Raw genomic sequence first — 461,373 nt, 5'->3', positions numbered from 1 at the left:
GGGAAAGTTGCTGGGTTTATGTGTCGGACATTTCCTTTAATGGTGGGTTAAGAATCTGCAAGGACCTGTCGGAAAGATCCTAGGGTCGTGGCTGAATGCATTTTTATCCCGTAAATCCGGCGCTCTGGCGCGTCCATGGCTTTGGGGGCTTCCCGACGGCATCGGTGTTGTTTTGTTGCGCGGTGCTAATGTCTAGTCATCGGCGCACAAGTCTGTGTGCAGTTTTCTTACACGCGTAATAGGTCGAGCAAGTACTGTCAGCAGTTGCTTGGAACGGATATTTAAACTCAGGTAGTAGAACGATGAGCACTATTCACGAACAGGCTATGAACTATGTTTACCAGCAAGTTCTGCAACGTTTGATTGGCTACTTTAATCGCGCAGAGCGAACGGCACTCCAGTTGCTGGTCCAACGAATCGTTGTGGCGGCGGGCGGTATGGAACAGGTCGGGGATTACAAGGTGCTGGTGGCCCATGGGGGAGGTGAAGCGAGCACCTACACCCTGGCGTTGTTGCGTGCCGCGCAACTGACCATCGCCGGCCGTGCCCCCCGCACCTTTCACTTGCGGGTCGCGACGCTGCGCCATGCCGGGATGACCGAAGGCCGGCTCGACAGCCTCAACCTGGGCTATGGCCGCTTGTTTCTCCACGATGATCCCAGGGTTGAGTTACTGATGGTGGAAAACCAGGAAGTATTGCCCTTCAACCACCTGCGTCCCGCCTCTGCCGTCGGGCGGGAGATCAGCCAGCGCAACATGCTGATGATCGGCCACGTGACTTCGGGTGATTGCCGCGCAACTTTGTGCAATGACACCTACTTGGCACTCGGCGATTTCTATCAGCGCGTTACCACCTGCAATGGTGGGGTGCATGCCGTGGTCAACGGCGACTCCTTGCGCAAGCAAAGTCAGTTTCTGGCGTGGCTGAAAAAAACCGCCCAAGGCGCGGGGCTTGCCATCCCACCCAATTGGCCGGTGTCGCTCACGGGCCTGTTTGCGCGCATGGAGGAATGGAGCGCTGGCTATTACCGCGATGTGTATGGCGAGCATCATGTTGCGAGTGACAACCCCAGCAGGGCCGGCCATCGTCACTTGGCCTACATCGGCATTGCCGATCTGCTGGCGGATGTCGACACACAGCAGTCGCCGATGCTCAACGAGTTCATGGCCTATGCGCCCGACCCATTGGGCTTTCATTTCAGCCATCCGAGCTACTCCAACCCACAGTTGATGGCGCACCTGCGAGGCTTGCAGGCTCAATGCTTGCGCGATCTTGACTATGAGGAAGGCGTGCGAGGTTTTGTCCATCAGGCTTCCCAACGCATGCGCAGCGTGCAGGTGCCCGAAGAGTTGCTCGCGCGGGCTCAGAGCAGTGAAGGGCGCATCCAATCCAGAACCTACGCGCAGCACTACTTTGGCCTGGATGAAACACAGCTGATCTGCCTGCTGTTTTCTCCGTTTATCCATCATGGTGAGCGGCTGGAAGGCTATCTGCGCCAATGCCACCCGGGCATGCTCGTGGCCCTGCCAGAACTGCACAAGGTCCTGCAGGGCAAGCCGTCCGCCGAGATGTTGCAGCAGTGGGTCATCGATACCAGCGGCTTGCCGATGCCGCTGGTGCAACACCTGTACCGCAAGCGGCCGCTGATCGCTGGGAGCGGCCAAACAACCCACAGTGCGGGGGCCATGACTCGCGGCAGCGCGCAGGCCTGTCAATTGTCCGGGCGATGACACTGCGCGGCGAACGGCAGGCGGACTTCGCGTACCAGGCGGTTTATCGCTACATGATCACGCTGATCAACGAAGTAAGCACCAATGCCCGGGTAAAGCTGCCCTCCCTGCGGCAGTTGGCGGGGCGCCTGAATGTGTCGATCTCGACGGTACAGTACGCATACTCACTGCTGGAAAAGGAGGGGCGGGTCTACTCGGTGGCCAAGTCGGGCTATTACGCCTGGCCGCTGTCTTCAAACCCACAGGCGTGGGCTGGTGGAGATCTGCTCGACCGGCTCTACGCCGCAGCGCGCAGGCCGGGCATGGTGGTGCTCAGTGGCGATGAACCCGCGTTGCTGGCTTCGCTGGACAGCAGCCTGTTGCGCCTCGAGCGAGAGTTGGTGCGCCAGTACCCACAGCATCTGCAACCCTGGTCCCAGCCTTGCGGTGTGTGGGAGCTGCGCGCGGTGCTGGCGGCACGTTATACCTCGTCGCCGACGCGTTGTTGGCATGCCGATGACGTGTACATCGGTGCCGACCTGCGCGGTGTGCTGCACATTCTCATCGATGTACTGGGCCTGAGGGGGACCACGGTGATTGTCGAATCACCCTGCGACTGGCTGGTCCTGCGCCTGCTCCAGGATGCGGGGGTGCGCATCATCGAATTGCCCTGGATGCCGGACGGTCGCCTGGACCTGGTCAGCCTTGACCGCGTGTTAGCCACCGAGCCGGTGCACCTGGTGCTGCTGTCATCAAAGGTCAGCCTGCCGGCAGGCAGTGTGATGCCGCACCACGACCGCCTGGCCGTTGCACAAATGCTGGATCACTACGGTTGCTGGCTGCTGGAGAACGACACCTTTGGCGAACTGGGATTCAATCATCAACAGCCAGCACTGCGGGAGCTGGTGAACCCTGAGCGGCTCATGGTGTTTTCTTCGTTCGAGAAGATCCTGGGTTCGGAAGCGCCTTTTGGTTATCTGCTGTCCCGGCGCATGAGCAGTGAATTACAGCGCCAGTTCCTGCTGCGCGCCTTTCGTTTGTCGTCGATCCGCCAGCGCGCGATTGCGCGCCTGTATCAAAGCGGGCGAATCGACCAGCACCTGCGTGCATTGCGCCGAGACTTACATGAGCAGGCGCAGGCGATGAGCCAACGGTTGGACCAGTATCTGGAGGGACAGGTGAGCTTCAGTGCACCCGCTGCCGGGGCGACGTTCTGGTTGCACTCAACGCACCCGGTGGACATGCGCCAGGTATTCCAGCGGCTGCTCGGCCAGCAGGTGGTGATTGCGCCCGGTGAACTGTTCAGCGTCAGCGGCCTGCATCAACAGGATTTTCGCCTGAGCCTGACCTTTCATGGGCAGCCGGACCTCGATGCTGCCTTGGCGGCCATCGGCGAGGCGCTGCATCAGGCCCGGATGGGATGATTGCGTGAAGTTTCTCTCACTGTTGTAGGATCGATACCGTCGCGCAGGAGTCCAACTCTCAGTAAACTGCCGTTTTTTTCCCGAATCCTTCTTTCCGAGGTTTATGCATGACAATCAGTCCTTTTGCGGGCAAGCCGGCGCCAGCCCAGTTGCTGGTGGATATCCCGCGACTGGTTACGGCCTACTACACCGGCCAGCCTGATGCAGCAATCTCCACCCAGCGCGTGGCGTTCGGTACCTCCGGTCACCGTGGCAGCTCGTTTGAACTGAGCTTCAACGAATGGCATGTACTCGCTATCAGCCAAGCTATCTGCCTGTATCGCGAAGCCCAGGGCATCAATGGCCCGCTGTTTGTCGGCCTGGATACCCACGCGTTGTCGACACCTGCCGGCGCCAGCGCCCTGGAAGTACTGGCCGCCAATGGCGTGCACGTGATGCTGGCGCAAGGCGATGAATACACGCCGACTCCGGCGATTTCCCACGCCATCATCTGCTACAACCGTGGCCGCACCAGCGGCCTGGCCGACGGCATTGTCATCACGCCGTCGCACAACCCGCCGCAGAGTGGCGGCTACAAGTACAACCCGCCCAATGGCGGCCCGGCCGACACCCACGTCACCAAGTGGATCGAAGCCAAGGCCAATGAGCTGCTGGCCAATAAACTGGCCGGGGTCAAGCGCGTCACCCACGCCCAGGCACTCAAGGCCGATACCACCCATCGCCATGACTACCTCAACAGCTATGTGGCTGATCTGGTCAATGTGATCGACATGGACGCCATCCGCAGTGCCGACCTGCGCCTGGGCGTAGACCCGCTGGGCGGAGCAGGGGTGCGCTACTGGTCGGCGATCGCCGAGCATTACCGCCTGAATCTGGACGTGGTGAACACCGAAGTCGACGCCACCTTCCGCTTCATGAGCGTCGACTGGGACGGCCAGATCCGCATGGACCCGTCCTCCAGCTACGCCATGCAGGGCCTGATCGGTCTCAAGGAACGCTTCGACGTGGCATTCGCCTGCGACCCGGACCACGACCGCCACGGCATCGTCACGCCGTCCGGTGGCCTGTTGGCACCGAACAACTACCTGGCCGTGTCCATCGACTATCTGTTCCAGAACCGTCCTGACTGGCGCGCCGATGCTGCCGTGGGCAAGACCGTGGTCAGCAGCGGCTTGATCGATCGCGTCGCGGCGCGCATTGGCCGTCGCCTGTACGAAGTGCCGGTCGGCTTCAAGTGGTTCGCCGACGGCCTCTTCGAAGGCTCGTTGGGCTTTGGCGGCGAAGAAAGCGCCGGCGCCTCGTTCCTGCGCAAGGATGGCACCGTCTGGAGCACGGACAAGGACGGCCTGATCCCGGCACTGCTGGCTGCAGAAATGACCTCGCGCAAAGGCCAGGACCCGAGCCAGATTTACCGTGGCCTGACTGACGCCCTGGGCGAACCGTTCGCGATTCGTGTCGACGCCAAGGCCACACCGGCGCAGAAAGCCTTGCTGGGCAAGCTGTCGCCGGATCAGGTGACGTCCACCGAGTTGGCCGGGGAAAGCATCCAGCAGATCCTCAGCCATGCGCCGGGTAACAACCAGGCAATCGGCGGGTTGAAGGTGATGACCGAAAACGGCTGGTTCGCTGCACGGCCATCGGGCACCGAGGATATCTACAAGATCTACGCCGAGAGCTTTATTGGCGAAGACCACCTCAAGCAATTGGTGGAAGAGGCGCAGGTGCTGGTAGACGGCGCTATCAGCCAGTAACCCATTGTAGGAGCCCGGCTTGCCGGCGGTGGCGTTCGTAAGATCGCTATCGCCGGCAAGCCGGGCTCCTACAAAGTTAAGCGAGGTCAACCAAGACAATCTCGCTGTCTTCAATCGCGGTTACCCGCAACACCTGTTCATCCTCTACGGCGACACCGTCTCGCGCTTGCGCACGCACGCCGTTGACTTCAATCACGCCCGTCGCCGGTACCAGGTACGCACGGCGTCCGCTGTCCAGGCGGTATTCAGCACTTTCCCCGGCTTTCAGGTTCGCGGCCACCAGGCGTGCATCCGCACGAATGCGCAGGCTTTCGCTGTCCCCGGCCTTGCCACTGGCCAGCGTCACAAATCCTTCGCGATCCCCCTTGGGAAACGGCTTGGCGCCCCACGAAGGCGGCAGACCGGCTTCATTCGGAATGATCCAGATCTGGAAGATCTTGGTTGGCGTCTCTTCCAGGTTGTACTCGCTGTGGGCGATCCCGGTGCCGGCGCTCATCACCTGCACGTCACCGGCTTCGGTGCGGCCTCTGTTGCCGAGGTTGTCGGCGTGGCTGATCGCCCCTTCGCGCACGTAGGTGATGATCTCCATATCGCGGTGCGGATGCTGTGGGAAGCCGGTGCCCGGCGCAATGATGTCGTCGTTCCATACCCGCAGGTTGCCCCAGTGCATGCGCTTGGGGTCGTGGTATTCAGCGAACGAAAAGTGGTGATGGGCATCAAGCCAGCCATGGTGGGCGCCACCCAGGGAATTGAAAGGTCGAAGTTCAAGCATGATCGTCTCCTGTGGATGGCGCCTATGATCCTGCAGCTCATGATCGATAAAAAGCCGGAAATATGCCTGATTCCTATCAGTCGATTAGATGAGTTGGTGGCGTTTTGACTTTCAGTTCATCGCCTAACTGCATGACAGCAAAGCAATTGGCTGGAACTCAACCTCGATTCCGGCGACCATGGCGCACTTGTCTGAACCCAGCTCATCGCAGGAGTCCGCGTGTCGCAACAAAAGCCTGATCTTCCTCCCGAACTGCGCCCCTTGGCCGAAATGCCGCTATTGAAACGCCTGGCCGCGCGCCTGTTTGGCCATGGCTTGACCCGTTTACGCGCTCAGCACCGGTTTTCCTGGTTGCACGGGCAGGCCGACGGTTTTCGCAGTGGGCATGAGGCAGGTGTGGAGTACGGCTACCGCGAGGGCAAGGCCGATGGCATCGAGGAAGGCCGGCAAGTCTTGCTGATTCGCGACTTCCGCCCGGATGAGCACCGAGCGCCGGGTGTGGATGACAGCCTCTTCGATGATTGGCGCCTGCCGCTGACGGCCGAGTTGAAGAAACGCATCAAGGCTGACGTTGCGCGGTTACTGCCGGCCCACGCGCAGCCAAGCGCTGCACAGTGGAAGATGATCTTCAGCGATACGCCTTCGACCTCAGTGATAGCCGGCGCCGGTGCGGGCAAATCCACCTCCCTGGTGCTGCGTATTTTGCTCCTTACCCATTACCTGGGCTTCGAGCTGAGCTCAATGACGGTGGTGACCTTTACCCGTGAGTCGCGCAAAGACTTCATCAACAAGCTCATGGAAATTCTCAGCCTGTGGGGCCAACCCCTTGGCATGAAAGAAGCGCAGGCCGTGGTGCGAACCTTTCACTCGCGCATCCTGCCGATGGTGCGCAGCCTGCCGGGCTTTGAGCGCCTGCAAGCGTTCGAAAACCTCAGTGCAGGCTTTGAGGACGTCGACAGCAACCCCTTTGACCTGCGCATCAACGACGCCCAACGCCAGCAGATGAACGCCTGTTACCACCGTCTGCACGGCCAGCATGCGCGCTTTCGCGAGCTGATAGCGCCGCTGGCACGCCAGGGCCTGCAGCTCAAGGAGCTGGAGCGCGAGCATCCCGATGTGCAAAAGCGCGTGGCCGTGACCGAACTGGCGGCCAAGCGCGATGAAGAACTGTGCGATCTGATCGAAGACCTGTGGTTCCGCGCGGGTGCGTGGCCGATCAAGGGTATCGAGCCCAATCGCCAGACCCTGGAGATCAACGGCGCGCAGTTTCACTGCCATGGCTATATACCGGAGCTGGACGCCTGGGTGGTGCTGGGCTTTGACTCAAGGGAAAACGCCCAGATCAGCCGGCCAAATTCGAAATTGTCCGTACGGGCAGAATGGGCGGTAAAGCGCACCCTGTTTCAAGCTTTCTGCCGTAAGCCACTGATATGGCTCGATAGTTATGAATCTTCAAAGCGGCTCTTAAGCAGTTTGGCCGGTGATGCCAGCGCCGGGCCAGGCTTTGATTACAAGGTTAAGGGCGAACTCGCCTCTGCGCCGTTGCTGGACAGCTTTGTGATGGCGGCCGGGTTTATCGAAAACCTGGGGCTGGACGTGCCCACTGCGGTTGGGCAGATGAGTTTTGCCAAGGACGACCCGGACCGGTTCTTCTTCGAAGCGCTGGGCATCTTCTGGAAGGCCCTGGAAGATCACCTGTTGGACCAGTCGCCACCGATCATGACCTACAACCGCATGTTTTCGCTGTTCGGCGAAAACACCCCGGAAAACCTCAAGCTGCTCAGTGATCCGCTGTTGCGGCCGCTGTCGCATTTGATGATCGACGAGTTCCAGGACGTCTCGCCGCAGATTGTCTCGTGGATCCGCGCCAGCCTGCGCGAGATCCGCAGTCGCGGCCCGGCCATGCACGTCGGGCGCGGTGCCCAGCGCTCGTCGCTGTTGTGCGTGGGGGATGACTGGCAGTCGATCTACGGCTGGCGCGGGAGTTCGCCCAAGTACTTCATGGCGTTCAACCAGGAATTCCCGTCACCCGCCACCACTCGCGTGATGCTTGGGGAGAACTACCGCAGCCATCAACACATCATCGACGCCGCCGAGCACATTGTGCGGGCGGCACCCGCCATCCCCGGCAAGAAGGCCAAGGCCAGCGGGGCGCCCAAGGATTTGGTGCCCGTCAAGGTGCTGGAGCGCGATGATGCCGCATTGGGGCGGCAGTTGCAGGCGCACTACCAGCGCGGCGAATCAGTGTTAATGCTTTATCGAAAAAGTAGCGATAAGTTACTGATTCAAGAGCATATTCAGTCTGTAGTTAATGTGGATTCTAGCTTGCCACCCCAGGCACGCAGGCTAAAGCAACTGACCTATCACAGTGCCAAGGGGCTGCAGGCGGACGCAGTATTTCTGCTTGGGGATTGCCAGCACGTGACCAGCTCACCGTACAAGAACCAGGTGTACCGCATGGCCGGCCTGGGCAAGGACGGTGACAGCGAGCCGTACGACACTGCGCAAAAGGACGAAGTGTTGCGCCTGGCCTACGTGGGCATTACTCGGGCGGTGAGCCATTGCTATTGGTACGTGGAAAAGCCCGAAGGCCAGGCGGTGAATGTGCCGAAAGCGTCAGAGCGGGTGGATGGCAGGAAAGCCTTCTTCGACGACCAACGAACCCCAGTGTAGGAGCCGACTTGCCGGCCATGAGGTCCTGGAAAGACGTGGTGCTCCTCCGAAGCCAGCGCCTACGGAGGTCGGCTCAGGCCCGCAGGGACTGCGGCGGCACAAACGACTCCAATTCATCCTCCACCGCCTCGATAATCCGCTCTACATCGGCGGCGTTCATCACGGTGGCGCAGGGGATGCCGGCGATGGCGATCAGGGTTTCACCGCTGGCACGGTCGAACAGGCGGACGATCATGCTGCCGGGCGCATCCATGCTGCCCTCGAAGCCCATCGGATGAAAATGCCAGCGCATCAGCTGGCAGGCGTTGGGGAACGTCACTTTGTTCATATTGCCCACCTTGTTCATTGAGCGCTTCCTTTAGCTCGCGGCAGGGGGCCATGACCTTCACTGGTCTTGGCATCGAAGGGCTTAAAAATAGCATCCGTGCGCAGCCGCAAGGTGAGTTTTTTGCCTCCGTTCGGCGGTTGTTTTCGATAAGTTTGATGTGGATCATGTCCTACTTGAAATTGGGCAAAAGGCCACTAATCAGAAGTTCCAATTGGCCATTGATGGCCTTGGCAAAATTCGGCAATCTCCACGGTTTACCCGCCATAGAGCCGCCCATGCCCGACATCGCCCTGGACGATGACTCCCAGCACTCCCACGCCACTCGCGAGCTGGTGCTGCGCCATCACCTGTGTTGGCGCCACCGGGACCTGGAGGGCGTGATGTCCTACTACCACCCGGATATCCAGTACCACGACTTCTTCCAGAACCGTGTCGTCGGTTTCGCCGACTTGCGCGACTACCTGCAAGCCAGCATGCCACGCGAGGCCGACGAGGCGATCGAGCACACCGATCGCATCCGCGCCGATGGCGACACTGCGTTCATCCAGTACCGCATTACCTTGCGCGGCGGGCAGGGCTTGGTGTCGTTCCGCACCAGCGAGGCCATCACGGTGCGCGACGGGTTGATCTGGCGGGTCAACGAGTACGCCTCCCTGGTGCATGAACAGCCGGCCCAGGCCGCGCGGCCCTCGGTCAGCCGCCTGGGGCTGTCGCCCCAGCAATTGGGGCACATGGCCAATGACCTGCAGCAGTATTTCGAATGCAAGCAACCCTACCTGGACCCAGAGCTGGACCTGCAGCGGGTTGCCAAGGAGTGTGGCTATAGCCGCAACCAGATTTCCTACCTGCTCAACCAAGTGCTGGGCCAAAGTTTCTATCGCTATGTCAACCAGGCAAGGCTCCAGCATCTGCTGGCCGCGCTGGACAAGGCCGTCCTCCCGATAAAAATCGACGACCTGGCGTTTGCCGCAGGCTTCAATTCGCTGTCGGCGTTCTACAGTGCGTTTCGCCAGCACACGGGCCAGTCGCCCAAGGCCTACGTCAAACAAATTTCCCTGCGTGCACGCGCGCAAGACAGCCCCTGACAGCCCGCTCTAGGATCGACCCTATCGAAACGAGGTGGGGGAACCTGGCATGCCGGCATGGCGCACGATCAGTTTATGGATGGACCAGCTGGACGACCCGCTGCAAGCGCGGCCGGCGCTGGCGCATGACTTGGATGTCAACGTGGCCATCATCGGCGCCGGTTACACCGGGCTGTGGACCGCGTATTACCTGAAACGCCAGGCCCCCGAGCTGAAAATCGCCATCATCGAGGCACAGACCGCCGGCTTCGGCGCCTCCGGTCGCAATGGCGGCTGGCTGATGGGCAACCTGCTGGGGGAGGACCGCTTGCTTGCCGGCCTGAACCCCGAACAACGCCGCGCCTCGTTTGACCTGTTGCACGCCATCCCTGACGAAGTGGCCCAGGTGCTGGCGCGTGAAGGCATCGACTGTGACTACCGCAAGGGCGGCGCCTTGTACTGCGCCGCACGCTATCCCGAGCAGGAAGGCAGCCTGCGCCGCTACCTCGACAAACTCTATGCCCAGGGCCTGACCGAAGCCGACTACCGCTGGCTCGGCCCGCAGCAACTGGCCGAGCAGATCCGCATTGCCAAGCCGTATGGCGGCATTTATGCACCCCACGTCGCGACCATCAACCCCGCCAAGCTGGTGCGAGGCCTGGCGCGAGTGGTGGAGAACATGGGTGTAACGATCTACGAGAACAGCCCGGTTACCCACTGGCAATCCGGCAGCCTGCGCACCGCCAAGGCCAGTGTGCGCGCAGCCTGGGTGGTGCCGGCGGTGGAGGGCTACGCGAACACGTTGCCACTGCTGGGCCGTTACCAATTGCCGGTGCAGAGCCTGATCGTCGCCACGGAGCCATTGCCGGCCAGTACCTGGGATGAGATCGGCCTCAGCCACGGCCAAGCCTTTGGCGAAAGCAGTCGCCAGGTCACCTACGGCCAGCGCACGGCGGACAACCGCCTGGTGTTCGGTGCCCGCGGTGGCTACCAGTTTGCCGGCAAGCTGCGCCACAACTTCGACTTGACCGACAGTGAGGTGGAGCTGCGTCGCTACCTGTTCGGTGAGCTGTTCCCGCAGCTCAAGCACGTAAGGATCAGCCATTCCTGGGGTGGCAACCTGGGCATGTCGCGCAATTTCCGCCCGCACATGCTCTGCGACCACAAGACCGGCATCGCGCTGTCTGGCGGGTATGGCGGGGAGGGCGTCGGTGCCACCAACCTGGGCGGCCGCACCCTGGCCGACCTGATCCTGGGCCACGACACCCCGCTGACCCACCAGCCCTGGGTCATCCGCGAGCGTGGCCTGGAGGTACTCAAGCCCTGGGAGCCCGAACCCTGCCGCTGGCTCGGCTACAACGCGATCATTCGCAGTTTTGTCCATGAAGACCAGGTGTTGGCCAACCCCAATACCGCCCCGTGGCGCCGCAAGCTGGCGACCGGCGTGGCCGGGTTCATGGAAGGTTTTATGCACTAAGTCGTTTCACTCACACGGGAATACCCATGAGCATCACTCAATTCAAAGACACGCTGAACGCCCACCTGCCGGACTCGTCGCCCGTCGCCGTGCCGCTGGGTGAGCCCATTGCCGTGGCCTCGACCCTGAGCGTCGAGCGCAACGACGGCGTCGAGACCGGCATCTGGGAGTGCACCCCCGGGCGCTGGCGTCGACAGATCAAATCCCAGGAGTTTTGCCACTTTGTCCAGGGCCGCTGCACCTTCACCCCGGACAACGGCGAAATCGTCCACATAGAAGCCGGCGACGCACTGATGTTGCCGGCCAACAGCACCGGTATCTGGGATATCCAGGAGACCGTGCGCAAGACCTACGTACTGATGCTGCAAGCTTCTAGCTGCAAGCCTGAAGACTAAGAACTTGCGGCTTGCAGCTGAAAACTTACAGCTGCCTTTTTGCTCTCCTGCCATAAAAACAGCCCTAAAACCGCCAGGAAATCGAACCATGAAAGCCATTGCCCTGTTGCCCTTGATGTTGGTGGCCTCTATCAGCCAGGCCGCCGAGACGGTGAAAATCTACAACTGGTCGGACTACATTGCGCCGGACACCACCAAGAACTTCCAGAAAGAAACCGGTATCGGTTTCACCTACGACGTGTACGACAGCAATGAAACCCTCGACGGCAAGTTGATGACCGGTAAATCCGGCTACGACGTGGTGTTTCCGTCCAACCATTTCATGGCTCGGCAAATCCAGGGCGGCGCTTTGAAGAAACTCGACAAGAGCCAGTTGCCCAACTGGAAAAACCTCAACCCGGTGCTGCTCAAGGCCCTGGAAAACAACGACCCCGGCAATGCCCATGGCTTTCCGTACCTGTGGGGCAGTACCGGCATCGGCTACAACATCGACAAGGTCAAGGCGGTACTGGGCGACAACGCGCCGGTCGATTCCTGGGACCTGATCTTCAAGCCCGAGAACATGGCCAAGCTGCAGAAATGCGGGGTGGCGATTCTGGATAATGGCCCGGAGTTGCTGCCGGCCGCGCTCAACTACCTGGGTTTGCCACATCACAGCAAGAAGCCCGAGGACTACAAAAAGGCTGAAGACCTGCTGATGAAAGTGCGACCTTATGTGGCGTACTTTCACTCCTCGAAATACACCGCGGACCTGGCCAACGGCGACATCTGCGTAGCGGTGGGCTTCTCTGGCGACATCCTGCAGGCGGAAAGCCGTGCCAAGGAAGCCAAGAACGGCGTGAACATCGGCTACAACATTCCCAAGGAAGGCGCTGCGATCTGGTTCGACATGGTCGCCATGCCCGCCGATGCACCCAACGAAAAAGCCGGCTACGCATTCATGAACTACCTGTTGCGCCCGGAAGTAATGGCCAGCATCACCAACTACGTGCACTACGCCAACGGCAACCAAGCCGCCGACAGCCTGGTGGACCCGGCCATCAAGTCTGACACCAAGGTCTATCCGAGCCCGGAAATGATGGGCAAATTGTTCGCGTTGGAAGCGATGCCGTTGAATATCGACCGGGTGCGTACGCGAGTGTGGAACACCATTCGCACCGGTAAGTAAGTGCGACGCCCGCCCCCCTGTGGGAGCGGGCTTGCCCGCGAATACGGAGTGTCGGTCAATAAATCTGGCGACTGGTGTACTGCATTCGCGGGCAAGCCCGCTCCCACATTTAAACCGAGTACAACCTCGGGCTCATGGGTTTTCCAGGTCATGCCCCAACGACTGGATAAACAACGAAAACAGCTCCGGCTGTGACGAGATATCCAGCTTCGCGTACAAATGCCGACGGTGCACCTTCACCGTGTCCGGCGAGATGTTCAGGCGTTCGGCCATGGCCTTGGAGGAGAACCCGCGCAGTACCAGGCGGGCGATTTCCAGTTCGCGGTCCGAGAGCACGCCGCAGCCGAACTGACTCAACGCATCCCTGATCTGACTGTCCATCGCCGGCGCACGCTGGGTGCTTTGCTGCCAGTGCTGTTGCATCAGCGGTAACACCCAGGCGGCCACGGTGGTCATCAGTCCGGTCTCTTCAAAGCTGAAGCGCCGCTGCATGCCCAATGACAGCGACAAGGTCCCCGCGCCCGGCAATTGCAGAATGAATTGCACCTCGTCTTCCAGCACGTTGTCATGGAAGTAATTGAGGAAGTATTCACTCTGGCGAAAATGATCCGGCGCCACTTCCTCCAGGCGGTACACGCCGCTGGCGTAGCCCTCGCGACAGGCCTGGAAAAACGGGTCGAGCAGATACAAACCATTGAGGTACACCAGCATCGACGCTGGTTTGCTGCTGGGTTGGGCGTCGTATTCTTCGAGGGCCTGGGGCGGGCCATCCACCGGGTAGTAGATCGCCAGGGCGTTATCAAAGGGCAGGCACTGATGCAGCAACAAGACAAGCTGTTTCCAGAAACGCTCGGTGCCGATGTGCGCGACGGTGCGGCCCAGGCCGGCGTGCATGCCAACCTCCCGAAACAGGCTCATATGACAGGCTCCCGCCAGCAAAAGATCGGCCAAGGGTTCGGCTTTTGCCGGGTGGCGTCAAGGGGAGTACGCCAATAGGGGAATTGGCTGACATAAACGTCGTGTTTATCGTCCTCATCATTCAGCGGGAAACATATCCCGCGATGATCAGATTTTTCGTTTCTGCCTCACACCAAGAACAACGACAGAGGATAACGATATGAGCACTTCCCCCACGCCCGACGGCGTGCTGAAACCCACCTTGAGTGTCTTCGATGTGGTCGCCATTACCGTGTCGGCGGTGACGCCGGCCAGTTCTGTATTCGTCATTGCGCCTTTCGCCATCCAGCAGGCCGGCAGCGGCGTGTTCCTCGCGTTTGTGATGGCCGGTTTGCTCGCGCTGATGTTTGCCTTTTGCTATGCCGAACTCGGCCGCGCCCACAACAGCGCCGGCGGTGAGTACGTGTACGCCAAGCGTGTGTTCGGTGGCATGGCCGGCTATGCGACGTTTCTCACCGTGCTGGTGATGTTGCTGTTTATCCCGCCGGTACTGGCCACGGGCGCGGCGACCTACCTGAATAATGCCCTCGGCACGACATTCGACTCCCAGACCGTCGCCCTGGTGATCGTGGTGTGCAGTTACGCCCTGGGCATCCTCAACATCAAGCTCAATGCCTGGATCACCGGCACCTGCCTGTTGCTGGAAGTGGCGGCCTTGCTGGTGATCGTGGTGATTGGTTTCGGCAACCCGGTGCAACCGGCCAGCGTGCTGTTCCAACCGCAGATCGTCGAAAACGGCGTGCTGCACCTGGCGCCCTGGGCCCTGGTGATCGGTGCCGTGGGCATCGGCCTGTTTTCCTACAACGGCTACGGCCCGGCGGTGTTGCTCGCCGAGGACATGAAATGCGGCGGCAAAGGCGTGCACAAGGCGGTGCTGTGGTCCCTTGGCCTGGTGGTGGTCATCGAACTGGTGCCAATCACCGCACTGTTGATCGGCGCGCCGTCCCTGAGCGAGATGATCAGCAGCCCGGACCCTATCGGCTACCTGTTGACCAGCCACGGCAATGAAACCTTGTCGCGCCTGGTCAGCGCCGGGATTTTCCTGTCGGTGTTCAATGCGATCGTCGCCATCGTGATCCAGATCGGCCGCGTGGTGTTCAGCAGCGGGCGCGATGCGCTGTGGACGCCGACCGTCAACAAGCTGTTCACGCGTATTCATCCGCGCTGGGATTCGCCGTGGTTGGCTACGCTGTTCCTGGCGATTCCTTCGGCGCTGCTGAGTTTCAGCTCCAACCTGGCCGACCTGACCTCGTTCAGCGTGCTGCTGATCATGCTGGTGTACCTGGTGGTGGCGTTGAGCGCGCTGATGAGCCGGGTGTTACTGCGTGATCGCGAGCATCCCTATCGCATGCCGCTGTGGCCGCTACCGGCATTGCTCGCAGTACTGGGCGCGGGGTACCTGTTGGTCACCCTGGTGGCCGCCGCGTCGGTGCGGGACATCATGATTATCATCGGCCTGCTGGCACTGTCGGTGATCCTGTATTGCATCAGTGGCCGGTTGAGTCCGGTCTTCCAGAAATTATAAGGAGTGGTTATGCGCGCACGTCATTTGGGCATTACGTTGGGCCTGGGCACGCCCGGTGAGTGGAACGCCATCACCGACGTGCCAGGTGTCCGGGTCGGGCACAGCACGATCAAGACGCTTATCGACGGCAAGCAGGTGCGTACTGGCGTCAGCGTGATCCAACCGCGTGCTGGCGAGGCACGCCAGCAACCGTGCTTTGCCGGCTATCACGTGCTCAATGGTAATGGCGACGCCACCGGCCTTGAGTGGATCAGCGAAGCGGGGCTGTTGACCACGCCGCTGGCCATCACCAACACCCACAGCATCGGCACGGTACGCGACAGCCTGATCGCCCTGGAGCGCGAGCGCCTAGCGGACCCGGCGGTGTACTGGTGCATGCCGGTGGTGATGGAAACCTATGACGGCCTGCTCAACGATATCTGGGGCCAGCACGTCGGCCCCGAGCACGTGCGTGAAGCGGTGCACAACGCCGATACGGGACCCGTGCAGGAAGGCGCGGTCGGTGGCGGCACCGGCATGATCTGCCATGAGTTCAAGGGCGGCATCGGCACGGCCTCGCGGCGCTTGCCGGCGGAGCAGGGCGGCTGGACCGTCGGCGTGCTGGTGCAAGCCAACCATGGCAAGCGCCAGGAACTGCGGGTGGATGGCTACCCGGTGGGGCGCCGGCTGATGGAGATTCCCTCGCCATTTGCCGAGCAAGGCACACCGGGCATGGGCTCGATCGTGGTGATCCTGGCCACCGATGCGCCGTTGTTGCCGCACCAATGCCAACGCCTGGCGCAACGCGCATCGATCGGCATCGCCCGGACCGGTGGCGGCACTGAGGACTCCAGCGGCGACCTGTTCCTGGCGTTTGCCACGGGCAACCAGAATTTGCCGCCGGCGGACTACGGGCGCAGGCAGCTGCCCTTCAGCACAGCGTTGCAGATGGTCAACAACGACCATATCTCGCCGTTGTTCAGCGCTGCGGCGGAGGTGGTGGAGGAAGCCATTATCAATGCAATCCTGGCCGGGGAGGACATGCTCACCGATCACGGCGTCCTAGTGCCTGGCCTCAAGGGTGACGCGTTACTGTCGGCACTTAGCAAGACGGGTTGGAGTGTGTCCCGGTAATAGGGGCCACTTGAAGTTATTAATACAAGTAGTGGCTGTTTAATGTTGCCAATGACACCCTGGCAATATAATGGATCCAATAACTAACAGCGCCGGTCAACTTGATCGGCGTTAGTGCTATTTAATATTTAAATAACTGGGCGTTGTTTTTTGTCGGACAAACGCCACGCTGCCCAACAAACACGGCCTGTAACTTCCCCTAGTTGTAGGTTCGGCGGTTTTTAGTGCTGGAAAAGATGTAGACGAAAGATTTCAAGTTGTGTCAGTTTTCTTACGCCTTCAAAAGAGGCGAGTGATAGGACGATCTCGCCCGCGGGGTTCCTATCGATCAAAGACTGATGCACTTGCAAACAAGGAAGTACGTTTATGTCAAAAGTAAAAGACAAGGCTATCGTGTCGGCGGCGCAAGCCAGCACCGCTTACTCGCAAATCGATAGCTTCAGCCATCTGTATGACCGTGGCGGCAACCTCACGATCAATGGCAAACCCTCCTATACCGTTGACCAGGCGGCCACCCAGCTGCTGCGTGACGGCGCCGCGTACCGGGACTTTGACGGCAACGGCAAGATCGACCTGACCTACACCTTCCTGACGTCGGCCTCTTCGAGCACCATGAACAAACATGGCATCGCAGGGTTCAGCCAGTTCAACGCACAGCAAAAAGCACAGGCCGTACTGGCCATGCAATCCTGGGCGGACGTGGCCAACGTCACCTTCACCGAGAAAGCCACCGGCGGTGACGGCCACATGACCTTTGGCAACTACAGCAGCGGCCAGGACGGCGCGGCCGCCTTCGCCTACCTGCCCGGCACCGGCGCAGGCTACGACGGCACGTCGTGGTACCTGACCAACAACAGCTACACGCCAAACAAGACCCCGGACCTGAACAACTACGGCCGGCAAACCCTGACCCACGAAATCGGCCACACCCTGGGCCTGGCCCACCCTGGCGACTACAACGCCGGGAATGGCAACCCGACCTACAACGACGCGACCTATGGACAGGACACGCGCGGCTACAGCCTGATGAGCTACTGGAGCGAGAGCAACACCAACCAGAACTTCAGCAAAGGCGGGGTCGAGGCTTACGCGTCCGGCCCGCTGATCGACGACATCGCGGCGATCCAGAAGCTCTACGGCGCCAACTACAACACCCGCGCCGGCGACACCACCTACGGCTTCAACTCCAACACAGGGCGTGATTTCCTCAGCGCCACCTCCAATGCCGACAAGCTGGTGTTCTCGGTGTGGGACGGTGGTGGCAACGACACCCTGGACTTCTCCGGCTTCACCCAGAACCAGAAGATCAACCTCAATGAAGCGTCGTTCTCCGACGTTGGCGGCCTGGTGGGCAACGTGTCCATTGCCAAGGGCGTGACCATCGAGAACGCCTTCGGCGGCGCGGGCAATGACTTGATCATTGGCAACAACGCGGCCAACGTCATCAAGGGTGGGGCCGGCAACGACCTGATCTACGGCGGCGGCGGGGCGGACCAACTGTGGGGCGGCGCGGGCAACGACACCTTTGTGTTCGGTGCCAGCTCCGATTCCAAGCCTGGTGCTGCGGACAAGATCTTTGACTTTACCTCGGGTTCGGACAAGATCGACCTGTCCGGTATCACCAAGGGTGCAGGCCTGACCTTCGTCAATGCCTTCACCGGGCATGCCGGCGATGCTGTGCTGACCTACGCCGCAGGTACCAACCTGGGCACCTTGGCAGTGGACTTCTCCGGTCACGGCGTGGCGGATTTCCTCGTCACTACCGTCGGCCAGGCAGCGGTCAGCGACATCGTGGCGTGATGCACGGGCGCGGCGCTTCGGCGCCGCGCTTTACGGCTGGAGCAGCAAGATGCAGCGTTTTTTCACTTTGATCATTTGCATCGTGCAGGTGATGTTCGTGTCGGCAGGAGCCCACGCAATGGCGAGCAGTCTCGTATTACCCACCACCGCCCAGTTGGCCGGGCATTGGCAGTTGCACCAGCAGGGCCAAGTGTGCGCGCTGGACCTGTTGGAGCAGGCCAATGCCTTGGGCGGTGATGTGGCGTGCGTCGCGCAATGGTTGGGCGACAAGCCCCAGACCTGGACCCCAACACCGGACGGGATCTGGTTGATGAACGCCGAAGGCAGTGGCATTACCCACCTCAACCGGCAGAAGGAAGGCGAATATAAAGGGCGCACGCCCACTGGCCTGGAAGTTGTATTGCAACGTACACCTTAGTTGCGGTTATAAGCCTATCACTTGATTTTATTAGTTGACCGCTCCGTGCATCGGGGCTGGGGCAACTATTGCGCGTAATTTGCTTCAGGGAAGATAAAAAGCCATGGCGAAGTCCCATGCCGTCGCGCCGTTATTCAAGGCGCTGGGTGAATACAAAGGTATTTTGATCAGTGTGGGCTGTTTCACTGCATTGATTAACCTGCTGATGCTGGTGCCGTCGATTTACATGCTGCAAGTGTACGACCGCGTGCTGTCCTCCCAGAATGAAACCACCCTGGTGATGTTGACGCTGATGGTCGTGGGCTTCTTTGCCTTTATCGGCCTGTTGGAAGTGATCCGCAGTTTTATCGTGATCCGTATTGGCAGCCAGTTGGAGCGGCGCTTCAACTTGCGCGTCTACAAAGCCGCGTTTGAACGCAACCTGCAACGCGGCCAGGGGCACGCCGGACAGTCCCTGGGCGACTTGACCCACATCCGCCAATTCATCACGGGGCCTGCGCTGTTCGCGTTTTTCGACGCGCCGTGGTTTCCCATCTACCTGTTTGTGATTTTCCTGTTCAACGTATGGCTGGGCGTGCTGGCCACGGCGGGTGCCGTGCTGCTGATCGGGCTGGCGTGCCTGAATGAATACCTGACCAAAAAGCCGTTGGGCGAAGCCAGCGGTTACTCCCAGCAATCCACGCAATTGGCCACCAGCCACTTGCACAACGCCGAAACCATCCAGGCCATGGGCATGCTCGGCGCGCTGCGCAGCCGCTGGTTTGCCGTGCACTCGCAGTTCCTCGGCCTGCAGAACGCGGCCAGCGATACCGGTTCGGTGATCACTTCCCTGAGCAAGTCCCTGCGCCTGTGCCTGCAGTCGTTGGTGCTGGGCCTGGGCGCACTGCTGGTGATCAGGGGCGACATGACTGCCGGGATGATGATCGCCGGCTCCATCCTGATGGGCCGGGTGTTGAGCCCCATCGACCAGTTGATTGCGGTGTGGAAGCAATGGAGTTCGGCCAAGCTGGCCTATCAACGCCTGGATGACTTGCTGCGTGAGTTTCCCCCGGAAGTCGAGCAGATGAAGCTGCCGGCGCCCAAGGGCCAGGTCAGTTTCGAGCAGGTCAGTGCCGGCCCGCCGGGGCGGCGTATGGCGACGTTGCACCAGGTCAGCTTCAACCTGGGTGCTGGTGAAGTACTGGGTGTGCTCGGCGCGTCGGGCTCCGGCAAATCGACCCTGGCCCGTGTGCTGGTGGGGGTATGGCCGACGCTGGCCGGCACCGTGCGCCTGGACGGTGCTGACATTCACCGCTGGGATCGCGACGACCTTGGCCCGCATATCGGCTACCTGCCCCAGGACATCGAGCTGTTCAGCGGCAGCATTGCCGACAATATCGCGCGCTTTCGCGATGCCGACCCCGAGCAGGTGGTGCGTGCCGCGCAGCAGGCCGGCGTGCATGAACTGATCCTGCGCCTGCCCCAGGGCTACGACACGGTGCTTGGCGACAACGGCGGCGGCCTGTCCGGCGGCCAGAAACAACGCGTAGCCCTGGCCCGCGCGCTGTATGGCGGGCCACGCCTGATCGTGCTGGATGAGCCCAATTCGAACCTCGACACCGTCGGCGAGGCCGCCCTGGCCAGTGCCATCGTGCAGATGAAAGCCCAGGGCAGCAGCGTGGTGCTGGTGACCCATCGCTCCTCGGCGCTGGCCCAGGCCGACAAGCTGCTGGTGCTCAGCGACGGGCATCTGCAGGCGTTCGGGCCCAGCCAGGAAGTGCTGCGGGCATTGTCCGGTCAGCAGGAGGCGCCGAAGGAAAAACCCGGCGTGAGTTTCAGTCGTCAGTACCAGGCCGGAAGGAATCCAGGCGCATGAGCAGCATCACTGTTGAACCACGCTTCAAAGAGCGCGACGCCCGGTTTTTTGCGCGCATGGGTTGGCTGCTGACGCTGGTCGGTGCCGGTGGGTTTTTCCTGTGGGCCAGCCTGGCGCCCTTGGACCAAGGCATTCCGGTCCAGGGCACGGTGGTGGTGTCGGGTAAGCGCAAGGCTGTGCAGACCTTGAGCCCTGGCGTGGTCAGCCGGATTCTGGTGAAGGAGGGCGAGCATGTGAAACAGGGCCAGCCGCTGTTTCGTCTCGACCAGACCCAGCACCAGGCCGACGTGCAGTCCCTGCAGGCCCAGTACCGCATGGCCTGGGCCAGCGTGGCACGCTGGCAAAGCGAACGGGACAACCACACCAGCATCCGCTTTCCCGCTGAACTGAGCGCCAATCCCGACCCGGCCCTGGCGTTGGTGCTTGAAGGCCAGCGCCAGTTGTTCAGCAGCCGTCGCGAAGCCTTTGCCCGCGAGCAGGCCGGCATCCGCGCGAGTATCGACGGCGCCACGGCGCAGCTGGGCGGCATGCGCCGTGCCCGCAGTGACCTCACCGCCCAGGCGCAATCCCTGCGCGACCAACTGAGCAACCTGCAGCCCTTGGCGGACAACGGCTACATCCCGCGTAACCGGCTGATGGAGTACCAGCGCCAGTTGTCCCAGGTGCAGCAGGACTTGGCGCAAAACACCGGGGAAAGTGGCCGTGTCGAGCAGGGCATTCTTGAATCGCGTCTGAAATTGCAACAGCACAGCGAGGAATACCAGAAGGAAGTGCGCAGCCAACTGGCCGACGCGCAACTGCGCAGCCTGACCCTGGAACAGCAACTCACCTCCGCCGGGTTTGACCTGCAACACAGCGAAATCAATGCCCCGGCAGACGGCATCGCGGTCAATCTCAGTGTGCACACCGAGGGCGCCGTGGTGCGCGCCGGTGAAACCTTGCTGGAAATCGTGCCCCAGGGCACACGCCTGGAGGTGGAAGGGCACTTGCCGGTGCACTTGGTGGACAAGGTTGGCACGCACCTGCCAGTCGACATCCTGTTCACCGCCTTCAACCAAAGCCGCACCCCTCGGGTACCGGGGGAGGTCAGCCTGATTTCCGCCGACCAGATGCTCGACGAAAAGACCGGCGCGCCCTATTACGTGCTGCGCACCACAGTCAGCGACGCCGCGCTGGAAAAACTCCACGGCCTGGTGATCAAGCCAGGCATGCCCGCCGAGATGTTCGTGCGCACCGGCGAGCGCTCGTTGCTCAACTATCTGTTCAAGCCGCTGCTCGACCGCGCCGGCTCCGCGTTGACCGAGGAATAGACATGAAACCTGTGTTTATCGCCTTGTTGTTGACCTGCTCCACTGCCCAGGCGGCCATGGGCCCGTTCGATGTGTACGAGCAGGCCTTGCGTAATGACCCGGTATTCCTCGGCGCCATCAAGGAGCGCGACGCCGGCCTGGAAAACCGCGCCATTGGCCGCGCCGGCCTGCTGCCCAAGCTGTCCTACAACTACAACAAGGGTCGCAATAACTCCCGGGCCACCCTGCCGGACGGGCGCGGAGGCACTTATCACGACGACCGCAACTACAACAGCTACGGTTCAACGTTCAGCCTGCAACAGCCGCTGTTCGACTACGAGGCTTACGCCAACTACCGCAAGGGCGTGGCCCAGGCGCTGTTTGCCGATGAGAGCTTTCGCGACAAGAGCCAGGCGCTGCTGGTGCGGGTGTTGAGCTATTACACCCAGGCGCTGTTTGCCCAGGACCAGATCGATATCGCTCGCGCCAAGAAAAAGGCGTTCGAGCAACAGTTCCAGCAGAACCGGCATTTGTTCCAGCAAGGCGAGGGGACCCGCACGGACATTCTCGAAGCCGAATCGCGCTACGAACTGGCCACCGCCGAAGAGATCCAGGCGCTGGATGAGCAGGATGCGTCTTTGCGCGAACTGGGCGCCTTGATCGGCGTGCAAAGCGTCAACATCGATGACCTGGCACCGCTGAACCAGGGTTTTGCCGCGTTCGCCCTGACCCCGGCCAACTACGACACCTGGCATGAACTGGCGATCAGCAACAACCCCACGCTGGCGTCCCAGCGCCAGGCCCTGGAGGTGGCGCGCTATGAAGTGGAGCGCAACCGCGCCGGGCACTTGCCCAAGGTCACCGCATATGCCAGCTCGCGTCAGCAGGAGTCTGACAGCGGCAACACCTACAACCAGCGCTATGACACCAACACCATCGGCGTCGAAGTCAGCCTGCCGCTGTATGCCGGGGGCGGCATCTCGGCGTCGACCCGCCAGGCCAGCCGTGCCATGGAGCAGGCCGAGTACGAGCTTGAAGGCAAGACCCGCGAAACCCTGATCGAGCTGCGTCGACAGTTCAGCGCGTGTCTGTCAGGGGTGAGCAAGCTGAGGGCGTATCAGAAGGCTCTGGTGTCGGCGGAGGCGCTGGTGGTGTCGACCAAGCAAAGCATCCTGGGCGGGGAGCGGGTCAACCTTGATGCACTGAACGCCGAGCAGCAGTTGTACAGCACTCGGCGTGATCTCGCGCAGGCGCGGTATGACTACTTGATGGCGTGGACCAAGTTGCATTACTACGCGGGCAACCTGCGCGATACCGATTTGGCCAAGGTGGATGAGGCGTTTGGGCGTTGATTGTGGGGTTTGACAACAATAAGAGAGGGATCGATATGGGTGTATTTGACTATAAAAACCTCGGCAGCGAGGGCTCTAAGGCCTTGTTTGCGGATGCGATGGCGATCACGTTGTACAGCTATCACAACCTGGATAACGGTTTTGCCGTGGGTTACCAGCACAATGGCCTGGGGCTGGGATTGCCGGCCACGTTGGTCGGGGCATTGCTGGGCAGCACGGATTCCCAGGGCGTGATCCCGGGCATCCCGTGGAACCCGGATTCGGAAAAAGCGGCATTGGACGCGGTGCAAAAGGCCGGCTGGACGCCGATCAGCGCCAGTACCCTGGGCTATGGCGGCAAGGTCGATGCGCGGGGTACGTTTTTCGGCGAGAAGGCGGGCTACACCACCGCCCAGGTCGAGGTGCTGGGCAAGTACGATGACGCTGGCAAATTGCTGGAAGTCGGCATCGGATTTCGCGGCACCTCCGGGCCTCGGGAGACCTTGATCAGCGACTCCATCGGCGACCTGGTCAGCGACTTGCTTGCGGCGCTAGGGCCCAAGGACTATGCGAAGAATTACGTGGGCGAGGCCTTTGGCGGCTTGCTCAAGAATGTGGCTGACTACGCCAGCGCCCATGGCTTGAGCGGCAAGGATGTGGTGGTCAGCGGCCATAGCCTGGGCGGCCTCGCGGTCAATAGCATGGCGGACCTGAGTACCGATAAGTGGGCCGGCTTCTACAAGGACGCCAACTACGTGGCCTACGCATCGCCCACCCAGAGCGCCGGCGACAAGGTGCTCAATATCGGCTACGAGAACGACCCGGTATTCCGTGCGCTGGATGGCTCATCGTTCAACCTGTCGTCACTGGGCGTGCACGACAAACCCCATGAGTCGACCACCGACAATATCGTCAGCTTCAACGACCACTACGCCTCGACGCTGTGGAATGTGCTGCCGTTTTCCATCGTCAACCTGCCGACCTGGATCTCGCACCTGCCCACCGGCTATGGCGATGGCATGACGCGCATTCTCGAATCGGGCTTTTATGAGCAGATGACCCGTGACTCCACGGTGATCGTCGCCAACCTGTCAGACCCGGCGCGGGCCAACACCTGGGTGCAGGACCTCAACCGCAACGCCGAGCCGCACAAAGGCAATACCTTCATCATTGGCAGTGACGGCAATGACTTGATCCAGGGCGGGAAGGGCGCGGACTTTATCGAAGGCGGCAAGGGCAATGACACGATCCGTGATAACAGCGGGCATAACACCTTTTTGTTCAGCGGGCACTTTGGCCAGGACCGAGTGATCGGGTACCAGTCGACGGACACGTTGGTGTTCAAAGGGGTGGAGGGGAGTGTGGATTACCGTGAGTACGGCGGGGATACGGTGATCAGTGTTGGGGGGGATACGGTGACGTTGGTGGGCGTGAGTGGAGGGTTGGGCGAGGTGGTGATCGGGTAGGACTGGAATGGGCGGGCTTTCTGCGGCGGTGGGGCGATTTTGATGGGGCTGCTTCGCAGCCCAGCGCGGGGCAAGCCCGCTCACCACAGCAGCCCGCTCACCACAGCAAGCCCGCTTCGGGGGGATCAGTTTTCCTGGCGCACGGTGGCCACGTCGTCGGCCTTGACCCGTACACGCTTGCCGGCGATGTCGGTGAATTCGTAAAAGCCGTCGGCGGTCTTGGTTTTTGGGGTGTCCTTGGTCAAATACTGCGTGCCGTTTTGCAGTGTCACTACGGTTTGCGTTGCGCAACCGGCCAATACCAGAAAAGTGAGTGCAACCAGTGGCAGCCCCAAATTCTTCATGTTCATAACCCTTACCTTAACCTTGAAAAGTCCCACGCCAGAGGCCGCGGGCAACAAATGTTACGCCATCAACTCCCCCATCTGATCACTTTTATGCAAAAAGTTGCAGGCGCCATTTATCTGTTACCGATTGCAACCTGGCATTAGCGACGGCACTCTGTATGCATAACCAGTATTTGATCGCTGCGCACCATGGCCAATCCCCTTGAAGAACCGCTCTATTACCTGCATAACTTCCGCCAGGTCCTGCAATGGCTGGGGCAGCGCTATGCAGACTTGCTCGATGCTGACGAAGCGCATTTCATTCAGCAATTTGACAGGTTGCCGCAAGCGTCACAGGCGTTGTTGGTGCGCATGGTGATGCGCAAAGGTGTGCATTTTCGTGCGGGCAAGCTCAATTACCTGGAGATCGGTTGCCCCCATGCGGCAGCTGAGCCACTGCTGGCCCTGGGCTGGGTGGATAACGAATGCCTGCTGGCCTTTGAAGAGCTGTTCGCCTTGCTGCAAAAAGGCGAGCTGCTCGCAGCGTTCAAACCCTGGATCGACCAGCCCAAGGGTAAGAAAGCCGATTGGCTGGCAGGGTTGTCGGCGCACTTCACCGACAGCCGCTGCTTTGCCAACTGGTGCCCTGATCTGGCCGACACGTTGTACAGCCTCACTGTGATGGAACTGTGCGATCGCCTGCGCTTGATGTTCTTTGGCAACCTGCATCAGGACTGGTCCGAATTCGTGCTGGCGGACCTGGGCATCTACACCTACGAAAAAGTCGAGTTCTGCGCCGAATCCCGGGGTTTGCGCAGCCGTGACGACGTGCTGGGCTTTCTGTTCCTGCACCAGTGCCAGCAGGCCTTTGAAACCGGTGACGCACTGGAGGCGGTATTGGCCCAGGTTGCAACGCTGCAAACTGATAACCCTTGGCTGGAAAAACGCCGGGCCAAGCTATTGTTCCAGGTGGGCCAATATTGCGAGCGCACGGCCGAATTGGCGCTGGCGGAACGCATCTATCGCACCTGTGCCTACCCCGGCGCCCGCTCACGGTTGATCCGCGTGCTGGAACGCCAGGAGGACTACGTGCAAGCCATGGCCCTGGCGAACACCGCCCAACAAGCCCCGGAAAGCGCCGCCGAACAGCAGCACCTGCTGCGCGTGATGCCACGCCTGCGGCGCAAACTGGGCGAGCCGGCCTTGCCCAAGGTCAAGCCCCGGCCCGTCACGCGCCTGGACCTGGACCTCGCGCTCCCGGAACCGTTGATGCCGGTGGAATACTGCGTGCAGGCGCACCTCAGCGAGCCCGATGGGCCGGTGCACTACGTTGAAAATGGGCTGATCAATTCGCTGTTCGGCCTGCTGTGCTGGGACGTGATCTTTGCCCCCTTACCGGGATCGTTTTTTCACCCGTTCCAACGCGGGCCGGCGGATTTGCACAGCGAAGACTTCCACCCGCGCCGCGCGCCACTGTTCGCCGCCTGTTTCGAGCAACTGCAGGACGAGCGCTACAAAGCCACCATCCGCCAGCGCTACAGCGAAAAGTGGGGGATCCAGTCGCCCTTCGTGTTCTGGAACTTGCTCAGCGAAGAACTGCTGGAACAGGCCCTGGCCTGTCTGCCCGCCGAACACCTGCGCTACTGGTTTGAACGGCTGCTGCTGGACATCCGCGCCAACCGCGCCGGCATGCCGGATTTGATCCAGTTCTGGCCGGCACAAAAGACCTACCGCATGATCGAGGTCAAGGGCCCCGGCGATCGCCTGCAAGACAACCAATTGCGCTGGCTGGAGTTCTGTGGCGAATACCAGATGCCGGTGACCGTCTGCTATGTGCGCTGGGCAGCGTCCGCTTGAGCTACAGCGTTGCCGTGCGTGCGCTGTGTGAATTCACGGCCAAGGTCGGTGACCTCGACCTGCGCTTCACGCCGTCGCCCAGCGCCCAGGAAGGCATTGTCGGCCATCGCACCGTCGCCTCACGGCGCAGCCAGCACTACCAGAATGAAGTGGCGCTCGAGGGTGTGTATCAGCAGTTGACGGTGCGGGGCAGGGCAGACGGCTACGACCCGGACGCCAACCGCCTGGAAGAAGTGAAGACCTATCGCGGCGACCTCGACGCCCAGCCCGCCAACCATCGGCAACTGCATTGGGCCCAGGTCAAAGTGTATGGCTGGTTGATGTGCCAGAAACTCGGTCTTTCCGAGATCGACCTGGCGCTGGTGTACTTCGATATCGTCGGCGAAGGCGAGACGCTGCTCAACCAACGCTTCCACGCCAGTGAACTGGAGCCGTTCTTCAATCAGCAATGCGCACTGTTCCTCGGTTGGGCCCAGCAGGAAATGGCGCACCGCGAAGCGCGCAACAGCGCCGCGCAGACCCTGGCATTCCCCCATGCCGGCTTCCGCCCTGGCCAGCGCTCGCTTGCCGAAACGGTGTACAAGGCCGTCAGCACCGGCCGCTGCCTGATGGCCCAGGCGCCTACCGGCATCGGCAAGACCATCGGCACGATTTTCCCCTTGCTCAAGGCCCTGGCGCCCCAGCAACTGGACAAGCTGTTCTTCCTCACCGCCAAGACCCCCGGCCGCAAACTCGCCCTTGATGCTGCCGACGTGCTGTATGCCAGCAGCCCCGACCTGCAACTGCGCGTGCTGGAGTTGGTGGCGCGGGACAAAGCCTGCGAACACCTCGACAAAGCCTGTCACGGTGACTCCTGCCCCTTGGCCAAGGGTTTCTATGACCGTTTGCCCGCCGCACGTATCGCCGCGTCCAAGGTGCGCCTGCTCGACCAGCGCAACCTGCGCGACGTCGCCCTGGCCCATGACGTCTGCCCCTATTACCTGAGCCAGGAAATGGCGCGATGGGCCGACCTGGTAGTCGCCGACTACAATTACTATTTCGACTTTGGCGCCATGCTGTTCGGCCTGGCCCAGCTCAATCAATGGCGGGCGGCGGTGCTGGTGGACGAGGCGCACAATCTGGTCGAACGGGCCCGCGCGATGTACAGCGCCAGTCTTGACCAGTACCACCTCAAGACCCTGCGCGACACCGCTCCCGAGCCGTTGAAGAAACCCTTGCAGCGCCTCAACCGTGAGTGGAATGCGCTGCACAAGGACCAGCTCGCGCCCTACCAGGCCTACGCCGCACGCCCGGAAAAACTGCTGCAGGCCTTGAGCCTGTGCGCCAGCAGCATGGGCGAATATTTCAATGACCATCCCGAGTCACTGAGTGGCGACCTGCAAGCCTTCTATTTCGACGTGCTGCAATTTGCCAAAGTCGCCGAGCTGTTCAATGAACACTTCATCTTCGATATCAGCAAGCGTCAGCTCAGTGGCAAGCGCAGCAGCTCGACCCTGTGCCTGCGCAACGTGGTGCCTGCCGAATTCATCCGCCCACGATTGACCGCTGCCCGCAGCAGCGTGCTGTTTTCCGCAACCCTGAGCCCGCGGCATTACTACGCCGACTTGCTGGGCTTGCCGGCCGACACGGCATGGGTCGATGTGGAGTCACCGTTCAAGGCCGAGCAATTGCAGGTGCGTATCGTCGATGAAATCTCCACGCGTTTCGTGCATCGCCATGCCTCCCTGGAACCCATCGTTGAGCTGATCGCCCGCCAGTACACCGGGCAGCCTGGCAACTACCTGGCGTTCTTCTCAAGCTTTGATTACCTGCAACAAGTGGCGCAGTTGCTGGCCGAGCGACATCCGCAGATCACACGGTGGCAGCAGTCACGCGGCATGGCCGAAGCCGAGCGCCAGGCGTTTCTCGACCAATTCACCGAACACAGCCAGGGCATTGGTTTTGCTGTGCTCGGCGGCGCCTTCGGCGAAGGCATCGACCTGCCCGGCGCCCGCTTGATCGGCGCCTTCATCGCCACCCTCGGTTTGCCCCAACTCAACCCGGTCAATGAGCAGATGAAACTGCGCATGGGCGCGATATTCGGTGCAGGCTACGACTACACCTACCTGTACCCAGGCATTCAGAAGGTGGTACAGGCCGCGGGCAGGGTGATCCGCAGCCAGCAGGACCGTGGCGTGGTGATGTTGATCGATGACCGCTTCGGCGAAGCGCGGGTACGCCAGTTGTTGCCACGCTGGTGGGCGGTTGCATGAGTTATTCCCGCCATCAATGATGCTGGTGGCCCTGTGAGCAATGCCGCACGCTGGGCAAAACCTTCGAAAAGGTTATGCCCATGAGCCCGCAATTAATCCTCGTCAACGGTATTGAGTTAAGCGTCCACATAGCGGGCCCCGAACACGGCTCGCCGATTTGGCTGCTGCACGGTTTTCCGGAGTGCTGGCATTCCTGGCGCGAGCAGATTCCTGCCCTGGCGGCGGCAGGCTATCGGGTGTTTGCCCCGGAAATGCGCGGCTACGGCCAGTCAAGTTCGCCGACAGAAGTTGCCGACTATGAGTTGCTGACGCTGTGTGGCGATATCCAGCAGGCCATGGACCATTTTGGCCATGCGCAGGTGGTGATGGTCGGCCACGACTGGGGCGCGGTCGTGGCCTGGCACCTGGCGTTGCTCGAACCTGAGCGGGTCACGCGCTTGATCACAATGTCGGTGCCTTTCGCCGGGCGCGCACGGCGGCCGGTGATTGAAATGATGCGCGAGCTGTACGCCGACCGCTTCAACTACATCCTGTATTTCCAGGAACCGGGCGTAGCCGAACAGGAATTGAACGCCGATGTCGAGCGTACCTTGCGCCTGTTCATGCAGGACCAGGATGTGTTCCTGCAAAGCAAACCGGCGAACGCCAGGCTGCTTGAAGGCGTCGCAGCCCCCGGCGCCTTGCCGCAGTGGTGTTCCCAGGCGGATTTGGATATCTACGTGCAAACCTTCGCCGAGCATGGGTTTCGCGGCCCGCTGAACTGGTACCGCAACTTCGAGCGCAACTGGCAACGCACCGAACGCCTGGCGGGCAGGCAGGTGCTGCAACCCACGCTGTTCCTGATCGGCGACCGCGACCCGGTGGGGGTCTTCGAAGCTCACACGCTCAAGCGCATGCCTGACTCAGTGCCCAAGCTTGAGCAGCACGTGCTGCCCAACTGCGGGCACTGGATCCAGAACGAGCAGGGGCAGCGGGTCAACGCGCTGATGCTCGGGTTTCTAGGGAAAACTTGAAGGTTGCCCCCCGACCCGGTTGATCCACCAGGCGAATGCTGCGCCCGTGCAGTTGCAGGATACGGTGCACGATGCGCAAGCCCAGGCCGCCGTCACGGCGGGCGCCGCCGATAGTGAACGCGCGCAGGAACAGGCCTTCGCGCAGTTCCGCGTCGATGCCCGGGCCGCTGTCGCTGACCGTGACGGCCACGGCGTTGGTTTCGGGCGACAGGATGACTTCGATTTCGCCGTTGACCGGCGTATGGCGCAGCGCATTATCCAGCAGGTTGGTGAGCACCCGCTCGATCAGGCCCAGGTCAGCGAACACGGTGGGCACCTGCGGTGGCAGGGTGGCGGTGAGCGCAATGGCACGTGCTTCGGCGGTCAGTTCGAATTTCTGGAAGATGTCTTGCACCAGGTCCGGCAATGAAAAGCCTTCGATCACCGGCTGTACAAAGCCATGCTCCAGGCGCACCAACTCCAGCAACGACTGGGCGAGGCCGCCGACTTTGCGGCTCTGGTCGAGAGCGATGCCGAGGTAGCGGCGACGTTCCTCTGGGCTCAGGCTCGCGTCCTTGAGTGACAGGGTTTCCAGGTAGCCATGCAACGAGGCCAACGGTGTGCGCAGGTCGTGGGAGATATTCGCGACCATTTCCCGACGTTCCTGATCCTGGTGGGTGATGGCGCGCCATTGCTCGCCCAGGCGGTTCTCCATTTGCACGAAGGCGTGGTCGAGTACGGCAATTTCATCGCCGCTGTTCAGTTCGGTCGCAATCGGCTCGGACGGTTTGGGCGCGCCGTTGATGTCGAACTGGCCGACTTTGTCGGTGAGCTGGCGCAACGGCCGGGTGATCCAGGCAAATGCGATCAGGCCGGCCATCAGGCAGAGCAGGGCGACCAGGCCGATGGACCAGAGTGCAATCTTCAACGCCATGCCGGTGGCATCCTTGGCGTCATACACGTCGTGGGCTTCACCGAGCAGCACCACATACAGAAAGCCGGCCTGCTGGCCGCCGACCTTGAGCGGTGCCGCGCTGAATACCTTACGCCCATCGACGCTGCGCGGGTCGTCACCGAGGATCGGTAGCATCGCGCCGCTGAGAAAGCGTCGAATCGGCGTCAGGTCCACCTGGTCACGCAGCATATGCCCCTTGGGTGCGGCGTTGCCGACCACACGGCCGTCGATGTCGAGCAGGTACACCTCGACGCTGGGGTTGACCAACATCAGCTGGCTGAACAGGTTGCGCACCGCGTCGGGCTTGAGGCCGTCGGCGTCCATCAGTTGGGTGTCGCGGGCAATATGCGCCGCCAGGTCGCGGGACAGGCCTTGCACCACTTCCAGTTCGTGCATGTGGTTGGAGCGCACTTGCAGCCAGGCCGAGGTGCCGCAGCAAATCAGCAGTAATACGGCGAACACCACCGACAGGCGCTGGGTCAGGCTGAGCTTCATGGCGGGCTCTCGGCAAACTTGTAGCCACGGCCCCACACCGTGAGGATGCGTGCCGGGTTGGCCGGGTCAATTTCAACCTTGGCGCGCAGGCGGTTGATGTGGGTGTTGACCGTGTGTTCATAACCTTCGTGGCTGTAGCCCCACACCGCGTTGAGCAGGTCCATGCGCGAAAACACTTTGCCCGGCTGCCGAGCGAAGAAGTACAGCAGGTCGAATTCCCGTGGGGTGAGGTCCAGGCGCTGGCCTTGCAGGGTGGCGTCGCGGGTCAGCGGGTTGATGAACAGCTGGCCGAGGTCGAGGCTGCCGGCGTCCATTTTCAGGTTGCGTGCCATGGCGTCCACGCGGCGCAACAGCGCCTTCACGCGGGCCACCAGTTCCGGCATGGAGAATGGCTTGGCCAGGTAATCATCCGCGCCCAGCTCCAGGCCGAGGATGCGGTGCAGTTCGCTGGAACGTGCGCTGGTGATGATGATCGGCGTGTAGCGCGTCATGGCGCGGGCGCGCCGGCAGATTTCCAGGCCATCGACGCCGGGCAGCATCAGGTCGAGGATCAGCGCATCCCAGCCGCCTTGCTCCAGCAGGCGCAGGCCTTCGTTGCCGTCGGCGCTGTGCACCACCTCGAACTGTTCATCACGCAAGTGCAGGCAGATGAGGTCGGCAATATGGGCATCGTCCTCGACCACCAGGACACGTTTGGGCTGATCCATGTAGATAAACCTTCGCTTGTAGTCCGCGCATTGTGCGGGTTTTGCCACCGTGTAGTTATCACGAATTGTTTAACTCTGCGTGAGGATTCCGCGACTGTCCTACGGGCATGATCGCCTCATTGGTAACGGTAAGCACCTCTCATGTGGTGAGCGAGCAAGCTCGCTCACCACAGGCGCTGCGCCAGTCATAAATTGGAGAACATCATGTACTCACGCCGACAACTATTACTGGCCAGTGGCGGCCTCGGCGTCGCCGTCCTGGCCGGCGGCCTGATCAAACAGCTCAATATGGTCACCGAAGCCGAAGCCGCCGAAACCTTCGACGTCACCCACACCGACGCCGAATGGCGCAGCCTGCTGACCGCCGAGCAATACAACATCCTGCGCGAAGCGGGCACCGAACGTCCTTACACCAGCGCCCTCAACGACGAACACCGCGCCGGCACCTTCGCCTGTGCCGGTTGCGCGCTGGCGCTGTTCTCCTCAACCACCAAGTTCGACAGCCATACCGGCTGGCCCAGCTTCTGGCAGCCACTGGACAACGCCGTGGCCAGCCATACCGACACCTCTTATGGCGTGGTGCGCAAGGAAATCCACTGCCGTCGCTGCGGCGGCCACCAGGGGCACGTGTTCGATGATGGACCGGCACCGACCGGGCTGCGTTACTGCATGAATGGCGCCGCCATGACGTTCACGGCGGCTTAGGCCAATGTTATTTCAATCGTATAAGGGACGATCCCATGTGGCTTCTGGTTCTCGCGTACCTGGGCGGCGTGCTGACAATCGTCAGCCCGTGCATCCTGCCAGTTCTGCCTTTTGTCTTCGCTCGCACCGGGCAGCCGTTTTTGCGCAGTGGCTTGCCGCTGTTAGCGGGGATGGCGGTGACATTCGCCCTGGTGGCCTCGCTGGCGGCAGTGGGCGGCGGCTGGGTGGTGCAGGTCAATCAATACGGGCGCTGGCTCGCGTTGCTGTGCGTTGCCCTGTTCGGACTAACACTGTTGCTGCCGCAACTGTCGGAGCGCCTGACGCGCCCCTTGGTAGCCGCCGGCAGTCGCTTGTCGGAAGCCGCCGGGGCCGATGCCAGGCCGCGCCCAGGAGCGTCGTTCCTGATCGGCGTGGCCACCGGGCTGTTGTGGGCACCCTGCGCCGGACCGATCCTGGGGCTGGTGCTCACCGGCGCCGCGCTGCAGGGCGCCAGCATCGGCACTACCTTGCTGTTGCTGGCCTACGCCGCCGGTGCTGCCACCTCCCTCGCGCTGGCATTGCTGGTCGGCGGTAAAGTCTTTGGCTTCATGAAGCAATCCCTCGGCGCCGGTGAGTGGCTGCGCCGTGGCCTGGGTGCGCTGATGCTGGCCGGTGTGGCCGCCATTGCGCTAGGCCTGGATACCGGCGTATTGGCGCGGGTGTCGACCGCATCCACCGGTGGCCTGGAACAAAGCCTGGTGGACAAGCTCAACGCCAAACCGGAACAAAAGGGCGGGGCGATGATGGCCGGGGGCACGATGATGGCCGCCGCCAACCACAGCGACACCCTGCCGATCGAAGGTGTGCTGCCGCCTCTGGAGGGCGCCGTGCAATGGCTCAACAGCGCGCCACTCACGGCTGAAGCACTCAAGGGCAAAGTGGTGCTGGTGGATTTCTGGACCTACTCCTGCATCAACTGCCTGCGCACCTTGCCGTACGTGAAGGCGTGGGCCGAGAAATACCGCGACCAGGGCCTGGTGGTGATCGGTGTGCACGCGCCGGAATTCGCCTTTGAACGCGATGTGAGCAATGTCACCAAGGCCATGAAGGACCTGGGTATCACTTACCCGGTGGCGATCGACAACAACTACAAGATCTGGCGCGCATTCAACAACCAGTACTGGCCGGCCCATTACTTTGCCGATGCCAAGGGCCAGATTCGCTACCACCACTTTGGCGAGGGCGACTATGCCGAGTCCGAGCGGGTGATCCAGCAGTTGCTGCGTGAAGCCGGGGCCAAGAACGTTGCGGGTGGTTTGATCGAGGCCGACGCCAAGGGCGTGCAAATGGCACCGGACACCCTCGAAGTGCAGTCGCCGGAAACCTACCTGAGCTTCCAGCGCGCCGAAAACTTCGTCACCACCGGCACCCTGGCCACTAACCAAGTGGCGAACTACCCGGCCGCCGGCAACCTGGCCCTGAACAACTGGACCCTGGAAGGCCAATGGAACGTCGGCGGCCAGCAAGCCACCCTTGGCCAGGCCGGTGGGCGCATCGTCTACCGCTTCCACGCCCGAGACCTGCACCTGGTGCTCGGCCCTGGCGCCGATGGCAAGCCGGTACGCTTCAACGTCACGGTCGATGGCCAAGCCCCAGGCGCCGCCCACGGCACCGACGTCGCGCCGGATGGCAGCGGCACCGTTACCGAGCAGCGCCTGTACCAACTGGTACGCCAGCCAGGCGCCGTCAAGGACCGAACCTTCACCATTGAATTCCTCGACCCGAACGTATCGGCCTACGCCTTCACCTTCGGCTGACCCGAAAACCGTCACCTCGGTGATATGAAAACCCACCCCCGTAGGAGCCGCTTGCCGGCTCCTACAGTGGACTGTGCTCAGGAGTGAACGCTATGAAGATCTTCAGCTACCTGCCGGTGCTTGCCTTTGCCGCTTTCATCGGGCAAACCCCAGCCTTGTCCTTCGGTGCCTCCGACGATGCCGTCGCCATTGCGCCACCCGCCCTCGACCTCCCCGCAGACAGCAGCAACCTGCAAACCGCCGTGTTCGCCGGCGGCTGTTTCTGGGGTGTACAAGGCGTGTTCCAGCATGTGCAAGGCGTAAAAAATGCCGTTTCCGGCTACGACGGCGGCGCCGCGAGCACTGCGCAATATGAGTCCGTCAGCGACGGCAACACTGGCCACGCCGAAGCGGTTTCCGTGACCTACGACCCGAGCAAAGTCAGCTACGGCAAGTTGCTGCAGATCTATTTCTCGGTAGCCCACAACCCCACCGAACTCAACCGCCAGGGTCCCGACACCGGCACCCAGTACCGCTCGGCGATCTTCGCGCAGAACGCCGAACAGCAAAAAATCGCCCAGGCCTACATCGCCCAACTGGACGCAGCCAAGTCCTTCGACAAACCCATCGTCACCCACATCGAGACGGGCAAGACGTTCTACCCGGCGGAGTCCTACCACCAGGACTTCCTCACCGAAAATCCGTCCTACCCCTATATCGTGATCAATGACCTGCCCAAAGTGGCGCAACTCAAAAAGCTGTTCCCCGACCAATACCGCGCCGAGCCGGTGCTGGTGAAAAACCAGTAATCAGCCCTTGGCCTTGGCCAGGTACGGCGCCAGGCGTCGGCCCATTTCTTCACCCAGGGCCTGCAGCCCACTCAACGGGCGGACCATCACTTCAAACTCGATGATCTGCCCTTGTTCATTGAAGCGGATCAGGTCAATGCCCTTGAGCTGCTTGTCACCGACGCGCGCACTGAACTCCAGCACGACACTGTGGCCGTCGCCACTGGCCAGTTCGCGGTGATAGGTGAAGTCTTCGAATACCTTGATGACGGTGTTGAGGATCATCGACACCACCGGCGCGCCAGGGTAGGGGGTGTGAGCCATGGGCGAGCGGAATACGGCGTCCGGCGCCAGCAGTTCGGGCAGTGCGTTGAGGTTACGATCCGCCAGCATGGCGTGCCAGCGTTGCAGGGTCTGGGCGGCGGCAGGGGTGAGGTTGAGTTCGGACATGCGCGGTACCTGTTCTTATGATGGGAAGGCAGTTCACCTGCCCAACATAAGAGCGGTACCAAAGCAGGGTCAATCACCCGAATTGACAGTTAAGTGATCGCAATGAACAGGGTCAGACCACTTCCAGGTACGAGCTATGAATCGCCCGCGCCAACTCGCGCACGGTGTCGATGAACTCGGTGAGCCGGCTATGCAACCCGTCCTCCAGAATCTCATCAATCCCGGTGTACCTTAGCCGCGCCTCGAACTCCGCCGCCAACCGTTGCGCCGTGCGCCCATAACTGCCGGGCAGGTCCGCGAGGATATGGCTCAATTCTTCAATGCACGCATGCAGCGAGCGCGGCACATCGCTGCGCAACAACAGCAGTTCCGACACCGACCGCGCATTCAGTGCGTTCGGGTACAGCTCGGTGTACGCCTCGAATGACGACAGCGCACGGAGCAGGGCGCTCCACTGGTAATAACCGCGCGCGGACAAGTCGCTGACTTCTTCCGATTCCTCGCCGAACATTTCATAACGCGCATCCAGCAAACGCAGGGTGTTGTCCGCGCGCTCGACAAAGGTGCCCAGGCGGATAAACCGATAGGCGTCATTGCGCATGATCGTCCCGGAGGTCGCCCCACGGAACAGGTGCGAACGCTGCTTGACCCAGTCACAGAAGTGGCTGATGCCATGCCGCGCCAGGCCGCCGGCGGCGATGCTGCGCATTTCCAGCCAGGTGGCGTTGAGGTTTTCCCACATGTCGGCGGTGATGCGCCCACGTACCGCGTGGGCATTGCCACGGGCGGCGCGCAGGCAGTTGTAGATGCTTGCCGGGTTTTCTTCGTCGAGGGCGAAGAAGTGCAGCATGCGCTCGGCGTCCAACTGTTTATGACGTTCAAGGTAACTGTCCAGTGTGCCGCTGCTGAGCAACGACATGGCCAGTTCGTCCAGGCCATCGCTGCGTCCGGCCTGGGGCATCAACGACAACGAGTAACTGACTTCCAGCATGCGCGCCAGGTTCTCGGCACGCTCCAGGTAACGGGACATCCAGTACAGATCTGCGGCGGTTCTACTCAACATACTCAGCCCTCCACCACCCAGGTGTCCTTGGTTCCGCCGCCCTGCGACGAGTTGACGATCAACGAGCCTTCCTTAAGCGCCACGCGGGTAAGGCCGCCGGGCACCAGGCGGGTTTCCTTGCCCGAGAGTACAAAGGGCCGCAGGTCGATATGCCGTGGAGCGATGCCGTTTTCTACAAAGGTGGGGCATGTGGACAGGCTCAAGGTCGGCTGGGCGATGTAGGCGTGGGGCCTGGCCTTGATGCGCTGGCGGAAGTCCTCGATCTCGGCGGCGCAAGAGGCCGGACCGACCAGCATGCCGTAGCCGCCGGAGCCCTGGGTTTCCTTGACCACCAGTTCCGGCAGGTTGGCCAGGACGTGGGACAGCTCATCGGGCTTGCGGCACTGGAAGGTCGGTACGTTTTGTAGCACCGGTTCTTCATCCAGGTAGAAGCGGATCATTTCCGGCACATAGGGGTAGATCGACTTGTCGTCGGCCACGCCGGTGCCGATGGCATTGGCCAGCACCACATTGCCAGCGCAATAGGCGGCGACCAGGCCGGGCACGCCGAGCATCGATTCGGGGTTGAAGGCCTTGGGGTCAAGGAAGGCGTCGTCGATGCGCCGGTAAATCACGTCCACCGGCTTGGGCCCATCGGTGGTGCGCATGAACACCTTGAGGTCGTGGACGAACAGGTCGGCACCCTCCACCAGTTCCACGCCCATTTCCCGGGCCAGGAACGCATGTTCGAAGAACGCGCTGTTGAAGCGGCCCGGCGTCAGCACCACCACATTGGGGTTGTCCAGGCGGCTGGAGCTCTTGAGGGTCTTGAGCAGCAGGTTGGGGTAGTGGTCCACCGGCGCGATGCGCTGCTTGGCGAACACCTCGGGAAACAGGCGCATCATCATCTTGCGGTCTTCGAGCATGTAGCTCACGCCGCTGGGGGTGCGCAGGTTGTCTTCGAGCACGTAGTAGGTGCCGTCGCCATCGCGCACCAGGTCCACGCCCGAAATATGCGAGTAGATGTCGCGGTGCAGGTCCAGGCCGACCATCGCCTTCTGGTAACCCTCGTTGCCCAGCACCTGGTCCGCCGGAATGATCCCGGCCTTGATGATGCGCTGGTCGTGGTAGATGTCGGCGAGGAACATGTTCAGTGCGTTGACGCGCTGGATACAGCCGCGTTCGATCACGCTCCATTCACTGGCGGGGATGCTGCGGGGGATGATGTCGAAGGGGATCAGGCGCTCGGTGTCTTGCTCGTCGCCATAGAGGGTGAAGGTGATTCCGGCGCGGTGGAACAGCAAATCGGCTTCACGGCGACGCTGGGCCAGCAGTTCCGGCGGCGTATTCGCCAGCCAGCGGGAGAAATCCTGATAATGCGCACGGCACACGCCATCTGCGTCATTCATTTCATCGAAGAAAGATCGAGCCATTCCAGTACCTTGTCAGTGCCGAGGGACGCTTGGGTGGCACTGCCGTTTCAAAAAACGCATTTTTATAAGGGCCGTGGCTAAGGGTGCCAACGGGCCTGGTCCTTACTTTCTTATGGGGTCGGCTCTGGGTCGGGGGGTAACGAATGCTCCTGTATCCGGGCAGATGAAAGGATAAAGCAATGCCTGTGCCGGAACCGTACATTCCTTGTATTGAGCGGGCTTGCCCCGCGCTGGGCTGCGCAGCGGCCCCAGAAAGCGAGGGAGCGCTGCGCACTCCAACGCGGGGCAAGCCCGCTCACCACAAGGGGGCAGCGCCTGGCAGGCGCCCCGACTTGGTGCATGAACAAACTTGAACTTCACCTACCCCCGATTCTTCTAACGGGACTCGAACCTGTGTGGAGCACTGTCGTGCCCAGAATCATCTCGCCCAACACGCCGGAGTCGGCCCTGACCGACCACAGCGAACACAACGCCAAGATCTTCGGCTCGCCCAAGGACCGCCTCGATTTCTACCGGCGTGAAATCCAGTACGAAACCACCATCCTCGCCAACCGCACTGACGCCTACCTCACGGCGCAATCATTCCTGGTGATCGCCTTTGTGTCCGGCATGGGCAACCTCAACCCGGAGTGGGGCAAGCTGTTCACCTTGGTGGTGCCGGTGTTCCTGGTCTCGCTGGGCATTCTCAGTTCCCTCAATGCCTGGCCGGGCATCCGGGCCGCGTATGAAATCATCGACCACTGGCACTACAAGCAGAGCGAACTGCTGCGCAGCGAGCCGGTGATGGGCATGGCCTACGATGAATCGCCGCTGTTCTCCGAAATGGAGTCGTCCCACAAGGGCTACCGCAAGTCGCTGCTGTTCTCCATGCGGGCACCGTGGCTGTTCATGGTGTTCTGGCTGGTGCTGGGGATCTACGCGTTCTATATCCAGGTCGACAATCCGATCCGGTGAGCAATCGGACGGAACTTCGCCGGTCAGCCCGGCGCCTTACCTTCAGGCCCTGCTGATTTCCCACCGGCCTAAATTGAGGTGACCCATGAGCACAAGCAAAGACCCCCAACTCGATAACCGTAACGATCCGGCCATCGACGGCGGCGAACCGGCCCCGGGTACCGCTGCAGAAGCGCCCAAGGACCCGGTTCCGGCCAAAGACCCCAAGGCCAAGGAAAACGACTACAGTCCAGACTTCAAGCCCGAGCGCGAGCCCAAGCCTGAAACCGATGCTGATATCGACACCCAAGGCGGCTAGAGGAGACGGTCATGTCCAAAGAACTCGACGACGAACTCAACGATCCGGGCAATGAAGACCCGGGTTCCCTGATGGATGATGCAGAAGTGCCGCTCAACGACCTGGATGAAGCGGCAGACGTTGGCAATACCGAGCGTCAAGACTGAGCGTTCGCCTTGGCTCGTCGTTCATACCACACCAGCATCGGCTGGGTACTCAGGCCATGAACGACGATGCTCAGGGCAATCACTGACAAGGTCAGGTTGACCGCCACCGCGCTGCTGGTGCCGATCAAACCGTGGTTGAGCGCGTAGAACAGGTAGTAAATGCTGCCGATCCCGCGAATACCAAACCACCCCATCAGCCCGCGCTGCCGCAGATCGATCAGGCGGCCCCAGGGCATTGCCAGCACGCCCAGCGGGCGGATGACGCAGAACAGCAACGCCGCCACCGGCAGTGCACGCCAATCCCAATGGCTCGCCAGCACGATCCCCAGCACCGTCACCAGAAACACCTCCATTGAACGCTCCACCAGGCTGCCGAACGAGAGCATGTCGCCCATCATCACGCCGGCGGCGATCTGTGTGTCTTTCAGTTCGCTGACATCGCCTTGCAGTGCGCGTTCTGGCTCGACCTCCAGGTGGCCCACCACCGGCAGCGCCAAATGCTCCGACGGTGTCTGCGAATTCCCGGTGGAGCGGAACTCCGCCTGGCGCAGGCCAAGCCCCGCCGCAAACACCGACAGGAAGCCATAACCGCCCACCGCCTCGGCGACGACGTAGGCCAACGCGATCAGCGCCAGCGTCAGGTAGTCATTGGGCGAGAGCGTGCTGTCACTGTTGGTGATGCGCATCCACAGTGTCACACGGCCAATGCCGCGGCCCATCCAGTAGCCGATCAGTAACCCGGCCGGCACAGCCCAAAGCAGATTCTTCAGCACCCAGCCGCCCAGCCAGTCCCCGTCGAAACCACCGTGCTGCATGAACAGCAGGGCAAAGATCACAAAGGGGAAGGCCGTGCCGTCGTTCAAACCGGCCTCACCGGACAGGCCAAAACGCAGCGCGTCATAGTCTTGGGCGTTATTGACCTGCACCAGGCCTGCCAGTACCGGATCAGTCGGCGCCAGGATTGCGCCCACCAGCAGCGACACGCCCCACGACAACGCAAACAGGTAATGCAGCGCCAGGCAGATACCGAGGATGGTCAGCAGCATCACCGGCCCGGCCATGCCAAATGCAATGCGCCAGGTCCGGTGCTTGAGCGGCAGGCGCAGTTTCAACCCGCTGACGAACAGCGAAAACAACACCGCGACTTCCGTCAGGTGTTCCATCCAGCGTGCGGAGTTCTTGATATCCAAGTGCAGCAGGTCGACACCCAGCGGGCCGATCCCCACACCCAGCAGCAGGCACACTGCCGAAGTGGTGACTGGCATCCAGCGCAGGTAGGAGGAGGTGAGGGCAAGGGTGAGCAATACGGCGCCCAGAACGGCCATCCATAGAATAAAAGTCATCGAGCGTGTACCGAGGCCGTGGTCTGTTCAGGTTGGAGGACCGTGGCCGGTCACGGGTTCAATGTGATTGGATCAACTGCGAACCGATGGTTTTCAGGCGAATCATGTCCATCAACTGCCGCAACCCCGGCTGCGACTGGCGCCGGCTCGGGTAGTACATGCACAGGGGTTCACCCAGGCAGGCCCAGTCGGGCAGCACTTCCACCAAGCGCCCATCCTTGAGTTCCCGCTCGACGCGGTTGGACAGGCAGTAGGCAATGCCCACGCCTTGCAGCGCAGCGTTGACGATGGTCTCGGTGTCGGCCGCGCTGAAGTGGCCGGGCACATCGATACGCTGCTGACGCGCGCCGTTACCCAGCTCCCACTTGAAGGTGGTCTTGTCGCCCAGGTACATGCGGATGCAGGCGTGTTGCAACAGGTCTTTGGGCACCTGGGGCATGCCACGGCGAGCCAGGTAAGCGGGGGAGGCGACCATGATCCAGCGCAACTCACCGGTCAGCGGCACCGCGACCATGTCCTGGGGCACGGTGGCGCCGTAGCGGATACCAGCGTCGTAGCCCTCGGCGATGATGTCGATCATCTGGTCTTGCACGATCAGGTCCAGGCGCAGTTGCGGGTAGGCGGCGCAGAAATCCCCGAGGATTGGCGCCAGCAGCAACACCGCCGCATCCCGTGGCACGTTGAGGCGCAGGCGCCCGATGGGGGCTTCGCGATACAGCTCCAAGGTGTCGAGGCCGTCCTTGATAGTGGCAAAACCCTGGGTGAGTTTTTCTGCCAGCAGCGAGCCGGCATCGGTGGGTTCCACGGCCCGGCTGGTGCGATACAGCAGCTTCACCCCCAGGCGGGTTTCCAGGTTGCGCATGGTGTGGCTCAACGCCGAAGTGGTCACGCCCAGTTCGTGGGCGGCATGGCGGAAGCTGCGGCGGCGGATGATGGCCATGAACACGTTGAGATCAGCCAGTTCGGAACGATTGAAGGCAGCCATTTCAAGTCTCTAATGCAGGAGTTCGGCTGCATGCGGCGTTGAGCCCGATTCAACCGTGGATGACTTAGAGTAATTGTTTTTCTAAGCATTATTGCCGCCCACAGGATTTTTTTATGCACGTTGAGACCATCAGAATTGCCGGCATTGACCAAGCGGTCTCGCGCATCGCCCTCGGCACTTGGTCCATGGGCGGGCACCTGTGGGGCGGGGCCGATAACGAGCAGGCCATCCGCACCCTGCGGCATGCGCTGGCCATCGGCATCAATTTGATCGACACCGCACCTGTCTACGGGTTTGGCCTCTCTGAGGAACTGATCGGCAAGGCCCTGCGCGGCGTGCGCCACAGTGCGGTGATCGCTACCAAGGCCGGCCTGCAATGGGACAGCGGCAGCGCCCGGCGCAACGCCACGGCCCAGCGCATTCGCAAAGAAGTCGAAGACTCCCTGAAGCGCCTGGAAACCGACTACATCGACCTGTACCAGATCCACTGGCCCGACCCCTTGGTCGCCCAGGAAGAAACCGCCGATGAACTGGAGCGCTTGCGCCGCGAAGGCAAGATTCTGGCCGTCGGTGTGAGCAACTATTCCTCTGCGCAAATGGACGATTTCAGCCAGCACACTGCGCTGGCCACGGTGCAGCCGCCCTACAACCTGTTCGAACGCGCCATCGACAGCGAGATTCTGCCGTACGCCAAGCAGCATGCCCTGGTGGTGCTTGCCTACGGCCCGCTGTGCCGGGGCTTGCTCACTGGCAGCATGCACTCGGCCACGCGCTTTGCCGGTGATGACGTGCGCAAGCTCGACCCCAAGTTCAAGGCGCCACGCTTCGACCAGTACCTGGCCGCTGTTGCCGCGCTGGACCTGTATGCCCGTGAGTGCCACGGCAAGTCGGTGCTCGCCCTGGCCCTGCGCTGGGTGCTCGACCAGGGCCCAACCATCGCGCTGTGGGGCGCCCGGCGGCCGGAGCAGTTAAAAGGCTACCAGGAGGCCTTCGGCTGGCACCTGACCCCTGAAGACCTGACGCATATCGACCGTATTCTGGCCAGCACGATAAAAGATCCGATCGGCCCGGAATTTATGGCCCCGCCCAAGCGTTAACGACCTCTTTGGACCATAAACGACACGGCCGCAAACTTACCCATTGAACGACTGTTCAGTTTGAACTATGTTGACCGCATCCGCCCGTTTGCCACTCGACGGGTTCGCGCTGTTTCTTCTTGAACAAGAGGCTCTGGCATGCGGTTTTCCCCCTTCGTCGATCGAATTGCAGGGCAGGGCGTCGCCGCCTGGGACATCCACCACGCGGCCTACCAGGCCGCCAGCCAGGGCGAAGACATCATCATCCTCAGCGTCGGCGACCCGGACTTCGCCACGCCAGGTTTCATAACCGAGGCCGCCGTAAGTGCCCTGCGCGAAGGCGACACCCACTACACCGAGATCCCTGGCCGCCCGGCACTGCGCGACGCCATTGCCGCGCGCTACAGCAAGACCCTGCAACGCCCATTGGATGCCGCCAACGTCATCACCGTCGCCGGTGCGCAGAATGCATTGTTCGTGACATCGCTGTGCCTGTTGCAGGCCGGTGACGAGGTGCTGGTGCTCGACCCGATGTACGTCACCTACGAGGCCACGCTCAAGGCCAGCGGCGCAACGCTGGTGCGTGTGCCGTGCTCGCCGGAGTCGGGCTTTCGTCTGGACGCGCAGTTGCTGGCTGCGGCAATCACACCCCGCACACGGGCGATTTTCTTCTCCAACCCGAACAACCCGACCGGCGTGGTGCTGAACCCGCAGGAGTTGCAAGCCATCGCCGACCTGGCCGTCGCCCACGACCTGTGGGTGGTGGTGGATGAGGTCTATGAAAGCCTGGTGTTCGACGGCGAATACCACAGCCTCGCCGCACTGCCGGGCATGGCCGAGCGCTGCGTGGTGATCGGCAGTTTGTCCAAGTCCCACGCCATGACCGGTTGGCGCATCGGCTGGATCATTGCTGCGCCGCAAATGGTCGCCCATGCTGAAACCCTGGTGTTGAGCATGCTCTACGGGCTGCCCGGCTTTGTAATGGAGGCTGCGACCGCTGCAGTGCTGGCCCATGACCAAGTGACCCAGGGCATGCGCGAGATTTATCGGCGCCGGCGCGACTTGGTGGTGACGGGGCTCAGTGCTTGCCCAGGCATCAAGGTGCAAGCGCCGCAAGCCGGGATGTTTGTGCTGGTGGATGTGCGTGATACCGGCCTGGGCTCGCTGGATTTCGCCTGGCGTTTGTTTCGCGAAGCTGGGGTGTCGGTGCTGGACGCCGCCGCGTTCGGCGAGCCCGCCCAGGGCTTCGTGCGGCTGTCGTTCACCCTCGGCGAAGCGCGTTTGGCCGAAGCCTGCCAGCGCATCGCGCAGTTCGTCGCCAAGCTGGCCGGTGAGCCGCGTATCGCCGCAGCACCCAGAATCGAGGTGGTGCAACCGGCGCAAGCAAAGAAGATGATCGAGGTCATCGACCTGCATAAACGCTTCGGCAATATCGAGGTGCTCAAGGGCATTTCGCTCACGGCCCACGAAGGCGATGTGATCTCGCTGATCGGCGCCAGTGGATCGGGCAAAAGTACCCTGCTGCGCTGCATCAACATGCTTGAAGTGCCGGACCAGGGCAGCATTCATGTGGACGGCGAGAGCATCAAGCTCAACTACGGCCGTCCTGGCGCGCCGCTGGTGGCGGACGCCAAGCAACTGGTGCGCATCCGTTCGACCCTGGGCATGGTGTTCCAGAACTTCAACCTGTGGCCACACCGCACCGTGCTGGAAAACCTTATCGAAGCCCCCACCCAGGTGCTGCGCGAAAGCCGCGCCGAAGCCATCGAACGCGCCGAAGCCATGCTCGACCGCGTCGGCCTGGCCGCCAAGCGCAATGAGTACCCGGCGTTCCTTTCCGGTGGCCAGCAACAGCGTGTGGCGATTGCCCGCGCGCTGGCCATGCGGCCCAAAGTCATGCTGTTCGACGAACCCACCTCGGCCCTCGACCCGGAACTGGTGGGCGAAGTACTGCGGGTGATCCGCTCCCTGGCCGAGGAAGGCCGCACCATGATCCTGGTCACCCATGAAATGGCGTTCGCCCGGGATGTGTCGTCGAAAGTGGCGTTCCTGCACCAAGGCATGATCGAAGAAACCGGCTCGCCGGATGCGGTGTTTATCGACCCACGCAGTGAGCGTTGCCGGCAGTTCGTCAACGCGCATCAAACTCGCTAACTCCAGAAAAAGACGGGGCAAAAATCATGAAATCCAAGCGTATGGCAACGTGGTTGAGCAGTGCAGTGTTGATGGTGGTCGCAGGTTTCACCTGGGCGGCAGACAAGCCCATCGTGTTTGCGGTGGCGGCCGAACCCTATCCGCCCTTTACGGTGAAGGGCGGCAATGGCCAGTGGTCCGGCTTTGAGGTGGACCTGATCCACAAGCTCTGCGAAGGCATGAAAGCCGAGTGTCAGATCAAGGAAGTGGCGTGGGACGGCATCATTCCCTCGCTGCTGGCGAAGAAGATCGACGTGATTTTCTCCTCGATGTCGGTGACCGATGAGCGCGAAAAACAGATCGCTTTCAGCCGTGCCTACTACGACTCCCTGCTGGGTGTCGCCGGGCCCAAGGGCAGCGAAGTCGAGATCTCCCCGGCGGGCCTCAAGGGCAAGTTGATCGGCGTGCAGATCTCCACCGTCAGTGCCAATTACCTGAAGAAGTACTACGAAAACATCGCCGACCTTAAGTACTACGACACCCAGGAATCGGCCAACGCCGACCTGATCGCCGGGCGTATCGACTACATGATGGCCGACGACACCGCCATCGCCATGATGGTCAAGACCCCCGAAGCCAGCGGCCTGGCGCACATTGCCAGCGTGCCCTACGACCCGATCATCGGGCGCGGTGTCGGCGCCGGTTTGCGCAAGGAAGACACCGCGCTCAAGGCCCGGCTGGACAAAGCCATCGGCGAGTTGCTGGTGAGCAAGGACTATGACGACCTGTCGCAGCACTATTTCGGCTTGTCGGTGAGCCCGTGCAAACGCAGCGATACTCCGGCGTTCGTGAGCAAGACCTGTGACAGCCCGTACCAACAAGTCGCCCAGAAGAGCGAATGATGTTCGACCTTCTCAGCTTTGGCGAACAAGGGTGGGGCAATGCGCTGCTCAAGGGGTTATGGATGACCCTGCAGATCTCCGCCGGCGCCTTCGCGGTCGGCTTGCTGATTGGCCTGGTGGTGGCGTGCGCCAAGCTCAGTGCGCCGCGCCCCATCGCGCTGCTGATGCGCGGCTACACCACAGTGTTTCGCGCGGTGCCGGAGTTGCTGCTGATCCTGCTGCTGTATTACGCAGGCTCCATGGGCCTCAACGCGTTGATGCTGTGGATGGGCTTCGAGCAAGTGAATATCAGCGGCCCGCTGGTGGCGATCCTGGTGCTGGGCCTGGTACAGGGCGCCTATGCCTCGGAGATTTTCCGCGCGGCGATCCTGGCGATTCCCCACGGCCAGATCGAAGCGGCGCGGGCCTTCGGCCTCAGCGGGCTGGGCCTGTTCCGGCGGGTGACGCTGCCGATCATGGCGCCGTTCGCCCTGGCGGGCATGTCCAACCTGTGGATCAACCTGATCAAGGACAGCGCCTTGATCAGCGTGGTCGGCACCAACGAATTGCTCTATACCGCCAAGCAGGCGGCCGGCTCCACGCGCCAGTACCTGCTGTTCTACCTCACGGCCGCCGCCTTGTATTACCTGGTGACGCTGGCTTCCAACTACCTGTCCGGGCGCCTGGAGCGACGTATCCGTCGCTGGATGCCGGTTGTCGAGTGAGCGGCCCATGCCTGAATGGATAAGTTATTACGCCGGCTTGATCGCCAAGGGGTTGCAGACCACCTTGTCGTTGCTGGTGGTGTCGGCGGTGCTCGGATTTGCTCTGGCGGTGCTGGTCGCGCTGGCGCGGTTGTCGCGGCGCAAGTGGCTGGCGCGCGGGGCGCTGGCCTACACCAGCGTGCTGCGCGGCACGCCGCTGCTGATCCAGATCTACATTTTCTACTACGGCCTGGGCAGCCTGTTCGCGCAGTTCCCGATGATTCGCGGCAGCTTCCTGTGGCCGTACCTGCGCGACGGTTACTGGTACATCGTGTTTGCCCTGGTGCTGTCGGTCGGCGCCTATGTGGGCGAGGTGATTCGCGGCGGCCTGCTGGCCGTGCCCAAGGGGGAAATGGAAGCCGCCTCGGCCTTCGGCATGACCCCACGCCAGGCGCTGCTACGGGTACGGCTGCCACGGGCGATGCGCCTGTTGCTACCGACCCTGGCCGGGGAAACGGTGATGCTGCTCAAGTCCACCGCGCTGGCCTCGACCATTGCCGTGGTCGACCTGCTGGGTGCGGCCAACGTGGTGCGCGCGCAGACCCTGCAGATCTACCAGCCATTGCTGCTGGTGGCGGGGGTCTACCTGTGCCTGACCTTCCTGATTGAAGCCGTCTATGCGATTGCCGAACGGCGCGGCACGCCACTGCGCAGGTCGGCCGGATGAAACAGGACGGCTCGCTGCAAGGGATTGCCCTGTGTTCCCTGGCCTACGCATTCCTGGCGCTGCAGGATGCGGTGATCAAATGGCTGGTGGCCGATTACTCGGTGTTCACCATTCTGTTCTGGCGCAGCCTGGTGGTGGTGTTCGCCTGCGTGATGGCGGGGCGCGTGGGGCTGTTGCGGCGCGCGTGGACGTCGGTCAGCCGCCGCTTGCTGATCATTCGCGGGCTGTTGTCGTTGCTGGCGTGGTTGCTGTACTACACCGCCGCCAAGGACCTGAGCCTGGCGGAAATGACCACGCTGTATTTCTCCGCGCCGATCATGGTCACGCTGCTGGCGGCGCTGATCCTCAAGGAGCGCGCCAGTCGCGGCCAGTGGATCGCGCTGATCATCGGCTTTGTCGGCGTGGTGATCGCCTGTCGCCCCAGCCATCTGCTCGATCCGGTGCCCATCGCGCTGACATTGGCCGCCGCCTTGTGCTGGGCGTTTACCTATATCCAGTTGCGCCAGGTCGACCCGAGCACCTCGGTATTGGAGCAGATGCTGATCACCAACGTGGTGTTTGTGCTGTGCATGGCGGTGACCTTGCCCTGGACCCATACGCCATCGCCCACGCCGGCGTGGCTCGGCATGCTGGCGGCGGGCCTGGTGGGCGGTATCGGCCAGTTCCTGTTGTTTGCGAGTTTTCGTCGTGCTACCGCGACGTTGCTGGCGCCGTTCGAATACACCGGGTTGATCTGGGCGTTCCTGCTCTCAAGCCTGGTGTGGGGCACGCTCATGGAAGGTTCGCTGATCGTCGGCGCGGTGTTGATCGCCATCAGCGGCACCCTGGCCATGCTCAGTGCGCGGCACCCGGTGTCACAGGATGTGGTCGGCGCCGAATGCGCCGTGACGCAACCCCTGTACCCAGCCGCGGCAGATGTGCAGGCCGTTGGCGGGGCTGAAGGTGCCGGGGTTGAGGCACCCCTCGAGCCAGAGTCCGTCGAGCATCGCCGATAGGCCAATGGCCGCCAGGTGGCTGTCGTGGATCACCAGGCGTTCGCTGCGGGCCAGGTCGTCCAGCAGTTGTTGGATCAATGCCAGGTAGGCGTGATAGCTGTTTTCGTGGGACTGGTTCACGTGGGGCGAGTGGCGGATCAGGCTCCAGAACACCACCCACACGCCGAGCAGGTCGGGGTCCATGACCCTGGGCGAAAACGAGGCAGTGAGGAAGGCGTCGAGCCGTGCGGCGGCGCCATCCGCCAGCTCGACCTGTTCCCACAGGGCGGTGGTCAGCTCGTTGGCGAGCTTTTGGTAGGTCTCGGCGATCAGCGCGTCGATGCTGCCGAAATGGTGGTTGAGCAACCCCACCGAAACCCCGGCTTCGGAGGCGATACGCCGCACGGAAATCCCGGCGTGCCCGTCACGGGCCAGGCAGGTGAGGGTGGCGGCAATCAGCAGGTCGCGGCGCTCGTCGGGGTCGGCACGGCGCAGTTTGGAAGGTTCGACAGTCATGGACAGGCCTTTGAAGAAACACCACAGCGCTCAGGTTAGTTGAACACGTGTTCAATCTCTACCGATTAATTGATGAGAGGAGGGCAAGGCATGGCAAAAGACCTTTCGTGGCAGGAAACCGGCGACGCCGGCAATGCGCTGCACGTCGGCGCCTGGCGTTTCGACGGTGACGGCAGCGGGCCCAGGGTGCACCTGCAAGCGGGTGTGCATGCGGATGAAATCGCCGGCATGTTGGTCCTGCATCAGTTGTTGCCGCGCTTGCAGGCGTGTCAGGACCAAGGTCGCCTGAAGGGCAGCGTCACGGTGGTGCCCCAGGCCAACCCATTTGGTATCGGCCAGTTCCGCCAGGGCCGTTTGCTTGGGCGTTTCCATGAAGCCACCGGGCAGAATTTCAACCGTGCCTTCGACCATTCCCTGGCCATGGAACGCCCAGCGAGCAACCTGGCGCAGTGGCAGAAACGCCTGGTGCAACTGGCCGCCGAGGCCGACCTGGTGCTGGACCTGCACACCGATGACGAGGCGTTGCCGTACCTCTACATCCATCGCAGCTTCTGGCCCGACCAAGGCCTGGCGCTGGCGGCGGCGTTGCAGGTGGACCTGGTGATTGTCTGGGACGAGGGCGGCGATGGCTCCTTTGAAGAAACCATCATCAACCACGCATCGCCGCAACTGGCGGCCACCCTTGAGCTGCGCGGGCAAGCAGACGTCAGCGACGCCCTGGCGCAACAGGACGCCGATGGCCTGTGGGCCTGGTTGTGCATCAATGGCGTGATCGATGAGGTGGCGAGCATCGCCGAATGGCCAGGCGACGTGGTCGACATGGGCTGCATGGAAACCCTTCTCGCGCCCTGTGCCGGGGTGCTGGTGTTCGAGAAAGGCTTGGGTGATTACGTCGAAGAAGGCCAGCGTTTTGCGCGCATCATTGGCCGCCCCGGTGACCCCGCTTCGGAAGTGACCCTGCACGCAGCCCAGGCCGGGCGCATGGTCACCGCCCACCGCGAACGCCTGGTAGCCCAGGGCGCGGTGGTTGCCAAGTTCACCGGCACGCGCTTATCCGACAGCTACAGCGGCGGCGTGCTCGACCCGTAGCGGCGCCTGCGAATGCAGCCATTCACGCGGGCTGGTGCCGATCTTGCGCCGAAACGCACGGGCCAGCGCCGAGGGGCTTTCGTAGCCGACTTCATCGGCAATCAGGGCGATGGGCCGACCTTCACGCAGGCGTTTCTGCGCCAGGCTCACGCGCCAGCTCAGTACATAGTCGGCTGGGGTCTGGCCGACTACCTTATGGAAATGCGCGGCAAAACTGGCGCGGGACATGTTCGATTCCGCTGCCATTTCCTGCACGGTCCACGGGCGTTCGGGATGGTTGTGCAGCAGGGTCATGGCCCGCGCCAGGCGCAGGTCCGCCAGGCCCGACATCATGCCGGTGGTCATGCTGTGATAGGCCATCATGTGGCGCAGGAACTGGATCACCATCAGCTCGAACAAGCGGTTCATCACCGCCTCGCGGCCACAGTGTTCGGCAAAGGCTTCACTGAACAGCCAGTCCAGCGTACCGGCGATCATCGGGATCTGCTTGAGCGGCATCACGATGGTGTCGGTCAGCGCTACGGACAACGGGTTATCCAACCCACCGTCAAAACGCAGGGACGCCGCCACCACCTGGGCACGGTCAGCCTTGGTCGCCAGCAGGCGATGGGGCAGGGGACGCGGCACCAGCACCAGGCTGGGCTCGGAAATACGCAGGGTGGCGTCGGGCATTTCCAGGCTGGCCTGGCCGTCCTTGAGCAGATAGACCCGGCCCCGCTGCTGCACGTCGCGGGTGTCGAGGGCGCCGTGCAGGGGCCCACTATGAAAGGTATCGGCACCGATGCCGAAGTGCTCCAGCAGTGTGGACAAACGATCCATGACTCACCTGAATTGAAAAAGCGACCTTGTTTAGACGATCTGCGCCATATCGTCGACTATTAGCCTCCATTTGTAAAACACGCTTCGGCATCATGGCCTCACGTTCAACGCCTTGAGCGCCAACCCCAACGGAGCAAACGTCCATGAAAACCTTCAAGTTCTCCCGCGTCGCCGCCGCCCTGATCACCGGTGCACTCGCCCTGGGTGCCAGCACCGCCAGCTTTGCCGCCCCGCAAAAAGCCACGGTGGTGCTGGTGCACGGCGCGTTCGCCGATGCATCCAGCTGGAACGGCGTGATCGCCGGTCTCAAGGCCGAGGGCTACCCGGTAGTCGCCGTGGCCAACCCGCTGCGCAGCGTCAAGACCGACTCGGACTATGTGGCCGACATCGTCGAACACACCCCGGGCCCGGTGATTCTGGTCGGCCACTCCTACGGTGGCTCGGTTATCACCAACGCCGTGCATGGCAGCAACAAGGTCAAGGCCCTGGTCTACGTGGCCGCCTTCGCCCCTGAAAAAGGCGAAACCGCGTTCGAACTGTCCGGCCGCTACCCCGGCGGCACCCTGGGCCCGACCCTGGACAAACCCGTGGTCTCCAAGGACGGCGTGACCGACCTGTACATCCAGCAAGACAAATTCAACAGCCAGTTCGCCGCCGACGTGGCAGCCAAGGACGCCCAACTGATGGCCGCCGGCCAACGCCCGATCACCGAGGCTGCCCTCAAGGAACCGTCCGGCGACCCGGCCTGGAAAACCGTACCGTCCTACTTCATATACGGTTCAGCCGACAAAAATATTCCCGAGGCCGCGCTTAAATTCATGGCCGACCGCGCGGGCTCCAAGGAAACCGTGGATGTGAAAGGTGCGTCGCACGTGGTGATGGTCTCGAACCCGGCGCGGGTGGTAGCGATCATTAACGACGCGGCCAAGGCTAACGCGCAATAACCCATCACTGTAGGCGCTGGCTTGCCGGTGATGCAGGCGACACGGTGCAACAGGCAGACCGAGTCGATGCCATCGCAGGCCAGCCAGCGCCTACATTTGAACCGAGAACGGCTTGCCATATCGGTTGCTGCCTAACGGATAGGTACCCAGGTCACTGATCAAACCGCGACCCCATCCCCCTCAACCGCCGCATGGCACTGTCCAAATGCGCCCGCGCACTCGCCGGATCACCCTCACGCATCTGCTCATACGCCACCTGCGCCACCGCCGGGTCAATCGGCTTGAGCGCCTGCCCACTGGCCATGGCCTTCAATTGCACTTCAGCCGCGCGCTCCAGGTAGTACAAATCATCCCAAGCCTCGGCAATATTCGGCGCAGCCACCATCACCCCATGATTCTTCAAGAACAGAATATCGGCATCGCCCAACGCCGCCGCAATGCGCTGGCCCTCGCGGTTATCCAGGGCCAAGCCGTTGTAGGCCTCATCCACTGCCGTGCGCCCATAAAACTTCAACGCTGTCTGCCCCAGCCACAGCAAGGGCGGCCCTTGCAGCAGGCACAGCGCGGTGGCGTTGGGCATATGGGTATGAAAGGCGGCCTTGATGCGCGGCTGGCATTGATGCAACGGGGCATGGATATAAAACGCCGTGGCTTCCGGCGTGCCATCGCCGTCGATCACATTGCCGGCAAAATCACACACCAACAGACGGGATGCCGTGATTTCCTCGAACGCATAGCCGAACGGGTTGACGAAAAACAAGTCGTCATGCCCCGGCACCGTCGCCGAAAAGTGATTGCAGATACCTTCTTCCATGCCATGCAGCGCCGCCAGTTGCAGGCACGCGGCAAGCTCCACCCGCGCGTCGATGGCGGCAGGCGTGTCGAGGTTGAAGCGCCCGGCACGCGGGCCCAGGGAGGAGGGCGTGAACGTATGGGCCATGGTTCACCACCCCAGAGACTTGAACAGTTCGGGCACGCCGTCGAGGGTCGGCAAGATGGCATCCGGGGTGTAATCGGCGAGCAGTTGCCGGCCGGTGCCCCGGTCGATCCACACGCAACGAAACCCCATGTCCCGCGCGGCGGCGTGGTCCAGGTGCGGGCTGGCGCAGATGTGCACCACCTGGTCGAGGGTCACGCCGAGCTGCCCATGGGCATGGTCGAACAGGCGACGGTCGGGCTTGTAGGCCCCCGCCTGCTGGGCGGTGATGACCCGGTCGATATGGCCACCCAATTGCGCCACATTGCCGGCGATCACGTCATCGTCGGTGTTGGAGACAATGCACAGCTTGTAGCCCAGCGCCTTGAGCTGCTTGAGGGTATCTACGACCTCTGGAAACGGAGGCATGGCACTGATGCTGTCGGTGAGGATCGCACCGTCCTGCGCGTTGGCCGGCAGGCCCAGTTCCTCCAAGGCCAACTGCAAACCCAGGCCGGCGAGGGTGCGGAAATTACGGTGCGGTGGGGTTTGCTCCAGGGCGTGTTCGTGGTGGTCGTAGACGCTGATCAGGGTTTCAGGGTCGACCTGATGCGCGCCTTTTTCATCGAGGATCCGGTCGACGGCGGCGCGCAGGCCTTCATCCCATTGGATCAGGGTGCCGTAGCAATCAAACGTCAGCCACAGCGGGCGAAGGGAGTGTTCGAGCGGCATGGGGCACCTCTAGCAAAAAGTGGGCGAGCGCTTGAGCATAGGAAACCTGGTGGTCAGTTGGAAATTAAATTAACCTCTGTATCACAGTTGAATTATCGATATGTAGGTCGCCGCCATGTTTGATCTCGAACTCCTGCACACCCTGGTCTGCGTGGTGGATGAAGGCAGTTTCACGCGTGCCGCCGAGCGCGTACACCGCACCCAATCCACCGTGAGCCAGCAGATTCGCAAGCTCGAAGAAAGCGTCGGGCAAGTGCTGTTGGTGCGCGACCGCTCCGGCCAGCAAGTCAGCGCCACCGAGCACGGCGAGTTGCTGACCCATTACGCGCGGCGCCTGTTGAACCTGTCCCGGGAAGCCCGCGACGCCCTGAACACCGAGGCCAGCGTGGTGCCGGTACGCCTGGGCGTGCCCGAGGATTTTGATGCGACGCGCATGGCGTCGGTGCTCTCGGGCTTTGTCCGCGCACGCCCCGAAGCGCGCCTGGAGACGGTCAGCGGCATGAGCACCGACCTGCGCCGGCAGCTGGACAGTGGTGAAATCGACATCGCCTTGGTCAAGCGCGAAGCCGGCAGCGGCGAATGCCATGCCAGTTGGCCGGAGCCGCTGGTGTGGGTGTGCGGCCAAAGCCAGGACCTGCAGGCCGAAACCTTGCCCCTGGCACTGTTCCCCCAAGGCTGCATCTACCGCCAGCGTGCCATCCGCACCCTCGACAAGGCCCGGCGCAGTTGGCGCGTGGCGTTTGGCAGCCATAGCCTCACCGGCATCCAGGCCGCGGTGACGTCCGGATTGGGGATCAGCATCCTGCCGAAAAGCGCCGTGCTGCCCAGCCACCGGATCTGCACGGAGCTGCCGCCGATATTGCCCTCGGAATTGGCGCTGGTCAGCGGTGCGGAGCGGTTGAGTGCGACCCACCGAGGGTTGATCGAGTGTTTGCGCGAAGACATTTCAAAGACTCTCTAAGCGCTCCAGCAACAGGCGCTCCAAGGTGTCCGCCGGCAACGGCCGACTGAACAGATACCCCTGGATCTGATCACAGCCGGCCTCTTTCAAGAACGCCAGTTGTGCCTGGGTTTCCACGCCTTCGGCCACCACCCGCAGGTTGAGACTGTGGGCCAGTTCTATGATGGTGCGGGTAATCGCCGCGTCCTGGGGGTTGCTGGTGACTTCGCGGATAAACGCGATGTCGATCTTCAACGTGTCGATGGGAAACCGCCGCAGGTACGCCAGGCTCGAATAGCCGGTGCCGAAGTCATCGATGGAGATCTTCACACCCATGGCGTGCAGGCGTTGCAGGCTGGCGATGGTGTGCTGGGTGTTTTCCATCAGCGAGCCTTCGGTCAGCTCCACTTCCAGCCAATGCGGCTCGACCCCGGTTTGCGCCAGGGTGTGGGCGATATCGGCAATCAGGTCGCCTTCGATCAATTGATGGCCGGAGACGTTCACCGAGACTTCCACCGCACCGATGGCGCCGCGTTGCCATTCGGCAATCTGCTGGCAGACCTGTTCGATCACCCAGCGCCCCACGGGCACGATCAAGCCGATGTTTTCCAGGATCGGCACAAACACCGCCGGGGACACCGCGCCGTAGTCCGGCCTTTCCCAGCGCAGCAGCGCCTCCAGCGCGCATATGCGGCCAGTGGCAACCTCGACCTTGGGCTGGTAATGCACGGTGAATTCCTCACGCTCGACCGCCAGGCGCAAGGCGTTTTCCAGGTCCTGGCGGGCCAGGTCATGCACGTTCATGCCGGTTTGCTGTGGCGTGAGTTCGCGTGAAGGGTCCGCGCGATCGCCGCGCGCCTTGAGCCGTAACAGGTTGCGCACCCGCAGCCACAACTCGACACGCTCCACCGGTTTGCTGATGAATTCCTCGGCACCGGCCTCCAGCCCGCTGACCCTGGCGCTCGGTTCACTGAGGGCCGACAGCATGATGATCGGTATGCCCGCCGTGGTTTCATCGCCTTTGAGCTGGCTGGCGACTTCGTAGCCGTCCATGCCCGGCATCATGATGTCCAGCAGGATCAGGTCGGGTGGCCGCTGCGCCACCAACTGCAGGGCCTCTTCACCACTGCCGGCGGTCAGGGTCTGGTAGCCCTCGTGTTGCAGCAGGGTTTCCAGCAGCTTGCGCACCTGGGGTTCATCATCAACGATCAACAGCGTTGCGGGTTGGCTGGCCATGGAGAGGACTCATAGGAGAGGGCGGATGGACTGTTGCAGCAAGGTATCGATCACCTGATACAGCTCTTTGTAGCGCAGTGGCTTGATGATGTACGCGTCGCAACCGGCGAGCCGGGTTTTTTCGCGGTCTTCTTTCATCGCCATGGCCGTCAGGGCGATGACCGGAATGTACGCGGTGAGTGGGTCGCGCTTGAGCAGGGCGGTGGCGGCCAGGCCGTCCATGCCCGGCAGCTGGATGTCCATCAGGATCAGCGCCGGTTGCTGTTCGCGGGCCAGGGTCAGGCCGGTCTCGGCATCGGGCGCCCACAGTACGCTGTGACCCGCATTCACCAGCAACAGGCGCGCCAAGCGCATGTTGGCTTCATTGTCTTCAACAATCAGGATGTTGGCCATTCGGCCTCCAGGGCGCGGTGCAGCGGCAGCCAGACCACAAACCGCGCGCCCTGGCCTTCGCGGCTGGCCACGGCGACGCTGCCGCCATGCAGGTCGGTCAGGCGCTTGACCATTGCCAGCCCCAGGCCCGTGCCTTCGAATTTGCGTGCCAGGCTGCTGTCGATTTGGCTGAACGCCTTGAACAGCTTGTCCATATCGTCTTCGGCAATGCCGATCCCGGTGTCGCTGACGCTCAGCTCAAGGAATTGTCGATGGGGGCCGGCGGGCAACTCAAAGGTGTACACCGGCCAGTCGCCGGGGATCTGCCCGACCTGTTCGCGGGTTACCTGGCGCACGGTCAGGGTCACTGAGCTGCCGTGCTCGCTGAACTTCACCGCGTTGGCCAGCAGGTTGTAGACGATCTGTTTGGTCTTGCGCAGGTCCAGCGCCAGGCAACCGAGGTCCTCGGGGCTTTCCAGCTTCAATTGGATGCGTTGCAGGGCTGCCTTTTCGCGCACGATCAGCAGGCTGTTGGCCAATAATCCCGCCAGTTCCACCGCTTCCAGCTCCAGCGCCATCATCCCGGCCTCGACCTTGGACAGGTCGAGGATGTCATTGATCAACGACAGCAGGTGCTGGCCACTGGTGAAGATGTCGCCGATGTATTCGCGCTGGGTCTCGCTCATGTCGCCAACCAGGCCGTCCTTGAGCGCCTCGGAAAAACCGATCACCGCATTCAAGGGGGTGCGCAGCTCGTGGGACATGGTCGCGAGGAACTCGGACTTCATGTGGCTGGCGTGCTCCAGCTCCAGGTTCTTATCTTCCAGCGCGCGCTCGAAGCCCTTGCGCTCGGCTTCCTCCTGCTTGCGCGCGGTATTGTCGGTGCCGATCAGCAAGTAGCCGATGATGGTGTCATGCCGGTTGCGCAGGGCGGTCACCGAGACCATCGCCGACAGGCGACTGCCGTCCTTGCGGATGTAGGTCAGCTCGTAGATGTCTTCAATGCCCCGGGAGGCCTTGAATACTAATGCCTCGAAACCCGGCGTGATCGGCGTGTCCAGCTCCAGGCTGAGGGCAGCGGCGCGGGTGATCAGTTCGACAGGGTCGGAGATGTCGGCAGGGGTGATGCGGTTGACCACATCGGCGGCGGCATAGCCGAGCATGCGTTCGGCGCCGACGTTGAAAATCTGGATCACGCCTTTCTCGTCGGTGGCGATGCTGGAGAAGTAGGCGCTGTTGAAAATCGCGTCTTGCAGGGCGCCGGTCTTGAGCAGGGTTTTCTGCCGTTTGAATTCGACGATTTTTTCAGCACGCGACTGCGGTTCGGGTAACGGTGTGTCCATCGCTTGGGCGTTCCGTGACGTTCAGGCCCGCCGTCGTCATGGGGCGAGGGCGCAGAGCATGCTCACAGAAGATCGCTTGGGGGCGATGAGGAGGAGATGAGGTGCTTGGACAATAGCAGAGATTGTGGCGTTTTGATGGCGGGGTGCGGGTTATTTCCCTCCGAACGGATATCTGCGTGCAAATAATCAGGGTTTTCGGAGTTACGCTGGATGAAACGTTTCATCTAGCGATAAATGGTCAACGCAAGCGCTTGCGTAATGAAATGTTTCTACATTAGAGTCGGGCCACGCAATGACAAAAATAATAAAACCAGGAGCTCATTCATGAGCCTTGAACCCTTGCTTGAGATGCAGGGCATCAGCAAAACCTTCAACGGTTTGCGCGTGCTCAAAACTGTCGGCCTGAAAGTCTACCCCGGCGAAATCCACGCCTTGATGGGGGAGAACGGCGCCGGCAAATCGACGTTGATGAAGATCCTCTCCGGCGCCTACCAAGCCGACCCCGGTGGTGAAATCCGCATTGCCGGCCAGCTCATCCCCACCTTCGACCCCGCCACCGCCAAAGCCCTCGGCATTGCCGTGATCTACCAGGAATTGAGCCTGTGCCCAAACCTGAGCGTGGCCGAGAACATCTACCTGGGCCGCGAACTGCGGCGCGGCTGGACCATCGACCGCAAGGGCATGGAAGCCGGTTGCGTCGAAGTGCTGCAGCGCCTGGGTGCGGAGTTCACCCCGGCAACGCGGGTCAGCAGCCTGTCGATCGCTGAGCGCCAACTGGTGGAAATCGCCCGCGCCTTGCATGCCCACGCCAAGATCCTGGTGATGGACGAACCCACCACGCCCTTGTCATCCCGCGAGACCGACCGTTTGTTCGCGTTGATCAAGCAGTTGCGCAGCCAGGGCCTGGCGATCATCTATATCAGCCATCGCATGGCCGAGATCTATGAGTTGTCCGACCGTGTGTCGGTGCTGCGTGACGGCCAATACATCGGCGAACTGACCCGCGAGGCGCTGTCGGCGGAAGTGCTGGTGAAAATGATGGTGGGCCGCGACCTGTCCGGTTTCTACAAGAAGGAACACGCCGCCTATAACCCCGGCAACGTGGTAATGCGCGTGCGCGACATGGCCGATGGCAAGCGCGTACGACACTGCAGTTTCGATTTGCATGCCGGTGAAGTGTTGGGCATTGCCGGGCTGGTCGGGGCAGGGCGCACCGAACTCGCGCGCCTGATCTTTGCCGCCGACCCGCGCACCTCGGGCAGCCTGGAAGTGGTCGGCAAGCACGTCACGCACTTGCGCACGCCGGCAGATGCGATTCGCGCCGGCGTCGTCTACCTCACCGAAGACCGCAAGGCCCAGGGCCTGTTCCTGGACATGAGCGTGGCGGACAACATCAATGTCTGCGCCTGTGTACCGGATGCTTATGCCGGCGGTGTGCTGGATCGCGGGCATGCCGCGCAGCGCGCCACCGACGCGATCAAGTCGCTGTCGATTCGGGTGGCCTCGGGCAAGGTCAATGTGGGTGCCTTGTCCGGTGGCAACCAGCAGAAGGTGCTGTTGGCCCGGCTGCTGGAGGTCAAGCCGCACGTGTTGATCCTCGACGAGCCCACACGCGGCGTCGACATCGGCTCCAAGTCCGAGATCTACCGCATCATCAATCAACTGGCCCAGGCCGGCGTCGGCATCGTGGTGATCTCCAGCGAGCTGCCGGAGATCATCGGCACCTGCGACCGCGTGCTGATCATGCGCGAAGGCCAGTTGGTGGCTGAAGTCGGCGGCGCGTCAGGCCAGGTTATTTCCCAGGAACGCATTATTGACCTCGCCACCGGTGGCGATCAGGTGGTTGCCCATGGCTGAGTTGACTATTGCAACAACAGGTAAGGCTGAACGCGCACGCGAGTTGATGCGCACGGTGGGCATGCTACCGGTGCTGATCCTGCTGCTGGTGGGCTTTGCCCTGGCCAGCGAGAACTTCCTGACGGTGCAAAACCTGTCGATCATCACCCAGCAGGCCTCGGTGAACGTGGTGCTGGCGGCCGGGATGACTTTTGTGATCCTCACGGCGGGTATCGACCTGTCGGTGGGCGCGATCCTCGCGGCCTCGGCCGTGGTCGCGCTGCAGGCCTCGATGTCGCCGCAGTTCGGCATGTTCGGGATTGCTGCCGGTATTGGCTTTGGCTTGCTGCTGGGCTTGGTTAATGGTGGGTTGATCGCTTTCATGCGCCTGCCGCCGTTTATTGTCACCCTCGGCGCGCTGACGGCCATGCGTGGTCTGGCGCGGCTATTGGCGGATGACAAAACCGTATTCAACCCGGACCTGCCGTTTGCCTTTATCGGCAATGACTCGGTACTCGGCGTGCCCTGGCTGGTGATCATTGCCGTGGCGGTGGTGGCGCTCTCGTGGTTCATCCTGCGGCGCACCGTGATGGGCGTGCAGATCTATTCGGTGGGCGGCAACCCGGAAGCGGCGCGACTGTCGGGGATCAAAGTGTGGAAGGTGCTGCTGTTTGTCTACGCCATGTCCGGCGCGCTGGCCGGGTTGGGCGCCGTGATGAGCGCGTCGCGGCTGTTTGCTGCCAATGGCCTGCAACTGGGGCAATCCTATGAGTTGGACGCGATTGCCGCGGTGATCCTTGGCGGCACCAGCTTTACCGGTGGTGTCGGCACCATCGGCGGCACGTTGATTGGTGCGCTGATCATCGCAGTGCTGACCAACGGCCTGGTGCTGTTGGGTGTGTCGGATATTTGGCAATACATCATCAAGGGCATCGTGATCATTGGCGCAGTGGCGCTGGATCGTTATCGCCAGTCCGGTGCGCGGACCTGAGTTCACTCCTACAACAATCACAAGAGAGACCCGCATGAACCTTAAACGCATGTTTCCCGTCATTGCCTTGGCTGCCTTGATGTCCCAAGCCGTCGAAGCCCGTGAGTTGAAGGCCCTCGGCATCAGCATGGGCTCGCTGGGCAACCCGTATTTCGTGACCCTGGCCGACGGCGCCACCGCCCGCGCCAAAGAGTTGAACCCCAGCGTCAAGGTCACCTCGGTGTCGGCCGACTATGACCTGAGCAAGCAGTTTTCGCAGATCGATAACTTCATCTCGTCCAAGGTCGACCTGATCCTGATCAACGCCGTCGACCCGTCTGCGATGGCCTCGGCGATCAAGAAAGCCCGTGACGCCGGCATCGTCGTGGTGGCCGTGGATGTGGACGCCAAGGGCGTGAACGCGACCGTGCAGACCGACAACGTCGAGGCCGGCAAGCTGGCGTGCCAGTACCTGGTAAACAAGCTTTCCGGCAAGGGCAATGTGATCATCCAGAACGGCCCGCAAGTCACCGCCGTGACCGACCGCGTCAAAGGCTGCAAGGCCGCGCTGGCCGCCGCGCCGGATATCAAGGTGCTGTCCGATGACCAGGACGGCAAAGGCTCCCGCGAAGGCGGACTGAACGTGATGCAGGGCTACCTCACGCGCTTCCCGAAAATCGACGGCCTGTTCGCGATCAACGACCCGCAAGCCATCGGCAGCGACCTGGCGGCCAAGCAGCTCAAGCGCAGCGGCATCATCATCACCTCGGTGGACGGCGCACCGGACATCGAGAACGCGCTGAAAACCGACTCGCAGATCCAGGCATCGTCCAGCCAGGACCCGTGGGCCATGGCGCAGACCGCAGTGAATGTGGGCAATGACATTCTCAACGACAAAGCCCCGGCCGAAGCGGTTACCCTGCTTACGCCAAAATTGATTACCCGTGACAACGTTGCGACGTACAGCGGTTGGTCGAGTAAACATTGATCTAGCCAGAGGAACAGCGTCGTGGTCACCATGGATGACGTGGCAAGCAGGGCGGGGGTGTCGACGTCGACGGTGTCCCACGTGTTGAATGGCACCCGCAAGGTCAGCCCGGCCACGGTGCAAGCGGTGCAGCAAGCGATCCAGGCATTGGGCTACATCCCCAACACCCTGGCGCGCTCGCTGGCCCGTTCGAGCACCAGCACGATTGGCGTGGCGATTTCGGCGCTGTCCAACCATTACTTCAGCGAGACGGTGCACGCGATTGAAACCGAGTGCGCCAAGCACGGCTACATGATGCTGTTTGTCGACACCCATGACGACCCGGTGCAGGAGCTGCGGGTGGTCACGGCGCTGCACCATCGGCGGGTGGACGGAATCTTGCTCGCACCGTCCACCGGCTCCAGCGCGCTGGAGTACCTGCGCGCCAACGAGGTGCCCACGGTGCTGGTGGACCGCATGATGAGCGAGCAATTCGATCAGGTCGGGGTGGAGAACACACAGTCCACCCAGGCACTGGTCACGCACCTGATTGAACACGGTCACCGGCGCATCGGCTTTATTGCCGGGCGAGCGGGGCTGGGGACTACCGATGAGCGCGTCGCCGGTTACCGTGCAGCATTAGCGGCGGCGGGCCTGGCGTTTGACCCGCAGTTGCTGGTCAACGGTGGCTCCAGCAGTGAGCCGGCACATGCGGCTACGCGGCAGTTGCTGGCCTTGACGGCGCCGCCCACGGCGATCATGGCGGGCAATAACCTGATGACGCTTGGCGCCATGCATGCCCTGCGCGATGCGCGGATAGACGTGCCGGCGCAGATGGCGCTGGTGGGGTTTGATGATTTTGACTGGGCGGACTTTTTCGTGCCGCGCCTGACCTTGATCGCGCAGCCGGTCCAGGCCCTTGGCGCCCAGGCCGTGAACCTGCTGTTGCAGCGCATGGCCTTGCCCGGCGCGCCGACCCACAGCGTGCGCCTGGCGCCGAGCCTGCAAGTGCGTAATTCATGTGGCTGTATTGGATTGGAATGACCCACGTATGAGCAACCCCGTATCCCTCGGCATCGACCTCGGCACCTCGGAACTCAAGGCCATCCTCATGGACCTCGACGGTACGGTGTTGGCCCATGCCGGCGTGCGCCTGAATGTATCGCGGCGCCACAGCGGCTGGTCCGAGCAGGCACCGCAAGACTGGTGGCAGGCGTGCGTGCAGGCGCTGGCCGAATTGCGCGGACACGAGGCGTTTACCCGCGTGGCCTGTATTGGCCTGTCCGGGCAGATGCACGGCGCAGTATTGTTGGACGCGGATAACCGCGTGTTATACCCGGCCATACTGTGGGACGACTCCCGTGCCATCGCCGAGGCCGAGCAGTTGGGCGCAGGCTTTGCCGACGTCACCGGCAGCCTGCCCATGGCCGGCCTGACCGCGCCGAAGCTGCTATGGCTGCAACAGCATGAGCCAGAGGTGTTCAAGGCCATCGATTGCGTGCTGTCGCCCAAGGACTACCTGCGGTTGTGCCTGAGTGGCGAGCGCATCAGTGAGATGTCCGATGCAGCCGGCACCTTGTGGCTGGATGTGGCCCGGCGTGAATGGTTCGCCCCCCTGTTGCGCGCCACGGGCCTCTCGCCCGCACAGATGCCCCGGCTGGTCGAAGGCGGCGCCGCAAGTGCCGTGCTGACGGCGCAGGGGTTAGGCTTGTCGCCCTCGGTGGTCATCGCTGGCGGCGGTGGCGATAACCCGGTGGCGGCGGTCGGTATCGGTGCGATCAATGCGGGGGATGGATTTATCACCCTTGGCACCAGCGCGGCCATTGTGGCCATCACCGACCACGCTGCCGGCAACCCGGCGAGCGCGGTGCACAGCTTCTGCCATGCCTTGCCTAACCGCTGGTACACCATGGGCGCCATGCTGGCCGGCGCCAGTTGCCTACGCTGGGTCACGCGGCTGACAGGCACCCTGGACGAGCAGACATTGCTGGACCAGGTGCAGACGCAATTACCGATCGAACAGACCGTGCCGCTCAGTACACCCTTGTTCCTACCGTACCTGGCCGGTGAACGCACACCCCATAACGACCCGCTGCTGCGCGGTGGCTTCATGGGCCTGGGCCACGACTGCACACCCGCGATGCTCGGTTATGCCGTCATGGAAGGCGTGGGGTTCGGCCTGCTGGACGCATTGCGCGCCGTGCAATCGGCCGGCGCCGACGTGGGCGCGTGCGCTCTCGTGGGCGGTGGTGCCCGCAGCGGGTATTGGGCGCAGTTGCTGGCGAATATCCTGCAACGCGAAATCTTCACCCTGCACGGCAGTGAACTGAGCGCCTGCATTGGCGCCGCGAAGCTCGGGTTTTTAGCGATTGACCAAGGAGAGGCGCTGGTGCAAACGGGTATGCCAGTGAAGGCGCGATACGTGCCGGACGCCAGGCAGCAAGCCGTGTTGGAAGCGCGCTACCGCAAATTCCAAGGGCTGCTGGCCGCGGCCAAGGCACTGCACGACTGAGCGCTGTAGCTGCCCGCAATAACCAAAGTTCTCCACAACGAAACCACGATGCGAAGCGAGCTGATCTTGATGTTGCTCTTGATCTTGATCTGCTTTTGATGTGCTTTTGATCTAAAGCGCCCCATCAAACACGCTGGCCGGAATCTGACAGGGATTTGGGGGGTAAACCGGCAGGGATGCCGGTTTAGCCGCCCCGCGCCATGGATGGCGCGTGGCGGCGGCCCCCCAAATACCTGTCGGATTACGGGCACACCGAGCCTAGGCGAGGTGCCGAGTGTGGGGCAAGAGCCTTTTGCTTACTTTTGGGCTTTTCAAAAGTGAGCCGCTGTAAGAGCGGAACCATAAGCAGCCGTTACCCAAATAACGGATATGTACACCGCACCACCGCCTTCGCAGGCAAGCCAGCTCCCACATTTTGGATTGCGGGGGTGACAGTTAGATTGTGGCGGCTGTCAGGCCGCTTTCGCAGGCAAGCCAGCTCCCACATTTTTGGATCGCGGGGGTGACAGTTAGATTGTGGCGCCTGTCAGGTCGCCAGCGGGCGTAAGTCCAACACCCTACCCAGAACTATGCAGACACCAGTCCACCCAAGACAGTCAACAGCGTCGTATTGCCCTTGAGCACCTGGCCATGCTCAAAACAAATCCACCCCTCATTGAACCCATCCACCATGCGCATACGTGGCATCGGGTTCTGCGCACCTTGCGAACGCAGCAGGGTTTCCCAGCTATCACGCGCGACCACCTCGGCGCGAACGTCGCGGCCCAGCAATTGCGCCAGGGTAAACGCGATATCGTTCGGGCTCACCCATTGGCCCTCAAGCTCCACCACACGGTGACCGGCCCAATCCTGTTGCAATAACTGCGCAGCCACCGTGCCGATATCCGCCGTGGCGACCATTGGCACAGCCTTGTCCAGCGGTTGCAGGAAGCTGTGGATCACCCCGTTTTCACGGGCGGTTGTCACGTCGTACAGCGCGTTCTCCATGAACCAGGCCGGGCGCAGGAAGGTCACGGGGATGTCGAGGGCGCCCAGGGCTTGCTCCATCAAGGTCCGCTGGGTCAGCAGGTTGAGCGGCTCGGCCTGGGCACCGATGGTCGACAGGCACAGCACCTTCTGCGGCGCGGCGGCCTGCAGGGCCTGGGTGACCGCACTGATCACAGCGCGGGCTTCGGGAAAGCCGGGCTGCGGGTCGAAGCCGGGTGGCGGCAGGATGAACACCCCGGTCGCACCCTTGAACGCGGCGGTCAGCGCCTGGGCGTCTTCCATGTGGGCGAATACCACTTCGCAACCCTGGTCAGCCCAGTAGGCCGCCTTGCTCGCATCGCGCACCACGGCGCGAACGGGCTGGCCTGCCTTGATCAGATTGTGCGCCAGGGCGCCGCCGACTTTGCCTGTGATTCCGGTAATGACATACATGAGCTGCTCACCTGTTGGTCCAAAGAGTGGAGCCAGGATAAAGACCGCCCAGTGGTGACAGAATACCTATTCAGGCATTGCGCTGATGACTCGGAATCACGAATCCCCCAGGGGCGGCAAGCGCCGTTTCACCGGGGTTTTCTTGACGATGGCCGTGTTGGTTTCGGCATAGGCGTTCAGCTTATCGAGCAGGCTGTCCAGGTGATCCATGGTGCGCACATGCAGGCGCGCGATAAAGCAGTCGTCACCGGTGACCTTGTCGCACTCAGTGAATTCCGGGATCGCCTGGATCTGCCGCTCCACCTCATGCAATTTGCCGGGCAGTGGGCGGATGCGCACGATGGCCTGGAGCAGATAGCCGAAATGCTTGGGGTCGATGTCGACGGTGTAATGGGTCAACACGCCGCGCTCTTCAAGGCGGCGCAGGCGTTCGCCGACACTGGGTGAGGACAGCCCGGTAATCCCGGCCAAGGCCTTCAGGGACAGGCGCGAGTCGTCCATCAAAGCCGCGATCAGTTGCTGGTCGATGGTGTCAATCATGTTGTTCACCTAATAAGTAAAGGCAACCCTGGCCTTTGGCCTTTTTTAGTCGCTGGAGCCAGTCCCAAGCAGATTGCCATAATTGAGCCTCACTTGAGGAGCCTCATACATGGACACATCCATCCGTCGCGGGTCGTGGGAAATGATCGCCGCCATGCTGATCTCGGGCACCATTGGCTGGTTTGTACTGGTGTCAGGCGTGTCGGTGATCGAAGTGGTGTTCTGGCGCTGCGTGATCGGCGGGCTGACGCTGTTGCTGGTCTGCGCGTTGCTCGGTTACCTGCGCCTGGACCTGCTCAATTGGGCCAAGCTGGGCCTGGCGATGCTCAGTGGCGTGGCGATTGTCGGCAACTGGTTGCTGCTGTTCGAATCCTATTCGCGCGCATCTATTGCTATCAGCACGGCGGTGTACAACGTGCAGCCGTTCATGCTGGTGATGCTGGCGGCGGTGTTCCTGGGTGAAAAGATCACCGTGCAGAAACTGGCGTGGCTGAGCGTGGCGTTCCTGGGAATGTTGGCGATTGTGACTGCCCACGGCGATCAACAGACCGGCGACGATTACCTCACAGGCATCGCGTTGGCGTTGGGCGCAGCCTTCCTGTATGCGATTGCGGCGCTGATCATCAAGCGTCTGAAAGCAGTGCCGCCACATTTGATGGCGTTGATCCAGGTGACCACCGGCGCACTGTTACTGGCGCCGCTGGTGCCGTGGAATAGCCTGCCGGTTACGACCAATGCCTGGGCGGCACTGGTGACGCTCGGCGTGGTGCATACCGGCCTGATGTATGTCTTGCTGTACGGCGCGATCCAGAAGTTGCCGACAGCCCTGACCGGCGCGCTGTCGTTTATCTACCCGATTGCGGCGATCTTCGTCGATTGGATCGCCTTCGGGCATCGCCTGGGCTGGCTGCAATGGCTGGGGGTGGTGGCGATCCTGCTGGCGGCCGCCGGGTTGCAGCGGGGCTGGTGGTGGCCCCGCTCCCAGCGTGTCAGTGCGTACCCTGGAAAATGATGTTTTCCGGGTTGAAATGCTCCACCACGCTGCCCGGCTGCGGCAGGCCGAGGATATGCCCCTTGATTTTGCCCACCACGTGCATCTCGCAGGGTTTGCAGTCGAACTTCAGGGTCAGCACTTCATCGCCGTGGATCAACTGCATCGGCGCGACCTTGGTCTTCACGCCCGTGACCCCCTTGGCCTGTTTAGGGCACAGGTTGAACGAGAAGCGCAGGCAGTGCTTGGTGATCATCACCGGGACTTCGCCGGTTTCTTCGTGGGCTTCGAAGGCAGCGTCGATCAGCTTCACCCCGTGACGGTGGTAGAAGTCGCGGGCTTTCTGGTTGTAGACGTTGGCCAGGAACGACAGGTGCGCGTCCGGGTACACCGGCGGCGGCGAAGTCTCGGCCTTGCGGCCACCGCGTGGGTGAGCGGCGACGCGGGCAGCGGTCAGCGCCTCGATCACTTCGCGGCGCAGGGCCTTGAGCTGTGAGTTGGGGATGAAGAACGCCTGTGGCGCATCCAGCTGGATATTGGTCGCGTGGTACTCGGTGGTACCCAGTTGGCCGAGCAGGTCGCGCAGGGTGTCCAGCGCCTGTTCCGGCTTGTTGGCCACGCCGAACGGGCCGGGCAGGGTGATGCTGGCGCTGATGCCTTCTTCGCTGGTGGCGGTGACGTGCAACTGCTCTTCGCGCAGACGTGCGGTCCAGGTCAGGCCGATACGGCGCTCGGATGAGGTCTTGAGCAGCGCCTGTTGCCAGTTGTGGTCCAGGTTACGGTTCAGCGGGTGGTTCGGGCGCAGTTGATGCAAGCCCGCCGGCATTTCATTCGGCTCGACGCGGTAGCGGTAGCGCTTCTCGCCGTCTTCCTCGAACTCGCCTTTAGGCTCGGCGATATTGGCGCGGAAACCCACCACTTCACGCTTGACCAGCACGTTGAGGCCATCGCCGTTGGACAGCGGCTCATGGGTGACCACCTGCAGGTCGCGCTTGCCGGCTTTTTCCACCACACCCACCGGCAGGCCGGTGAAGGTCGGGGTGTCGAAGGCGCCGATGTCGACCTTGCGGTCAGTCACGAAATAATCGGTGCTGCCACGGTGGAAGGTCTTTTCCGGGTCGGGCAGGAAGAAGTGCGCGGTGCGCCCGCTGGAAGCGCGGGCCAGGTCCGGGCGGTCTTCAAGGATCTCGTCGAGGCGCTGGCGGTAATAGGCGGTGATGTTCTTCACATAGCCCATGTCCTTGTAGCGGCCTTCGATCTTGAACGAGCGCACCCCGGCTTCGACCAGCGCGCGAATGTTGGCGCTCTGGTTGTTGTCTTTCATCGACAGCAGGTGCTTTTCAAAGGCCACGACGCGACCTTGATCGTCTTTGAGCGTGTACGGCAGGCGGCAGGCCTGGGAGCAGTCGCCACGGTTGGCGCTGCGGCCGTTCTGCGCGTGGGAGATGTTGCACTGCCCCGAGAACGCCACGCACAGGGCGCCGTGGATGAAGAATTCGATGGCGGCATCGGTTTCGTCGGCGATGGCACGGATCTCTTGCAGGTTCAGCTCACGGGCCAATACCAACTGCGAGAAACCGGCCTGGTCGAGAAACTTGGCGCGGCCCAGGGTACGAATGTCGGTCTGGGTGCTGGCGTGCAGCTCGATGGGCGGGATATCCAGTTCCATCACGCCCAGGTCCTGCACGATCAACGCGTCGACGCCGGCGTCGTAGAGCTGATGGATCAGCTTGCGCGCGGGTTCCAGTTCGTTGTCATGCAAGATGGTGTTGATCGTGGTGAACACGCGCGCGTGGTAACGGCGGGCGAATTCCACCAGTTGAGCGATGTCGCTCACATCGTTGCAGGCGTTATGGCGCGCGCCGAAGCTCGGGCCGCCGATGTACACGGCGTCGGCGCCATGCAGGATAGCCTCGCGCGCGATGGCGACATCGCGGGCAGGGCTGAGCAATTCCAGGTGATGCTTGGGCAAGGACATAGTTTTTTTAGTCAGGCTTGTCACGGTTGAGGCGCGCATTGTAGCTGTGAAATGCCTGACCGGCACCCACTCAGGCCTGAGCGGCCATCGCGGTGACTTCCACGCGCATACCATCGACCGCCAACGCCGCCACGCCAACTGCCGCGCGCACGGGCCAGGGCTTGGCGAAGAAGCGTTTGTAGACCTCGTTAAAGGCAGCGCGGTCGGCCATGTCGGTCAGATAAATGGTCAGGTGCATCACCCGGTCCATGGAGCTGCCGGCCTTTTCCAGGGCGACTTTCAGGGCTTGCAGGGTGCATTCGCTTTGCAGGGTGATGTCGCCCAGTTCCAGGCTGCCATCGGCGCGGGTCGGAATCTGGGTGGACACCAGGATGCCGTTGAAGCCGATCACGTCCGAAGAGATCGAGTCGGCATCGGGGTCCGGGGTGTAGTGCAGGTCGTGGTTGGCCATGGGCGCCTCTCGTTGGCAGGTTCAGAAAGGCGCCCATGGTCCCCGAAAAATACCGCAGGGGCAAACTACGCCCAGCGGCGGAACAGCACGCTGGCATTCACGCCGCCAAAGCCGAAGCCGTTGGACAGCGCGTATTCAATGGGCATCGGCCGGGCTGCGCCGCGCAGCAGGTCCAGGCCATCCGCAAGCGCGTCGGGGACTTCCAGGTTGAGGGTGACCGGGGCGACCTGATCGCGCAGGGCGAGTACGGTGAAGATGGCTTCGATACCGCCCGCAGCGCCCAACAGGTGACCGGTGGCGGATTTGGTCGAGCTGATCGCCGGGCTGCCGTTAGCGCCAAATACCGTCCTGATCGCCGCCAGTTCGCCTTTATCGCCCACTGGTGTGGAAGTAGCGTGAGCGTTCAAGTACTGCACCTGGTCGGCATCGATACCGGCCTGACGCAAAGCCTGCAGCATCGCGCGGCGTGCGCCGTCGCCGTCTTCCGGGCCGGCGGTCATGTGATAGGCGTCGGCGCTGGTGCCGTAACCCACCAATTCGGCAATCGGCTGTGCGCCGCGCGCCAGGGCGTGCTCCAGGTCTTCGATCACCAGGATGCCGGCGCCTTCGCCCATGACAAACCCGTCACGTGCCTGGTCGAATGGCCGCGAAGCCTGTGCCGGGCGGTCATTGAAGTCACTGGACAACGCCCGCGCCGCCGCAAACCCGGCCAGGCTGACGCGATGGATCGCCGCTTCGGCGCCCCCACACACCGCCACATCGACTTCACCGGCCCGAATCATCCGTGCCGCGTCACCAATCGCCTGCACGCCTGCCGCACACGCGGTCACCGGCGCGCCCAGCGGCCCCTTCAAACCGTAGTTGATCGACACATGCCCGGCGGCCATGTTGCTCAGGAAGGAGGGGATGGTGAACGGTGACAACCGCCGCGGGCCCTTGCTGTCGGTGGTGCGCACCGCATCGGCAATTGCCGGGAAGCCGCCGACGCCCGAGGCGATGATGGTGGCGGTGCGTTCCTGCGCTTCGGCGGTAACGGGTGCCCAGCCGGCCTGTTTCAAGGCTTCATCTGCCGCCGCCAGGGCGAACAGGATGAAGCGGTCCATCTTGCGCTGCTCCTTGGCCGCCAACAGCCGGTCGGGGTCGAACCCGGCTTGCGGATCCTGTTGCACGCTTTGCACCTGGCCGCCGATGCTCACGGCCAGGTCTCCGATCAGTTCTTCCGGCAGGCGACGAATGCCCGACTGCCCGGCCAGCAGGCGTTGCCAGGTTGACTCCACGTCAGCGCCGAGCGGCGTCAGCGCGCCCATGCCTGTCACAACGATGCGTTTACTCATGATCAATCGACTCCGGTTGCGTTGAGGGAACAGACCCTATGGACGTCACTATCATAATGAAAGTAACATGGCATCACGTAAATAGGCACCGGCCCAAGGAAACGCCCATGCAACGCAAGTCCCTCACCCGCGACGAATGCCCCATCGCCCGCAGCCTCGACCGGGTAGGGGAGTGGTGGAGCATCCTGATCATGCGCGACGCGCTGCAGGGCCTGCGCCGCTTCGATGAGTTTTCCCGCAGCCTGGGCATCGCGCCCAATATGCTCACACGCCGCCTGAACGCGTTGGTGGAGGCCGGCATGCTGGAGCGCCAGGCCTACAGTGAGCGGCCACCGCGCTATGAATATGTGCCGACGGCAAAGGGCGAGGATTTCCGCATGGTGCTGATGTCGCTGGTGGCCTGGGGCAACCGGCATTACGCCGAGGAGGGCACCAGTGTGGAGTTGGTAGAGCGTGCGACAGGCACGCCCGTGCAGCCGATGTTGGCGCGTGCCGACGGCCAGCAAGTACCGCTTGATCAGTGCGTGTTGCAGGCCGGCCCGGCGGCGAGTGCCGGCATGCGCGAACGCCTGGCGTTGCTTGATGCAAAGCGCTGATCACGCAAGTATTTGACGCCAGAAAATAATCCTGAGAGTGCGCGTAAAGTCGCGTATTTCCCAGCCGATAGCGAGGTGAGACACAGGGTTCTCCGCACGGCTGAGGGTACGTCCATGTTCAACACAGCACTCAAGACAGCACTGTCGGCCAGGACGGCCGAAGTCACCGAGTACAAAGGACTGATCGCCGCACTCGAACGCTCCATGGCCGTGGTCGAATTCGACCTGAACGGCAAGGTATTGCGGGCCAACGACAACTTCCTCAAGACCCTGGGTTACAACGCCAGTCAATTGGCCGGTAAATCCCACCGCGATTTTTGCCCGCCGGCGCTGACCGGCAGCCCGGCCTACAGCCAGTTCTGGAGTGATTTGAAGGCCGGCAAGTTTGTGTCCGGCACCTTCAAGCGCGTAGACAGCAACGGCAATACGATCTGGCTGGAGGCCAGTTACAACCCGGTGCTGGATGAGCGCGGCCAGGTATTGAAGGTGGTCAAATACGCGCTGGACGTGACCAGCAAGGTCGAGCAGGAGGCCGCCACCCGCAGCAAACTCACGGCCGTGGACCGGGCGATGGCGGTGATTGAGTTCGATTTGAGCGGCCAGGTACTCGACGCCAACGCGAACTTCCTCAACGTGATGGGCTACAGCCTGGCGGAAATCAAAGGCAAACAGCACCGCCTGTTTTGCGAGCCGGCGCTGATCAACAGCCATGAATACGCCGACTTCTGGCGGCGTTTGAACAACGGCGAGTTCTTCACGGGCCAATTCAAGCGCCTGGGCAAGCATGGGCATGTGGTGTGGCTGGAGGCGAGTTACAACCCGGTGTATGACGGCGACGGCAAGCTGGTCAAGATCGTCAAATTCGCCAGCGACATCACCGAGCGCGTGGAAAAGTTCGAAGAGGACTCCCGTGGTGCGTCGCGGGCCTACCATATCTCCTCCGAAACCGAGCGTTTTGCCGAACATGGCACCCAGGTGATCCAGGAAACTGCCAGCGAAATGCGCCGCATCGCCGACAACATCGGCGCTTCTGCACGGCTGGTGGGGCAACTGGGCGATCGTTCCGAGCAGATCACCGCCATCGTCAACACCATTCGCGGGATCGCCGACCAGACCAACCTGTTGGCGCTCAATGCGGCGATCGAGGCAGCGCGCGCGGGGGATCAAGGGCGGGGCTTTGCGGTGGTGGCCGATGAGGTCCGGCAACTGGCCGGGCGCACCAGCCGCTCGACGGCGGAAATTGCCGAGATGATCGGCATGATCCTCTCGGAAACCCGTGACGCGGTGACCAGCATGAACGCCACCCAGGAAGGCGCGCAACGCGGCGTCAGCCTGGCTGATCAGGCCGGTTCGGTGATCCTGCAGATTCGCACCAGCACCAGTGACGCGGTGGAGGCAGTGAGCATGTTTGCGTCGAAGCTGGATGAGTCGGAAGTCATTCCCAAGACCGCAGTGGGTTGGGTGGGCTGATGTAGCCCAGTGGTGAGGGAGCTTGCCCCCTCACCACAAAGGCCACTTACAGCAGGGTAAAGGGATAGTCGACGATCAACCGCAGCTCATTGAGATCACCATCGCGCTGGTCGGCGTTTGAGGCCACGATCGCATCACGCAGGCGCAACGACAGGTTTTTCGCCGGACCGCTCTGGATCACGTACTTGGCTTCCACATCCGTCTCGTGGTGGGCGCCATCGGCACCGTAGTCACCTACGTAGGCGCTTTGGTCCGGTGTGTGGGTGCCATTGATGTCGGAACCGTTGATGTAGCGCGCCATGAAACTCAGCCCCGGCACGCCATAACTGGCCACGTTGAGGTCATAACGGATACCCCACGACTGCTCGCCCGGGCCGTTGAAGTCGCCCCATTGCACCGAGTTGGCCAGGTACACCGAATCACCGCCTTCGCCCGCACCGTTGTTGCCAGTGCCGATGTAGTCGAACGGCGTGTCGCCATGCACTTTCTGGAACGACAGCGTCAGCGTGTGCGCCTGCAGGAACGAGTAGGCTGCCGCCACCGAGTAGGTGGTGTTGTTGATTGCCCCGGCCTTGGCGCTGCCCGTGTCGAGGGTGCGGTACAGGTTGCCGTCCAGCGCCAGGGACTGGTCATGCGCCAGCGCAATCACGTAGTTGAGGTTGGTGTAGTACTGGCGCCAGATGTCTTCCAGCTCGCCGGCATACAGCGTGGCGCTCAGGGACGGGGTAAAGGTGTATTTGCCGCCGACAAAGCTTGCGCTGTTGGCGGCGATGTTGGCGTAGGTCGCATAGATATCGTGGTCATGGTTGCTGGTCATGCCGCTGTTGGTGCTGGTGAAGTGCCCGGCTTCCAGGTCCAGGCCGGCGATTTCGCTGCTGGTCAGGTCGAAACCGGTGGCGGTCTGCGGCAACAGGCGCGTGCCACCGGTGGCGAAGACGGGCGCGGTGGGCTGCATGTCACCGAATTTGAGTTGGGTCTTGGACACTTTGATTTTCACGGCGGCGCCGACCGAGCCGTAGGCGTCTTCGGGATCGCCGTGCCGGTCGGTCGGCAGGTTGCCGGTGCCCGCGTATTCATGGGTGGCATCCAGTTTCAGCCCGCCGTAGGCATAGGCATCCACCCCGAAACCAATGGTGCCTTGGGTAAAGCCCGAGGCGTAGTTGAGCATTGCGCCTTGGGTCCAGTCGCGGTTGTCAGCCCGACCGCCTTCACGGTTGCGGTTCATGTAGTAGTTGCGCAGCAGCCCGGTGATGCTGCTGCCCTCGATAAACCCCTTGGCATCTGCCTGGTCGCTGACGGACTCTGCAAAGGCCATTTGGCTGATACCGGCACACACCGCCAGTGCTAACAGGCTCGACTGTTTAATCATGTTGTGACTTCCCCGGAATAATGAACGCGCGCACAGAAACACCGCACTTATTGGATGGTGCATAACGTGGTATGGGCAGATGTTTGCAGGTGAGCTGTTACGGTTTTTTATTGTGTTCGGCATGGTTGCCGAGGTTGATTCTAAGCCCAGTCTGCGCGGCCTGTAGCGGTCTTCCGGATGAAACTCGATTAATTAAACTTCACGGTATTTAACCTGCCGCGGGTGTAGCGTTGGGCCTGTCTTAGCCGCTCTGCTTCGACAAAATCCTTTGGTTGCCGCCGCAGACTCTGCGGCGGATTTTTTTGCGTGGGCAGTATTTTCAGTGGGCGGCTTAGTTGAACTCACTTATGCTGCGCAACACTGTTGGCTTAACCCGTCGAGACGCTGCATGAGCCTGAAATCCACCCACTTGCCGGCGCTGATCGCGTTCGAATGTGTGGCCCGTCATCTGAATTTCGCGCGGGCGGCAGCCGAGATGGAGGTCACGCCGACGGCCATGTCCAAGACCATCAAGCAGCTTGAAGCGCAATTGGGTGTGCGCCTGTTCAACCGCACCACCCGCAGCGTGGCGCTGACCGAGTCCGGCAGCCAGCTGCTCGACACCCTGGCACCGGCACTGGAGCAGATTCGCTTCTCGGTGCAGCAAGTGCACGACACCGCCAGCCGCCCTTACGGCGCGTTGAAGATCAACAGTTCCTACGTGGCCTATGCCTCGCTGATCGAGCCGCATGTGGCGGCATTCCTGACGCAGTACCCGGATATCACCTTGGATATCGCCCTCGATAATGGCTTGAGCGACATCATTGGCGAAGGTTTCGATGCCGGCATTCGCCTGGGCCAGGCCTTGCAGCGCGACATGATCGCCGTGCCGCTGGGCACGTCGCAGCCGATGGTGGCCGTGGCGGCGCCCGCGTACCTGGCGTGCTCGGCACCGCTGGACACACCCGAAGACCTGCTGGCCCACGACTGCATCCACCAGCGCCTGAGCAGCCGCGGGCCGTACATGGATTGGACGTTTCGCATCGGCAAGGCCACTGTCGCGATCGAGGTGAAGGGGCGCCTGGTGCTGGATGAAATGCGCACCACCTTGTCGGCTGCGCGCCTGGGTTGCGGCGTGGCCCTGGTGTTCCGCCCGTTTGCCCAGGCGGATATCGCCAGCGGTGCACTGGTGGCGTTGCTGGAACATTACGCGGCGCCCGCCGAGACCTTCCACCTGTATTACGCCAACCGTGCGCAAATGCCCGGAAAGCTCCGGGCATTTATCGACTTCTTCCAGACCCGTAACCGTCAGGCCACCGAGTAGCCGCCATCTGCCAGCAAGGCATGGCCGGACACGTAGCTGGCATCTTCCGACCCTAGGAACGCCACCACCGTCGCCATCTCTTCGGCCGTGCCAAACCGGCTGGCCGGGGTGCTGGCGGCGAAAGCGTGCTGGGCATCCACCGACGGCCAGATCCCGCGATGGTGGAACGGCGTCTCGATCAGGCCCGGGCACAGCGCGTTGACCCGCACGCCCCGCTTGAACCATTCGATGGACGCGGTCTTGGTCATACCGACAATGGCGTGCTTGGTGCCGATATACAGCGCGGCATTCTCGAAACCGATCACGCCGCCCATGGACGCGTTATTGATGATGCTGCCAAAACCCTGTTCGAGCATGACCTTGGCTTGGTACTTCATGCAGTTGAAAACCCCGCGCACATTCGGCTCGAACACCAGGTCGAAGCGTGCATTGTCCTGTTCGACCAGCGGCGCGAACACGCCTTCGGTGCCGGCATTGTTGAAGGCGATGTCCAGCTTGCCATAGGTGTCCACGGCAAATTTGACCATGGCGATGATGTCGGCTTCGCGGGTCACGTCGACGACGATGGAGGACGCGGTGCCGCCATTGGCAGTGATCTCGGCAACCACGTCGTCCAGCTCGCTCTGCCGGCGGGCAGCAGCCACGATCTTCGCGCCGCGCTGGGCCAGGACGACAGCGGCCGCGCGACCAATGCCGGAACTGGCGCCGGTGATCAGCGCGACTTTGCCTTCGAGTTGACGGGAGTTGGAAAGGGTCATGGGAAGCTCCGTTTGTGTGCTGCGCAAGGCGGTGTGCTTGCGCTTTGGAGCACAGGTTACGTCGCGTGATTACCCCTGATAATCCACGCAAATACACACGAGTTATGTGCTATGGGTTCACAGTGCTCAACGACACATAATGGCTGGAGGAGGAGGGCAGTGATGGTTTCAACGTGATGTTCCCGTGGCTGCCGGGAGGCTTGAATGACGTTGTCGACAAGGTGGTTCCAGCGCTGCAGGCACGCGGGATTTTTCCGTCGCAAGTATGAGGGCACGACCTTGCGCGAGAACCTGGGGTTGGCTCGGCCGGGGAATCGGTGTTTTTACCTGAGCGGGAAAGGAGGGGTGTTGCACCCCTCGTCCCGGCTTGCGTATTACTCTTTGACGTCCATGAACTCTTCAGCCCAGGCCACGTAGTTTTCAGGCAAGGTATAGGTGTGCGTCAACTCGGTAGCACTGAGGTTATCGGTGCTGTGGGTCAACTGGCGCTGGGCACGCAGGCTGTCGTAGGTCGCCTTGATCGCGGCAAAGTAGGCACCATGGCCGGCAACCACCACACGCACACCGAGGCTGGCCAGACGCTTGGCGTCATTGAGCTTGGGATTGCCATACGTCACCAGCATCAGCGGCACGGTCAGGTTCTCGGCGATCTTCTCCAGGTGCTCGAAATCCGCCACACCCACCATGCAAATCCCATCGGCACCGGCTTTCTGATACGCCAGGGTGCGCTCGATCACCGCCTCGGTCGGCAACACACCAGCGTTGGTGCGGGCAATGATCGACAGCTCTGGATCAACACGGGCTTCCAGCGCCGCGCGTACCTTGCCGATGCCTTCTTCAATGGAAATCAGGTCGGTGGACTTGCGCCCGAATTGCGCGGGCAGCAACGTGTCTTCAATGGTCAACGCGGCCACACCGGCACGCTCAAGCTCTTCGACAGTGCGCATCACGTTCAGCGCGTTACCGTAGCCATGGTCGGCATCGGCGATGAACGGCAACTGGGCAACACGGCCAATACGGGTGGCTTGCTCAACGAACTCACTCAGGGTGATCAACGCGAAATCGGGCGCGGCCAGTACCTGCAACGAAGCAACGGAGCCACCGAGGATGCCGACTTCGAAACCCAGGTCAGCGGCAATACGCGCGGACATCGGGTCAAAGACGGACGCGGTTTCAACGCAGGTTGGGGTAGCAAGCAATTCACGGAATTTGCGGCGCAGGGCTGAGTGAGAAATCTTTGGCATGGGCTTTCCTGGTTCTGGTCATCGTCTTGTGACGATCAATGTCTATTCGTGGTGGAGTGAGATTAACATGCAGAAGAGCGGGGGATGATGACGTTTCAGCATTAGGGTTATGGAGAGGCGGGAATGGCTCCAGAGCAAAAATGGGGTTAGCATTCCGCTTCACTCGGCTTAAACAGCCTGTTTTTCAGATCAGGGTCGTATCGTGGAAAAGCTAAAACGCCTTCAAAGTGGAATCGAAGGGCTAGACGCTCTGCTCAAGGGTGGGCTGGTAGCAGGCGCTTCATACATCATCCAAGGGCGCCCAGGGTCTGGAAAAACGATCCTTGCCAACCAGCTTGGGTTCCATCATGCGAACAATGGAGGAAGGGTTCTGGTCGCCACGCTGTTGGCCGAATCACACGACCGACTCTTTCAATTCCTTTCGACTCTGAGCTTCTTCGACGCTTCCAAGGTTGGCGCCGAAATCCAATTTGTCAGTGCGTTTGACACGTTGGAAAACGACGGACTGGACGAGGTGGTGAAACTGCTGCGGCGCGAGATAAGCCGTCAAAAAGCCACAGTGATGGTAGTAGACGGCTTGCTCAATGCGCGCTCCAAAGCAGATTCGCACATCGATACCAAGAAATTCATTTCCGAGTTGCAAGGGCATGCCGCTTTCGCAGGTTGCACAGTGCTGTTTCTCACCAGTTCCCGTCTGGACGACGGCAGCCCTGAGCACACCATGGTTGATGGGGTGATTGAGATGGGCGAGGAGCTGTTCGGCACTCGGTCAGTGCGTCGAATTCAGCTTCGTAAAACTCGCGGCAGCTCAGCAATGACCGGTCTTCACGAGTGTGAAATTACCGAAAATGGCTTGGTGGTTTACCCGCGACTCGAAAGTCTCTACAGCCACCCGTCGTCTCCCGACAGCGCCGACATGACCCGTATCGCCAGTGGGATTGAATCACTGGACGACATCCTGGGCGGGGGGCTGCACAGTTCCAGCGTGACTCTGGTAATCGGCCCTTCCGGTATTGGTAAAACCACCCTTGGCCTCAAATTTCTGGCTGAGTCGACCGTGGAAGCGCCGGGCCTGCATTTTGGCTTCTACGAAAGCCCGGAACGGTTGCGACTCAAAGGCCAATCACTCGGTATCGATATAAAGGGCATGGAAGGCAGCGGCGCCTTGAGCATTGCCTGGCAGCCTACTACTGAGGGGTTGCTGGATGGGTTGGGCACACGACTACTGAGTCTCGTAGAAGAGAAGGGCATCAAGCGCGTGTTTCTCGATAGCCTTAGCGGTATGACGCGAGTCTCGACGAATCCCGCACGGATTACTGACTTCTTCAGTGCACTGATGAACGAGCTGCGATCCAGGGGCGTTACGGTATTTGCCTCCTGGGAAATGCGCGATCTATTTGGTTCCGAGGTCAGCGCACCAAACTCTGACCTGTCTAGCATCGTCGACAACCTGATGCTAATGCGGTTTTCTGAGAATCACTCTGAACTAAGCCGGACGCTATCCATTCTTAAGGTAAGAGACAGCTCTTACGATCCCTCACGATTTGAGGTCATCATCCGTGATTATGATGTTTTCCTGAAAAAGGCTTCAAGACATGAACCATCGGTCCCCGCTGAGTCATCGCCCGGTTCAATTTCTTAAGCTTTTGTGTGGGTTGAATTAACATGACCACCATCCTGGTCGTCGACGACGAGTATTTGATCGCTGATATCCTTAGCTTCGCGCTGGAGGATGAGGGGTACATGGTCGTAACGGCGAGCAATGGTCGAAAAGGACTCGAGGTTCTCGAGAGAGAACGGCCTGCTTTGATCATTACCGACTATATGATGCCGGTCATGGACGGCGAGGAATTCGCCACCGCCATTCGAGCGCTGCCTGCGGCAAATCAATTGCCGATCATCTTGATAAGCGGTGCTCAGGCGCATATCGGAATAGAGAGATCGGATCTTTTTGATGCTGTATTGGCCAAACCCTTCAACATCGACTTGATCATCGCCGAAGTCAAAAAGCTCCTGGCAGCTGATTAGTCAGCTGCTGGAGCAGGGTCAGCTTTTGCTGCGCCGGCAACGCTCCGAGCAGTAGCGCACTTCATCCCAGCAGCGTGCCCATTTCTTCCTCCACGTGAAGGGAAGTCCACAGGTCACGCAGGTTTTTACGGGAAGCTCACTCTTTTTCACAGATATAACTACCGGCTGGGTCGATCACTCAATCACGTCGACAAGAAGAGGCGTGGTTATCATTATCCTGATCACTGTGTGACAAATGAATATTCCGTTTTTTGTTTCCCTGGATGGGCCCAAAGGCACCGGCAAAACTACGCTGTTGGAGGCTGTAACGGCAACGCTGAGGGCGCACAGCAAGAAAGTCATCCGACTTTGCGAGAGAAAAAGCGATCCCTACAGAAGGGAAACCATGGCCCTGGTTAACGAACTTGCCAGAAAGCCCTCGCGGGATCTGGAATGGGCTGTGTGCGAGCGTTTTGCCGAGAGTCGCAGCTGGATATCCCGGAACGTACTGACTCAGCAGCCGTTGGACAGCATTATCCTGATTGATCGCTGGTATCCGTCCGATGCTGCGTTTCGACACACCATCTCGTTTGCAGAGATTCTCCAGTTGAACCGGGAGCGGGACGTGCGAGTGCCGGATGTGCATGTCGGCGTTGTCACCGCGCCGGATATTTCGTGGGCAAGGGCAGCTGCACGGTCGCGAGGATTGGGCGGTACGGTAATCCAGAAGTATGCAGAGCATGTTGCATGCACAGAGATGTTCGAGCAGGCCGTTGCGGAGCATGGCTGGGTGATGTGCCGGAATGAAGGTGCGATCGAAGACGCAGTGAAGCAGGTGGTTGCTGAGATCTACAAAGTCGCTCGGTGACACGCGTAGCGTAATACATCATTTAACAAGTGGGCGATGTCAGATGTTCATAAGCGGCTCATGAGCCTGAAATTACTGGCTAACCGCTCTAGAAATTAATGCGCCTGTTCATCGATCGCTGTTCATAACGGCTCAAGCGATTCGCGAGCTAGGCCAAGGATGTGGGAGATAAATCGAGCTCTGAAGTAAGTAGAGTGAGGAATGAAGGACAAAGTACACGTTGCGCAGACCTCCATAGTAGGCTGATGAGCTTTCCTAAAAATCGAGCGATTCGGCCGTGCATCTGCGCGGCAGCGCCCAGGTCTTATACATAGAACGTTGCAATCAGACGTCATCTATTGGCTCGATGTAGTTCTGATACAGCTTGAGCAGCAGATGAATGAAGAGAGCTCCGAAAACGACATACTCGAAAATATCAGATCGAATCAGGTAGCAAATAACATCGCTGCACATCGTAAATCCCCTTACGTCTAACGTACAATCAATAAATTTGATTGCGCATACTTATCGCATCATTAGGATAAGCGAGATACTTTCTCTAGTAGATGCAGCTTAAAAAATTATCAATATTTACTTTTGAGAACTTATCAATGTGAAGTGGCAGTTTTTTAGCCGAGTGCTTTATTAGTTGCAATTTTGTGACTCTTTAACCAACGTTGCACTGAACACCTTTTCATTTTGCGAGGCAAATGCGGCAACTCCTTTTATTATTGCTTTGGATTCCAAGCGGCCTGTGATCAGTTCCTTATCAATTGTGTCTAGATCAAATTTATCGCCATCTGGAGCGTAAGCGAGTAAACATAATGTTGACAAGTCAATATCTTTACCAGATAGATTGGCAATGGTAACTAAAAAGATTTTGGTATATGCCGACTCACTCCCTATTGATATGGACCCTCTGGATTGCTCCGTCGCATATATAACGACTTCATTAAGGTTGGCTCCAATCGAACCAAGGCAAATATTCGATATACCCATAAATGCTATTGGGATTATTTTTTTCATAAGCACACCATTTTGAATGAATGATTAGTATCCAGGCTTTGATCCTAGATTAGAGCTATCCGTTGCATTCGGTTTTGCAAATTCTGTAGTTTGGGTTGTTTTTATCATAATGGCTGCCCAATTGTTAATTCATTAGATTTTGCTGTTGGTGAGACAGAACTGAATCTGTGCGCTGTCAATTTTTAGGTTGATCTTTTACTTAATTTTTTTTGCGTTTCAGATGTGCGGATTATTTGCATTTTTCAAAAATTTATACCTCTATAAGTTCTCGCATAAAATTAATGCTTTAGTTTTTTGCTTGTTTTTCGATGTCAATTATTCTTATCGCCGTCAACCTCTGGACTGTGAGCTGTTTACTAGCTGTCAAACGTCTATGAGGAGTGTATTTTAAGGCTGTAAACACATTTGTTGTATTGTAGATCTTTGTGATATCTCGCAGCATTGATCTAATGCATCCATGTTCAACTCCTTACGCACATGACCAAATACTTTTCCATGCTGTCATAAAATTATAAATTTGGTCAGCCGGTTAGAGGTCTATTAGAAATCACTATTTCGACGAGGTTTGGCATTGCGGAGCTTATGCCTTTTTCGACTGCTGTCATGATATCCTGAGCCTCTGTTACTCGCTGCGCAGGTAAACCGTAACAAGCGGCCAATGCCATGAAATCAATAGTGGGATCAGTTATGTCCATGCCAATGAAACGGTTTGTTCTGGCGCTGCGGAAGTGAGCTTGCGCACGAGTATAGTTTTTTAATATGTTGTATTCGCAATTGTTCATCACCACAAATGTTACTGGCAAACGTTTATGAGCGGCAGTCCACAAGGCTTGCGGGGAATACATTGCTGAGCCGTCGCCTACTAGGCACACTACGGGAGTTCCTCTTAGCCCTAGGGAGGTACCAACTGCCGCGGGCATACCCCAGCCTAGAATCGCACTGCGTGTAAAAAGATATTGGCAAGTAGATGGTGAGTCCAAGCATGCCCTCACATGCGCAATGGTAGCTGGTGCCTCGTCAATAATTGGGATGGACGGCCCAATTGCCCGCAGCGTCTCTCTTGCAGCGACGAAAGGTGTTGTCACAAGTGCATCTATTTCCTTGTTCGCACGAGTATTGATTTCTACACGACGTGCTTCGCGCGCTTCTATCGCCTGGGTGTATAAAGTGGCTATCTTATTTTTATGACGCAGGTATTTGAGCCGAACTAATGGTAGCAGAGCTTGAAGTGACTGCCGCAGCTCTCCTACTACGCCAAGGGCAACGTCATGAACCCGGCCAAGTTGATTTCCGTCAAGGGTCAATTGATAAAGCTTGCACTGACGTGGGATAGCTGGCCCCTCGGAATAAGGATAACTGATCAACGAATGGCCGCCCAACACAAACACTGCGTCAAATGGTGCAAGCGTCCTCTGGATATCAGAAGCCCTCGGCGGCAAGGTGCCTTGCCAGTAAGGATGTGAGGTCGGAAATGGAATGTGTCCTGGCCAAGAAGAACCAAATACAGGCGTGCCGAGCACTTCCGCAAGCGCAACAACATCTAGGCCAGCACCTGCGGTAAATACTTCGTCACCCACCACCAGCGCTAGACGGCCGGGTATAACGTCAGCCAATGCCTCGGCTAAGTCATCTAGCCTGGCGATGTAACCTCGCTCAATACGAGACGGCTGGCCTGCTTCCATCATGGTGTAGCGTTCCATTACATCGATGGGTAATGAAAGAAAAACAGGACCTGCCGGAGCTGTACGACAGTCTTGGAACGCACGGCGCAGCAACATAGGGATATGTTCAGGATGTAGGATTTCCTCCGCCCATTTGACATTTGGCCGAGCAATACTCACCAGGTCGCCATGTAACAACGGGTCGGTGACGCCATGGCGGGTATCTTGCTGGCCAGCGGTGATCACCATGGGGGTGTTTGCCATTTTGGCGTTGAGAATTGCACCCATGGCATTACCTAGGCCGCCGGCGGTATGCAAATTAACGAAGCCAGGGCGACCGCACGCTTGAGCATAGCCGTCGGCCATGGCGACTACGCTAGCTTCTTGCAAGCAAAGTATGTAATCAATTGTCGCGCAGTCGGAAAGCGCATCAAGCAGCGGCAACTCGGTGGTTCCGGGATTTCCAAATATATGACGGACGCCTTCACTTTCTAGTACCTCCACGAACAAGTCTGCGCCACGCTTTTGGCCTGAGCGCAAGGCGGGGATGTCGAAGGTCGTTTGCATAAATTAAGTCCTCCTACTTTCCAGGTATAGGTTGTGTGTCGGACCGCATCCACTCATTGGGCGTTGCAATCCCACTAATGCAACATCAACTAATACCAATATTTACGGCCAAGATGAAGTTCAATGTTTGAGTCGCTTAATTCGATAGCCGCAGTTTTGTTCTGGCGCTGCAGCACGACAACCGGCTTGAAAATCTGCAATCGGCTAAGGCGGTTAGCCTTTCGCCGTCGCCGCGACTGCAGGGAGAGCGACGTCGCGAGGAGGAAGCCATGTATACTGCGAGTCCCACACGCTGCCTAGCTTTCGCATCTAGAAATTTTAAAAAACATAAAACCTAATGATTTAGGCTCAACCGTGTATATCGGAATGACGCATTCAAACCAAACTTATGGCTGCCGCAGAAAACTTGTCGAGATATGTTGCGTATAAATATTGTATGCCGAACTCCATCATTAGCACCCTTCGAACCTCGATAATTGCTACGACGTATCGCCAATCCAAGATAATTGTATTTCTTAATTGCTGAAAACTATTTCGGCGCCATCAACGAGGCCGCGAGTGTGCGATCAGCACCATCAAGTTTTAGCGCTGACTCTTCCTGAAGCATATTAGTTATAACCGAACTTAACGTGTTGCTGAAGACAGAGATTTGGATTTGTATATTTTGGGATTTGAGATTTCGTGTATTTTCGCTAAGTGACTGGTCTCTTGCGACACTTTCAAGTTCTTGAATTTTTTTATCAATCTTTTCTTGAAGATCTCGAATTGCTTTCAGATAATTTTTTATTGACTTTGGGAGTTTAGCAGCATCAATATCGGGATGCGTACTCTTCTCTTTGTCGGATTTTACTTTTCCTTCAGGTGATAATACCACTGAGACACTTTCAGGCGATGAAGAGTAGGCAGTTGTAGTTTTTTTAGAATTCTCATTGTGAACTTCGAGAGGTCCTAGCTTTACAACCGGCCTTAAAGATAGGGGTGTAGATGACGCGTCATTAATGATGCTCATAATTACTCCCTGATTGTGAGATGATCGTTGTGCCTACAATATTAGCGAATGCGGGCGAATTTTTTGTCTTGCAAGTGCAACGGTATTTTTTAGTAAAAGCAAAATTTTCGTAACCACTAGTGGAGCTCCCTCGGGCCGTTGAAATCTCGCATAGCCAGAACTCATCGTCAAGCTTGTTGCACATAAAAAACAAATATAACTGCACCGGGATGAAATATTTAGTGAGGCTTATATAAATTTCGTATTAGTTAGGGTCGACTGATAATACTTTTGGATATCGATATATATGCATACACAGTCCATCAGTTTGAGCGGGCGCGATCACGCTAATTGCTAGAATTTGCACGCACCAACGTAACTCTACCCATCGACTTTTATATCTTGGGTCGTACGGGAACGCCTGCGACCTAGCACCTGAATTTCTAGTGGATTAATCCGTCCCGATATCAATGTCAGCATCATCCGCAAGTAGCCGCAGACTTACCGCGACAAGGTGGCAGCACCAATTCCCCCATATATGTACCGCCACGCAAACCAGTGGTTTTTAAGCAACAGCGTCACGTGTTCGAAAGAAATTGCCGCCATGCCTTTACCCGTCACGCCTGTCTATGAGGTGCGCTTAGGCGCGTTGCGCAGGGAAGCGCCGGAGTGGGCGACCGTATTGCTCAGGGAGATCGTAGTGCAGTTAGCCAGCATGCTAGAAAATACATTGTTGGGCTATTTGCAGGCGCTCCGCCGTCAACAGGTGCGTAGCGGCACTTGCCTCAGTGCGCGGCCTGATGAGTGAGCACCCGGACAAGGATCACAACGCACCAAAGCGGCCACGTTACCGGCTGGAGCGGCCAGTTGCGGAGTCCTGTCAGTCGTCACACAATGAGCAATGAGCGCGCGTGGCAGTAACCGGGCCGCTATCTGTTCGATAACGGCCTGAAAGCCCGGTCAACTAAATTGGTAGTGGACGGTAACTCGCCGCACAGCGCCGGGGGGCAGAGCTAGCAAACCCGTGCACCGCGCGGATGAGTCTTTTCGCCAACACGGATGTGGCGACGCACTTCCACGTGATGTTCTTTTTTTACGACTTATTGCTACAAAGAAGAACGAGTAAAACCAAAGGAAACGAGGCTTTCGTAAAACTCCTTGCTTTGCGCCGATCGGCATTCATCGGATTTGATTGTTGCAATTTAAGGTAAAGAGATGTCCACGAGTCCTGAGGTTATTCAGCTAGGTCAAAACACCGCTGCGCAAGCGCACGGCATCCCGGGCAGGGGGCAGGCCAAACATTCGCGCATAGTCACGGCTGAATTGAGACGGACTCTCGTAGCCCACGCGGTAACCGGCTGCGGCAGCGTCCAGCGCCTCGGCGACCATCAGGCGCCGGGCTTCCTGCAGCCGCAGAAGGCAGCGAAACTCGAGCGGACTCATCGACGTTACCGCTTTGAAATGAGCGTGAAAGGTGGAGCGGCTCATGCCGGCGATGTCGGCAATATCGTCAATGCGTAACGGTTTTTGGTAGTGAGCGCGGAGCCAGGTAATCGCTTTGGCAATCTGGGAGAGGCGGCTATCGGCCTTAGCCATTTGCAACAGCATGTAATTGCCCCTGCGGGTGAGGAGCCGATAGAGCACCTCGCGCACCACCAGCGGAGCCAGTTCAACTGCGTCTTGTGGAGTGTCCAGTAAGCCAGCCAGCCTGGTCACGGCGTCGAGTAGCTCCGGTGTATTACCATGGAGCTCTATGCCGGTCGATACCGGGGAGGCTTTCTCGCAACGGCTCGGCGTATCACGCAGGGCTAATTCGCTCAGCACCTGCATGTCGAGGTCAAGCACCAGGCACAAATAGGGTTTTGACTCGCTGGCTTCGATGACCGAGCCCATCACCGGAATGTCCACTGAGGCCACTAGATAGTTGGCCGCGTCGTAAACGTAGGTTGTGGTGCCCACCAACACCTGCTTACGGCCTTGCACGATGTAGCAGAGAGTAGGCTCATATACTACGGGCATGGGCACTGTTGGGCTGTCGGAACGCACAAGAGTAACGCCTGTCAATGGCGTCGAGTGAAAGCCATTTGAAGGTGCATGACGGCTGATGATATCGATCAGCTTTTGCCGCGGATTCATGGTGTACCTCAAAACGCTCTACGACAGAACGCGCAATAGTTCGGACGATGATGCAAGGATGCAGGACGATCCGGCTAGGTACAAGTCGTCGTTCCCACGCAAAATCCCTCCCAACAGAAGTCAACCTTTGTTTCGTGAGGAGTCACAATGTTTAGCCATTCAGCACTAGATAACTATCGTCTGCTCGGCCGTTCCGGCATTCGTGTTTCCCCTCTCGCATTGGGCACGATGACATTTGGCTCTGATTGGGGCTGGGGGACGGACGATGCAGGAGCCCGGCAAATATTCAACGCCTATGTCGAGGCTGGCGGAAACTTTATCGATACCGCTGTCAATTATACGAACGGGGCTTCCGAACGGATTCTTGGCCAGCTCATGAAGGGTCGCCGTGATCGCCTGGTTATTTCTACAAAGTACACCATGGCCCGTGACCCCGGTGATCCCAACTCAGGCGGCAATCATCGGCTTAACTTGATGCGTTCGGTTGAAACCAGCCTTAGTCAGCTAGACACCGACCGTATAGAACTGCTGTACCTGCATGCATGGGACTTCACCACAAGCGCGGAAGAGGTGATGCGAGGTTTGGATGACCTCGTACGCAGCGGCAAGGTTCTGTATCTGGGAATCTGCAACACCCCCGCGTGGAAGGTAGTGCAGTTGCAAGCGCTCTCAGAGCTGCGCGGTTGGTCGCCCCTGGTGGCCTTACAAATTGAATACAGCCTAGTGGAGCGCACGGTGGAACATGAGCTGCTGCCAATGGCTCAAGAAATGGGGCTGGGCGTAATACCGTGGTCACCCTTGGGCGGCGGCATTCTGACCGGTAAATACGGGCGTAACGACCTGAGCCCAAGTAACGAAGCCGGCGTAGCGTCACAACGCAAGGGCGTTATCAGTTCATCGGGGCACTTGACCGAGCGTTCATTGCAAATCGCCAGTGTGGTGGTAGATATTGCTGAGGAAATCGGCGCAACGCCTTCCCAAGTTGCGCTTGCGTGGACGTTGCGAAATCCGGCCGTGGTGGCGCCCATTATCGGCGCGCGAACGTTACGACAAGCCGAGGACAACTTGAAGGCACTGAGCATAGAGCTGGCAGAATCTCATATTGTCCGCTTGGATCACGCAAGTGCGCCGGAGCCAATTTTCCCGAGTCGGTTTGTTGCCACACCGATGGTCCAGCAGCTCATATTCGGCGGCGCCAACGTGCAAGATCGAGACTATTAAGAATCGCAAGTAGCAATGAGCAATAACTCCTGTCTGTCAGTAACGCCATCAATAACACATGACTGAATTTTTTTGTTGTCATCCTGTCGAGATATTCAAGTAGGCTTTTCATCTCTGGAGGTTCCTAATGTCGTCTGCATCGTTATCAGTAGGTTTTTTGCTCTATCCCGAGCTTACGCAACTTGATTTAACAGCGGCGTACGAGGTATTTGCCAGGGCCCCTAATGTCGATGTCCACTTGATCTGGAAGACCCAAACTTTAGTCAAGTCAGATCTGGGATTGGAAATCATGCCTAACGCGAGTTTTGAGGCACACCCCAAACTTGACATAATTTGCGTTCCGGGTGGCCCTGGACAAATTGCATTAATGGATGATCAGGAGACGCTTGACTATCTGCGGCGCACTACAAAAGATACGAAACTCATTACCTCCGTATGTACAGGATCTCTAGTATTAGGTGCCGCCGGCTTACTTGAGGGATATCGAGCTACATCGCATTGGTCCTCCTTGGATCAGCTATCTCTATTCGGTGCGACGCCCGTCGCGGAGCGGGTTGTTTGGGATCGTGACAGAGTAACCGGTGCAGGCGTGACGTCAGGTATTGAATTTGCACTGACAGTCATTGCGGACACTCACGGGCGTGAAATTGCAGAAGAAATTCAGCTTCAGATTGAGTACGACCCAGCACCGCCTTTTTCGTGTGGTTCGCCAGAAGGCGCGAGTCGGGAATTGCTGGATAAGCTGAGCGTTCGTAACCGCGAGTTTATGCTCAAGCGACGTAACGCAGCAGAGCGGGCTGCTGCTCGTCTGCAAGCTTTGAGTTGATTAAATGAGATAGGATTTGCACTGGGATCCTGAAGTAGTCTACCGAGCGGCTTGCTGCGGAGCCGCCAATCATACGTACACCCACTGGCATCTTCTCTTTTTGTCTAACGCAGGGACGCTTATAGTCGAAAAGCTCGACGGTTTGCTTAGCGTAAAATTGGTCAAAAGCAGCCTAAGCGAAGTGAATGTAAGCGGACGGCGACCACACTTCGAAAATTTCTGAATTTAGAGCGATATGTTCTGATTGCATGTAATGCCGCAATCTTGGCGACTAGTCTATATAAAATATGGTGCCCTATCAGTGGTTGCACAGTCAGATAGGCATCCACCTTTGCCGCAGTATGTCGGTATCTCATTCGCCCGCCGCGTCGGCAGGCGGGGGGGAACTTTCTTTCGATGCGCGTATCGACCATGACCATTCACCCGTGCTCACTGGTCAAGCTCATAATCTCCGCCGCTCGTTTGCCGATGCGAAGCGACCCGGCACACAGCCATCGTATGCTACGTCAGCAAATAGCTGCGCGCTGCGGGAAAACTAGGGCTAGCCGAGAGTATGCGTCTGATTGGTAGAGTCACACATAGGCGGAAAAGCAAAGGGGGTAAGCCGCGGAGACCTCGCTGTGCTGAAGTTCGAGGTAAGCCATAAGGCTCCAAGTGGGAGCAGAAGGTAGTGCGCGGCGACCTTTATAGTTGGGGGGGGCTTGTGAACTTGCTTCTAGTCGATTGCAAAAAAGTATAGGGTTTAGTGGTTAAAAGTATATTAGTAAATTATGCCCGCATTAAAAACTGTTCGGCGATGACTTGCCATACTCCAAAGCAATCACTCTCATATCTAATAAATTTAAAGAATTTAAGAAAAGTTTTTGTTAAGCTAAAAATACCGGAGTGCTGCTGATTGTAGAAGCACGATAAAATCAAATTTACTTCGCAGAAAAATCTATGTTATATGTTTTAGGGCTTACTTAGCTGGCTTAACAGCAAGCATTAATATACGTAATTTTTGTTCCGCCCATAATGACGTTTATGTACGCGTGCTGTACCTCCTTATTCCTTTCAATATGCAAAATATTAGTTTGATCAAGCAGCTATACGTTTGTGTAGATTTGTCATGCGGGCTGTCGAGGACGATTCACATATGAATAATCGATTGGAAGATAAGGTCATCGTTATAATAGGTGCCGACAAGGGGCTAGGAGGGGTATTGGCGCGCGTTTTTGCGTCAGAGGCAGCGATCGTAGTGGTAAATTATTCTGTGAATAGAAAGTTTGCGGAGAGTTTGGTTGCAGATATATCAAGTAAAGGAGGGGAGGCTGTTGCAATTCGTGGAGTTACAAGCAATGCTACAGAGATCGAGGACCTATTTAAAACAGTAATCCAGCTTTACGAAAGATTAGATGTATTGGTAAATAACTCAGAAATTTATAACCCTCTGCCTGCAGAAGAAAAATCAGATATTTCTTTTCCTGCGCATATGGAGTTCAGCACTTATACTTACCTTATTGCTATAGATAAAGCTGCGAAGTATATGGTTAGGGGAGGGAGTGTGTTGAATATTTCTTCATTAGAAACTTTTTCTCCACCATCAAATTCTTCTCTTTTGGAACCAGTTAGCCGAACAGTAGAGAGGCTTACGTTAGCACTATCTAGCGAATTGGCTGCGCGCTCGATTCGAGTAAACATGATTAAGGCAAAAATTTTTTTTAATAAGGAGCCGAGCGAGCTCGGTAGACATGCATGTCTCAGCGAGCACATAAAAGGGAGGGTGCAATTATCAGCGGAGCGGGTAAAGTCAACAAATTATCCAAATGATGATATTTTATCGACCGCAGTATTTCTTGTCTCTGACGAATCAAAATGGATCAATGGAAAATTATTTCTATCTTTCGGCAGTTATCCTGGATAACCACGGAAGAGTGGCTGATTTATAGGCGTGTCTACAGAAAATCTCGATAAGTTAACGTTATGTGTGAAAGCAGAGTGATTCACCTTCTGCATCAGGTATAAACGACTTCGGATCTGCCCCAAAATTACAAAGCGCCTAAACGTTTCATTTGACGCTTTGTAATTTCAGAGACAGATGTGAATCTTATTCAGTGCCGGTCACTATTATGATCTTGGCGCCCAATTTTCCGGTGCTAACGTGAAACCTTCGAAATTAAATGCTGGTGATACAACACATGACACTAAGGCCCAGCCTTCATTTGCCTCTGCTGCCTGCCATTCATTTGGTAGGATAAGAAGTTGTGGCGTTTCACCTTGTAATACGCTAGAACCCAACATCCGACTTGTTACTGGTCCCGCCTCTGTGATTGCAGTCTTCAATTCAATCGGATGCCCTGCATGCCAAAGCCAGATTTCCGCAGCATCTACGCGGTGCCAGTGTGATTGCTGCTGATGCTCAAGCAGAAAGTAAATTATTGACGCGGTACTACGTTGTCCTCCGTAACTATCGGCTCGCCAAGTTTCTCGATACCAACCTCCCTCGGGGTGGCGAACAAGCTCAAGTTCTTTAATGATTTCATATGGACAGGTCATAGTGTCTCGCTTATGGATGAAGTTTAGCCACCGGCGTTCCTAATTTCGATTTGAGCCCAGCTAATCCACGGGGCTGAATGCCAACGATGGTTTGGGAGGCATCAACCTGTTAGCTGTAGGCATATGCGAATCTAGGTTATCTATTCCAACTGGAACGGTTATGTTATATAGTAACATTTACTGGGGTGTCAACCGCTTATCAAGATTATGTTGGAGGGTGCGAGGTCCATAATGATGAGCATAACAACCATTTAGGGTATTCACTTAAAAGTAATGCGAGTAGTTATCATTTCCTGGAGGTGGAAGTAGAGCTGCCTGGCGCATTAAAAATATTTTTGTCTGGAATTGATCTTCAGCCCTATAGAGCTGTCTTGGTCTGCCATAAGAGAGAGGCAAGTTTACTAGTAGAAAGAATTGAGCGGTGGGATTGATATATTTTTTCTTATTTAATTTAAAAACATCGTAGAGGTGCCTAGGATGGAGCTCAGACATTTACGTTATTTTGTCGTTGTTGCTGAAGAACAAAGCATGACTAGAGCTGCGCGTCGCCTAGGAATTCAACAGCCACCACTAAGTATCCAAATTCGCAATTTAGAGCGCGAACTGGAAGTTGAACTATTTGACCGTTCACCTCGTAAAGTTCAGTTAAATGAAACAGGGCGCTCTTTCCTATATGATGCGCAAGCGATACTTGAGGACGCGGAGCAAGCCATTGTTCGGGTTCGCCAAATCGCGCGCGGTGAGCGTGGGCGAATCGTTGTTGGATACACAAGCGCTATTGGTCTGCACGGTAAAATACCCGACATCGTAAAAATATTTAACCAGAAATTCCCAGACATCATAGTCGTGCTGGAAGAGGTATCAGCCTCAAATGCGTTTGAGGCTGTCACATCTAATTGTTTAGATGCGTTATTTACCTGGTCCACAGCAGCGAGTTTTCATATGCTCAAAAGCAGAGCGGTTAGCGAAGAACGAATGGTTTTAGCTATACCTAAAGAAAATTCGGCTTGGACTGATAGTAAAGCCATCAATACATTTGAAATTAAAGATCAGGATCTCTATTTTGACAGAAATATATGCGGTGCGCGGGTGCAAGTTTTTTTTGCAGATTCGAAAAATCTAAGATTATTACCTCGCACTTTTGAAGACGTATCACAATTACTCTCTGTTTTAGCAATCGTAGCTGCTGGAAACGGGATTGCGCTTGTACCGAAATATATGGAAGCGTTTTATTGTGAAAATGTTTATTATAAAGATTTAGTAGGAGGCTCTATATTATCAGTACCTCTGAATTTGTATTATTTTGAGTCCTCGCAGGACTCATATACCTATCGGCTCGCTGAAGTTGTGAGCGATATTGCTCAGGCGCAGCTGAGTTTCGAAAGTCGGGCCCAGGACGTCACCGATCTTCAGTAAAGCCAGCACAAATAGTGTAAACATTTACGATTTTTCACATCTCGCTAGCTACTTGGCGGCTATTATCTTTAGTAGGTAGCGATTAATGACAACTGTAAGTAGTCGAGGAGATGGCAGTGATAGAACTTCATACGCGAGTAAATCGTAATAATAATGATACGCTGACACGAGTCCTTGAGGAGAAGAGGGCAGTTGAGGAGGAGGTCGATACCGGATCGGCTACAGCACGCGCCATATACAACCACAAATACGCCGTTATTTTTGACGCTATCCTCGCGAAACATGCGAGTGATGCTGGGCAATCTAAGCTTTAGGAGTGTTAAAGACAGGATAGGTTAGCTCTATCTTATCAATCGCCATGCTGACTCCTTTGCCTAGTGCATCTGCGTGTTGATGTTTCATCAAACGGGGGATTTCGAGATTGAAAAGCATCGCCACTAGCTTTTCTTATGGTCGACTTTGTTGCTGTATTCAATAGCACAGTTGTAGCGTGTTTTTATGATTGATTAGTGAGTAAGTAATAGCGCCGGATTGAATCTGCAATCAGAAAGTTAGTCATGACTGTTGGGATACCCATAACTAATGCAGGTATGGAGGGTAAATCACTTGCCCGATCCGTGGCTGAATTTGAGATGAGAGGCTTAAATATAAATGATATGCTATAACGTAGTTTTTTGCAATGATCCAATTGGCCTCTTGTCCCCGTTACAAGAACTTAAGGGTTCCGTAGGTCTAGAAGCCAGCCTTTAACTACGGGCTCATGTTTTTTCAATCACAAGAAAGCTATCAGCGGCTGATGTTAGCGGGCTGAGGCTCTAACGATATCAAGTCCGTAGATCTCGGCGAGAAATATCAATGACTCTAAAATTTAAAGTAATATTATTGGTGACGTTGCCTTTATTAGCGTTTGCAGTGATGGCCGGAGGCGTAATAATTAAAAGCTTGCATGTACTGGGTGATGAAGAGGTCAGTGCCACTCGAGAGCGAATGTTAGAGGATAAGCGGAAAGAGTTAAGAAACTATATGGCGATAGCCACTGGTGCAATTAGAAATATCTACGAAAATTCCATTGATGGTGATTTTGACAGCAGAGCCAAGGCTATTGAGATCCTGTCAAATATCAAATATGGTAATGGTAGTTATTTTTTTGGCCAAGACTCTAATATAATTACTCTATTTCGTAGTAATAGCACAGCTGTTGTCGGAAAAAATTTTCGTGATGAGAAAGATACTCACGGAATCTATGTGAACCGTGAGTTGGTACGAGCGGCTAAAGACGGTAGTAACTACATATTTTATTCTGCGCCTGTTCCAGGCGATGACAAAATATTGATACCAAAGCTCGCATTTAGCACTTACCTTTCAAAATGGGATCTGGCTCTAGGTACTGCGATCAATCTTGACGACGTTGATAGAGAGGTGTCTACAATTCGCCGCGAAATAGAAGCTCGAATTGATTACGCAATTTTAGGCATCGCTATAATTTCTATTATTTCAGTTCTGCTATTTAGCGCCATTAGTACTATTTTGGTCGGCAACTTTCTTCGTCCGTTGCAAAAAATTAAGGAGAATTTTGATGACATAGCAGCAGGTGAAGGAGACCTGACTCAGCGTCTGAGGGTGCATAGTCGCGATGAACTGGGTGAACTAGCTCACTCTTTCAATAGTTTCGTAGAAAAAATTCATGGCCTTGTCAGACAAACAGTTGAAATGACGGTTTCACTTTCGTGCCTTGCATCTGAGATTACAACACAAGCTGCTGGGTCTGAGAAGTCTATGGCACAGCAACAGAGTGAAACCGATTTAGTTGCCTTAGCTATGAACGAGATGTCTATAGCTGCAAATGAAGTTGCAGGCAGTGCGGAAAGCTCTGCTGACGCTGCATATGACGCTAACGAGTTAGGAGTGTCGGCAAAAATTGTGGTTAGTGCAAGCCTTAGCCAAATCATTTCTCTGGTAGGAGATATTCGCTCAAGCAGTACAAAGCTGGACGTTCTCCAGCAGGATGTTAATAGTATAGTTAAGGCATTAGTCGTAATAGATTTTCTCGCTAAAAGAACAAACCTACTTGCGCTTAATGCTGCAATTGAAGCCGCTCGCGCGGGAGAGGCTGGTCGCGGCTTTGCAGTGGTCGCCGAAGAGGTTCGCGCTTTATCTGATCGTACCCAGCTAAGCGCGAACGAAATAGGTGAACTAATTGGTCGGTTGCAAGCCGGCACACAAGAAGCTGTTATTGCTATGCGTAAATCAAGTGGTGCTGGTGATCTTGCAGGCGAATACGCCAATAATATCGACACTTCGTTAGACTCTATTGCAAATTTAATAACCGCGGTGAGCTCCCTGACCGCGCAAATCACCAGTACTGCAAAAAACCAGCAGTCCGTAGTTGAGGACATAAATCGCAGCGTACAGAAAATTGCGGAAAGCGGAGGGCGCGTCGCTCAAGAAGCACGCACTGGAACTCAGACCGCCCACAAACTTACCCAACTTAGCAAAGCTCTAGAAGATCTTATGAGGCAGTTTAAAATTTAAATTCGTCACTGAGTGCGTGCTTAGCGTTTCATGATTAATTGAATCATGGAGCTGTCGCATTTGACCTAAAAGAAACTATGTGTCGCTGATATAGGGGCTCGTCTCGACGTGTCAACGCATGGCTTTTATGATTGGATAATGCGCTACAGCAAATCTCAAGAAAACGGTAGAACGGCCTAGATTTTCCAATTCGTTTCAATGCACGGATTGCAACCTTTTACGACAGACCCTATTCTGATTTTGAGACCAGGGTTCGAGGTGCAACCGAGCGGATTTTTCCCTCACTGTTTCAGTTTAATTAGGAATACTTCGACTGGCTCAGCGACAAACCGCGGTTTGGTGATAGTGGCCGCTCGATTACCACACCATCGCAGCGATAGGCGACGGGTTAGGTCAATCCGCGCCGGGTAGCTCGTGATCAGCTTGATGCGATTTACAAACGCTAGCGCCAGTGAGCGGTCTGCAGGCGGTGTTCCCCGAACTTGGTGCCCGCCCGGATCGGATCAAAATAGCCGCCCTTGATGGTTAGGCTTAGCGTAACAACGGTCGCTTACCAACCTTTAATCAGCGCCAAACCAATATCGGCTCGGTTAGCTTCGGTTTAAACAACATGCTGTGATGAATACTTGGACTTCTTGTAGGAGTTCTTCGTCCTCTGCCGTGCCCCCCATAAATCCGCCATGCGGCATGCCTTCTCCAAGATAGAACTCTACCGGTACCCCTGCCCGGCGCAATCCACGATGTAGGCGCGCTGCGTTAGATAGGAAAAGATCACGAGTACCAGTTTGCAGGAAAGTTGGCGGTAGTCCTTCAAAGTTGCCAAACAGAGGCGAGAGATAAGGATCGGCTAGGTCAGCCCCTGCAGCGTAGAGCTGATTAATCTGCATAAGCGGTAGAGGAAGCACCACATCAATATAGCGGTTGGTATGAAAGCTGTCCCCAGATTCAGTCAGATCGACTTCTGGCGATAGCAGTACTAGCCCTGCGGGCATAGGCAGGCCCTCATCGCGCCCGCGTAGCAGCATCGCCAAAGCGAGATTGCCGCCAGCAGAACGCCCGATGAGGACAATTTCATTTGGCGAATGCTGGCTCAGCACATACCGATACGCCTCGAGGCAATCATCCAGTGCGGCAGGATAGGGATGTCTGGGCGGCAACCTATAATCAACGCCATAGCAGGAGATGCCGTATCGGTCCGCTTGCTGCTGCGCGCTCACGCGGCATGCTTCGCCGCTGCCGAAGAGGAGGGCACCGCCGTGCAGATCGATACAGGCATGCTTCGGGCGAATCTCGCCTTTAGGGGTTGCGACGTGAATTTCGGCGTTCCCGATTATCAAAGTCTGGACATCTGCGTGTAGTTGCTCAGTTGAGCCTTTCACGGCTAACTCGTATTGACTATTCACATACTCCTGAAGTGTTTGCCATGCGGCGGTATCATCCGCCGCTGGCAGTTGGTAGAGGGCATTAACTGGCGTGCCCTGTGCAGTAACCAAATTTTGTAATTTGGCCTTTGCCTGGGGGCTGATCGAAATAGGGAAGGGAACAATACGATCCTGCAACAATATCCCGTGATGGGGGTTGGTGATCTTTGCATCCGCCATGAGGGGCTCCAGCGCAATAATTGAAATACTTTAGACTTTTCTGTGGTTCGTGGACCTGGTGTCGATCAGCGTGACTTGTCGCCCTAGTTGGCACCCGCCAGCGAGCCTTTGGGCGCGCAAGCCGAGCGTTATCATTAGGCTGCTCTATCTGTAGGTCATTGCTATGGACCTGCTGGTTGTGGCTTTCCATTTGGATCTTGGCCTACACCCTCTACAGGCCAGCGACTCAGCCTTAACAGCCAGGATCTGAGTCAGCGATACGTTAATGGCTACGTGCTGCTTGTTACTGTCGTCGATCTGCGCTTGCGACCGGTCGGCGGAAGCATAGCTAACTCCGCAGCGCTCAGGGTCAGATGTGCTTTCATTGGCTCGACCCTTCAGGCTGGGCCAGTTCGGGCTCAACGTCGACGCCGTATACTTCGATGGAGGCAGATCCGTATGTTAGCGGTGATTGACAAGATTTGGCAGACTAGCCTAGCTGGAAAGTTGGCTAGGTCATAGTCACTTACAGTTGTATCAACGCCTAATATATCTGATGCGGTGTTCAACTATACCGCCCGGTTATTTTAATGAGTTCCACCTCTTTTTCTGAAGCTTCTGATCAGCTCCCCTTGTCCGACAGCGAACGTTGCTCTGAATAGCCATCCTTGTCCTTCCAAAATGATATGTTTTTAGTGACTGAGGACTTGAGCGAAAAACTTCCGAGCTCTGGGAGATCGATTTTCGACGTCACCAAAAAGGACTCCGTTGAGCAGTCTTCGATGATTCGCCCTTGGTCCAAGAAGATCACCCGATCACTCACCTTTCTAGCGAAACCCATCTCATGGGTCACGCACACCATCGTCATGCCGTCATTAGCGAGTTTGACCATCACGTCCAAAACTTCACCGACCATTTCCGGGTCCGGAGCCGAGGTAGGCTCATCAAACAGCATGGCGACGGGGTCCATGGTTAAAGCGCGGACGATTCAGCCGTAGGATGGAGCCAAACTGAGACTAGGACGCCGGACCGTAAAGCCCAGCTCTCAAAGCATCCTCAGCAATTTCCGACAATCCTCAAAGGCGGAAATCGGGCATAAGGAGGAGGGCAGCCATTGATCCTCAGCTGACCAGCTTCGAGCGACTGACGTGGCGGTGGTCTAGCAGCAGTAGGTAGAGCGAGCACTCCTTCGCACATGTCGGTGTACGATATCGTCTAAAATATTTCGGTCGAGAACGGAGCTAGCACCCAATGAGTGATGCATTGCCAACTACTTTGATATGCCGGGATCCAGGGGATAGCAGCGGGGACATCGTCATAGATCTCCCACCGAATATACTAGCGGCAATGGACGTCGGTTTGGGTGATTTCTTAAGCATCGAGTTGGTCGACGGATCGATAGTGCTAAAGCCAATTCGTCGAATCAAAGCTGAAGGTCGGGTTGACTCAGATTGAGCAGGCCGGTAGCTCGCCCATCTGAATCTCAGGACGTTCGAGTAGCACTAAGATGGAAGGAAATATCCAAATGCAGGAACAATTCCGCAATTTAGATTTTTACTTCTCTGAAATTTCGATCTTCACTTCCGGGTACCGTCGAATCAGTGGCTTAGACAGCTTATGAACATCTATGACATGACCTGTCGTTTAACATAATATACATTATGCGAACCTTCGGAACTATCCGTTAGCAGCTCTGTACGACGCATTTCACTAAGCGGCCTGCAACCACCACCCGCAGATTCAAAGCAGCCACCGTCGCCCTCGTTGATCTGTCTTCGTTCGCCCCCTGGGCAGTCCGACATTTACGACTAGTCAGCGCACCGTTCACCAACACTGTGGTGAAATTGATAACGTTGCCCGTCGTAACGCATTACTGGAAAACAAAAGCCCGGGCCGCCGACCTCGACATCAGGCCAACCATCATTGCCTTTGCTGGCGAGAAACTGAGCGACACCGTTTTCTTCGAGCATGAGTTTCCAATGACCGTCAGATTGCTGGCTGACTAGATAAAATCCAGTGCCCGCTTGCCCATAACAGTCAGTGCTGCCTTCGGTAATCAACGCATCCGGCCGGCCGTCACCATTCAGGTCCTTAACCAGCTCCATGGTTGCCGGCGTGTAGCTATCAGTTGTCTCGATTTCGCACTCCGACGTCTCTTGATTAAATCCAGCAGCGCGGAATGCTTTTAACTGCTCGCTACGCGGTAGTTCATCTGCCAGCGCTGTAGCACTGGTCATGAAACATGCCACCCACAGACCTGATTTAAGCCGTCCCAGCATATAGACCGTCCCTTTATGAAGCCCAATGTGAAGTGTCGCGACTGTACCCGCACTAGCGTAAAGGATAAAACGAGAAGTGCTAAAGGGTTCGCTACGCGCAATCAGGGGCAGTGCCCGTCAGATTTCAACAGGCAAAACCCCTGTCTGGCTCAAACCTGAGCAAAGCCTCCGTCGACAAACATTTCACTGCCGGTCATGAAGCTGCTCTCATCCGATGCCAGGAACAACGCGGCTGCGGCAACTTCTTCAGGTTTGCCGATACGACCCAGAGGAACCTGCGCCGTCATGTCGTCGATGATCGCGTCCTTCTGGCCCGTACCCGACAACGCCAAGTCCAGACCCGGTGTCGAGATCGGGCCTGGTGAAAGTACGTTGACGCGAATGCCGGTGCCTTTCAGGTCCAGCGCCCAGCTCCTGGCGAAATTTCGTAGCGCGGCCTTGGTAGCGCTGTACACGCTGAATGCCGGTGTGCCCATTGTGCCGGTGGTCGAACCGGTGAGGATCACTGAGCTGCCAGCGCTCATCAGGGGCAACGCTTTTTGTACGGTGAACAATGTGCCTTTGACGTTGATACCAAAGGTACGGTCGAACGATTCCTCTGTGATCGATCCGATCGGCTGGAAATCTCCCAGGCCTGCGTTGGCGAACAATACGTCAACCCGGCCCTTGGCGGCCTTGACCTGGGTAAAGATGCGCTCCAGGTCGTCCAGGTTTGAAATGTCGCCCTGGATGGCGATGGCTTCAGGGCCGATCAGTTGCAGCGCCTTATCCAGTTCTTCCTGGCGACGCCCTACGATGACCACCTGCGCGCCTTCTGCTGCAAAGCGAATGGCGGTTGCCAAGCCGATGCCGCTGTTGCCACCGGTCACCACTGCGATTTTCCCGTTGAGCCTGCTCATACTGAACTCCAATGAATTAGGTTGAGGCCTAACTCTAGATCTGCGCTATTCTTTTGAATAGTATGCACCTTTAAGTAAGTACCCCCATTGGAGCCAAGCCATCATGGCCAATAACTCATTCAACTGTGGTCTGGAAGCTGCCCTGGCGGTGATTGGCGGCAAATGGAAGCCTCTGGTGCTGTTCAACCTGGCCCAGAATGTTCATCGATATGGTGAATTAAGACGCGCAATTGGCGGTGTGACCGATAAGGTGCTGATCCAGCAGCTCAAAGAGTTGGAGCGCGACGAGATCATTGCCCGTGTGGACTTCCACGAGATACCGCCGAAGGTCGAGTACTCCCTGACACCCTTCGGGCAATCCCTTGCCACGGCGCTGGGCGCGTTGTGCCAGTGGGGCACGCAGCATATGCAAACGGTTGAGCGTATCGCCGAACGACGTACGTCTGCCCTCTCCCAATCCTGAGCCCCCTGCCCTGATTGCCAACTCAACTAAATGACTATTTAGTTGAGTTAAATCAATAAGTTACAGCCTAAACCGATCGACGGACCGTGACAGCTGGCCTGCCAGGCTGGACAACTCGTCTGTTGTCGACGCTGTCTGGCCAATGACCCGGCTATTACTCTCCGACATCCCCGCAATCATCTCCACCTGGTGAGCAATTTCATTGCTGGCCAGGCTCTGCTCCCCGATGGTGCGGGAGATATCGTTGACCATCTCGGTGGTATTCAACGTGGCTTGGAGAATCTCGCGAATTGCTCGCTCCACCTCGGCGGTCACCGACATGCCCTTATCGACCTGTGCAACGCCCTCCTCCATGCTGGTGACCGCTTCCCGCGTGCTTTGCTGGATGCGCCCCACCATGCTGGCAATCTCCTGGGTCGAAGCACTGGTGCGCCCGGCAAGGCTGCGCACTTCATCGGCGACTACCGCAAAACCGCGCCCCTGCTCGCCAGCGCGGGCGGCCTCGATGGCGGCGTTCAAGGCCAGCAGGTTGGTCTGGTCGGCAATCCCTTTGATCACCTGGATAATGCTGAAAATTGCCTCAGACTCTTTGTCCAGCGTACGGATCACCTGGGCCGATTGCTGCGCGGAACGGGCGATGCCATCCATGTCGCTGACCACTTGATGAATCACCCGGCCGCCGTCCTTGGCCAGGATTTGTGCCTGGTTGGCCATCTCTGAGGCGCGCCCGGCATGCCGAGTGATTTCCTCGATGCTGGCGGTCATTTCACTCGCGGCAGCGGCCATGGTACTGGCTGCGGCGCTTTGTTGCTGGCTGCTGCCGGCGACTTCATGGCAGCCGTGGCTCAGTTGTTCGCTCATGCCGTTGACGCCGTGGGCGTTGCTGCGCACCACTTCGATCATGCCGCGCAGGTCGCGTTGCATGGTGGCGAGGCTGCGAATCAACGCGCTGGCTTCATCCTTGCGGCGGGGTTCGACGATGGTTTCGCTCAAGTTGCCATGGGCGATACTCTCGGCAATGCGGCTGGCCGTGTGCAGCGGCCCCATGATGCTGAGCATCACCCACCGCCCCTGTGCCAACAGTAATAGCAGACTGGCGATCAGCACCACGCCCAAGGTGAGGTTGGCATTGCTGATGCTCTGCCGAGTGCCGGCACTGGCCTGCTGGGTGTTGTTCTCGATCTGCTCGCTGAGCGACGCCATTTGGTCTTCAAGCTGGCTGAACGCCGCGTTGAACGTCCCCAGTTCACCGCGGGCGGCGTCGGGATTGTCGAGTGCCAGGGCGACGATGCGCTCGCCGGTGGCGATGTAGTTATCCAGACTGGGGCGGATTTTTTCCAGGCTGGCCTTGAGCGCATCGTCCAGCGGCAACTTGAGATTGTCCGCGAGCACCTGGCGAAAATGCTCGGCGTGTTCCTGCAACGAGCTGTTGACCTCCGCTTTGCTGCTGGTGCTCTTGCCCAAGCCCACCAGCATCGCCGACAGCACGTCCGCGCGCAGGGCGTCGTGCATCATGTCGGCTTCCATATGGTTACGCAGCACGGTCATGCTGAGTTCGCTGCCATACACCGCAGTGCCCATCCGGGTGTTTCCCAGGTAGCCGGCCAGGCTCATGATCAAGGCGGTCAGCAATCCGGTCGCAATCAACAACATCAAGCGCAATTTGATCGTCATGCAGGTATCCCCATGGCCTGGACAGGCGGCTGGGAACCCAACCGCTTGAGCGTCTATTACCGTTATCGGCAACAGTTGGCTATTAGTGAAGCCCAAGTCAGGGGATCTGCGCGTTTCCCTTGCGCGGACATGCAAGGGAAACGGTTGCCAAGGCTACGCCGAACGAAAATGTAACAACTGTGTAATCGTCACCTTGTATACCCACGGTCGGCTCACTAAGCTGGCCGATCCCTTGATGGCGCCGGAAATTCCATGTCTCGAAGCATCGCCCACCTCGCCCTCCTCCTGGGCTTGATCACCGCCGTCGGCCCCTTTGCCATCGACATCTACCTGCCCGCCTTGCCGACCCTGGGCGCGAGCCTGCACGCCTCGCCGGCACTGGTGCAGATGAGCCTCACGGTGTTCTTCGTCATCGTTGGCGTGTGCCAGCTGTTTTACGGGCCGATCAGCGATGTGTTCGGGCGCAAGCCGCCGATCTACGCCGGCCTGGTGATTTTTGCGCTGGCCAGTGTTGGCTGCGCCCTGGCGCCGACCATCGAAACCCTGATCGCCTTTCGTGCCCTGCAGGCGTTTGGCGCGTGCGCGGGCATGGTGATTCCGCGCGCCATCGTGCGGGACCTCTACACCGGGCATGAAGCCGCGAAACTCATGGCCTTGCTGATGTTGGTGATGAGTGTCTCACCGATCCTGGCGCCGCTCGCCGGCAGCCTGGTGATATCGTTGTGGAGCTGGCGTGAAGTGTTTGCCGTGTTGGCGGTGGTGGCCGTGGCGTGCCTGGTGATGACCATCGTGCAACTGCCCGAAACCCATCCGGCCGAGCGCCGCCTGGGCAAGACCCTGGGCAACGCGTTCAGCAGCTACGGCGCGTTGCTGCGTGACCCGGTATTCATCGGGCTGTCAGTGGTATGCGGTTTTGGCCTGGCGACCTTCTTCGTGTTTATCGGCAGTGCGCCGTTCGTGTACATCGAGCATTACGGCCTGACGCCAACGCAATTCAGCCTGGGGTTTGCGCTGAATGCCGCCTCGTTTTTCGCCATGAGCCAACTCACTGCACGCCTCAGTGCACGCTTTGGCCTCGCGCCGCTGATTCGTTGGTCGGTGGTAGCCGTGGCAGCGGTCATGACCGTGCTGGCGGCCACCACGCTGTGGGTCGACAGCCTGGCCTTGACGATGACGCTGCTGTTTATCGGCTTCGGTTTTCTCGGGCTGTTGCTGCCCGCAGCGGGCGTGTTGTCGTTGGAGGATCATGGCGCGGTGGCGGGTTCTGCCTCGGCCTTGCTCGGAGCGATCCAGATGATCACCGCCGCCGTGTCCATGACGCTGGTCGGTGTGTTCGCCGATCACACACCCGCGCCGATGTTAATCGGCATCGCACTGTGCGCTGTCGCGGCGATGCTCACCACGCTGTGGACGCTGCGCCGACTACCGGCTCACTTGGCGAGCGCCCCGCCCTCCTCCTGATCGCTGCCCAATTGCGCCAGGTACGGCCACGGATAAATCCCGCGCTGGTGGCCATCGCTGAACACCAGTTGCACGCCATAACCCTGAGGGTGGACCTCCACCACCCTCACCGCTTCCGACACCATCGGTGGGCTGCCCCGTAGCCGAAACGCCCGGCACTGCGAGCAGGGGCATGCACGGCGCAGGCGTGCATGCTCGATCCATTGGGCACCGTCGGCCCACTCCAGGCGCAGACGGCCGTCGCGGCCTTTGCCAATGGCGTTCGGCGCGGCGGTCATTGCAGCTGCGCCAAGGCTATCCGCACGGCCTTGCGCACTTCCGGGTCGCCATCGTCGGCTGCATCACGTAACGCCGCCAATGCCTGGCGATCGCCCAATTCACCGAGTGCCAGGGCGGCCTCCTTGCGCAGGTTGCTGATGCTGTGGCCCAGGGTCTGGATCAACGCCCCCAGCGCGGGGAGATAACGCAGGCGGCCAAGGCTGCGCGTCGCCCGCAAGCGAACCTGCCAGTACTCGTCCGCCAGCGCTGCGACCAACGCATCCCCCGCATTGAGGCTGCCGACTTTGCCCAAGGTGGTTGCGGCTTCCTCCCGTACTTGCCAGGCCGGGTCCAGCAACGCCTGGTGCAGCGCCGGTAGAACCTGGTCATCGTTCGCCAACCCCAGGGCGCCGGCGGCAGCGCGGCGGACCTCGGTGTCGGGATCGCTGCTGGCCAGGGTCGCCAGGGCTTCAAGCGCAGGCAGGTGCTTGAGCCACCCCAGCACGCCCACCGCTTCACGCCGAATACCCGCGTCGGCGTCCGCCAATGCCAGCAAGGCCGCCGGCGCCGCCGCTGCCAGGCGCAGCTCACGCAATGCGCGGAATATCGCGGTGCGCACGCTCACATCGGCATGCTCGGTCCAGGGCAACAGCAATGCCCCCGCCTCGGCGGTTTTCAATACGCTCAGGCTCTGGGCGGCCGCCTCGCGCACGGGCGGTTCGGCATCTGTGAGCGCCTCGCACAACGCCTGCACCACCTCGGCTTCTTCCCAGGCTTCCAGCAAGGTGGCGGCCTGGGCACGCACGTCCACGGAGGGATCGTTGCGCAGGCTGTCCACCAGCCATTCAAGGCCGTCGGGGTCTTCAAGGTCAGCCAAGTCGATCAGGGCAATGCGGCGCATGCCGGCGTCCGGGGCTTGCAGGCGCGGGCGCAGGGCTTCTATTTCCAGGTTATAGGTCATATGGCAAATCGCGGTGTTGAATGATCGGTGGGCAACCCGAGCGGGTTCAGGCGTGGCAACTGGCGGCCATCTTCATGGTGCAGCAGTTCCAGGCAATGACGCTTGAGGTGAGTGAATTCGGGGGTGGTCATCAGTTCGGTATGGCGCGGCCGCGCAAAGTCCAACGAGAAGTCTTCGATAATGCGCCCTGGGCGCGGGCTCATTACCAGGATGCGATCGGCCAGGAACAGCGCTTCATCAATATCGTGGGTGACGAACACCACCGTGGTGCGAATGCGCGTCCAGATATCCAGCAGCAAGGCCTGCATCTTCATGCGAGTCAGCGCGTCCAGCGCGCCGAACGGCTCGTCCATCAGCAACAGGCGTGGGCGATTGATCAGTACCCGGGCGATTTCCACGCGCTGCTGCATGCCGCCCGACAGCTGGTTCGGCCAACGCTCGGCAAATCCTTCAAGCCCGACCAGGGCCAGGATCTCGTCGGCTGCCGCCAACCGCTCAGCCTTGGCCACGCCGCGCATCTTCAAACCGAACGCGACGTTCTCACGCACGCTGCGCCACGGGAACAACGTGTGCTGCTGGAACACCATACCGCGTTGCTGGGACGGGCCGACCACTGGCTGCCCGTCCATCTGCAACGTGCCCTGGCTCGGCACCAGGTGGCCGGCCAACGCGCCAAGCAAGGTCGATTTGCCGCAGCCCGACGGGCCGAGAATGCACACGAATTGCCCCGGCTCGATCCTGCAATCCAGTGCCTTGACTGCCTCGAATGCCTGCGCCTGTTCGCCCAGGACAATGGACAAACCGCTGATTTCAATCCGACCTTCCATCAGGCTTTACCTCGCGAACGGTGCCAAGGGGTGAACACGGCGCCCAGGCGCTTGACCAGCCAGCTGCTGCCCATGCCCAGCACGCCGATCAACAGCATGCCGACCACAATGTCGGCATAGTTCTGGATGGTGTATGACTCCCAGGTGTAATAGCCGATGCCGAACTGTCCGGAGATCATCTCCGCCGTCACCAGGCAGAACCACGACGTACCCATGCCAATGGCCAGGCCGGTGATGATGCTGGGTGCGGCGCCCGGCACCACCACTTCCCGCAGGATCGCGCCCCGCCCTGCCCCCAGGCTGCGTGCCGAAGCGATCAACCGTGGATCGACGCCCTCGACGCCGTGCACGGTATTGAGCAGGATCGGAAACAGCGCACCGGTAAAGGTGATGAACACCATCGACAGCTCCGACGATGGAAACATCAGGATCGCCAACGGTATCCACGCCACCGCCGGAATCGGTCGGATCACTTCCAGGGGTGGCAGCAGCACATCTTCAGCCCATTTCGAACGACCGATAGCGATGCCCAAGCCAACCCCCACCAGCACTGCCGCCAGGTAACCTTCGAACACCCGGGTCAGGCTCGCGCTTAAATGCCGGGCCAGCTTGCCCGAGTCCGCCAACCCCAGCGCCGCCTCCAGCACGGCGCCTGGGGTGGGTACGTTGGCAAAGGTCACCAGCCACAGGTTCCAGTGGTGGCTGGCAGCAAGTTGCCAGAACAACAGGCACACCAGCAGTGACGCTGTGCGCGGCAACCAGCGATAAGCAGCAGTCGACATGGGCCTATTCCTCTCAGCGACCGACCACGGCCTGCGCTCCGGCCGTGGTGAAGTCAAACACCTTGCCGCCCTGGGCATCCGCGAACTGCTGCGCCTGGCCCTTGAGCAGGAATGCACTCAACGTGCCTTGGCGATCACTGGCAAACCACGCCTGGTTGGCGAGCAGCTTGATGCCGCTGTCTTCGGCCTGGGCGTAGACGGCACGCACGTCCTTGCCGTCTTTTTTCAAACGGGCCAATGCACTGAACGCAGATTCGGCAGACGCGTAGTCACGCACCTTGGGCTCGCCTTTCACCCAGATTTGCGCCACGTGTTTCCAGTCGGTGATGGGCTTGCCGGTCAAGGCGTCGTTGGCCTTGAGCGGGGCCTGGGCGTAATTGCCCAGCTGCGCCTGATAGTCCAGGCCGGACGCCTTGAAGGCGGCGCGGATGTACTGGTCATCGATAAAGGTAGTGAGGTCGAGGCCACGGTCGGCTTTTTTCAGCAGCTTGAGGGTGTCGATGGCGGTGCCGACAGCCTGGCGGTATTCCGGCTTCCAGCTCAGGTCACGGGTTTGCACGCCAAGCGGGCCGTGGAACAGGTAGTTGACCTCGGCTTCGACGCCGGTGACTTTTTCGATCAGTTCGCTGTATTTCTCCGGTTCCGCCGCCAGCAACTGGTTGGCTTCGATAGTCGCACGCAGGTAGGCGACGACCACTTCCGGGTACTGGCGGGCGTAGCTTTCATCCACCAGCGCGCCGTGGAAGGTCGGGGTGTTGGACTGCGAACCGTCATAGATCTTGCGGGCGAAACCCCGGTTGGGGAACAACTCGGCAAACGGCACGAAGTCGGCATGCGCCTCGATCTTGTTGGCTTGCAGCGCCGAACCCGCCACTTCGGGCGCCTGGGCGATGATGTTCACATCCGTGAGTGGGTCCCAGCCTTGCGCCGCGACCGCCCGCAACAGCATGCCGTGGGCGGTGGACGCGAACGGCACCGAAATGGTCTTGCCCTTCAGGTCGGCCAACGACTGGGCGCTGGACTCGGTCGGCACCACAATGCCGTTGCCACTGCCTTTGATATTGCCCGACAGCACGCTGATAAACAGGCTGTGCTTGCCTGCGCCCTCAAACGCCACGCCGTTGAAGGCGCCGGGGAAGTCGGCCATGGCGCCGAAGTCGAGCTTGCCGGCCACCATTTCGTTGGTCAGCGGTGCGCCACTGGTGAAGTTTTTCCACTGGATATCGTAGGTGGCGTCCTTGTACTTGCCGTCATGGGGCAAGTACTTGTCCAGCAGGCCCAGCTCGCGGATCAGCAAGCCGCCAGCGACGCAGTTGATGGTGGTGTCCTGGGTACCGATGGCGACCCGGATGGTCTGTGCCTGTACCGACAGGCTCAAGGAAGCCAGCACCAGGCCGGCCAAAGTTGCGCGCAAGAACATTGGGTGTTTCCCCTCGAATCATGGTTATAGGCATCGTCTCCGCCGCGATCTGGCGCGGTGGGAAACGAGGGGGGTACGGCGTTGGCGTCCGGTGTTGGCGGATGGCTTGGAGTCGAAACGCTCAGCGCAGCAGGTACGGGATCTCGACCTTCACCGCGCCTGTGGGGCAATCCTTTTCACACGGCATGCAGTACCAGCATTCGTCGAACGCCATATACGCCTTCTGTGTTGCGGGATTGATCGCCAGCAGGTCCATCGGGCAGACGTCGACGCACACCGTGCAGCCTTTTTCGGCAATGCACTTGTCTTCGTCGATCGTCACCGGCGCGTTGGAGCGAAAAAATATTTCCTGGGGTTGGTAGGCCATTTCACGGTGTCCTTAGCACTTTGTGGTTGTGCTGATTGTTGTGGTGAGCGGGCTTCTGTGGTGAGTGGGCTTGCCCTGCTCACCACAGAAGCCCGCTCACCACAGAAAGCCCGTTCACCAGAGATTGAGCTTCAGGCCGCATCAGCCCCCACGCGCAGGCGGTCGTAGGCTTGCATTTCTTCGGCGTCCAACGGAATGACGTAGGGCTCCACGGGTTTCTTGAAGCTGACCATCTGCCCGTCATCGCCCTTTTTCAGGTGGCAATGGCAGAACCAGTCGGCGTCATTGCGCAGCGGGTGATCGACGCGATGGTGGTACAGGCCCCAGCGGCTCTCTGCGCGGAACAGCGAAGCGCGGGCGGCCATTTCGGCGCAGTCGCGGATCACGCTGGTTTCCATGGCGCGCATCAGTTCGTGGGGGTTGTGGGCTTTCATCTGGTCGAGGTCGCGCTGGATATCGCTGAAGCGCTGCAGGCCGATTTCCATCTTGCGGGTGACCTTGGGCGGCTGCAGATAATCGTTCACGAAACGCCGCAGCTTGTACTCGACCTGCGCCGGCGGCAGGCCGGTTTCGCGGTCCAGCGGCGCGTAGACGCGGGCCTGTTCTGCGGCGACTTGCTCGGTGTTTACCGCGCTGAATTCTTTCTCCACCACATACTGGGCGGCGTTGGTACCGGCAAACCAACCGTAGGTAAACGCGCCCAGCATGTAGTTATGCGGCACCGCCGCCATGTCGCCGGCCGAATACAGGCCTTTCACCGAGGTTTCGGCACGCTCGTTCACCCACACGCCGGAGGCCGAATGCCCGCTGCAAAAGCCGATCTCGGAGATGTGCATCTCGACCATGTCGCTGCGGTAATCGGTGCCCCGGTTGGCGTGGAACTGGCCACGGCTCGGGCGCTCGTTGCTGTGCAGGATGGTTTCGATGTTCTGGATGGTTTCCTCGGCCAGGTGGTCTAGCTTGAGAAACACCGGGCCATTGCCGCTTTCGAGTTCCTGGTGGAACTCCCACATCATCTGGCCGCTCCAGTAGTCGCACTCGATAAAGCGCTCGCCCTTGTTATTGGCGGTGTAGCCACCGAGCGGACCGGTAACATAGGCGCAGGCCGGGCCGTTGTAATCCTTGATCAACGGGTTGATCTGGAAGCACTCCAGGTTCGCCAATTCGGCGCCCGCGTGGTAGGCCATGGCGTAGCCGTCGCCGGCATTGGTAGGGTTTTCATAGGTGCCCATCAGGTAGCCCGACGACGGCAAGCCCAGCCGGCCCGCCGCGCCGCAGCACAGAATCACAGCCTTGGCCTTGATCACCTGGAAGTCGGCGGTGCGGCAATCAAAGCCCATCACGCCGTTGACCGCGCCTTCGCTGTCAGTCAGCAAGCGCGTGCACACCAAGCGGTTGGTGATAGTCACCCGAGCACGCTTGAGCTGGCGGTACAGCACTTTCTTGATGTCATGGCCCTCCGGCATCGGTAGCACGTAGGCGCCCATGTGGTGAACCTTTTTCACCGCGTAGTCGCCGGTCTCGTCCTTTTCGAACTTCACCCCCCAGCGGTCCAACTGCTCGATGGTCTCGTAACTGTGGGTGGCATAGGCGTACACCGCTGCCTGGTTGACGATACCGTCGTTGGCGATGGTGATTTCCTTGGTGTATTGCTCAGGCGTCGAGTGACCGGGGATGATCGCGTTGTTCAGCCCGTCCATGCCCATGCTGATCGCACCGCTGCGCTTGACGTTGGCCTTGTCCACCAGCAACACACGCAGCGCCGGGTTAGCTTCTTTGGCCTTGATCGCCGCCATCGGCCCGGCTGTGCCGCCGCCGATCACTACGATGTCGTATTCCAGCTCCAGGGTTGTGCGGCTCACGGGCGGCTTCCTCGTTCACGGTCGATGCGCAGGCGATACTGGAAGGCGTCGCCACGGTAATACAGGTGTTCAAAGTCCACCGGCTGGCCGTCGGCGGTATGGGTCAAGCGCTCGATGTGCATGATCGGCGAGCCCGGTTCCACGTTCAGCGCCTGGGTCAGGTCGCTGTCGGCCAGCACGGCGTCGATGGCCACATCCGCATGCCCCAAGTGCAGGCCGCAGTCGTTTTCCAGGATCAGGAAGATGTCGCGGGTGACCAGGTCAGCCTTTTCCAGGCGCTCGCCGAGGGGTTGCGGCAGGTAGGTGATTTCCAGCGACACCGGCTCTCGGTTGATCAGGCGCACCCGCTTGATCTGCGCAACCACGGTGCCCTCCTCCACGCCCAGGCGCTCGGCCACCTGCTTGTCGGCCGGCACGAAACGAAAACTGCGCAAGCGGTTGATCACTTCATAACCGCGCTCGGTCATCGACTCGGCCAACCCCTGCAAGGTGCTGACGTTCTGGTAGGCCTTGGGCTTGGACACAAACGTGCCTTTGCCATGAATCTTGTAGATCAAGCCCTCTTTCTGCAGGTCGCCCAATGCCTGGCGCACGGTGATGCGGCTGACTTTGAAGCGCACGCCCAACTCGCTTTCTGAGGGCATTTGGGTGTTGGGCGCGTATTCGCCGTCGAGAATGCGACTGCGCAACAGGTCGCGCAGCTGGGCATGCAGGGGAATACTGGACAGTGGAGAGAGGCTGGAATCGTTCATCAAGGTCACTTGTCATAACGAGTTATGACGTGATCTTAAGAAGTCTAATGGCGGCAGCGGAAATACCGTTTATGCATAAGCTTAAAGCCAACCACTCGTCGGGCTTCAGCGGCATCCGTTACAACTATCGCCCGGCATGTAACTACTAACCCCATAGCCCCTTTGCACTGCTATGGAGATTGATATGACTGACTATCCTCGCCCGCCCTTCGCCCCTCAAGCCCAAGCTGTTCCAGGTGCGCAGAAAAAAATGGACCCGTACCCCGACTGCGGCGAGAAAAGCTACAAGGGCTCCGGCCGGCTCGCCAACAAGATCGCGCTGATCACCGGCGCCGACAGCGGCATCGGGCGCGCGGTGGCTATCGCCTTTGCCCGTGAAGGCGCCGACGTGGCCATCGCTTATCTGGACGAGCATGAAGACGCCCAGGAAACCGCACGCTGGGTCGAAGAGGCCGGTCGCCAATGCCTGTTGCTGCCCGGTGACATTGCGCAGAAAAGCGTGTGCCAGTCGTTGGTGGATAAAACCGTCGAGCAGTTCGGCCGCATCGACGTGCTGGTGAACAACGCCGCGTTCCAGATGACCCACGAGTCCCTTGAGGACATCGAGGACGAGGAATGGGTGAAGACCTTCGATATCAACATCACGGCGATGTTTCGTATCTGCAAGGCGGCCTTGCCACATATGAAGGCCGGCAGTTCGATCATCAACACCAGCTCGGTCAACTCCGACATGCCCAAGCCGACGCTGCTGGCCTATGCCGCCACCAAGGGCGCGATCGCCAACTTCACCGGTGGCTTGGCGCAGTTGCTCGGTAGCAAAGGGATTCGGGTCAACAGTGTGGCACCGGGGCCGATCTGGACGCCGCTGATTGTGGCAACCATGCCGGATGAGGACGTGCAGAGCTTCGGCAGCGAAACCCCGCTGGGGCGTCCGGGCCAACCGGTGGAAGTGGCGCCGATCTATGTGCTGTTGGCCTCGGATGAAGCCAGCTACATCTCGGGTTCGCGATATGCGGTGACTGGCGGCAAGCCGATCCTCTAATCCTTGCCCCCCCCTGTAGGAGCAGACTTGCCTGTGAAGGCGGCTGCCCTCTAACTGCAAGTGCGCGATCCAAATGTGGGAGCTGGCTTGCCGGCGATTGCATCACCTGGGTACAACTGAGCTATCGAGGTCGCTGCATCGCGGGCAAGCCCGGCTCTCACAGGGATTGTGTTGGCCAATCCTACAGATCGAACCGATCCACCGCCCGGCGCCGCTCATTGTCGTCGCGCACGTCATAGCTGGCGGTGGTCTGGATATTGGTGTGATGTGCCAGTTTCTGCGCGATCGACAGGTCATGCTCCTCGATCACCCGCGTGATAAACGAACGGCGAAAGTCATGGGGCATGATCTTCACGCCCACCTGCTCACCGCGCTGGCGGGCGATGTAGTAGATCGCATGCTTGGTGATGCGCTCGCGGGTGATGTGGCTGCCGCGGCGGATGCGGTTGAACAGGAAGCTGTCATCCACCTCGCCTTCCTTGAGTTGCTCGCGACGAAACGCCAGCCACGCCTGCAGCTTGGCGAACGCCCAGTCCGGCGCGTATTTGATCAGTTCCTTGTTACCCTTGCCGATCACCCGCAAGCTGCGCTCTTCGAAATTGATCTGCGCCAGGTCGAGGTTGACCGACTCCGACTTGCGCATGCCGGAACCATAGAGAATGCCGATCACCGCCGCGTCCCGCAGGCCCTGGGGCCGTGGGTCGGCGGCGCAGACTTCCATCATTTCGCGGATCAAGCTGCGCCGCAGGTTGCGGCCCTGGCCTAAACGGGTGCCCGGCGCAGCCTTGACGGTGCGCATGCGCAACAGGTGTTCCTGGCTGATTAGGTTCAGGCGCCAGGCTTCGTTCATCACCCCACGCACGGCATTCACGTACAGCGAAGAGGTGTTCGGCGCATAGCCGTCCTCGCGCAAGGCGGCGACCAGGGCGATCACGTGTTCGGGTTGCAGCAGGTGCCAGTCGATGTCTTCGAGGTTGATATCTTCAAAGCCCAGGCGGTCGGCCGCATCTTGCAGCACGTAGCGCATGGTCAGCTGGCTGGAGGGCGCCAGGCGGGTGAGGTAAAGGGTCAGCGGGTTGCGGATAGACTCAGTCAAGGTAGATCAGCCTTTGGATTAAATAACTCGAACAAGCCTTTGTTTAATCGAGCTATTTAGTGAATTGGCGAAGGCCGAGTCTACCCCAGGACCGGCCCTCGCACAAAATCATGGGGCCGTGTCGTCTTCATCGATGGGCTCTTGTGGCTGGACCTGGGTCTGGCTCCACTCGCTGTCCTGCTTCTGCATCAGCGCGAACCAGTGCTGGCGCATGAACGTCAGGTACGCGTCCGGCGCCTTCGCAAAGTCCTTCTCGTCCCCATAACAGCCTGGCAGCGGCAACTCGGTACCCTGTTCCTTGTACTGGCTGACCAGCGCCTGTTGGCCGGCCACGCTGCAATCCTTGGGCAGCGGCATGCCGCGCAAGGCGCCGGCCTCTTCGTCCCACCAGGCCGCGCCGAACCGGTCGACCCCGCGCAGGCGGTACTTCTGCGATTTGCCGACATGCATGATCAGCTTGAATTCATTAGGGCTGACATCGCTGGTGCAGGTCCGCGAATAGCCCACGGTAGCCTGGGTGATGCCATCGCCGGCGAGGTCAGTGACCTTGGTCGCAGCCCTGTCAAAACGCAGCGCGGCGTCAAATTCGCAATGCTGCACGTCGTCGTAGAGCATCCACACGCGTTTGGGGCGGTTGCCGTCGATCAGGTATTGCGCCGCATACACGAATGCCGATTGGGTGCCGTCGTCGTCGCGTTCGCTGACTTGCTCGGCGAGCACCAGCAGGTTCTTGCCTTGCTTGTCGTCCCAGGTGTAGGCCGCGATCTGCTTGCCGCGCACTTCCACACCGTCCGGCACCTGGTCGATGCTGGTCAGCGCCACGCCGTCATCGGCCTGGACCGTGGTGACACACGCCACGCTCATCAACAACCCCATCAACGATCCCATCAAAGCAGGCCGCAACTGGCCGCGTAAAAGCTGCACGCTATTCATCCGATCACCCTGGCAAGAGACGGCTTACTTTACCGGCACTTGGGGCGCATTGCAGAGAAGATTCTTCACTAAAATTCGATAGCTCGGCGCGCACGCCCAAGTTGAACCAAATGCCCGGCAGACCGTTCCTATTTCGCTGGCCAACTAAAGTTCGCAGCCCGTTAGTTGCCTAGCTGAACCCTAGCTGTCTACCTGTCAAATAAACGAGTTTTTCATCTGCCTTTCATATCGGTTCCACATTTTTGCGCTTAATCTTGAACACAGCACTTCATAGCAAACCGCGCTATATCGTCTAACCTCTTGATTACGCTTCATCTTTGTCGCCGTTCTTTAACCTGCGGCCTGGACTTTTGCCCAATGATTGCTGCTGTTGCCACGCTCCAAGTTGCTCTAACCCCGAGGTCATGAATCTTTGAAACCCTACCCTATTCATTGTGTGTCGATCGTCATCCCGGTCTACAACGAACAAGAGAGCCTGCCTGAATTGCTGCGTCGTACGACGGCAGCCTGCAAGCAACTGGCCTACGAATACGAAATCATCCTGGTGGATGACGGTAGCCGCGACAATTCGGCCCAATTGCTGGAAGACGCCGCCGCTGAAGACGGCAGCAACGTGGTGGCGGTGATCCTCAACCGCAACTATGGCCAGCATGCGGCGATCATGGCCGGTTTCGAACAGTGCCGTGGTGAAGTGGTGATCACCCTTGACGCCGACCTGCAGAACCCGCCGGAAGAAATCCCGCGCCTGGTCGAGCAAGCTGCCCTGGGCTACGACGTGGTTGCCACCGTGCGCAACAATCGCCAGGACTCGGCCTTTCGCCGCTGGCCTTCGCGCCTGATCAACCTCGCCGTGCAACGCTCCACCGGCGTGGCCATGACCGACTACGGCTGCATGCTGCGCGCCTACCGCCGCACCATCGTCGACGCGATGCTCGCCTGCCGCGAACGCAGCACCTTTATCCCGATCCTGGCCAATGGCTTCGCCCGTCACACCACCGAGATCCTGGTGCACCACGCCGAGCGTGAACACGGCGAATCCAAATACAGCGCCATGCGCTTGATCAGCCTGATGTTCGACCTGCTGACCTGCATGACCACCACCCCGCTGCGCCTGCTGTCCATCGTCGGTTTCAGCCTGGCGGCGCTGGGCATGTTGTTCGCCCTGGCGTTGATCGTCATGCGCCTGGCCTTTGGTGCCGACTGGGCGGGCGATGGCTTGTTCGTGCTGTTCGCGGTGCTGTTCGTGTTCACCGGTGGCCAGTTCATCGGCATGGGGCTGCTGGGGGAATACCTGGGCCGCATGTACAGCGACGTGCGTGCCCGCCCGCGCTTCTTTATCGAAAAAGTGCTGCGCAACCAACCGGCAGCACCGGCTCCCGTGGTCGTCGTCGACGGCCTGGTGTCCTCCCATACCTCTACTTCTGCTGATCAGGTCTAAACATGAGTTCAAAAGCTGTTGTATTCGCGTATCACGATATTGGTTGTGCAGGCATCGAAGCGCTGCTCAATACCGGTTACGAAATTGCTGCTGTGTTCACCCATGCCGATGACCCGAAGGAAAACAACTTCTACGATTCCGTGGCCCAACTGTGCGCGCGCAACGGTATTGCGGTACACGCCCCGGAAGACGCCAACCACCCGCTGTGGATCGAGCGCATCGCCAAGCTGAGCCCGGACTACATTTTCTCGTTCTACTACCGCAACCTGCTGAGCGAGCCACTGCTGGCCACCGCGCGCAAAGGCGCGTTCAACCTGCATGGCTCGTTGCTACCTAAATACCGTGGTCGCGCACCGGCCAACTGGGTACTGGTCAACGGCGAAACCGAAACCGGCGTGACCCTGCACCGCATGGTCAAGCGCGCGGATGCCGGCGCGATCCTGGCCCAACAGAAAGTCATCATCGAACGCAGCGACACCGGCCTGACCCTGCACGCCAAACTGCGCGACGCCGCCAGCAACCTGCTGCGCGATGCCCTGCCGCAATTGGCCCAAGGCAAATTGGCAGAAACTGCCCAAGACGAAAGCCAGGCCACCTACTTCGGGCGCCGCACCGCTGCCGACGGCAAGCTGGAGTGGAAGAAACCCGCTGAAGAACTGTTCAACCTGGTGCGCGCCGTGACCCAACCCTACCCGGGTGCCTTCTGCGCCGTGGGCGAGCACAAGCTGATCGTGTGGCAAGCCGACGTGGTCAAGGGCAACGAAGGCCTGGCGCCGGGCCGTGTGATCAGCGTCAACCCGCTGCGCATCGCCTGCGGTGAAGACTCTCTGGTGATCAAGTCTGGCCAGCGCAACGACAACGGCCTGTACCTGGCCGGCCCGTCCCTGGCCAACGAGCTGGGCCTAGTCGACGGTTCCGTGCTGCGCGGCGCCGAGTCCGGGCGCAAGCCACGCCGTACCCGCGTGCTGATCCTCGGCGTGAACGGCTTTATCGGTAACCACCTGTCCGAACGCCTGCTGCGTGACGACCGCTACGAAGTCTACGGCCTGGACATCGGCTCCGACGCCATCGAGCGCCTGCGCAGCCACCCCAACTTCCATTACGTGGAAGGCGACATCAGCATCCACACCGAGTGGATCGAATACCACATCAAGAAGTGCGACGTGGTCCTGCCGCTGGTGGCCATTGCCACGCCGATCGAATACACCCGTAACCCGCTGCGCGTGTTCGAGCTGGACTTCGAGGAAAACCTCAAGCTGGTGCGCTACTGCGTCAAGTACAACAAGCGCGTGATCTTCCCGTCGACCTCCGAGGTCTATGGCATGTGCCAGGACCAGTACTTCGACGAAGACACCTCCAACCTGGTCGTCGGCCCAGTCAACAAGCAGCGTTGGATCTACTCCGTCTCCAAGCAACTGCTGGACCGCGTGATCTGGGCCTACGGCGCCAAGGGCCTGAACTTCACCCTGTTCCGTCCGTTCAACTGGATGGGCCCGCGCCTGGACCGCCTGGACTCGGCACGTATCGGCAGTTCCCGCGCCATCACCCAGCTGATCCTGAACCTGGTGGAAGGCACGCCGATCCGCCTGTTCGACGGCGGCGAGCAGAAGCGTTGCTTCACTGACATCGCCGACGGCATCGAAGCCCTGGCGCGCATCATTGATAACGACAATGACGCGTGCAACGGCCAGATCATCAACATCGGCAACCCGGAAAACGAAGCCAGCATCCGCCAGTTGGGCGAAGAGTTGCTGCGTCAGTTCGAAGCGCATCCGCTGCGCGGCAACTTCCCGCCATTCGCCGGTTTCCGCGACGTGGAAAGCAAGGCGTTCTACGGCACCGGTTACCAGGACGTGGCGCACCGCAAGCCAAGCATTGAAAACGCCAAGCGCCTGCTGAACTGGGAGCCGACCGTAGAAATGAGCGAAACCATCGGCAATACGCTCGACTTCTTCCTGCGCGAAGCCATGCTTGAAATAGCGGATAAGAAGTAATGCAGGCAGGTCTTCGCATCGACGTCGATACCTACCGCGGCACCCGTGAAGGTGTGCCACGGTTGCTCGAGTCTCTGGATGAAGCAGGGGTGAAGGCGACGTTCTTCTTCAGCGTCGGGCCGGACAACATGGGGCGCCACTTGTGGCGCCTGATCCGCCCGCAGTTCCTGTGGAAGATGCTGCGTTCCAACGCTGTGGGCCTGTATGGCCTGGATATCCTGCTGGCGGGCACCGCTTGGCCGGGCAAGCCGATCGGCCGCGACCTGGGGCACTTGATGCGCCAGGCCAAGGCGGCCGGGCATGAAGTCGGCCTGCACGCCTGGGATCACCATGGCTGGCAAGCCAACACCGGGCGATGGAGCGAAGCGCAGCTGGTCGAGCAGATTCGACGCGGCGTGGAGACCCTGAGCGACATCCTTGGCGAACGTATCGACTGTTCAGCGGCCGCCGGTTGGCGCGCCGATGAACGCGTGGTGCACGCCAAGCAAGGCTTCAATTTTCGCTACAACAGCGATTGCCGGGGCACCAGCCTGTTTCGTCCAACCCTGGCCGATGGCAGCGCGGGCACCCCACAGATTCCGGTGGACCTGCCGACCTTCGACGAAGTCGTCGGGCCGGTGGTGGCTGCCAAAGACTTCAATGGTTTCATCCTCGACCGCTTTGGCGCGTCGAAGCTCAACGTCTACACGATCCACGCAGAAGTAGAAGGGATTCTGATGGCCAATGATTTTCGCCAGTTGCTTGCCCAAGCGGGGCAGCGCGGCATTGACTTCAAACCCCTGGGCGAGTTGTTGCCCGCCGACCTGACCACCCTGCCCCAGCAACACCTGGTGCGCGGCGCCTTGCCTGGGCGTGAGGGTTGGCTCGGAGTGCAACAGGCATGATCCGCCGTTGGGCCTTGCCCCTGCTCCTGTTGGCGTTTGGCGTGTTCTACCTGCTGCCGTTGGCCACCCACGGCCTGTGGATCCCGGATGAAACCCGTTACGCGCAGATCAGCCAGGAAATGCTGCTGACCGGCAAGTGGGCGTCGCCGCACTTCATGGGCATCCGCTACTTTGAGAAACCCGCAGCGGGCTACTGGATGATTGCGCTGGGGCAGGCGATCTTCGGGCAGAACCTGTTCGGTGTGCGGTTTGCGTCGGCGTTGAGCACCGGTTTGAGCATCCTGTTGGTGTACTTGGTGTCGCGCCGGCTCTGGAATGACCCGCAGAAAAGCCTGATCAGCACCGTGCTGTACATGAGCTTTGTCAGCGTCGCGGCCCTGGGTGGCTATGCCAACCTCGACCCGCAATTCACTTTCTGGGTCAACCTGACCGGCGTGGCCCTGTGGTTTTGCTTTGACAGCACCACCCGTAATGGACGGCTCGGCGCCTGGGCGCTGTTGGGGTTTGCTTGCGGCATGGGCTTCATGACCAAGGGGTTCCTGGCCTGGTTGCTGCCGGTGTTGATCGCCCTGCCCTACGCCATTTGGCAAAAGCGCTTTCGTGAATTACTCGGTTACGGCGTCGTCGCGGTGGTCGTGGCAATCGTCGTGAGCTTGCCATGGGCGCTGGCTGTGCACCTGCAAGAGCCCGACTACTGGAACTTCTTCTTCTGGCACGAGCACATTCAGCGCTTTGCCGGCGACGATGCCCAGCACGCCGAACCGTTCTGGTATTACCTGCCGCTGCTGGTCGCGTTCTGCCTGCCGTGGGTGGCGCTGTTGCCGTCCACCTTCAAACAGGCCTGGCAGGACAAACGCAGTGCAAAAATCGGCTTTGTGTTGCTGTGGCTGCTGATGCCCCTGGCGTTTTTCAGCCTGGCCAAGGGCAAGCTGCCCTCCTACATCATGCCGTGCCTGTTGCCGCTGGCCTTGCTGATGGGCCATACCCTGGCCGACAAACTGGCCCAGGGCCGCTACCGCGCATTGCGTATCAACGGCTGGCTGAACCTGGTCATTGGCGTGGTGGTGCTGCTGGCGTTGAGCTGGTTCCAGCTGAAGAAGCCGGTGTATGAGCATGGGCAGGAAACCTTCAGCCTGGTGCTGGTGTTCACCTTCCTGTTCGGCTGGATCCTGGTCAACCTGCTGCAAGCTGCCCAGCCGTTGCGCCTATGGGCGGCGCCGATCCTCGGCAGTTGGCTGATGGTCGCGTTGCTGCCGGCCGCCTTGCCGCACTCGGTGGTGTACAACAAGACGCCTGACGCATTCATCATCGACCACCTCTCCGAATTGCAACCCGCGACCGCCCTGCTCAGCAATGACCTGGGTGCGGCGTCGGCGCTGTCGTGGCGCCTGGCGCGGCCGGACGTGACGCTCTACAACACCGTCGGTGAAGTCAAATACGGCCTGGCCTACCCGGACGCCGGCCATCACAAGGTGGACACCACTCAGGTCCAGCAGTGGATGAGCGAAGCGCGTAAAAACGGTGCGGTCGGCGTGGTGATGCGGGTCAAAGGCGACGATGAAATCGCCGAAGTGGCGCTGCTGCCCACCGATGGCAAGCGCTATGAGCAAGGCAATATCGTGATCCTGATCTTCCCGCAGGTGACGCCTTGATCACCCTGCTGCTGTTATTGGCCGCGTGCCTGCTGACCTGCATGGGCCAGGTGTCGCAGAAGTTCGCCGTGGAACGCTGGCGTGACCTGCCGGATGGCTGGGCGTTGAAACTGCGCTCGCCGTGGTTGTGGTCGGCGCTGGTGTGCCTGGGCCTTGGCTTGCTGGTATGGCTACTGGTGCTGCAGCGCCTGGAGGTGGGCATTGCCTACCCCATGCTCAGCCTGAATTTCGTGCTGGTCACGCTGGTGGCGCGGTTTGTCTTTCATGAGCCCGTCGACGGCCGTCATTGGCTGGGGGTGGCGCTGGTGATCGGCGGTGTCGTGCTGTTGGGGCGCCACGTATGAGCCGGGTGCAAGGCTTTGCCCTGGCCCTGGGCAGCGTCGGCCTGGTGAGTGCCGCCCAACTGGGCATGCGCTGGAGCATGACACGCCTGCCGCTGCCCAGTGACTGGCTGGAGGCGCTGAACCACAACAGCATCGACCTGCGCGCGCTCGGCATGGTGGCCCTGGCGATCCTGGCCTACGCGCTGTCGATGCTCTGCTGGCTCGGTGCACTCAAGCACTTGCCACTGGGCCGTGCCTATTCGCTGTTGAGCATCAGCTACGCCCTGGTGTACCTGCTGGCGGCCAGTCTGCCGGTGTTCAACGAAGCTTTTTCCGTTTCAAAAACCCTCGGGGTGGCTTTGGTCATCCTCGGTGTGCTGGTTATCAACTCTCGTCGTGCTAGCGCTACAAGTCCCAGGAATGTCCCATGAAAATCAGTGTATTTGGTAGTGGTTACGTCGGTCTGGTACAGGCCACCGTATTAGCCGAAGTCGGTCACGATGTGATCTGCATGGACGTCGATCAGAACAAGGTCAAGCTGCTGCAGCAAGGCCATGTGAGCATTTTCGAGCCGGGGCTGGCGGCCATGGTGAAGGAGAACCTGGAGAGCGGGCGCCTGCACTTCACCTTTGATGAGAAACTGGCCGTTGAACACGGCGAAGTGCTGTTTATCGCCGTGGGCACGCCTTCGGATGAAGACGGTTCGGCGGACCTGAAGTACGTGCTGTCGGTGGGCGATGCCGTCGCCCGTCACCGCAAGGAGCCGGTGATCCTGGTGGAGAAGTCCACCGTACCCGTCGGCACCGGCGACACCCTGCGCGCCCATATCGAAAAAGCCCTGCACCTGGCGGGCCGGCACCTGGAGTTCGATATCGTCTCCAACCCGGAATTCCTCAAGGAAGGCTCGGCCGTGGCCGATTGCCGCCGCCCGGACCGCATCATCATCGGCTGCGAGCGCGAAGAAGTGCGCGATGTGATGCGCGACCTGTACGCGCCGTTCAACCGCAACCATGACCGCATCATCTTCATGGACCTGCGCAGCGCCGAGCTGACCAAATACGCCGCCAACTGCATGCTGGCGACCAAGATCAGCTTTATCAACCAGATCGCCGAGCTGGCCGAGCACCTGGGGGCGGACATCGAAGCCGTACGCCTGGGCATCGGTGCCGACTCGCGCATCGGTTACCACTTTATCTACCCTGGCTGCGGCTATGGCGGCTCGTGCTTCCCCAAGGACATGCGCGCCCTGATCCACAGCGCCAAGCAGGCCAACTGTTCCAGCGACCTGCTTGAAGCGGTGGAAGCCATCAACCAGCGCCAGAAGAGCAAGCTGTTCGAACGCATCAATGCGTTCTTCAAGGGCAACCTGCGCGGCAAGACCTTTGCCTTGTGGGGTCTGGCGTTCAAGCCCAACACCGACGACATGCGCGATGCACCCAGCCGTGTGCTGATGGAGGCCTTGTGGGCCGCCGGCGCCAATGTGCGCGCCTTCGACCCGGAAGCCATGCAGGAAACCCAGCGTATCTATGGCGATGATCCACGGCTGATGCTGATGGGCACGCCGGAATCCACCCTGGGTGGCGCCGATGCACTGATCGTCTGCACCGAATGGCAACAGTTCAAGGCGCCAGACTTCGACCTGATCCACCAGCGCCTGAAAACCCCAGTGATCTTCGATGGCCGTAACCTCTACGACGGTGAACGCCTGGCGCGCAAAGGCTTCCAGTACTACCCGATCGGGCGTGGCGACTCCTGCCAGTTGCCGATTCCCCAGCAGCAGTGGGTGGCTCAAGAGGCAAAACAGGCCGTGGAAGCCTGAGACGTGAACAAAGCTCAACCGTCCCTGTTAAACCCAACGATCCGCCGGCAATCCCTCGGTCTGGGGTTGCTGGCGTTGTTGCTGTTTATTGCCGGCAGTTGGCACCAGGCGATTATCGGCTTCGACTCCCGCTTCGTGCTGTTCGCCCAGGAAATGCTGCGCCATGGTCCGGGCTTTTTCCCCACCACGTACGGGCAGCCCTATGCGGATTACCTGGCGACCTCGACGCTGTTGACGTGGCTGCTGTCATTGCCTATCGGCCAGGTCACCAGCCTCACGGCCTGGTTGCCCACGGCGATAGCGTCGGCGGTGATCGTCATCCTGGTGTACCGCCTCACGGCGCCCTACTCCCAGCGCTGGGGCCTGCTGAGCATCGCGCTGTTGTTGCTGAGCAGTACCTTTATCAGCGAAACCCGCTCCGTGTCCCTCGACCAGATGCTGGCCGCAATCGCTTTGGCGGTGTTCTACCTGGGCTATGCCCATGACCACTTCGGCGCGGGTAAACGCCTGCCCTGGTTGTTCCTCCTGCTGATCGTCGGTTTTGCGGTGCGTGGGCCGATTGGCCTGGTCATTCCGACCGGCGTGCTGTGCAGCTATTACCTGATCAACCGGCAATGGCGCCAGCTGTTCAGCTTCGGCTTGATCGCGCTGGCGCTGCTGGTGGCCTGTGTTGGGCTGTTGCTGTTGATGGCCAAGCTGAGCGGCGGCGAGACGTTCATGCAGGACGTGATCCGCATGCAGTTCCTTGGCCGGATGGATGGCAGCGAGGGCTCCAGCGGTGTGCTGTATTACTTCACCAGTTCCCTGGGCAACTACGCCATGGCGTATCCGCTGGCCGTGCTGGTGCTGCTGGCGATGGTAATCAGCGGGCGGCGTGCGCCGGGGCCGGCGTTGCAACTGGTGTGGTACTGCGCGGCGGCCGGGTTGCTGGTCATACTGGGGCTGTCGATTCCCCAAGCGAAAAAGGCACGCTACGTGCTGCCGATGTTGCCCATGGCGGCGATCATTGCCGCGTATCCGTTCCAGGTGGCACACGGGCGGCTCTTTGCCTGGCTGCGCGGGCTGATGCTGGGCATCTGGACCCTGTTGCCGACCCTGTTGATCGCCGGCCTGCTGATTGCGCGGCCGCGTTACCCAGAGCAATTGAGTCATTTGGGGTGGGTGTTCGGTGTGCTCGGGGTGCTGCAGGTCTTGGCAGTGCTGGCGCTGTTCAAGTCGCAGGTGCGCCTGGTCGGGCCTGCTTTTGCGGCCGTGTTGGCGGTGTGGGGCACTTATATCTTCGTGGTCGAACCCCTGGAGCGCAGTGTCTACGACACACGCACCTTTACCTTGGAGGTGCACGAGCACGTCATGCAAGAACGGGCGCCGGTGGTGCTGCATGGGTTGGGCAAAGACGCCAAGGCGATCAAATACATGGTCAACCTCGATTGCGACCAGGTCCCGTTGTTTACCCAGAAGGCGGCTGACCTCAAGCCCCTTCAGGGACCCGCCTGGCTGGTGATGAGCGAAGCCGATTATGAAGGCTTGCAGGACCCGCGCTTTCGCTCCATCACCCCGACCCTGGCCGGGGAGTTTGACCGTAACCCTTACGTGCTGCTGCACTTGGCCAAAACCCCGCAACCTTGAGCCCTGTGCCGGCGCTGCCGGCACGGAATACTCCTACACAGCTTTACGTAATGACTGGTGCCATTTCGCTTTCCTGCGCTTAAAACCGGACTGTAAACTCGCCCCGGTGCGGTATTCATGTACCGCAACAGGTGATGGGTTACAACAAGGACGTTGAAGGAGAATGCCGTGCCAGATGATGTATCGCTTGATTCCCCGGTTCTCTCGCGCAGTGATCAGGTGCATATCGGATACCTGCCCATGCCCTCGCTCGATCGGTTGATGGGGTTGCGCGATGCCCTGGTGGCGTTGAAAGGGCCATTGGCCAGTGAGCCTGGGCTACAGGAAGACCTGCAGCGACGCTTCTTGGACGAACACGTCAATAACCGCGTGCTGGGTAAGGTTCGCTGCTTGCCCTCCGGTTAAACCACCCCACAGTTCATTAATTTTGCATTCAACTATCATTAATATGCATTGGCACGACGTTATCAAGGCGGGCACACTGCACGTGTTCCTTCCCCCAAATGTAGGAACTTTCAAAGGGCTTTTCCGGGCAACCAGACAAGCCTTTTTTTTGCCCGCTGTTTATGGATCCCCCTCAATGCTCGCTCGCTGGTTCCCCGCTGCTATCAACACCCGTCCGACTGAATGGAGCCGTGCCGCCATTGGTATGGCCCTGGGCACGCTATTCAGTGTCTGGTTGTGCTCCCACGTCTTTGGCATGGACGTGGCCCTGCACCTGCTCGGCCCCCTCGGCGCTTCGGCGGTGTTGTTGTTCGCCGTGTCATCCGGTGCCTTGGCGCAGCCTTGGTCGATCATCGGCGGCTACCTGTGCGCGGGCGTCGTGGCATTGCTGGTGAACCGCGTGCTTGGCCCGTCCCTGGGCAGCGCGTGCCTGGCGGCGGGCATGACAGTGGTGCTGATGTGCTGGTTGCGCTGCCTGCACCCGCCGGCCGGTGGCCTGGCCATGACGCTGGTCCTGGCCGACCCCGCCTCCGCCGCCCTGGGCTGGTACGAGCTGGGCGCGGTGCTGCTTGGTGCCGGTGCCCTGCTGAGCTGCGCCCTGGCTTACAACAACGCCACGCGCATGCGCTATCCCAAAGGCGCAACGGAATCACCGGCGCCAACCCTGGCCCCCACGGCCGCAGTAGACCCTGCAATCACCGCCGCCGATCTGAAACTGGCGCTGGCACAAATGGAGCAGTTCTACGACGTGGCGCCCACCGAGTTGGAGCAATTGATCCACGCGGCGCAAACTCATGCCCGGCGCCGTAGTATTGGTGAAGTGCTGGCCAGTCGGGTGCCCTGAGGCCCTCACCTACTCCTGCATAAATGCAAAAACGACCTGCATGATTGAAGGTTGTACTGGGCAAATTTGCACTGGTACGATCGCGAGAGGGTTCGTTCGCGAACATCTTGATAAAGAACAATAAAAGCAGGGAGTTATCGATGACTGCTCAGGTTACAACCGAAGCAAGCCACGCCGGAACACTTCAGGACGAAGTCCTCGCCGAGGTCCGTAACCATATCGGCCACCTCACCCTCAATCGCCCCGCCGGCTTGAATGCCATTACCCTGCAGATGGTCCGCAGCCTGACTGCCCAGTTGCAGGCCTGGGCCGAGGACCCGCAGGTGTACGCCGTGGTGCTGCGCGGCGCCGGCGAGAAAGCCTTTTGTGCCGGCGGCGATATCCGCTCGCTGTATGACAGCTTCAAAAACGGCGACACCCTGCACCAGGACTTCTTCGTCGAGGAATACGCGCTGGACCTGGCCATCCACCATTACCGCAAGCCGGTCGTGGCGCTGATGGACGGGTTTGTCCTGGGCGGTGGCATGGGGCTGGTGCAAGGCGCCGACCTGCGCGTGGTGACCGAGCGCAGCCGCCTGGCAATGCCGGAAGTGGCCATCGGTTATTTTCCCGATGTGGGCGGCAGCTACTTCCTGCCGCGTATTCCCGGCGAACTGGGGATTTACCTGGGCGTGACCGGCGTGCAGATCCGCGCCGCCGATGCGTTGTATTGCGGGCTGGCTGACTGGTACCTCGACAGCCACAAGCTCGTCGACCTCGACCAGAAACTTGATGGCCTGCAATGGCACGACTCGCCGCTCAAGGACCTGCAAGGCGTGCTCGCCAAGCTTGCGGTGCAGCAATTGCCCGATGCGCCGCTGGCTGCCTTGCGCCCTGCCATCGACCACTTCTTCGCGCTGCCGGATGTACCGAGCATCGTCGAGCAATTGCAGCAAGTCACCGTCGCCGACAGCCACGAATGGGCCCTGAGCACCGCCAGCCTCATGCAAACGCGCTCGCCGCTGGCCATGGCCGTGACCCTGGAGATGCTGCGCCGTGGCCGCCGTCTACCGCTGGAACAGTGTTTTGCCCTGGAGCTGCACCTGGACCGCCAATGGTTCGAACGCGGTGACCTGATCGAAGGTGTCCGCGCGCTGATTATCGATAAAGACAAGAGCCCGCGTTGGAACCCGCCGACCCTGCATGGGCTGGCCCTCAGCCATGTGGAGAGCTTCTTTCATCACTTCGAGAAGGTTGCGAGATAAGCCATGCAAGACATTGAATACACAGAAGAACAAGTGATGATCCGCGACATGGCACGTGACTTCGCCCGTGGAGAAATCGCGCCCCACGCCCAAGCCTGGGAAAAAGCCGGCTGGATCGATGACGCCCTGGTGGCGAAGATGGGTGAACTGGGCCTGCTGGGCATGGTGGTGCCGGAAGAATGGGGCGGCACCTACGTCGATTACGTCGCCTATGCCCTCGCCGTGGAAGAAATTTCCGCCGGTGACGGGGCCACGGGCGCACTGATGAGTATCCATAATTCAGTGGGTTGCGGGCCAATCCTCAACTACGGCTCAGATGAACAAAAACAAACCTGGTTGGCAGACCTCGCCAGCGGCCAAGCAATCGGCTGCTTTTGCCTGACCGAACCCCAGGCCGGCTCCGAAGCGCATAACCTGCGCACCCGCGCCGAATTGCGCGACGGCCAGTGGGTACTCAATGGTGCCAAGCAGTTCGTCAGCAACGGCAAGCGCGCCAAACTGGCCATCGTGTTTGCCGTCACCGACCCTGACCTGGGCAAGAAAGGCATTTCCGCGTTCCTGGTGCCCACGGCCACGCCGGGGTTTGTGGTGGATCGCACCGAACACAAGATGGGCATCCGCGCCTCGGACACCTGCGCGGTGACGTTGAACCAGTGTACCGTGCCCGAGGCCAACCTGCTGGGTGAACGTGGCAAGGGCCTGGCGATTGCGCTGTCCAACCTCGAGGGCGGCCGCATCGGCATTGCCGCCCAGGCATTGGGCATCGCCCGTGCAGCGTTTGAAGCGGCGCTGGTCTATGCCCGTGATCGTGTGCAGTTCAACCAGGCGATCATCGAACACCAAAGCGTGGCCAACCTGCTGGCCGACATGCAAACCCAACTGAATGCAGCGCGCTTGCTGATCCTGCACGCCGCGCGACTGCGCAGTGCCGGCAAGCCGTGCTTGTCTGAAGCGTCCCAGGCCAAGCTGTTTGCCTCGGAAATGGCCGAGAAGGTTTGCTCGTCGGCGATGCAGATTCACGGTGGGTATGGGTATCTGGAGGATTACCCGGTGGAGCGCTACTACCGGGATGCGCGGATCACGCAAATCTACGAAGGGACCAGCGAGATTCAGCGGATGGTGATCGCCAGGGAGCTCAAGCACTACCAGCTTTAATTGACACAGTGCAAAATCAATGTGGGAGCGGGCTTGTTCGCGAAGGCAGTGGATCAGTGATGAAGATGTCGACTGAAACACCGCCTTCGCGAGCAAGCCCGCTCCCACATTTGAGCTCTAGTGTTCACACAACCGCGTTACTTGTCCTTGAACTCGGGGGCGCGCTTGGCGACGAAGGCGGCCATGCCTTCTTTTTGATCCTGGGTGGCGAACGCTGCATGGAACACGCGGCGCTCAAAGCGCACGCCTTCCGACAGGCTGACTTCGAACGCGCGGTTTACGCTTTCCTTGACCATCATGCTGATGGGCACCGATTTGCCGGCGATCAGGGCCGCGACTTTCAAGGCTTCTTCCAGCAACTCATCGGCCGGCACGATACGCGCGACGATGCCGCAGCGCTCCGCTTCCACCGCGTCGATAAAGCGCCCGGTCAGGCACATTTCCATGGCCTTGGCCTTGCCCACTGCGCGGGTCAGGCGCTGGGTGCCACCCATGCCTGGCAGGACGCCGAGGTTGATTTCCGGCTGGCCGAACTTGGCGTTGTCACCGGCCAGGATGAAGTCGCACATCAATGCCAGCTCACAACCGCCACCCAAGGCGAAGCCGTTAACGGCGGCGATGATCGGCTTGCGGCGGTTGGCCACGCGGTCACTGTCGCTGAACAGGTCGTCGAGGTAGATCTGCGGGTAGGTCAGCTCGGCCATTTCCTTGATGTCGGCGCCGGCGGCGAAAGCTTTTTTCGAGCCGGTCAGCACGATGCAGCCGATTTCAGGGTTGGCTTCCAGGCTGTCCAATGCCTGGTTCAACTCACTGACCAGTTGCGCGTTCAGGGCGTTCAAGGCTTGCGGGCGATTGAGGGTAATCAACCCGACACGGCCCTGCACGTCGAGCAAAATGGTGTCGTAACTCATGTATCGGCTCCTTAGAGATTGCGTGAGATGACCATGCGCTGGATATCGCTGGTGCCTTCGTAAATCTGGCAGACCCGCACGTCGCGGTAGATCCGCTCCAGGGGAAAGTCGTTCAGGTAACCGTAACCGCCGAGGGTTTGCAAGGCGGCCGAACAGACTTTCTCGGCCATTTCCGAGGCAAACAGCTTGGCCATCGAGGCTTCCACCAGCGCCGGCTTGCCGCTGTCGCGCAGGGCGGCGGCGTAATGCACCATCTGCCGGGCGACCGCGATTTGCGTGGCCATGTCGGCCAGGCGGAAGGCCACGGCCTGGTGCTCGATGATAGGTTTACCGAAGCTTTCGCGTTCGCGGGCATAGTCGCGGGCCGCTTCGAAAGCGGCGCGGGCCATGCCCACCGCTTGCGAAGCGATGCCCACGCGGCCGCCTTCGAGGTTGGCCAAGGCGATCTTGTAGCCTTCGCCCTCCTCCCCCAGCCGATTGGCGACGGGTACCTTCACGTCTTCAAACAGCAACTGGCAGGTGTCGGACGCATGCTGGCCGAGTTTGTCCTCGACCCGTGCCACGCTGTAGCCCGGCGAGTCGGTCGGCACGATAAACGCGCTGATCCCGCGCTTGCCCGCTGCAGGGTCGGTCACGGCAAACACAATCACAATCCCGGCGTTCTGCCCGGAGGTGATGAATTGTTTGCAGCCGTTCAACACGTAATGGTCACCTTCCAGGCGCGCGCGGGTTTTCAGGCTGCTGGCATCGGAGCCGGCCTGGGGTTCGGTGAGCGCGAAGGCGCCGAGCATGGCGCCGCTGGCCAAGGGCTTGAGGAAGTGCTCTTTCTGGTGGTCGCTGCCGAACGTGAGAATCGGCACGCAACCCACCGAGTTGTGTACGCTCATGATGGTCGAGCACGCACCGTCACCGGCGGCGATTTCTTCCAGGGCCATGGCGTAGGCCAGGTAACCGGTGTCGCAACCACCCCATTGTTCCGGCACCAGCATGCCGAAAAAGCCCAGCTCGGCCATTTCACCGACGGCTTCCTTGGGGAAGCAGTGCTCGCGGTCCCATTCGGCGGCAAAGGGCTTCAGGCGCTCCTGGGCAAATTGCCGGGCCGCGTCGCTGATTTGCAGTTGTTCGTCATTGGGCAGCATCTGGGCTCCTTAATACAGGCATTCGACGGCCATGGCCGTGGCTTCACCACCGCCGATGCAAATCGCGGCGACACCCCGCTTGAGGCCTTTCTGGCGCAGGGCCGAGAGCAGGGTCACCAGGATCCGCGCACCGGAGGCGCCGATCGGATGACCCAGCGCGCAGGCGCCGCCATGGACATTGACCTTGGCATGGGGGATTTCCAGCTTGCTCATGGTGACCAGGCTGACCACGGCAAAGGCTTCGTTGATCTCGAACAGGTCGACCTCGCCCAGGTTCCAGCCGGTCTTGGTCATCAGTTTGCGAATCGCACCCACTGGCGCCACCGGGAACAGCCCCGGTTCATCGGCAAACGCGGCATGCCCATGGATAACCGCCAAGGGTTTGAGGCCACGTTTTTGCGCCTCGGACTGACGCATCAGCAGCAAGGCCGCCGCGCCGTCGGAAATCGAGCTGGAGTTGGCGGCGGTTACAGTGCCACCTTCGCGGAAGGCCGGCTTCAGGCTGCTGATCTTGTCGAGCTTGGCCTTGGGCGGCTGTTCGTCATGCTGGATGGTTTTTTGCTCTTTGCCCACGGTGACCTGCACCGGCACGATTTCCGCGGCAAAGCTGCCATGGGTGATCGCCTCTTGCGCACGGGTCAACGAAACGATGGCGAAGGCGTCCTGGGCTTCGCGGCTAAAGCCGTTATGCAGGGCGCAGTCCTCGGCAAAGGTGCCCATCAGGCGGCCTTTGTCGTAGGCGTCTTCCAGTCCGTCGAGGAACATGTGATCGAGCACCTTACCGTGGCCCATGCGGTAACCGCTGCGTGCGCGGTCCAGCAGGTACGGAGCGTTGGACATGCTTTCCATGCCCCCGGCGATCACCACATCGACGCTGCCGGCCAACAGCGAGTCATGGGCCAGGATGGTCGCTTCCATGCCCGAGCCACACATCTTGTTGAGGGTGGTGCAACGCGTGGATTTGTCCAGCCCCGCGCCCAAGGCCGCCTGGCGCGCCGGCGCCTGGCCGAGGCCGGCGGGCAGCACGCAGCCAAACAGCACTTCATCCACGGCGTCAGTAGCGATGCCGGCACGCTCGACGGCGGCGCGAATCGCGGCAGAGCCCAGTTGCGGCGCGGTCAGGCCCTTGAGGTCGCCCTGGAACCCGCCCATGGGCGTGCGCACCGCGCTGACAATTACGATTGGATCAGTCATGGGTCATCCTCCTTACTTGGCCGCCATGCGCAAGGCACCGTCGAGACGGATCACCTCGCCATTGAGCATGCTGTTTTCAATGATGTGCCGCACCAGTGCGGCGTATTCGGCAGGTTTGCCCAGGCGCGGCGGAAATGGCACGCCGGCGGCCAGGGCGTCGCGCACTTGCGGGGTCATGCCGGCCATCATCGGCGTTTCGAAAATACCCGGGGCGATGGTCATCACACGGATACCAAAGCGGGCCAGCTCGCGCGCGGCCGGCAGTGTGAGGCTGGCGATGGCGCCCTTGGACGCGGAATACGCTGCCTGGCCAATCTGCCCGTCGAACGCCGCCACCGAGGCGGTGTTGATGATCACGCCGCGCTCGCCGTCGGCATTTGCCTCGGTCTCGGCGATGGCAGCGGCCGCCAGGCGCAACAGGTTGAAGCTGCCGATCAGGTTGACGTTGATCACCTGGGCAAAGCTCGCCAGAGCGTGAGGGCCGTTCTTGCCGAGGATTTTCTCGCCACGCACCACGCCGGCACAATTGACCAGCCCGTGCAGGCCGCCAAAGGCTGCGACCGTGGCCTGCACAGCGGCTTCGGCAGCGGCTTCCTGGCTGATATCCGCGACGGCACTGCGCGCGTTGTCGCCCAGCTGCCTGGCCTTGGCGGCCACGGCCTCGGCATTCAGGTCGACCAGCATCACCTTGGCGCCGGCGGCGATCAGCATCTCGGCAGTCGCCGCGCCGAGGCCCGATGCGCCACCGCTGACCAGGAAAATCTTGTTTTCAATCTGCATTGTTGTTCCCTTGAACGGTCCGAATCGTCGAAATAGTCGCCCCGCAGCGCGGTAGCGGCAATGGTCAAAGCCTTCAACCTGCCTGACTGTTTTGGCCAGTCATCGACCTCGCCGATCAACCGGTCAGCCCAAGCGATTGGACGCCAGCGATACTTGCTCCTAACCTGAGCGGCTGCACCCCCCAAGAAGCCTGCCCCTGAATGATAGTCCGCCCCAAACCCAACCTCCTGGGCATCCTGTTTTCCCTCAAGGGCTCGATCGCCAAACGCATTGCCCTGCGCAGCCTGCTGGTGACCTTGTTGGCCTCAGTGATCGTGCTGGTGGAAACCCTGCACCCGGCGTATTTCTCCAAGGTCAACGCCACGCCGTTCACCTTGCTTGGGTTGTCGTTGTCGATCTTTATGAGCTTTCGCAACAACGCCTGCTATGACCGATGGTGGGAAGGTCGCAAGCAATTGGGTCAGATGGTCATCGATGTTCGCTCGCTCATCCGCGAAACCCAGGTGCTTGGCGACCCGGTCGAACGCGCGAGCCTTTTGCGCAGCCTGTGCGGCTTCGCCCACGGCCTGATCGCGCGTTTGCGCCATGAAGATGAAGCCCAGGCGATAACGCCCTGGAGTACCTTCCAGGCCAATCACCCCAACCTTCCCGACAACCTGCTGCAACGGGTGGGCGCCAGGTTTTCCGAACTGGCCGGGCAAGGCGTGATCAGCGAATGGCGCTACACTCAGCTGGAAGCGCGGTTAGTCAGCCTCAGCCAAGTGCAGGCCTCCTGCGAGCGGATCAAGAGCACGCCACTGCCCTTCCCCTACACCCTGCTGCTGCACCGCACCATTTACCTGTTCTGCATCCTGCTGCCGTTTGCCATGGCCGAGCCGCTGGGCTGGTTGACGCCAGTGTTTACCGCCATCGTCAGCTACACGTTCTTCGGCCTCGATGAAATCGGCGATGACCTTGAGGACCCGTTCGGTTTCGACGAGAACGACCTGCCCTGCAATGCCATCCTGCGTACCCTGGAACGCGAGGTCTTGGCGGCCCTCGGCGCAACCGACCTGCCGCCGCCCCTGGAGCCGGTGGAGTACGTGCTCACCTGACGCGGGTTTGACACCTGCCGTGGTCTGGCCGAAGCTGATGGCTTTGTATTAGCTGCCCAAGCTTTCGGACGCCTGCATGTCAAAGTCACGCCGTTACTCCCTCATCGGCCTGTGCGCCCTGTTGTTTATCGTATTGATCACCTGGTATTTCTCCCGCACCACCCCGGTGGCCGTAGCGCCCGCCATTGCCCATGGCTATTCGAAAGCCTTGAAACAGGCGCGTAACGGTGAGCCCGGCGCAGCGCGCGTGCTGTATCAGCAACTGGGCCGGCCGGACCTGTCGCCCGAGCGCCGCGCGGCGTTGCATGCCGAATTGCCCAACTACCCCAGCCCCCAGGCGTTGAAGCTGGCGGACAAAGACTTGGCCAGCGACTCACCGCGGGTGCGTGAAGCGGCCATCCACAGCATTGTCGGCCTGGTGCCGACCGGCCAGCGCACGCTGCTGCTCGGCCCGGTGCTGGATGACCCCGAGCAGGAGGTCCGCTTTGCCGCCGCCAATGCCTTGCTTGGCTTGTCTCCCGATACCCTGGGCCTGTACTTCGGGCCGTTGCAGCAAGTACTGGATGAGTTCGTGAAAAAGCTCAAGGCCCAGCCTGAAACCGCAGAAGGCTGGATTCAACTGGCGCGCCTGTACATCCACAGCGCCCTGTTGCCAGACGCACAAAACGCCCTGGAACAGGCCATGCGCCTGCAACCGGACAACCTGCAAGCCGTCGTCTCGCAGATCGAACTGCTGGACAAACAGGGCAAGACCGACGAGTCCCGCCAACTGCTGGCGCGCCAACTGGCCGCGCACCCCGAGTCGGCCTACCTGCAACACGCCCTGGGCATGTGGCTGTTGCACCATGGCGAACGTCCGTACGCGCTGCTTGGCCTGTCCAAGGCGGTGGAGCTGGAGCCGGACAACCAGGATTATCGCTACGACCTGGCCACGACCCTGCACGCCCAGCAGGAATTGGAAGCCGCCCAGCGCCAACTCGAAGACATCATCCAGCGCCACCCGGCCAACCGAAAGGCGCGGGTATTGCTGGTCAATTACTGGAAAGAAAGCGGCCAGTTGCAGAACGTTCAGGTGCTATTGGCGCAACTTGAACAGCAGAACCCGGACGATCCCGCCTTACAGCAAGGCTTGTAGGCGGGCTTACAATTTTTTGTAAAACGCGGTCCAGGCCTCATTTCTCCCGCAACAGGTTGAACCGCCGCAAACCGCTACGGTCAAGAGAACATGGCGCGTCCTAATGGGCGTGCATCCTCTACTCGTATGTGACCTGAGGGCACTTCTTGTCTACATCCACAGCGCAATTATCCGAAAAAGCGGCCACTGGCATTGAAGGTCTTGATGACATTCTTGCTGGAGGACTCTCGCGCAGCCACCTGTTCCTACTGGAAGGTGAGCCCGGCACCGGCAAGACCACGGTCGCCCTGCACTTTCTGCAAGCAGGGGCCAGGAACGGCGAGCGATCGCTGTACATCACCCTGTCGGAAACCGAACGCGAATTGCGACAAGGCGCCAAGTCCCACGGCTGGGACCTGGATGAAAACATTCATATCTTCGAACTGACGCCACCCGAAAGCCTGCTCAACGCCGACCACCAACAAAGCCTGCTGTATTCCTCCGACCTGGAACTGGGCGAGGCCACCCGGCAGATCTTTGAAGTGGTAGAACGGGTCAAACCGACCCGCGTGGTCATCGACAGCCTCTCGGAAATCCGCCTGCTGGCCCAAAGCTCGCTGCGCTATCGCCGGCAGATCCTGGCGATCAAGCACTACTTCGTGCGCTACGACGCCACTGTCCTGTTGCTGGATGACTTGACCACCGAATCCCTCGACAAAACCGTGCACAGCGTGGCGCATGGCGTGATCCGCCTGGAAGAGCTGACGCCCAACTATGGCGCCGAGCGCCGGCGTGTGCGGGTGGTGAAGTACCGTGGCCAGAAATACCGTGGCGGTTTTCACGACTTCACCATCATGCAGGACGGCGTTCATGTGTTCCCGCGCCTGGTAGCGGCCGAGCATCGGGGCGGTTACCAGCGCGAGACCTTGAGCAGCGGCATTGCCGCGCTGGATGCACTGATGGGCGGCGGTGTCGAGACTGGCTCCAGCAGCCTCATCCTCGGCCCTGCCGGTACCGGCAAGTCGCTGATCTCGATGATCTTCGCCGCTGCCGCCGTGGCGCGGGGTGAGAAAGCAGCGCTCTTTATTTTCGATGAAGAACTGGGGCTGTTGTTCGAGCGGATGAAAAACATGGGGATCGACCTCGCGGCCCTGCAGGAAACCGGCAACCTGCTGATCGAACAGGTCGATGCCGCCGAACTGTCACCCGGTGAGTTCTCACACCGCGTGCGCCGTTGCGTGGACGAGCGTGGCATCAAGACAGTGGTGATCGACAGCATCAACGGCTACCAAGCCGCCATGCCCGAAGAAAACGCGCTGATCCTGCACATGCACGAGTTGCTGCTGTACCTGAATCGGCGCGGCGCGGCGACGTTCATGACGGTGGCGCAACACGGCCTGGTCGGCGATATGCAGGCCCCCGTCGATATCACTTACCTGGCGGATACGGTCATTCTGCTGCGCTACTTCGAAGCGCTGGGCAAGGTGCGCCGCGCCATCTCGATCATCAAGAAACGGACCGGTACCCACGAAGCCACGATTCGTGAATACCGCATCGGCAGCAAGGGCATGACGGTGGGCGAGCCGCTGGATAACTTCCAGGGCGTACTGCGCGGCATCCCGACCTACATGGGCGCCGGCTCCCCCTTGCTCAAGGATGAGGGCGTGTGACGGGCCTACTTCCAGTCTCCGAGCGGGCGATCGTACTGGCACCGATGGGCCGCGATGGCTCGTTGGCGCTGATGATGCTCAACGAAGCCGGGTATGCCGGCATCGTCGCCAGCAACCTGGAGGCATTGTGCGAGGCACTCGATGATGGCGCCGGGCTGCTGATCATCGCTGCCGAGGCGCTGCGTGGTGTCAATCTGGAACCGCTGTTGGAGTACTTGCACCAGCAACCGGCCTGGTCGGACCTGCCCATCGTGTTGATGACCCATCACGGCGGCAGAGAACAGAATGGCTCATCCCATCTCAGCGGCTTGCTCGGCAACGTAACCTTCCTGGAGCGCCCCTTCCACCCGGTGACGCTGATCAGCCAGGTGAGCGCCGCCCTGCGCGGCCGCCGCCGGCAATACGACGCCCGCGACCGCCTGATCGACCTCAGCGAAAGTGAACTGCGCCTGCAACGCACCCTGGAGACGCTTGAGCAGCAGGTAGAAGAACGCACGGCGCAACTGCGCAGCAATGAAGAGGCTTTGCGCCAATCCCAGAAAATGGAAGCCGTCGGTCAGTTGACCGGCGGTATCGCCCACGACTTCAACAACATGCTCACCGGCATCATCGGCAGCCTGGAGCTGCTGCGAAGGCGTGTGTCCCGTGGCAAGTTGGACGACCTCGACAGCCTGATCGACCTGGGCGTCACCTCGGCTAACCGTGCCGCCGGCCTCACTCATCGCTTGCTGGCGTTCTCCCGCCGCCAATCGCTGGATTCCAAACCGGTTGAGATCAACCAGTTGGTCACCTCCATGGGCGAGCTGCTGCAACGCAGCATCAACGAAAGCATCAAGTTGGACATGCGCCTGAGCGATCAACTGTGGACGGCCGAGGCGGACCCCAATCAATTGGAAAGCGCCCTGCTCAACCTGGTGATCAATGCCCGGGATGCCATGCCCAATGGCGGTAGCCTGACCGTAGAAACCACCAACCGCCACCTCGACAGCGTGTTTACCGCCGCCTATGGAACCTTGAAACCGGGCGATTATGTGGAACTCAGCGTTAGCGACACCGGCTGTGGCATCCCAGAGAATGTCATGGGCCGTGTGTTCGATCCTTTCTTCACGACTAAACCCATTGGCCAGGGCACGGGCCTGGGCCTGTCGATGATCTACGGGTTTGTCCGCCAGTCCCATGGCCATGTGACCATCCACAGCGAAGTCGACAAAGGCACGACTGTCAGCCTGTTCCTGCCTCGGTTTGTCGGTGACATCGTTGCCCCCGCAACTGTCGACCCTGCGGCGCTGCCCTTTGCCAATGCGGGCGAGACCGTACTGATCGTTGAGGATGACCCTGCCGTACGCGTCCTGGTGAGCGCAGTGTTGAAGGAATTGGGGTATGGGTATGTCGAAGCCGGAGACGGCAGTTCGGCTGTGCCGATCCTCGAGTCCGACCAGCGTATCGATTTGATGATCAGCGACGTGGGGCTGCCCGGCATGAACGGACGCCAGCTGGCGGAAATTGGCAGGCAAATTCGACCTGACCTTAAAGTGCTGTTTATCACCGGCTACGCGGAACATGCGGCAGTGCGCGGTGGGTTTCTTGATCCGGGGATGCAACTGATCACCAAGCCATTTACCTTCGACCTGCTGACAGCGAAAGTGCGCGAGATGATCAAGGCCTGAAACGGGGACTCGCGTCGCAAGTCCCCTTCCCTCATTGGGTTCAATCGATTCGATCGTAGACCTGTTTCTTCATGGCTGCGTCCAGCACTTGGGGCGGATACCCGCCTTCGATCAGCTCGAATGTACCATCCGGCTTTATATCAATGCCGGACGCTGTGGCAATGACCGTTGACTGCGGCTGCCTGTTGATGATGCTCAACAGCGGCTGTTGATCGCCGAGTGTTTGTTTCAATGAACTGGCCAACCCCTGCGCGCTGCGGGCGTTATCACCGCCAACGAAGATTACCTTGCCGCCATTGGCCAACGACGCGTCCAGCTGTTTCAACATTGGCAACATCGCTGGGTCGGCGACGCCGCCTTGCAGGTGGATCAACGTACGCTTGTGGTAGATCCCATCCTTCAGGTCGGTCAGCACCACCAATGCCGTGCAATCGCTGATTCCCCGGGTATACAGGATCGAATTGGCATCCAGGCGTTGTGCCGATTCGGTGACCGGTACATAAACCTTCTCCGGAACCAACGGTGAACCCGCGAGCAACTGCTGGCCACTCTGCGTCGTGGACGTATCAATGGGCGCCTCGTACAGCTGCTTGACGGGGCCGTCGTGCACGCTCGCCTTGCTCGTCCACCCTTCGTCATGGGTACTGACCCTGAACTCGAGCTTGTCAGGGTGGGTGCTGTAGGTGCGATAAGGGGTGGCCGGCTTTTTCTGGGTAAACAGGGCTTGCAGGCCTTCGTTCATGGCGCTTTGGGTGGGAAACGTGGCAAGGCCCAGGTTCGGGTCATAAAAAAAGAACTGCTTGTTCACGCCATCAACCTTCACGCCCGCCATCATCGCGTGACCCGGTGAATCGATCATCAGGGTCGTGGACGTGGTGGCGCGGCCCAGTTCGGCGATCAGCTCATCGTGGGATACTTGCCGCACTGGGTTGCCGGCGTGGAACACGGCCGGGGTGCTCACCTGTTTCTGTACGTCCTGCAGTGTCTTGGTAAAGGTTACAGAAGCTGGATGAGTCGGTTTTGCGGCGGCGCTGAACATGTTTTCAATCAGCGTTTGACCTTTGCCCTGCTCGAGCGCCGAGGCCATGATCTTGGAGAGCGCGGCACATTGGCCTTGGGACAGTGAATCCACCTGACTGAGGTAAAACAGCTGGGGATTGGCGGTGAATGTGCCACCCGCCGCATCAATGAGCGACTGCGCCTGCTTTACCCCACTGAAGGCATGCTGCACGGCAAGGCGCTCGCGCTGGCGTACCAGGGCGCCAACCTGCGCCGCCGTCAGGCCGTCGGTCTGTGCCAACTTCATGACCTGCTCGGCATTCAGCCGGGAGGAAAAGCCCTTGATGCTATAGGGGTCACCCGCGTTGTAGCCGTTATTGAATGCGGTGCTGGACGGCCCGTTCCTGAGCTTTTGTTCGAGCGCCCTGAAGTTTTCGCGAATGCGCCGGGACGGTTCGGACAGAGCCGGCGCGGCGCCTTGCCAGCTTTGCAATCGCTCGTCAGTGGCCCGCAATGAGGGCGTAAAATCATCCACCGCGCGCTGTCCACCTGCGGGGCTGTAGGCGTGCCATTTGCCGTTGTGCAACACGGCAATACCCTGGACGACGTCGCCATTGACCTTATATACCCCCATCGCGGCGGCGTCGTAGGCTCGACTGGCTTTAAACACGTCATAGTGCCCCGCAGTGCCGCGTACCTGATTTATCACCGCCCTGAAGCGGTGCGCGCTTGCACGGCCCACGCTTGCGACGGCATCCTCGACGCCCGGAATCGGGCTCAACGCCCCGACAGCGCTACGCCCAAGGATCCGGCCGACACTCCAGGCCTTGGCTGCCGTGGAGCCAACACCACTGACTGCACGCGCCACCCGTCCCGCCGCCGAAGCGCCGGCAACGCCAAAGCCCAGCGTATCGAAAAACAGGTCTTGAATGCCGCCGTCGACATCGCCGCGATTGAACTTGGTAATGGCCCCATAGAGCGGGATCAGCCCGGTTATAAATTCGCGAATCTTTCGAATGGGCGGTATTTCACTTTCAAAGGTCGTCAGGCCCCTGGTCTCCCTGACGATCTTCTTACGCACCTGATCGTACATATTGTCCCGCACCAGTTGCGCAATACGAAAGGTTCGGTCGCTGTGAAAGGTCTGGGGAACACCCGAAGTATCGCGTTGTTCGGCGAAAAGCTGCGCGTCCTCCGGCTGGGTCGACACTTTTTCTATATAACGTCGATCAGCTGGAATGTCGGCATAGGTCGTGACCGAGATCTTGTCATCATCAAGCGGCCTGGGGTGCACCTCGAATCGGTATTCGAAGGCCCGATGGCCAACCGGGAAATCTTTCTCAAGGTCAGGCCTGCGGATGATCTTGTGTTGATTGGGATTGACTTCGTAAACCCTGAACTCGTCCTCGTGTTGGGCACGGACCAGCAAAGGTTTCTGCCCGTCCGGCTGGCCACGGCGCCAATACGGAGGAGACTTGGATTGATGGTGGATCAACTCCTCACGGTAGACCTCGACCTTGCCATATTCAATGAATTCGCGGTCCTTCAAGGGCAACTGGGTGAGCATGTACACGATGGCGTCAAACGAGCTGATTTCCAGTTGATCCAGATGCTCGTTGACCTTCGTCTCGAATTGCTGGTTGAAGTCAGGCAGGTTCAGGGTTTTCGCTTGATTGACGATCTGGGCAATGGGTACACCTGGATCGTTCGACGCCCATTGTGCGGTCACGACTCGGGGTATTGGGGCTGCGCGAAATGCGTTCCTTGGGGGAATGACTTGAGGTGCATCCAGCAACTTGCCCTCAACCGCCAGGTCCACCACGGAATAAGGCCCAGGCTCATCTTTGTCACGTGGTTTGCGGTAAATACATTTTTTTTCGTAGTCAGTATCGGCGCCAAAAGTTTCCTTGAGCCAATCCAGTGTCATCTGTTTACGATCGGGTATATCGGAACGCTTGATCACTGAGGCCCGGGACAGCCGGAGCACCTCTTCATCGAAGGCCTTGCGTATGCGCGACATCTGCGCGGGGGAATGGTCGTCAGTCGGGCTGGCAGGAAGGATGCCTCGGCAAACCGCCCAGTCGATGATTGCAAAGTCCTGGGCCTGCTGGGCAACGCGTTGATCGGCGCGCGTGACCGGTGCAATGTCATCGAACGCCATGACCTGGGCATAGCTCATTGTCGCGACACTGCCAGGCGACTGGGCCTCGATGCGTGCGACTGCCGTACATAGGCTGACCCAGCTGTGGGAGCCATAGACGACCCCGGGCGGGATATCCCTGACCAAGAACTGCGGGGCCTTGCGCGCGAGTAACAAGTGGGCCGCAGCCGGTGCCATGGCTTCGCTGGCGCTGCTGCGGGTCATGAGATGTTCGGTCAAACCGGCAACGACCGTCGAGGCGGGTTGACCCCAGAAGCGGCTGTCGTCCAGGTCAAAACCCGCCACTCGATTGCGCGGTGGCGGTTGTACGCTGCCCAGCAAGCTCTCTCGGTCGAGCGAGACTTGCAATCCCGCCAGGAGCCAATCGGTATCGCTGCCGGGCGTTGAACCCGCGTCAACCTTGGCGCGCAGTACACGCCCGACCTCTTGGGCCGCCGGCGAATTGATCAATGCACTGATCACGCGTTCGGGTTCGGCGGCCTCAGCCTCGCTCAGTCGCAGCGTGCGTGTCAGCAAACCAAACAGTTCCGAGTCAGCGGGCAGCTCCAGTGCTTGCACCGGGTGGTAGTACACCGCCAGTAACTGCTCGTGGGACGGCGGTTGCAACCAGGACATCGCTCCGCCGTAATCACCCAATGTTTGCGTCGGGAGGGGGGCTCGTCGGACGTAGCTCAACAGGTTCTTCAACGCGTCAAAATCGGTGGGCAGGTTCCAGCCGTGATCCTGGATAAACTGCTTGAGGGTGACCTTATCCCCCGCTCCAAGCCTATTGAACTGCGCGTAGGTCGAGCTCGGTTCGACCTCCATTGTGTGGACCTGGAGGAGATTCGCGATACGCTCGTTGAACTGCTGGTCCACCTGCTCTTGCGTCATCCCCGGAGGGTTCAGGCGTTTCTGCTCCCTGAACAATGGAAGTTGCTGGTCGAGGCCTGTCAGCACCGCCTGCGTAAAATGCTCTGCGTTTTTATTGTCCGGCGATACCGCCTGCCCCCTTGCCTGCAAAGACGCGTTCACAGGGGGTTGAATGGCGCGTTTGGGCCGGGAAGTGACAGCGGTTTGCAGCGCGGGCGTCGATCTCGGCGGGGTGTTCGATACAGGTTGCGCGTCTGCTGGGAGTGGCGGGCTCACGGAAAAGTCCGGTGAGCGCATATTCACAGTGATCATTTCGATTTCCGGCCTCAGATAAACTCATCGAGCCTTCAGGGCACTGAAGGCAGAAAGTGGTCGTACTGAGTGCAGAAAACGAGGGTCATGAATCCACGGAGTGCGCGTTAAAGCATGACCGGATGTATCAGGCGCAGGACATCACGCGAGTAAGCGCTGGATATGCTCTTGTAGCGTATCCAAGTCAAACGGCTTGGCCAGGATCGGCGCGTTGCGCGTGATCGGGCTGTTGCAGTCGAGAATTTCCTGCGGGTAACCACTGATGAAGATCACTTTCAATTCCGGCCGCAACAGCAGCGCGGGCTCGGCGATCTGCACCCCGGAAATCCCGCCGGGCAAACGGTAATCGGTGACCATCAGGTCCAGGTGTGGCTTGGAGGCAAGGATTTCGAAGGCCTGCTCCCCATCGATTGCCTTCAATACCCGATAGCCCAGGCCCGCCAGGTATTCACCCAGCACAAACATAATGGATTCATCGTCCTCGACGATCAGAACGACATCTTGTGCATCTTCACTCATGGGAAGCCTTTGTCCGGTCAATTGCTGCAATTACGACCATGGGGTCACGCAGAGGTTGCGTCGAGGTGACGATTGATTTCATGTCGACGCCTGCAAGGGCAGGCACACCCGAAACAAGGCGCCCTCGCCTATCTGGCTCTCGACCTCGATAGCGCCACCGTGGGCCGCAACGATCTGCTCGGAAATGAACAGCCCCAGGCCCAGCCCCGCCGCCACTTGGCTGGCGGAAACCCGTTCGAACTGCTGGAAAATACGCTTCTGGTTGTCTTCGCTGATGCCAATGCCGTGGTCGCGCACTTCCACACGGGCTTCGCCGTGTTCGCTGTACACGCGCACCTCTACCGGGCTCTTGGCCCCGTAGCGCAGGGCATTGGTCAGCAGGTTGGTGACCACCTGCTCAATGCGGAACTCATCCCAGTTGCCTTCCACCGGCCCATCGGCCACCAGGGTCATGGTCGAGTCCGCCGCCGCGACCTGGGGCGCGAAGTTTTCCACCAGGTTGCTCACCAGTTGTGTCAGGTTAAAACGCGCCGGGCGTATCGACAGTTTGCCGGTGCGGATGCGCGATACGTCGAGCATGTCCTCAATCAGTCGGATCAGGCTCTGGATCTGGCGTTCATCGCGGTCGACCATGGCATGCATTTTGTCCAGGGTGAACGCGGCGGCGTTGTCGCGGGCCAGGTGCATCTTGCGCAATTGGGTCTCAAGGATCAGCCCGTTGAGGGGCGTGCGCACTTCGTGGGCAACGATCGACATGAAATCGTCACGCATGCGCACGGCCTGCTCCAGCTCGGCCTGGGTGGCCTGCAGGCGTGCCAGCAGCTGTTCCTGCTCGCGACGGCTGCGCTCCAGGGCTTCGACCTGTAGCTTCATGGCCTTGCTTTGGCGGTACAGGTCGACGAACACATTGACCTTGCTCTTCACCGCGTGGATATCCAGCGGCTTGTGCAGGAAGTCCACGGCGCCGCTTTCGTAGCCCTTGAAGGCGTAATTGAGTTCGCGGCCGGCGGCGCTGACGAACACAATCGGGATGTTCTTGGTTTTTTCGGTACCGCGCATCAATTCGGCCAGCTCGAACCCGTTCATGCCGGGCATCTGCACGTCGAGAATCGCCATGGCGAACTCGTGCTCCAGCAACAGGGACAAGGCCTCGTCGGCGCTCAATGCCTTGAACACCTGGCGGTCCTCGCGCTTGATCAGCGCTTCGAGGGCCAGCAGGTTTTCCGGCAGATCGTCGACGATCAGCAGTTTGGCCTGGACAGTACTTAACATGGGGAATATTCCAGGGAAGCCAGCAATGAGCCAATGTGGCTCAACGTCAGAATGTGGTCAGGTGTATGCAGCGCCAGGGCTGCACGTGGCATGACAGCGACACGTGCTTCAGTGGGTTCTTGCACGACGGTGGTACCACCCTGCTGCTTGACGTGAGCCAGGCCGCGGGCGCCGTCATGGTTGGCACCGGTCAGCAGGATCGCCATCAAGCCTTTGCCGTAGGCATCGGCGGCGGATTCAAACAGGAAATCAATCGCCGGCCGCGAATGGTGCACCCGGTCTTCCTGGCTCAGGGACAGGCTGCGGTCTTGCTCCACCGACAGGTGATAACCGGGGCCGGCAAAGTACAGGGTGCCGGGCTTGAGCACTTCCTTGTCCCGCGCCTCCACCACCGGCATGGCAACCCGACGGTCAAATACCTCGGCCAATTGGCTGCGGCGTTCGTCCGGCAGGTGTAATACGGTGATGATCGGCAAGCCGAAGTCTGCGGGCAGTTGGCCAAATATTGTCAGCAGCGCCTCCACGCCACCGGCGGAGGCGCCGATGACGATAGCTTCTATGCCCCGGACCGATGCCGGGCTGGCAGACGCTTGGCTCATAGCTTCCGGTAGATCCGTTCCTGTTTGACCAAGGGTTCGAACTGTTTGCCGAACGCGGAGAAATCCAACGTCTCCTTGCTGCCCAGCACCAGGAAGCCGCGATGACACAGCGACTCGTGGAACAATCCAAACGCACGATCCTGCAATTTTTTATTGAAGTAAATCAATACGTTGCGACATGAAATTAACTGAGTTTCTGAGAATACACTATCGGTCGCCAAGCTGTGGTCGGCAAAGGTGACATTCTCGCGCAGCGTCTTATCGAAGATGGCGTAATCGTATGCCGCCGTGTAGTAGTCGGCAAATGAACGTTGCCCACCAGCCTGCTGATAATTGGCGGTGTAGGCGCGCACGTTCTCCAGGGAAAAGATGCCCTGCTTGGCTTTGTCCAGCGACGCCGGGTTGATGTCGGTGGCGTAGATGATCGTTCGCTCCAGCAACCCCTCTTCGCGTAGCAGGATGGCCATGGAGTACACCTCCTCGCCCGTGCTGCAACCGGCGATCCAGATCTTGATCGACGGGTAGGTCTTGAGCAGCGGCACCACCTCCTGGCGGATCGCCAGGAAGTGCGACGGGTCGCGAAACATCTCGCTCACCGGGATCGTCAGGAACTGCAGCAACTGCATGAACGCGGCCGGGTCGTGCAGCACGCGCTCCTGCAAGGCGGAAATGGTCGCGCAATCAAACTGGCGCAGGGCGTGGGCCACGCGGCGCTTGACCGACGCGCCGGAGTAATCCCGGAAGTCGTAGCTGTACTTGAGGTAAATCGCCTCGATCAACAGGCGCAGCTCAATGTCGCTGCTTTTTTCCAAAAAACTTCGCTCCACTTAAATGCGTTCCATCTTCGGTAGCCATACGCGAATCAGTGAGAACAGACGATCCAGGTCGATCGGTTTGGCCAAGTAATCGTTGGAGCCGGCTGCCAGGCAGCGCTCCTGATCGTCCTTCATGGCCTTGGCCGTTACCGCGATGATCGGCAGTTTCTTCCAGCGCGGGTCCTGGCGGATCAAGGCAGTGGCCTCGTAACCGTCCATTTCCGGCATCATCACGTCCATCAGCACCAGGTCGATATCGTCGACTTCATTGAGTTTATCGATGGCTTCACGGCCGTTACGCCCGATCACCACCACCGCGCCTTTGTGCTCCAGGGCACTGGTCAGGGCGAAGATGTTACGCACATCGTCGTCCACCAGCAGGATCTTGCGCCCCTCGAAGACTTTATCGCGGCTGCGGGCGGTCTTGAGCATCTTCTGGCGATCATGGGACAGCTGGGATTCGACTTTGTGCAGAAAGAGTGTGACTTCGTCCAGCAGGCGCTCGGGCGAGCGGGCGCCCTTGATGATGATCGAGCGCGAATACTTGCGCAGTTCGGCCTCTTCATCGCGGGTCAGGTTGCGACCGGTGTAGACGATCACCGGCGGGAACGAGCAAATGTCCTCGGTGGCCATGCGCTTGAGCAACTCGTTGCCGAGCATGTCCGGCAGCTTGAGGTCAATGATCATGCAGTCGTAGATATTGGTGCGCAGCAGGTCCAGGGCGGCCTGGGCGTAACCGACGTCGGTGATCTCGATGTCATCGTCACCGATCAGGCGGGCGATGCTGTCACGTTGCAGGTCATCGTCCTCCACCAGCAGCACGCGCTTGACCTTCTGGGTCAGCTTGGCTTCCAGGCGCGCGAACACGTCCTTGAGCTCTTCGCGGGTGGTTGGCTTTACGGCATAACCGATGGCGCCCATGTGCATGGCGGCTTCCACGCGATCTTCCACGGAAATCACGTGCACCGGGATATGCCGGGTGTTGGCGTGTTCCTTCAGGCGTTGCAGTACGGTCAGCCCGGAGTGGTCCGGCAGGCGCATGTCCAGCAGGATCGCGTCGGGAATGTACTCCTCGGCCAGGCTGTAGCCTTCGTCGGCGCCATGGGCCACCAGGCAGTTGTAGCCCAGCTCGTGGGCCAGGTCGAAGAGGATGCGCGCAAAGTTCGGCTCATCCTCCACCACCAGGATGCAGCGCGTGGTGAACGGGGCCTTGTCGCGGTCGTCGGCAAAGCGTGGGATCTGGCTGGCATCGGCCACCGGCAGCGGCGACACCTTGACGGCGACCGGAACCGGTGCGGGCGCCACCACCACTTGGCGGGGCTGCTCGATCGGCGCGGCGTCTTCTTCGCGTTCTACATACTGCTCCGGCAATACCAGGGTGAAGACACTGCCCTTGCCTGGCTCGCTGGTCACACTGATATAGCCACCCAGCAGGGTCGCCAGGTCGCGGGAGATCGACAGGCCCAGGCCGGTGCCGCCATAGCGGCGGTTGGTGGTGCCGTCGGCCTGGCGGAAGGCTTCGAAGATGCTTTCCTGCTGGTCCGGGGCAATGCCGATGCCGGAGTCGCGAACCGTGAAGGCAATGCCCTCCCCTGACGCGCGGGACACCGACAAGCTGACCTCACCCTGCTCGGTGAATTTGACCGCGTTGGACAGCAAGTTCTTGAGGATCTGTTCCAGGCGCTGGCGGTCGGTGAACAGCATGGTCGGTGAGCCAGCCTGCACGTCCACCCGGAACCCCAGCTTGCGGTCGGCCGCCAGCGGCTCGAACATCCCGCGCAGGCCATCTACCAGGCGTGCCACGCTGGAATTTTCCGGACGCACTTCGAGCTTGCCGGCCTCGACCTTGGAAATATCCAGGATGTCGTTGATCAGGTTGAGCAGGTCATTGCCAGCGGAATAGATCGATTCGGCAAACTTGACCTGCTCGGCGCTGAGGTTTTCCTGGGGGTTCTCGGCCAGCAACTTGGCCAGGATCAGCGAGCTGTTCAGCGGTGTGCGCAGCTCGTGAGACATGTTGGCGAGGAACTCGGACTTGTACTTGCTGGAACGCTGCAACTCTTCGGCGCGGTCTTCCAGCTCAAGCTGGGCCTGGTTCAGCTCAATGTTCTTGCGGTCCATGGCGTCGCGTTGCTCGGCCAGGGTCTCGGTCTGCTCGGCCAATTGTTCGTTGGTCTGCTCCAGCTCGGCCTGCTGGGTTTCCAGGTGGGCCTGGGACTCCTTGAGGATGCGCGACTGTTCTTCCAACTCTTCGTTGGCGGTCTTGAGCTCTTCCTGCTGCACTTGCAACTCTTCGTTGAGCTGCTGGGTCTCGGCCAGCACTTCTTGCAGACGCTGGCGGTAGCGGGCGGCTTCGATCGAAGTGCCGATATTGCCGGCGATCAGTTCCAGCAGCTCTTCGTCGCGCTCTTCCAGCGGGCGCAGGAAGCCCAGCTCGATCACACCATTGACACGGTCATCATCGCTGGTGGGCATGACCAGAACGCTGCGGGTCGGGCCTTCGCCCAGGCCGGAGCTGACCTTGAAGTAATCCACCGGCACATCATCCAGGCGAATCAGCCGATCCAGTTGGGCGGCTTGGCCGACGATGCCTTCGTCACTGTAAATCGCTTGCTCACGCTGTTCCTGCTCGCGGGAGAAGCCATAGGTGGCCACGCGCTTAAGGCCGCCGTGTTCTTCTCGCACGTACAGCGCGGCAACAGCCGAGCCCATGTACTGGGCAAAAAATTGCAAGATATTGCGGCCGAGCATATTAAGGGTGAGCTGGCCAAGCACTTGTTCAGCCAGTTCGGTCTGGCCATTGCGCAGCCAGGCTTGCTGCTCGAGCCGTCGCGCAATCTTCTGTTGCGACGCGAGGTTTGCGCTATAACTCTCTGATAAAGCTAGCAAATTCTTGCGGCCGATATAGGCCAGGAAGCCACTCAAGCCGAGCACGAAGGCCAAGTACAGGGTGACGCTGATTACCGTGGTGCGGGTAACTTCCTCATTACGGGTGATGCGGAACTGCTGCTCCATCGCCACCGCATCGTCGTATTCCTTGCGGATCTCATCGGTCAAGCGTTTGCCACGGCCGGCCTTGACCGCGCTGCGGTAGTCACCGCTGGTGCGCTGCATGTCAATCATCGACTGGGCGTACTTGTTCCACTCGGCCTGCAAGCCTTCCAGGCGCTTGAGGCGGTCCACCTGCTGCGGATTGTCGGCTACCAAATCTTGCAGGTTGCGCAGGTCGGCAATGATGCGCGGCTTGGCAACCTCATACGGGTCAAGGAAATGCTCGTCGCCGGTAATAAGGAAACCGCGCATGCCGGTCTCCAGGTCGACCGTCAGCTTGGACGACTCATTGAGGTTGTTAATGACCCGGTCGGTGTGCTCCACCCACTGGATCACCGACAGCAGATAGGTGATCAAAACGACGAAAAACACCGCGCTGAGCACGCCCACACCCAAGGGCAATGCCACGTTTCGGCTTAGGAGGTTACGAAAGCTCTTTTCATCGACGGACGACGCGGGAGTCATGGGCATGCCTTGGCCAAATACGGAAAAACCGGGAGTTTGCCCCAAAGTGACAGGCAAAACCATTTTTCTAGAACGGTTTTGTACAGATTCCTACAAAGGAACAGGCTATTCTCTCTGGTCTTTTCTATCGCATTGTTTTTACGGCCAGCGGGAACTTGTCACGAGTGCGCGCTTACTCAAGGAAGAGGCCTGACAGAACGGCCGCGTGTAAATCCTCGCCTTTTTTGGGAATTCCATACTATGTCCGCAGTCACCTCCACCATCCTTGTTGTTGAAGACGACGCCATCGTGCGCATGCTGATCGTCGATGTCCTGGAGGAGTTGGAATTCAGTGTGCTGGAGGCTGCCGACGCAGAAGAAGCGCTGGCAGTGGTGAATAGCACCGAGCAGGTCATCGACCTGATGATGACCGACAATGGCCTGCCAGGCATGGATGGCAAGGAACTGGCAGAGCATGTGCGCAAACTGCGCCCCGCCCTGCCCATCCTGTTTGCCAGTGGCTACGCGGAAATCGACGTGCCTGCCGGCATGCAGGTGATTGCCAAGCCGTTCTCCATCGATCAATTGCGCGACAAAGTCAAATCGATGCTGCCCGACGCCTGAGCCCCGCTGCCGCCCAATCAGGGCGGCCACTTGCGAGCATAGCCTGCCGAGGGGCTGATACTTGCGCTCCACAGGCACCTGAACCTTCGATTCGAAGAACGACACTCACTGGATTCTCATCGGTTTTGGTGCGGGCAACGCCTGGAAAGCCGGCAGTAACCTGTTCAATGCCTCTGTCGAGCTACAGTGGACAGTGGCGAGCCAGGGTGACGGCTCGCCCGAGTTCACGCTGCTCGCAGGGATTAACGTGACGTTCGACAAATAAACCGGTTTACTCGGCGGTTTAATCCCACGCCCTTAAAAAAGATCTCTGGAAGGACGCTACAACATGATTGGAAAACCGACGCGCCTGCTGTTGGCGAGCCTCTCGATTCTCATGAGTACCGGCGCCTGGGCCGATTTCACCGCAACCCCCAGTGAAGCCCGGGCCATCGCCAAGGAAGCCTATTTGTATGGCTACCCGGTGGTGGAGATGTACAAGACGCTCTACACCCAAGCCGTCGACAAGGGCGGGGCCAACTTCAAGGCGCCGTTCAATCACATCGGCAACACTGCCCAGGTGTTCACGCCCAAGGACACCGCCTTCGTCACCCCGAACTCAGACACGCCTTACTCCTTCGTGTGGCTGGACCTGCGCAGCGAGCCCCAGGTGCTGACCCTGCCCAAGATCGAAGACAACCGCTACTACTCGGTGCAGTTGATCGACCTCTATACCCAGAACTTCGCCTACCTGGGCACCCGTAGCACCGGCAACAACGGCGGCCACTACATGATCGCCGGTCCCGACTGGAAGGGTCAGCAGCCGGTGGACATCGACCGTGTGGTGTACAGCGAAAGCAATATCGCCTATGCCCTGTACCGCACGCAGCTGTTTGATGAAAAAGACCTGAACAAGGTCAAGCAGATCCAGAGCGGCTACAAAGTGCAGCCGTTGAGCAGCTACGTGAAGCAACCCGCCCCCGCCAAGCCGCCGAAGATTGAATGGCCCAAGCCCATGGCAACCATGACCGAGGGCCCGCAACTGTTTCGCTACCTGAACTTTATGCTGGCCTTTGCCGCACCGCAGGACAGTGAAAAAGACCTGCTGGCGCGGTTTGCCAAGATCGGGATCGCCCCGGGCGCACCGTTCAAGGTCAAGGAATTGACCGCCGAACAACGCAAGGCCCTGGAAGACGGTATCTCGGATGCCCGCGCCGAGTTCGCCGCATTCAAGAAGGACAAGATTGACACCCACCAGGTCTCCAGCGGTGAGCTGTTCGGCAGCCGCGACCGCCTGAAAAACAACTACCTGTACCGCTACGCCGGCGCCGACATGGGTATTTTCGGCAACTCCGCCGACGAAGCGGCTTATCTCGGCTACTTCGTCGACAGTGAAGGCAAGCCCGCCAACGGCGCGCGCCACAGCTACACCGTGCATTTCGCCAAGGACCAGCTGCCACCCGCCGACGCGTTCTGGTCACTGACCATGTATGACGCCAAGACCAAGCTGCTGGTGCCCAACCACAAGAAACGCTACCTGATCAACTCGCGGATGCTCTCCAGCCTCAAGCGCGACGCCGATGGCGGCCTGACCCTGGCGCTGCAGCACCACGAGCCACCCAAAGCCGAACAAAGCAACTGGTTGCCGGCCCCACCGGGCCCGTTTTATGCCGTGTTGCGCATTTACCTGCCCAAGCCTGAGGTGGGCAACGGTCAATGGAAGCTGCCGCCCCTGACCCCACTCAAGTAACACCGCGTGCCCGGTCGCGACAGGGATTGACCGGGCATTGACGACTCACGCGCCCTGATGCGCAGCTTCCTCAACCTGTGCCAAACCGGTAATGTGCGCGCGATTGTTTAGGGAGTTGCACCGCACATGACTTGCTGGAATGTCCTTGGCCTGCCGCCGGATGCCGATAGCCGCACGATCAAGCGCAGCTACGCCGCGCTGCTGAAGCAAACCCGGCCGGATGATGACCCCGAAGGGTTTCAACGCCTGCGCGAAGCCTATGAGGCCGCGCTGGAGTGGCACCAGGGGTTGCAGGAAGCCGACGAGGTGGTCATTGAAACCCGGGGCAACACCCTGGGCGAGCAGTATCAGGCGGCAATGGCCAATGGCAGCGCCCTGCACTTTGAAATCCACCTGTTGTTGCGCGATATCGAGAACGATCTCAGCCCCGACGAAACCCGCTGGGCGTTTGCAACCTTCAACTGGCTGACGGCCTGGCAGCGCCTGGAACTGCCCGGCGAGTTGATCGAAAAGCTTGAGCGCAAACACCGCGCGGCATTGCAGCAACCCTTGCGCCAGGCCCTGGAGCAAAAAGACGAAGCCGCCTTCCTGGCCGCCTACGCGGCACGCACGGAGTGCCCCTGGGTGAACAATCACCCGCATGCCGAGTGGTTCAACCAATGGTTGGCGCGGCTGCTGGTGCACAGTCATTACTGGTCGAGCGCCGTCTTCGAGGCGGTGTGTACCGGCCAGAACTGGCACGGCGGTGCAGATCATGAATGCCCTGCCGGCGACTGGGCGGTGCTGTTGCGGCGCCAACAAGCACCGGCCTTCATCGCGCGCCAGCGTGTCATGGCCAGCGAGCCGCCCTTCAGCCCACAACAACGGGCCGCGCGGTTGCTGCTGGCACCCATGAGCCTGGGCCAGCGCCGCGCATTCGCCCAGCGCCTGGACGAGCACGACTGGAAAGCCTGCCAGACGCTCAGTGCCGATATCTACGCCGAGCACGTGGCCGAAGCCGAAGCCATGCCCGGCGGTACCGTGTATTTCTGGCAAGGCTGGGACACGGCCATGGACACCTGGCCGTGGATCGTCGCACTGTTCCTGAGTTGCCTGGTGGGCGTGCTGGTAAACGCCGACCCTCTGGTTGGCCAAGTAGTGCCGACCCTGGGCTACGGCATCCTTTGGGCAGTCGGCGCGGTGATCGGCGCCGGGTTGGCCTGGCAGGTCTGGCGGCCCCTGGCCCACCAGTATCGGGTGCTGGATGAGCAGCTCAGTGCCCGCCTGCCACGCGCGCTCAGCCCGACTCACTTACCGTTGCTGCCGATACGCGACCTGGTGCCTGGGCTGATCCTCGCCGCCGCGCTGGGTTATGCGTTCGGGCTCTTTGCCAGCCTGACTCTGGTGGTGGCCTTGGCCGCCATCGGCGTGGCCAAGCGACCGTTCATGGATCATCACACTCCGTGGACCACCCGCCATCCCCGCTGGAGCGCGCTGGGCATGGTGCTGTTCTTCGTCTGCGGGGTTGGGCTGTACGTCGGCTTGGTGCTGCTCGACAACCAGCACCTCGTCACCCGTAACCAGGGCCTGCAACAGTGGACCGAACGCTTGTGCAGCCGCATGCCACGCTCGGCGCCGGAATGCCAGGCCCCTGCGACCCACGCGCAGTGGTATGGCCAGGAGGCCAAGCAATGAATCCGAAATGGTTGTTTCCCATCGGCCTGGTGCTGGGCCTGGGATTGCTCGGGGTTGCCGGCGCCACCAAGCCGCTGCAACGCGTGCAGTTGTGGCTGGACCAGCGCGACAGTCCCTACACCGCCACGGCCAGTGCGCTGGCGCCGATTATTGACTGCGTGAACCGTATCGACCGGAATACTCGCCTGGCCTACTACCGCATGCAATCGCCACAGCCCGAAACGCCCAGCCAGGATAAGTTCGGCGACCGTGACGAACCTGAACCGAGGCATATCCAGGCGGCCGTCTGCTCGCAGCTGTACACGCTCAAACTGCAGCGCCAGCAGCCCGGCAGCCATTTGCTTGAGCTCGCCACGACCTATGCCGACAAGCTGAATTCATTCACATCCCTGGCGGACATGGTCGAGCCAGTGCAGATCAATGGCATGCCGCCGAACGTGCGGCAAATGGTAGCGCAAGCCATGAACAATAGCCTGAAAGGGCAATTGGACCAGCGGGGCGAAGCCTACCTGAAGGCATCCGCCGCGTTGCGCAACCTGTTGGAAGAGGAAGACATCCGTGTGCGCCCCGCCCAACTGGCACTGCTGGAATCACGGTTTGGCCGGGACCTGCATTGGCACCTGCTCAACCATATGATCGCGGCCCGCCAGGCAGTGAACCAGATCGACAAGGGCGTGCGCGACGCCAGCCTGACGCCGCAACAACTGCTCAGCCTGATCGATACGCTGCAACAGGCCAGCGACGCCAGCCAGGCCTTCCTGGTAAAAATGCCGCGCGACAAGCGCAAGGAAGAGGCCATTCACCTCTGGTACGCCACCCGCTCCTCCGCCGACGACTACCTCAAGGCATTGCGCACCCTGCACCAGGACTGGCTGGACCACGCCACGCCGCAGCGACTGAGTGACGATTACTCCCTTGTCACCCGTCGCTACGACATCCTGCTCAGCTTCTACAACCGGCCGGCGAGGAACGTGTATTAGCCGCTAGTGCTTTTTCAGCTTCAGGAACGACTGATGCAGGTCCGACGCCCAGCCATCGATCACGCCTTTCACGTCGTCGGCCTTCATCACCTGCGAGTCATTGGCCAGTGGCTTGCCGGTGCCTTTGCGCACCACCTGGGCAATCACCTTGCCACTTGAACCGTCGAGAAACTGCGCCTCGGTGCCCAGGGTGGTTTCCTGATCCCGGATGCCGGTGCCAGTGCTCACCGCCGCCGCGACCAGCGCCACCGGGACGAATTCATAGGGCTTGAGGCCTTCGGTCTTGCTGCTCACGGCGGTGATCGCCGCACGCACCACGATCACGCCAGGGCCAGGGCCGTTGGCCAGGGGCAGGGTTTTTTCCAGTTCACGCTTGAGCGCCTGGTTGTAGTAAGTGTTGATGCCGTTGAGGGTACTGTCGGGGATTTTCGTGGTGGCCTGGGGCTTGGGGTAGAACTGGGTCGGCTCGATGTACACCGCCGTGTAGCGGCTCAGGTCCAGCTTGGGATCGACCCAGCGCATCACCTCGGCACCCGAGGGGGACTTGGCTTCCCTGAGCTGGCTGTAGTCCGAGAGAAAGCCGGAGTACTCATCCGGTTGTGTGACCTTGCTGGCACAACCGGTCATGGCGATCGACGCCACGCACAGCGTACTGATCATTAGCCTTAGTTTCATCATTGAACTCCCTGGCGATCATCATCGAGACATGGAGCTGTAGGTATAGCCAATCCTGGCCAATTCGCCTTATTTCCAGCGTCTGTATGACAGACCTGCCGACCCTGTAGGCGCCGGCTTGCCGGGGATGATCATCAACGATAACGCGTACTATCAGCCACGTTCGCGTGGAATCAGGCTCTGCAACTGCGAGGCGAGGAAGTTGGCGTCGAAGCCAAAGGTGTCCGGGTCTTTCAGGCCGTTGGTTTTCTTCCACAGCCAGTCGTTTTTGTCTGCGGGCAACACCAATGACACGCTGCCATGCCGTGCAGCAGTCAAGCCGATGACCGACACGGAGATCAACCCGCCCGCCCCCATCACATCCGGTACGAATTCAACCGGTTTGCCGGTGATCTGCACGGTCAGTTTTTCGGTCTTGAAGGTCGACGCTTCCACCGGCAAGCTCGGGCCACTGGCGACATAGGCCTCGCGGCGCACCTCCAGCAACCCCACCGTCTTCACCGGCTCAAGCCATTGCTCGATCTGCCCGAACAACTCATCGAGCTTTTGCGCCCAGCGGGCGGACTGCACATCGAATTGCTGCTTTTTATGCGCTTCGCTGTCGGCGTAATGACGAAGCATCTCGCCCAATTGCTGTACATCGTCCATTGCGGAGTTCCTTGGGTGAGCCAGGTTGCGAAGCCTGATCATGGCAGATGCGCTGTCTCTGCGTATGATTAACGCCCGCACGCCTCATGCCGGTTGCCCCGCGTACAGCCCAGTGCGCTGTGGTTGCCCTGGGCACCGCCGAGGGTGACGTGGCACCACTCGCTGCCATTTTTATCGACACCCAAGATGCCGATAGGGTTGGCCGCGCGCCAGGGCGCAGCTTCTATGGGGCGACAATGCGCTTGCAGCGCAGTGCGTTGAAGATTCAGGTGGATAGGTATAAACCGGATCAGGTGGGCCAGAAGCAGCGATTTCAGGCCAAATAAACTGATCCGCAACAATGAAGTTTTTCTGAGCCTGTTTTGTTTTACCCACGCTTCCTACAGTGCCGTCACTTGGAACCGTGGGAGGACTGAGCATGAGCACCGCAACAACTGGGCAGGCCTACAACTACAAGGTCGTGCGCCAATTCGTGATCGCTACCATCGTCTGGGGCGTGGTGGGCATGGCCATGGGCGTGTGGATCGCCTCGCAACTGGTCTGGCCCGAGATGAACCTGGACCTGCCCTGGACCACCTTTGGCCGCCTGCGGCCCTTGCACACCAGCCTGGTGATCTTCGGTTTTGCCGGCAGCGCACAGTTTGCCGCCAGCTATTACGCGGTACAGCGCACTTGCCAGGTGCGGTTGTTTTCCGACCGCCTGGCTGCGTTTACCTTCTGGGGCTGGCAGTCAGTCATCCTGATCATGTTGATCAGCTTGCCGCTGGGCTACACCACCACCAAGGAGTACGCCGAGATCGAGTTCTCCGGCGCCGTGTGGATGGCGGTGGTGTGGGTGGCGTATGCCATCGTGTTTTTCACCACCGTGGTGCGGCGCAAGACCCGGCATATCTACGTGGGCAACTGGTTTTTCGGCGCGTTCATTCTGGTGATCGCCATGCTGCATGTGGTCAATCACCTGGCGATTCCGGTGGACTGGTTCAAGTCCTACCCGGTGTATTCCGGCGCGACAGATGCCATGGTGCAGTGGTGGTACGGGCATAACGCGGTAGGGTTTTTCCTGACCACAGGCTTTTTGGGGATGATGTACTACTTCGTGCCCAAACAAGTCGGACGCCCGGTGTACTCCTATCGCCTGTCCATCGTGCACTTCTGGGCGCTGATCACCCTGTACATCTGGGCTGGCCCGCACCATTTGCACTACACCGCGCTGCCGGACTGGGCGCAGTCCCTGGGCATGGCGATGTCGCTGATCCTGCTGGCGCCCAGCTGGGGCGGGATGATCAATGGCATGATGACCTTGTCCGGCGCCTGGCATAAATTGCGCACAGACCCGATCCTGCGTTTCCTGGTGTTGTCGCTGGCGTTCTACGGCATGTCGACGTTCGAGGGCCCGATGATGGCAATCAAGACGGTCAATGCCCTCTCCCACTACACCGACTGGACCATCGGCCACGTCCACGCCGGCGCACTGGGCTGGGTGGCGATGATCACTTTTGGTTCGCTGTACCACATGATCCCCAAAGTATTCGGCCGCGAGCAAATGCACAGCGTGCCGCTGATCAACCTGCACTTCTGGCTGGCGACCATCGGCACGGTACTGTACATCGCCTCGATGTGGGTCAACGGCATTACCCAGGGCCTGATGTGGCGGGCAGTCAACGATGACGGCACCCTCACCTACTCGTTTGTCGAGGCCTTGCAGGCCAGCCACCCCGGGTTTGTAGTGCGCTTTGCCGGGGGTGTGTTCTTTCTCAGCGGGATGCTGCTGATGGCCTACAACACTTGGCGTACGGTGCGGGTCGCAGACCTGAACATGGCCCAGCTTGACGCCAGGATCGCCTGAGATGTGGAGCCTGCTGATGGTGGTGTGCCTGTATGGCGCAGTGGAGTACTGCCTGCATGGCCAGTGCGACAAGAGCCTGGAGGATGCCAGCCTGATCCCCTTTGCCGATGACCCGGAAGTGGCGCGGCGCGTGGAGTTGGCGACTGGCAAGCAGGTCAACGCGGTGGCGCCGCAAGCGCCGAGGCCAGGCTGGGTCAACCAGGATATGTGAACTGCACCGGTCATTTCGCCGCTAACTGCGTATGACTAATCCACGGCTGGTGCGTAAGGTGAGGCGACTTTCCTTGTCAGGAGCTTCGCATGCGCACCATCGGCCTTATCGGCGGCATGAGCTGGGAATCCAGCGCCGAGTACTACCGCATCATCAACCAGCGCGTGCGCGACCAGCTTGGGCCGCTGCGGTCGGCGCAACTGTTGATGTACAGCGTGGATTTTGGCCCAGTGGAGCAGGCCCAGCATGCCGGTCGCTGGGACGACACCGCGCTGATCCTCGAAGATGCCGCGCGCCGCCTGCAGGCGGGGGGCGCCGAGTGCGTGGTGCTGTGTACCAACACCATGCACCTTGTGGCGCCGCGTATAGAAGCGGCGGTGTCGATTCCGTTCCTGCACATCGCGGATGCAGCCGGTGCGGCGGCCGTGGAAGCCGGCACGCTCACGGTTGGCCTGCTCGGCACCGCGTTCACCATGGAGCAGGATTTCCTCAAATCGCGCCTGGCCGCCCAGGGCCTGACCGTGCTGGTGCCCGAGGTGGACGAACGCCAGGCCGTGCACCGGATCATCTATGAGGAATTGTGTGTCGGCGTGATCAGCGCTGCGTCACGCAAGGTGTACCAAGGGGTGATCGAATCCCTGGCCGCACGCGGAGCCCAGGCGATCATCCTGGGTTGCACGGAAATCAGCCTGCTGATCAAGCCCGAACACAGCGACCTGCCGCTGCTGGACACCACCGAGCTGCATGCGCAGGCTGCGGTGGCGTTTGCCTTGCAGGACTAAGCGGACTTGCGCAGGCGGGCCATGCTCACGGTGTCGACAAACCGGCCGTCGCGCAGGGCGTAATCGCGCAATACGCCTTCGACCTCGAAGCCGAATTTACGGTACAGCGCCTGCGCCGCCTCGTTGTCGGCGTATACCGTGAGTTCTACCCGGCGCAGGTTCATCCAGTTGTCGGCCACGTCCAGCGCGGCCGACAACAGCCGCGAGCCGACGCCCTTGCCCTGCCACGCGGTCGCCACGCCCATACCGAACGAACCGACGTGGGCCTGACGCACACGCAGGTACTGTTCCAGGCCCAGCTGGCCGATCACCTCACCACCGTGCACAGCCACCAGCTGTAGCCGCCGTTCGTTGTCCTGGACCAGCCTGTTACGCCACGCCTCCACCGACTGGAAAGGCATTTGCAGCACCTGACGGCACACGGCCGGTTCGTTATAGAGCGCCGCGACCCCTTCAAGGTGAGCCTCGGTAAAGCGCTGGATCACGATAGCGGGTTCAGGTGCGTGCATTGTGTTTCATCCTTTGAAAGACAAGTGGCCCGCCAGTGTAGGGGGCGTTGTCGCCCGATGGCTAGGGGGCTGTATGGGTCGACCACAGCGCCGGCCAATCACCCGAAGCCACTCCGGTGCAGCGCGGCATCATGCGGAACTCGCTGAGCCGCAAGCGCTCGCCGTCAAATACCCAGGACCCTGTGCCGCCGCAGTCACCGATCCCACGCAGCTTATAGAAATAGCTCAGGGTGCCGGTGGCTTCGTCATACCACACTGAGCCCTGCAGCGCGGCGCCATCCAAGGGCAGCGGCTGTATGGCAAGGCTGGTTTCGTCGTAGGGCGCCTGCCGTTTACGGCTGTTGACGTCGTACTCACAGTTGTAGGCTGCACAGTCATAACGCACCACCGTTATTGCCTGTTGCGCCGTCAGCGCCCCAGCCGTTGCCTCGGGTTCTCCCTCCTCCGGCCTAACCGCCTGCAACGCAGCGGCCATCAGGCTCGCCTGCTCTTGGGTGGTCAGGGCGGGGGGTGCAACAAACTTGCGCAGTACCGGCGTCGACATACGCGGCGGCACGTCACTGGCCGCGCCCTTGCCTGTTCGGGCCAGGGCCGTCACGTTATCCACCCGCCCCTGTACCGCGTCCATCAACAGCAGCGAAGCACTCAGCCCGCTCAGCGACACATGCGCCTGCTCATCACCCGGCAACTGCAAACGTTGCCCGTTGCGCAGACGCTGCAACCAGCGACGCGCCGCAGCGTCTTCGATCACACCGTAAGACTGCACCTCGGGATCACCGCCCTGGTCGTCCAGCTCGACGTGCAGATCCCGGGTCAATTCCAGACCAAGGGGCTTACCGTCCAGCAGCAAGGTGGAAAGGTCGACGTCCTGACCTCGATGATCAAAGCGCAGACGCAAATAGCCCTCTGGCCCAGCCTGATGCCAGAGGTGCAATGTCAGCGAGCTGTAGTCCTCTTCATCCACGCCACTGGGCGCGCTGAGCGCATGACAATTGCGCAGGTTGTCGCAACCGACCACCCACTGCTTGATCTCGCGCAGCAGCGGCACGGTTTCAGCGGGCGTTTGGGCGAAGGTTGGGGCAGCGGCGCTGGTGAGTAACAGGGCCAGGAATGCAGGGCGAAGCATCGGGACTCTCCGTGTCAAAAAGGCGCGGATTGTCCCATGTTCGCGCTTGCGCGTCAGCGCTTACTGGCGATGCGCCACAGCCGCGCAATATCGGCTGCGCGTTCGCTGAGCAAACGCGGTGCTTCGCTGCACGCTTGCTCCAGGCTCATCGGCCCGGATGGCAACGCGAAAGCCGCGTCTACAGCATGGGCGTACATCTGCTCGTAACCCTCGCCCAATGTGCCGGCAATCACAATGACGGGCACCTGGTGTTGCTGGGCGATACGCGCCACGCCGAACGGGGTTTTGCCGCGCAGGGTCTGGGCGTCGAACCGGCCTTCGCCGGTGATTACCAGGTCGGCGCCACGGACGGCTTCGTCCAGGCCGACCAGTTCGGCTACCACGTCAACGCCGGCACGGAACTGCGCGCCCAGGAAAGCCTTGGCGGCGAAGCCCAGGCCGCCGGCGGCGCCGCTGCCGGGTTCGTCGCGTACATCTTTGGGCAAGACGTTAGCGCAGTGATCGGCGAAGTGGCCGAGGGCGGCGTCCAGTTGCTGGACTTGCTCGGGACTCGCGCCTTTTTGCGGGCCGAAAATCGCCGAGGCACCGTGGGGGCCGCACAGCGGGTTGTTGACGTCCGCGGCGATGTCGAAGCGCACCTGTCTCAGGCGTGGGTCGAGTTGATCAAGGTTGATATCGGCCAGGCGCGCCAGGGCCAGGCCGCCAGGTGGCAGCGGCTGGCCTTCGGCGTCGAACAGCTGCACGCCGAGCGCTTGCATCGCGCCTGCGCCGCCATCGTTGGTGGCACTGCCGCCAATCGCCAGGATGATGCGTTCAGCGCCAGCATCCAGAGCCGCGCGGATCAGTTCGCCGGTGCCATAGGTGCTGGTCTTGCACGCATCGCGCTGCCCTGGCGGTACCAACTGCAGGCCGCTCGCCTCAGCCATTTCGATGATTGCGGTGTGGCTGTCGGCCAACCAGCCCCAATGCGCTTCGACCGCTGCACCGAGCGGGCCGCGCACCGTCTGGTGACGCAACTGGCCATTGCACGCCGCAAGCACCGACTCCACCGTGCCTTCACCGCCATCCGCCATCGGGCACTGGATCAATTGTGCATCCGGCCAGACCTGGGCCAACCCGGCGGCAATGGCCTGGGCGACGCCTTCGGCGCTCAGGCTGTCCTTGAACGAGTCGGGGGCGATGATGATTTTCATGGGCTTTCTCCGGTTTTTATAACGCCCATGCTGCCAGTTGGCACCGCCGCTGACGCCGGTCCGATGCACAAGTCCGGATGAGCTTTGTTGTTCATTCCGACAAAGATTGGGGCAACAATTGCACGCCGAGGTACAACGCCAGCATGCCATCCAGGGTCAATGGGTCGACACCGCTGAGTTCGGCAATGCGCTCCATGCGGTAGCGCAGGCTGTTGCGGTGAATGCCCAGGGCATCGGCGCAGGCCTGGCTTTGCCCGTCGTGATCGCACCAACTGCGCAGCGTTGCCAGCAGTTGGCCGTTGCCGTCCTTGGCCAGCACTTTACGCAGGGGGTTGAGCAGCTCGTCGAGGGCATCGTCGTTGCGATGGCGCCAGAGCATCACTGGCAGGCGATAGCGGTTCAGGGTCAACAGCCGTGACTGCGGCAACACATCGCGGCCATAAGCAAGCAGATCGCCCACGCGGCGATAGCAACGACGCAGCCCCGCCAGCCCATCCGCCTGGCCACCGACGGCAACGCGCAGGATATTCCAACCGTTGCCTTCAAGTTTTTCCAGCAGCCGTGGGTTGTCGACCTGCACCGCCGCCGGCCGGCACCACAGCAAGGAATATTGCGCCGAGCTGACGCACCAGCTGTCCGGATAACGCGAGGTCAGCCAAGCGCTCAAGGCTTCCGCCGATTGCCCCGCGCCCAGTTCGAACAGGTACGGCGTACGCGCCATCTGCGGCTTTAGCCCCAGTTGCTGGGCCTCGTCCACCAGGCGCGGCGAATCGCCGGTTTCGGCAAGCAGCAGGGCCAGCAGGTCATCACAGCGCTGGCGTCGCCATTGCTGCTCGGCCTGTTGGTGGCGGTGACTCACCAGCATTTCGGCGGTCATGCGCACGAGTTCGGCGTAGGTGCGCAGGCCTTCCGGCTCGCCGGTAATGCCAAGCACGCCGATCAGGCGGCCGTCATGCAGCAATGGCAGGTTGATGCCTGGCTGCACGCCCTTGAGGTGCTTGGCGGTCTGGCCATCGATTTCCACTACACGGCCATTGGCGAGCACCAGTTGCGCGCCTTCATGGCGGGTGTTGATACGCTCAGGCTCGCCGCTGCCGAGTATCAGGCCCTGGCTGTCCATGACGTTGACGTTGTAGGGCAGGATCGCCATGGTGCGATCGACGATATTCTGCGCCAAGTCATGATCCAGCTCGAACATGGGGCTAATTTCCTAGAAAGCGATGGGTTGTTCATCAGCACAGCGCAATAGCTGCTTCACTGTGCGCAAGCACAAAGACAGCGGCGTGCCAGGTGGTCGAGACTCTTTGGGCGATCAACGTTACCTTCGCATCGCAAAAAATCATAATAAAGAGAGACTCCCATGTCACAGAGCGCCGCAGCCACACTGGCCACCGATGACGATAAAAACGCGATCTACAAGCGCATTACCCTGCGCCTGATCCCCTTCATTTTCATCTGCTATCTGTTCAACTACCTCGACCGGGTAAACGTTGGCTTTGCCAAGTTACAGATGCTCGATGCACTCAAATTCAGCGAAACCGTGTACGGCCTTGGTGCCGGGATCTTCTTTATCGGCTACGTGCTGTGCGGCGTGCCGAGCAACCTGGCGCTGACCAAGTTCGGTCCACGGCGCTGGATTGCGTTGATGATGATCGTCTGGGGCACGCTGTCCACCTGCCTGCTGTTCGTCACCACGCCGACGCATTTCTACACCTTGCGCCTGTTTACCGGTGCCGCCGAAGCCGGCTTCTTCCCTGGCGTGGTGCTGTACCTCTCGCAGTGGTTCCCGACGTTCCGCCGTGGGCGGATCATGGCGTTGTTCATGTCGGCCATCCCGGTGTCCGGCCTGCTGGGCAGCCCGTTTTCCGGCTGGATCCTCAACCACTTCGCGGCCGGCCAAGGCGGCCTGGCCGGTTGGCAGTGGATGTTCCTGCTGCAAGGTATCCCGACCGTGATCCTGGGCGCCCTCGCCTACTTCCTGCTCAGTGACAGCTTTGCCAATGCCAAGTGGCTCAAGCCCCACGAGCGTGCGGTCCTGGAAGCCGACCAGGCGACCGACCTGGCCAACAAGCCGAAAACCACCACCGATTCGCTCGCCGAAGTGTTCAAGAACCCGGCGATCTGGGCGTTCGGCCTGATCTACTTCTGCATCCAGAGCGGCGTGTACGCGATCAACTTCTGGCTGCCGTCGATTATCAAGAACCTGGGGTTCAGCGATAACCTGGTGATTGGCTGGCTCAGTGCGATCCCCTATCTGCTGGCAGCGGTGTTCATGTTGCTGGTGGGGCGTTCCGCCGACTTGCGCAAAGAGCGTCGCTGGCACTTGGTGGTGCCGATGTTGATGGGCGCTATCGGCCTGGTGATTGCGGTGAACTTCGCCACCACCCCGGCGATTGCAATCCTCGGCCTGACCATCGCCACCATGGGCGCACTGACCGGCCTGCCAATGTTCTGGCCGGTGCCCACCGCCATGCTCAGTGCCGGCGCGGCAGCAGGTGGCCTGGCGTTGATCAACTCCATGGGCCAAATGGCCGGCTTCCTCAGCCCGTACATCGTCGGCTTTGTGAAGGATGCCACCGGGTCCACGGATGTGGCGCTATACCTGCTGGCAGCGGTGATCGTCGCCGGTAGCGTATTGGCGCTGCGGATGACCCGTACCCTCAAGGCGTAACCTTGCCCTGTAGGCGCCGGCTTGCCGGCGATGAGTAGAGGCGTCTACACAACACTGTGGCAAACACGGTAGCCACAGTAGCCATGGTAACCGTGGTAACCACGATGCGAAGCGAGTCGCTCTTGATCTTGATGTTGCCTTTGATCTTAGGCGCCCCGTCAAACACGCTGGCCGGAATTCGACAGGGATTTGGGGGGTAAACCGGCAGGGATGCCGGTTTAGCCGCCCCGCGCCATGGATGGCGCGTGGCGGCGGCCCCCCAAATACCTGGCGGATTACGGGCACACCGAGCCTAGGCGAGGTGCCGAGTGTTGGGGCAAGAGCGTTTTGCTTACTTTTGCGCTTTTCAAAAGTGAGCCGCCGTAAGGGCGGAACCAATAGAAGCCTTTACCTAAATAACGGATATGTACCCGATCAGATCCAGCATCCAGGTCGGCTGTCAGGCCGCCTTCGCAGGCAAGCCAGCTCCCACATTTGGATCGCGGGGCAACAGATAAACAGTGGTCGTCTTTCAGGCCGTCCTCACAGGCAAGCCAGCTCCTACAGTTAGATCGAGGGGTGATAGGTAGATTGTGGTCGTCCATACGAGCGCTGGCGGGAGCAAGCTCCCTCGCCACAGGTCCAGCGCCGTACTCAGAACTGTATAGATAGCTATGCCCTGAAGGCCTACCCCTCAGCCGGCGCCGACAATTACGTCAGAGCAAACCGCCGCCGTCGATGTCAATCACGGCACCAGTCATGAAGCCATTCTCCATGGCCAGCACATACCCCGCCGCGACCTCATGCGCCTGGCCCACGCGCCCGACCGGCAATGCGCCGCCCGCCTTGGCGAACATCGCCAGGCGCTGTTCTTGCGCCAAGCCTGCATACGCCGGCGTATCGATGACCCCCGGGCTGATCACGTTGACCCGACGCGGTGCCAGCTCCTTCGCCAACTGCTTGCCCAACGCTTCAGTCGCCGCGTTGATACCCGTCTTGATGAACTGGCCCGGCGCCAATTTACGTCCCAGTTGCCCAGAGGTCAGGCTGATGCTGCCATGTTCGTCCAAAAATGGCAGCGCCAGCTGAATCGCCCGCAGCGAGCCCCAGAGCTTCACATTGAAATTTTCCTGGGCCTCGTTCAGGTCGGTCTCGACCAGCGGCTTGGCACGCACGCTGGGGCCGGAGGTGTAGACCAGATGGTCAAAGCGTCCCACGGTCTCGAACAGGCGTTGCAGAGAACCCGCATCAGTGACATCCACCGGTTCGCTGCGCAGGCCATTTTCCACGCCAGACACCAAGCGCCGCCCGGCCAATACCACCTGCGCGCCCCGCGCGGCCGCAGCCTTGGCCACGGCGGCACCGATACCACTGCTGCCGCCGATCACGATGACGGTTTTGCCGTTGAGGGAAGTAGTCATGGGGAAATTCCTGAGTGAGAAAATGAGCGTTCATCTTCACAGCTTGGCAATCGGCGAAAAATCCCGGTAAAACGACAAGATCTTTAAAGGATTTTTACAAATGAGCTCGACCCTCGACCTAGAAGTCTTCGTGCGCACCGCCGACACCGGCAGCCTGTCTGCCGCCGCACGCGGGCTCGGCCTGACCCCGGCCGCCGCCAGTATCGCCCTCAAGCGCCTGGAAACCCGCTTGGGTATTCGCCTGCTGGCACGCTCCACCCGCAGCATGCGCCTGACCGAGGAAGGTCGGCGCTACCTCGAGAGCGTGCGCGTCGCGCTGGAAGCCCTGTCCGAGGGCGAACAGGCGATCAGGCAACAGGGCCAGAGCCTCAGCGGGTTGTTGCAACTGGCGGCGCCCTCGGATTTCGGGCGCAATGTGTTGCTGGGCTGGCTGGATGAATTCAAGCTCGAACACCCGAATATCCGCCTGCAATTGCTGCTCAACGACAGCAATGCCGACCTGTTCCGCGACACGGTCGACATCGCCCTGCGGTTTGGCGTGCCAAGGGATTCCAGCCTGGTGGCGCTGCCGGTGGTGCCCGATCACCACCGCATCCCCTGTGCCAGCCCGGCTTACCTGGCGCGCCATGGCACCCCCCTCGCTCCAGCTGACCTGGCGCAGCACAACACCCTGCGCTACATGCGCCAGGGCCGGGCCAACAACACCTGGTATTTCCGCCAGGGCACGGTGCTGCAGGAGGTCGAGGTGTCGGGCGATTACCTCAGCGATGACGGTGAAATCGTGCGGCGCTGGGCGTTGGCCGGTCACGGAATCGCCTATAAGGCCAATCTGGACATTGCCCAAGACATCAAGGCCGGTCGACTGGTGCCCTTGCTGCCGGATTGGCAAGGCGAACCCACGCCCTTCAACCTGATGTGCCCTCACCGCCTGCAAGTGTCGGAACGCGTGAAGGTGCTGCATCGCTTTTTACAGCAGCGTTGCCAGACATTACTGAGCCCATGAAGAAACGCGCGCAGGGCTTGTCCCAGAGCGGCTGAGTCTGGTATTGCATGGGTACATTTCCCGCCTTGAGGAGTTATCCATGATTTACCGCACATTGGGCCAGTCCGGGTTGAAGGTGAGTGCCTTGACCCTGGGCACCATGATGTTTGGCGAACAGACCAACACCGAGGACTCGCTGCGCATCATCGACAAGGCCTGGGACCAGGGCATCAATTTCATCGACACGGCGGACGTCTACACCGGCGGTCGCTCCGAGGAAATCGTCGGCGAAGCCATTGTGCGCAATCGCCAGGATTGGGTGGTGGCGTCCAAGGTCGGCATCGGCCCGGTGGACGGTTTGCCCAACCGCAGCGGCTTGAGCCGCAAGCGCATTTTCAACGCGCTGGAGGCCAGCCTGACCCGCCTCGATACCGACTACCTGGACATCTATTACCTGCACCGTGAAGACCACAACACGCCGCTGGAAGTAACGGTATCGGCGATTGGCGACCTGATCCGCCAGGGCAAGATCCGCTACTGGGGCCTATCCAACTATCGCGGTTGGCGCATCGCCGAGGTGATTCGCGTGGCCGAGCGCCTGGGCGTCGACAAACCGGTGATCAGCCAGCCGTTGTACAACATCGTCAACCGCCAGGCCGAAGTGGAACAGATCACCGCGGCAGCCGCCTACGGCCTGGGTGTGGTGCCTTACAGCCCACTGGCCCGCGGCGTGCTCAGTGGTAAATACGCCCCGGACGTTACCCCTGAAGCCGGCAGCCGCGCGGCGCGCCAGGACAAACGCATCCTGGAAACCGAATGGCGCGTGGAATCGTTGCGCATCGCCCAGCAGATCCAGCAGTACACCCAAGGTCGTGGCGTCGGGATCGTCGAGTTTGCGATTGCCTGGGTACTGAACAACTCGGCGGTCAGTTCGGCGATTGTCGGGCCGCGTACCGAGGCGCAGTGGGATGCCTATATGGGCGCACTGGAGGTGAAGATCAGCGCCGAAGATGAGGCGTTTATCGATTCGTTGGTGACGCCGGGGCATTCATCCACGCCGGGGTTCAATGATGTGGGGCATTTCGTCTCCGGTCGCATACCACGCGCATAACCCCTCCACTTTGTAGGAGCGAGCTTGCTCGCTCCTAAAAAAGGTTGCGAGAAATTCTCCTGAAAAACGCCCTAAAACAGCGCAACCCTCTCCCGCCAAAAGCTCCATAATCCCCTCATCTTTTGTATCAACGGTTTTCGCGAGGACAGTGTGTCTAAAGGTGTTGTGTTATCGGTCTTGGCCTCGGTGTTGTTTGCCGTGATGTATTACTTCACATCATTGCTCACGCCCTTGAGCGGCCTGGAAATTTTCGGCTGGCGCATGTTGCTTACGGTGCCGTGCATGACCGTCTTCATGATCGTCAGTGGCGAATGGCGGCGCGTGTGGGAACTGGTGCGCATGCTGGCGGACAGCCCGCGCCTGATTGCCGGCGTGTTGCTGTCATCCGCGTTGCTCGGCGTACAGCTGTGGCTGTTCATGTGGGCGCCACTGAATGGGCGCAGCCTGGATGTGTCGGTGGGTTACTTCCTGTTGCCACTGACCATGGTGCTGACCGGGCGGCTGGTGTGGGGTGAACAACTGTCCTATCTGCAACGGATCGCCGTGTTTTTTGCCGCCCTCGGTGTACTCAACGAGTTGTACCAGGCGGGTGGATTCTCCTGGGCGACGCTGGTGGTGATCATTGGGTACCCGGTTTATTTCATCGTGCGCAAATACCTCAAGACCGACCACCTGGGCGGGCTCTGGCTGGACATGGCGCTGATGCTGCCGGTGGCGTGGTGGTTTGTGCAAAGTGGCGAGCAAGGCTTTTCGGTGATGGATGCGCACCCGAAACTGTATGCATTGATACCGATGCTGGGCCTGATCAGTGCATCAGCGCTGGTGAGCTATATCATCGCCAGCCGTTTACTGGCGTTCAGTCTGTTTGGCTTGCTCAGTTATGTGGAGCCTGTGTTGTTGCTAGGCGTGGCATTGATCCTGGGGGAAGGGATCAAGGGCGGCGAATGGTTGACCTATATCCCGATTTGGCTGGCGGTGATGGTGCTGGTGTTTGAAGGTTTCAAGCACTTGGTCCGCCAACGCAAAGCCTGATGCGCAGGCGATAAAAAGCCCGGCCGGGGTCACCCTCGGCCGGGCTTTTTTACGTTTAGTCGGCGGTCAATACACCACGACGCACCTGGTCACGTTCGATGGACTCGAACAACGCCTTGAAATTGCCCTCACCAAACCCATCATCGCCCTTGCGCTGGATGAATTCGAAGAACACCGGGCCCATCAGGGTTTCCGAGAAGATTTGCAGCAGCAGGCGCTTGTCGCCTTCGATAGACGAGCCGTCCAGCAGAATACCGCGTGCCTGCAGCTGATCCACCGGCTCGCCGTGGTTCGGCAGGCGGCCTTCGAGCATTTCATAATAGGTGTCCGGCGGCGCGGTCATGAAGCGCATGCCGATCTTCTTCAACGCATCCCAGGTCTTGACCAGGTCGTCAGTGAGGAAGGCCACGTGTTGGATGCCCTCGCCGTTGAACTGCATCAGGAACTCTTCGATCTGCCCAGCGCCCTTTGACGATTCTTCGTTCAGCGGGATGCGGATCATGCCATCCGGTGCACTCATGGCCTTGGAGGTCAGGCCGGTGTATTCGCCCTTGATGTCGAAGTAACGCGCTTCACGGAAGTTGAACAGCTTCTCGTAGAAGTTGGCCCAGTAGACCATGCGGCCGCGATAGACGTTGTGGGTCAGGTGGTCGATGACCTTAAGGCCCGCACCCTGCGGGTTGCGCTCGACGCCTTCGAGGTACACGAAGTCGATATCGTAGATCGAGCTGCCTTCGCCGAAACGGTCGATCAGGTACAGCGGCGCGCCACCAATGCCTTTGATCGCCGGCAGGTTCAGCTCCATCGGGCCGGTTTCGATGTGGATCGGCTGGGCACCCAGTTCCAGGGCGCGGTTGTAGGCTTTTTGCGAGTCCTTGACGCGGAACGCCATGCCGCACACCGACGGGCCATGTTCCGCCGCAAAGTAGGAGGCGATGCTGTTGGGTTCGTTGTTGAGGATCAGGTTGATCTCGCCCTGGCGGTACAGGTGCACATTCTTGGAGCGGTGGGTCGCGACCTTGGTGAAGCCCATGATCTCGAAGATCGGCTCCAGGGTGCCCGGGGTCGGCGACGCGAATTCGATAAATTCAAAGCCCATCAGGCCCATTGGGTTTTCGTATAGATCTGCCATGGTGGCACCTCATCATTCTTGTAATAAATACTGAATTAATTGCGAGCAAGGATGAGGTTGGAGGGCGGCGCACAGGAAAGGCCTCGCACGCTGCGGGCGAGGAAGTCACCAAAGATGAGGGGGGAGCCGAGTAGCTTCATGGGGGCATCAGTCTCTGACGGCTTAGGCTTGCGTGAGCGCAAGTCCATATTCTTGTATGCGTAAATCGATTCTACACAGCGTAACAGTGTTTGTCCGTAGTCTTATCAAATCCCCATTGCCCTGGCAGGCGCAAGAGGTTTGTTGCACAGGTAGATGCCCAGCAGGATCACCGCCCCGCCAATCAGCATGGACAGGGTCAGTTGCTCGTCCAGCAGCAAGGCGCCACAGATCACCGCCGTGAGCGGGTTGAGCGCGATAAAGACCCCGGAGCGCGTCGCGCCGATACGCCGGATGCCATCGTAATAGCCGATATAGGCCAGTGCCGAACCCAGTACGCCCAGGTACATAAGGCTCAGTGCCTGGGGCCAATGCAGGCTGCCGATAGCCTCCAGGCTGAACCGGCCCATGCCCAGCGTGGTGAGTAAGAGCATCAGGGTGCCCAGTAGTATGGACCAGGTGACCGTCTGCAGCGGGCCAAGGCTCTGGTTCAAACCTCGGGAAAACAGCGAGTAGACGCCCCACCCTGCTACGCACCCGAAGATCAGCACGTCCCCACGCCAAGCGTTGGCTTGTGCGTTCAATACCTGTGGGTTACGGCTGACGATCACCGTGGCTGCGCCCGCCAAGCACACTGCAATGCCCATGATTTTGCTGGCTCCCAGGCGCTCCTTGAACAGCCACCAGGACGCCAGGCCGATCACTGCCGGGTTCAACGCCACAATCAATGAGGCCCGCGACGCGTTGATGTAATGCAACCCATAGAAGAAACACAGGTTGTAGAAAAAGATGCCGAAAAAACCCAGCACCGCCAACTGCCCCATCTGCCGCAGGTTTGGACGCGACAAGGGTATGCGCGCAAGTCCCATGAACCCCAGCAAGGCCAGGCTCGCCAGTCCAAACCGCAGGCTGGCCGCCAGCAACGGGTCGAGTGCCCCGCTCAAAAAGCGACCGGCTACGAACGTGCCGCCCCAGATCATGGTGACAGTGGCCAACTTTATGTAAGTGATGCGATCCGACGAAGAATGCACGGGCAGAGGCTCTAGTGGCTTGAGGACTTTGGCATTCTTCTGGTAATACAGTGTCATCGTAAAATGAGTGATTACTCATGACCCTGACCCAATTGGAAATATTCTCACTGGTTGCCGAACTGCAAGGCTTTACCAGCGCCGCCCACCGCCTCGGGATCAGCCAATCGGCGGTCTCCCATGCGATCAAAGGCCTCGAGCAGGAACTGGGGGTGGCATTGTTCCGCCGCCACCAGGCCCAGGTGGAGCTCAGTGATATTGGCAAGCAGTTGCTGGGACGCGCCCGGGCAATGCTGGGCTTGGCCAATACCCTGCAACAGGAAGCGGCGGATGCGCGCGGCATGAAACGCGGGACCCTGCGCATCGGTTCGTTCGGCCCAACCTCTTCGACCTACCTGCTGCCAAAGATCCTCAACCGGTTTCGCCTGGAGTACCCAGGCATCGAAGTGCACGTCGACGAAGGGCCCGACAGACAAGTGATCCAATGGCTTGATGAACGCCGGATTGATATTGGTTTTGTGGTGCTGGACCAGGAGCGCTTCGACACCTTTGCGTTGTTCGAAGACCAGATGGTGGCGCTGCTGCCGGTCAATCACCGGCTGGCAGCCCAGGAACAGGTGAGCCTCAAGGACCTGTGCAGCGACCCTTTCGCGTTGACAGAGGCGGGCTCCACTGAGCTGGTGGTGCGCCTGTTCAACGAGGCGCGGCTGACGCCGAATGTGCGATATCGCTGCTCACAATTGCTCAGTACCCTGGAAACCGTAAGCCGCGCAGAGGCCGTCAGCGTGGTGGCACAGGCTTCATTGCCGACCGCGGCCGATTCGCGTTACGTGCAGCGCGCGCTGTCGCCCCGTGTGCCGCGTCGGGTCGGCCTGGCGGTACTGGATCGGCGTCAATCTTCGCCGGCGGCGCTGGCTTTTATCCGTATTGCACAAGGGCTTGAGTGGTAACCGCGCAGGCTCGGCGAGCTTATTTTGTCCCAGCCAACTATCATCGACTGAATCTGATCCCTGCAACAGGCCGTGCCCTTCATGCCCCTGACCGTCAACGGCCCGCGTAAACGCGCCACTCGTTACTCGATTACGTCGCTCAGCGCGTTGCTGCCGATCGCGCTCGGGGTGGTCATTCTGCATTGGCAGGCTGAACGCACACTGGAACAAAGCACGGCGCAGACCGCCCAGGAGGCGGTGCGCCAATTCGACCTGATGCTCGACAACACCGCCCTCGCCGCCCAGGCCTTGCTGCCGTTGGCGGGGCAGCCCTGTGATAACGGTGCACAACTGGCCCTGCGCGAACAAGTCACGCGGCGGCCGTTCGTGCGTGCGACCACCTTGTCCTGGCAGAAAAACATCTACTGCAGCTCACTGTTTGGCAGCAACTACGAATCACCGGTCAACCCGGACGACTACGTGGATGGTCGCTTATGGTTGATGAACGGCAACCCGGTAACGCCCGATACCGCGCTGCTGGTTTACCGGCTGGTGGACGGTGACAAGGCCGCCTTTGCGTCGATTGATGGTTACCACCTGACCAACGCCCTGCGCCTGATCAGCCGTTATGCCCACCTGGTATTGCAAGTGGGTCCGAACTGGCTAAGCGGCGACGGCAAGGTGCGTGACACCGCCGTGCCGGTGTTTGCCGTGGCCCATCACCAGCTAGCCTCCGAACGCTATCACTACAGTGTCGAGGCCGGCATGCCGGCCGGCGAGGTGTGGCGCTACATGCAGGCCCGATACCCGGCGCTGTTCAGCCTGGTGCTGTTCTTTGGCGTGCTGGCAGGCGTGCTTGCGCATTGGCTGCAGAAGCGCTCTTCGGCACCGACCCATGAGCTTCAGCGCGCGCTGGGCGCCAATGAATTTATTCCGTATTTCCAGCCAGTCGTACGAGGTGACACCCGCGAGTGGGCGGGATGCGAAGTACTGATGCGCTGGCAACATCCCAAGGAGGGCTTGGTGCGCCCCGACTTGTTTATCCCCCTGGCCGAACATTCCGGCCTTATTGTGCCGATGACCCGGGCGCTGCTGCGCCAGACCGCCGCGCAACTGGCGCCGCATGCGGCGCGTTTCAGCCCTGGCTTCCACATCGGCGTGAACATCACCGCACGGCACTGCCAGGATCTGGCGTTGGTAGATGACTGCCGGGAGTTTCTTGCCGCCTTTGCCGTGGGCCAGGTGACCCTGGTGCTGGAGTTGACCGAACGCGAGCTGATCGAGCCTACGGATATTACCCGCCGCCTGTTCGACGCCTTGCATCAGCTGGGGGTGATGATTGCCATTGATGACTTTGGTACTGGCCATTCCAGCCTGGGCTACTTGCGTAACTTCAATGTGGACTATTTGAAGATCGACCAGAGTTTTGTCGCCATGATCGGTGCCGACGCACTATCACTGCATATTCTGGACAGCATCATAGAACTGTCCGGCAAGCTCGACTTGGGCATCGTTGCCGAAGGTGTGGAAACCGCTGAACAGTGTGAATACCTGGCCGCACAAGGCGTGGATTTTCTCCAGGGCTACCTCTTCGGAAAGCCTCTACCCTGTGATGAATTTATTAAATCACTGGCCAGCCATTGAATAGCCACGCACTACCTGTGTGGAAAGAATGTTATTTAGACAAAAGACATGATTTACTCGAAGCGCATTAACTACTACAATTTTTCCTGCCTGTGCAGAACTCGCGAGACGACTTCTTTTCTGGGTCGCCTTAAAGCGCTTGGCTTATAGCTTTGTCTGCAGTTGATATCAGCCAAATACACTATTGGAGTACAGATTTTGTCCAGACTCGCCGAATTTCGCGCAGCAGAAAAAGCCCTTCAAGAGCAGCTTGCCCAGCTGGAATCCCTGAAGAACGACGCCGGCCTGAAGAAAGAAATCGAATTCGAAGAAAAGCTTCAAGCCCTGATGAAGACCTATGGCAAAGGCCTGCGCGACATCATTTCCATTCTTGACCCCAACCCGGGCAAGTCCAGCGCCGCTGCCGCTACCGCACCAAAACAGCGCCGTGCACGCGTGGTCAAGGTTTACCAGAACCCGCACACCGGCGAGCTGATCGAAACCAAAGGCGGCAACCATCGCGGCCTCAAGGCCTGGAAAGAACAGTACGGCGCCGCCACTGTAGACTCCTGGCTTCGCGGCTGATTGCATCGCACTAATAAAGAGCCCCGCTTATGCGGGGCTTTTTTATTCAAGGGTTCGAAATCGAACTAAAATAACGTTTCATTATGTTCAAAACCGACGCGCACGCCACACTTAAAGTTTCAGGCTGTCGCGCACTGAACTGACTTCGTCCTTGCTGGCTTCGTAAGCATCAGCCTGGCCTGCGTATGAAAAAACATAAGCCTTATCGGCATCCACCGCGCCCACCAATGTTTGCGAAATTACGTGGCGCCCGTTTTCGGTAATCACGCAAGTAGTTTCCAGCGCGTCAAGACGGCTCAGTGTTGTAGGGTGCATCTTGCTGCACACACTTTGATAACCGCCCTGGGCAAAATCTTTCTGGATCGACTTGCGCATCTCCAGCAATACCCCCTGCAGATTAACCTTATGCCCCGCTTCAATCGGTGTGCCGGTCAATTCGATAACCATCAAGGTCGCGCCGTTTTCATCATTCTTGATCGCCCGCTGCCGAGACACCGGCTGTGGTGTTACCGGCGCCTTGTCGTCGGGCACGACTTCTTCGACTTGCCAACCGCTGGGCCAATGGATTTCGGGGTCGGCCGCCATCAACAAGGGGCTGGCCAACAACAGACACACCGTACTCAACAGCCGTTTGCGAAGTTCAATCATCACGAAAAACACCCAAGGTCCAAGCATTAAAGTTTGGCCCCCGGTCGCCCTGTGTCGCAAGGCCTGCGTGGGCTTTTTCATTTGGCGCATGGGGCGAGCCTTGCGTATCATGGTCCGGCTGCACGGATGCCAGCCGCAAGCCAAGGAACCGCTCACATCTTAGAGCCGCGTTTGCCCCATTTTTTCTGGAGGGCCCATGAGCCTGCACGAACTGAACACTTTCCCGGGCGTCACTGCCCAACCTGACACCGCCACCGCCAACTTCGTGTTCAACCACACCATGCTGCGGGTCAAGGACATCACCAAATCGCTGGACTTCTACACGCGCGTCCTGGGCTTTTCGCTGGTCGAAAAACGTGATTTCCCAGAAGCTGAATTCAGCCTGTACTTCCTGGCCCTGGTGGACAAATCCCAGATTCCCGCTGACGCCGCCGAACGGACCCAATGGATGAAGTCGATCCCAGGCATCCTGGAACTGACCCACAACCACGGCACCGAAAACGACGCCGACTTTGCCTACCACAACGGCAATACCGACCCGCGTGGCTTTGGCCACATCTGCATCTCCGTGCCGGATATCGTCGCAGCCTGTGAACGTTTCGAAGCCTTGGGCTGTGATTTCCAGAAGCGCCTGACCGACGGCCGCATGAAGAGCCTGGCCTTCATCAAGGACCCGGATGCGTACTGGGTCGAGATAATCCAGCCCGCACCGCTGTAACGAAAAAAGCCCCATGATCACTCATGGGGCTTTTTCATTTCCGGGGCCCTGGGTTTAGGCCGGGGCGGAGGTACGGATCAAGTGATCGAAAGCACTCAGGGAGGCCTTGGCGCCCTCGCCCACCGCGATCACGATCTGCTTGTACGGCACTGTCGTGACGTCACCGGCGGCAAATACGCCTGGCAGTGATGTCTCGCCACGCGCATCGACAATGATCTCGCCGCGCGGTGTCAGCTCCACGGTACCTTTGAGCCAGTCGGTGTTAGGCAGCAAGCCGATCTGCACAAAGATGCCTTCCAGGTCGAGGGTCTTGAACTCGCCACTGTCGCGGTCCTTGTACGCCAGGCCAGTGACTTTCTGGCCATCGCCTTTCACTTCGCTGGTCAGCGCGCTGGTGATCACGTCAACGTTCGGCAGGCTGTAGAGCTTGCGCTGCAACACGGCGTCGGCGCGCAATTTGCTGTCGAACTCGAGCAAGGTAACGTGGCTGACGATACCAGCCAGGTCAATGGCCGCCTCAACGCCGGAGTTACCGCCGCCGATCACCGCGACACGCTTGCCTTTGAACAACGGACCGTCGCAGTGCGGGCAGAAGCACACGCCCTTGGCCTTGTATTCCTGCTCGCCCGGCACTCCCATTTCTCTCCAGCGGGCGCCGGTGGCCAGGATCACAGTCTTGGACTTGAGGGTCGCACCGCTTTCGAAGCGAATTTCGTGCAGGTCACCGGTGTTTTTCGCCGGGATCAGGCTGCTGGCGCGCTGCAGGTTCATGATGTCCACGTCGTACTGGCGTACGTGGGCTTCCAGGGCGCTGGCCAGTTTCGGGCCTTCGGTTTCCTGAACCGAGATAAAGTTCTCAATGGACATGGTGTCCAGCACTTGCCCACCGAAACGCTCGGCAGCGACACCGGTACGGATACCTTTACGTGCCGCGTAGATCGCCGCCGCCGAACCGGCTGGGCCACCGCCGACGACGAGGACATCAAAGGCGTCCTTGGCGCTGATTTTCTCGGCGGCTTTTTCGATACCGCTGGTGTCGAGCTTGGCGAGGATTTCTTCCAGGCCCATGCGGCCCTGGCCGAAGTTCACACCATTGAGGTACACGCTTGGCACCGCCATGATCTGGCGTTCGTCGACTTCAGCCTGGAACAGCGCGCCGTCGATGGCGACGTGGCGGATGTTCGGGTTGAGCACGGCCATCAGGTTCAGCGCCTGGACCACGTCCGGGCAGTTCTGGCAGGACAGCGAGAAGTAGGTCTCGAAGCTGAACTCGCCTTTGAGGGCGCGAATCTGTTCAATCACTTCGACACTGGCCTTCGACGGGTGGCCACCGACTTGCAGCAGGGCCAGCACCAGCGAAGTGAATTCATGGCCCATCGGGATGCCGGCAAAACGCAGGCTGATATCGGCACCCGGGCGATTGATGGAGAACGAAGGCTTGCGCGCATCATCGCCATCGGTTTTCAGGGTAATCAGCGTAGTGAGGCTGACAACGTCCTGCAAAAGGGCAAGCATTTCCTGGGATTTCGCACCGTCGTCGAGGGAGGCGACGATCTCGATCGGCTGGGTGACCCGTTCCAGGTATGACTTCAACTGAGCTTTAAGATTGGCGTCCAACATACGGGCGATTTCCTATTAATTCGGTTTATTGCAGACAAAAAAACGCCCGAGCGAATCTCGCCCGGGCGTTTTTGGGGGCGGATGCAGCTTACTTAAGTGCGGATTTCCGCCCTTGAGACTTCACAGACTTAGATCTTGCCGACCAGGTCCAGGGACGGAGCCAGGGTGGCTTCGCCTTCTTTCCACTTGGCTGGGCACACTTCGCCTGGGTGGGCAGCGACGTATTGAGCGGCCTTGATTTTGCGCAGCAGCTCGGAAGCGTCACGGCCAACACCGCCGTCGTTCAGTTCAACGATCTTGATCTGACCTTCTGGGTTGATCACGAAAGTACCGCGGTCAGCCAGGCCAGCTTCTTCGATCAGTACGTCGAAGTTGCGGGAGATGGTCAGGGTTGGGTCGCCGATCATGGTGTACTGGATCTTGCCGATGGCTGGCGAAGTGTTGTGCCAGGCAGCGTGGGCAAAGTGAGTGTCGGTGGAAACGCTGTAGATTTCGACGCCCAGTTTCTGGAATTCGGCGTAGTTGTCAGCCAGGTCTTCCAGCTCGGTTGGGCAAACGAAGGTGAAGTCGGCTGGGTAGAAGAACACAACGGACCACTTGCCTTTCAGGTCAGCGTCGGACACATCTACGAAGTTGCCGTTTTTGTAGGCGGTAGCTTTGAACGGTTTTACTTGGCTGTTGATGATAGGCATCGTTGACTCTCCGTCAGGTTTGTAAAAGGGGTAAAGAAGTTGATGAAGTGAATCCTACCCACTCTCTCGGCCGATGGCTCATTGGCAAACCTCATGCTGACGATTGGTTTTCCCTATCAGGTGACTGTATTAATAGAAGAAATCTCAAAGCAGCGGCTGGGTTGCCAAGGTCATGCCCAGAAATGGCGTCGCTTCAACATAGCGCATGGCAGATTTCATGTCGCTCCAGCCGACGTAACTCATTAACGACTTGATATCCCAGCCGCTGCGATGGGCCCAGGTGGCAAAGCCGCGACGCAGTGAGTGGCTGGTGTATTGCTCGGCGGGTATGCCGGCGCGCTCCAGCGCCTGGCGCAGCAGCGGGATGACGCTGTTGGGGTGCAGGCCCTCCTCCCCCAGATTGCCCCAGCGATCAACGCCACGAAACACGGGGCCGCGCACCAGCGCCGAGGCGCTGAGCCATTCGCTGTAGGCCTGTACCGGGCACAGACGCAGCAACGCCGGGGTGTGGTAGGTCTTGCCCAGGTTGTCGCGGTCGCTTTTACTGCGCGGCAGGTACAGGCTGATACCGGCACCGGGCGTCGCCTGCACCTGTTCGATCTTGAGGCGGCACAGCTCATCGCTGCGAAAGCCGCGCCAGAAACCCAGCAGGATCAAAGCTGTGTCGCGCTTGGCGCGCAGCAGCCGAGCCTGATCCTGTGCCTGCGCCGCCTCTTTCGCCTCTCTCTCAAGAGACGTCACCACTTGCTCCAGATGCTTGAGCTGCAAAGGCTCGGCCTGCTTCTCCTGAGCCGGGTGCACAGCACGAATACCCTTGAGCACCTTGCGCACCACCGGCGCCTTGGTCGGGTCGGGAAACCCCTGGCTCGTGTGCCACTGCGCCAACGCCGAGAGCCGCAGCTTCAAGGTGTTCACGGCCAGCACCCCGGCGTGAGCAACCAGGTACCGCGCCACGCTGTCGCTGGTCGCGGGCAGGAACCCGCCCCAACTCACTTCGAAGTGCTCGATGGCTGCGCGATAGCTACGCCGGGTGTTATCGCGGGTGGCGGCATTGAGGTAACGGTCCAGATCGCTCATGGGAGGCCTATTCGTACTGCTGGCAGGTGCTTTCGCGGATTAAACGCGTATGACACGGGATAATACGCCAATATCCCATCTGTTAAATGATGAATTTAAACAGGTTTTTATTCGTGTTACAGTACGTATATACATACCACGTACCACACTACGAAATCGACGGAGACCCCATGGCTCGCGGCGGCATCAATAAAGCAGTAGTTCAAACGGCACGCCTGGCGATCCTCGCCCGTGGCGAAAACCCCAGCATCGACGCTGTACGCATCGAAATGGGCAACACCGGTTCAAAAACCACGATTCACCGCTATTTGAAGGAGCTGGACGACAGCGAAACCCGCGCCACCATCACCGAGGCGCCCATCGACGATGAGCTCGGCGAATTGGTCGCACGGCTGGCACAGCGCTTGAAAGACAAGGCCCAAGAGCCAATCGACCTGGCCCTGGCACAGTTCGAACAGCAAAAAGCCGCCCTGCTCGCCCAGATAGAGGCGCTTGAAGACGCTCATGGCCAGCTCAAGCAACAGTTTGATATCCAGGCCGCAGCCCTGGCAGAAGAAAGCGCCGCTCTGCAAACCGCCAGCATCAGCCTGCAGACCGAGCAAACCCGTAACGCCGGGCTGAGCCAGGCATGCAGCGATTACGAATTACGGATCAACGACAAGGACGAACAGATTCGTTCGCTGGAAGAAAAGCACTTGCACGCCCGGGAGGCCCTGGAGCACTACCGTACAGCGATCAAGGAGCAGCGCGAGCAGGAACAGCGCCGCCACGAAGGCCAGTTGCAGCAGGTCCAGGCCGAATTGCGCCAGGCACAGCAAAGCGCCATGGTGCGTCAGGATGAGATCACCCAACTGCATCGCGACAATGAGCGACTGTTGATCGAGCATCGGGTGACAGCGAAGGAGTTGGCCGCCTTGCAGGAACAGTCCCGCAAGGATCAGGCCCAGCAACTCAAGCTGAGCGAACAGGTCGGTCTGATAGACAGCGAGCGCACCTTGCTTCAGGAACGCCTACGGGTGGCCGTGCTGGAAAGCCAGTCACGCCAGGAAGCACTGACCGAACACCAGCGCAACAACAAGAACCTGGAACTGCAGTTGATCAAGGCCCAGGCCAGTATCGAGGCATTGCGTCTGGCGGCCGCCGTTGCAACGGCCCCAGAGGCAAGCCCCAACGGCTGATCAGCCTGTCACGGGCGTGCGCATGGTGACGAACTCTTCCGCCGCCGTGGGGTGCACGCCGATGGTTTCATCGAAATGCTGCTTGGTCGCGCCCGCCTTGAGCGCGATCGCCAGGCCTTGCACGATTTCACCTGCGTCCGGCCCCACCATGTGGCAACCCAGCACTTTGTCGGTGTCGGCGTCGACCACCAGCTTCATCAGGGTTTTTTCCTGGCACTCGGTCAGCGTCAGCTTCATTGGCCGGAAACGGCTCTCAAAGATCTGCACCCGGTGGCCCTTCTCTTTCGCGTCTTCCTCGGTCAACCCCACGGTGCCGATGTTCGGCAGGCTGAACACCGCCGTCGGGATCATCGCGTAGTCCACCGGGCGATACTGTTCGGGTTTGAACAGCCGACGCGCCACGGCCATGCCTTCAGCCAGGGCAACCGGTGTCAGCTGCACACGACCGATCACATCACCGATGGCCAGGATGGATGAATCGGCGGTCTGGTACTGGTCATCCACCTCAACGAAGCCGCGCTTGTCGAGTTTGACGCCGGTGTTCTCCAGCCCCAAGTTGTCCAGCATCGGACGACGCCCGGTGGCATAGAACACACAGTCGGCTTCCAGCACGCGGCCGTCTTTCAACGTCGCCTTGAGGCTGCCGTCGGCTTGCTTGTCGATGCGCTCGATGTCGGCATTGAATTGCAGGTCCAGGCCACGCTTGGTCAGCTCTTCCTTCAGGTGCGTGCGCACCGAGCCGTCGAAGCCGCGCAGGAACAGATCGCCGCGATACAGCAGGGTTGTCTGTGCACCCAGGCCGTGGAAAATCCCGGCGAACTCGACGGCAATATAACCACCGCCGACAACCAGCACGCGCTTAGGCAGCTCCTTGAGGAAGAATGCTTCATTGGAACCAATCGCGTGTTCACGCCCTGGAATCTCTGGAATCTGTGGCCAGCCACCCGTAGCGATCAGGATGTGCTTGGCAGTGAAACGCTCGCCATTGATCTCGACCTGATGCGGATCAACCAGGCGCGCATGGCCTTCATGCAGGGTCACACCGCTGTTGACCAGCAGGTTGCGGTAGATGCCATTGAGACGGTTGATCTCGCGGTCCTTGTTGGCGATCAGGGTGGGCCAATCAAAATTCGCCTCGCCCAGCGACCAACCAAAACCGCTGGCTTGCTCAAAGTCTTCGGCAAAATGTGCGCCGTACACCAGCAGCTTTTTCGGCACGCAACCAACGTTGACACAGGTGCCACCCAGGTAGCGGCTTTCCGCAACGGCCACCTTGGCACCAAAGCCTGCGGCAAAACGCGCCGCACGAACACCGCCAGAACCGGCGCCAATTACATACAGGTCAAAATCGTAGGCCATTTCACTCTCCTCGGCAGGACATCAGCATACCGACTTACATGGGGCTGAAAAACGAAAAAGCCACCCGAAGGTGGCTTTTTTGGAACAGGCTGCTTACACCGTGGATCAGTAAGCCTTGCCAGTCTTGTAGAAATGCTCGTAGCAGAAGTTGGTCGCCTCGATGTAGCCTTCAGCGCCGCCGCAGTCGAAACGCTGGCCCTTGAACTTGTAGGCAATGACGCAACCGTCTTTGGCTTGCTTGAGCAGGGCGTCGGTGATCTGGATCTCGCCGCCTTTGCCTGGCTCGGTTTCTTCGATCAACTTGAAGATATCCGGGGTCAGGATGTAACGACCGATGATCGCCAGGTTCGAAGGTGCGTCTTCCGGTGCCGGTTTTTCAACCATGTCACGTACGCGGATCAGGCCATCACCAATGTCATCACCGGCAATAACGCCGTACTTGTTGGTTTCGGTCGGGTTCACTTCCATCACTGCAACGATGGTGCAGCGGTATTTCTGGTAGAGCTTGACCATCTGGGTCAGCACACCGTCGCCTTCCAGGTTGACACACAGGTCATCCGCCAGGACCACGGCGAACGGCTCGTCGCCGATCAGTGGGCGACCGGTCAGGATGGCGTGGCCGAGGCCTTTCATCTGGGTCTGACGGGTGTAGGAAAACGAGCACTCGTCGAGCAGTTTGCGGATACCGACCAGGTATTTTTCCTTGTCGGTGCCCTTGATCTGGTTTTCCAGCTCGTAGCTGATGTCGAAGTGGTCTTCCAGCGCGCGCTTACCACGACCGGTCACGATGGAGATTTCGTTCAGACCGGCATCCAGTGCCTCTTCGACGCCGTACTGAATCAGTGGCTTGTTCACCACCGGCAGCATCTCTTTGGGCATGGCCTTGGTCGCTGGCAAGAAGCGAGTGCCGTAACCGGCTGCTGGGAACAAGCATTTCTTGATCATATGGGTCCTTACAAAGGGCTGTGCGTACGGAATTCGGCGCAGTCTAATCAGGCCGCAGTCACCTTACAATGGGTCCTGCTGGCGTTGCGATGTCATCATAGAGAAAAAATGTCGGCGTAAGTTCCGCTCAAGTTGCACAGCGTTTTATCAATGGCACGGCAAAAAATGCCTGCACCTCAGTATTTCCAAGGTCTGCAAGCTTTTTAACACGCTTTCAGGCCCAGAATACTGACCTGGAATAACTTGCGCGGCCCCGCGACATTTGGCGCTATCATTAGGGCCTTGAACCAAACCACGAGATACTTGATAGATGTCAGAACCAAAAGGCGTGAACGGCTACCTGATCACCAAGCGAGCGGACGGTTGGCACTTGATCAATTTCCACGGCGACAGCGTCGCAGGCGCATTCGCGACAGAAAGCCAGGCTATCGCCGTGGCTGAAGTGTTCGTGGACGAAGCAGGCCATGCGTCGAGCAAGCGGCCCAAGGGCAAGTAAGCTTCAGCGCACTGTGCAAAAAGCCCCGATGAACGGGGCTTTTTTGTGTTTGTCTGTACGTAGATGGCAGTTCGCTATAATCTCGCCGAAACGCCCCACGACAGTGTCAGCGCCCCTCCAACACCCTTTATGATGAATACACATGAACAAGATTCTGGCACTGACTGCGGTACTGGCGATTGCCGGCTGCACCACCACCTCTGACGTCTACCTGAAAAACGGTGAACAAGGCCTGACCATCGACTGCTCGGGCGAAGCCAACTCCTGGGCCAGCTGCTACGAAAAGGCTGACGCCTCGTGTGCGGGCACTGGCTACCGAATCGTCGGCACCGAAGGCACGCCTTCGCTCAAGGAAAGTGAAAAGACCCTGGGCCAGGACGTCGGCAACTTCAAGAGCCGCAGTGTGGTGGTGGTCTGCAAGTAAGCGTTACGCCTACAGCTGAATATCGGCAAACTTGATGCCCAGCCCTCGGATGGTCTCTACCAGGTCATCCAGGCGCGGGAACGACTCGACTTCGTCCTGATCGTCGACCAGGAAAAAACTGCGACCGCCGCTTTTCTTGAAGAAGACGATCCATTCGCTCAGGTCAGCGGGGTTCTGGATGATGTGAGTGGCCGATATCTGGCCTTCGGCCTGGCGAGCCCTGACGTGTTCACGCTTCATAAAAGACTTCCCAAAAAAGACAAATGCCGCACAAACCGAGAGTTCGCGCGGCATTTTTACATATTGGGTGAGAGTTTAACGGATGCCCTACCGTACCGGCACGTCTTCTGCTGATCGGATCGCAAAGCCGGCGCACTTTACACCCCAAAAAAAAGCCCGGTGCCACACATGCGGAGCCAGACTTTTTATCGGATTCGAAGTCGTTGGGCCAAACAGGCCTTGTCAGCCGGAGATACAGTCTTCGCCAGCCTTCTTCACGTCACCCGGACGAATCGGCACATTGGACATGCTCTCGTAGAGTTTAATGCTGCTACCACTGGAACGTTCATCAATTTCGAAAATCGCCGAAGGATCGGCTGAGAATTTTTGCGGTACGATTACCTGCACGCCACCGTCCTTATGCGGTTCGATCTGCGGCGGCCGGCGGGTTGCGGACAACTTTCGTACGACGCACGCAGCGTATTCCTGTGGTTTCTTCCCGGAAATGACCGCCAAGGTCGGCGGGGTCTGCTTGATATCTGCAACCGAAGCACACCCACCAATCGCCAGGGCCAGAACCAACACACTCCACTTCATACAAAACCTCCGATAAAGACCCTACGACAGCAGGAATGGTATTTTTCTCCCGCCAACGTAGGATTTATCCCTGATAACTCGGTAAATAACTGTTTTAAATTGTCGACGTCGTTGAAGACGGGCCGATAATAAACGCGCTGGGGCTGATAAACTCCATCTTAACCTACGTATCGTTCTGATTTTTCAGAAAAAGCCCTTCTGGAGACACCCTCATGAAATTTATCCACCAGCGCGAGCACCTCAACGAGGGAGACATTGTCGTCATCGAATGTTCGCAGACTTGTAATATCCGCCTGATGAGCGATGCGAATTTTCGCAGCTTCAAGAACGGTGGCCGCCACACCTACCATGGCGGCGCCTTTGACAAATTCCCGGCCAAAATCACCGCACCGAGCACCGGCTTCTGGAACATCACCCTGGATGTGGTTACACGTCGCGCCATCAGCGTGACCCGCAAACCCGCGCTGTCCCACAAGATCCGCATTGTTCGCCGTACCAGTTCCAAACTGAGCTGACCCGAACACCCCACAGGAAATCATCGTGACCGCTACCACCAAATACGTGATCAAGTACAAGCTCAACGGCGAACGCCGCTTTGAGTTCGCCCAACTTCAGACCAATGACGTAGAAGAAGCCAAGCAAGCGCTGGCAAAGATTCACGATGCCAGTGACGAAATCACCGACATCACCGTGAGCAAGGCGCTGTAAGCCAATGCCTGGCCCCACCGCCGACCTGTTCGCCGATGATGCCTTGCAGCAACCTGCAGGGCGCGAGCAAATCGGCGAACAGTCCTACGTATTAAGGGGTTACGCCCTGCCCTGGATTGAGCGCCTTCTGCCGGAACTGCGCCAAGTGCTGGCTCAATCACCGTTTCGGCAGATGGTCACGCCCGGTGGCTTTACCATGTCGGCCGCATTAAGCAGCTGCGGCGACCTGGGCTGGACCACCGACACCTCCGGCTACCGCTACTCGCCACTCGACCCGCGCACCCAGCAGCCGTGGCCGAACATGCCGGAGGTCTTGCGCCAATTGGCTAGCGTGGCGGCGGCAGAAGCCGGCTTTGTCGACTTTGCGCCCGACGCCTGCCTGATCAACCGATATGTGCCAGGCGCAAAAATGTCCCTGCACCAGGACAAGAACGAGCGTCGCTACAGCGAACCGGTGGTGTCGGTGTCCCTCGGCTTGCCGGCGATTTTCCTGTTTGGCGGGCATGCGCGCAGTGACAAGACGCGCAAAGTCTCGCTGTTCCATGGCGACGTGGTGGTCTGGGGTGGCGTGGATCGCCTGCGCTTTCACGGCGTGATGCCGATCAAGGAAGGCGTGCACCCCATCATGGGCCCGCAACGCATCAACCTGACCTTTCGCACCGCCGGCTGATTTGACCGCAAGCTTCAGAGTGCCAGGTCTTCACGGCACGACTAATCTGGCCATGATCCGTCAAGAGTGCCGACCATGACTACCGAACTAGACCCCCGCTGGGCAGCCATCCTCGCCCGTGATCCCAAGGCTGATACGCTGTTCGTCTACGGCGTGAAGACCACCGGCGTGTACTGTCGCCCCAGCAGTGCCTCGCGCTTGCCGCGCCCGGAAAATATCGAATTTTTCGACACCCCGGCGCAGGCCGAAGCTGCGGGCTACCGCGCCAGCAAACGCGCGGCCGGTGACCAGACCCAGCTCGCAGCACAGCATGCGCAACTGGTGGCCGACGCCTGTCGCCATATCGAGCAGGCCGACACTCCGCCCAGCCTGAATGCGCTTGCGCTGCAAGCCAACCTCAGCCCCTTCCATTTTCATCGCGTGTTCAAAGCCGTTACCGGCCTGACCCCCAAGGGCTACGCCAGCGCCCATCGCTCACGCAAGGTGCGCGATAGCCTCAAGGCTTCGCACTCGGTGACCGATGCGCTGTATGACGCGGGCTTCAATTCCAACAGCCGCTTTTATGCGTCGGCCAATCAACTGCTCGGCATGACGCCCAGCGACTACAAAGCCGGTGGCACCAACAACGCGATCCTGTTCGCCGTCGGGCAGTGCTCCCTGGGTGCGATCCTGGTGGCACAAAGCGCCCGTGGCGTGTGCGCGATTCTGCTGGGGGATGACCCGGATCAGTTGGTGCGCGACCTGCAGGATCAGTTTCCCAAGGCCGAACTGGTGGGCGCCGACCAGCGATTCGAACAATTGGTGGCACAGGTCGTGGGGTTTATCGAAGCGCCGGCGCTCGGCCTGGACCTGCCGCTGGACCTGCGCGGCACGGCGTTTCAGGAACGCGTTTGGCGAGCCTTGCGGGATATTCCACCGGGGAGCACGGCCAGCTACGCACAGATCGCCAAGCGCATCGGCGCGCCGACGTCTTTCCGTGCCGTGGCCCAGGCCTGTGGCGCCAACAGCCTGGCAGTGGCAATCCCTTGCCACCGCGTGGTGCGCAGCAATGGCGAGCTGTCGGGCTATCGCTGGGGTGTGGAACGCAAGCAGCAGTTGCTCGCCCGCGAGCAGGCGTCGAAGACCTAACGGATACCGATGTGGATCAGCGCCAGGTACGGATTGCCTCGACGTACTGCTTCTGGGTGTTCTGCAAAGCCCTCTCGCTTAGAGCTTCAGTTTGCGTTTACGAAACTCAGCGACCTTATGCCGATTGCCACACAGCGCCATGCTGCACCAGCGACGCTTGTGGGCCTTGGTCCGATCATAAAACCACAAGATGCATTCCGGATGCTCGCAGCGGCGGATCAGATTGAAATCCCCCTCCACCACTAACGTGGCGGCAGCCTCGGCGATCGGCGCCAGGAACTGCTCCGCTGTTTGCTGCTTGCGTTGACGCTCGAGCCGGGGCGCCTCAGTGGCCGCCCAGACCAACTGCGGATGGCTGACGGCCTTGCGTAAGAAGGCGTTAAGCGCCGCAGGGTTGCCCGGTTGCCGGGCTTTACGGGCAGCAACAAGGTCGCGGATTACTTCACGCAGTTCTCGCGCAGCGCTGAGTAAAGCACCGGGTTCAAATCCTGGAATGCTGTCCTGTTCAACCCATTCCACGCGCGTCAACCAGGCGGCTACGTCAGCATCGGCTTGCCAGAAATCCCACGGCACCCCGTCGATATTCGCCAGGGTATTGAGCATATCCAGCACCGGGTCATCGGCGAGGACGTAGGGTTCCGAGGGGGCGGTAGTCGGCGGGGAAACAGTCATGGTCAATCCTCAGGTGAGCGCTGGCATCGTAACCCCTATTTTACTTATTGGGTAGTTACACACGACAACAAGCTAACCTGAATAAATTATTTGACAGGTTACTTTTTTAAGCGCAGTTTTTGAAAACAGTAACCCTTAAATCAATCCAATCCAGTTACAAAGGTGCTTTGATCATGACCACTCCAGCTCCCATCGTTCATTACCGCCACGTCGATGTGGACGGCGTACGCCTGTTTTACCGCGAGGCTGGCGATCCGTCGGCTCCGGTCATGTTGTTGCTGCACGGCTTCCCCAGCTCTTCGCATATGTACCGTGACCTGATTCCGCTGCTGGCCACGCGTTTTCGAGTGATCGCCCCGGACTTGCCTGGCTTCGGTTTTACCGAAGTGCCGGCCGAGCGCGATTACCACTACAGCTTCGATAACCTGGCAATCACGATTGGGCATTTTGTCGATGCGCTGGAACTGAGCCGCTACGCCCTGTATGTCTTCGACTACGGCGCGCCTGTGGGTCTGCGCCTGGCCGTGGCTCACCCGGAACGGGTCAGCGCGCTGGTGTCGCAGAATGGCAATGCCTACCTGGAAGGCCTGGGGGATGCCTGGGCACCGATCCGCGCCTATTGGGCCGAGCCGAGCCAGGCCAACCGAGAGGTGATCCGCAACGCCGTGATCAGCCTGGAAGGCACGCGCTACCAGTACCTGCACGGCGTGCATCAGCCCGAGTGGGTGGCCCCGGAATCCTACATGCTCGATGTACTGCTCATGCAGCGTCCCGGCAACGATGAGATCCAGTTGGACCTGTTTCTCGACTACCGCAACAACCTGACGCTGTACCCGGCGTTCCAGGCCTTCTTCAAGGCCAGGCAAGTGCCGACACTGGTGATCTGGGGCCAGAATGATCCGTTCTTTATCCCGCCGGGTGCCCATGCCTATAAAACCGACAACCCCAACGCTGTCGTGGAACTGCTGGACACCGGCCACTTCGCCCTGGAAACCCACGCGGCGCATATCGCCGAGCGGATACACGCGGTTCTCGGCAACGCCATCCATTGATGGCACACCACGAAACCACGCTTTCGTCCAGTGAATAAAACAGACTGGCCGGGTGCCAAGGGCCCTGTTAAAACAGCGAAAAGCCTCATTAACGCTGGAGAAGCAACCCATGAGCACCTGGCCAGACACCCGCCTTCTCGACCTGCTGGGCATTGACGTGCCGATCATCCAGGCCCCCATGGCCGTCGGCACCACCACCGCCATGGTCATTGCCGCCAACCAGGCGGGCGCGCTGGGCTCATTGCCGGCCGCGGCGCTGAGCATCGAGCAACTGCGCGACGCGCTGACCACCATCCGCCAGGCCAGCCCACGCCCGATCAACGTCAATTTCTTCTGCCATCAACCGCCCGCGCCGGATGCCGCGCGCGATCGACGTTGGAAGGCGTTGCTGGAACCCTACTACCGCGAACTGGGTGCCGACTTTGACGCGCCAACCCCGGTGTCCAACCGTGAACCGTTCAACGAAGCAGCGTGCCAGGTAGTCGAAGCATTCCGCCCCGAGGTCGTCAGCTTTCACTTTGGCTTGCCGGAAAAATCCCTGCTGGACCGGGTAAAGGCCACCGGGGCCAAAGTGCTGTCTTCGGCCACTACGGTGGAAGAAGCCGTCTGGCTGGAACAGCACGGCTGCGATGCAATCATCGCCATGGGCAGTGAAGCGGGCGGGCATCGCGGCTTGTTTCTTAGCGATGACCTCAACACCCAGATCGGCTTGTTCGCCCTGCTGCCGCAAGTCGTCGACGCCGTCAGCGTACCGGTGGTTGCGGCCGGTGGGATCGGGGATGCACGCGGGATTGTCGCGGCCTTTGCCTTGGGTGCCTCGGCGGTACAGATCGGTACGGCTTACTTGTTTACGCCCGAAGCCAACGTCACTGCGTCCCACCACTACGCGCTGCGGCATGCCCAGGCCAGCGAGACCGCGTTGACCAACCTGTTCACCGGTCGCCCGGCGCGGGGCATCGTCAACCGGGTGATGCGTGAACTGGGTGCGATCAACCCTGCTGCGCCCGCCTTCCCGACCTCCGGGGGCGCACTGATCCCGCTCAAAGCCAAGGACGAAGCGGGCTTCAGCAACCTGTGGGCCGGCCAGGCACTGCGCCTGGGCAAAGACATCAGCACCTATGAACTGACACGTGAATTGGCCGAACAGGCGCTGGCCAAGTTCAACTAGAACCCTTACCCAAGGCAACTTTGCACTGTACCGGCAATGGCCAACCGCTATATATTCCCATACATAGCGGTTGAGCCTTCTACCTAGAACGAGCCGTATAGCCTCAAAGGAGCTGCTTCATGACGATTCACGCCTCACGCCTGGCCATCCTGATCGCTGCCCTGGCCTTTGGTTCGGCGCATGCCGATGAAGTCCAGGTGGCCGTGGCCGCCAACTTCACCGCACCGATCCAGGCGATTGCCGCCGACTTCGAAAAAGACACCGGCCATAAACTGGTCGCTGCCTACGGTGCCACCGGCCAGTTCTACACCCAGATCAAGAACGGCGCGCCGTTCGAGGTGTTCCTGAGCGCCGACGACACCACCCCGCAAAAACTCGAAACCGAAGGCGACACCGTCAAGGGGTCGCGCTTCACCTACGCCGTCGGCACGCTGGCACTGTGGTCGGACAAAGAAGGTTACGTCGACGCCAAAGGCGAAGTGCTGAAGAAAAACGACTACAAGCACCTGTCGATCGCCAACCCCAAAGCCGCGCCTTACGGCCTCGCCGCCACCCAGGTGTTGGCCAAGGAAGGGCTGACCGAGAAGGTCAAGGACAAGATCGTCGAAGGCCAGAACATCACCCAGGCCTACCAGTTCGTGTCCACCGGCAACGCCGAGCTGGGCTTTGTCGCCTTGTCGCAGATCTACAAGGATGGCAAGGTCACCAGCGGTTCGGCGTGGGCTGTCCCAGCCTCGATGCACGACCCGATCAAACAAGACGCGGTGATCCTCAACAAGGGCAAGGACAGCGCAGCTGCCAAAGCCTTGGTCGAGTACCTGAAAGGTCCTAAAGCCGCGGCTGTTATCAAGTCCTACGGATACGAGCTGGCCCAATAAATGCCGTTATCGAGTGCCGATTTTTCGGCTATCTGGTTGACCATCAAACTGGCCTCACTGACCACCGTCATCCTGCTGGTCATCGGTACTCCGATTGCCCTGTGGCTGTCGCGCACCCGTTCCTGGTGGCGCGGTCCCATCGGCGCGGTCGTCGCCTTGCCGTTGGTGTTGCCGCCCACGGTGATCGGCTTCTACCTGCTGTTGACCATGGGCCCCAATGGCTACTTCGGCCAGTTCACCCAATGGCTGGGCCTGGGCACCCTCACCTTCAGCTTCGCCGGGCTGGTGATTGGCTCGGTGATCTATTCCATGCCGTTTGTGGTGCAGCCGTTGCAAAACGCCTTCTCCGCCATCGGCACACGCCCACTGGAAGTGGCCGCGACCTTGCGCGCCAACCCGTGGGATACCTTTTTCAGCGTAATCCTGCCGCTGGCGCGGCCAGGGTTTATTACCGCTTCCATCCTGGGTTTTGCGCACACCGTCGGCGAGTTCGGCGTGGTGCTGATGATCGGCGGCAATATCCCGGACAAAACCCGGGTGGTGTCCGTACAGATCTACGACCATGTGGAAGCCATGGAATATGCCCAGGCCCATTGGCTCGCCGGCGCCATGGTGGTGTTCGCGTTCCTGGTGTTGCTGGCGCTCTACTCCAGCCGTAAAACCAAGATGGGCTGGAGCTGATGTCGATGATTGATGTACGCCTGCACCTCACCTATTCGGGCTTCGCCCTCGATGTGGACCTGCACCTGCCTGGGCGCGGCGTGACCGCGCTGTATGGGCATTCCGGCTCCGGCAAGACTACCTGCCTGCGCTGTATCGCTGGCCTGGAGCGGGCCGAGGACGGTTTTATCCAGATCAACGATGAAGTCTGGCAAGACAGCCGTCAGGGCGTGTTTGTGCCTGCGCATAAACGTGCGCTGGGGTATGTGTTTCAAGAGGCTAGCCTGTTCCCGCATCTGTCGGTGCGGGCCAACCTGGAGTTCGGCCTCAAGCGCATTGCGCGCCAACAGCGCCGTGTGGACATGGTACAAGCCACCGAATTATTGGGCATTGGCCACCTGCTCGACCGCCATCCCCAGCACCTTTCCGGCGGCGAGCGCCAGCGCATCGGCATCGCCCGCGCACTGCTCACCAGCCCGAGCTTGTTGTTGATGGACGAACCCCTGGCAGCCCTCGACAGCAAGCGCAAGGGCGAGATCCTGCCGTACCTTGAACGCCTGCACGATGAGCTGGACATCCCGGTGCTGTATGTCAGCCATGCCCAGGATGAAGTGGCACGCCTGGCCGATCACATCGTGCTGCTCAGCGATGGCAAGGCCCTGGCCAGCGGCCCCATCGGCGAAACCCTGGCGCGGCTCGACCTGCCCATGGCTCTGGGCGACGACGCGGGTGTGGTCATCACCGGCACGGTGAGCGCCTACGACGAACACTACCAGTTGCTCACCCTGCAATTGCCTGCCAGCGCCCTGCACATGCGCGTCGCCCATGCTCCGCTGGCACTCGGCAAGGCCCTGCGCATCAAGGTGCAGGCGCGTGATGTCAGCCTCAGTCTGCAAGCCGAGGAGCACAGCAGCATCCTCAACCGCCTGCCGGTGACGGTCACCCAGGAGATCTCGGCGGACAACAGTGCGCATGTGCTGGTGCGCCTGGAGGCCAGTGGCACGCCGTTGCTGGCACGCATCACGCGTTTCTCCCGCGACCAACTGCAATTGCACCCTGGCCAGACGCTATGGGCGCAGATCAAGGCGGTCGCCGTGCTGGCGTGAACAACCTTTTGGCACGACCGCAAACGGCTGCGGTCAATCAGACATACCGGCCTGATTTGTTGCCAAGGAACCCGCCTCATGTCCGACTCTGCGCTGCCCCGCGACCTGCATTACGTTGACGACACCCAGCCCGGCATCCGCCGCAAGACGGTGCGCGGCAAGTTCCAGTACTTCGACCCCAAGGGCGTGCGCATCACCGACGCCGATGAGATCAAGCGCCTTAACGCCTTGGCGGTCCCTCCCGCCTACACCGACGTGTGGATCTGCGCCGACCCGCGTGGCCACTTGCAAGCCACGGGTCGCGACGCACGTGGGCGCAAGCAGTACCGCTATCACGCGCGTTGGCGCGAGGTGCGCGACAGCGACAAATACTCGCGCCTGCAGGAGTTCGGCAACGCCCTGCCGAAATTGCGTAAACAGCTTGAAGCGAAAATCGCCGAGCCCGGCTTCACCCGTGACAAAGTCTTGGCCACGGTGGTGATGCTGCTGGATGCCACGCTGATCCGCGTCGGCAACACCCAATATGCGCGCGACAACAAATCCTACGGGCTGACCACCCTGCGCACCCGCCACGTGGATGTAAAGGGCAGCGAGATCCAGTTCCAGTTCCGCGGCAAGAGCGGCGTCGAGCATCAGATCAGCGTCAAGGACCGGCGCCTGGCCACGGTGGTCAAACGCTGCCTGGAATTGCCGGGGCAGAACCTGTTCCAGTACCTGGACGAAGACGGTGAGCGGCACACCGTCAGTTCCCAGGACGTGAATGAATACCTGCACAGCCTTACCGGTGCAGACTTCACCGCCAAGGACTACCGCACCTGGGCCGGCACCGCCATGGCACTGGCCGTGTTGCGGGAATTGGAGTGGCAGCCCGAGTCCGATGCCAAGCGTCATGTCGTGGCGATGGTCAAGGACGTCGCCAAGCAGCTTGGCAATACCCCGGCGGTGTGCCGCAAGTGCTACATCCACCCGGCCGTGCTGGAGCATTTCAGCCTGGGTGAACTGTCCAAGCTGCCCAAGCCAAGGCTGCGCAAAGGGCTCAAGGCCGAAGAAGTGGCCTTGGCGATGTTCCTTGAGCAACTGGCGGAAAACTTGCCGAAGAAAGCCAAGGCGGGTTAGGCTCTGCCTCCCTTCTGACGCACGGGACGACCGCCGACGTGAACAACTAAGCCTTCCAAAATGTACCTGCAACGAGCCGCCTGGCGCGCTTGTTGGCCTGTTCGACATTTTTTTGGAGGTGCTGATGACTGACGTCAACCGGCTGCCCGTGCTTGTTTCCCTGCAACATGTAACCTTCCAGTTCGCCAATGGCGAGACCCTGCTGGATGATGTGTCCCTGTCCATCGACCACACCCCCACCGGCATTGTCGGGCGCAACGGACGTGGCAAAAGTATCCTGGCCAAACTGATTGCCGGGTTGCTCTCGCCTTCCTCCGGCACGCTCAGTGGTGCGTCCCGTGTCACCTACGTACCGCAGAGCGTCGAGGTGGCGCCCGGAGACACCGTGGCTGATCTCACCGGCACCCTGCCGATCCTGTCAGCCCTTGAACGCATGGCTCTAGGCGTTGCACAGGTCGATGACCTTGCGTTGATCGACGACCGCTGGGACCTGGCTGAGCGACTGCGCGGCGCCCTGGATACAGCCGGCCTGGAAACACTCACTGCTCAAACGCCGGCCGAGCAACTCAGCGGCGGCCAATTGGCGCGTGTCGTGATTATCGGCGCGCTGTTGGCCGCACCCCAACTGCTGGTGTTGGACGAACCCACCAACCACCTCGACAGCGATGGCCGAATGTGGCTGCTGCGTATGCTTGGCGAATGGCGTGGCGGCCTGGTGGTGGTCAGTCATGACCGGCAATTGCTCAATGCCATGGCGCGCATCATTGAACTGTCGCCGCTCGGCGTCCACGTATATGGCGGCAACTACGCGACCTATCGGCACCAGCGCGACGCTGAACAACAGGCTGCCCATGCCGCGCTGGAACACACACGCCTGGCACGCAGTCGTGAACGGCGGCGCCTGCAAAAGGACCATGACAGCCTGCAACGCAACGCGGCACGTTCGCGCAAACATGCCGAGACGGCCAATGTCGACCGTTTTACCAAAGCGCGCTGGAAAGGCGCCGCCACAGAAATCGTCAGCACCGTGCGCAGCGCGCACTGGCAGCACAAACATGAACTGGATGCCCAGGTGCGCGACGCCTACGAACGGGTCGTGGATGAGACCCCGACGCTGTTGGCACTGCCCGCGTCGGCCGTGCCCAACGGTCGCCAGGTGCTGTCCCTGGTTGACGCGCACTTGCCGTGGCTACCGTCGACGCATCTGAACGTCCACCTTGCCGGCCCGGTGCGGGTGGCTGTACGTGGGCCGAACGGTTGCGGCAAGTCCACGCTGCTCAAGGTGTTGGCGGGAGAATGGCGACTGGTCAGCGGCGAATGCAGCGTGCAGGTGCCCAGTGCCTATATCGATCAGCACCTTGCGCTGCTCGACGACCAACGCTCCCTCGTCGAACAGCTCAACCTGCTCGACACACCACTGGCCGAAGCCGAACTGCGCACACGCCTGGCCTTGTTGCAACTGGATGCCTTGCGCGTGACCCAACCCGTCGGCCAACTCAGTGGAGGTGAGCGTTTGAAGGCCGCGATGGCCATCGCCCTGTGGCGCGAAGTACCGGCGCAACTGCTGCTGTTGGACGAGCCAACCAACCATCTGGACCTGGAGTCGGTGATGGCTTTTGAGCAGGCGTTGCAAGGGTTTACCGGTGCGATGCTGGTGGTGTCCCATGACGCGGCATTTGTACAGGCGATCCGGCCCACGCACTACCTGGACTGGCATCCTGCAGGTTGGTGCCTGGAGCGTGCCTGAGGTCATTGCATGCGCGCCGAAAGCGTCCTACCGTAGTGGCCGGATAATCTCACCGAGGAACCCGGCCCTATGCTGCCTTCGCCACGCAAGCCCTACGCCAATGCTGCACTGGCCCATCGACAGCGCTGGCGCGGCCGTGTCGGGCTGATGCTGGTGGCCAGCCTGTCGGTGCTGGCGGGCATGACCGATGCCATCGGCTTCATGGCGAGCGGCGACTTTGTTTCGTTCATGAGCGGCAACACTACGCGCCTGGCGGTGGCGATCAGCGCGGGTGACTTGGGCCTGACCGGGCGCTTGTTGTTGCTAGTCGCAACATTTGTGCTGGGCAATGCGTTGGGCGTGGTGGTCAGCCGACTCAGCCGTCGCCATGCCCTGCCCTTGCTGTTGTGTATCGCTGCTTTGTTGTGCGGTGCGGCGTGGCTGCCTTTCGCGGATACCCTGGCGGCGCTGCTGGCAGCGATCATTGCGATGGGCATGCTGAACGCGGCGGTGGAAGAGGTAAACGGCCTGCCCGTGGGGCTGACTTATGTCACGGGGGCGCTTTCGCGTTTTGGTCGTGGGCTGGGGCGCTGGCTGCTCGGCGAGCGCCGCAGTGGCTGGCGCGTGCAGTTGATCCCGTGGGCCGGAATGTTTGTGGGCGCAGTGATCGGCGCGCTGTTGGAGCAGCAGATGGGCTTGAAGGCGTTGCTGGTCAGTGGGGTATTGGCGGGATTGCTGGGGCTGATATCCCTGAAAATTCCCCGCCGCTGGCACCTGGGCTACATGCCGCGCTGAACAAAGGGGATGCTCGCCCGACGTTTAGGCCTCGACGTCCGTGTACTGGTAAAGAGCCATCATGTCGGGCGAGCGGGTGCATCATAAGCTAATGCGTCGTTGCTGTCGTGCCAGGCATTTCCTAAAACGACTTAGGCAACAGACTACAGGCAGGTCGCGAGTGCGGCCAAACGACGCTTGGCCGGCATGTTGTCTTCTGCGGCGTAGTACTTGATGGTGGAGCCGGTGCCCGCGCTCTGCACGTCGACAAAGTAATCGCCTGCGGTGGTGTAGACAGTAAAACCACCCGCCCCGATCGGCTCCTTGAAGCCGCCGGCGTCAACGCCGAACACGCTTTCGTCCTGCCAGCCGAACTGCACGCATTCGGCAACGACCAGGGTGGCCTTGTCCGAAGCCAGGGTTTTGTAAGGCACACCGGTGCGCGCTTCTTTCATCTTCGAACCCGCGCAACCGGCCAGGGCCGCCAGTACCAGTGCGCCAATTACCACCTTGTGCATGCCATTGCTCCATTGGAAAAAAACGCGACTGTACCATTGCCGCGAGCCGGACTGACGGCTGCATGAACTTTGTTTCACGGTAAAGGGTGCAGGCGCCGCCTATAGTGGCCACGCTCATTTTTAGAAGCCTGCCTTCTGCCCGCCCTCCCGCGGGCTTTTTTTCGCCTGGGTTTTAGAGCAGCCAGCGAAACAGATAGAACAACGCCATGCTCAGCAGCACAGTCATCAGCACATTGCGCGTCCAGAACATCAACGCCACCGCACTGATGCCTGCCAGCAGGTACGGGTTGGCTGGGCTCAGGTTCAGATGATGATCCGCCAGGAAAATGATCGGCCCGCAAATCGCCGTGAGCATTCCCGGTACGGCGAACCCAAGGAACTCCCGCGCGCCACGGTTGAGGCGCACCGGCAGGCGCGGCTCAATAAAGAGGTAACGGTTGAAAAAGACCACCAGGCCCATCGCCACGATCATGATGTAGATCATTGCTGCCCCACTCCCAGTCGCTTGCAGGCATAACCCGCGCTCATGCCCAGCACGCCGGACACCACCACCGCCGATTCCCAATGCAGGAAACTGAGCCACACCGAAAACACCAGTGACACCGCCACGCAGACCACCGTGGGGACGTCACGCACCACCGGCGTGATCAGCGCGATAAAGGTGGCGGCGATGGAAAACTCCAGGCCCAACTGGTCAAGACCGGGGATGCTCTTGCCGAGCACGATGCCTGCCAGAGTGAACAGGTTCCAGGCGATATAGAACGTCAGCCCCACACCCAGCGCATACCAGCGGTTGAAGGTCTCACGGTCGTAGTGGCTGACCAGTGCAAAGAATTCGTCGGTGAGCAGAAAGCCCAGGCTCATGCGCCAGCGGGTCTTGAGCGGCGACACAATTGGACGCAGGTGCATGCCGTAGAGCAAATGCTGGGAGGTCAGCAGCAAGGTGGTCAGTACGATGGAGATCAGGCTGGCGCCGCTCTTGACCATACCAATGGCGACCAGTTGCGCCGCACCGGCAAACACAATGGCGGACAACCCCTGGGCTTCCAACGGGCTGAACTGCGCATCGATGGCCATGGACCCGGCCAGCAGTCCCCACGGCGCACAGGCCAGGGACAGGGGAATGACGGCGATAGCGCCGCGAGCGAAGGCGTAATGAGGTAAGGCGGTAGGCATGGAAACGGCTCATCGACAAACAGTCGACAAGCATGCCAGCGCAACAAGGGGCTTGTCTTGAACGATCTTGCTCAGGCGAGCCGGACCGACACCTGCTCCACCGAATCACGCGCTTCGCGCAACTCATAGGCATCCTGGTTGAGCCGGTGAATGGTATTGAGCAGGCGCTGGCGCAGCACTTCATCACCGAGTTTTTCAACGGCGCGCATCAGGTCGAACGCGGCGGTTTCGTTATTTTCCGCGACGGAATCCAGGGTCTTGCGCAGGTTGCGAGTGGCACGGGTCACGCGGGTTCTTCCTTCATCAGCAATGGGCAGGCACTTTAGGACATTCGTGTTTCATTTTAATTTCAAACACTTGTGGCGGATTCCACGGCATTTGATCCATATCAATTGAAACAGGGTTTGACTGATACATATGGAAATCCGTATATTCGAATAACCATATATACACAGGCCTTGGCCATGTCGGACCTCATCTCCCCACCCACCCTCTTCAAATGCCTGGCCGATGCCACCCGGGCACGCCTGACGTTATTGATCCTGCGTGAAGGCGAACTTTGCGTGTGCGAACTGATCCATGCCTTGGATGACAGCCAGCCCAAGATCTCCCGGCACCTCGCGCAACTGCGCAGTTGCGGGTTGCTGCTGGATCGTCGTCAAGGTCAATGGATCTACTACCGCATCAACCCGGCATTGCCCGAGTGGGTAACCGAAGTGCTGCATACCACCCTACAAGCCAACCAGCCATGGTTGCACAACGACGCGCAGCGTCTGGATGCAATGGGCGACAGACCACAACGGGCCAGCACCTGCTGCTGAGCCATCGGAGCCTTTATTCATGCTTGTCGCTATTGCCATTTTCATCTTCACCATCGTCCTGGTCATCTGGCAGCCCAAAGGTTTGGGCGTCGGCTGGAGCGCCACGATGGGCGCGATCCTGGCCCTCGCCTGCGGCGTGATCAGCCTGGCTGACATTCCTGTGGTGTGGCACATCATCTGGAATGCCACCGGGACCTTTGTCGCGCTGATCGTCATCAGCCTGTTGCTGGACGAGGCCGGTTTCTTTGCCTGGACCGCCCTGCATGTGGCGCGCTGGGGGCGCGGACGCGGCCGGCGATTGTTTGCCTATATGGTGCTGCTGGGGGCGCTGGTGTCGGCGCTGTTCGCCAATGACGGTGCGGCGCTGATCCTGACGCCGATCGTGATGTCGATGCTGCTGGCGCTGCGCTTTTCCCCTGCGGCGACCCTGGCGTTCGTCATGGGCGCGGGCTTTATCGCCGACACGGCGAGCCTGCCGCTGGTGGTGTCGAACCTGGTGAATATCGTCTCGGCGGATTACTTCAAGATAGGCTTTAACGAATACGCCGCCGTGATGGTGCCGGTGAATTTCGTCAGCGTCGCGGCCACGCTGGCGGTGCTGCTGTGGTTCTTCCGTCGTGATATCCCGCAGACCTACGACCCCGCCGACCTCGAAGACCCCGCCAGCGCCATCCACGACCGCGCCACTTTCCGCGCCGGCTGGTGGGTGCTGGGCATCCTGTTGGTAGGCTGCTTTGCCCTGGAGCCGTTGGGCATTCCCATCAGCGCGATTTCTGCTGTGTGCGCCGTGCTCCTGCTGGTGATCGCGGCCAAGGGCCACAAAATTTCCACGCGCAAAGTGCTGAAGGAAGCACCGTGGCAGATCGTGATCTTTTCCCTCGGCATGTACCTGGTGGTCTACGGCTTGCGTAACGCCGGCCTCACCACCTACCTGGCGACCTGGCTCGATACCTTCGCCACTTACGGCGTGTGGGGCGCGGCCATGGGCACCGGCGTGCTGACGGCGTTGCTGTCCTCGGCGATGAACAACCTGCCGACGGTGTTGATCGGCGCGCTGTCCATCGAGTCCAGCCATGCCGTGGGCGTGGTCAAGGACGCGATGATCTACGCCAACGTGATCGGCAGCGACCTGGGCCCAAAAATCACCCCCATCGGCAGCCTGGCCACCTTGCTGTGGCTACACATCCTGGCGCGCAAGGGCATCACCATCACCTGGGGCTACTACTTCAAGGTCGGCATCGTGCTGACCTTGCCGGTGCTGTTGATCACCCTCGCCGCCCTCGCCTTGCGCCTGAGTTTCTAAAAGGAGATCGCTCCATGAAAGTCCTGTTCATGTGTACCGCCAACAGCTGCCGCAGCATCTTGTCCGAAGCGATGTTCAACCACTTGGCGCCAGAAGGTTTCGAGGCGATCAGCTCCGGCAGCTTTCCCAAGGGCCAGGTCCTGCCACGCAGCCTGAGCACGTTGCAGGCCGCCGGCATCAGCACCGAAGGCCTGTACAGCAAAGGCAACGAAGCCTTTGAAGGCAGCCCGCCGGATGTGGTGATCACGGTGTGCGACAAGGCAGCCGGCGAGGCGTGCCCGGTGTATTTCGGGCCGGCGGTGAAGGCGCACTGGGGGTTGGAAGACCCTTCGGATGTACAGGGTGACGATGCACGCGTGCAGGCGGCATTCGACGCCACGCTGAAGACCATTGCCACTCGCTGCCGAGCATTTTTCATCCTGCCGTTTGCCGAGCTCAGCCCAACTGAACTCAAGGCAGAACTCGCTCGAATTGCCGAGCTGTAATCGGAGGCCCCATGACCACCCTGCCCAACCTGGACCTGTCCCTGCTCCCGTCAAAATCGGACGGCTCAGCCCAACCACCGCGCATCCTGCTGCTCTACGGCTCGACCCGGGAGCGCTCGTTCAGCCGCCTGCTGGTGGAAGAAGCCGCACGCCTGTTGCAGCACTTCGGCGCGCAAACGCGCATCTTCAACCCCAGCGGTTTACCACTTCCGGATGACGCACCCAGCGATCACCCCAAGGTACAGGAACTGCTGGAACTGATGCAGTGGTCTGAAGGCCAGGTGTGGTGTTCGCCCGAGCGCCACGGTTCGATGTCAGCGGTGTTCAAGGCGCAGCTCGACTGGGTGCCGCTGGCCCTTGGCGCAGTGCGCCCGACCCAGGGTAAAACCCTGGCGGTGATGCAGGTGTCCGGCGGCTCGCAGTCGTTCAACACGGTTAACCAGTTGCGCGTGCTGGGGCGCTGGATGCGCATGTTCACCATCCCCAATCAATCCTCGGTGCCCAAGGCGTTCATGGAGTTCGACGATCAGGACCGCATGAAGCCCTCCGCCCTGTACGACCGCGTGGTCGATGTAATGGAGGAACTGGTGAAGTTCACCCTGCTGCTGCGCGAGCGCCCGGACCTGGTGGACCGCTATTCGGAGCGCAAGGAAAGCGCCGACGAACTCTCGCACCGCGTCAATCAACGGTCGATCTGAGCCCGCCTGCCCGCGTATGCTCGTGCCTGTCTCCTGACTGAGTTGAATCAATGAGCGCCGTGCGACACGCCTGGTTGGGCCGCTATGAAATCAGCAGCACCGCCTGCACCGGCCTGACCTTTGCCCGCCATAGTCATGATGAATGCGTGATCGGCGTGAACCTGCTGGGCGAAGAAAAAGTCTGGCTCGACCGTCGGGAGTTCCACGCCGGACCCGGCTCCATCACCTTGTACAACCCCGGCCAGATTCAGGGCGGCGGCGCGGCAGACGGCGCGCCCTGGCACTTTGTAAGCCTGTACGCCACCGCGGATCAATTGGCGACGGACCTTGGGCTGGCGCACCTGGAGTTTGATCGTTCACTGTGCTTCCAACCCGACCTGGCGCTGCGACTGGCGACGGCGATCAAGGGCGCGTTGAGTACCGACACGCTGGTTCGCGAACTGAATGAAGAGGCGTTGGTGCTGCTGTTGGGGGAAGTCGTGGATATCAGCGGTGTGCGTCTGCCAGGCAGCACCGGCACCGGCAAGCCTCTGATCAGTCGCGCCCAGGAACTGCTTGCCGAGCAACTGCATCAACCCCTGACGCTGGACCACCTTGGCGCCGAGGTGGGCCTCTCCAAATTCCACCTGCTGCGCGCCTTCCAGAAAGAAACCGGGCTGACGCCCCGTGAGTGGGCCATGCAACTGCGCACGCGCCGCGCCAAGGGCCTATTGCGCAACGGCATGGCCGCTTCCGACGTCGCCCATCACCTGGGCTTTGCCGATCAAAGCCACCTCAATCGGCACTTTCGCTCCGCCTACGGCATCACCCCGGGTCTCTATCAAAGCGCTGTTAAACGCTGAACAGCGCAATCTGGTCCAAGACACCACCTCGGCTCATCCTCACACTGCCTGCCATCTCTTGAAGGAAAGTGGGCATGCTGACGATCTTTTTCTACGCACTGGTATTCGGTTTTGTGTTCTGTCTCTCACCCGGCGCGGTGTTGGCAGAGACTTTGCGTCGTGGCTTGCTGCATGGCTTCACACCGGCCTTGCTGGTGCAGTTCGGTTCACTGGTGGGCGATGCAGTGTGGGCGATAATCGGCCTGACCGGTATCGCTTTGCTGATCCAGCATGACGCCGTGCGCGTGCCATTGACGGTGGTGTGTGCGCTGTACCTGGCTTGGCTCGGCATTCGCAGCCTGATCGACGCCTGGAAGCTACCTGAGTCAGACGATGCACCCGCCAGCACTCGGCAAAATGCGCTGGCGGTGGGCGCAGCGATTTCACTGGCCAACCCGAAAAATATCGTCTACTGGGGCGCGTTGGGCAGCGCGCTGTCAGGCATCGTCGGCACCACGCCCAGCCACGGGCAGACGCTGATGTTCTTTGCCGGGTTCATGTTGGCGTCGGTGCTGTCGTGCTTTCTAATCGCGGGGCTGGTCAATTTGTTGCGCCAGAACGCGTCACCGTTGTGGCAACGTATCAGTTATGGCACCTGTGGCGTGGTATTGATCTATCTGGCAGTTTTGGCCGCACAGGGTATATGAAGTTATATATCCGCTAACTTCCGAGTGCCTCTTGTCTGAATGAACTCTGAACGCCGGACAATTTAATTAATCATGCGTTGACATTTTTTAGCCTTCTGAGTAGATTGCCCGTGCCCGCAACTGGGGCCTTTTTTAAACCTCACAAAAGAAGCCAATGGACACAGTATCTAGTCGCTGTCCGAGCACCGCTTACGCGGGCATCGGGCGCCAAACCCAGAATATGACAGGACTCGCCTCCCCGGTCCGGTAAGCTGCGCTAGAGCTCGATGCTCCACCGTAACTGCCTCGCCGGTCGCCCGTCCGGTCCCGAGGTGTGTTATGACCTTGCTAACCCTTGCTTTGCCCGATGTACGCACCCTGGCCGCCGCCCTGCGCGCCAAGCTGTGCCGCGAGCCTGTTGGCTTTTCGCCAACTCGTTCAGCCTTTGCTGCACCCTCCCCCCAAGTGCGCCCGGCCCCTCCGCTGGCGCACTGGCGTGTCTGCCCTGCCACCGGCCACCTGGTGCAGCAGTGGGATCACGCCGACCCTCAAGACCCACAAAGACCGCAGGTTTCCAGACTGGCCCAAGCCGGCCTGCTGCTCGGTCTTTACCTGAGCGCTCGCGCCGCCTGAACCGGCTGGAAACAGCAACTTCTCCATTAAAACCTGGAGTTCTTTATGAACACTTCCAGTTGTAACTCGCTGCGCGCGTTTTAACTAACGCCGCAGTAAACGTTATGTAAGCACCTTATTTAAACCGATCGCGAAGTTAGCGACTCGGCATGCTTTCGCTCGCCTGTTTGCAGGTAAGTACCGGGTATGTTTTGTCGAAAATTGGCGACAGGAGTACAGACAATGAGCGCCGTAAAAAACCCGCCGCTGCACAAAAAGAATGGCACCGACGCCGACACCAAGCTGTCGATGCGTGCCGCCCGCGAAGCCCATAACGGCCTGTCGGCCACCCTGGCCAACGTGCGTGCCACCCAGGACGGCCTGACCGAACTGGATGCCAGCGCCCGCCTGCAACGCGAAGGCTACAACGAAGTTGCCCATGACAAGCCACCTCACGCCATCGTCCAGTTCCTGCAGGCACTGAACAATCCGTTCATCTATGTGCTGCTGACCCTCGGCGCCATCAGCTTCTTCACCGATTGCTGGCTGCCGATGCAGGCAGGTGAAGACGCCGACCCGACCAAAGTCATCATCATCATGACCATGGTGCTGCTCAGCAGCCTGCTGCGCTTCTGGCAGGAGCACCGCTCGGCCAAGTCCGCCGAAGCGCTGAAAGCCATGGTGCGCACCACGGCGACCGTGCTGCGCCGTGAACAAGTCGGTTCGCAACCCACCCTGCGCGAAGTGCCGATGCGCGATCTGGTAGCGGGCGACATCGTGCAGCTGTCGGCCGGTGACATGATCCCCGCCGATATCCGCCTGATCGAGTCCCGCGACCTGTTCATCAGCCAAGCCGTGCTGACCGGCGAAGCCTTGCCGGTGGAGAAGTACGACACCCTCGGTGATGTCACGCACAAATCTGCCGGGCCGGTGGCTGCCGATCAAGGCAACCTGCTGGACCTGCCGAATATCTGCTTCATGGGCACCAACGTGGTCAGCGGCCGTGCCAAGGCCGTGGTGGTGGCCACCGGGCCGCGCACCTACTTCGGCTCCCTGGCCAAGGCGATTGTCGGCTCGCGGGTGCAAACCGCTTTTGATCGCGGGGTGAACAGCGTCAGCTGGTTGCTGATCCGCTTCATGCTGGTGATGGTGCCGATCGTGTTCTTCCTCAATGGTTTCTCCAAAGGCGACTGGGGCGATGCGTTCCTGTTCGCACTGGCGGTTGCCGTCGGCCTCACCCCGGAAATGCTGCCGATGATCGTCAGCGCCAACCTGGCCAAGGGCGCCACTGCCATGGCCAAGCGCAAAGTGGTGGTCAAGCGTCTCAACGCGATCCAGAACTTCGGCTCGATGGACGTGCTGTGCACCGACAAGACCGGCACCCTGACCCAGGACAAGATCATCCTCGAACATCACGTCAACGCCTTCGGCCAGCGTGATGAGGCGGTACTGTCCCTGGCCTGGCTCAACAGCTACCACCAGAGCGGCATGAAAAACCTGATGGACCAGGCCGTGGTGCAGTTTGCGGAGCAGAACCCCAAGTTCAAGCTGCCGTTCGCCTACAGCAAGGTCGATGAATTGCCGTTCGACTTTGTCCGCCGCCGCCTGTCGATCGTGGTCAAGGATGCCGCCGACGACCAACTGCTGGTGTGCAAAGGCGCCGTGGAAGAAATGCTGAGCATCTCCACGCATATGATGGAGGCTGGCGCTGCCGTGCCCCTGGATGAGCGTCGCCGCGAAGAATTGCTGGCGATTGCCAACGACTACAACGAAGACGGTTTCCGCGTGCTGGTGGTGGCCACCCGTCACATCCCTAAATCGATGGCGCGCCAGCAGTACACCACGGCTGATGAGCGCAACCTGGTGATCCAGGGCTTCCTGACCTTCCTCGATCCACCGAAGGAAACCGCAGGCCCGGCGATTGCGGCGCTGCAACAGATCGGTGTGGCGGTCAAGGTACTGACCGGCGACAACGCCGTGGTCACCAGTAAGATCTGCCGCCAGGTCGGCCTTGATCCAGGCCAGCCGCTGCTGGGTGCTGAAATCGAAGCGATGGATGACGCCACCCTGCTGCGCCGCGTCGAAGAGCGCACCGTGTTTGCCAAGCTGACGCCGCTGCAGAAATCCCGGGTGCTCAAGGCGCTGCAAGCCAACGGGCACACCGTGGGCTTCCTCGGTGACGGCATCAATGACGCCCCGGCGCTGCGCGATGCCGATGTGGGTATCTCGGTGGACAGCGGTACCGACATTGCCAAGGAATCGGCCGACATCATCCTGCTGGAAAAGAGCCTGATGGTGCTGGAAGAAGGTGTACTCAAGGGCCGTGAAACCTTCGGCAATATCATGAAGTACCTGAACATGACCGCCAGCTCCAACTTCGGCAACGTGTTCTCGGTGCTGGTAGCCAGTGCGTTCATTCCGTTCCTGCCGATGCTGTCGATCCACCTGCTGCTGCAGAACCTGATGTACGACATCTCCCAGCTGGCGCTGCCGTGGGACAAGATGGACAAGGAATACCTGGCCAAGCCGCGCAAGTGGGATGCGAAAAACATTGGTCGCTTCATGATCTGGATCGGGCCGACCTCGTCGATCTTCGACATCACCACCTTTGCACTGATGTGGTACGTGTTCGCGGCCAACAGCGTGGAAATGCAGACCCTGTTCCAGTCCGGCTGGTTTATCGAGGGCCTGCTCTCGCAAACCCTGGTCGTGCACATGCTGCGCACCCGCAAGATCCCGTTCTTCCAGAGCACCGCCGCCTGGCCCGTGTTGATGATGACCTGCGTGGTGATCGTACTGGGGATCTACGTGCCGTTCTCGCCGCTGGGCACCCTGGTGGGCTTGCAACCGCTGCCGATGGCGTACTTCCCATGGCTGGTGGGCACCTTGCTCAGCTACTGCTGCGTCGCCCAACTGATGAAGACGATCTACATCCGCCGCTTCAAGCAGTGGTACTGATCTCCCCCGCCGTTTAAACGGTGGCGGTCGCCCGGCCGCCACCGTGTAACACAAGGAATACCTTATGCGCGTCTTGATCTGTGCAGGTCGTCATTACGCCGACACCAAAATGTCCCGCCAAGTGCTGGACGCTTACCACCGCCTGCGCCCGGTGCAGGTTTTGATCCACGGCGGCAACCAATTCCTCGGCAGCGACGTCGAGGACTGGGCGCGGGAACTGGGCATAGATGTGGTGCGCTACCCGCCCAACTGGCAACGCCACGGCAAGCAGGCTGAACGCCAGCGCAACCATTTCATGCTGACCGATAGCCGCCCCGACGTGGTCATCGCCCTGCCGGGCGGGGACGACACCTGCGAACTGGTCTGCCAGGCCAAAGCCAGCGGCATTTCGGTGCTGACCGTAGAAAACTGAATTCAAGCGAGGTGCATCATGCACAAAAAACACACGCCCGAGCGCCAGGACGGGTTTGCCAAATACCGTGCCCGCCACTATCGAGGCGCACGCCACACCTTATTGTTGTTGCCGGCGGCCAAACGTCGCGCACTGCAACGCAACTTGATCTTTATCGGGCTGACCCTGGGCATTCTGTTGGCGATTGCCTTGCTGTCGAAGGCCCACGCGGCCGGCGGTGCCTATGTGGTCGACGACGGCGCAATCAACGCGCCAGGCGAATGCAACGTCGATGCCTGGTACACCGCCAACCGACACGATGGCAGTACCCACACTGAAACGCTGTCACCGGCCTGCACGTTCGCCACAATGCCCTGGATGCAATGGGGCGCGGCGGTGTCGCGCGCCACCCATACGGGCCAGGGCGAAACGCAGGTGAGCCCGCAGCTCAAGGCCCAGGTGTGGTCACGGGAAGACTTGGGTCTGGAAATGGCCGTGGCAGCCGGCGCGCATTTTGCGCTGGACCGCCGGCACGGTTTTGATGGCGCCGACTTCAACGTCCCGCTGACCTGGCAGCCGTTGGAGGCCCTGCGACTGAACCTGAACGCCGGCTGGTCGCATGCCTATAACGACGGTGACCAACAACATCGCCTGACCTGGGGCAGCGGCGTTGAGTACCAGGTGGCACCGGTGTTGACGCTGATCGCCGAGCGTTATGGCCAGGAAGGCGGCGATCAGGCGTGGCAGGCCGGGCCTAGGTTTCACTTGGGCGAGTTTGTCGACATTGACCTGGTGGTCGGGCGCAGCCTGATCGGCGAGCGCGCGCAGTGGTTGACCACCGGTGCTACGTTGCGTTTCTAGTGGCTTGGCAGCACCTGTGTGCTGGCTTGCCCGCGAAGGCGCACTCTCTAACTGTCACCGCGCAATCCAAATGTGGGAGCTGGCTTGCCTGCGATGGCGGCCTGACAGCCGCCACAATCTAACTGTCACCCCGCGATCCAAATGTGGGAGCTGGCTTGCCTGCGAAAGCGGCCTGACAGCCGCCACAATCTAACTGTCACCCCCGCAATCCAAAAATGTGGGAGCTGGCTTGCCTGCGATGGCGGCCTGACAGCCGACCACAAACTAACTGTCGCCCCGCGATCCAAATGTGGGAGCTGGCTTGCCTGCGATGGCGGTGGTGCGGTGTACATATCCGTTATTTGGGTAACGGCTGCTTATGGTTCCGCTCTTACAGCGGCTCACTTTTGAAAAGCCCAAAAGTAAGCAAAAGGCTCTTGCCCCAACACTCGGCACCTCGCTTAGGCTCGGTGTGCCCGTAATCCGCCAGGTATTTGGGGGGCCGCCGCCACGCGCCATCCATGGCGCGGGGCGGCTAAACCGGCATCCCTGCCGGTTTACCCCCCAAATCCCTGTCGAATTCCGGCCAGCGTGTTTGACGGGGCGCCTAAGGTCAAAAGCGAGATCAAAAGCGAGATCAAGATCACGATCAAGAGCGGCTCGCTTCGCATCGTGTGTACGGGGTGGGTACGCGGTTTTGTAGGAGCTGGCTTGCCAGCGATGGCGATCGTTCATTCAACGACAGGGTTGGATGTTTATCCGCTATCGCAGGCAAACCAGCACCCACATTCGTCCCGGTTTCATCTGGACGCTCTCATTTCAGTCAGGCCTTGGCCTGTTGTTCCAGGTGCAGCTGCAACTGCGGGTCGATCTGCAGCTGCCCCGCCAGGTCGTCGAGGTAATTGCGCTCGGCATCCTGTTGATCATCCACCAGCATCACACTGGCCAGATAGACTTCCGCTGCCACGGCAGGGTCGCTGGCAAATTCGGCGAAATCCACGGCATCCAGGGGTTTGGCGACTTCGGCTTCAAGCCATTGCTTCAGTAGCGGATCGTCGGTATGCCGGCCCAGTTCACTGGAAATCAGTTGCTGCTCTTTTTCATCGATGCACCCATCCGCTTTGGCGGCAGCGATCAAGGCGCGTAATACGGCATGGCTATGAGCCTCGGCGGCGGGGCCGTCAAGCTGGTCGACGGTCTGGAAGGCTTGCTGCGGCGCATTGGCTTGCTGGCGCTGCCAGGCTTGGTATGCCTGGAAGGCCGCCATGCCCAAGGATGCCAACGCCGCGTAGTTCATGCTGCTGGAGCGCCCCTGGGCAGGACGGCCATTGGCGGCACCACCCAACATGCCGCCCAGGCCTCCCAGCAGACCACCTAAACCACCCAAACCGCCACCCGCCGACGCATTGCCGGTGCTGGTGCCTTTCAACAGGCCGCCGAGCAGCCCACCCAAACCGCCCGAGGAAGCACCGCTCCCTTGCCCGGCACGCAAGAGTTGCTCGAGTAAATCGCTGGTGTTCATGGTGTCACCCTCCCAGGGTGCAGTATTGGCGTCTAACAACCATAGCCCGCTACTGCCGGAACACCATGACCGCCGGGCGGGCACGGCCTATCATGACGACACCGTGCCTTCGAGAGAAAACCCAAGTGAACCGCATTGAGCACATCGGATTGATGGCCAGCTACAACCAGTGGATGAACCGCAAGCTCTACGACGCGGCCAGCTCGCTGTCGGACGCGCAATTGTCGATGGACCGACAGGCTTTTTTCGGCTCGATACTCGGCACGCTCAACCACCTGGCCTTGGGCGACACGGTCTGGCTCAAGCGGTTTGCCCAGCATCCGGTGGGCTACCCGGCACTGGCTCCGTTGAGTGCCATCGCCACACCGGTCGACCTGAAGCAGGTGGCGTTTGCCAATATCCGCGAGCTTGCCACCCGGCGTGCCTGGCTGGACCAGCTCATCATCGACTGGGCCCAGAGCGTGCAAGAATCCGACCTGGATCATCGCTTGCACTACCACAACATGCGCGGTACCGCGGCCGATAAAGACTTCTTCAGCCTGCTGGTGCATTTCTTCAATCACCAAACCCACCACCGGGGCCAGGCAACCACCTTGCTGACCCAGGCGGGGTTGGATGTGGGGACTACGGATTTACTGGCGCTGATTGACTGAACTCGGCATACGCCTGCAGCAAGCGCGCAAATGCTTGGGGCTCGGGCAACTGTTCAAAACTTTCAACCGCCCGCGTGGAGACCCAGGGCAGTTTTTCGCGGGTCCAGGTCTCCATGAACGGCACGTAAGTGTTCGCGTTATCCAGCAAGGTGGCGCGCACATTGACGAATTCATCGATGCCATGAGGGCGCGTGAACAGCCAGCTCATGCAGTGCGGGCAAAAGTAGTGGCGGTCTGCGCCGTGCAGGCCGCCAATCACCGGGCAACCCTGGGTGACCGTGAACGCGCTGGCGGGAATCAACGCGCTCAGGGAAAACGCGCTGGAGGACATCTTCTGGCAACCGGTGCAATGGCACGCCATGGTCATCACCGGGGCGGCACTCACGCTGAAACGCACACGCTCACAGCGACAGCTGCCTTCACGTGGCGGGGTGTCGACGCTCATCATGGCTTCCTTTTTATTGATGGGGGTGCGTGGCAGGTTAGCGTCCCGCCCCAGGGTTGAACAGGCTTGCAAAACAAAACCGAACCCTGTCTCGCCGCAGGGGTCGAAATCCCAGGTGCCGGGAATTATTACCTCCCGCCCTCCCCGCGCGCATTGTGGGTCTACCGATGCGCGTACCCCAAGAAGGAGACGCTTACATGGTCATTCACTTCAAGGTCGCAGGACACTTAGCCTGTGGCCACCACGGCACCAACCTCCCTTCCAGCACCGAGCTGAACCGGGTCAAATGCCGCACCTGCCGCAACACCGAAGCCTACAAGGAAGCGCGCCGCACCCAGCGCAACGCCGCCCGCCGCGCCAACCGCAAAGCCAAGACCCACACCGCAATTGATTGGCGCAGTGCCTGGACACAACGCCTCACCGACCTGCCTGGCTTGCAGCGCCTGCCACGTGGCTTCAGTGGGCAGCCATTCGTTTAGGCCATTGATGCACATTGGCCCGGAGTGAGGGCACTTACGCCCTCACCCCCAAACTGTCTTCGACGAGCGATGTCGCATTGGCCTGTGAGGCCAAGCGCATTTGCGCGGGACAATAGGCATTCTCCGATCTACCGCCGAAAACCTTTCTAGATCACTGATCTAGCAAGCTTTTTCGTCGACCTCGCAATGCAACAAAGCCACCGTTCGACCTTGCGCCTAAGCGCCTGGATCTATATATTCCCAACCCTGCAACAACGCGCTGCCGCCCGAATGGCGAAACTGGTAGACGCATGGGACTTAAAATCCCCCGCTCGTAAGGGCGTCCCGGTTCGATTCCGGGTTCGGGCACCATCTTTTGTTTCACTGACAGCCAGTAAAGTCCCTGAAACCCTTTAAAACCCGCCGCTTGGCGGGTTTTTTCGTTTCTGGCATTCCATCGGCTATCTGCTGAGTCCAAGGGTAGGTTTTCGGGTGGAAGACAGGGTGCTAAAAAGTAGTACGCTTATGCCGCCTACCGCCTCGCGATTAGCTACCGGCGTAGCCTGAGGAGATCCTTTGTCCACTTCCACACTGACTTCGCACATCTTCAGCACGCCTCGCCATACGACGCACTATCTGGCGTCGGGCCCGGTCGAGGGGCCGTTGATGATATTCCTGCACGGCTGGCCGGAGATTAGCCTGATCTGGCGCGCGCAGATGGAAGCCTTCGCTGCCGATGGATGGCATTGCATTGCACCGGACATGCGCGGCTATGGTCGTTCATCTTCGCCAGCAGACGTCAAAGCGTACACCCTTGAAAACATCGTGGCGGACATGGCAGCACTGCATGACCATCTCGGTGGCCTGCCCGCCATTTGGGTAGGCCACGATTGGGGCAGTGTCGTAGCGGGCGAACTGGTCGCTCATGAGCCGCAGCGCAGCCGCGGCGTTGTGCTGGTATCGGTGCCCTACTTCCCGACGACGAACGCGTTGCCGACGCTGGTCCCTCTGGTTGATCGCGCGATCTATCCAGAGGACCTGTACCCGGACGGTCAATGGGACTATTACCGCTACTACAACACGCACTTCGCGTCCGCTGTCGCTGACCTGGATGCGGATAAAGCTGCCTCGTTGGCGTCGATTTATCGGCGAGGCGACCCGGCAAGCATCGCCAAGGTTGCATCCAATGCCGAAGTGACCCGCAAAGGTGGGCGGTTTGGCCAAGCGCACCAGGCCCCACCCACTCAACCAGACCTCGCGCTCTGGCCCGCGGCGGACTTCGCTGTACTGGTCCAGACGTTCGAGACGCATGGTTTCCGCGCGCCCTGCGCATGGTATTTAAACGACGCTGCCAACGTCGATTATGCCAATCGGTCACTCAATGGCGGCCGCCTGTCGTTGCCCGTCCTGTTTGTGAACGGCGATTACGACCCGATGAATACCATCAAGGGCAATCAGTTGGGCGAGCCAATGCGCGCGGCCTGCGCAGACCTCACCGTGACCAGCCTACCCGGCGGTCACTGGTTGCCGGTGGAGTGCAAGGCAGAGCTGGTTGAGGCCATCAGTGCTTGGTTAACGGCAAAAGGCTAGCAGCGTTGCACTGCTTTCGGGTGATCTGGAACCTGAATCGGGTTGGACGCAAGGGAACGATCTGAAGCCCGGCACCCTCTACTCATCAGCAGCCAACTGCCCAGGCCGCACCCGTTGCCTTCTCCAGCCACCCCCTGCGGATGAGTCCGCGACCCACCCAGAAAGGTCAGCCGTCATGTCTTACGATTACCAGGGTATTGCCAGCGTCATCACTGCATCCCGTCACATGGGTACGCACTCAGACGAACTGCTCAATGAGGCGGTGAATATTCAACTGACCAGCAGCGGCAAGCCGACCATCGCGCGCCTGAGTTTCGACGCCCCCCTTCAATGGCCCGCCCACCCCAACGCTGTGGTGGTCAACTTGCCGGACGGTACGTCGGTCGGCGGTGTGATCGCCGAGATCGAAAAATCAGTCGATGGCCCTGGCTGGGTGACGTTTACCGTGGATGACTGAGCCGCCGGAGGCCGCCGTCGCTGTACGCTGAAGAGCAGCCGCCCTGTGGACACAAAAATCCCGACGTCAAGGTCGGGATTTTTGTGTCCACAGGCTTATCAGTTGTCGGGATGCTCGCTCGCGACCGAGTCGGCAGCATCCACGTCCGACATGTCTTCTTCGAGTGGCGCCTCGTCGTCCGACGGGAGCGGGATATTATCCTCGTCACGCTTTGGATCATGCCCGGTCTCGTTGTCCGTGCCGCGGGTCACGGCCTGCTGTGAAATGTTCCCTGGGGCGTTTTCATTGATGTCCATACTGGCTCTCCACTCAGACGCTCGGGTTATCCGCGCTTACTAGTCAGAGGCGTCACGGCAGCCGGAGTGCCCAGCATTAGACGAATGGTGAAAAGACACGGCCCCAGGTCAAGCCAGTGGTTGCAAGGTAATACTCCAGACCTCTTTGCCCTGCACGGTCGCCTGCGCAACAGCCAGCACTTCAAACGAGCTGCCCGGGGCGAAGGTGTATTCAATTTTGTTAGGGTCATCCGACAGCGCGGTGATGTAACTGACCGTATCCCAGACCCAGGCATTATTCGGCGGGTTCGCGATCAGAATGATGCCGTTCTGGTACTGCATCGCTTCCGTCAGCGAACTGCCGAAACTCCAGACCATCTTGGTGGTGATGACCTGGCCGACCTGGATATACGTGCCCAATGCGGCTTCCAACGGGATCTGCAAAGGCGTGCCCACGGGCCCCTCGTTAAGTGGGCATTGCTGGAACTCAATACCGAAATGTTCGGTGCCCAACTGAGCAATATCGACTTGCCCGCTGAACAACTGGGGCTCGCTCACAATACTGGTGCGTGGCAAGGACTGGAACGCAGCACACAGCAGGCGGTTTTCGACCGCACTGAACGTTTGCAAGGCAGTGGCGACTTGCGCCAACTGGCTCTCGACGTTTTGCAGGGAGTTGGCTGGCACCATCAAGAACGACCTCATGTAGTCCACATTTTGAGGCGTATAAGTCCCCCAGTTGGACGCCCAGATCGCCTCGGCGATGCTCGCTTGATCAAGCGGATAAGGCGCGGTACCGACGCTGGTGTATTCAAATATTTTCATTAGCACCAGGCGGGTAAAAGACGCCGTCGTCCAGTCATACACGGCCATCGCGAGCTGGAAGCTATAAGGCGTGAACGGAAACAGTTGCAGCCCCAGCGCCGTTATCTGCGCGGTGGTTTTGCCAGGCGCATCGGGAATGTTCTGATAAGGAACGTAGTTGTCCGCGATCAATTGGTTGAAATATGCGACGTCGGCTGCGGCAATATCCGGCAAGGGTTTCAACTGACCCGACAACGTGATGCCCTTGCTGGCCTGGGTGACGCTGAATACGCCATTTCCAGGCAGGCTCAGCGTGAGATCGACGCTGGGGCTGGGTGTGTAGTCGACGACCTGGCCATTGAGGTTGACGAAATCCATGACCGGCCCATTCGGAAAGCCATTCTGGAAGTCGGTCACGTCAAGAAAGCCCTGCCCCTCCACGATCAAGCGGCTGGATACACCTTTACCTCCGCGAATCACACTCAACGGCTCGCCGTCGCTGAACCACAGCGCCGCGCCAGACGGGTTATTGATGCTCTGGAACTGCCACATGCTCAGACTCCTTTCGATCAAGCCGATTTTGCCAAGCGTGCCAGCGCAGTGTCGCTGCCCATTGCCTTCATCGCCAAAGCCACCAGGGTCAGCGTTGGATTGGCCGCAGGCAGCGTGGGCATGACACTGTTGCTGACGATGTAAAGGTTATCCACGCCAAACACTTGCAACTGAGGGTTAACCACCCCCAGGTTGGGGTCGTTGGCCATCCGCGTGGTGCAGGCCACATGATCGCCCCGTTGGGGGTAAGTGCCCCACCCCACATCGGTGCAACCCATTTGCGCCAGGACGGTCTTGAGTTTATCCACGTAGATCTGTGCTTTCAGGGGATCAAACAACGGGTCAGGCGTGTAGATTGAGGTGCGCGGCAACCCGAAACGGGTAGTACCCACTGCACAGGAGACCCGGTTGTTGAACTGCGGGATCGCCGACAGGTTGCCATACAGTTGATACTTGGCGGGCGCGGTGCAAGCGTCGCGAATCTGGCTGGCGCTATAGCCCTGAGCCATCATCAGGCCCACATCGATATTGGGCGTTTCATAGTTCATCGATATGAAAAACTTGCCGTCTTTCTGATACTGAGGTGCGTCGAAGGTCCGTGAACACAGGCTGGGGAACCCCAACTCTTCCTCAAACTTCTGGGGGTTGGGCGCAGTACCTGAGGCATAAAAAAATTGAGTCGCACTGACAAAACGGCCAACCAGATCGCGGTCGTTACCGATCCCCTTGGGCCAGTAAGTCGATGTGGACGCCTGGAGCAACTTGGGAATCTCAAACGCGCCGTTGCACAGGATTACGTTCTGGGCGTCCAACAGCACGGTGTCACCCGTGTTCATATCTGTGTAGGTAACACCCGCCACCTGTTGCCGGTTGACCATGCGGATCGCCGTAACAGCCGCTCCGAGGCGCAGGCTCACGTTGGGGTTGTCGGCCAGCAGGGCCAGCGGCTGGTCACCTGTGAAACGGCCCGCTACCGGGCAGTAGTCGCAGGTACCTGTGGTGCGGCATGGGCCACCCATTCCATTGGCCTGCCCATAGCGCGCCACCGGTAAATGCCCAAATCCTATGGCTGGGCGAACGCGAGCAAACGCCTGAATGAATGGCCCTGCCGAAATCGGATAAGGCGCTGCGCCATAGGGATAGGGTTGGCTGCGGGGCGGATTATTGTCGCTGGAGTCACCACTGGCGCCCAAGTACCGCTCGGCCTGGTTGTAGAACGGTTCCAACTGATCGTAGCCAAATGGCCAATCGATGCCCTGCCCGGTATTGCTGTAAAGCGCAAAATCTTCAGGTTTGAAGCGCGGTACCCAGCCCCCCCAATGCAGCATGGTGCCGCCGGCGCCGAATATTCGCCCACCCTGGATATTCCAGGGGTTGGCTCCGGTGGCATCGAAGTCTGCCGCCTGGTCGTAAAAGGCGGCATAGGGGGTATTGCCGGTACCGCCACCTCGTGCAACATGATGAAACCACCAACCGGGATCGCCCATGGGAATGCTTGGCCCGGTTTCTAAAATGACCACGCCCGGGTGGTTTGCAAACCGGCTTGCCATCAGGCTGCCAGCCACGCCGGAGCCGACGATCACGATGTTGGCTGATTCATTACGCACCTTGGCCATGATCGCCTCCCACTGGTTGGGTCTGCGCTTGAATGTTAAGCGCGCGATAAGGTGGTGGTTTATTCAGAAACGACCCGCCGCCCATCCAGCCGTTGTAGTTCATGTAGCCGAACGTTTTGAAGCCTCCAAATGCGATATTCCAGCGCATGAATTCAAGCAGCACGTAGTTGGCCACCGGCGAAGGATTGCTGGATGAATAAGGGTTTTGATTGATCAGCGCCGCCAGGGCAAAGGTAGGTGTGTGGTATTGCTGGAGAAGCGCTTGGTATTCGGCAATGGTTTGCCGGTAATAACCCAGGTAAGCGGGGTCGCGTTGCATTTGCCATTGCAGCGCTTGCTGAAACTGCTGCTGTGGCATTTGGCAATCGGCGGCGGTGCCCCACTTCTGGCCGATAAAACCGAACAAACTCCAAAGCACATTGATCTGGTCTTGTTCCATGCGGAGATTCCTTTTTCCGGCGTGTATGTTGTTCCCTGCGCCGCGATTCGCTTACAACAGGATCGGGCGTCGACTCATGCTCTGCGAACACGTAATGTTTGGCTACTGACGTTTGGTAATAACCCTTATTCCAATCTAATGGCCACACGCCATGATCTAGAGGGATTGCCTGTCGAACCCCTGCTGTAGCCCGTCTATGCTGGAGCGAGACGCCCAAACCCCGCAATGATCCCCCCTATCGGAGACCCGACATGAATCCAAACGCCACCGCCCTTGTCCTGATCGAGTTCCAGAACGACTTCACCACACCAGGGGGCGTGTTCCATGACGCCGTCAAAGAGGTGATGCATCAGTCCGACATGCTGGCCAACACCGCGACCACGGTGCAACAGGCGCGCAAGTTGGGCGTCAAGATCATTCACCTGCCGATCCAGTTCGCCGATGGCTACCCCGAACTGACCACGCGTGACTATGGGATTCTCAAAGGCGTTGCCGACGGCAGCGCGTTTCGCGCAGGCAGTTGGGGGGCCGAGATCACCGATGCAATTACGCGTGAAACCGGCGACATCGTCGTGGAAGGCAAGCGCGGGCTGGATGGGTTTGCGACCACGGGACTGGACCTGGTGCTGCGCAACAACGGGATCCACAACCTGGTGGTGGCAGGGTTTCTGACCAACTGCTGTGTCGAGGGCACCGTGCGCTCTGGCTACGAGAAGGGTTACAACGTCGTGACCTTGACCGACTGCACGGCGACCTTCACCGAGGAGCAGCAAAAGGCTGCCGAGAACTTCACCTTGCCAATGTTTTCCCAGGCACTGCGGCATACCGAGTTCCTGGGCGCTTTGAGCGCCAAGTAGGCAAAAAAAGGGGCGACCGATCAATCAGTCGCCCCTTTTGCTGGATGCCTGCTATTGCGCTCAACCGTTCAACGTCAGCCCCGGATAAGCCCGCACCGGCACCCTGTGGCGCTGCGGTTGCTGGCGTGCAAGCTGTGCCTGGACCTGTGCGACGGCATCCAGCACACGCTGTGCCCATTGCTCGTCTTGCGGGTCCACCACTACCACGCGAAAACCGTGATCGACGCCTTCAAGCTGCACACCCTCGGAGTCATCGACATGCAGGTCAATGTCGAAGGCCGGTGGGAATTTCGACGGCGTGCTGGTCAGCCCACGCTCGGCGAGGGCCTGGTTATGCCGCACGCTGTTGACCACGCCATCGACGTGGATGCCATACAACAGCAACCAGCGACGGATGTAGGACGGGGTGCGACCGGACGAGGTGTAGACCCAGACACTGCAGCCCTGGCGACGCAGTTCGCGGGTCAGGGAGCGGGTGCCGCTGCGCAGCGGCTCACCCAGCCAACGGTGCACACAGGCCGGCAAGCGGCTGTGTTCGGTCGCGCTGTGGTGCAGTTGGCAGGCCAACGTGTCATCGATATCGAATGAAATACGAATGCGCTGACACTTGAACACACGCGTGATTGTGTCGAGCACTGAAAACCTTCCCATCATTGGCCCCCCTGGTAGGCGGGCGCTGGTGCGTCGCGGAGGAAAAAACCCATGGGGTCAGGGGCCTTATCTTCCAGGAACGCCGCATATTTTTTCTTGATCTTGGGCAATTCGTACAACGCCATGACGCCGTGCTTGGCCGAGTTGCGTATGACCGAGGACGGGTTGAAATAGCCCTCGGCGTTGTCCAGCGTCAACACGAAAGGCGCCAACCCCTCGCGCATCAGCAGGTAACTGACGATCAACGACCCACTGCGGTGGTTGCCTTCAATGAACAACTGCGGCTTGCTGAGGACCCGCACATAGACACCGGCGGCGCGCTTCCACACTGATTCGTTATGGTGCTTGCAGTACCAGTTGTACAGGTCCTTGATGCCGCCCTCGACATTGTTGAAAAAATGCACTTCGGTGGCAGCCAGGTGCTGGGCATATTCCCGCCTGCGTACCGGGTCTGTGCCGCAGAGTACGGTGGCATTGATCTCCAGCATCAGGTTCAACTGCTGGAGGTCGAACAGGTCGACACCGCGCGCCACATAGTCGTCAATCAGGGCATAGCCTTCAAGTACATTCTGCAGCACTTCGTCTGTCAGTGGGTCGCGTGGCTCGGTGAAGTCCCGGCTGAGCTGGGCAAAACGGCCCTGTACCTCACGCAGTGCGCGTTCGATCGCGAGCAAATCAAGACGACGTGTTGCAGTCATTGGCAATCCTGAAAACGGTGGAAGGCGGATCAGCTGAATTTGCCGCTGATGTAGTCCCCGGTCATTTGTTCGCGCGGGTTTTCGAAGATCTGGGTGGTCGCGCCCATTTCCACCAGGTAGCCGGTGCGGGTGCCCTGGGAGATGTCCACCGAGAAAAACGCGGTGGTATCGGCCACACGAATCGCCTGCTGCATGTTGTGCGTCACCAGGGCGATGGTGTAGTCCTTTTTCAGCTCGACCATCAGTTCCTCGACCCGGCGCGTGGCAATCGGGTCCAGTGCCGAGCAAGGTTCGTCCAGCAACAGCACTTCCGGCTCGGTGGCGATAGCACGGGCAATGCACAGGCGTTGCTGCTGGCCGCCAGAGAGCGACAGGCCGCTGACCTTGAGCTTGTCCTTGACCTCATCCCACAGCGCCGCGCCTTGCAGGGCGTGCTTGACGCGATCGCCGAGGTCGCCCTTGTAGCGGTTCAGGCGCAGGCCAAAGGCCACATTGTCAAAGATACTCATCGAGAACGGGTTCGGCTGTTGGAACACCATGCCGATGTAACGGCGCACGACCACAGGGTCAACGCCCTTGCCGTAGACGTCCTGGCCGAGGAAGTGCACATGGCCTTCGAAACGGAAGCCCTTCACCAGGTCGTTCATGCGGTTGAGGCTGCGCAGCACGGTGGATTTGCCGCAGCCGGAGGGGCCGATGAAGCCGGTGATTTTGTTCTTTTCGATCGGCACATGGCTGTCACGCACCGCCATGAAGTTGCCGTAGAAAATCTTGTCCAGCTTGCAGTCCATGACCACAGGCGACTGGGTGATAAACGGAGCGGCTACTTGCGCAGATGACATGTTCAAAATTCAGGTGCTCCCGTTCTTAGTACTTGGGCTTGCCGAAAATACGGCTCACGATATTCACAACCAGCACGATCATTACCAGCACCAACGAGGCCGCCCAGGCGAGCTCGAGCTGGTTGTCGAAAGGCATGCCGGAGAAGTTGTAAATCAACACGGCAAGCGACGCCGTCGGATTCATGACCGCCAGGCTGCCGTCGTGGTAGATCCAGTAGTTACTGAACAGCGCGGTGAACAATAGCGGCGCGGTTTCGCCGGCGGCGCGTGCCACGGCGAGCATGACGCCCGTCAGGATCGCGGGCATGCCGGTGGGCAAGACGATTTTCCAGATCACCTGCGAACGGGTGCAGCCCATGCCATAGGCCGCGTCCTTCATGATCTTGGGCACCATCTTCATCGACTCTTCAGCCGTCAGCACCACGATAGGCAACATCAGTACAGCCAGCGCCACGCCACCGGCGGGTGCCGAGTACGTGCCGGTGGTCATGACCACCAGGGCGTAGGCGAACACGCCGGCCAGGATCGAGGGCAAGCCGGTGAGCATCTTGGCGGCAAAGCGCGAAGCGTTCGCCAGCTTGCTGTCCGGGCCCAGTTCCGCGAGGAAAATCGCCGCCAGGATGCCGACCGGCACAGCGATGGCGGCGGCAATACCGACCATCACGAAGGTGCCGGCCATGGCGTTGCCGAAGCCACCGCCGGTCTCGAAGCCGGTGGGTGGCAGCTCGGTGAACACTTCCAGGCTCAGGCGCGCGCCGCCACGGGTGATCAGCATGTAGAGCACGGAAATCAGCGGCACACTGGCCAGCAGCGCGCCGAACCACACCAGGGTGGTCAGCACCAGGCTGCGCAGGGCACGCCCTTCAAACCGGCGCTGCAGGCTTGGCATGGCGGTGATTGGAGACGAGAGGTCAGTCATTACTTGGTACCCCGCTGGGCGTAGACCATGATCATCGAACCGATGATGTTCACCAGCAGCGTGATGAACATCAGCACCAGTGCGGCGTACATCAACACTTCGATCTCGTTCGGGCCGGCTTCGGGGAAGTTCAGCGCCAACAAGGCCGCCAGGGTATTGGCCGGGGCGAACAGCGAGAGGGAAATGTTGTTGGCGTTACCCACCAGCATGGCCAGGGCCATGGTTTCACCCAAGGCGCGGCCCAGGCCCAGCACCAGCGATCCGAAGATGCCGGTGGCGGCAGACGGCACCATGACCTTGAGAATCGCTTCCCAGTGAGTGGTGCCCATGCCGTAGGCGGCTTGCTTGGTTTTCATCGGGACACCCGTGAGGGCGTCCTGGGACACGGCAGCAATGGTCGGCAGAATCATGATGGCCAGCACCAGTGCAGCTGGTAACAGGCCCGGCCCGCTGAGGGACGTGCCGAAAAAAGGAATCCAGCCGAGTTCGCTGTTCAGCCACGCGGTGAGCGGGCGGATGGCCGGGATAACCACATAAATGCCCCAGAGGCCGTAGACTACGCTGGGGATGGCTGCGAGCAATTCGACGATGGTGCGAAACACCGCCGCGAGTTTTGCTGGCAGGAAATCCTGGGTGAGGAAAATAGCCATGCTGACGCCAAAAAAGCCTGCGATCAGCAACGCAATCAGGGCGCTGTACAGCGTGCCCCAAATCGCGGGCAGAATCCCGTACTTGCCTTGGTTAACGTCCCAGACACTGCCGAACAGCACGTCAAAGCCATGCTTTTCCATGCCGGGAAGTGCCTTGCGCCCTACTTCGAAGACCAGCGCGAAAACCAGCGCCAGCACCAGCACTACGCCTATGCGTGCAAGTGCACGGAAGGTGCGGTCAACCACAAAGTCCTTCGTGGACGGCGGCTGGCACGCAGAATCCGGGTTAACCGGTACGACAAAAGGTGTGTTCATTGGCTAATTCCGGAACAAGGGGGGAACGCTTCCGGCATGGCTGACAGCCCATGCCGGAAGCGGCCTGGCGAGCCTTACTGGATGTTGGCGGAAGCTTTGCGAACCTGGTCGACAACCGATGGCGGCAGTGGGATGTAGCCCATCGAATCGGCGATTTTCTGACCTTCGGTCAAGCTGTACTCGACCATTTCACGCATGGCTTTGGCTTTGGCTGGGTTGCCGTTGTCCTTGCGGAAGATCATCCAGGTGTAGGACGTGATCGGGTAGGACTTGGCGCCATCCGGGTCCGGCAGCCAGGCCACCAGGCTTTCCGGCATTTTCACCGCGGCCAGGGCTTCGGCGCCGCTTTCGGCGTTCGGTACCACGTACTTGCCGGCCTTGTTCTGCAACTGGGCAAAGTCAACCTTGGCCAGTTTGGCGAAGCCGTATTCGATGTAGCCGATCGCGCCTGGGGTCTGGCGCACAGTGGCGGTCACACCATCGTTCTTCGGCGATTTGATGAACTTGTCGCTGGCGGGCCAGTTGACGGTGTTACCTTCGCCCAGGTCTTTCTGGAACTCAGGGTTGATCGCAGCCAAGTGCTTGGTGAACACAGCGGTGGTGCCGCTGGAGTCTGCACGTACGACGACGGTGATCGGCATGTCTGGCAGTTTCAGGCCTGGGTTGGCGGCAGCGATCTTCGGATCGTTCCACTTGGTGATTTTGCCCAGGAAGATGTTGGAGTACACATCGCGAGGCAACTTGAGCTCTTTAGGATTGCCCGGCAGGTTGAACGCCAACACGATTTCACCGGCAGTCATCGGCAGCAGTTGCGCGCCTTCGGCAACCTTGGCGATGTCTTCGTCTTTCATGGCCGAGTCGCTGGCGGCGAAGTCGACGGTTTTGTTCAGGAAGTCCTGTACACCCGCACCGCTACCTTTGGATTGGTAATCAACGGTGACACCCTCGGTTTTCTTGCTGAAATCCTTGAACCAGGTGAGGTAGATCGGGGCTGGGAAACTCGCACCGGAACCGGTCAGGCGGATGCTTTCGGCAGCAAACACCGAGGTGGCACTGAGAGAAACCGCAACGGCGAGTGCAGCAGACTTCATCAGACGTTTCATTCAGGAAAATCCTTGTGAATTACGGGCTCGGGAACTCTGCAACAATCTTGTTACGGTTTTATGAACGTGGAATGGCAAAACGCCTTGTTGTCCCCCTCTCCCACCGCAATCGCGCGATTTGATGTCATTGGTTAGTAACAAAATGCGACTAAGACTTTGCCATCTCCCACCACGCGAGTTCCGCCCATGTCCTCAATAGAAGACACCTTGATGCAGCGCATCCACCGTGAGTTGCTGGATCACAGTGACGAAGAACTGGAACTGGAATTATCCGAAGACGGGCATGACCTGAACGCGCTGTTTGACGAGCACGTAGGAGAAAGCAGCGAAAAGGCCGCACGGCGGGTGTATTTCAGCGAACTGTTCCGCCTGCAGGGCGAATTGGTGAAGTTGCAAAGCTGGGTGGTCAAGACCGGCCACAAGGTGGTGATCCTGTTCGAAGGGCGTGATGCCGCCGGCAAGGGCGGTGTGATCAAGCGCATTACCCAGCGCCTGAACCCCAGGGTCTGCCGCGTTGCCGCCCTGCCCGCGCCGAATGACCGCGAGCAGACCCAATGGTATTTCCAGCGCTACGTCTCGCACCTGCCGGCCGCCGGTGAAATCGTGCTGTTCGACCGCAGTTGGTACAACCGCGCCGGTGTCGAGCAGGTCATGGGGTTTTGCAACGAGGACCAGTACGAAGAGTTCTTCCGCACGGTGCCGGAGTTCGAAAGGATGCTCGCCCGCTCCGGTATTCAACTGATCAAGTACTGGTTTTCGATTTCCGACCAGGAACAGCACCTGCGTTTTCTCAGCCGCATTCACGACCCGCTCAAGCAATGGAAACTCAGCCCCATGGACCTGGAGTCTCGTCGGCGCTGGGAAGCCTATACCAAGGCCAAGGAAATCATGCTCGAACGCACCCACATCGCCGAGGCGCCGTGGTGGGTGGTGCAAGCCGATGACAAGAAGAAGGCCCGCCTCAACTGCATCCACCATTTGCTCGGGCAGATGCCGTATAAAGAGGTCGAGCTGCCGGTGATCGAGTTGCCGCAGCGCGTCAGGCAGGAAGACTATTCGCGCAGCCCGACGCCGCCGGAACTCATTGTGCCGCAGCGCTACTGATCACCCACACGTGCAGGCAGGCGGCATCTCGCATCCGGATGTTCGCCCGCCTGCCTGTTTTTTTCAGACCCGTCTTAAATCATCCCGTGCCTGACAGCGATACGCTGGCCCCTTCCCTACCCCTCTGTGGAATGCGCCCGGCGCACAGCTGACAGGTACCCCGCCATGATCGACAAACACCTGCGGATCCTCATCGTGGATTCCCTTCATGCCCATGTCATGCAGATCGAAAAAATGCTCAACCGCATGGGCTATCACTGTATCGCCACCGCCAGCAGCGACCGGGAGGGCCGGCAATTGAGCCGTGCCGGGCTGAGGCGTTTCGATGTGCTGTTGGCCGCCGATCACATGGTGCGCAGGCCCGACATGGGCGGGTCGGCGTTTGACGCCTACGCCATCGCGAACGTGTTTATCTATGGCCGGCCTGCCGACAGCGAACGGGTGAACCTGGCCAGCCACGGTGAGCGTTACTGGCGCTGCGGCTTGCCGGAATACCTCGTGCTGGAGTGGTTCATGGCCCGCTCCAGGCGCAGCCTGCCGCAGGCTTGCGACAACCCTTCGCAAGCGCCTTGCACGGAGTCACCCGGTTACTTTGCACTGCCAGGCGCAAGGTGACCGAGTTCCGGCGGGGTCAGATCGGAGCGCTGCTGACGACCCTCAGCGCCAACCCTTCATACGCATCCAGCGTGATGGTGAACTCGCCGTCTGCCGTCAGGTCACCCTCGACCCGTTCATTGATGATGTCCACCACCATCCCCGCCGCGATATCCGGCAGGTTCAGGGTCTCGGTGATCGGCGTGGCGCCGAAGTTCAGCGCGGTGATTTGTATGCCTTTGCCGGCGGGCAATTCATGGACCATCACCAGCAGCCCTGGGTTTTGCACTTCCGGCACTTGAATCTGGCGGCTGGCGGCAATGTCGTAGGCACGGCGTACCGCGAGAATTTTCTGCAGTTGCGAGGCAAATGACTCGGGGTCCTGTAATTGGCTGTTGAGGCTGCCATACAGGCTTTTCGAGCGCGGCATATGGCCGGCGGATAATTCGGCGTCCGGGTTCAGGTCCACCAGGTCATAGGCGCCGCGATGAATCCAGCGCGTGTCGCCATCCTGCATCAAGTGTTCGACCTCTTCGGCCGCCAGCGGCAGCGCGCCCACCAGGTCCCAGCCTGACAAGGCAAACACCCCTGGCTGCATGGCGTTGTACATCACCAGCAGCAAGTGGATCTGGCGAATCTGCTGGATGTCCGCGGGGGTGATCGCGTCCAGGTCCCGAATGCCCAGGGCGGCCGTGATGATACTGGCCGTGGTGCAGGACACGCCGTTGGTCACGAACTTGAGGTTGTACGGCGCATGCTCGCCCGCCAGGCGTTCGTACATCTGCTCGCGGATGTGCTCGCGCAGGATGTTGCCGGGAAAGGTCTGGCCCTGGTACAGGAAGGTGTCGTGGGCATGCAAGGTCCAGAAGTGCACCAGTTCGAGGGTCAGTTCATCGTGGTTTTGCAACGCGTGGATCAGCGAGCCGGGGTCGATGCCCTGGCGGTGCATTTCACGCAGCATCAGGCGCAGGAACTCGGCATCGCCCATCAGCAACGCGTGCTGGTACGCAGGGCGGGTGATGAAGTCGTAGGACAGGTCAGCACCGCCGTGTGACATGGACGCGATGTCATCCACGGTGAGGTTCAACTCCTGGAAGCTGAAACCGCCCGCCTTGCGAATCGCCCCACCCAGCAACTGGTTGCCGGTGATCGACAGCGGATGGCTCTCGGACCAGGCCGTACCGTCCAGCTTGCGCTCCACGCCGAGGAAACCATTGGCGTCCAGGCGCAGGATCTTCGCGCCCATCACGTCGATGGCATGCAGCGCATCGCCAATGATCATCTGCTGCGCGGCGAAGGTCGGGTCCAGCCAATTCAACGACGGCTGGCCTTCCTTGAAATAATGCAGGTACACCCAGCGGCGCGGCTTGCCGTCCACGCCCAGCACTACGTCCGTCGCGCTCCAGTCGGTTTCCTTGACGCCGGGTTCGAAGAAGATCACCCGTTGCAACTGGCCGACGATGTAGTGTTTGTCGCGCAATGCATCGACCTGCGCCGGGCTGAGGTTCTGCGCGTCGCGGCCCTCGGCGACGTCGGGCAGCAACGGCCAGTCTTCTTCGCGGATTTCCACCATGTGGTAAAGGCCGGGATAGTCCTCGTACGCCATCTCGGCCAGGCGGAAGTCCGCGCCCTTGCCGGTGTGGGACGGGATCACATCGTCGATGATCACCGCGTTGTGCGCCGCCGCCATGCGTGTCAACGCCTGCAACTGTGCCTCGGTGCCCAGCTGCGGGTCGATCTCGAAGCTGATGCGGTCGAAATTGCCGTCGATGGTCGGCGTGTGCTGCATGCCGCTCAGGCCGCCGGACTTCTTCAGCGGGCCGTTGTGGATGCCCTGGATGCCGATCTTCGACAAGGCGTGCCACAGCGCCTCATCGCCCAGCGCCTCCAACACCGTGCCGCCTTCGCGGGTCACGATCGAGGCCGGGTAGGCGGTGAACCACACCGACGACAGCGCCGAAGCATCACGGGGCCGGGTCTGCGCGTAAGGCTGCTGCCACAACCGGCCCTGGCCCGAATAGAGCTTGGCCCGCTGGCGTGCCGCGTGCAGCATCGATTGTTCCACCAGCCAGTTCACATGGTTGTTTTCAGCCGCCGTCATAAGCTTGGTACCTGTCGTCGTGAAGCATTGCTCGTGAACATATGAGGCTTGTGCGGGCCATTCGTTGCATTGCGATGAGGCGATGGCTGGGCATCGCCCACTGTAGGCGGTGATCGTCAGTGGGTGTCGCGATACTGCCTCGGCGTAAACCCCGTCGACGCCTTGAACTGCCGGGTGAAGGCGCTGTGGTCGGTGTACCCGCACTGCAGCGCTACCTCGGTGATCGGCAGGTCGGTGTGGAGCAAGCGGTGGGCATGCTCCAGCCGCACTTTCTGGATCATCTGCCGGGGCGTGAGGTGGAATACGCGCTTGCAATAACGCTCCAGTTGCGCCACGGAAATCCCGGCAATGCGCGTCAGTTCACCCAGGGTGACACGGCGGTTGAAGTGCGCGCGGATGTGCGCGTCCACGGCGGCCAGGCGTTGGTAAGCCGGGTGGCTTTCGCTGGCGGTTTGCAGGTCGACCGAGATACCGGCCAGGCCAATGATCGCGCCCGAATGGCTGTACAGCGGCCACTTGTGGGTCAAACACCAGCCGGGTTCGCGGGTGCCGTACAGGTGCAGTTCCAACTGATCTTCCAGCACAAAGCCCTGCTCCAGCACGCGCCGGTCCTGCTCGGTGTAGCCCGGCCCCAGTTGCGCAGGAAAGACTTCGGCACTGGTCTTGCCCAGCAGCGGTTGCAGCTGCTTGAGGCCGCAGCGCTGCACCAGGGTGCGGTTGGCGAGCACATAGCGGGCCTGGGTGTCCTTGATGAAAATCGCCGCATTGGGGATCACGTCGAGCATCGGCAATAGCTGCGCGACACTGCCTAATAACTGTTCGATGTCTTTGGGGTTGCTCCCTTGGCAAAGGCTCGCAAACGCGCTCTGCATCATGACGATTGATCCCCATTGTTGGCCTGGACGGGTAGCAGATTGCACGATGCCCGGCGCCCTGTCGAGCCACCAAAACTGTGCTGATTTCGTCATCGATGCCAGCAAAAAACATCAATCGCGCCGCCGTTCATGAGTTCACTGTATGGCCACTGCATGCCTATCCAATAACTCACAAGAAGGCGACGCTATGTCAGCTCAAGGCAAGTTCAAGAAACAGCTTTCCCTGATGGACCTGACCTTTATCGGGTTGGGTGCCATCTTTGGTTCGGGCTGGTTGTTCGCAGCCAGCCACGTATCCGCAATCGCAGGCCCGGCGGGCATTATTTCCTGGCTCATCGGTGGTTTCGCGGTACTGCTGCTGGGCATTGTGTACTGCGAACTGGGCGCCGCATTGCCGCGTGCCGGCGGCGTGGTGCGTTACCCGGTCTACTCCCACGGTCCGCTGCTGGGCTACCTGATGGGCTTTATCACGCTGATCGCGTTTTCCAGCCTGGTGGCCATTGAAGTGGTCGCCTCGCGCCAATACGCCGCGGCATGGTTTCCCGAGCTGACCAAAGCCGGCTCCAGTGACCCGACCACCCTCGGCTGGCTGGTGCAGTTCGCCCTGCTGTGCCTGTTCTTTATCCTCAATTACCGCAGTGTCAAAACCTTCGCCATCGCCAACAATCTGGTGAGCGTGTTCAAGTTCATCGTGCCGTTGCTGGTGATCGGCGTGCTGTTCACCTTCTTCAAACCGGCGAACTTCCAGGTGCAGGGTTTCGCGCCGTTTGGGCTGTCGGGCATCGAGATGGCGGTGTCGGCCGGCGGGGTGATTTTTGCCTACCTGGGGCTGACGCCGATCATCTCGGTGGCCAGCGAAGTGAAGAACCCGCAACGTACGATTCCGATTGCGCTGATCCTCTCGGTGCTGCTGTCGACGGCCATCTACGTGCTGCTTCAGACCGCCTTCCTTGGTGGCGTGCCCACGGAAATGCTCGCCAATGGCTGGGCCGGGATCAGCAAGGAACTCGCGCTGCCCTACCGCGATATCGCCCTGGCGCTGGGCGTGGGCTGGCTGGCGTACCTGGTGGTGGCCGACGCGGTGATCTCCCCCAGCGGCTGCGGCAATATCTACATGAATGCCACGCCCCGTGTGGTGTATGGCTGGGCGCAGACCGGCACGTTCTTCAAGATTTTCACGCGTATCGATGAGAAGTCCGGCATTCCACGGCCCGCGCTGTGGCTGACCTTTGGCCTGTCGGTGTTCTGGACCCTGCCGTTCCCGTCCTGGGAAGCACTGATCAACGTGGTGTCGGCGGCGCTGATCCTCAGCTACGCCGTCGCCCCGGTCACCGTCGCCGCACTGCGCCGCAACGCACCACAGATGGCGCGCCCGTTCCGGGTCAAGGGCATGGCGGTGCTGGGCCCGCTGTCGTTCATCATCGCCGCGCTGATCGTGTACTGGTCTGGCTGGGGCACGGTGTCCTGGCTGCTCGGCCTGCAGATCCTGATGTTCGTGGTGTACCTGCTGTGCGCACGCTGGGTGCCGACCGCACACATCAACCTCAAGCAGCAAGTGCGCTCGTCTGCCTGGCTGATCGGCTTCTACGCGGTGACCATCCTGCTGTCCAAGCTCGGCAGTTTTGGTGGCATCGGCGTGATCAGCCACCCGCTTGACACGATTGTCGTCGCCGCTTGCGCACTCGGCATTTACTACTGGGGCGCAGCCACTGGCGTGCCTGCTCACCTGGTACGGCTGGAACACGAAGCCGATGAAAGCGAAGCGGTCGACGAACCTCACGCGCCGCTGACACCCGCGACTTACTGATTCAGGAGCCTTTTATGAAGCGACTGCATGTGATCGACTCCCACACCGGCGGCGAACCGACGCGCCTGGTCATGAGCGGTTTCCCGGCGCTGAACGGCGCCACGATTGCCGATCAACTGCACAGCCTGCGCACTGAGCATGATCAATGGCGCCGCGCCTGCCTGCTGGAACCGCGTGGCAATGATGTACTGGTGGGCGCGCTGTATTGCGAACCCGTTACGCCAGGTGCGATCTGTGGCGTGATCTTCTTCAACAACGCCGGTTACCTCGGCATGTGCGGCCACGGCACCATCGGCCTGGTTGCGTCGCTGCACCACCTGGGCCGTATCCAGCCCGGCGTGCACACGATCGACACGCCCGTTGGCCCGGTGGCGGCCACGCTGCACGAAGACGGCAGCGTAACCCTGCGCAATGTGCCCGCCTATCGCCTGCGCCAGCAGGTGCCGGTGGAAGTGCCGGGGCATGGCGTGGCCTACGGCGATATCGCCTGGGGCGGCAACTGGTTTTTCCTGGTGTCGGACCATGGCCAACGCTTGCAGATGGACAACGTGGATGCGCTTACCGACTACACCTGGGCGATGCTCAAGGCTTTGGAAGAGCAAGGCATTCACGGTGCAGACGGTGCACTGATCGACCACATCGAGTTGTTCGCCGACGACGACCACGCCGACAGCCGCAACTTCGTGATGTGCCCCGGCAAAGCCTACGACCGCTCGCCCTGCGGCACCGGCACCAGCGCCAAGCTGGCCTGCCTGGCCGCCGATGGAAAACTCCAGCCGGGTGAAACCTGGACCCAAGCCAGCATCACCGGCAGCCAATTCGAAGGCCGCTACGAATGGGACGGCGAGCACATCCGCCCCTTCATCACTGGCAGCGCCTACATGACCGCCGACAGCACCTTGCTGATCGACGAGCATGACCCTTTTGCCTGGGGCATCTGAGCCCTTCCCTGTTTGTACTGAACGTTCCAAGGAGTTAGAACAATGAGCGACAACATCTTCACCGGCTGCATCCCCGCCCTGATGACCCCGTGCACGCCTGAGCGCAAGCCCGACTTCGACGCCCTGGTCGCCAAAGGCCGCGAGCTGATCGATATTGGCATGAGCGCCGTGGTGTATTGCGGTTCCATGGGCGACTGGCCGTTGCTCACCGAGGCCGAGCGCCAGGAAGGCGTGGCACGCCTGGTGGCTGCCGGTGTGCCGACCATCGTTGGCACCGGCGCGGTCAACAGCCGCGAAGCCGTGGCCCATGCTGCCCACGCGGCCAAGGTCGGCGCCCATGGCTTGATGGTGATTCCGCGCGTGCTGTCCCGTGGTGCCTCCGCTACCGCGCAGAAGGCGCACTTCTCGGCGATCCTCAAGGCCGCGCCAAACCTGCCAGCGGTGATCTACAACAGCCCCTACTACGGCTTCGCCACCCGCGCCGACCTGTTCTTCGAACTGCGTCGCGAACACCCGAACCTGATCGGTTTCAAGGAATTCGGCGGCGGTGCCGACCTGCGCTACGCCGCAGAGCACATCACCTCCCAGGACGATAACGTGACCCTGATGGTCGGCGTCGACACCCAGGTGGTGCACGGTTTCGTCAACTGCAACGCCACCGGCGCCATTACCGGCATTGGTAACGCCTTGCCTCGGGAAGTATTGCAACTGGTCGCGCTGAGCAAAAAAGCCGCCAAGGGCGATGCCAAGGCCCGTCGCCAGGCCCGTGAGCTGGAAGCGGCGCTGGCGGTGCTGTCGTCGTTCGATGAGGGCTGCGACCTGGTGCTGTATTACAAGCATTTGATGGTGCTCAACGGTGATAAAGGCTACGCCCTGCACTTCAATGAAACCGACGCGCTCAGCGACGCGCAACGTCGTTACGCCGAACACCAATACGCGCTGTTCCGCCAGTGGTACGCCAACTGGTCGGCGGAACAGAACGTCGCTTGATGCCTTGCGCGCCGCTGCGGCTTTCGCAGCGGCCCACCTTCTTTTTCCAGGACGACCCCATGACTCTGACGGGCAAGATGCTGATCGGTCAGCACGCCATTACCGGTAATCGCGAGGCAATCCGGGCCATCAATCCGGCCACCCAAACGCCGCTGGAGCCTGCTTACCTGGGCGGCAACGGCGAGCATGTCGAACAGGCGTGCGCACTGGCGTGGGCGGCGTTCGATGGGTATCGCGAAACATCGCCGGAGGCGCGCGCCACGTTCCTTGAAACCATCGCCACGCACATCGAAGCGCTGGGCGATGAATTGATCGACCGCGCCGTCGCCGAAACCGGCCTGCCCCGCCCACGTATCCAGGGCGAGCGCGGGCGCACCTGCGGGCAACTGCGGACCTTCGCCCGCACCGTACGCGCCGGGGAATGGCTGGATGTTCGGGTAGACACCGCACAGCCGCAACGCCAGCCCCTGCCGCGCCCCGACCTGCGCCAGCGCCACATCGCGTTGGGCCCGGTGGCGGTGTTTGGTGCGAGCAACTTCCCACTGGCCTTCTCCGTGGCCGGCGGCGACACTGCCTCCGCGCTGGCCGCCGGTTGCCCGGTGGTGGTCAAGGCCCATGGTGCCCACCCTGGCACCAGTGAACTGGTGGGCCGGGCGGTAGCGCAGGCAGTCAAGGCGTGTGGCCTGCCAGACGGCGTGTTTTCGCTGCTGTACGGTTCGGGCCCTGAAGTCGGCATTGCGCTGGTCACCGACCCACGCATCAAGGCAGTTGGCTTTACCGGCTCGCGCAGCGGTGGCCTTGCCTTGACCCAGGCCGCGCAGGCCAGGCCCGAGCCGATCCCGGTGTATGCGGAAATGAGTTCGATCAACCCCGTGTACCTGTTTGCGGCCGCACTGGCCGCCCGGGGTGAAGCATTGGCCCAGGGTTTCGTGGCGTCATTGACCCAGGGTGCCGGGCAGTTCTGCACGAACCCAGGGTTGGTGATCGGGGTGCAAGGGCCGGCCCTGGATCGCTTCATCCGCACCACCAGTGAGTTGCTGCCGAGTTGCGCGGCGCAGACCATGCTCACCCCCGGTATCGCCAGTGCCTACGCTTCCGGCGTGAGCGCATTGACCGAACACGCCAAGGTTGTCGCACAGGGTTTACCGGCGATGGGCCCGAACCAGGGCCAGGCCCATGTGTTTGTGACCCAGGCGCAAGCATTCCTGGCCAATCAACACCTGCAGGCGGAAGTCTTCGGCGCGGCGTCGCTGATAGTCGTCTGCGCCAACAATGAAGAAGTGCGCCAAGTGTCCGAACACCTGGAAGGCCAACTGACCGCCACCCTGCATCTGGACGAAGACGATCTGCCAAGCGCCAAAGCCCTGCTGCCGGTTCTGGAGCGCAAGGCCGGTCGCTTGCTGGTCAATGGCTGGCCGACAGGCGTGGAAGTGTGTGATGCCATGGTCCACGGCGGCCCCTTTCCGGCCACTTCGGACTCGCGCAGCACGTCGGTGGGCACGGCGGCGATCCAGCGCTTCTTGCGGCCGGTGTGTTATCAGGACTTCCCCGACGCGTTGCTGCCTGAAGCGCTCCAGCACGGCAACCGGCTGCTGTTGCGGCGCCTGCTCGACGGCCAGAGAGAGGCATAGGCGATGTCCGCACCCGATACCGTAGTGGTTGGCGCCGGCATTATCGGCGTCGCCTGCGCGCTGCAACTGGCGCGTCAAGGTCGGCACGTGCTGGTGGTCGACCCCCAGGATCCCGGCATGGGTGCCTCCTATGGCAACGCCGGGCACCTGGCGACCGAGCAGGTGTTCCCGATTGCCGACCTGTCGATCCTCAAGCGCTTGCCTGGCATGCTGCTGGACCCCATGGGCCCGCTGCGCCTGGATTGGAAATACCTGCCGCGCGCACTGCCCTGGTTCCTGCGCCTGCTGCTCAACCTGCGTCCGGCGAGCTACCAGCGCACGGTCGCCGGGATCCGCGCGCTCAACGAAGGCAGCCTGGGCGCATGGCAGCGCTTGCTGCACAGCATTGGGCGCCCGACGTTGCTGCGCAAGGATGGCTCGTTGCAGGTGTATGAACAGGCCGACTCACGCCCCGCCCTGGAGGCCCTGCAACAGCGCATGCAACAACAGCAGGTGCCCGTGGATTACTGGTCCGGCGAGGCCATACGCCAAGCCGCACCGCAATTGAGCGACAACATCCAGGGCGGGCTGTTTTTTCCCGGCACCGGGCACTTTCTCGATCCTTATCAGGTGGTGTGCGAACTGGTCCAGGCCGCCAAGGCCAGCGGCGTGCAATTCCTCAAGCGTCGGGTACTGGATGGGCGCGTTGAAGGAGACGGCGTTTCCCTGACGACCGACCAGGGCCCTTTGTTGGCGAGCCAGGTGCTGATCGCCTGTGGCGCCCACTCGGCCGCGCTCACCGCCGCACTCACCGGCAAACAAGTGCCACTGGACACGGAACGCGGCTATCACCTGATGCTCCCCCACGAGCAGCATCGCCTGCCGTTTGCCGTCACCTCCCTGGAACGCAAATTCATCATGACCCCCATGAGCGACGGCCTGCGCCTGGCCGGCACCGTGGAGTTCGCCGGCCTCAAGGCCCCGCCGAACATGGCACGTGCCTGGCAGTTGCACCGGTTGAGCAAAGGGTTGTTCCGCGAGGACTTGAGTGCACGGGATGCAACCACGTGGATGGGGTTTCGGCCGTCCCTGCCGGACTCGCTTCCGATTATCGATCGGGTGTGCGAAGGGAAAGTGTTGCTTGCGTTCGGGCACCAGCATTTGGGGTTGACGCAGGCGGCGGTGACGGCGGAGTGGGTCGGTGAGCTGGCGAGTACGAAGCCGACACAGCCGTTGGCACCTTATCGCCTGGATCGGTTCTGAACCACGCAGACCGCCTCACCACAAAGGGGGCGGAGTGCTTACTCAACAATGGTTTTTTCCGCCGCTGCGTTGAAGATGGCCTCGGCGATTTCCTCAATTTCATCACGCATGCATAGCTTCTCCAACCAGCCCGTCGGAATGCCTTGCACGCCATAGAACGCACCCGCCAACTGACCAACGATGGCGGCAGTGGTGTCAGCGTCGTCACCCAGGTTCACGGCCGCCAACACGGCATCGGCGAAGCTGTCCGTGTGCTGCACACACCACAGCGCCGCCTCCAATGAGGCGACGGCGTAACCGGAACCGGTGATCTGCTCGCGGGGCTTGTTGGCATATGCCCCTTGGGCAATTGCCACGACGTTTGGCGCAGTCAGGTCGGCACAGGGGACGCTGAGCAGGTGCGCCTTGGCCGCCCCGTTCAAGGCGTTACACATTGCCCGCGCCAGCACCACGCAGCATTCGATTGCCTCCTGGGCGCCATGGGTCGTACGGGAGCCCTGACGGCAAAAGTCGTCGACGCTATGCAGGTCCGGGAAGCAAAACAGCACCAGCGGTGCAAGGCGCATCATCGAACCGTTGCCCGCAGAAAAAGGGTCGGTTGACCCTGCGAACGGGTCGCCGTTTTTCTCAAACGCCCCCAGCGCCGTGCGCACGGTCATGCCGATGTCGAAGCAATCACCCGTGGAGCTCAGGTAGCCCCACTTCCACCAATTCAGGTAGCGCCCCATCTGGTCAGCCGCATCGAACCCCCCTTTGCGCAGTAGGCTTTCAGCCAGGCACAGCGCCATTGAGGTGTCGTCCGTCCATTGGCCGGGCTTCAGGCTGAACGGCCCTCCCCCCACCATATCCGTGACCGGTGGGAATGTGCCGCGAGGCATGAACTCGACAGTGGTGCCAACCGCATCGCCACACGCCAGGCCGAGCAAGCTGCCGCGATAACGATCCAAAAGTGTGAGAGACATGGGTCTTCCTTGAAAAGATATTGAGTCAGGCACCACTCTACTTGACCAAGCGCTTCTCCTTGGAGGGGCGATATCCGAAATACGAGCTGTAACACTTGCTGAAATGACTCGGCGACACAAACCCACAGGCCACCAGCACCTCCACCTGGGACAACTCGGTGTGTTGCAACAGCCGCCGCGCCTCGGTTACACGCAGCTCCATGTAGTAGCGCTGCGGGGTGGTGCCCAGTTGTTCCTTGAACAAGCGCTCCAACTGGCGCCGCGAGCGGCCGGCGTAGACGGCCAACTGGTCCAGCTCCAGGGGTTCTTCGAGGTTGGCGTCCATCAGCTTCACCACTTCACGCAGGGGCGCGCTGACGCTGACGTTTTCGGTGGGCTTGATGCGCCGGTAGCGCGATTCTTCGAAGGCCAGGATGTCTTCGATGCCTTCGACCAGGGCCTTGTCATGCAGGCCCTTGATCCAGTCCAGCGCCATATGGAACGCGCCCGACGGGCTCGACGCCGTCAGGCGATCGCGGTCGATCACATAGGGCTCGCTGGTGACGTGGGTGGCCTTGGACACTTCTGCCAGCGCCGGGCGATGTTCGGGGTGGATGGCGCAGCGGTAACCCTGCAACAGCCCGGCGCGGCCGAGGAACCACGAACCGTTCCACAACCCCGCGAGGCAAATGCCATGTTCGGCGGCGCTGCGCAGCAGGTGGATGAAGTCTTCACTGGCCTTGAGTTCGGTACGGAAACCGCCGCAGATCACCAGCAGTTCCAAGTCTTGCAGCGCTGCTACGTCGAGGCGCGCGTCGGGGCGGATCACTAGGCCCAGGTCGCTGATGACTTCGCCATCGTCCCAACCGAAAGTGCGCGTGGCGAACAGGTCTGGACGCAGCAGGTTGGCGGTGACGAGGGTGTCGAGGGTCTGTGTGAACGCGGGCAGGGAGAAGTGTTCGAGCAACAGGAAGCCAACGCGGGTGACCGACGCCGGCTGCAAGGTTTCGTTGAGGTAGCGCAGGTTCTTGCCCTTCATGCCACCGCTGAATTGACGTCTTTCCATCGAGGGTTGGCCCACTGTTGTTTTTGATGCACTGGGCGCCATCTTAGGGGCAAACGCGTTGCCTGTCTCAGGCACTGAGCCTGAAAAAACCGTAACCCTTCAAAGCCCCCGGCAGAACAGTCGCAAGCGTATCTGATACGGTTTTTTCTTTGCCATCTGCATCTGTATCGAAAAGCCGCCTGGACGGACAATAGCGCCATCCCCACCCCCTTCCCTTAGGAGGCCTTATGACCAAGATGGCACTTTTCCTGTTCGGCTTTTTGGTACTCACCATCGGCATCGGCCTGCTGGCAACCATCTCACCGGTTTGAAGCGGCCCTTAGCTGACAAACAGCATCGGGTACAGTGACAGCACCAGCAACGCCGCCATCGACCAATTGAACAGCCGCAACCAGCGGGGTTCACGCAACACGTTGCGCAAGCCGCTGCCACAGCCGACCCACACGCATACACTGGGCAGGTTGACCACGGCAAACACCAGTGCAATCACCAGCACATTGGTGACGTAGCCTTCAGCCGGCGTATAGGTGGTGATGGCCCCCAGCGCCATGATCCAGGCCTTGGGGTTCACCCACTGGAACGCCGCCGCGCCGAGGAAGGTCATGGGCTTGCCATGCGCGTCATTGCTGTCGGACATACAGCCCGCCGTCGCGATCTTCCACGCCAGGTACAGCAAGTACGCCGCCCCCACGTAACGCAACAACGTGTAGGCCCATGGGAAGACCTTGAACACCTCGCCCAATCCCAGGCCGACCGAGATCACCAGCAGCATGAAGCCGATACTGATCCCCAGGGCATGGGGCATCGAGCGGCGGAAGCCGAAGTTCACGCCCGAGGCGAGCAACATGGTGTTATTGGGCCCCGGTGTGATCGAAGATACAAAAGCGAACAGTACAAAGGCTGACAACAGGCTGGTAGACATGATCATGAAGCGGCATCCGAACGGGGTGGTATGCCTGCGACAGTAGAGGGTTAACGACCGCCCTGCCCCATACAGCCATGGGCAGATTGAGGCATACACTTTTTTACCAAGGCTTTCACAAACCTTTCACAGATGAAGGCCTATGGTGAATCCAGCTCCTAATGAACATCCTTTTAGCCCGCGCTCCCCACGCGGGCTTTTCTTTGCCTGGGGTTTATCGCAGGCAAAAAAAGAGGCAAGCCCTTCATCAAGGCTTGCCTCCAGTTTCTACCCGTCAGCGCGGGCCGCCACCGCCAGGGCCGCCGCCCTGACCGTGCCCGCCACCATGACCACCGCCGCCGCCACCACCGGGAGGCATGAACATCCAGCAGCCCGACAAGGTCGACAACAGCGCGACAACCACTGCCGCCTTGGTTACATAACTCAACTTCATGACCACACTCTCTTACTTGACGAGATTGACTTCTCGCTGGGTATGACAGTGCAAACTCAAGTGCGTCACGGCTATCGTGTAACCTGTTGGTAGGGTTTGTAAGCCCGGCGGTACAAGCTGCCGTCAGTTCTGCGGCCGCTGTTTGGTCGAGTCCAGCTCGGCTTTTTTGGCAGTGCTGATTTCGGTGATTTGCGCCGACTTGGCGATCGCAAAATCGAATGTATCCTGCATCTTGGCAATGGCATCGGTGGCGGTGCCTTTCAGCCCACCGTTGGCCGCCCAGTCGAAGTTCCACACGCCCGACAGGTTATCGGCACCGGCCACGTCGTGGGTTTCGATGGCGGTGAACACATCGGGGTGACGCTCCATGTACTTGGCAGCATCGGACACCTCGGCAGGCACTTTGCCCGAGGCATTGTTGGCCAACTGGGTCAGCTCCTGCTTGGTGATGGCCGACTTGCCGGTCTGGCGCATATAGTCGGCAATCACTTTGCTGGACTTGGCAATGTTCAACTTGTCATCGAACGCCGAAGGTGACGCTTTAGGCGTGTTTGCCCCGCTGCCGGCGGGCGTTACGGTAGTAGACATCGGCGCTGCTCCCCTGAAGGTACGAATGAAATCGTCGTGCTGACGATAGCCTGGCGCCGACGTTAGCATGGGCAATGGGCCATTAATCTGTGCTTCACAACAATTCACAAGGCCATGGTCTGCGGCTTCTGTGAAAGCCTGCCAATCCATTACCATGAACCTGTATTCATGCTGATTAATTGCCAGCCCCCGACCCGGACCCCAGTCATGAGAGATCTACCGCCCACCGCCACGCTGCGAGCTTTCGAAGTAGCGACCCGGCACGCGACGTTCACATCGGCCTCAGAAGAGCTGCATGTGACCCAGAGCGCCGTCAGCCACCAACTCAAGCACCTCGAGGACCTGTGGGGCCTGCAGCTGTTCCAGCGCGGCAAGGCGTTGCGGCTGACCCCGGCCGGGGCCGCACTGGCGCCCATTGTGCGCGAGTTTTTCATGAACCTTGAGGTCACGCTGGCTGACCTCAGGGAACAAAAAGGCCGGGTTCGCCTGAAGGTCAGCACCACGTATTCGTTTGCCTTGAAATGGCTGCTGCCCAGGTTGCCCAGCCTGTCGCAGCAACATCCGGAAATCCTGATTACGCTGGAGACCAGCGACAAGGCCATCAAGTTCTCCAGCTCAGACCCGGATGTGGCCATCCGGCTGGGCAACGGCAATTATCCCGGCCTGCACTCGGAATTCATGCTCCGCGAGCAGATCTTCCCAGTGGCCAGCCCGGATCTGCTCAACCGTTTCGGCGCGCCCCACGAGCCCGCTGAGCTGCTGCGTTACCCGCTGCTGACGCGCGACGGTGCAGACCTGGTGCCCAAGTGGGAAGCCTGGTTCGAACATATCGGCGTCAGCATTGCGCCACTCAAGGAAAGTGTCAGGTTCGCTGACACCAACATGACCATCGAGGCGGCGCTGCTGGGCCAAGGTATTGCGCTGGCGCGAAGCGGCCACGTTGAAGCTGAAATCAATGACGGTCGCCTGATCAGGCTGTTTGAGCTGCCGTTCGCGTCGCCGGTCGGCTACTACTTTGTCTGCCCCAAAGGGATTGAAACCCAGCCACACATCATCAGCTTTCGTAACTGGCTGTTGGCCGAGTCGATGCAGGCACAGCAAAATTATCAGTGATACATGAACAATCACTCATGACAGGATGAAAGGACTTCGCTGTTAAACACGCCCTTGCGGTGTTTAACATGGCGCATGCCTTTACCCATCGTTCTACTCATCCTCTTCGCCGCCCTCTTGCATGCCAGCTGGAACGCATTGTTGCGTGTCGGCGCCGACAGGCTGTGGTCAATGACCATGATGTGCGTGGCGGTCGCCATCGCCAGCAGTGTCATCGCCGTGTTTCTCGCCCCTCCCGCGCCAGCCAGCTGGCCCTACGCTGTCCTGTCGGGCGTGTTGCACGTGGGCTATAACCTGTTCCTGGTGCGAAGCTACAAGGTGGGCGACCTGGGGCAGACGTACCCGATCGCCCGCGGGTCCTCACCCATTCTGATCACGCTTTGCGCCTTGGTGTTTGCCGGTGAAACGGTCAGCACGAACGCTCTCATCGGCATCGTGCTGGTATCCGGCGGCATTATTTCTCTGGCCTTCAGACAGCGCAGACTGGCGGTGCCCAGCCTGCCCTACGCCCTGGGCACGGGGTTTTTCATCGCGGCCTACAGCGTCACGGACGGTGTTGGCGCGAGGCTGTCCGGCGCACCGATGGCCTACACCGTATGGATGTGTGCGCTCTGGGGCGTATTGATGCCCCTGGTGTACATCGGCCTGCGCGATACACGCAGCCTCTTCGCCCCGCGCCCCGGTGTCATCACAGCCTTGATCGGGGGGCTTGTGTCCCTCCTGGCCTACGGCATCGTCATTTACGCCATGTCCCACGCGCCGATGGGCGCCGTTTCGGCCCTGCGCGAAACCAGCGTGCTGTTCGCGGCATTGATAGGTTATTTGTTTTTGGGCGAGTCGCTGACCGTCCGCAAAGTCCTGGCGTGCGTGGTCATTGCGACCGGCACGATGCTGATAGGCTGATCGTTCACCCCTCAAAGGAGGTTCAAGCAATGAGTACTGTGTCTTCGACACCGCTGATTCTGATTACCGGCGGCAGCCGCGGTGTCGGCGCGGCAACCGCGCGCCTTGCAGCGGCGCAAGGCTACGATGTCGCGATCAGCTACGTCAGCAACGAGGCGGCCGCGCTCGGCGTGGTGGCGGATGTGCAAGCGTTGGGGCGCCGCGCCCTGGCCATCCGCGCCGATAGTGCGGACCCCGGACAGGTCGCGCAGCTGTTCGCAGCCATTGACCAGACGTTTGGCCGTATCGATGTGCTGGTCAACAATGCCGCGATCATTGCCCTGCAGTCACGCTTTGAAGACCTCGACTTTGCCCGCATGCAGCGCATCTTCGCGATCAATGCCATCGGCCCGATGCTGTGCGCGCAGCACGCGGTGAAACGCATGTCGCTGCGCCACAATGGCAAGGGTGGCAGCGTGATCAACGTGTCCTCGGCCTCCGCCCGGCTGGGCAGCCCGAACGAGTATGTCGATTACGCCGCCTCCAAGGGTGCCCTGGAGACGTTCACCACCGGGCTGTCCAAGGAAGTCGCGCGCGAAGGCATACGCGTCAACTGCGTACGGCCTGGGCACATCTACACCGATATGCACGCCAGCGGCGGCGAACCGGGGCGTGTGGATCGGGTCAAGGACAGCATTCCCATGGGCCGTGGCGGCGAACCCGAAGAGGTGGCCCGCGCTATCCTGTGGCTGGCCGGTAAGGAAGCGTCGTTCATCACCGGGACCTTTCTGGATGTGACAGGCGGCAAGTAGGCGGTAACCGCCGATTAACGGGAGGCGTGCTGGTCCCGGTGCCGGGCCAGCCCTTCCAGGGTGAACCGCGCTTGCATCAGCACCACCTCCCGTACCTGTTCCATTTCCTTCTGGTTCACTTCGCTCCACTTCAACGCCTCCAGCAGCTTGGGCTTCTGGATGCGGAACGCCAGGCCCTGGGTAAACAGCGCCATGGAATGGATCACCGTGCGCTCATCCTCCAGCGCCAGGCCGGCCACGCGTGCGATCAGTTGGCGGATGACCCGCGCAATACGCGCCTTGAAACGCTCCTCGAACGCCATCGTTGCGCTTTGCGGGCACAAGCCGGCCTGGTGGCGATCCATGAACGCACGCCATGCCGTGGTTTGCGGGCTGTCCTGGATGGTTGAAACCACGGTGCCCAGGATGCCCAGCGAGGCGTCGATCAGCGCGTTGTCGCCGGAATCGGCATCGGCCAGCACGCTTTCCGCCGCCTCCACCGGCGGCGACATCTTGCGCCACAGCAGCGTGATCAAGTGCTCGACGCACGCCAGGTACACGCCTTCCTTGCCATCGAAGTAGTACTGGATCGCAGGTGCGTTGACGCCCGCAGCCGTGGCGATATCACGCGTGGACGCGCCATCGTAGCCACGCGCGCCGAATACCTCGACGGCCGCCTCGATAATGCGGGCGCGGGTTTCTTCGCCGCGCTGGTAGCCACCCTCGGCGGCAGGTTTGTGTCGTGCCATGTGCAGCTCCATTCGAATACCGGACCAAAATATACCAGTTGACAAAAATTCGCGAAAAAAGGAATTTATTCCACCTGTTATAAATCTGGAGTGACCTCGATGTCGGCTGCACCTCCCTCCCCTCAGGTCATGCCTGAAGAAACCGTCAACGGTCAACGCGGTAAAGCCCGACGCATCCTGCTCAGCCTGGCCGGCATTGCTCTATTGGTCGGTGTGTCATGGGCCGCTTGGTGGTGGATCACCGGGCGCTTCATCGAGACCACCGACGATGCCTACCTGCAAGCCGACAGCATCAGCGTGGCGCCCAAGATCAATGGCTACGTGGCCGAAGTGCTGGTGAGCGACAACCAGAACGTCAAGCGCGGCGATGTGCTGGTGCGCCGGGATGCGCGCAAGTACCAGGCGGTGAGTGACGAAGCGTCCGCGACCATTGCCGCGCGCAACGCCGACTACGCCAAGGCCCAGGCCGACCTGGTGCAGCAGGACTCGACCATCGCCGAAGCCCGTGCCCAGTTGCAGGGCGCCGAAGCCGATGCGCGGCATGCGCAGACCGAAGTCGCGCGCTACGCGCCACTGGCCCGCTCCGGCGCCGAACCAGAAGAACGCCTGGCGCAACTGAACAACCAACTGGCACAAGCGCGCAGCACGGTGGCGGCCAAACAGGCGGCGCTGCGCTCCAGCCAGACCCGCTACGGCACGCTCCAAGCCCAGCTAAAGCAGGCCCAGGCGCAACTGGGCGTGGCCAAGGCCAGCGAGGCGCAAAGCCAATTGGACGTGGACGACGCCGTCATCCGCAGCCCGCTGGACGGTCGCGTGGCCGACCGGGGCGTGCGCGTGGGCCAGTACGTGCAACCCGGCACCCGGTTGCTGACGGTGGTGCCGATCAGCGCGATCTACCTGACCGCCAACTACAAGGAAACCCAGATCGGTGGCATGCGCCCCGGCCAGACCGTCACCGTGCACGTGGACGCCCTGCCCGGCCGCGACCTGCAAGGTCACATCGACAGCCTGGCCCCCGGCACCGGCGCGCAGTTCGCCTTGCTGCCGCCGTCGAACGCCACCGGCAACTTCACCAAGATCGTGCAGCGCGTACCGGTACGCATCGCCCTGGACGTGCCGGACGACCTGCGGGCCGCGTTGATGCCTGGCCTGTCGGCCACCGTCGAAGTCGACACCCGCACCCACGCTGCGGACGCCAACCATGGCTGAGGCGATCATGGCCGGGGTGGCCGCCGAGAAACCGCGCAACGCCTCGCTGACCGACTGGATTGCTGTCGCCGCCGGTGCATTGGGCGCACTCCTGGCCACCCTGGATGTGTCGATCACCAACTCGGCCTTGCCACAGATCCAGGGCCAGATCGGCGCCACCGGTACCGAGGGCACCTGGATAGCTACCGGCTACCTGATGTCGGAAATCGTCATGATCCCCCTCGCCGCCTGGCTGACCCGGGTGTTCGGCCTGCGCCGGTTCCTGATCGGCACCGCGTTGATGTTCACCCTGTTCTCGATGTTCTGCGGCCTGTCCACCAGCCTCGGCGCGATGATCGCCGGGCGCATCGGCCAGGGCTTCGCCGGTGGCGCAATGATCCCCACCGCCCAGACCATCGTGCGCACGCGCCTGCCACCGCATCAACTCGCCATTGGCACCACGATGTTCGGCATGACCGTGATCCTCGGCCCGTTGCTCGGCCCAGTGATCGGCGGCTGGCTGACGGAAAACATCAACTGGCGCTGGTGCTTCTTTCTCAACCTGCCCATCAGCATCGCGCTGATTACCCTGCTGATCACCGGCCTGCCCAGCGAGCGCATGAACCTGCAACGCTTTATCAGCGCGGATTGGCTGGGCATTCTGGGGCTGGCCATGGGCTTGAGTTCGCTGACCGTGGTACTCGAAGAAGGCCAGCGCGAGCACTGGTTCGATTCGCTGCTGATCGTGTGGCTGAGCATTGCCACGGTCACCGGTTTTTTCCTGATTGCCGTGGGGCAATTGCGCTCCAGTACCCCGATCCTGCGCTTGCCACTGGTGCTCAACAAAAGCTTTGGCAGCGTGTTGCTGATCGGTACGGCGGTGGGTGCGGGGCTGTATGGCACGGCGTATCTGGTGCCGCAATTTCTCGGGATTCTGTCCGGCTACAACGCGCAACAGTCCGGCTCGATCATGTTGTTGTCGGGCATTCCTGCATTCCTGCTGATGCCGATCCTGCCCAGGATGCTCGGCCGCTACGACCTGCGCTGGATGGTCGGCGCAGGCCTGCTGCTGTACTGGGCCAGTTGCTTTGTAGACACCCTGTTGACCGCCGACAGCGTCGGCCATGACTTTATCTGGTCACAACTGCTGCGCGGCTTCGGGCAGATCCTGGTGATGATGCCCCTCAGCCAGTTGTCCATGCGCTCGGTCGACACCAAGGACGCCGGCGATGCGGCCGGGCTCTACAACATGTCGCGCAACCTCGGCGGCACCATCGGCCTGGCGTTGCTCGGGGTGTTGATGGACCGGCGCAGTCACTTCCATGACGACCGGCTGCGCGAGGGCATCCTGGCCAATAGCCAATTGACCCAGGACCAGATCGCCAGCAACACCGCCAGCTACCTGGCACAAACCGGCGACGCCTCCACCGCCTCGTTGCAAGCCATGGCTCAACTGGCCAATGACATCGCGCGGCAAGCGTCAGTGATGGCCTATAACGACTCGTTTTATGTACTGGGACTCGCAATGCTGGCGTGCCTGCCCCTGATCTTCATCCTCAAAAAGCGCACGGTACAGCCATGATTCTTGCTCGCTCTTTGCTCCCGCTCCTGACCGTCGGCCTGCTGTCCGCCTGCACCGTAGGCCCGGATTACCAAGGCGCGCCCGATACCGCGCCCAAAACCCTGGCCGCCGGGCGCTTGCCCCATGCCGACAGCCAAACCCCCAGCACGCCGGCTGTGGCGCAGTGGTGGCGAACACTGAATGACCCGCAACTCAATGAGCTGGTCGACATGGCACTCAAAAACAGCCCGGATATCGCCACCGCCCAGGCACGCTTGAAGCAATCCCGCGCGAGCCTCAGCGGTGCGCGTGCCGACGCCATGCCCAAAGTCACCGGCGACGCGGCGATGCTAAAACTGCGCTCACCCGACACCTCCGCACTCGGCGGCGGTGGTGGCGGACGAGGCCCACTGACGCTCTACCTCGCCGGCTTCGACGCCAGCTGGGAAGCCGACCTGTTCGGCGGCACGCGCCGCGCAGTCGAAGCGGCGCAGGCCGAAGCCGATGCGGCCCAGGCACAACTGGCCGACGCCCAGGTGCAACTGGCGGCCGAAGTGGTGCAGGCCTACACCGACCTGCGCGACCAGCAAGCGCGACTGGCCTTGGTCGACGCCAGTGTCGACATCGAAAACCAGGCCCTTGACCTGACCCAGCAACGCCGCAGTCGCGGCGTGGCCTCACAGCTGCAACTCGAACAAGTCCTCACCCAGGCCGAAAACACCCAGGCCCAACGCCTGCCCTTGCAAGCCGCCATCGTTGAATCCCTGGATCAGCTCGGTCTGCTCTGCGGCCAGGAACCCGGTGAACTGGACAGCCGCCTCGCCATCGCCAAGGCCCTGCCCGCCATCCCCGGCGTAGTGCCCGTGGCCGACCCCGCCACCCTGCTCAAGGCCCGCCCCGACATCCGCGTCGCCGAACGCAAACTGGCCTCCAGCAACGCGCAGATCGGCGAGAAAACCGCCGACTGGTTTCCCAAGCTCAGCCTGATGGGCGACCTGTCATTCTCCGCCGGCGATCCCGGCCACCTCGCCCGCAAGGACAACGGCACCTGGCTGATCCTGCCGCGCCTGACCTGGAACGCGCTGGACTTCGGCCGCGTGGCCGCCAGCGTCAAAGGCGCCGAAGCCGGTCGCGACGAAGCGCTCGCGCAGTACAAAAGTGTGGTACTGAGTGCGCTGCGCGACGCCGATGTGGCCCTGGCGCGGTACGGCCATCAACGCCAGAACGTAGTGCTGTTGCGCAGTGTGGAGTCCTCGGCGGTACGCGCGGCGGACCTGACCCGCCAGCGCTACCGAGCCGGCACCGCCAGCACCCTGGATTGGCTGGATGCGGAGCGTACCCGCTACCAGGCCCAGGAGAGCCGGATTTCCGGGGACGCGGAGTTACTCAAGGATTTTGCTTCACTGCACAAGGCATTGGGGCTGGGCTGGACGTTGTGAAACATCAGGCGTTTGATGGGAGCAATTCCATTCAAGACCGATCTGGCGGAGATCGGGATGGATATCATGGGGTTTGACCTGAAGCGGGAGGGGCAATAAATGAAAGAATTGATCCAGGGGCTCGACGGCCCCAGAACGGCACAGCAGGAATTGTTCTACGACCTTGAGGACGCCGCCGCTGTGATTGGGTGGTCGGTGGTTGAGTTGACCGCTTTGGCCGCCAGCGGTCGCACGCCGGATGAGGCGCTGGCGCTGATGAAAATCTGCGCGTTGCTGGCAGCGCAACAGGAAAGGCTTCACGCTTATGCAGGTGAGGTGAAAGACCAGCGCATCGCCAGGTCTGAAATCCTGTAATCACAGAGGGCATATCCCAATGGCGCGCCGCCGACGAACAACGTGAAAGAATTCACATTTATTGACGTTGAACATTGAAGCTCAAAATTTGACCAAATAGTATTTTGCCGCAACCGAGCACACACCTTTATACGGATATTGCTCTGCACCAGCTCGGGAGCCACGCGCGTGCAGACAATAAAACATTGAGGTTTGCCATGCGTCTTTCCAAGCTCGCTCCATCCACCGCCCTGTTCAGTCTGATCGCCCTATCCGCACAAGCCGCTGACTTGAGTGCCCTGACGGGGGCTCTGTCCTCTGCTCTGGGTGGTGCAAACAACACCACTAATAACACCAATTACTCCAATAACGCCTCCTCCTGCCAGCAACAGGTCCGCGACCTGCAGGCGAACATCAATGCAGCCAATGCCAAGGGCGATACCTTGCGCGCAACCGCCTATCAAGCTGCGCTGACCCAGACAAACAAGAGCTGCAGTAACGCCAGTTACAACACCCAGGCCCAAGTGAATACCAACCCGCAGCACCAACAAAACGTGAACAAGGCAGCGGATGCGATCAATGCAATCGGTGGGCTGTTTAAATAAGCCGGAAAGTCGTGTGCGAGAGGCCCGCAATTGCGGGCTTTTCTACGCCTGCGGGACGGACCATGCAAAAACCTTGATCGGCACGCCCGTACTTTCGCCCAGACAATAAAAAACCCCGTAGACGTTAATCTACGGGGCTTTCAAGAGTGGAGGCCGAGGTCGGAATCGAACCGGCGTAGGCAGATTTGCAATCCGAAATAAAACACATATAAATCAAACACTTAACAAAAATAAATTTCCGCAACTGTAATTCGTCAAAAAGGCTGGAGACCTTTGCTTTCGCGACGCTCATTTTTCATTGCGGAACTGATTTTTGATCCAATATTGGTTGGCTAGAGTACTCACAGTCGCTTTACACAACTCGCCGACCGCGTAAGAAGACAGGCAGATATCGGCCAGAAGCAGACGCTCATTTGTTAGGAAAAAGTCTGTCTCGTTTCCGCTACCTAGTTCCAAATCACTGAGAATTTTAAAAAATCGAATCACCTCGTTAGACCAACTGAAATCGTAATTTACGGCAGAGCGTGGATATAATTTAAGCTTGGCTTGATCATGTGATAACGTCAAATCAAAAGTCGTACACGTAAGTACTGACGAATGCATCAAATTAGCCCTAAACGGTTTACTTGATATCAGCTTCACACTTTCTCAAAATATAGGTTCGGCGCATATCAAATGGTGGCAATCTCACAATAAATCTTTGAATTGTAAATCCAGCTAGTAGAAACCCGTCTTCAATTTGCGAAAATGAAATTGATTTTGAAGCGTCAGCATTTCCTTTGCTTCGATCAAAGCCTCGTATCTGGCTGAAAAAACCAGGTTTTCGTTCGACTTCAACGGCAAGGATTAGGGAGTCACGCGTGATTCGGTGAAACTCTAACAACCTACGTGAATTGGTAGGGCGACCACAATATGAGTGGAAAGGCTGCATTGAAAGAATACAATCAACCGACTCGCCAGGAAGATCTATGGTACAAGCCGATGAGTGAAAGATGCGTACTCTCTCGACAACTTTCGAAGAATTTTTATTCCAAGCACTCACTAATTTTTCGGAAGAGTCATCTGCGGCATAAATTCGACGATAGGCTTTCTCTGCCAGTATCGGCCACAACTGACCGTCACCACAAGGTGAATCGAGTACAAACTTTGGCTCGCCAGCCAGTAATAGAGCTCTGCGAATAATAAGTCGATCCCACAAACTGGAAATCGCTTGCAAAAAACCAGCCTTCACCACTTTCAAACGTCTAAATCTAGGCATATTAGCCCCTAACTTATTAACCTCATAATTTAAAAGCAAAAAGTTATGCAACAACAAAGCAATATCGACTCGCGAATAATATAATGCGCGAACACCCTTTCCTCATATCTTTATTTATTTTTTTCTTCAATAAAAAATTTATGTGCGTAGTTATTGTATTTCCTTGAACAAGCAGTATCGTGGATTGCATTGCTCTTCGGGCTTACAGGTAAACGACTATCAATCAGTTTGTACAGTTCACTTTCTACCGGCCAGTTGCGCATAAAACGCGCACGATCCCGAGTAAATGCTGGTGCAAAGCTCGCAAGACTTCGGTGTTGGCACATCGCGTCCAAATCAATTAATGACCAACGGTCCTCATCCCACAGCAGGTTATGCCCCTTGAGGTCACCGTGGCTAATACGAAAGCGGATCAACTCGCCGAAAAGGTGCTCAAGCGCCAATATCTCGTTTTCCGGTACCCCACCGCACTTAACATAGGGCGCGAAGCGTTCCGTGATATCTGGGCCGGACAAAAACTCTGTTATCAAGTAAGCGCGACCACGTAGGCCGAAGAACCGTTTTTCCAGAACCGCGAGTGGTTTAGGTGTAGGAATTCCTAGAAGACTTAACCGATTAGCTTCGCGCCAAGAGCACCAAGCCCGGCTTGGGCGCCAGAAGCGCTTGAGCCAGTGGAAAAAGCCCTTGATGTTGTAGCGTTTAATTACCAATTGCCGGCCATTCACTTCGACCATACCCACCGTTGCTGAGCGACCATTCTTGTAAAGGTGGCATTGGTGAAGCAAAACATCGGCTTGATTCAATGCATGCAGGACCTCAAACTGGCTCTCTTGAAGAAGCGAGAGCAACCCAGAATCTCCATTCAAATGGCCTAAATTCATATATCTAGGATCTTTTTTACTCAAGACGTTCTTCATGATTAGGGCGTTTCACTTGACATTTTTTTCTGTAAAATCTCGCAGAGGCACTAAAGGCTGCTTCTGAGCTCGCACAAGCGCACTATTGACTCTCTAAATGATTACATCTCCAGAAAAATCACGACTAAACCTGTGGGCACTTACCACTGTCGTATTAAATTCAACTGCTCGCAAATGACTTTGCTTAGCGCGCGCCTCACTAAACCAGACAATCAACGCAAAGGAAAATCTGTTCCAACGCTAACGCTTCAATTACAGGAAGTCAGCACGCACAAATCAAATTCCGCCAGTAAATCTCCGAAAATAACTCATGATATTAAACCAGTTCTTTGATCGAAAACCCAAAGGGGTCCTTACGTAATCATTTGCGCCCACCTCGGAAGTATAATAGCTAACTAGAATTGATCTACGACTGACATCCAGAGGTGTTTGCAACGCCTGCGGATGTCCGTGATAGCTATTTTTCTCCGAATTAAATATTACACAACGATTATAGCTCGGCGAAATCCTCTTTACACATCGACTCAAGCCTGAACCCCACATTTCCAGGTCGCCGCCGTATTCATCGCGCCAGTCTTCATTCAGATAAATAATCATATTCACCCTGGGCTGGAGATTTAGAATCTCATGAACTCCAATATTGGATTGCGGCTCGACAAATCCACCGCTTCTAGTTTCAATTAGCCCACCATTAGAGAAATAGGGATCGGGAATCAGCCCCTTAATTCCGGTTAGACTTTCAAGGAACTGCAGCATTGGAGCCGAATTCAATGAATAAAAAAATCTTGAAATATACGAATCACACATGTAAGGACTTGCGCAGCGTGTACGATATCCCAGGTAGCCTTGCTCAAAACATTGCTCTAATTCACCCTTACTAGGAAAACTAGCACATACCTTTCTAATAACCGATTCTGACAGACAATCATCAACCACCAAATGAGGAAATGGGTTCGAATTCCTATAGGTACTTAACAGCGCATGCCCAAAGGCCCTTACACTATCATAATCAAACGAACGCTCGGGGTTAAGCGAGATCGGCAACTGCGCACTTATATACATGGCATTCTCTTTTTTTATAGAATCACACCACTGAGTAGCGTGACTATAATTAAAATCACAACCAGAAAACTCACGGCGATCGTTTATCAGTCGCGACTAGTAAATGGAGTCGTGTTTTTGTAGTCCCGAGGTTCTTCAAGTTCACCAGTGGTCATGAATCCACGCGCAGCGAACGTGACTACTATAAAAACAGTTACGCCCGCAATTTTTATCAACCGTCCCATCGCACGTGGACGTTCGGTGGAACGTTTGTACATGCGCGGAAGTAAATCCAGCGAATGAGAACGTTTGTGTAGCCAAACTGCAAGAATATGGCCTACACATAAAAAAAGTAGTGTGTACGCCAATACCGCGTGCAAAATATACGACCAAGGCGTACTCGCCCATCCTGCAAGGTACTCGCGGGTGGGGAACACTTGGGGCAGCTCAATGCCGAAATAGGCATTTCCGTACTCATGCAGGTCCGCAATAGCGATACCGCTTAGACAAGCAAGCACTATTACGATATAGAGCGCTATATGTCCTAAACGGGCCCCCGCTTTACGAAATTTCGATATGACACCAGGCATCGCAGGGCTCGAAAAGATGAGCTTCAGTCCTATCCGGACAATCAAAAGTCCCAGCAGAGTAAATCCGATCGATTTATGAAGATCGCGAATAGCGCCCTGACGGTCCTCCTCAACAAAATAAGGCACCCCCTCCACATTAGTCACCAGAACCCCCGTTAGCCACATCAATACAAAACCGAAGGCCATTATCCAATGAAGCCCCCTAATATAGCGGTGATATATTTGTGCCGCATCAGGCACATTATTTACCGAGTGCGTTGTAGTTTGGTCAAATGCTTTTTTCATAAAACCCTCCTGGGGTTAGATCTGCGTATTGCACTAAGGATTTTCCCAACAGCCAGCCACACTCGTACGCCATATAAACAACGGACACGTATGCCGAGCGTTAGTTCTTAATTCAAGCCATGCAAACTTTTTTCTTTCAATTCAGACTTAATCTTTAAAGTCCACTCGCACATTGAAGGAATTGAAAGTGCGATTGATGCTCAGTCGCCAACCACAGTAATTACTTAACCGCTGAATTATAGCTAGACCATAACCGAAGCCAGGTGATGGCGCTCGCCCGCTTCCAACACCGTTGGAGATATTCAAATGGCAGGCATCCACATGGAGCATTACAAAATCCTCACCGTGGTTTACTGCATTACCCATCAAGTTACTAATCAAGACCTGAAGCGCGCTGGGCGGCGCCTCGATGCTTAATTGCGGATCGATCTCCAGGCTCACGTGTTGCCGCTTGCTTTCAATTAGACGCGCATACTTTCGTTGACAAGCCTCAACAAGTGGCAAGATTGGCACCGACTGAATTGGTAGACGCTCATCCTCTCGACCCAGATAAAGAAACAGCTGCACCATGGTTTCCATTTCACTGCTGGCCTGTTCCAAGCGGTCGAGGTTGCGCGCTACTTTATCTTCATTGCATTGTGGCAGACGCAACACCGCCAAGCTGTTACGCATCACGCTCAATGGCGTACGCAATTCGTGGCTGGCGTGTCGAGTGAATGCACGCTCACGGTCCAACGTTTCATGAAGGCGTCCGATCAACTCGGTCAGCGCACGACTAAGCGTCCCGATTTCGTCGCGCCGTTCATGTCCAGGTAAGCGGGTATCTGCCTGCCAGCCTCCTCTAACCGCATTGGCAAGAAGTGTAATGGGCGCAGCGAGATGGCGAGCACCGATAACTGCCATCAAGGTACCTGCGATGACTACCAGACCCGCGATCGCCCAAATAATGCTGCAGAGCATACTGGTATGACTGTCTAACGAACTTAGTTGAGACTCATCCAGTTCGACGTAGAGTTTTTGTCCCGCGGCCGCCAAATATACCACCCGGACATGGGTCCGCTCGTCAATAAGTTCATAACTTCCTGGTATCAGATCGCGGTAATTCGACGGCAGATGCACATCCTTTTCCCAGTAACTACGTATGTAGCTGGTGGACGGAAGTATAGCGTTTCCCGGATCCTTGATATAGCTCTGCTCAAAGCGTTCAACTTCTTGATCCAGATATCCATTCACCACATGATCTTCAGTCAACGTAATCGAGGTGAACACTAAGACGCTGTACAGCGCAACGACGAGCACTGTGAATGGTAGTAGCGTGTAGAGTACCCGCGCGAAGTACGTTTTATTCGGGTATAGCAAGACGATATCCCCTGCCGTGGACCGTTTTGATCAAATCACGCTTGAATGGGCGATCCAATACTTGGCGCAACCTATAGATATGCGTGCGTAATGGATCACTTTCCGGCAACTCATCCGGCCACAAAGCATTTTCCAGTTTTTTGCGGCTAACAGCGTTGGGCGCGGCCTCTGCCAATAATGAGAGCAGCCGTATGGGCACGGTTTGCAATTCGATAGCGACGCCCTCACGATAAACTTTGTGTTGCTTCAAATCGATTAGCAGTTCCCCACACTTTTGTTGCTCAACATTAGCGGGCAACTTACCGCGCCTTAACAATGCGTGCAGCCGGCACACCAGTTCCTGGGGCTCAAAGGGTTTGACAAGATAGTCATCAGCCCCAGCTTCGTACCCATCCAATTTATCTGCCAGCGTGTCACGGGCGGTCAGTAAAAGAATCGGTGTTTGATCCTGACGCTTCCGCAGTGCCTTGCAGGCGTGCAGTCCATTTAGTCTTGGCATGGTTACGTCCATTACAATAGCGTCGTAACGGTGTTGCACCGTGCGCTCCAGACACGCTTGCCCGTCAAAAGCGAAATCAACCTCAAACCCTACTTCCGTCAAGTAATCGGCAAGCGAGCCTGACAAAGTGTGATCGTCTTCCACCAGCAGCACATCAATCATGGTTAAGCCCCAGATATCACGGCGTGTTTGCATTCAGTGTAGTGCCGTCCAGCGGATCTGATGAGCACGGGTCAGGCGTACACCCATCGCCCTTTCGGGATTCCACACCTGACAGGTTTCTGCTAGGTGCTTCTGTAGCAACCACCATTCGTACGTCGTGAGTAAACATCAGGCTAGTCGCCATGTTATTTACCGCAAGCGGACCAGTATGACTGGCCAGAAATAACATAAGTATGCAAAGCACTGCTGTGTACCACTTCATTACGAGGTTCCTAACGGGTTTAGCCAGTAACCTAGCGAAGTCCGTGTGACACAAATGTGACCCGGTTTGACAACCGATTCACCTTGCGCTGCATAGCATCGTCCCTATGACGACTCTCCCCTCTACTTCGACCATCACAGCCCTACTCTGCCGGTTCTTGGGCGTTGGGGCCATCGCAACTCTGGCCCATCAACTCGTTTTCATTCTGATGCTCATGCTAGGAGCGCCTTGGCTTGGCAGTGTCTGCGGTGCTGCAGTAGGAGCAGTAGTTAATTTCTGGCTGACTCGCAAAGCCTGTTTTGTAGCGCAAAACGGCAAACGCTTGCAGCCATATAGGTTTGTCTACGCGGCGCTCGCGCACAATTTCGCCAACGCAATTTTGATGTCCCTGCTGCTGCGGACAAGCCTACCGCCCCTTTTCGCCCAAATGCTGATCACAGGCGGCCTGACCGTGGTCAGTTTTTTCATCCATCGCTACTGGACTTACAACCATGTCGACCTCACCCACATTCGCTCAGGGCGTTGAACCTTGCCTGAGCGTTATCGTTCCGTGCTACCAGGAAGAGCGCGTTCTCCAAGCATTTCACCAACGTATTACTCGGGTGTTTCGCTCGCTACCCGTTTCATGCGAGGTGCTTTATATCAACGATGGCAGTACCGATAGAACTCATGATCTTTTAGATGAATTCGAGCTGAACGACTGGGTACGCTGCTTACACCTAAGCCGCAATTTCGGAAAAGAGGCTGCGATGCGTGCCGGCATTGATCACGCCCGCGGCCAGGCTGCAATCTTTATCGACGCTGACCTGCAAGACCCGCCGGAGTTGATTGCGCAAATGGTTGAGCATTGGCAGCAAGGTTATGACGTCGTCAATATGCAACGCACACGACGCGATGGTGATAGCAGAATGAAGCGGCTAACTGCTGGTCTGTATTACCGGGTCATGCGTGGTCTGGTGACGCGCGGGCAAGTACCGTCTGAAGTCAGCGATTTTCGCCTGATTGGTCCCGCGCCGCTGGCAGCCCTAAGAACGATGGAAGAACGCTTAAGTCTGTTCAAAGGCCTGGTCGGTTGGGTGGGGTTTCGCACTGTGGAACTACCTTACGAACGTGCCGCTCGCGTAGCGGGAAACTCGAAGTGGAATTACCCAGCTCTACTTGATCTGGCGCTTGAAGGTGCGCTTGCATTCTCACGCAAGCCACTTCGCTGGTACAGCTTAGTCAGTGCGGTGACTTTTGTAATGTGCGTCGGCTGGATGATCGCTGCGGTGGCCGCCGGCAGTTTTTCCGTGACTCACCTCTTGCTGGCAGTCAGCGGACTGCTATGCATCGGGGTGTCAATGTTAGGCGAATACCTCGGAGCCACCCTGCTGGAGGTAAAACGTCGGCCGCATTACGTACTGCAAAAAAAAACGGGCATCACAAATAAGCCGCTAGCACGAAATTTTCAGCAAAGGACTCACTCATGAGAACGCCCGCACGTATGTATATGTTGTGGGCGGTGCTGGTGTTCATCCTCTTACTGCGGCTAGCAGGACTCGGCGCGTACCCACTGATGGATACCTCAGAGGCGCGTTACGGCGAAATGGCGCGCAAGATGCTTGAACTCGGAGACTGGACCACTCCTATGTTCGACTACGGCGTACCCTTTTGGGGCAAACCGCCTCTGTCGTTCTGGACTCAAGCATTAAGTATGCATTGGCTGGGGGTCAGTGAGTTTGCTCTGCGCCTACCTGCCTGGCTGATGCAGGTACTCAGTTGTGCATTGATCGTTCATTTCGGCCGTCGAGAGCAGAGTTTGGAAGTTGGGCTGGTCGCCGCGGTTATCTACTGCAGTTGCACCCTCGGCCTTTTGGCCGGAGGAGTAGTGCTCACTGATCCGGCACTGGCGTTCGGTCTACTACTGGCTCATTTCGGGTTGTGGTACGGCATCAGTCGAGGCGAACGCAACTCTGCTCGACTGGGTTTTGTCGGATTGGGCTTGGGCCTGATCGCAAAAGGACCGCTTGTTCTGGTGCTGTTTGCGATTCCCGTATTCGCCTGGGTTGCCTATTGGCGCCTATGGCGACAGTTCTGGCGGCTTCCGTGGTTCACTGGCTTGTTCGTCATGCTGCTCATAGCTCTTCCTTGGTATGTAATTGCAGAGCTTAAGACCCCGGGTTTTCTTGACTATTTCCTGATAGGCGAGCACTGGAAACGTTATGTAGTTAGTCAATGGAGTGGCGATCTCTATGGAAATGCCCACGCCCATCCTCTCGGTACCATTTGGCTCTATTTAATGGGAGCACTGGTCCCGTGGTCGTTGTTCATTCCGTTTTTTTTTATACGTCGAGGAAAACGTGAAAGCGACAGTGCCCACCTGAATGGTTTTCTCTGGTGTTGGGCTTTGGCGACGCCGATATTTTTCACAATGGCCGGTAATATTCTCTGGACCTATGTGCTTCCCGCGCTGCCAGCGTGGGCTTTGCTATTGGCCAGCACGCTTAATCATCGACGTGTTATCGGTGATGCTTCGATCGCTTGCATTGCCCTCGTACTACCTGTTCTGAGCACTCTGTTGGTAATGCACGGTGACCTTGAGCTTCGGCCGCAAAACCAGCGGGACTTAGTGAAAACCTGGAACCGAGCCAATGCGAGCGAACCTGGCCAGCTATTTTATCTGGGACGCAGGTCATATTCCGCCGAATTCTACAGCGCCGGTAAAGCGCGCAACGTCAAATCCGTTGAGCAGTTGCCTTACGACAAGATGTTCTACCTTTCGCGACGGCTACGCGATTTGAAAAATCCTCTGCCTGCATCGTTGAGCTGCAGTGCAATTGCACAAAGCAATTCCAGTCAGTTGCTGCGTTGTCGGGCTGTCCCGACTGAGTCCCTATCATTCAAGGAAGTCCCAAACTCATGAACAAACGCTCTACTGTCGCCCACAAAAGACTGGTGCCGCGCAGAGGCTTTTCCTTTGTCTGGAAATCCTTAGTGGCGCTGCTGATAATAATCCTTTTCCAGTACTCCAAGATGGCTGATGCGCTCGCCCAGAATTGGCATGCTATTACCACTTCAATTCAAGTGCGCAATCACAGCGTCTGGCTGCCTGACTACCGCTTTGTCCAGCGCGTTGAGCTTCCGGGCATTGATTTGAACGCCTCAGACATCGTGTATGTAGCAGCACTGAAGAGCTACTTTGTACTGGTCAACAGTCCGGCACAACTATATGAATACACTGAGGATTTCACTCTCAAAGCGCGTTATGAACTAGCGGATTTTCAGGATCCAGAGGCCATCGCCTATGACGGCAATGGCAATTTGCTTATTGGCGAGGAGCGTCGGCAGAGCGTGGTCACATTGCCGCTCACTCGTCTTGACAAACCGATTGCACGCAATAATTTGCAAGTGGTAAGCCTGGATACCTCGGCCCATAACAATCGCGGGCTCGAAGGAATCGCATTTGATCCGGAGAGCAAAGTATTGTTCGCCTCACGCGAGGACAAGCCCATGCGCCTCTACGAAGTGGCGGGAATCAGTACCTCGCCCGATCAATTACAGAGTCCTCAGCTTGACCAGACAGTCGCATCCTACCTTACAGTTCGACGCCTGCGTGTAAGCGACATCTCAGCATTACACTATGATCGGCAAACGCAACATCTGCTGGTACTAAGTGATCAGTCAGGTTTGTTGGTCGAACTTGATAGTGCTTACGGCAAGGTGAGTTACATGGAGCTCGCTGGAGGCCTCAATGGCCTGGATCAAAGCGTTCCACAAGCGGAAGGTGTGACGCTGGGCCCAAATCGAGAAATCATACTAGTGAGTGAACCCAACCTTCTATATCGCTACGTGTCAGATGCCCCGCGGTCATTTAACTGAAATCCAATCCAAGGACGTTGGCCGAACAAACTGGAATTCTGAACGGAGGGCCGGGACTAGCCAAATATCATGTTGTGATAACAGCATGTACAAGATGGCGGTGCAAACTGAGGCTTGACCAAGCGAAACGGCGGTCGAAGTCAGGTCATCGCTGACCGACCACTATTGGCCGGTGGCCATCGGGCGTATCAGTGTTCTCATAAATTACCGGTGCAGCGCTTTGGCAGTAGGCTTCACATCGTGCGCGCAAGGACGATATTTATTACTGGTTCGGCGATGACAACGCCCCACGCCATCGTGTTGTCCACGGCAAGCGGCCCGCTCACATCGAGACGAGTCGCTTCTTCGTCCAGCTCTAAATGCCACCGGAAATTGCTCCATTCGGTAAGGGAAGGTGGCCGGATTGGATGTTGACGCATCATGCCCGGCCGCTCCTTTTACTTCGGTGTAGAAACTTCTTTTACATAGGCCTGACAGGCCCGCAGTGCGATCAATCCTTGGTCGCCGGCATCGGTGATTCCGATAATTCGTTGAGCATGCGCTGGGTCAAGTTGGGCGCTTGTGGTGCCATGAACCACGCGGCCGGTGGCGGTGGTGGCAGGCACTGAACTGTTGCTTTTGGTATCGGTGGCGGCGAGGACGACTGACAACCGCAGATCAGCAGTAGCCAGGCGATCACGCAGACGAGCTTGCTTGGTTTGCTCATCGGTTAATTCCTTGTAATGGGTTTCATCTTTGTCTTGCAGGCGTTGCTCAAGGGCGAAGCGCTTGTCCTGCTCGTTGCGCTGTTGGGCAGCAGCAGCCCGGGATAACTCGCCGAGGGTGTCAGCGTGCTGCCTGGCCTGGCGCTCCAACTGCTGACCGTAACACCAACCTTGCGCGGTCCAGGCCAACGCAGCAGATCCGACCGCCAACATCACCAGCAATGTGCTGACCGCCACGAGCCGGTATCGCGTCGGGATCAGGTCGAAGAGACGCATAACACCGCCCTCGCCCGGCCCCACAGCTGCAGCCGATCTTCCAGGCCGTTGAGCCCGCCATTGATACGGCGGGTGATGGTGTTGAACTGATCTTGATCCGTGAGTGCGTTCAACCTGTTCACCGACCAGAACCACGCTGCCGACTCAGCCGCCCATTGCGGCAGCTCAAGCAGCTCAGGCGTGCGCAGTAAACGCTCATCACCAAACAGCGCCAAGCTGCAGCGCAAGTAGTTGTCATGACCGGTAATCTGGATCAGCCCACGGCCGCGACAATCCGACAACCGCAAGGAACTCAAGCCGCTAAGAAGAGCATTTGAGAGCACCCCTATTGAGTCGATCACGCCTCAAGTAGTAGCGCAGTACCGTGACGCCAGGACGGCAAAGGTCAGGGCCAACCGTGAGATCGCTCTGCTCTCCCATGCATTTACCATTGCACGCGAATGGGAGGTGACTGACAAAGCAAACCCTTGCTTTGGCGTTCGCCGCAACAAGGAAAAGCCACGGGACTATTATGCCGGTGAAACCGTATGGAACGCGGTATACGCGGAAGCGGTACAGGAGCTCAAGGACGCGATGGATCTGGCCTACCTGACCGGCCAACGTCCCGCCGATGTGCTCAAGATTGCAGCCACCGACTTGAACAATGGCTTTTTGCTGATTGGTCAGGGCAAGACCGAAAAACGTCTCCGTCTTCGTTTGGAGGATGCCGGAATCCAATCCGGACTGAGTAGCTTTATCGACGACCTGCAAGAACGCAGAGCCGTCAATGGAATCCGCACGTCAACCTTGATAACAAACGCTTCTGGACTTCGTATGAGCCAGCAGATGCTGCGTAATCGGTGGGACGACGCACGAGAGAAGGCAGCAATCAAAGCGTTAGCTGATGGTGATCCTACGCTGGCGACGAGCATTCGTCAGTTTCAATTCAAGGATATCCGGCCAAAAGCTGCTAGCGAGATCGAGTTGACGCACGCGAGCCGCCTACTAGGTCATTCCACAGAGGAAATGACCAAGAAGGTATATCGGAGAGTCGGTGAAATTGTGAAGCCTACGAAATGACCCGTTGCTACCTATACGATAGGCAGAAAACGGCCAAAAGCGGACGGTCATTCTGTCTGTCGGGCGGAACAGTGCTTGGACATGGGACGCCGTTAACTCGGCACGTTCCAGATTTCGGCGGCTCTGGAGTTGGACAACGCGGTCATAGCGACCCAAAAGGTCGCTTAAGGTTTCACGATAAGCGAACTTTTGCAGCGGCTGATACCGAGGTCAACACCGATACCTAAATCGATGAGACGTTACATACTTAATCTGAAATAGGATTTTCTTAAGCAGGCGTAGTCCTAAGACCTACATGTGTGTAGCGGCTTTAAAAAACTTTGCGGACACCAATTTATGAAGCTCCCGACACAATATCGATCCCGGGTAGGGAGAATTGGTTGCGAACAAGATCAATCATCTGCCGTAATCCCGCTGGCATCTGCTTACGACTTGGATAGTAAATACACAACGGCGGGCCCTCCGACATCCATTGCGGCAGTACAATTTCCAGCTCTCCTCTTTCGACGTAACACTGCGCGAGGGCCTCGAGCATATACGCGAAACCAACCCCATCAACAGCGGCGCTGATTCGAGCACTAGTCTGATTTAGGCAAACTGACCCTTTAACTTCCAATGAAATCATTGACTCGCCGCTGCCCAACTCCCAGTTGAACAAAGTCCCATCACCAAGACGATTAAGGATGCATGGAACGTTTAATAGGTCTTGAGGTACTTTCGGCCTACCATGGAGCCTCAGACAAGCAGGAGACGCCACCACCACCCAATTCAAACGCGGGGTCAATGGCACTGAAATCATATCTTTCGGCACGCGCTCGCCATAACGAACACCCGCGTCATAGCCCTCAGCAACAATGTCGACGAAACGGTCGTCAACACTGAGCTCGAAATCGATCTTGGGGAACTCGGCCATAAACTTGGCCAGCACCGGTCGGAACAAAAGCGGCACAGCATCCTGCAACGCGTTCACCCGCAAGGTACCTATCGGAAAATGCCGAAGTACCTCCAGCTCGCCCAGTGCTTCGTCAATAGCCGAAAACCCCGTCTCCAGCCGTTTCGCCAGCACCGCACCGGCCGGTGTTGCGATCAACGCTCGGGTAGTGCGGTTAAATAACCGCACCCCCAGCCTGTTTTCAAGCTTGCGCATGGTATGGCTTAGTGCCGATGTGGTGACTCCCAGCTCAACGGCAGCCTTTCGGAAACTGCCCCAGCGCATGATAGTGACGAAGACACGCAGGTCCGCCAATTCCGATCGGGCATTCCTAGACATGCTCGCCCCCTTCCTTTTCGGCTACTCAGAGTGCCGACGATACGCGCCAAAGATCAGTCCCGCCATCCACCGCGTGGATGTTGATCGCAGCCAATTCTTCAACGGTAAAATCAAGATTTTTCAGAGCACCCAATGAATTGTCGAGTTGTTCAACTGTCCGCGCACCTATCAACGCTGAGGTGACAGCCGGATCACGCAACACCCACGCAATCGCCATCTGGGCTAGGGTCTGGCCGCGCTCCTTGGCAATTTCGTTCAACGCACGAATACGCTCGATGTTAGTATGATTAAGCATCTCATCACGGAAAGAACCGTTGCGCGTAATACGCGAATCGGTCGGAACACCCTGCAGGTACTTGTCGCTCAACAGTCCCTGGGCAAGCGGTGAGAAGGCGATACAACCAGTTCCCAATTCCGTAAGCGTGTCGAGCAAACCGTTTTCAATCCAGCGATTGAACATCGAATAATTCGGCTGATGGATAAATAGCGGGATACGCTCTTCTGCAAGGATCGCGGCGGCCTGTCGCGTCAACTCTGGCGAGTAGCTAGAAATGCCGATGTACATAGCCTTGCCTTGTTTATGGACTTGCGCCAGTGCTCGCATTGTTTCTTCAAGCGGCGTAGTAGGGTCAACACGATGCGAATAGAACACATCGACATAATCGAGCCCCATGCGTTTGAGGGATTGGTCGAGGCTGGCAATCAGATACTTGCGACTGCCTCCAATTCCGCCGTACGGACCCGGCCACATGTCCCACCCCGCTTTCGTCGAGATGAACAGCTCATCTCGGTAAGCCTGGAAATCCTGACTCAGGATACGACCAAAGTTTTCTTCGGCTGATCCGGGCGGCGGGCCATAATTGTTGGCTAGGTCAAAGTGCGTAATTCCCGCATCAAAGGCGCGGCGCAAAATCGCGCGGCCGGTTTCGTAAATATCAGTGCCCCCAAAATTTTGCCACAGGCCAAGAGAAATAACAGGCAGGTCGATGCCGCTTCTACCGCAACGGCGAAAAGGCATTTGACCATTGTAGCGTTCTGTTGATGGACGATAAGTCATGATGGGTTCTCAGTAGATGGACGGAAGAAAATCCGGCTCAGACGAAGCCAATTACAGGAAAATCATACCGACTCAATATCCTTCCAGGGCAGGACAAAACTCAACAATTCGGTGAGCTGCGCTCAACTATCATGAGATATAAACCGAAGACTGAAACCATCTAAAAAAGCCTACCGTGCTAATCAACAGCATCACCCACTCTTGAACACGACTTAGCGCGAAAACTTCTGCGGTACTGATGCATTGAGCGCTCTCGCACGAAGGGCACAGAAGTTCTAATCAGGAGGGTGGTCGGTATAGCAATGCCGCCCACGATAAAAACGCGGTGCGCAAACGGCCACTACCATAAAGTTATGTCTCTATTTTTTAGCGTAACTCACTCCAAATGTAATACATCGAAAGAGTTATTGTATTAAATGCGCGCTCAACAAAAAAAATTCAACACGACTGTGAAAATCACTCAAAAGGCCTTGCGCTATTATTCAGCTTCTTCCATTTGGAGCGCTTAGAATGTTAAAGCCTTTAGCGAGACGAACCTTTATCAACCTACTGTTGGTTACCGCAATGGGAGGCGCTGTGGCCAGCCCAACTTATGCTGACTCACCACTTACACAAGCAACAAGCTTTAAATCTTATAGCAATAAAGATTTTTATAAGAACGGCGTGTTCCAAAAAGATGTCGCCAAGGCCGCGGTACGCGAAATGCTCGAAACCTTTCACGAACCTTGGACTCCGTTAATGGAAAGTAAAATATGGGTGAGTGATTTCGGACTGGGTGACTACCAACATGTTGGGCTGGCAAGCGTGACCTGGTTTAACAACCAAGAACATGGCTATTTCGCAATGTCTATGTATCTGTTGCCGGGCCAAATGATCCCTGAACATATCCATCGACCCATAGTTTCGCCACCAGCTAAACCGGCGAAAGATGAATCGTGGAGAGTTTTCCATGGTTGGGTTTACAACTTCTCAGAGATCGGCACTCCGACACCGAACCTTCCCGCCATTCCAAAATCTTTCGGGCCAATAATAAGTAAAAACATGTCGGTACTACACGCCGGTGATATAGCATCACTGAAGAAGACCGAGACCTGGCACTTCATGATGGCGGGACCGCAGGGCGCACTAGTGGATGAGTACGGTAGCAACCATGACCGCCGAGGGTGGTTTTCATCCAATCCTAAGGTTCATCCGACCGACTGAAAACTCAGTAGGAGGGTCGCTGCTCGCTCAGCCACCCTCCCTCTCAACGCTTTAATGACGACTCAAGGCTGCAAAGTGGCGACGGATGTTTTTGCCTGCTCTGGAGTCAGCACCGCCTGGCCTGCGGGCCTTCCGCTGGCTGACAAGAGCAGTGCCAGGACATCTGCATAATCTTTATCGCTCATACTTCCCGGGTCATTCGCAGGCATTTTTGTCGAGATAAAGAAATAAAGCTCACCCAATGTTTTCATTTTAAAGGAGGCAATCGAATATGGATTTCCGGGATTGCTGCCATGACATTTCGAGCAAACATTTGAAAATATTTGCTGCCCATGACTAACCTGCGAAGCGGTGAAGGATTCGATGGGCTCTGCAACCGTCACCTTCGGCAACACACTAAACATCACAAAGCTTAGATAGAAGCCTATTCGAATACTCATATAAACCTCGTTGAGATAAATGCATAATATTGGGCTTGCCCTTGCGCCGTTCAGCGTTTATTTGAACGTGCTCTATCCTGCCATCTACAGCGAAAAATATATATTCCAGCAACAGTGAAAAATATTCAGCGACTTAGTGATTGGAGTTCATCACTCTATGACAAGCTTAACACCGCACTACTTAGGCGAACTAAATATAACTTGCGCAGCGCTTTCCAGAAATATGACGGCGCAACTAGCGGGCTTAGATCTCTTTGGGCTATGGAGTGTATTTTCTAAGTCTTGCGCATACACTGATCGTCACAGCCCTATTTATTTAGATTTTGAGAGGTACAGCAAAAAAAAAGGACGCGCCGTATAAGACGGATGAAGGCGCTACAAATTTACGCGACGGAGTATTAGTTGAAAAAAACTTGGCACTCTTAGTTGATGCGACATATTAGCCACAAAGCAAATATCCCATAACCTACTGCCAAGTCCTTTTCTCAAAATAATAAAAGGTAAACAGTCATAGTAATAATCCACGAGCTTGGGCACAGCCTAGTCTGAGAGGCCACTTTTGGCCGTTAGCTGCCTGTCGTCAGGGGCAGCAGTCGACCACGAAAGAGCCTTCGACCTCGATATAGGCCGAGATGCCACCCCCTTGTCCGACGCGATGGATTGGAGCGCTTAGGTTGCATCATGATCAGTTGTCGATGCTCGAAGGTATGCGCGACGAACAACCCCGGCCTAATTCATCACCCAGAACGGGTTAATCATGAGCAACCGCTTCCGAAATGACAGAAAATCTATCCAATAAATAAAGCTGCCCAGTGTCCCCATCAAACTTCGCACGCTACTTGCAAATCAGTGGTGCTATTTTTTTTACAGGCTCCCGATGCGGCGCGCCATCGAGAATGCTTAGTTTGCTGATCTCGAATTTGCAGCCGTTCGATGTATTGCTCACTAGGACAACTTCATATTGCGACCCAGGTTCAGTGCGAAAGCTTAAACCGCCAAGGCAGCGCCCTGGGAAATGGGTAACAGCAATGTTGATCGTTTGACCTCCTTTGAACGAGTATTCTGCTGCCTCTCGCGAGTTCGGATCGGGAGAATCAATCATTCCAATTCTTTTGGGCTCTCGCGCGCGCAGTGACTCTATAAAGTTGTCGACGTGATTGTCAGAAACCACAAGTGCACCGTTGTTGCAGTCTGTCTCGGGGTATAGGTTAATCCACCCCATCTCTCGCGGCGAAACAAAACGAACCTTAGTTGAAGATTCGCTACTGCCCTCGACTATTGGAATATTCTGAGACACACACCCTGCTGTTCCGACGAGCAATAACAAACTAAGAAATGATAAATTTAACCTCATGCTCCCCTCCTTGGATTTAATCAAAGGTATTTGTTTCTTTATACTCAGCTTTGACCGCGGCTCCGTCCATCACAGGTTTGGCTGTGAATAGATAGGTCTTGCCAGGTTTGGCTTCGACTCTAACCAAGGGAAAGGCTATGCCGTATCCATAATTGATTCTTAATGCTACACCGTATATCCCAGGAGCCACTTTTATTTGACCGTAATCCACAAGAGAATTGGGCTCTAACACAGGTTTTCCCACGACTGGATATATAGCAATCACAGTGGTTGATAATCCGCCCCAAGACCAATCATTATCGGACTTGAAGTAGGCGCTTGCATCATTAGCAAGCCCCTCCGCTCCACGAGCCACAACTTTTTGTGAGCATCCTGATATCTGAACTGCAAAGGCGAGTACACTTACAAGATAGAAAAGTTTTTTCATGGCTTCCTGCCAACTCAGACAACGTTAAAGTCGGAAATAACGCTCATACGAGATTTTAAAAGTGGACATCGATGATCGAAACTGCTGACTTTAATGAAAAGCAACATGCTGACCTCACTATTATTATATTTAGGATCGCAGTTTGCGACCGTCTCAATTTTCATCTCTTCAATAATATTCCCATTGAAGAGCTAAACAATTCATAAAATGATAGGGCGATTTGATATCACACTGCCACTGCGCAGTCAACGTCTTGTTATGGTCCGTATAGCAGGCAGATTTTGCTGTCGCCTGCGGCATTTTCAGATTATGAATGAGGAACAGTTGGTGGAGATGAGCCATCGGCTCTATAGGTCAGTGCTCGATGCCCGCTTTTGGCCGTTAGTGGACGCTTAGGCTCCTTAGTCTCGAGCACAATCTCACGTACAATCGAGGAGAGGGATACCGATAACGGCGTCTTGAATTTCCCGAAAAAAGGTAGGGTTGCGGAAGCGATCCGAAAAATTGCGGAAGCGATGACCAAATCCCAGACAATAAAAAACCCCGTAGACGTTAATCTACGGGGTTTTTAAGAGTGGAGGCCGAGGTCGGAATCGAACCGGCGTAGGCGGATTTGCAATCCGCTGCATAACCATTTTGCTACTCGGCCTCAAACGATCAATGTCCCAATTGCTGACACTCACCGCATAAAAACTTGAGTGGGCTGTAAAACCCTGCCTCTACTCTAACTCATTGAATACATTGAAGTTTTTAATGCTTCGTTGCGTTCGATGGGCGCCATTATGTACGTATTTACGTATGCGTGCAACCCCTTGATTTCAAAAATATTTCGTATTGGCATCAAGGGGTTGCGCGCCTGCCCTACTCCTTGATGCGCAGTTGTTGGTACTGCGGGTCGGCCTTGATTTGGGCTTCGGTGAAGGGTAATGGGCTGAGGTTTTTCTGGGAGAACGCTTGGGTCTGGTCCTTGGAATGCGCGGAAGCCGGGTTAGCGGACTCGGAAAATGCGAGGACGCCCTGGGCATGCGGGCCTTGGTCGTCGAAGGTGACGATTTGCAGGTAGCTGGTGCCACTGACCACTTCGCGTTTGCCGTCGGCGCGGGGCACGGTTTGCATGGCGTTGTAGATTCCAAGTTCCTGCGGGCCGCCGTGGATCGGGGTTTGGCCGGAAACCTGGATGTCGCCCCATTTACTGTTGGCGGTCAGGCCGAGTTTGGCGACGTCGGCCGTCGAAGCCAACATGGCTTCGCGCAGGGCCTCGGCGACATCGGCGCGGTCGATGGCCAGGCCGCGTGGGGTGGTGAGGGGCTGGGCCGGGTCGAAGGCGACACGCCAGGCGTCGGGGATCTGCTGCAGGTGCTCCACCAGGTTGATGAAGTGCACCAGGCCAATGCCGCTGTCGAGGTTGGCGCGCTGGTCCCAGTTTTTCAGGCTGCTGCACAGCGGCTGCAGGGTGGCGGCGTCGGCACCAAGGTGTTTGGCGCAGAACTGCAGCAGGTCGGGCAGGACTTGGCCGGCCAGGTACACCTCGTTGTCCATCACCATGTTTTGCAGGTCGGTGACGCTGATCGGTTTTGTCAACGATTGCAGGCGCTGCAGGGCGAAACGCGCGCGCGGGCCGAGGCCGATGTGGTCTTGGCTGATCACCGGGGAGAACCCGGTGAGCGGCGCCTCGGGGTTGGCCAGCCACGCCGAATCGTTGGAGTGCTGGACGTAGTCGGTGCGTTGCAGTTGCGGCAACTGGTCAGCCGCAACGATGCCGGGCTGGGCGGCGCGCGGGTCGATGTCCCAGGCACAGGCACTGCGGGCGCCGTCGAGCATGATCAGCTGCAGGCCGGCGCGCGGGTCGCTGCACTGCGCCAGTTTGGCCGCGCTGACGTTGGGTACCACCGACTGGTTCATATACAGGCTCTGGCCCTGGTCATCGGCGGCCAGGGTGTTGACCCACGGAATGCCTTGCAGGGTGTGCACCGAGGTTTTCAGCTCTTCGAGGCTGGAGGCGCGGTTCATCGCGTACCACTGTTGCAGCACGCGGTCGTTGCCCAGGTTGGCGTCACGCAGGCTGAAGGCGTACTGGCTGTCCCAGTCGAGTTTGCCCGGCCATTGCACCACCGGACCGAATTGCGAGCTGTACACCGCGCGCGACTGGTCCTTGAGGCTGCCATCCGCTTGTTTGACCTGCACGGTCAGCGTGGTTTTATCCAACGGCACCGATTTGCCGTCGAGCAGGTAGCGCGTGGGATCCTTGGGGTCCAGGGTCAGGCGATAAAGCGTGAAGTGTTTGGACGTATCCACCGTATGGGTCCACGCCACATGCGTGTTAAAGCCGATATTGATCACCGGCAGGCCCGGCAACGCAGCGCCCATTACATCCAACTGACCGGGGATGGTCAGGTGCATCTGATAAAAACGCATGCCCCCCACCCAAGGGAAATGCGGATTGGCCAGCAGCATGCCGCGCCCATTGAACGAGCGATCACGCCCCACCGCCACCGCATTACTGCCGCGATCAAAGGCGAAGCGCTGCTGGTTGGCGGCAGCAAGCTCAAAAGCCTTGGCGTTGGTTTCCACACGGGCGGTCGCTTGAGGCGGCGTCGCGCCGACCAGAGCTTCGGCGAATTGCCCTACCCCGCCTTCTACCAAAAGCCGACGGGTCAATTTGACCAAATCCGCCGCCACCAGTGGTCGCACCCAGGCCGCTTGGCACTGTGCGGGAGCGCCCTGCTCTTTCAGGTAGCGGTTGTAGCCGGCCACGTAACCTTCGATACGCTGTTGGATCTGCGGGCTTTGCGCTTTCCAGAACGCGGCGACCGATTCCGGCGTATTGAGCCACGTGAAAAACACATCACTGGCCAGGTTATTGCGCTCTTCCAGGGTCGCCTGCTCAGGGCCGAAATACTTCGCGCGCTGGCCATTCACCGTGACCACTTCGTTGGCCAGCAGGCACAGGTTGTCCTGGGCGTAGGCGTAGCCAATGCCAAAGCCCAGGCCACGCTCATCATTGGCGCGGATATGCGGTACGCCGTAACTGGTACGACGGATGTCGGCCGACGCTTGCGTCACGTGTTCCCGCGCCGAGGCGGCCAGGCTCAGCCCCAGCAACACCCCGGCCACATACACCCTGGACAACCCATTGGAAATAATCACGCAGACTCCACCGTCAGATTTAACCGCCTCACAAGGGGTAACAACCCCACCGTAAGAACGCAAATCACCGGGAATAATTTAGCGCGAGGGCAGGATTATTTAAGGCAGCGCGAATGTGACAAAACCGATACCGACAAAATTTCTACATCCGGCACTTCATGATTTTGCACGCTCGTTCGTCTTATTAAGTAAGAGCGCTCATTTTTTCCTGATCAGGCTCTGAAAAGGAGTTTTTGCATGTACAACCCGCAAGTGCCCACGGATGGACATTCATCGGCTGCCGAGGCCAATTTTGGCAACGGCACACAAGCGTTCGGCAAAGCGCCCGAACAACAAGGCAACCAGCGTATTCGCCACCTGCTCAAGTGTTTTGGCTTGCGCACCAGCCTGATCCGGCTGAAGGTCATCGACGCCCTGCTCACCGCTGCCGACAACCAGCGCACCCTCGGCGTGCGCGGTGTGCACAGCCATTTGCTGGAGCTGGGCATCCCGTTGTCGTTTCTGAGCGTGCGCGAAGTGCTCAAGCGCCTGTGCAGCGAGGGCGTGATCACCCTCAATACGGATAAAAGCTACAGCCTCCATGAAGAGGCTGCCAAGGTGCTCGACGGTCGCGCCTGAGGGGCGACCTGTCGCTTAGAGCTTGACCTTGCGGCGCATGATGCCGTTGATCACCACCACAACCACTGCGACAGCGATGGCGATGGTCTGGAATGTCTTCTCACTGATAACCCCGGTGTTCTGCAAGTAGGACAGGCCAAACATCGTCGCCAGTACGGCCAGGGCAATCAGAATCGAATATTTCAAGCGCTGCTTTTGTGTCATGACGGGGTCCTGTAGACGTGGCATGGATCGGGATAAATAGGCGCCCATATTACAGACGATGAAAAACTTTGGCGCGTCTGACACGCACCTCGATAAACCTTCCCCTCCGGTAAAGCTGAAAATATTCCCTCACACTACAACGCTGACGCTGTAGCGGGCACGGGACTCACTGCATACAACCGCTTCATCGGCCCTCATCTACATCAGATCTTGCAAACCACGGTACCTACAGACGGAACGTGAACGGGCGTTTTCCGCACCTAGCAATGCGCCAAGGGAAAGCCCCCCGTTAACAGGCGCTTACTCTCAGCACGTCTGAATAGGTACCCGAAGTTGACTAATCTTGATACTCGCCCTTCTGGACAACTGCCTCCCACCCCTTACAGCTATCACCCTTCTCTCCAACCGGAGCGCTCCCTCTCCGCCCTGCAAGGCACTGCCACCAATGGCGTCGACTCAGCAGGCACACCACTCCATCCGAATCCGAATGAAAGCCCAGGTACCGGGAGCTTTAAACAACAACTGGCAGACCAGCAAAACTTCAGGACCCTGGCACGCGAACTCATTGAGCTGGCCAGGTGCCTGGATGAAACTGTGCCCCCACATGCGATCCTGACTGCGCTCAAGGCCACGCCGATGAGTGTCGCCCCCGGCTCGACCTCCTCGGATGAGGCGGGTAGCAGCACCACGCTGGAAAACTACATTGCCACCAACGGCCTACCCCTACCTGACAGCCGTTCTTCCTTGACCGAATTGGCCAATGCCTTGATCGACAGAGCCCTGGAACATCCTCTGGGCAATTTTGGTGGTGCCTTGAGCTGGCCCCTGCCCTTAAGCACAGATGAACAACAGCGCCTGCGCCTGAATGCCATGTACCACAAGCACCACCTCGGGGATAAGCGCTCGGTCGTGCAATCCAAAGGGGGGTTGCTAGAGTTTTTGCGCTATGAGGCGCCACTTCTTGAAGGCGTACTGAATGATCCCATCAAAGTGCTGGAGGCCCTGGTCGGTTCGGCCCAAGGGCAATTGATGGGAGCAGCCCTGCAGCAACGCATGAACGGGGCTCGCACTGAAGACAGTGCGAACGATTACCTCATGGCGGCCATGATTCTGCAGTTGGACCCGCAATACTTCACCGAAACTCACCCCAATAAAGTGGCTGGTTTTGATGTATCCAGCGACGCACATTGGGGCAAACCCTTATCGACCATTGTGGACGACTTGAGCACTTACCTGAGCGATATCGACAAAACGTCGCCCGAGATGGCCAAAACGGCTGCACACCTCCTGCTGTCAATGAAGGCCCCCGAACTCCTGATAAAGGATGTTCCAGGCACGGTGGTATACGGCAGCGCAGCTTGGGTCAGGCTGGCGGTCGCTGCAGCATCGATAGAAGTCCAGACACCTGGAAAAGTACAAAACATGACCTTTGCCCAGGTCATGGCCGAGGCTGATAGTGCCGGCCTCGCCGATCTAAGCGCCACTCAAAACGCTCAGATTGCAGCCCTGCGGGTATGGGGTTTGGCCAACGGCATTCTTTCTCCGGCGCAGGCCGGGCGGTGCAACACAGCCGATATCGAGGTGGCCAGAACCGCGTTCAATCAACAGACCCTTGATCAGGTAGAGGCCTCCAGTCTGATCCAGGCCGAAATGCCCAGCCGTAAGGATATCGCCCTCGCTCGTCTTAAAGAGCGGTTTGGCGAAGACGTGCCGTTTGAAGAAAAACTGCTGAAGGTCCATGACACCAAGCAACCCTTCGCGCAGCCGGTCTACGACCCTAATCGAGCCCCTGCCGGCCTGTTCTCGCTGCTGGACATCGCCATGAGCGGGTTACACAACTACGACTGGATAAGCCAAGATAAACGCATCAACACTGCGTTGCAGGGCAAGTCGCTCAAATTCGATGTAAAGGCCGAATTTGACAACCAACTGGCTCAAGCCATCGACGACAAGAAAAAGGGCATTGGCGTAGCGATCAAACATATGATTGCCCAGCTTCCACTGGCAGACAGGCAGAACCTCGAGTACGGGCAGCTTGAATTCTATCAACTCGACACCTACCGGCTTGGCACGGGTTTCACCGGCCGGACTCTCGAGACAAAGAATGAAAAACTGTACGTTAAAGCCTCGGGCGCGAATGGCGACGCCGTGTATGAGCTGGACCTGAAGCGGCAATCCATCACCCAGGTCGATGACAACGACCTGACCCGCGAGCGCCAACGTAATGGCAGTCTGGTCTATCCCATTCAAAAATTCACACCGCCTGCTCATGCCGACTTCAGCCAGAACACACAAGCCGAAGTGCCACTGCCTACCCCCTCCAGCTTCACAAGCGCTCGAACCAAGGCCATCGCAGATGCCTTCGTTGAACACCTTGATATTGATAACCGGAACGTGATCAAGCAGGCCAAGGGCGCCTCCACCTTCGATAAGCAGATGGACGCCGAATGGGGCGTGACCCATTTTTTCCTGGACTTCATTCCCCTCAGATCGGCGATTCGCAACTTACGCAACGGTGACTACCTGGATGGCGCGATAGACCTGGTGATGGACATCTTCAGCTTCGTCACGGCCGGCTTAGGGGCTGCTGCGAAAGCCGCCAAAATCGCCACCAAGGCTGTCAGCCTGTCGAACAAGGCTTTGCAGCTGTCGAAAATTGTCGGGACCACGGTGATCAGTGAGCTCAACCCGCTCAGCGGGGTAGGCGATCTATTAGTGGGAGGCACTCGCCTCGTCAGTAAAGGCATTACGAAGGCCAAGATCGCAGCAGGGTTGACCAGCCCCACCTACGGCACTGTCACTTGGAGTTCTTTCAAGGTCGGGGACCGTACTCTGGAGACCAGCACCGTTCTGGTGAATGGTAAAACTTATGCGTACGACCCGGTCAAGAGGAGGCCTTATGGCTCCCCCCTGGCACAACCCGACGTACTGGACACCTTGAGCCCCAAGTCTCCAGACACGCACTCCCCCAGACAGTCGAACAAGCGCCATCGATACAACCCCATGAATACCGACGCTCGTCCAATTCGCCTCGCAGAACCCTTACCCAAGGGCGCCTACGTAGAAAGCCTGAAAGGCACATTCGAACCTGACCATTTCAAACCTCACACCAAGATGGCAACCAAGGAAAAGTTCAACAAGGAAATGAGAGAAAGCTATGAGGCCCTTGACGAAACAGGATTGCCGCCGCGTCCTGTTATCCCATCAGTGCCCGAACCCATCACGGTGCAAGAAACGTTCGTAAAGTCTTTCAAGGCCTCAAATGGCGTAGTCTTGGGAGAGTCACATAAAGAGATGGCCAGTTTTAAGGTGCTGTTTAAAAACATAGACACATTAAAGAAGCAAGGCGTCAAGAAAGTGTATTTCGAAGGGTTTATCGAATTTCCGTGTCCGAAAAGTTTTTTGGATGACGGTATTGGCTTTCTCGGAGATGGCAAAACGAAACGCACTGACCCGACGTTTAAAGAACTGTGCGAGAAACTACAGGCCAATGACATACAAGTCATTCCCCTGGATCACTTCTACCTCACACGGCACAAAGATCTTCCCCGCCACCTGCGGCCGCAGCTGACAACGCCCATAGGCACGAAAACCCGCCTCGAAGAATTCAACTACTTTGCCTCAGAGACCATCCTGGCGAATTCCGGGACTGAGAAGTGGGTCGCGCTGGTGGGGAATTCGCATATGAATACTTCCGAGAACGTACCAGGCCTCGCTGAATTGACAGGCGCTATCGGCATCGCTGTGTCTAACAAAGCAGGTATCCAAGGAGCGTACGGGACGAAAGTAGTGGGTCGCCCCCAGAACAAAACAAAACCAGTAGGTTTCGACGGCGGTGTTCCGGGCGATCTGCAAATTTACGTACAACCGTAGACTTGCTCACCGCCCTTCCGCACACGACGGCTCGAGGAGGGTCTCTGGCCGTCGTTTGATGAGTCAGCCGGCATGCACCCAACGCCGGTGTAACCAGCGCGCAAACGCATCCAGGGCAAAGCCCAACAGCCCGATCAGCAGCACCATCGCCATCAGCTCCGAATAGGCCAGGCGATCACGGGTGTCGAGAATGTAATAACCCAGCCCGGCGCTGACCCCGAGCATCTCGCACGGCACCAACACGATCCACACGATACCAATCGCCAGGCGCACGCCCGTCAGCACATGCCCGACAACGCCAGGCATAATCACCCGGCGCAAGGTTTCCCAGCGGGTCGCACTCAAGCTGCTGCTCAACTGCAACCAGCGCGGGTCCAATTGGCGCACGCCTGCGGCGGTGTTGAGCATGATCGGCCACACGGCGGCAAAGGCCAGCAGGAAATAGATCGGCTGGTCCCCTACCCCCATCAGCATCACCACGATGGGCATCCACGACAACGGCGAGATCATGCGCAGGAACTGGAAGGCCGGCGTGGTCGCCGCCTCCAGCTTGCGCGAACTGCCGACCAGCAAGCCCAGCGGGACACCGACCAGCAAGGCCAGGAACAGCCCGACAACAATGCGCTTGAGGCTCACTGCAATGTGCAGGTACAGCTCACCGCGCCCGAGCAATTCCCACAGGCTACTGAAGGTGGCGGCCAGGGAGAAACGCACGGACAACCCATCAGATGCGCCAAACACCTTCACCCCCAGCCACCACAGCAGCAGCAACCCCGCCAGGCCACTCAACCCAAGCAACCAGCCCGGGATTTCACGGTTTTTCAAACGCCGATCTCCTCGCGTCGCGCATAGCCGTCCGGCAAACCAAAGGTCCGCATGCCGCCCACCGCCTCGATGGCGTTGCGCACAAAGCGGTCATCCACTAGGTCCTTAGCGACGAACGCCGGGTCAAGGTCGACGAGGAATTTCTTGTCGCCCTCGATCAGGGTGTCCTTCAGGCGGCGCACCAATTCCTCGGTGTAGCTCGGGAAGGGATAGGGCTGGAAGTCGATACGGTGCTCATCCCAGTTCCCATGCTGGATCGCACCGTCGGCCAGGTAGGCAGCACGGTCAGCGGCGGCAGGCGCCAGCACCTTGCTCAACACCGGCTCGGCATGCGGGGTGTAGCGGTTCGGGCCGTCCTTGGACAACAGCTTCACCGCCTCTTCACGGTTGTCGCGGGTCCAGACCTGTGCCTTGACGATGGCGTTCACCACCTTCTGCGACCACTCCGGGCGGTTGGCCAAATCGTGCTCGTGCATAAACACCACGCAGCACGCATGGTTGCGCCACACGTCGCCGGTAAAGCGCTGTACCCGGCCAACCTTGAGGTTTTCTGCCAGGGCATTGAACGGCTCGGCGACGATGTAGCCGTCGATGCGCTTGCTGGCCAAGGCCAGTGGCATGTCCGACGGTGGCAACACGATCAGGTTGACCTCATTGGCCGCCATCGCGCTGCCCGCTGTTCGCGCGACCGGGGTCAGGCCGTTGTCGCGGAACAGTTGCTGCACCACCACGTTATGGATCGAATACCAGAACGGAATGGCCACCGATTTGCCGCCCAGTTGCTTCACATCAGTAATGCCCGGCGACACGGTCAAGCCCGAGCCGCCCACATGGTTCCAGGCCACCACTTTGGCCGGTACCTTGCTGCCATACCGCGCCCACACGGTCATCGGTGACAACAGGTGAATCACGTTGACCTGGCCCGAGATAAACGCCTCGATTACCTGCGCCCAACTGCGCAGCAGCACCGGGCGCTCGGCCTTGATGCCTTCGGCTTCGAACAGGCCATTGTTATGCGCAACCAGCAGAGGCGTGGCGTCGGTGATCGGCAGGTAGCCGATGCGTACCGGTGCATCCGGCTCGCTGGCGGCGCGGGCTTGCAGGCTGTTCAACAGCGGCAAGGCGCCGGCGGCACTCAGCACCGCCGAGAGTTTGAGAAAGTCGCGGCGCGAGTGGGTCAGGTCATCCAGGCACATGGGCAGGCTCCAGCAGGTCAAGGGGGTTGGGTTGAGGGCGGCTCGCCTGCCGTAGGGTTTTAAGAATGTCGATGCGCAACGCGCCGATGGCTTCGACCTGTTCCTCCCGTGGTTGCGGCAGGTCGATCAGCCACTCGCCCAACGTCCGCGCCGGGCGGTTACCCAGTAGCAGGATGCGGTCGGACAACAACAGCGCTTCATCAATGTCATGGGTGATCAGTACCGCTGCCGAACCTTGCTCGCGATTGACCTTGAGCAGCAGGTGCTGCATGTCGGCGCGGGTCACTTCGTCCAGGGCGCCGAAGGGTTCATCCAGCAACAGCACTTGGGGTTGGCGCGCCAGGCAACGGGCCAGCGCCGTACGCTGGGCCATGCCCCCGGAAAGCTGCGCCGGGAACTGCTGGCGCGCATGTTCCAGGCCAACGGCGGCGATGGCGTGATCAACGCGGCGGCGACGTTCGTCGTGGCTCAATTGCGGCTGCCGAGCGAAGTCGAGGCCGAAGGCGACGTTCTTTTCCAGGCTCAGCCAGGGCAACAGGCTGGGGTCCTGGAAGGCCACGGCCACGCGCGGATGGGGGCCGTCCAACGGTTCGCCCAACGCCCGCACACTGCCGCCCTGCGGGGCCTGCAGACCGGCAAGCACCCGCAACAGACTGGACTTGCCAACACCGCTGGGGCCCAGGATCGACACCACTTCACCGGGCTGCAAGTGCAGGTCAAAGCCCTGCAGCACCGGCCCGCTGGCATACCCCAGGCAAATCCCCTGGGCGCTCAGTACGGCACTGGTCATAGGTTGGCCTGGCGCTGCAACTCGGTGCGCAATTGCACCAGGCTTGGGGTCACGATCGGCACAAACGCCGACTCGCGCCAACGTCGCGCAAACCCACTGCCGTGGGCCGTGAGGTAGGCCTTGCCGCCGCTGGCTTGCAGTTCCAGTTGCACAGCGCTGGCGGCTGTCTCGGCCAGGGCGATGCGCAGCTTGAACAACGGCACCGGCTCGGCCGCAAACCGCCCGGCCAGCAGGCCGCTCTTGAGGTCGGTGACCAGGTGCTCCAGGGTCACGCGCAAGGTTTCCAGTTCTTCGCGCAACACCGTACGGGTCGCGCCCAGATGGTTGGCCACTTCCGCCAACGAGCGGCGGGCCAAGCCAATGGCCAGGCCACACTGCAAGCCCAGGAACGCCGGGCGCACCGCCGGCAGAAACTTGCGCGCATCCTCATGCAGCAGCCAATCGCGGCTCAACGCCACGCCTTCCAAGCCGAGGGCGGCAGTATTGCTCGACTGCAAGCCGAGCAGTTCCAAGTCACTGGAGCGCTGCAGCCCGGCCACTGAATCGGGGATGGCCAGGATAAACGGCGCGCCGCCCGCAGCGTGCTCAATGGCAGCGGCGGCGACGAAGCCGCTCTTGCGCAGGTTGGTCACCCAATGCAGGCGGCCGTTGAGGGTCCAGCCGTCGTCGGTGGGTTCGGCGCTGATCTGCAGGGTCTCGATGCCCGACAAGAACTTCATGGCATTGGACAGGCCCGTCGCACCCGCCAACCGGCCACTGAGCAAGTCCGGCAGCAGCCGCTCGCGCAGTTTCGCATTGGGGCTTTGCAGCAGGTATTCGATGAACGATCGCTGGCCCCAGCATACGAATGCCGCCGCCAGGGAATGGCTGGCGACATTGGCAATGGCTTCCACCGCGCCTGCCACATCACCGCCCAGGCCACCCAGTTGAGTCGGCACGCCGATGCGCAATACGTTGGCCTCTGCCAGCCGTGGCAGCACTTCCTGTGGGTCGCAACTGCCCACATCCAAGGCTTGCGCCTGGATGTCGAGCCAACGGCTCAAGATGGGGTCAAGCATTCAAGTCTCTCCTTGTGCAGCAGGTGGGCCAGGTTCAGCGTGCCGGTTTTTCCCAGCGGTACTGCGCCAGTTCCGGGTTCAACGGGGTACGGGCAAACACGTTGGCGAAGTTGCACAGGGTTGCCAGGCTGACGCCCAAAATGACTTCCAGGGCCTGGCCGTCGGAGTAACCGGCAGCGCGGAAGGCATCGAAGCCTGCATCGCTGACATCGCCACGGGTGGCGATCACTTCGCGGGTGAAGGCGGCGAGTGTTTCATAGCGGGCATTGGGCAGTTCGCCGCGTTGGCGCAGGGCGTCGATGACCTCTTCCGGCAACTTGGCTTTGTTGCGCGCCACGGCGGTGTGGCCGGCCACACAGAAATCGCAGCCATGGGTGGTGGCGGCAATCAGCTGCACCACCTCGCGATCGGCCAGGCTCAGCTCGGCCTTGGCGTTGAGGCCGGACACGGTGATGTAGGTTTCCAGCGCCGCCGGGGCGTTGGCCAATACCGCCAGCAAATTGGGGATGAAGCCCGAGCCTTTCAGCGCATTTTCCAGGAAGGGCTTGGCCGCTTCCGGCGCGGTTTCAGGGGTGAGCAACGGTACACGGGACATGGAGTGGACTCCTGATGGGTTCGTGTACCCAGTCTGTTGGTTATAAAAAATCGCCTCAATAGTCTAAAGTAGCGATTACTTGCTCTTGAGTCTTTCCATTAGATGAATTCGTCCAGTGCACTTGTCGATTGGTTATTAGACAGCCTCGAACTCGACACCAGCCTGTTCCATGTCGGCCGTTACTGCGGCGATTGGCATGCGAGCACCCATGGCCTGGCGAGCGCGAGTTTTCACTTGGTGGTGCAAGGCCAGTGCTGGCTGCACATCGAGGGCGACAGCACGCCCCATCAACTGGAAAACGGCGATGCGGTGTTCCTGTTGCGGGACCTGGCCTATCGCCTGTCCGGCGAACCGACTGCGGCGGGCGCCCAGGAATGCCCCCGCGTGCCGATGGTGCCCCTGGACCGCGCCGCCGACGATGGCGTTGGCCTGGTGTGTGGGTTCTTTCATTTCCAGTCCGGCTTGTCCGCGATGATCGTCGACACCCTGCCCGCCTGGATCATTCTGCGCGCAGGCGACCCCTCACTGACCGCCGCGCGCAACCTGTTCGAACTGATCCTGCAAGAGTGCGAGCGGGTGCCCGCGCCCTCTTCTGCCTTGCTCGAACGGCTTTGCCATCTGCTGTTTCTGTACGTGCTGCGCCAACAGGTGCTGGATAACACCGAACTCGGCGGCCTGGCTGCGCTGGGCCGGCAGCCAGCGTTTGCCCACCTGCTGGAGCAATTGATCGCTCACCCGGCCGATGCCTGGACCCTGGAGAGCATGGCCGCGTGCACCGGGCTGTCGCGCTCGGCGTTTTTCAAGCGCTTCAATGAACTGTGCGGGCAGTCGCCGGGGCAGGTGCTGTTGATGATGCGCATGCGCCACGCCTGCCAGCTGTTCAAGCAGGATCAGACGGTGGCGGATGTGTCATTGGCGGTGGGTTATCAGTCGGTGGCGGCGTTTACACGGGCGTTTCACAAAGTGACCGGGCAGCAGCCTGGGGCGTATCGCAGGTCGCAGATACAGAATTGAGTCGCTAAGCAGGAAGATTCACTGACTGCGGTTGTAGGAAGATGGAACGTTTTGCGCGCGGACACCACCCATGAGGCTCTCACTCGACAGACTTTGGATGCAATCCCGTGATTACCCATCGCCCCGACTTCATCAGTGCAGCGACCAAACAACATCTCCCCACCCTTCCCATGCGCCCCGACGCTCAAGACTCGATCTACACTCCGCCCCGGCTCTCCGACCCCGGCGAGGGCCTCGTTCGATCCAAATCCGAAACACTGGTCGATAACGGCTACATGACTATCAAACGAGAGGCTAAATGGGACCTGTCCGGAGGCTGGCCCCGACTCAAGAGTGTCAGCTTGATTATCGACACCGGGAATAAAGCCGACACCCTGTACGTCGGCAAGGGCCCAGACGGTCACCTGAACCTGCAAATCAATGGAAAGGCTTATGCATTCGACAGCATCGACCCACAGGGCCAGCCCATCAATTTGCAAATCAACACCCGTGGCGGAAATGACAGGGTCACCATCAGCCCTGATGTGAATAACCCAGCCACGATTGATGGTGGTGACGGGGACGATACCCTGACCGCTGGCGGTGGCAAAACCCGTCTACTGGGTGGTGCGGGCAACGACACCCTTCGCCTCGGCAGCAACACGGGCTACGCGGAAGGTAATGACGGCGACGACACCCTCATCGGAGGCTCCGGCAATGCAGTCATGTATGGCAACAATGGCAATGATCAGCTGTATGCCGGCGCCGGCCCCGTGAGCAAGCAAAGCTACTTGGATGGCGGAAGTGGCGACGACCGCCTTTATGCTGGCAACGGACATACAATCCTCCATGGCGGTAAGGGCAACGACCAATTGGTAGGGTGTGACCGAACGACTTTTTATACCGGCAAAGGTAAAAACCAGATCATCAACAATAGGCGTGGCGATCGGATATACGCAAAAGCGGGTGATGCCTACGACGCCTCCCAAGGCTCCGCATTTACCAAGGTGAAGACCAGCAACGCCGGTGACGAAGGCTTTAGCGTCGTTGGTCGCCCTAAGTTCAAGCAGCGTGTCGCCGATGATTTCGAGTTCTTGCGCAGTTCGCCTACCGGGCAAAAGATGCTTGAGGACATGGACAGGGAAGCTGCAAACGCTGGAGGAAAAGTCACGGTCCGAGAAGAACGCGAAAACGGCAACAGCTACCTTTTTGGCAGCTCGGAACTGGATAAGCTGCGACACGACAGAGACAGCAAGGTCGAGCGTGATGACCCAAGACGCGGCAGAGTTTATGACGGCCAGCCCGGAGCCCGCGCCGATAAGGGGGTATTGAATTACGATCCGATGGATCTGGGTGACCCTAGAAAAGACACGCTTGAGCCTCCCATCGTCGGTTTAATCCACGAAATGGGGCATGCCTACAATGGCGCGACAGGAACCAACCTACCAGGCCGGACCCTGGAGCACTCACCGTCGGAACCAGCGTTTTCAAGTCAGATTCCCAACACCGAGTTTCAAGTGGTCGGTTTGCCGAGCAGCGCGCAACCCTATGACTTCGATAACGATCCTGCTACCCCGCCCACCGCCACCAACCCCGAGCACTTTACGGAAAATGGCATGCTCCGGGAACTGGGGCTGCCTGAGCGCAAGAGTTACCTTTCTTAAACACCTTGCTAATGCGCGCCAGACTCACGTCTGGCGTTGCAATGGGCTGTCTGGATGGGTGCAAACCTCCACCAGCCAATCGATAAACACCCGCACCCGCTGGGACAGTTGGCGATGGGGTGGGTACAACGCAGTGAGCGCCATGGCGGGAGGTGCAAGACGTGGCAGCACTTCCACCAACGTGCCTTGGGCCAGTTGCCGCGTGGCGTGATAGTACGGCGCCTGAATCAAGCCATAGCCGGCTTCACACGCGGCGAAATAACCGTCGGAGCTGCTGACCGCGATTACCTTCTCCAGGTTTATCTCGCGCAATTCACTACCCACCTGGAACTCCAGGCCAAAGCGTTTGCCGCTGGTACGGGAGACATACTCGACCATCCGATGGCCAGCCAGGTCGTCCAGCGTTTCGGGCACGCCGAAGCGTTCGAGGTAATCACGGCTGGCCAGGGTCACCTGGTTCATCATCGCCAATGGCCGGGCTACCAGCGACTCATCGAGTGCCTGACCGCCGCGCAGCACACAGTCCACACCCTCGCGAATCAGGTCTACCGTGCGATCATTCAGGCTGATCTCTAAATCAATCTGGGGGTAACGCGCCGTGAATGTCGGCAAGGCCGGAATCACGATCAAGCGCCCGATGCCCGAGGGCATATCAATGCTCAAGGTGCCACGCGGGTTCTGGCGTTGCGTAGAAAACACCGCCTCGGTTTCCTCAAGGTCCGACAGTAATTGCACACAGCGCTGGTAGTACGCTGCGCCATCCAGTGTCGGGCTGACTTGCCGCGTGGTGCGCTGCAACAGTTGCACGCCCAGGTGCGCTTCCAATTGCTTGATCAACACCGTCACCGAGGCGCGCGGCAGTTGCAGGCTGTCAGCGGCTTTGGCAAAGCCACGCAACTCGACGATCCGTGTGAACACGCGCATCGCGTTGAAACGGTCCAAGGGCGATTTCCTCAGTTGGATTATTTAGAAAATACGAACAGTAATACTGCTTTTAGCTGGTTTATCTCGATTGTGTCGAGCGTGACAATGAAGGCCTTCCCACTCCAGGAGCTGAACCCATGCACACTCGTCAACTCGGCACACACGGTCCACGCGTCTCAGCCATCGGCCTCGGCTGCATGGGCATGAGCGATTTCTATACGCCCGGCAGCGACACCCGCGAGGCCATCGCCACCTTGCACCGCGCGCTGGAGCTGGGCGTCAACTTCCTCGACACCGCCGATATTTATGGCCCGCACACCAACGAACAACTGATCGGCCAAGCCATCGCCGGCAAACGTGACCAGGTGTTCCTGGCGAGCAAGTTCGGTATCGTGCGCGACCCGGTCAACCCTGCCTTGCGTGGCGTAAACGGTCGCCCTGAATACATCCGCAACGCCATCGACGGCACCCTGCGCCGCCTGGGGGTAGAGACCCTGGACCTTTACTACCAGCACCGTATCGACCCGCAGGTCGCTATCGAAGAAACCGTTGGCGCCATGGCCGAGTTGGTGCACCAGGGTAAAGTGCGTTACCTGGGCCTCAGCGAAGCCTCCGCCGCCACTCTGGAGCGTGCCCATCGGGTGCACCCGATCAGCGCCCTGCAAAGCGAGTACTCCCTGTGGAGCCGCGACCAGGAACACAACGGCTGCCTCGCCACCTGCCAGCGCCTGGGCATCTCCTTTGTGCCCTACAGCCCGCTGGGCCGTGGCTTCCTGACCGGCGCGCTGAAAAGCCCAGACGATTTCGGAGCCGACGACTACCGGCGCTTCAGCCCGCGCTTCCAGGGCGAAAACTTCGACAAGAACCTGGCGTTGGTGAAGCAGGTGCAAGCGCTGGCAGCCGACAAAGGCGTGAGTGCCGGGCAACTGGCGCTGGCCTGGGTGCTGGCGCAAGGCGACTTCATCATTCCGATCCCGGGTACCAAGCAGCGCAAATACCTGGAAGAAAACGTGGCGGCGCTATCGATCCACCTCAGCCCGGCTGAGTTGGCGGCACTGGAGGCGATCTTCCCGGCCGAGGCCACCGCCGGCCTGCGCTACCCCGAGGCGGTGATGGCCATGCTGGATATCTGAGTCAACAGAGCGCCCTCACCCGGCGCTCTTTTTTCTTGTACGAACGTACCTAAAGCTCCGCTTGCTCAAGCCGATAGCCCTACGAAGCTCTAAAAAAGCCGCGTCGATAATAAACGCTTCGTAAGGACGACCCCATGCCTCCACTGCGCTCCATCCAAGCCCGCTATACCCTGTTCCTGGTGCTGTTCGTCCTGGTGTTATTTGTGTTGACGGTGGTGGGTATCGGCCAGTTGGTCGCCCCCACGCTGCGCCACACCGAAGAACAGGTGGTGCTCAACCGCATCGCCGAAGTGGCCGAACAGATCCAGGGCGAACTGAACAAGGTTCAGTCCCAGCAACGCACCATCACCCAGACCATCCCCTTGCTCGACAGCGATGCCATCGACAAAGTCCTGCCGGGCCTGGTCGATCAATATGGCGAACTGAAAGTCTTCGGTGGCGGGATTTGGCCGCTGCCCAACCAGCGCACACCGGGGCGCAACAAGCACAGCACGTTCTGGCACCGTGACGCGTCGGGCAAGCTGGCGGTTAATACCTTCTGGAACAGCGACCCTGCACCCAACTATTACGACCAGAGCTGGTACAAGGGCGGCCTCGCCTCACCGCGCGGTCAATGCGCCTGGGCCGCCGCCTACAAGGACGACGCCAGCCAGGAGCCACGCACTAACTGCGCCATGGCCATCCAGCGCGACGGCGTGCCCTATGGTGTCGCCACCATCGACGTGACCCTGGGCTTCTTTAATGACCTGGTGGCCAGCAAAGAAAAAGACATCGGCGGGCAAATGCTGATCGTCGAAGGTGACGGCAAAATCATCAGCAACAGCTCGCGCATCAGCGGCCCGGTGGTGTTGAAGAACATCAGCGAACTCACTGGCAGCTCGGCGTTCGCCGGCCAGGTCAGCAAAGCCCTGGCCCACCGCGACCAGGCGCTGCAACGCAGTGAGTTCGACAACCTGGGTGTGGCCAGCACCTTCTACATGCGCCCCATCGAAGGCACGCCGTGGTTCCTCGCCACTGCCCTGCCCACCTCGCTGATCACCGCCCAGCGCGATGACGTGCTCGGCACCCTGGCCTTGCTGCAAATCCCGATGGTGTTGCTGCTGGTGCTGCTCGCGGTGTATGCGATCCGCCAACTGGTGCAGCGCATGAAGTCGCTGAAAACCAATATCGACGCGCTGTCGGCCGGCGATGCCGACCTGACTCGACGCATCACCATCCGCGCCGAAGACGAACTAGGCGCTATTGGTCACTCGGTCAACCGTTTTATCGTCTACCTGCAGAACATGATCGGCGAAGTCACCCAAGCCACCGGTGCCATGTCGTCGAGCCTTGAGCAACTGCAACGCACCTCGGCGCACACCAACCAGATCCTGGTACGGCATGCTTCGGAGACCGATCAGACGGTTACCGCCATCACCGAAATGAGCTCCACCGCCGACACCGTGGCGCAAAACGCCGCTGAAACCGCCGCGTTCACCCAGCGCGCCAATGAGCACGCCGACCGTTCCCGCGTGGTCGTGGGCGAAGCGTCCAATAGCGTCAGTGCCTTGATCGGCGAAGTGTCGAGCGCCACCCACAGCGTGGAAAACATGCGCCAGGACGCGGCGCGCATCACCGAAACCCTCGGCGTGATCGGCGCGATTGCCGGCCAGACCAACCTGCTGGCCCTCAACGCCGCGATCGAAGCCGCGCGTGCCGGCGAGCAAGGCCGTGGGTTTGCGGTGGTTGCCGATGAAGTCCGCGCGCTTGCGGCACGCACCCAGGCCAGCACCTCGCAGATCAACGAGATGCTGACACGCCTGACCGCCGGGGTCAGCTCTTCGGTCGCGGCCATGGAAAACACCCAGGCCAGTTGCCAGTCGGCGGCGGATGCCACGGCGCGGGTGAACACCGGGCTGGATGAGATGGCCGGCTCCGTCAGCCATATCAACAACCTCAGTACCCAGATCGCCACGGCCGCCGAGCAACAGAGCGCGGTGACCGAGGAGATCAACCGCAGCATGGTGCAGATCCGACAAATGGTCGAAGAGCTGGTACAGAGCGGCCACGCCACTGAAACCAATACCCAAAGCCTGCTGGATGCGAATGGCCGGGTAATTGCCTTGATGGGTCGATTCAAGGTGCGTTGATAAACGGCTGAAACACTCCCGTGCAATGTGCGGGAGTGGGACTATTCTGACAGTTCGAAGTGCTTAGAACTGCCACACAGGAGGTGTGCCATGCGCGCAGCCGAGCAATCGGTCCGCTTGGAGCGGATCAGTCAGGAACGCTTTATCCAAGCCCCTATCGACGCCGTTTACGACTACGTGACCCAGCCGGATCGCTGGCACGAATGGCACCCCACCTCCCTCAGCGCCGACACCGGCACCACTGGCTCACTCCCGGCAGGCGCACGTTTTACCGAGTTCATCGACCTGCTCGGTGTGCGTGTCCCCATGAGTTACCGCGTACAAATCGCCCGACGCCCCGGCGAGTTCAAGACCGTGTTCACCTCCCTGGCCGTCGACGGCTCGATTCACTACTTCCTGTTGCCCCATCAGGGCGGCACGCTGTTCAAGCGCGTGTTGACCTATGAAACCGAGCTGCAACTGGCCACCTTGCATGAACGCATGATCGAACTGTCGGCGATTGCCCTCGGCCAGCTCAAGCACCGCCTGGAAAACCCGCCCTTCGTATAATCTTGAAACATTACCGCGCCACCCGCTGACCTGTGGGAGCTGGCTTGCCTGCGATGACGTCGTCATGATCGCCGCCATCCCAACGGCCCCCTCCCGCACGCGAGATCCTATGAAAACCACATTGCGCCTGGTCCTGCTGTCAGCCCTGTTCACCACCTCCCTGGCGCAAGCCGCCGAGTTGATCCCTATCGACGTGCACCGTGATGCCAACTGCGGCTGCTGCAAAAAGTGGATCAGCCACCTGCAAAGCAACGGTTTCAAGGTCAATGACCACGTGGAAGCCGACATGAGCGCCGTCAAGCAACGCCTGGGCGTGGCGCCACGCCTGGGCTCGTGCCACACCGCCGTGATCGATGGCAAATTCGTCGAAGGCCATGTGCCCGCCGAACAGGTGCTGGCCTTGCGCAAACGTGACGACCTGCTGGGCGTCGCCGCACCGGGCATGCCCATGGGCTCGCCAGGCATGGAAGTCGAGGGTCGCAGTGAGGCCTATCAAGTCATCGGCCTGACCCGCGAAGGCAAGGATGTCGTGGTGGCCGAATACCCGGCGCAATGATCGCAGGCTACCTGGGGCTGTTCTTCGCGGCGTTTGGCGCCGCGACCTTGTTGCCGCTGCAATCGGAAGCGGTGCTGATCGGCCTGCTGCTCAGCGGGCATTACAGCCTGTGGCTGCTGCTGGGCGTTGCGACACTCGGCAACGTGCTGGGTTCGGTGGTGAACTGGTGGCTGGGGCGCTGGGTTGAACACTTCAAGGATCGACGCTGGTTTCCAGTCAACGATCGGCAGTTGGAAAAAGCTCGTAACCATTACCAGCGCTGGGGGCATTGGACGTTGTTGCTCAGCTGGGTGCCGATCATCGGCGACCCGCTGACGCTGGTGGCCGGAGTGATGCGCGAGCCGCTGTGGCGGTTCCTGCTGCTGGTGACCCTGGCCAAAAGCCTGCGCTATGGCGTGCTGGCGGCCGTGACCTTGCAGTGGGTGTTAATCCGCACTTAATCCCCTCGCAACAGCATCCGAGCGACCCTTCTCGGAGCCCTCGCCAATGCCTCTAATCCGCGCTTTTTGTATCGCCGGCCTGCTCACGGCCACTGCCTCGCCGGTGTTTGCAGCGACCTACGGTCCCGAACTGCAAGGCTTTGAATACCCCTACCCGCTCAAGCATTTCGCGTTTCAATCCCAAGGCAAATCCCTGCAAATGGGCTACATGGACGTACCGGCAAAAGGCACGCCCAACGGCCGCAGCGTGGTGCTGATGCACGGCAAGAACTTCTGCGGTGCAACCTGGGAAGGCGCGATCAAGGCCCTCAGCGACGCCGGTTACCGGGTGATCGCGCCGGACCAGATCGGCTTCTGCACCTCCAGCAAACCCGACCACTATCAATACAGCTTCCAGCAATTGGCGAACAACACCCACCAACTGCTGGAAAGGCTCGGCATTCAAAAGGCCACCCTGCTCGGCCATTCCACCGGCGGCATGCTCGCTACTCGCTACGCCCTGATGTACCCGGAGCAAACCGAACAACTGGCGATGGTCAACCCCATCGGCCTGGAAGACTGGAAAGCCTTGGGCGTGCCCGCGCTGACCGTCGACCAGTGGTATGAGCGCGAGTTGAAAGTCAGCGCCGAGGGCATTCGCAAGTACCAACTCACTACCTATTACGTCGGGCGCTGGAAGCCCGAATACGAGCGTTGGGTAGACATGTACGCCGGCCTGAGCAACGGCCCGGGGCATACGCGAGTCGCATGGAACTCAGCGTTGATTTACGACATGATCTTCACCCAGCCGGTGTACTACGAATTCAAGCACCTCCAAATGCCTACGCTGCTGCTGATCGGCACCGCCGATAACACCGCCATCGGCAAGGATGTCGCGCCGCCGGCGGTCAAGGCCAAGCTCGGCGACTATGCCGTGCTGGGCAAGCAGGTGGCCCGGTTGATCCCTCATGCGACGCTAGTGGAATTCCCGGGCCTGGGGCATGCGCCGCAGATGGAAGAGCCGGAACAGTTTCATAAAGCGCTGTTGCAGGGGTTGAACGCCCTTTAATCCAACCTTTTTCGAGGCACTCGTGAATGTCGGTACAGATTGCAGTCATTGATGATTGGCAGAATGTGGCCAGAGGCGTGGTGGATTGGTCAGTCCTTGAGGCGGTGGGCCAGGTGCACTTCCTGCACGACTACCCGGCGGATACCGTCACGATGATCAAGCGTTTGCAGGGGTTCGAGGTGATTTGCGTGATGCGCGAACGCTCCACCTTCGACAAGGCCCTTCTGCAAGGGCTGCCCAAGCTCAAGCTGCTGGTGACGGGCGGCATGCGCAACGCCGCGATTGATATTCCCGCCGCCAAAGCCCTGGGCATTCAGGTGTGCGGCACCGACAGCTATAAACACGCCGCGCCGGAACTGACCTGGGCGTTGATCATGGCCTCCACCCGCAACCTGGTGGAGGAAGCCAATTCCTTGCGTGCCGGTCACTGGCAGGTGGGCCTCGGCGGTGATCTGCATGGCAAGACCCTGGGAATTCTTGGTCTGGGCAGCATTGGCCAGAAAGTCGCGCAATTCGCCCAAGCGTTTGGCATGCAGGTGATTGCCTGGAGTGAAAACCTCACGCCGGAACGCGCGGCCGAGTCCGGCGTAACCTGGGTCAGCAAGCAAGCACTGTTCGAACAGGCAGACATCCTCACCGTGCACCTGGTGCTTAGCGACCGCAGCCGTGGGTTGGTGGATGCCCAGGCGTTGGGCTGGATGAAACCGAGCGCTCGCTTGGTCAACACCGCACGTGGCCCCATCGTGGATGAGCAGGCGCTGGTGCAGGCGCTGGAAAGCGGTCGCTTGGCTGGGGCGGCACTCGACGTGTATGCCGAAGAGCCGCTGCCTGCGGATCATCCGTTTCGCCGCCTGCCGAATGTACTGGCCACCCCGCATGTCGGCTATGTAAGCGAAGAGAACTACCGGCAGTTCTATTCGCAAATGATTGAAGACATTCAGGCCTGGGCTAACGGCGCGCCCATTCGGGTGCTCGGCTGACGCACCAATAAAGGGCAAGACCACTTCCGGGCGCACGGACACGCCAGACTGACCCAGCTTGTTGTCCGTGGTGAGCGCGCTTGCTGTGGTGAGCGGGCTTGCTGTGGTGAGCGGGATTGCTGTGGTGAGCGGGCTTGCTGTGGTGAGCGGGCTTGCCCCGCAATGGGCTGCGAAGCAGCCCCAAACCAGACAACCGAGATTTACTTGGTGCACTGCCATAGCCCATTTGGGAGCGCTTCGCACTCCAGCGCGGGGCAAGCCCGCTCACCACAGCAAGCCCGCTCACCACAGAGCGCCCGTTCACTACAACAATCCGGCTCTCCCCGTAAATCTCCGACCATCGCCGCCGCCTAATAACCAGACCTATTTTTGTTAAAAGTATTTTGTCCTACAAAAAAACCCTGAAAACCCTACAGGCTCTAGGATCTGTCCTAGACTCAGGACCGATGGGTCCGTTCCAAAACAAAAACCCCGCAAAAAATCGAAACTTTCGAACTCTGCCGTAGGTCCAGTTTTAAGGTAAGGCGAGCGCACGTGGTTCACACCTCGATGCCCGTCCATCCAATCTTTTTAGGCTTACCGTGCAACTGGCATACGCCTTGCCAGTTTGTACAGTGCTTGTGCGCCTGGCCGCAGGATGCGGTCATCGGAGCTAATGGCAGCGGGCCATTAGCCGACCAACATGTGGGAGAGAACTATGATCAGTGCCGCTGTAGATATTCAGGGAGAGCGTGTCAGTCAACCGGTAGGGGGGCCTCTGTTGGCCGACCTGCCCACCACTGTGCGGCCGATCGTGAGTCAGAATCCTAATCGCAAGAAAGTCCTGTTCGTGACCTCGGAATTTGCCGACCTGGTGAAAACCGGCGGCCTGGGCGATGTGTCCGCGGCCCTGCCCCGCGCCATGGCCCACCTGCACGACGTACGGGTGCTGATCCCGGGTTACCCGCAGGTGATGGAGAGCGACAACCCGATCCATATCATCGGTGAACTGGGTGGCCACGCCGCGCTGCCGCCGTGCAAGATCGGGCGCATGGACCTCAAGGACGGCCTGGTCATCTATGTGCTGATCTGCCCCGAGCTCTATGAGCGCGAAGGCACTCCGTACGGTGCCAACAACGGTCGCGACTGGCCGGACAACCATATCCGCTTCGCCCGCCTGGGCCTGGCCGCCGCCGACATGGCCGCCAACCTCGCACAGATCCACTGGTGCCCGGACCTGGTGCACGCCCACGACTGGCCCGCTGGCCTGGCCCCGGCCTATATGCACTGGCGCGGGTCACGCACCCCAACCTTGTTCACCATCCACAACCTGGCGTATCAAGGCGTGGTCAGCCTGGCGTCGACGCCGGAGCTGGGCATTCCACCCCACGCCCTGCAACAGGAAGGCATGGAGTTCTACGGCAAGATGTCGTTCCTCAAGGCGGGCATGGCGTACTCCAGCCATATCACCACGGTGAGCGCCACTTACGCCCAGGAAATCACCACCCCCGAATTCGGCTGCGGCCTGGACGGCTTTTTGGCCAGCAAGACCCAGCAAGGCTTGCTCAGCGGCATTCCCAACGGCATTGAAGACAGTTGGGAAACCTCGACCGACCCGCACCTGACGCACAACTTCAATATTGGCGACTGGGAAGGCAAGGCCGTGAACGCCGCGCAGGTGCGCAACCTGTTCGGCCTGCACGACTCGACGGGCCCGCTGTTCGCGGTGGTCTCGCGCCTGGTGTTCCAGAAAGGCCTGGACCTCACCGAAGCCGTGGCCAGCTTTATCGTCGAGCAAGGCGGCCAGATCGCGATCATCGGTCGCGGCGAGCCGGAAGAAGAAAACGCCATGCGTGAATTGGCGCTGCGCTTTCCGGGCCAGATTGGTGTGCGCATCGGCTTCAACGAGACCGACGCACGTCGCATGTTCGCCGGCAGCGACTTCCTGCTGATGCCGTCGCGCTACGAGCCCTGCGGCCTGAGCCAGATGTACGCCCAGCGCTTCGGCTCGCTGCCTGTGGCACGCAACACCGGCGGCCTGGCTGACACTATCGAAAACGGTGTAACGGGTTTTCTGTTCAATGAATCCACGGTCGACAGTTACAAAGAAGCCTTGAGCCGCGCGTTCAAGGTGTTTGCCTTCCCTGGCTTGCTCAACGCCATGCGCTGCCGGGCAATGACACAGCCTTTCAACTGGAGCCAGGCGGTGGAACCCTACGCCGAACTGTATGAGCAACTGGTGGCTAAAGCACTGGGGAAATCCGCTAAATAATCAAAGGGAGGTTTTTGTAGATGCCGTTACGGACTCTGGAAACCTGGCCCCACGGCGCAATCATGTTGGACGCGCAACACACGCGTTTTGCCTTGTGGGCGCCAGACGCGTTTTATGTCAGCGTTGAATTGGAAAACGGCAAGTCCGTCGCCATGCTGCCCCAGGCAGATGGCTGGTTTGAAACTGAAATAGCGTGCCCGGCGGGCACGCGCTACCGCTTCAATATCGATGGGGAAATGGATGTACCCGACCCTGCCTCCAGGGCCCAGGCCGCGGATGTACACGGTTGGAGCCTGGTGGTCGATCCTCTCGCCTATCAATGGCGCCACAGCAATTGGCAGGGGCGTCCCTGGCACGAAGCCGTCATCTATGAACTGCACGTCGGCGCCATGGGCGGTTACGCCGAAATCGAAAAACACCTGCCACGCCTGGCCGAGCTCGGGATTACCGCGATTGAGTTCATGCCGTTGGCGCAATTCCCCGGCGATCGCAACTGGGGTTATGACGGGGTCTTGCCCTACGCCCCCCAATCCTCCTACGGCACGCCCGAACAGCTCAAGCACCTGATCGACAGCGCCCACGAACATGGCATGGCGGTGATCCTCGACGTGGTCTACAACCACTTCGGGCCCGACGGCAATTACCTGGGCCAGTACGCCAAGGGCTTCTTCCAGGAAGACGTGCACACGCCATGGGGCGCGGGTATCGATTTCGATCGGCGTGAAGTGCGGGACTTTTTCCTCGATAACGCGCTGATGTGGTTGCTCGAATACCGCTTCGACGGCCTGCGCCTGGACGCCGTACACGCCATCGACAACCCGGACTTCCTCAAGGAGCTGGCGCACCGCGTTCGCGAACAAGTGGACACGGGTCGCCACGTCTGGCTGATGCTGGAAAACGAGCTCAACCAGGCCAGCCTCCTGCAGCACGATTTCGACGCGCAATGGAATGACGACTTCCACAACGTCCTGCATGTGCTGCTGACCGGCGAAACCGACGCGTATTACAGCGATTTCGCCGAAGCGCCTACCGCCAAATTGGCCCGCTGCCTGGGCGAAGGCTTTATCTACCAGGGGCACACCACTCGGCATGGCCATGAGCGTGGCGAACCCAGCGGCTACTTGCCCCCGACCGCCTTCGTGGCGTTCCTGCAAAACCACGATCAAATCGGCAACCGCGCCCTGGGCGAGCGCCTGCATCAACTCTGCTCGCCGCAAGCGCTCAAGGCGGCGACTGCCCTGCTGCTGCTGTCGCCAATGATCCCGCTGATGTTCATGGGCGATGAAGTCAACGCTGCGCAGCCGTTCCTGTTTTTCACCGACCACCATGGCGAACTGGCAGAAGCGGTGCGCGAAGGCCGACGCAATGAGTTCAAGGATTTCGCGGCATTCCAGGACCCGGAGCGACGCGAGCGCATCCCCGATCCCAATGCCCTGCCAACCTTTGTGCAGACAACGCCCAGTTTTGACGCAAACGAACACACCCAACTCTACCGCCAGCTACTGAGCCTGCGCCATCGCCACCTCGTGCCCCATTTGCCTGGCAGCATGGCCTTGGGCGCCGAGGTGTTGGCTGAGGGTGCCGTTTGCGCCCGTTGGCGCCTGGGCAATGGCAGCGTGTTGCAGATCGACCTCAACCTGAGCGACGCGCCCCTGGATCACCCGGCTACAGCGCCGGTTCTTTTTCAAACGCCTGCCGATGCCGGCGCACACCTGCCGCCGTACAGCGCACGTGTCACCCTATCCCCTGTTGGAGAGCACCCTTGAGCGAAGCGAACCTGGAAATCCTCGCCAGCCGAGCGGGCCTGGCCGTCGATTGGATCGACGCAAACGGCCGCCCGCAACGTGTGAAACCCGACGCCTTGCGCGCCGTTCTCAAAGGCCTGGGCCACCCGGCCGACACCGATGCCGAGATCGACGCCAGCCTGCTCGACCTGGAGCGGGTGCAACAAGACAAACACCTGCCGCCCCTGCTGACCATCGACAGTGGCGAAGGCCTGGACCTGGCCCGCTATTTCGAACCGGACACCCCGTGCCGGGTCAGCCTCGAAGACGGCGACACCCTGGAACTGCGGCTCGATGGCGACGCCGTCATGCCCGGTGTCATTGCCCTGGGCTATCACCAGGTCCACATTGCCGACCAGAGCTTTACCCTGGCCGTTGCTCCGACCCACTGCTACAGCGTGGCAGAAGCCGTCGATACCCAACCCGCCCGTGCCTGGGGCCTCAGCGCCCAACTGTACAGCCTGCGTCGCCTAGGCGATGGTGGCTTCGGCGACACCCTGGCCCTGGAGCACCTGGCCCGTTCGGCGGCCGAGCGTGGCGCCGATGCGTTGGCGATCAGCCCGATGCACGCGATGTTCAGCGCCGACACCGGGCGCTACAGCCCGTATTCGCCCTCCAGCCGGTTGTTCCTCAACAGCTTGTACGCCTCGCCGGGCTGCATCCTCGGTGAGCGCGAAGTGCGTAATGCCATCGAGGCAACAGGGCTCGCCGACGAGTTGCACGACTTGGAGCAACACACCCTGATTGACTGGCCCACTGCGGCCAAGGCCAAGCAGCGCCTGCTGCGTGCGCTGTATGAAGACTTCCGCCACGGCCACCACCCGCAACACGCCGACTTCCAGAGTTTCCGCCAGGCCGGCGGTGAAGCCCTGGAAAACCACTGCCGCTTCGAAGCTGTGCAAGCGGCCCGCGCCGCGGCAGGTGAAGACCTCGACTGGCGCCACTGGCCTGAAGCCTGGCGCACTCCGCAGAGCCCGGCGCTGGCGCAGTTCGCCGAAGACAATCGCGATGAAATCGGCTTCTTCGCCTTCAGCCAATGGCTGATCGCGCGCTGCCTTGAGCGCGCGCAACAAGCCGCGCGTGGCAGCGGCATGGGCGTCGGCCTGATCGCCGACCTGGCCGTGGGTGCCGACGGTGGCGGCAGCCAGGCCTGGAGCCGCCAGGATGAACTGCTCGCGGACCTGACCGTGGGCGCCCCGCCGGACATTCTCAACCGCGCCGGCCAGGGCTGGGGCATTTCCGCGTTCTCCCCCGAAGGCCTCAAGCGCCATGGCTTTCGCGCCTTTATCGAGATGCTGCGCGCCAACTTCGCCCATGCCGGCGGCCTGCGCATTGACCACGTAATGGGCCTGCAACGCCTGTGGGTGATTCCCATGGACGCCTCGCCCAAGGAAGGCGCCTACCTGTATTACCCGGTAGACGACCTGCTGCGCCTGCTGGCGCTGGAGTCGCACCGCCACCAGGCCATCGTGCTTGGTGAAGACTTGGGCACGGTGCCGGATGGCCTGCGCGAAAAACTCATCGCGCGCTCGATCCTGGGCATGCGCGTGCTGTTGTTCGAGCAAAACCACGACGGCCAATTCCGGCCGATTCTCGACTGGCCCGACAACGCCCTGGCCACCACCAGCACCCACGACCTGCCGACGCTCAACGGCTGGTGGCACAGCCGTGACATCGACTGGAATATCCAGCTCGGCCTGATTGATGCGCCCACCGTGGAGCAATGGAGCGAACACCGTTTGCGCGAGCGCCAGGCCCTGCGCCAGGCCTTGAGCCAGGACCCGCAGAACTTCGTCGAAGAAATCCGCAATGAAACCGACCATATGATCGACGCCAGCGTGCGCTACCTCGGCCACACCCGCGCCCCCCTGGTGCTGCTGCCGCTGGAGGACGCCCTTGGCATCGAAGAGCAGGCCAACCTGCCTGGCACCACCGACACCCATCCTAATTGGCGCCGTCGCCTGGCGGGTGAGGCCTCTAGCCTGCTCGACAATGCCGGTGCCGCCCGCCGCCTCGAGCTGTTGGCCGTCGCGCGCAACCAAGCCTATGAGCGTGACCGATGAAAGCACTGCCCCTGCGCGCTACCCAGCGCCTGCAATTCCATAAAGGTTTTACCCTCGATGACGCGGTGCCCCTGGTGCCGTATTTCGCCCGGTTAGGCATCAGTCACCTGTATGCCTCGCCGCTGCTCAGCGCCCGTGCCGGCTCCATGCACGGCTACGATGTGGTCGACCCCACCAGCGTCAACCCGGAACTCGGCGGCGAGCCGGCCCTGCGCCGCCTGGTCGCCGCGCTGCGTGAACACGAGATGGGCCTGATCCTCGATATCGTCTCCAACCATATGGCCGTCGGCGGTGCCGACAACCCCTGGTGGCTGGACCTGCTGGAATGGGGGCGCCTGAGTCCCTACAGCGAGTTCTTCGATATCCAGTGGCATTCGCCCGACCCGCTGCTCAAGGGCCAACTGTTGATGCCGTTCCTCGGCAGTGACTATGGCGAAGCCCTGCAGACCGGCACCCTGACCCTGCAGTTCGATGCCGCCCATGGCACGTTCTACGTTGAGCATTACGAACACCGTTTCCCGATCTGTCCCAAGGACTACGCGGCGATCCTCGGCAGCGATGAGCTGCTTAAACCCCTGGCCGAGCGCTTCAGTGCCCTCGCCTACCAGGACGACGCCTACCATGAGGCGGCCTGGCTCAAGCAAGCGCTGGCGGAACGCGCCACCGAAGTGTTACCCGCGATCAAGGCGCGGTTGAGCGCGTTCGACGGGCGCCAGCCGGAAGGCTTCAACCGCCTGCATCAGTTGCTGGAGCAGCAGGCCTATCGCCTGGCCAGCTGGCGCACGGCGGCGGACGATATCAACTGGCGGCGCTTCTTTGATGTCAACGAACTCGGTGGCCTGCGCGTCGAGCGCACGGCAGTGTTTGAAGCCACCCATGGCAAGATTTTCGAACTGATCAGCGAAGGCCTGGTGGACGGCCTGCGCATCGACCATATCGACGGCCTGGCCGACCCGCGCGGTTACTGCCGCAAGCTGCGCCGCCGCGTGGATTCGCTGTCGCCGGAGCGGCATTTGCCGATCTTTGTCGAGAAGATCCTCGGCGAAGGCGAAACCCTGCGTGAAGACTGGCAAGTGGACGGCACCACCGGCTACGAATTCATGGACCAGCTCTCGCTGCTGCAACATCACCCGGAAGGCTTCGAGCCCTTGGCCGAGTTGTGGACCCGTCACAGCGAGCGGCCTTCGGCGTTTATCGAGGAAGCACGACTGGCACGCCAGCAGATCCTCAACGGCTCCCTCGGCGGCGACTTTGAAAGCGTGGCCCAGGCCCTGCTGCAAGTGGCCCGCGACGACGTGATGACCCGCGACCTGACCCTCGGCGCCATCCGCCGGGCCTTGCAGGAACTGATCGTGCACTTCCCGGTGTACCGCACCTATATCAGCGCGCGCGGTCGCAGTACTGCCGACGACAAGGTGTTCCAGCAGGCCATGGACGGCGCACGCACTACCCTTGGCGAAGGCGACTGGCCGGTGCTCGAACACCTGGAAAAATGGCTCGGCGGCCAGCCTTGGCGCAACCGCCCGGTGGGCCGCGAGCGCAAGATCCTCAAGCACGCCTGCGTGCGCTTCCAGCAACTGACCTCGCCTGCTGCCGCCAAGGCGGTGGAAGACACCGCGTTCTATCGCTCAGCGGTATTGCTGTCGCGCAATGATGTGGGCTTCAGCACCGAACAGTTCAGCGCCCCGTTGGCCGAGTTTCATGCGATCAACCAACACCGCCTGCAGACCTTCCCCGACAACCTGCTGGCCACCGCCACCCACGACCACAAGCGCGGTGAAGATACGCGTGCGCGCCTGGCCGTGCTGAGTGAGCGCGCGCCCTGGTACGCCGAGCAGGTGAACCATTGGCGCACCCTCGCCGCGCCGTTGCGGGTGGAGGCCAATACACCGTCGGCAGGCGATGAATTGATCCTCTACCAGGTCTTGCTCGGCAGTTGGCCGCTGGAACAGGGCGCTGACTTCGACGGCTATCAGCAACGCCTGTGGCAGTGGCAGCAAAAGGCCCTGCGCGAGGCCAAATTGCAGAGCAGTTGGAGCGCGCCCAACGACGCGTATGAGCAAGGTGTCGAAGCCTTCCTGTCGCGGCTATTGCTCAGCGACGAAGGCCAGCCACTGCGCAGTGCCATCGGCGACGCCGCCCAGTCGATTGCCCCGGCCGGTGCCCTCAACGGCCTGGCGCAAACCTTGCTTCGCATCACCGTGCCGGGTGTGCCGGACCTGTACCAGGGCGATGAGTTCTGGGACTTCAGTCTCGTGGACCCGGACAACCGTCGCCCGGTGGATTTCAACGCACGGCAACAGGCACTGGACACCCCACCGGATATCGGCGAACTGCTGTTCAACTGGCGTGACGGGCGCATCAAGCAGGCGCTGATCGCTCAGGCACTGGCCTTGCGCAAAGCCCACCCTGAGCTGTTCCGCAGCGGCACCTACACGCCGCTGGAAGTGGTCGGCACACACGCCGAACGGGTGGTCGCGTTCTGTCGCGAACATCAGGGTAAACGCTTGCTGGTGGTGGTACCGCGCTGGTCGCACCCCCTGCTTGAAAACGGTGTGTATCCACAGATCAATGCGCAGGTTTGGGGCGATACACGGGTGAAATTACCGTTCGCCGCGACAACTCAAAACTGGAAGGGACTTTTTCATACAGGCGCAGTCACACCAGACAAGGAGCTGTTGATCAGCACTGCCCTGGGGGATTTCCCGGTCAATGTCTTTATCAATCCTGATGATCAAGAAAGCTGAAATTTTCTGTGAGGAGCATTGTGATGAGTACTGAAGACAAACGCATTCGCGAACTGGCGCATCAGATCTGGGAGTCTGAAGGTAAACCCCACGGCGAGGACGCGCGACACTGGGAAATGGCGCGCAAACTGGCCGAAGCCGAAGCGCTGACGCCAAGCAAACCCAAGGCCGCGGCCAAGCCTAAAGCCGCGCCCAAGGCGGCAGCCAAACCCAAGGCCGCCCCGCCACCGCCGCCTAAAAAACCCAAGGCAGCACCGCGCAAGCCCGCCAGCTGACCGCCCTGTTCAGGCGCTGGCTTGCCAGCGATGGCGCTCTCAAGATCGCTATCGCCGGCAAGCCGGCTCCTATTGGGTTTTGTACGAATTTTTAGATTGATCTGACCTTGCGTCAGTACGGCCGCGTTCGGCCTGAAAAAAGACCCTCTGCAGGAGCAACTCAATGAGCAAACCCGATAAAACCCCACCGACGCCGGACAATGAGCCGTCGCGGATTCGTGAAGGTTTGCCCTTCCCGCTTGGCGCCACCTGGGATGGCCTGGGTGTCAACTTTGCACTGTTCTCGGCCAACGCCACCAAGGTGGAGCTGTGCCTGTTCGACGACTCTGGCGAAGTCGAACTGGAACGTATCGAACTCCCCGAATACACCGACGAAACCTTCCACGGCTACCTGCCCGACGCCCACCCCGGGCTGATTTACGGCTACCGCGTGTACGGTGCGTATGATCCGGCCAACGGCCACCGCTTCAACCACAACAAATTGCTGATCGACCCGTATGCCAAGCAGTTGGTGGGCGAACTCAAATGGTCCGAGGCGCTGTTCGGCTACACCATCGGCCACCCGGATGACGACCTCAGCTTCGACGAGCGCGACAGCGCGCCCTTCGTGCCTAAATGCAAAGTGATCGACCCGGCGCACACTTGGGGCAATGACCAACCGGTGCGCGTGCCGTGGGACCGTACGATCATCTACGAGACCCACCTGCGCGGCATCAGCATGCGCCATCCTTCGGTCGCCGAATCCGTGCGTGGCACCTGCGCCGGGCTGATGGAAGATGACGTGCTCAAGCACATCCGCCAGCTGGGTATCTCGTCGGTGGAGCTGCTGCCAGTGCATGCCTTTGTCAATGACCAGCATCTGCTGGAAAAAGGCATGACCAACTACTGGGGCTACAACAGCATCGCGTTTTTTGCCCCCGACCCACGCTACCTGGCCAGCGGCAAGATCGCCGAGTTCAAGGAGATGGTCGCGCACCTGCACGAAGCCAAGCTCGAAGTGATCCTGGACGTGGTCTACAACCACACCGCCGAAGGCAACGAACGCGGGCCGACCCTGTCGATGCGCGGCATCGACAACGCCTCGTACTACCGCTTGATGCCGGATGACAAACGCTTCTACATCAACGACTCCGGCACCGGTAACACCCTGGACTTGAGCCACCCGTGCGTGCTGCAAATGGTGACCGACTCCCTGCGTTACTGGGCGACGGAAATGCACGTCGACGGCTTCCGCTTTGACCTGGCAACTATCCTCGGCCGCTACCGCGACGGCTTTGACGAGCGCCACAGCTTCCTCGTGGCTTGCCGCCAGGACCCAGTGCTGCGCCAGTTGAAAATGATCGCTGAGCCCTGGGACTGTGGCCCTGGCGGTTATCAGGTGGGCAACTTCCCGCCGGGCTGGGTGGAGTGGAACGACCGTTTCCGCGATACCGTGCGCGCATTCTGGAAAGGCGACGACAGCCAGTTGGCTGACTTCGCCGCCCGCATGACCGCCTCCGGCGAGATGTTCAACCACCGTGGTCGTCGCCCGTACAGCTCGGTGAACTTCATCACCGCGCACGACGGTTTCACCCTGCACGACCTGGTCTCCTACAACGACAAGCACAACGAAGCCAACGACGAAAACAACCAGGACGGCAGCAACAACAACCTGTCCTGGAACCACGGCGTCGAAGGCCCGACTGACGATCCGGAAATCAACGCACTGCGTCTGCGCCAGATGCGTAACTTCTTCGCCACGCTGCTGCTGTCGCAAGGCACGCCAATGCTGGTGGCCGGCGACGAGTTCGCCCGCACTCAGCACGGCAACAACAACGCCTACTGCCAGGACAGTGAGATCGGTTGGATCAACTGGGACCTGGACGAAGACGGCAAGGCGCTGCTCAAGTTTGTGAAACGCTTGATCAAGTTGCGCCTGGCCTACCCGATCCTGCGTCGTGGGCGCTTCCTGGTGGGCGACTACAACGAAGACATCGGCGTGAAGGACGTCACCTGGCTGGCGCCGGATGGCAACGAAATGACCACCGAACAGTGGCAAGACAGCCATGGCCGCTGCCTGGGCATGTTGATGGATGGCCGCGCCCAGGAAACCGGTATTCGCCGCCCAGGCGCCGATGCCACCTTGCTGCTGGTGGTCAATGCGCACCACGACATGGTCAACTTCCGCCTGCCGTCGGTACCAGAGGGTGAATTCTGGACCTGCATGCTCGACACCAACGAGCCTGCCGTGCGCGGCCAGGAACGCTTTGACTTTGATCACGAGTACGCGGTGACCGGCCGTTCTTTGCTACTGTTTGAACTGCAGCGCGAAGACGAGGTGTGAAATGGCTTTGCATGGATTCCTTCAGGGCTTCCGGGGCTATGCGGACACGCAAGCCTTGGGCGCGGCCCTGAGGGCGCTTCAGGAAGAAGGCCTGGACCAACTGCCCTTGCCGGGCAGCGGCCAGACATTGGCGCGGTTCAGCGGCTTGGCGCAGGTGGCAGGGCATGACCTGCGCCTGTGCAAGCTGTTCGAAGGCCATACCGACGCCCTGGCAATCATCGCTGAACTCGACAGCCCCCTGCCGCCCCTGGGCAGTACGTGGGGCATGTGGGCCGCCGAGCCACCCACCGCCAAGGTGCGCGTGTACCGGGAGGGCCATCGTTTGAAGGTGCAGGGTCGCAAGGCCTGGTGCTCTGGCGCGGCGGTGGTCAGCCATGGGTTGCTGACCGCCTGGGATGAAGAGGATCGCCAACAACTGGTGGCGGTGCACATGGATCAACCTGGCGTCACCGTCACCGACGAAGGCTGGAACGCCGTGGGCATGGCCGCCACCGGCAGTGTGGAAGTGGTGTTTGACGATGCCTGGGGCCTGGCGGTGGGCGGTCCGGGGGATTACCTCGCCCGCCCGGGTTTCTGGCAAGGCGGCATCGGTATCGCTGCGTGCTGGTACGGCGCGGCGCAACGCCTGGCGGAAGTCTTGCGCGAGCAATGCAGCAAGCGCCCCGAACCCCATGCCCTCGCCCATTTGGGGGCGGTCGACAGCGCCTTGAACAGCGCCGCTTGCGTACTGCGCGCCAGCGCAGAACAGGTTGACCTCGAACCCAGGGCCAATGCCAGAGCGTTGGCTCAACAGACACGTGCCTGCATCGAAGACACCGTCGAACAGGTGATACGCCACGTTGGCCGTGCGGTCGGTGCCGGGCCCTATTGCAAGGACCCGCACTTCGCCCAACTGATGGCAGACCTGCCGGTGTATGTGCGCCAGAGTCATGCCGAGCGTGACCTTGCCGGCCTCGGCGAACTCGTCGCCGGCGATCTCACAGGGAGGTGGCAGTTATGAAACCCAATCCGATCGTGGGCCAGGGTACGCCTCTGCATCACTGGCAGGCCTCGCCCAAAATGGCCGAGCTGCCGCTTATCAGCGTCGAGCAGTTGGTGCCCGAAGGCCACCGCGCGGTGATCATCGCGCCGCACCCGGATGACGAGGTGCTGGGCTGTGGGGGCCTGATGCAGGGCCTGGCTGCGCTGGGCAGGCCGATCCAGTTGATATCCGTGACCGACGGCAGCGCCAGTCACCCCGGTTCCCGGCGTTGGCCGGTGGAGCGTTTGAGCGTGGTGCGTCCCCAAGAGTCAGCTCAGGCCCTGCATCGTCTCGGTATGCCGCTGCACAGCCTGAAATGGCTACGCGCTGGGTTTGCCGACAGCCAAGTGGCCGCGCGTGAGGAGGAACTCACCGCGTTTATTCAGCGCCACCTCAAACCCAACGACGTGGTGTTCACCACCTGGCGTGAAGACGGCCATTGCGACCATGAGGCCGTCGGCCGTGCCAGCGCCAAGGCGTCACAGGCGGTGGGTGCAACCCTGTATGAACTACCGGTATGGACCTGGCACTGGGCAACGCCCGAAAACAGCCTGGTGCCTTGGCACCGCGCGCGCAAGCTCCCGCTGAGCTGCGACGCCGTGGCCCGTAAGCGCCACGCCATTCATGCATTCGCCAGCCAATTGGAGGGCGACCCACAGATTGGCCTGCCCCCGGTGCTCGCGCCCTATGTGGTGGAGCGTCTGTTGCAACCCTTTGAAGTGATATTCGTATGAGTGTGGCCACGCCTTACTTCGACCAATTGTTCGCCGAGAACGACGACCCCTGGGCCTTTCGCCAACGCTGGTATGAACGGCGCAAACGCGCGATGACCCTGGCCATGCTCACACGGCCCCGCTACGCCTCGGTGTTTGAACCCGGTTGCGCCAACGGCGAGCTGAGCTTCGAGCTGGCGCCGCGCTGCGATCGCCTGCTGTGCTGCGACACCGCTTCGGCCGCCGTGGCCCTGGCGCGCAGTCGCCTGCTGGGTTTCCCCTACGCTGAAGTACAACAAAGTCGCTTGCCCGAGCAATGGCCGACCGGTCAGTTCGAGCTGATCGTATTGAGCGAGTTGTGCTACTACCTCGACGCCGATGACCTGTGCGAACTGGTCGATAGAGCCCGCGCCTCGCTGACCGCCAATGGCCAGCTCCTGGCCTGCCACTGGCGCCCGCCGATTGAAGGTTGCCCGCAAACGGCCGAGCAGGTACACGCCCTGCTCCATGAGCGCCTGGACCTGCCACGCGTCGCCAGCCATCACGAACACGACTTCCTTCTCGACCTGTGGAGCCGCGACGGCACCTCGGTTGCCACCCTCGAGGGCCTGCGATGATCGGCATTCTGATCCCGGTACACAACGAAGAGGCGTTGTTGGGCGACTGCCTGAAAGCGGCACTGATCGCAGCCAGCCACCCCGGGTTATTGGGGGAAGACGTTAACATCCTGGTGATACTCGACAGTTGCAGTGACGCCAGTGCCGCCATTGCCCGGGCCTACCCTGTGCAGTGCCTGGAAGCCCAGGCGCGCAACGTGGGGCACGTGCGCGGCGTAGGCGCCCGGTACCTGCTCAATCAGGGCGCGCGCTGGATCTCCTGCACCGACGCCGACAGCCGGGTAGCCCCGGATTGGCTGGTGGCGCAGTTGGCGCTGGGGGTGGACGCGGTGTGTGGCACCGTCACCGTGGATGCGTGGAGCGAAGGGTTCGACCCCGCCGCCCAGATTCGTTACCAACAAGGCTATGAGGCCCGTGACGGTCATCGGCATATCCACGGGGCCAACCTGGGAGTGAGCGCCGGTGCCTACGTGCGTGCCGGCGGCTTCGAACCCCTGGCCTGCCATGAGGATGTGCAATTAGTGCGCAACCTGGAACTGTGCGGCGCCTCCATCGCCTGGAGCCACGCCCCGCAGGTGATCACCAGTGCGCGCCTGGACGCCCGTGCACAAGGCGGCTTCGGCGATTATTTGAAGAGCCTGATGCTCGCGACGTGAAAAAAACGGCATTACGGAATGTAAAACCCGCCAATCCTTGTCTATGCTGATGACGCCTTGCTGGCGTTCCAAGGTTGGAATGCCATGCAGCCACTGCAGCGGAGCCTGTGGTGGATACAAGAGCGTCGTCCCGTCAACGGGGTACGACCCAGCATCAATCGACAAGGATGTGACACCCCATGAAGCTTGCTTCCTTAAGCGACGGCCGTCGCGGCCCTGCGCAAATCTGGAACAGCGCCCCGCAGTTGGCGCAGATCCCGCCCATCGCTCCATCATCACTGGTGCCGCCTGGCGCGCGCGTGGTGATCATCGCGCCTCACCCCGGCGACGAAGTGCTGGCCTGCGGCGGTTTGCTGCAGTTGCTCAGTACGCTGGAACACCCCTTGCAGCTGATCTCCATCACGGATGGCAGTGCCAGCCATCCTGGCTCTAACGTGTGGCCGGCGGCCCGCTTGAGCGTGGTGCGCCCTCAGGAAAGTGTCGAGGCCCTGCGCCGCCTGGGCATGCCGTTGCACAGTTTGAAATGGATCCGTGGCGGCTTCTGCGATAACGCCCTCGCCGCCCGCGAGCCGCAGTTGAGTCAATTCATCGCGCGCTACCTGCAGCCTGGCGACGTGGTATTCAGCACCTGGCGCAACGACGGCAATGACGACCATGACGCGGTCGGCCGGGCCAGCGCCAACGCCTGCAGCCTGGTGGGCGCGCAGTTGTATGAATTGCCGATCTGGGCCTGGCACTGGCCGGCCCGTGAAGGCGCGATCATCCCTTGGCAGCGAGCGCGCAAGGTGCGCCTGGACACCTGGACGGTGGCGCGCAAACTGCACGCCGCCCATGCCTATGCCAGCCAACTGGCCGGTGACCCGGAGATCGGCCTGGCGCCCATGTTGGCCCAGGTGCTGCTGGAGCGGATGCGCGAGCCTTACGAGATCGTGCTGGGGTAGCACTCACTCGTCTATACCTGTTATTTCTGACAGTAGCGGCCTGCCGAATGTGTGGCTATGGTGGAAAAAGCGCTGCACGGGTTCATGTGCAGTCGAGAAAGCCATGCCAACCCTTTGCATTGGCCGGTGTTTTCAGAAAAGGGTAAGCGCAGTCCCTGATCCGTATCGCGCGTCACGTTGTCATGGTCTAACCCGCGCCTGTACAGGTGCCGGGACAACTATCCCTCGAATGAGGACGGATCATGCGCGTACGGACACTCTCCTGGTTGTACCCGATCGTCATGGCGACGTTGCCGCTGGCCTCTTATGGGGCCTGCACCATCAACAACAGTGCCGGCGATGACACTTCCACTTGCGACAGCGCCACTGCGCCGGGGTTTACCGACACAGCAGGCAATAACACCCTCAATATCACCGCGACAGGCCGGGTCACTGGTAACGTGACCTTTGGGGCCGGCAACGATCTGGTGGATGTGAACGGTCCGAGTGCGGGGATCGATGGGAACCTCGACCAGGGCGACGGTGCGAATATATTTCGGCTCAACGTGGGGAGCGTTACCGGCTCCGTCACTCAAGGCGCGGGCGCTGATGTGGTGCAGATCAGCGGCGGTCAAGCCGGTGCCATCCGCCAAGGGGCGGGTATCGACAACTTTGCCATGAGCGGAGGAGAAATCGCGTCACTCGAACAAGGTGATGGCCTGGACGACTTTTTCATGAACGCCGGTCGGATCATCGGCGCATTCGAGGACGGTGACCGCGCCAGGATGACGGGCGGCAGCATTGGCCGCGTCGACATGAAGCTCGATAACAACATTTTCGATATGTCCGGCGGCCAAATCATCGGCAACCTCGTGACCGGCTTTGGCAACGACACCATCCTGATCTCCGGCACCTCGTTTGTGGGCGGCAATATCAGCGTCAGCGGCGGCGACGATCAGGTGACTGTCTCGGGTGGCGAGGTGAACGGGCAGATACTGCTCAGCTTCGGCAATGACCAATTTATCTGGTCGGGGGGGAACCTGCATTCGTCCGTGCTGGCGGGTGCAGGAAACGATAACGCATTGCTGCAGAACCTGGTTGGCTCACAATTGGCAGCAGCGCAGCTGATTGATGGCGGCCTGGGCGTCGATACCCTGACCCTGGACAACACCGAGGCCGGGGACCCAAGCCTATTGACCAACTGGGAAACCATGCAGATGGATAACGGCTCCAAGCTGCACCTGGGCGGCACACTCAAGCTGGGTGACAGTGCAACCGGTACCGGCACACTGAGCCTGGACGGTACAAGCACACTCTTGGCGAGCACGGGCGTGATCGAAGCCTTTACCGCCGGCCAGTTGGTGACGGTCAACAACAGCGGCTTGATCGACATGACCACGGGCAGTACCAGCACCAGCGACACGTTGACCATCCGGGGCAACTACACCGGCAACGGCGGGCGGCTTGCGCTGCAAAGCGTGCTGGGAGGCGATGGTTCACCCAGCGACAAACTGGTAATCGACGGAGGGACATTCGACGGCACCACGGCAATCAGCGTCACCAACCTGGCGGGCGCCGGCGCGGCGACGTTGCAGGACGGTATTCAAGTGGTCCAGGCACTCAATGGCGCCAGTGGCAGCGCCGGTTCCTTTAACCTGGCAGGCCCGGTGTCCGCCGGTGCGTTCGACTACCGCCTGTTCAAGGGCGGTGTAACAGCGGGCACGGCAGAGAACTACTACCTGCGCTCGACGGTGCCGGTGCAGCCTCCTGGCCCGGTGATTACCGTCCCCTTGCCCAGTCCCGGCGAGGCGCCCTTGCCCGATAACCCAGGCAACACGCCAATTCCCATCTACCGTCAGGAAGTACCGATTTACGCGGCTATTTTTCCGGCGGCTGACCAGATCGTGCGGAACACGCTGAGCACTTATCACGAGCGCATGGGTGACCAGAGCCAGCAACAGACTGGCGATGTACGCGCAGCGTGGGGCCGGGTCTACGGCGGTAGCAGTCGTCAGGGTTTCGCCGGGACGGTGAGCCCGACGCTGGACAGCAGCGTCACGGGCTTCCAGGTCGGTAGTGATGTTTATGTCAGCACCAACGGTAGTGGCCAGACCCAACACGCAGGCATCTTCTTCGGCCATAGCACCCTGACAGGCAACGTCAAAGGCTTCAACGGTGGCTGGCAGGACCTGGACGCCGGCAAGACCACCCTGCGTGGTGACAGCCTGGGTTTTTACTGGACTTTCATCGGGGCCAATCAAGCGTATGTGGACCTGGTGTTGATGGGCACCCGCTTCAATGGCAACAACGAATCGGACCGTGGCGTGAAGATGAAAACCCGTGGGCGTAATGTCACTGCCTCCGCGGAAGTCGGCTGGCCGCTGCAGGTCACTCAGAGATGGATCGTCGAGCCCCAGGTTCAAGTGGTCGCGAGCAATAACCGGCTCGACAGCCAGAACGACGGTATTTCCGACGTCAAATATGACGCCGACACCAGTGTCACTTCCCGCCTGGGTGTAAGGCTGCGCGGTGACTATCACGTCGGTGGCCGGCCCTTGCAGCCCTATGTGCGCGCCAACGTCTGGCACGCCAGTGCGGGGGACAACCGTGTGATCTATAACGATGCCACCCGTATCGACACCGAGCAAAAATCCACCACGATGGAGGTCAGCCTGGGGGCCACCTTACAGGTTGCCAAAGACGTGAGCCTGTACGGCGAACTCGGTTACGACCGCAATCTGGACAGCAACACCTTCAACGGCCGCGCAGGCACATTGGGGGTAAGGATGGCGTTCTAGGTTTGTATCGCAGTGTGTACAGAGCCCACTGCGATACACCGTCTTTAATTGCGCGAGTATCCTGAAACAGGCCAGATACAGCCAGGGGTTCAACTGAGCATCCAGCACACATCCCGCCGCAGGAGGCTCGCCATGCACACTCAGTTGATTCGTCGCACCCAACCCCTTTTCCTGGCCGCTGCCCTGGCGCAATTCGGCATCCTGGGCATGGCTCACGCCGAAATGCCCGAGGCACCGACCAAGGCTGTCGCCACTACACACACCGCGTTCGGCGCCCTCAAGCACGTCAAGGCCGGGCTGCTCGACGTGGCCTACGCCGAAGTCGGCCCGGCCACCGGCCCGGTGGTGATCCTGCTGCACGGTTGGCCCTACGACATCGACAGCTACGCCCAGGTCGCGCCGTTGCTGGCGGCCAAGGGTTATCGCGTGCTGATCCCCTACGCCCGGGGTTATGGCGACACGCGCTTCCTTTCGGACGAGACCGTGCGCAACGGCCAGCCGGCAGCGCTGGCCAGTGACGTGATCGACTTCATGGACGCGCTGAAGATCAAGCAAGCCGTGCTCGGCGGCTACGACTGGGGCGCTCGCTCGGCGGACATCGTCTCGGCGCTGTGGCCGGAACGGGTCAAGGCGCTGGTGTCGGTCAGCGGCTACCTGATCGGCAACCAGGCGGCGGGCAAGAACCCACTGCCGCCCAAAGCCGAGCTGCAGTGGTGGTACCAGTTTTACTTCGCCACCGAGCGCGGCGCAGCGGGCTATCAGAAAAACACCCACGACTTCGCCAAGCTGATCTGGCAACTGGCGTCGCCGCAGTGGAAGTTCGATGACGCTACGTTCGACCGCAGCGCCAAGGGCCTGGAGAACCCGGACCACGTGGCGATCACCCTGTACAACTACCGCTGGCGCCTGGGCCTGGTCCAGGGCGAGACGAAATACGACCCGCTGGAACAGAAACTCGCCCAGGCGCCATCCATCAGCGTGCCGACCATTACCCTGGAAGGCGACGCCAACGGCGCACCGCACCCGCAGCCTGAGGACTACGCCAAGCGCTTTACCGGCCAATATGCGTTCCGCCTGATCACCGGTGGCGTTGGCCACAACCTGCCACAGGAAGCGCCAGAGGCGTTTGCCAAGGCAGTCATTGATGCGGATCACCTGTGACCGAGTGCGTCGCCTTCCGCCATTGGGCGCCTTGATAGCGTGAAAACGGGTAGGCAACCCCCAGCCAGATAAACCAGGCCGGCATCAAGCACAGCGCCAGGCGTGTATCCGGCCGCAACGCCAGCAGGCCCAGCACAAACGCGAGAAACGCCAGGGAGAACCAGGCCATCGGCACGCCGCCGGGCATCTTGTAGACGGATTTGGCGTGCAGGTCCGGGCGTTTCTTGCGGTAGGCGATGTAGGACGCGAGGATGGTCGACCAGGTAAATATCACCAGGATCGCCGACACCGTCGACACGATGGTGAAGGCGGTCATCACCTCCGGCACCACAAACAGCAACACCAGCCCCAGCAGCATCAGCAGGGAGGTAAAAGCCAGGCTGATAAACGGCACGCTGTTGTTCGACAGTCGCCGAAAGATACCCGGCGCATCACCCAGGTCGGCCAACCCGAACAACATGCGGCTGGCAGAAAATACCCCGCTGTTGGCAGACGACGCTGCCGACGTCAGCACCACGAAATTCACGATACCCGCCGCAGCCGGAAACCCCGCCACCAGGAACAACTCGACAAATGGGCTCTTGCTCGGCGACACCTGCTGCCATGACGTCACCGCGATGATGCACGCCAGGGCGAGCACATAGAACAGGATGATGCGCAGCGGGATCGAGTTGATCGCCTTGGGCAGCGTCTTCTCCGGCGCGCGGGTTTCAGCAGCGGCCGTGCCGATGAGCTCGGTGCCGGCAAAGGAAAAGATCGCCATCTGGAACCCGGCGAAAAAGCCGAACACGCCATTGGGAAACGCCGCCTGTTTATCCAGCAAGTGGGTCAACGACGCGGTGACTCCGGTGGGCGAGACAAACGAACTGGCGATCAGCACCCCACTCACGCCAATCAAGGTCACCACGGCGATGATCTTGATGATCGCGAACCAGAACTCCACTTCGCCGAACAGCCTGACCGTCAGCACATTCAACGCGAACAGCGTCAACAACATGCCCACCGCCGGCATCCAGGCCGGCACATTGGGGAACCAGTACTGGAAAAAACCGCCAACCACCACCGCGTCTCCCACCACAGCCACGCTCCAACTCAACCAGTACGACCAGCCGAGAAAGAACGCCGCGCGCGGCCCCAGGTAGGCACCGGCAAAGTCGGCGAAGCTCTTGAAGTTGAGGTTCGACAGCAGCAACTCGCCCATGGCGCGCATGACGAAATACACGAAGAGCCCAATGATCATGTAGATCAGGATGATCGAGGTGCCAGACAGCGCGATGATCTTGCCGGAGCCCATGAACAGACCGGTGCCGATCGCCCCGCCCATGGCCATCAACTGGATGTGGCGGTTGCTCAGGGTGCGTTGCAACGCAGGCTTTTCATAAAGCCTGGACGTGGTTGTTTTCATCACAAAACCTCTTGTTATGTTTTTGAGTTTTGGCAGAAAAAAAGTTGAGCGATCGTTGTTATTGGCGGTTGCTTTCAAACCCGTGCAGCACGTTGACGGCATTGATGCCGATCTCATCGACCATGTAGCCGCCTTCCATCACGAACAACGTGGGCACGCCGACGCTGGCGATGATTGCGCCCATGCCGAGAAAGTCCTGGCTGTCGAGAAGGAAGTGGCTGATGGGGTCGTCCTTGAAGGTGTCTACACCCAGGGAGATCACCAGCACCTCGGGGGCAAACTGGCGCAGTTGCTGGCAGGCGTCGGCCAGGGCGGTTTGGTAACGGGCCCAGGTGGTGTTTTTCGGCAACGGGTAATTCAGGTTGAAGCCCTCTCCTGCGCCTGCGCCGCGTTCACTGCTGGCGCCGGAAAAATACGGGTAGGACACCGACGGGTCGCCGTGCAGGGAAATGAACATCACGTCCGGACGGTCGTAGAAAATAGTCTGCGTGCCGTTGCCATGGTGAAAGTCCACATCCAGCACCGCCACGCGCTTGGCGCCCTGGGTGATGGCGCGCTGCGCGGCAATTGCGGCGTTGTTGAGGTAGCAATAACCGCCCATGTACTCGCGGGCGGCGTGATGGCCTGGTGGGCGGCACAAGGCAAAGGCGCTGTCGTGGCCTTCATCGAGCAGCGCCAGGCCGGTCAACGCGATGTCGGCGCTGGTTTTGACGGCCTCCCAGGTGGTGCGGGTGATCGGTGAGCCGGCGTCCATCGCAAAGAAACCAAGCTTGCCATCGATGAAGTCGGGCACCTGTTGGTTGGCCAGGTCGCGTACCGGCCACACCAGGGGCAATGCGTCATGACTGCGGCCGAGGGCGGTCCACTCGGCCCAGGCCGTTTCGAGGAATGCCACGTAGCGCTCACTGTGGGCGGCGACGTAGCAGGCTCGGTCAAAACGGCGCGGCGTGATGATATCGCCCAGGCCTACCTGCCTGACGCGGTCACGCACGGTGTCGGCGCGGCTCGGTTGTTCGAACGAGGGCTTGAGCACACCGTCCTTGAGTTCGGTGCCATGGTGCAAACGGTGGGCTTCGCTGAAAACGGTCAACATGTGAGGGTATCCGCCAGTAAAAGACAGGCTCTATTTTGTTCGGGCGGCGGTGGGCTTTCTTTGCTTTTATTTACGGCACTGTTAGGTTTATCGGGAATTCTTTCCTATGCAGCCGACAATTATGAAAAATAAATCCAGACAGGTCGTTCTTGATGACACCGATCTCGCCATCCTCGCCCTGCTGCAGGCAGACGCCAGTATTTCCAATGCGCAGCTCAGTGAACGCCTGTCTCTGAGCCTCACGCCCTGTTGGCGCCGACGCAAACGCCTGGAAGAAGAAGGTGTGATCAAGGACTACCAGGCCAACCTGGACCGCAAGCTGCTCGGACTGGACATCATGGCATTCGTGCATGTGCGTTTTGCGATCCACACCGACCACGCGCCCGACGCCTTCGAGGCGGTGGTGAAAGAACTGCCGCAGGTGTTGTCGTGCCACAAGATCACCGGGGACGCCGATTATTTGCTGCAGGTGCTGGCGGAAGATCTGGACAGCTACAGCGAGTTCGTCGAGAGCGTGTTGCGGCGGCAGTTGGGGATTGCGTCGATACAGTCGAGCCTGGCGTTGCGTGAGGTGAAGGCGACGAGCCGGGTGGCGATTGCCAAGCGCGAATGATCGAAGCGGCGGCGGCCAGTGTTTGGAGGGGCTGTGGCCAAATGCCGCCATCCAGATGTGAAAAATTCGTTAACTAATGATCTCCAAAGGCTTTTTCCCACAGATTTGTTCTGGCACACTAATGCGAATAATTATCAACATATTTATTATTCGCTAGGGACGGCGTTCGGGGAGAGTCAGTTCCATGTCAGTGCAACAACACGGCGGCAAAGGTTTTTCACTCAATTTGATGGCGTTGGCCGTCTGTCTTGCAAGCTCAGCCGCGGTGTCTGCCGCTGATGCCCAGGCACCCGCCACCACGCTTGAACTGGGGGCCACGCAAATCTCCGGTGACGAGCAATTGGGCGAAACCACCGAAGGCACGCAGTCCTATACCACCGGCGCGATGAAAACGGCGACCAAGCTGCCATTGACCCTGCGTGAAACCCCACAAGCTGTCACGGTCATTACGCGCCAGCGTATGGATGACCAGGCGATGACCAGCATCAATGATGTGGTCAAGGCCACACCTGGGTTGTTCCTGAATTTCTCCAGCGGTCCTGGTCGACAGTCCTATACATCGCGCGGTTTCGACATCGACAACCTGATGTACGACGGCATTCCCAGCGGCTACAACGGCGTTTCAGTGGGCGCCCAGCCGAACCTGGCGATGTTCGATCGCGTTGAGATCGTGCGGGGTGCCACCGGTTTGGTAACCGGCGCGGGCAACCCTTCGGCGGCCATCAACCTGGTGCGCAAACGGCCACTGGACGAGCAGAAAGTCACCCTCACCGGCGCCGCCGGCAGCTGGGACGACTACCGTGGCGAACTCGACGCCTCCAGCCCTCTCAACGACAGTGGCACGTGGCGCGGTCGGGTCGTCACCTCTTACCGCGATGCCAACAGCTTTATCGACAACGCCGAGGATTATCACGGGCTGTTCTACGCCGTCACCGAAGCAGACCTGAGCGAAGACACCAACCTGACCCTCGGTTTCTCCAACCAGAAAGACAAGACCAATTACTTCTGGGGCTCGTCGATGGTCGGCCAGGATGGCCATCACCTGAACCTGCCGCGCTCCTACAACCCCGGCACCGATTGGGAAAACAAGGATCAGGAGATCAACACGGTATTCGCCGAACTGCGTCAGCAACTGGCTTATGACTGGAAACTGCAGGTCAACGCCAACTACGCCGAGCAAAACGCATTGTTCTCCGGCTCCTACCAGTCGCGCTGGGTCAACAACACACTGGCACGCACGGTCTACCAGGCGGCTTACGATGAAAACCAGGCCGGTATTGACGCGTTTGCCAGCGGCCCCTTCCAGGCGTTCGGGCGTACTCATGAACTGGTCGTTGGCGCCAGCCGCCGCATCTACGACATGACCACCCACAACTACAGCCCCTACAACCTGAACTGGCCGCTCACGGCGGGCAAACCAGACTTCGTCCACACCACCAATGACCGTGACGTCACGACTCAGGACGGGTTCTACGTCACCACGCGCCTGAATCTGGCTGACCCTTTGAAGCTGATCCTCGGCGGGCGCCTGGACTGGTATGACTACGACGCCCACGGCAGCAATGACGGCGACTACAAGGTGACTCGCAACCTCACCCGCTACGCCGGCCTGATCTACGACCTGGACGACCATCACTCGGTCTACGTCAGCTACAGCGATATCTTCACGCCCCAGAGCGAAAAAGACACCTCCGGCAGCCCGCTCAAGCCCATCGTCGGCAAGAACTACGAGGTGGGTATCAAGGGTGAATACCTGGGTGGCGCGCTGAACGCGAGCGTGGCGCTGTTCCGCGTCGACCAGGAAAACCGTGCCGTCGGCGTGACAGTCGCAAACTGCCCGCAGGCCTCCTGCTCTGTGGCCTCCGGCGAGATTCGCAGCCAGGGTATCGACTTCGAACTGCAAGGCGCCCTGACCGAGAACTGGCAGGTCGGCGGTGGCTACACTTACGCGCGCACACACACTATCAAGGACGACGCCAACCCGCAGAAGGTCAACAAGCAGTTCGACACCGACACCCCGGAGCACCTGTTCAAGCTGACCACCAACTACCGCTTCCAGGGCCCGTTGGAAAAACTCCGCGTGGGCGGCAACGTCTCCTGGCAGAGCCGCATGTACAACGACTTCAAAGTCGCAGATGGCAGCACCTACCGCCTCCAGCAAGGCGCCTACGCTGTCACCGACCTGATGGCCGGTTACCAGGTCAACCAGCACCTGGACCTACAGCTCAATGCCAATAACATCTTCGACCGCCGCTACTACCAGTCCATCTCCAACTCTGTGAGCTATGGCGGTGATTCCTACGGCAGCCCGCGCAATATGATGCTGACGGCCAAGTACAGCTTCTGATTCTCCTCCCGATAAACGGCTACCCGCTTGGGTAGCCGCTCTAAAGTCCCGCCTCTTGTTGCCGATACACGTTTGGCATCACAGAATCCAATAAAAACCAAGAAATCCCTGATTCGCTCCACCCTGCCCCTCGCTTTCTTTCGGCCAGACCACATGGAGTCAGTGTGAATGCCCACTCGCACGCGTTTTTTCGAGCACTACCGCAAAGCCGACCGCATCATGCTGGCGTTGGTCTGGCTGATGTTCCTGTTTTCCCTGGGCCTGGCGTTCTGGCACGACACCTTGATACAGGCCGCGATAGTCGGCGGTGGGACCAGCGTGGTGCTGACCGCGCTTTACCGCGCCATCGGTGGCACCCGTGTCATGCGCTGCGCGCTCGGCGCGGGCTTGATGGTCATGGCGGCATTGCATATCAACCAGGCCCAGGGCTTGATCGAAGCGCACTTCGGCATCTTCGCGTTGCTCGCGGTGCTGACGTTTTACCGTGACTGGCTGCCGATCCTGGTGGCGGCGGCCACCATCGCCGTGCACCACGTGGTTTTCCATGCGCTGCAACATCAAGGTTTTCCAGTGTTCGTGATGGAACACCACGGCGGCTGGACCATGGTGTTCGTGCATGCGTTCTACGTGGTGATGGAGACCGTCGCCCTGCTCTACCTGGCCGTGCACAGCCAGGCCGAAGCGGTCGAGAGCCAGGAAATGCTCGAGAAGATGCTGGCGGTCACTTCCCAGCTCACCGTTGAAACCGCCCAAGGCGACCAGGGCAAGACCCACGTCTCCCTCGCCAAGCGTTTCGACCATTTTCTGCATCAGTTGACCGGCCTGATCGACGGCGTCGCCCGTGACTCCCACGGCCTTGGCCAACTCGGCCAGGAATTGGCCAGCGCCAGCGGCACCCTGGAAAAAGGCGCACGGCACCAACTGGCGCAAATCACCGAGATGAGCGGCTCGATGCAGCGCATGGAAGACGCCATGGGCCACATTGCCGTGCACGTCGAGCAAGCGGTGGATCATGCCGGCAAGGCCAGCCAACAGATCCTGCGCGGCCAGGAAAGCGTCGGCCGCGCCCAGCAGGAAATCACTCAGCTGGCCACCCGCCTCAGCGGCACCCACGACACGGTGCAGGGCCTGGCACTGCAAACCGAACAGATCGGCACCGTGCTTGAAGTGATCAGCAGCATTGCCAACCAGACCAACCTGCTGGCCCTCAACGCCGCCATCGAAGCCGCCCGCGCCGGCGAGCAAGGCCGTGGCTTCGCCGTGGTTGCCGACGAAGTGCGCAACCTGGCGCAACGCACGGCGGTATCCACCCAGGAAATCAAAACCATCATCGAAGGCCTGCAACACGGCAGCCGGCAGGCGGTGCAAGCCATGCATGATAGCCGCGAGGGCGTAGAGCGCTGCGTGGAGGACAGCCAGGTGGCCGTTGATATGCTGCGCGCAGTGGGCGACGACATCGCCCACATCGATGACCTCAATGGCCGTATCGTGACCACAACCCGCGAGCAGACCACGGCGAACCTGGAGATTGTCGGGCGTCTGCAGTCGGTGCAGAGCATTGCGCAAAGCACCGCGGACGATGTGGAAACCCTGGCACGCAGCAGCGAGCGGTTGCCGCCGATCGCGGTGCGCCTGGATGCGCTGGGGAGGAGGTTTCACCCCTAGGCTGGGTGGGCGTCGCCCCTGCAATCACAAGCCAAAGTTGAACGCGATGGAGATCCGTGGCCTTGTGCCGTCGTAACGCCGTACCGCGTGCATCAGCCAGGACGGAAACATGACGAGTGTCCCGCTGGTAGCCACGCATGTGCTGCTGAACCCGGCCGTCAGGCAATCTTCAACGCGCATTCGCAGCGACGGGTTGTAGGTCGATGCAATCATCCCGCGCGGGTCGATGAATTCCAGGTCACCGCCGACGGCTGCATCCTCCTCCCTGCCGCCGGTGTCGACCCAGTAAACACCCGACCAAAAGGCGCCGGGATGCCCATGCAGCGCGTTGCTATGACCCGCTTCATTCACATTGACCCACGCATTGAGTTTCCACTCGAAACCGGGCTCGATGAACCCAAGGTCCGCGTGGTGAACCGCCGTCAGTTGGGTCGCGAACTCGGTCGCAAACTGCACTAACGCCATGCAGGCTTCCCCGCCCCACTGCGAAAAATCATCGGCCGACTGCCAACCGCCGTCATTGCTGCGCTGCGCACCGAGAATATCGCTCGCCCTCCGTGCTGCGACGATCGCCCTGAGCTCAGCGTTGAGTCGTTGCGCGTCGGGATACTGGACACTCGCCAGCGGGGTTGCGAATAGCCGCCTGATGGTTATCAACTCAGGGTCCAACCGAATATTGCTCGACTGCATGGAGGGCTCAACACGTTCTGTCAGTTTCAACACACCTTATCGAACTCAAAGCGTTAGCGATGTAAACCATTGTTAAAGTGTTAGGGAGAACTGCACAGCCCGCCTGCTGCGCACGTTCGCCCCTTGCCCGACCTGGCCCAATTCCTGCGTCTGTCACTACAACCAAGTCACTACAACCAGGTCGCTACTGACTACGCGGACGACTCTTTTGAGCCCCGCCGCCCAAGTGCCTGCCCCGATAATCAGTCATCCCCCCAGCTATCCCGAGGCCTTCCCCTATGACGAGCCCCTCCACCGAACAGGTCAGCCCCCAAACCCTGCGCAAGGTCATCATCGCCGCCGGCATCGGCAACTTCGTCGAGTGGTTTGACTTCGCCGTCTATGGCTTCCTCGCCACCACCATCGCCCAGCAATTCTTCCCCAGCGGTGACGCCAGCGCGGCGTTGCTGAAGACCTTCGCGGTGTTTGCCGTGGCCTTCGCCTTCCGGCCCCTGGGCGGTATTTTTTTCGGCATGCTCGGCGATCGCATCGGCCGCAAACGCACGCTGGCCATGACGATCCTGCTGATGGCCGGCGCTACAACCTTGATTGGCCTGCTGCCCACCTACGCCGCCATTGGGGTGGCGGCGCCGATTCTGCTGTCGCTGATCCGTTGTGCCCAAGGCTTCTCCGCCGGCGGTGAATACGCCGGTGCCTGTGCTTATCTGATGGAGCACGCGCCGAGTGACAAACGCGCCTGGTATGGCAGCTTTGTACCGGTATCGACGTTTTCCGCCTTCGCTGCCGCCGCCGTGGTGGCGTACGCCCTTGAGGCATCGTTATCTGCCGAAGCCATGGGCAGTTGGGGCTGGCGCCTGCCGTTCCTGATCGCCGCGCCGTTGGGCCTGGTAGGGCTTTATCTGCGCTGGAAGCTGGACGAGACGCCCGCATTCCAGGCCGCGAAGCAGGAACACGCAGTCGCCCACTCGCCACTCAAGGAAACCTTGCGCAACCATGGTGCAGCGATCTGCTGCCTGGGCGCTTTTGTGTCACTCACGGCGCTGTCGTTTTATATGTTCACCACCTACTTCGCGACGTACCTGCAGGTGGCGGGTGGGTTGAATCGAGCGATGGCGTTGCTGGTGTCGCTGATCGCGCTGATTTTCGCAGCGGCGATTTGCCCGCTGGCCGGGTGGTATTCGGACCGCGTGGGGCGTCGTGTCACGGTGATGACCGCGTGCGTGCTATTGATTGTGGTGGTGTACCCGTCATTCCTGATGGCCAGTTCCGGATCGTTTGCGGCATCCATTGTCGGCGTGATGCTACTGGCGGTAGGCGCGGTGTTGTGCGGCGTGGTCACGGCGGCGTTGCTCTCAGAGACTTTCCCGACGCGCACGCGCTACACCGCCTCGGCGATTACCTACAACATGGCGTACACCCTCTTCGGCGGCACCGCCCCGCTGGTGGCTACCTGGTTGATCAGCACCACAGGAAGCAACCTGTCACCGGCGTTTTACCTGATTGCCGTAGCGCTGCTGGCATTGGCAGGCGGTTTGGCGCTGTCGGAGACATCAAGGATTTCCCTGCATGACGTGGGCACGGAGTCAAAAGACGCCGAACCGGTGCTTTCGCGGTATTGACCTGTAGAGCTGTTGCGAACGCGGTGGATCAGGCAGAAAAACGCCGCCAGTACCACCGCCTTCGCAGCCTCGCCAGGGCTCGACAGCTCCCACAGTTGAACATCGCCACGACTTGAATTGCGCCGGCAAACACACCCCCACCAACACCAACACCACCGCCCCCCTGTAGGAGCTGGCTTGCCAGCGATGGCGGCGTACCGGGCAACAAAAATACGGGCAATTAACCCCCCCTTCGTAACCGCGCAGGAGCCCACAGCGCCCTCACCACCGAAGACAGGTATGATCATCAGCCACACACCGCCTGGCCCCTCGCCCATGCCCGCCTCCCAAACCCGCCCTACCCCCGCGCCATTGCTCAGCCCCGGTGAGACCGTGGTGTTGTTCGACGGCGTGTGCAAACTGTGCAACGGTTGGGCAAGGTTCCTGATTCAGCATGACCACCAACGCCGCGTCCGGCTGGCGACGGTGCAATCCGTCGAGGGCCAGGCGTTGTTGGCCTGGGCGGGTTTGCCCCTGGATCAGTTCGACACCCTCTTGGTCATTCGCGATCATCGCTACTGGGTGCGCTCAGACGCGGTGTTCGAAATCATCGCGCAGTTGCCCGGCGCATGGCGTGCATTGCTGCTCTTACGCGCTATCCCGCGCGCGCTGCGGGATTGGGCTTACGACCGCGTCGCGCGCAATCGCTATCGGATGTTCGGCAAGTACGACACTTGCCTATTGCCGCATCCGGACCATGAGCAGCGCTTTTTGAAAGCACCGCGATGAACGTCTTGGTGCGCATCAACTGAATTGCCCGCGGCGTGGCGCTGCCGGGGCTGCTGGTGAGATGCTCAGCGAGGCATTTAACCCCGTGTCGCTCAATGTGGCCGGGCTGGCGTTGTGTGCAGTGGCTTGGCAGGCCCGTCAGAGAATCGCACGGCCAGGCTCAGGTTCGCCGGGTCATTGATGGCAGCCATGTATTCGTCGACGGTGATTTCACCTACGCACGGCCGAGCACCGGGTTCGGGCACGTAGCCCTGGGCCATTTTGATGGCCAGGGCCACGGCGGCGCAGCTCGGAATTTCCGGGCCTTTGTCATTCAAGGCCGTGAGTTGCACCGCCAGTGACACAGGTTGGCCGTCGGTTCCCAAGCCCTCTACGTCGATGTACATCGCGCTTTTGCCGTCGCCAAACCGTTCGAACCAGGTGCCCAGCCGGTGTAGCCGAGCAGCCCAGGGGGCGGGGTCACGCACAATCCCCAGCCGTATCGCCTGGGCCAGTAAGCAGTTGGCGATACCTCCCAGTTTGAGCCCGGCTCCCGCCTTGAAGCGCAAAGTGTGGGCACCATAACGGCTGGCGAAGATATCCATGTCCGGCACGTCCACATTGGCCAGCACCCGCGTGCCGAGCTGGGGCAGCTTGCGCAGTGTCAGGTCCTGCCAGCCCAGCACTTCATGCACCTGGCCATTCCTGAGCTGCTTGATCGGTTTGCCTGCATAGGCAAGCACACCCTCGATCGTCGACAGCCCCGGCATCTTGGCCGAGGAAGAAATACCGTGCTCGATGGCATCGATGCGCGAAAAGCGAGCCCGGTATTGATCGATGATGGCGGACGAAAGCGTCGGCACTGAACTGCAGCCACTGAGGATGGCCACACCCGCCTGCTTGGCTTGCACATCCAGCACGCCGACGCCGTTGACGAACGTGCGGCAGTCGGACAAGTCGCAGTAGTTCACGCCTGCATCGATGCAGCGTTGGGCGACGGCGTAGGATTGCCCTTGAAACGGGCCACCGGTATGGATGACCAATTGGATGTTCTTCGACTGCAAAACGGACGCGAACCCGGCGCCCATGGCATCGCCGCACCAGCCTTCGCACACTGTGCCGGACTGTGCGTTCAGCTCACCGAGTTTACGTTGCAACTTATGCGAATCGCGGCCCGAGAGCACCAACGCAATGCCCGGCGCCTGCGCCAAATGCCGGCAAACGATGCTGCCAAAGTTGCCGTAGCCACCGATCACCATCACCCTGAATGTCATTCCATCCGTCCCTGAAAAATCGGTCGTACGCCGCTGAGACCGCCAACGATACTCGATTTCTTCAGCGCGCCCTACGCCCCTTTGTGCAGCCGACCGAGCACCTCATCAAAGGCCTGCGTCCATGCCTGCGTCGCGCCGTTCTGCCTGAGCACGTCCAGTCCCGCCGCCGTATACGTCCCAGGCGTGGCAATGGCATCCCCCAGCGCTTCGAGACTGGCCAGCGGTTGGTGCCGAGCACTGGCCAGGCAGTCCTGCATATTCCCCATCACCAGCTGCGCCGCCTGTTCATGGGGCAGGCCCTTGTCGACAAACCAGCGCTGAAGATCGTTGAGAAAATAATAGAACCAGCCGTTCATGCAGGCCGCGACGGTCGCCAACTCGAATGCGTCCTCCTGCTCCAGCACGATCAACGAGCCCAGTGCACCCAGCAGCGCTTCATGGGGCTCGCCACCCGGCGTGACCACCACGGTGGACTGGTTGATCTGGGCGGCATAGGACAGCATCGCCCGCACCGCGCGTGCCTGTGGGAAGTGGTGCTGCAACGCGTCCAGCTTCACACCGGCCACCAACGACACCAGCGTCTGCCGGGGCTTGAGCCGGACTTCCCTGGACAACTGCTCCACCACATCCGGGCGCACGCCAAGGAACAACACGTCCGCCTCATCGACGACCTGCTGATTGTCGGCCATCACGTCACACGCCCACTCCGCACGCAACTGTTGTGCACGCTCGTGGTTGCGTGCAGACAGCAGCATCCGCCCGGCAAACCCGCTGCGACGCAGGCCAATCACAACCTTTTCCGTCAGCTCACCGACGCCCAGGATTCCGATGTTTAGCACTGTAGTTGCTCCCTTGATTCTGTGTCCGACTGCATCATAAGCCTAGATAGCCCACTCAGACTCCCGCGTTCACGATGGCGTTTGCCTACGTTACACTCGCGGCCCTGAACATCAGCCAAGGAACCAGGCATGAGCACTCGCGGCACAGACCGAAAAATCGACAACATCGAATTCAACGTGGGTGATATTGCCCGCAGCAAAGCCTTCTACGGCGGCGCATTCGGCTGGACGTTCGTCGACTACGGCCCCACCTATACCGAATTCAGCGACGGCCGCCTGACCGGAGGTTTTACCACCGGGGAACCCGTGCGACCGGGTGGGCCATTGGTGATTGTGTATGCAGATCATCTCGATGATACGCAGCAGCGGCTCAAGGCCCTGGGGGCCGTCATCACCCGCGAGACGTTTTCGTTTCCGGGTGGAAGTCGGTTCCATTTCAGGGACCTGGATGGATATGAATTGGCGGTCTGGACGGCTGAATAGGCCACACTTAAGTGCTGCCCGCACCGGTAAGGTGAACGTGAAACTGCCTTATATTCATGGAGGAAAAACATGCGGATCTACATCACCGGCGCTTCCTGCGCGGGCGTGACCACTTTGGGTCGACACCTCGCCACGCAACTCGGCGTGCGCCAGGTGGATGTCGACGATTATTACTGGATGCCCACCAACCCGCCTTTCACCACCAAGCGGCCTCCCAACGAGCGTGTGTCACTGATGCAGCAAGCACTTGGCGATGCCGGATGGGTGCTGAGCGGTTCTTGCATGGTGTGGGGAGATGCGCTGATCGCGGACGCCGAACTGATCGTATTCGTTGCGACCCCTACCCCCGTTCGCCTTGAACGGCTCGCAGCACGTGAAACCCAGCGATTTGGCGACCGGATCAAGCCCGGTGGTGATATGCATGAAATACACGTGGCATTCAGGGAATGGGCTTCGCAGTATGACGATCCGAACTTTTCAGGGCGCAACCGAGCGTGGCACGAAGCGTGGTTGTCACGGCAGACGGCGCCGGTCCTGCGGATTGATGGAATGAGCACGGCTGAACAGAGGGTTGCCGATGTCGTTCAAGCGCTGTCGCACACTTCCCCTATGAACTTCCTCAAAAAATGACGTCAATTTGATTGCTCGCTGACCCTAAAGCGTTGGTTGAAGAATAACGCGAGGGCAGGCTGTTCTACACCGCCCGCGCGTTGGTGTCATCGCAGCACCAACGCGCACATTGTCCAACCGCCCCACTCCGCCTTATCCTCACACCTCCCCGCACACCCGGAGCTGCCATGGACCTCGCCACCCTCGCCCTCTTCCTTCCTGCCTGCTTCGCCCTCAACATGGCGCCGGGCCCGAACAACCTGCTGTCCGTGAGCAACGCCACACGCTACGGCTACCGCACTTCCTGCCTGGCCGGTGTTGGCCGCCTGTTGGCGTTCGCCGGCATGATCGCCCTCGCCTCGGCGGGGTTGGCGGTGGTGCTGCAGACGTCGGAGTTGTTGTTCTACGGGATCAAGATCCTGGGGGCGGCGTATCTGTTTTATTTGGCGTTTCAGTTGTGGCGGGCCAATCCCGAGGCTGAGGCGGATGTGGCGGCGAAGAAGGTGGGCTTGTGGGGGTTGGCGCGGCAGGAGTTTTTGGTGGCGGCGGGCAACCCTAAAGCCATCCTGATCTTCACCGCTTTCCTGCCGCAATTCGTGGTGCCCGGCCAGCCGATCACACCGCAGTTCGCGCTGCTGGGCGCGATGTTCCTGATGCTGGAATGGATCGCCATCAGCGCCTACGCCTATATGGGCCTGCATATGCGGCGCTGGTTTGCCGAGCCTCGCGGCAAGCGGATGTTCAATCGCTGCTGCGCGGGGTTACTGTCGGCGGCGGCGTCGGTGTTGTTGATGGCGCGCAGGGCCTGAACGATGACCCGCGACGAACTCGCTGCCTTTTACCAAGGCTATATCGACTGCCTGAACCGTCAGGATTGGGAGCACTTGGGTGACTTCGTGCATCCGGACGTGACCTACAACGGCGAAGTCGTCGGCCTCGCCGGCTACCGCGCCATGCTGGAGCGGGATTTTCGCGAGATACCGGACCTGGTGTTCCGCATCCAGCTGCTGGTGGCCGACCCGCCGACCGTGGCCAGTCGCCTGAACTTCAAGGTCACGCCCAGGGGCGAGTTCTTCGGGTTGCCGATCAATGGACGCCAGGTGACGTTCGACGAAAATGTGTTCTATGAGGTAGTCGACGGCACGTTCGCCCACGTATGGTCGGTGATCGACAAAGCGGCCATCGCGCAGCAACTGGGCGGCTAAACTCCACAGGGCCATTCACACGTGGAGCCCCATCATGACCCGCAAAAACACCCTCTGCCTCTGGTACAACGGCACCGCCCTGGAGGCCGCGACCTTCTACGCCATGACCTTCCCGGACAGCCGGGTGAATGCCGTCCACCTGGCACCCGGTGATTACCCGTCCGGTAAACAGGGCGATGTATTGACCGTGGACTTCACCGTGTTGGGCATCCCCTGCATCGGCCTCAACGGCGGGCCGACCTTCCCGCACACCGAGGCGTTTTCGTTCCAGGTGGCCACCGATGACCAGGCGGAAACCGACCGTTACTGGAACGCCATCGTCGGCAATGGCGGCCAGGAAAGCGCCTGCGGCTGGTGCAAGGACAAATGGGGGGTGTCGTGGCAGATCAGCCCGCGCGTGCTGACCGATGCGGTGACCCACCCCGACCCGGAGACAGCCAAGCGCGCCTTCGAGGCGATGATGACCATGAAGAAGATCGACATCGCTGCCATTGAAGCGGCGGTCGCGGCAGGTTAAGGCAACGCCTCAAGCATCGCCTTGGCCGCCAGTGCATGCACCTTGCGGGTGGGGTGCCATTCGTCCCAGTAGTAATGGGTGTCCGGGTCGGCGCACACCGGTTTCACCTGCGGGTAGGTGGCCTGGCACGGCGTGTCGAGGTCGGTGAAACCATTGTCCGCCGGGTTGGCGCGCAGTCTGTCGCTAAAGGCCAGATGATCGAAGTAGCTCACCTTCGCCGTCCCGATCTGCGCCAGCACTGCCGGAAGTTGCTGCGCGAGCAACTGCTGGTACTTTTTCGCAGTGTCGACCTGATTGCCCTGCACCACGGCAGGCACATGGCTCAGGTCCGTGGTGCCCACGACCATGATGTGCCTGGCGCCTGCTGCAACCAACTGTTCGGTGGCGCTGCGGATATTCGCCATGCTGGCTTCGCTCAAGGCCTCGACCGTTTCAGGATGGGCGAAGTCGGCCCATTCAAAAAAGTCGTTGGCCGAGATGAAGATGAAATACAGCGCCTTGGGGTCGGCCTTGTTGGCCTTGGCGGCCTGCAAATGCTCAGTGACCTGGCCCAGTACGCCGGTGTCGCGCGACGGCATCATCCACGCGTAGTAGTTGCCATGGCCACTCTTGGCGCCGCCCACCGCATAGTCGGTCAGGGGGATGTTCAACGCCTGGGCCAGGCCTTCGACGGCGGTCGGGCCGTTGCTCCAGCGCCCCTTCCAGTACAGCGGCCCTGGCAACGCCTGGGCGTCCTTGATGTTCTGTGCGGCGAGCTGTGTGGTGAGCGCTTCGCCCGCGCCGTTGTCGGAATAGCTGTCACCGAAGGCATACAGGTGATCGTAGGTCGAGCCGCCAAAGGCGGTCAAGGCGGACAGGGTCAACAGAGCGGCCAAACACGCACGTCGGATCATTGCGTTTCTCCCGGAATGTCTGCACAGACTACCGGTTGGCGGCAACCACGCAGGAACGATTGCGACGCGCACATATCCAGCGACGGCCAGATCACGGCTGTACAGCAGCCACCCGGCTGGTTAGGCTTGGCGCCTGCAATATCCCGTTAAAGTTTCCGCGTCACCCGCCGTCACCCTGGCATCCCCGAATGGACTCACCGAGGCTCTCGTGCGTTTTATCACTCCGCTTTTGCTGATCGGTGGCATCGCCACCCTGGCCGGTTGCGCCACCCAGAAAACCCAGGTCGAAACCATGCTCGCCGGCGCCCTCGCCCAGCCCCTGGTGGAAAACAGCATCGTGCGCGAAGGCGACGTGCTCAGCTTCGAGCTGTTGATGCCTGGCGATCCGGGCGCTCTGCGCCGCACGTTGCAAGTCGAGGCCGCCTGTTCCTCGCCGCAACTGCACCTGCTGTACCTGGACGGTTCGCAACGGGTCTACCCCGCCAGTGCCGGCCGCTACAGTTCGCCTCGCAGCTTGTCGCCACAGCTGCGTGCAACCCTGGCCGCGAACCAGACCTTCGTCCGTGCCTGTGCGGAAACACCCAAGCCCGACTGGCGCCTGGTGCAGACCAATGAGCGTGACAACCAGGTCCTGATCGACGCCAACAGCATCAAGACCGTCAACGGCGAAACGCGCTTCTGGGCCGCCTTCGATAACCCGACAGTGCTCAACGACCTGCCCTACAACGCGCCCTACGCGCAAAAACGCGAACACTTTTCGGTAGCCTGCAAAGCCGGCACGTACATGCAACTGGCCGGCTACGACATGGATGCCAACAACCGCGTCAGCGACGGCCGTGTCGACAGTTCCCCCACGCCGCAGAACATCGCCGGCAGCAATGCCGACTATGAGTTGCTGTTCAAGAACGTCTGCGTCACTCCGGAAAAAATCGCCGCGCTGCCGGCGTTCAAGCCACGCCTGAAGGCTCCGGCTACCATCGCTCTGACGTCAGTGCAGCCAGCCGTGCTGGCGGCCATCACGCAGCTGAACCTGGAAAAGCCCACCCGCTCGTTCAAATACGTCCAGTTCGCGGGCACCAGCAACTACCGTGGCAAGACCAGCGATAACCAAAGCACGCAGTTCATCAGCCAGGACGCACCAAGCGGCCAGTTGGCCCTGGCCACCCGTGGCGACGGCTATGAGAGCCAGGCCGTGAGCTGGCGCAACCTGTTCCACCTGGTGTCCAAAGCCACCTACGGCGGTTCGGGCATGGCGGAAAGCTCGACCCTGACCCAACTGAGCTTCACCGGTAACTGGAAGGCCCTGCCCGTGGGCGAGACCGTCACCTACACCACCGTACGCTCCAGCCTCAACAGCCTGATCGGCAGCAGCACCAACACGCAGACCAACCGTTGCCAGGTCGAGCGTGAACTGCCGGCCAGCGAACTCAACGCGAAACTGGCGGGCAGCGCCAAGGCGTTGTCCTGCCGAACCGACGACGACAAGTACAAGCGCGTGAGCCACCTGTACTTCCTGACCGACTACGCCTACTTCTTTGAATCGAGCACCGACAAGAACGAGTTTTTCTATTCCGACTCGCGTATCGATAAATTCGAATAAGCACCGTTGACACACTCTGTAATATTCCATGAAGATGGAGGCCTCATTCAGGGTGTGTCAGCGAATGTCCACAATGTCCTCCGTTAACCTTTGCGCCATTGGCTTGATTGCCAAGGCGCAAGGTTGCGTTGCGCACGCCCTCAAATCGAAGAAACAGTCGCTCATGTGACCGGGGCGCGCTGTCCCGTCAGATGAGCTGACAGGACATTGAGCGCGACGGTCTCCCCCTCCTTTGCACAATTGCCCTTGCCCTTCTGACGGTGACTCCAGCGGTCAACTATCAGGAGAAAGTGCATGTCAGCGTTTCAAGGTATCTGGGTTCCCGTGGTCACGCCGTTCCATGACGGCGCCATCGACTTTATCGGCCTGCGCCGGCTGGTCAGCCACCTGCTGGAAAAGCACGTGGCCGGGATCATGGTCTGCACCACCACCGGGGAGGCCGCGTCGCTGAGCCGTCAGGAACAACTGGCAGTGCTCGACGCAGTGCTGCAGTTGGTCCCCGCGCACCGCGTGGTGATGGGCCTGGCGGGCAACAACCAGATTGAGTTGCTCGAGTTCCAGGGTGAAATCCTGCAACGCCCGGTGGCGGGGTTGCTGGTGCCCGCGCCAAGTTACATCCGCCCGTCCCAGGCCGGCCTGGAAGCATTCTTCCGTACAGTGGCGGATGCCTCCAGTGTGCCGATCATCCTCTACGATATCCCCTACCGCACCGGCGCAACGTTCGAGCAGGCCACGCTGCTGAACATCATCGCTCACGAACGCATCGTCGCGATCAAGGACTGTGGCGGCAACCTGGGCAATACCCTCGCGCTGTTGGCCAGTGGTGCGGTGGACGTGCTGTGTGGCGAAGACCTGCAAATATTCAACGCGCTGTGCCTTGGCGCGACGGGCGCCATCGCCGCCTCGGCCCACCTGCATACCGAGGAATTTGTGGCTCTGTGCCAGCAAGTGCGCGACAACCAGCTCGCCGAAGCGCGAGCGACGTTCTTCCGGTTGCAGCCGCTGATCAACACGATGTTCATGGAACCCAACCCGGCGCCGGTCAAAGCCGCACTGGCCTTGCACGGGTTGATCGGCAGCGAGTTGCGCGCGCCGATGCAGGCCGCCAGCGCCAGCGTCGTCACGCGCTTGCAGCAGGTGATGAACCCGCCCGGCTAATGCGCCAAAAACAGACAGCCAACGGACCGTCCGGTTGCGACCGGACCGATCCCGGCCTATCGTCGAACCCACGCTTTGCCTTTTGCTGTCCATCCCATCCGTATTCAGGTGACGACATGCCCAGCCTTCCCCGCCCCGCCGTCCTCGAACTGATCGGCAACACGCCGTTGGTTCGGGTCAGCCGTTTCGATACCGGCCCCTGCACGCTGTTCCTCAAGCTTGAATCCCAAAACCCCGGCGGTTCCATTAAGGACCGTATCGGCCTGGCGATGATCGACGCCGCCGAACGCGACGGCCGCCTGCGCCCCGGTGGCACCATTATCGAAGCCACCGCCGGCAATACCGGCCTGGGCCTGGCGCTGGTCGGCCGGGCCAAGGGCTACCGCGTGGTGCTGGTGGTGCCCGACAAGATGTCCACGGAAAAGGTGCTGCACCTCAAGGCCATGGGCGCCGAAGTGCACATCACCCGCTCCGACGTCGGCAAAGGCCACCCCGAGTATTACCAGGACGTGGCGGCGCGCCTGGCCAAGGACATCCCCGGTTCGTTCTTCGCCGACCAGTTCAACAACCCCGCCAACCCCCTGGCCCACGAAACCAGCACCGCGCCTGAGATCTGGGCGCAAACCCAGCACGATGTCGATGCGATTGTGGTAGGTGTCGGCTCAGCCGGCACCCTTACCGGGCTGACGCGTTTCTTCAAGCGCGTTCAGCCGGAGCTGGCCATGGTGCTGGCCGACCCGGTGGGTTCGGTGATGGCCGAATACAGCCGCAGCGGCCAGTTGGAAACACCGGGCTCCTGGGCGGTTGAAGGTATCGGCGAAGACTTCATCCCCTCGATTGCCGACCTCTCCAGCGTGCGCCATGCCTATTCCATCAGCGATGAAGAAAGCTTCGATCACGCCCGGCAATTGCTCAAGGCCGAGGGCATTCTCGGCGGTTCCTCCACCGGCACCCTGCTCGCCGCAGCGCTGCGCTACTGCCGTGAACAGACCGAGCCCAAGCGTGTGGTCACGTTCGTGTGCGACACCGGCACGCGCTACCTGTCGAAGGTCTACAACGACCAATGGATGAACGACGCGGGGCTGTTGCAATACAAGCATTACGGCGACCTGCGCGACCTGATCGCGCGGCGCTTCGAAGACGGCCGCGTGATCAGCGTGAGCCCCGATGACACCTTGCTCACGGCGTTCCAGCGCATGCGCCTGGCCGACGTCTCGCAACTGCCGGTGCTGATGGACGGTCAAGAATTGGTGGGAGTGATCGATGAGTCCGACATCCTGCTGGGCCTGCACCATGACGCCGCAGACTTCAAGATGATTGTCGCCAGCGCCATGACCAACACCTTGCAAACCCTGGCCCCCAGCGCCAGCCTGGCGGAACTGCAGGCGGAGCTGGATCGCGGCCTGGTTGCGATTATTGCCGACGATTCAGGCTTCCACGGCCTGATCACCCGCGTCGACCTGCTCAACCATCTACGGAGATCCCTTGCATGAGTCAGTCCGATAAAGGCGCGTTTGCCACCCGCGTGATCCACGCCGGGCAATCCCCCGACCCAACCACGGGTGCGCTGATGCCGCCGATCTACGCCAACTCCACCTACCTGCAAGACAGCCCCGGCGTGCACAAGGGCTTCGACTACGGGCGCTCCCACAACCCAACGCGCTTTGCCCTGGAGCGCTGTGTGGCCGACCTCGAAGGTGGTAGCCAGGCGTTTGCGTTTGCGTCCGGGCTGGCGGCGATCTCGACGGTGCTGGAGCTGCTGGATGCCGGCGCCCACATCGTGTCCGGCAATGACCTGTACGGCGGCACCTTCCGCCTGTTCGACAAAGTGCGCCAACGCAGCGCCGGGCACCGCTTCAGCTTTGTCGACCTGAGTGATCTATCGGCCTTCGAAGCCAGCTTGCAGGACGACACCCGTATGGTCTGGGTCGAAACCCCGAGCAACCCGCTGCTGAGCCTCACCGACCTCAGCGCCATCGCACGTATCTGCCGCGATCGAGGCATCATCTGCGTGGCCGACAACACCTTCGCCAGCCCATGGATCCAGCGTCCGCTAGAACTGGGCTTCGATGTGGTGGTGCACTCCACCACCAAATACCTCAACGGCCACTCCGATGTGATTGGCGGCATTGCCATCGTCGGCAATAACCCCGAACTGGCCGAACGCCTAGGCTTCCTGCAGAACTCGGTCGGCGCCATCGCGGGGCCCTTCGACGCGTTCCTCACCCTGCGCGGCGTGAAAACCCTGGCCCTGCGCATGGAGCGCCATTGCAGCAACGCCCTGGACCTGGCCACCTGGCTGGAGCAGCAACCGCAGGTGGCACGGGTTTACTACCCAGGCCTGGCCTCCCACCCGCAGCATGAACTGGCGCGCAAACAGATGCGTGGGTTTGGCGGGATGATTTCGATTGACCTGAACAGCGACCTGGCCGGCGCGACGCGCTTCCTGGAAAACGTCAAGATCTTCGCCCTGGCCGAAAGCCTCGGCGGCGTGGAGAGCCTGATCGAACACCCGGCGATCATGACCCACGCGAGTATCCCGGCCGCCACGCGCGCGCAGTTGGGCATTGGCGACGGGCTGGTACGGTTGTCGGTGGGGGTTGAGGATGTGGAGGATCTGCGGGCGGATTTGGCGCAAGCATTGGCACTTATCTAAAGCACTTTAGCTTGGCCTGCGTGGTGAACCGGCCTGCTGTGGTGAGCGGGGCAAGCCCGCTCACCACAGCAAGCCAGTTTCCACAGAAAGTTGTGTCAGGCTGAGGCGACGTTGGCACGCGCCGCATGCAGCTTTTTGTAGCTGTCGATCAAGCGCAAGTGCCGGTCCAGCCCTTCCAGCTTCATGCTGGTCGGCGTCAGGCCATAGAAGCGCACATCGCCTTTCACCGAGCCAATCACCGCGTCCATCCGCTCATCACCGAACATGCGGCGGAAGTTGGCTTCGTAATCCGCCAGGTCCAGGTCGTCGTCCAGTTCCATCTCCAGCACCGCATTCATCGCCTGGTAGAACAGGCCACGCTCGGCGGTGTTGTCGTTGTACTGCAGGAACATCTCCACGCACTCCTTGGCCTCTTCGTATTGCTGCAAGGCCAGGAATATCAGCAGCTTCAACTCCAGGATGGTCAGTTGGCCCCAGGCGGTGTTGTCGTCGAACTCGATGCCGATCAGGGTGGTGATATCGGTGTAGTCGTCCAGCTCGCTTTCAATCAGCCGCTCGACCAACGCCTGCAACTCTTCCTCGTTGAGGCGGTGCAGGTTGAGAATGTCCTCGCGGAAGAACAACGCCTTGTTGGTGTTGTCCCAGATCAGGTCATCCACCGGGTAGATTTCCGAGTAGTCCGGCACCAGGATGCGGCACGCCGTAGCGCCCAGGTGCTCGTACACCGCCATGTAGGACTCCTTGCCCATGCCTTCGAGAATCCCGAACAGGGTCGCGGCTTCCTGGGCGTTCGAATCGGCCCCTTCGCCGGTGAAGTCCCACTCAACGAATTCGTAATCCGACTGGGCACTGAAGAAGCGCCACGACACCACGCCACTGGAGTCGATGAAGTGCTCGACGAAGTTGTTCGGCTCAGTCACTGCCTGGCCTTCGAAGGTGGGCTGCGGCAAGTCGTTCAAGCCCTCGAAACTGCGGCCTTGCAGCAGTTCGGTGAGGCTGCGCTCCAGCGCCACTTCCAGGCTGGGATGTGCGCCGAACGAGGCAAACACGCCGCCGGTGCGCGGGTTCATCAGGGTCACACACATCACCGGGAATTCACCGCCCAGGGATGCGTCCTTGACCAGCACCGGGAAACCCTGGGCTTCCAGACCCTGGATACCGGCCAGGATGCTGGGGTACTTGGCCAGCACCTCGGCGGGTACATCCGGCAAGGCGAACTCGCCTTCGATGATTTCACGCTTCACCGCGCGCTCGAAGATCTCCGACAGGCACTGCACCTGGGCTTCGGCCAGGGTGTTGCCGGCGCTCATGCCGTTGCTGAGGTAGAGGTTTTCGATCAGGTTGGACGGGAAGTACACCACCTCACCGTCCGACTGGCGCACGAACGGCAGCGAAACGATACCGCGCTCTTCATTGCCGGAGTTGGTGTCGAACAGGTGCGAACCGCGCAGTTCGCCGTCGCGGTTATAGACCTTGAGGCAGTACGCATCGAGGATTTCGCTCGGCAGTTCGTCGTTGGGGCCGGGCTGGAACCAGCGCTCATCCGGGTAATGCACGAACGGCGCATTCGCCAGTTCCTCACCCCAGAACTGGTCGTTGTAAAAGAAGTTGCAGTTGAGCCGTTCGATAAACTCGCCCAACGCCGACGCCAAGGCGCCCTCTTTGGTCGCGCCCTTGCCGTTGGTGAAGCACATCGGCGAATGCGCATCGCGGATATGCAGCGACCACACGTTAGGCACGATATTGCGCCACGACGCGATCTCGATCTTCATGCCCAGGCCGGCCAGGATGCCGGACATGTTGGCGATGGTCTGTTCCAGTGGCAGGTCCTTGCCGGCGATGTAGGTGCCGCCGTCGGAGGTCGAGTTCGGCATCAGCAAGGCCTGGGCATCGGCGTCGAGGTTCTCGACTTCTTCGATGACAAACTCAGGCCCGGCCTGCACCACTTTCTTCACGGTGCAACGGTCAATGGAACGCAAAATGCCCTGGCGATCCTTCTCGGAGATATCCGCTGGCAATTCCACCTGGATCTTGAAGATCTGGTTATAGCGGTTTTCCGGGTCGACGATGTTGTTCTGCGATAGGCGAATATTGTCGGTGGGGATATTGCGCGTCTGGCAATACAACTTCACGAAGTACGCTGCGCACAACGCCGACGATGCCAGGAAGTAATCGAACGGCCCCGGTGCCGAGCCATCGCCTTTGTAGCGGATGGGCTGGTCGGCAATCACCGTGAAGTCATCGAACTTGGCTTCAAGCCGGAGGTTGTCGAGAAAGTTGACCTTGATTTCCATGGGGGCACACCAGAATAACGGCTAAACAAAAATGGCCGCCATTATGAGGTTTTTCGGCAGGAAGTTTCAGGCTTTTGACCAGTGGCTGGCGAATTGGCAAATGTGCATTAACCTTTTCGCACATGGCGCCGATGGACTGAGGGCAACCAGGGAGTAGTCGGAATGCGCAATAACCAGCCCGTAACACAGCGTGAGATTTCCCTCGCGCCTTCGCAAAAACTCATCTCCGCCACGGATGTCCGAGGTGTCATCACTTACTGCAATGACGCCTTTGTCGAGATCAGCGGCTTTGAACGCGCCGACCTGATCGGCGCGCCGCAGAACATCGTGCGCCATCCGGATGTGCCACCCGCCGTGTTTGCGCACATGTGGGGTGCACTCAAGCAAGGCCTGCCGTGGATGGGCATCGTCAAGAACCGCTCGAAAAACGGCGACCATTATTGGGTCAACGCCTATGTCACGCCGATCTTCGACGGCAGCAAGGTGGTGGGTTTCGAATCGGTGCGGGTCAAACCCACTGCCGATGAGATCCGCCGTGCCCAGGCCCTTTACCGCCGCATCAGCCAGGGTAAGCCGGGCGTGCCACGCAAGGATGCCTGGCTGCCTGCCGCGATCAGTTGCGTGCCGTATGTGGCCACCGGATTGGCCGGCAGCCTCGCCGGCCTGTTCCTCAGTGCACCGCTGGCGATCGCGGTGGCCGTCGTTGTCGCGGTGCCAGTGGGCGTGCTCTGCTCGCGCGTGCGCCAAGGCAGCACACTGCGGCTGTTGCAGGGGGTGGAACCCTCGACTTCGGACGCCTTGATCGCACAAATGTACAGCGACGCCAGCGGGCCCCAGGCACGCTTGGAAACCGCGTTCCTCAGCCAAAACGCGCGCCTCAAGACCTGCCTGACGCGTTTACAGGACAGTGCCGAACAATTGAGCGCCCTGGCCGGGCAATCCGACCAGTTGGCCACCGCCAGCTCCAAGGGCCTGGACCGCCAGCGCGTCGAAACCGAACAGGTCTCGGCCGCCGTCAACCAGATGGCCGCCACCACCCAGGAAGTCGCCAGCCACGTCCAGCGCACGGCGGATGCCACCCAGCAAGCCAATGTGCTGACCGGGCGCGGGCGTGATGTAGCGCGGGATACCCGCGAGGCGATCGAACGCTTGTCCGCCGTGGTCAGCGAAACCGGCGTCACCGTGGCGCAATTGGCCCGTGACAGCGACGAAATCGGTAGCGTGGTGGATGTGATCAAGGGCATTGCCGACCAGACCAACCTGCTGGCGCTCAACGCCGCCATCGAAGCCGCGCGTGCGGGTGAGCAAGGCCGTGGTTTTGCCGTGGTCGCCGACGAAGTTCGCCAGTTGGCCCAGCGTACCTCTCAGTCCACCACCCAGATCCACGCGCTGATTACCCAGTTGCAGGCATCTTCAAACAACGCGGTGCAAAGCATGGAGCATGGCCAGCGCCAGGCCCAGGAAGGCGTGGCCTGGGTACTCGAGGCCGACCAGGCGCTGGTGGGTATCAGCGAGGCCGTGTCCCACATCACCGACATGACCACCCAGATCGCCGCCGCCACCGAAGAACAGAGCGCGGTCGCCGAGGAGATCAGCCGCAACATCACCACCATCGCCGAACTGGCCGACCAGACCTCGATACAAGCCCATCAATCCACGGACCTGAGCAAGGAACTGACAAACACCGCGTCCACCCAATATGCGTTGGTCGAGCGCTTCAATCGCTGAGCCTGCACTGAACTGCGGGTGAGCGGGCTAGCTGTGGTAAGCCCGCTCACCACAAACAACCCGGCTGCCTGGTCTGCGCCCACGTGATACGCCGCTTGGCCCAGGCCCTCCTCCGGCACATGCCATACACCCGCGCCGCATCGGTGTGATACACACCACTTCGGAGCCCACTCAACCGGTGGCTCCCGTGCCAAATACGTGCATGAGTTGACGCCTCGATTACCCCAGGCGTATTGAAAGTTCGATGTCATCGGCAAATGGAACGGACAAGTAGCCGTTCTCGGGGGCGCGTACGTAGGCCAGGTATTCAGGGCAGTAATCGGTGTTGTCGGCCACCACCAAAGCACCGGGGCGCAGGTGGCTTTCCACCAGGCGGAGTACCTCGCCATAGAGTGCCTTGGCGCCATCCAGCAGCAGCAGATCGACACTGTCCGGCAGGTCGCTGGCCAGGGTCACCAGCGCATCGCCTTCGCGGATGTGGATCAAGTCACTCACACCGCCCTGGATAAAGTGGTCCCGCGCCAGGGCCACCTTCGAGGCCTCGAACTCGCTGCCGATCAGCACACCGCCACCGTTGTCACGCAGCGCGGCAGCCAAGTGCAAGGTGGACAGTCCGAACGAAGTGCCAAATTCCACGATCGCCCGCGCCTTGCTGCTGCGCGCCAGCATGTAGAGCAGCTTGCCGGTGTCCCGCGACACGGGAAGCCACAGATCCTTGAGCATCGAATACAGCGTCACGTATTCGGTCTTGCTGTGCATCAGCCGCTCGCGTTCTTCCTTCGATACCGTGCTCATCACCGGGCTGGTGGCGGCGCTGGCTTGGGCATACAGGCGTTCAATCAGTTGCGCCAAAGGCGCGGTGGTCAGGCTCGACATAATTGATTTCCGTAGAGTGGGGGCTAAGATGCGACTAATTCGTCGCATTAAAAGTATGCGAGTGATTCGTCGCATTCGCTATTCGCATTAGCCCCACCACCGGAGCCCTGCATGACCAGCCGCCAAACCCCGCGTATTTCCACGCGCAAGCAGCCACAACAGGCGCGCTCCACCGAGTTAGTGGCAGCGATCCTCGAAGCGGCTATTCAGGTTTTGGCCAAGGAAGGCGCCACCCGTTTCACCACCGCACGGGTCGCGGAAAAGGCCGGCGTGAGCGTGGGGTCGGTGTACCAGTACTTTCCGAACAAGGCGGCGATCCTGTTCAGGTTGCAGAGTGATGAGTGGCAGCAGACCACCCAGATGCTGCGCGACATACTGGAGAAACACGACGAAGCGCCACTGGAGCGCCTGCGCACGTTGGTGCACGCCTTTATTCGATCCGAATGCGAAGAAGCGCAGATGCGCGGGGCGTTAAGCGACGCGGCGCCGCTCTATCGCGATGCGCCGGAGGCCCTGGAAGTGCGGGCTGCCGGACGGCAGGCGTTCAAGGCGTTCATGCTGGAGTTGCTGCCCGACGTGTCGATCGACACGCGTACATTGGCCAGTGATCTGATCCTGACCACCCTCAGTTCAGTCGGGAAAGAATTTTCCAACAGCCCACGCACCACGGAAGAAATCGCTGTTTATGCCGACGGCATGACTGATATGTTTCGCGCCTATGTAATCGCGCTCAACCCTCCATGAAGCGCCCCCTCCCAGCAAAGGACTGCCCATGAACTTCTTCAAGAAACTCTTCGGCTCAACGAAAAAACCGACTGCGCCCGCCCCGACACCCACCGCGACGCAATCGCCCGAGCCCGACGCCGCCAACCAGGCCGCCCGCCTGGCCAGCGCCGAATGCCTGGACCGACACTGGCAATCGGTGGGCACCGTCGAGAAAGACGTGCTCGCCTACCTGATCAGCCCCAGCCTCACCGGCGGCCCCTATTGGCCGTCGACCCGCCAGGCTTATCGCGTGGTACGCCGGGGCGACAGCATCGTGCTGGCAACCGACGGCCTATCCGACCCTTACGACGACGCCGAAGGCCTTGGCAATGGCTTCGAAATGGAACTGTTCCTGGAAACCGCCGACATCCCCGAACACGCCCGAGGCACACTCGGTGACGTCGACCCACTGCGCCACAGTTGGGCATTCGAACTGCTCGAACACGTCGCCAAGACCGTCGCCAACGCCGGCGGCATCACCCACCAGTTGGAGAACCACGGCGTACTCTCCCTGGAACTGCCCGGCTTCAGCCAATCGCACCTGATGAGCGACCAACTGCCCAGCCTGTTCGTCACCGCCGACGACGCCGCCGGCGTCCTGCTGGGCGGCCCCGCCCCGGACTTCCCGACCCGCCTCGACGACATGCCGCTCTCACCGGTGCAACTGGTGCCGGTGGTGTTGATCACGGCGGCGGAACTTGAGTATGTACGCACAGGTGGCCGCGCGGCGCGGGAGGATTTGGTGGCAAGGTTGCAGGCGGCGGGTGTGGGGCATGTGAGTCGGGTGGGTCGGGAGAGTGTGGTGTAGGCGTGTGCCAACTCCCAGCTGGAATCTGACACTGTGCAAACCGCTCGCTTAGGTCAGCGAAACCGACACCCACTTAACTGTCAGGCCTCATGAACGACATAGCCAAAAACTTCAAAGATCGATTCGTTGCATCTCTGCCACAGCTTCCTGCCGACCTCGACCTTCATCTGGATGAGTTCGTCTTGTTTGACGCTGAGTCCCTTCCCACCCGACTTGCAAGGGAAGACTCAAGCCTTCTGGCGGCACAGGGGTTACCGCGTGATGCCGCGCCGTTTCTTTCGTTCTATGCCTATTCACAGCCCGAAATTGAGTCACGGGTGCACACTTTCGGCTTATCCGATTCGTATTTCCCTATCGGTCACAATGGCTCTGGCGACGTTATTGCTATTGATTTGGACAGCCGGCACGTCATCCTCTTCAACCACGACAGCTACAATCAGAGCATTTTCATAAATTCTTCTCTGGTGCAATTTGCTGAGAGTCTTTGTATCTATCAAGAGCACCTCAACAAGGAGGCCATGGCTAATTGTCTCGACGCCATTGCAATCATAGACGCGAGAGCAGTCGATCTCGGGTCTATGTGGCAAGTCGAGGTGAGCTCGGAGCTGGCAGATGAATCCTAACGATTCATCCACGTCGATGCCGCTTCGCTAGACGGTGTGGATCACAGCCCTGACCTCTATAGCGCGTTGAAGGACAAAGCTGGCACCCTGTAGTGTGGAGGAACTGAATCAACGTACAAGGAGGCGTGAGGTGCGCGACAAGCAGATCTGGGAACTGACGGCGAACGACCTGCACGATGTTGGGGTATGGTGCTTTCCGATGGACTAGTCCGTTGAAGATGAATGCACAGTCCGGCCTTGTGTTGAGGAAGTAGGCTTGGCGATGATCGTGCGAGCCGAATTTTGCGATGCCGATGGCACTCGCTATCTGGGGTACGTGCACTGGAGCCTGGTTGAACATATTGGCCATCGACAACCCACGCTGTTTCTCAATGACGGCACAGCTGTCTCGTTCTGGGGAGGAATTGTTAAACCCTCCTGGGATGAAGCCTCAGATGAGGCGAAACGGGTTTCTTTCCCTATCACATTTAAGTCTGAACCATTGCTCGGGCTCACGCCGCTGGTTGGCATCCTAGAAGGGATGTACTACTTAGATAGCAATGACCAGATTTCTTACCTTCCGACAGGCTAAAGGTGAGGGCAATAGCTACCCTGATCTGACTTACACCAGTGCTTGAAAGCGGTAAAAAAGCCAGCGCGAGTCAACCGGTTCTGGCCGATCCCCCCGCGCATACCCTTCTCTTTCAAACCCCAACGCCTCCAAAAGATGCTCACTCCGAACATTGCTGGGCGTGTGGTTGGCCATGATTCGGTGCAGGCCCATTTGTTTGAACCGTCCGTATCGACGTGATCGCCAGGAAGGTCGTCGGCCCATCGGGACCGGACGGCCCGCGGTAACAGCCTTGCGCCTCAGGATGGTGAACCGCTGCGGCGGTCAGTTCCCAGGCCATGCTTTCATCCTGTTCAAATTCATGGTCCGTCATGGACGTCTCCTTGTTGTGCAGCAAAGGCCAATCGATACCGTACCTCTTCCAGTGTTACCCCACCCCGCACAAGGTTGCGTTCACTGCCTGCATCCGCGACACAGCCTGCCCGGCGGTAAAACCGGATGGCTCTTTCGTTGCGGCTCAAGACCCAAAGCGTCAGGCCCTGACAGCCCTGCTCCACCAGGTACCCAACCCCTGCTTTCCACAACGCCAATCCCACACCCGTTTGCCAAGACGTGGCTAATACGTAGATGGCCATGACCTCGCCGGTATTCGCCCCGGCTGCATCTTCATCCCGGCTGGGGCCGACGCATACCCAACCGATAACTTGCTGGTCCAGTTCTGCGACCCATACGTTGGACTCGCCCGACTCAATCGAGCGTGTCCAAGAGGATTCCCGCTGTGCGTGCGTTGCGTCCAATGAGTTCAGGAATTCAACAGGCATCAGGTCACGATAGGCTTCTTGCCAACTGCGGATATGCACCTGGGCAATGGCCTTTGCATCAGAGGGTAATGCCTTGCGGATCATCGAAGTACTCCTTCTTCGGACAGGTTCAACCACTGGGTATGACGCCCCTCGATTAAGCCTGTGGATCATGACCGTTAAGCCTCGACGACCGGATTTACGGCTGCTTGCGATACATCCCCGTCAAGTAATCATCACTGTCCGGCGCCGAGTTATGCTCGATCACCGCGAAGTTTTTCACCAACTGTATGTGGTACGGCCCGGTGCGTGGCGTCGCCATAGGCTCGCGAACGATGATCAGGTTTTCGGCCTCCATCGGCACACTATGGTGGGCGACCACGATCTGTTTCCCGCTCTTGACCTCTTTCAATGTCAGGGTCACTTCCGCCACTTCCCTGCCCTGCGCATCTCGCTCTGGCAGGATGTTGAGTTCCAGGTCGCCGTCACGCCCGAGGAAGTCATCGCGCATCTGGTAATGGCCGTTGCGCTGGTCGCGCTCAAGGTCGGTGGGCAGGTCATCGTCGGGTTCACTGTCGGTTGCGTGCAGCAAAATCGCCAGTTCGGGGTGCTCGCCCTTGGCACTGCTGACCCAGGTGCCGGTGTAGTCGTAGGGCGCCTCGGTGTCACGGGTGATGCGCCAGATACCGGTCTGGTGGCCGTCATCCGTGTATTCGTGCAGGTACACGAAGGGTTTGTCGTCGTAGTCGCTCTGGTCGCCCACCAGTTTGATCGGCTGGCCGTTGCCACTTTTGGTGTAGCGCAATTCGCCGATGAGGACCGCTCCCTGCTGTTGGTACCAGATGTCCACCGGGATCTTGCCGTTGAGGGTGCCGGTGAGTCTCTGCACATCTTGGTGGGTCGGGCCTTCGAGGCGCTGGGTTTCCTGCCATTGGCCATCCTTCAATGCGCCGGTAGTGATCAGGGTGTAGCCGCTGGGCATGCTGGAGTTTTCGCCGAACTCGGTGGGCTGGACCTGCTCTTCGGTGGAGGTGCTGAGGCGGACCAACTCGCCATCGCGCATTTTCCAGTGGCTCATGCGTGTCCAGCAGCAGTCCCGGTCGACCTGGGACAGCAGGATGCCGTCGTCGGGGATCAGCGAGAACATGCCACTGGTGGTCTCCTTGGCCAGGTCGGTCAGGGGCTGGTTGAGCACCCACTGCCGGTTCTGTGGGGTTTGCACGTACACATCGAACATCGGCTTGTAGGCCTGTTCGAGATCGGTGCCGTTGCGAATCGCCAGGTCGAGGCGGCCGTCCAGATCGAAGTCGGCGAAGTACAACAGGCTGAAGGGCCCGAGCAGCCAGCCGTTGTCCTGGCCATTGCTGTCCACCGGCACATTCGCGGCGGGGGTCTTGAATTGCTGGAGGGTTACGAGGGTGTGCTTGTCGCGCACGGTGATGAGCGCGGGCACCAGTTGATTGGGGTGGTCGGGGACCTCCGGGAACAGCACCTCGACCAGGTATTGGTCACTGCGGTCGACCACCGAAAATGAACGCGGTTCGGCCAAGACAGGGGCCGCCAGGGCCAGGGAAAGGCACACACCGCCAAGTATCGAGCGCATCCAACGCATCCTTGCTGAAATTCGAGGGCGGCAGTGTAAATGGAAACGGTGCGGGCTTCGAACAAATCGCTGTCTGGGCACACAGGTTGGCTGATATGTTTCGAGCCTCACGAATACAGGGATTCGCCATGCCAACGTTAGCCAGCAATGCCGCACTGCTGATCATCGACATGCAGCAAGGCATGAACCAGCCGAAGCTGGGGCGACGCAACAACCCGGACGCCGAGGTGCAGATGCAGCGCCTGCTGAATGCGTGGCGGCAGTTCAATCGGCCGGTCGTGCACATCCGGCACATGTCCCGCGCGCCCGACTCGGTGTTCTGGCCCGGCCAGCCAGGGTGCGAGTTCCAGCCGGCGCTGCAACCGCTGGCCCATGAGCATGTGGTGGAAAAGAACGTCCCGGATGCGTTCACCGCCACAGGGCTGGAGCGCTGGTTGCATGCGCGTGGGATCCGCCAACTGGTGATCGTGGGTGTGATCACCAACAACTCGGTCGAGGCCACCGCACGTTCGGGCGGCAACCTGGGTTTTGAGGTGACGGTGGTTGCCGACGCTTGCTACACCTTCGATCAAACCGATTTGTCCGGGCGCCTGTGGCCGGCCGAGGACGTGCATGCGATGTCGTTGAGCAATCTGGCGATGGACTATGCCGGGGTTACCGAAGCCGATGAAATCCTGGCTCAGCTCACAACCACTTGATGTGCATTTAACAAACCCGCGACCCGCGTGCGCGATGCTCCATGCTCGCTTAATGCGTCTGCGCCACCATCGCCCGCCACGCCCGGACGCTAGGCCGCTTGCTCACCTTGGTATGCCAGGCGTGCATAGCCTCGCATTCTTCCGGCACCGGCAACTCCACCAGCGCGGCGAAGATCATGCCGCCCAACAACGCGATGTCGGCCATGGAGAACTCATCACCTGCGACATAGGACCGGCGCTTGAGGACCTCGTCGAAGTAGCGCATGCCGCGCAGTGCCTTGTCACGCATGCGCAGGCCCCATTCGGCATTCTGGTAGAGCTCGACGTGCGGCCCGAGCCCGGGGGTTGCGTGATGGAAGTACACACTCACGGCATCCATCAGCTCGATTTCGGCGCGCTTGGTCATCATGTGGATCAGGCCCTGCTCGGCAGGTGTTTTGCCGGTCAACGTCGGGTTGCCGTCGAGTACATCCAGGTACTGGGTGATCGCTGTGCATTCAGCGATCAGCGTTCCGTCGTCCAGTTGGAGGACGGGCAAAGTTCCCGAGTAGTTGAGCGCAAGAAATGCCGGTTGCTTATGCTCGCCTTTCCATAGGTTGACCGAGACAAACTCCACCTTGGGCAGCAGGCCTTTTTCGGCCAATGCAATTCGCACCCGGGCCGGATAGGGGCCGCTGTGCCAGTCAAAAATGGTCATCATAGAACGTTGGGATGCTTGGGAATGCGGCTGTTGCGTGATCATGGTTTTCTCGCCTACCTGTCAAGTGGTAGGTAGAGATTGAAAGCTTTATTTCCAGCTGTCAACCACTACCTACCAGTTGGCAGGTAAAAACTTTTACGCGTAGAATCGGCCCATCCCCTACGAAACGAGGAACCCATACGTGAGCGAAAATGCGCGAGAAGCCATCCTGGAAGCTGCCAAAGTCGCTGCTCAGCATTACGGCTACAGCGGCATCAACTTCCGCAGCATCGGCGAAACGGTGGGGATCAAGAACGCCAGTATCTATTACCACTTCCCGAGCAAGGCCGACCTCGGCGCGGCCGTTGCCAAGCGTTACTGGGAAGACACCGCCAGCGCCCTTGCCGCGATACGCGCGCAAAACCCAGAGCCGCTGCAGTGCCTGCGGATCTACCCGAGTATCTTTCGAAAATCCCTCGAAGACGGCAATCGTCTCTGCCTGTCCAGCTTCATGGCGGCTGAATACCAGGACCTGCCCGAGGCCGTGAAGACAGAGGTCCTGGCATTTGCCGATATCAACGTGGCCTGGCTCGCGGCTTTGCTTACGGAGATCGACAACGGCAGTGTGCAGGACAACGAGCGGCGCGCCCGTGCCATCTACACCGCCATCGCCGGCGCGCAGTTGATTGCCCGTACGCGCCTCGATATCGGCTTGTATGACGAACTGATCCAGAGTTATCAGGCCGCCGGGCTTATCCCGGCGTGAACCAACAGATAGGCCTCCAGTTCCTCTCGTTGCCCGGACGTTACAATCGCGCCGATATACCCATCAGGCCGCACCAGCACCCACTCGCCAATCGCCAGTTGGTAGGCACGTTGAAACTGACCTTGCTCGTCAATCACATCTCCCTCAGGCCCAACGATATGGACCTGCACGCCCGGCCAAGCGGGCACTGAATCACGCGTGACGCCATACCCCAGCAGCGTCCAATGCGTGCCCTGGAACAGATGGAACAGCCGCAGCGCCTGCCCGGCGGCACCTCGAAGTGGCGCGTCCGGCGCGCGGTCGCCCGCTGCAATGCCGCTACGCACGGGGTGCTGCAACGCCAGTGAGGACTCTGCGTAGCCGATGTCCAGTTGATGCACTTCCCTGCCCCGGCGCAGTTCGCCATGCTGCATTTCTCCTAGCAGTCTGGTGGACAAACCGAGCACGGAGGCAGCCACCGGCCGGCGCTCTTCTTCATAGGTATCGAGTAAAGCCTCAGGGGCGCCCTGCACCACCGCCGCCAGCTTCCAGCCGAGGTTATAGGCGTCCTGCACGCTGGTGTTGAGACCCTGGCCACCGGTGGGCGGATGGATATGCGCGGCGTCGCCCACCAGCAACATCCGGCCCAGGCGGTAGTGATCGGCCAGGCGCGCATTCATGGTGTAGGCCGATGCCCAGGCCACGCTGTGCACCTGGATGTCGGTGCGACCGGTGCGTTGGGCGATCAGTGCGGTGAGCCCTTCGGCGCTGAAGTCGACGTCGCCCTCCGCCGGGACCGGTCCTTGAAGCTGGAACAGGTCGGTGCCGGCCAGCGGGCATATCGCAATCTGGCGCTGCATATCCCCTTCGCCAAAGCGGTGCCAGGCCTCACGCGTCAGGCCGGTAAGCACCGTATCCGCCACCAGGGCGCGCACGCCCAGGGTCTTGCCGGGAAAGCCGATCGCCAGGGCATGCCGGACAAAGCTGCGACCGCCATCGGCACCCACCAGCCAGCGGGCACGCATGCGCTCTTCGCCACCCTTGCCGGCCAGCCGTGCGGTGACACCGTCGGCGTCCTGGTCGAAGCCGACCAGCTCACAACCGAACTCAGGCGCGTGACCGAGCTCAAGCAGGCGCTCACGCATCACCTGTTCCGTCAGAAACTGCGGGACCATCAACGGTTGTTGGTAGGGCTCAGCCGGTGTGGGCGCCGTGGATTCGGTGAATTCAGCCTCGCTGTAGCTGCCATCGTCGCGGTAGCGCCGGTCAGTCGGATAGACTCCACCCACGGCCATCAACCGGTCGAGAATCCCCAGGTCCTCAAAGACTTCCTGGGACCTGGGCTGGATGCCCTTGCCACGCGAGCCGTGGAAAGGCTGCTGGTTCTTTTCGATCAGTCGGAAGGTGATGCCCCTTCTCGCCAGGTCGATCGCCAAGGTCAGGCCGGCGGCACCGGCACCGCAAATCAGTACATCGACAGCGAATTGCGCTTTCATACTGGATCACCTATATGTGCAATACGCACATATTAAGAGAGGCGAACACCGTGTCAATTAAAAATGTGCAAAGCGCACATATATCCGCCCAGCTGCGTGACCTGCATGGCTCACTGGTTGAGATCGTAGGGGTGATGAACCGCCCGCAACGCGACGAGGCGATGGTACGCGAGGCCGGGATTTCCCTGGACCGCGCCCTGTTTCCGTTGCTGGTGCTGGTGGAGCGGTTGGGTCCGATTGGCGTGGTCGAGCTGGCCGACCGCGTGGGCCGCGACTACACCACGGTGAGTCGGCAGGTGGCGAAGCTGGAAAGCCTGGGCCTGGTCTTGCGCCAGGCAAGCGCACTCGACCGCCGCGTACGCGAGTCGGTGATTACCGAGAAAGGCAAGGCCATGACTGACCGCGTCGATGATGCGCGGGAGCGGATGGGTGTGTCGATCTTCTCCACCTGGGAGGAAGGCGATTTCGACAATCTGGTGCGGTTGATGCGCAAGTTTGCCGAGGACATCAAGGAAGACTCATTGCGTGCGACTGAGGGCATTTCCTGAGGCCTGATGAGGATTGCTGTGGTGAGCGGGCTCACCACAAGAAGCCCGCTCACCACAGGAAGTTGGTGTGCCACAGGAAATCGTTTCGCCACAAAATCCTGCACACAACATCAATCCAATGCCAGCTCCACCACCCCGCCGTTCAACCGCACCGGCCATACCCGCAAACGCTGGTCCGGCGTCTCCAGGCACTGCCCGTCTTCCAGGCGGTAGTGCTGCTTGTAGATCGGCGCCGCCACCACCAAGTCGCCCTTGATACTGCCGATCAAGCCGCGACCGATCACATTGGCCCCGGATTCCGGGTCGTGGTTGTCGATGGCATACAGGGTCTGGTTCTGCGCCCCCGGCAGGTAGAACAGCGCGACTTGCGCGCCGTCCAACCACACCACCACGCCGGAATTGCTCACTAGGTCGGCCTCGCTGCACACGCTCTTCCAGGTTGCCAGGTTGCGTTGGGTAGTGGGCTGGCTCATCAGGCAATCTCCTCGGTGACGGGAATCAGGTTGAGTTCGGCGGCCATGATCGGCCGGCGCTGGCCGCGTTCCTGGACGAAGTGGATGTCCGGGTCGGGGCGTTTGTCGTTGACGAAGGTGCGGAAGCGCTTGAGTTTTTCCGGGTCTTTGAGGGCGTTGGCCCACTCGCACTCGTAGCGATCGACCACCAGTTGCATCTGCGCTTCCAGCTCGGCACCCAGGCCCAGGCTGTCGTGCAGGACCACGTCCTTGAGGAAGTCCAGGCCGCCTTCCAGGCTCTCGCGCCATACCGACGTGCGCTGCAACTTGTCGGCGGTGCGGATGTAGAACATCAGGAAGCGGTCGATATAGCGGATCAGCGTGGCATCGTCCAAGTCGGTGGCGAACAGCTCCGCATGACGCGGGCGCATGCCACCGTTACCGGCGATGTAGAGGTTCCAGCCCTTCTCCGTGGCGATCACACCCACGTCCTTGCTCTGGGCTTCAGCGCACTCGCGGGTGCAGCCAGACACCGCGAACTTGAGCTTGTGCGGCGAGCGCAGGCCCTTGTAGCGGTCCTCGATCAGCAGCGCCATTTTTACGCTGTCTTGCACGCCGTAACGGCACCAGGTGCTGCCCACGCAGGACTTCACCGTGCGCGTGGACTTGCCATACGCATGCCCCGTCTCGAACCCCGCCGCGATCAATTCGGCCCAGATATCCGGCAGCTCGTGCAGTTGCGCGCCAAACAGGTCGATGCGCTGGCCACCGGTGATCTTGGTGTAGAGGTCGTATTTCTTCGCCACTTCGCCGATCACGATGAGTTTGTCCGCGGTGATCTCGCCCCCCGGAATACGCGGCACTACCGAGTAGGTGCCGTTCTTCTGCATGTTGGCCATGAACGTATCGTTGGTGTCCTGCAGCGGCACCAGGGACGCGTCCATGATCGGCTGGTTCCAGCACGACGCCAGGATCGAGCCCACCGCCGGCTTGCACACGTCGCAGCCGGTGTGGCCACGGCCGTGTTTGGCCAGCAGCTCGTCAAAAGTGATGATGCCTTCCACGCGCACCAGGGCGTATAGCTCCTGGCGGGTGTAGGCGAAGTGTTCGCACAGGCTCTTGTCGACGCTGACGCCACGGGCGATCAGTTCATGCTCGAACACTTGCTTGAGCAAGCCTGCGCAGCCACCGCAACCGGTGCACGCTTTTGTTTGGGATTTAAGTAAGCCGAGGTCGCTGCAGCCGCTGTCGATGGCCGAGCAGATCGCGCCCTTGGTCACGTTGTGGCAGGAGCACAGGGTGGCCGATTCCGGCAACGCGCCGGGGCCCAGGGTCGGCGCGCCGCTGGAGGATGGCAGGATCAGGCTGGCCGGCTCGGACGGCAACGCGATGCCGTTCTGCATGTATTGCAGCAAGGTGTCGTAGTAGCTGTTGTCGCCCACCAGCACGGCGCCGATCACCTGCTTGCCCGCAGCGTCCACTACCAGGCGGCGGTAGCTGGCGCTGGCTTCGTCGATAAACTGGTAGCTGCGCGCGCCGGGCGTATGCGCATGAGCGTCGCCGATGGAGCCCACATCCACGCCGAGCAGCTTCAGTTTGGTGGACATGTCCGCGCCCACAAACGGCTCGGCGGTGTGCCCGCAGAGCAGCGCGGCGACGCCTCGGGCCATCTGGTAGCCCGGTGCGACCAAGCCGAACAGGCTGCCGTTCCAGGAGGCGCACTCGCCAATCGCGTAAATGTTCGGGTCGCAACTCAGGCACGCGTCGTTGATCACCACCCCGCCGCGCGGGCCGATGTCCAGGCCGGCCTGACGGGCCAGCGCGTCCTGGGCGCGGATACCGGCAGAGAACACGATCAAGTCGGTTTCGAGGTATTCGTCATTGGCGAAGTTCATGCGGTAGCGGTAGTGCTCGCCCGCACTGATCGACTGGGTGGCGCGCGACAAATGCACCCCCACACCCAGCCGCTCGATCTGCGCCTTGAGCGCCAGGCCGCCAAAGTCGTCCAGTTGCACCGGCATCAAGCGTGGCGCGAACTCCACCACGTGAGCTTCAAGGCCCAGGCTCTTCAACGCGTTGGCGGCTTCCAGGCCCAGCAGGCCACCGCCCACCACCACGCCGCGTCGCGCATTCGCGGCTGCCTTGCGAATCGCATCCAGGTCTTCAAGGGTGCGATACACCAGCCGCGAATCGCCTTCGGCGCCTTCGATCGGCGGCACGAACGGATAGGAACCGGTGGCCAGCACCAACGTGTCATAGGCCACGCAACCGTTGGCGGTGATCACCTCGCAGCGCGCGCGGTCGATCTCCAGCACCGGCACGCCGAGGTGCAGGGTCACGCCCGGCACCTGGTACAGCGAAGCCTCGGACAAGGCCAGCGACTCGGCATCACGGCCGGTGAAATACTCGGACAGATGCACCCGGTCATAGGCGCGCATCGGCTCCTCGCTGAACACATGCAAGCGGTAGTGATCCAGCGCGCCGCGCTCGATCAGTTGCGCCACACAGTGGTGGCCGACCATGCCATTGCCGACGACGATCAAGGTTTTGAGATGGTTCATAGTAAGCACCCGTCAAAGCTCATCACGGTTTAAAAAAGCAAAAAAAAACGCCTGAAACCTTACGGTTCCAGGCGTCTTTGCCTGTTCTTATGCGGGTTCGGATCAGGCGACTGCGCCGGACTCACCGCTATGCCCCAGGGTGTCGATCGTCGTTGACCGAGGTGGGTTAAGGGGGAGCTTGCAGGGTCTGTGCCAAACGAAGGCGAAGCCTGTGTTCATGGCTCAACTGGCTGATCGGCCATTCTGAGCCCCCCTCCAGCGCCTCCAACTGGTGCACCTCGCGTTATAAAAGTGCACGATTTGCCAGGGGTAAACAGTGTTCTGTGGTGAGCGGGCTTGCCCCGCGCGCGGGCACCACGGTATCAATTTAAGGGGCTGCTGCGCAGCCCAGCGCGGGGCAAGCCCGCTCACCACAAAAAGCCCGCTCACCACAAAAATCCTGTTCATCACAATAGGCCAGTTCACCGACAAACCGCGTCGTGAACAAACTGGCGCGTGACTTGCTAGTAACACGTCAACCAAGCAGTCAACGCTGACTGCCCTCTCACGACAAAGGCGCCGTGTAATCCCCGTTTTCAACGGAGGGTTACAAGGCGCCTTTTTTGTTTACATGGGTTCCAGATGACCAACCAAAGCATCCGCAGTGTGTGTCCTTATTGTGGCGTGGGCTGTGGCATCGTCATGCAGGTCGAGCACAATAAAGTGGTCAAGGTGATCGGCGACAAGGCCCATCCCACCAACTTCGGGCGCCTGTGCACCAAAGGCACCACCTGCGGGCAAGCCATCGCCGACTCCGGGCGCATGGAGAACGCCTATGTGCGCCAGGCCCGCGAGCAAGACCCCGTGCGCCTCGCCATGGACACGGCCATCAGCGAAACTGCGCGGCGCTTGCGCCACGTGCTCGACACGCACGGGCCGGACGCGCTGGCCTTCTACGTGTCGGGCCAGATGTCGCTGGAATCCCAGTACCTGATCAACAAATTGGCCAAGGGCTTCGTGCGCACCGCCAACATCGAGTCCAATTCCCGCCTGTGCATGGCCAGCGCGGGCAGCGGCTACAAGCTGTCCCTCGGCGCGGACGGCCCGCCAGGCTCCTATGAAGACTTCGACCGTGCCGACCTGTTCTTCGTGATCGGCGCGAATATGGCCGACTGTCACCCGATCCTGTTCCTGCGCATGATGGACCGGGTCAAGGCCGGAGCGAAGCTGATCGTGGTCGACCCTCGGCGCAGCGCCACAGCGGAAAAGGCCAACCTGTTCCTGCCGATCAAACCCGGCACCGACCTGGCCCTGCTCAATGGCCTGCTGCACCTGTTGGTGAAAAACGGGCATACCGACCCCGAGTTTATCGCCGCGTTCACCGACGGCTGGGAAGTGATGCCCGCGTTCCTGGAGGACTATTCGCCACAGCGTGTCGCGGGCATCACCGGCCTTGCCGAAGCCGATATCCGCCAAGCCGCCGACTGGATCGGCCAGGCCGCCGAATGGATGAGCTGCTGGACCATGGGCCTCAACCAGAGCACCCACGGCACCTGGAACACCAACGCCCTGTGCAACCTGCACCTGGCCACCGGTGCCATCTGCCGGCCCGGCAGCGGGCCGTTCTCCCTCACCGGTCAACCCAACGCCATGGGCGGTCGCGAAATGGGCTACATGGGGCCGGGCCTGCCGGGGCAGCGCACGGTACTTGTGGAGGCCGACCGCGCTTTTATCGAGGACCTGTGGCAGATCCCCCACGACAGCCTGCCGCGCCAGGCCGGCAGCGGCACCGTGGCAATGTTCGAGCAAATGGCTGTCGGGCAGATCAAGGCCTGCTGGATCATCTGCACCAACCCGGTGGCCAGCGTGCCCAACCGCCAAACCGTGATCAAAGGGCTACAGGCCGCCGAACTGGTGATCACCCAGGACGCCTTCCTCGACACCGAGACCAACCGCTACGCCGATATCCTCTTGCCGGGCGCGCTGTGGGCCGAAGCCGAAGGGGTGATGATCAACTCTGAACGCAACCTGACCCTGATGCAAAAAGCCGTCGACGCCCCCGGCGAAACCCTGCCCGACTGGCAGATCATCGCCAGGGTCGCCTGTGAGATGGGCTTTGCCGAGGCCTTCACCTACGCATCCGCCGCCGACGTGTTCGAAGAAATCAAACGTGCCTGGAACCCCAAGACCGGTTACGACATTCGCGGAGCGAGTTACCCACGCCTGCGTGAACAGCCGTTGCAATGGCCGTGCGCGTCCGTTGATGCCGCCCACCGCAACCCGATCCGCTATCGCCCCCAGGGCAGTCTCACCTTCGCCACCGAAAATGGTAAGGCGCGGTTCTTCGCCCGCCCGCATATGCCGCCCGCCGAGATGCCCGATGACACCTTCCCCTTTGTGCTCAACACCGGCCGCGTGCAGCACCAATGGCACACCCTGACCAAGACCGGCAAGGTCGCCACCCTGAACAAACTCAACCCCGGCCCCTTCGTGGAACTGCATCCCGAAGATGCCACGCGCCTGGGCATCAAGGACAAGGACCGGGTCGAAGTGCGCTCCCGGCGCGGCCATGCGGTGCTGCCGGCCGTGGTCACCGACCGTGTACGGCCAGGCAACTGTTTTGCACCCTTCCATTGGAACGATGTGTTCGGCGAACACCTGGCGATCAACGCGGTGACCAACGACGCCGTGGACCCGATTTCCCTGCAGCCTGAGTTCAAGTGCTGCGCGGTCGCCCTGGCCCGCGTCGCGCTGATCGATCACCAGTTTCTCGACCTCCCTTCCCCCGTAGCAGAGGACTGCACCATGTCGCGCCTCGACGCCTTCGCCGACCTCGCCGGCATCCGTCACCTATCCCCGCCGCCACTGAGCGACAGCGAGCGCACCTACCTCGCCGGCTTCCTCAGCGGCCTGCAATCCAACGCCGCACACCAGGCGGTCGGCGTACCGACAATGCCCGCGAACGCGCCGCTGGCCGACGCCTCCCGGCTATGGCTGAACGGCTTGCTCGGCGGGTTGTTCAGCCACACGCAAGCCCTTGCCGCGCCCTCCCCGGCCGTCACCCTGCTGTGGGCGTCGCAAACCGGCAACGCCGAAGCCCTGGCTGAACGATTCGCCCAGCGCCTGCGCGATGCGGGTATCACAGTGGAGCTGAGCGCGATGTCGGACTTCCCCGCGAGCAAACTCGCATCCACTCACACCCTGGCATTGATCAGCAGCACCTTTGGCGACGGCGACCCACCGGACAATGGCGAAGGTTTCTGGCACAGCCTCAGCACCGCCAAGACGCGCTTGGAGTCGCTGCGCTTTGCGGTGCTGGCCCTGGGCGATCCCAACTACGACCAGTTCTGCAACCACGGCAAGCAACTCGACCAGCGCCTGCTGGAACTGGGCGCCACCCGCCTGCTTGAACGCGTCGACTGCGACACCGAATTCGAAGCCCCTGCTGATGCCTGGCTGGTGCGCTTCCAACAGAGCCTCAACCCGGCAAAACCCGTGGCGCTGGCCGCACCCGCCACGCCTGCCGGCAAGACCAAGCTGTACGGGTCGCGGCTGCTGCTCAACCGGCACCTGAACCCGCACAGCGTCCACAAGGAGACCCGCCAGTTCGCCCTGGACCTGGCCGACTCCGGGCTCAGCTACGAAGCCGGCGATGCCCTGGGCGTGCGGCCCCGCAACTGCCCCGAACTGGTCAGCGAATTGCTCGACCTCACCCGCCTGGGCGCCAATACCAGCGTGAACATCGATACCTTCGGCGATGTTCCCCTGCAACAGGCACTCACCCAGCATTTCGAAATCGCCCGGCCCAGCAGCGACACCCTGGCCTTCATCGCCGAGCGCAGCGCCAACCCAGGCCTCAAGCAGTTGCTCAACCCCGAGCACAAAGCCGAACTGAATAACTGGCTGTGGGGCCGGCAACTGGCGGACGTGCTGCACGAATACCCCATCGAGTGTTCAGCGGACGAATTGCTGGGCACGCTCAAGCGCCTGCAGCCGCGTCTGTATTCGATCGCGTCGAGTGCCAAGGCCTACCCGCACGAAGTCCACCTGACCGTGGCCGCCGTGCGCTACGGCAAACGCAAGGGCGTGTCCTCGACCTTCCTGGCCGACCGTGTCGGTGACGGTGAAGTGCCGTTGTTCATACAGCCGTCCAAGCACTTTCGCCCCCCCAGTGACGGCGAGGTGCCGATGATCATGATCGGCCCCGGCACGGGGGTCGCACCGTTTCGCGCGTTTCTGCAGGAACGCCGGGCGCTCGGGCATCTGGGCCGCAACTGGCTGTTCTTCGGCGAACAGCACGCCGCCACTGACTTTTACTACCAGGATGAACTGCAAGGCCTACAGCGCGACGGCCTGCTCACCCACCTGAGCCTGGCGTTTTCCCGCGACCAGGCGCAGAAGGTCTACGTGCAAGATCGCATTCGCGAGCAAGGCGCCGAACTGTGGCGTTGGTTGCAGGACGGCGCCAAGCTGTACATCTGCGGCGATGCCAGCCATATGGCCAAGGACGTCGACCAGGCCCTGCGCCAAGTGGCGCAAACCCACGGCGGGCTTGGCGTTGAGGGTGCCGTCGATTACTGGCGACAGTTGAGCGAGCAGAAGCGTTACCTGCGTGATGTGTATTGATTGGATACAGAACAATATGCAGTTTGTATTGTGTACAAAAAACCCTAAAGGTTTGTGGAAGCCAGGCCGAAACAGCAGTGATAGCAAATCGCCTCAATCCTGCTCAGGTGCGCGGCGGTTTGGCCGCCCTTCACGCTGATGGTCGTCTCGATGAAAATAAAAAATAAGCTGGTACTGGCATTTGTCTCTGTAGCGTTTATCCCGGTGAGCTTGGTGGCCGTGATTTCGGTCATGAACACCCGGACCCAGGCGGTGGATCAATTCATCGATGGCAGCACCCGGGAAATCCGACAGATCGATGGCAACATCCGCCAGTTTTTCGACGGTACGCTGCAAAACGTCGATCAAATGGCCACCGATCCTGTATACACATCGCTGAACACCCTGAAAAACTACCAGCCCGCCGACGCGGCCAGCCAGCCGATGCCGGCAGAGGCGCAAGCCGTGATCGACCGCTTCGCGCGTTTTGGCGCCACACACCCGGCGGCGGCGATCCTGTCCATCGGCCTGGAAGACGGCACCTACGCCAAATGGCCGGATGACCCGCAACTGGCCAAATACGACCCCCGTACCCGCCCTTGGTACAAGGCGGCCATGGCCAGCCCCGGCAAGACCGTGCGCACGCCGGCTTACTACTACGACAAAGATGACGTGGCGCTGGTGGGCACTGCGCGAGCATTGTTGGACAACGGCAAGGCCAAGGGCGTGTTCGTGGTCAGCGTGTCGTTGAAGAATCTCACCGAGCTGGTCAAGAGCATCAAGCTGGGCGAAAGCGGCTACGTGATGTTGATCGAAGACGGTGTGGTGCTGGTGGACCCGCGCGATGCGGCCCACAGTTTCAAGCCGCTCAAGGACTTGGGCGCACCCTATGCGCATTTGGCCGACACGCCGCAAGGCTCCACCGAGGTGGTGATCGACGGCGTGCGCTACATGGCCAACGTGTGGACCTCCCCCGGCCTCGGCTGGCGCTACATCGGGTTGATCGAACACCGTGAAGTCATGGCCGAAGCCACGCGCATGACCTACCTCACCGCAATCATCGTCGGCGTGCTGGTACTGATCTTCGGCCTGATCGCGGCGGCGTTTTCCAAGGTCATCGTCAAGCCCATCGGCCAGGTCAGCACCGGCCTGCAGTCCATCGCCCAGGGCGAAGGCGACTTGCGCCACGAGCTGCAGGTACAGGGCAAGGATGAAACCGCCGAATTGGCCGGCTGGTTCAACAAGTTTCTCGCGGCGATCCGCCAACTGATCCAGCATATCGGCGCGGCCTCGGCCAATTTGCAGAACGCCTCCAAGGTCAACAGCGAGGTGGCGCACAACATGAACGAGGCGGCCGGCCGCCAGCGAGAGGCGGTTGAATTGGTCTCCACCGCGTTCAATGAAATGGTGGCCACCGCCAACGAAGTCGCGCGTTCATGCAGCGGTGCAGCCGAGTCCGCCGAGAACGGGCACCGTCGCGTGGCCGAGGGCAAGCAGCAGATCGAAGTCACCACCGACAACGTCAACCGCCTGGGGCGCCGCCTTACCGAGTCGTCCCAGGCCATGGTCGAACTGGAAGCCGGCAGCCGCAGCATCAACCAGATCCTTGGCACCATCCGCGCGATTGCCGAACAGACCAACCTCTTGGCACTCAACGCCGCCATCGAGGCCGCCCGCGCCGGTGACCAGGGCCGTGGCTTCGCAGTGGTGGCCGATGAAGTGCGTGCCCTGGCCAAGCGCACGTCTGACTCCACCGGTGAGATCGAGCAACTGCTCGGCACCCTGGAAAACAAGACCCAGGAAGTCACCCAGAAGATGGGCAGTTGCCTGGACTTGTCGCGGGCCAGCGTGTCGTCCATCGAAAGCGCGCGGGACAGCTTTGAAGGCATCCAGACGTCGGTCAACGAAATCCGCGACCAGAACCTGCAGATCTCCGCCGCCGCCGAGGAACAACACAGCGTGGCCGAGGAGATCAACCGGCATATCCAGCAGATCTACGACGAGGCGCGGCTGGTGGAAAGCCTGGCCAACTCGGCGCAGGACGACTCTGGGCGGTTGTCGAATTTGTCGGATGAGCTAAATGGCTTGGTGGGGCGATTCAAGTCCTGAGAAAGTCAGCGATTTGCTGCCACATCGCGCCAGGGTTGGAATACATCGGGAAGCGCCCGCACTCGGCAATCGGCGCCAGCCGCACGCCGTGGGCCTGGATGTGCGGCAGGTAGGACAGCCCGGCGTTCTGCTCGCCGTACATGAACAGCTTCGGGCAGGGCAGCCCGAGGAACTTGCCCATCAGGTCGGCGTTATCGGAAAGCTCGACCATCGACTGGAAGATTCCGCGCACGGCGCCCGCCCGTACCTTATGGCGCAGGCTCGCCGAATACAGCGCGCTGGCCAAGCTCGACAGGCTGATGCGCGTACGCGCGGCCAAAGCATGGTGGCTGGGCAACGCCACCATCAAGCGGTCGTCCCGCAACGGCAGCGACTGAACCGTCGGGCCCAGGTCGCCGTCCAGCCGGGCAAAGGCCAGGTCGATATTCCCTGCTTCCAGCGCCGGCAGCGCTTCCACGCTGTCGATCTCGCGCACCGCGGGCAGTATCGCCGCGCCGCGAACGCTCGAACAGCGTGACCTCGAGCGCCTGCTCCAGCACCTGGATCTGCTCGATCAACGGCGGCTGCGACACCCCCAGGTACTATCCCCCCACGCTAACCACGATGCGAAGCGAGCCGCTCTTGCTCTTGCTCTTGATCTTGATCTTGATCTTGATCTTGATCTTGATCTTGATCTTGATCTTGATCTTGATCTTGATCTTAGGCGCCCCGTCAAACACGCTGGCCGGAATTCGACAGGGATTTGGGGGGTAAACCGGCAGGGATGCCGGTTTAGCCGCCCCGCGCCATGGATGGCGCGTGGCGGCGGCCCCCCAAATACCTGTCGGATTACGGGCACACCGAGCCTAGGCGAGGTGCCGAGTGTTGGGGCAAGAGCCTTTTGCTTACTTTTGGGCTTTTCAAAAGTGAGCCGCCGTAAGGACGGAACCCATAGCAGCCGTTACCTAAATAACGGATATGTACCCGATCAGATCCAACATCCAGGTCGGCTGTCAGGCCGCCTTCGCGAGCAAGCCCGCTCCCACATTTGGATCGCGGGGCAACAGTCAGAGCGTGGTCGGCTGTTAGGCCGTCTTCGCAGGCAAGCCAGCTCCCACAGTTTTGAATCGCGGGGCAACAGTCAGAGCGTGGTCGGCTGTTAGGCCGTCTTCGCAGGCAAGCCAGCTCCCACAGTTTTGGATCGCGGGGCAACAGTCAGAGCGTGGTCGGCTGTTAGGCCGTCTTCGCAGGCAAGCCAGCTCCCACAGTTTTGAATCGCGGGGCAACAGTCAGAGCGTGGTCGGCTGTTAGTCCGTCTTCGCAGGCAAGCCAGCTCCCACAGTTTTGGATCGCGGGGCAACAGTCAGAGCGTGGTCGGCTGTTAGGCCGTCTTCGCAGGCAAGCCAGCTCCCACAGTTTTGAATCGCGGGGTGACAGTTAGATTGTGGTCGGCTGCTAGGTCGCCATCGCTGGCAAGCCAGCTCCTACAGTTAGATCGCGGGGTGATAGTTAGATTGTGGTCGGCTGTCAGGCCGTCTTCGCAGGCGAGCCAGCTCCCACATTTAGATCTCGGGGTGACAGTTAGATTGTGGTCGGCTGTTAGGTCGCCATCGCCAGCAAGCCAGCGCCTACAGAGGAACGGCCATATGACTTCGCTGTAAAACCATCCACCCCAGAAACGCTTGAAGCCGGGCCAAGAACCTCTCACCGTCAGCACCCGGGTTTCGAGCCTCAAACAGAAAAAACGCCACCTGCGTCACCCGCATCGGATACCTCTGCACGAACAGCGCAACATACTCCTCCAATGTCTGCGGCCAAGTCGCGCCCTCTACCCCGCACGCTATCTGCGTCGCCCTGATCAGCTTGCGTGACGCTTCGCGCTGCAGGCGAAGCCGCTCGTGTTCGGTGTCGGCACGCGCAATGCGGCTGAGGTAAGCGCTCAGCACCGCTTCAAAGTCACCATTCACAGCCAAGGCGATGTCCAGTGATGGCCGAAACCGCTCGAACTGCACCGCCAGATCATTGCCCCATACGCACCGGCAATGGTGCTTGAGCCAGAACCCCCAACGATGTTTATTCTCAACAGCCAGTACCTGCGCGCGGCTGCCGATATCGAAATCGACCTTGGTGACTGACGGGTGCCGCAACTCCAGGTCGCACCGAATCCGTTCCAACCGCTCCAGGCTCGCAGCGGTAGGCGGCTCGCTCAGCACCAACGTGAGATCAAGATCGGACACACCCGGCAGCGCATCGCCGCGTGCAACACTGCCATAGACGTAAATGCCGTCAACCCCCAAGCCTGGCTGCGAGAGCAGGCCGCAGGCATCCTCGAGCAAAGGCTGAAACTCACGCTGCACGGGGGCGTCGGGAACCGTGAGGATAAAACCCTCGGCGTCCACACCCATGGGTTGCGATGCACTCATGGGCGATGCCTCTCGATCACCAGGCCTTCTGCCTCAGTCGGCACGCAGAAATGGCGGGTAATCAGATCGAACTCGGCATCAGTGGCGGCGAAGTCATGCTCACCCTGGGCATTGCGCGCGTGCAGCCGGGCCCGGCAGGTGGCGTCGTCCAGTTCAAGGTAATGCAGGCAGTGCCGGACCTTGGCGACCTGTGCCAAGCCCAGCAGCCATTCGCGGTTAGCCAAGGTGTTGGCAGGGAAATCCAGCACCACGTTGGCACCCGACTGCAGCACATTGATCACCAATGGGCCCAACACGCCGCGTATTCGCTGGGCACAACGGATGTAGTCGGCAATGGAGCGGATTTCACCGGGGTAAAGCGTGGCAAGCCAGTGGTCTTCGCTGAGCACAATGGCCGCGTGCTCGGTGGCCAGGGTCTTTGCGAGCGTGGACTTGCCGGAGGCGATCTTGCCGCAGAGCAAATGCAGGGTTGGCATGGCAAGGTTCCTTATGTGAGGCCAGCCAGCATGCACGCTGGGGGTTGATCACACAACGCGCCGCTGCCAGTGCGCGTAGAACGCGAGGGCCGCGACGTTCTTGTCCTTGGCTTCGAGCATGATGTCGAAGCGGTCGAGAAACTGCAGCGCGTAATCGTTGGTCCAGCGGTTCCACATTTGCGCGCTGTGGGCGTAGAGGTCGCGCTTGGACACCACCTGCAACAGCGCGTCCATTTCCAGCTTGTGCTCGGCGTCGAACCCCAGCTCCTGAAGGCTCTCCTGGGGTTGGGAGTAGTGCATGGTCGGGCGAACGCCGCGCCAGCTTTCGATCACACGGGCGACCCGTTCCGAGTGGGGGTCGATGTAGTCGTTTTCATTGATCCAGCAGTGGTGGATGTCCAGCACCACTGGCGCCAGGTCCGCGACTTGCAGGCAGTGGTCCAGGCCGTAGGTCTTCTCGTCGTTCTCGAAGGTAATGCAGTTGCGCGCCACTTCCGACAGGCGCGCCCACACCGCGCGGGTACCCGCCACGCCAAGGCGACCGGCGATATGCACGTTGCACTTGAGGTCCTGGAAGCGTCGGCCGTAGCCCATCATGCGGATCATGTCGGCGTGGTATTCGAATTCGGCCAGGCTGTTTTCCACCACGCCAGGGTTCTCCGAACCCAGCACACAGTACTGGCCGGGGTGGAACGACAGGCGGATATCCGCAGCGCGCGCCAAGTCACCGATCGCGGCAAACCCCTCGACCAACTGATGCTCGATGGCCGGGTCCTTGTACACCGCGGCGATTTTCGGGTGGCTGTAGAACGGCAACAGATCGCTGCTCAGGCGCAGCATGCGCAAGGTCGGCGGCAATTCGGCGACATACGCCAACAGGCGCAATTGGGCCGCCAGGTTGTGGGTGACCACCTCCACCAATTTGTCGCGGGCCACTTGGGGCGTGACACTGTCCATCCAGCGCAACGTGGTGGTGCGCGGGTTGAAGGGGCCTTCGATCAGCTTCAAGGCGCTGGCCGACAGCAGGCGTTCGGGGTGCTTGTACTGGCACGCGAAGCCGATTCGAGGGTGGGTCATGGAGAGGCCTGGAGGTGAACAATCGTGGGAATTATAAGAGCTTAGGTGGGTAACACCGCCAGGGGTTCACTCTGGAAAATAAGTTGAATCCTGGTTTTCGCAGGCAGTCACCTATAAGGACAACAGCGAGACGACAACGCAACGGAGGTGGCTATGAACCTTGCAATGACACTCTTCAGCCTGTTTGCCGGATGGATGGCGATTGTGTTTTCGATGATGTGGGGCGTACTGCGGGTAGTACGCTGGCACCATGATTAGCACGCCGGATGGGCGCTACTTTGTGGTCAAGGGCCAACTCTGGCGCTGCACCAACCCGGCGCTGGACGAAGACACCCGCCAGCGCCTGGTCAATGCATTGATGGACGCGCGCCGTGCCGTCAAGGCGGCCAAGGCCTCGGGTGACCCGCAACAACTGAGGGTGGCGCGGCACCAGGTGCACGGTGCCAAGGTCGACCTTGGCGAACGCGGCCCCGTCTGGTGGAGCGATGGCAGCCCGGACTTCAATCGCTGTCAGGTTGCCAATACGCCTTATGCCGAATGGTTTGAAAAACATCTGGACATGAAACCCCAGTGAACTTTCCCGCGAACGCCACGCTCCTTTCCTATGCGAAGTCATTGCGCCCTGAATCCAGGAGCGCTGAACGATAAGGAGCCGCCCCCCATGACTACCCTCCCCGCCTACTACGCAACACGGCCAGGCCCGCTGCATGCACTCTTGCTGGCTGGCAGCGTACCGTTGTTTCTGGGTGCCCTGCTCAGCGACGTTGCCTACGGCCAGACCTACCAGATTCAATGGGCCAACTTCGCTTCCTGGTTGATTGCCGGCGCCTTGGTGTTCAGTGGGTTCGCGCTGTTGTTCGCGCTGGTCAACCTGCTTCGTGCGCGGCGCAAATCCGGGCGACCGGCCGCTTACTTCCTGTTGCTGCTGGCGGCCTGGGTACTGGGTTTGATCAATGCTTTCCAGCATGCCAAGGATGCATACGCCATGATGCCCGCCGGCCTGGTGCTGTCGGTGATCGTTACGCTGCTGGCACTGGTGGCTGCGTGGATCGGCCTGTCTGACCTGCGTTCGGGAGATGCCAAATGAAAACGTCCAGCACCCTGACCCTGTTGAGCGCCGCCCTGTTGCTGACCGCCTGCGGTGGCGAAGGCGACAAGACCCAGGCCCGCGGCCCTGACCCCAAACTGCCGGAGCAGCAAAGCAGCCTGCTGCCGAGCATGAAGATTGCCGAACCAGTGCCGTGGGGCGAGCAAAAACCCAAGGTTCCGGAAGGCTACAGCGTGACCGCCATCGCCACCGACCTGGCCATACCGCGCCAGACCCTGGTGCTGCCCAACGGCGACATCCTCGTCGCTGAAGGCCGTGGCGGCAGTGCGGCCAAGCTCAAGCCCAAGGACGTGATCGCCAGCCTGATCAAGGCCGAAGGCAACACCAAGGTCAAGGGTGGCAACCGCCTGACCTTGCTGCGTGACGCCGATGGCGACGGCACCTACGAACTCAAGACGGTGTTTGCCGACAACCTCAACGCGCCGTACGGCCTGGCGTTTGCCAACGGCAAGCTCTACGTGGCCAATCAGGATGCGCTGGTGAGCTTCGACTACGCCGACGGCCAGACCAAGGCCAGCGGCCCGCCGAGCAAAGTCACCGACCTGCCGGCGCAAATCAACCATCACTGGACCAAATCCCTGGCCGTAAGCGCTGATGGCAGTCAGCTTTACGTGGGTATCGGCTCCAACAGCAACGTTACCGAACGTGGCATGGAAGTGGAGATCGACCGCGCAATGGTCTGGCAGATCGACGCCGCCACTGGCGCGCACAAGCCTTATGCAACAGGCCTGCGCAACCCGACGGCACTGACGATCCAGCCGGACACCGGGCAACTCTGGACCGTGGTCAACGAACGCGACGAACTGGGCCCGGACCTGGTACCGGACTACCTCACCTCGGTGCGTGAAGGTGCTTTCTATGGCTGGCCCTACAGCTATTGGGGCCAGAACGTCGACCCGCGTGCACAGCCGCAGAACCCGGCCAAGGTCGCCGCCGCGATCAAGCCGGATTACAGCCTGGGCTCCCACGTGGCGGCCCTCGGCGTGGACTTTTCCATCCCGCAAATGGGCGAGAAGTTTGCCGATGGCGTGTTTGTCGGCGAGCACGGCAGTTGGAACCGTGACAACCCGGTGGGCTACAAGGTGATCTTCGTGCCCTTCAGCAATGGCAAGCCGTCCGGTGAGCCCATCGACTTCGCCACCGGCTTTCGCGGTGACGATGGCAAGACCCGTGGGCGCCCCGTGGGGGTGACGGTGGACCCCAAAGGCGCACTGATCATTGCTGATGACCTGGCCAATACCGTCTGGCGGGTGACGCGCAACCGCTAAGCAAACTGTTTGACATGGTTGCCTGAAGCAACAATATAATTGCTTCAGGCAACCATTCGAGCATTCCAGCATGTCCACCCCCCTGCTTGTCGAACGCGCCGGCATCGTGCGCGGCTTCAATCGCTTCTACACCCACCAGATCGGCGTGCTGCAGGAACACCTGCTGCAGAGCGACTATTCGCTCACCGAAATCCGCGTGATGTACGAATTGTCTACCCGTGGCGACCTCACCAGCGCCGACCTGTGCCAAATGCTCAGCCTCGACGCGGGTTACCTGAGCCGATTGACCAGCGGTTTCGAAAAGAAGGGCCTGATCCAGAAAGTCCGCTCCGCCACCGACGCCCGCGCGGTGCAGTTGCACCTCACCGACCACGGCCGCGACGTGCTGGCACCTCTGGAGCAGCAAACCCAGAACGAAGTCATCACCCTGCTCGACAGCCTGCCCGAACCCCAGCAACGCCAGCTCACCGAAGCCATGAAGCGCATCCAGGCCCTGCTGCAAGGCACGGCGCCCAGCTATCTGCTACGCGATCCCCAACCCGGCGAAATGGGCGTGGTGGTGCAACAACAGACCGCGTTGTATGCCCGTGAATATGGTTGGAACTGGGAGTTCGAAGCATTAGTAGCGGAGACGGTTGCCAAGTACCTGAGGGCGTTTGATCCAACCTGCGAGCGTTGCTGGATCGCGGAAAAGGACGGCGAAGTGGTGGGTTCGGTGTTCGTTATCCGCCACGGCGAAACCACAGCCCAACTGCGCATGCTTTACGTGGACGCCAGTGCGCGCGGCATGGGCATCGGCCAACGGCTGGTGGATGAGTGTGTGCGCTTTGCCCGGCAGGTCGGCTACCAACGCATGCAACTGTGGACGGTGGACATCCTCGGCGATGCACGCAAGCTGTATCAGAAGGCTGGGTTCGTGTTGGTCGAGGAAGAAACGATAGACAGCTTCGGCAAATCCCTGGTCAGCCAGACCTGGGCGCTCACGCTTTAAAGTGGTCCCGCGCCGTTGCGGCGCGGGACATAAGACCTTACAGGTCAGTGATTTCCTTGTGACGCGGCACCAGCGTCTTCATCACGCTCCAGGCCACCAGGTAGGCCAGTGCGCAGATGGCGAACATGATCATGTAGCCGGTGTGAATGTCGCCGACGGACTTGTAGTAGTCGAACACCCAACCGCCGATCTTGGTCATGACCACGCCACCCAGGCCGCCGGCCATGCCGCCGATACCGACCACCGAGGCCACGGTTTTCTGCGGGAACATGTCCGACACCGTGGTGAAGATGTTGCATGACCACGCCTGGTGCGCCGAGGCACCCACGCCAATCAGCAATACCGGCACCCAGAAGCTGATATAGCCCAATGGCTGCGCCAGCAACACCACCAGCGGGAACAGCGCGATCACCAACATGGCTTTCATACGGCCATCGTAGGGCGCATCGCCGCGTGCCATGAAGTAGCTCGGGAACCAGCCGCCGCCGATACTGCCGACCATGGTCATGCTGTACAGCACCGCCAGCGGCATCACGATATCGGCGCCTTTCATGCCGTATTGCGCCGACAGATAGGTGGGCAGCCAGAACAGGAAGAACCACCACACACCGTCGGTCATGAACTTACCGAAGGCAAAGGCCCAGGTCTGGCGATAGGTGAGCAACTTGAACCACGAGACTTTCTTCTGCACCGCGCCCGCCGCTGCCGGGGTGAAGGGCTCCACGGTCTGGTCGCTGCGGATGTACGCCAGTTCGGCGGGCGACAGGCGTTTTTGCTCATCGGGCTTCTTGTAGAGCGCAATCCACACCGCGACCCACACAAAACCCAACGCACCAATCACGATAAACGCCGCTTCCCAGCCCCAGAGCCCCGCGATCAACGGCACGCAGATCGGTGCCAGGATCGCGCCCACGTTGGCGCCGGAGTTGAAGATACCCGTGGCCAAGGAGCGTTCTTTCTTGGGGAAGTACTCGGCGGTGGCCTTGATCGCAATCGGGAAATTACCCGCCTCGCCAATCGCCAATACCGCGCGGGATAGCATGAAGCCGGCAATCGACACCGGGATCACCGCCAGGCCTATCGCCCCGCTGATGGCGGCGATGCCCTCGCCCATCGGCACCGAGAACGCATGCATGACGGCGCCCGTGGACCAGATACCAATCGCCACCACATAAGCCGCCTTGGTGCCGATCTTGTCAACAAAGCGCCCGGCGAACAGCATGGAGATCGCGTAGACAAACTGGAACACCGCCGCGATATTGGCGTAATCGGTGTTACTCCAGCCAAATTGCGTGGACAACTGAGGGGCCAAGAGACTGAGCACCTGGCGGTCGAGATAGTTGACGGTAGTCGCGAAGAACAGCATCGCGCAGATGGTCCAGCGATAGTTGCCTACAGCTTGGCCAACGCGGTGAGCGTTGATGGGCTCGTTCAAGTTCATGGCATCACTTTTTATTTTTGTTAGGTAGGACACATGTAACGTCATATGTCGTCGTACAACTGCGACTTTTATATCGGGACGCCTGAACGCTGTCAATCTGAAAGATTGCCGTTTATCGAGGTATTGCTCGGGTATGTGAAATGTCAGGCAAAAGCAGTTGTAGGATGACGAACGCGTAGTACCAGGCTGGGTGCCTGGCCCGGCACATCATCGAGGGTACCGAAAGGCTGCATGCCGATCTTTTCCAGCACGCGGATGGATGCCGCGTGATCCGGCCGTACCAACCCGAACACTTCGGGCAAGCCAAGTGTTTCGAAGGCCAGCTTCAATGCATCACGGCCCAACTCGGTGGCGTAGCCCTGCCCCCAGGCTTGCACCGCAAACCGATAACCCAGGTTGATGCGTCTTTCGGTCAGGTAGTCCATCGGCGCGATTCCACCAAAGCCGATGATGTGATCCGGCGCTTCGACGCGTGCAATCGCCCACCAGCCGTAGCCTTGGGTAGCCCACTGTTTGAGCCAGTGATCGAGCAGGCGTTGTGCAACCTCCAGGCTGGCCATGGGGCCGGCGGGGTTGAACCGGTTGGTCTGCGGATCGCCGTAGATCGCGAACAATCGCTGCACGTCACCGGGTTGTGGGCGACGGTAGGTCAGGCGCGAGGCAGCAGCGGGCATTCGGTTTTCTCCTGGGTAAACCTGTGAAGTTCAATGCATGTGCAAAAAAACGCAAAAAGTGGTGAATTATTTCATGTCCGCTTGTATCTGAACTGACAGAGCGGTGCCATCGCAACGATGGCACCTCCCCTGTTCTGCTTTAGAGTGTCCCGCATGAAATTACGTAAGAAAAGCGTCAAGCCCATCGGATTGAAAGACATCACCATCGTCGACGACACCAAAGTGCGCAAGGCGATCACCGCCGCCGCACTGGGTAATGCCATGGAATGGTTCGACTTTGGCGTCTACGGTTTCGTCGCCTATGTGCTCGGCAAGGTGTTCTTCCCCGACGCCTCGCCCAGCGTACAAATGATCGCTGCACTCGGCACGTTCTCGGTGCCGTTCCTGATCCGTCCCCTGGGTGGCCTGTTCTTCGGCGCCCTAGGCGATAAATACGGACGGCAAAAGGTCCTCGCCGCGACCATCGTGATCATGTCCCTGAGCACCTTTGCCATCGGCCTGATCCCCTCCTACGCCTCCATCGGTATCTGGGCGCCGATTTTGCTGTTGCTGTGCAAAATGGCCCAGGGTTTCTCGGTGGGTGGTGAATACACCGGCGCGTCGATCTTCGTCGCCGAGTATGCCCCGGACCGCAAGCGTGGCTTTCTCGGCAGTTGGCTGGACTTCGGATCCATCGCCGGTTTCGTGCTGGGCGCGGGCGTTGTCGTGTTGATCTCAAGCATATTGGGCGAAGCTGACTTTGAGTCATGGGGCTGGCGCCTGCCGTTCTTCCTTGCCCTGCCCCTGGGCATTATCGGCCTGTACCTGCGTCATGCGCTGGAAGAGACCCCAGCCTTCCAGCAACACATGGACAAAATGGAGCAAGGCGACCGCGAAGGCCTGACCCACGGCCCCAAAGTCTCGTTCAAGGAAGTCGCGACCAAGCACTGGCGCAGCCTGCTGACCTGCATCGGCATCGTGGCGGCGACCAACGTGACCTACTACATGTTGCTCACCTACATGCCGAGCTACCTGTCGCACAACCTGCACTACAAAGAAAACAGCGGCGTGCTGATCATCATCGCGATCATGGTCGGCATGCTGTTCGTGCAGCCGTTCATTGGTTTCATCAGTGACAAGATCGGCCGCAAGCCCTTCATCATCGCCGGCAGTATCGGCCTGTTGTTCCTGTCCATCCCGGCGTTTATGTTGATCACCAGCGGTAAGATCGGCCTGATCTTCGCGGGCTTGCTGATCCTCGCCGTGATCCTCAACTTCTTCATCGGCGTGATGGCCTCGACGCTGCCCGCAATGTTCCCGACTCACCTGCGCTACAGCGCGTTGGCCAGTGCGTTCAACGTGTCGGTGCTGATTGCTGGCGTGACCCCTACCGCCGTAGCCTGGTTGGTGGAAAGCACCAACGATCTGTACATGCCCGCCTACTACCTGATGGTGTTTGCCGTGGTCGGCCTGGTCACCGGCCTGACCATGAAGGAAACTGCCAACAAGCCACTGCGTGGCGCAGCGCCGGCCGCTTCGGACATGGAAGAAGCCAAGGAACTGCTGCAGGAGCATCACGACAATATCGAGCAGAAGATCGAAGACATCGATGCCGAGATTGCCGAATTGGAAGCCAAGCGCAAGAATCTCGTCGAGCAGCATCCGCGCATCAACTAACGCCTGAAAGCGCGGGGTGGCCCAGGCCACCCCGCTACTGGAGTGTCCTCATGGTTCCAAGCGTCACCGCCTCACAGTCCTTGCTCAGCGCCGATGAACGCGCTGCCATCGCCGAAATAGAAGCTACCACCAGCATCCTGCAACTGGTCACCCGCCTGACGGGGATGCGCTTTGCCGGCATCGCCAAATTCACCGACCTGGAATGGGTAGTCTGCTCGGTGCACGACACCGTGGACATGGGCATCCATGTCGACGACGTGCTCGATCTGGAAACCACCTTGTGCAGCGAATTCTGCATCAACCCGCAAACCCTGTTCATCCCGCAGATCAGCCAGAACGGCCGCTTCGCCACCCGCCCGGTGGTCAAGCAATTCGCCATTGAGAGCTATGCCGGCGCGCCGATCTTCTTGCCCGATGGCCGCCTGTTTGGCGCTCTGTGTGCGCTGGACTCTCGGGCGATGCTATTCGAGGACCCCAACCTGCCGGAAACCCTGAGCCTGTTTGCGCGGCTGATTGGGTGCATATTCTTTGCTAATTTGACGTCCGATCATTGACCTCGGTCCTGCCACGCAGCGCCGTGATATCACGTTTGGGTGGCACCCCAAACAACCGGCCGTATTCGCGACTGAACTGAGAGGGGCTTTCATAGCCCACCTTGAAAGCCGCGCTGGACACGTCCTGATGCTCGTTCAACATCAAGCGCCGCGCCTCGTTAAGGCGCAGCCACTTCTGATACTGCAACGGGCTCATCGCCGTCAGTTGGCGAAAGTGGTGGTGAAACGTCGCTGCGCTCATTTGCACGCGCGCGGCCAACTCCTCCACGCGCAATGCCGTGGTGTAGTTGAGCTTCAGCCAATCGATGGCCTTGGCAATCCGATACCCCTGGCCGTCGACGGAGCAGATCTGGCGCAATCGGTTCGCCTGGTCGCTTTTCAGTAGCCGGTAATGGATTTCGCGCTGAATCAAAGGCGCTAGCACCGGGATGGCTTCAGGCTCGTCGAGCAGCGCCACCAGGCGCGCAAACGATGCCAGCATGCCCTCGGTCACCGTGCCAATACCCACGCCCTTCAACACTGCCCGCTCCCGCGTTGGCGGTAGCTCACTCTGGGCGATCAGCTCGGCCAATATGCGCAAGTCCAGCTTGAAAGTGAGCCCCAGGCACGGTTGCTCTGGGCTGGCCGCCAGCACTTCGGAGTTGGCGGGAATGTCCAGGGAGGTCACCAGGAAGCGTGACGTGTCATACGGGTAGCCCTCGCCACCGACCCACAACTGCTTTTCACCCTGGGCGACCAGCACGATGCACGGTTCCACCATGCACACGACGGGTGTTGCAGGCTGATCACGGTGATAAAAACCCAGGCCCGGAATCGGCATGGGGTAGTCACCGGGCGCGTGCACGCGCGAGCCGATGGCCTGGATCAGCGCATTCAAGGATGTTTGATGAGTGGTCATTACAGGCTCTTTCCTCTCTTCTTCGGACTTTACCCCGTCGCGCCCATGGCCGTCCCCGGCAAACTACAAGACTCAGAGGATCAGGCAAGTATCCCAGTCAAACGCACTACAGAACCCTGCTCTCACTCGGGAAAATGCGCGGACCAACCTTCTCGAGGAACCCCCGATGAAAAGCCTCTTGCTCACCCTGAGTTTGCTGGTGACCTCAATGTCGACACTGGGAGCCGATATGTCCAATGGTGCTAACAACTTCTACCAAAGCGAGCGGGTGACCGTCGAAAAAGTCACCTTCAACAATCAATATGGCATGACGGTCGCAGGCAACATGTTTGTGCCCAAGCACCTTGCCCCCTCTTCAAAAAATGCGGCAATCATCGTGGGCCACCCGATGGGCGCCGTCAAAGAACAGAGCGCGAATCTGTATGCCACCAAAATGGCCGAGCAGGGCTTTGTCACCCTTTCCTTGGACTTGTCGTTCTGGGGCGCAAGCGCTGGCGAGCCGCGCAATGCCGTGTTGCCCGATCTTTACAGTGAAGCGTTCAGCGCCGCCGTGGATTACCTCGGCACCCGCCCGATGGTCGACCGCGAGCGCATCGGCGTGATTGGCATCTGCGGCAGCGGCAGCTTTGCCATCGCAGCGGCAAAGATCGACCCGCGCCTCAAAGCCATCGCTACGGTGAGTATGTACGACATGGGCGCAGCCAACCGTAACGGCCTCAAACGCGGCGTGACCTTGGCGCAGCGCCAGCAAGTACTGCTGCAAGCCGCCAACCAGCGTTATGTGGAGTTCCAGGGTGGCAACACCGTCTACACCGGCGGCACGCCTCAGGCCCTGACCGGCGATGCAGTGGGCGATGAGTTCTACGACTTCTATCGCACGCCGCGTGGTGCGTTCACCCCGGCGGGTGCCTCGCCGCAAAACACCACACGGCCGACGATGACCAGCAACGTTAAGTTCATAAATTTCTACCCGCTCAACGACATCGAGACGCTTTCCCCACGACCACTGCTGTTGATTGCCGGTGCCAATGCCCATTCACTTGAGTTCAGCGAGGACGCCTACCAGCGTGCTGCCGAGCCCAAGGAACTGGTGATCATCCCGGATGCCGGCCATGTGGACCTGTACGACCGAGTCGGCCTGATCCCGTTCGACAAGCTGACCAGCTTTTTCAGGAGCAACTTGAAGTGATCTCCGACACCCCGAAAAACTGGGGCGCTGTGCTCGCGATGTCCCTGGCCGCCTTTGCCCTGGTGGCGTCCGAGTTCATGCCCGTAAGCCTGCTCACGCCCCTGGCGGCCGACTTGCAGATTACCGAGGGGCAAGCCGGCCAGGGCATTTCGGTGTCTGGTCTGTTTGCGTTGCTTACCAGCCTGCTGATCGCAGGCGTAGCGGCGCGAGTCGAGCGCAAGCGCCTCTTGCTGGCCTTGACCGTGCTGATGATCGTTTCTGGCACTGTGGTGGCGCTGGCACCGAATTACCCGGTGTTCATGCTTGGCCGTGCGTTAATCGGCGTGGCCATCGGCGGCTTTTGGTCATTGTCGGCCGCCACGGCCATGCGCCTGGTGCCTGAGCCCCAGGTGCCGCGTGCGCTGGCGATCGTCAATGGTGGCAACGCTTTGGCGACGGTGATCGCCGCGCCATTGGGCAGTTTTGTCGGCGGCTTGATCGGCTGGCGCGGGGCGTTCTTTTGCGTCGTCCCCGTCGCGACGTTGGCAGCGGCCTGGTTGATGATCAGCCTGCCTTCAATCAAGGCTCAAGGCGTCGCCAAAAACACCAGCCTGCTGCACTTGATGAAACGCACGCCGGTGGCCTTGGGCATGCTGGCGGTGAGTGTGTTTTTCATGGGCCAGTTTATGTTGTTCACCTACCTGCGGCCGTTTCTGGAGGCCGTCACCCAGGTAAGTGCGTCCGGACTGCCGTTGATCTTGCTGGTGCTGGGATTGGCTGGTTTTGCGGGGACGTTGGTGATTGAGCGCTTCCTGAAAAAAAGCCTGTTTCTGACGCTGGGCATTATTCCGCTGGTGATGGCCGGGATTGCGCTGGCGCTGGTCGTGTTTGGCAGTTCCACAGTGATAACCACGCTATTACTGGGGCTCTGGGGCCTGGTCGCCACCGCCGCCCCCGTGGGTTGGTGGACCTGGCTGTCAAAAACCCTGCCCGACGACGCCGAGACAGGGGGTGGCTTGATGGTGGCGATCATCCAACTGGCGATCGCTTCCGGCGCTATCGTGGGCGGCCTGATGTTCGACCTGAGCGGGTATCAGGCGACATTCGAGTTGAGTGCTGCGGTGCTGAGCGTCGCGGCCCTATTGACGTGGTTGGCAACGCGCGCCAGCAGCCACCCTCCCCGGCGGTCTAATTGTTTTGCCAGAGCTGCCGATAACAAGGGACACCCCTGACCAGCAGCGACTCCCTGCGGGAAACTATGCCGAACGCTCTCGCCCCTATCGTCCGCTCGCTTTCCGATCGCACCAGTCTGTCGCTGGCGCGCACCTCACTCTTCAGGTTCATGGCCTTGCTGGCTGTGGTGTTTGCCGCCGCGGCCTACTCGTTGGTCTATCTGGCCCATGAACTGGACCGCTCCGAGCAGGTTGAAAGCGCGTTCTATACCCGCAAAGCCGTGCAGTCGCTGGAAAAGTCCCTGCGGGTGACGGTCAAGGACTACGCCTTCTGGAGTGACGCCTACAAGCATTTGCATATGACGGTAGACGCTGATTGGGCCTTTGTCCGTGGCAACATCGGCGCCACGCTGTTCGATGATTTCGGCTTTCAAGGCCTGTTCGTGGTCGACGACGCCGACCGCACGGTGTATGCCGTCGTTGACGGCCAGTTACAGACCGTCGAACTCAACCAGTGGCTCGGTGGGCCCATCACCGAGATTCTTGAGCAGGCTCGCGCGGGCGCAGACAATGAGACACCCGCCACGGCCTTTATCAACGTGCACGGCAGCCCTGCACTGGTAGCTGCCGCCGCCATCACCCCCGGTACCGACCCCACGGTGTTGCCCGACGGCCGGACAGCGTCGGTGCTGATCTTTATCGATATTCTCGACAGCGCCAAACTGGCGGTGATCGGCGATGAATTCGGCGTGGACAAACTGCACGTCGCCACCGCCGATGAAATCGGCAAGACCTTGCTCTTCCCCCTCGGCGACAACGGCTCGGCCGGCAGCCTCCACTGGGAGCCGGCTCGTCCCGGCTTGCGCCTGATGGGCGTAGGCCTGCCGCTGCTGGGCCTGGCTGCGCTGCTGGTGTGCGTGATGACCTGGGTCATTTCGCGGCGCACCACCGCCGCCGCGCTGGCCCTTGATGCCAGCCACTCGTCGCTGCAAAACAGCCAGAATGCCCTGGCCACCAGCGAAGCACGCTTTCGCGATGTGGTGGAGGCCAGCTCCGACTGGGTGTGGGAAATCGATGCCGGTTGGCGTTTTACTTACCTGTCGGAGCGCTTCGAAAACGTCACCGGACTGGCCCGGCAAACCTGGATCGGCGCCACGATGAACGACCTGCTGGAGACCGACGGCGGCCTGCTGTCTCAATGGCTGAGCATGCCAGGCCGACGTCCCGATATCAGCGTGCAATGCCGCTATCGCGATGCCGACAGACAGGAACGCACCACGCGCCTGTCTGCGCGGCAGATGCCCTGCGGCGGGTTCCGAGGCACGGCAACCGACGTGACCGAAGAGGTCGAAGCCCGGCGGCGCATCGAGTTCCTGTCCCAACACGACGCTCTCACCGGGTTGCCCAATCGCACGCGCCTGCAAGCGTTCCTCGGCGGCAAGTTGAAGGCGCTGGCCACGTCGGGGCGACCGTTAGTTATGCTCAGCCTGGACCTGGACCGCTTCAAGCCGGTCAATGACCTCCTCGGGCACGCCGCTGGCGACCGCGTGCTCAACGCCGTCTCAGGCCGCCTGGCGGCCTGTGTGCGCCATGGGGATCTGGTCGCTCGAGTGGGCGGTGACGAGTTTGTGTTGATTCTCACCGAGGCAGGCACCCAGGGGGAAGTCGAGGCGCTGTGCAGGCGGTTGATCGATTCGATCGAACAGGCCATCCGCATCGACGAACAGGAAGTGTTCATCAGCGCCAGCATCGGCATTGCCCTCGCGCCCAACGACGCCAGCGAGGTCACCGAGTTGCTGCGTTATGCCGATATTGCGCTGTACGAGGCCAAATCTGCCGGTCGCAATACCTGGCGTTTTTATTCAGGGGAAATGAATGCCCGCATCATTGAGCGTCGCCGTCTGGAAAGTGACCTGCGCTATGCGATCAAGCACGGGGAGCTGCGCCTGCACTTCCAACCGCGCTACCGCATCGCCGATGGGCAGATGGTGGGTGCCGAAGCACTGGTTCGCTGGCAGCATCCGGACCGAGGCCTGATTGCACCGGACACCTTCATCGCGATTGCCGAGGAGTCGGGGTTGATACTCTCGCTGAGCGACTGGGTACTGAAAACCGCCTGTGCCTGTGCCGCCGCCTGGCCGGATCACTTGTTTGTGTCGGTAAACCTCTCACCCACGGAATTCAAGCGCGGCGACCTGGTGGAGCGCATACGGCGAGCCCTGGACAGCGCCGGCATCCACCCCACGCGGGTGGAACTGGAAATCACCGAAAGCGTGATGCTCGAAGATGCCGTCGGCGCACTGGCAATCATGCACACCCTGAAGCACCTGGGCATTCGCATCGCCATGGATGACTTCGGCACCGGCTATTCCTCCCTGAGCTATCTGCGCGAATTCCCGTTCGACGGCCTCAAGATTGATCGCACGTTCCTGAGCCGGCTTGAGCAAAGTGAAGACGACAAGGCCATCATCCAGGCCATCGTCGGCCTGGGGCGCGCGTTGTCGTTGACCGTCACGGCCGAGGGCATTGAGACCGCTGAACACCTGGCAATGCTCAAGGCGGTGGACTGTGAGGAAGGCCAGGGCTACTTTCTCAGCCACCCGCTGGATCTCGAGGCGTTCAACAGCCTGTTGGACGTGCACGCCGGCCTGGTGCAGTCATAACGCGCGGCTGACCGGCTCTACCTGAAGAAATGACTCGGCGTCTTGCCAAACTGTTTCTTGAACATGCTGGTAAACGCACTGGGGCTTTCATAGCCCAGTTCCAGGGCGATATCGATCACCTTCTCCCCCACCGCAATCCTCTCCAATGCCAGCAGCAGCCGCGCCTGCTGGCGCCACTGGCCGAAGGTCATGCCGGTTTCCTTGCGGAACAGGCGCTGGATGGTTTTCTGATCCAGGTTCAGGCGCTCACTCCAGTGGGCGACAGTGGAGGCGTCGCCGGGCTCTTCCTGCAACGCGAGGCAAATGCGCTGCAGGCGCGGGTCGGCGGGCTGGGGCAAGGACAGTGGCAAGGCCGGCAGGATGGCGAGTTCGTCGAGGATCAGGTGCATGATCCGCGCATCCCGCGAGTCCTCGGCATACGGTGGCTTGAGGCTGACCGACGCCTTGATCAGCTCGCTCAACAAAGGTGAGATGCTGACCGTCTTCGGCTCGCCGGGCATGTTCGGGAAGCGATCCGGGCGCACGAATACGCTGCGCATTTTCAGCGTGCCCACACAGCGCAGGGAATGCACTTGGCCGGCGGGCATCCAGATTCCGCGATTGGGTGGCACTGTCCATTGGTTCAACGCCGAGTACACCACCATCACGCCTTCGATGGCGTAGAGCAGTTGGTGTTTCTCGTGGCTGTGTTCGGGGATCACCCAGTTTTCCGGGTAGTCGGTGGCAGAACTGATGACCGCCCAAGCGCCTTCGTTGATTTCCTGCAAGAATTCATTGAGTGGTTTAATCATTTCGCCCTTTTTGCGATGGTTGTCGCCCGAATTACGCGAGACAGGCATTCCTGACGAATCTAGCATGAACGCCGAATCATTTTGTAATGGATGGCGACCTTAAGAAGTTGCCGCCTCTGATTAGCTGCCTTGTATGGAATGCCTGCATGTCGACCCTCACCGCGTCACCCGCCGCTGCAACCACCACACCCCAAGCCAGCCCTTTGGTCATGCGTGTTCTCGGCGCCTGCGCCCTGGCGCATTTGATCAATGACCTGATCCAGGCTGTGCTGCCGTCGATCTACCCAATGCTCAAGGCCAACTACGGCCTGTCGTTTACCCAGGTGGGCCTGATCACCCTGACGTTCCAGCTGACCGCATCCCTGCTGCAGCCGTGGATCGGCTACCACACCGATCGCCACCCGAAACCCTGGCTGCTGCCGGCGGGCATGGTCTGCACCTTGATCGGCATTCTGATGCTGGCGTTTGTCGGCACGTTCCCGGCGATTCTGCTCGCAGCAGGCCTGGTGGGCGTCGGCTCGTCGACCTTCCACCCGGAAACCTCCCGCGTTGCGCGCCTGGCGTCCGGCGGTCGCTACGGCCTGGCGCAATCCACCTTCCAGGTCGGCGGCAACACCGGCAGTGCTTTCGGCCCGTTGCTGGCGGCCGCGATCATCATTCCTTACGGCCAGGGCAATATCGCCTGGTTCGGGTTGTTTGCAGTGTTCGCCATCTTGGTGCTTTACGGTTTGAGCCGCTGGTACCGCAACCACCTCAACCTGTTCAAGCTCAAGCAAGGCGGCAAAGCCACCCACGGCTTGTCCAAAGGCCGCGTGACCTTCGCCCTGGTGGTGCTGGCCGTGCTGGTGTTCTCCAAATACTGGTACATGACCAGCCTGACCAGCTACTTCACCTTCTACCTGATCGAGAAATTCCAGCTGTCGGTCGCAAGCTCCCAGATGTACCTGTTCCTGTTCCTCGGCGCCGTGGCCGTCGGCACCTTCGCCGGCGGCCCGATCGGCGACAAGATCGGCCGTAAGAAAGTTATCTGGTTCTCCATCCTTGGCGCCGCGCCGTTCACCCTGGCCCTGCCCTACGTCGATCTGTTCTGGACGGCGGTGTTGAGCGTGGTGATCGGGTTCATCATCGCGTCGGCCTTCTCGGCCATCGTGGTGTATGCCCAGGAACTGGTGCCGGGTAACGTGGGCATGATCGCCGGGATCTTCTTCGGCCTGATGTTCGGGTTCAGCGGGATTGGCGCAGCCTTGCTCGGTTTGCTCGCCGATACCCACGGTATCGAGTACGTCTACAAGCTGTGTTCGTTCCTGCCGCTGGTGGGCATCCTCACGGTCTTGCTGCCCACGACCAAGGGCGCCTGACCTGCCGATCATCGCCTGGCCGTGTGCCACCACGATGAAAGCTCTGAAAAACCTGCGTGTGCGCTTACAATCCCGGTTCTAAACGCACACCAGGCAGACCCGGCAAGAAATGACGCTCGACCCTCCTACGATTTTGGCACTCACCGTTGCCCTGGCAGCCGCTGCCGCCCTGTATCTGGCCGTTGAATGGCGCAGTGTGCGCGAACCTTCGCTGCTGTACTGGAGCGCCGGCTTCGCCACCATCACCGTCGGCTCCACCCTCGCGCTGCTGCGCCTCAATGGCTTCTTGATGATTGGCATCTGGTTCGCCAATGGCTTGCTGGTGACCGCGCACTTTCTGTTTTTGCTCGGCGTGGCGCGGTTCACCCAAGTGCGCCTGTCGCCGCTGTGGCTGCTGATGTTGGTGGTCTGGCTGGGCATGTTGGCCCTGCCAGCCGATCTGCCGTGGTCCAAAGCCATGCTGGGCGTGCAGTCGCTGCTGGTGGCATTGCCGACGTTGCGCGCCAGCTTCCTGCTACGGCCCCACGGCAAATCCTTGAGCATCGGCGCGGTGCAGTTGCGCTATGTACTGCTGATCCACGGGGCGTTCTATGTGGCCAAGGCACTGTCGGTGCTGGTCCCCGGCACCTTGATCGACCTTGCCGCCTTCAAGGGCGAGATCATTCAGGTCTCCCTGGTGGAAGGCGCCATGGCGATCATGCTGATTGCATTGTCGATGACCGGCTCCGAACGCTACCGCCGCGAACAACAGATCGCCCGCCTTGCCGCTCGCGACCCACTGACCGCGCTGTACAACCGCCGCGCCCTCGACCTGCGCGCACCGCGCCTGCTGGCCCAAGTGTCGCCGGCGCAACCGGGTGCGCTGCTGCTGATCGACATCGACAACTTCAAATCGGTCAACGACCTCCACGGCCATACCGCCGGCGACCGTTTGCTGATCGCCTTGAGCGAGATGATCCGCGGCGTGGTGCCCCACGGCGCGTTGGCGGCACGCCTGGGCGGGGATGAATTCGTGATCCTGCTCAACCCGGCCTCCACCGAACAGATCGTCGAACTGGGCAGCAGCCTGCGCGACCAGTTTCACCAACTGGCCTCGCAAACCTTCAACACGCCGGCGCCGGTGACCCTGAGCATCGGCGCCAACCTGTTCGATCAACCGCCGCCAAGCCTGGCGGCGTTGATTGAGCAAGGCGATACCACGCTGTATGAGTCCAAGCGGGGTGGGCGGGATAGCATCCGCCTTGTCGACCGCACGGGTTCAAGCTCCTACGGTTAAAGGTCGTAACTGACCGCCACGCTACGCCCAGTCCTCACCGACTCCAACGCACAGCTCGCCAAATAGTTTCTGGCGACGGTCCATCAGGCAGACCGAGTCGACGCCATCGCCAGCAAGCCAGCGCCTACAAAACCGCGTACCCACCCCGTACCCACGATGCGAAGCGAGCCGCTCTTGATCTTGATCTTGATCTGGCTTTTGATCTCGCTTTTGATCTTAGGCGCCCCATCAAACACGCTGGCCGGAATTCGACAGGGATTTGGGGGGTAAACCGGCAGGGATGCCGGTTTAGCCGCCCCGCGCCATGGATGGCGCGTGGCGGCGGCCCCCCAAATCACTGTCGGATTACGGGCACACCGAGCCTAAGCGAGGTGCCGAGTGTTGGGGCAAGAGCCTTTTGATTACTTTTGGGCTTTTCAAAAGTGAGCCGCCGTAAGGGCGGAACCAATAGAAGCCTTTACCTAAACAACGGATATGTACCCGATCAGATCCAACATCCAGGCCGGCTATCAGGCCGCCTTCGCAGGCAAGCCAGCTCCCACATTTGGATTGCGGGGTGACAGTTAGATTGTGGTCGTCCATACGAGCGCTGGCGGGAGCAAGCTCCCTCGCCACAGGTCCAGCGCCGTACTCAGAACTGTATAGATACCTATGCCCTGAAGGCCTACCCCTCAGCCGGCGCCGACAATTACGTCAGAGCAAACCGCCCGCTACCAACCCACCCAACCCGAACAGACACACCGTACCAACCGCATAGGCAAGCGTGCGCCAAGGCTGCCATCCGCCCAAATACAGCAGCGTATGCGCCACGCGCGCCAAGGTAAAACCGCCGAACAGCCCGGCAGTCACCCCGCTGGGCGTGCCTAACACCACACACAACCCGCCCATCACAAAAAACAGCGGAATATTCTCCAGGTCATTCGCCCACGCCTTGCCCGCCCTCACCACCTGCGGCAGTTCCTCTGCCTGCGCGGCGCAGCTGAAGAACGCCGCATCCTCCCGATTAGTAAACGCCCGCGCCCGTAGCCGAAAGCCTCCCTGATAACAGGAAATCGCAAACATCTTCAGGCACAGCAACAGCACGCACAGTGCGTAGACCTGCAGAAGCTCACTCATCTGGGCCACCCCGCACCACCAGATAAAGCAACGGCCCCACCGACACAAACACCGCCGTGAGCAAAAAATACGGCACCACTGACGCCACCGACCGACCGCGACGCTGCGTGTCCCGGTACATCCACACGCACGCCAGCACCGCCATCAGGTACAGGTCGATCACCACTTGCGCGGTGTCCGGCCGTGACAGCAGTTCCCGTCCAAAGGCCAGCAGCGACTGCTCAGCCGTGAGCATCGTCGCCAGGGTGTACAGCGAAAACCCGAGCAAACCAGCCAGGGCAACATAGGGTCTTTTCATGGTCGCGTCCTTGAGGTGATAAAGGCCCACGTTAGTGATAGGGTTCGGGCCCTCGCAATGACCTCGGAGGTCATGATCCCGCCATGGACACCCCTGCTACCGCCGGCGAACACCTGCGCCAACTGCGCAGGCACGCCAAGCTGAGCCAGCTCGACCTGGCCTTGATCACTGGCGTTTCCCAGCGTCACCTCAGTTGCATCGAAACCAGCCGGGCCAAGCCGAGCCCAGGGACCTTGCATAACCTGCTGACAGCGCTCGAAGCACCGCTGGATCGCTGCAACCAGGTGTTCCTCGCCGCTGGATACGCGCCGCGCTACAGCGCAACGCCGCTCGCCTCCCCCGCCATGGCCGCGATCCGCGAAGCGGTCAGCCATGTATTGCACGCCAACAATCCAGCCCCGGCGATCCTGTTGGGCAGCCAATGGGAAGTGCTGGCGGCGAATGCCAGCACCGGCGTGCTGTTCGCACTGGTGGGCATAGCGCCGGATGCCGCCGACGGCGTGAACCTGCTGACCACGCTGCTGCAGCCCGGCGGCCTGGGCGATCACTTGATCAATGCCGAGGAGATCCGCACCCTGGCCTGGCAGCGCGCCACCCGTGAGGCGCTGGACAATCCTGGCTTGGCTACATTGCTGGCGAGCTTGCCCACACCGGCCAGCACCGAACGGCCTGAACAGATGCCGCCGCTGGTGCTGACGCGCATTCGCTCCAGCCATGGAGAGTTGAGTTTTCTGTCTACCTTCACCACCTTCGGCATGCCCCAGGACATCACCCTCACCTCCCTGCGGATCGAACATCTGATTCCCGCCGACGAGGCCACCTGGCAGGTGATGCGCGGTGCCTATGCGAGTTATGCGGCGCTGGTTTTGTGAAATATCTGTACGTAGACTGCCGCCATACCCCCCACTTGAAGGCGGCGAAAAAAACCTGATGCAAGTTACCGAAGTCTCCATTGCCCAGTTGCGCGCTGCGCTTGAATCCGGCCAGACCACGGCGGTTGAACTGGTCCAGGCCTACCTGGCGCGAATCGATGCCTACGACGGCCCGCAGACCGCCACCGCCTTGAACGCCGTGGTGGTGCGCAACCCCGACGCCCTGAAAGAAGCCGAGGTGTCCGATGCACGCCGGGCCAAAGGCGAAACCCTGGGGCCCTTGGATGGCATTCCCTACACCGCCAAAGACAGCTACCTGGTCAAGGGCCTGACCGCCGCCTCCGGCAGCCCGGCGTTTGCCAACCTGGTCGCCCAACGCGATGCATTCACCATCGAGCGCCTGCGCGCCGGTGGCGCCATCTGCCTGGGCAAGACCAATATGCCGCCGATGGCCAATGGCGGCATGCAGCGTGGTGTGTATGGCCGCGCGGAAAGCCCGTATAACGCCGATTACCTGACCGCGCCGTTTGCCTCCGGCTCGTCGAACGGTGCCGGCACCGCCACGGCAGCGAGCTTTGCAGCGTTTGGTCTGGCCGAAGAAACCTGGTCGAGCGGCCGTGGCCCGGCGTCCAACAATGGCCTGTGCGCCTACACTCCGTCTCGCGGGGTAATTTCGGTGCGCGGCAACTGGCCGCTAACGCCGACCATGGACGTGGTGGTGCCTTACGCGCGCACCATGGCCGACCTGCTGGAAATCCTCGACGTGGTGGTGGCCGAAGACACGGACACCCGTGGCGACCTGTGGCGCCTGCAGCCCTGGGTGCCGATCCCGAGCGTCGCCTCGGTTCGCCCGACGTCCTACGCTGAACTGGCCGTGAGTTCCGAATCCCTCGCCGGCAAACGCTTTGGCGTGCCGCGCATGTACATCAACGCCGATCCTGACGCCGGCACCAGTGAAAAACCGGGCATCGGCGGTCCCACCGGGCAGAAGATCAACACCCGCGCCAGCGTGATCGACCTGTGGGAAGACGCACGCCAAGCGTTGGTTGCGGCCGGTGCCGAAGTCATCGACGTAGACTTCCCGCTGGTGTCCAACTGCGAAGGCGACCGCCCTGGCGCACCCACCGTGTTTACCCGTGGCCTGGTGTCCAAGGAGTTCCTCCACGATGAACTGTGGGAACTGTCGGCCTGGGCCTTTGATGACTTCCTGCGTGCCAACAATGACCCAGCCCTCAACCGCCTGGCGGATGTGGACGGCCCGAAAATCTTCCCCCACGATCCCGGCACCCTGCCCAACCGTGAGGACGACCTGGCCGCGGGCATGGACGAATACGTGCGCATGGCCGAACGCGGCATTACCCCGTGGAACGAGATCAGCACGGTCCCCGATGGCCTGCGCGGTTTGGAACAGACCCGCCGCATCGACCTGGAAGACTGGATGGACACGCTCGGTCTCGACGCCGTGCTGTTCCCGACCGTGGCTGACGTAGGCCCGGCGGATGCTGACGTGAATGAAGCGTCGGCTGACATCGCCTGGAGCAACGGCGTGTGGGTCGCCAACGGCAACCTCGCCATCCGCCACCTGGGCGTACCGACCGTCACCGTGCCGATGGGCGTGATGGCCGATATCGGCATGCCGGTGGGGCTGACGTTTGCCGGACGGGCGTATGACGATTCGGCGTTGCTGCGGTTTGCGTCGGCGTACGAATCGACCGGCAGCAAGCGCCTGGCTCCGCCACGTACGCCGCCGCTGGCAGCTGGCTAAACGCGGTCAAACATGTGGGAGCGGGCTTGCTCGCGAATACGGTCCGTCAGCCACAAATAGGCTGACTGATCCACCGCTTTCGCGAGCAAGCCCGCTCCCATATTTTCGCCTGTGTTTCAGATCAGGCAATGTGGGGCACGGCAATCAACAGGATTGCCGTGCCATGGGTCAATGTCGCCGCCAACACCCCGTAGCGCATGCGCACCAGCGCGCACGCCAACCCTTCGATCAAGGTAAACAGCAACACTGGCCAGCCCAGCTGAGTCACACTCAAGGCCAGGAACCCATGGCAGGCCGCGAAGGCCACGCCACTGCCCAATGCCGCACGCAACGGCGTGACATGTTGCTCCAGATAGCCCTGCAAGAACCCGCGAAACTCAGTACCGCCATGCCTTGAGTAATCATCGATGGCTCAACCGTGCGCCACCGCAATCATATCGATCTCCACCGCCGCCGATTTCGGCAACTGCATCACGCCAATCGAGGTGCGCGTATGCACTCCGGCGGCGCCCAAAATCTCGTGCAGCAAGTCCGACGCGCCGTTGGCCACTTCACTCTGTTGGTCAAAATCCTCGGCACTGCGCACATACACGGTGATGCGCAGGATTGCCTTGACCTGGTCCAGCGAACCCAAGGCCTGCTTGAGCAAACCCAGGCAGCGCAATGCACTGATACCGGCGGCGATTTGCGCCTGGGCCAAGGTCAAGGTGTCTCCGACCTTGCCCGGCAGCACGATGGCATCGCCGACCCGGGGAATCTGGCCGCTGATGTACAGGTGGTTACCGTCGCGAACCAGTGGCATGTAGTTGCCACCGACTTTGAATTCATCCAGCTGATAGCCGAGACGTTGCTGGGCGGCCTGGTATTTTTCGTCGGGTGTCATGGGCGTGAATCCTCGTTTCGGCGTTGCCACTCGTCCACCACGTCGCCCAGAGTCTTGGGCACCTCGTTGCGGATCCAGGCCATGAACGGCCGGTCGAATTTGAACCCTGGGCCGCAGTGTTCACGCATGAAGCGGCGGACGTTTTGAGTGTTTTTGTAGTGTGGGGTTACCGGAGTGGCGCGGGTGAGCGTGTCGCTGTGCCAGTCAAAATCCATTTTGTCTCTCGGGCAGTGTCAGGTTTCGGCAGTAGCATAGCGATGTGCTACTTGCACAGGAAGCGAGGGATGATTAGATCAACGTGTTGAGACATCGTATAAGTTTTCGTGTGTTTTATAACGCCTTAAAGCCTAATCTTTTCAACATATTTCGAAATTTCACTTTCCTTCCCCACTCGAAATATTGCATGGTTGTACGACGACTCAAGCTGTCGTGCCAGCCCCCAACAACAATAAGGAAACACCCATGCAAAACGTCAAAGTGCTGATCGGTTTTCTGTGCCTGTTCACCGGTTATGTCGCAGCCGCGCCTGCCCCTGCCGAAAAGGATGTGGCCCAAGCGGTCGACCAACTGACCCAAGCCATGCTTCACCTGGACCTCAAGCAGCTTCACGCGCTGACCGCCGACAAGCTCACCTACGGCCACTCCAGCGGCAAGGTGCAGAACAAAGATCAATTCATCGCTGACCTGGAAACCCACACCAGCGCGTTCAAGACCCTGGAAATGCAAAACCAGACCATCACCCTGCAAGGCGACACCGCCCTGGTGCGCAACCACTTCCACGCCCTGGCGGTGAACAGCGGTGTCGAAGTGCCGACGGATATCGACAACTTCCAGGTGTGGCAAAAGCAGAAAGGCAAATGGCTGCTGATCGGGCGTCAGGCTTACAAGTACTGATGCCCAGCGGTGAGCCGCTGAAACCGGCTCACCACGCCACCACCTTGCGCACCTTGAGCAACGCTTCGCGCAGTGCCGACATCGGCACCGACCCCAAGGCCAACCGCAACGCATGCGGGACATGTCCCGAGACGGCAAACGGCTCGGCGGTGGACACTGAAATATTGTCGCGCTGCAAGGTCATGGCGACCTGATCGGCCCGGGCGTCTTCCGCCAACGGCAGCCATAGAAAATACGACGAGGGATGGCTGATGGTGGTCAGCCGTTTGAACACCTGAGCGGCCAAAGCCTGGCGTGCCTGGGCGTCCTCGCGCTTTTGCGCCTCAAGCTGTGCCACGGTGCCATCCTCCAGCCATGCCACCGCCATGGCGCTCATCACACCGGGTACATTCCAGGTGGTGGCCATGATGGTCCGCTCCAGCGTCTTTACCGATTCCATCGGCGCCGCGACAAACCCCACGCGTAGGCCCGTCGCCACGCTTTTTGACAGCCCACCCACATACACCGTGCGTTCCGGCGCCAGCGTCGCCACCGGGGGCGGTGGGTCTTCAACGAGGAACGCGTAAGCCGCGTCTTCAATGATCACCAGATTGTGCTGACGGGCGATGGACACCAGCCGTTCGCGTTGGGTCAGATCCATCACCCAACCGAGGGGATTGTGCAGGGTCGGCATGCTGTATACGGCGCGCACCGGGCGCTTGCGACAAAGGTTTTGCAAGGCTTCCAGGTCCGGGCCGGTCGGCGTCACCGGGATCGCGACAATTTCCAGGTGCAGGGTTTCGGCCAGTACCTTGAAGCCCGAGTAGGTCAACGCATCCACCGCGATCACATCCCCGGGCTTGAGCAACGCCATCAGGGTGACCGCCAAGCCGTGTTGGGCGCCGCTGACCAGCAGCACCTGGTCGGCCTCCACGCTCAATCCTCGGCTGAGCAAATGCCGTGCGAATGCAGCACGCTCATGCTGGCGCCCGGCGTGAGGCTGGTAACGCAGCAGGGCTTCGAGGTCGCCGGATAACGCTAACTGGCGTAACGCCGTGCGCAACAGGTCTGCCTGGCCCGGCAACGAGGGGTAATTGAAGTTGAGGTCGAGCATCCCCGCCGCCACCGTCATCTGCCCACTGCCCTGCCCCGGTGGCAGCGAGATTTCGCGCACAAAGGTGCCACGCCCGGTCTCACCACTGACCAGCCCCATGGCCTCCAACTCGGTATAGACCCGACTGGCAGTGACCAGCGCCAGACCCTGTTCGGCAGCCAACTGGCGGTGAGTCGGCAGGCGCGTACCGGGCGGCATCTTTCCGCTGCGGATGTCTGCGGCGAACCGGTCGACCAGGGATTTATAGCGGGCGCGGGGCATAGGGATGTATCCATGACAATTCTTTGATTGTCTTAATGCTCGCCCCTAGGATGGCTCGCATGCAACCCCCTCTTTCTTCGGGCACACCCTCATGGAACGTACCTCTCGCCTCAACACCCTGGACACTGGCACCCAAGGCTGGATCAACGGCTTTATCGGCGTGGTGATTTTCAGCGGCTCATTGCCGGCCACGCGCCTGGCGGTGATGGAATTCGACCCGGTCTTCCTGACCATGATCCGCGCCGCCATCGCGGCCGTTTTGGGGGGAGTGCTGCTGTGGCTGTTCAAGGAGAAACGCCCCGCACGCCCTCAGTGGATGTCGCTGGCGGTCGTCGCCCTTGGCGTGGTGATCGGCTTCCCGCTGCTCACCGCGCTGGCGCTGCAATACGTGACCTCGGCCCACTCCATCGTGTTTATCGGCTTGCTGCCACTGGCCACTGCGGTCTTTGGCGTGCTGCGCGGCGGCGAACGCCCGCGCCCGGTGTTCTGGCTGTTCTCGGTGCTCGGCAGCGCGCTGGTGATGGGTTATGCCTTGGCCCAGGGCCTGAGCGCCGCGCCAGCCGGCGACGTGCTGATGCTGCTGGCGGTATTGGCCTGCGGCCTGGGTTATGCCGAAGGCGCCAAGCTGTCGCGCAGCCTCGGCGGCTGGCAGGTGATCTGTTGGGCGCTGGTGGTGTCGCTTCCCGTGGTGCTGCCCTTGAGCCTGGTGCTGGCGCCGAGAACCTTCACCGGCATCAGCCTGCCGGCCTGGCTGAGCCTGGGCTATGTGTCGCTGTTCAGCATGCTCATCGGCTTCGTGTTCTGGTACCGCGGCCTGGCCCAGGGTGGCATCGCCGCCGTCGGTCAATTGCAGTTGCTGCAACCGTTTTTCGGCCTGGCGCTGGCGGCAGGCCTGCTGCATGAGCAGGTCAGCCTGGGCATGGTGCTGGTGACGGTCGCGGTGATCGGCTGCGTGGCCGGCGCAAAGAAGTTCGCGCGTTAACGCTGCGGCGCGACCATCTTGAACTTGATGTTGATGTCATTGGACACCACGCTGTTGCCGGCCCACTCGCCCTCGCCAATCTTGAAATCGCCGCGCTTGAGGATGAACTCACCGTCGAACACACCAATGCCGCCCTGTTCCTTGAGCACCACGTCAACGTCCACCGGGCGCGTGGTGCCCTTGATGGTCAGGTGGCCGCTGATCATGTAGCGGTTGTCCCCCAGGGCCTTGACGCCGGTGGATTCGTACACGCCCACCGGATAGGTCGCGGTATCGAACCAGGACGCGCGCTGCAGTTCGTCGTTGGCGTCCGGGCTGCCGGCGTCGATGCTGGCAAGCTGGATCTTGAGCAACGCATGCCCGGCTTCCGGCTGCTGCGTGTCGAAGTTCAAGGTGCCCTCGAAGTCGCTGAAGGTGCCGTATACGCGCTGCCCCAATTGCTGGTAGGTAAAGCTGATCTGGCTGGCGGTGCGGTTGACGTCCTTGTACTCCACCGCTTGTGCGCTGGCGCCATAGGCAAGGATCAAGGCCAGTACCGCGACCGGGGACATTCGTCGTTTCATGCAGCGCTCCGCTAGAGGTAAGGACACAGGGCGACACCAGGGATTTATTCCCATCCGGCGCCTGTCCTGCTAAACAGAGTAGACGCACACGCACCTATAAGGACTCTGCATGCACGCCCCTTCACTCCAGGATATTACCGCGCCGGAAGGCATTTGCTACGGCTGCGGCGGCAGCAACCCCCACGGCTTGCATATCAAGAGCCGTTGGGACGCGGACGGCCTCCACCTCGTCGCCGAGCACCTGCCCGAAGCCCAATACAGCGGCTGGCCCGACCTGGTCTACGGCGGCCTGATCGCCATGTTGGTGGACTGCCATTCCAACTGGACCGCCATGGCCTACCACTACCGCGCCGAACAGCGCGAACCCGGCAGCCTGCCGCGCATCGACTGCGTCACCGGCAACCTGGGCATCAAATTCATCAAGCCGACGCCCATGGGCGTCACCCTCACCCTGCGCGCACGGGTCGAGGGCGATGTGGGGCGCAAGACCCGCGTGATCTGCGAGGTGTACGCCGGTGACGTGCTCACCGCAGTGGGTGATTCGATCTTCGTGCGTGTCGACACCGGCCAACTGGCCGCCGCCGCCCATGGCCGTGAGGGCTGATCCTGGTCTACATTGACTGCCACCGCTAATCGAGGACTGCACCGATGACTCGTCTGACCGCGAAAGACTTTGCCCCCGAACTGCTGGAACTCTATGACGGCTACGCCCACGGCAAGATCAACCGCCGCGAATTTCTCGACCGCGCGGCGCTGTTCACCTTTGGTGGCCTCACCGCCTCCGCCCTGCTGGCGGCGCTGAGCCCCAACTACGCGCTGGCCGAACAGGTGAAATTCACCGACCCGGACATCGTCGCCGACTACATCACCTACCCCTCACCCACAGGCAACGGCACCGTGCGCGGCTACCTCGTGCGCCCGGCCAAGGCCACAGGCAAATTGCCCGCAGTGGTGGTGGTTCACGAAAACCGCGGCCTCAACCCTTATATCGAAGACGTCGCCCGACGGCTGGCCAAGGCCGGCTTCATCGCCCTGGCGCCCGACGGCCTGACCTCGGTCGGCGGCTACCCCGGCAACGATGAAAAAGGCGTGGAACTGCAGCAGAAGGTCGACCCGACCAAGCTGATGAACGACTTCTTCGCCGCCATCGAATGGCTGATGCACCACGACAGCAGCACCGGCAAAATCGGCATCACCGGCTTCTGCTACGGCGGCGGCGTGACCAATGCGGCCGCCGTGGCATACCCGGAACTGGGCGCAGCGGTGTCGTTCTATGGCCGCCAGCCAGAGGCCAAGGATGTGGCGCGAATCAAGGCGCCGATCATGCTGCACTACGGTGAGTTGGACACGCGGATCAATGAAGGCTGGCCGGCTTACGAGAAGGCGTTGAAGGCAGCCGGCACTCCCTATGAAGCGTATATCTACAAGGGCGCCAACCACGGCTTCCATAATGATTCAACGCCGCGTTACGACGAAGCGGCGGCGAATCTGGCGTGGGAGAGGACGCTGGGATGGTTCCGCAAATACCTCGTCTAGGGCAGAGTGCGGCCCGGTCGGGTACTGGATCACAACCGGCTCGGTCGTACGTGCATTTCGCAAATGTCTGCTTGCTCATCCAGCCAGTGCCTTCATGCTCCACGTTTTTATAAAAGGAGCGCTTGAAAATGCCCTGTGAAACCTGCCAAAGGCTGGGTGAGTCTGTTACATGGCTTGACTTCGGAATTAAAATCACCCGTTTGCCCGTCATACCGTTGTGCCCGAAGGAGCAAGATCTCTATCGGTTTTTTGTCGAGAGTCACCTGGTATGGAAGGTGGACCATTTAGACGCCTACGGTCAGTTCTGGCTGTGCGTGCAATATGATGAACAGCGATATGAGCTGCTTGCACCGCTTCCGGGCACCTATGAAAAAATCCTCTGCGACCCGCCCTATCCGGTGCCTAGGCATTGACGGTGTCGCGCAACCAGCCCTTGAATGCCAACATCGCCGAGGTCTCAGCCCGCGATTGCAGGCGGGTCAGCCAGTAGCTGCCGGTGGTAATGCCGACATCGAACGGTTGGCGGATGACGTCGCTCTCCAGTTGCCGCGAGAACATCATCGCCGGTGCCAACGCTACGCCCATGCCTTGCAAGGCTGCCTCCATCATCGCCAACGAAGAATCGAACACGATGCTGCGTGGCACCAGGGTATCGGCGGGCAACCCGGCGGCCTGGAACCACAGGCTCCACTCATCGGCGCGGTAGGAGCGCAACAAGGTGTGCTTCAACAGGTCGGCGGGTGCCTGCAGTTGCTCGGCGAGTTGTGGCACGCAGAGCACCGTCAGCGGCGCCTCCAGCAGTTCGCAGGCGTCCGTGCCGTGCCAGGCACCTGCGCCAAAGCGGATCGCATAGTCCAGGCCCTCGGCGGCAACGTCGACGCGGTTGTTGTGGGTGGACAGGCGCAGGTCGATAAAGGGATAACGGCGTTGGAAGTCCGTTAGGCGCGGCAGCAACCAGCCGACCGCGAAGGTGCCGACCGCCCCCACGGTGAGGACCTCGCGGTAGTGCCCCCCCTCAAACTGGCCGAGGGTATGGGCGATGCGGTCGAAGGACTCACGCAACACCGGCAATAAGGTTTCCCCTTCGCGCGTCAGCATAAGGCCCCGTGGCAGGCGCTTGAATAATGTGAGATTAAGTTGCGCCTCCAGGCTTTTCACCTGGTGGCTGACCGCCGCCTGGGTCACGCACAACTCGATGGCCGCCCGGGTAAAGCTCAGGTGGCGGGCGGAAGCCTCGAATGCGCGCAGGGCATTGAGGGGCAAATGTGAACGCAGCATGCTCTACCCTAGATTTTCTAATGGCAGCTGCAAGATATCATCGTTTGTCGAGGGCGGTGAATCCCACTAGATTTGCGACGCCTGCGCAGGCTCAAATCGTCAGTGCACCCTCTACATGGAAGCGAGTCACCATGAACACCAGCGTACGAAATTTCCTGTTTTCAGCCCTTTTTATCGGCTCCGGAACCTGCACGGCCGCCACCGACCTGCGCAAGGTCGTGGACAGTAGCGTCGAGCCCCTGATGCAGCAGCAAGGCATCGCCGGCCTGTCAGTGGCCGTCGTAGACAAAGGCAAGGTGCAATACTTTAACTACGGAATCGCCAACAAGGACAACCAGCAACCCGTTACCCAAGACACATTGTTCGAGATCGGCTCGGTCAGCAAAACCTTTACCGCCACCCTGGGCGGCTACGCCGAGGCCAATAACAAGCTGAAGCTTTCGGACAAGGCCAGCCAGCATCTTGCAGCACTCAAGGGCAGCGCCTTTGACCGCATCAGCCTGCTGCAACTCGCCACCTACACCCCCGGCGGCCTGCCATTGCAGTTCCCGGACGCCGCTGACAGTGCCAACACCATGCTCGGCTATTTTCAGCATTGGAAACCCACTTATGCTCCGGGTGAGCAGCGTCTTTACTCCAACCCGAGCATTGGTCTGTTCGGCTACCTCAGCGCACAAAGCCTGGGCCAGCCGTTCGACGAGGCCATGGAAAAAACCCTGCTGCCCAAGTTGGGCCTGAACAACACCTACGTCAGCGTGCCTGCCGACAAAGCCGGCGCCTACGCCCAAGGCTATGACAAGGACCACAAACCTGTCCGCGTCGGCCCTGGCGCGCTGGACAGTGAGGCCTACGGCATCAAGACCAGTACTCAGGACCTGGCGCACTACGTGATAGTGAACATGCACCCACAAACCCTGGAGAAACCGCTGCAACAGGCCATCGCTACCACACACACCGGTTACTACAAGGTCAACGGTATGACCCAGGGCCTGGGCTGGGAGTACTACCCTTACCCGATCAAGCTGCAAGCGCTGATAGAGGGCAACTCCACGCCAATGGCAATGGAGCCGCACAAGGTGAAGTGGCTGAGTCCAGCCCAGGTGCAACCGGCAAACGTGCTGTACAACAAAACCGGCTCGACCCGTGGCTTTGGTGCCTACGTGGCGTACGTGCCAAGCAAGGATATCGGCGTGGTGATTCTAGCCAACAAGAACTACCCGAACGCGGAACGAGTGAAAGTGGCCCATGCGATCTTGAGTGCGTTGGACCACTAAGCACAGGCACAGATCAAATGTGGGAGCCGGGCTTGCCCGGCTCCCACAGGGTGTTGCAGGGTTGCAACTACATGCCGAGCCAGTGCGGCAGCGCCAGGGAGATAAACGGCAGGTAGGTGACCATGATCAGGAACACCAACAGAATCATCAGCCACGGCAGCGCCGCCCGAATGGTCTGCCCCAGCGTCAACCCGGTCACCGCCGAGGTCACGAACAGGTTCAATCCTACTGGCGGATGCACCAGGCCGATCTCCATGTTCACGACCATCACGATCCCCAGGTGAATCGGGTCGATGCCCAGTTTCATCGCAATCGGGAAGAAGATCGGCGCCAGGATCAACACGATGGCGGACGGTTCCATGAAGCTCCCCGCCACCAGCAGCACCACGTTGACCATGATCAGGAAACCAATCGGCGTCAGCCCTTCAGAGATCACCCACGCGGTGATTTCCTGGGGGATTTGCTCGGTGGTCAGCACATGGGCAAAGAGCATGGCGTTGGCGATGATAAACATCAGCATGATCGCCAGGCGCCCGGACTCCAGCAGCACCTTGGGGCAATCGCGCAGCTTCATGTCCTTGTAGACGAACAGCGCGACAAACGCCGAGTACACCGCCGCCACCGCTGCCGCTTCGGTCGGGGTGAACATGCCGCTGTAGATGCCGCCGAGGATGATCACCAGCAATAACAGGCCCCAGTAGGCGCGGCGTGCGCAGGTCAGCCACTCGCGGAAGGTCGCCCGTGGCTGGGCCGGCAGCTTCTTGATGCGCGCGACGATGTAGATCGCGATCATCAACATCAGCCCCAGCAGCAAGCCCGGAATCACGCCGGCCATGAACAGCTTGCCCACCGACGTTTCCGTCGCGGCCGAGTACACCACCATCACAATCGACGGAGGAATCAGGATGCCCAGCGTACCCGCGTTACAGATGATTCCGGCGCCGAATTCCTTCGGGTAACCGGAACGCACCATGCCCGCCACGGCAATCGAGCCCACCGCCGCCACCGTCGCCGGTGACGACCCCGACAATGCCGCAAACAGCATGCACGCCAGCACCGCCGCAATCGCCAGGCCGCCGCGAATATGCCCGACACAGGCGTTGGCGAAGTCGATCAGGCGTTGCGCCACGCCACCGGTGGTCATGAACGCGCCGGACAGCAGGAAAAACGGAATCGCCAAAAAGGTGTAGGCGTCAGAGGTCTCGAACAGCTTGATCGCCAGGGAGCTCACCGAGTCCTGGCTGAACATCAGGATCGACACCGCGCCGGACAGGCCCAGGGAAATCGCGATGGGCACGCCCAGGAACATAAACACGAATAACAGCAAGAACAGACAGAGCACGGCCATCAGTGACGCTCCTCATGGCTGCCGGCCAACTTGCTGGCCTCACCGGCCTCGTCGGCCAGCCCCAACCCGACCTGACGGTGGGTAAAGATGCGGTAGAAAATTTCCAGGTAGCGGATAAACACCATGGCGAAACCGATGGGCACGATGATCACGATATCGCCCACATCAACGCCGTACTGGTCGAGGTCTTCGGCGCCGATATGCGCGCCCATCACCGCACTCACCCACTTGTAGCTGGCGACCATGAACAGCCCGGCGTAGGCCAGGCAGCACAGGCACGCGAGCATGCCGAGCACGCGCTGCACCGGGCGCTTGGTCAGCTTGACCAGTGCGTCCACGCCAAGGTGGCCGGCGGTGCGCACACCGTAGGAAATACCGAAGAAAATCAGCCAACCGAACATGGCCTTGGTCAGCGCCACGCTCCAGGTCATGTCCTGGGCCCAGGTCATGGTGTGATCGCCCAGGGCATTGAGGAAGTTGCTGCTGAAGGCCCACTTGTCGGCCAGGGCAAAGAACAGCGTGTAGATGTTGTTGAGCATGACGTAGACGAATGTCACCAGGGTCATGGCAGCCAGCAGGAAGGCGATAAAACCTTCCTCCAGGTGCTCCCAGACGCGCCTTAGCGTTTGCATGGCAAAACCTCGCGAAACTGGACGGGGGTATTCACAACAAGTCACTGACGAAACCGGATCAATGTGGGAGCTGGCTTGCCTGCGATGCGGGCGACTCGGTCTTTCAGGAACACCGATGTGGTGCCATCGCGGGCAAGCCCGCTCCCACAGGCGTCGGGTTTGTTTCAGCAATCAATTACTGGTTGGAGGCGTCTGCCGCCTTGATCAGGTCAGCGCCGATTTCGCCCTCGAACTTCTGCCACACCGGGCGCATGGCTTCGCGCCACAGCTGGCGTTGCTCCGGGGTCAGTTCGATGATTTCGCTGGTCTTGGCGTCGACGATCTTCTGCTTGGCCGACTGGTTCAGCGCCTCGGCCTGTTTGTTCACCTCGACGGTGACCTCGACCATGATCTGGTCCAGGGTGGTGCGGATATCCGGTGGCAGGCCGTTCCAGAACTTGGCGTTAGTGATCACCATGTAGTCGATCAGGCCATGGTTGGACTCGGTGAAGTACTTCTGCACCTCGTTGACCTTCTGGCTTTCATAGTTCGACCAGGTGTTCTCGGTGCCGTTGACGGTGCCGGTCTGCAGGCCTTGGTAGACCTCGGCAAAGCTCATCTTGCGTGGGTTGGCACGGATCGCCTTGAACTGCTCTTCGAGCACGCTGGAAGCCTGCACGCGGAACTTCAGGCCACGGGCGTCCTTGGGTTCATGCAGTGCCTTGTTCGACGAGAGCTGCTTGAGGCCGTTGTGCCAATAGGCCAGGCCAAGGATGTTCTTGTCCTGCATCGACGTCAGCAGGTCTTTGCCCTGGGCGGCCTGGAAGCGGTCGACGGCGGCCAGGTCGTTGAACAGGAACGGCAGGTCATAGATCTGCACTTGCTTGGTGTATTGCTCGAACTTGGCCAGGGACGGTGCCAGCATCTGCACATCGCCCAGCAGCAGCGCTTCCATTTCCTTGCCGTCGCCGAACAGCGACGAGTTCGGGTACACCTCGACCTTGACCTTGCCCGGCAGGCGTTCCTCGGCGAGCTTCTTGAACAGCAGCGCGCCCTGGCCCTTGGGGGTGTTTTCGGCGACGACGTGGGCGAACTTGATGACAATCGGGTCCGCCGCCTGGGCCAGGCCTGCGGCAAATAAGGTGGCGGCGCACAGCAGCGCCCGTGAAAACTTGAGCATGGAAAATCACCTTCTTATTGTTGTGTTGTAGGGCAAGGTGCCTGATGTCGCGCGTGTAGTGAATTTCGATTTTTTGATACCTGCGTTCGGTCTGGACGAACGCCAATCTGAGCTACAACAGCGATCCAATGTAGGAGCGGGCTTGCTCGCGAATGCGGAGCGTCAGTCAATTTATAGGTACCTGATAGACCGCATTCGCGAGCAAGCCCGCTCCCACATTCTTTATTCGGTTTCTCCAGCTAGATAGAGGCGGCCAACAGCCGCTGCGCGCGCAGTAACACCGGCGCATCCACCATCTGCCCATCGATCTGGTAGGCCCCTGCCCCATGGGCGCCGGCGTCTACCACGCGTTGGGCCCAGGCCAGGTCCGCAGCGCTCGGCGCCAGCGCTTCATGGATCACCGCCACCTGCTTGGGATGGATGCACAGGGCCCCCGCGAAGCCCATTTCATAGGCATGCCGGATCGAACGGCGCAGGCCCTCGGGGTCGTCGATGGCCGGGTGTACGCCGTCCAAGGGTGCGACCAGGCCCGCCGCGCGGGAATGCACGATCAGCGCCAGGCGTGCCTGGTCCAGGGCGAACTGGGCGGCCGGGGAGTTGCTGCTCAGGTTCAGGTCCAGGGCCAGGTCCAGCCCACCGAACGACAGGCGCTGCACCTGCGGCGCCTGGGCGATTTCGGCCACGGCCAACAAGCCGCGCGCGCTCTCGATGATCGGCCAGATCACTTTGCCACTAGCCGCCACCAACGCGACCTGGGCCGCGCTCTCGACCTTGGGCAGCAATACCCCCGCTACGTTCGAGTGGGCTTTGCAGAACGCCACATCCGCGAAATGCTCGGCATGCTCCGGCGCATTGATGCGCACCCACACCTGGGCGCTGGGGTTGGCCGTCAGGAACACCCCAAGGTTGTCCCGCGCCTGGCGCTTGAGCGGTTCTTCGACCGCGTCTTCAAAATCCACGATCACTGCGTCGGCACCACTGGCCAAGGCTTTGGAGAATCGCTCCGGTCGGCTACCGGGCACAAACAGCGCAGAGCGCACAAGAGGGTTTGGCATCACACAATTCCTTATTGTCACGCCCGATGCAGGAGCTGGCTTGCCAGCGATGAGGCCCTTGAAATCAGTGCATGCTCAAGGCCGCCATCGCCGGCAAGCCGGTTCCTACAACGGGGTGCGGGGTCAGATAACGCCGCGGGTTTTCAGGTTCTCGATGGCTTCGGCGCTGAAGCCGAGACGGTCGAGAATGGCTTGGCTGTGCTGCCCCAACGCGGGCACGGCATCCATGCGCGGGGTAAAGGCGGCATTGCGGGCCGGTGGCAGCAGTGACGGCAACGGCCCCGCCGGGCTATCGACTTCGCGCCAGCTGTCGCGGGCCTTGAGTTGCGGGTGGTCCCACACGCCTTGCATATCGTTGACACGTGCACTGGCGATCTGTGCGTCCTCCAGGCGCTGGATCACCGCTTCGGCGTCAAGCTGGGCAAAGCTGTCGACGATGATCTGGCGCAGCACCTCGCGGTTGGCCGAGCGTTTGAAGTTGGCGGAGAAACGCTCATCCGTCGCCAATGCCGGCGTGAGCAGCACCTTGTCGCAGAATGCCGCCCACTCGCGCTCGTTTTGCAGGCCCAGCATCACCGTGCCGCCGTCGCCGGTGGGAAACGGCCCATAGGGATAAATCGTCGAATGCGCAGCCCCGGCACGCGGTGGCTGGGGAGCGCCGTCGAACGCGTAGTACATCGGGTAGCCCATCCACTCCACCAGGCTTTCCAGCATGCTCACGTCGATGCGGCTGCCCTTGCCCGTCTTGCCACGCAACAGCAGCGCCGAGAGGATGCCGCTGTAGGCGTACATGCCCGCCGAGATGTCGGCGATGGAACAACCGGCCTTGGCCATCTGGTCTTCGCCGGGGCCGCCGGTCACCGAGAGAAAACCGCCCTCGCTCTGGATCAGCAGGTCGTAGGCCTTCTTTTTCTCGTAGGGCCCGCCTTCGCCGTAACCGGAGATATCGCAGACGATCAGGCGCGGAAAGCGCGCATGCAACGCCTCGAACGACAGGCCCATGCGGGCCGCGGCACCCGGCGCCAGGTTCTGCACCAGCACATCGGCGTCCGCCAGCAGGGTGTCGAGAATATCGCCCGCCACGTCTTGCTTGAGGTCAAGCGTGAGGCTTTCCTTGGAGCGGTTGGTCCACACGAAATGCGAAGCCAGGCCGCGCACGCGCTCGTCGTAGCCACGGGCAAAGTCGCCGGCACCCGGGCGCTCGACCTTGATCACACGGGCGCCCAGGTCCGCCAACTGACGGGTGCAGAATGGCGCGGCAATCGCGTGTTCCAGGCTGACAACGGTGATGCCGTCCAACGGTCGTTGATGAGTCATGACAGTTCCTTAAAGCCAGCCGGCCATGGACGCGGCGTTGCGCAAGTCCCAGACCTTTTCGATCAATCCTTCGGCCTGGGCCGAGGTGCGTGCGCCGCTGAACCGGGTGAGACGCTGGAATTTATCCGCCAATTCTTCGCGGCTCAGGGTGTTGCCCGGATCGCCCTTGGGCTCGTCGATGGCGCCGTGCAGCGTGCGGCCATCGAGGGTGGTGACGGTGACGCGGCCAAGCCAGCGTTGTGGGTAGGCGCGGTCGACGTCGGGGTCGAGGGTCATGCTGACCTTGTCGCGAAAGCGCGAGACGGCCGGGTCGGTCAGTGCCTGCTCATGAAATTCCGTGAGTCCGGCCTTGCCATGCACAGCGATCAGGCCCAGCACCGTGCCCATGGAAAATTTGGCCTGGTGCACACTGGTCGGCACGGTCACCCGCCCCAGCACATCGATGGCGCCCTGGTGCACGCGCGTTTCCACCTGGGCGATGTCGGCAGCGGCAAGGCCTTCGCGCTGCATCAGATCCAACAACGCATCGGCGGCAGGATGGGTGTGGCGGCACGAAGCGTGGAACTTGAATGAGGTTTCCAGCAGCGCCCAGCGGCTGCCGAGGTCGGCAGACAACCGGCTCGGCTCGGCATCACTGGACATGCCTGCCGCCAAGCCCTGGTCGCCTTCAAGGATATTGCGCGCGCCGGTCAGCCCATCCGCCGTCAGGTAAGCGGCGAGCAAACCATCTGCTGCGGCCTTGGCCGTGTGCAGTTGCTTGGAGTCCGCGGCGTCGCGCAAGAACTCCCACAGCCCGGCGGCCTGGGTGCCGGCGCTGCCGAGCAGGTTGATGAACTGCTCTTCGTTGAAATCCAGCAACTTGCCCACGGCAACCGCCGCCGCCAACGTGCCAACGGTCGCGGTGGTGTGAAAGATGCGGTAGTGGGAGCGGCCCATGAATTCGCCGATACGGATACCGGCCTCATAGCCGGCCACCGAAGCCAGCAGCAAATCGCGACCGGATCTGCCGAGGTCCTGAGCCGCCGCCAGCGCCGCTGGAAACACCACGGTCGCCGGGTGCAATACGGAGCTGTTGTGCAGGTCATCCTGCTCCACCAAGTGGGACGAAGCGCCGTTGACCAGCGCGGCAAAATACGCGCTGGTGCTGGCGCCATTGACGATCACCTGCGCTGGGCCGCTGCTCGGGCCCATCTTCTGTGCATAGCGTTCGAACAATGGAATCGGGTGCGCGCCTTGGCTCGCCAGCGCCGACGCCAGCCAATCCAGATACAGGTCTTCGGTGCGCGCCAGCACCTCTTCAGGCAGTTGCGTGTCGTTCAACTCGGCAAGGAACCGACACAAGGCTTGGGTATGGCTCATGGTCGCGCCCTCAGAAGCTGCGTGGCAGTTCGAGCAAATGCTCGGCCACGTAGGACAGGATCAGGTTGGTGGAGATCGGCGCCACTTGGTACAGGCGCGTCTCGCGGAATTTGCGCTCCACGTCATATTCACAGGCAAACCCGAAGCCGCCGTGGGTTTGCAGGCAGGCATTGGCCGCCTCCCAGGACGCCTTGGCGGCCAGGTATTTGGCCATGTTCGCGCTCGCGCCGGCATTCTTGCCGCTGTCGTATTCCTCGCAGGCGCGCCAGCGCATCAGGTCCGCCGCCTCGATCTCGATATGCGCTTCGGCAATCGGGAACTGCACGCCCTGGTTCTGTCCGATGGGTCGGCCAAACACCACGCGGTCGCGGGCATAGGCTCTGGCCTTTTCAATGAACCAGCGACCGTCGCCGATGCATTCGGCGGCGATCAGCGTGCGTTCGGCGTTGAGGCCATCGAGGATATATTTGAAGCCCTTGCCTTCCTCACCGATCAGGCTGTCCAACGGCAACTCCAGGTTGTCGAAGAACAGCTCGTTGGTCTCGTGGTTGACCATGTTGGCGATGGGCTGCACGGTCAGGCCGTTGCCGATGGCTTCGCGCAGGTCCACCAGGAAAATCGACATGCCTTCGGACTTTTTCTTCACCTCGGCCAGTGGCGTGGTGCGCGCCAGCAGGATCATCAGGTCGGAATGCTGCACCCGCGAGATCCAGACTTTCTGGCCGTTGATCACGTATTTGTCGCCACGTTTGATCGCGGTGGTCTTGATCTTGGTGGTGTCGGTGCCGGTGGTGGGCTCGGTCACGCCCATGGACTGCAGGCGCAATTCGCCGCTGGCGAGCTTGGGCAGGTAGAAGCTTTTCTGCGCTTCGCTGCCATGGCGCAGCAAAGTGAACATGTTGTACATCTGGCCATGCACGGTGCCGGAGTTGCCACCGCAACGGTTCACTTCTTCGAGGATCACCGAGGCCTCGGCCAGGCCCAGGCCGGAGCCGCCGTACGCTTCGGGGATCATCGCCGACAGCCAGCCGGCGTCAGTCAGCGCCTTGACGAAGGCTTCGGGAAAGCCTTTCTCTTCATCGATCTTGCGCCAGTAGGCTGCATCGAATTCTGCGCACAAGGCGCGCACGCCTTCGCGGATGGCATTGAGTTCTTCATTGTCATTGGGGTTCATGTAACGGCTCTCCGCCTGTTGTTCTTGGATTATTCGAAATGCACGTGGGCTTGCTGCGCCAGGCCATCGGCGTTGCCGGCCCACAGCTGTGCCACACCGGCTTCGGTCACGCGGCCGCCCACTTCAAAGGGTTGCGGCGCAATCAACGGGCGCACGCCGCGGTAGGCGAAACGGCGCAAGGTGGCGTCGGGGTGGGCACGGCAAAATGCGCGCAGGCTCAGGGTGGCGATCAGCGGGCCGTGCACCACCAGGCCTGAATAGCCTTCGGTGCCGGTCACATAGGGGTAGTCGTAGTGAATGCGGTGACCGTTGAAAGTCACGGCGCTGTAGCGAAACAGCAGGGTTGACGTGGGTTCGACCGTTTCTCGCCATTCGCCCGGCTCCAGCGCCTCACCACTGCCTGGCTTGGGCGGTGTGGGTTCGCGGTAGACGATGTCCTGTTCTTCACGGATCGCCAGGCGGCCCTCCTGGGAGTAGTCGTGGCGCACGGTGACGAACAGCAGCGAGCCGGTACGCCCGGTCTTTTCTTCCACTTGGGTGATGGTCGACACGCGGGTTGCCGCCTCACCGGCACGCAGCGCATGAATGAACTCAATACGCCCGCCCGCCCACATGCGATTGCGGTTGTCGGCCGGCGGCAGGAAGCCGCCACGGGCCGGGTGACCGTCGGTGCCCAGGGCGGCTTCCGGCAGCGGGTCCTGGAAGAAACACCACTGCCACAGCGGCGGTATAGCCGCGCCATCCGCGGGCACTGCCTCGCCGAAGGTGGCGGCGATGCGTTTGAGCAGGTTATGGCTGAGGTGGTCGTGGGCGGTCTCGCTTCGGCCGATCCAATCGGTGGCGCTCATCGGGTGCAGGTCCTCGGGTAGTGAGTGTCTGCCCCGGATCATGCAAGCGCGTGCCCGTTCTGAGAATTTGCATTTCAATAAACCAGCGTTCGGTTATGCTGAACGCCGTGCTCTATTACAACCCTATTCCCTGGAGCTGGGTTGCCCGCGATAGCGGTGTGTCAAGATGACCGCTATCGCCGGCAAGCCGGCTCCCACAGGTCTTAAGAAAGTCTGGGAGTCTTGCATGCACTTCGATCTGGCCGACCTGCGCCTGTTTATCCATATCGCCGAATCCCCCAGCCTGACCCAAGGCGCCAAGCGCGCGTTCCTCTCGCCGGCCGCCGCCAGTGCGCGAATCAAGGCCCTCGAAGGCCAGCTCGACACGCGCCTGCTGTACCGCGACAGCCGTGGCGTGGAAATCACCCCGGCCGGCGAGCGCTTGCTGCACCATGCGCGGCTGATCATGCGCCAGGTCGACTACCTCAAGAGCGAATTCACCCAGTACGGCGTGGACTCGGCCGGGCACATCCGCATCTTCGCCAACACCACGGCGGTCACCGAATTCTTGCCCGAAGTGCTGGCGGGGTTCCTGTCGCAACGGCCCGGCGTGACCGTCGACCTGCAGGAACGCCTGTCCCGCGACATCGTACGCGGCGTGCTCGATGGCACCAGCGACATGGGCATTATTGCCGGGCCTGTGGAAGCGGCGGGTTTGCAGGTGCTGCATTTCAGCACGGATGAATTGGTGTTGATGGTGCCGGTCGGCCACCCGCTGGCGGAGCAAGCCTCGGTGACCCTGGAACAGACCCTCGCCTACCAGCATATCGGCCTGCATGAAGGCAGCACCTTGCTGAGCTTCTTGCGCGAACACGTCGAGCGGCTGGGCAAGCATTTGTCGCTGCGTATCCAGGTCTCGAGCTTCGAGGCGATCTGCCGGATGGTCGAGGCCGGCGTGGGCATTGGCATCATTCCGGAGTCCGCCGCTGTGCGCCACAGCCGCACCATGCAATTGGTCGCGGTCAAGCTCGACGAGCCCTGGGCGATTCGCGAACGCAGCATCCTGGTGCGGGAGCTGGAGGCGTTGCCCGGCACCATTCGGGCGTTGATCGCCACGTTGATGCCGCAAAGCGCCTAAGCTGATCAGTCACCTTACCAAAGGAGTCAGCCCATGCAGCTTGAAGGTTCCTGCCATTGCGGCGCCGTGACGTTCAGCCTCGACAGCGCCCACCCCTACCCGTACCAGCGTTGCTACTGCTCGATCTGTCGCAAAACCCAGGGCGGTGGCGGTTATGCGATCAACCTCGCCGGCGATACCCAAAGCCTGAAGGTGCGCGGGCGCAAACTCATTTCGATCTACCACGCCAGGCTCAAGCCCGAAGGCGCCAGCCGTGCCCATGCAAGCACTGCCGAACGGCACTTCTGTTCGCAATGCGGCAGCGCCTTGTGGTTGTTCAGCCCGGAGTGGCCGGAGTTGATCCACCCGTTTGCCTCGGCCATCGACACGCCGTTGCCGGTGCCGCCGGAGCATACGCACCTGATGCTGGGGTCGAAGGCGCCGTGGGTGGAGGTCACGGTGCGCAAGGGTGACCTGCAGTTCGAGGAGTACCCTGAAGAGTCGATCGCCCAATGGCATGAACGTAACGGCCTGAGCCGTTAACAGTCTTTGACAGTTTCTCGACAAAGCTGCCAAAGACCGCTGGGCGTTGCGCCCCTAGCATTCGAGCATCCAAACCACCTGCCGGGTGCTCTTCATGCTTCGCACATTGCGCGGTATTCCGTTGCTCGGTTGCCTGTTGGGCAGCCTTGGCTGCCACGGGCAACCCCCCGCCCCGCCGCCGATCCCCAAGGGCGACTACAGCGCGATCATCCGCTACCTGCAAACCCGGATTCCCCGCGACATGGCCCAGGCCAATGTGCCCGGCTTGTCGATTGCCCTGGTCAACGGCCAGGAGTTGATCTGGGCCCGTGGGTTCGGCATGGCCGACAAAGCCCTGGGCCTGCCGGTAACGCCGAACACCGCCTTCCGTGCCGGTGCGATCTCCAAGCTGCTCACCGCCAGCGCTGCCCTGCAACTGGTTGAACAGCAGCGGCTGGCACTGGATGCCCCGATCCAGCAGACTTTGCGCGAGTTCTATGTGCGCTCGCGCTTCCACACCGACCAGCAGGCCGCTGACCGTGACATCACCTTGCGGCGCCTGCTCAGCCATCAATCCGGCTTGCCCAGTGAACACCTGCGCGACCTGCGCAACAGCTTCGCCATGGGGCAGATGCCCATGCGCGTGTCCGGCGTTTGGCTGAGCACACCGCCTGGCACGCAGGTGGCGTATTCCAACCTGGGTTATGCGCTGGTGGGCGCAGCCATCGAGCGCAGCAGTGGCAAGGACTTTGAAACCCAGCTGCAACACAGTCTGCTCAAGCCACTGGAGATGCACCACACGAGTTTTGTCGGCACCGCCGCGCAAGTAGGCTATCGCGCCCAGGGCTATCAGGAGGGCATCGCCAGCACCGATGCACAGGTGCGCGACTTGGCCGCCGGTGGCGCGTGGGCCAGCCCCAAGGACCTCAGCCATTACGTGCAGATGCTGTTCGGCGAAGGCCTGTACAAGGGCGATCGGGTGATGGCCCGTCGTTCCATCGATGAAATGTTCACCCAGCAGAACACCGGCAACGCCCTCGACTTCGATTGCCAGATCGGCCTGGCGTGGTTCCTGGCGCCGTGCGGTGACGAGCCGATCGGCCCTGGGATTCGCACCTACCAGCACAGCGGCGGCGGCGATGACTTTGCCGCACAACTGACCCTGCTGCCCGACCAGCAACTGGCGGTGATCATCATGGCCAACGACAGCAATGCCGAAGACCTGGTCGCCACACTGGCCACCGACACCCTGCGCCTGATGCTCCAGGCCCACACCGGCGAGCCCGTGTGCAGCGACGACTGCCAGGCGCCCCGCCATGGGCTCAAGTTGCGCCAGGTGCCGGCTGCCATCGACCGCCAGCGCCTGGCCGGGTTCTACGCGACTGCCTGGGGCGTGTTCCGCATTCGCGATGACGCCAATCGGCTGCACGGCGAACTCGCCGGCTATGACTTCGAGCTGCTGCGTGACGATCACGGCTGGCTGCGTGCGCAAAAAAAGGTCCTGGGTTTCTGGCTCAAGGACCTCGGTGAGCTCGGCCGCATACAACTCGACGTGATCACCGTGCAAGGCCGGCAGATGCTCACCGCGCGCAGCCACGGGCAGCGCATCGCCATCGGTGAACGCATCCAGCCACCGCCGCTGCCCCTGGCCTGGGCCGACACCGTCGGCACTTACCAAGTGCTCAACACCCATGAACCCGACGCGCCGTTGAGCGGCATCAGCGTGCGCCTGGAAGACGGCTTCCTGGTGATCCGCGGCCAACTGCATGACGAACCGCTGACCGACTACATCCTGCTGCCCGTGGACAACGCCCACGCCGTACTCGCCGGCAACGGCTATGGCCTGGGCGACACCATCAGCCGCCAAGTCAACGGCCTGAGCGCCTCGGGCTACTCCTTCAAACGCACCCATCCACCCCTGAGTTTCTAACCCCCATGAAAACCCTGATGCCCTCCAAACACCTCTGCCTGTCCATCACCTCACTGTGCTTGCTCGCAGGCGCCAACCCAGTGCTGGCAGAGGACTGGACCTACACCCTCAAGGCCGGCGCAGCCAACCTGCCACGCTACAGCGGCAGCGACGAACGCATGACCGCGCCCATTTTCGGCGGGGCCGTGGTCAGCCCCTGGGGAATCTTCCTCGACACCGACAAAGGCCTGGGCTGGGGCTACGAAGGCAATGCGTTGAGCTTCAGTGCCTACGTCGGCGCCAGCGCCTCACGCAAGGACAAGAACGAGTCAATGCACGCCGGCTCCAAGCGCCTCAGGGGCATGGGCGAAATCAAGTCACGCCCGCAAGTGGGCGTGAGTGCCAGCTACAACCTCGGCAGCGCAATTGTCGGCGCCACCCTGGAACATGCACTCAAGGAAGATGACCACAAAGACAGTGGCAAGGCGTTCACCCATTTGGAACTGAGCCTGGGCACGAACCTTTACGAAGGCCGCTACGGCTCCGTGGATGCCAGCCTCAGCAGCCATTTTGGCGACCGCGACTACCTGCAGACCTGGTACGGCGTCACCACCGGCCAAGCCGCCCGCAGCCGCTTCAAAGCCTACAAGGCTGGCGCCGGCAACATCAGCAACGGCCTGAACCTGTCGTGGAGCTTGCCCATCAGCGAACACACCCAGTTCTCGACCTTGCTGGACGTACAATACCTGGCGGACGAAGCCGGCAAGAGCCCCATTGTGGAGCGACGGTTGCAGACCTCAGTGATGGGCGTTTTGGAATACACCTTCTGACCGGGTAACCCAATCAAACACTGTAGGTGCTGGCTTGCCAGCACCTACAAAACCGCGTACCCACCGGTACCCACGATGCGAAGCGAGCCGCTCTTGCTCTCGCTCTTGCTCTTGCTTTTGATCTTAGGCGCCCCGTCAAACACGCTGGCCGAAATTCGACAGGGATTTGGGGGGTAAACCGGCAGGGATGCCGGTTTAGCCGCCCCGCGCCATGGATGGCGCGTGGCGGCGGCCCCCCAAATCACTGTCGGATTACGGGCACACCGAGCCTAGGCGAGGTGCCGAGTGTTGGGGCAAGAGCCCTTTGGTTACTTTGGGGCTCTTTTCCAAAGTGACCCGCCGTAAGGGCGGAACCCATATAAGCCTTTACCTAAATAACGGATATGTACCCGATCAGATCCAGCATCCAGGTCGGCTGTCAGGTCGTCTTCGCAGGCAAGCCAGCTCCCACATTTGGATCGCGGGGCGACAGTTAGTTTGTGGTCGGCTGTCAGGCCGCCTTCGCAGGCAAGCCAGCTCCCACATTTGGATCGCGGGGCGACAGTTAGTTTGTGGTCGGCTGTTAGGCCGCCTTCGCAGGCAAGCCAGCTCCCACATTTGGATTGCGGGGTGATAGTTAGATTGTGGTCGGCAGTCGGGCCGCCTTCGCAGGCAAGCCAGCTCCCACATTTTTAGATCGCGGGGCTACAGTTAGAGCGTGGTCGGCTGTCAGGCCGCCTTCGCAGGCAAGCCAGCTCCCACATTTTGAATCGCGGGGCAACAGTTAGAGAGTGATCGGCAGTCAGGCCGCCATCGCAGCAAGCCAGCGCCTACAGTGACTCGGCATACGCCCAAGTCATCCGAAACGACGCCCCACCCCATTCCGAATCCAGCACCTGCACCTGGCCGCCATGCCACTGCGACACCCGCTGCACCAACGCCAGGCCCAGCCCAAAGCCACCCGTGCGACGATCACGGCTAGCGTCCAAACGCATAAAGGGCTGGAAGATCTTCGCACGGCCTTCCTCCGGCACACCCGGCCCGTCGTCACACACCCGCACTTCATAGCCACTGCCAAACTTGACCAACGACACTTCGACGCGGCGGTCGGCATAGCGAATAGCATTGCGCAACAGGTTGATCACCGCACGTGCCATAAAGCGCGGTTCGATCTGGATAAAATCCACCTCGCACGTGCGCAACGACAGCTGGATACCCGCCGCCTCGGCCTCCAGGGCCACGCTGCCAATCACACTGTCGAGCCAGCTGTGGGCCTCGATGCGCTCGCGGGTGACCTGGGTGGCGCCGCGCTCCAGGCTGGCGTAGGTGAGCAGTTCGGACACCATTTCTTCCAGCTCACCCAGGTCGGCGTACATGTCGGCGATCAATTCGCCGCGCTGACGCGGGTCGGTTTGTTGCTTGAGTTGGTCGAGCTCGAACGACAGCCGCGCAATCGGCGTGCGCAGTTCGTGGGACACGGCGTTGGTGAGTTCGCGCTGGTTGGCGATCAGGCTTTCGATGCGCTCGGCCATCTGGTTGAAGTGCCCGGCCAGTTCGCGCACGGTGGAGCGGCGTGGCAGCAGGATGCGCGAACTCAGGTCGTTGTCACCGAACCGTTGCGCCGCCAGGCGAATATGCTCCAGGTCGCGCCAATGCGGGCGCACCCAGAAATACAGCACGATCGCCAGGCTCAGCCCCAGCAGGCTGTAGGCCCATAGGTACAGCCATTTGGGTTCTTCGGGCAGCTTGATATTAAGCAGTTGCGGGCCGCCATCGATATTGGCGATAAACTCCATGAAGTCGCCCCGCACCACCAACTGCCCGGCCGCCAGCAACTGTTGCTCACGCTGATCAAGCGCAAGTTCATCGCGCTGCACCAGCTTGAGGTGCAGGCCGTAATGGGGTTGCAGCTCGGCCAGGCGTGCCTGACGGGCGTCACCCAGCAAGGGCCGCAACTGCTCGACCAAACCATAGGCCGGCCCGCGCAAGGCTTCGCGGTTATAGGTTTCATTGGCTTCGGGCAGCAGCTCGTCGAAGGTGTAGTTGACCAGCCAGATCGCCCCCGCCAGGCCCAGCGCCAGGATGATGTACAGGCGGATATAGAGCCGCAGCATCTATGCCTCCCACGCGAACGGGTTGAACAGGTAGCCCTTGCCCCAGATGGTCTTGATGCACACCGGCTCGCGGGGGTTGTCGTTGAGTTTGCCGCGCAGCTTGCTGATGTACACATCGACGCTGCGGTTGAGCCCGTCGAAAGCGATGCCGCGCATGCGGTTGAGGATGTCATCGCGGGACAGGATCGTCCCCGAGTTGCTCGCCAGCAGCCACAGCAACTCAAACTCCATGGTGGTAAGGTCGATGGTGTCCTCCCCCAGGCTGACCACCCGGCAACTGCGATCGATGGCCAGCCGCCCGAAGGCCAACGACCCGCGCACGGTCGGCTCCGGGGCCTGGCGCCGTTGCAGGGCGCGCAGGCGGGCCAGCAGAACCGGCGGCTTGATCGGCTTGATCACATAGTCGTCGGCCCCGGACTCCAGGCCGAGGATATGGTCCAGGTCGTCTTCCTTGGCCGTAAGGATCACGATCGGCGTGTCGGACACTGCGCGAATCCCTCGGCACACATGCAGGCCGCTCTGGCCGGGCAGCATCAAGTCGAGCACGACGATCTTCGGCTTGAAGTCCAGGAACGCGGCCAGGGCTTCGTCGCCCCGGTGCTCCACGCGCACCTCGAAACCATGCTGCGACAGGAAGTGCGCAATCAGCCCCGCCAGTTTTTCGTCGTCCTCAACGAGCAACACCTTGCCCAGTCCCAGGTTTTCCATAAGTTCTCAGTGTGCAGACGCGGATTGAAGAGCGGGCATTATAGGTGGCAAGCTGGGCAACTAAAGTAGCTGGCCAGCACCGGCCGACGAAGCTTCATGCTTTTAAGAGTTTTTAACAAATAACCTGCAATCTTTAACGCCATGTACAGGGAGTTGTATGCGCAAGGATTACCTGGCGTTTTTTGTTTCGCTGTTCCTGTCGCGGCTGGCGGACCAGATTCTGCTGTTTATCGTGCCGTTGATCGTATTCCAGACCACCCAGAGCGTTGCGTGGGCCGGGCTGGCGTTCTTTGTCGAGTCGCTGCCCCGCTACCTGGCGTTCCCGGTGTGCGGCGCGTTGTGCGACAAGTTCGCGCCGGTGCGCATCCTGCATATCAGCCAGGTTTACCGCGCGCTGGCGTGTGTACTGGCGGTCGCCTTGTATGGCGTGTTTGACGGTATCCACTGGATCGTGCTGCTGTCGGCCCTGTGCGGGGTGCTGACGACCCAGGGCATCATGGCGCGGGAAGTGCTGATGCCGCATATCTTCGAGCAGTACAGCTATGCCAAGACCCTCTCCTATTCACAGATCGCCGACCAGAGCGGGCTGGTGCTGGGGCCTCTGGTGGCGGCGTTGATGCTTGAAGTATGGGCCTGGCACTGGGTAGTGCTGGGGGTGGCCGTGCTGTTCTTACTGGCCGACCTGGCGATGCGGATATGGCAACGCTCCAGCACGGTCAGCCTGGAGACCTTCGAGCAGCACCGGGATATCTGGCTGCGTCCGCTGAAGGTTGCTATTGGCCATATCCGCAGCCTGCCGGAGTTGAAACGGGTCATTACCTTGGCTGTGGGCGTGAACCTGATCATCGGCGTCACGCTGGCCACGTCTGCGGCGATAGTGACCGGCCAGTTTGCACAGGACAAGGACACCTACGCCCTGCTGCAGGCAGCCGGCGCACTGGTCACGATCGGGATTCTGTTTTACCTGGCGCGGGCGGGCCTACCCTTGAAGGTGCTGGGCGGCGTGTCGTATTCGATGATCGGCGTGGGTGCAGTGATCATGGCGGTCAGCCCCGGCGTGTGGTTGTACGCTGTGGGTTTCCTGCTGGTCACCGGCTTTGACAAGATGTTCAACGTCTACCTGCGCAGCACCCGTCAGCGCGTGATCCCCGTGCAGGACTTTGGCAAGACCGTGGGCGTGATCACCCTGCTCAACAACCTGCCGCAACCCTTGGCAGGCCTGGCAGTTGCGCTGCTGGCGGCGCCGTTGGGCACCCAGTCGGTGATCCTGCTGCTGGCCGGAATCACCGCGTTGCTAGGCGTGGCCGTCGCCTCAGGCTGGCACGCCACTGTGAAAGCGGAACTCGATGTCGGGTGACTCGATCAGCTCCTGCTCCGCCGCCCTCACCCGCTCGATCACCTGGGCGATGTCCTTGGCGTCACCGTACTGGTACGCCAACTTCAGGTAGCCCTGGAAGTGCCGGGCCTCGCTTTTCAACAGGCCAAAGTAAAACTTGCCGAGTTCTTCGTCCAAATGCGGCACTAGCGCTTCGAAACGCTCGCAACTGCGCGCTTCGATAAAGGCGCCGACCACCAGGGTGTCCACCAGCTTCACCGGCTCGTGGCTGCGCACCACTTTGCGCAAACCGGAGGCATAACGCCCGGCGTGCAGTTGGCGCAGTTCGACTTTGCGCTTTTTCATCAGGCGCATGACCTGTTCATGGTGCACCAGCTCTTCGCGGGCCAGGCGCGACATCATGTTGATCAGGTCCACATGGCTGTAGTACTTGGCGATCAGGCTCAAGGCGGTGCTGGCGGCTTTGAATTCGCAGTTCTTGTGGTCGATCAGCAGGGTGTCCTGATCGGCCAGCGCGGCCTGGACCCAGGCGTCAGGGGTGCGGCAACCGAGGAATTCGTGGATTTCTGGCAGGTTCATCGGGCTCACGGGCAAAAGGATCACAAAAGGCCGGCGATTATACCGACCCCGCCGCAGACCACCAGCCACCGGCCTTGATGTGCATCAACATGACGTGCGCCAGCCAGCAACTATAGTTGTTCCAGGCCCACCCTTTTTGGAGATCCCGACCATGCAAGCCATCCGCAGCATCCTGGTGGTCATTGAGCCCGAGCATTCGGAAAGCCTGGCCCTCAAGCGTGCCAAGCTGATCGCCGGGGTCACCGGCGCGCACCTGCATTTGCTGGTCTGCGACAAGAAGCACGAGCACTCGGCGCTGCTGGCCCTGCTGAAGTCGGGCTTGCAGGAAGACGGCTACAGCGTCAGCACCGAGCAGGCGTGGAATGACAGCCTGCATGAAACCATAATCGACGTGCAGCAAGCCGAAGGCTGTGGGCTGGTGATCAAACAGCACTTTCCAGACAGCCCGCTGAAAAAAGCCCTGCTCACGCCCGCCGACTGGAAATTGCTGCGCTACTGCCCGACGGCAGTGCTGCTGGTGAAGACGGCGACGCCGTGGATGGGCGGCGTGATCCTCGCGGCGATCGATGTGGGCAACACCGATGGCGAGCACCGCTCCCTGCACAATTCGATCATTGACCATGGCTTTGATATCGCCAGCCTGGCCAAGGCGCAGTTGCACGTGATCAGCGCCCATCCGTCGCCGATGTTGTCGGCAGCGGACCCGACGTTCCAGCTCAAGGAAACCATCGAGGCGCGCTACCGCGAGCAATGCAAGGCGTTCCAGGCCGAGTTCGATGTGGACGACTCGCACCTGCATATCGAGGAAGGCCCGGCGGACGTGCTGATCCCCTTCGCGGCGCATAAATGGCAAGCGGCGGTGACGATCATCGGCACCGTCGCGCGCACCGGGATTTCCGGGGCGCTGATCGGCAATACGGCGGAGGTGATACTGGATGCCGTGGAGAGTGACGTGCTGGTGCTAAAGCCACAGACGCTGATAGATCACCTGGAAGAACTGGCTACCAAGCCCTGATAGCAAACCTTCCGGCAATGAAGATCTCCTGTGGGAGCGGGCTTGCTCGCGAATGCGGTGGTTCAGTTATTGATGATGTAACTGATAGACCGCATTCGCGAGCAAGCCCGCTCCCACATTTGGATGTGTGGTTTTAGCCTGTAAACGCATCCTTGAGGAAGCTTGGCGCGATATAACGCTGGTAATGCGCCTCGGACAGGATAAAGAACTCCCGATCAATGGCATCGCGCAGGTCCGGCAAGGGCCAGTCGCGGAACTCCGGAAGCAACACCATGCCGTAGGCCTCCAGGTTGTTGATCACCCGTGCCCCACGAGCGATCAACTGGTAGGCCCAGCAGTACTCGGACTGGTGCGGCACGAAGCGGATCTTGCGCTGTTCCAGCTGGCCGCGCAGGGTCTTGGGGTCGAAAACCTCCAGTTTGCCGGCCATTACCTGCACCAACAGCTGCTCCAAGCGCAGCCAGACCGCACGTTTTTCCTCTTCGTTATAGCCATTCCACTGGATCACTTCATGGTGGAAACGCTTGCAGCCACGGCACACGAGATCGCCATAGACCGTGGAGCACAGGCCGACGCAGGGGGTCTTGATGGTTTGGTTGGACATGGGCAACGGCACGCAAATCAGCGAAACAATGCGCCATGTTAGCCCTTTGTCTAACCTTCATCACCCTGCAAACTTGGCGAGGCAACTTACCTTTAGAAATTTTTTGCCGTAGAATCATCCGGCCTTGTAAGGCGCCAATAATCCGCTGGAAGCTGTTTTCAAAGCGTCACGAGCACAGTCGTTCCTTCAGAACGGTGTTGGCGATGGTCAATGACTCGGTAGGTCAATGCCCTCGCCAACCCTCATCAGCTCCGTTCTGCAGGCGTAAAACTTTGAAAGCAGCTTCTGTGAGGAATGCCGGCAGCGCTGGCTTTGCGGCCCAAAAAGCCCCCGAGCGCATGCGTGCCGTTCATTTCTGGATGAGCGTCCCGTGGGACCACTGATGAGGGTAATAACTGTGCTTGAAGCCTACCGCAAACATATCGAAGAGCGTGCAGCCCTGGGTATTGTTCCCCAGCCGCTTAACGCCGAACAAACCGCAGGCCTGGTCGAGCTGCTGAAAAATCCTCCGGCTGGCGAAGAAGAATTCCTCGTTGACCTGATCACCAACCGCATTCCACCAGGCGTTGACGAAGCTGCCTACGTCAAGGCCGGTTTCCTGTCTGCCCTGGCCAAGGGCGAAGCCACTTCCCCCCTGATCGACAAGAAACGCGCCGTTGAACTGCTTGGCACCATGCAAGGCGGCTACAACATCGTGACCCTGGTCGAGCTGCTGGACGACGCCACACTGGCACCTGTCGCCGCTGCCCAACTCAAGCACACCCTGCTGATGTTCGATGCGTTCCACGACGTGGCTGAAAAAGCCCGTAACGGCAACGAGCACGCCAAAGCCGTGATCCAGTCCTGGGCTGACGGCGAGTGGTTCCGCAACCGCCCTACCCTGGCCGACAAGATCAGCCTGCGCGTCTTCAAGGTCACTGGCGAAACCAACACCGACGACCTGTCCCCTGCGCCTGACGCCTGGTCCCGTCCAGACATCCCGTTGCACGCCCTGGCCATGCTGAAAATGGCCCGTGAAGGCATCGTGCCGGACGAGCAAGGCAAGACCGGCCCGATGAAGCAGATCGAAGAAATGCGCGGCCAAGGGTTCCCGATCGCCTACGTCGGTGACGTGGTCGGTACCGGTTCCTCGCGTAAATCGGCGACCAACTCCGTGCTGTGGTTCTTCGGCGACGACGTGCCCTACGTGCCGAACAAGCGCGCTGGCGGCTTCTGCTTCGGCAGCAAGATCGCTCCAATCTTCTACAACACCATGGAAGATGCGGGCGCACTGCCAATCGAGTTTGACGTCAGCAACATGAACATGGGCGACGTGATCGACCTGTACCCGCACGCAGGCAAAGTCTGCAAGCACGGTACCGACGAAGTCATCACCACCTTCGAAATGAAGACCCCGGTGCTGTTGGACGAAGTCCGCGCCGGCGGCCGTATCCCGCTGATCATCGGCCGTGGCCTGACCGACAAGGCGCGTGCCGAACTGGGCCTGGGCCCAACCGACCTGTTCAAACTGCCAGAAGCACCTGTCGACACCGGCAAAGGCTTCACCCTGGCACAGAAAATGGTCGGCAAGGCCTGCGGCCTGCCAGAAGGCAAAGGCGTTCGTCCTGGCACCTACTGCGAACCGAAGATGACCACCGTCGGTTCCCAGGACACCACCGGTCCTATGACCCGTGACGAACTGAAAGACCTGGCGTGCCTGGGCTTCTCGACCGACTTGGTGATGCAGTCGTTCTGCCACACCGCGGCCTATCCAAAGCCGATCGACGTGACCACCCACCACACCCTGCCTGACTTCATCATGACCCGTGGCGGTGTATCGCTGCGTCCAGGCGACGGCATCATCCACAGCTGGCTGAACCGCATGCTGCTGCCGGACACCGTGGGTACCGGTGGTGACTCCCACACCCGTTTCCCGATGGGCATCTCGTTCCCGGCCGGTTCTGGCCTGGTCGCGTTCGCCGCAGCCACTGGCGTCATGCCATTGGACATGCCGGAATCGATCCTGGTGCGCTTCAAAGGCAAGATGAAACCTGGCATCACCCTGCGTGACCTGGTTCATGCCATTCCTTACTACGCGATCCAATCGGGTCTGCTGACCGTAGAGAAGAAAGGCAAGAAGAACGCCTTCTCCGGCCGCATCCTGGAAATCGAAGGCCTGAACGACCTGACGCTGGAACAGGCTTTCGAGCTGTCCGACGCCTCGGCTGAACGTTCGGCTGCCGGTTGCACCATCAAGCTGTCGAAAGAGTCGATCACCGAGTACCTGAACTCCAACATCACCCTGCTGCGCTGGATGATCGGCGAAGGCTACGGTGACCCTCGCACCCTGGAACGTCGCGCCCAAGCGATGGAAGCCTGGGTCAAGAACCCTGAGCTGATGGAAGCCGATGCCGACGCGGAATACGCTGAAATCATCGAGATCGACCTGGCCGAGATCAACGAGCCGATCCTCTGCGCACCAAACGACCCGGACGATGCCCGTCTGCTGTCGAGCGTTGCTGGCGAGAAGATCGACGAAGTGTTCATCGGTTCGTGCATGACCAACATCGGTCACTTCCGCGCTGCCGGTAAGCTGCTGGAGCAGGTCAAGGGTCAGCTGCCAACCCGTCTGTGGCTGTCGCCGCCGACCAAGATGGACGCTCACCAGTTGACCGAGGAAGGCTACTACGGCATCTACGGCAAGGCTGGCGCGCGCATGGAAATGCCGGGCTGCTCGCTGTGCATGGGTAACCAGGCACGTGTAGAGCCGAATTCGACCGTGGTATCGACGTCGACCCGTAACTTCCCGAACCGTCTGGGTGACGGCGCTAACGTCTACCTGGCTTCGGCCGAGCTGGCGGCAGTGGCTTCTACCCTGGGTCGCCTGCCGACCGTCGAAGAGTACATGGGCTACGCGGCGAAACTGGACACCATGGCCAGTGACGTTTATCGCTACCTGAACTTCGACCAGATTGCTGAGTTCCGCAAGATCGCAGCTAGCGCCAACATTCCGGTGATTCAAGCCTAAAGTGTTGATGTGAAGAGGCGCCGCGTATCGTGAGGTACGCGGCGTTTTTTTATGCCTGGGATATGGGTGAGACCGGGTACATATCCGTTATTTGGGTAACGGCTGGTATTGGTTCCGCCCTTACGGCGGGTCACTTTTGGAAGAGCGCCAAAAGTAACCAAAAACGCTTAGCCCCAACACTCGGCACCTCGCCTAGGCTCGGTGTGCCCGTAATCCGCCAGGTATTTGGGGGGCCGCCGCCCCGCGCCATCCATGGCGCGGGGCGGCTAAACCGGCATCCCTGCCGGTTTACCCCCCAAATCCCTGCCGAATTCCGGCCAGCGTGTTTAATGGGGCGCCTAAGATCAAAATCAAAAACAGAGCCAGAGCCAGAGCCAGAGCCAGAGCCAGACCCAGAGCCAGAGCCGTTTGATATCTGCCTGATGTAGGAGATCTAAATGGTGGGAGCGGGCTTGCTCGCGAAAGCGGTGCGTCAGCAATTACATATCTAACTGATCCACCGCTTTCGCGAGCAAGCCCGCTCCCACATTTGGACCGAGACCAGCTTCCAGAAGCCGGTCGGCTACCAGGCCGCCGCGCTTTTGCTTTTGATCTTCGGCGCCCCGTCAAACACGCTGGCCGAACGCAGGCTTGAATCCGTGGGTAACCCGGCAGGACGCCGGGTTAGCCGTCCTGGGCCAAGGATGGCCCATGACGGCGGCCCACGGATTCAAGCCGGAGTGAGGGCACACCGAGCCTAAGCGAGGTGCCGAGTGTTGGGGCGAAGCGTTTTTGGTTACTTTTGGCGCTCTTCCAAAAGTGACCCGCTGTAAGAGCGGAACCAATTTTAGCCGTTACCGCAGCAACGGATATGTACACCAACAGACCGCTATCGCAAGTAAGGTGCAGTCAGACAGACCACACCAGGCTCAAGCAAAAAACGAATAAACCACCGCACTGATCGCCACCAACCCCACCGCCGTGACAAACACATTGGACGCCTGCCCACGGTACTTGGCCATGGCCGGCACCTTACGGATGGCATACATCGGCATCAGAAACAGGATCGAAGCAATGATCGGACCACCCAGCGCCTCAATCATCCCGAGAATGCTTGGGTTCAACGTGGCAACGATCCAGCACACCACCAACATGAACGCCGCCGTCATCCGGTCCAGACGCTTGGCCTCAGGACGACGACCAGTCTTCAGCACCAACCCCTTGAGCCCTTCACTCGCACCGATGTAATGCCCCAGGAACGACTTGGCAATCGCCACAAACGCAATCAACGGCGCTGCAAACTCGATGGTCGGGTTATTGAAGTGGTTGGCCAGGTACGACAGGATCGACAGGTTCTGCGCCTTCGCTTCGGCCAACTGCGCCGGCGACAGGGTCAGCACGCAACTGAAGACAAAGAACAGCACCATCGCCACCATCAACAGGTGCGCGCGGGAGAGGATCTGCGAGCTGCGCTCATCAGCGTGGATCCCATACTGGCGCTTCTGGTCAACCGCAAAGGCCGAGATGATCGGCGAATGGTTGAACGAGAACACCATCACCGGAATCGCCAGCCACAGGGTATTGAGCAGCGCGGACGGCGCCGGCACCACGCTGGCGGTGCTGAGGATGCCGCCGGTCCAGTGCGGGATCAGGTACACCGCCAGGAACAGCAAGGCGACGATAAACGGATACACCATCAGGCTCATGGCCTTGACGATCACTTGCTCACCGCAACGCACCACGGCCAGCAGGCCGAGGATCAGCACGAACGACAGGATCGCCCGTGGCGGCGGCATGATGTGCAACTGGTGCTCCATGAAGCTGCCGACCGTGTTGGTCAACGCCACGCTGTAGATCAGCAGGATCGGGAAAATTGCAAAGAAGTACAGCAGCGTGATCAGCGCACCGGCCGTGATGCCGAAGTGTTCTTCCACTACGTCGGTAATGTCGGAGCCTTCACGGCCGGACAAAACGAAGCGGGTCAGGCCACGGTGAGCAAAGAACGTCATCGGGAATGCCAGCAGCGCGAGGATCACCAGTGGCCAGAAGCCTCCCAGGCCCGCGTTGATCGGCAAGAACAGCGTGCCGGCGCCAATGGCGGTGCCGAACAGGCCAAGCATCCAGGTGGTGTCCTGGCGGCTCCAGCTCGTGAGGGTTGCAGGTGTCGTTGCATAGCGTTCGTCGACGCTATTGGCCTGATCATTCATCCGGTCGGATCTCCGCATTTACACGGCCGGGACGAGTCAGAAAAACCTGACAGGCAGCGCCCCGACCATAGAAGGGGCCGGATTGTCCGGGATTCTTCTGAATAAGCAAAGACTTAGCTGAGGAACGGTGGTGCGGTACAGGCACGCAGGGGCACCTGTACACAGCGGGTTTCGCGGCATGCGGCGGAATGTCGAATATACATTCCCGCACAAATCTATTTTAGAATCGCGCTCAAACCTGTAGTTTGAGCCCAGCGCCCACCGTTATCCAGAGAGCCCCGCCATGCCTCGCGTTTCCCGCAAACAAGCTGAACTCAACCGCGAAATCATCGTCGAGGCCGCCACGCATCTGTTCCGCGAACGCGGACTGCACGGTATCAGCCTGTCGGACGTGATGGCCGCCGCCGGCCTGACCCACGGTGGTTTTTACGGGCATTTCGCCTCCAAGGAAGCCCTGGCCACCGAGGCCTGCCAACAGGCGTTCGAGGTCGCGAACCTGGGCTGGCAGGCCAAGATCGACCGCAGCGAAGACCAACAGGCCGCCCGCCAGGCGGTGCTGGGGCCTTATTTGACCGCCTCCCACCGTGACAATCCCGGCGACGGCTGCCCAGTGTCGGCCTTTGCCCCGGACATGTGCCATGAACCCGCCGAGACGGCTTTGCAGCACACCTTTATAGACGGCGTGGAAAAGTCGCTGGAGATCTTCGCGCAGCTGGAGGACGGAGATCGTCAAACCCTGCTGGCCCAATACGCGATGATGGTCGGCGCAGTAACCCTGGCGCGTGCGACACGGGGCAATAGCCTGTCGGATGAATTCCTGGTGGCTGCACGAAATGCCCTTTTGCCCGTTGACAGCCCTTCGCCCGTCCCAGCATGATCGGGCCATGAACTTTATCCAGCTCGCCCTCACCCGTACCACCACCACGACCGCTTACGGCGGGTCGCGCGGTGGCTGTGGGTGCATGAGCTAGACACTTCACAGATTCAACCCAAGGCCCCGCCAGCAATGGACGGGGCCTTTTTATTGCTCCGCCCGCTGGCAATCACAAGGAGCAACACCATGGCTGACGCCCTGCTGATCATTGACATGCAAAACGGCCTGTACGATGGCCCGGAAAAGCCCTTCGAGCGCGAACGCGTACTCGCCACACTCAACCATCTGATCGGACGCGCGCGCGCTGCCGGCGCCCCGATCTTCGTGGCACGCCACACCGGACCGGCAGGTTCGCCGATTGAAGCCGGTAGCCCGCTCTGGCAGCTGTGGCCTGCGCTGCAGGTGGACGAATCGCGCGACCGCCTGTTCAACAAGACCCGCCCCAGCTGCTTCCTCGGCACGGAGCTGGAGCAGCAGTTGAGAGCGGCGCAGGTCAAGGAGTTGGTGATCGCCGGCATGAAAACCCAGTTCTGCATCGACACCACCTGCCGGGTCGCCGTGGAACTGGGTTTTTCCGTGGTACTGCCAGAAGACGGCCATACCTGCATGGACACACCGACGCTGAAGGCCAAGGCAATTATCGAGCATCACAATGCGACCCTGTCCGGAGCGTTTGTGAAGCTCACAAGCGCCGACGAGATCCGCTTTTGAGCGATCAAATACGGCATACTCCTCCCCTCAAACCCTTCAGGAAGAGCCTTCCGATGACCGCTACTGTTCTGGTCCTGGTTGAAACCATCAACGAATACCTGCCCATCATCGAGAGCAATGACTTTCATGTGATCCTGGCGCCGACACCGGCCGAACGCGCTGAAGCGATCAAGGCCCATGGCAGCCAGATCAAGGCGGTGCTGACCCGTGGCCCGCTGGGTTTGTACGCCGAGGAAATCGCCGCGCTGCCCCTGCTGGAGATCATCTGCGTGATTGGTGCCGGCTACGAGCACGTCGACCTGCAGGCCGCCAGCAATCGCGGGATCGTGGTCACCAACGGCGCCGGGGTGAATGCGCCGTCGGTGGCCGATCACGCCATGGCACTGCTGCTGTCGCTGGTGCGCGGCATCCCGCAGACCGACGCCGCCGTGCGCCGCAGTGAATGGCCCAAGGTGATGCGCCCGTCCCTGGGCGGCAAGCAACTGGGCATCCTCGGGCTGGGTGCCGTCGGCCTGGAAATCGCCAAGCGCGCGTCCCTGGGCTTCGGCATGGAGGTGAGTTACCACAACCGCCAGCCACGCGATGATGTGGACTACACCTACTGCGCAACTGCGGTGGAACTGGCGCGCACCTCGGACTTTCTGATCCTGGCCACACCCGGCGGCGCCAGCACCCGTCACCTGATCGATCGCCACGCCCTGGATGCCCTGGGGCCCAATGGCTACCTAGTGAACATCGGCCGTGGCAGCGTGGTGGTCACCGCCGATCTGGTGGCCGCCCTGGAGCAGCGCCGCATCGGGGGCGCGGCGCTGGATGTGTTCGATGACGAGCCGAAGGTGCCCGACGCTCTCAAGACGCTCAGCAACACCGTGCTGACCTCTCATGTTGCCGGCCTGTCGCCGGAAGCCGCCCACGACACCGTGCAGCGCGTGGCCGACAACCTGGTGGAATACTTCGCCGGCCGCCCAGTCCTCACGCCGGTCGCATTGCCCCCGCCCACTAAATGACCGATCAGGCACGCTGATTATCGTCCAACACGCTAACCTATTAAGCCGCCCCGACCTTGTCGCTGGGCGGCTGCGCGCATTAGATTAGGAAATAGTCCGAGGCCTTTAGAATAAGCAGAAGGGATAAGCATGGCGCTGAACGACCAATCCACCCAGATTCGCCCTGGCGAAGAACTTGATGCCAGCCTGATCGATCCCTACCTCAAGGCCCATATCCCGGGCCTGACCGGCACGCCCACGATCAGCCAGTTTCCCGGTGGCGCGTCCAACCTGACCTATCTGCTGGAATACCCGGGCCAGGAGTTCGTGCTGCGTCGCCCACCTTTCGGCCACAAGGCCAAGTCCGCCCATGACATGGGTCGCGAATACCGCATTCTCAATCAGCTCAAAGACGGCTTCCCGTATTGCCCCAAGGCCTATGTGCATTGCACGGATGAGTCGGTAATCGGCGCCGAGTTCTACGTGATGGAGCGCGTCAACGGCATCATCCTGCGCTCCGACCTGCCGGCCGAACTGGGCCTGGACGCGAGCAAGACCGAGGCGTTGTGCAAAAGCTTCATTGATAAGTTCGTGGAACTGCACCAGGTGGACTACAGCGCCTGCGGCCTGGCGGACCTGGGCAAACCCGAAGGCTACGTGGAACGCCAGATCCGTGGCTGGAGCGACCGCTACGAAAAAGCCCTGACCCCCGACGCCCCGCGCTGGGATGCCGTACGCGCCTGGCTCAATGACAAAATGCCCGCCGACCATCCGACGTCGAGCATCGTGCACAACGACTACCGCTTCGATAACGTGATCCTCGACCCGCACAACCCGATGCAGATCATCGGCGTGCTGGACTGGGAGCTGACCACCCTCGGCGACCCGCTGATGGACCTGGGCAACACCCTCGCCTATTGGATAGAAGCGGCCGACCCCGCGCCGGTGCAACTGATGCGTCGTCAGCCGAGCAACGCGCCGGGCATGCTCACCCGCCGTGAGTTTGTCGACTACTACGCTGAACGCTCGGGCATCCAGATCGACAACTTCGACTTCTACTACACCTACGGCCTGTTCCGCCTGGCCGGTATTGTGCAGCAGATCTATTACCGCTTCTTCCATGGCCAGACCCAGGACAAACGCTTTGCGCAGTTCATCCACATGAACACGCTGCTGGAGCAGATGAGCCTGAACGTCATCAGCAAATCCGCGCTCTGATCGCCTACAACAAGGAACCGCTATGTCCAAGACCAACCTGTTCGACCTCGACGGCAAGATCGCTTTTGTCTCCGGCGCCAGCCGTGGCATCGGCGAGGCCATCGCCAAGTTGCTGGCCCAGCAAGGCGCTCATGTGATCGTCTCCAGTCGCAAGCTGGAAGGCTGCCAGCACGTGGCCGACGCGATCATCGCCGACGGCGGCAAAGCGACTGCCGTGGCCTGCCATATCGGTGAAATGGAACAGATCACCCAAGTGTTCGCCGGTATCCGCGAGCAGTTCGGACGCCTGGATATCCTGGTCAACAACGCGGCGACCAACCCGCAGTTCTGCAACGTGCTGGACACCGACCTCGGTGCGTTCCAGAAGACCGTTGATGTGAATATCCGGGGCTATTTCTTCATGTCCGTGGAAGCCGGCAAGCTGATGCGCGAGAACGGTGGCGGCAGCATCATCAACGTCGCGTCGATCAACGGGATCTCCCCCGGTGTATTCCAGGGCATCTACTCGGTGACCAAGGCCGCCGTGATCAACATGACCAAGGTATTCGCCAAGGAATGCGCGGCGTTCGGCATTCGTTGCAACGCCTTGCTGCCTGGCTTGACCGACACCAAGTTCGCCTCGGCGCTGGTGAAGAATGACGCGATCCTGAAAATGGCCCTGGCGCAAATCCCGCTCAAGCGCGTGGCCGACCCGAGCGAAATGGCCGGCGCGGTGCTGTTCCTGGCCAGCGATGCGTCGAGCTACACCACCGGTGTGTCGCTGAACGTGGACGGTGGTTTCCTGTCCTGATCAAGCATTCGGCGGTTGTTGCCGAAAGCTCACTGCCAGGCGGTTCCAGCCACTGATGCTGGACACCGCCATGGTCAGGTCTACCAGTTCCTGCTCGCTGAACTCCACCCGCACGGCGGCGAACAGTTCATCCGACACCACCGAGGTCGGCAGTGTCGCGACCGACTCGCTCCAGGCCAACGCGGCCTTTTCCCGCGCCGTGAAGAATGGCGAATCCCGCCAGACGCATAACGCGAACAAACGTCGCTCGGTCTCGCCGCGCTGACGTGCCGCCATCGAGTGCATGTCCGTACAGAAACCACAGTGGTTGAGCTGCGAGACACGGATCTTGATCAGTTCCAGCAAAGGCTTTTCGATGGACAAGCCGAAGGTCGTCGCCTCCAGCATCAGCATGCCTTTGAGCGCCTGCGGTGAGGCGGTGTAGTAATCCAGGCGGGGTTCCATGGGGGTTGCTCTCTGGCGGTAGGTTCAATGATAGTCCAGCCTAGAACCCACAGGGCACACGCCCTATAGCCAATCGGCCGGTTTATGCAGAGACCATTTTGAGCCAGCCGCGCACGCGCGTACGCTTGGCGCAAAGTAAACGCTCGGAATAAGACATGGAACTGCACGTTGTGATCAACGGCCGTAAGGATCTGGCCGAACAGTTGTACCAACAGTTACGTGAAGCCATTGGCTCCGGGCGCCTGGCCGCGGGTGCGCAACTGCCGCCCAGCCGCCTGCTCGCCGAGCAACTGGGTGTGTCGCGTAAGACCGTGTCGGACACCTATGCCACCCTGACCTACGAGGGATTGCTGATCGGCAAGACCGGTCGCGGCACCTTCGTCAACGCCCGTGCGCCACAGACCGAACGCCTGCAAACCGCCACCGACCTGGCCTGCGCCGCCAATCTGGCGAAGTGGCAATCACTGCCCTCGCCCATGCGTCATCCCGCCCGCGACAGCACGCTGCGCTACGAATTTATCGGCGGCGCCACCAGCCGCAACCAGTTCCCTCAGGATGAATGGCGACGCTGTACCCAGGACGCCCTGCGGCGCATCGCCCAGAACAGTGGCTTCTACAGTCAGCCCGAAGGCCTGCCGGCACTGCGCAGTGCCATCGCCGGGCATATCGCGTTTTCGCGCGGGGTCAACTGCCGTGACAGCGACATCGTGGTCACCAACGGCGCGCAGCAGGCGCTGGACCTGATCGCCCGTGTGGTACTGGAACCGGGCAGCATCGTCGCCATGGAAGACCCCGGTTACAGCCCCGCGCGCCAATTGTTCATGGCGATGGGCGCCAGCGTCGCGAGCGTGCCAGTGGATGAACACGGCATTCGGGTGGACCTGATTCCCGACGGTACGCAGCTGATCTACGTGACGCCTTCCCACCAATTCCCACTCGGCATGCCCATGAGCGTGCCACGCCGTCAAGCCTTGCTGGCCCGGGCGTTTGAGCTGGGCGCGATCATCATCGAGGACGACTACGACAGCGAATTCCGCTACGAGGGCCGGCCCACCGACTCGCTGCAAAGCATGGACACCCGCGGCGTGGTCACCTACGTCGGCACCTTCTCGAAAACCTTGCTGCCCGAGTTGCGCCTGGGCTATGCGGTGCTGCCGCCGGCCATTTATGGCGCAGTGCTCAAGGCCAAGCAACTCACCGACCAGCACAGCTCGACGCTGCCGCAATGGGCCTTGGCCAAGTTCATCAGCGAGGGCTACCTGCTCAAACATATCCGCCGCTGCCACACGGTCTACGCCGGGCGCCGTGAACGCATCCTGCAGCGCTTGGCAGGTGACCTGTCGCCATGGTTCGAAGCGGTGCCAACCGTGGCCGGGTTTCACATGGCCGCGCTGTGCAAGGTACCGGTGAACATCCCGTTGCTCATGGAACTGGCGCGCCGGGTGGAAGTGGGCTTGTACCCTCTGGACGTGTTCTTTCACGATGCGCCGGTCCGCCCAGGCTTGATCATCGGCTTCGGCGCCATCGAGACCCTCGATATCGACCCGGCGTTGGACAAGGTCCGCGATATCCTGCAGCAGATTGGCTAGTGGATTTTCCAGCCGATTGGTCATTGGTCCTGTCACTCCCAGGTACTAGCCTGTGCACTGACACCCGACCTCGGAGACCCTCGTCATGCCAGCCTGTGCCTGCAACACTGTCCATGTCCGTGCGGCGGCCGGGCGCTCAAGTGAACTGGGCGAGCGCCTGCAGCAGATAGCCAATGCCGTGCGCACCGCCCCTGGCTGCCTGGACTACGCCGTGCAACGCGACCCGCTGGACCCCGACCTCTGGACCGTCAGCGGCCGTTGGACCAGTGCCGAACAGCTCGTTGCGCACTTCCGGTTGCCGGCCCTGCAAGGGTTTATCGAATTGACCGGCGAACACCTGGCGCGCCGCCTGGATTTCGACCACTGAGGCATTGGTCTCCTGCTCTTTGCCGGGATTGGTCATTGGTCACCCAGGCACGGCGGCGTAGGGTGAAGCGGTCTCGAACTACTCGGAAACCTCGCCATGAAACGACTGCTCGCCGCCTCGCTGATGCTCGCCTCCCTCAGCGCCTTTGCCCACGAACCGGTGTACAACCAGGAATCGATCAAGGTGCTGCAAGAACATGCCTTGACCAACGTCCCCGGCAAGAAAACCATCATGCTCACCGTCGACTACGCCCCCGGCCAGGCCACCGTACCCCACAGCCACACCGGCACCGCCGTGGCCTACGTGCTGGAAGGCGCGATCACCTCACGGGTGAATGATGAGAAAGCAAAAACCTACAAGGTCGGTGAATCGTTCTACGAACCGGCAGGTTCGCGGCACTTCGAATCGAGCAATGCCAGCCAGACCAAACCGGCCAAGTTGCTGGTGGTGATCGTCCTGGATGACAAGGCGCAAGTGCTCACGCCCCTGCCAAAACAATAAAACCCTGTAGGCCAAGCTTGCCGGTGATAGGGGATTAACATTCAACCCTTTCGCTGAATGACAAACCGCCATCGCCGGCAAGCCAGCTTCCACATTTGAATCGCGGGTTGCCGTTAGACAGTGGTCGGCTGCCAGGCCAGCTGCTACAGGTCCAACCACGTAGGGTCAGTCATTCAGGGACGCTTGAACTGACGGCGCAACTGCTCAACCCGCTCACGACAGGCACACCCTTCAAGGTGATCATTGACCATCCCCATCGCCTGCATCAATGCATACATCGTGGTCGGCCCCACAAACGTCCAACCACGCTTCTTCAACGCTTTGGACAACCGCACCGACGCCGGTGACGTTGGATTCCCCGTCCAATAAGCCAGGTCCACCACAGCCGGACGCTCCTCATCACCTGGCTCAAACGCCCACAACCAGCGCGCCAGCGAACCGGTCTCATCCACCAACTCACACGCCCGGCGCGCATTGTTGATGGTGGAGACGATCTTGGCCCGATTGCGCACGATGCCCGGGTCCTGCATCAGCCGCTCGATCTGCGCGTCGCCATACTGCGCCACCCGGCGAAAATCAAACCCGTCGAACGCCGCGCGGAAGTGCTCGCGCTTACGCAAAATGGTGATCCAGGCCATGCCGGCCTGAAAGCCCTCCAGGCAGATCTTCTCGTACAGCTGGATATCGTCCGCCACCGGCACGCCCCACTCCGCGTCGTGATAACGCGGGTATTCCGGCGCCGCCGTGCGCCAAGTGCAGTGGGTGTGCCCGCTGTCGTCAGTGGTCAGTCCTGGTACGTCCATCCATCACCTCATGTGCCGAGCGGCGGATGATAAGCGAAAAAAATTCCCACCCGCCAACCGCTCAAGCATCGCCTTTACCGACCAACTGGTCAGACCGGGACCTGCCAACCGTCAAATAATTGCTTGTGATTTCAAAAATACCGGGCGTAGACTGGCCCCGCACTGGACTTACCGGTATGACCACAACAATTAAGCCCTGGAACCACCAGGGCACCGAATAGAGATCCCTCCCATGCTCAGATGGTGCTCGCGTTCGATTTTCCTGCAAGTCGTGATTGGCCTGATGCTCGGCATAATCTGCGGCCTGGCCCTTCCCGAATTCTCCTCGCAACTCAAACCCCTGGGTGACGGCTTTATCAAGCTGATCAAGATGCTGATCGGCCTGATCGTATTCTGCGTGGTGGTCAGTGGCATTTCCGGCGCCGGCGACTTGAAGAAAGTCGGGCGTATCGGCCTCAAGTCAGTGATCTACTTTGAGGTCCTGACCACCGTCGCGCTGGTGATCGGCCTGGTCATGGCTTTCAGCACCGGTATCGGCCAAGGCGCCAATATCCACCTGGAGCAGTTGTCGTCGGCGGGCCTGAACGAACTGGCCGACAAGGGCCAGCACATCCGTGGCACCAGCCAGTTCCTGATGGACTTGATCCCCAACTCGGTGATCGGCGCCTTTGCCGATAACAACGTGTTGCAAGTGCTGCTGTTCTCGGTGCTGTTCGGCAGTGCGTTGAACCTGGTGGGTGAAGCGGCCTCTGGCATCTCGCGGCTGATCAATGAACTGAGCCACGTGATCTTCCGCATCATGGGCATGATCGTGCGCCTCGCTCCCATCGGTGTGTTCGGCGCGATTGCGTTTACAACCAGCACCTATGGCCTGGATTCCCTGCAACACCTGGGCAGCCTGGTGGGATTGTTCTACCTGACCTGCTTTGCCTTCGTCGGGCTGATCCTCGGCCTGGTAATGCGTCTGTCGGGCCTGCGCATGCTGCCTTTGCTCAAATACCTGCGTGAAGAGCTGCTGATCGTGATGGGCACCGCCTCCTCCGACGCCGTGCTGCCACAGATCATGCGTAAACTTGAACATCTGGGCATCGGCAGCTCCACCGTGGGTCTGGTGATCCCAACGGGGTATTCGTTCAACCTCGACGGGTTCTCCATCTACCTGACCCTGGCCATCGTGTTTATCGCCAACGCCACCGGCACGCCGCTGTCGATGACTGATCTGATGACCATCCTGCTGGTATCGCTGATCACCTCCAAAGGCGCCCACGGGATACCCGGGTCAGCGCTGGTGATCCTGGCGGCGACGCTCACGGCGATTCCGGCGATCCCGGTGGTGGGCCTGGTGCTGGTGTTGGCGGTGGATTGGTTCATGGGCATCGGTCGTGCATTGACTAACCTGATCGGCAACTGTGTGGCAACCGTGGCCATTGCGCGCTGGGAGAAAGATATCGATATCCAGCGTGCCAACAAGGTGCTCGACGGCCAGCAAGGGTATGCCTTCCAGGCCAAGAAACCGGTATTGCCCGCGCACCAAGAGTTCTGACCGATTTCATGAGCGACACCGTTCAAATGTGGGAGCGGGCTTGCTCGCGAAAGCGCTGGGTCAGTCACAGATGTATTGACTGAATAACCGCATTCGCGAGCAAGCCCGCTCCCACAGTTAAGAGTCGCCATGCTCGCTAATGTATTCGCAACATAAAGGAGAGGTAGACGTGATCAGCACCTCAACCGTCGTCAATTCAGTCGTAGAAAAACTGCGCGCCGCCCTGGCGCGGGGTCAGTGGCGCCGTGGCGAAATGCTCCCCGGCCAACGCGAACTGGCCGAACAGATGGGCATCAGCCGGCCCAGCCTGCGTGAAGCGGTGATCGTGCTCGAGACGCTTGGCCTGGTGCGCTCCATGCCCGGCAAAGGTGTGGTCGTATTGGAGACCAGCGTCAGCGAGCCACAGTCCAGTGACGCCGTGGCCGACGCCAGCCTGGAAGATATCCTGCAACTGCGCTACACCCTCGAACCCTTCATTGTCGGCCTGGTAGCCCAGTCCATCAGCAGCAAGGAAGTCGGCCAACTGCGCCTGACCCTGATGGACATGCGCGAAGCCCTCGACGCGGGTGACGCGGAGGCCGGAATGAATGCCTACATCGGTTTTCACGAAGAACTGTTCGCCCTCACCTCCAACCCGATCTTCCAGAACGTGGTGCAACAGACCAGCAACGCCCTCAAGCAAAGCGCCCAGGTACTGCGCAACTCGCCAGAACACCTGGCCGAGCGCCTGCATGAGAACGAAGCCGTGGTGCGCGCCATCCGCAACAAGAACAGTGCCCTGGCCAGTGCCGAGATGCGTCGGCACATTCTTCAGGAAGGCCTGCGCATGGGGATTCGCTTGAACATTCCGGATGACCATCTGGGTAGCTGAATGACTGGAGACTGGCCATGACCGCTCACGCGCTGCAACGCGACCCCATACTCCCTGCCCTGCGCCTGGTCGCCGGCAGGAAGCCTTCGGTGGATGACATCTACCCGCGGCTGTTCGACGCCATTCTCGAGCAACGCATTGCGCCCTCCAGCCGTTTTACCGAAGAAGGCCTGGGCGAAACCTTCGGCGTGAGCCGCAGCGTGATCCGGCGGGTGCTGGCCAAGCTGTCCCATCAGCAAGTGATCATCCTGCGCCCCAACCAACGGGCCCAGGTGGCGGCGCCGGATGCGCAGCAAGCCCGGCAGATTCTGGAAGCGCGCAGGATGACCGAAGTCACCGTGGTGCAGTTGGCCTGTGCCCAGGCAACACCCCTGCAAATACGCCAATTGCGCGAGCTGATTGCCCGCGAGCGCGACTGTATCGAGCGAGATCAGCGTGGGCCGGCGATTCGCCTGTCCGGGGAATTTCATCTGCAACTGGCCGCCATGGCCGGCAATGCTCCCCTGGCACAGTTCCTCAACAGCCTGGTGCCGCTGACGTCGTTGATCATTGCCCAATACGAAGCGAAAGCCTGCACGTATTGCGCGTGGCAGGAGCATGTGGCGATTGTGGAGGCGGTGGAGCGGCGTGACTCAACGACCGCGGTGAACCTCATGATGCAGCACTTGGATCATCTGGAAAGCAGACTAGTAAAACACCACTGCACCTAAGTGAATGCAGGTCAAAACGTGCCCTTCAGTGTTTGATAAATAGCGTTCCAACAAAAAGCCCCCGCATCTCACGATGCGGGGGCTTTTGTTTTACCGAGGGATTACGCCGGTTGCAGCACCGACTGTCCACTCAACGCCAGGTCCAGCAGCTCGCGGTTGGCCACCGCGTACATGGCGTAGTCCGTGCCGACCGCAGCACGGATTTCCACCATCATCGCCACCCAACGCTCGGCCATGTCCTTGTGCTGCTCAAGCCACAGGGCCACACGGGCTTCCATGTCTTGTGGCGCATCGGCCATTTGCAGCACGGAGATGGTAATCGCGCGTTGCTGCCAGTCCACGTCGTCGCGGAAGGCTTCGCGGGCCTGGGCCTGCCAGTTGTTGGCCACCGGCAGGTCGCTGATCTGCTGCAGGTACCACGGCAGGTCCAGGGCGCTGCCGACGGCGAAGTAGGCCTTGGCCACTTCGGCGGCGTCATGCCCGGTGACGTCAGCGGCTTCGATGATCGGCAGCAAGGTGTACAGGTGGGTAGTGCCTGCAACCATGCGCGCCAACAGCTCCGGCACGCCGGCTTCGGTGTAGGCCTGGTAGCGGGTCTGCCAGCCTTCGCGGGTCGGGCCTTCCAGCAGTTCGTCGAGCTTGAGGCCCAAGGCGGCCAGGTGCGGACCGAAGTGTGCGGTGTCACGGCCAGCGTCCTGCTCGTTGCGACGGCTGCGCAGGAACCAGCGCGTGGCACGACGCCCCAGGCGCATCAGCTCGTCCATCAACTGCAATTGCACGTCAGCGGAGACCTGGTGGTCCAGGGCTTCGATCTGACGGAACCAGTGCGGGAGGTGGAAGATGTCGCGCACGATCACATAGGCGCCCGCCACGTTCGCGGGGCTCATGCCGGTCGACTCTTTGAGTCGCTGCACGAAGGTGATGCCCATGTGGTTGACCAGGTCGTTGGCGATCTGGGTGCTGACGATTTCGCGCTTCAGGCGGTGACGACGCATGGCCTCGGAGAACTTGGCCACCAGGCTCGGCGGGAACGCGGTCTCCATGTCACGGGTCAGGTACTCGTCATCGGGTACCAGCGACTTGAGCAGCGCTTCCTTGAGGTCGATCTTGCTGTACGAGATCAGCACCGACAGCTCCGGACGGGTCAGGCCCTTGCCATTCGCGGCGCGCTCGGTGAGCTGCTCCTCGGTCGGCAGGTACTCGATGGCGCGGTCCAGCTTGCCACGGCCTTCCAGGTCGCTCATCAGGCGCTTGTACTCGGCGGCACGCTCGTAGGCACGGCGCGCAGCCAGGGACAGGGCCTGGGTCTGCTTGTAGTTGTTGCCCAACACCAGGTGGCCGACTTCGTCGGTCATGCTCGCCAGCAACTGGTTGCGTTGCTTGTCGGTCATGTCACCGGCCTGCACCACTTCGTTGAGCAGGATCTTGATGTTCACTTCGTGGTCGGAGCAATCCACGCCACCGGCGTTGTCGATGAAGTCGGTGTTGGAACCGCCGCCATTGAGGCCGAATTCGACACGACCCAGCTGGGTCATGCCGAGGTTACCGCCCTCGCCCACCACCTTGCAGCGCAACTCGTTACCGTTGACGCGCAGTGCGTCGTTGGCCTTGTCGCCCACATCGGCGTGGCTTTCAGTGCTGGCCTTGACGTAAGTGCCAATACCGCCGTTCCACAACAGGTCCACCGGTGCCTTGAGCAAGGCGTTCAGCAGCTCGGTCGGGGTCAGCTTGTCGGCGGAGATATCGAAGCGTTCTTTCATCTGTGGCGAGATGGCAATGCTCTTCGCGCTGCGCGAGAAGATACCGCCGCCTTCGGACATGATGCTGGTGTCGTAGTCGGTCCAGGCCGAACGCGGCAGCTCGAACATGCGCTGGCGCTCGACGAAGCTGGTGGCCGGGTTCGGGTTTGGATCGATGAAGATATGCAGGTGGTTGAAAGCCGCGACCAGTTGCAGCTTGTCGGACATCAACAGGCCGTTACCGAACACGTCACCGGCCATGTCGCCGACGCCCACCACGGTGATGCTGTCTTCCTGCACGTTGATGCCGCGCTCACGGAAGTGACGCTGCACCCCGACCCACGCGCCCTTGGCGGTGATGCCCATTTTCTTGTGATCGTAACCGGCGGAACCACCGGAAGCGAACGCATCGCCCAGCCAGAAGCCGTAGTCGATGGCGATGCCGTTGGCGATGTCGGAGAAGGTCGCAGTGCCCTTGTCCGCTGCTACCACCAGGTACGGGTCATCGTCGTCATGGCGCACGACGTTGGCCGGCGGCACCAGGGCGCCGTCTTTCAGGTTGTCGGTGATATCCAACAGGCCGGAAATGAAGATGCGGTAGCAGGCGATGCCCTCGGCCGCGATCTCGTCCCGGCTGCCGCCCAATGGCAGGCGACGCGGCAGGAAGCCGCCCTTCGCACCCACGGGCACGATGACCGAGTTTTTCACTTGCTGGGCTTTTACCAGGCCAAGCACTTCGGTACGGAAGTCTTCTTCACGGTCGGACCAGCGCAGGCCACCACGCGCGACGTTGCCGAAACGCAAGTGCACGCCTTCGACGCGTGGCGAGTACACAAAGATTTCAAACTTCGGCACAGGCTTGGGCAGTTCAGGGATCGCGTGCGGGTTGAACTTGAAGCTGAAGTACGACTTGTTCTGGCCGTTGGCGTCGGTCTGGTAGAAGTTGGTGCGCAGGGTAGCCTTGATCAGGTCCAGGTAGCGACGCAGGATGCGGTCTTCGTTGAGCACCTGAACATCGTCCAGGGCCGTGAGAATCGCTTGTTCCAGGCGTTGCTGCTTGTCTTCCAGGTCTTCACTGGTGAGCTTGCGCGCCAGGTAGAAGCGCGTCTTGAACAGCCGCGTCAACTCGCGGGCGATGTCGGTGTGGTTGTTCAGGGTGCTGGCGATGTAACCCAGGTCGAAGCCCAGGCGGATCTGCTTCAGGTAACGGGCATAGGCACGCAGCAGCGCAACGTCGCGCCACGGCAGGCCGGCAGTCAGTACCAGGCGGTTGAACGCATCGTTCTCGGCGTCGCCGTGCACGATGTGCACAAATGCGTCTTGCAGGGTGTCGTTGAGCTGCTGGATATCCAGGTTCACGCCTTCGGCGGCGATGAACGCGAAGTCATGGATCCAGAACTCACGACCATTAGCGTGACGCAGGCGGTACGGGAACTCGCCCAGCACACGCAGGCCGAGGTTTTCCAGGATCGGCAACACGTCGGACAGCGCCAGCGGGGTGTCAGCATGATAGAGCTTACAATGCAGCTCGCGTTGGCCGGAGACCTGGCCCAGCGGCTGATAGAAGCTCATCACCAGCGGGTTGGCTTCGGTGAGGCTCAGCAGGTGTTGCATGTCGACCACGGCCGAATGCGCGGCGAAGCGCTCGCGGTAGCCGGCCGGGAAGCCTTTCGGGAAGTCGGCCAGCACGTTGGTGCCGTGGGCTTCGCCGAAGCTTTCTACGACGAGGCTGGAGTAGTCGTCCTGCCAGCTGCGGCAGGCCTGCACCACTTCTTTTTCCAGCTGCAGCGGGTCGATGTCCAGGCGGTTCTTCGGGTCAACCCGCAGGATCAGCTGTACACGGGCCAGCACGGATTCGGAGAAGAAGGTCCAGAATTCGCAGTCCGAGGCCTTCAGGCGATCCATCAACACTTGCTGGATCTTCTGGCGTACTTCGGTGGAGTAGATGTCGCGCGGCACGTAGGCCAGGCAGTAGCAGAAACGACCGTACGGGTCTTTGCGCAGGAACACGCGGATCTTGTTGCGTTCCTGGATCTGCACGATCGACATCACGGTGCTGAACAGTTCGTCGACCGGGGTCTGGAACAGGTCATCACGGGGCAGCACTTCGACGACCTGGGCAAGCTCCTTGCCCAGGTGAGCCTTGGGCTGGAAGCCGGAACGGCGTTCGATTTCCGCGACCTTGCGGCGGATGTACGGAATGACCCGCACGCTTTCGCCATACACCGAGGAGGTGTACAGGCCCATGAAACGGTGTTCCTTGATGACTTTGCCGTCGGCGTCGATCTCACGGATCGACACATAGTCCGGGTAGGCTGGGCGGTGCACGCGGCTTGGGTGCGCCGCCTTGGCAAACGACAGCACGGTCGGCTCACGCAGGTAAGCCACGGCATAGTCTTCGATGCGCAGGTCGTCGGCGGTGAGGCCGGCGCGCAGCAGCTTGGTCAGACCGAGGAAGGAATCGGCGTCATATTCAATATGACCGCCGTCTGCCTCGTCACGTACCACGAACTCTTCATAGCCGAGGAAGGTGAAGTGGTTGCCCACCAGCCATTCCAGGAAGTTCTTGATCTCGGCTTTTTCTTCGCCGTCGATGACAAACTGGCTGGCGTCGATACCGGCCAGCAGGTCCTGGACCTTGGCTTTCATCGGTTCGAAATCAGCCACCGCCACGCGCACTTCGCCCAGCACCTGCTCCAGCTCTTTGCTCAGCACGTTCAGTTCGGCGGCGTTGGCGCAACGGTCGATTTCCAGGTACATCAGCGATTCTTGCTGGATACCTTCGCCTTGGGTGCCCTTGGGCAGGATTTCCAGCAGCTCGCCCTTGGCGCCACGGCGTACGCTGAGCACGGTGGTCTGCAGGGTGTGGATGCTGTAGCCACGGCGGTTCAGTTCGGTACGGACCGAATCCACCAAAAATGGCAGGTCATGGTGCAGCACTTCGACCGCGGTGTGGGTCGACTGCCAGCCATGACGTTCGTAATCGGGGTTGTAGACCCGCACTTGCGGTTGGGTGTGATCAAAGCGCTCAAGCAGGCGCCAGGCAGACAGGGTGCAACCGGCCAGGTCGGAAAGGCGACGCTGGGTCAGTTCGTCCAGGGAAATAATGCCGAAAAATTGCTCAGCGAACAGCGCCACTTGTGGCAGTGCCTGTTCACTGATGTGCTGCGCCAGTGCCGATTGCAGTTGATGCTGGAAGTCGGCCTTGCTGGCTGCGGTGAAGAACGCCATCTGTGGTACTCCGCTTGGGCTTGTTATTGATGAAAGCGTCGCGTGTTATCCCCTTGCGGGGAGACCGTCAGCGCTGTTCGCTGGTACTGATATAAGCACACTAGCGAATCAGGGTGACAGGTGAGTGAAGCTGGACAAGACAGTCAGGTCACATACAACTTCCATTGGACATACGCCTTGCCAGGCGACGGTACGACGGGCAGGTCAGGTTCCCGGCACAGGGCACATCCGTTGCGCAGCTTAACGAGTGTGGGAAGCCCGCTGCTTGCGACGCTGCGACATATTCGGTCATCGGTAAGCAGGCACTGGGTTGCTACTTGGGCAACCCGCAATATCCGGCAAAGAAACCGGCTATTTCAACGCCCGCGAGTACCAGAAATGACTGATAGTGCCCGTCAGGTCATGCACTGGGTCTGACACAGGATGCAGCACAAAATTCGCCGCAATGGCACAATTGCCCGCATTACGCCCTACCCCAGACAGGATTCCCCATGCTGCAGCTGAAAACCGACGCCCTGATGGTCACCCCGTGCGATGACGAAGAAGACAACATGGCGATGCTCTGCTGCCACGGCAAGAACGGCGAGATGTTCATGCTGACCCGCTACCCGGATGAGGACGAAGTGGAACTGACCTGGGATTACGAACCGTCGACCCTCGACGGGCTGAAAGTCACCCTGGGCGCCACGACCCTGCTGGTTGAACTGGCCGCAGGTGATGCCGATGCCCTGGGCGGCAAGGACCAGCTGGAGATCACCCACGCCACGGCCGCCTCCGACCTGGACGAGGTTGAAGAGACCTTGCAGAACATTCTCAACGGTACCGGCACCTTCACCCGGATTTAAACCGCACCAACGATAAAATGTGGGAGCTGGCTTGCCTGCGATGCGGGCGACTCGGTCTATCAGTCAGACCAGGGCGATGCCATCGCAGGCAAGCCAGCTCCCACAGTAACGGTGTTCGCAACAGAAAGTACGCGTGCCTCTGTTTGTGCGTTACACACAAAAATCCTACAAGTATTGCCAAAAATACCCGTTACTCCGTTAGTCGCCGCCCCCCTCGATGCATTAAAGTAGACGCCCCAGGCCTTGGCATTTTTCACGATGCCCCGACTCATCTCTCCAGGAACCGTCATCGATGGAACATCGTGAAGCGCTGCTTGCGCTGCGAACCTTTCTTTCTACGCAGATTCTCGGCCAGGAAAAACTCATCGATCGCTTGCTGATCGCCTTGCTCGCCGACGGCCATATGCTGGTGGAAGGTGCGCCAGGCCTGGCCAAGACCAAGGCCATCAAAGAGTTGGCCGAAGGCATCGAAGCGCAGTTCCATCGCATCCAGTTCACCCCCGACCTGTTGCCCGCCGACATCACCGGCACCGAGATCTATCGCCCGGAAACCGGCAGCTTTGTGTTCCAACAAGGGCCGATCTTCCACAACCTGGTGCTGGCGGACGAAATCAACCGCGCGCCGGCCAAGGTGCAATCGGCGTTGCTGGAGGCCATGGCCGAGCGCCAGGTCAGCGTCGGGCGTAGCACCTACGACCTGTCGCCACTGTTCCTGGTGATGGCCACGCAAAACCCCATCGAGCAGGAAGGCACCTACCCGCTGCCAGAAGCCCAGCTCGACCGTTTCCTGATGCACGTCAAGATCGGCTTCCCCGACGCCGCCGTCGAGCGACGTATCCTGCAACAAGCCCGTGGCGAAGCGCTCAACGGCGAAACCAAACCGGAACGCCGCGTCAGCCAGCAGGCGATCTTCGCCGCGCGCAAGGAAATCCTCGGCCTGTACATGGCAGACGCCGTGGAGGAATACCTGGTGCAGCTGGTGATGGCCACGCGCACCCCGGCCAAGTTCGACCCGGAGATGGCCGAGTGGATCGCCTACGGCGCCAGCCCACGCGGCTCTATCGCCCTCGACCGCTGCGCGCGGGCGCATGCCTGGCTGGCCGGTCGCGACTTCGTCAGCCCGGAAGACATCCAGGCGGTGCTGTTCGACGTGCTGCGCCACCGCATCATCCTGTCGTTCGAGGCCGAAGCCGCCGGCATTGACCAGGACCGTGTGGTGCAACGCATTCTTGACGTCGTTGCCGTCGCTTGAAACCCATGAACACCGGCGACGGGATTCGCATCACGCTCAGCGAACTGATCGAGATGCGCCATCGCGTGCGCGAAGTGCAGCTGTTTTCCACGCCGAGCCAGCGCAGCCCGCTGATCGGCCTGCACCACTCCAAGCTGCGCGGGCGCGGGGTCGACTTCGACCAAGTGCGCGTGTACCAGGCTGGCGATGACGTGCGCACCATCGACTGGCGCGTGACGGCGCGCACCCAGGAACCGCATACCAAGCTGTTCCATGAAGAACGCGAGCGCCCGATTTTCATCATGGTGGAGCAAAGCTGCCGGCTGTTTTTCGGCTCCGGGCAGATGTTCAAGTCGGTGCTGGCGGCCCAGGCGGCCAGCCTGATCGGCTGGGCTGCGCTGGGGCACAACGACCGCGTCGGCGGGCTGGTGTTCGGTGACAACGAGCACTATGAAATCAAGCCGCGCCGCAGCAAGCAAAGCCTGCTGCAGTTGCTCAACCGCCTGGTGCGCGTCAACCAGAGCCTGAGCACCGAGAGCCGCCCCGAAGCCGACGCCCTCGGCATGGCCCTGCGGCGTGGCCGCGAAGTCTTGCGTCCCGGCAGCCTGGTGATCGTGATCTGCGATGAACGCGCGCTGACCGAAGGTGCCGAGCAACAGCTGAGCCTGCTGTCGCGGCATTGCGACCTGCTGCTGCTGCCGATCTCCGACCCACTGGACCACGCCCTGCCCGCGGCCGGGTTGCTGCGCTTCGCAGAGCGCGGCGCACAGCTGGAACTGGACACGCTCAACTTCGATTTGCGCCAGGCCTACAAGGCCCAGGCCGAAGCGCGCATTGCCCGTTGGGAGCTGCTCGCGCAGAAACTGCGCGTACTGTTGATGCCCTTGAGCACCCAGAGCGAAATGGTCGAGCAACTGCGCGAATACCTCAACCCGCAACGCCCGGTTAAAAAACAATGAGCAGCCTTGACCAACTGCAGCCACTGATCGCCCCGCCCGCCATCGGTTTCTGGCCGCCTGCACCGGGCTGGTGGCTGTTGCTGCTGGTGATTCCGTTGCTTGGGTGGGGCCTGTGGTGGCTGCGGCGTTTCCTGCCGACCCGTCGCCCCATCGCCCGCGCCGAACAACCGCTGGACCCGCTGCGCATCGCCGCCCTGGCGGAGCTGGCGCTGATGCCCAAACCCTACGACGGCGCCCCGGCCGGTGCCTGGCTGCAGCAACTCAATGGCCTGCTCAAGCGCCTGTGCCGCAACGACTACCCCTACAGCCAGAGCCACACCCTCAACGGCCGCAAATGGCTGGCCTTCCTCGATAACCGCTGCCCCGCCGCCGGCCTAACGCGCTGGATGGTGCTGGTGGAAGGCGCCTACAAGCCCGAATGCAAACTCGACGACAAGGCAATCGCCGGCCTGACCCAAGCGGTCGATACCTGGATTCGCAAACATGTTTGAGTTCGCCTGGCCGTGGATCTTTGCCCTGTTGCCTCTGCCCTGGCTGATGCGCCTGGTGCTGCCGGCCGCCGACAGCGGCGAGCCCGCCCTGAAAGTCAGCTACCTCAGCGACCTCGAAGGCCTGGCCCGTCGCCGTGCGCGCGTCAACCTGCCGGGCTGGCGCCAGCAAGCGCCGTTCGTGGTGCTGTGGTTACTGCTGTTGACTGCCGCCGCGCGCCCGGAATGGCTCGGCGAGCCGCTGCCGATTGCCGCCAGTGGCCGCGATTTGCTGGTGGCGGTAGACGTGTCCGGTTCCATGGATTTTCCTGACATGAACTGGCAAGACGAAGACGTGAGTCGCTTGAGCCTGGTCAAACACCTGCTCGGCGATTTCCTCGAAGGCCGCGAAGGTGATCGCGTCGGCTTGATCCTGTTCGGCAGCCAGGCCTACCTGCAAGCGCCGCTGACCTTCGACCGCCGCACCGTGCGCACCTGGCTGGATGAAGCGCGCATCGGCATTGCCGGCAAGAACACCGCGATTGGCGACGCCATCGGCCTGGCCCTCAAACGCCTGCGCCAGCGTCCGGCGCAGAGCCGCGTGCTGATCCTCGTCACCGATGGCGCCAACAATGCCGGGCAGATCGACCCACTCACGGCGGCGCGCCTGGCTGCCGAAGAAGGCGTGAAGATCTACCCGATCGGCATCGGCGCCGACCCCGAGCAAACCGGCTCGCTGGGCATCCTCGGCGTCAACCCGAGCCTGGACCTCGACGAGCCTGCACTCAAGGCCATCGCTGAAGCCACTGGCGGCCAATACTTCCGCGCCCGCGATGGCGAAGAACTGCAAACCATCAAGGCAACGCTCGACAAACTCGAACCCGTCGAGCAACAACCCACCCAGGCACGCCCAGCCCTGGCGCTCTACAGCGCGCCGCTGGCCCTGGCGTTGGTGCTGAGCATGCTGCTGGTGATCCAGGAGCGCTGGCCGAACAACGCCTTGCAGCGGCTGTTCAACCGGCTCTCGAGCAAAGGGATTTTCCTGCAGCAACACCCGGAATGGCGCCAGCGCCTCAAGCGCCTGCGTTTGCGGAGGCGTCGATGATCGACCTGTGGCCGCACTGGTTCCGTCCCTGGTGGCTGTTGCTGCTGCCGTTGCTCGGCTGGTTGCTGTGGCACCTGTGGCACCGGCAAAAGCGTGCCGGGCGCTGGCAGATGATCCTGCCGCCGGCCTTCCACGCCGTCCTGCTCAGCGGTGGCAGCGGGCGTGAGAGCAAAACGCCGTGGGTGGTGCTCGGCATTGCCTGGCTACTGGCGGTGCTGGCGTTGCTCGGCCCCAGTTGGCAGCGCGTTGAGCAGTCCAGTCAGAAGCCATCCGACCCGTTGGTGGTGCTGCTGGAACTGACCCCGGAAATGCTCGCCACCGACAGCCCGCCCAATCGCCTGGAGCAGGCACGCCGCAAGCTGTATGACCTGTTGCAGGCGCGCACCGACGCGCAAACCGCAATCGTCGTGTATGCCGGCAGTGCCCACACCCTGGTGCCGCTGTCGGACGACCTGGCCACCAGCCGCAACCTGCTGGAAGCCTTGCGCCCATCGATCATGCCCGAAGCCGGCCACCGTGCCGACCTGGCTGTCGAGAAAGCCCTTGGCCTGCTCAAGCAAGGCGGGCTCGGCCAGGGGCGCCTGTTGCTGATCGGTTCCTCGCTGTCCAAACAGGAACGCCAGGGCATCCGCCTGCTGCTGCAAAGCGGCCAGGCGCCGAGCTTGTCGATCCTTGGCATCGGCAGCCGTGAGGGCACGCCGGTGACCCAGGAAAGCGGCGAGTTCCTCAAGGACGAACAAGGCGCGATCCTGGTGCCACGCCTGGACAGCCCGACCCTCAAGGCCTTCGCCAGCGAAATGGGCGGCCGCTACCGCGCTGCGCGCCTGGACGACAAAGACCTGCGCCAGCTCGGCGTGCTGGACCCACCGCAAACCTTGCGCAACGACGGCCAATTGCTGCACCTCGACACCTGGGCCGACCAGGGTTACTGGCTGCTCCTGCCGCTGTTGCTGCTGGCCGCCTGCGCTGGCCGGCGCGGCTGGTTGTTCTGCCTGCCGCTGTTGCTGTTGACTGCACCGCAACCCAGCTACGCCTTCGGCCTGCAGGACCTGTGGTTGCGTCCGGATCAGCAAGGCCAATATCTGTTGAAGAAAAAACGCCCCGCCGAAGCCGCCGAACACTTTGAAGACCCGCAGTGGCAAGGCGTGGCGCTGTACGAGGCCGGCAACTATGCCGAGGCTATCAAGCGTTTCGCCGAAGGCAATGACGCCTACTCCCACTACAATCGTGGGAATGCCCTGGCCAAGTCCGGTGAACTGGAAGCGGCGATCGACGCCTACGAGCAAGCACTCGAAGCCCAGCCCGACCTGCAACCGGCGCTGAAAAACAAGGCGCTGGTGGAAACCCTGATGCAGGAACAGGCCGAGCCTGAGCCCACTAAACCGGCAAAAAACGAGGATGACGAAACCACCCAACCCGGCCAAACTGCGCAACCGGGCGCCACTGGGCAAAACGCCACGGGTGGCGAGCAGTCGTCACAAGGCCAGGGTGAAGCCGGCACTGGCGACACCCAGACGGGCAACACGCCGCAAACCGCGGGCAATGAGGTACCGGGCAGCGAGCTGGGCGACGAACAGACCACCACACCGCCGCTGCGTCCCAATGATGCCAGCCTCGACGGTGAACACCGCCAGGCCCTGGAGCAATGGCTGCGGGAGATCCCGGACAACCCCGGTGAACTGCTGCGCCGCAAATTCTGGTACGAACAGCAACAACATCAGGACAAGACTCGATGAGCCGCCGCACCACCCTACTGCTCCTGCTCGCCTTGTCGGCAGGCCACGCCCAGGCGGCGAACCTGACCGCCAGCGTCGACCGCAGCCGCCTCAACTCCGGGGAAACGGTGGAACTGACGGTGGAATCCAGCGATGTCACCCAGTTCGGCAAGCCGGACCTTGCGCCCCTGGATGCGCAGTTCGAAGTCAGCGGCACCCGCCAGATCAACCAGCTCACCACCTTGGGTGGCGATAACCACGCCACCACACGCTGGATCATCACCCTGCTGCCCAAGGAAAACGGCACGGTGGTCATCCCACCCCTGCAGGTGGGCGAGTACAAGACCCAGCCGATCAGCCTGCAAGTCTTGGAGACCGCCAGCCAGAACACCGCCGCCGAGCTGGCGCCGGTGTTTGTCGAGGCCAACCTCGACCAGACCAGCGTCTACGTGCAGGCCCAGGCACTGTTGACAGTGCGCGTGTACCACTCGGTGTCGCTGTATGACGACAGCAGCCTCACGCCTTTGCAGATTGCCGATGCACGCGTGGAGCAGTTGGGCGAGTCGCGCACCTACGAGAAGGTGATCAACAGCATCCGCCATGGCGTGATCGAAACCCGCTATGCGATTTACCCGCAGCACAGCGGCACCCTGGCGATCCCGGCACAGACCTTCAGCGCGACGCTGGTGGAGTCGCGCCCGGCCCAGGAAAACACCCTGCAGGGCACCAAGCCCGGCAAGCTGATCCACGTCAGCTCTGCGCAGTTGCCCCTGGTGGTCAAACCCAAACCCGCGCTGTACCCGGCGGATACGCCCTGGTTGCCGGCGCGCAGCCTGACCCTGAGCGAAAACTGGAACCCGGAGCCTGAGCACGTGCAGGTCGGCGATTCGCTGACCCGCAGCCTCACGATCAAGGCCGAGGGCCTGTCCAGCGCGCAACTGCCGGCCCTGCCCAGCACCGACATCAGCGGCTTGCGCCGCTACCCGGACCAACCGGTGCTCGGCAACCAGACCAATGACCGCGGCCTGATCGGCAGCCGTGAAGACCGCGAAGCCCTGGTGCCCAACCGCGCCGGCGCCCTGGAGCTGCCTGCCGTGGACGTGGTGTGGTGGAACACCCACGAAGACCACCTTGAGCGCAGCAGCTTGCCGGCCCGCACTCTGCAGGTTGCCATCAACCCGAGCCTGGCCGTGGATACCCCCGCCACGCCAACGGTGATCACCGCGCCGGATGATGAACGCCTGTGGCTGTGGCAACTGAGCACATTGATCCTCGCCTGCACCACATTGCTGGGATTTGGCCTCTGGTGGCGCGCGCGTCGCCAACCCGCTGTGCAACGCGCCGCGCAAACCGGCCCAAGCCCACGCACCCTGCTCGACGACCTCAAGCGTGCCACCCAGGCCAATGACCCGCAGGCCACCCGCCAGGCCCTCGACGCCTGGGCTCGCCAGCAGCCGGAAACGCTGGCCGATATGGCGGCGCGGTTCGTGCCGCTGTCGGATGCGCTGGATGGGTTGAATGGTGCGCTGTACAGCGAGAGTGGGCATTTCTGGCTGGGCGAAGACTTGTGGCGTGCGGTCAAGGCCATTCCGGTGGCTGAGCGTGAACAAGACCCGGCGACGGATACCACGAGCTTGCCGCCGCTCTACCCTAAGTAACCGCAACCTCCCTGACACCACACACATCAAAAATATGGGAGCGGGCTTGCCCGCGAATACGGTGTGTCAGATAAAGATACACCGACTGATACACCGCATTCGCGGGCAAGCCCGCTCCCACACTTGGTCTCCATCGTTTGGTTGACATGCATTGTCAAAGGCCAGCAATCCATATCGCTTTAATTTGCAGGAAGTTTCCTAGACAATCCCACGGCCTTGCGCCTGCTCACTCCACTGGCTAGCCTTCGCTCCGTCACTGCACATCAGTGATCGGGTGTGAGATCCCGTGAATTTGTAGGCGCCACGAGCAACATGCTCTATGGCAGCTGTGTGCGGGCAGACTTCGGTCTGGCCGGGTGCGCCTACAAATCCGGTATCTCACCCCGCACATAGCTGCCACCTTTTGACGTGTGAGATCGGCAAAAGAATGGCTCCAAACCCTGTAGGTACTTTCATGAACAAAATCGTCCCCAGCCCACCGCCCACCTTCACCGTGCACCACGACCTCAGCTTCGAAGACGCCCTCGCCCAGATCTGCGACCTGCTGCGTTGCGCAGCCGCGACCGCTGCGGGCACCACCCAAACGCTAAGCAGTGATCAGCGCCATATGGCGGGCGCCACCGAGCACCTGATCAACAGTGCCAGAGCCCTGGCCGACCGAGCGCTGGACTGTCTGCACGCGTAACCCCTGTGGGAGCGGGCTTGCTCGCGAAAGCGGTGTGCCAGGTAAAATGCACTGACTGACACACCGCTTTCGCGAGCAAGCCCGCTCCCACATTGGATCTGTGTCACCCACAGGCACCAGGTGTGCTTTTACAGGTAAACTCCCCTCCTTTTCATCTTTTCCACGGAGTTCGCCTTGCGTCTGTTTCACACCTCCGACTGGCACCTGGGCCAAAACCTTCATGGCCAGGAACGCGACTTCGAACACGCCTGTTTCCTCAAATGGCTGTTGGTCCAATTAAAGGACCATCAGCCGGATGCGCTGCTCATCGCCGGCGATATCTTCGACACGGTCAACCCGCCGCTCAAGGCGCAGGAACGGCTGTATGACTTCATCATCAGCGCCCATGAACAAAACCCGAAACTGACCATCGTGATGATCGCCGGCAACCACGACTCCGGCTCGCGGATCGAACTGCCCGCGCCGTTGATGCGTCGCCTGCGTACCCACGCGCTCGGCCGCGTGCTGTGGCTGGATGACGGCCAGCTGGACGCCGAACGCCTGCTGATCCCGCTGCCGGATGCCAAGGGCAAGGTCGCCGCCTGGTGCCTGGCCCTGCCCTTCCTGCGCCCGGCGGAAGTCACGGGGGCACACCTGGGTGACGATTACCTGCGCGGCATCGGCCAGGTGCATGAAGGGTTGATCGCCGCCGCCAACGCCAAGCGCAAAAAAGGCCAGGCGCTGATCGCCATCAGCCACGCGCACATGGCCGGGGGCTCGGTGTCGGAAGACTCCGAGCGCAGCCTGATCATCGGCAATGCCGAGGCGTTACCGGCCAAACTGTTCGACAGAAGTGTCGCCTATGTTGCCCTCGGCCATTTGCACAAGCCGCAAAAGGTCAATGGCGAAGAGCGCATTCGCTACAGCGGCTCGCCGATTCCACTGTCATTTTCCGAAATCGGCTACAAACACCAGGTTCTCGACGTGACGTTCCAGGGCCAATGCCTGGTAAGTGTCGAACCGATCCTGATCCCCCGCTCGGTCGACCTGCAACGCCTGGAAGCCGCCCCACTGGCGGACATCCTCACGGCGCTGGCCGACTTGCCAGACGTCGACCTGCTCGCCGAAACCCAGCGCCATCCCTGGCTGGAAGTGCGCGTGCGCCTCGACGAGCCGCAGCCCGACCTGCGCCAGCAGATCGAAACCGCACTGCAAGGCAAGGCCGTGCGCCTGGTGCGCATTGCCGCCGAGTACGCCGGCAAACGCGGCAGCGACGACACGGACGATGAGCGCCTGATCGAACTTGACCAGCTCACGCCCCAGGAACTGTTCAGCCGTGCCTGGCAGGACAGCTACGGCAGTGAAGTGGATGAACAGACCTTGAAGGATTTCGCCGTGCTGCTCCAGGAAGTGCAACAGGAGGCTGAACAGCCATGAAGATCCTCGCCATCCGCCTGAAAAACCTCGCCTCCCTGGCCGGCCCGTTTGAGATCGACTTCACCGCCGAGCCCCTGGCCAGTGCTGGGTTGTTCGCGATTACCGGGCCAACTGGCGCCGGTAAAAGCACCCTGCTCGACGCACTGTGCCTGGCGTTGTTTGGCGCGGTGCCACGCCTGGGCGATACCGGCCAGGCGAAGATGCCAGATGCCGACAGCGATATTTCCATCGGTGACCCACGCACCCTGCTGCGGCGCGGCACCGGTGGCGGTTATGCCGAGGTGGATTTTGTCGGCGTCAACGGCCGTCGCTACCGTGCGCGCTGGGAAGCCAATCGCGCCCGCGACAAGGCCAGCGGCAAGTTGCAGAACAGCCGCCAGAGCCTGCTGGACCTGGACAGCGACCAATTGCTGGCCAGCCAGAAAACCGAATACAAGACTCAGCTGGAACTGGCCCTGGGCCTGAACTTCGAACAGTTCACCCGCGCCGTGTTGCTGGCGCAAAGCGAGTTCAGCGCCTTCCTCAAGGCCAACGACAACGAACGCAGCGAACTGCTGGAAAAACTCACTGACACGGCCCTCTACACCCAGCTCGGCCGGCGCGCCTTCGACAAGGCCAAAGAGGCCAGGGACGCCCACAAGCAGTTGCAGGACCAGGCCACCGGCGTGATGCCCCTGGCACCCGAGGACCGCGCCGAACTGGATCAGCAATTCGACGCCGCGCAACAACAGCTCAAGGCCGAGCAAGCACAACTCAAGCAGCTTGAACTTCAGCACACCTGGCTCAAAGAACTGCGTGAATGGCAGGAACGCCAACTCGCCGCTAACGAACAGCTGCAACGCGCGCAGTCCGACTGGGACAACCAAGGGCCGCAACGCCAGGACCTGAGCCGCCTGGACCAGTTGGCACCGCAACGTCATCAATTCGCCCGCCAGGCCGAACTCAGCACGCTGCTCACCCCGCTGGCCGCGCAAATCCAGCTGCATATTCAACAACAAGCCGACCTGCATGCCCGCCAGGAACAAGCCCAGCAACAGCTCGCCACCGCACAGAGCGCATTGGCGCAAGCCCTGAAAAACCAGGGCGATGCCGTGCCGTTGTTGCGCCAGGCGTTTGAACAGCAAAGTACCCTCGCCCACTTGAGCCAGGCACTGGCCAAGCGCACCGAGGACACACAGCAGCACGAACAGGCCTGCGCCGAAGGCCAGGCCCTGCTCAACGGTTTGCAGGAAAAACAGGGCCAGGTCGCCGAACGCCTGCAACGCCTGAGTGCCGAGCTTGAGAGCAGTGCCGCCCTCGCGCCATTGGGCGATGCCTGGAACGCCTACCGCGACCGCCTGCAACAGTTGGTGCTGATCGGTAATCGCCTGAACAAGGGTGAGGCCGAACTGCCGCAATTGGAACAGCGCGCCACCCTTGCCGCCGAACAGTTCACCCAGCAACGCGAAGCGCTGGACCTGCTGTACCAGGAAGCGGGCGCCGAACCCCACGCCGTGGCCGAGCAGATCCAGTTGCTGGCCAGTCTGCTGCAGGACAATCGCAAACAGCAGCGCGCCTTCGAAGACCTGACGCGCCTGTGGGACAGCCAGCAGCAACTGGACCAGCACGCCAGCACACTGACGCAAAAGCTCACCGATGCTCAACAAAAGCGCGAGCAACTGAACCAGACCGGCCTGCAGACCAAAGCTGAGCTGACCGTTGCCGAACAGACCCTGACCGTGACCAAGCAACTGCTGGAACGCCAGCGCCTGGCCCGCAGCGCGAGCGTCGAGGAATTGCGCGAGCAGTTGCAGGACGATCAGCCCTGCCCGGTGTGCGGCAGCCATGAACACCCGTACCACCAGCCCGAAGCCCTGCTGCAAAGCCTCGGTCGCCATGACGAAAACGAAGAAGCCACGGCGCAGAAAGCCGTCGATACCCTCAAGGAGACACTCACCGAGCTGCGCGGTGAAGTGGGTGGCCTGATCGCCCAACAAAAGGAATACCTGCACCAGCAGGAGCAGTTGGCGACGCAACAGCAAGCACTCAAACCCAGCCTGGATGCGCACCCGCTGGCCGCCGCGTTGTTCAACCAGGACGCCGCCAAACGCAGCGCCTGGCTTGACCAGCAACTGAGCCAACTGACCCAGAGCATCACTCAGGACGAGCAGCGTCAAGGCGCCCTGCTCAACCTGCAACAAAATGCCGGCCGCTTGCAGCAACAATTGCAGGCTGCCCAGGAAGCGAGCCAGCAGTCGCGTCAATTGCTGGTGGACCAGCAGCGTGAACTGGCCAGCGACCGCGAACGCCTGGAGCAGGAACTGAACGCGTTCACCGGCCTGTTGCCTGCCGATACCCTGGAAGGTCTGCGCGCCGAGCCAGCCGCCACGTTCATGCAGTTGGACCAGCAGGTCAGCCAGCGCCTTGAACAGCTGGGCCATCAACGTGATGAGCTGGCCGAGCAACAAGAGCGTCAACAGGTCATCGAGAAAGAACAGACCCATCAGCAGCATCGCCAGCAACAACGCGACGCACTGATTCAGCAGGTTACCGAGCTGGCTGCACAACAACAGGCCGGCCAGGAAAAGCTCAGCGCATTGCTCGGCGAGCACAGCACTGCCGAGCAGTGGCAGCATCACCTGGATCAGGCCGTGACCCAGTCGCGCGACAGCGAGGCCGATGCCAACAAACAACTGCAAGCGCTCCACAACGCGCTGATCCAACTGGCCGGCGACCTCAAGTCCCAGCAGGAACGCGAACAGGCCTTGCAGGCCGAGCAACAGACCCTCGACACCCGCATCAGCGAGTGGCGCGCCCTGCACCCGGAACTTGACGACGCAGGCCTCAACCGTTTGCTCGGCTACGATGACGCCCAGGTCAGCCAACTGCGCCAGCAGCTGCAGCACAGCGAAAAAGCCGTCGAACAGGCCAAGGTTTTGCTGCAAGAACGAGAGCAACGTCTCGCCGACCACCAGGCCTTGCACAACGGCAATCTCGACGCCGAGGCACTGGAGAGTGCCCTGGCCGTCCTCAACCAGCAATTGGCCGACAGCGAGAAACGTTGCGCCGAATTACGTGCGCGCCAGTCCGAAGACCAGCGCCGCCAGGACGCCAACCAGGCCTTCGCCGAGCAGATCGCCAAGGCCTATGACGAGTGGCAGCGCTGGGCCCGCCTGAATGCGCTGATCGGTTCGGCCACCGGCGACACCTTCCGCAAGATCGCCCAGGCCTACAACCTCGACCTGCTGGTGCACCACGCCAATGTGCAGCTGCGCCAGCTGGTGCGTCGCTACCGTCTCAAACGCGGCGGCAGCATGCTCGGCCTGTTGGTGATGGACACGGAAATGGGCGATGAGCTGCGCTCGGTGCATTCGTTGTCTGGCGGCGAAACGTTCCTGGTGTCCCTGGCGCTGGCACTCGGCCTGGCGTCGATGGCCTCCAGCACACTGAAGATCGAGTCGCTGTTTATCGATGAAGGCTTTGGCAGCCTGGACCCGGAATCGCTGCAATTGGCCATGGACGCCCTGGACGGCTTGCAGGCCCAAGGGCGCAAGGTGGCGGTGATCTCCCACGTGCAGGAAATGCACGAACGGATTCCGGTACAAATTCAGGTCAAGCGCCAGGGCAATGGCCTGAGTACCCTGGAGGTCAAGTGAACGAAGTGGTGCTGTATTCGTTCCGGCGCTGCCCGTACGCGATGCGGGCACGCCTGGCCCTGCGCTACGCCGGCGTGCCGGTACGTATCGTCGAGGTGAGCCTCAAGGCCAAGCCAGCCGAGATGCTGGCACTCTCGCCCAAGGGCACGGTGCCGGTGTTGAGTGTGGAGGGCGAGGTGATCGACGAAAGCCTGGCAATCATGCAGTGGGCGCTGGCCCGGCACGATCCGGATGACTGGCTGCTGCAGGGTGATCCCGCGGTATTGGCGTTGATTGCCGAGAACGACCAAGGCTTCAAGTATCACTTGGATCGATACAAGTACGCCGAACGCTACCCGCAATTTCCAATGGAGCATTACCGGGCCGAGGGAGAGATGTTCTTGCAGAAGTTGGAGGGGTTACTGGCGGACCGCGCCTATTTGCTGGCCGATCATCCGAGCCTGGCGGACATGGCCCTGGCACCGTTTGTGCGGCAGTTTGCCCATGTGGATCGGGATTGGTTTGCCAGTGCGCCCTACCCTGGGTTGCAGCGCTGGCTAGGCGCGTTCCTGCAATCACCGTTGTTCATCGGTGTAATGGCAAAGCATTAACCGGGATAAGCAGGCCTGTTGTGGTGAGCGGGCTCATCACACATAAGGCAGTATCAGCCTTCGACCAGGCTCAACAATCGCTCGCGCGCCAGCTCCGGCTCACCGTCCACCGGTTGCACGGAGGACAGGATGGGGGCGGAATAGAGGAACAGGATTACTGCGGCGAGTCGGAGTGCCATGCTGTCGATTCCAGGGAAGGCGTCAATATTTGAGCGCCAAATTTAAACACATGGCAATGTGATATCAATCATTTTTATTCAGCAGATGCACAAACGCCAAACCACTCGAACGAGCCAGGCTTCGTTCCAGTGGTTTGGCGTCTGCAGGTGTGCAGGGTCAATCAACGCTCATTGCTGGGTTTTGTGATCCAGCGCGGCGTAGAAGTTAGCGCTTTGTTGCAGGTATTTCTGGGTGTAGGCGCTGGTGCTGGATTTTTTGCCGGTGACTTCCACGCTGGCCGCAGCTGGCAGTGCAACAGTGGCGGAAACAGCAGAAGCGGCGATGATGGAGAAGAGATTCAGATTCATGTCGGTAACCCTTGTGTTCGTTTGGTTGAGTGGCCGGGGAAGGCCTTGGAACCAAACTTACGCCCGGGGGCCGAGCCTTAGAAATGCTTTGAAACAGTAGCCGCTATTAATAGAATTAATACAAAGGCTCAGGCCCCGCAATGCGGGGCCTGTGGCTTATTGACGCACCAGGAACTTGAGGTCGCTGGGCGCATCGATCGGCAATGTCTGCACGGTTTTACCCAACAGGCCGGTCTTCGGGTCACGTTCGACCACTACGATTGCATTGCTCTTCTGGTTGGCGATCAGCAAAAACTTGCCGGTCGGGTCCAGGCTGAACTCGCGCGGGTGATCGCCTTCCACCGAACGACGCTGCAACTCCTTGAGGTGTGCGGTGGCCGGGTCGATGCTGAACACCAGCAATTGGTTGGCCGTACCACGGTTGCTCACATACAGGAACTTGCCGTCGCTTGAAGCGTGCAACGCGGCGCCGGCTTTGTCGGACACCGGCTGCCCGGCGGCGAAGTCCACCAGCTGAGTCTGCGTCAGCGCGCCATCGTTGTAGTCGAACACCGCAACCTGGGCGCTCATCTCGGTGGTCAGCCAGGCATGCTTGCCATCGGCGCTGAACAACAGGTGGCGCGGGCCACTGCCCGGCGGCAATTGCACCGAGGTCGGATCGGCCGAGGTCAAGGGCAGCTCATGGTTGGCCTTGGGGTCATAGCGGTAGGCAAACACCTTGTCCGCGCCCAGGTCCTGCACAAACACATACTTGCCATCCGGCGATGACACCACCGAATGCACATGGTTGGACGCCTGGCGCTCCGGGTTTACCCGGCTGGCCGGGTGCCCGCTCAGTTGCACCGGGGGCGACAGCTTGCCCGCGGCGTCGACCGGCAGCACCGCCAGGCTGCCGCCCGGGTCTTCCAGCACCGAATAGTTGGCCACGAACAGGTAACGCCCATCGGCGGCGACGCTGGAATGGGTCGGTTCATTGCCCAGGCTCTGCACCTGGTTGATCAAGGTCAGTTGGTGATTCTGCGGGTCGATGCTGTAGCTGCTCACGCGCCCCACCGGGTCTTCCTGGCCGGGGCCATTCTCGTTGACCACAAACAGGTGCTTCTGGTCCTTGGAGATCGTCAGCCACGACGGGTTGGCAGCCTTGGCCGCCAGCACTGGCGGGCCCTGGAACCGACCGGTACGGCTGTCGAATTGCAGGCGATAGATCCCTTCGCTGCTGCCGGCGGTGTAGCTGCCCACCAACAGTTCATAGGTGTCGGCCGGCGCAGCCTGCACTGACATCGCACCGACACTGCCCGCCATCAGCAGGGGCCAGAATTTACGCATCATCATCCGCTTCATCCTCGTCGTTATTGTTGCCGGTGAACGCGCTCAGGCAGATCAGGCGGTGCTCGCCCGAATCACCGGTCAGGGTCCAGCTTTGCAGCGTGTCGTCGAAGGTGGCTGCTCGCACCTGCTCCAGGCTGAAACGCCAGCGCTTTTCAGCACGGCCGTCCATGGCGGTGATCAGTAGTGTCTCGGCGTCCAGGCTGAAATCGAAGGCGTGCAGGCCGTCGATCTCCAGCATGTCGGCGTGTTCAAGGACAGTGGTCAGGGTCTCGGCAGTCATGGCAGTCAATCGTCTACGGGAAAGCGCCAATGATAGCCCAGCATGGCAGGTAGGGCCGCGCTTTCATCCATGGGGCGGCTGCAAACACCTGGAAACAGAAGGCTCAAGCTCCCGCCAATCCAAGCGCTCGCCGGCCTGAGTTCACTGCGGCGAAACAGTTGATAACGCATTGTCGCCCCGCCTACATGAATGGGCGGTTATTTTTCCTGCCGTACTTGTTTGTCACCCACGCCAAGGAGGCGTCTGCATGCAATCGGTAAGAACCACTCCACGCCCGTATACGGTGAACCTGCCCATCACGCCCCCACTTCCTGGCGTGCTTGCCCCCCCAGCCGAACCCGCAATCTCCACGGTTGCTCGCCCACAAATACGCGCCTCTATCGCCCAACCGACGTTGAGCTCGCGTTTTACAATCGCGCCGGCAAGCACAACAGAAAACGTCGTCGCCGCGCATTTCGCCAATCGCCCGACGCTACGTTCGGTGGTCGCAGAAATGCTGACCGATGCACTCAAGAGCCAGTACCCCTCCCTGGATATCAATGTCGCCACGACTTCGCTGGCCGTCCCCACCCAGGGCGCTCCCCTGCAGTACGTATTGACGCCTCTGCTCGACCTGGCCCTTGACCACCTGGCCTCGGGCACCGACCTGGATTTCACTGATCGCGATGGCGAGCCCTGCAAATGGATGGATACCGCTCACTTCAGGTTCCTCAAAATCATCGACGACAATGGTCTTCACTCGCGCCTCCTGGATATGCCAACGGTGGAATTGGCCATACGCGCCCTGCGGCCCAACCTGAAAAGCGCCTTCGCCCAAGCGCTGAGCCAGTATTGGGGCCAGGCCGCCTTCCGCACAGACCCGGCCAGCAGCCATTGGTCCTGGCTCAGCGATACGTTGCACACAACCCTGAGCATCGCCAGTCTGGAACAACCCGGCCTGGATGAGCTCCAACGCCAGACGCTGGACCAGGTGACGCACTACCCGGACACCGCGCAGCGTCAGCAGGCGGCGGGTGACAACGCGGCCAAGGTCTACGTGATAGACACAACGTTGAGCAAGGGCGCAGTGAAGACCACCCTCCTGAGTGCCGATCTGTTGATCACGCGCCAGGTCGGGGAGCGCACCATCGTCCTGCACGCAACCGCCGCAGGCAAGGTCACGCCCTATGCCTCGCTGGAAGCGTTCGCCAGCGCCTGGAGCCAGCAATTGGCGCAGCCATTCGATTTCGACCAGATGACCTGGCAGCGCAGAGCGATCGACGGCAACCTCTTCGATACCCAGGCCGCGATCATGCTCAACCAACAACTGGAAAACCTCGACGCCGTCACGCTGCCAGCCAGCAGCAATCCTGAAGACCTGGCACAACTGTTCGCTGCCGCTACCGCCACCGCGCCCTGGTTCGTTGGCGCGCCGGTGCCGTCGACGTCGCACGCACAATCACTGGCCAGCAAGTTCCCCACCTGGCTCAAGCAAGCCAGCGACGCCGAACGCTTTGCCTACCAACGCCTCACCGCGTCCCTCGCCACCAGCGTACAGCGCAATGGAGGACGCACCTTCCTCGACGGTATCCCCGACATACGCCTCTATACCCAGCAGCAACTCGACCTGGCGCTGAGCACTAAAGGCTACGCCGCCAAAGATGTGGAGGTGGTGTTCAAGGTCGCCGTGGGCAACATGGGCAGTGGGTACATCGAACGGGTGAAGATGAGCCTTACTGACATGGCCTTGGAGAACCTTTCCGGCCTGCCCAAGGGCGAGATGGACGTCTACGTGCGCGGGCAACAGGTAGTCGACTCAAGCTTGCCGCAAATGCTCAAGGACCTTATCAGCAAGGTCGACATCGGCAAGCAGTATCCCGCCCTGCTGGAACGTGAACTGTTGAGTGGTACCGAGGCTGCCCAGCAACGCCAGGCGCGGTTCATAGATCAGGTGCCGATCCAGCTCGCCATGCAGGCGCTGGAATTGAAGCTCAAGGGCGATTCGGGCCTGAGCGCCCGCGGGTATCAGTATATCAACGCGGTTCTCCAGCCCGGGGCCGGCGCCAAACGCGTGGACGGCCAGGAGATCACCGTGCGCCCACTGGCGTTTGTACGTAAACCGGGCGCGACACCGGATGTGGTCGAGAACATGTTCGTGATCGAACCGCTGGATGCCAGCCAAGGCCCACATGTCCTCTACCAGCCCCAACTGCAACCGACGCTGCAGGAGTTTGCCAGCCGGGAAGCCTTGCTGGAGGCCATCCGTCAACCCGGCACGTTGCAACAGAACGTGCTGAACTGGCTTGCGGATCACCGCACGCGGGCGGTGTATGGCAACGGTGGTTTCAACATCCCCCATATTGCCCGCTACAGCCTGTTCAATGAGTTCGACCCACCGGCCACCGCGGCGCCGACGACCCTGGCGGTCGATGGCTATGACGCCGCCAGTACCTTGCGCCAGGACCTGTTGACCGGTGACCTGGCCAAACATCTGTTCAAATCCAACGCGCACAGCCTGGTCAACCTGGCAAACGGCCAATCCACGTCCGATACCGAAAGCCGCTGGGCGTCGTTCAAGGAGGTGGGCTTGCTGTTGCTCAATACATTGCTTCCGGTATTACGCGGCTCCGGCGCGATGGCTGGTTGGCTGATGCAACTGGCCAGTATGGAAAATGATTTCGAGCAGATCAATGAACCCAATGGCAAGGACCACTCCGCAGCGGTTGTCGACCTACTGGTTAATGTGGCCCTGTCGCTGGGTCACGTGAGTCCGACCACGCCCACCCGCGGCTCGCGTTTTATCGATCGTCCCGAGGCATCGATTCCCTTGCGTCGTGACGCAGCTACCGCCCCCACGACGGTCAATGTGTCGGTTCAGCAGGCTGCCCCCCAGGAAAACGGTCTGACAGTGGGCAACGATCATACCCTGTTCGACTTCGCCTTCTCCAACCCGCGCGAGCTGACGCCCGCCCAACGTGCCCATATTGACTCGTTCAGCGTCACAGCGCCGGCGCCGGGCGCAGAGCCGATCAACGACGGGGCAAGCAAGGGGCTCTTCAGCATCGACAACCACCTGTATGCACACATCGACAACCTATGGTTCCGGGTGGCCCGGGACCTGGACGGCACCTTCATCATCGACCCGCAAAACAAGGCACGTACAGGGCCATCATTGAAGTCCGGCCCAGACGGCCGATGGCGCCTGGATATCGGCCCCAAGCTAAGGGGAGGCATGCCCAAGCGCAAGGGCATAAAAGACATGGTCAGGGAAAACGCCATGGCCAGGGAACAGGTGGTCGTCCAATACGAGCAAAGCCTCCTGGAAAGCGGAAAAACCCAAAAAACTTTCTTGGCAGCCGTTCGGGCGCTCAATGAAGATCTCGATGCATTCACCACCGCACGAAAAAAACTCATGGTGCAATGGGGGTTGAACAAAGGTGACACAGCCAGCCAATACGCCGCGCCTTATGCAGAACAATTGCAATCTACGCGTCAACTCAGACTGAAGATTGACCAGGGTCTTCGCGACCTGGAGAGGGCGGCCCAAGCCGATATCGCCAGCAACGAAAGAGCCATCGAAATCATCACCCCGAAAAAAATCGGTGCGATCGATGATCTCACCGAGTTCAAGGCCATGCGCTCGTTGATATATTCAAAGAGCATGGCGGACTTGTTGCTGGTCAATAACATTTACGCCCGACTTAACAATCACACTACCGAAATCAGTCTCAGCGGTGAGCCCTTGTCCGACATGATGCGTCGGGCCGGGCCAGGCGCAGAAAAAGCTACCTACGATGAGGCGATTGAAAACCTCAAGATCATCAATCAGGACCGCGAAGGTATTTGGAGGTCCCAGCAAGCACTTGCTGCCCAACTCGAAAAATGGAAAAACGATTCGCCTTCCGCCAGACACAGCGCCGAGAAGTTCCTCAGCGAGCGGAGGCAGGTTGCACCGTCCATCGAAGCTAAAGCCTCGCAGCTGTCCATCATGGCCAACCTCAAGGAGTTGAGCATCATCAGAAGCGCTGACGTGCCGTCAAACTATGGGGTCCTTTTGAAGGCGCGGCTGCAATCGGCCAACCTGAGGCTCGTCAACCAAACCTTCCTTGATCAACACGAATATCAGGGCTACACGCTCACTGAACGCAAGGCTGCATTGACCACGGTGATCGACACCTACGAACAGTCACTGAACGACTTTGAGACCTTGCAAGAACTTCACCCCGAGGTTTTTCGCGACGAATACCGCCAACTGTTCGTCCAACGCCTCACTGAAGTCCTCGATGAGGCCAGGGCCGACTTGGCCGATGCACTGCGCGAAGAACAAGGTTTGTCGCCCGTATTACCCAAGCGCGCCGACAAGCCGGAAAAAGACTCGAAACGGCGAGTCTTCAACACGCGGGACAAGCAAACTCTGATCGGGACATTGCGTGCCCCCACGGAGGGTCAGAATAATGTCATTGATGTGCTGGACCCGAAAACCGGACACCCTATTGCGACTTATAACGAGCACCCGGCCCAGCGTGAATGGGTCAGGCAAGTTGCATATGAACCCCCCGCCGCTACGCCGCCCCGACCGTCCAAGTCCCTGAATACCTATAAAGACGAAGTGAGGGCAATCATCGACGACAGCATCGACAACGAACGCAGGATCGCGTTTCAGAAAAAAAAGCTCAAAGACCCAACAAGACGCGACGGCGTTACCCCACTTGACTGGAACGACATGTGCGAGAGCTTGGCTAACAGGCTCAAGGCAACGGCCGATCAAGTTGAAACCGAGCTTGGCGACAAGCCGGGCACAAAGGAGTTAGTCGCCCAATGGCGCGCAAAGTCCGATGAGCTGCTGCAAGAGGGACGTCAGCATACGGCCGACGGCTATAAAGTCCAAACACCGAGACAGGAAAACGTCGACTTCCTTTGGACGCACGGCTTCGTCGACATCAACCTGGTCAAACGCGCAATTCCTTCGAAATCCGGCGATGTGTTTACCGAGTATACGGTGCGGGAAAAGGGTTCGCACAAGGTGCTGTGGTACGCGCACTTTCACTACCCGAACGCTGCGACGCCGCGCAATGAATACACTGCGGCGCACCTGAAAATCCCGTCCCAGCGCTATGAGACGCAAACGTCGCTGATCGCCAAGGCGGGCAACGACAAAAAAGAGATAGAAAAGATCATCCGCGCCCGGATCACAGCGCCACTGGATGAAAAGCTGTTTTTGAAGCTGTGACCCCCTTTCAGACCAATGCCGTGATGAGCGCGGCATTGGTCTGAAGGCACTACTGGCGACAACGCTTGGCCGTATCCCGAGGTACTGAGCTACCACACCCTGTGCGCCATTGAGCACTACCTTGCGTGGCTACTTACAAGGCCAGCGTTAAGGAACGACCCATGCCTACTCCAAGCCATGCCCGTGCAACCAACCTGATCCAGCAAACTGTCGCCGAGCAGTTTCGAACGCGCCCCACCTTGCGCTCGGTTACAGCGCAAATGCTGTCGGACAACCTGAAGGAAAAGTACCCGCTATTGACGCACCCCATCTCGGACCTGCGCTTGGCGCAGCCCCGAGACGGTGGCGGCCGTGCCCTGCTGCCGCTATTAGACATAGCACTGGAACATCTTGCCGATGGCCGCTATCCAGACGTGTCAACCCGGCACGGCATGGATTGCTACCTGAGCGACGCCACCGGAACTCGACTGCGTTATCAAGCTGAAAGCCCACACGACTATGACCTTCAAGTGATTGAGGCGGTTATTCATGAGCTGCCGCTGATCCTGTTTATTGGTTTTCAGGACGCGCTGGCCGCGTACTGGGGCCAAGACAGCGATGCCGGTGGCAGCCGCTGGAAGTGGTTGGCGACAGTACTGCAAAGCCAACTGCGCCTGTCGACACTGCGCAACGTCGACGCCACTTCCCAGCAATTGTCGGCGCTCAGCCTGCTGACTCGCTATCCCGACCGGCAAACCCGTGCAAGCCAGTCAGAGCCTGGCACATTCGTCTATGCGTACACCCCCGCTGCTTGCCTTCAACAGGGCCAGACTACCCTGACCTTGCAGGCCGCAGACCTGTTGGTTGTGAGCAACACGGGTACCCTGCTCTGTACTGTTTCGGGCGAGGTCTTGCCGTTTGCCAACGTGGATGCCTTCGGACGTGCCTGGGCTGAACGCATGGAAGCGCGTTTTAGCGCCGACCGCGTCACCTGGCAACTGTATGAACCCGACGGCGATATTTTCGAAATCCAGGCGGCACTGCTACTCAACCAACAGTTGGACGATCTCGCCGCAGTCAAGCTCCCCGGTGTGACCAACGTAGAGCACCTGCAAGCGCAATTTGCCTCAATTACCGACCCCTCACACTTACTGAGCGCCGAGACATTCGCGCCCCAAGCCCGTCTAGATGCCGCACTGCCGACCTGGCTGCGCGACGCTAACCCAGTGGATCGATTCGCTTATCACCAATGCCTGCTCGAGCAAACGGCCCTGAAAAACGAGGCGCTTGGTGATCCGGACCTGAATGAGCTGGACGCCATCGACACTTATGCGGCCCTTCACCTCAACCATCAGCTGTGCCTGGAGCGCAACACGCACCTGCACGGCGAACGCACCTGCAGCGAAGAGGCGTTGGCTTCAGGGTACAACGCCCGCGAGTTGGAACTGACCTTCCACGTGCCGGTTGGCAACCTGGAGGGCGGCTACATCGAGAGGGTATCCATGAGCCTGCTTGACTTGGCGCTGAAAAATCTTGCCGGCCGCCCCAAAGGACGCATGACGGTGCGCCATACCGGCGGCCGTGAGATAGAGGCGTGGCTGACGCCCGACGCTATTCTGCAGCTGGTCCAGCGCGTCGATATTGGGCGCAATTATCCCAACTACCTGCGTGAACACCTGCTGACCGACACCATCGCAGCGAAAAAGCGCCAGCGCCTGTTCTGCCGCCAACGGCCGGTGCAACTGAGCATTCAGGCACTTGAACATAAAATTCGCGGCGAAGCCGGGTTGACGCAACGAGGGTTTCGATGTGTGAGGGCGGCCTTCAAACCCAGTCGTTCGCAACGCTGGGTCGACAACGATGAGATCGTCCTGCGCCCGCTCGCATTTGTGCGCAAGCCTGGTGCAACCGCGGATGTGGTAGACAACATGTTCATCATCGAGCCCAAACACACCGGCACAGGCCCGCACCTGCTCTACCGGCCTGCCTACTCACAATCGCTACAGGAATTCCCCGACCGCGACGCCCTGCTGGCAGCCATCGTCCAACCGGGTGAACTGCAAGACAGCGTATTGACCTGGCTGTCAGACAGCGCCAGGCCCATTTACAGCAACGGTGGCTTCACCGAGCCGCACTATGTGCGCATCGGCCTGGGATCTGAGTTTGATCTGCCGCGCAAACCTGACCCCGCAACGCTGGCGAGCGGGAATGATGAGAGCGCAAATGAAATCCACCAGGCACAGGATGCCGGAACGTTGATGGAGTACCTGTTCAATTGCCAGGCCCACCAACTGCTCAACCAGGCTGAACGCGAGTCGACTTCCAATTCCGAGAGCCGATGGGCGCTGATCGTGGAAGGCCTGCAATTGGGCCTCAATACGTTGCTGATGGCTGTGCGCGGGCCAATGGCCGCTGTAGGTTGGCTGCTGCAACTGCTGGTCGGACTCAAGCACGATTTACCAGCGCTGGAAAGTAGAGACCCTACTGCCCGGGAGCTGGCCTGGGTCGACCTGCTGATGAACATCAGCATGCTACTGCTTCACCCGCGAGTGCCCGGCGACGAGCCTGTACATCCACGGCCGGACGAAACACGCGTCGAACCGGCACCTGCTCGCAGGGGGCTGGAACGCCCACAGTCCACCCTGGGGCTACCCTCCAAAGCCGTGATCCAGCGCGGGGCGATCGGCCTGCCCGCCGAGCCGCCGGGTGACGGTCGCACCGTGCTTGACTTCGATCGCTCACTGGCCAGTGACACCGCGTGCGCAGCCCTGCTGGAAAAACTCTTGGCCTACAACGTGCGCTGGCCCGACCCCGCCCCCGTTCCGACCCAAGCCGGCGTCTACAAGGGCCTGTACTTGATCAACGGACAATGGCATGCCTCAGTGGGCGGCTTGCTGTTCAGGGTGACAATCGTCCCAGGCGTTGGCGAGGTGTACATCCTTCACCCCGAGAAACCAGCGCGTCCGGGCATTCTGCTCAAAACCGACGGCAAAGGCGGTTGGACCCTGGATCGCGGGCTCAAGCTGGCAGGCGGCGGCCCGAAGCGGCTGGCCGCGTTGCGCGCGAAAAACCTGGAACGAAAACGTGAGCTGCTTGCCGCCATCGACTCGCTTGCGGTGGAGGTCCGGGAGCAGCTGGAACCGCCTTGCAAGCAATCGGCTGCGCAGTTGAACACCTGGTACAAGACTCTGACAGAACAAAGACGCAAACTGAGATCGGTGTGGAGGCTCCTGCAAAGTGCTACCGCCGACCGGCTTCCCGCTCTGGAGGCGCGGCACCAAATGGAGATGCGCGACTACGCAAGGGTGCGGGGCTACTACCGGACATTGCTGGACACCTTCACAGAACAGTCCGCACACCTATTGGCGGCACGGCAAAAAGCGTTCAGCCTGGGCCAGGAACTCAAAGACGTTGCAGGGGCCGGCGCTCACGTCCAGGATCTGGAAAAAATGCTCGAGAACACCTGGGAGGGCACATTTGCGCTCTACGAATATGAGCGCGGGTGGTTGAACGACCTGTTCACTTCCAAGAGCGGCGAACCTCTGTACGATCTATTGAAGCGCACGCATCTGAATACACTTTGGGGTGACCGTACCGCATTTGACGAACATGTCGCTAATTCTATCGAGGCCGCCGACACCTGGCAGCGAATGGCAAATGCCACCTCTACCCTGGAAACCCTGTCTGAACAGTTGGAGCGGCTTTCTACCGGGGGACGTGCGATACGCAACCGCCTGATGAACGCGATCATTACCCCACAATACTATTTCGTGGCGAACCTGAAACTTAATGCATTACGCCCGCTGGCATGGGCAAGTTTCGACTTATCGATTGAGCCGATGCGGCCACAGGAGGCACTCTACTACGAACTCCTGACAGAGCGTGATCTCAATCAAACCCTGCTTTCCCATATCGACGTACGCAGCAGCAACGACTACTCACTGAGCGACCAGCGCAGTGTTTACGAAACGCTCATCGAGACATACCGGCGCTATGAAAATGCCCTGCGGGCACTCAATGTGCTCAGATCCAAGCGTCTACTTGGCTCATCGGCACGGCTTCTGAAGGGACTGCAATACGCCTGCGCCCTAGCCGAGGGTGAATTGGAGACGGTGGTGCGCTTACAAGAAAAACTGGAGGTTGAACTGCCGCTGTCGAAAACCCTGCGCCCCAAGGCCCCCACCAAACGCGTGTTCAAGACTCGCCGTAAAGCTTATCTGATCGGCGACCTACAGCCGGCCAACGAGCACATTGCCCACGAACACTTGACCATCAGCGAGCCGATAACAGGCCACACCCTCGCCACCTATGACCGGCAAGACAATGAATGGGTGGAGACGACACGCAGCGTACGTGTAGAACCCGAGCCGGACGTGGCGGTGCGCACGCTGGCGCAGGTGAGGGAATCAGGCCGGGAGCTGATCAGTCAACGCAAGGGTATCGAGCAACAAGTGGCAGCCGAGCAACTGTTGGTGGATGAAGAAGCCACCCGGGAAGAAGTCGACCCGGATACCTGGGACACATTGCTCACGACCCACGCCCGGAAACTGACCGCCTTGGCCGATGAACTGGTCCGAGATCACAAAGACAAACCCGCCACGCAAGACCTGGTGGATGAGTACCGTGCACACGCCAGAGACCTGACGCGCATCGCGCAGCGAGCGTGCAGTCGCGCCTACAAAAAGCAACTACCCACCGCCGACAGCGTCACTTACCTATGGGAGCATGGTGAGATCGACATCAACCTCACCAGCCCGTCCGACCCCGACCGACCGACACTCAGCGGTGATTTTTTCACCGAATATGCGGTGTATGACAAAACCGCCAAGCCGCCCGTGGTGCTGTGGTACGCCCATTTCCACTACCGCACCGCCGACGCTCCGCCGGCCAGCTATACCCGTGCGCATTTAAAGCTGCCGGAGCAACGCAAGTTTACCCAGAAGGACTTGCTCAAGGCGCACGTACAAGCCTACCTGGCCAACCAGAAGACCCCCGGCAGTGCGCCGGTCAGGAAGATCGTTTATGTGCTGATCACGCCACCGCTGGACAACCTGTTCCTGAAAATCGCCCCGCTGCCCTCGGCGACTCAATGACATCAGCGTAAAGCACGCCCTGTGGGAGTGAGTGAATCCCACAGGGTGATTGCCGACTCAATGGGCGAACAACGAGTTGCCCTTCTGCCCCGCGAGCTTCTCGGGCTTGATCAGGAAGCGCGCCAGTGCCGGCAACAGCCACAGGGCACCGAACATGTTCCACAGCAGCATGAAGGTCAGCATCAGGCCCATGTCGGCCTGGAACTTGATCGCCGAGAAGATCCAGGTGCACACGCCGATCGCCAGGCACAGGCCGGTGAACAGCACGGCTTTGCCGGTGGACTTGAGCGTCTGGTAGTACGCCTCTTGCAGCGGCAGACCGGCACGCAGGAAGCTTTCCAGGCGGCTGTAGATGTAGATGCCGTAGTCCACGCCAATCCCCACGCCCAGGGCCACCACCGGCAGGGTCGCGACCTTGACACCGATGCCCATGAACGCCATCAGCGCGTTGCCCAACACCGAGGTCAGCACCAGCGGCAACACGATGCACAGGGTCGCCGCCCAGGAGCGGAAGGTGATCATGCACATGGTCGCCACGCACAGGTACACCAAAATCAGGATGGTCAGCTCCGACTCCTTGATCACCTCGTTGGTGGCCGCCTCGATCCCGGCGTTACCGGCGGCGAGGATGAATTCCAGGCCGTCCTGGTTGTTTTCCTTGGCGAAGTCCTGCACCGCATGCACGGCGCGGTCGAGGGTTTCCGCCTTATGGTCGTTGAGGAACACCAGCACCGGCGCCAGCGAGCAATTGTTGTTGTACAGGCCATCGGCGCGGGCGATGGAGTTGTTCAGTACATCCGGGTTGCGCGACAGGGTTTCCCATTTCAGGTTGCCCTCATTCATGCCCTTGATCATCTGCTTGGACACCGTCACCAGCGAGATCGCCGACTGCACGCCCTCGGTGTTCTGCATCTTCCACATCAACTGGTCGATCGGCGCCATCGCTTCGTAGCGCGAGCAGCCTTCGGCCTTGGTCTTGACCATCACCACCAATACGTCGGAACTGGTGGAGTAGTTGCTGATGATGAAGTTGTTGTCTTTGTTGTAGCGCGAGTCGGGGCGCAGTTCCGGCGCGCCCTGGTCCAGGTCGCCGATCTTGAGATTCTGGCTGTACCAAAGGCCGCCGCCAAAGGCGACCAACGCCAAGGCGATGGAGATCGGTGCGACTTTCGGGTTGGCAAAGTTCGACAGCAGGCGCCAGAACGAATGTTCGCGGTTCGCGTCTTTCTTGCTCTTGGCGATGGCGCGTTTGCTGATGCCCACATAGGAAATCGCCACCGGCAGCAGGATCAGGTTGGTGAACACGATCACCGCCACGCCAATGGACGCACCGATCGCCAGCTCGCGGATCACGCCAATGTCGATGATCAGCAGGGTGATGAAACCCACGGCGTCGGCCAGGATCGCGATCATACCCGGCAGGAACAGTTGCCGGAAGGTGCGCCGCGCGGCGGTCAGGGCGTTGTCCGCCTCGCTGGATTGCAGGGCGATACCGTTGATTTTCTGCACGCCGTGGGAGATACCGATGGCGAAGATCAGGAACGGCACCAGCATCGAATACGGATCGAGGCCGAACCCGAAGAAGTGCATCAGCCCAAGCTGCCAGATCACCGCCACCAGCGTGGTGCTCAACACCGCGACGGTGCTGCGCAGGCAGTTGGTGAACCACAGCAACAGGATCAAGGTGATGATGAAGGCAACGCCGAAGAACATCACCACCATCACCAGGCCGTCGATCAGGTCACCGACCTTCTTGGCAAAGCCAACGATGTGGATCTTGACGTTGGGGTTCTGGGCTTCGAACTTGTCGCGGATCTTGTCTTCCAGTTCGTGGGAGAACTTGCGGTAGTCCAGGGCCAGTAACTTGCCCTGGTCCTGCGGGTCCGGGTAGGACTCCAGCAGCGGAATATCGACGATGCTCGACTTGAAGTCGTTGGCCACCAGGCGCCCGACCTGGCCAGACTTGAGCACGTTGTTGCGCAGTTGGTCGAGGCTTGCCGGCGAGCCGTTGTAGCTCTGCGGGATCACTTCACCGCCGGCAAAGCCTTCTTCGGTCACTTCGGTCCAGCGCACGCTGGGACTCCACAGCGACTTGAGGCCCGAGCGGTCGACGCCGGAGATGTAGAACACCTCATCGTTGATCTGACGCAGGGTCTCCATGTACTCCTGGGTGAATATGTCACCGTCCTTGGCCTCCACCGAGATGCGCACGGTGTTGCCCAGGTTGGCCAGGTCGTTGCGATGCTCCATCATCTTCTCGATGAAGGGGTGCTTGAGAGGGATCATCTTTTCGAAGCTGGTGGACGGGCGAATCAAGGTCGCCTGCCAGAACAGGAAGATGCTCACCAGCAGGCAGATCACGATCACTGCCGGGCGATTGTTGAAGATCAGGCGCTCAAGAAAGGTCGCTTTATCGTTGTGATGACTGCTCATTCTTTCCCCGCCCTTATTATTGTTTTACGAGTTCGGCGCCGTTGGGCGCGGCGACGCGAACGCCACCCTGCCCCGCCAGAATCAAGTTGCCGTTGCCTGCCGCCGTGACGGACGACAGCGAAATACGGTCCGGACGGTTGAACACGCTGAAGGTCAGTCCATCATCATGGCTGACCACCACGCTGCCGCCATTACCCACGACAACGATGGCACCGTCATCCAGCAAGGTCGCGCCCGACAGGCCGAACTCCAGCGCTCCCCGCGCCGCGTTCAATTCGACGGGTTCCCAAGTGCTGCCGAAATCCGTGGAACGGTACAGGTTGCCGCGCAAGCCATAAGCCAGCAGGGTCTGCGGTTGCGCTGTGCTGATCACGCCAAACAGCGAGCCCTCATAGGGACCTTCGAGTTTTTCCCAGGTCTGGCCGTCGTCGCTGGAGCGGAACATGCAGCCCTGCTCGCCGACGATAAACAGGCCGGCGTCCTTGATGTGGGCGATGGCGTTGAGGTGGTACTGGTCTTCGTTGTCGAGGCGGTCGCTGACGTCATTCCAGCTCTTGCCGCCGTCGGTGGTTTCGATCAGCGCACCGTAGGCGCCCACGGCCAGGCCGTGGCTGGCATCGTTGAACCACACATCCAACAAAGGCGCTTCGCGCTTGAGGTCCTGGTATTGCTGGGTCCAAGTAGCACCGCCATCGGAACTGGCAAGGATTTGCGCATCATGGCCAACCGCCCAGCCCTGCTTGTCATCGACGAAAAACACCGCCGTGAGTAATTGCCGGGTGGGGACTTTGGCTTGGGTCCAGGTGTTGCCCTGGTCATCGGAATAGAGGATATGCCCGCGATCACCGACCGCCACCAGGCGCTTGCCCGCGTGGACCACGTCGATCATCAGGCCTTTGGCGGCCTTGGGGGATTCAATCGCAAAAGTGGTATCGCTGGCGGCCTGGACGGAGGTGGACAACGCGGCTGACGCTACCCCCAGTCCAAACAGCGAGAGCGCTGCGGCCAGCATCGCAACCCTGCGTGCGGCGCGTGGGCGGCAAACAACCCAACCCATGACAGGCTCACTCATAGACCTTTCTCCCATTTATTATTGTTATCGCCTGCCTTCCGGGGCCTTGAAACCTGCAATCTAGAGCGCCTGGAGGAAGCAGGGGCCATCCTATCGGGCTTTCGAATCGTCTGACAATCGGCGCTACGTTATCTTTTGTTAACTGAGGGCCTTTCGTCAGCGCCTGAATATAGCTGCATTCGCGGGGTTGATCGTCGGCGTCTTAATGAATTTTTATTCCATCTATTGAAATTAGAGAATTTATATTCCATTAATAGGCCTTCTGAAAATAATAATGCAAAGGACCACGACGATGCGTGCACTCGGAATCGGCTTGATCGGCACAGGCTTCATGGGCCGCGCCCACGCCCTGGCTTTCAATAATGCTCGCGCGGTGTTCGACCTGCCGGTACACCTCCAGTTGGCCGCCCTGGCCGATGCCGACACCGAACGCGCCCAGCGTTGCGCCACAGCCTGGGGATTTGCCCAGGCCCATGGCGACTGGCAAGCGCTGATCAACGACCCCAGTGTCGACGTCGTGGCCATCACCACGCCCAATCACCTGCACTACCCCATGGCGATGGCGGCCATTGCCGCTGGCAAGGCGGTGTACTGCGAAAAACCCCTGGCCGTGAGCCTGGAACAGGCCGACGCCATGCGCCGCGCCGCCAGTGCCGCCGGGGTGGTGACGCGGGTGGGCTACAACTACCAGCACAACCCGATGATCACGCTGGCGCGGCAGATAATCGCCAACGGTGACCTCGGCGAAATCATCAGCTTCCAGGGTGAATTCAGCGAAGACTTCATGGCCGACCCCACCTCGCCATGGTCCTGGCGTTGCGAAGTCGAACATGCCGGCGGCGCCCTGGCGGACCTGGGCAGTCATTTACTGTCGATGGCGCGTTATCTGGTCGGTGATGTGCAGAGCGTGTGCGCCGATACCCAAACCGTCCACGGCCAGCGCCCTGCCGTCAAAGATAGCGCCGAGCGCAAAACCATCGCCGTGGATGACCAGGTGCACGCCCTGCTGCGTTTCGCCAACGGCGCACGCGGGACGGTAAGCAGCAGCTGGCTCAAGCACGGTTACAAAAACCACCTGAGTTTCGAGATCAGCGGAACGAAAGGCACCTTGGCGTTCGATCAGGAGCGTTTGAATGAATTACAGGTGTGTCGCGCGGGCCAGGATGGGTTCCAGCGTTTACTCGCAGGCCCGGCCCTGCCGGGTTATGCAGCGTTCAGCCCGGCGGCGGGGCATCAATTGGGGTACAACGAGCTGAAGACGCTGGAAGTGCAGGAGTTGATCATGGCCGTGGCGGGTCAAGGTGCGGATGGCACTGATTTTGAAGCGGCGTGGGAAGTTGAGCGGCTGGCGACGGCGATTCGCGTGGCGGCCAGGGAAGAACGCTGGGTAACCGTAAACGCTCTCTAAACCACACCGCCGAAACCTGTGGGAGCTGGCTTGCCTGCGATGGCGGTGTGACTGATACACCGCTATCGCAGGCAAGCCAGCTCCCACAGTGGGTTCACCTAAACGTTCAAACTAGCGCAAGGCCCTGCGCAGCACTTTACCGACCGTGGTCTTGGGCAGCTCGGTGGTGCGGAACTCCACATACCGGGGCACCTTGTACCCTGTCAGATACTCGCGGCAATGCGCCAGGATCTGCTCCTGGGTCAGGTTCGGGTCCTTGCGCACCACGATGATCTTCACTTTCTCCCCGGTCACGCCATCTTCCACCCCAATCGCCGCCACTTCCCCTACCCCAGGGTGCAGCGCCACCACGTCTTCGATTTCATTGGGGTACACGTTGAAACCCGAGACCAGGATCATGTCCTTCTTGCGGTCCACCAGGCGAATGTAACCACGCTCGTCCATCACGCCGATATCACCGGTCGACAACCACCCTTCTGCATCGAGGACTTCGGCGGTGGCCTCCGGGCGCTTCCAGTAGCCCTGCATCACCTGCGGCCCACGCACCTGCAGTTCGCCCTGCTCGCCAACCTCAGCCAACTCACCGTCTTCGCGGATAAACCGTACCCAAGTCGACGGCAACGGCACACCGATGCTGCCGGTGAATTCCATCTCGCGCATGCGCGCAATGTTGATCGGGCTGATGCTCACCACCGGCGAACATTCGGTCAGGCCGTAGCCCTCGATGATCGGCAGCCCGGTGACTTCCTTCCAGCGCTTGGCCACCGCCGTGTGCGTGGCCATGCCGCCCGCGATCACCATGCGCAGGTCGGAAAAGTCCCGTGCGCAGAACTCCTTGTTCTCGAGCAGGCCGTTGAACAAGGTGTTGACCCCGGCAATCCCGTTGAAGCGTTCCTTGCGCAGGATCATCTGCACGCGCTTCACGTCCCGCGGGTTGGCGATCAGGATGTTGCGCCCGCCCAGGCACATGAACATCAGGCAATTCACCGTCAGCGAAAAAATGTGATACAGCGGCAGCAAGGTGACGTTGGTTTCCTGCTTGTCCTGGTCCAATTGGTCACCGACCCAGGCCTTGGCTTGCAACAGGTTGGCGATGATATTGCGGTGACTGAGCATCACGCCCTTGGCGTCGCCGGTGGTACCGCCGGTGTATTGCAAAAAGGCCAGGTCGTCGAGGTGCATCTCCACAGGGAAATGGTTAAGCCCACGGCCCTGTTTCAACGCCTGGTTGAAGCGTATCGAACCGCGCAAATTGAACGCGGGCACCTGTTTTTGCACGCGACGCAGGATAAAGTTCATCGCCGCGCCCTTGAAGGTACCCAGCAGGTCACCGATGGCGGCGATCACCACGCGCTTGACGTTGCTGCCAGTGATGACTTTCTCCAGGGTCTGCGCGAAGTTCTCGAAGATCACCACGGTTTCTGCGCCGCTGTCCTTGAGCAAATGCTTGAGTTCATGGGAGGTGTACAGCGGGTTGACGTTGACCACCACCGCGCCGGCCAGGATCGTGCCCAGCAGGCAGATCGGGTACTGCAAGCAATTGGGCATCATCAGCGCCACACGATCGCCCTTCTTGACGCCCTGCCCCTGCAGCCAGGCGGCGAAGGCATAGCCTTGCACCTGCCAGTCGGCGTAGGTCATTTCGGTGCCGATGCTGACGTAGGCCACCCGCTCGCGAAACTTCTCCAGGTGCTCCAGGAACACCTCGCGCAGCGACGGGTAGTCCTCGATGCCGGCCTCGATATCCGCCGGGACGCCAGGCAGGTAAGCGTTCAACCAGATCCGTTCGGTATGTTCCAGGCTTACAGCGTTCATGGCAGTCTCCTTGTTGTTGTTTTTGATAGAGCTACTTTTCGACGATGGCGGTAATGCCCAGCCCGCCCGCCGCGCAGATGGAAATCAGGCCGCGCCCGCCGCCGTTCTCATGAATGATCTTGGCCAACGCCGCCAATTGCCGGCCACCAGTGGCGGCGAAGGGATGGCCGCAACCGAGTGAGCCACCGTTGACGTTCATCTTGGCGCGGTCGATGGCGCCCAGCGGTGCATCCAAGCCTAGGCGTTCGCGGCAATAATCGGCGTCTTCCCACGCCTTGAGCGTGCACAGCACCTGGGCGGCGAAGGCTTCGTGGATCTCGAAGAAATCGAAGTCATCGAAGCTCAGCCCTTCGCGCTTGAGCATGCGCGGCACCGCATAGGCCGGAGCCATCAGCAGGCCCTCGGTACCATCGACGAAATTCACCGCCGCCGTTTCGCCGGTACGCAGATAGGCCAGCACCGGCCAGCCGTGCGCGGCCGCCCATTCCTCGCTGGCCAGCAGCACCACCGAGGCGCCATCGGTCAGCGGTGTTGAATTGCCCGCAGTGAGCGTGCCGTTTTGCCGGTCGTAGGCTGGGGACAGGCCGGCGAGTTTCTCCAGGCTCGCGTCGGCGCGCAGGTTATTGTCCCGAGCCAGGCCGCGATGGGGGGTGATCAGGTCATCGAAGAAACCGCGCTTGTAGGCCGCGTCCAGGCGTTGATGGCTGGTGAGGGTCAGTTCATCCTGGGCCAGGCGCTTGATCTGCCAGCGCTTGGCCATTTCTTCGCAGTGTTCGCCCATGGATAAACCGGTGCGCGGCTCGCCATTGCGCGGCAGCAATGGTTTGAAAAACATCGATGGCCGCACCTTGAACAGCGCCTGCAACTTGGCGCCCATGCCCTTGGCGCGGTTGGCCGCGAGCAACGTGTGGCGCAGGGATTCGTTGATGCCGATCGGTGCGTCGGAGGTGGTGTCGGAACCGCCGGCGATGCCTACGTCGATCTGGCCCAGGGCAATCTTGTTCGCTACCAGCAAGGCCGCTTCCAGGCCGGTGCCGCAGGCTTGCTGCACATCGTAGGCAGGCGTGTCCGGCGACAAGGTGGTGGACAGCAATGACTCGCGCGCCAGGTTGAAGTCCCGCGAATGCTTGATTACCGCCCCAGCGGCGAATTCGCCCAGGCGTTGGCCGTGCAGGTTGTAGCGGTCGACCAGGCCCTGCAGGGCGGCGACCAGCAGGTCCTGGTTGCTGTCGTGGGCGTACACCGTGTTGGAGCGAGCAAACGGGATGCGGTTGCCGCCGATAATCGCGACGCGACGAACCGGGGCCGGGTTGAAGCTGTAGTCACTCATTCCACGCTCTCTTTCCAGATGAATAGTCCGCGCATGTGGGGTTTGTCACCGGCGAAATTGCGCACTTCGAATTCGCGGCGCGGGCCGGTCACCGGGTGACTCCAAAGAGCAACCTGGCCAGGCAGGAAGATCGGCAACTTGAAGTCACAATGCGCCTCGGCCTGGTCCAGCCCGCCGGGCGGTTGCTGCGCGGCGAGTGCGCGCCCCAGGGTCCACATGCCGTGGGCGATGGCGCGGCGAAAACCGAAGAGCTTGGCGCCAATCACCGAGGTGTGAATCGGGTTGAAATCCCCTGACACCTTGGCAAAGCGCCGGCCCAAGTCAGCCGGCAACACCCAGCGCTGGGTACGCAGCAAACCGTCTTCCTGCAGCGGCAATACGTCGTCCCACGGTTCACCCACCGGGCCCTTGACGTCCCGGCGCAGGTACAGGCTGTCGCTTTCCCACACCAGTGTGTCGGCGCCGTACGCACGGGTGGCGATGCTCAGCGCCTGGCCCTTGGGATGGGCAACCCAGCGCTCGCCATACACTTCCAGCCGCAACGCCTGGCCTGGGTGCAAGCGCTGGTGCTGACGAATGCGATTGGCCAGGTGCACCATGCCGCTGGCCGGATACGGGAAGCTCGGCCGCGTCAGCAGCATCAGGTGCAATGGGAACGCCAGCACGTGGGGGTAGGACAACGGCACGCCCTGCTCGCGGCGAAAACCACAGGCGCGGCCATAGGCTTCAATATCAGCGGCAGACAACTGCGCCGCCGAGCGCACCAGGCGTTCCTTGGGCAGTACGGGCGCACCGTCGAGCTTGGGTTTGCGCAAGGCGCGTACGCCATCGAGCAGCAAGCGCGTGCGTGATGGCGGCGGGTCAATGATCTGCGTCACGTAGTCCATGGACTCAGGCTCCCAGCAGGCTTTGGCCGCACACACGGATGACCTGGCCGTTGACCCCGCCCGACGCCGGGTGTGCCAGCCAGGCAATGGTCTCGGCCACATCGATAGGTTGCCCGCCCTGGGACATCGAGTTCATGCGCCGCCCGGCTTCGCGGATCATCAGCGGGATTTTCGCGGTCATCTGCGTCTCGATAAACCCGGGTGCCACTGCATTCACCGTGACGTGCTGCGCCGCCGCTCGCGGTGCCAGGCCCTGCACCAGGCCGATCACGCCAGCCTTGGAGGTGGCGTAATTGCTCTGCCCAAGGTTGCCGGCGATGCCGGAAATCGACGACACGCAGACGATGCGCCCGCCGGAGTTCAGGCCCTGGCTGTCCAGCAGTGCATGGCTGAGTTGCAACGGCGCCTCTAAGTTCACGGCCAGCACACTGCGCCAGGCATCCTCGGTCATCTTGGCGATGGTCTTGTCACGGGTGATGCCGGCGTTATGCACCACCACATCGAAGGCGCCGTATTGGCTGACGTGGGCCTGCAACAGCGAGGCTGCATCGGTTGCGGTGATGTCCAGCGGCAGCGCCGAGCCGCCGACACTTTCCGCGGCCTGTTGCAGCAACGCCTGGGCCTGGGGCACGTCCACGCACACCACATGGGCGCCGTCCCGTGCCAACACCTGGGCAATCGCCAGGCCGATACCACGGGAAGCGCCGGTGACCAGCGCGCGACGGCCGGCGAAGGGTTTGTCCCAATTGACGCTGACCTGGCCGTCCACCGGTGCCTCCAGGCGGATCACCTGCCCCGAGACATAGGCCGAGCGGCGCGACAGGAAGAACCGCAGGCTGCTGTCCAGCGCGGCTTCGGCGCCGGGGGCCACGTAGACCAACTGCACGGTGATCGCGCGCCGCAACTCCTTGGCCAGCGAACGCACCAAGCCTTCAAGGGCGCGCTGGGCGATGGCCTGGGGCAAGTCCTGGCAGTGTTCCGGCGCGGTGCCGAGCACCATCACGCGGCCATGGTGGCCAATGCGCTTGGCATTGGCGTGGAAGAACACATACAGCTCATCCAATTGGTGCGGGTCGGTCACGGCACTCGCATCAAACACCGCGCCCTGCACCTTGACCGTGGACGGCGCCTTAAGCGTGGCCGGCGTGGCGATGACGGTGTCGGTGGCCGCGAACACCCGCTGCACCTCGACGGCCAGGCGCCCTGCCCCGGCGACGATCACCGGGTTGACCAGCCCTTGCTGGCCGCTGCGATGGCGTTGCAGCGGCAAGGGCTGCGGCAAGCCGACGGCCTGGGCCAGGCGCCGACCCCAGGGGGAATTGACGAACGAAAGGTAGCTGTCACTCATAGAGACATTCACTCACAACACATTCTGACCGTGAAAACCCGATCCCCTGTGGGCGCTGGCTTGCCTGCGATACAGGCAACTCGGTGTGTCAGTCGTACCGAGGTGATGC

Annotated in this window: 406 protein-coding genes, 2 tRNA genes and 17 pseudogenes; 242 read left to right on the top strand and 183 right to left on the bottom strand. The window is 60.4% G+C overall.

The window, feature by feature from the left end:
* Positions 1–302 precede the first annotated feature (302 nt).
* The 3 genes from KHP07_RS08975 (at position 303) to pgm (ending at position 4,884) form a co-directional block, all read left to right on the top strand.
* The gene (locus KHP07_RS08975) at positions 303–1,730 is read left to right on the top strand and encodes a hypothetical protein (protein WP_214497052.1); all 1,428 of its coding nucleotides are present in this window, start codon (positions 303–305) and stop codon (positions 1,728–1,730) included.
* On the top strand, positions 1,727–3,133 hold the full coding sequence (locus tag KHP07_RS08970; protein ID WP_214497051.1) for an aminotransferase-like domain-containing protein: 1,407 nt from the start codon (positions 1,727–1,729) through the stop codon (positions 3,131–3,133). Before KHP07_RS08975 ends, KHP07_RS08970 begins: the two co-directional genes overlap by 4 nt.
* Before the next feature lie 107 nt (positions 3,134–3,240).
* Positions 3,241–4,884: a phosphoglucomutase (alpha-D-glucose-1,6-bisphosphate-dependent) gene (gene pgm / locus KHP07_RS08965; RefSeq protein WP_100490694.1), complete on the top strand. Its 1,644-nt coding sequence runs from the start codon at positions 3,241–3,243 to the stop codon at positions 4,882–4,884.
* A gap of 76 nt (positions 4,885–4,960) precedes the next feature.
* On the opposite strand, the gene KHP07_RS08960 is transcribed toward pgm, so the two are convergent.
* Positions 4,961–5,656: a pirin family protein gene (locus KHP07_RS08960; RefSeq protein WP_214497050.1), complete on the bottom strand. Its 696-nt coding sequence runs from the start codon at positions 5,654–5,656 to the stop codon at positions 4,961–4,963.
* Between the two features lie 219 nt (positions 5,657–5,875).
* On the opposite strand from KHP07_RS08960, the gene KHP07_RS08955 reads away from it, so the two are divergent.
* On the top strand, positions 5,876–8,329 hold the full coding sequence (locus tag KHP07_RS08955) for a UvrD-helicase domain-containing protein (protein ID WP_214497049.1): 2,454 nt from the start codon (positions 5,876–5,878) through the stop codon (positions 8,327–8,329).
* 73 nt (positions 8,330–8,402) lie between these two features.
* Here the strand turns inward: KHP07_RS08955 and KHP07_RS08950 are convergent, their stop codons facing one another.
* Positions 8,403–8,675, bottom strand: a complete 273-nt coding sequence (locus KHP07_RS08950; RefSeq protein ID WP_049708382.1) for a DUF1652 domain-containing protein — start codon at positions 8,673–8,675, stop codon at positions 8,403–8,405.
* A gap of 257 nt (positions 8,676–8,932) precedes the next feature.
* On the opposite strand from KHP07_RS08950, the gene KHP07_RS08945 reads away from it, so the two are divergent.
* The 4 genes from KHP07_RS08945 (at position 8,933) to KHP07_RS08930 (ending at position 12,761) form a co-directional block, all read left to right on the top strand.
* On the top strand, positions 8,933–9,742 hold the full coding sequence (locus tag KHP07_RS08945; RefSeq protein WP_214497048.1) for a helix-turn-helix transcriptional regulator: 810 nt from the start codon (positions 8,933–8,935) through the stop codon (positions 9,740–9,742).
* Positions 9,743–9,791: 49 nt separating this feature from the next.
* A complete protein-coding gene (locus tag KHP07_RS08940; RefSeq protein WP_214497047.1) occupies positions 9,792–11,198 on the top strand; it encodes an NAD(P)/FAD-dependent oxidoreductase in 1,407 nt (468 codons plus the stop codon).
* Positions 11,199–11,224: 26 nt separating this feature from the next.
* Complete coding sequence (locus KHP07_RS08935) at positions 11,225–11,593, top strand: cupin domain-containing protein (protein ID WP_099492009.1); 369 nt, start codon at positions 11,225–11,227, stop codon at positions 11,591–11,593.
* Between the two features lie 88 nt (positions 11,594–11,681).
* Positions 11,682–12,761 (top strand): polyamine ABC transporter substrate-binding protein, encoded by a 1,080-nt coding sequence (locus KHP07_RS08930; RefSeq protein WP_078048410.1) that lies wholly within the window; start codon positions 11,682–11,684, stop codon positions 12,759–12,761.
* Positions 12,762–12,893: 132 nt separating this feature from the next.
* Here the strand turns inward: KHP07_RS08930 and KHP07_RS08925 are convergent, their stop codons facing one another.
* Positions 12,894–13,679 carry a helix-turn-helix transcriptional regulator gene (locus tag KHP07_RS08925; protein WP_068933223.1) on the bottom strand — a complete coding sequence of 262 codons (786 nt, stop codon included), beginning with the start codon at positions 13,677–13,679 and terminating at the stop codon, positions 12,894–12,896.
* A 199-nt stretch (positions 13,680–13,878) separates the two neighbouring features.
* On the opposite strand from KHP07_RS08925, the gene KHP07_RS08920 reads away from it, so the two are divergent.
* From KHP07_RS08920 to KHP07_RS08885, 8 genes are all read left to right on the top strand, one after another.
* Complete coding sequence (locus KHP07_RS08920; RefSeq protein ID WP_214497046.1) at positions 13,879–15,243, top strand: APC family permease; 1,365 nt, start codon at positions 13,879–13,881, stop codon at positions 15,241–15,243.
* Positions 15,244–15,252: 9 nt separating this feature from the next.
* A complete protein-coding gene (locus KHP07_RS08915; RefSeq protein ID WP_214497045.1) occupies positions 15,253–16,356 on the top strand; it encodes a DmpA family aminopeptidase in 1,104 nt (367 codons plus the stop codon).
* 366 nt (positions 16,357–16,722) lie between these two features.
* The gene (locus tag KHP07_RS08910) at positions 16,723–18,156 is read left to right on the top strand and encodes a serralysin family metalloprotease (RefSeq protein ID WP_078048413.1); all 1,434 of its coding nucleotides are present in this window, start codon (positions 16,723–16,725) and stop codon (positions 18,154–18,156) included.
* 49 nt (positions 18,157–18,205) lie between these two features.
* Complete coding sequence (locus KHP07_RS08905; RefSeq protein WP_214497044.1) at positions 18,206–18,574, top strand: protease inhibitor Inh/omp19 family protein; 369 nt, start codon at positions 18,206–18,208, stop codon at positions 18,572–18,574.
* A gap of 103 nt (positions 18,575–18,677) precedes the next feature.
* Positions 18,678–20,429 carry a type I secretion system permease/ATPase gene (locus KHP07_RS08900; RefSeq protein WP_078048415.1) on the top strand — a complete coding sequence of 584 codons (1,752 nt, stop codon included), beginning with the start codon at positions 18,678–18,680 and terminating at the stop codon, positions 20,427–20,429.
* Positions 20,426–21,739 (top strand): HlyD family type I secretion periplasmic adaptor subunit, encoded by a 1,314-nt coding sequence (locus KHP07_RS08895; RefSeq protein ID WP_214497043.1) that lies wholly within the window; start codon positions 20,426–20,428, stop codon positions 21,737–21,739. Before KHP07_RS08900 ends, KHP07_RS08895 begins: the two co-directional genes overlap by 4 nt.
* Positions 21,740–21,741: 2 nt before the next feature.
* Positions 21,742–23,070 (top strand): TolC family outer membrane protein, encoded by a 1,329-nt coding sequence (locus KHP07_RS08890; RefSeq protein WP_214497042.1) that lies wholly within the window; start codon positions 21,742–21,744, stop codon positions 23,068–23,070.
* Positions 23,071–23,105: 35 nt separating this feature from the next.
* Positions 23,106–24,515, top strand: coding sequence for a polyurethane esterase (locus KHP07_RS08885; RefSeq protein WP_099492016.1), 1,410 nt, complete (start codon positions 23,106–23,108; stop codon positions 24,513–24,515).
* Between the two features lie 125 nt (positions 24,516–24,640).
* On the opposite strand, the gene KHP07_RS08880 is transcribed toward KHP07_RS08885, so the two are convergent.
* Positions 24,641–24,865 (bottom strand): YgdI/YgdR family lipoprotein, encoded by a 225-nt coding sequence (locus KHP07_RS08880; protein ID WP_078048419.1) that lies wholly within the window; start codon positions 24,863–24,865, stop codon positions 24,641–24,643.
* A 186-nt stretch (positions 24,866–25,051) separates the two neighbouring features.
* On the opposite strand from KHP07_RS08880, the gene KHP07_RS08875 reads away from it, so the two are divergent.
* The 3 genes from KHP07_RS08875 to KHP07_RS08865 all read left to right on the top strand — a co-directional run bounded on the left by KHP07_RS08875 (position 25,052) and on the right by KHP07_RS08865 (position 29,963).
* Positions 25,052–26,698 carry a VRR-NUC domain-containing protein gene (locus tag KHP07_RS08875; RefSeq protein WP_214497041.1) on the top strand — a complete coding sequence of 549 codons (1,647 nt, stop codon included), beginning with the start codon at positions 25,052–25,054 and terminating at the stop codon, positions 26,696–26,698.
* A complete protein-coding gene (locus KHP07_RS08870) occupies positions 26,695–28,950 on the top strand; it encodes an ATP-dependent DNA helicase (protein WP_214497040.1) in 2,256 nt (751 codons plus the stop codon). The genes KHP07_RS08875 and KHP07_RS08870 overlap by 4 nt, the downstream gene beginning before the upstream one ends.
* Positions 28,951–29,030: 80 nt before the next feature.
* A complete protein-coding gene (locus KHP07_RS08865; protein WP_214497039.1) occupies positions 29,031–29,963 on the top strand; it encodes an alpha/beta fold hydrolase in 933 nt (310 codons plus the stop codon).
* Here KHP07_RS08865 and KHP07_RS08860 read toward each other — a convergent pair.
* Together KHP07_RS08860 and KHP07_RS08855 are read right to left on the bottom strand one after the other, a co-directional pair.
* The gene (locus tag KHP07_RS08860) at positions 29,926–31,392 is read right to left on the bottom strand and encodes a sensor histidine kinase (protein WP_214497038.1); all 1,467 of its coding nucleotides are present in this window, start codon (positions 31,390–31,392) and stop codon (positions 29,926–29,928) included. The genes KHP07_RS08865 and KHP07_RS08860 overlap by 38 nt on opposite strands.
* Entirely contained in the window at positions 31,389–32,099 is a 711-nt protein-coding gene (locus KHP07_RS08855; protein WP_078048424.1) for a response regulator transcription factor, read from the bottom strand. Before KHP07_RS08855 ends, KHP07_RS08860 begins: the two co-directional genes overlap by 4 nt.
* A 204-nt stretch (positions 32,100–32,303) precedes the next feature.
* On the opposite strand from KHP07_RS08855, the gene msrB reads away from it, so the two are divergent.
* The 3 genes from msrB (at position 32,304) to msrA (ending at position 35,388) form a co-directional block, all read left to right on the top strand.
* Positions 32,304–32,804: a peptide-methionine (R)-S-oxide reductase MsrB gene (msrB, locus tag KHP07_RS08850; RefSeq protein WP_078048425.1), complete on the top strand. Its 501-nt coding sequence runs from the start codon at positions 32,304–32,306 to the stop codon at positions 32,802–32,804.
* A gap of 35 nt (positions 32,805–32,839) precedes the next feature.
* Positions 32,840–34,600: a cytochrome c biogenesis protein DipZ gene (locus KHP07_RS08845; RefSeq protein WP_214497037.1), complete on the top strand. Its 1,761-nt coding sequence runs from the start codon at positions 32,840–32,842 to the stop codon at positions 34,598–34,600.
* Positions 34,601–34,692: 92 nt separating this feature from the next.
* Positions 34,693–35,388: a peptide-methionine (S)-S-oxide reductase MsrA gene (gene msrA, locus KHP07_RS08840; RefSeq protein WP_214497036.1), complete on the top strand. Its 696-nt coding sequence runs from the start codon at positions 34,693–34,695 to the stop codon at positions 35,386–35,388.
* On the opposite strand, the gene KHP07_RS08835 is transcribed toward msrA, so the two are convergent.
* From KHP07_RS08835 to KHP07_RS08825, 3 genes are all read right to left on the bottom strand, one after another.
* Positions 35,389–35,817, bottom strand: a complete 429-nt coding sequence (locus KHP07_RS08835; RefSeq protein ID WP_099492023.1) for a nuclear transport factor 2 family protein — start codon at positions 35,815–35,817, stop codon at positions 35,389–35,391. It lies immediately after the preceding gene.
* 112 nt (positions 35,818–35,929) lie between these two features.
* Complete coding sequence (locus tag KHP07_RS08830; protein ID WP_012724311.1) at positions 35,930–36,880, bottom strand: alpha-E domain-containing protein; 951 nt, start codon at positions 36,878–36,880, stop codon at positions 35,930–35,932.
* A 2-nt stretch (positions 36,881–36,882) separates the two neighbouring features.
* Complete coding sequence (locus KHP07_RS08825) at positions 36,883–38,292, bottom strand: circularly permuted type 2 ATP-grasp protein (RefSeq protein ID WP_078048429.1); 1,410 nt, start codon at positions 38,290–38,292, stop codon at positions 36,883–36,885.
* 408 nt (positions 38,293–38,700) lie between these two features.
* Here KHP07_RS08825 and KHP07_RS08820 point away from each other — a divergent pair, with 408 nt between their 5' ends.
* The 3 genes from KHP07_RS08820 (at position 38,701) to KHP07_RS29690 (ending at position 39,690) form a co-directional block, all read left to right on the top strand.
* Positions 38,701–39,246, top strand: coding sequence for a hypothetical protein (locus KHP07_RS08820; protein WP_078048430.1), 546 nt, complete (start codon positions 38,701–38,703; stop codon positions 39,244–39,246).
* An 85-nt stretch (positions 39,247–39,331) separates the two neighbouring features.
* Complete coding sequence (locus KHP07_RS08815) at positions 39,332–39,544, top strand: hypothetical protein (RefSeq protein WP_078048431.1); 213 nt, start codon at positions 39,332–39,334, stop codon at positions 39,542–39,544.
* 11 nt (positions 39,545–39,555) lie between these two features.
* Positions 39,556–39,690 (top strand): hypothetical protein, encoded by a 135-nt coding sequence (locus KHP07_RS29690; RefSeq protein ID WP_256578575.1) that lies wholly within the window; start codon positions 39,556–39,558, stop codon positions 39,688–39,690.
* On the opposite strand, the gene KHP07_RS08810 is transcribed toward KHP07_RS29690, so the two are convergent.
* Together KHP07_RS08810 and KHP07_RS08805 are read right to left on the bottom strand one after the other, a co-directional pair.
* Entirely contained in the window at positions 39,681–41,033 is a 1,353-nt protein-coding gene (locus KHP07_RS08810) for a cation:proton antiporter (RefSeq protein ID WP_214497035.1), read from the bottom strand. The two genes, KHP07_RS29690 and KHP07_RS08810, sit on opposite strands and share 10 nt — an antisense overlap.
* A gap of 58 nt (positions 41,034–41,091) precedes the next feature.
* Positions 41,092–42,018 (bottom strand): LysR family transcriptional regulator, encoded by a 927-nt coding sequence (locus tag KHP07_RS08805; RefSeq protein WP_078048433.1) that lies wholly within the window; start codon positions 42,016–42,018, stop codon positions 41,092–41,094.
* 113 nt (positions 42,019–42,131) lie between these two features.
* On the opposite strand from KHP07_RS08805, the gene KHP07_RS08800 reads away from it, so the two are divergent.
* The 6 genes from KHP07_RS08800 (at position 42,132) to KHP07_RS29510 (ending at position 48,534) form a co-directional block, all read left to right on the top strand.
* Complete coding sequence (locus tag KHP07_RS08800; protein WP_078048434.1) at positions 42,132–43,115, top strand: aldo/keto reductase; 984 nt, start codon at positions 42,132–42,134, stop codon at positions 43,113–43,115.
* A 138-nt stretch (positions 43,116–43,253) separates the two neighbouring features.
* Complete coding sequence (locus KHP07_RS29685) at positions 43,254–45,248, top strand: aminotransferase class I/II-fold pyridoxal phosphate-dependent enzyme (RefSeq protein ID WP_214497034.1); 1,995 nt, start codon at positions 43,254–43,256, stop codon at positions 45,246–45,248.
* 26 nt (positions 45,249–45,274) lie between these two features.
* Entirely contained in the window at positions 45,275–46,129 is an 855-nt protein-coding gene (locus KHP07_RS08790; protein ID WP_078048436.1) for a transporter substrate-binding domain-containing protein, read from the top strand.
* Positions 46,129–46,833, top strand: coding sequence for an ABC transporter permease (locus tag KHP07_RS08785; RefSeq protein WP_078048437.1), 705 nt, complete (start codon positions 46,129–46,131; stop codon positions 46,831–46,833). Before KHP07_RS08790 ends, KHP07_RS08785 begins: the two co-directional genes overlap by 1 nt.
* Before the next feature lie 7 nt (positions 46,834–46,840).
* Positions 46,841–47,539: an ABC transporter permease gene (locus KHP07_RS08780; protein WP_099492028.1), complete on the top strand. Its 699-nt coding sequence runs from the start codon at positions 46,841–46,843 to the stop codon at positions 47,537–47,539.
* A complete protein-coding gene (locus tag KHP07_RS29510; protein WP_214504445.1) occupies positions 47,536–48,534 on the top strand; it encodes a DMT family transporter in 999 nt (332 codons plus the stop codon). Before KHP07_RS08780 ends, KHP07_RS29510 begins: the two co-directional genes overlap by 4 nt.
* Here the strand turns inward: KHP07_RS29510 and KHP07_RS08775 are convergent.
* Positions 48,490–49,029 (bottom strand): annotated as a pseudogene (locus KHP07_RS08775) (TetR/AcrR family transcriptional regulator); the annotation flags it as partial. The gene KHP07_RS29510 and the pseudogene KHP07_RS08775 sit on opposite strands and share 45 nt — an antisense overlap.
* Before the next feature lie 90 nt (positions 49,030–49,119).
* Here KHP07_RS08775 and KHP07_RS08770 point away from each other — a divergent pair.
* Positions 49,120–50,118, top strand: a complete 999-nt coding sequence (locus KHP07_RS08770; protein WP_078048441.1) for a M14 family metallopeptidase — start codon at positions 49,120–49,122, stop codon at positions 50,116–50,118.
* On the opposite strand, the gene KHP07_RS08765 is transcribed toward KHP07_RS08770, so the two are convergent.
* Complete coding sequence (locus tag KHP07_RS08765) at positions 50,080–50,937, bottom strand: AraC family transcriptional regulator (RefSeq protein ID WP_214497032.1); 858 nt, start codon at positions 50,935–50,937, stop codon at positions 50,080–50,082. The genes KHP07_RS08770 and KHP07_RS08765 overlap by 39 nt on opposite strands.
* Before the next feature lie 143 nt (positions 50,938–51,080).
* On the opposite strand from KHP07_RS08765, the gene KHP07_RS08760 reads away from it, so the two are divergent.
* Positions 51,081–51,881: an alpha/beta fold hydrolase gene (locus KHP07_RS08760; RefSeq protein ID WP_078048443.1), complete on the top strand. Its 801-nt coding sequence runs from the start codon at positions 51,081–51,083 to the stop codon at positions 51,879–51,881.
* A gap of 151 nt (positions 51,882–52,032) precedes the next feature.
* Here KHP07_RS08760 and KHP07_RS08755 read toward each other — a convergent pair whose 3' ends face one another.
* Positions 52,033–52,821, bottom strand: coding sequence for an aldolase (locus KHP07_RS08755; RefSeq protein WP_100490671.1), 789 nt, complete (start codon positions 52,819–52,821; stop codon positions 52,033–52,035).
* A gap of 3 nt (positions 52,822–52,824) precedes the next feature.
* Positions 52,825–53,529, bottom strand: a complete 705-nt coding sequence (locus KHP07_RS08750) for a haloacid dehalogenase type II (protein ID WP_214497031.1) — start codon at positions 53,527–53,529, stop codon at positions 52,825–52,827.
* Between the two features lie 115 nt (positions 53,530–53,644).
* Here KHP07_RS08750 and KHP07_RS08745 point away from each other — a divergent pair, with 115 nt between their 5' ends.
* On the top strand, positions 53,645–54,490 hold the full coding sequence (locus tag KHP07_RS08745) for a LysR family transcriptional regulator (protein WP_214497030.1): 846 nt from the start codon (positions 53,645–53,647) through the stop codon (positions 54,488–54,490).
* On the opposite strand, the gene KHP07_RS08740 is transcribed toward KHP07_RS08745, so the two are convergent.
* Genes KHP07_RS08740 through KHP07_RS08730 form a run of 3 tightly spaced genes read right to left on the bottom strand, consistent with a single transcriptional unit; the run spans position 54,476 to position 57,420 of the window.
* A complete protein-coding gene (locus KHP07_RS08740) occupies positions 54,476–55,705 on the bottom strand; it encodes an EAL domain-containing response regulator (RefSeq protein ID WP_078048447.1) in 1,230 nt (409 codons plus the stop codon). The two genes, KHP07_RS08745 and KHP07_RS08740, sit on opposite strands and share 15 nt — an antisense overlap.
* Before the next feature lie 9 nt (positions 55,706–55,714).
* Positions 55,715–56,098: a response regulator gene (locus tag KHP07_RS08735; protein WP_099492036.1), complete on the bottom strand. Its 384-nt coding sequence runs from the start codon at positions 56,096–56,098 to the stop codon at positions 55,715–55,717.
* Entirely contained in the window at positions 56,083–57,420 is a 1,338-nt protein-coding gene (locus KHP07_RS08730) for a sensor histidine kinase (protein WP_214497029.1), read from the bottom strand. Before KHP07_RS08730 ends, KHP07_RS08735 begins: the two co-directional genes overlap by 16 nt.
* 324 nt (positions 57,421–57,744) lie before the next feature.
* Between KHP07_RS08730 and KHP07_RS08725 the strand changes: the two genes are divergently transcribed.
* From KHP07_RS08725 to xylB, 5 genes are read left to right on the top strand one after another with little or no spacing between them, the layout of a single operon-like run.
* Positions 57,745–59,277, top strand: coding sequence for a sugar ABC transporter ATP-binding protein (locus KHP07_RS08725; protein WP_078048450.1), 1,533 nt, complete (start codon positions 57,745–57,747; stop codon positions 59,275–59,277).
* Positions 59,270–60,247, top strand: coding sequence for an ABC transporter permease subunit (locus KHP07_RS08720; RefSeq protein ID WP_095016223.1), 978 nt, complete (start codon positions 59,270–59,272; stop codon positions 60,245–60,247). Before KHP07_RS08725 ends, KHP07_RS08720 begins: the two co-directional genes overlap by 8 nt.
* Positions 60,248–60,281: 34 nt before the next feature.
* Positions 60,282–61,214, top strand: a complete 933-nt coding sequence (locus KHP07_RS08715) for an ABC transporter substrate-binding protein (RefSeq protein WP_214497028.1) — start codon at positions 60,282–60,284, stop codon at positions 61,212–61,214.
* Positions 61,215–61,235: 21 nt separating this feature from the next.
* A complete protein-coding gene (locus tag KHP07_RS08710) occupies positions 61,236–62,237 on the top strand; it encodes a LacI family DNA-binding transcriptional regulator (RefSeq protein ID WP_078048453.1) in 1,002 nt (333 codons plus the stop codon).
* 7 nt (positions 62,238–62,244) lie between these two features.
* Complete coding sequence (gene xylB / locus KHP07_RS08705; RefSeq protein ID WP_214497027.1) at positions 62,245–63,705, top strand: xylulokinase; 1,461 nt, start codon at positions 62,245–62,247, stop codon at positions 63,703–63,705.
* Between the two features lie 567 nt (positions 63,706–64,272).
* Here xylB and KHP07_RS08700 read toward each other — a convergent pair.
* Together KHP07_RS08700 and KHP07_RS08695 are read right to left on the bottom strand one after the other, a co-directional pair.
* Entirely contained in the window at positions 64,273–65,124 is an 852-nt protein-coding gene (locus KHP07_RS08700; protein ID WP_214497026.1) for an NmrA family NAD(P)-binding protein, read from the bottom strand.
* 96 nt (positions 65,125–65,220) lie between these two features.
* Positions 65,221–65,664: an Lrp/AsnC family transcriptional regulator gene (locus KHP07_RS08695; RefSeq protein WP_078048456.1), complete on the bottom strand. Its 444-nt coding sequence runs from the start codon at positions 65,662–65,664 to the stop codon at positions 65,221–65,223.
* Between the two features lie 109 nt (positions 65,665–65,773).
* Between KHP07_RS08695 and KHP07_RS08690 the strand changes: the two genes are divergently transcribed.
* Complete coding sequence (locus KHP07_RS08690; RefSeq protein ID WP_214497025.1) at positions 65,774–66,676, top strand: DMT family transporter; 903 nt, start codon at positions 65,774–65,776, stop codon at positions 66,674–66,676.
* On the opposite strand, the gene KHP07_RS08685 is transcribed toward KHP07_RS08690, so the two are convergent.
* The 3 genes from KHP07_RS08685 to fabF all read right to left on the bottom strand — a co-directional run bounded on the left by KHP07_RS08685 (position 66,654) and on the right by fabF (position 70,418).
* On the bottom strand, positions 66,654–68,633 hold the full coding sequence (locus KHP07_RS08685; RefSeq protein ID WP_214497024.1) for a peptidase U32 family protein: 1,980 nt from the start codon (positions 68,631–68,633) through the stop codon (positions 66,654–66,656). The genes KHP07_RS08690 and KHP07_RS08685 overlap by 23 nt on opposite strands.
* A gap of 70 nt (positions 68,634–68,703) precedes the next feature.
* Positions 68,704–69,084, bottom strand: coding sequence for a RidA family protein (locus KHP07_RS08680; protein ID WP_028616142.1), 381 nt, complete (start codon positions 69,082–69,084; stop codon positions 68,704–68,706).
* A gap of 65 nt (positions 69,085–69,149) precedes the next feature.
* Positions 69,150–70,418 (bottom strand): beta-ketoacyl-ACP synthase II, encoded by a 1,269-nt coding sequence (gene fabF, locus KHP07_RS08675; protein WP_100490661.1) that lies wholly within the window; start codon positions 70,416–70,418, stop codon positions 69,150–69,152.
* A 107-nt stretch (positions 70,419–70,525) separates the two neighbouring features.
* Between fabF and KHP07_RS08670 the strand changes: the two genes are divergently transcribed.
* The 3 genes and pseudogenes from KHP07_RS08670 to KHP07_RS29875 all read left to right on the top strand — a co-directional run bounded on the left by KHP07_RS08670 (position 70,526) and on the right by KHP07_RS29875 (position 72,484).
* Positions 70,526–71,014, top strand: a complete 489-nt coding sequence (locus KHP07_RS08670) for a winged helix-turn-helix transcriptional regulator (protein ID WP_099492046.1) — start codon at positions 70,526–70,528, stop codon at positions 71,012–71,014.
* Positions 71,015–71,128: 114 nt separating this feature from the next.
* A pseudogene (locus KHP07_RS29880) lies at positions 71,129–71,896 on the top strand (PAS domain-containing protein); the annotation flags it as partial.
* Between the two features lie 3 nt (positions 71,897–71,899).
* Positions 71,900–72,484 carry a methyl-accepting chemotaxis protein gene (locus KHP07_RS29875; RefSeq protein ID WP_370737450.1) on the top strand — a complete coding sequence of 195 codons (585 nt, stop codon included), beginning with the start codon at positions 71,900–71,902 and terminating at the stop codon, positions 72,482–72,484.
* Between the two features lie 46 nt (positions 72,485–72,530).
* Here the strand turns inward: KHP07_RS29875 and KHP07_RS08660 are convergent, their stop codons facing one another.
* Positions 72,531–73,853 (bottom strand): OprD family porin, encoded by a 1,323-nt coding sequence (locus KHP07_RS08660; RefSeq protein WP_214497022.1) that lies wholly within the window; start codon positions 73,851–73,853, stop codon positions 72,531–72,533.
* A 388-nt stretch (positions 73,854–74,241) separates the two neighbouring features.
* On the opposite strand from KHP07_RS08660, the gene KHP07_RS08655 reads away from it, so the two are divergent.
* Positions 74,242–75,156 (top strand): LysR family transcriptional regulator, encoded by a 915-nt coding sequence (locus tag KHP07_RS08655; protein WP_214497021.1) that lies wholly within the window; start codon positions 74,242–74,244, stop codon positions 75,154–75,156.
* Here the strand turns inward: KHP07_RS08655 and KHP07_RS08650 are convergent.
* Complete coding sequence (locus tag KHP07_RS08650; protein WP_099492050.1) at positions 75,141–75,914, bottom strand: SDR family NAD(P)-dependent oxidoreductase; 774 nt, start codon at positions 75,912–75,914, stop codon at positions 75,141–75,143. The two genes, KHP07_RS08655 and KHP07_RS08650, sit on opposite strands and share 16 nt — an antisense overlap.
* A gap of 140 nt (positions 75,915–76,054) precedes the next feature.
* On the opposite strand from KHP07_RS08650, the pseudogene KHP07_RS29505 reads away from it, so the two are divergent.
* A pseudogene (locus tag KHP07_RS29505) lies at positions 76,055–76,232 on the top strand (LLM class flavin-dependent oxidoreductase); the annotation flags it as partial.
* Positions 76,233–76,288: 56 nt separating this feature from the next.
* Here the strand turns inward: KHP07_RS29505 and KHP07_RS08645 are convergent.
* Positions 76,289–77,158 carry an oxaloacetate decarboxylase gene (locus KHP07_RS08645; protein ID WP_028616149.1) on the bottom strand — a complete coding sequence of 290 codons (870 nt, stop codon included), beginning with the start codon at positions 77,156–77,158 and terminating at the stop codon, positions 76,289–76,291.
* 202 nt (positions 77,159–77,360) lie between these two features.
* Between KHP07_RS08645 and KHP07_RS08640 the strand changes: the two genes are divergently transcribed.
* Both KHP07_RS08640 and KHP07_RS08635 read left to right on the top strand, forming a co-directional pair.
* The gene (locus KHP07_RS08640; RefSeq protein ID WP_068933164.1) at positions 77,361–78,800 is read left to right on the top strand and encodes an ATPase domain-containing protein; all 1,440 of its coding nucleotides are present in this window, start codon (positions 77,361–77,363) and stop codon (positions 78,798–78,800) included.
* A gap of 23 nt (positions 78,801–78,823) precedes the next feature.
* A complete protein-coding gene (locus tag KHP07_RS08635) occupies positions 78,824–79,186 on the top strand; it encodes a response regulator (protein WP_099492051.1) in 363 nt (120 codons plus the stop codon).
* An 18-nt stretch (positions 79,187–79,204) separates the two neighbouring features.
* On the opposite strand, the gene KHP07_RS08630 is transcribed toward KHP07_RS08635, so the two are convergent.
* Positions 79,205–79,336 (bottom strand): DUF2256 domain-containing protein, encoded by a 132-nt coding sequence (locus KHP07_RS08630; RefSeq protein WP_078048468.1) that lies wholly within the window; start codon positions 79,334–79,336, stop codon positions 79,205–79,207.
* A gap of 85 nt (positions 79,337–79,421) precedes the next feature.
* Between KHP07_RS08630 and KHP07_RS08625 the strand changes: the two genes are divergently transcribed.
* Positions 79,422–80,033, top strand: a complete 612-nt coding sequence (locus KHP07_RS08625; protein ID WP_214497020.1) for a dTMP kinase — start codon at positions 79,422–79,424, stop codon at positions 80,031–80,033.
* A gap of 624 nt (positions 80,034–80,657) precedes the next feature.
* On the opposite strand, the gene KHP07_RS08620 is transcribed toward KHP07_RS08625, so the two are convergent.
* The 4 genes from KHP07_RS08620 to KHP07_RS08605 form a co-directional block, all read right to left on the bottom strand.
* Positions 80,658–81,038 carry a DUF4354 family protein gene (locus KHP07_RS08620; RefSeq protein ID WP_214497019.1) on the bottom strand — a complete coding sequence of 127 codons (381 nt, stop codon included), beginning with the start codon at positions 81,036–81,038 and terminating at the stop codon, positions 80,658–80,660.
* A gap of 521 nt (positions 81,039–81,559) precedes the next feature.
* A complete protein-coding gene (locus KHP07_RS08615) occupies positions 81,560–83,266 on the bottom strand; it encodes a thiamine pyrophosphate-binding protein (protein ID WP_214497018.1) in 1,707 nt (568 codons plus the stop codon).
* A gap of 529 nt (positions 83,267–83,795) precedes the next feature.
* On the bottom strand, positions 83,796–84,275 hold the full coding sequence (locus KHP07_RS08610) for a hypothetical protein (RefSeq protein WP_214497017.1): 480 nt from the start codon (positions 84,273–84,275) through the stop codon (positions 83,796–83,798).
* A gap of 1,221 nt (positions 84,276–85,496) precedes the next feature.
* A complete protein-coding gene (locus tag KHP07_RS08605; protein ID WP_214497016.1) occupies positions 85,497–86,390 on the bottom strand; it encodes an AraC family transcriptional regulator in 894 nt (297 codons plus the stop codon).
* A 147-nt stretch (positions 86,391–86,537) separates the two neighbouring features.
* Here KHP07_RS08605 and KHP07_RS08600 point away from each other — a divergent pair, with 147 nt between their 5' ends.
* The 3 genes from KHP07_RS08600 (at position 86,538) to KHP07_RS08590 (ending at position 90,340) form a co-directional block, all read left to right on the top strand.
* Positions 86,538–87,611, top strand: a complete 1,074-nt coding sequence (locus tag KHP07_RS08600) for an aldo/keto reductase (protein WP_214497015.1) — start codon at positions 86,538–86,540, stop codon at positions 87,609–87,611.
* Between the two features lie 127 nt (positions 87,612–87,738).
* A complete protein-coding gene (locus tag KHP07_RS08595) occupies positions 87,739–88,437 on the top strand; it encodes a DJ-1/PfpI family protein (RefSeq protein ID WP_214497014.1) in 699 nt (232 codons plus the stop codon).
* 1,135 nt (positions 88,438–89,572) lie between these two features.
* On the top strand, positions 89,573–90,340 hold the full coding sequence (locus tag KHP07_RS08590) for an SDR family oxidoreductase (RefSeq protein WP_214497013.1): 768 nt from the start codon (positions 89,573–89,575) through the stop codon (positions 90,338–90,340).
* A 203-nt stretch (positions 90,341–90,543) separates the two neighbouring features.
* Here KHP07_RS08590 and KHP07_RS29740 read toward each other — a convergent pair whose 3' ends face one another.
* Positions 90,544–90,972 (bottom strand): cupin domain-containing protein, encoded by a 429-nt coding sequence (locus KHP07_RS29740; RefSeq protein WP_214497012.1) that lies wholly within the window; start codon positions 90,970–90,972, stop codon positions 90,544–90,546.
* 477 nt (positions 90,973–91,449) lie between these two features.
* Between KHP07_RS29740 and KHP07_RS08580 the strand changes: the two genes are divergently transcribed.
* The 3 genes and pseudogenes from KHP07_RS08580 to KHP07_RS29865 form a co-directional block, all read left to right on the top strand.
* Positions 91,450–92,388: a LysR family transcriptional regulator gene (locus tag KHP07_RS08580; protein ID WP_214497011.1), complete on the top strand. Its 939-nt coding sequence runs from the start codon at positions 91,450–91,452 to the stop codon at positions 92,386–92,388.
* 855 nt (positions 92,389–93,243) lie between these two features.
* Positions 93,244–94,062, top strand: a pseudogene (locus KHP07_RS29870) (cache domain-containing protein); the annotation flags it as partial.
* A gap of 366 nt (positions 94,063–94,428) precedes the next feature.
* Positions 94,429–94,920 (top strand): annotated as a pseudogene (locus tag KHP07_RS29865) (methyl-accepting chemotaxis protein); the annotation flags it as partial.
* A gap of 590 nt (positions 94,921–95,510) precedes the next feature.
* Here the strand turns inward: KHP07_RS29865 and KHP07_RS08570 are convergent.
* From KHP07_RS08570 to KHP07_RS08555, 4 genes and pseudogenes are all read right to left on the bottom strand, one after another.
* A complete protein-coding gene (locus tag KHP07_RS08570) occupies positions 95,511–96,521 on the bottom strand; it encodes an alpha/beta hydrolase (RefSeq protein ID WP_099492055.1) in 1,011 nt (336 codons plus the stop codon).
* A 671-nt stretch (positions 96,522–97,192) separates the two neighbouring features.
* Positions 97,193–97,488: pseudogene (locus KHP07_RS08565) on the bottom strand (ATP-binding cassette domain-containing protein); the annotation flags it as partial.
* A gap of 820 nt (positions 97,489–98,308) precedes the next feature.
* Positions 98,309–98,737: a hypothetical protein gene (locus KHP07_RS08560; protein ID WP_214497010.1), complete on the bottom strand. Its 429-nt coding sequence runs from the start codon at positions 98,735–98,737 to the stop codon at positions 98,309–98,311.
* A gap of 191 nt (positions 98,738–98,928) precedes the next feature.
* Entirely contained in the window at positions 98,929–99,678 is a 750-nt protein-coding gene (locus tag KHP07_RS08555; RefSeq protein ID WP_099492057.1) for an SDR family NAD(P)-dependent oxidoreductase, read from the bottom strand.
* 103 nt (positions 99,679–99,781) lie between these two features.
* Between KHP07_RS08555 and KHP07_RS08550 the strand changes: the two genes are divergently transcribed.
* Positions 99,782–100,141, top strand: a complete 360-nt coding sequence (locus KHP07_RS08550; RefSeq protein ID WP_078048471.1) for a winged helix-turn-helix transcriptional regulator — start codon at positions 99,782–99,784, stop codon at positions 100,139–100,141.
* 60 nt (positions 100,142–100,201) lie between these two features.
* Here KHP07_RS08550 and KHP07_RS29860 read toward each other — a convergent pair whose 3' ends face one another.
* Together KHP07_RS29860 and KHP07_RS29855 are read right to left on the bottom strand one after the other, a co-directional pair.
* Complete coding sequence (locus KHP07_RS29860; RefSeq protein ID WP_502937530.1) at positions 100,202–100,927, bottom strand: methyl-accepting chemotaxis protein; 726 nt, start codon at positions 100,925–100,927, stop codon at positions 100,202–100,204.
* A 132-nt stretch (positions 100,928–101,059) separates the two neighbouring features.
* Positions 101,060–101,815: pseudogene (locus tag KHP07_RS29855) on the bottom strand (MCP four helix bundle domain-containing protein); the annotation flags it as partial.
* 252 nt (positions 101,816–102,067) lie between these two features.
* On the opposite strand from KHP07_RS29855, the gene KHP07_RS08540 reads away from it, so the two are divergent.
* The gene (locus KHP07_RS08540; protein ID WP_099492059.1) at positions 102,068–103,276 is read left to right on the top strand and encodes a multidrug effflux MFS transporter; all 1,209 of its coding nucleotides are present in this window, start codon (positions 102,068–102,070) and stop codon (positions 103,274–103,276) included.
* On the opposite strand, the gene KHP07_RS08535 is transcribed toward KHP07_RS08540, so the two are convergent.
* From KHP07_RS08535 to KHP07_RS08500, 8 genes are all read right to left on the bottom strand, one after another.
* On the bottom strand, positions 103,246–103,554 hold the full coding sequence (locus KHP07_RS08535) for a DUF971 domain-containing protein (RefSeq protein WP_214497008.1): 309 nt from the start codon (positions 103,552–103,554) through the stop codon (positions 103,246–103,248). The two genes, KHP07_RS08540 and KHP07_RS08535, sit on opposite strands and share 31 nt — an antisense overlap.
* Entirely contained in the window at positions 103,551–104,495 is a 945-nt protein-coding gene (locus tag KHP07_RS08530) for a HEAT repeat domain-containing protein (RefSeq protein WP_214497007.1), read from the bottom strand. Before KHP07_RS08530 ends, KHP07_RS08535 begins: the two co-directional genes overlap by 4 nt.
* Positions 104,492–105,322 carry an ABC transporter ATP-binding protein gene (locus KHP07_RS08525; protein WP_214497006.1) on the bottom strand — a complete coding sequence of 277 codons (831 nt, stop codon included), beginning with the start codon at positions 105,320–105,322 and terminating at the stop codon, positions 104,492–104,494. The genes KHP07_RS08530 and KHP07_RS08525 overlap by 4 nt, the downstream gene beginning before the upstream one ends.
* Positions 105,322–106,104 carry an ABC transporter permease gene (locus KHP07_RS08520; RefSeq protein ID WP_078048477.1) on the bottom strand — a complete coding sequence of 261 codons (783 nt, stop codon included), beginning with the start codon at positions 106,102–106,104 and terminating at the stop codon, positions 105,322–105,324. The genes KHP07_RS08525 and KHP07_RS08520 overlap by 1 nt, the downstream gene beginning before the upstream one ends.
* Positions 106,105–106,117: 13 nt before the next feature.
* The gene (locus KHP07_RS08515; RefSeq protein ID WP_214497005.1) at positions 106,118–107,524 is read right to left on the bottom strand and encodes an ABC transporter substrate-binding protein; all 1,407 of its coding nucleotides are present in this window, start codon (positions 107,522–107,524) and stop codon (positions 106,118–106,120) included.
* Positions 107,525–107,645: 121 nt separating this feature from the next.
* On the bottom strand, positions 107,646–107,891 hold the full coding sequence (locus KHP07_RS08510; RefSeq protein ID WP_028616162.1) for a 4Fe-4S dicluster domain-containing protein: 246 nt from the start codon (positions 107,889–107,891) through the stop codon (positions 107,646–107,648).
* A gap of 131 nt (positions 107,892–108,022) precedes the next feature.
* On the bottom strand, positions 108,023–109,753 hold the full coding sequence (locus KHP07_RS08505; protein WP_214497004.1) for a fumarate reductase/succinate dehydrogenase flavoprotein subunit: 1,731 nt from the start codon (positions 109,751–109,753) through the stop codon (positions 108,023–108,025).
* Positions 109,750–110,505, bottom strand: a complete 756-nt coding sequence (locus tag KHP07_RS08500) for a GntR family transcriptional regulator (RefSeq protein WP_078048480.1) — start codon at positions 110,503–110,505, stop codon at positions 109,750–109,752. The genes KHP07_RS08505 and KHP07_RS08500 overlap by 4 nt, the downstream gene beginning before the upstream one ends.
* Before the next feature lie 184 nt (positions 110,506–110,689).
* On the opposite strand from KHP07_RS08500, the gene KHP07_RS08495 reads away from it, so the two are divergent.
* Complete coding sequence (locus KHP07_RS08495) at positions 110,690–111,547, top strand: SDR family oxidoreductase (protein ID WP_078048481.1); 858 nt, start codon at positions 110,690–110,692, stop codon at positions 111,545–111,547.
* Between the two features lie 181 nt (positions 111,548–111,728).
* On the opposite strand, the gene KHP07_RS08490 is transcribed toward KHP07_RS08495, so the two are convergent.
* The gene (locus tag KHP07_RS08490; RefSeq protein WP_078048482.1) at positions 111,729–112,643 is read right to left on the bottom strand and encodes a site-specific integrase; all 915 of its coding nucleotides are present in this window, start codon (positions 112,641–112,643) and stop codon (positions 111,729–111,731) included.
* Positions 112,644–112,751: 108 nt separating this feature from the next.
* Entirely contained in the window at positions 112,752–113,576 is an 825-nt protein-coding gene (locus KHP07_RS08485; RefSeq protein WP_214497003.1) for a M949_RS01915 family surface polysaccharide biosynthesis protein, read from the bottom strand.
* Positions 113,577–113,988: 412 nt separating this feature from the next.
* On the opposite strand from KHP07_RS08485, the gene arnC reads away from it, so the two are divergent.
* The 12 genes from arnC (at position 113,989) to KHP07_RS08425 (ending at position 126,999) form a co-directional block, all read left to right on the top strand.
* Positions 113,989–115,014, top strand: coding sequence for an undecaprenyl-phosphate 4-deoxy-4-formamido-L-arabinose transferase (gene arnC, locus KHP07_RS08480; RefSeq protein WP_061436935.1), 1,026 nt, complete (start codon positions 113,989–113,991; stop codon positions 115,012–115,014).
* 2 nt (positions 115,015–115,016) lie between these two features.
* On the top strand, positions 115,017–117,008 hold the full coding sequence (arnA, locus tag KHP07_RS08475) for a bifunctional UDP-4-amino-4-deoxy-L-arabinose formyltransferase/UDP-glucuronic acid oxidase ArnA (RefSeq protein WP_214497002.1): 1,992 nt from the start codon (positions 115,017–115,019) through the stop codon (positions 117,006–117,008).
* Positions 117,008–117,892 (top strand): 4-deoxy-4-formamido-L-arabinose-phosphoundecaprenol deformylase, encoded by an 885-nt coding sequence (gene arnD / locus KHP07_RS08470; RefSeq protein ID WP_100490635.1) that lies wholly within the window; start codon positions 117,008–117,010, stop codon positions 117,890–117,892. Before arnA ends, arnD begins: the two co-directional genes overlap by 1 nt.
* The gene (arnT, locus tag KHP07_RS08465) at positions 117,889–119,544 is read left to right on the top strand and encodes a lipid IV(A) 4-amino-4-deoxy-L-arabinosyltransferase (protein WP_214497001.1); all 1,656 of its coding nucleotides are present in this window, start codon (positions 117,889–117,891) and stop codon (positions 119,542–119,544) included. The genes arnD and arnT overlap by 4 nt, the downstream gene beginning before the upstream one ends.
* Entirely contained in the window at positions 119,541–119,888 is a 348-nt protein-coding gene (gene arnE, locus KHP07_RS08460) for a 4-amino-4-deoxy-L-arabinose-phosphoundecaprenol flippase subunit ArnE (protein ID WP_078048487.1), read from the top strand. Before arnT ends, arnE begins: the two co-directional genes overlap by 4 nt.
* Positions 119,885–120,298, top strand: coding sequence for a 4-amino-4-deoxy-L-arabinose-phosphoundecaprenol flippase subunit ArnF (arnF, locus tag KHP07_RS08455; protein ID WP_214497000.1), 414 nt, complete (start codon positions 119,885–119,887; stop codon positions 120,296–120,298). Before arnE ends, arnF begins: the two co-directional genes overlap by 4 nt.
* Positions 120,295–121,686 carry a UDP-glucose dehydrogenase family protein gene (locus KHP07_RS08450; RefSeq protein ID WP_078048489.1) on the top strand — a complete coding sequence of 464 codons (1,392 nt, stop codon included), beginning with the start codon at positions 120,295–120,297 and terminating at the stop codon, positions 121,684–121,686. Before arnF ends, KHP07_RS08450 begins: the two co-directional genes overlap by 4 nt.
* A 3-nt stretch (positions 121,687–121,689) precedes the next feature.
* Positions 121,690–123,312, top strand: a complete 1,623-nt coding sequence (locus tag KHP07_RS08445; protein WP_078048490.1) for an ArnT family glycosyltransferase — start codon at positions 121,690–121,692, stop codon at positions 123,310–123,312.
* Between the two features lie 240 nt (positions 123,313–123,552).
* Positions 123,553–123,717, top strand: a complete 165-nt coding sequence (locus KHP07_RS08440; protein ID WP_157806769.1) for a type VI secretion system contractile sheath small subunit — start codon at positions 123,553–123,555, stop codon at positions 123,715–123,717.
* A 175-nt stretch (positions 123,718–123,892) separates the two neighbouring features.
* Positions 123,893–124,600, top strand: coding sequence for an HPP family protein (locus KHP07_RS08435; protein ID WP_214496999.1), 708 nt, complete (start codon positions 123,893–123,895; stop codon positions 124,598–124,600).
* Positions 124,601–124,740: 140 nt separating this feature from the next.
* Positions 124,741–125,844: an enoyl-CoA hydratase/isomerase family protein gene (locus tag KHP07_RS08430; protein ID WP_099492073.1), complete on the top strand. Its 1,104-nt coding sequence runs from the start codon at positions 124,741–124,743 to the stop codon at positions 125,842–125,844.
* A gap of 3 nt (positions 125,845–125,847) precedes the next feature.
* Positions 125,848–126,999 carry an acyl-CoA dehydrogenase family protein gene (locus KHP07_RS08425; RefSeq protein ID WP_214496998.1) on the top strand — a complete coding sequence of 384 codons (1,152 nt, stop codon included), beginning with the start codon at positions 125,848–125,850 and terminating at the stop codon, positions 126,997–126,999.
* Between the two features lie 137 nt (positions 127,000–127,136).
* On the opposite strand, the gene KHP07_RS08420 is transcribed toward KHP07_RS08425, so the two are convergent.
* From KHP07_RS08420 to KHP07_RS08405, 4 genes are read right to left on the bottom strand one after another with little or no spacing between them, the layout of a single operon-like run.
* Positions 127,137–127,910, bottom strand: coding sequence for an enoyl-CoA hydratase (locus KHP07_RS08420; protein ID WP_078048495.1), 774 nt, complete (start codon positions 127,908–127,910; stop codon positions 127,137–127,139).
* An 11-nt stretch (positions 127,911–127,921) separates the two neighbouring features.
* Positions 127,922–129,049, bottom strand: coding sequence for an acyl-CoA dehydrogenase family protein (locus KHP07_RS08415; RefSeq protein WP_214496997.1), 1,128 nt, complete (start codon positions 129,047–129,049; stop codon positions 127,922–127,924).
* 9 nt (positions 129,050–129,058) lie between these two features.
* Entirely contained in the window at positions 129,059–130,243 is a 1,185-nt protein-coding gene (locus KHP07_RS08410) for an acetyl-CoA C-acyltransferase (RefSeq protein WP_214496996.1), read from the bottom strand.
* 12 nt (positions 130,244–130,255) lie between these two features.
* Complete coding sequence (locus tag KHP07_RS08405; RefSeq protein WP_078048498.1) at positions 130,256–131,023, bottom strand: SDR family NAD(P)-dependent oxidoreductase; 768 nt, start codon at positions 131,021–131,023, stop codon at positions 130,256–130,258.
* Between the two features lie 200 nt (positions 131,024–131,223).
* Here KHP07_RS08405 and KHP07_RS08400 point away from each other — a divergent pair, with 200 nt between their 5' ends.
* The 4 genes from KHP07_RS08400 to KHP07_RS08385 all read left to right on the top strand — a co-directional run bounded on the left by KHP07_RS08400 (position 131,224) and on the right by KHP07_RS08385 (position 136,568).
* Entirely contained in the window at positions 131,224–132,117 is an 894-nt protein-coding gene (locus tag KHP07_RS08400; RefSeq protein WP_078048499.1) for a bestrophin family protein, read from the top strand.
* 76 nt (positions 132,118–132,193) lie between these two features.
* Positions 132,194–133,252, top strand: a complete 1,059-nt coding sequence (locus tag KHP07_RS08395) for a tetratricopeptide repeat protein (protein ID WP_099492078.1) — start codon at positions 132,194–132,196, stop codon at positions 133,250–133,252.
* Between the two features lie 146 nt (positions 133,253–133,398).
* Positions 133,399–134,901, top strand: a complete 1,503-nt coding sequence (locus KHP07_RS08390; RefSeq protein WP_100490630.1) for an ATPase domain-containing protein — start codon at positions 133,399–133,401, stop codon at positions 134,899–134,901.
* Positions 134,898–136,568 (top strand): ATP-binding protein, encoded by a 1,671-nt coding sequence (locus KHP07_RS08385; protein WP_214496995.1) that lies wholly within the window; start codon positions 134,898–134,900, stop codon positions 136,566–136,568. The genes KHP07_RS08390 and KHP07_RS08385 overlap by 4 nt, the downstream gene beginning before the upstream one ends.
* Before the next feature lie 40 nt (positions 136,569–136,608).
* On the opposite strand, the gene KHP07_RS08380 is transcribed toward KHP07_RS08385, so the two are convergent.
* The 6 genes from KHP07_RS08380 to KHP07_RS08355 form a co-directional block, all read right to left on the bottom strand.
* Entirely contained in the window at positions 136,609–140,892 is a 4,284-nt protein-coding gene (locus KHP07_RS08380) for an Mcf1 protease effector domain-containing protein (protein WP_214496994.1), read from the bottom strand.
* A gap of 141 nt (positions 140,893–141,033) precedes the next feature.
* A complete protein-coding gene (locus tag KHP07_RS08375; protein ID WP_078048504.1) occupies positions 141,034–141,411 on the bottom strand; it encodes a response regulator in 378 nt (125 codons plus the stop codon).
* A gap of 78 nt (positions 141,412–141,489) precedes the next feature.
* Positions 141,490–142,683 (bottom strand): hybrid sensor histidine kinase/response regulator, encoded by a 1,194-nt coding sequence (locus tag KHP07_RS08370; protein WP_078048505.1) that lies wholly within the window; start codon positions 142,681–142,683, stop codon positions 141,490–141,492.
* Positions 142,677–143,282, bottom strand: a complete 606-nt coding sequence (locus KHP07_RS08365) for a chemotaxis protein CheB (protein ID WP_100490627.1) — start codon at positions 143,280–143,282, stop codon at positions 142,677–142,679. The genes KHP07_RS08370 and KHP07_RS08365 overlap by 7 nt, the downstream gene beginning before the upstream one ends.
* Positions 143,279–144,109 carry a CheR family methyltransferase gene (locus KHP07_RS08360; protein WP_371857052.1) on the bottom strand — a complete coding sequence of 277 codons (831 nt, stop codon included), beginning with the start codon at positions 144,107–144,109 and terminating at the stop codon, positions 143,279–143,281. The genes KHP07_RS08365 and KHP07_RS08360 overlap by 4 nt, the downstream gene beginning before the upstream one ends.
* A complete protein-coding gene (locus tag KHP07_RS08355; protein WP_214496993.1) occupies positions 144,110–147,613 on the bottom strand; it encodes a response regulator in 3,504 nt (1,167 codons plus the stop codon).
* Between the two features lie 240 nt (positions 147,614–147,853).
* On the opposite strand from KHP07_RS08355, the gene KHP07_RS08350 reads away from it, so the two are divergent.
* From KHP07_RS08350 to KHP07_RS08335, 4 genes are all read left to right on the top strand, one after another.
* Entirely contained in the window at positions 147,854–148,216 is a 363-nt protein-coding gene (locus KHP07_RS08350; RefSeq protein WP_078048508.1) for a response regulator, read from the top strand.
* 328 nt (positions 148,217–148,544) lie between these two features.
* Positions 148,545–149,945 (top strand): DUF1254 domain-containing protein, encoded by a 1,401-nt coding sequence (locus tag KHP07_RS08345; protein WP_214496992.1) that lies wholly within the window; start codon positions 148,545–148,547, stop codon positions 149,943–149,945.
* Positions 149,946–150,071: 126 nt separating this feature from the next.
* Positions 150,072–151,619 carry a J domain-containing protein gene (locus KHP07_RS08340; protein WP_214496991.1) on the top strand — a complete coding sequence of 516 codons (1,548 nt, stop codon included), beginning with the start codon at positions 150,072–150,074 and terminating at the stop codon, positions 151,617–151,619.
* Positions 151,616–152,599, top strand: coding sequence for a DUF3829 domain-containing protein (locus KHP07_RS08335; protein ID WP_214496990.1), 984 nt, complete (start codon positions 151,616–151,618; stop codon positions 152,597–152,599). The genes KHP07_RS08340 and KHP07_RS08335 overlap by 4 nt, the downstream gene beginning before the upstream one ends.
* 3 nt (positions 152,600–152,602) lie before the next feature.
* Here the strand turns inward: KHP07_RS08335 and KHP07_RS08330 are convergent, their stop codons facing one another.
* The 3 genes and pseudogenes from KHP07_RS08330 to KHP07_RS29490 all read right to left on the bottom strand — a co-directional run.
* The gene (locus KHP07_RS08330) at positions 152,603–153,274 is read right to left on the bottom strand and encodes a DUF3313 domain-containing protein (protein ID WP_214496989.1); all 672 of its coding nucleotides are present in this window, start codon (positions 153,272–153,274) and stop codon (positions 152,603–152,605) included.
* 153 nt (positions 153,275–153,427) lie between these two features.
* Entirely contained in the window at positions 153,428–153,922 is a 495-nt protein-coding gene (locus KHP07_RS08325) for a hypothetical protein (protein WP_214496988.1), read from the bottom strand.
* Between the two features lie 107 nt (positions 153,923–154,029).
* Positions 154,030–154,116: pseudogene (locus KHP07_RS29490) on the bottom strand (hypothetical protein); the annotation flags it as partial.
* Between the two features lie 224 nt (positions 154,117–154,340).
* On the opposite strand from KHP07_RS29490, the gene ccoN reads away from it, so the two are divergent.
* The 3 genes from ccoN (at position 154,341) to KHP07_RS08310 (ending at position 156,761) form a co-directional block, all read left to right on the top strand.
* Positions 154,341–155,768: a cytochrome-c oxidase, cbb3-type subunit I gene (ccoN, locus tag KHP07_RS08320; protein WP_214496987.1), complete on the top strand. Its 1,428-nt coding sequence runs from the start codon at positions 154,341–154,343 to the stop codon at positions 155,766–155,768.
* A 1-nt stretch (position 155,769) separates the two neighbouring features.
* Positions 155,770–155,979, top strand: coding sequence for a CcoQ/FixQ family Cbb3-type cytochrome c oxidase assembly chaperone (locus KHP07_RS08315; RefSeq protein WP_099492090.1), 210 nt, complete (start codon positions 155,770–155,772; stop codon positions 155,977–155,979).
* 89 nt (positions 155,980–156,068) lie between these two features.
* Complete coding sequence (locus tag KHP07_RS08310) at positions 156,069–156,761, top strand: aspartate/glutamate racemase family protein (RefSeq protein WP_100490618.1); 693 nt, start codon at positions 156,069–156,071, stop codon at positions 156,759–156,761.
* On the opposite strand, the gene KHP07_RS08305 is transcribed toward KHP07_RS08310, so the two are convergent.
* The 4 genes from KHP07_RS08305 to KHP07_RS08290 form a co-directional block, all read right to left on the bottom strand.
* Positions 156,758–157,270, bottom strand: coding sequence for a GNAT family N-acetyltransferase (locus tag KHP07_RS08305; RefSeq protein ID WP_099492091.1), 513 nt, complete (start codon positions 157,268–157,270; stop codon positions 156,758–156,760). The two genes, KHP07_RS08310 and KHP07_RS08305, sit on opposite strands and share 4 nt — an antisense overlap.
* A 61-nt stretch (positions 157,271–157,331) precedes the next feature.
* On the bottom strand, positions 157,332–158,396 hold the full coding sequence (locus KHP07_RS08300) for a DUF1176 domain-containing protein (protein ID WP_099492092.1): 1,065 nt from the start codon (positions 158,394–158,396) through the stop codon (positions 157,332–157,334).
* A gap of 53 nt (positions 158,397–158,449) precedes the next feature.
* On the bottom strand, positions 158,450–159,589 hold the full coding sequence (locus KHP07_RS08295; RefSeq protein ID WP_214496986.1) for a glycerate kinase: 1,140 nt from the start codon (positions 159,587–159,589) through the stop codon (positions 158,450–158,452).
* A 91-nt stretch (positions 159,590–159,680) separates the two neighbouring features.
* A complete protein-coding gene (locus KHP07_RS08290; protein WP_078048520.1) occupies positions 159,681–160,787 on the bottom strand; it encodes a sugar diacid recognition domain-containing protein in 1,107 nt (368 codons plus the stop codon).
* A gap of 162 nt (positions 160,788–160,949) precedes the next feature.
* Here KHP07_RS08290 and KHP07_RS08285 point away from each other — a divergent pair, with 162 nt between their 5' ends.
* Positions 160,950–162,260, top strand: a complete 1,311-nt coding sequence (locus KHP07_RS08285; RefSeq protein ID WP_078048521.1) for an MFS transporter — start codon at positions 160,950–160,952, stop codon at positions 162,258–162,260.
* Positions 162,261–162,955: 695 nt separating this feature from the next.
* On the opposite strand, the gene KHP07_RS08280 is transcribed toward KHP07_RS08285, so the two are convergent.
* Positions 162,956–163,660, bottom strand: coding sequence for an SDR family oxidoreductase (locus KHP07_RS08280; protein WP_100490616.1), 705 nt, complete (start codon positions 163,658–163,660; stop codon positions 162,956–162,958).
* Positions 163,661–163,760: 100 nt separating this feature from the next.
* On the opposite strand from KHP07_RS08280, the gene KHP07_RS08275 reads away from it, so the two are divergent.
* The 3 genes from KHP07_RS08275 to rarD all read left to right on the top strand — a co-directional run bounded on the left by KHP07_RS08275 (position 163,761) and on the right by rarD (position 166,785).
* A complete protein-coding gene (locus KHP07_RS08275; protein ID WP_099492095.1) occupies positions 163,761–164,663 on the top strand; it encodes a LysR family transcriptional regulator in 903 nt (300 codons plus the stop codon).
* A gap of 79 nt (positions 164,664–164,742) precedes the next feature.
* The gene (locus KHP07_RS08270) at positions 164,743–165,753 is read left to right on the top strand and encodes an aldo/keto reductase (protein ID WP_100490614.1); all 1,011 of its coding nucleotides are present in this window, start codon (positions 164,743–164,745) and stop codon (positions 165,751–165,753) included.
* 150 nt (positions 165,754–165,903) lie between these two features.
* The gene (rarD, locus tag KHP07_RS08265) at positions 165,904–166,785 is read left to right on the top strand and encodes an EamA family transporter RarD (protein ID WP_078048525.1); all 882 of its coding nucleotides are present in this window, start codon (positions 165,904–165,906) and stop codon (positions 166,783–166,785) included.
* Positions 166,786–166,840: 55 nt separating this feature from the next.
* Here the strand turns inward: rarD and hppD are convergent, their stop codons facing one another.
* Positions 166,841–167,917 (bottom strand): 4-hydroxyphenylpyruvate dioxygenase, encoded by a 1,077-nt coding sequence (gene hppD / locus KHP07_RS08260; protein WP_078048526.1) that lies wholly within the window; start codon positions 167,915–167,917, stop codon positions 166,841–166,843.
* A 245-nt stretch (positions 167,918–168,162) separates the two neighbouring features.
* On the bottom strand, positions 168,163–169,086 hold the full coding sequence (locus tag KHP07_RS08255) for a DMT family transporter (RefSeq protein WP_214496985.1): 924 nt from the start codon (positions 169,084–169,086) through the stop codon (positions 168,163–168,165).
* Positions 169,087–169,163: 77 nt separating this feature from the next.
* On the opposite strand from KHP07_RS08255, the gene KHP07_RS08250 reads away from it, so the two are divergent.
* From KHP07_RS08250 to KHP07_RS08240, 3 genes are all read left to right on the top strand, one after another.
* A complete protein-coding gene (locus tag KHP07_RS08250; protein WP_078048528.1) occupies positions 169,164–170,033 on the top strand; it encodes a LysR family transcriptional regulator in 870 nt (289 codons plus the stop codon).
* A gap of 81 nt (positions 170,034–170,114) precedes the next feature.
* Entirely contained in the window at positions 170,115–171,656 is a 1,542-nt protein-coding gene (locus tag KHP07_RS08245) for an EAL domain-containing protein (RefSeq protein WP_214496984.1), read from the top strand.
* Positions 171,657–171,854: 198 nt separating this feature from the next.
* Positions 171,855–172,220 carry a histone-like nucleoid-structuring protein, MvaT/MvaU family gene (locus KHP07_RS08240; protein WP_049713271.1) on the top strand — a complete coding sequence of 122 codons (366 nt, stop codon included), beginning with the start codon at positions 171,855–171,857 and terminating at the stop codon, positions 172,218–172,220.
* A gap of 111 nt (positions 172,221–172,331) precedes the next feature.
* Here the strand turns inward: KHP07_RS08240 and KHP07_RS08235 are convergent, their stop codons facing one another.
* Positions 172,332–172,868 (bottom strand): DUF4946 domain-containing protein, encoded by a 537-nt coding sequence (locus KHP07_RS08235; protein WP_078050926.1) that lies wholly within the window; start codon positions 172,866–172,868, stop codon positions 172,332–172,334.
* A gap of 196 nt (positions 172,869–173,064) precedes the next feature.
* Here KHP07_RS08235 and gloA point away from each other — a divergent pair, with 196 nt between their 5' ends.
* A complete protein-coding gene (gloA, locus tag KHP07_RS08230; RefSeq protein WP_025856006.1) occupies positions 173,065–173,586 on the top strand; it encodes a lactoylglutathione lyase in 522 nt (173 codons plus the stop codon).
* A gap of 54 nt (positions 173,587–173,640) precedes the next feature.
* Here the strand turns inward: gloA and ahpF are convergent, their stop codons facing one another.
* The 3 genes from ahpF to KHP07_RS08215 all read right to left on the bottom strand — a co-directional run bounded on the left by ahpF (position 173,641) and on the right by KHP07_RS08215 (position 176,975).
* Positions 173,641–175,206, bottom strand: coding sequence for an alkyl hydroperoxide reductase subunit F (gene ahpF, locus KHP07_RS08225; RefSeq protein WP_078048531.1), 1,566 nt, complete (start codon positions 175,204–175,206; stop codon positions 173,641–173,643).
* A gap of 128 nt (positions 175,207–175,334) precedes the next feature.
* Entirely contained in the window at positions 175,335–175,898 is a 564-nt protein-coding gene (ahpC, locus tag KHP07_RS08220; protein ID WP_010210361.1) for an alkyl hydroperoxide reductase subunit C, read from the bottom strand.
* Between the two features lie 144 nt (positions 175,899–176,042).
* Positions 176,043–176,975, bottom strand: a complete 933-nt coding sequence (locus KHP07_RS08215) for a site-specific integrase (protein ID WP_214496983.1) — start codon at positions 176,973–176,975, stop codon at positions 176,043–176,045.
* 170 nt (positions 176,976–177,145) lie between these two features.
* Here KHP07_RS08215 and KHP07_RS08210 point away from each other — a divergent pair, with 170 nt between their 5' ends.
* Positions 177,146–178,153, top strand: coding sequence for a DNA-binding protein (locus tag KHP07_RS08210; RefSeq protein ID WP_214496982.1), 1,008 nt, complete (start codon positions 177,146–177,148; stop codon positions 178,151–178,153).
* Here KHP07_RS08210 and gorA read toward each other — a convergent pair whose 3' ends face one another.
* The gene (gorA, locus tag KHP07_RS08205) at positions 178,154–179,512 is read right to left on the bottom strand and encodes a glutathione-disulfide reductase (RefSeq protein WP_099492100.1); all 1,359 of its coding nucleotides are present in this window, start codon (positions 179,510–179,512) and stop codon (positions 178,154–178,156) included.
* Between the two features lie 105 nt (positions 179,513–179,617).
* Positions 179,618–180,457, bottom strand: coding sequence for a UTP--glucose-1-phosphate uridylyltransferase GalU (gene galU, locus KHP07_RS08200; RefSeq protein ID WP_003173830.1), 840 nt, complete (start codon positions 180,455–180,457; stop codon positions 179,618–179,620).
* A 310-nt stretch (positions 180,458–180,767) separates the two neighbouring features.
* On the opposite strand from galU, the gene KHP07_RS08195 reads away from it, so the two are divergent.
* Both KHP07_RS08195 and KHP07_RS08190 read left to right on the top strand, forming a co-directional pair.
* A complete protein-coding gene (locus KHP07_RS08195) occupies positions 180,768–180,953 on the top strand; it encodes a hypothetical protein (protein ID WP_029294643.1) in 186 nt (61 codons plus the stop codon).
* A gap of 142 nt (positions 180,954–181,095) precedes the next feature.
* Positions 181,096–181,377, top strand: coding sequence for a hypothetical protein (locus KHP07_RS08190; protein ID WP_078048535.1), 282 nt, complete (start codon positions 181,096–181,098; stop codon positions 181,375–181,377).
* A gap of 9 nt (positions 181,378–181,386) precedes the next feature.
* Here KHP07_RS08190 and KHP07_RS08185 read toward each other — a convergent pair whose 3' ends face one another.
* Positions 181,387–181,617 (bottom strand): hypothetical protein, encoded by a 231-nt coding sequence (locus tag KHP07_RS08185; RefSeq protein WP_078048536.1) that lies wholly within the window; start codon positions 181,615–181,617, stop codon positions 181,387–181,389.
* Positions 181,618–181,839: 222 nt separating this feature from the next.
* A complete protein-coding gene (locus tag KHP07_RS08180; RefSeq protein ID WP_099492101.1) occupies positions 181,840–182,193 on the bottom strand; it encodes a hypothetical protein in 354 nt (117 codons plus the stop codon).
* 212 nt (positions 182,194–182,405) lie between these two features.
* Here KHP07_RS08180 and KHP07_RS08175 point away from each other — a divergent pair, with 212 nt between their 5' ends.
* The 4 genes from KHP07_RS08175 to ada all read left to right on the top strand — a co-directional run bounded on the left by KHP07_RS08175 (position 182,406) and on the right by ada (position 184,699).
* Positions 182,406–182,708, top strand: coding sequence for a DUF1883 domain-containing protein (locus KHP07_RS08175; RefSeq protein WP_003191319.1), 303 nt, complete (start codon positions 182,406–182,408; stop codon positions 182,706–182,708).
* Between the two features lie 25 nt (positions 182,709–182,733).
* A complete protein-coding gene (locus KHP07_RS08170; protein WP_099492102.1) occupies positions 182,734–182,901 on the top strand; it encodes a hypothetical protein in 168 nt (55 codons plus the stop codon).
* Between the two features lie 4 nt (positions 182,902–182,905).
* A complete protein-coding gene (gene alkB, locus KHP07_RS08165; protein ID WP_099492103.1) occupies positions 182,906–183,571 on the top strand; it encodes a DNA oxidative demethylase AlkB in 666 nt (221 codons plus the stop codon).
* 75 nt (positions 183,572–183,646) lie between these two features.
* Positions 183,647–184,699, top strand: a complete 1,053-nt coding sequence (gene ada, locus KHP07_RS08160; protein WP_214496981.1) for a bifunctional DNA-binding transcriptional regulator/O6-methylguanine-DNA methyltransferase Ada — start codon at positions 183,647–183,649, stop codon at positions 184,697–184,699.
* Positions 184,700–184,777: 78 nt separating this feature from the next.
* On the opposite strand, the gene KHP07_RS08155 is transcribed toward ada, so the two are convergent.
* Positions 184,778–185,371, bottom strand: a complete 594-nt coding sequence (locus KHP07_RS08155) for a CGNR zinc finger domain-containing protein (RefSeq protein WP_214496980.1) — start codon at positions 185,369–185,371, stop codon at positions 184,778–184,780.
* A 173-nt stretch (positions 185,372–185,544) separates the two neighbouring features.
* Between KHP07_RS08155 and KHP07_RS08150 the strand changes: the two genes are divergently transcribed.
* The 8 genes from KHP07_RS08150 (at position 185,545) to KHP07_RS08115 (ending at position 193,872) form a co-directional block, all read left to right on the top strand.
* Complete coding sequence (locus tag KHP07_RS08150) at positions 185,545–186,423, top strand: alpha/beta fold hydrolase (RefSeq protein ID WP_078048541.1); 879 nt, start codon at positions 185,545–185,547, stop codon at positions 186,421–186,423.
* 109 nt (positions 186,424–186,532) lie between these two features.
* Complete coding sequence (locus tag KHP07_RS08145; RefSeq protein WP_214496979.1) at positions 186,533–187,591, top strand: NAD(P)H-dependent flavin oxidoreductase; 1,059 nt, start codon at positions 186,533–186,535, stop codon at positions 187,589–187,591.
* A 119-nt stretch (positions 187,592–187,710) separates the two neighbouring features.
* On the top strand, positions 187,711–188,469 hold the full coding sequence (gene modA, locus KHP07_RS08140) for a molybdate ABC transporter substrate-binding protein (protein ID WP_214496978.1): 759 nt from the start codon (positions 187,711–187,713) through the stop codon (positions 188,467–188,469).
* On the top strand, positions 188,470–189,150 hold the full coding sequence (gene modB, locus KHP07_RS08135; RefSeq protein ID WP_046034197.1) for a molybdate ABC transporter permease subunit: 681 nt from the start codon (positions 188,470–188,472) through the stop codon (positions 189,148–189,150).
* A gap of 5 nt (positions 189,151–189,155) precedes the next feature.
* A complete protein-coding gene (modC, locus tag KHP07_RS08130) occupies positions 189,156–190,235 on the top strand; it encodes a molybdenum ABC transporter ATP-binding protein (protein WP_214496977.1) in 1,080 nt (359 codons plus the stop codon).
* 78 nt (positions 190,236–190,313) lie between these two features.
* The gene (locus tag KHP07_RS08125; RefSeq protein WP_099492108.1) at positions 190,314–191,351 is read left to right on the top strand and encodes a DNA topoisomerase IB; all 1,038 of its coding nucleotides are present in this window, start codon (positions 190,314–190,316) and stop codon (positions 191,349–191,351) included.
* Between the two features lie 124 nt (positions 191,352–191,475).
* The gene (locus tag KHP07_RS08120; RefSeq protein ID WP_214496976.1) at positions 191,476–193,098 is read left to right on the top strand and encodes an ABC-F family ATP-binding cassette domain-containing protein; all 1,623 of its coding nucleotides are present in this window, start codon (positions 191,476–191,478) and stop codon (positions 193,096–193,098) included.
* A gap of 69 nt (positions 193,099–193,167) precedes the next feature.
* A complete protein-coding gene (locus KHP07_RS08115) occupies positions 193,168–193,872 on the top strand; it encodes a YoaK family protein (RefSeq protein WP_078048546.1) in 705 nt (234 codons plus the stop codon).
* Between the two features lie 143 nt (positions 193,873–194,015).
* Here KHP07_RS08115 and KHP07_RS08110 read toward each other — a convergent pair whose 3' ends face one another.
* The 4 genes from KHP07_RS08110 to KHP07_RS08095 form a co-directional block, all read right to left on the bottom strand.
* Positions 194,016–194,369: a hypothetical protein gene (locus KHP07_RS08110; protein ID WP_078048547.1), complete on the bottom strand. Its 354-nt coding sequence runs from the start codon at positions 194,367–194,369 to the stop codon at positions 194,016–194,018.
* A gap of 172 nt (positions 194,370–194,541) precedes the next feature.
* Positions 194,542–194,853, bottom strand: a complete 312-nt coding sequence (locus tag KHP07_RS08105; protein WP_034105135.1) for an AzlD domain-containing protein — start codon at positions 194,851–194,853, stop codon at positions 194,542–194,544.
* Positions 194,850–195,545 carry an AzlC family ABC transporter permease gene (locus tag KHP07_RS08100; protein ID WP_078048548.1) on the bottom strand — a complete coding sequence of 232 codons (696 nt, stop codon included), beginning with the start codon at positions 195,543–195,545 and terminating at the stop codon, positions 194,850–194,852. The genes KHP07_RS08105 and KHP07_RS08100 overlap by 4 nt, the downstream gene beginning before the upstream one ends.
* 71 nt (positions 195,546–195,616) lie before the next feature.
* Complete coding sequence (locus KHP07_RS08095; protein WP_005788169.1) at positions 195,617–195,832, bottom strand: hypothetical protein; 216 nt, start codon at positions 195,830–195,832, stop codon at positions 195,617–195,619.
* 177 nt (positions 195,833–196,009) lie between these two features.
* Here KHP07_RS08095 and KHP07_RS08090 point away from each other — a divergent pair, with 177 nt between their 5' ends.
* The 10 genes from KHP07_RS08090 (at position 196,010) to KHP07_RS08045 (ending at position 205,181) form a co-directional block, all read left to right on the top strand.
* Positions 196,010–196,366 (top strand): metalloregulator ArsR/SmtB family transcription factor, encoded by a 357-nt coding sequence (locus KHP07_RS08090; protein ID WP_099492110.1) that lies wholly within the window; start codon positions 196,010–196,012, stop codon positions 196,364–196,366.
* A 19-nt stretch (positions 196,367–196,385) separates the two neighbouring features.
* Positions 196,386–197,669 (top strand): arsenic transporter, encoded by a 1,284-nt coding sequence (locus KHP07_RS08085; protein ID WP_099492111.1) that lies wholly within the window; start codon positions 196,386–196,388, stop codon positions 197,667–197,669.
* A 14-nt stretch (positions 197,670–197,683) separates the two neighbouring features.
* On the top strand, positions 197,684–198,154 hold the full coding sequence (locus KHP07_RS08080) for an arsenate reductase ArsC (protein ID WP_099492112.1): 471 nt from the start codon (positions 197,684–197,686) through the stop codon (positions 198,152–198,154).
* A gap of 11 nt (positions 198,155–198,165) precedes the next feature.
* Positions 198,166–198,852: an arsenical resistance protein ArsH gene (gene arsH / locus KHP07_RS08075; protein ID WP_099492113.1), complete on the top strand. Its 687-nt coding sequence runs from the start codon at positions 198,166–198,168 to the stop codon at positions 198,850–198,852.
* A 50-nt stretch (positions 198,853–198,902) separates the two neighbouring features.
* Complete coding sequence (locus KHP07_RS08070) at positions 198,903–199,694, top strand: helix-turn-helix transcriptional regulator (RefSeq protein WP_214496975.1); 792 nt, start codon at positions 198,903–198,905, stop codon at positions 199,692–199,694.
* 74 nt (positions 199,695–199,768) lie between these two features.
* Positions 199,769–200,380: a LysE family transporter gene (locus KHP07_RS08065; protein WP_099492115.1), complete on the top strand. Its 612-nt coding sequence runs from the start codon at positions 199,769–199,771 to the stop codon at positions 200,378–200,380.
* 318 nt (positions 200,381–200,698) lie between these two features.
* Positions 200,699–200,992 carry a hypothetical protein gene (locus KHP07_RS08060; protein ID WP_078048552.1) on the top strand — a complete coding sequence of 98 codons (294 nt, stop codon included), beginning with the start codon at positions 200,699–200,701 and terminating at the stop codon, positions 200,990–200,992.
* Between the two features lie 222 nt (positions 200,993–201,214).
* Entirely contained in the window at positions 201,215–203,929 is a 2,715-nt protein-coding gene (mgtA, locus tag KHP07_RS08055; protein WP_214496974.1) for a magnesium-translocating P-type ATPase, read from the top strand.
* A gap of 64 nt (positions 203,930–203,993) precedes the next feature.
* Complete coding sequence (locus tag KHP07_RS08050) at positions 203,994–204,341, top strand: DUF2493 domain-containing protein (RefSeq protein ID WP_099492117.1); 348 nt, start codon at positions 203,994–203,996, stop codon at positions 204,339–204,341.
* A gap of 18 nt (positions 204,342–204,359) precedes the next feature.
* Positions 204,360–205,181 (top strand): PA4824 family protein, encoded by an 822-nt coding sequence (locus tag KHP07_RS08045; RefSeq protein WP_214496973.1) that lies wholly within the window; start codon positions 204,360–204,362, stop codon positions 205,179–205,181.
* A gap of 802 nt (positions 205,182–205,983) precedes the next feature.
* Here the strand turns inward: KHP07_RS08045 and KHP07_RS08040 are convergent.
* Complete coding sequence (locus tag KHP07_RS08040; RefSeq protein ID WP_214496972.1) at positions 205,984–206,682, bottom strand: tellurite resistance TerB family protein; 699 nt, start codon at positions 206,680–206,682, stop codon at positions 205,984–205,986.
* A 125-nt stretch (positions 206,683–206,807) separates the two neighbouring features.
* On the opposite strand from KHP07_RS08040, the gene KHP07_RS08035 reads away from it, so the two are divergent.
* Positions 206,808–207,335: a DinB family protein gene (locus KHP07_RS08035; protein WP_078048557.1), complete on the top strand. Its 528-nt coding sequence runs from the start codon at positions 206,808–206,810 to the stop codon at positions 207,333–207,335.
* Here the strand turns inward: KHP07_RS08035 and KHP07_RS08030 are convergent.
* Positions 207,307–207,780, bottom strand: coding sequence for a GFA family protein (locus KHP07_RS08030; protein ID WP_214496971.1), 474 nt, complete (start codon positions 207,778–207,780; stop codon positions 207,307–207,309). The genes KHP07_RS08035 and KHP07_RS08030 overlap by 29 nt on opposite strands.
* Positions 207,781–207,977: 197 nt before the next feature.
* On the opposite strand from KHP07_RS08030, the gene KHP07_RS08025 reads away from it, so the two are divergent.
* The 4 genes from KHP07_RS08025 (at position 207,978) to KHP07_RS08010 (ending at position 210,285) form a co-directional block, all read left to right on the top strand.
* Positions 207,978–208,259 (top strand): hypothetical protein, encoded by a 282-nt coding sequence (locus KHP07_RS08025; RefSeq protein WP_099492121.1) that lies wholly within the window; start codon positions 207,978–207,980, stop codon positions 208,257–208,259.
* 264 nt (positions 208,260–208,523) lie between these two features.
* A tRNA-Leu gene (locus KHP07_RS08020) sits at positions 208,524–208,610 on the top strand.
* Positions 208,611–208,814: 204 nt separating this feature from the next.
* Positions 208,815–209,828 carry an alpha/beta fold hydrolase gene (locus KHP07_RS08015; protein WP_214496970.1) on the top strand — a complete coding sequence of 338 codons (1,014 nt, stop codon included), beginning with the start codon at positions 208,815–208,817 and terminating at the stop codon, positions 209,826–209,828.
* Between the two features lie 175 nt (positions 209,829–210,003).
* The gene (locus KHP07_RS08010) at positions 210,004–210,285 is read left to right on the top strand and encodes a hypothetical protein (RefSeq protein WP_214496969.1); all 282 of its coding nucleotides are present in this window, start codon (positions 210,004–210,006) and stop codon (positions 210,283–210,285) included.
* A 98-nt stretch (positions 210,286–210,383) separates the two neighbouring features.
* On the opposite strand, the gene KHP07_RS08005 is transcribed toward KHP07_RS08010, so the two are convergent.
* The 4 genes from KHP07_RS08005 to KHP07_RS07990 all read right to left on the bottom strand — a co-directional run bounded on the left by KHP07_RS08005 (position 210,384) and on the right by KHP07_RS07990 (position 213,971).
* The gene (locus KHP07_RS08005) at positions 210,384–210,581 is read right to left on the bottom strand and encodes a hypothetical protein (protein WP_099492124.1); all 198 of its coding nucleotides are present in this window, start codon (positions 210,579–210,581) and stop codon (positions 210,384–210,386) included.
* 108 nt (positions 210,582–210,689) lie between these two features.
* On the bottom strand, positions 210,690–211,916 hold the full coding sequence (locus KHP07_RS08000; protein ID WP_214496968.1) for a hypothetical protein: 1,227 nt from the start codon (positions 211,914–211,916) through the stop codon (positions 210,690–210,692).
* 17 nt (positions 211,917–211,933) lie between these two features.
* On the bottom strand, positions 211,934–213,532 hold the full coding sequence (locus tag KHP07_RS07995) for a GMC oxidoreductase (protein ID WP_214496967.1): 1,599 nt from the start codon (positions 213,530–213,532) through the stop codon (positions 211,934–211,936).
* On the bottom strand, positions 213,516–213,971 hold the full coding sequence (locus tag KHP07_RS07990; RefSeq protein ID WP_078048564.1) for a hypothetical protein: 456 nt from the start codon (positions 213,969–213,971) through the stop codon (positions 213,516–213,518). The genes KHP07_RS07995 and KHP07_RS07990 overlap by 17 nt, the downstream gene beginning before the upstream one ends.
* A gap of 251 nt (positions 213,972–214,222) precedes the next feature.
* On the opposite strand from KHP07_RS07990, the gene KHP07_RS07985 reads away from it, so the two are divergent.
* Complete coding sequence (locus KHP07_RS07985) at positions 214,223–214,828, top strand: cysteine hydrolase family protein (RefSeq protein ID WP_214496966.1); 606 nt, start codon at positions 214,223–214,225, stop codon at positions 214,826–214,828.
* Between the two features lie 60 nt (positions 214,829–214,888).
* Here the strand turns inward: KHP07_RS07985 and KHP07_RS07980 are convergent, their stop codons facing one another.
* From KHP07_RS07980 to pstS, 6 genes are all read right to left on the bottom strand, one after another.
* The gene (locus tag KHP07_RS07980) at positions 214,889–215,479 is read right to left on the bottom strand and encodes a hypothetical protein (protein ID WP_214496965.1); all 591 of its coding nucleotides are present in this window, start codon (positions 215,477–215,479) and stop codon (positions 214,889–214,891) included.
* The gene (locus tag KHP07_RS07975) at positions 215,479–216,177 is read right to left on the bottom strand and encodes a hypothetical protein (protein WP_078048567.1); all 699 of its coding nucleotides are present in this window, start codon (positions 216,175–216,177) and stop codon (positions 215,479–215,481) included. The genes KHP07_RS07980 and KHP07_RS07975 overlap by 1 nt, the downstream gene beginning before the upstream one ends.
* A gap of 29 nt (positions 216,178–216,206) precedes the next feature.
* A complete protein-coding gene (pstB, locus tag KHP07_RS07970) occupies positions 216,207–216,968 on the bottom strand; it encodes a phosphate ABC transporter ATP-binding protein PstB (protein WP_217649954.1) in 762 nt (253 codons plus the stop codon).
* Positions 216,969–217,044: 76 nt separating this feature from the next.
* Entirely contained in the window at positions 217,045–217,938 is an 894-nt protein-coding gene (pstA, locus tag KHP07_RS07965; RefSeq protein ID WP_078048569.1) for a phosphate ABC transporter permease PstA, read from the bottom strand.
* A complete protein-coding gene (gene pstC / locus KHP07_RS07960) occupies positions 217,938–218,903 on the bottom strand; it encodes a phosphate ABC transporter permease subunit PstC (protein ID WP_078048570.1) in 966 nt (321 codons plus the stop codon). Before pstC ends, pstA begins: the two co-directional genes overlap by 1 nt.
* 74 nt (positions 218,904–218,977) lie before the next feature.
* Positions 218,978–220,006 (bottom strand): phosphate ABC transporter substrate-binding protein PstS, encoded by a 1,029-nt coding sequence (gene pstS, locus KHP07_RS07955; protein WP_016978033.1) that lies wholly within the window; start codon positions 220,004–220,006, stop codon positions 218,978–218,980.
* Positions 220,007–220,192: 186 nt separating this feature from the next.
* Here pstS and ppk2 point away from each other — a divergent pair, with 186 nt between their 5' ends.
* Both ppk2 and KHP07_RS07945 read left to right on the top strand, forming a co-directional pair.
* The gene (gene ppk2, locus KHP07_RS07950) at positions 220,193–221,110 is read left to right on the top strand and encodes a polyphosphate kinase 2 (protein ID WP_214496964.1); all 918 of its coding nucleotides are present in this window, start codon (positions 220,193–220,195) and stop codon (positions 221,108–221,110) included.
* A gap of 165 nt (positions 221,111–221,275) precedes the next feature.
* A complete protein-coding gene (locus KHP07_RS07945) occupies positions 221,276–221,725 on the top strand; it encodes a response regulator (protein WP_214496963.1) in 450 nt (149 codons plus the stop codon).
* A gap of 16 nt (positions 221,726–221,741) precedes the next feature.
* Here the strand turns inward: KHP07_RS07945 and treS are convergent, their stop codons facing one another.
* A complete protein-coding gene (treS, locus tag KHP07_RS07940; protein ID WP_078048573.1) occupies positions 221,742–223,805 on the bottom strand; it encodes a maltose alpha-D-glucosyltransferase in 2,064 nt (687 codons plus the stop codon).
* 116 nt (positions 223,806–223,921) lie between these two features.
* Positions 223,922–224,680, bottom strand: coding sequence for an AraC family transcriptional regulator (locus KHP07_RS07935; protein ID WP_078048574.1), 759 nt, complete (start codon positions 224,678–224,680; stop codon positions 223,922–223,924).
* A 187-nt stretch (positions 224,681–224,867) separates the two neighbouring features.
* On the opposite strand from KHP07_RS07935, the gene KHP07_RS07930 reads away from it, so the two are divergent.
* The 5 genes from KHP07_RS07930 to KHP07_RS07910 are packed head-to-tail and all read left to right on the top strand — an operon-like array spanning position 224,868 to position 231,291.
* The gene (locus KHP07_RS07930) at positions 224,868–226,487 is read left to right on the top strand and encodes an APC family permease (protein WP_099492132.1); all 1,620 of its coding nucleotides are present in this window, start codon (positions 224,868–224,870) and stop codon (positions 226,485–226,487) included.
* 14 nt (positions 226,488–226,501) lie between these two features.
* On the top strand, positions 226,502–227,428 hold the full coding sequence (locus KHP07_RS07925) for a 4-hydroxyproline epimerase (protein WP_214496962.1): 927 nt from the start codon (positions 226,502–226,504) through the stop codon (positions 227,426–227,428).
* Positions 227,429–227,470: 42 nt separating this feature from the next.
* Positions 227,471–228,418: a dihydrodipicolinate synthase family protein gene (locus KHP07_RS07920; protein WP_214496961.1), complete on the top strand. Its 948-nt coding sequence runs from the start codon at positions 227,471–227,473 to the stop codon at positions 228,416–228,418.
* A 59-nt stretch (positions 228,419–228,477) separates the two neighbouring features.
* A complete protein-coding gene (locus KHP07_RS07915; protein ID WP_214496960.1) occupies positions 228,478–230,049 on the top strand; it encodes an aldehyde dehydrogenase (NADP(+)) in 1,572 nt (523 codons plus the stop codon).
* 3 nt (positions 230,050–230,052) lie between these two features.
* On the top strand, positions 230,053–231,291 hold the full coding sequence (locus KHP07_RS07910) for an NAD(P)/FAD-dependent oxidoreductase (RefSeq protein WP_214496959.1): 1,239 nt from the start codon (positions 230,053–230,055) through the stop codon (positions 231,289–231,291).
* A gap of 38 nt (positions 231,292–231,329) precedes the next feature.
* On the opposite strand, the gene KHP07_RS07905 is transcribed toward KHP07_RS07910, so the two are convergent.
* The 5 genes from KHP07_RS07905 to KHP07_RS07885 all read right to left on the bottom strand — a co-directional run bounded on the left by KHP07_RS07905 (position 231,330) and on the right by KHP07_RS07885 (position 235,241).
* A complete protein-coding gene (locus tag KHP07_RS07905; RefSeq protein WP_214496958.1) occupies positions 231,330–232,253 on the bottom strand; it encodes an ADP-ribosylglycohydrolase family protein in 924 nt (307 codons plus the stop codon).
* A gap of 37 nt (positions 232,254–232,290) precedes the next feature.
* Entirely contained in the window at positions 232,291–233,271 is a 981-nt protein-coding gene (gene souR / locus KHP07_RS07900; protein ID WP_177409506.1) for a transcriptional regulator SouR, read from the bottom strand.
* A 346-nt stretch (positions 233,272–233,617) separates the two neighbouring features.
* Positions 233,618–234,226: a LysE family translocator gene (locus KHP07_RS07895; RefSeq protein WP_214496957.1), complete on the bottom strand. Its 609-nt coding sequence runs from the start codon at positions 234,224–234,226 to the stop codon at positions 233,618–233,620.
* A gap of 268 nt (positions 234,227–234,494) precedes the next feature.
* The gene (locus tag KHP07_RS07890) at positions 234,495–234,653 is read right to left on the bottom strand and encodes a hypothetical protein (protein ID WP_177409453.1); all 159 of its coding nucleotides are present in this window, start codon (positions 234,651–234,653) and stop codon (positions 234,495–234,497) included.
* A gap of 123 nt (positions 234,654–234,776) precedes the next feature.
* On the bottom strand, positions 234,777–235,241 hold the full coding sequence (locus KHP07_RS07885) for a hypothetical protein (protein ID WP_028616267.1): 465 nt from the start codon (positions 235,239–235,241) through the stop codon (positions 234,777–234,779).
* A gap of 207 nt (positions 235,242–235,448) precedes the next feature.
* On the opposite strand from KHP07_RS07885, the gene gcvA reads away from it, so the two are divergent.
* From gcvA to KHP07_RS07870, 3 genes are all read left to right on the top strand, one after another.
* Positions 235,449–236,354 (top strand): transcriptional regulator GcvA, encoded by a 906-nt coding sequence (gcvA, locus tag KHP07_RS07880; RefSeq protein ID WP_214496956.1) that lies wholly within the window; start codon positions 235,449–235,451, stop codon positions 236,352–236,354.
* Between the two features lie 75 nt (positions 236,355–236,429).
* Entirely contained in the window at positions 236,430–237,257 is an 828-nt protein-coding gene (locus KHP07_RS07875; RefSeq protein WP_214496955.1) for a DMT family transporter, read from the top strand.
* Between the two features lie 29 nt (positions 237,258–237,286).
* Positions 237,287–238,048: an SDR family oxidoreductase gene (locus KHP07_RS07870; RefSeq protein ID WP_214496954.1), complete on the top strand. Its 762-nt coding sequence runs from the start codon at positions 237,287–237,289 to the stop codon at positions 238,046–238,048.
* A gap of 14 nt (positions 238,049–238,062) precedes the next feature.
* Here KHP07_RS07870 and KHP07_RS07865 read toward each other — a convergent pair whose 3' ends face one another.
* Entirely contained in the window at positions 238,063–238,776 is a 714-nt protein-coding gene (locus KHP07_RS07865) for a CerR family C-terminal domain-containing protein (protein ID WP_071488191.1), read from the bottom strand.
* A 99-nt stretch (positions 238,777–238,875) separates the two neighbouring features.
* Between KHP07_RS07865 and KHP07_RS07860 the strand changes: the two genes are divergently transcribed.
* From KHP07_RS07860 to KHP07_RS07840, 5 genes are all read left to right on the top strand, one after another.
* Complete coding sequence (locus KHP07_RS07860) at positions 238,876–239,985, top strand: HlyD family secretion protein (RefSeq protein ID WP_214496953.1); 1,110 nt, start codon at positions 238,876–238,878, stop codon at positions 239,983–239,985.
* Positions 239,978–241,546, top strand: coding sequence for a DHA2 family efflux MFS transporter permease subunit (locus KHP07_RS07855; RefSeq protein WP_214496952.1), 1,569 nt, complete (start codon positions 239,978–239,980; stop codon positions 241,544–241,546). The genes KHP07_RS07860 and KHP07_RS07855 overlap by 8 nt, the downstream gene beginning before the upstream one ends.
* Positions 241,546–242,964, top strand: coding sequence for an efflux transporter outer membrane subunit (locus KHP07_RS07850; protein ID WP_214497082.1), 1,419 nt, complete (start codon positions 241,546–241,548; stop codon positions 242,962–242,964). Before KHP07_RS07855 ends, KHP07_RS07850 begins: the two co-directional genes overlap by 1 nt.
* A 99-nt stretch (positions 242,965–243,063) precedes the next feature.
* Positions 243,064–243,318 (top strand): hypothetical protein, encoded by a 255-nt coding sequence (locus tag KHP07_RS07845; protein WP_078048589.1) that lies wholly within the window; start codon positions 243,064–243,066, stop codon positions 243,316–243,318.
* Positions 243,319–243,515: 197 nt separating this feature from the next.
* The gene (locus KHP07_RS07840) at positions 243,516–243,902 is read left to right on the top strand and encodes a DUF1090 family protein (RefSeq protein WP_214496951.1); all 387 of its coding nucleotides are present in this window, start codon (positions 243,516–243,518) and stop codon (positions 243,900–243,902) included.
* Positions 243,903–244,524: 622 nt separating this feature from the next.
* On the opposite strand, the gene KHP07_RS07835 is transcribed toward KHP07_RS07840, so the two are convergent.
* The 6 genes and pseudogenes from KHP07_RS07835 to KHP07_RS07810 form a co-directional block, all read right to left on the bottom strand.
* Positions 244,525–245,217 (bottom strand): class I SAM-dependent methyltransferase, encoded by a 693-nt coding sequence (locus KHP07_RS07835; protein WP_149873237.1) that lies wholly within the window; start codon positions 245,215–245,217, stop codon positions 244,525–244,527.
* 149 nt (positions 245,218–245,366) lie between these two features.
* Positions 245,367–245,966 (bottom strand): annotated as a pseudogene (locus tag KHP07_RS07830) (lipopolysaccharide kinase InaA family protein); the annotation flags it as partial.
* Between the two features lie 387 nt (positions 245,967–246,353).
* A complete protein-coding gene (locus tag KHP07_RS07825; protein ID WP_214496949.1) occupies positions 246,354–246,833 on the bottom strand; it encodes a 2OG-Fe(II) oxygenase in 480 nt (159 codons plus the stop codon).
* A gap of 392 nt (positions 246,834–247,225) precedes the next feature.
* Positions 247,226–247,993, bottom strand: coding sequence for a cytochrome b (locus KHP07_RS07820; RefSeq protein WP_214496948.1), 768 nt, complete (start codon positions 247,991–247,993; stop codon positions 247,226–247,228).
* A 147-nt stretch (positions 247,994–248,140) separates the two neighbouring features.
* Entirely contained in the window at positions 248,141–249,352 is a 1,212-nt protein-coding gene (locus KHP07_RS07815; RefSeq protein WP_078048595.1) for a sensor histidine kinase, read from the bottom strand.
* Positions 249,336–250,013: a response regulator transcription factor gene (locus KHP07_RS07810; protein ID WP_214496947.1), complete on the bottom strand. Its 678-nt coding sequence runs from the start codon at positions 250,011–250,013 to the stop codon at positions 249,336–249,338. The genes KHP07_RS07815 and KHP07_RS07810 overlap by 17 nt, the downstream gene beginning before the upstream one ends.
* A 368-nt stretch (positions 250,014–250,381) precedes the next feature.
* On the opposite strand from KHP07_RS07810, the gene KHP07_RS07805 reads away from it, so the two are divergent.
* From KHP07_RS07805 to KHP07_RS07790, 4 genes are read left to right on the top strand one after another with little or no spacing between them, the layout of a single operon-like run.
* Positions 250,382–250,801, top strand: coding sequence for a GtrA family protein (locus KHP07_RS07805; protein WP_214496946.1), 420 nt, complete (start codon positions 250,382–250,384; stop codon positions 250,799–250,801).
* Complete coding sequence (locus KHP07_RS07800; RefSeq protein ID WP_214496945.1) at positions 250,767–251,744, top strand: glycosyltransferase family 2 protein; 978 nt, start codon at positions 250,767–250,769, stop codon at positions 251,742–251,744. The genes KHP07_RS07805 and KHP07_RS07800 overlap by 35 nt, the downstream gene beginning before the upstream one ends.
* Entirely contained in the window at positions 251,741–253,177 is a 1,437-nt protein-coding gene (locus tag KHP07_RS07795; protein ID WP_214496944.1) for an ArnT family glycosyltransferase, read from the top strand. Before KHP07_RS07800 ends, KHP07_RS07795 begins: the two co-directional genes overlap by 4 nt.
* Entirely contained in the window at positions 253,174–254,133 is a 960-nt protein-coding gene (locus KHP07_RS07790; RefSeq protein ID WP_214496943.1) for an SdiA-regulated domain-containing protein, read from the top strand. Before KHP07_RS07795 ends, KHP07_RS07790 begins: the two co-directional genes overlap by 4 nt.
* 233 nt (positions 254,134–254,366) lie before the next feature.
* Here KHP07_RS07790 and KHP07_RS07785 read toward each other — a convergent pair whose 3' ends face one another.
* The 3 genes and pseudogenes from KHP07_RS07785 to KHP07_RS07775 all read right to left on the bottom strand — a co-directional run.
* Positions 254,367–254,555, bottom strand: coding sequence for a hypothetical protein (locus KHP07_RS07785; protein WP_078048599.1), 189 nt, complete (start codon positions 254,553–254,555; stop codon positions 254,367–254,369).
* A gap of 15 nt (positions 254,556–254,570) precedes the next feature.
* A complete protein-coding gene (locus tag KHP07_RS07780) occupies positions 254,571–255,113 on the bottom strand; it encodes a lysis system spanin subunit (protein ID WP_214496942.1) in 543 nt (180 codons plus the stop codon).
* Positions 255,095–255,382 (bottom strand): annotated as a pseudogene (locus tag KHP07_RS07775) (glycoside hydrolase family 19 protein); the annotation flags it as partial. The pseudogene KHP07_RS07775 and the gene KHP07_RS07780, both read right to left, overlap by 19 nt.
* On the opposite strand from KHP07_RS07775, the gene KHP07_RS07770 reads away from it, so the two are divergent.
* Entirely contained in the window at positions 255,360–256,172 is an 813-nt protein-coding gene (locus KHP07_RS07770; RefSeq protein ID WP_352152396.1) for a tyrosine-type recombinase/integrase, read from the top strand. The pseudogene KHP07_RS07775 and the gene KHP07_RS07770 overlap by 23 nt on opposite strands.
* 334 nt (positions 256,173–256,506) lie before the next feature.
* Here KHP07_RS07770 and KHP07_RS07765 read toward each other — a convergent pair whose 3' ends face one another.
* Together KHP07_RS07765 and mgrA are read right to left on the bottom strand one after the other, a co-directional pair.
* Positions 256,507–257,442, bottom strand: coding sequence for a LysR family transcriptional regulator (locus KHP07_RS07765; protein ID WP_078048600.1), 936 nt, complete (start codon positions 257,440–257,442; stop codon positions 256,507–256,509).
* A 25-nt stretch (positions 257,443–257,467) separates the two neighbouring features.
* Entirely contained in the window at positions 257,468–258,499 is a 1,032-nt protein-coding gene (gene mgrA / locus KHP07_RS07760) for an L-glyceraldehyde 3-phosphate reductase (protein WP_183704066.1), read from the bottom strand.
* A 510-nt stretch (positions 258,500–259,009) separates the two neighbouring features.
* Between mgrA and KHP07_RS07755 the strand changes: the two genes are divergently transcribed.
* Positions 259,010–259,702 (top strand): cupin domain-containing protein, encoded by a 693-nt coding sequence (locus tag KHP07_RS07755; RefSeq protein WP_078048602.1) that lies wholly within the window; start codon positions 259,010–259,012, stop codon positions 259,700–259,702.
* Between the two features lie 62 nt (positions 259,703–259,764).
* Here the strand turns inward: KHP07_RS07755 and KHP07_RS07750 are convergent, their stop codons facing one another.
* From KHP07_RS07750 to pvdQ, 5 genes are all read right to left on the bottom strand, one after another.
* Entirely contained in the window at positions 259,765–260,142 is a 378-nt protein-coding gene (locus KHP07_RS07750) for a c-type cytochrome (protein WP_214496941.1), read from the bottom strand.
* Between the two features lie 835 nt (positions 260,143–260,977).
* A complete protein-coding gene (locus tag KHP07_RS07745) occupies positions 260,978–261,496 on the bottom strand; it encodes a hypothetical protein (protein ID WP_214496940.1) in 519 nt (172 codons plus the stop codon).
* Between the two features lie 16 nt (positions 261,497–261,512).
* Entirely contained in the window at positions 261,513–261,923 is a 411-nt protein-coding gene (locus tag KHP07_RS07740) for a hypothetical protein (RefSeq protein WP_214496939.1), read from the bottom strand.
* Positions 261,924–262,498: 575 nt separating this feature from the next.
* Positions 262,499–262,572: transfer RNA gene (locus KHP07_RS07735), tRNA-Cys, on the bottom strand.
* A gap of 212 nt (positions 262,573–262,784) precedes the next feature.
* Positions 262,785–265,070 (bottom strand): bifunctional acylase PvdQ, encoded by a 2,286-nt coding sequence (gene pvdQ / locus KHP07_RS07730; RefSeq protein WP_214496938.1) that lies wholly within the window; start codon positions 265,068–265,070, stop codon positions 262,785–262,787.
* 237 nt (positions 265,071–265,307) lie between these two features.
* On the opposite strand from pvdQ, the gene KHP07_RS07725 reads away from it, so the two are divergent.
* Complete coding sequence (locus KHP07_RS07725; protein WP_078048604.1) at positions 265,308–265,688, top strand: fe2+ zn2+ uptake regulation protein; 381 nt, start codon at positions 265,308–265,310, stop codon at positions 265,686–265,688.
* Between the two features lie 15 nt (positions 265,689–265,703).
* Here KHP07_RS07725 and KHP07_RS07720 read toward each other — a convergent pair whose 3' ends face one another.
* Positions 265,704–265,892 carry a hypothetical protein gene (locus tag KHP07_RS07720; protein WP_010210250.1) on the bottom strand — a complete coding sequence of 63 codons (189 nt, stop codon included), beginning with the start codon at positions 265,890–265,892 and terminating at the stop codon, positions 265,704–265,706.
* A 333-nt stretch (positions 265,893–266,225) separates the two neighbouring features.
* Here KHP07_RS07720 and KHP07_RS07715 point away from each other — a divergent pair, with 333 nt between their 5' ends.
* Positions 266,226–269,765, top strand: a complete 3,540-nt coding sequence (locus KHP07_RS07715) for a membrane-targeted effector domain-containing toxin (RefSeq protein ID WP_214496937.1) — start codon at positions 266,226–266,228, stop codon at positions 269,763–269,765.
* A gap of 63 nt (positions 269,766–269,828) precedes the next feature.
* Here the strand turns inward: KHP07_RS07715 and KHP07_RS07710 are convergent, their stop codons facing one another.
* From KHP07_RS07710 to KHP07_RS07690, 5 genes are read right to left on the bottom strand one after another with little or no spacing between them, the layout of a single operon-like run.
* Positions 269,829–270,575, bottom strand: coding sequence for an ABC transporter permease (locus KHP07_RS07710; protein ID WP_178076788.1), 747 nt, complete (start codon positions 270,573–270,575; stop codon positions 269,829–269,831).
* Positions 270,576–270,586: 11 nt separating this feature from the next.
* Entirely contained in the window at positions 270,587–271,786 is a 1,200-nt protein-coding gene (locus KHP07_RS07705; protein WP_214496936.1) for an ABC transporter substrate-binding protein, read from the bottom strand.
* Entirely contained in the window at positions 271,773–272,576 is an 804-nt protein-coding gene (locus KHP07_RS07700; RefSeq protein WP_078048609.1) for an ABC transporter ATP-binding protein, read from the bottom strand. Before KHP07_RS07700 ends, KHP07_RS07705 begins: the two co-directional genes overlap by 14 nt.
* Entirely contained in the window at positions 272,573–273,634 is a 1,062-nt protein-coding gene (locus KHP07_RS07695) for an acyl-CoA dehydrogenase family protein (protein WP_214496935.1), read from the bottom strand. Before KHP07_RS07695 ends, KHP07_RS07700 begins: the two co-directional genes overlap by 4 nt.
* Positions 273,635–273,668: 34 nt before the next feature.
* Entirely contained in the window at positions 273,669–274,229 is a 561-nt protein-coding gene (locus KHP07_RS07690) for a carboxymuconolactone decarboxylase family protein (RefSeq protein WP_078048611.1), read from the bottom strand.
* Between the two features lie 102 nt (positions 274,230–274,331).
* Here KHP07_RS07690 and KHP07_RS07685 point away from each other — a divergent pair, with 102 nt between their 5' ends.
* Both KHP07_RS07685 and KHP07_RS07680 read left to right on the top strand, forming a co-directional pair.
* The gene (locus KHP07_RS07685) at positions 274,332–275,243 is read left to right on the top strand and encodes an AraC family transcriptional regulator (protein WP_214496934.1); all 912 of its coding nucleotides are present in this window, start codon (positions 274,332–274,334) and stop codon (positions 275,241–275,243) included.
* 107 nt (positions 275,244–275,350) lie between these two features.
* Positions 275,351–276,886, top strand: coding sequence for a M91 family zinc metallopeptidase (locus KHP07_RS07680; protein WP_352152395.1), 1,536 nt, complete (start codon positions 275,351–275,353; stop codon positions 276,884–276,886).
* 24 nt (positions 276,887–276,910) lie between these two features.
* Here the strand turns inward: KHP07_RS07680 and KHP07_RS07675 are convergent, their stop codons facing one another.
* Complete coding sequence (locus KHP07_RS07675) at positions 276,911–277,828, bottom strand: LysR family transcriptional regulator (protein ID WP_078048613.1); 918 nt, start codon at positions 277,826–277,828, stop codon at positions 276,911–276,913.
* A 119-nt stretch (positions 277,829–277,947) separates the two neighbouring features.
* On the opposite strand from KHP07_RS07675, the gene KHP07_RS07670 reads away from it, so the two are divergent.
* The 21 genes and pseudogenes from KHP07_RS07670 (at position 277,948) to KHP07_RS07575 (ending at position 303,974) form a co-directional block, all read left to right on the top strand.
* Positions 277,948–278,943, top strand: coding sequence for an aldo/keto reductase (locus KHP07_RS07670; RefSeq protein WP_214496933.1), 996 nt, complete (start codon positions 277,948–277,950; stop codon positions 278,941–278,943).
* Positions 278,944–279,077: 134 nt separating this feature from the next.
* Positions 279,078–280,211: pseudogene (locus tag KHP07_RS29850) on the top strand (cache domain-containing protein); the annotation flags it as partial.
* A gap of 15 nt (positions 280,212–280,226) precedes the next feature.
* Positions 280,227–281,072: a methyl-accepting chemotaxis protein gene (locus tag KHP07_RS29845; RefSeq protein WP_370737448.1), complete on the top strand. Its 846-nt coding sequence runs from the start codon at positions 280,227–280,229 to the stop codon at positions 281,070–281,072.
* Between the two features lie 90 nt (positions 281,073–281,162).
* Positions 281,163–281,621 (top strand): SRPBCC family protein, encoded by a 459-nt coding sequence (locus KHP07_RS07660; RefSeq protein WP_078048616.1) that lies wholly within the window; start codon positions 281,163–281,165, stop codon positions 281,619–281,621.
* Between the two features lie 109 nt (positions 281,622–281,730).
* Positions 281,731–282,177 carry a DUF411 domain-containing protein gene (locus tag KHP07_RS07655; RefSeq protein ID WP_214496932.1) on the top strand — a complete coding sequence of 149 codons (447 nt, stop codon included), beginning with the start codon at positions 281,731–281,733 and terminating at the stop codon, positions 282,175–282,177.
* The gene (locus tag KHP07_RS07650) at positions 282,174–282,617 is read left to right on the top strand and encodes a YqaA family protein (protein WP_214496931.1); all 444 of its coding nucleotides are present in this window, start codon (positions 282,174–282,176) and stop codon (positions 282,615–282,617) included. Before KHP07_RS07655 ends, KHP07_RS07650 begins: the two co-directional genes overlap by 4 nt.
* A gap of 46 nt (positions 282,618–282,663) precedes the next feature.
* Positions 282,664–283,665 carry an alpha/beta fold hydrolase gene (locus KHP07_RS07645; RefSeq protein ID WP_214496930.1) on the top strand — a complete coding sequence of 334 codons (1,002 nt, stop codon included), beginning with the start codon at positions 282,664–282,666 and terminating at the stop codon, positions 283,663–283,665.
* 26 nt (positions 283,666–283,691) lie between these two features.
* Positions 283,692–284,645: a D-2-hydroxyacid dehydrogenase family protein gene (locus tag KHP07_RS07640; protein ID WP_214496929.1), complete on the top strand. Its 954-nt coding sequence runs from the start codon at positions 283,692–283,694 to the stop codon at positions 284,643–284,645.
* 697 nt (positions 284,646–285,342) lie between these two features.
* Positions 285,343–286,896, top strand: a complete 1,554-nt coding sequence (gene glgA, locus KHP07_RS07635; RefSeq protein WP_078048621.1) for a glycogen synthase GlgA — start codon at positions 285,343–285,345, stop codon at positions 286,894–286,896.
* Positions 286,897–286,916: 20 nt separating this feature from the next.
* Positions 286,917–288,662 carry a malto-oligosyltrehalose trehalohydrolase gene (gene treZ, locus KHP07_RS07630; RefSeq protein ID WP_078048622.1) on the top strand — a complete coding sequence of 582 codons (1,746 nt, stop codon included), beginning with the start codon at positions 286,917–286,919 and terminating at the stop codon, positions 288,660–288,662.
* Positions 288,659–290,743, top strand: a complete 2,085-nt coding sequence (gene malQ / locus KHP07_RS07625; protein WP_100490571.1) for a 4-alpha-glucanotransferase — start codon at positions 288,659–288,661, stop codon at positions 290,741–290,743. The genes treZ and malQ overlap by 4 nt, the downstream gene beginning before the upstream one ends.
* On the top strand, positions 290,740–293,490 hold the full coding sequence (locus KHP07_RS07620; protein ID WP_214496928.1) for a malto-oligosyltrehalose synthase: 2,751 nt from the start codon (positions 290,740–290,742) through the stop codon (positions 293,488–293,490). The genes malQ and KHP07_RS07620 overlap by 4 nt, the downstream gene beginning before the upstream one ends.
* Positions 293,491–293,513: 23 nt before the next feature.
* Positions 293,514–293,765 carry a DUF2934 domain-containing protein gene (locus KHP07_RS07615; protein ID WP_078048625.1) on the top strand — a complete coding sequence of 84 codons (252 nt, stop codon included), beginning with the start codon at positions 293,514–293,516 and terminating at the stop codon, positions 293,763–293,765.
* Positions 293,766–293,928: 163 nt separating this feature from the next.
* A complete protein-coding gene (glgX, locus tag KHP07_RS07610; protein WP_078048626.1) occupies positions 293,929–296,088 on the top strand; it encodes a glycogen debranching protein GlgX in 2,160 nt (719 codons plus the stop codon).
* 1 nt (position 296,089) lies between these two features.
* Positions 296,090–297,088: an acyl-CoA dehydrogenase family protein gene (locus KHP07_RS07605; protein WP_078048627.1), complete on the top strand. Its 999-nt coding sequence runs from the start codon at positions 296,090–296,092 to the stop codon at positions 297,086–297,088.
* The gene (locus tag KHP07_RS07600) at positions 297,085–297,843 is read left to right on the top strand and encodes a PIG-L deacetylase family protein (RefSeq protein WP_078048628.1); all 759 of its coding nucleotides are present in this window, start codon (positions 297,085–297,087) and stop codon (positions 297,841–297,843) included. Before KHP07_RS07605 ends, KHP07_RS07600 begins: the two co-directional genes overlap by 4 nt.
* Entirely contained in the window at positions 297,840–298,439 is a 600-nt protein-coding gene (locus tag KHP07_RS07595) for an SAM-dependent methyltransferase (protein ID WP_078048629.1), read from the top strand. Before KHP07_RS07600 ends, KHP07_RS07595 begins: the two co-directional genes overlap by 4 nt.
* Positions 298,436–299,095, top strand: coding sequence for a glycosyltransferase family 2 protein (locus KHP07_RS07590; RefSeq protein WP_214496927.1), 660 nt, complete (start codon positions 298,436–298,438; stop codon positions 299,093–299,095). The genes KHP07_RS07595 and KHP07_RS07590 overlap by 4 nt, the downstream gene beginning before the upstream one ends.
* 179 nt (positions 299,096–299,274) lie before the next feature.
* On the top strand, positions 299,275–300,036 hold the full coding sequence (locus KHP07_RS07585) for a PIG-L deacetylase family protein (RefSeq protein WP_214496926.1): 762 nt from the start codon (positions 299,275–299,277) through the stop codon (positions 300,034–300,036).
* A gap of 242 nt (positions 300,037–300,278) precedes the next feature.
* On the top strand, positions 300,279–302,813 hold the full coding sequence (locus tag KHP07_RS07580; RefSeq protein ID WP_214496925.1) for an autotransporter family protein: 2,535 nt from the start codon (positions 300,279–300,281) through the stop codon (positions 302,811–302,813).
* 132 nt (positions 302,814–302,945) lie between these two features.
* Positions 302,946–303,974 carry an alpha/beta fold hydrolase gene (locus KHP07_RS07575; RefSeq protein WP_214496924.1) on the top strand — a complete coding sequence of 343 codons (1,029 nt, stop codon included), beginning with the start codon at positions 302,946–302,948 and terminating at the stop codon, positions 303,972–303,974.
* Here KHP07_RS07575 and KHP07_RS07570 read toward each other — a convergent pair.
* The gene (locus KHP07_RS07570; RefSeq protein WP_214496923.1) at positions 303,952–305,379 is read right to left on the bottom strand and encodes an amino acid permease; all 1,428 of its coding nucleotides are present in this window, start codon (positions 305,377–305,379) and stop codon (positions 303,952–303,954) included. The two genes, KHP07_RS07575 and KHP07_RS07570, sit on opposite strands and share 23 nt — an antisense overlap.
* A gap of 58 nt (positions 305,380–305,437) precedes the next feature.
* Complete coding sequence (locus KHP07_RS07565) at positions 305,438–306,472, bottom strand: histone deacetylase family protein (protein ID WP_099492207.1); 1,035 nt, start codon at positions 306,470–306,472, stop codon at positions 305,438–305,440.
* A 121-nt stretch (positions 306,473–306,593) separates the two neighbouring features.
* Here KHP07_RS07565 and KHP07_RS07560 point away from each other — a divergent pair, with 121 nt between their 5' ends.
* The 3 genes from KHP07_RS07560 (at position 306,594) to KHP07_RS29675 (ending at position 311,097) form a co-directional block, all read left to right on the top strand.
* On the top strand, positions 306,594–307,085 hold the full coding sequence (locus KHP07_RS07560) for an Lrp/AsnC family transcriptional regulator (protein ID WP_078048636.1): 492 nt from the start codon (positions 306,594–306,596) through the stop codon (positions 307,083–307,085).
* A 184-nt stretch (positions 307,086–307,269) separates the two neighbouring features.
* Positions 307,270–309,432, top strand: coding sequence for a TonB-dependent siderophore receptor (locus KHP07_RS07555; RefSeq protein WP_214496922.1), 2,163 nt, complete (start codon positions 307,270–307,272; stop codon positions 309,430–309,432).
* Between the two features lie 168 nt (positions 309,433–309,600).
* Positions 309,601–311,097 carry a methyl-accepting chemotaxis protein gene (locus tag KHP07_RS29675; RefSeq protein ID WP_100490565.1) on the top strand — a complete coding sequence of 499 codons (1,497 nt, stop codon included), beginning with the start codon at positions 309,601–309,603 and terminating at the stop codon, positions 311,095–311,097.
* Between the two features lie 24 nt (positions 311,098–311,121).
* On the opposite strand, the gene KHP07_RS07545 is transcribed toward KHP07_RS29675, so the two are convergent.
* On the bottom strand, positions 311,122–311,787 hold the full coding sequence (locus KHP07_RS07545) for a TIGR02466 family protein (protein ID WP_214496921.1): 666 nt from the start codon (positions 311,785–311,787) through the stop codon (positions 311,122–311,124).
* A 278-nt stretch (positions 311,788–312,065) separates the two neighbouring features.
* Here KHP07_RS07545 and KHP07_RS07540 point away from each other — a divergent pair, with 278 nt between their 5' ends.
* Both KHP07_RS07540 and KHP07_RS07535 read left to right on the top strand, forming a co-directional pair.
* Positions 312,066–313,406, top strand: a complete 1,341-nt coding sequence (locus tag KHP07_RS07540; RefSeq protein ID WP_214496920.1) for an MFS transporter — start codon at positions 312,066–312,068, stop codon at positions 313,404–313,406.
* A 315-nt stretch (positions 313,407–313,721) separates the two neighbouring features.
* Entirely contained in the window at positions 313,722–314,174 is a 453-nt protein-coding gene (locus KHP07_RS07535; protein WP_214496919.1) for a thiol-disulfide oxidoreductase DCC family protein, read from the top strand.
* A 92-nt stretch (positions 314,175–314,266) separates the two neighbouring features.
* On the opposite strand, the gene KHP07_RS07530 is transcribed toward KHP07_RS07535, so the two are convergent.
* Positions 314,267–315,427 (bottom strand): saccharopine dehydrogenase NADP-binding domain-containing protein, encoded by a 1,161-nt coding sequence (locus KHP07_RS07530; protein ID WP_214496918.1) that lies wholly within the window; start codon positions 315,425–315,427, stop codon positions 314,267–314,269.
* Positions 315,428–315,498: 71 nt separating this feature from the next.
* Positions 315,499–316,266 (bottom strand): pyrroline-5-carboxylate reductase family protein, encoded by a 768-nt coding sequence (locus KHP07_RS07525; RefSeq protein WP_214496917.1) that lies wholly within the window; start codon positions 316,264–316,266, stop codon positions 315,499–315,501.
* 129 nt (positions 316,267–316,395) lie between these two features.
* Here KHP07_RS07525 and KHP07_RS07520 point away from each other — a divergent pair, with 129 nt between their 5' ends.
* The 5 genes from KHP07_RS07520 to KHP07_RS07500 all read left to right on the top strand — a co-directional run bounded on the left by KHP07_RS07520 (position 316,396) and on the right by KHP07_RS07500 (position 319,080).
* Entirely contained in the window at positions 316,396–316,749 is a 354-nt protein-coding gene (locus KHP07_RS07520; RefSeq protein WP_078048643.1) for a VOC family protein, read from the top strand.
* Between the two features lie 69 nt (positions 316,750–316,818).
* Positions 316,819–317,379, top strand: a complete 561-nt coding sequence (locus tag KHP07_RS07515) for an ATP-binding protein (RefSeq protein ID WP_214496916.1) — start codon at positions 316,819–316,821, stop codon at positions 317,377–317,379.
* Between the two features lie 167 nt (positions 317,380–317,546).
* Positions 317,547–318,167 (top strand): LysE family translocator, encoded by a 621-nt coding sequence (locus KHP07_RS07510; RefSeq protein WP_214496915.1) that lies wholly within the window; start codon positions 317,547–317,549, stop codon positions 318,165–318,167.
* 3 nt (positions 318,168–318,170) lie between these two features.
* Positions 318,171–318,563 carry an ester cyclase gene (locus KHP07_RS07505; RefSeq protein ID WP_102593187.1) on the top strand — a complete coding sequence of 131 codons (393 nt, stop codon included), beginning with the start codon at positions 318,171–318,173 and terminating at the stop codon, positions 318,561–318,563.
* A gap of 34 nt (positions 318,564–318,597) precedes the next feature.
* Positions 318,598–319,080, top strand: coding sequence for a VOC family protein (locus tag KHP07_RS07500; RefSeq protein ID WP_099492219.1), 483 nt, complete (start codon positions 318,598–318,600; stop codon positions 319,078–319,080).
* Here KHP07_RS07500 and KHP07_RS07495 read toward each other — a convergent pair.
* Positions 319,077–319,973, bottom strand: a complete 897-nt coding sequence (locus tag KHP07_RS07495) for an SGNH/GDSL hydrolase family protein (RefSeq protein ID WP_214496914.1) — start codon at positions 319,971–319,973, stop codon at positions 319,077–319,079. The two genes, KHP07_RS07500 and KHP07_RS07495, sit on opposite strands and share 4 nt — an antisense overlap.
* A 208-nt stretch (positions 319,974–320,181) precedes the next feature.
* Here KHP07_RS07495 and KHP07_RS07490 point away from each other — a divergent pair, with 208 nt between their 5' ends.
* The 4 genes from KHP07_RS07490 (at position 320,182) to KHP07_RS07475 (ending at position 325,387) form a co-directional block, all read left to right on the top strand.
* On the top strand, positions 320,182–321,573 hold the full coding sequence (locus tag KHP07_RS07490; RefSeq protein WP_214496913.1) for a hypothetical protein: 1,392 nt from the start codon (positions 320,182–320,184) through the stop codon (positions 321,571–321,573).
* Positions 321,574–321,867: 294 nt separating this feature from the next.
* The gene (dapA, locus tag KHP07_RS07485) at positions 321,868–322,731 is read left to right on the top strand and encodes a 4-hydroxy-tetrahydrodipicolinate synthase (RefSeq protein ID WP_214496912.1); all 864 of its coding nucleotides are present in this window, start codon (positions 321,868–321,870) and stop codon (positions 322,729–322,731) included.
* Between the two features lie 116 nt (positions 322,732–322,847).
* Positions 322,848–324,224 carry a pyridoxal-phosphate dependent enzyme gene (locus KHP07_RS07480; protein WP_078048650.1) on the top strand — a complete coding sequence of 459 codons (1,377 nt, stop codon included), beginning with the start codon at positions 322,848–322,850 and terminating at the stop codon, positions 324,222–324,224.
* The gene (locus tag KHP07_RS07475) at positions 324,221–325,387 is read left to right on the top strand and encodes a cystathionine gamma-synthase (protein WP_214496911.1); all 1,167 of its coding nucleotides are present in this window, start codon (positions 324,221–324,223) and stop codon (positions 325,385–325,387) included. Before KHP07_RS07480 ends, KHP07_RS07475 begins: the two co-directional genes overlap by 4 nt.
* Before the next feature lie 95 nt (positions 325,388–325,482).
* Here KHP07_RS07475 and KHP07_RS07470 read toward each other — a convergent pair whose 3' ends face one another.
* Entirely contained in the window at positions 325,483–327,681 is a 2,199-nt protein-coding gene (locus KHP07_RS07470) for an OsmC domain/YcaO domain-containing protein (protein WP_214496910.1), read from the bottom strand.
* Between the two features lie 162 nt (positions 327,682–327,843).
* On the opposite strand from KHP07_RS07470, the pseudogene KHP07_RS29840 reads away from it, so the two are divergent.
* Positions 327,844–328,116: pseudogene (locus KHP07_RS29840) on the top strand (PAS domain-containing protein); the annotation flags it as partial.
* A gap of 318 nt (positions 328,117–328,434) precedes the next feature.
* A pseudogene (locus KHP07_RS29835) lies at positions 328,435–329,409 on the top strand (methyl-accepting chemotaxis protein); the annotation flags it as partial.
* Between the two features lie 219 nt (positions 329,410–329,628).
* On the opposite strand, the gene KHP07_RS07460 reads toward KHP07_RS29835, so the two are convergent.
* Complete coding sequence (locus tag KHP07_RS07460; protein ID WP_099492226.1) at positions 329,629–330,285, bottom strand: O-methyltransferase; 657 nt, start codon at positions 330,283–330,285, stop codon at positions 329,629–329,631.
* A gap of 111 nt (positions 330,286–330,396) precedes the next feature.
* Here KHP07_RS07460 and KHP07_RS07455 point away from each other — a divergent pair, with 111 nt between their 5' ends.
* The 4 genes from KHP07_RS07455 to KHP07_RS07440 all read left to right on the top strand — a co-directional run bounded on the left by KHP07_RS07455 (position 330,397) and on the right by KHP07_RS07440 (position 333,052).
* On the top strand, positions 330,397–331,029 hold the full coding sequence (locus KHP07_RS07455; protein WP_214496908.1) for a TetR/AcrR family transcriptional regulator: 633 nt from the start codon (positions 330,397–330,399) through the stop codon (positions 331,027–331,029).
* A gap of 28 nt (positions 331,030–331,057) precedes the next feature.
* Positions 331,058–331,858 carry a suppressor of fused domain protein gene (locus KHP07_RS07450; RefSeq protein WP_214496907.1) on the top strand — a complete coding sequence of 267 codons (801 nt, stop codon included), beginning with the start codon at positions 331,058–331,060 and terminating at the stop codon, positions 331,856–331,858.
* Positions 331,859–331,947: 89 nt separating this feature from the next.
* Positions 331,948–332,481, top strand: a complete 534-nt coding sequence (locus KHP07_RS07445) for an SUKH-4 family immunity protein (protein ID WP_214496906.1) — start codon at positions 331,948–331,950, stop codon at positions 332,479–332,481.
* Between the two features lie 256 nt (positions 332,482–332,737).
* On the top strand, positions 332,738–333,052 hold the full coding sequence (locus KHP07_RS07440; protein WP_214496905.1) for a hypothetical protein: 315 nt from the start codon (positions 332,738–332,740) through the stop codon (positions 333,050–333,052).
* Positions 333,053–333,145: 93 nt separating this feature from the next.
* On the opposite strand, the pseudogene KHP07_RS29480 reads toward KHP07_RS07440, so the two are convergent.
* From KHP07_RS29480 to KHP07_RS07425, 3 genes and pseudogenes are all read right to left on the bottom strand, one after another.
* A pseudogene (locus KHP07_RS29480) lies at positions 333,146–333,253 on the bottom strand (30S ribosomal protein S5 alanine N-acetyltransferase); the annotation flags it as partial.
* A 137-nt stretch (positions 333,254–333,390) separates the two neighbouring features.
* Complete coding sequence (locus tag KHP07_RS07430; RefSeq protein ID WP_078048659.1) at positions 333,391–333,936, bottom strand: GNAT family N-acetyltransferase; 546 nt, start codon at positions 333,934–333,936, stop codon at positions 333,391–333,393.
* A gap of 94 nt (positions 333,937–334,030) precedes the next feature.
* Positions 334,031–335,434, bottom strand: coding sequence for an XAC2610-related protein (locus tag KHP07_RS07425; protein WP_214496904.1), 1,404 nt, complete (start codon positions 335,432–335,434; stop codon positions 334,031–334,033).
* Positions 335,435–335,562: 128 nt separating this feature from the next.
* Here KHP07_RS07425 and KHP07_RS07420 point away from each other — a divergent pair, with 128 nt between their 5' ends.
* Positions 335,563–336,132, top strand: coding sequence for a cysteine hydrolase family protein (locus KHP07_RS07420; RefSeq protein WP_214496903.1), 570 nt, complete (start codon positions 335,563–335,565; stop codon positions 336,130–336,132).
* A gap of 49 nt (positions 336,133–336,181) precedes the next feature.
* On the opposite strand, the gene KHP07_RS07415 is transcribed toward KHP07_RS07420, so the two are convergent.
* Complete coding sequence (locus KHP07_RS07415) at positions 336,182–336,874, bottom strand: glutathione S-transferase (RefSeq protein WP_502937528.1); 693 nt, start codon at positions 336,872–336,874, stop codon at positions 336,182–336,184.
* Between the two features lie 139 nt (positions 336,875–337,013).
* Between KHP07_RS07415 and KHP07_RS07410 the strand changes: the two genes are divergently transcribed.
* Positions 337,014–337,577: a TetR/AcrR family transcriptional regulator gene (locus KHP07_RS07410; RefSeq protein ID WP_078048663.1), complete on the top strand. Its 564-nt coding sequence runs from the start codon at positions 337,014–337,016 to the stop codon at positions 337,575–337,577.
* Here the strand turns inward: KHP07_RS07410 and KHP07_RS07405 are convergent.
* Complete coding sequence (locus KHP07_RS07405; protein WP_214496902.1) at positions 337,550–339,052, bottom strand: FAD-dependent oxidoreductase; 1,503 nt, start codon at positions 339,050–339,052, stop codon at positions 337,550–337,552. The genes KHP07_RS07410 and KHP07_RS07405 overlap by 28 nt on opposite strands.
* A gap of 50 nt (positions 339,053–339,102) precedes the next feature.
* Between KHP07_RS07405 and KHP07_RS07400 the strand changes: the two genes are divergently transcribed.
* On the top strand, positions 339,103–339,600 hold the full coding sequence (locus tag KHP07_RS07400) for a MarR family winged helix-turn-helix transcriptional regulator (RefSeq protein ID WP_256581759.1): 498 nt from the start codon (positions 339,103–339,105) through the stop codon (positions 339,598–339,600).
* A 110-nt stretch (positions 339,601–339,710) separates the two neighbouring features.
* Here KHP07_RS07400 and nirD read toward each other — a convergent pair whose 3' ends face one another.
* Together nirD and nirB are read right to left on the bottom strand one after the other, a co-directional pair.
* Entirely contained in the window at positions 339,711–340,073 is a 363-nt protein-coding gene (nirD, locus tag KHP07_RS07395) for a nitrite reductase small subunit NirD (protein ID WP_078048666.1), read from the bottom strand.
* A complete protein-coding gene (nirB, locus tag KHP07_RS07390; protein WP_214496901.1) occupies positions 340,073–342,613 on the bottom strand; it encodes a nitrite reductase large subunit NirB in 2,541 nt (846 codons plus the stop codon). Before nirB ends, nirD begins: the two co-directional genes overlap by 1 nt.
* Positions 342,614–343,234: 621 nt before the next feature.
* On the opposite strand from nirB, the gene KHP07_RS07385 reads away from it, so the two are divergent.
* The 3 genes and pseudogenes from KHP07_RS07385 (at position 343,235) to KHP07_RS29825 (ending at position 349,306) form a co-directional block, all read left to right on the top strand.
* Entirely contained in the window at positions 343,235–347,218 is a 3,984-nt protein-coding gene (locus KHP07_RS07385) for a bifunctional nitrate reductase/sulfite reductase flavoprotein subunit alpha (protein ID WP_214496900.1), read from the top strand.
* Positions 347,219–347,356: 138 nt separating this feature from the next.
* A pseudogene (locus KHP07_RS29830) lies at positions 347,357–348,451 on the top strand (cache domain-containing protein); the annotation flags it as partial.
* Positions 348,452–348,538: 87 nt separating this feature from the next.
* The gene (locus tag KHP07_RS29825; RefSeq protein WP_371857077.1) at positions 348,539–349,306 is read left to right on the top strand and encodes a methyl-accepting chemotaxis protein; all 768 of its coding nucleotides are present in this window, start codon (positions 348,539–348,541) and stop codon (positions 349,304–349,306) included.
* On the opposite strand, the pseudogene KHP07_RS29475 reads toward KHP07_RS29825, so the two are convergent.
* The 5 genes and pseudogenes from KHP07_RS29475 to KHP07_RS07350 form a co-directional block, all read right to left on the bottom strand.
* Positions 349,296–349,884 (bottom strand): annotated as a pseudogene (locus KHP07_RS29475) (LysR substrate-binding domain-containing protein); the annotation flags it as partial. The gene KHP07_RS29825 and the pseudogene KHP07_RS29475 overlap by 11 nt on opposite strands.
* A 3-nt stretch (positions 349,885–349,887) precedes the next feature.
* The gene (locus KHP07_RS07365; protein WP_214496899.1) at positions 349,888–350,025 is read right to left on the bottom strand and encodes a hypothetical protein; all 138 of its coding nucleotides are present in this window, start codon (positions 350,023–350,025) and stop codon (positions 349,888–349,890) included.
* Positions 350,026–350,913: 888 nt separating this feature from the next.
* Complete coding sequence (locus KHP07_RS07360) at positions 350,914–351,708, bottom strand: nucleotidyltransferase domain-containing protein (protein WP_214496898.1); 795 nt, start codon at positions 351,706–351,708, stop codon at positions 350,914–350,916.
* Entirely contained in the window at positions 351,705–352,184 is a 480-nt protein-coding gene (locus KHP07_RS07355) for a P-loop nucleotide/nucleoside kinase family protein (RefSeq protein ID WP_078048670.1), read from the bottom strand. The genes KHP07_RS07360 and KHP07_RS07355 overlap by 4 nt, the downstream gene beginning before the upstream one ends.
* A 48-nt stretch (positions 352,185–352,232) precedes the next feature.
* Positions 352,233–353,261, bottom strand: a complete 1,029-nt coding sequence (locus KHP07_RS07350) for a UV damage endonuclease UvsE (RefSeq protein WP_028616341.1) — start codon at positions 353,259–353,261, stop codon at positions 352,233–352,235.
* A 250-nt stretch (positions 353,262–353,511) separates the two neighbouring features.
* Between KHP07_RS07350 and KHP07_RS07345 the strand changes: the two genes are divergently transcribed.
* The 4 genes from KHP07_RS07345 to KHP07_RS07330 all read left to right on the top strand — a co-directional run bounded on the left by KHP07_RS07345 (position 353,512) and on the right by KHP07_RS07330 (position 356,628).
* Positions 353,512–353,835, top strand: a complete 324-nt coding sequence (locus tag KHP07_RS07345) for a hypothetical protein (RefSeq protein WP_214496897.1) — start codon at positions 353,512–353,514, stop codon at positions 353,833–353,835.
* A gap of 87 nt (positions 353,836–353,922) precedes the next feature.
* Complete coding sequence (locus tag KHP07_RS07340; protein ID WP_214496896.1) at positions 353,923–354,348, top strand: DUF2231 domain-containing protein; 426 nt, start codon at positions 353,923–353,925, stop codon at positions 354,346–354,348.
* Positions 354,345–355,637: a PQQ-dependent sugar dehydrogenase gene (locus KHP07_RS07335; protein ID WP_214496895.1), complete on the top strand. Its 1,293-nt coding sequence runs from the start codon at positions 354,345–354,347 to the stop codon at positions 355,635–355,637. The genes KHP07_RS07340 and KHP07_RS07335 overlap by 4 nt, the downstream gene beginning before the upstream one ends.
* 70 nt (positions 355,638–355,707) lie before the next feature.
* The gene (locus KHP07_RS07330; protein WP_214496894.1) at positions 355,708–356,628 is read left to right on the top strand and encodes a bifunctional helix-turn-helix transcriptional regulator/GNAT family N-acetyltransferase; all 921 of its coding nucleotides are present in this window, start codon (positions 355,708–355,710) and stop codon (positions 356,626–356,628) included.
* 37 nt (positions 356,629–356,665) lie between these two features.
* Here the strand turns inward: KHP07_RS07330 and KHP07_RS07325 are convergent, their stop codons facing one another.
* A complete protein-coding gene (locus tag KHP07_RS07325) occupies positions 356,666–358,069 on the bottom strand; it encodes an MFS transporter (protein ID WP_078048680.1) in 1,404 nt (467 codons plus the stop codon).
* Between the two features lie 143 nt (positions 358,070–358,212).
* Entirely contained in the window at positions 358,213–358,743 is a 531-nt protein-coding gene (locus tag KHP07_RS07320) for a GNAT family N-acetyltransferase (RefSeq protein ID WP_214496893.1), read from the bottom strand.
* A gap of 153 nt (positions 358,744–358,896) precedes the next feature.
* On the opposite strand from KHP07_RS07320, the gene proP reads away from it, so the two are divergent.
* Together proP and KHP07_RS07310 are read left to right on the top strand one after the other, a co-directional pair.
* Positions 358,897–360,399, top strand: a complete 1,503-nt coding sequence (gene proP / locus KHP07_RS07315; RefSeq protein WP_078048683.1) for a glycine betaine/L-proline transporter ProP — start codon at positions 358,897–358,899, stop codon at positions 360,397–360,399.
* 50 nt (positions 360,400–360,449) lie between these two features.
* Entirely contained in the window at positions 360,450–360,953 is a 504-nt protein-coding gene (locus KHP07_RS07310) for a GAF domain-containing protein (RefSeq protein ID WP_214496892.1), read from the top strand.
* On the opposite strand, the gene KHP07_RS07305 is transcribed toward KHP07_RS07310, so the two are convergent.
* Complete coding sequence (locus KHP07_RS07305) at positions 360,931–361,851, bottom strand: AraC family transcriptional regulator (RefSeq protein ID WP_078048685.1); 921 nt, start codon at positions 361,849–361,851, stop codon at positions 360,931–360,933. The two genes, KHP07_RS07310 and KHP07_RS07305, sit on opposite strands and share 23 nt — an antisense overlap.
* 166 nt (positions 361,852–362,017) lie before the next feature.
* Here KHP07_RS07305 and KHP07_RS07300 point away from each other — a divergent pair, with 166 nt between their 5' ends.
* Genes KHP07_RS07300 through KHP07_RS07290 form a run of 3 tightly spaced genes read left to right on the top strand, consistent with a single transcriptional unit; the run spans position 362,018 to position 366,854 of the window.
* Positions 362,018–363,040 carry an alpha/beta hydrolase gene (locus KHP07_RS07300; RefSeq protein WP_214496891.1) on the top strand — a complete coding sequence of 341 codons (1,023 nt, stop codon included), beginning with the start codon at positions 362,018–362,020 and terminating at the stop codon, positions 363,038–363,040.
* A gap of 38 nt (positions 363,041–363,078) precedes the next feature.
* Positions 363,079–364,251, top strand: a complete 1,173-nt coding sequence (locus tag KHP07_RS07295) for an MFS transporter (RefSeq protein WP_099492282.1) — start codon at positions 363,079–363,081, stop codon at positions 364,249–364,251.
* A gap of 26 nt (positions 364,252–364,277) precedes the next feature.
* Positions 364,278–366,854, top strand: a complete 2,577-nt coding sequence (locus KHP07_RS07290) for a bifunctional diguanylate cyclase/phosphodiesterase (protein WP_214496890.1) — start codon at positions 364,278–364,280, stop codon at positions 366,852–366,854.
* A gap of 17 nt (positions 366,855–366,871) precedes the next feature.
* Here the strand turns inward: KHP07_RS07290 and KHP07_RS07285 are convergent, their stop codons facing one another.
* Positions 366,872–367,693, bottom strand: coding sequence for an AraC family transcriptional regulator (locus tag KHP07_RS07285; protein WP_099492246.1), 822 nt, complete (start codon positions 367,691–367,693; stop codon positions 366,872–366,874).
* Between the two features lie 98 nt (positions 367,694–367,791).
* Here KHP07_RS07285 and KHP07_RS07280 point away from each other — a divergent pair, with 98 nt between their 5' ends.
* Positions 367,792–369,003 carry an MFS transporter gene (locus KHP07_RS07280; protein WP_078048690.1) on the top strand — a complete coding sequence of 404 codons (1,212 nt, stop codon included), beginning with the start codon at positions 367,792–367,794 and terminating at the stop codon, positions 369,001–369,003.
* A gap of 109 nt (positions 369,004–369,112) precedes the next feature.
* On the top strand, positions 369,113–370,279 hold the full coding sequence (locus KHP07_RS07275) for a GGDEF domain-containing protein (RefSeq protein ID WP_078048691.1): 1,167 nt from the start codon (positions 369,113–369,115) through the stop codon (positions 370,277–370,279).
* Between the two features lie 693 nt (positions 370,280–370,972).
* Here KHP07_RS07275 and KHP07_RS07270 read toward each other — a convergent pair.
* Positions 370,973–371,395, bottom strand: a complete 423-nt coding sequence (locus KHP07_RS07270) for an MAPEG family protein (RefSeq protein WP_214496889.1) — start codon at positions 371,393–371,395, stop codon at positions 370,973–370,975.
* Positions 371,388–371,693 carry a DUF2834 domain-containing protein gene (locus KHP07_RS07265; protein WP_122684845.1) on the bottom strand — a complete coding sequence of 102 codons (306 nt, stop codon included), beginning with the start codon at positions 371,691–371,693 and terminating at the stop codon, positions 371,388–371,390. The genes KHP07_RS07270 and KHP07_RS07265 overlap by 8 nt, the downstream gene beginning before the upstream one ends.
* An 83-nt stretch (positions 371,694–371,776) precedes the next feature.
* Between KHP07_RS07265 and KHP07_RS07260 the strand changes: the two genes are divergently transcribed.
* The gene (locus KHP07_RS07260) at positions 371,777–372,565 is read left to right on the top strand and encodes a helix-turn-helix domain-containing protein (RefSeq protein ID WP_214496888.1); all 789 of its coding nucleotides are present in this window, start codon (positions 371,777–371,779) and stop codon (positions 372,563–372,565) included.
* 55 nt (positions 372,566–372,620) lie between these two features.
* Positions 372,621–374,330, top strand: a complete 1,710-nt coding sequence (locus tag KHP07_RS07255; protein ID WP_214497078.1) for an amidase — start codon at positions 372,621–372,623, stop codon at positions 374,328–374,330.
* Between the two features lie 121 nt (positions 374,331–374,451).
* On the opposite strand, the pseudogene KHP07_RS07250 reads toward KHP07_RS07255, so the two are convergent.
* The 3 genes and pseudogenes from KHP07_RS07250 to KHP07_RS07240 all read right to left on the bottom strand — a co-directional run.
* A pseudogene (locus KHP07_RS07250) lies at positions 374,452–374,706 on the bottom strand (CPBP family glutamic-type intramembrane protease); the annotation flags it as partial.
* A 36-nt stretch (positions 374,707–374,742) separates the two neighbouring features.
* Positions 374,743–375,213: a RidA family protein gene (locus tag KHP07_RS07245; protein ID WP_214496887.1), complete on the bottom strand. Its 471-nt coding sequence runs from the start codon at positions 375,211–375,213 to the stop codon at positions 374,743–374,745.
* On the bottom strand, positions 375,210–375,428 hold the full coding sequence (locus KHP07_RS07240) for a DUF6434 domain-containing protein (RefSeq protein WP_078048701.1): 219 nt from the start codon (positions 375,426–375,428) through the stop codon (positions 375,210–375,212). The genes KHP07_RS07245 and KHP07_RS07240 overlap by 4 nt, the downstream gene beginning before the upstream one ends.
* A 247-nt stretch (positions 375,429–375,675) precedes the next feature.
* Here KHP07_RS07240 and KHP07_RS07235 point away from each other — a divergent pair, with 247 nt between their 5' ends.
* Positions 375,676–376,107: a nuclear transport factor 2 family protein gene (locus KHP07_RS07235; RefSeq protein WP_016979456.1), complete on the top strand. Its 432-nt coding sequence runs from the start codon at positions 375,676–375,678 to the stop codon at positions 376,105–376,107.
* 28 nt (positions 376,108–376,135) lie between these two features.
* Here KHP07_RS07235 and KHP07_RS07230 read toward each other — a convergent pair whose 3' ends face one another.
* Positions 376,136–377,461 carry an aminotransferase-like domain-containing protein gene (locus tag KHP07_RS07230; protein WP_214496886.1) on the bottom strand — a complete coding sequence of 442 codons (1,326 nt, stop codon included), beginning with the start codon at positions 377,459–377,461 and terminating at the stop codon, positions 376,136–376,138.
* A 91-nt stretch (positions 377,462–377,552) separates the two neighbouring features.
* On the opposite strand from KHP07_RS07230, the gene KHP07_RS07225 reads away from it, so the two are divergent.
* Positions 377,553–378,443: a DMT family transporter gene (locus KHP07_RS07225; RefSeq protein WP_214496885.1), complete on the top strand. Its 891-nt coding sequence runs from the start codon at positions 377,553–377,555 to the stop codon at positions 378,441–378,443.
* Here KHP07_RS07225 and KHP07_RS07220 read toward each other — a convergent pair.
* Positions 378,440–379,006, bottom strand: a complete 567-nt coding sequence (locus KHP07_RS07220) for a YceI family protein (RefSeq protein ID WP_223204456.1) — start codon at positions 379,004–379,006, stop codon at positions 378,440–378,442. The genes KHP07_RS07225 and KHP07_RS07220 overlap by 4 nt on opposite strands.
* A gap of 109 nt (positions 379,007–379,115) precedes the next feature.
* Here KHP07_RS07220 and KHP07_RS07215 point away from each other — a divergent pair, with 109 nt between their 5' ends.
* The 3 genes from KHP07_RS07215 (at position 379,116) to KHP07_RS07205 (ending at position 380,955) form a co-directional block, all read left to right on the top strand.
* Entirely contained in the window at positions 379,116–379,610 is a 495-nt protein-coding gene (locus tag KHP07_RS07215; RefSeq protein ID WP_100490531.1) for a PaaI family thioesterase, read from the top strand.
* A 44-nt stretch (positions 379,611–379,654) separates the two neighbouring features.
* On the top strand, positions 379,655–380,542 hold the full coding sequence (yghX, locus tag KHP07_RS07210; protein ID WP_214496884.1) for a YghX family hydrolase: 888 nt from the start codon (positions 379,655–379,657) through the stop codon (positions 380,540–380,542).
* A gap of 128 nt (positions 380,543–380,670) precedes the next feature.
* Entirely contained in the window at positions 380,671–380,955 is a 285-nt protein-coding gene (locus KHP07_RS07205) for a hypothetical protein (protein WP_100490530.1), read from the top strand.
* Here the strand turns inward: KHP07_RS07205 and KHP07_RS07200 are convergent.
* Positions 380,945–381,820 (bottom strand): LysR family transcriptional regulator, encoded by an 876-nt coding sequence (locus KHP07_RS07200; protein ID WP_078048717.1) that lies wholly within the window; start codon positions 381,818–381,820, stop codon positions 380,945–380,947. The two genes, KHP07_RS07205 and KHP07_RS07200, sit on opposite strands and share 11 nt — an antisense overlap.
* A gap of 131 nt (positions 381,821–381,951) precedes the next feature.
* Between KHP07_RS07200 and ampC the strand changes: the two genes are divergently transcribed.
* On the top strand, positions 381,952–383,094 hold the full coding sequence (ampC, locus tag KHP07_RS07195) for a class C beta-lactamase (RefSeq protein ID WP_214496883.1): 1,143 nt from the start codon (positions 381,952–381,954) through the stop codon (positions 383,092–383,094).
* Between the two features lie 67 nt (positions 383,095–383,161).
* Here ampC and dctM read toward each other — a convergent pair whose 3' ends face one another.
* The 8 genes from dctM to KHP07_RS07155 form a co-directional block, all read right to left on the bottom strand.
* On the bottom strand, positions 383,162–384,442 hold the full coding sequence (dctM, locus tag KHP07_RS07190; protein WP_214496882.1) for a TRAP transporter large permease: 1,281 nt from the start codon (positions 384,440–384,442) through the stop codon (positions 383,162–383,164).
* Entirely contained in the window at positions 384,442–385,074 is a 633-nt protein-coding gene (locus KHP07_RS07185; protein ID WP_214496881.1) for a TRAP transporter small permease, read from the bottom strand. Before KHP07_RS07185 ends, dctM begins: the two co-directional genes overlap by 1 nt.
* Positions 385,075–385,249: 175 nt before the next feature.
* Positions 385,250–386,233 carry a TRAP transporter substrate-binding protein gene (locus KHP07_RS07180; RefSeq protein WP_078048720.1) on the bottom strand — a complete coding sequence of 328 codons (984 nt, stop codon included), beginning with the start codon at positions 386,231–386,233 and terminating at the stop codon, positions 385,250–385,252.
* Between the two features lie 239 nt (positions 386,234–386,472).
* The gene (locus tag KHP07_RS07175) at positions 386,473–387,288 is read right to left on the bottom strand and encodes an HpcH/HpaI aldolase/citrate lyase family protein (RefSeq protein ID WP_214496880.1); all 816 of its coding nucleotides are present in this window, start codon (positions 387,286–387,288) and stop codon (positions 386,473–386,475) included.
* A gap of 123 nt (positions 387,289–387,411) precedes the next feature.
* Entirely contained in the window at positions 387,412–388,605 is a 1,194-nt protein-coding gene (locus tag KHP07_RS07170) for a CaiB/BaiF CoA transferase family protein (RefSeq protein ID WP_214496879.1), read from the bottom strand.
* Positions 388,606–388,614: 9 nt separating this feature from the next.
* Positions 388,615–389,964: an MmgE/PrpD family protein gene (locus tag KHP07_RS07165; RefSeq protein WP_078048723.1), complete on the bottom strand. Its 1,350-nt coding sequence runs from the start codon at positions 389,962–389,964 to the stop codon at positions 388,615–388,617.
* Between the two features lie 10 nt (positions 389,965–389,974).
* Positions 389,975–391,138, bottom strand: coding sequence for an acyl-CoA dehydrogenase family protein (locus KHP07_RS07160; RefSeq protein ID WP_214496878.1), 1,164 nt, complete (start codon positions 391,136–391,138; stop codon positions 389,975–389,977).
* A gap of 29 nt (positions 391,139–391,167) precedes the next feature.
* Positions 391,168–391,986 (bottom strand): HTD2 family dehydratase, encoded by an 819-nt coding sequence (locus tag KHP07_RS07155; RefSeq protein ID WP_100490528.1) that lies wholly within the window; start codon positions 391,984–391,986, stop codon positions 391,168–391,170.
* A gap of 226 nt (positions 391,987–392,212) precedes the next feature.
* Between KHP07_RS07155 and KHP07_RS07150 the strand changes: the two genes are divergently transcribed.
* The 4 genes from KHP07_RS07150 to KHP07_RS07135 all read left to right on the top strand — a co-directional run bounded on the left by KHP07_RS07150 (position 392,213) and on the right by KHP07_RS07135 (position 396,343).
* Positions 392,213–393,103, top strand: coding sequence for a LysR family transcriptional regulator (locus KHP07_RS07150; RefSeq protein ID WP_078048726.1), 891 nt, complete (start codon positions 392,213–392,215; stop codon positions 393,101–393,103).
* 33 nt (positions 393,104–393,136) lie between these two features.
* The gene (locus KHP07_RS07145; protein ID WP_100490527.1) at positions 393,137–393,625 is read left to right on the top strand and encodes a GFA family protein; all 489 of its coding nucleotides are present in this window, start codon (positions 393,137–393,139) and stop codon (positions 393,623–393,625) included.
* Positions 393,626–393,719: 94 nt separating this feature from the next.
* The gene (locus KHP07_RS07140; protein ID WP_214496877.1) at positions 393,720–395,534 is read left to right on the top strand and encodes a serine hydrolase domain-containing protein; all 1,815 of its coding nucleotides are present in this window, start codon (positions 393,720–393,722) and stop codon (positions 395,532–395,534) included.
* A 17-nt stretch (positions 395,535–395,551) separates the two neighbouring features.
* Positions 395,552–396,343 (top strand): MipA/OmpV family protein, encoded by a 792-nt coding sequence (locus KHP07_RS07135; protein WP_250883482.1) that lies wholly within the window; start codon positions 395,552–395,554, stop codon positions 396,341–396,343.
* A gap of 809 nt (positions 396,344–397,152) precedes the next feature.
* Here KHP07_RS07135 and KHP07_RS07130 read toward each other — a convergent pair.
* The gene (locus KHP07_RS07130; protein ID WP_078048729.1) at positions 397,153–398,436 is read right to left on the bottom strand and encodes an ATP-binding protein; all 1,284 of its coding nucleotides are present in this window, start codon (positions 398,434–398,436) and stop codon (positions 397,153–397,155) included.
* Positions 398,437–399,144, bottom strand: coding sequence for a winged helix-turn-helix domain-containing protein (locus KHP07_RS07125; RefSeq protein WP_078048730.1), 708 nt, complete (start codon positions 399,142–399,144; stop codon positions 398,437–398,439).
* Between the two features lie 157 nt (positions 399,145–399,301).
* Here KHP07_RS07125 and KHP07_RS07120 point away from each other — a divergent pair, with 157 nt between their 5' ends.
* Positions 399,302–400,501 (top strand): MFS transporter, encoded by a 1,200-nt coding sequence (locus KHP07_RS07120; protein WP_214496875.1) that lies wholly within the window; start codon positions 399,302–399,304, stop codon positions 400,499–400,501.
* Here the strand turns inward: KHP07_RS07120 and KHP07_RS07115 are convergent.
* Positions 400,457–401,059, bottom strand: coding sequence for a MiaE family protein (locus KHP07_RS07115; protein ID WP_214496874.1), 603 nt, complete (start codon positions 401,057–401,059; stop codon positions 400,457–400,459). The two genes, KHP07_RS07120 and KHP07_RS07115, sit on opposite strands and share 45 nt — an antisense overlap.
* A 151-nt stretch (positions 401,060–401,210) precedes the next feature.
* On the opposite strand from KHP07_RS07115, the gene uspL reads away from it, so the two are divergent.
* Positions 401,211–402,074 carry a universal stress protein UspL gene (gene uspL, locus KHP07_RS07110; protein ID WP_099492848.1) on the top strand — a complete coding sequence of 288 codons (864 nt, stop codon included), beginning with the start codon at positions 401,211–401,213 and terminating at the stop codon, positions 402,072–402,074.
* Between the two features lie 133 nt (positions 402,075–402,207).
* On the opposite strand, the gene KHP07_RS07105 is transcribed toward uspL, so the two are convergent.
* Positions 402,208–402,678, bottom strand: a complete 471-nt coding sequence (locus tag KHP07_RS07105) for a DUF1289 domain-containing protein (protein WP_078048734.1) — start codon at positions 402,676–402,678, stop codon at positions 402,208–402,210.
* A 397-nt stretch (positions 402,679–403,075) separates the two neighbouring features.
* Here KHP07_RS07105 and acnB point away from each other — a divergent pair, with 397 nt between their 5' ends.
* Positions 403,076–405,685 (top strand): bifunctional aconitate hydratase 2/2-methylisocitrate dehydratase, encoded by a 2,610-nt coding sequence (gene acnB, locus KHP07_RS07100; RefSeq protein WP_078048735.1) that lies wholly within the window; start codon positions 403,076–403,078, stop codon positions 405,683–405,685.
* A gap of 908 nt (positions 405,686–406,593) precedes the next feature.
* Here acnB and KHP07_RS07095 read toward each other — a convergent pair.
* Positions 406,594–407,871, bottom strand: a complete 1,278-nt coding sequence (locus KHP07_RS07095; RefSeq protein WP_214496873.1) for a serine/threonine transporter — start codon at positions 407,869–407,871, stop codon at positions 406,594–406,596.
* 283 nt (positions 407,872–408,154) lie between these two features.
* Here KHP07_RS07095 and KHP07_RS07090 point away from each other — a divergent pair, with 283 nt between their 5' ends.
* From KHP07_RS07090 to KHP07_RS07070, 5 genes are all read left to right on the top strand, one after another.
* Positions 408,155–408,748, top strand: coding sequence for a TetR/AcrR family transcriptional regulator (locus KHP07_RS07090; protein WP_214496872.1), 594 nt, complete (start codon positions 408,155–408,157; stop codon positions 408,746–408,748).
* A 183-nt stretch (positions 408,749–408,931) separates the two neighbouring features.
* Positions 408,932–409,456 carry a cysteine hydrolase family protein gene (locus tag KHP07_RS07085; protein ID WP_214496871.1) on the top strand — a complete coding sequence of 175 codons (525 nt, stop codon included), beginning with the start codon at positions 408,932–408,934 and terminating at the stop codon, positions 409,454–409,456.
* 53 nt (positions 409,457–409,509) lie between these two features.
* Positions 409,510–410,463, top strand: coding sequence for a 2-hydroxyacid dehydrogenase (locus KHP07_RS07080; protein WP_078048739.1), 954 nt, complete (start codon positions 409,510–409,512; stop codon positions 410,461–410,463).
* A gap of 129 nt (positions 410,464–410,592) precedes the next feature.
* Positions 410,593–411,660, top strand: coding sequence for a phosphotransferase family protein (locus KHP07_RS07075; protein ID WP_078048740.1), 1,068 nt, complete (start codon positions 410,593–410,595; stop codon positions 411,658–411,660).
* Positions 411,661–411,682: 22 nt separating this feature from the next.
* Positions 411,683–412,450: an SDR family oxidoreductase gene (locus KHP07_RS07070; protein WP_034106094.1), complete on the top strand. Its 768-nt coding sequence runs from the start codon at positions 411,683–411,685 to the stop codon at positions 412,448–412,450.
* On the opposite strand, the gene KHP07_RS07065 is transcribed toward KHP07_RS07070, so the two are convergent.
* A complete protein-coding gene (locus KHP07_RS07065) occupies positions 412,451–412,894 on the bottom strand; it encodes a carboxymuconolactone decarboxylase family protein (protein ID WP_099491571.1) in 444 nt (147 codons plus the stop codon). It lies immediately after the preceding gene.
* Between the two features lie 155 nt (positions 412,895–413,049).
* Here KHP07_RS07065 and pdxR point away from each other — a divergent pair, with 155 nt between their 5' ends.
* The 3 genes from pdxR to KHP07_RS07050 all read left to right on the top strand — a co-directional run bounded on the left by pdxR (position 413,050) and on the right by KHP07_RS07050 (position 415,351).
* Positions 413,050–414,483 carry a MocR-like pyridoxine biosynthesis transcription factor PdxR gene (gene pdxR, locus KHP07_RS07060; RefSeq protein WP_214496870.1) on the top strand — a complete coding sequence of 478 codons (1,434 nt, stop codon included), beginning with the start codon at positions 413,050–413,052 and terminating at the stop codon, positions 414,481–414,483.
* Positions 414,484–414,568: 85 nt separating this feature from the next.
* On the top strand, positions 414,569–414,850 hold the full coding sequence (locus KHP07_RS07055; protein ID WP_078048743.1) for a putative quinol monooxygenase: 282 nt from the start codon (positions 414,569–414,571) through the stop codon (positions 414,848–414,850).
* Between the two features lie 96 nt (positions 414,851–414,946).
* A complete protein-coding gene (locus KHP07_RS07050; RefSeq protein WP_099491576.1) occupies positions 414,947–415,351 on the top strand; it encodes a cupin domain-containing protein in 405 nt (134 codons plus the stop codon).
* A 173-nt stretch (positions 415,352–415,524) separates the two neighbouring features.
* Here the strand turns inward: KHP07_RS07050 and KHP07_RS07045 are convergent, their stop codons facing one another.
* Entirely contained in the window at positions 415,525–416,154 is a 630-nt protein-coding gene (locus KHP07_RS07045) for a DNA-3-methyladenine glycosylase I (protein WP_099491577.1), read from the bottom strand.
* 217 nt (positions 416,155–416,371) lie between these two features.
* On the opposite strand from KHP07_RS07045, the gene KHP07_RS07040 reads away from it, so the two are divergent.
* From KHP07_RS07040 to KHP07_RS07030, 3 genes are all read left to right on the top strand, one after another.
* The gene (locus tag KHP07_RS07040) at positions 416,372–417,697 is read left to right on the top strand and encodes a C4-dicarboxylate transporter DctA (protein WP_177409504.1); all 1,326 of its coding nucleotides are present in this window, start codon (positions 416,372–416,374) and stop codon (positions 417,695–417,697) included.
* Positions 417,698–417,866: 169 nt separating this feature from the next.
* Positions 417,867–418,568, top strand: coding sequence for a FadR/GntR family transcriptional regulator (locus KHP07_RS07035; RefSeq protein ID WP_214496869.1), 702 nt, complete (start codon positions 417,867–417,869; stop codon positions 418,566–418,568).
* A gap of 17 nt (positions 418,569–418,585) precedes the next feature.
* On the top strand, positions 418,586–419,278 hold the full coding sequence (locus KHP07_RS07030) for a GntR family transcriptional regulator (RefSeq protein ID WP_099491578.1): 693 nt from the start codon (positions 418,586–418,588) through the stop codon (positions 419,276–419,278).
* Positions 419,279–419,379: 101 nt separating this feature from the next.
* On the opposite strand, the gene KHP07_RS07025 is transcribed toward KHP07_RS07030, so the two are convergent.
* Entirely contained in the window at positions 419,380–424,248 is a 4,869-nt protein-coding gene (locus KHP07_RS07025) for an NAD-glutamate dehydrogenase (RefSeq protein WP_078048748.1), read from the bottom strand.
* 491 nt (positions 424,249–424,739) lie between these two features.
* Here KHP07_RS07025 and KHP07_RS07020 point away from each other — a divergent pair, with 491 nt between their 5' ends.
* From KHP07_RS07020 to KHP07_RS06970, 11 genes are all read left to right on the top strand, one after another.
* Positions 424,740–425,093 (top strand): hypothetical protein, encoded by a 354-nt coding sequence (locus tag KHP07_RS07020; RefSeq protein WP_028616470.1) that lies wholly within the window; start codon positions 424,740–424,742, stop codon positions 425,091–425,093.
* A 292-nt stretch (positions 425,094–425,385) separates the two neighbouring features.
* Positions 425,386–426,345, top strand: coding sequence for an AAA family ATPase (locus KHP07_RS07015; protein ID WP_003174327.1), 960 nt, complete (start codon positions 425,386–425,388; stop codon positions 426,343–426,345).
* Between the two features lie 5 nt (positions 426,346–426,350).
* Positions 426,351–427,283, top strand: coding sequence for a DUF58 domain-containing protein (locus KHP07_RS07010; protein WP_099491580.1), 933 nt, complete (start codon positions 426,351–426,353; stop codon positions 427,281–427,283).
* A complete protein-coding gene (locus tag KHP07_RS07005; protein WP_025857779.1) occupies positions 427,280–427,774 on the top strand; it encodes a DUF4381 domain-containing protein in 495 nt (164 codons plus the stop codon). The genes KHP07_RS07010 and KHP07_RS07005 overlap by 4 nt, the downstream gene beginning before the upstream one ends.
* Entirely contained in the window at positions 427,767–428,855 is a 1,089-nt protein-coding gene (locus KHP07_RS07000; protein WP_078048750.1) for a vWA domain-containing protein, read from the top strand. The genes KHP07_RS07005 and KHP07_RS07000 overlap by 8 nt, the downstream gene beginning before the upstream one ends.
* Positions 428,852–430,591, top strand: coding sequence for a tetratricopeptide repeat protein (locus tag KHP07_RS06995; RefSeq protein WP_099491583.1), 1,740 nt, complete (start codon positions 428,852–428,854; stop codon positions 430,589–430,591). Before KHP07_RS07000 ends, KHP07_RS06995 begins: the two co-directional genes overlap by 4 nt.
* Positions 430,588–432,228 carry a BatD family protein gene (locus KHP07_RS06990; protein ID WP_214496868.1) on the top strand — a complete coding sequence of 547 codons (1,641 nt, stop codon included), beginning with the start codon at positions 430,588–430,590 and terminating at the stop codon, positions 432,226–432,228. Before KHP07_RS06995 ends, KHP07_RS06990 begins: the two co-directional genes overlap by 4 nt.
* Positions 432,229–432,682: 454 nt before the next feature.
* On the top strand, positions 432,683–432,913 hold the full coding sequence (locus KHP07_RS06985; RefSeq protein ID WP_214496867.1) for a DUF6124 family protein: 231 nt from the start codon (positions 432,683–432,685) through the stop codon (positions 432,911–432,913).
* 174 nt (positions 432,914–433,087) lie between these two features.
* A complete protein-coding gene (locus KHP07_RS06980) occupies positions 433,088–434,329 on the top strand; it encodes an exonuclease SbcCD subunit D C-terminal domain-containing protein (RefSeq protein WP_214496866.1) in 1,242 nt (413 codons plus the stop codon).
* Positions 434,326–437,964, top strand: a complete 3,639-nt coding sequence (locus tag KHP07_RS06975) for an AAA family ATPase (RefSeq protein WP_214496865.1) — start codon at positions 434,326–434,328, stop codon at positions 437,962–437,964. Before KHP07_RS06980 ends, KHP07_RS06975 begins: the two co-directional genes overlap by 4 nt.
* Positions 437,961–438,554 carry a glutathione S-transferase gene (locus KHP07_RS06970; RefSeq protein WP_214496864.1) on the top strand — a complete coding sequence of 198 codons (594 nt, stop codon included), beginning with the start codon at positions 437,961–437,963 and terminating at the stop codon, positions 438,552–438,554. Before KHP07_RS06975 ends, KHP07_RS06970 begins: the two co-directional genes overlap by 4 nt.
* 53 nt (positions 438,555–438,607) lie before the next feature.
* Here the strand turns inward: KHP07_RS06970 and KHP07_RS29670 are convergent, their stop codons facing one another.
* The 5 genes from KHP07_RS29670 to KHP07_RS29470 all read right to left on the bottom strand — a co-directional run bounded on the left by KHP07_RS29670 (position 438,608) and on the right by KHP07_RS29470 (position 441,669).
* Positions 438,608–438,733, bottom strand: a complete 126-nt coding sequence (locus tag KHP07_RS29670) for a hypothetical protein (RefSeq protein ID WP_256581755.1) — start codon at positions 438,731–438,733, stop codon at positions 438,608–438,610.
* Positions 438,734–438,901: 168 nt separating this feature from the next.
* A complete protein-coding gene (locus KHP07_RS06965) occupies positions 438,902–439,081 on the bottom strand; it encodes a hypothetical protein (protein WP_010210027.1) in 180 nt (59 codons plus the stop codon).
* A gap of 156 nt (positions 439,082–439,237) precedes the next feature.
* Entirely contained in the window at positions 439,238–440,413 is a 1,176-nt protein-coding gene (locus tag KHP07_RS06960) for a lactonase family protein (RefSeq protein WP_214496863.1), read from the bottom strand.
* Complete coding sequence (locus KHP07_RS06955; protein ID WP_078048759.1) at positions 440,400–440,690, bottom strand: DUF5629 family protein; 291 nt, start codon at positions 440,688–440,690, stop codon at positions 440,400–440,402. Before KHP07_RS06955 ends, KHP07_RS06960 begins: the two co-directional genes overlap by 14 nt.
* Before the next feature lie 472 nt (positions 440,691–441,162).
* The gene (locus KHP07_RS29470) at positions 441,163–441,669 is read right to left on the bottom strand and encodes a hypothetical protein (RefSeq protein ID WP_250883517.1); all 507 of its coding nucleotides are present in this window, start codon (positions 441,667–441,669) and stop codon (positions 441,163–441,165) included.
* Here KHP07_RS29470 and KHP07_RS06950 point away from each other — a divergent pair.
* On the top strand, positions 441,661–445,899 hold the full coding sequence (locus tag KHP07_RS06950; RefSeq protein ID WP_352152394.1) for a dermonecrotic toxin domain-containing protein: 4,239 nt from the start codon (positions 441,661–441,663) through the stop codon (positions 445,897–445,899). The genes KHP07_RS29470 and KHP07_RS06950 overlap by 9 nt on opposite strands.
* Positions 445,900–446,060: 161 nt before the next feature.
* Complete coding sequence (locus KHP07_RS06945) at positions 446,061–450,971, top strand: dermonecrotic toxin domain-containing protein (RefSeq protein ID WP_214496862.1); 4,911 nt, start codon at positions 446,061–446,063, stop codon at positions 450,969–450,971.
* Between the two features lie 57 nt (positions 450,972–451,028).
* Here KHP07_RS06945 and KHP07_RS06940 read toward each other — a convergent pair whose 3' ends face one another.
* Together KHP07_RS06940 and KHP07_RS06935 are read right to left on the bottom strand one after the other, a co-directional pair.
* Positions 451,029–453,404: an efflux RND transporter permease subunit gene (locus KHP07_RS06940; RefSeq protein ID WP_099491601.1), complete on the bottom strand. Its 2,376-nt coding sequence runs from the start codon at positions 453,402–453,404 to the stop codon at positions 451,029–451,031.
* A 16-nt stretch (positions 453,405–453,420) separates the two neighbouring features.
* A complete protein-coding gene (locus tag KHP07_RS06935; RefSeq protein WP_214497076.1) occupies positions 453,421–454,461 on the bottom strand; it encodes a WD40/YVTN/BNR-like repeat-containing protein in 1,041 nt (346 codons plus the stop codon).
* A 307-nt stretch (positions 454,462–454,768) separates the two neighbouring features.
* On the opposite strand from KHP07_RS06935, the gene KHP07_RS06930 reads away from it, so the two are divergent.
* Positions 454,769–455,884, top strand: a complete 1,116-nt coding sequence (locus KHP07_RS06930) for a Gfo/Idh/MocA family protein (RefSeq protein WP_214496861.1) — start codon at positions 454,769–454,771, stop codon at positions 455,882–455,884.
* A gap of 111 nt (positions 455,885–455,995) precedes the next feature.
* Here KHP07_RS06930 and KHP07_RS06925 read toward each other — a convergent pair whose 3' ends face one another.
* Genes KHP07_RS06925 through KHP07_RS06910 form a run of 4 tightly spaced genes read right to left on the bottom strand, consistent with a single transcriptional unit; the run spans position 455,996 to position 461,264 of the window.
* The gene (locus KHP07_RS06925) at positions 455,996–457,699 is read right to left on the bottom strand and encodes an AMP-binding protein (RefSeq protein ID WP_214496860.1); all 1,704 of its coding nucleotides are present in this window, start codon (positions 457,697–457,699) and stop codon (positions 455,996–455,998) included.
* Between the two features lie 31 nt (positions 457,700–457,730).
* The gene (locus KHP07_RS06920; RefSeq protein WP_214496859.1) at positions 457,731–459,029 is read right to left on the bottom strand and encodes an acetyl-CoA C-acetyltransferase; all 1,299 of its coding nucleotides are present in this window, start codon (positions 459,027–459,029) and stop codon (positions 457,731–457,733) included.
* Positions 459,026–459,916: a MaoC/PaaZ C-terminal domain-containing protein gene (locus KHP07_RS06915; RefSeq protein ID WP_214496858.1), complete on the bottom strand. Its 891-nt coding sequence runs from the start codon at positions 459,914–459,916 to the stop codon at positions 459,026–459,028. The genes KHP07_RS06920 and KHP07_RS06915 overlap by 4 nt, the downstream gene beginning before the upstream one ends.
* A gap of 4 nt (positions 459,917–459,920) precedes the next feature.
* Positions 459,921–461,264 (bottom strand): 3-oxoacyl-ACP reductase, encoded by a 1,344-nt coding sequence (locus tag KHP07_RS06910; protein WP_214496857.1) that lies wholly within the window; start codon positions 461,262–461,264, stop codon positions 459,921–459,923.
* Positions 461,265–461,373: the final 109 nt, after the last annotated feature.

Source organism: Pseudomonas sp. VS40, assembly GCF_018587885.1.
Taxonomy (GTDB): Bacteria; Pseudomonadota; Gammaproteobacteria; order Pseudomonadales; family Pseudomonadaceae; genus Aquipseudomonas; species Aquipseudomonas pergaminensis.
This window is presented reverse-complemented; position numbering and strand designations above follow the sequence as displayed.

Coding starts and splice junctions, on each gene's coding strand:
- KHP07_RS08975 (WP_214497052.1), top strand. CDS start 303: ATGAGCACTATTCACGAACAGGCTATGAACTATGTTTACCAGCAAGTT.
- KHP07_RS08970 (WP_214497051.1), top strand. CDS start 1,727: ATGACACTGCGCGGCGAACGGCAGGCGGACTTCGCGTACCAGGCGGTT.
- pgm (WP_100490694.1), top strand. CDS start 3,241: ATGACAATCAGTCCTTTTGCGGGCAAGCCGGCGCCAGCCCAGTTGCTG.
- KHP07_RS08960 (WP_214497050.1), bottom strand. CDS start 5,656: ATGCTTGAACTTCGACCTTTCAATTCCCTGGGTGGCGCCCACCATGGC.
- KHP07_RS08950 (WP_049708382.1), bottom strand. CDS start 8,675: ATGAACAAGGTGGGCAATATGAACAAAGTGACGTTCCCCAACGCCTGC.
- KHP07_RS08945 (WP_214497048.1), top strand. CDS start 8,933: ATGCCCGACATCGCCCTGGACGATGACTCCCAGCACTCCCACGCCACT.
- KHP07_RS08940 (WP_214497047.1), top strand. CDS start 9,792: ATGCCGGCATGGCGCACGATCAGTTTATGGATGGACCAGCTGGACGAC.
- KHP07_RS08935 (WP_099492009.1), top strand. CDS start 11,225: ATGAGCATCACTCAATTCAAAGACACGCTGAACGCCCACCTGCCGGAC.
- KHP07_RS08930 (WP_078048410.1), top strand. CDS start 11,682: ATGAAAGCCATTGCCCTGTTGCCCTTGATGTTGGTGGCCTCTATCAGC.
- KHP07_RS08925 (WP_068933223.1), bottom strand. CDS start 13,679: ATGAGCCTGTTTCGGGAGGTTGGCATGCACGCCGGCCTGGGCCGCACC.
- KHP07_RS08920 (WP_214497046.1), top strand. CDS start 13,879: ATGAGCACTTCCCCCACGCCCGACGGCGTGCTGAAACCCACCTTGAGT.
- KHP07_RS08915 (WP_214497045.1), top strand. CDS start 15,253: ATGCGCGCACGTCATTTGGGCATTACGTTGGGCCTGGGCACGCCCGGT.
- KHP07_RS08910 (WP_078048413.1), top strand. CDS start 16,723: ATGTCAAAAGTAAAAGACAAGGCTATCGTGTCGGCGGCGCAAGCCAGC.
- KHP07_RS08905 (WP_214497044.1), top strand. CDS start 18,206: ATGCAGCGTTTTTTCACTTTGATCATTTGCATCGTGCAGGTGATGTTC.
- KHP07_RS08900 (WP_078048415.1), top strand. CDS start 18,678: ATGGCGAAGTCCCATGCCGTCGCGCCGTTATTCAAGGCGCTGGGTGAA.
- KHP07_RS08895 (WP_214497043.1), top strand. CDS start 20,426: ATGAGCAGCATCACTGTTGAACCACGCTTCAAAGAGCGCGACGCCCGG.
- KHP07_RS08890 (WP_214497042.1), top strand. CDS start 21,742: ATGAAACCTGTGTTTATCGCCTTGTTGTTGACCTGCTCCACTGCCCAG.
- KHP07_RS08885 (WP_099492016.1), top strand. CDS start 23,106: ATGGGTGTATTTGACTATAAAAACCTCGGCAGCGAGGGCTCTAAGGCC.
- KHP07_RS08880 (WP_078048419.1), bottom strand. CDS start 24,865: ATGAACATGAAGAATTTGGGGCTGCCACTGGTTGCACTCACTTTTCTG.
- KHP07_RS08875 (WP_214497041.1), top strand. CDS start 25,052: ATGGCCAATCCCCTTGAAGAACCGCTCTATTACCTGCATAACTTCCGC.
- KHP07_RS08865 (WP_214497039.1), top strand. CDS start 29,031: ATGAGCCCGCAATTAATCCTCGTCAACGGTATTGAGTTAAGCGTCCAC.
- KHP07_RS08860 (WP_214497038.1), bottom strand. CDS start 31,392: ATGAAGCTCAGCCTGACCCAGCGCCTGTCGGTGGTGTTCGCCGTATTA.
- KHP07_RS08855 (WP_078048424.1), bottom strand. CDS start 32,099: ATGGATCAGCCCAAACGTGTCCTGGTGGTCGAGGACGATGCCCATATT.
- msrB (WP_078048425.1), top strand. CDS start 32,304: ATGTACTCACGCCGACAACTATTACTGGCCAGTGGCGGCCTCGGCGTC.
- KHP07_RS08845 (WP_214497037.1), top strand. CDS start 32,840: ATGTGGCTTCTGGTTCTCGCGTACCTGGGCGGCGTGCTGACAATCGTC.
- msrA (WP_214497036.1), top strand. CDS start 34,693: ATGAAGATCTTCAGCTACCTGCCGGTGCTTGCCTTTGCCGCTTTCATC.
- KHP07_RS08835 (WP_099492023.1), bottom strand. CDS start 35,817: ATGTCCGAACTCAACCTCACCCCTGCCGCCGCCCAGACCCTGCAACGC.
- KHP07_RS08830 (WP_012724311.1), bottom strand. CDS start 36,880: ATGTTGAGTAGAACCGCCGCAGATCTGTACTGGATGTCCCGTTACCTG.
- KHP07_RS08825 (WP_078048429.1), bottom strand. CDS start 38,292: ATGGCTCGATCTTTCTTCGATGAAATGAATGACGCAGATGGCGTGTGC.
- KHP07_RS08815 (WP_078048431.1), top strand. CDS start 39,332: ATGAGCACAAGCAAAGACCCCCAACTCGATAACCGTAACGATCCGGCC.
- KHP07_RS29690 (WP_256578575.1), top strand. CDS start 39,556: ATGTCCAAAGAACTCGACGACGAACTCAACGATCCGGGCAATGAAGAC.
- KHP07_RS08810 (WP_214497035.1), bottom strand. CDS start 41,033: ATGACTTTTATTCTATGGATGGCCGTTCTGGGCGCCGTATTGCTCACC.
- KHP07_RS08805 (WP_078048433.1), bottom strand. CDS start 42,018: ATGGCTGCCTTCAATCGTTCCGAACTGGCTGATCTCAACGTGTTCATG.
- KHP07_RS08800 (WP_078048434.1), top strand. CDS start 42,132: ATGCACGTTGAGACCATCAGAATTGCCGGCATTGACCAAGCGGTCTCG.
- KHP07_RS29685 (WP_214497034.1), top strand. CDS start 43,254: ATGCGGTTTTCCCCCTTCGTCGATCGAATTGCAGGGCAGGGCGTCGCC.
- KHP07_RS08790 (WP_078048436.1), top strand. CDS start 45,275: ATGAAATCCAAGCGTATGGCAACGTGGTTGAGCAGTGCAGTGTTGATG.
- KHP07_RS08785 (WP_078048437.1), top strand. CDS start 46,129: ATGTTCGACCTTCTCAGCTTTGGCGAACAAGGGTGGGGCAATGCGCTG.
- KHP07_RS08780 (WP_099492028.1), top strand. CDS start 46,841: ATGCCTGAATGGATAAGTTATTACGCCGGCTTGATCGCCAAGGGGTTG.
- KHP07_RS29510 (WP_214504445.1), top strand. CDS start 47,536: ATGAAACAGGACGGCTCGCTGCAAGGGATTGCCCTGTGTTCCCTGGCC.
- KHP07_RS08770 (WP_078048441.1), top strand. CDS start 49,120: ATGGCAAAAGACCTTTCGTGGCAGGAAACCGGCGACGCCGGCAATGCG.
- KHP07_RS08765 (WP_214497032.1), bottom strand. CDS start 50,937: ATGGATCGTTTGTCCACACTGCTGGAGCACTTCGGCATCGGTGCCGAT.
- KHP07_RS08760 (WP_078048443.1), top strand. CDS start 51,081: ATGAAAACCTTCAAGTTCTCCCGCGTCGCCGCCGCCCTGATCACCGGT.
- KHP07_RS08755 (WP_100490671.1), bottom strand. CDS start 52,821: ATGGCCCATACGTTCACGCCCTCCTCCCTGGGCCCGCGTGCCGGGCGC.
- KHP07_RS08750 (WP_214497031.1), bottom strand. CDS start 53,529: ATGCCGCTCGAACACTCCCTTCGCCCGCTGTGGCTGACGTTTGATTGC.
- KHP07_RS08745 (WP_214497030.1), top strand. CDS start 53,645: ATGTTTGATCTCGAACTCCTGCACACCCTGGTCTGCGTGGTGGATGAA.
- KHP07_RS08740 (WP_078048447.1), bottom strand. CDS start 55,705: ATGGCCAGCCAACCCGCAACGCTGTTGATCGTTGATGATGAACCCCAG.
- KHP07_RS08735 (WP_099492036.1), bottom strand. CDS start 56,098: ATGGCCAACATCCTGATTGTTGAAGACAATGAAGCCAACATGCGCTTG.
- KHP07_RS08730 (WP_214497029.1), bottom strand. CDS start 57,420: ATGGACACACCGTTACCCGAACCGCAGTCGCGTGCTGAAAAAATCGTC.
- KHP07_RS08725 (WP_078048450.1), top strand. CDS start 57,745: ATGAGCCTTGAACCCTTGCTTGAGATGCAGGGCATCAGCAAAACCTTC.
- KHP07_RS08720 (WP_095016223.1), top strand. CDS start 59,270: ATGGCTGAGTTGACTATTGCAACAACAGGTAAGGCTGAACGCGCACGC.
- KHP07_RS08715 (WP_214497028.1), top strand. CDS start 60,282: ATGAACCTTAAACGCATGTTTCCCGTCATTGCCTTGGCTGCCTTGATG.
- xylB (WP_214497027.1), top strand. CDS start 62,245: ATGAGCAACCCCGTATCCCTCGGCATCGACCTCGGCACCTCGGAACTC.
- KHP07_RS08700 (WP_214497026.1), bottom strand. CDS start 65,124: ATGTATGTCATTACCGGAATCACAGGCAAAGTCGGCGGCGCCCTGGCG.
- KHP07_RS08695 (WP_078048456.1), bottom strand. CDS start 65,664: ATGATTGACACCATCGACCAGCAACTGATCGCGGCTTTGATGGACGAC.
- KHP07_RS08690 (WP_214497025.1), top strand. CDS start 65,774: ATGGACACATCCATCCGTCGCGGGTCGTGGGAAATGATCGCCGCCATG.
- KHP07_RS08685 (WP_214497024.1), bottom strand. CDS start 68,633: ATGTCCTTGCCCAAGCATCACCTGGAATTGCTCAGCCCTGCCCGCGAT.
- KHP07_RS08680 (WP_028616142.1), bottom strand. CDS start 69,084: ATGGCCAACCACGACCTGCACTACACCCCGGACCCCGATGCCGACTCG.
- fabF (WP_100490661.1), bottom strand. CDS start 70,418: ATGAGTAAACGCATCGTTGTGACAGGCATGGGCGCGCTGACGCCGCTC.
- KHP07_RS08670 (WP_099492046.1), top strand. CDS start 70,526: ATGCAACGCAAGTCCCTCACCCGCGACGAATGCCCCATCGCCCGCAGC.
- KHP07_RS08660 (WP_214497022.1), bottom strand. CDS start 73,853: ATGATTAAACAGTCGAGCCTGTTAGCACTGGCGGTGTGTGCCGGTATC.
- KHP07_RS08655 (WP_214497021.1), top strand. CDS start 74,242: ATGAGCCTGAAATCCACCCACTTGCCGGCGCTGATCGCGTTCGAATGT.
- KHP07_RS08650 (WP_099492050.1), bottom strand. CDS start 75,914: ATGACCCTTTCCAACTCCCGTCAACTCGAAGGCAAAGTCGCGCTGATC.
- KHP07_RS08645 (WP_028616149.1), bottom strand. CDS start 77,158: ATGCCAAAGATTTCTCACTCAGCCCTGCGCCGCAAATTCCGTGAATTG.
- KHP07_RS08635 (WP_099492051.1), top strand. CDS start 78,824: ATGACCACCATCCTGGTCGTCGACGACGAGTATTTGATCGCTGATATC.
- KHP07_RS08625 (WP_214497020.1), top strand. CDS start 79,422: ATGAATATTCCGTTTTTTGTTTCCCTGGATGGGCCCAAAGGCACCGGC.
- KHP07_RS08620 (WP_214497019.1), bottom strand. CDS start 81,038: ATGAAAAAAATAATCCCAATAGCATTTATGGGTATATCGAATATTTGC.
- KHP07_RS08615 (WP_214497018.1), bottom strand. CDS start 83,266: ATGCAAACGACCTTCGACATCCCCGCCTTGCGCTCAGGCCAAAAGCGT.
- KHP07_RS08610 (WP_214497017.1), bottom strand. CDS start 84,275: ATGAGCATCATTAATGACGCGTCATCTACACCCCTATCTTTAAGGCCG.
- KHP07_RS08605 (WP_214497016.1), bottom strand. CDS start 86,390: ATGAATCCGCGGCAAAAGCTGATCGATATCATCAGCCGTCATGCACCT.
- KHP07_RS08600 (WP_214497015.1), top strand. CDS start 86,538: ATGTTTAGCCATTCAGCACTAGATAACTATCGTCTGCTCGGCCGTTCC.
- KHP07_RS08595 (WP_214497014.1), top strand. CDS start 87,739: ATGTCGTCTGCATCGTTATCAGTAGGTTTTTTGCTCTATCCCGAGCTT.
- KHP07_RS08590 (WP_214497013.1), top strand. CDS start 89,573: ATGAATAATCGATTGGAAGATAAGGTCATCGTTATAATAGGTGCCGAC.
- KHP07_RS29740 (WP_214497012.1), bottom strand. CDS start 90,972: ATGACCTGTCCATATGAAATCATTAAAGAACTTGAGCTTGTTCGCCAC.
- KHP07_RS08580 (WP_214497011.1), top strand. CDS start 91,450: ATGGAGCTCAGACATTTACGTTATTTTGTCGTTGTTGCTGAAGAACAA.
- KHP07_RS08570 (WP_099492055.1), bottom strand. CDS start 96,521: ATGGCGGATGCAAAGATCACCAACCCCCATCACGGGATATTGTTGCAG.
- KHP07_RS08560 (WP_214497010.1), bottom strand. CDS start 98,737: ATGACCAGTGCTACAGCGCTGGCAGATGAACTACCGCGTAGCGAGCAG.
- KHP07_RS08555 (WP_099492057.1), bottom strand. CDS start 99,678: ATGAGCAGGCTCAACGGGAAAATCGCAGTGGTGACCGGTGGCAACAGC.
- KHP07_RS08550 (WP_078048471.1), top strand. CDS start 99,782: ATGGCCAATAACTCATTCAACTGTGGTCTGGAAGCTGCCCTGGCGGTG.
- KHP07_RS29860 (WP_502937530.1), bottom strand. CDS start 100,927: ATGGCCGCTGCCGCGAGTGAAATGACCGCCAGCATCGAGGAAATCACT.
- KHP07_RS08540 (WP_099492059.1), top strand. CDS start 102,068: ATGTCTCGAAGCATCGCCCACCTCGCCCTCCTCCTGGGCTTGATCACC.
- KHP07_RS08535 (WP_214497008.1), bottom strand. CDS start 103,554: ATGACCGCCGCGCCGAACGCCATTGGCAAAGGCCGCGACGGCCGTCTG.
- KHP07_RS08530 (WP_214497007.1), bottom strand. CDS start 104,495: ATGACCTATAACCTGGAAATAGAAGCCCTGCGCCCGCGCCTGCAAGCC.
- KHP07_RS08525 (WP_214497006.1), bottom strand. CDS start 105,322: ATGGAAGGTCGGATTGAAATCAGCGGTTTGTCCATTGTCCTGGGCGAA.
- KHP07_RS08520 (WP_078048477.1), bottom strand. CDS start 106,104: ATGTCGACTGCTGCTTATCGCTGGTTGCCGCGCACAGCGTCACTGCTG.
- KHP07_RS08515 (WP_214497005.1), bottom strand. CDS start 107,524: ATGTTCTTGCGCGCAACTTTGGCCGGCCTGGTGCTGGCTTCCTTGAGC.
- KHP07_RS08510 (WP_028616162.1), bottom strand. CDS start 107,891: ATGGCCTACCAACCCCAGGAAATATTTTTTCGCTCCAACGCGCCGGTG.
- KHP07_RS08500 (WP_078048480.1), bottom strand. CDS start 110,505: ATGAACGATTCCAGCCTCTCTCCACTGTCCAGTATTCCCCTGCATGCC.
- KHP07_RS08495 (WP_078048481.1), top strand. CDS start 110,690: ATGACTGACTATCCTCGCCCGCCCTTCGCCCCTCAAGCCCAAGCTGTT.
- KHP07_RS08485 (WP_214497003.1), bottom strand. CDS start 113,576: ATGAATAGCGTGCAGCTTTTACGCGGCCAGTTGCGGCCTGCTTTGATG.
- arnA (WP_214497002.1), top strand. CDS start 115,017: ATGAGTTCAAAAGCTGTTGTATTCGCGTATCACGATATTGGTTGTGCA.
- arnD (WP_100490635.1), top strand. CDS start 117,008: ATGCAGGCAGGTCTTCGCATCGACGTCGATACCTACCGCGGCACCCGT.
- arnT (WP_214497001.1), top strand. CDS start 117,889: ATGATCCGCCGTTGGGCCTTGCCCCTGCTCCTGTTGGCGTTTGGCGTG.
- arnF (WP_214497000.1), top strand. CDS start 119,885: ATGAGCCGGGTGCAAGGCTTTGCCCTGGCCCTGGGCAGCGTCGGCCTG.
- KHP07_RS08450 (WP_078048489.1), top strand. CDS start 120,295: ATGAAAATCAGTGTATTTGGTAGTGGTTACGTCGGTCTGGTACAGGCC.
- KHP07_RS08440 (WP_157806769.1), top strand. CDS start 123,553: ATGCCCTCGCTCGATCGGTTGATGGGGTTGCGCGATGCCCTGGTGGCG.
- KHP07_RS08435 (WP_214496999.1), top strand. CDS start 123,893: ATGCTCGCTCGCTGGTTCCCCGCTGCTATCAACACCCGTCCGACTGAA.
- KHP07_RS08430 (WP_099492073.1), top strand. CDS start 124,741: ATGACTGCTCAGGTTACAACCGAAGCAAGCCACGCCGGAACACTTCAG.
- KHP07_RS08425 (WP_214496998.1), top strand. CDS start 125,848: ATGCAAGACATTGAATACACAGAAGAACAAGTGATGATCCGCGACATG.
- KHP07_RS08420 (WP_078048495.1), bottom strand. CDS start 127,910: ATGAGTTACGACACCATTTTGCTCGACGTGCAGGGCCGTGTCGGGTTG.
- KHP07_RS08415 (WP_214496997.1), bottom strand. CDS start 129,049: ATGCTGCCCAATGACGAACAACTGCAAATCAGCGACGCGGCCCGGCAA.
- KHP07_RS08410 (WP_214496996.1), bottom strand. CDS start 130,243: ATGACTGATCCAATCGTAATTGTCAGCGCGGTGCGCACGCCCATGGGC.
- KHP07_RS08405 (WP_078048498.1), bottom strand. CDS start 131,023: ATGCAGATTGAAAACAAGATTTTCCTGGTCAGCGGTGGCGCATCGGGC.
- KHP07_RS08400 (WP_078048499.1), top strand. CDS start 131,224: ATGATAGTCCGCCCCAAACCCAACCTCCTGGGCATCCTGTTTTCCCTC.
- KHP07_RS08395 (WP_099492078.1), top strand. CDS start 132,194: ATGTCAAAGTCACGCCGTTACTCCCTCATCGGCCTGTGCGCCCTGTTG.
- KHP07_RS08380 (WP_214496994.1), bottom strand. CDS start 140,892: ATGATCACTGTGAATATGCGCTCACCGGACTTTTCCGTGAGCCCGCCA.
- KHP07_RS08375 (WP_078048504.1), bottom strand. CDS start 141,411: ATGAGTGAAGATGCACAAGATGTCGTTCTGATCGTCGAGGACGATGAA.
- KHP07_RS08370 (WP_078048505.1), bottom strand. CDS start 142,683: ATGTTAAGTACTGTCCAGGCCAAACTGCTGATCGTCGACGATCTGCCG.
- KHP07_RS08365 (WP_100490627.1), bottom strand. CDS start 143,282: ATGAGCCAAGCGTCTGCCAGCCCGGCATCGGTCCGGGGCATAGAAGCT.
- KHP07_RS08355 (WP_214496993.1), bottom strand. CDS start 147,613: ATGACTCCCGCGTCGTCCGTCGATGAAAAGAGCTTTCGTAACCTCCTA.
- KHP07_RS08350 (WP_078048508.1), top strand. CDS start 147,854: ATGTCCGCAGTCACCTCCACCATCCTTGTTGTTGAAGACGACGCCATC.
- KHP07_RS08345 (WP_214496992.1), top strand. CDS start 148,545: ATGATTGGAAAACCGACGCGCCTGCTGTTGGCGAGCCTCTCGATTCTC.
- KHP07_RS08340 (WP_214496991.1), top strand. CDS start 150,072: ATGACTTGCTGGAATGTCCTTGGCCTGCCGCCGGATGCCGATAGCCGC.
- KHP07_RS08335 (WP_214496990.1), top strand. CDS start 151,616: ATGAATCCGAAATGGTTGTTTCCCATCGGCCTGGTGCTGGGCCTGGGA.
- KHP07_RS08330 (WP_214496989.1), bottom strand. CDS start 153,274: ATGAAACTAAGGCTAATGATCAGTACGCTGTGCGTGGCGTCGATCGCC.
- KHP07_RS08325 (WP_214496988.1), bottom strand. CDS start 153,922: ATGGACGATGTACAGCAATTGGGCGAGATGCTTCGTCATTACGCCGAC.
- ccoN (WP_214496987.1), top strand. CDS start 154,341: ATGAGCACCGCAACAACTGGGCAGGCCTACAACTACAAGGTCGTGCGC.
- KHP07_RS08315 (WP_099492090.1), top strand. CDS start 155,770: ATGTGGAGCCTGCTGATGGTGGTGTGCCTGTATGGCGCAGTGGAGTAC.
- KHP07_RS08310 (WP_100490618.1), top strand. CDS start 156,069: ATGCGCACCATCGGCCTTATCGGCGGCATGAGCTGGGAATCCAGCGCC.
- KHP07_RS08305 (WP_099492091.1), bottom strand. CDS start 157,270: ATGCACGCACCTGAACCCGCTATCGTGATCCAGCGCTTTACCGAGGCT.
- KHP07_RS08300 (WP_099492092.1), bottom strand. CDS start 158,396: ATGCTTCGCCCTGCATTCCTGGCCCTGTTACTCACCAGCGCCGCTGCC.
- KHP07_RS08295 (WP_214496986.1), bottom strand. CDS start 159,589: ATGAAAATCATCATCGCCCCCGACTCGTTCAAGGACAGCCTGAGCGCC.
- KHP07_RS08290 (WP_078048520.1), bottom strand. CDS start 160,787: ATGTTCGAGCTGGATCATGACTTGGCGCAGAATATCGTCGATCGCACC.
- KHP07_RS08285 (WP_078048521.1), top strand. CDS start 160,950: ATGTCACAGAGCGCCGCAGCCACACTGGCCACCGATGACGATAAAAAC.
- KHP07_RS08280 (WP_100490616.1), bottom strand. CDS start 163,660: ATGACTACTTCCCTCAACGGCAAAACCGTCATCGTGATCGGCGGCAGC.
- KHP07_RS08275 (WP_099492095.1), top strand. CDS start 163,761: ATGAGCTCGACCCTCGACCTAGAAGTCTTCGTGCGCACCGCCGACACC.
- KHP07_RS08270 (WP_100490614.1), top strand. CDS start 164,743: ATGATTTACCGCACATTGGGCCAGTCCGGGTTGAAGGTGAGTGCCTTG.
- hppD (WP_078048526.1), bottom strand. CDS start 167,917: ATGGCAGATCTATACGAAAACCCAATGGGCCTGATGGGCTTTGAATTT.
- KHP07_RS08250 (WP_078048528.1), top strand. CDS start 169,164: ATGACCCTGACCCAATTGGAAATATTCTCACTGGTTGCCGAACTGCAA.
- KHP07_RS08245 (WP_214496984.1), top strand. CDS start 170,115: ATGCCCCTGACCGTCAACGGCCCGCGTAAACGCGCCACTCGTTACTCG.
- KHP07_RS08235 (WP_078050926.1), bottom strand. CDS start 172,868: ATGATTGAACTTCGCAAACGGCTGTTGAGTACGGTGTGTCTGTTGTTG.
- gloA (WP_025856006.1), top strand. CDS start 173,065: ATGAGCCTGCACGAACTGAACACTTTCCCGGGCGTCACTGCCCAACCT.
- ahpF (WP_078048531.1), bottom strand. CDS start 175,206: ATGTTGGACGCCAATCTTAAAGCTCAGTTGAAGTCATACCTGGAACGG.
- ahpC (WP_010210361.1), bottom strand. CDS start 175,898: ATGCCTATCATCAACAGCCAAGTAAAACCGTTCAAAGCTACCGCCTAC.
- KHP07_RS08215 (WP_214496983.1), bottom strand. CDS start 176,975: ATGAGCGATCTGGACCGTTACCTCAATGCCGCCACCCGCGATAACACC.
- KHP07_RS08210 (WP_214496982.1), top strand. CDS start 177,146: ATGGCTCGCGGCGGCATCAATAAAGCAGTAGTTCAAACGGCACGCCTG.
- gorA (WP_099492100.1), bottom strand. CDS start 179,512: ATGGCCTACGATTTTGACCTGTATGTAATTGGCGCCGGTTCTGGCGGT.
- galU (WP_003173830.1), bottom strand. CDS start 180,457: ATGATCAAGAAATGCTTGTTCCCAGCAGCCGGTTACGGCACTCGCTTC.
- KHP07_RS08195 (WP_029294643.1), top strand. CDS start 180,768: ATGTCAGAACCAAAAGGCGTGAACGGCTACCTGATCACCAAGCGAGCG.
- KHP07_RS08190 (WP_078048535.1), top strand. CDS start 181,096: ATGAACAAGATTCTGGCACTGACTGCGGTACTGGCGATTGCCGGCTGC.
- KHP07_RS08185 (WP_078048536.1), bottom strand. CDS start 181,617: ATGAAGCGTGAACACGTCAGGGCTCGCCAGGCCGAAGGCCAGATATCG.
- KHP07_RS08180 (WP_099492101.1), bottom strand. CDS start 182,193: ATGAAGTGGAGTGTGTTGGTTCTGGCCCTGGCGATTGGTGGGTGTGCT.
- KHP07_RS08175 (WP_003191319.1), top strand. CDS start 182,406: ATGAAATTTATCCACCAGCGCGAGCACCTCAACGAGGGAGACATTGTC.
- alkB (WP_099492103.1), top strand. CDS start 182,906: ATGCCTGGCCCCACCGCCGACCTGTTCGCCGATGATGCCTTGCAGCAA.
- ada (WP_214496981.1), top strand. CDS start 183,647: ATGACTACCGAACTAGACCCCCGCTGGGCAGCCATCCTCGCCCGTGAT.
- KHP07_RS08155 (WP_214496980.1), bottom strand. CDS start 185,371: ATGACTGTTTCCCCGCCGACTACCGCCCCCTCGGAACCCTACGTCCTC.
- KHP07_RS08150 (WP_078048541.1), top strand. CDS start 185,545: ATGACCACTCCAGCTCCCATCGTTCATTACCGCCACGTCGATGTGGAC.
- KHP07_RS08145 (WP_214496979.1), top strand. CDS start 186,533: ATGAGCACCTGGCCAGACACCCGCCTTCTCGACCTGCTGGGCATTGAC.
- modA (WP_214496978.1), top strand. CDS start 187,711: ATGACGATTCACGCCTCACGCCTGGCCATCCTGATCGCTGCCCTGGCC.
- modB (WP_046034197.1), top strand. CDS start 188,470: ATGCCGTTATCGAGTGCCGATTTTTCGGCTATCTGGTTGACCATCAAA.
- modC (WP_214496977.1), top strand. CDS start 189,156: ATGATTGATGTACGCCTGCACCTCACCTATTCGGGCTTCGCCCTCGAT.
- KHP07_RS08125 (WP_099492108.1), top strand. CDS start 190,314: ATGTCCGACTCTGCGCTGCCCCGCGACCTGCATTACGTTGACGACACC.
- KHP07_RS08120 (WP_214496976.1), top strand. CDS start 191,476: ATGACTGACGTCAACCGGCTGCCCGTGCTTGTTTCCCTGCAACATGTA.
- KHP07_RS08115 (WP_078048546.1), top strand. CDS start 193,168: ATGCTGCCTTCGCCACGCAAGCCCTACGCCAATGCTGCACTGGCCCAT.
- KHP07_RS08110 (WP_078048547.1), bottom strand. CDS start 194,369: ATGCACAAGGTGGTAATTGGCGCACTGGTACTGGCGGCCCTGGCCGGT.
- KHP07_RS08105 (WP_034105135.1), bottom strand. CDS start 194,853: ATGATCTACATCATGATCGTGGCGATGGGCCTGGTGGTCTTTTTCAAC.
- KHP07_RS08100 (WP_078048548.1), bottom strand. CDS start 195,545: ATGCCTACCGCCTTACCTCATTACGCCTTCGCTCGCGGCGCTATCGCC.
- KHP07_RS08090 (WP_099492110.1), top strand. CDS start 196,010: ATGTCGGACCTCATCTCCCCACCCACCCTCTTCAAATGCCTGGCCGAT.
- KHP07_RS08085 (WP_099492111.1), top strand. CDS start 196,386: ATGCTTGTCGCTATTGCCATTTTCATCTTCACCATCGTCCTGGTCATC.
- KHP07_RS08080 (WP_099492112.1), top strand. CDS start 197,684: ATGAAAGTCCTGTTCATGTGTACCGCCAACAGCTGCCGCAGCATCTTG.
- arsH (WP_099492113.1), top strand. CDS start 198,166: ATGACCACCCTGCCCAACCTGGACCTGTCCCTGCTCCCGTCAAAATCG.
- KHP07_RS08070 (WP_214496975.1), top strand. CDS start 198,903: ATGAGCGCCGTGCGACACGCCTGGTTGGGCCGCTATGAAATCAGCAGC.
- KHP07_RS08065 (WP_099492115.1), top strand. CDS start 199,769: ATGCTGACGATCTTTTTCTACGCACTGGTATTCGGTTTTGTGTTCTGT.
- KHP07_RS08060 (WP_078048552.1), top strand. CDS start 200,699: ATGACCTTGCTAACCCTTGCTTTGCCCGATGTACGCACCCTGGCCGCC.
- mgtA (WP_214496974.1), top strand. CDS start 201,215: ATGAGCGCCGTAAAAAACCCGCCGCTGCACAAAAAGAATGGCACCGAC.
- KHP07_RS08050 (WP_099492117.1), top strand. CDS start 203,994: ATGCGCGTCTTGATCTGTGCAGGTCGTCATTACGCCGACACCAAAATG.
- KHP07_RS08045 (WP_214496973.1), top strand. CDS start 204,360: ATGCACAAAAAACACACGCCCGAGCGCCAGGACGGGTTTGCCAAATAC.
- KHP07_RS08040 (WP_214496972.1), bottom strand. CDS start 206,682: ATGAACACCAGCGATTTACTCGAGCAACTCTTGCGTGCCGGGCAAGGG.
- KHP07_RS08030 (WP_214496971.1), bottom strand. CDS start 207,780: ATGAGCGTCGACACCCCGCCACGTGAAGGCAGCTGTCGCTGTGAGCGT.
- KHP07_RS08025 (WP_099492121.1), top strand. CDS start 207,978: ATGGTCATTCACTTCAAGGTCGCAGGACACTTAGCCTGTGGCCACCAC.
- KHP07_RS08010 (WP_214496969.1), top strand. CDS start 210,004: ATGTCTTACGATTACCAGGGTATTGCCAGCGTCATCACTGCATCCCGT.
- KHP07_RS08005 (WP_099492124.1), bottom strand. CDS start 210,581: ATGGACATCAATGAAAACGCCCCAGGGAACATTTCACAGCAGGCCGTG.
- KHP07_RS08000 (WP_214496968.1), bottom strand. CDS start 211,916: ATGTGGCAGTTCCAGAGCATCAATAACCCGTCTGGCGCGGCGCTGTGG.
- KHP07_RS07995 (WP_214496967.1), bottom strand. CDS start 213,532: ATGGCCAAGGTGCGTAATGAATCAGCCAACATCGTGATCGTCGGCTCC.
- KHP07_RS07990 (WP_078048564.1), bottom strand. CDS start 213,971: ATGGAACAAGACCAGATCAATGTGCTTTGGAGTTTGTTCGGTTTTATC.
- KHP07_RS07985 (WP_214496966.1), top strand. CDS start 214,223: ATGAATCCAAACGCCACCGCCCTTGTCCTGATCGAGTTCCAGAACGAC.
- KHP07_RS07980 (WP_214496965.1), bottom strand. CDS start 215,479: ATGGGAAGGTTTTCAGTGCTCGACACAATCACGCGTGTGTTCAAGTGT.
- KHP07_RS07975 (WP_078048567.1), bottom strand. CDS start 216,177: ATGACTGCAACACGTCGTCTTGATTTGCTCGCGATCGAACGCGCACTG.
- pstB (WP_217649954.1), bottom strand. CDS start 216,968: ATGGACTGCAAGCTGGACAAGATTTTCTACGGCAACTTCATGGCGGTG.
- pstA (WP_078048569.1), bottom strand. CDS start 217,938: ATGACTGACCTCTCGTCTCCAATCACCGCCATGCCAAGCCTGCAGCGC.
- pstC (WP_078048570.1), bottom strand. CDS start 218,903: ATGAACACACCTTTTGTCGTACCGGTTAACCCGGATTCTGCGTGCCAG.
- pstS (WP_016978033.1), bottom strand. CDS start 220,006: ATGAAACGTCTGATGAAGTCTGCTGCACTCGCCGTTGCGGTTTCTCTC.
- ppk2 (WP_214496964.1), top strand. CDS start 220,193: ATGTCCTCAATAGAAGACACCTTGATGCAGCGCATCCACCGTGAGTTG.
- KHP07_RS07945 (WP_214496963.1), top strand. CDS start 221,276: ATGATCGACAAACACCTGCGGATCCTCATCGTGGATTCCCTTCATGCC.
- treS (WP_078048573.1), bottom strand. CDS start 223,805: ATGACGGCGGCTGAAAACAACCATGTGAACTGGCTGGTGGAACAATCG.
- KHP07_RS07935 (WP_078048574.1), bottom strand. CDS start 224,680: ATGATGCAGAGCGCGTTTGCGAGCCTTTGCCAAGGGAGCAACCCCAAA.
- KHP07_RS07930 (WP_099492132.1), top strand. CDS start 224,868: ATGTCAGCTCAAGGCAAGTTCAAGAAACAGCTTTCCCTGATGGACCTG.
- KHP07_RS07925 (WP_214496962.1), top strand. CDS start 226,502: ATGAAGCGACTGCATGTGATCGACTCCCACACCGGCGGCGAACCGACG.
- KHP07_RS07920 (WP_214496961.1), top strand. CDS start 227,471: ATGAGCGACAACATCTTCACCGGCTGCATCCCCGCCCTGATGACCCCG.
- KHP07_RS07915 (WP_214496960.1), top strand. CDS start 228,478: ATGACTCTGACGGGCAAGATGCTGATCGGTCAGCACGCCATTACCGGT.
- KHP07_RS07910 (WP_214496959.1), top strand. CDS start 230,053: ATGTCCGCACCCGATACCGTAGTGGTTGGCGCCGGCATTATCGGCGTC.
- KHP07_RS07905 (WP_214496958.1), bottom strand. CDS start 232,253: ATGTCTCTCACACTTTTGGATCGTTATCGCGGCAGCTTGCTCGGCCTG.
- souR (WP_177409506.1), bottom strand. CDS start 233,271: ATGAAGGGCAAGAACCTGCGCTACCTCAACGAAACCTTGCAGCCGGCG.
- KHP07_RS07895 (WP_214496957.1), bottom strand. CDS start 234,226: ATGATCATGTCTACCAGCCTGTTGTCAGCCTTTGTACTGTTCGCTTTT.
- KHP07_RS07890 (WP_177409453.1), bottom strand. CDS start 234,653: ATGAAGTTGAGTTATGTAACCAAGGCGGCAGTGGTTGTCGCGCTGTTG.
- KHP07_RS07885 (WP_028616267.1), bottom strand. CDS start 235,241: ATGTCTACTACCGTAACGCCCGCCGGCAGCGGGGCAAACACGCCTAAA.
- gcvA (WP_214496956.1), top strand. CDS start 235,449: ATGAGAGATCTACCGCCCACCGCCACGCTGCGAGCTTTCGAAGTAGCG.
- KHP07_RS07875 (WP_214496955.1), top strand. CDS start 236,430: ATGCCTTTACCCATCGTTCTACTCATCCTCTTCGCCGCCCTCTTGCAT.
- KHP07_RS07870 (WP_214496954.1), top strand. CDS start 237,287: ATGAGTACTGTGTCTTCGACACCGCTGATTCTGATTACCGGCGGCAGC.
- KHP07_RS07865 (WP_071488191.1), bottom strand. CDS start 238,776: ATGGCACGACACAAACCTGCCGCCGAGGGTGGCTACCAGCGCGGCGAA.
- KHP07_RS07860 (WP_214496953.1), top strand. CDS start 238,876: ATGTCGGCTGCACCTCCCTCCCCTCAGGTCATGCCTGAAGAAACCGTC.
- KHP07_RS07855 (WP_214496952.1), top strand. CDS start 239,978: ATGGCTGAGGCGATCATGGCCGGGGTGGCCGCCGAGAAACCGCGCAAC.
- KHP07_RS07845 (WP_078048589.1), top strand. CDS start 243,064: ATGAAAGAATTGATCCAGGGGCTCGACGGCCCCAGAACGGCACAGCAG.
- KHP07_RS07840 (WP_214496951.1), top strand. CDS start 243,516: ATGCGTCTTTCCAAGCTCGCTCCATCCACCGCCCTGTTCAGTCTGATC.
- KHP07_RS07825 (WP_214496949.1), bottom strand. CDS start 246,833: ATGCTGCAGTTCCTTGAAAGTCTAACCGGAATTAAGGGGCTGATTCCC.
- KHP07_RS07820 (WP_214496948.1), bottom strand. CDS start 247,993: ATGAAAAAAGCATTTGACCAAACTACAACGCACTCGGTAAATAATGTG.
- KHP07_RS07810 (WP_214496947.1), bottom strand. CDS start 250,013: ATGATTGATGTGCTGCTGGTGGAAGACGATCACACTTTGTCAGGCTCG.
- KHP07_RS07805 (WP_214496946.1), top strand. CDS start 250,382: ATGACGACTCTCCCCTCTACTTCGACCATCACAGCCCTACTCTGCCGG.
- KHP07_RS07800 (WP_214496945.1), top strand. CDS start 250,767: ATGTCGACCTCACCCACATTCGCTCAGGGCGTTGAACCTTGCCTGAGC.
- KHP07_RS07795 (WP_214496944.1), top strand. CDS start 251,741: ATGAGAACGCCCGCACGTATGTATATGTTGTGGGCGGTGCTGGTGTTC.
- KHP07_RS07790 (WP_214496943.1), top strand. CDS start 253,174: ATGAACAAACGCTCTACTGTCGCCCACAAAAGACTGGTGCCGCGCAGA.
- KHP07_RS07785 (WP_078048599.1), bottom strand. CDS start 254,555: ATGATGCGTCAACATCCAATCCGGCCACCTTCCCTTACCGAATGGAGC.
- KHP07_RS07780 (WP_214496942.1), bottom strand. CDS start 255,113: ATGCGTCTCTTCGACCTGATCCCGACGCGATACCGGCTCGTGGCGGTC.
- KHP07_RS07765 (WP_078048600.1), bottom strand. CDS start 257,442: ATGTCTAGGAATGCCCGATCGGAATTGGCGGACCTGCGTGTCTTCGTC.
- mgrA (WP_183704066.1), bottom strand. CDS start 258,499: ATGACTTATCGTCCATCAACAGAACGCTACAATGGTCAAATGCCTTTT.
- KHP07_RS07755 (WP_078048602.1), top strand. CDS start 259,010: ATGTTAAAGCCTTTAGCGAGACGAACCTTTATCAACCTACTGTTGGTT.
- KHP07_RS07750 (WP_214496941.1), bottom strand. CDS start 260,142: ATGAGTATTCGAATAGGCTTCTATCTAAGCTTTGTGATGTTTAGTGTG.
- KHP07_RS07745 (WP_214496940.1), bottom strand. CDS start 261,496: ATGAGGTTAAATTTATCATTTCTTAGTTTGTTATTGCTCGTCGGAACA.
- KHP07_RS07740 (WP_214496939.1), bottom strand. CDS start 261,923: ATGAAAAAACTTTTCTATCTTGTAAGTGTACTCGCCTTTGCAGTTCAG.
- KHP07_RS07725 (WP_078048604.1), top strand. CDS start 265,308: ATGTACAACCCGCAAGTGCCCACGGATGGACATTCATCGGCTGCCGAG.
- KHP07_RS07720 (WP_010210250.1), bottom strand. CDS start 265,892: ATGACACAAAAGCAGCGCTTGAAATATTCGATTCTGATTGCCCTGGCC.
- KHP07_RS07705 (WP_214496936.1), bottom strand. CDS start 271,786: ATGTGCCTGGATGACCTGACCCACTCGCGCCGCGACTTTCTCAAACTC.
- KHP07_RS07700 (WP_078048609.1), bottom strand. CDS start 272,576: ATGACCAGTGCCGTACTGAGCGCCCAGGGGATTTGCCTGGGGTATGCC.
- KHP07_RS07695 (WP_214496935.1), bottom strand. CDS start 273,634: ATGCTTGACCCCATCTTGAGCCGTTGGCTCGACATCCAGGCGCAAGCC.
- KHP07_RS07690 (WP_078048611.1), bottom strand. CDS start 274,229: ATGTCCCGTGTACCGTTGCTCACCCCTGAAACCGCGCCGGAAGCGGCC.
- KHP07_RS07685 (WP_214496934.1), top strand. CDS start 274,332: ATGAATTCGTCCAGTGCACTTGTCGATTGGTTATTAGACAGCCTCGAA.
- KHP07_RS07670 (WP_214496933.1), top strand. CDS start 277,948: ATGCACACTCGTCAACTCGGCACACACGGTCCACGCGTCTCAGCCATC.
- KHP07_RS29845 (WP_370737448.1), top strand. CDS start 280,227: ATGATCGGCGAAGTCACCCAAGCCACCGGTGCCATGTCGTCGAGCCTT.
- KHP07_RS07660 (WP_078048616.1), top strand. CDS start 281,163: ATGCGCGCAGCCGAGCAATCGGTCCGCTTGGAGCGGATCAGTCAGGAA.
- KHP07_RS07655 (WP_214496932.1), top strand. CDS start 281,731: ATGAAAACCACATTGCGCCTGGTCCTGCTGTCAGCCCTGTTCACCACC.
- KHP07_RS07650 (WP_214496931.1), top strand. CDS start 282,174: ATGATCGCAGGCTACCTGGGGCTGTTCTTCGCGGCGTTTGGCGCCGCG.
- KHP07_RS07645 (WP_214496930.1), top strand. CDS start 282,664: ATGCCTCTAATCCGCGCTTTTTGTATCGCCGGCCTGCTCACGGCCACT.
- KHP07_RS07640 (WP_214496929.1), top strand. CDS start 283,692: ATGTCGGTACAGATTGCAGTCATTGATGATTGGCAGAATGTGGCCAGA.
- glgA (WP_078048621.1), top strand. CDS start 285,343: ATGATCAGTGCCGCTGTAGATATTCAGGGAGAGCGTGTCAGTCAACCG.
- treZ (WP_078048622.1), top strand. CDS start 286,917: ATGCCGTTACGGACTCTGGAAACCTGGCCCCACGGCGCAATCATGTTG.
- KHP07_RS07620 (WP_214496928.1), top strand. CDS start 290,740: ATGAAAGCACTGCCCCTGCGCGCTACCCAGCGCCTGCAATTCCATAAA.
- KHP07_RS07615 (WP_078048625.1), top strand. CDS start 293,514: ATGAGTACTGAAGACAAACGCATTCGCGAACTGGCGCATCAGATCTGG.
- glgX (WP_078048626.1), top strand. CDS start 293,929: ATGAGCAAACCCGATAAAACCCCACCGACGCCGGACAATGAGCCGTCG.
- KHP07_RS07605 (WP_078048627.1), top strand. CDS start 296,090: ATGGCTTTGCATGGATTCCTTCAGGGCTTCCGGGGCTATGCGGACACG.
- KHP07_RS07600 (WP_078048628.1), top strand. CDS start 297,085: ATGAAACCCAATCCGATCGTGGGCCAGGGTACGCCTCTGCATCACTGG.
- KHP07_RS07595 (WP_078048629.1), top strand. CDS start 297,840: ATGAGTGTGGCCACGCCTTACTTCGACCAATTGTTCGCCGAGAACGAC.
- KHP07_RS07590 (WP_214496927.1), top strand. CDS start 298,436: ATGATCGGCATTCTGATCCCGGTACACAACGAAGAGGCGTTGTTGGGC.
- KHP07_RS07585 (WP_214496926.1), top strand. CDS start 299,275: ATGAAGCTTGCTTCCTTAAGCGACGGCCGTCGCGGCCCTGCGCAAATC.
- KHP07_RS07580 (WP_214496925.1), top strand. CDS start 300,279: ATGCGCGTACGGACACTCTCCTGGTTGTACCCGATCGTCATGGCGACG.
- KHP07_RS07575 (WP_214496924.1), top strand. CDS start 302,946: ATGCACACTCAGTTGATTCGTCGCACCCAACCCCTTTTCCTGGCCGCT.
- KHP07_RS07570 (WP_214496923.1), bottom strand. CDS start 305,379: ATGAAAACAACCACGTCCAGGCTTTATGAAAAGCCTGCGTTGCAACGC.
- KHP07_RS07565 (WP_099492207.1), bottom strand. CDS start 306,472: ATGTTGACCGTTTTCAGCGAAGCCCACCGTTTGCACCATGGCACCGAA.
- KHP07_RS07560 (WP_078048636.1), top strand. CDS start 306,594: ATGAAAAATAAATCCAGACAGGTCGTTCTTGATGACACCGATCTCGCC.
- KHP07_RS07555 (WP_214496922.1), top strand. CDS start 307,270: ATGTCAGTGCAACAACACGGCGGCAAAGGTTTTTCACTCAATTTGATG.
- KHP07_RS29675 (WP_100490565.1), top strand. CDS start 309,601: ATGCCCACTCGCACGCGTTTTTTCGAGCACTACCGCAAAGCCGACCGC.
- KHP07_RS07545 (WP_214496921.1), bottom strand. CDS start 311,787: ATGCAGTCGAGCAATATTCGGTTGGACCCTGAGTTGATAACCATCAGG.
- KHP07_RS07540 (WP_214496920.1), top strand. CDS start 312,066: ATGACGAGCCCCTCCACCGAACAGGTCAGCCCCCAAACCCTGCGCAAG.
- KHP07_RS07535 (WP_214496919.1), top strand. CDS start 313,722: ATGCCCGCCTCCCAAACCCGCCCTACCCCCGCGCCATTGCTCAGCCCC.
- KHP07_RS07530 (WP_214496918.1), bottom strand. CDS start 315,427: ATGACATTCAGGGTGATGGTGATCGGTGGCTACGGCAACTTTGGCAGC.
- KHP07_RS07520 (WP_078048643.1), top strand. CDS start 316,396: ATGAGCACTCGCGGCACAGACCGAAAAATCGACAACATCGAATTCAAC.
- KHP07_RS07515 (WP_214496916.1), top strand. CDS start 316,819: ATGCGGATCTACATCACCGGCGCTTCCTGCGCGGGCGTGACCACTTTG.
- KHP07_RS07510 (WP_214496915.1), top strand. CDS start 317,547: ATGGACCTCGCCACCCTCGCCCTCTTCCTTCCTGCCTGCTTCGCCCTC.
- KHP07_RS07505 (WP_102593187.1), top strand. CDS start 318,171: ATGACCCGCGACGAACTCGCTGCCTTTTACCAAGGCTATATCGACTGC.
- KHP07_RS07500 (WP_099492219.1), top strand. CDS start 318,598: ATGACCCGCAAAAACACCCTCTGCCTCTGGTACAACGGCACCGCCCTG.
- KHP07_RS07495 (WP_214496914.1), bottom strand. CDS start 319,973: ATGATCCGACGTGCGTGTTTGGCCGCTCTGTTGACCCTGTCCGCCTTG.
- dapA (WP_214496912.1), top strand. CDS start 321,868: ATGTCAGCGTTTCAAGGTATCTGGGTTCCCGTGGTCACGCCGTTCCAT.
- KHP07_RS07480 (WP_078048650.1), top strand. CDS start 322,848: ATGCCCAGCCTTCCCCGCCCCGCCGTCCTCGAACTGATCGGCAACACG.
- KHP07_RS07475 (WP_214496911.1), top strand. CDS start 324,221: ATGAGTCAGTCCGATAAAGGCGCGTTTGCCACCCGCGTGATCCACGCC.
- KHP07_RS07470 (WP_214496910.1), bottom strand. CDS start 327,681: ATGGAAATCAAGGTCAACTTTCTCGACAACCTCCGGCTTGAAGCCAAG.
- KHP07_RS07460 (WP_099492226.1), bottom strand. CDS start 330,285: ATGTCGAGCCTGACCACCGCGCCTTTGGCGCAACTGATTGAACGCCTG.
- KHP07_RS07455 (WP_214496908.1), top strand. CDS start 330,397: ATGACCAGCCGCCAAACCCCGCGTATTTCCACGCGCAAGCAGCCACAA.
- KHP07_RS07450 (WP_214496907.1), top strand. CDS start 331,058: ATGAACTTCTTCAAGAAACTCTTCGGCTCAACGAAAAAACCGACTGCG.
- KHP07_RS07445 (WP_214496906.1), top strand. CDS start 331,948: ATGAACGACATAGCCAAAAACTTCAAAGATCGATTCGTTGCATCTCTG.
- KHP07_RS07430 (WP_078048659.1), bottom strand. CDS start 333,936: ATGATCCGCAAGGCATTACCCTCTGATGCAAAGGCCATTGCCCAGGTG.
- KHP07_RS07425 (WP_214496904.1), bottom strand. CDS start 335,434: ATGCGCTCGATACTTGGCGGTGTGTGCCTTTCCCTGGCCCTGGCGGCC.
- KHP07_RS07420 (WP_214496903.1), top strand. CDS start 335,563: ATGCCAACGTTAGCCAGCAATGCCGCACTGCTGATCATCGACATGCAG.
- KHP07_RS07415 (WP_502937528.1), bottom strand. CDS start 336,874: ATGATCACGCAACAGCCGCATTCCCAAGCATCCCAACGTTCTATGATG.
- KHP07_RS07405 (WP_214496902.1), bottom strand. CDS start 339,052: ATGAAAGCGCAATTCGCTGTCGATGTACTGATTTGCGGTGCCGGTGCC.
- nirD (WP_078048666.1), bottom strand. CDS start 340,073: ATGAGCCAGCCCACTACCCAACGCAACCTGGCAACCTGGAAGAGCGTG.
- nirB (WP_214496901.1), bottom strand. CDS start 342,613: ATGAACCATCTCAAAACCTTGATCGTCGTCGGCAATGGCATGGTCGGC.
- KHP07_RS07385 (WP_214496900.1), top strand. CDS start 343,235: ATGACCAACCAAAGCATCCGCAGTGTGTGTCCTTATTGTGGCGTGGGC.
- KHP07_RS29825 (WP_371857077.1), top strand. CDS start 348,539: ATGAACGAGGCGGCCGGCCGCCAGCGAGAGGCGGTTGAATTGGTCTCC.
- KHP07_RS07360 (WP_214496898.1), bottom strand. CDS start 351,708: ATGAGTGCATCGCAACCCATGGGTGTGGACGCCGAGGGTTTTATCCTC.
- KHP07_RS07355 (WP_078048670.1), bottom strand. CDS start 352,184: ATGCCAACCCTGCATTTGCTCTGCGGCAAGATCGCCTCCGGCAAGTCC.
- KHP07_RS07350 (WP_028616341.1), bottom strand. CDS start 353,261: ATGACCCACCCTCGAATCGGCTTCGCGTGCCAGTACAAGCACCCCGAA.
- KHP07_RS07345 (WP_214496897.1), top strand. CDS start 353,512: ATGATTAGCACGCCGGATGGGCGCTACTTTGTGGTCAAGGGCCAACTC.
- KHP07_RS07340 (WP_214496896.1), top strand. CDS start 353,923: ATGACTACCCTCCCCGCCTACTACGCAACACGGCCAGGCCCGCTGCAT.
- KHP07_RS07335 (WP_214496895.1), top strand. CDS start 354,345: ATGAAAACGTCCAGCACCCTGACCCTGTTGAGCGCCGCCCTGTTGCTG.
- KHP07_RS07330 (WP_214496894.1), top strand. CDS start 355,708: ATGTCCACCCCCCTGCTTGTCGAACGCGCCGGCATCGTGCGCGGCTTC.
- KHP07_RS07325 (WP_078048680.1), bottom strand. CDS start 358,069: ATGAACTTGAACGAGCCCATCAACGCTCACCGCGTTGGCCAAGCTGTA.
- KHP07_RS07320 (WP_214496893.1), bottom strand. CDS start 358,743: ATGCCCGCTGCTGCCTCGCGCCTGACCTACCGTCGCCCACAACCCGGT.
- proP (WP_078048683.1), top strand. CDS start 358,897: ATGAAATTACGTAAGAAAAGCGTCAAGCCCATCGGATTGAAAGACATC.
- KHP07_RS07310 (WP_214496892.1), top strand. CDS start 360,450: ATGGTTCCAAGCGTCACCGCCTCACAGTCCTTGCTCAGCGCCGATGAA.
- KHP07_RS07305 (WP_078048685.1), bottom strand. CDS start 361,851: ATGACCACTCATCAAACATCCTTGAATGCGCTGATCCAGGCCATCGGC.
- KHP07_RS07300 (WP_214496891.1), top strand. CDS start 362,018: ATGAAAAGCCTCTTGCTCACCCTGAGTTTGCTGGTGACCTCAATGTCG.
- KHP07_RS07295 (WP_099492282.1), top strand. CDS start 363,079: ATGTCCCTGGCCGCCTTTGCCCTGGTGGCGTCCGAGTTCATGCCCGTA.
- KHP07_RS07290 (WP_214496890.1), top strand. CDS start 364,278: ATGCCGAACGCTCTCGCCCCTATCGTCCGCTCGCTTTCCGATCGCACC.
- KHP07_RS07285 (WP_099492246.1), bottom strand. CDS start 367,693: ATGCCTGTCTCGCGTAATTCGGGCGACAACCATCGCAAAAAGGGCGAA.
- KHP07_RS07280 (WP_078048690.1), top strand. CDS start 367,792: ATGTCGACCCTCACCGCGTCACCCGCCGCTGCAACCACCACACCCCAA.
- KHP07_RS07275 (WP_078048691.1), top strand. CDS start 369,113: ATGACGCTCGACCCTCCTACGATTTTGGCACTCACCGTTGCCCTGGCA.
- KHP07_RS07270 (WP_214496889.1), bottom strand. CDS start 371,395: ATGAGTGAGCTTCTGCAGGTCTACGCACTGTGCGTGCTGTTGCTGTGC.
- KHP07_RS07265 (WP_122684845.1), bottom strand. CDS start 371,693: ATGAAAAGACCCTATGTTGCCCTGGCTGGTTTGCTCGGGTTTTCGCTG.
- KHP07_RS07260 (WP_214496888.1), top strand. CDS start 371,777: ATGGACACCCCTGCTACCGCCGGCGAACACCTGCGCCAACTGCGCAGG.
- KHP07_RS07245 (WP_214496887.1), bottom strand. CDS start 375,213: ATGACACCCGACGAAAAATACCAGGCCGCCCAGCAACGTCTCGGCTAT.
- KHP07_RS07240 (WP_078048701.1), bottom strand. CDS start 375,428: ATGGATTTTGACTGGCACAGCGACACGCTCACCCGCGCCACTCCGGTA.
- KHP07_RS07235 (WP_016979456.1), top strand. CDS start 375,676: ATGCAAAACGTCAAAGTGCTGATCGGTTTTCTGTGCCTGTTCACCGGT.
- KHP07_RS07230 (WP_214496886.1), bottom strand. CDS start 377,461: ATGCCCCGCGCCCGCTATAAATCCCTGGTCGACCGGTTCGCCGCAGAC.
- KHP07_RS07225 (WP_214496885.1), top strand. CDS start 377,553: ATGGAACGTACCTCTCGCCTCAACACCCTGGACACTGGCACCCAAGGC.
- KHP07_RS07220 (WP_223204456.1), bottom strand. CDS start 379,006: ATGAAACGACGAATGTCCCCGGTCGCGGTACTGGCCTTGATCCTTGCC.
- KHP07_RS07215 (WP_100490531.1), top strand. CDS start 379,116: ATGCACGCCCCTTCACTCCAGGATATTACCGCGCCGGAAGGCATTTGC.
- yghX (WP_214496884.1), top strand. CDS start 379,655: ATGACTCGTCTGACCGCGAAAGACTTTGCCCCCGAACTGCTGGAACTC.
- KHP07_RS07205 (WP_100490530.1), top strand. CDS start 380,671: ATGCCCTGTGAAACCTGCCAAAGGCTGGGTGAGTCTGTTACATGGCTT.
- KHP07_RS07200 (WP_078048717.1), bottom strand. CDS start 381,820: ATGCTGCGTTCACATTTGCCCCTCAATGCCCTGCGCGCATTCGAGGCT.
- ampC (WP_214496883.1), top strand. CDS start 381,952: ATGAACACCAGCGTACGAAATTTCCTGTTTTCAGCCCTTTTTATCGGC.
- dctM (WP_214496882.1), bottom strand. CDS start 384,442: ATGGCCGTGCTCTGTCTGTTCTTGCTGTTATTCGTGTTTATGTTCCTG.
- KHP07_RS07185 (WP_214496881.1), bottom strand. CDS start 385,074: ATGCAAACGCTAAGGCGCGTCTGGGAGCACCTGGAGGAAGGTTTTATC.
- KHP07_RS07180 (WP_078048720.1), bottom strand. CDS start 386,233: ATGCTCAAGTTTTCACGGGCGCTGCTGTGCGCCGCCACCTTATTTGCC.
- KHP07_RS07175 (WP_214496880.1), bottom strand. CDS start 387,288: ATGCCAAACCCTCTTGTGCGCTCTGCGCTGTTTGTGCCCGGTAGCCGA.
- KHP07_RS07170 (WP_214496879.1), bottom strand. CDS start 388,605: ATGACTCATCAACGACCGTTGGACGGCATCACCGTTGTCAGCCTGGAA.
- KHP07_RS07165 (WP_078048723.1), bottom strand. CDS start 389,964: ATGAGCCATACCCAAGCCTTGTGTCGGTTCCTTGCCGAGTTGAACGAC.
- KHP07_RS07160 (WP_214496878.1), bottom strand. CDS start 391,138: ATGAACCCCAATGACAATGAAGAACTCAATGCCATCCGCGAAGGCGTG.
- KHP07_RS07155 (WP_100490528.1), bottom strand. CDS start 391,986: ATGAGCGCCACCGATTGGATCGGCCGAAGCGAGACCGCCCACGACCAC.
- KHP07_RS07150 (WP_078048726.1), top strand. CDS start 392,213: ATGCACTTCGATCTGGCCGACCTGCGCCTGTTTATCCATATCGCCGAA.
- KHP07_RS07145 (WP_100490527.1), top strand. CDS start 393,137: ATGCAGCTTGAAGGTTCCTGCCATTGCGGCGCCGTGACGTTCAGCCTC.
- KHP07_RS07140 (WP_214496877.1), top strand. CDS start 393,720: ATGCTTCGCACATTGCGCGGTATTCCGTTGCTCGGTTGCCTGTTGGGC.
- KHP07_RS07135 (WP_250883482.1), top strand. CDS start 395,552: ATGCCCTCCAAACACCTCTGCCTGTCCATCACCTCACTGTGCTTGCTC.
- KHP07_RS07130 (WP_078048729.1), bottom strand. CDS start 398,436: ATGCTGCGGCTCTATATCCGCCTGTACATCATCCTGGCGCTGGGCCTG.
- KHP07_RS07125 (WP_078048730.1), bottom strand. CDS start 399,144: ATGGAAAACCTGGGACTGGGCAAGGTGTTGCTCGTTGAGGACGACGAA.
- KHP07_RS07120 (WP_214496875.1), top strand. CDS start 399,302: ATGCGCAAGGATTACCTGGCGTTTTTTGTTTCGCTGTTCCTGTCGCGG.
- KHP07_RS07115 (WP_214496874.1), bottom strand. CDS start 401,059: ATGAACCTGCCAGAAATCCACGAATTCCTCGGTTGCCGCACCCCTGAC.
- uspL (WP_099492848.1), top strand. CDS start 401,211: ATGCAAGCCATCCGCAGCATCCTGGTGGTCATTGAGCCCGAGCATTCG.
- KHP07_RS07105 (WP_078048734.1), bottom strand. CDS start 402,678: ATGTCCAACCAAACCATCAAGACCCCCTGCGTCGGCCTGTGCTCCACG.
- KHP07_RS07095 (WP_214496873.1), bottom strand. CDS start 407,871: ATGAATGATCAGGCCAATAGCGTCGACGAACGCTATGCAACGACACCT.
- KHP07_RS07090 (WP_214496872.1), top strand. CDS start 408,155: ATGCCTCGCGTTTCCCGCAAACAAGCTGAACTCAACCGCGAAATCATC.
- KHP07_RS07085 (WP_214496871.1), top strand. CDS start 408,932: ATGGCTGACGCCCTGCTGATCATTGACATGCAAAACGGCCTGTACGAT.
- KHP07_RS07080 (WP_078048739.1), top strand. CDS start 409,510: ATGACCGCTACTGTTCTGGTCCTGGTTGAAACCATCAACGAATACCTG.
- KHP07_RS07075 (WP_078048740.1), top strand. CDS start 410,593: ATGGCGCTGAACGACCAATCCACCCAGATTCGCCCTGGCGAAGAACTT.
- KHP07_RS07070 (WP_034106094.1), top strand. CDS start 411,683: ATGTCCAAGACCAACCTGTTCGACCTCGACGGCAAGATCGCTTTTGTC.
- KHP07_RS07065 (WP_099491571.1), bottom strand. CDS start 412,894: ATGGAACCCCGCCTGGATTACTACACCGCCTCACCGCAGGCGCTCAAA.
- pdxR (WP_214496870.1), top strand. CDS start 413,050: ATGGAACTGCACGTTGTGATCAACGGCCGTAAGGATCTGGCCGAACAG.
- KHP07_RS07055 (WP_078048743.1), top strand. CDS start 414,569: ATGCCAGCCTGTGCCTGCAACACTGTCCATGTCCGTGCGGCGGCCGGG.
- KHP07_RS07050 (WP_099491576.1), top strand. CDS start 414,947: ATGAAACGACTGCTCGCCGCCTCGCTGATGCTCGCCTCCCTCAGCGCC.
- KHP07_RS07045 (WP_099491577.1), bottom strand. CDS start 416,154: ATGGACGTACCAGGACTGACCACTGACGACAGCGGGCACACCCACTGC.
- KHP07_RS07030 (WP_099491578.1), top strand. CDS start 418,586: ATGACCGCTCACGCGCTGCAACGCGACCCCATACTCCCTGCCCTGCGC.
- KHP07_RS07025 (WP_078048748.1), bottom strand. CDS start 424,248: ATGGCGTTCTTCACCGCAGCCAGCAAGGCCGACTTCCAGCATCAACTG.
- KHP07_RS07020 (WP_028616470.1), top strand. CDS start 424,740: ATGCTGCAGCTGAAAACCGACGCCCTGATGGTCACCCCGTGCGATGAC.
- KHP07_RS07015 (WP_003174327.1), top strand. CDS start 425,386: ATGGAACATCGTGAAGCGCTGCTTGCGCTGCGAACCTTTCTTTCTACG.
- KHP07_RS07010 (WP_099491580.1), top strand. CDS start 426,351: ATGAACACCGGCGACGGGATTCGCATCACGCTCAGCGAACTGATCGAG.
- KHP07_RS07005 (WP_025857779.1), top strand. CDS start 427,280: ATGAGCAGCCTTGACCAACTGCAGCCACTGATCGCCCCGCCCGCCATC.
- KHP07_RS07000 (WP_078048750.1), top strand. CDS start 427,767: ATGTTTGAGTTCGCCTGGCCGTGGATCTTTGCCCTGTTGCCTCTGCCC.
- KHP07_RS06995 (WP_099491583.1), top strand. CDS start 428,852: ATGATCGACCTGTGGCCGCACTGGTTCCGTCCCTGGTGGCTGTTGCTG.
- KHP07_RS06990 (WP_214496868.1), top strand. CDS start 430,588: ATGAGCCGCCGCACCACCCTACTGCTCCTGCTCGCCTTGTCGGCAGGC.
- KHP07_RS06985 (WP_214496867.1), top strand. CDS start 432,683: ATGAACAAAATCGTCCCCAGCCCACCGCCCACCTTCACCGTGCACCAC.
- KHP07_RS06975 (WP_214496865.1), top strand. CDS start 434,326: ATGAAGATCCTCGCCATCCGCCTGAAAAACCTCGCCTCCCTGGCCGGC.
- KHP07_RS29670 (WP_256581755.1), bottom strand. CDS start 438,733: ATGGCACTCCGACTCGCCGCAGTAATCCTGTTCCTCTATTCCGCCCCC.
- KHP07_RS06965 (WP_010210027.1), bottom strand. CDS start 439,081: ATGAATCTGAATCTCTTCTCCATCATCGCCGCTTCTGCTGTTTCCGCC.
- KHP07_RS06960 (WP_214496863.1), bottom strand. CDS start 440,413: ATGATGATGCGTAAATTCTGGCCCCTGCTGATGGCGGGCAGTGTCGGT.
- KHP07_RS06955 (WP_078048759.1), bottom strand. CDS start 440,690: ATGACTGCCGAGACCCTGACCACTGTCCTTGAACACGCCGACATGCTG.
- KHP07_RS06945 (WP_214496862.1), top strand. CDS start 446,061: ATGCCTACTCCAAGCCATGCCCGTGCAACCAACCTGATCCAGCAAACT.
- KHP07_RS06940 (WP_099491601.1), bottom strand. CDS start 453,404: ATGAGCAGTCATCACAACGATAAAGCGACCTTTCTTGAGCGCCTGATC.
- KHP07_RS06935 (WP_214497076.1), bottom strand. CDS start 454,461: ATGGGTTGGGTTGTTTGCCGCCCACGCGCCGCACGCAGGGTTGCGATG.
- KHP07_RS06930 (WP_214496861.1), top strand. CDS start 454,769: ATGCGTGCACTCGGAATCGGCTTGATCGGCACAGGCTTCATGGGCCGC.
- KHP07_RS06925 (WP_214496860.1), bottom strand. CDS start 457,699: ATGAACGCTGTAAGCCTGGAACATACCGAACGGATCTGGTTGAACGCT.
- KHP07_RS06920 (WP_214496859.1), bottom strand. CDS start 459,029: ATGAGTGACTACAGCTTCAACCCGGCCCCGGTTCGTCGCGTCGCGATT.
- KHP07_RS06915 (WP_214496858.1), bottom strand. CDS start 459,916: ATGGACTACGTGACGCAGATCATTGACCCGCCGCCATCACGCACGCGC.
- KHP07_RS06910 (WP_214496857.1), bottom strand. CDS start 461,264: ATGAGTGACAGCTACCTTTCGTTCGTCAATTCCCCCTGGGGTCGGCGC.